Below are 461,373 nucleotides of genomic sequence, written 5' to 3' on the forward strand. Positions count from 1 at the left end.
GCCGCTTACGACCCTGCCCATGTGGCTTGCCATTATCCTTTTGTTCCTGACTGTATTGGGTGCCGGCTGGCTGACCCGCCTTATTCCCACGCGCAGCACGAGCTGGATGAAGCCCCTGCTGGCCTTCAGCGGGGCTTACCTGTTTACCCTTACCGTTACGCATCTGCTTCCCGAAGCCCTGCAGCTGACGCCGGATACGCGGCGCGTGGGCTATTTCGTGCTGGCCGGCTTTTTCGGGCAGCTGCTGCTGGAAGTTTTCTCGCAGGGCGTCGAACACGGGCACATTCACCACCACACGTCCCACGCCGGGCGGGTGCCGTTTTTGCTGCTGGGCTCTTTGGTGCTGCACTCGTTTCTGGAAGGCAGCATCCTGGTGCAGTCGCCGGGCGCGGCGGGCGTCAGCCAGAACTTCTACGCCATCCTGGCCGGTATTGCCCTGCACCACATTCCGGCAGCCTTTGCGCTGATGGCCGCCCTGCTGCTGCGCCTGGGTAGCTTCTCCAGGGCCCTGCCCTACCTGGTGCTGTTTGCGCTGGCCGGACCGGCCGGCATGGTGGTGAGCAACTTCGTGGTGCTGGAGCAGCTGCTGAGCGGGGGCGCCTACGCGGCGCTGCTGGGCCTGGTAGCCGGAAACTTCCTGCACGTGTCCACTACCATCCTGTTTGAAACCAGCCCCGAGCACCGCCTGCCCTGGCCTAAGCTGATGGCTACCATTCTGGGGGTTGGGCTGGCGCTGCTGGTGGATGTAGGCTAAGCTGCTTCTCAAAGCGGGATGGCGCCGGGCCAAAAATTTCCGCTGGCTGATGCTGGTCAGCAGAAGCGAACCGACACAACGCTACTCAGGCCGCAGCTTGGCCAGCTCGTGCAGCAGCTCTTTTTCGCGGTCCGTCAGGTGCTGGGGCAGCGCCACAGTGAGGCGCAGGTACAGGTCGCCAAACTGTCCGGGCTGCCGGTAGACGGGAAAGCCTTTGCCCCGCAGTCGCAGCCGGGTACCGTTGGCCGTCTCAGGCTTGATTTTGATTCGTACCGGACCCGACAATGTTTCCACCACCTGCTCTCCACCAAGCAGGGCTTTGTACAAACTCACGGGCACGTCCATCGTCAGGTCGTGGCCGGAGCGGGTGTAGCGTGGGTCGGGCTGCACCCGGAAGGTGATAAGCAAAGAACCGTTGGGGCCACCGTTGTAGCCCGCCCCGCCCTGGTCGCGCAGCCGGATGGTCTGGCCGTCTTCCACCCCCGGCTGAATCGTGATGCGCAGCTTTTTGCCGTTCACGGTCAGCGTCCGGGGCCCGCCGCGGTAGGCATCCTCGAGCGAAATTTCCATTTCAGCCTGCAAATCCTGCCCGGCTCCGGCCCGACCGCTGGCCCGGCCGCCCCCGCCCCCGAAAAAAGAGCTGAAGAAGTCGGAGAAGTCGGCGCCGCCAAACGGGTCGTCAGGACGGTTGCTGCTGCCGAACCCGCTCCCCGGTCCGCCCGCGTACTGCGACCAGTCGAAGCCCCCGCCACCCCGGCCACCCTGCTCGTAGCGCTGCCAGTCGGCCCCGAGTTGGTCGTATTTGCGGCGTTTTTCGTCGTCGCTGAGTACTTCGTGGGCTTCGTTGACCTCCTTGAATTTACGTTCCGCTTCCGCATTGCCGGGGTTCACGTCGGGGTGGTACTTGCGGGCCAGCTTCCGGTATTGCTTGCGGATCTGGTCTTTGCTGGCCGACTTCTCGAGCTCCAGAATCTTGTAGTAGTCCTTGTACTCCACGGGGTAGGTAGCTTGCGCCGAAGGGCGACCGAAAAAAGCAGGGGTGGCGAAGTTGCCAGGAATGGGACCCGACGGGCCACCAGTGACGCTTCGTTGGTTGCTTATGGTTGAGGTTGTGGTTGAACCGAAGGTAGTTAGGCAGAGTTTGGCGTAAAACTTGTAAAGCGAACGGGCGCCCGCAGGTATCGGGTTGAACCGAAGATCCGGACCCATAACGGTAAAAACGCAGGGTACCGGACCAGAGTTTCTACCGCAGAGCCAGGACTTTTCACCGCCTGATTCGTCTTTTTTTCGTAAATTTTACTCCACTTTTTCTCACCCCTTATCTAACCTCTTCGTTCATGTTGCACCGTATTACTCTTGTTCTGGCCCTGGTACTTGGCAGCTTGGTAGCTGCCCAGGCGCAACGCCGTCCTGCACCCCGCCAGCAGGCCGCTCCTCCTAAAGCTCCGACCATGAAGGACGGGGCTATTATGCAGGGCGGTAAAATCGTCATCACCCGCTTTGGGCAGACGGAAACTGTATCTGCCGAAACCACTCTGCCGAACGGCATCAAGGTAAGCCCCGACGGCACCGTAACCATGCAGAATGGAACCACCGCCCTGATGAAGGAAGGCGACTACCTTTCCCTGAGCGGCCGCCTGACCACTGCTGCCCAGAAAGCCGAGCAGGACAGCCTGATAAAGGTGGCAATGGAGGCGAATAAGGTCAAGATCAAAGCCAAGCGCAAGTAAGCTTTACGCTTGCTCCAGTACCGGTCGGGGCGGTTCACCAGTTGGGTGGGCCGCCCCGGCTTTTTTAGCGGTACGTGTAGAAGTCCAGGATGGACAAGGCTTCGGCATCATCCCGCGCCTCCACCACCTCGTCCATTACGAACTGAATTTCAGCCTCCGTCCAAGTCTGGTCTTCGGCGGCTTTTACAAACAGCCCCAGGGCCACAAACCGGTTGGTTTCGGCAGGCAAAGTCCACTTTACTTTTTTGCGGATGTTCATGGTAACAGGAATAGAAAAACTTAGCGCCGGGCGCTCCGCACGACCTTGAGCTGTACGGGGGCTACTCCGGCGTCGATGATGTCGATTTTACGGGCGGCCCGCCGCGAAAGGTCAATGATCCGGCCTTTGACGTGCGGGCCCCGGTCGGTAATGGTGACCTTCACGGAGCGGTTGTTGCGCGGATTGGTGACCCGGACTACCGTGCCGAAGGGAAGGGTATTGTGCGCGGCGGTTTTGCCGCTGCCCCGGTACACGGTGCCGCTGGCCGTTTTGCGGCCTTCAAACTTGTCGGCATAGTAGGAGCCCTGCCCCGACTGGGTAAAGGCCTTGCTTCCGCCGCAGGCCGCAAGCAGAGGAATGCCCAGCAGCGCCAGTGCGCCGAATATTAAACGAACGTGAGTAGCAGTTGCCATTAAGGGGGTCGACGTAAGAAGCTAGCGGGACGGAGATTGGGGGGGCGGAATGCGCAGCGCCAGCAGGCCCGCGTAGCTGCCCTGGTACACGTTGAAGTCGACCGCACCCCGGATGCCCGGCACGTGCGCTTCGTCGCTGTGCTGCCAGATAATCCACTTGTCCTTGGGCAGCTCCGGCGAATCCACCTCGTAGTGGGCCAGCCAGAGCGGGTAGTCGTCGAAGTGCCCGGCCAGGTAGCGCTGGTAGAAGCTGTAGTTGGAGTACAGAATGGGGCGTACGCCGTAGTGCCGCTCTACCAGCGTGAGCCAGGTGGCAATGCCCCGGCGCATTACCGACACGTCGTGAAACTCAGGCGCTTCCACGTCGAGCACGGGGGGCAGGTCGCCGGCGGCCAGGGGCACGGTGCGCACAAACAGGTTGGCCTGCTCCCGCCCGTCGTAGTTGGGCTGGAAGAAGTGGTAGGCTCCCCGCATCACGCTGGCCTTGCGGGCCTCGCGCCAGTTGCGGGCAAAGCGGGAGTCGCGCAGCGTAACGCCCTCGGTGGCTTTGATAAACGCAAACCGCACCTGATGCCGGGCCACCTCCGGCCAGTCGATTTTGCCCTGGTACGAGGACACATCGATGCCGTGCACGGCGTAGCCCGCCAGCAGGGGCGTCTGCTCCCGGCCGGTGAGGCGGCCGTGGGTAAGCGTGGCGTAGGCCCGGCGGGCGTAGCGGTTGATTTGCCGCCGGTAAAAGCCGTAAAAGACCAGTCCGAGCAGCAGGAATACCATCAGAATCTGGAGCAGGCGCCGGCGCAGCCGGCGGGGGCGGCGGTACGAAGCAGAAGAAGCAGCGCGTCGTTTCATCAGGCGGGTCTTGGGCAAAGATAACGCCCGGGAACCGGCCCCGGTATGATTCCGGTTCTAAACCGGGCGAAAAGCTGCCGGGTGCCGCCGGTCATTCCCCGGGTTCTAGTATCCTTGCATCAGCATTTTCGTTCCGACAATTCCTTTCCGCCCGCCATGCCCGCTCCTTCCCCTTCCGACGCCCGCGACGAGTCCGGTCACCTGATCCGGGAGTTGCACGGCATTACGCTGGCCCAGATTCTGGAGTACCTGGTGGCGCACTACGGCTGGGCAGAGCTCGACCAGCGCATCCGCATCAACTGCTTTTCGGTGAATCCCAGCGTCAAGTCCAGCCTGGTGTTTCTGCGCCGGACGCCCTGGGCCCGGGCCAAGGTGGAAGAGTTGTACATTCAGGCCCGCACCGCCGAAGTGCTCGGCCGGCCCCGCCCCTAAGCTTCTGCCCCGTCATGGCTGACTTATCCCCGAAAACCTCTTCCAATACCTTTTGGGTGGGTCTGAGCTTGTTTCTGGCCTTCGAGGTCGTGGTGTACAATCTGCTCAAGCTGCTCACCGCCGGCCTGGGCATGGCTGACCAGATGCAGCCCGAGAATACAATTGTCAGCAACTGGGTGAAGACGGTGGTCTTTCTGCTGCTGTACCTGACGTTGCTGGTCGCGGCCGTACTGGTGCTGAGCAACCGCCTGCCGCGCCGGCACCGGGGGCAGGTCATGGGCTGGTTCTACCTGGCGCTGGTCATGGGATTTGTGCTGCTGATTCCCCTTTTCACGTGAGGCACGAAAAAGCCACTGCTGTAGGGCAGTGGCTGGGTAAGACGAAGAAGGTTTGCCGGTCGGTCCCGGCGTTATGAGCAGGTATTAGCGCTGCTTGATTTCAATTTCCCGGGGCTTGGCCGTCTGGTCCTTGAAAGGAATCCGGATCTGCAGTTCGTGCCCTTCGTGCACGGCGTCGATGCGGCTGAGGTCCAGGATGGCCGGCAAGTCCAGCGTCTGGGCAAACAGCGGGGCCGCCAGCTTGTCTTCCGGGTTGTGGCGGTACTCGCAAAACACGTTGAGAATATTATTGTTGAGTACCACGTGGAAGTTCTCCGGGCTCACGGATGGTACGGCCACCCGGATAATAATGCCTTTTTCCCGCTTATCGATGCGCGTCTGAAACTGAGCATGTCCGCCACCCAGGGTGTTGAACAGGTCCAGCTGGGGGACGATGTTATGAATGAATTCTTTGCTTATCAGGTTCATGGCGATGTCTCCTCCGTTCTGTTGTTGCATTGGGATAATTACAAATGCCATACCAGTATTCAAATGCACATCCTTGACAGAACAACCCGCCATCCTGACTACAAAACCTGTTTTCCAGCCTCTTACCCTAGTCATTTTGGCAGCCTTTGCTTCCTGTAGCCCACGGCCACGTTTCCCGGCTGAATCCTAAGCAGACCGAATCTAAAAACAAGCTCCTAGCTGGGGCCGTCGGATTTGTTTGGTACGGCGTCAGTATTCCGGTTTGGCAGGCCGTATGTTTGCGCCCCTGTCCTTTTCCATGAACACAACCCGGTTTTCCGACTTCCTTGAGCTTTCCCACCGGCCCGACCTGGGAGTGATGTTTGTGCGCTGGATGCGGCCGGTGACAAGCCAGGAGCTGCAACAAGGCTACCTGAAGCTGCTGGAGGAGTCGGCGGCGGTACAGTGCCGGGCCTGGCTGCTCGACGCCCGACGGCGGCGTAACACTGATGGCGCTTCGCAGCGCTGGATGCTCACAGAGCTTCTACCCATGGCCGTGACCCGGCTGGGAGGCCGCGTCTACCTGGCTTTTCTGCTGGCCCCGGTGCACCTGCGCGACGCTGCCTCCGACGACGTATTTCCGCCCGCCGAGTTTTTCATCGACAAGCCCTACGCGGCCGAGCGATTCACCGACGAAGGACCGGCCCTGGCCTGGCTGGTAGCCGGTCTGCAGGCGCCCATAACGGGAGTTGCCTAGGCAGCGGGCGGCCTGCCCGATGTCCCTTGCCTATCTTGCAGGCCCGGGATATTCTGCTAAAACCTGATGCCATGCGCCTCTCCTTTTACCTCCTGATCCTCTGCCTGCTGGGTTTGCTGTCCGCCTGCCGGCCCGACCAGATTGAACATATCAAAAACGGTCAGGAAATAGCTACGACCCTGGAAAAGATGGCTGTGAAGCGCATTCTGCCCGCCGACCTGCTGAAGGCCGCCCGCTGGGCCGGCGACTCGCTTACCCGCACCGCCGACCGGGAGCTGCGGCGGGTGCTGGCCGAAAAGCTGCAGGCCGGGGGCGTCGCCGCCGCGCTGCCCTACTGTCGCCCTGAGACCTTTGCCGTGACCGATACCCTGGCCCGTAAGCTGATGGCCACGGCCCGCCGCGTGAGCAGCCGACCCCGCAACCCCCAAAACCAGGCGGCGCTTTCTGCAGAGGAACTGAGTCCGGAATCCGAGCCTTTGGCGCGGCGCCCATCGGCAGCGGAGTTTACGTACCAGCGTCCCATCGTGCTCGATAACGCGCTGTGTCTGCGCTGCCACGGCCAGGTGGGCTCCGAGGTAGCTACGGCCGACTATCAGCTTATCAAAAAGCAGTATCCCCAGGATCAGGCTACCGGCTTTCGGCTGGGCCAGGCAATGGGGCTATGGCGCGTGACCATCAGCCGCGACGGGGTGGCCGAGCTGTACACGATGCGCACCCGCAAGGTAATGAAGCCGCGCAAGCCGCTGTTTTAGAGCAGACCGCCGGTATCTTTAGCAGTCTTATCCGCCACGATTGACCTGCTATGCCCCGCCTTTTGCTTCGTTCGGCTTTACCCCTGCTGCTTTTTGCGGGGCTCCTGTCCCGCCCGGCCCGGGCTCAGGAAGTTACCATTGGCGACTGTGTCCGCGTGCTGAAGGGCGACAGCGTGGCCATGTACTACAATGCGGGCTACACCCTCACGCCCATTGCCTGTGCGGCAATCCGCCGGCACACCCGCATCAGCCCCACCGGCGACTTTGTGGGGGAGGTGCGCGACTACCAAGTAGCCAACGACCGGCTGCTCTTCCGCCTGCACTACGCCAATGGCCGGCGACACGGCGCGTACGAGCAGTACCATCAGAACGGGCGGCTTGTCGTGAAGGGGCAGTTTGCCAATGGTGAACCTGCCGGCATCTGGGAATTCTGGTACCGCAACGGGAAGCCCCGGCAAACGCTGGAATGGACCGGGCGGAAGCTGCCGATACGCATCATCGCGTCGTGGGACTCGGCCGGGGCTCAACGGGCCAGCAATGGCAACGGGGAGTGGTACGACATGCTGCCTGGGCTGAACCGCCGCTTTGGCGGGCCCATCGTAGACGGCTACGCGCATGGGACGTGGGAAAGTCGGGTGGTACCGGGCTACCGGCTCGTGACAACGGAGCGGTACAGCCACGGCAAGTTTCTGGATGGCAAGGCCCTGGATTTCGGAAGCGAGTCGTATAGCGACCAGGCCCTGCTTTCGCCCCGGGTCGAAGATCCGGTCAGCTGGGCGGAGAACGTGAAGTTCACCAAGCCCTGCGCAGAATTACAGGCGCGGGCCCGGGAGCGTCAGGCAAAGCGGGAGCAGGCCCGGGAGTTTACTCCGGCTACGTACTCCGCCGGAATAGAAAGCTACATTCAGACCCTGCTGCAGTACGTCGGCCCCTTGCTGGGCGGAAACACGCCGTTGGGCCGGGCTGCCCGGGGAGGCGTTCTGATAATTGACATGCAGCTCGATGCGGGGGGAAAGTGGTTGACGGCAGCCAACCAGCTACCCGGCACCGACCCGGGGGCTGTAAGCCAGCTGCTCGCCATTATGCAGCAACTGCCTCCGTGGGAGGCCGCCCGGCAGAATGGCCAGCCCGTGGGCAGCAGCATCCGGATTCTGGGCCGGGCGCTAAACGGCTCCTTTCTGCTCAGCATGTCGCCGGGCGGCCCGGACCTTCCCGCAACCGCAAAGCCCTGACCCGGCTCTTAACCCGAATCCAACCCTTTTCAGGAGTTCCCGGTTAGAGAGGCGTATCCTGCTTTTCTGAAATGCCCGATTCCCCCATTGTCATCATTGGCGCCGGCATGGCCGGCCTCACCTGTGCCAACTACCTGCACCGGGCCGGCCGTTCCGTGGTAGTGCTCGAAGCGTCGGACGCGGTGGGTGGCCGGGTGCGGACCGACGTGACGCCCGAGGGCTTTCGCTTCGACCGGGGCTTCCAGGTGCTGCTGACCCGCTACCCCGAGGTGCAGCGCATGCTGGACTACGGCGCCCTGAATTTGAAAGCTTTCCGCTCCGGCGCCTCTATCCGCCTCCCTAACGGCACCAGTACCACGCTGCAAAACCCGCTGCGCCAGCCGGTGGGGGCCCTGGCCGCGCTTACCTCCCCGGTGGGCACGCTGGCCGATAAGCTGCTCATTGCCCGCCTGGGGTTGGCCGTGCGAAGCCAGACGGCCGAGCAGCTGCTGGCTCAGCCCGGTACCGACACGCTGACATTTTTGAGACGCTACGGCTGGAGTGAGCAGATCATCAACAACTTCTTCCGACCCTTCTTCGGCGGCGTATTCCTGGACCGGGAGCTGAGCACCGCATCCAACTTTTTTGAGTTCGTGTTTCAGCAGTTCCTGGAGGGCGAAGCCGTGGTGCCCGCCCTGGGGATGCAGCAGATTCCCGAGCAGCTGGCCGCCCGTCTGCCGGCCGGCACGGTGCGCCTGAACACAGCTGCCCAGGCCCTCGACGGTAATACGGTGCGCCTGCCCAATGGAGAAACGCTGAGCGCCAGCGCCATTGTCCTGGCAACGGATGCCCCCGCCAGACTGGTGCCCACCCCCGGCCCCGCTGCTGCTAACCCCGCCTGGCGCCGCACTACCTGCACGTACTTTTCCGCAGCAGTTTCGCCGGGGCGCGCCGACCGGCTGCTGCGCCTCAACGCTACCCGCCGCTGCCTGGCCCACAACGTTGCCTTTCCCAGCGACGTGGCCCCCGACTATGCCCCGCCCGGCCGCGTGCTGGTATCGGTAAGCACACACGGGGATCATGGGCTGAGCGTCGAAAGCCTGACCAGCCGCCTGCGCCAGGAACTGACAGAGTGGTTTGGTCCGGCAGCAACTCACTGGGAATATCTGCGCACCTACACCATTGAACAGGCGCTGCCAGTGTATGCCGCCGGTACCCCGGCCCGGCACTCCCTGCGCCTGGCCGAGAGCCTCTACCAGTGCGGTGATGCAGCAGCTTATCCATCCCTCAACGCCGCCATGGCTACCGGCCGGGAAGTGGCTGAGCTGCTGCTGGCGTAAGTGCTGGTTTCTTGTTTTTGGTTTTTGGCATGACCCAGCAGATTGACTTACAAAGTATAAACAGTAGCAAACAGCCGGTTATCCGGATCAACCGGCTAAAATCCGTCCCGCCAAAAAAGCCCGGCTCCAAACGGAACCGGGCTTTCGTGTAAAAGAGCCATAAGCTCACAGCCATCAGCTAAAAGCTGATTCCAGCTAGTCCTTCTTGATCTTCTCTTTGCGCTTCTCGCCTTTCTCGCCTTTGGTCTTGCGCTTGGCTTTCTTAACGTCGGCGGCGGAAGCGGGAGCAGCCGATGTAGCCGGGGCGGTGCTGGCCGCGGGAGCAGTGGGCGTTACGGGGTTGCCGTCCACATCCAGCTCCACCACTTCGTAGCCCAGCTCCGAGAGGCCCGGGAAGGACTTGGCCCGGTCGCCGACGACCACGATGGTCATGTTGTCGGCGGGCAGGTACTTCTGGGCCGTGGCCTGCACTTCCTCTTTGGTGAGGGCGCGCAGCAGGGCGCTTTGCTTTTGCACGTAGTCCTTGTTCAGGTCGTACTCCAGCAGGCGGGCAATGAAGTTCGCCTTCTGCTGGCCGGTCTCATACTGCCGCGCCTCGCTCTGACCTACTGAAGCCTTCAGAAACTCCAGCTCCTCGTCCTTGATGCCGTTGCGGTAGTTCCTGATTTCCGTCATGAACTCCTTTACCGAAGCGGCCGTAGCATCAGCCCGCACCCCGGCCGAAGCCGTGTAGGGTCCGATGTAGCGCGTGCCCTGGAAGCCCGACCGGGCACCGTAGGTGTAGCCCTTGTCCTCGCGCAGGTTCAGGTTGATGCGGCTGTTGAAGTCCCCACCCAGCAGGTAGTTGGCCAGGTAGGCGCGGTAGAATTCGCCGGTCGCATCGTAGGGCAGGGCCAGGTAGCCAATGCGGATTTCCGACTGGGCCGCGCCTTCCTTGTTCACGAAGTAGATGCGGGTTTTGTCGGGCTTGGCTACGTCGGCACCGGCAGGGAAGCTGATTTCCTTGCGGCCCCACTTGCTCAGGAAAGCCAGCTGAGGCACAATGGTCTTCTGCTCCGCGTCGCTCACCACCACCAGGTGGGCAATGTTGGCGCCGTAGGTGCGGTCGTAGTACTGCTTCACGTCGTCGAGGGTGAAGCTGGCGACGGTGCTGGTCAGGCCGCTTACGGGCGTACCCATAATATCGAGCGGGCCATACAGCTGACGGGCGTAGGTGCGGTCGGCAATGGATACCGGCTGGGTGCTCTGGTTGGCAATGGCCTCCAGCGTCTGCTTTTTAAGGCGGGCAAAGTCAGCCGGGTCAAAGCGCGGCCGCATCAGCCGCTCTTCCAGCAGGGCAATGGTCTTGGGCAGGTTCTTGGTCAGGCTCTGCACGTACACCGTGGTGTTTTCAGCACCACCCGTTACCTGAATGGTGCTGCCCAGCAGGTCGAGGGCCGCCGACATTTCTTCGCTCGTATACTTTTGCGAGCCTTCGTTGAGCATGGCCGCGGTAAAGGCTGCAATGCCCGCCTTGTTGCGGTTCTGCGCTTCCAGACGGTGACCATTGTGAATCGTCAGCAGCAGGGTGGTGGTAGGTACCTCGGTGTTGCGGGTGCCCATTACGCGCAGGCCGTTGGCGAGACCGGTTTCCCACAGGGCGGGCACCTGCACCAGCGGAGCCGCGCCCGCTTTAGGCGGCTGGCTCCGGTCAAAGGTATCGGTCGGCTTCACGTAGGTGAGGCCCTTGTACTCGTCGGCCGGAGCCTGGTAGCCGGCTTTGCTGATGGTGAAGTTGTCGGCACGGGCCGCCAGGGTCGGAGCGGCTTTCGGTACCACGCTCAGAATTACCGCTTTTTTGTCTTTGAGGTAGGTGTTGTACACGCGTACCACGTCGGCCTTCGTCACGGAGCGCAGGCGCTGCAGGTCGATGGGCAGGCGGTTGGGGTTGCCGGTATAGGTCTGGTTGGCGGCCAGCTGCGACACCTTGCCGCTCACGCTGCCCAGGCTGTTGATCAGGTCGGCTTCGGCGCCGGCCTTGAAGCGCTGCAGCGCCGCATCCGTCACGCCGGTGCGCTCAAACTCGGCCAGGGTCTTGCGGACCCGCAGCTCCAGGCTGTCGAGGCCCTTGCCGGGAAAGCTCTGGGCCGAGATGTAGAACTCTCCGCTCAGCTCGCTGGTGCGGTTCGAGGCCGAAGCCACCACCGCCTTCTGCGATTTAATCAGGTTTTTGTAGAACAGCGAGTTTTTACCCTGCCCGATGATTTCCGCCAGCGCGTCCAGGGCCACCTCGTCGGGGTGGTTGGCTGGTACCGTCGGGAATACCATCTGCAGCTGCGGAAAGCGCACGTTGTCGGAGTAGCTGACGTAGCGGTCCTGGGTGAGCTTGGGCGCGGGCAGCTTCATGTTCTGCACGGCCGGCCCCCGGTTGATGGAGCCGAAGTACTTCTCGGCCAGCTTCACCGCGTCGGCCGGCTTCACGTCGCCCCCGATGGTCAGGGTAGCGTTGTTGGGGCCATACCAGCGCAGGAAAAAGTTTTTCAGGTCCTCTACATTCGAGCGGTCCAGGTCTTCGAGGTAGCCGATGGTCATCCAGGAGTAGGGATGCCCGTAGGGATACAGCGTCTTGCTGATGTACTCGCCGGCCAGGCCGTAGGGGCGGTTGTCGTAGTTCTGGCCCCGCTCGTTCTTTACGGTAGAGCGTTGCACCTCAAACTTTTTCTGCGTCACGGCATCGAGCAGGAAGCCCATGCGGTCGGCTTCAAGCCAGAGCGCGGTTTCCAGCTGGTTGCTGGGCAGGGTCTCGAAGTAGTTGGTCCGGTCGCGGTTGGTCGAGCCGTTGAGCGTGCCACCCGACGAGCTGACCATCTTGAAGTGCTGCTCGTCGGCTACGTGGTCGGAGCCCTGGAACATCATGTGCTCGAAGAAGTGGGCAAAGCCCGACTTGCCGACCTGCTCCCGGGCCGAGCCTACGTGGTACGTTACGTCGACGTGCACGATGGGGTCGGAGTGGTCTTCGTGGACCAGCAGGGTCAGACCGTTGCTTAGCACGTACTTTTCGTAGGGAATTACCAGCTCCCCGGGCTTGCGGGTTACTTTCTCAACGAGACGGGTACCGGCTGCCGTAGCCGGGCCAGCTGCTTTCGCGGTGGGCTTGGCGGCAGAGGTAGTCTTTTTTTGCTGCGCTGCAGCCGGGCTTACCACCAGGGCGGCGCCGAGGCCGAGCAGCAAAAGGGATTTTTGAATCATAAACGAAAACAGAATGGAAGAAATACCCGGTAAGGGCGTGCAAAGGACACCCCTTACCGGGCGAAGGACGCATTTCTGCTGCCTCAACTATCGGACCGGCCTAGTAGTTCGATTTCAGCCGGTCCCGGGAGCTAGCGCGTCAGCAAAACCTTCTGCTGCCAGCTGCCGGCTTCGGTTCGGAGCATCAGAATGTAAACGCCGGCCGGCTGGCTGTTGGCCTCCCACTCTACTTCCTGGCGCCCGGCTGCCTGCGGGCCTTCCCGCAGGGTGGCTACGAGGCGGCCCGTCAGATCATACACCTGTAAAGCTGCCCGCCCGGCCCGGGGCAGGGTAAAGGCAATGCGCGTCGACTGAGAAAACGGGTTGGGGCGAGCCGGCTCCAGCAGGGCCGCAGGAGCGGCCGGGCGGGTGGGCAGTAGCAGCACCAGCTGGGCCGGGTCGCTTTCGTTGTATACCCGGTCCAGGGCCGTGACGGTATAGCGCCAGGGACCAGGCGGCACCACGGCGCGGTAGTAGGTGGTGTCGGTGACGGCGACGATGTTGGCGGGGTTGCTCAGATCGGCGGCGGTAATGGGACCAGTGCCATTCGGCAGCTTGTACACCGCGTAGAAGCGGGCCTTTTCCCCGTCGGTAGCGGGGGGGCCGGGCTGCCATTCGATGGTCAGGGTATTGATGCCCGTGTCGTAGTAAAGCCCGCCCTGCGGCGCGGTGGGGGCTACGTTATCTTTCCAGGGCATGGTTGGCACCAGGCTGGGGGCGCGGTAGAAGTTCTGCCGCAGCGAGTCGATTAGGCCCAGCGGGTTGGCCAGCGTGGGCGTGGAGCTGTAGTAGATGGCGCCCTGCACATTGGGCTGCTGGCGGAGCAGACGAATCTGGGACGGAATCTGGCTGCCCGAGCGGAAGTTTACATCCGAGGCCGTGGCGCTGACCTTGTAGGAAGCCAGCCCGATGTAAACGTGGCGGGGGTTGGCGGCCGTCACCTGCTGGCTCCACCACGGCACAATCAGCGAGTAGTTGGCCGCCGTCTGCCCGATGCTGAAGTACACCTGGGGCGCGAGGTAGTCGACCCAGCCCTGTTGCAGCCACTTGCGCGAGTCGGCAAAGATGTCGGAGTAGCTGGCAAAGGCCGTGGTGGCGGTGCCGCCTACGCTGGTGCCGTTGCGCCACACCCCGGGAGGCGAGATGCCGAACTTTACCCGGGGCTTGGCCGCCCGGATGCTGTCGGAAATGGTGCGCACGAACAGGTCGATGTTGTCACGACGCCAGTCGGCCTTGGTGGCAATGCCCCGGGGGTCCTGGCTGAAGGCGGCATCGTCGTTGAACACCACGCCGGACACCGGAGCCGGGTAGAAGTAGTCGTCGAAGTGAATGGCGTCCACATCGTAGCGGCGCACCACGTCCATCACCACCCGCGTCAGGTACTGGCGCACGGCGGGCAGGCCTGGGTTCAGCACCCGCAGGTCGCCGAAGGGCACAATCCAGTCGGGATGGAGGCGGGTAACGTGGTTGGCGGCAATGCTGGCACTGGCCGTCGTTACGGCCCGGTAGGGGTTCAGCCAGGCGTGGAATTCCATGCCGCGGCGGTGGGTTTCCCGGATCATAAACGCCAGCGGGTCGTACGCCGGGCTGGGCCCTACGCCCTGGGTGCCGGTCAGCCACTCGCTCCAGGGCTCGATGGTGCTGGGGTAGATGGCATCGGCCGAGGCCCGGATCTGGACGATAACGGCGTTGATGCCGTTCTGCTGGTGCCGGTCGAGCAGGGAGATAAACTCGGCCCGCTGCTGGGCCGGCGTCCGGGTTTTATTGCTGGGCCAGTTCAGGTTAAACACGTGGGCCACCCACACGGCGCGGAACTCACGCTTGGGGATGGTGCCGATTTGCGCCGCCGCCGGGCGGGTCAGCAGCGCCAATAGGAGCAGAAGCAGACCCCAACGGGTCCGCAGTACAGGTAAAGCTGGAAACATAGACGGGAAGGTATGGGTGGGAGACAAGCAGTGAGAAAGGATAAGGCACGAATATACCCCATAGGCACAACTCTTTCGGAACCGTCGTGCTTCCGGAATTTTCGTCACATTTGACCGGCCACAGCCTAGTCTGCGCGGGCCAGTCGTTCTACCTATCCCAACCCCATGCACCTCTTTCCTTCGTCCTTCCTGCTGCCGGTCCTGGCCGCGGGGCTGCTGGCCGGCTGCCAAAGCCAGTCGGACAAGCAGACTACCACAACCACCAAGACGCCGGTGGCGGCTCCAACCGAGGCGCCGGCCCGCGACACGGCCATGCTGGCCTCGCCCAAAGACGGCATCACCCCGGAGCTGATCGGGCAGCACATCAAGGCTCTGGCTTCCGACGAGTTTCAGGGCCGGCGCCCCTTTACCAAGGGGGAGGAGCTGGCCACCAACTACCTGGCTACCGAGTTCCGCAAGCTTGGCCTCAAGCCCGGCCCCAACGGCACCTACTTTCAGGGTGTGCCCCTCGTCGAAATCATTGGCTCCCCGGATGCGACGATGGCCATCACCGGCCCCGGGCAGGGCCAGAACCTGACGCTGAAGTACAAGGCCGACTATATGGCCTTTACCGAGCGGGAACAGGAACGGGTAGCGTTGAAAAACTCCCCGCTGGTTTTTGCCGGTTACGGCGTGGTAGCCCCCGAGTATGGCTGGGACGACTACGCCGGCCTCGATGTGAAGGGCAAGACGGTAGTTGTGCTGGTTAACGACCCCGGCAATGCTGGCACCGACACAACCTTCTTCAAAGGCAAGGCCATGACCTACTATGGCCGGTGGGATTACAAGTACGAGGAAGCTGCCCGGCATGGCGCCGCCGGGGTTTTGATTGTGCACGACACCAAGCCGGCCGCCTACCCCTGGTCAGTGGTGCAAAGCAGCTGGTCGGGAGCCAAGCTCTACGGGCAGACCCCGGACAAAGGCGCCCGCAAGTGCGCCGTGGAAGGCTGGATCACGCTCGACGCCACCAAGCGCCTGCTCACGGCGGCCGGCCAGAGCTACGACGCGCTGTACGCCGCCGCCAACAAGCCGGGCTTCAAGCCCAGCCCGCTGGGTCTGAGCGTCAGCACCGCCATTGAGAACAAGATCAAGCGCACGGCCTCCCGCAACGTGGCAGCCGTGCTGCCCGGCAGCAAGCGGGCCGATGAGTACATCGTCTACACCGCCCACTGGGACCACCTCGGCACCGGTACCGTAATCGAGGGTGACTCGATCTACAACGGCGCCATTGACAATGCCAGCGGCTGCGCGGCCCTGCTGGCCATTGCCAAGGCCTTCACCCAGCTGCCCGAGCCGGCAGGCCGCTCGATTCTGTTCCTGGCCGTGACGGGCGAGGAGCAGGGCCTGCTGGGCTCCAAGTACTACGCCGAGCACCCGCTATTCCCGCTCACCAAAACCGTTGCCAACCTGAACATGGACGCACTGGGCGCCAATGGGCCCATGCGGGACGTGACGGTTATCGGGTACGGCCAGTCGGAGCTCGATGCGTACGCCCGCGACGCGGCGGGTGAGCAGGGCCGCTACGTGCTGCCGGACCAGCATCCCGAGAAAGGCAGCTTCTACCGCTCCGACCATTTCAGCTTTGCCAAGGTGGGCGTGCCAGCCCTCTACGCCAGCGGCCGGGCTGAGAGCTGGACCCGGGGCAAAGAATATATCGAGCAGCGCCGCCAGGCTTACGAAGCCAAGAGCTACCACCAGCCCTCCGACGAATTTGATTCCCGTTGGGACCTGCGCGGCATGGAGCAGGACGCGCGCCTGCTGTTCTGGGTCGGCAAGCTCCTGGCCAATGAAACCACCTTCCCGCAGTGGAAACCAGGCTCCGAGTTTAAAGCCATCCGGGAGAAGAGTATGAAGTAGGTCTTAGGTTGCTACTGCCCTGCTGACTTCACGTTACAGAAAAAGAGCCCGCAACTTCGGTTGCGGGCTCTTTTATTTTGACTCTTGGACGTCTGCACTAAGACCTAAGCCCTAAGTCCCGAAGACCTAAAACTACAGCAGCCCGATGCCGTCGGCGGCCAGCTCTTTGCGGATGGCTTCGGACCAGATGCTGACCTGAACTTCACCGATGTGGGCTTTGCGCAGCATGAACATGCACACCCGCGACTGGCCAATGCCGCCCCCGATGCTTTGGGTGAGCTGGTCGGTGAGGAGCAGCTGGTGAAAGGGCAGGGCTTCCCGGTCGGGGCAGCCGCGGACGGCCAGCTGCTTCAGCAAGGCCAGCTTATCCACCCGGATTCCCATCGACGACACCTCAAAGGCCGACTGCAGCACCGGGTTCCAGAGTACGATGTCGCCGTTCAGGCCAAAGAAGCCGTCTTCGTTCGGGGTACTCCAGTCGTCGTAGTCGGGGGCGCGGCCGTCGTGGATTTCGCCGTGGCTCAGCGTCCCGCCAATGCCCATGATAAAGATGGCCCCGTACTCCCGGGCGGCTTCCGTTTCGCGCTCCTTAACGGTGAGGCCGGGGTAGCGCTGCAGCAGCTTCTCGGCGGAGATGAACGTAATGACTTCCGGTAGCACGGGCTCCACTCCGAACTCCTCGCCCACCAGCTGCTCGGTCGTTTTCAGGGCCTCGTAGATCTTGCCGACCATTTCCTTCAGAAACGGAATGGTGCGCTGACCGGCCGTAATGTGCTTTTCCCAGTCCCACTGGTCCACGTAAATGGAGTGGATGGGGCTGTAGTCTTCGTCGGGGCGCAGGGCACGCATGTCGGTCAGGATGCCGCGGCCGGCTTCGATACCCAGCTCAGCCAGGCGCAGGCGCTTCCACTTGGCCAGGGAGTGCACCACCACGGCCTTCTGCTCGGCCAGGGCTTTGATGGGAAAGGCCACCGGGCGCTCCACGCCGTTCAGGTCGTCGTTGATGCCGGTCCCGTCGAGCACGGCAATGGGCGACGACACCCGGGTGAGGCTCAGTCGGGCGCACAGCTCCCGGGCAAACGTTTCTTTCACGAAGCCAATGGCCTCTTCGGTTTTGAGCAGCGCCGAGGCGGTGCGGGTCGGGGAGGTAAGGAAGGCAGTTTCCATCCGGGCGTAATGAGGTTGGTTGAAAAAATGAAGGCGGTATGTCTGATTTGCGGTAGCAGAAATGTTTGGGCAAAGCGCAGCCAGGCTGAGAAAATGCCACGCATTTTTCAACTAGAGGAATTGCCCTTTTTTGAGGCGGAGACAAAAAAAAAGCCTTCCGAAAAACGGAAGGCTTAAAAACTAAATCAACCCTTAGGTCTCTTTGTCAAATCAATGGCCTCCCTGTCCCGGAATAAATTATTATTCGAGTTGCGGTTATTGCAATTGCACAGAGCGGCGACGAGGCGTGTCATTCGGGGTGCTGGTTGACCTTGCAGCTGCAAACTAGTTGATGGAAATTAATGCGCAAGATTATTTTTCAAAAACCTGTAAGTTTTTTCCGAAGCCTTTTGAAAGACAAACCCGCGCCTCAGGAGTCAACCAATTGAATTACACAGAAATACAACTACTAAATTCCACCCATCTAATCGTCGTCTTCCTCATCCTCCGCCTCGGCGTTGCGGCGGGGCTTAAGCCGGGACTGCTGCCGCTCCACCCGCTCAGCCTGGTGGTCGTGGTGGCGGCGGAGCTGCTGCCGGGCCGGGCCGGAAGGAGCCCCGTCGGGGCGGGCAGCGGTTCGCTGCACCAGCGTGGCCGGGGACGCGCCCGGAATCCGAAACCAGCGCCCGGTGCTCAGGTCGAGCCCGTCGCCGTTTTGCATGCGCTGCTGCCGCCCATCGGGCAGGGTTACCAAACCCAAAGCGGATATGCGGGTGCCATTGCCAAGCTGAATGGGCTGGGTAGCGGGCAGCCTGCGGCCGGCCTGTACCCGAAAGAGCCGACCGTCTTCCCAAATCAGGGAAGCAAGGGGCTTGATCTGGGTCGCTGCAGGGCCGACCAGGCCAAGGCTGAAAATCAAAGCCAGTAAAACGCGTTTCATGAGGGGACAATCAGCCCGCAAGATACGACCCGCAGCCCGGCACGAAGCAGCCTTGCTTAGCCTTCGGCCCAGCGGTAACGTCGCTCCTTCCACTGAATCTGTCCCGGCCATAGGGTGTAGCCGATAATCAGCAGGGACATGCCGGCCAGGTAGAACTCGTACAGCAGCAGCACGCCCAGGCTCTCGCGCCGCCCCACCTGCCGCAGGCTACCGGCCAGAAATCCGACCTGTAGCGCCACCTTGATTCCGAAGAGCAGCGCCACCGTAGCGGGCGGCAGCAGGCCGGGCAGAAAGATTACCATGTAAAAGAACCCGTAGAGGGCGAAAAGACCCGATAAGTGAACCGGAAGGCGGGCCGTTCCCCGCATCCAGCGCTTCCGCTGCATGAGCAGGTGGCGCAGGGTGGGCTGAGCCGTGGAAAGGCCCAGCACGTGGCGGTGAAACAGGTTGCGGAAACCCCAGCCCTGCCGCACGATGCACTCGAAGATCTGCAGGTCCTCGGTAATCTGAAACGCCAGCGCCTCATAGCCCCCGATGGACTTATATGCCGCCCGGGTCATCAGCATGTTGTTGCCAACGGCCGTGACGGGCAGGCCCAGGTCGGTGAGCAGGCGAATGACGCTGAGGCCGAACAGCCAGTCGAGGCCCTGCAGGCGGCCAAACAGGTTGCCCACGGCAGTAGTAGCGCCGGTTACCACGCCTACTCCTTCCGGGGCGGCGGCCAGCATGTGCTGCACCCAGTCGGGCGGCAGGGCCATATCAGCGTCGGTCAGCAGGAAATAGTCGGTTGTGGCTTCGCGGCACAGATGGGCAATGACGTTGCTCTTGCCCCGGGCTGAGCCAATTTCGCGGCGCACCGACACCAGCCGAAACTGGGGCCGCCCGGCAATAAAGGCCTCGGCCCGGGCGGCGGTGTCGTCGGTCGAGGCGTCGTCGCCAATCAGGATTTCGAGCTTGTCGGCGGGGTAGGAAAGCTGGCTCAGGGCCTGCAGGCACCGCTCAATGTGGTGGGCCTCATTGCGGGCCGGCACCAGAATGCTCACTTTGGGCCAGTGCGTGGGGAAGGGCGGGAGAGGCTGCCGGCCCCGCCACCAGAGCTGAGCCAGCAGAAACAGGCAGATGCCGAAGAATAAGGCAAAGAAAAGATAGACCAAAAGCATGGGCTGGCGGTTAACTGATAGAGACGGCCCTTCCATGCGCCGCTACTGGTACTTACGGCGGGAAGGCCGCCCCCCGTTACCCGTACAAAAACGGATTTTGACGATCCGGCCTCCGTACAAACCCGTAGGTTCACCTATTAGCAGCTAACGGCCTGGTTTGTTTGTGAGTCTTCCCATCTGCCTGCTGACTTTTCCTTAACCGGAAGCTTTGCCCTTCATGCTGCCTTCTGCCCTGCTGCCCGCCACCCTCTCCTACCGTCCCGACCTGCACGTGCTGTTTTTGCGCTGGACGCGGCCCGCAACCTCGGAGGAGCACCGCAGCGGCTACCGGACGGCCCTGGCCTTGGCACAGGCGCACGGGGCCGGGCATTGGCTGGTGGACCTGCGCAGCCGCGGTCTGGCGTCGGCGGAAGACTTTGGCTGGGTGCTGCGGGAGTTCCGGGAGCAGCTGAGCCGGGAGCTGCCGGCCGCGTCGCGGCGGCTGGCTTACCTGGTGGCTCCCTACCACTTCGAGCTGATCAGTGAGCGAAGCCGCGCGCTGGAAGCCACCCTGCCCGAAACCGCCCGGCCCGGGGCCCACGTCCGCATCTTTATGGAGGAGCACCTGGCCCTGGAATGGCTGCAGCTGGGCTAAACCGCGCATAAAAAAGCCTCTCCCGGGCGGAAGAGGCTTTTTCGTGCTTGCCGGACGTTAAACCCGCGGGTCCCGCTCGACCGGCGCGTCGTACGCCGGGGAGCGCAGCACCTTGTCTTCGGCCGGCAGTCGGATTTCGTCGGCATCATGCACGCGCAGCGTCAGCAGACCGGAGATAATCATGGATACCCCACCCAGCACGAGCGTGTACACCGACTCTCCGTGAAAGACATTCTTGGTGAAGAAGCCCAGAATCAGGCCGGCTACCACCTGCGGAATCACGATAAAGAAGTTGAATACGCCCATGTAGTAGCCCATCTTGTTGGCTGGCAGCGCCCCGGCCAGCATGGCGTAGGGCACGCTCAGGATGCTGGCCCAGGCAATGCCGACGCCAATCATGGAAACCAGGAGCATTTTCGGGTCCTGGATAAAGTAGATGGAAATCAGGCCCAGCCCCCCGGCCGTAAGGCAGATCAGGTGGGTGACCCGGCGACTCGTAGCCCGGGCAATGACGGGCAGCAGCAGCGCGGCAATGGCTGATACGCCGTTGTACACGGCAAAGCAAACGCCTACCCAGTCGGCTCCCTCGTTATACACCTTTGACGTTGCGTCGCTGGTGTGGTAGATATGGCTCGTGACAGCCGGAGTAGTGTAGATCCACATGGCAAACAAAGCCAGCCAGGAAAAGAACTGCACCACGGCCAGCTGGGCCATCGTTTTTGGCATGTGGAAAATACCTGCGAAGGATTCGCGGATGCCATTCAGGAACCCGGCGGTCCGGCGCTTCTCCTCTTCGAATTCCTGCAGGTTTTCGGGCGGGTACTCCTTGGTGCGAATTACCGTCCAGAGCACGGCCAGGAAGAACACGATGCCGCCGATGTAGAAGGCGTACTTCACCGATAGCGGAATCTGGCCAGCCGGCGCGGTATTCGGCACGTCAAACCAGTTGGTGAACATCCAGGGCAGTGATGATGCCACCACGGCACCTACGCCGATAAAAAAGGTCTGCGCGGCAAAGCCCGTAGTCCGCTGCGACGAAGGCAGCAGGTCGCCCACCAGCGCGCGGAACGGCTCCATTGAGATATTAATGCTGGAGTCCATAATCCACAGCATGCCCACGGCCATCCACAGGGCCGTTACGTTGGGCATCACCAGCAGCGCAAACGAGGCCAGGACGGCACCGATCAGAAAAAACGGGCGCCGACGCCCCCAGCGCGGGCTCCACGTCCGGTCCGAGATATAGCCGATGATGGGCTGCACCAGCATGCCGGTAAGCGGAGCAGCCAGCCAGTACAAGGCTATTTCAGTGCCCCCGAGGGTTTCAAAAATCCGGCTGACGTTGGCGTTCTGCAACGCAAAGCCGAACTGAATGCCCAGGAAGCCAAAGCTCATGTTCCAGATCTGCCAGAAACTCAGGCGGGGCTTGATGCGGTTGTCCACAGCGGCGGCTACAGTGGTTGCCATCGGGTGAGGGAGGTTAGTGGAGGGAAGGAGGAAGAGCGGACAGCCTTATTTGGACTTGATTTCAAACACAAACGCACTCATGGGCGGGAGCGTCAGGGCCAGATTGCTGACAGTAGGCGTGTTGTTGAGAATGTCGGTGAAGGCGTAGAATTGGGTTGGGTTCAGGCCGATTTTGGTCATCACGTCGGACGGAATCTGGATGGCCGGAGTCATCGTGCGGTCCTTGCTGAAGTTCACCACGATGAGCAGCTTCTGCTTGTCGGTGTAGCGCAGGTAGCTGTAAATAAACTTTTGCTCGTACCGCTTGTCGAGGTTGTTGGCATCCTGCAGCTCGTAGAAGCGGCCCCTGCGGATAGCTTCGCTGGTGCTGGCCAGGGTAAGCAGGCGGGAGTAGAAGCTGTGCAGCTGCTTTTGAGGGGCACTCAGGCGCCCGCCGTCGAACCTGCCCCCGTTCATCCACTTCTGGTGCTCGGGCACACCCCAGTAGTCGAAGATGGTAGTGCGGCCGTCATTGCCGCTGAAGCCCTCGGCCCCGGCCCCCGGCTCGCCCACATGCTGCCCATAGTACAGCATCACCGGACCGGAGCCCAGCGTGGCCGCCACCGTCATGGCCGGAACGGCCGTGAGCGGGTCGCCGGCAAAGTCCTTGGAGGCAATGCGCTGCTCGTCGTGGTTTTCCAGGAAGCGCAGCATGTTGGAGCCAAAGCCCGCGCTTTCCTCCCGCCACACCCGGGTGATGTCGTCGGTGCTGCCCTCGCCCCGCATCAGGCGGCGCAGGCCGTCGTAGAGGCCTACCTTGTCGTAGAGAAAGTCAAACTTCCCTTTGGTGATGTAGTTCCTGTACTCTTTGGGATTGTAGATTTCGGCGATGAAGACGATGTCGGGCTTTACCTTTTTCACCTCCGGAATCACGTAGGCCCAGAATTCCACCGGCACCATCTCGGCCATGTCGCAGCGGAACCCGTCCACGTCCTTTTTGGCCCAGTACACCAGGATGTCGCGCATCTTGCGCCAGGTGTCGGGCACGGGCTCGAAGTAGGTGCGGCGCTGGTTGAGGTAGTCGACGCCGTAGTTGAGCTTGATAGTCTCAAACCAGTCGTCCATTTTGGGCGCTTCCGAGAACACGTCGTTGCCGGTGGCCTTGGCGGGATTCTCCGCGAACTTGCCGTCCTCCAGCGGCGCTTTGCCGGGACCGAGCGGATTGTAACCGGACGGCTTCACAAACGCCTTGCCGGGCAGGTAGTAGAAGTTGTTGTTGGGCGCAAACGCCTTGGTTTTGTCGTCTTTGGCGCCCAGGTCCACCACCTCCGCCGGCTTGGCGTCCGACTTATAGGTGCGGGCCACGTGGTTGGGGATGAAGTCGATGATGACCTTCATGCCGTTGGTATGGGTGCGGCGCACGAGCGCCTGAAACTCCTCAGCGCGGTTTTTCACGTTCACCGCCAGGTCAGGGGCCACGTCGTAGTAGTCCTTCACGGCGTAGGGCGAGCCGGCCCGGCCCTTCACCACGTCGGCATCGTCAGCCGGGATGCCCAGCTTGGAATAGTCGGTCATGGTGGCGTGCTCCAGCACCCCGGTGTACCACACGTGGGTGATGCCCATGGCCTTGATGGCTTTAAGGGCCGTGTCGTTGAGGTCGTTGAACTTACCCACCCCATTCTCCGCAGGCGTGCCGTAGGCCTTGTTCATCGCCACCTTATTGCCGAACAGCCGGGTAAACACCTGGTAGATAACCAGCTTGTTGTCCTGCGGTACTTCGGTGGTGGTGTTGGGGTCCGCGAGAGAAGAAGGATGATCCACGGGGTGGGACAAGGCGGGAGACGAGACTTTGAAAGCAGCCAGGGACAAGGTGACCAGGGCAACAGGCAGTAGAATTTTCTTCATAGCAGCCCGTAAGATAGGAAAAGGTGAAGTTGCGAGGCAGGGAAATTGGAGTTTGATGCTCGGCAAGGCACGCTTCAGGCGGGCGAACCGCCACAGCAGCACTTTCCTCCTGCCCTGTTTTAGTATTCCTGGGTGATGGGGTGAATCATGAGCTCGTCGATGACGACCAGGGGCGGGGCTTCGAGCACGTAGCGCACCACCTGGGCCACGTCGGCCGGGCGGAGGTGGGTTTTCTGGGCTTCGGCGCCGCCCGGCTGGGCTTCGTTGAAGTAGGTATCGACCAGCCCGGGGTAAATGACGCTGACCTTGATGCCGTACGACCGGACCTCCTTGCGCAGGGCGCTCAGCAGGGCATCCTGGGCGTACTTGCTGGCCCCGTACACCGAGCCGCTCTCGAAGGTGCGCTTGCTCACGTCGGAGGCAATGCCCACCACGTGGCCGTAGCGCTGCTTCTTGAAGTGGGGCACCACGGCCTTGCACAGCAGGAAGGTGCCTTTCACGTTCACGTCGAAGATCTGGTCCCACTCGGCCACGTTGAAGTGCTCGAGCACGTCGAAGGAGCCTACGCCGGCATTGCACACCAGAATATCGAGACGGCCGAAGTGACGCAGGGTTTCACTGACCACGTGCTGCACTTCCTCTTCGTTGGTAACGTCGGCGGGCAACGCCAGACCGTCGGTTTTGAGCGCTACTTCCTGCAGCTCGTCGGCGGAGCGGGCCACGCACACCACCTTGGCGCCCTGCATGGCCAGCAGCAGCGCAATGGCCCGGCCAATGCCCCGGGAGGCGCCGGTTACGATGGCAACTTTATCGGTGAGGTCGGTCATGAGCGCAAGGTTTCGCGAGGTGAAAAGAAGTTACGCAAGGCAGGCCGCTCAGCCGCGGACAAATGGTGAAGCAGATCAGGCTGGCCCAGGTGTAATAACTGAACAATGAAGTCAAGGGTTTGGGAAAAGGCCAGAAGTCAGGAGGAAGCATGATTGCCGCTCGACTTCGCGAAACCTATTTTCACCTCGCAGAACCCCGCGCTACTTTTTCAGCTCCACTACCCAGGCCGTGCGGCCCGGAATCTTCACCGACTGCAGGTTCGTAACCGCCGTGCCCGTGGTGATTTCGGTGCCCGAGCTGAAGCCGTTGAGCCGCTCGGCAAAGCGCGCCATATCCACCGTCTTCTCGTCCTTGTTGGAGTTCATCATCACCATCACCGTGCCCGCGTCGGAGTACCGGAAGTAGGTGTACACGCCCTCGTTCGGGATGAACTGCATCAGCTTGCCCGCGTGCAGGGCCGGGTGGGTGCGGCGGTAGTTGGCCAGGGTGCTCACGTAGCGGAACGCCTCCCCGGCCTGCCCGGTGCGGCCGGCAGCGCTGAAGTAGTTGGTTTTGTCGCCGGGGAAGCCGCCGGGAAAGTCCTCGCGCACCTTGCCGTCGGGGTTGGAGTAGTTTTTCATCAGCACCTCGGTGCCGTAGTACAGCTGCGGAATGCCCCGGGTAGTCAGCAGCCAGGCCAGGCCCATTTTATACTTCTGAAAGTCCTCCCCGATGACGGAGTAGAACCGGCTTACGTCGTGGTTGTCAAGGAATACCACGTTGCGCATGGGGTTTTCATACATCCAATCGGTTTGCAGGGTGTAGTAGAGCTTGCTGATGCCCTCGGTCCAGCCGGCGTCCCGGGTGAGGGCTTCGTTGATAGCGTACTGGCTCTGAAAGTCGAGCACGCCGGGCATGTTGGACTTAAAGCCGTCGACCTCGGGGAAGATGTTGCGGGCAAAGTAGGCCTGCTGCGCCGTGCCCTGCACCCAGGTCTCGGCAAACATGCCCAGCTGGGGGTACTCGTCGAGTACGGCTTTGCCCCAGTCCATCAGGAACTTGCGGTCCGAGTAGGTATAGGTATCCACCCGGTAGGCATCGAGGCCGGTGTATTCCACCCACCAGATAAAGTTCTGGATGATGTAGTTGGCCATATCGGGGTTGGCCTGGTTCATATCCGCCATGTGCCGGTCAAACCAGCCCTGCCCGAACTGCTTCCGGTCGTACTGCGACACGTAGGGGTCGTTGAAGGCGGCGTCGCGAAAGTTGCTGCGCGTAAACGTGGGCCACTGGTTAAACCAGTCCTTGGCGGGCGGGTCCTGCACGAGGTAGCCCGAGGTACCCATGTGGTTGAGCACCACGTCGTGCACCACCTTCAGGCCCTGCTGGTGGGCGTTGCGGACAAAGCGCACATAGTCCTCGTTGGAGCCGTAGCGGGGGTCTACCGCGTAGAAGTCGGTGAGGGCGTAGCCATGGTAGCTGGCCCTGGGCTCGTCGTTTTCGACTACCGGCGTGGGCCAGATAGCCGTTACACCCAGCTCCTTGAGGTAGCTGAAGTTGTTTTCGATGCCCTTCAGGTCGCCGCCGTGCCGGGCGTACATTGAGTCGCGGGCTACGCCGGGGGCTTTCATGCCCTTCACCACGTCATTTTTGGGGTTGCCGTTCGCGAACCGGTCGGGCATGAGCAGGTACACGAAGTCGGCCGAGCTGAGGCCCTGCACGCGGCCGGGCTCGGTGCTGCGGGCGCGCAGCTCGTAGCTGAACTTAGTCTTTTTAGCCCCCTGAAACTCCAGGCTCAGCTTGCCGGGCTTGGCCGCGGGACTGATGGTGAGGTCGAGCAGCAGGTAGTTGGGGCTTTCCAGCTTGCGGGTGCCGTTCAGCGTCACGCCCGGGTAAGTAAGGCTGGCCGTGCTGGCGCCGATGTTGGGGCCGTGCACGAGCAGCTGAAGGCGGGGATTCTTCATGCCCACCCACCAGAACGTGGGGTCGACGCGGGTGATGGCGGGGGCGGCAGCGGCAGCTTCAGCAGCCGGGTTCGGCAGGGAGGCGGCCGCCTGAGCAACCGGGCTGAGGAGCAGCGCAGCCCCGGCGAGCAGGGGCAGAAAGCAGGTCAATTTCATAGATGAAGTAAAACCAGGTATGAGTGGGACAGCAATGTAGCTCGCCCAAAAACGCCACACAACCCCACCCGGCCACACACCCATTCATTTAACTTAAAATCAATAGATTAACCAGGATAATCATTTTTACAAACAGAAATTAATGACGCAACTTATCGGCCGATCAAAGGACAATGCGTTACTTAGCGCCGCCTCGGCCGACGCATCCGTTCAGCGGAGCAGCCGAAGTGGCCCCGGGCCCGGGCTTGCGCAGCATTTCCCTTCTGTACTTGCTCTTTATCATTCTGTTCGCACTCACTTCCTTTCTTCATGGCGTTCACGTTTACCTCATACCAACCCAATCCCGCGTTCAAAACCCAGGCGGCGTACTTCTCGATGGAGTTTGCCCTGGACCAGGCCCTGAAAACCTACTCCGGCGGGCTGGGCTTCCTGGCCGGCTCCCACATGCGCAGCGCCTTCGAGCTCAAGCAGAACCTCATCGGCATCGGCATGCTCTGGACCTACGGCTACTACGACCAGGGCCGCAATGAAGACCAGACCCTGCGCGTCGACTACCGCCATAAGTCCTACTCCTTTCTGCAGGATACCGGCTTTATCTTCCCCGTCACCATTCACGGCGCCGAGGTGCAGGTAAAGGCCATGTACCTGGCCCCCGACACGTTCGGCACGGCGCCGATGTTTTTCCTGACGACGGACATTCCCGAAAACGACTACGTGTCACGCACCATCAGCCACCACCTCTACGATCCGAACGAGGCGGCCCGGGTAGCCCAGTCCATCGTGCTGGGTGCGGGCGGGGGCAAGCTGCTCGACCTGCTCGGCGTCCCGGTAGATGTGTACCACCTCAACGAGGGCCACGGCCTGCCCCTGGCCTTCTACCTCTACGACAAGCACGGCCGCAGCCTCGAGGAAGTGCAAAAGCGCCTCGTGTTCACGACCCACACGCCCGAGCTGGCTGGCAACGAGGAACACACCATGAAGCTGCTTGAAGACATGACCTTCTTCGGCCATGTGCCCGCCGACGAAGTGCGGCGCGTGGCCCGGGTGGAGAACGAGATGCTCAACTACACCCTCACCGCCCTGCGCTTTTCCCGCCTGGCCAATGCCGTGTCGAAGGTGCACGGGGAGGTGTCGAACGACATGTGGGGCGCCAACGAGGGCATCTGCCCCATCATCCCGATTACCAACTCCCAGAACGGCACGTACTGGCGCGACAAGCCCCTGCACACAGCCCTGGCAGCCGACGACGACGCGGCGCTGAAGGCCCGGAAGCGGGAGTTGAAAAAGCAGCTGTTCGACCTCGTGGCTGACCAGACCGGCACCCTGCTCGACCCCGACGCGCTGACCATCGTGTGGGCCCGGCGCTTTGCCGGCTACAAGCGCGCCGACCTGATTCTGCGCCACTTCGAGCGGTTTCAGGCCTTGGTCAGCCGCACCGACCGCCCCGTGCAGGTTATCTGGGCCGGCAAGCCCTACCCGCTCGACTACGGCGCCGTGGGCTTGTTTAACGAAATCATCCAGCGCACCAAGCACCTCAAAACCTGCGCCGTGCTGACGGGCTACGAGCTGGCCTTGTCGGCCGCGCTCAAGAAGGGCTCCGACATCTGGCTGAACACGCCCCGCTTTCCCCGCGAAGCCTCCGGCACCAGCGGGATGACGGCCGCCATGAACGCCAGCGTGAACCTGAGCATTGCCGACGGCTGGATTCCCGAGTTCGTGCGCCACGGCGAAAACGGCTTCCTGATTCCGCTGGCCAACATCCACGAAGAGGAAAGCCGCAAGGACAACACCGAAGCCGCCGGGGTGCTCGACGTGCTGGAAAATGAAATCATTCCCCTCTACTACGACCGTCCCGCCGACTTCCTCAAAGTAGCCAAAACCGCTATGCGCGAAGTAGAGCCCGAGTTTGAATCCGGCCGCATGGCCACGGAGTACTACGAGAAGCTGTATGCGCTGAGGAGCTAGGAGGCGGCCCCACTACTTCTTTCCAGGAGGGGTGGTTGACGTCGTTGTTTATCCAGAACAATCTATCAGCACGTCATCCAGAGCTTGCGAAGGACCTTGCCAGGTTTGAACGATAATCGTAATAACGACTCGGTCTGACGTGATAAGGTCCTTCGCTTTGCTCAGGATGACGTTTACTTTGGCTATCTAGGGTAAGGTTTCGGAGTTTCAACAACGTCAACCACCCCGCCCTGCGGGCACCCCTCCTTGAAAAAAGGAGGGGAACTTGCCTTCTGCATCCTCCTGTCTGCTAACTCCCGGCTCCTAACTCCTTTTCCAGCACCGTCCACACGTTGTCGGCGACGAAGCGGTAGCCGGCGGCGTTGGGGTGGACGCCGTCGGGCAGGTTGAGGTGGCGCTGGCCCAGCACGCCCTGGAGCAGGAAGGGCACAAAGGCGAGGTGATTTTTCTCGGCCAGGATGCGGAACAGAGCTTTAAACTCGGCGGCGTAACGCCCGTACTGGTGCCCACCCAGGGCGGTCAGGTCGAACGGGAACTCCAGCCCGACCAGCACAATACGGGCCTTCGGGTGTTTAAGGCGAACCTGATCGATGATGGCTTGCAGGTTCTGGGTGGTTTCGCGCACGGGAATGCCGCGCAGGCCGTCGTTGGCGCCCAGCTCCAGCACGAATACGTCTACCGGCTGCCGGGCCAGCACGGAGGCTACCCGCTGCCGCCCGCCGGCCGTTGTTTCCCCGCTCAGCCCGTAGTTAAAGGTTTTGTAGGGCAGCTTCAGGGAGTCGATGCGGGCCTGAATAAGCGAAGGAAAGGCTTCACTGGCACGGAGCCCGTAGCCGGCGGTCAGGCTGTTGCCAAAAAAGATGATGTTCTGCATACGAACGGGCTTGGTAGGAAGGGCGGCAGCCTCGCGGGCCTGGGCTCCGGCATCGGGGCCAGAGCAGGCCATCGGCAACAGAAGCCAGAAAATCAGCAGGATAGCAGACCCACGCATAAAGCAACAGGGACGGAAAATCAGCCCGCCGCCCTGCGTGCTATACCGTGCCGGGCGCGGTTTGGGTTGCGGCTCCCGGTAGCCTGTCCGGACCCGGGGAGTACCGGCTTGGCTATTATTCCTTGCAACCAGCAAACCTTTCTGGCAGTAAAACGCTTTATCTTTGCTGCAGATAAGAATGATTCTTATCTGGAATCCGAGTTTTACGTCCGCTTACCTTTTTACCGATGCCCGTTACGAAAGCAAACGACACCGATTTTCAGCAGATGCTGGCCAATCATGAAAAAGTGGTGGTAAAGTACTACGCCGACTGGTGTGGCAACTGCCGCCTGTTCTCTCCCAAGTTCAAGCGCCTCTCCGAAAGTGAGCAGTACCAGGACGTGGCTTTCCTGGACGTAAACGCCGAAACCAGCCCCGAGGCGCGCAAGCTGGCCAGCGTCACGACCCTCCCGTTCTTCGCCGTATTCCGCAACGGGGAGCTGGTGGATACCGTGTCGGCCAGCAAGGAGGAAGCCGTAACCAGCCTGCTCAACCGTCTCAACTAAGCGTTCGGCTATGAAAATCCCTGCTATCAAGCGCCTGGTCGAAACCCAGACGCTGCCGGCCCTGGTGGCCGCCGAAGAGGCGCTGCTCGAAGAGCAGACCCCGGCTTTCGAAGTAGAAGGCGAAGATGAAGGCGAGCAGCTCACCCACGTGTTTGCCGCCATCTTCATCCTGAACCACATGCAGGACAACGGTGCCGAGTTCAAGGACGCCCTGCGCGAGTACACCAAGAAAGTACGCGTGTCGCTGAACTAAGAACTACGATTTTAGAGCTCAGCGCTAGACCTGGTTTTATGCGCTGATACGCAAACAGGCTCCGCGGCCGGGGAAACCCAGCCTGCGGAGCCTGTTTGCTTTTTAAGACGAAGCGGGTATCCCAGGGGAAACCCTGTGCTTTACGAAAGTCACCCCGAAGTGTCCAAGCTCTGCGTTCTAATACCTAACTTTTTACCCAAACTACATCCGGGCAAAATAGGCGGCGGCGGACTTCATGCCTTCGTCGGTGCACAGGCCCCGGAAATAGTACAGGTACACGCTGCGGAATACCTCAGCCATATCGTAGCGGGCCGGCGGGAAGGTATTCTCGTTGATGACCATTCCTACCAGCTCTACAATGATTTTGCTGACCAGGTTGATGTTGATGTCGCCGCGAAGCATCTTTTGCATCACGCCGTCGTTGAGCAGTCCCTGAATCTGAGGCATAGAATACTCCTGCAGATGCTGCTGTCTTACTTCCCAAGCTGCAGGATAGTTATGGATCAGGTCAGGCAGGTAACCTGGCGACATACTGCGGATGTTCTGAATGGCGTTTTCCAGCAGTCCCAGCAGACGCTCTACCGGATGGCTTACCCGGGCAAACAGTTTGGCATGGTCCTGCTTCTGTCGCTCAATATCGTAGTGCATAACCTGCAACACCAGATCGTCTTTGTCCCGAAACAGCTCCCGGAAAGTAGAGGGGGAGATGTCCAGGGCATCCATCAGCTCTTCGGTAGAGTACTGACTGATGCCGTTGTTCACAAACAGGGTGTGCGCTTCATCAAGCAGGGTATTGCGAAAATTTGAGTTCATAGTGGTGGTGAAGCGCGGACGACAGACCAGAGCTAGTGGATCAGCCAGCCCAGGCCAAAGAAAAACAGGAGTTGCAGCAAGTATACGAAGGGAACCAGGGGGTTGCGCTTCTCGAACGTCATCCCGTTGAAATAAACCTGCAGGATAAGCGACACCGCGAACCAGCCTTTGAAGTTCTGCATCGGAATCACATCGAACTGCCACTGCCAGAAGCCATACTTCACCGCCACTGGTTCCAGGCACACGTCGAGGCCGACCATGAGTACAGCGGCGACTACCGCCCGCAGAAAGCCCGGCAGCGGCAGGTAGCGGGCCAGCACCCCGGTCATGTACGTCAGCATCAGCCAGTTCAGGCCAATCAAAAGGGGCACGCCCAGCACGGCCAGCCCCAGGGTGGGGCCGTAGGTGTAGGAGCCGAAGATCACCCCGGTGCGAATGCCGGCCACCTCCACAAAGAAGCCCACCAGCATCACCATCAGGCAGAACCACCAGAACCCGATGCTCCGCTCGGGATGAAACGCCAGCAGCAGGCCCGCCGTGAGCAGCAGGTTCAGGGGCACGAACTGGAGGTAGAAGTCGGGGTCCTGGGAGAAAGCCAGCCCCAGAAAGCCGGTGACGTGAAACAGCAGCAGCACGCCCTGGGCAATGCGCAGCCGCCGCTCGTGGTAGACGGGCGGCAGCGGCTCAGCAGGCCGCTGGATGGAATCGGTATAAGGCATTGGGTTGAATTAGTAATTAAGAATTAACAATTAAGAATTAGGGGTACCGGTCGTTTTGAGGAGTAGCGGATATCCTCGCCAGCACCGGCGCTGCAATTCTTAATTACTAATTCTTAATTCTTAATTAATTAGAAATGAGGCCGGCCACGATTTTGGCCGAAAGCAGGCAGAGGGGGATTCCGCCGCCCGGGTGGACGCTGCCCCCGCAAAAGTACAGTCCTTCCAGCTTACGCGAAAAGTTGGGGTGGCGTAGGAAAGCGGCAAGGGTATTGTTCGAGCTGCTGCCGTACAGCGCCCCGCCCACCGACGATGTCCGCACCTCAATGCCCCGCGGGTCCCACACCTGCTCGGCCCGGATCAGGGGCTCGACCTCCGTACCCAGCAGCCGGCTCAGCTTCGCCAGCACCGCCGTCCGGGTTTTGGTAATCAGCCCGTCCCACTCCTGGCCCTGGTCGTGGGGCACATTCACCATCACAAACCAGTTCTCGTGCCCGGGCGGGGCGTCGCCGGGCGTTTTGTGGGCGGTGATGTTCACGTACACCGTAGGGTCGTCGCTCACCGTGCGCTGCTCGAAGATGGCCTCAAACTCGCGCTTATAGTCAGCTGAGAAAAAGATGTTGTGCACGCCCAGCTCAGCAAACTCCCGGCCGATGCCCCAGTAGAAAATCAGGGCCGACGAGGACCGGGGCTGGCTCAGGGTGCGCTCCGGGGCCGGCTCCCGGGGCAGGAGCTTACGGTAGGTGGGCACTACGTCCATGTTGCTGACTACCAAGCCGAAGTCGTACACGTCCTGGGCAGTGCGCACGCCGGTGATGCGGCCTTTGGCAGTCAGAATTTCCTCGACCGGCTCGTTGTAGCGAAACTGCACGCCTACTTCCTCGGCCAGCTCCACCAGGCTGCGGGCAATGCTGTAGATGCCGCCCTCGGGGTAAAAGGCACCCACCCCGTGCTCGAGATGAGGAATCAAACTAAGCGTAGCCGGAGCCTGGTAGGGGTCGGAGCCGTTATAGGTGGCAAACCGGTCGAACAGCTGCACGAGGCGCGGGTCCTGAAACGCCCGGGCGTGGTGCTGGTGCATGGTGCTGGTAAGGCCCAGCTGGGGCAGCGCGGCCAGGGCCTTGAGCACATCAGGGCTGAGGTAGGTGCCGGCCTTGTGCAGGGACTTTTGCAGAAACGTGCCGGCGGTGGCATCGTAGGCCTGCCCGCTCTGGCGCAGAAACCGCAGCACATCGGCGGCCGGCGTGCCGAGCTTGGCTTCCACCTCAGCGGCAAACTTCGCTTCGTCGGCCCAGGCGGTGAGGCGGGTGCCGTCGGCAAAGAAGTACTGGGTGATGGGGTCGAGCCGCTCATAGCGAAAATGGTCGCGGGGGTCGCGCCCGGCCAGCTGAAACAGCTCGTCCACCAACGCCGGCAAGGTAAACAGCGAAGGGCCCGCGTCGAACCGGTAGCCGCCGGGCAGGGTGAACTCGTGCATCTTGCCCCCGAACGAGGCCTGCCCCTCAAACACCGTCACGGCGTGGCCCCGCAACCCCAGCCGGACGGCGGCCGCAATACCGGCAATACCGGCCCCGATAACGGCCACGGGCTGCTTAAAGGCGCTGGAAGAACGGGAAGAATGGCGGGCAGACGTTAAGGGCATGGCGGAGCGGTAAACCGGAATAACAGCAGAATCAGCGAATCGTCTCTTCCGCTACCGCACTTTCCGCTGATAGCGCACCTGTTCCGGATGCAGCGTGTCGGCGTAAAAGGTAAACGCACTGGTTTCAGTCTCAATGCTGAACTGCGCTTCCCAGGGACGAGTGGGTTTCCGGTACGGCTTCATCTGCCGGAAAGTAACCTCCCGGGTCAAGGTAGGCTGGTGCTTGTCGAGCAGGCGCAGGCCCTGCTCCTCGTCCAGCAGGTAGTAGGTGTGCGAAGCCGGCACGTAGCGCCGGGGAATGTAGTAGCCGATTGCCCCACTAAACCCATAGTAGCGGAAACGGTGCCGTATCTGCCCGCTGGTTGTAATGATAAAGGCATTTGGTGTAGTGCGCCTGTGCGGGTCGCTTACCCATTCGGGGTCGTTAAAGGCCGCACTGACAGTACCTACAGTACTGCTGCTGTCAGCACTGGGCCGGCCCCGGTACTCGCCGTACTGATACATCGTAAGCAAAGTCGAATCGGAAAGAACGAGAGCGGCCAACAGCTCCGACTTGGGCTTGCGCAGACTCACCCGGCGGCCGTCGGGCCGGAACAGCTCTTGGCAGGTCAGCACGGTGCCGTCGGCCAGCAGGCGCGGCTGGCAGTCGGGCGCGGACCAGCTCGACGCGTAGCTGGGAGCCAGACGGCGGACCCGGCCATCGAGGCCCAGCACGATTACGCACTGCTGCCCCACGTCGCTGGCCGGAAGGCCGATATCGAGCGTAAAAATCAAACTCTGACTTGGGGCGTGGTAACCGATAAACCGGGGTCGCTGCGGGTCACTCACGGTCACAATGTCGCGGCTGGCTACCGAATAGAAGTCAGCCTTGCGCAGCCGGCGGCGGAATACCAGCTTGCCGGCCGGATCAAGCAGGGTGATGACCTGCCCGCCCTCGTAGCCCCGTACGCGCCCGGTTTGGGCAAACGTGCTGGTATCGTCGGCAAAACCCTCGCCCACAATTCCCTCACTCACCGCTACCAGCGGCCTGGTGGAGTCGGTTTCGGCCCGCAGCAGCAGGCGGTAGCGCTGCTGTTCGATTAAAATGGAAGTATCATGACCCCCGCCGAATTGGGAAGCAGTTCGGCTGGCGTCGGTGGTATCGCGCCTGAAGTGTGGCTGCGCTGGGGCCGCTACGTACAGGCTGTCAGTCTTAGGAGGCGCGGTCTTTTCAGCCGGCTGGCTTTGATTGCAGCCGATGGTGAAAAGCAACCCGGCTGTAGTCAGAGCCCGGGAAAACAAACGATTCAGCATGAGCGAAGCAGGGTTTGGCAGCCGCGCCGCCAAACTACACCAATTTACTCGACCGCCAGCACCAGCCCCTTCAGGTACTCGCCCTCGGGGTGGAACAGGCTGACGGGGTGGTCGGCGGGCTGGGTGAGGCGGTGCAGAATGCGGGCGGGGCGACCGGCTTCGATGGCGGCGGCCATGATGGCGCCCTCAAACAGCTCCATGCTCACTACCTGGGAGCAGCTGAACGTGAACAGTAGTCCGCCCGGGGCAATCTGCTTGATGCCGGCCACATTCAGGCGCTTGTAGCCCATCAGCGCGTTGTGGCGGGCCGAGAGGTGCTTGGCAAAGGCCGGCGGGTCGAGCACGATGAGGTCGTACTGGTTGTGGCGGTCCTTGAGGAAGCTGAACACGTCCTGGGCGTAGCTCTCGTGCTTTTCCGCCAGCCCCGACAGCGCGGCGTTGCGGTCGGTCAGCTCAATGGCCTTCTTGCTGGAATCCACGGAGTGCACCAGCTCGGCCCCGGCCTGTAGGGCGTACACCGAGAAGCCGCCGGTGTAGCAGAACGTGTTGAGCACCCGGCGGCCCGGGGCGTAGCGGGCCAGCAGGGCGCGGTTGTCGCGCTGGTCGATGAAGAAGCCGGTTTTCTGCCCTGTCTCCCAGTCTACAGCGAAGCGGTGACCGTTTTCCTCCACCACGTGCTCCTGCCCGCTGCTTTGGCCCAGCAGGTAGTCGTTCTGGGCGTCGGGTGCCGCTTTGGCAGGCACTGTCTCGGAGCTTTTGTCGTAGATGGCTCGCAACTTGTCGCCTAGCACGGCCTGCAGGGCGGCGGCAATCAGGGGGCGGGCCCGGTACATGCCGGCGCTGTGGGCCTGCACCACGGCCACGTCGCCGTACACGTCGATGATGAGGCCGGGCAGCCCGTCGCCCTCGGCGTGGATGAGGCGGAATACGTTGGTGCTGCCCGTGCCGGTCAGGCCCAGGCTCTGGCGCAGCGCGTAGGCGTTGCGCAGCTTTTCCTCCCAGAAGCGGGCATCGGGCAGGCCGGCTTCGGTGCCAAAGGCCAGCATCCGCACGGCAATGGAGCCGGGAGCATAGTGCCCTACGCCCAGCAGCTCGCCGTTCGAGGCCTGCACCTGCACGACTTCGCCTTCCACTACCTCGCCCTGCATCCGGCCGATGGCGCCCGAAAACACCCAGGGGTGCAGACGACGCAGGGAATGATCTTTACCGGGCTTGAGGGTGATGATGGCGGTGGACATAACAGAAAAAGCAGGTACGAACCGTAAAGGTACGCACCCCGGCCCAAGCTGGCGTCCTGAAACCTGCGTACACTCGCGTCATGGACAATCCTATCGACGCCCTGATCCAGCTGATTAAGGGCAAGCACAAGCCCGATATTCTCATTTTCCTGAACCCAGCGCCCCGGCGCTTCAGCGAGGTGCGCCGCCATCTGGGCGAAGTCAGTGAGCGGATTCTGACCAAGCAGCTGCGGGAGCTGGAAGCCGCCGGGCTGGTGCGGCGGCAGGTGTACCCCGAGGTGCCGCCGCGCGTGGAGTACAGCCTTACCGAGCATGGCTACACCCTCTGCCCCGTGCTTAAGCAGATGTGGCGCTGGGGCCGGACGCATTGCCAGCAAAATAATGCGTTGACTTCTCCTTCTTGAAACTGGCCTTTGCCGCGCCGGGGCGCAAAACTTCCCCGGCTGTAAGTAACCGGCCCCGGGCGTGCGCTCTTGACTGGCATGGCGCGTGGCGCGTCCTTCGCCGCCGTATTTCCTGCTTTACTCATGACCACCCGCTCCGACGCCATAACCATTGTCGCCTACCACCCCGGGCATCAGGCCGCTTTTCAGGCGCTGAACAAGGAATGGATTACCCGCTACTTTACCCTCGAAGACCTGGACCGCCGCATGCTGGAAGATCCGCAGGGCTACATTCTGGCTCCGGGCGGCTTTATCTTTATGGCCGAACAGCAGGGCGAAGCCGTGGGCACCGCCGCCCTGATCCGGGAGCCCGACGGCAACTTTGAGCTGGCCAAGATGGCGGTTTCGCCGAAAGCCCAGGGCCTGGGCATCGGGTTTCTGCTGGGACAGGCGGCCATAGCTCAGGCCCGCGAAGCTGGTGCTCGCCACGTCGAACTGCTTTCGAACCGGATTCTTACGCCCGCTCTCTCGCTCTACCGCAAGCTGGGCTTTGCCGAAGCGCCCCTGCTGCCGTCCGAGTACCAGCGGGCCGATATCCGCATGGTGCTGACCCTAGGGCCGGCCGAATAAGCGCTGGTACACCGGACTGCGGTAGGCAAACTGGGCCCACATAACCGGGTACAGCAACCGGTCCAGCAGCGGCGACGCCGTGCGGTACTCGATATCCTCGGTAATCGTGCTGCCGGTGCCGGCGGGCTCGATGAGGTGGCGGTGCCGCCAGTAGCGCAGGGGCCCGGGCAGCTGCTGGCCCTCGTCCACGAAAAAGCAGGTGCCGTCAGGCTGCTCGCCATGGTCGGTAATCAGGCTGGTCCACCGCTGCCGCACCGGCCCGGCCACCAGCTCAATTTCCACCTGGTCGCCGGTCAGGCAGCCGTCGAAGCGCAACAGGTTGAGCCTGGGGAAAGGCGGGGCTAGGGCCAGGAACAGCTCCCGGGTGAAGCCGGCCAGAACCTGCCGGGGCGGCTGGGCAACGCGGGTGCGGAGCAGTAGGTGCATGGTAGCAGAACGTCCGGGGGTAAGCTTTGTTTAACCGGCGTTGCCGGCTTACCTCGTTGGCGTCTATCTTCCCGCTCCAACAACGCCCACCCAATGCCCGAAATCGACCACCTGCCCGGCCGCACGCTTGTCACCGAAGACGGCCGCGAGTACCTGTTTTGCAGCGGCACGGGCTACCTAGGCATTGCGCGCAACCCCGAGTTTGCCGTTCTGCTGACCGAGGGACTTTTACGCTACGGCACTAACTACTCCAGCTCCCGCCATTCCAACCTGCGCCTGCGGGTGTTCGACGAAGCCGAGGCGTATCTGGCGGCCTACACTGGGGCGGAAGCTGCCGTTACCGTATCGTCGGGCTACCTGGCGGGGCAGATGGCCGTGGCGGCGCTGCGGGGCACCGGGGAGTTTGCCTACGCGCCCGGAACGCACCCGGCTGCGTGGCTGGCCGACTCGCCCGACACCGCCCCGGCCGGCACCCACCGCGACTGGGCTTCCCGCCTGCTGCAGGAGCTGCACTCCGGTGCGGAAGCCGCTACGGTCATCGTCAGCAACTCCCTGGACCCGCTGCGGCTGGAGCCCTGCGACTTTGGCTGGACCCGGGAGCTGCCCACCCACAAGCCCCTGACGTTGCTGATCGACGACTCCCATGGCTTTGGCATTACCGGCCCGGACGGGGCAGGCATTTTCAGCCAGCTGCAGGTGCCGGCCAACGTGCGGGTAGTCGTCGTCAGCTCGATGGGCAAGGCGCTGGGCATTCCCGGCGGGGTCGTCTTGTCGGATGCGGCTTTTATTACCCGGCTGCGCAGCCAGGGCTTTTTTGGGGCCAGCTCTCCTATTCCGCCGGCTTACCTCTGGGCTTTTCTGGAAGCTCAGCAGGTTTACCGCCTGGCCCGGCAGCGGCTGGCCAGGAACGTGGCGCAGTTTGCCGCCGGCACGGCCGGTCCGGGTTTGTTTCGCGCTCTTCCAGACTTTCCGGTGTTTTACACGCCTGCCAACGAACTGTGCGCGTTTCTGGAAGCGCGGGACGTGCTGATATCCAGCTTCTCCTACCCCACCCCGGCCGATGCCTGCATCACGCGCGTGGTGCTCAATGCCCTGCACACTACAGCCGACGTTGAGCGACTGACGGAACTGGTTCGGGAGTTCGCCAGGCAGCGGGCATAAAAAAAGGCCTGCCCCGCACGAATGCGGCAGCAGGCCTTTAAGTTGGGAAAGCAGCCTAGCCGAGCAGCTCCTCGATATCCTCCTTGGTCAGGCTCTTGATGATGGCCTCGTCGGTGGTAATCAGGTCGGTAACCAGCTGAATCTTCTTGTTCTGCAGCGCCAGGATCTTCTCCTCCACCGTGTTCTTGGTGATGAACTTGTAGGTGAACACGGTGCGCTGCTGCCCGATGCGGTGGGCGCGGTCCACGGCCTGGGCTTCCACGGCGGGGTTCCACCAGGGGTCGAGGATGAACACGTAGTCGGCGGCGGTGAGGTTGAGGCCCACGCCCCCGGCTTTCAACGAAATCAGGAAGATGCGCAGGTCCTCGGTTTCCTGGAACCGGGCCACTTCCTTGTGCCGGTCCCGGGTGTTGCCGTCGAGGTAGGCGTACTCCATGTGTTTCTCGTCGAGCGAGGCCCGCACCAGGTCGAGGTGCTTCACGAACTGACTAAACACCAGCACCTTGTGTCCTTCGGCCACCACGCTCTTAATCATGCGCACCACTTCGCGCAGCTTGCCCGACTCCGCCTCGTAGGTTTCGTCGGCCATCTGGGGGTGGTTGGCAATCTGGCGCAGCTTGGTCAGGCCCTGCAGCAGCATAAACTGGGTGCCGGCCGTGCCGTGCTCCTCGATGTTCTTGAGGATCTTGTTGCGGTAGTAGCTTTTGGTTTCCTCGTAGCACTGCGCCTGCTCGTCGGTCATGGGGCAGTAGCTGAGGTGCTCGATCTTGGCGGGCAGCTCCCGGGCTACCTGGGCCTTGTGGCGGCGCAGGATGAAGGGCTTGATCAGGGCGTGGAGGCGGCGCGTGCGGCCTTCGTCCTTGCCTTTCTCGATGGGCTTCAGGAACTCCTTGCGGAAGAATGCCTGGGTGCCCAGCAGGCCAGGGTTGATAAACGACATCTGCGACCAGAGGTCCATCGTGCTGTTTTCGACCGGCGTACCGGTCAGAATCAGCCGGTGGCGCGAGCGGAGCCCCCGCACCGCCTGGGAGGTCGTAGAGCTGGGGTTCTTGATGGCCTGCGACTCGTCCAGAATCACGTAGTCGAAGCTGTAGGTGCGCAGCAGCTCCGCGTCGAGTCGCACGATGCCGTAGCTGGTCAGGATAACGTCGTAGTCGGCAAACTGCTCCACGTTTTTGTCGCGGTAGGTGCCGGTGTACGTCAGGATGCGCAGGCCGGGCGTAAACTTCTGCGCCTCGCTCATCCAGTTGTACACCAGAGACGTCGGCATTACGAGCAGCGAAGCCGCCCCGGCCGCGTCGCCACTTTCCTTGCGGTCGAGCAGCAAAGCCAGGGTCTGCACGGTCTTGCCCAGGCCCATATCGTCGGCCAGGCAGCCGCCGAACCGATAGTCTTTCACGAAGTGCAGCCAGTCGTAGCCCGCCTTCTGGTAAGGGCGCAACTCGCCCTTGAACCCAGCTGGCAGGGGCTTGGACTCCACGGCTTCAAACTCGCGCAGCTTTTCCAGCTTGCGCGACATCGTGACGCTGGCCAGGTTGCCGTTCTGCAGGTCCGACACCAGCGCCATGTGGTGCTTGCGCAGCGTGAGCGAGTGGGCGTTTTCCTCCGAGAAGGCAAACAGCTCCAGGTACTGCGTAAACCACTCCTCGGGAATGATGGCAATCTGCCCGTTGGGCAAACGGAACTCGGGCCGCTTGTTGAGAATGTAGGGCCGCAGCTTGATAAACGGGATTTCAAACTCGCCGAAGCGCACGGTGCCGTGCACGTCAAACCAGTCGTTGGTTTCGGTGATACCGACCTCCACCGACACGGTGCCGATAAAGTAGTCTTTGCCCGAGGTGCTGCTCTGCTGCACGGTAAAGCCCAGGCGCGAGAGGTCTTCGGCGTGGTGGTGCAGCCAGCGGAAGGCAGTGGCTTTTTCCAGAACCGCGCGGCCGTTGCGGACTTCCAGGGCGCGGTCGGCCAGCTCCCGGATAATTTCCTGCTCCCGGTCCAGGTTGCGGATCAGGCGGTGGAAGATATAGGAGTCCTCGGTCTTCTCTACCTTCACGCTCACCCGCTTGTCGTAGCTGTTGGGCACGGTATGGTCGCCGTAACGAAAGGAGAGGTCGAAGTGAATGTGGTCGGAAGGCGCGGTGGCCACCGCCGTTCCACCCCGGCTGCCGCCGGCGCCTACCGCTACCACGGAAGCCACTGGCGTATCGGAAAACGTAAGCTGGGGCCGGGCCACGTACCGCTCCGAGCGAATGTCGAAGCCCCGGGCGTGCACGTCGAACGACTCGACCAGGGGCGCCACGAAGCGCTGGAAGTAGCTGTCCTCGACCTGGCGGGGAATGATGATGTACTTCTTGTTCAGGAAAGGCTGTAGCTTCTTGCCGTCCACATCGTTGCGGAAGTTGTGCAGCGTGTTGCCGACCAGCATCCAGGCGGGCTGGGAGCAGATCAGCACCGAGTCCTTGAACTGGAAGTCGAGCTTCTGGCCCTGAAACTGGATGGTGGGGAAGTAGTGGGTGCTTTCCTCGTTGCGGCGGAAGTGAAACAGCACCGAGGCCGGCTCCGGCGCCAGGCCGATTTCCTTCCAGGTAGGCTCCCCGTCCTTGCCCATGATGAACACCTGCTTGCCCTGGAGGCGGGCCAGAATCTGGCCCATCCGTTCCTGCACGTACCGCGCAATCTGCTCCTGCAGGCCCTTGTCGCCCTTGTCGGCGTCGTAGATCTTCAGGAAGAAATCGGCGGGAGTGGTTTTTTTTCGGGGCCAGAACTCCTTGATGACGGCGTCCTGCTGGATCTGGTCGGTGAGAGCGACCAGCTCAAAATCGATTTCATCCAGCCCGTCGGCAAACTCCGGCGCGTTCTTGGCCGATACCGTCTGGTGCTGGAGGGTGAGTTGCCCGCGGGGGTTCCGCTGGACGACATAAGACTCAAAAAGATATCCTAAATACTCGTGTTCGAGCAGTGAATAAACAATTTGAAAAGGCTGTAAAGTTGACACCTTCATAAGCGGCGACTATTTGCAGCCTTGAAAGTAAGCACAAATAACGGATTGACTGCCATCCGCCACTGTATTTCGCCTAATTATCGGAATAGTTAAATCATTGAATGATAGCTACTCCTGCCCCAAAATCAGGCGCTGGTATGGGCAATACTGCCCAAAGCCCGAATGGGTTACAGGTTTTCGCGCACATCCAGGTGCGATGCATTCAGCGCCGGTCGGATGGATACTCCGATAGTAATTACAATGATGGCCAGACCCGTCAGCACGATATCGGTGAGCTGCATTTTCACCGGGTACGAGTCGACTACGCTCGTGGCCATCCCCATCGACACCAGCCCAAACGTCTGTTGCAGCCAACAGATTCCCACCCCCAGCACCAGGCCTGAAATAGCGCCGGCCAGGGCCACAATGGCGCCCTCAAACAAAAAGATATTGCGCACCGCCTGGCTGCTCGAGCCCATGGCCATCAGGATGGCAATGTCCTTCTTCTTGTCGATGACCAGCATGGACAGGGAGAAGAAGATATTAAGCGAGGCGATGAGCAGGATAAAGGTGAAGGTGATAAACACGAACATTTTCTCCACCTTGATGGCCTTGAGCAGGCTCACGTGCTGCTCGTCGGAGTCCAGTACCTTGAAGTCCTTGCCGAGCATTTTGCGCAGCTCACTCTTCACGTCTCCGATGTCGCGGCTGGCGCCCACCTTTACTTCCAGGGCCGTCCGCTTGGCCCCGTAGCCCAGCAGGTTCTGGGCAAAGTCGATGGGCACGAAGATGTAGCTGTCGTCGATGTGCTGCTCGATCAGGAAGACGCCCCCGGCCTGGATGGTTTGCTCGTTGAACGCGTTTTCGGGGTTGAACGACAGGGTCTTCTTGCCGGTGTTGCGGGGGTAGAGCAGGCGCATCGGCGCCAGGGGGTTGTTGAGGGCAATGCTGAGCTCGTGCTGCACGCCAGCGCCAAGCAGGGCGTACTGCTGCCCCTGCCGGCTCAGGCGGTGGTCACCTTCCACGATGGCCGAGTCGATATGGCTTTGGCCGAAGTAGTTCTCACTGACGCCCTTCATCTTCACCACCATCTGGCGGTCGTGGTACTGCAGCAGGGCATTGTCTTCGATAACCTCGGTTACGAGTGCCACGCCCGAAGTCGTGCTGATGCGCTGAAGCAGGGCCGTATTCACCGGGAAGGCCTTGCCCTGCACCGCCGAAATCACCAGGTCGGGGTCGGACTTGCCGTAGAGCGAGCGAACCAGATCCTCAAGCCCGTTGAACACCGACAGCACGATGATAAGCGCCATGGTGCCGACCGCCACCCCCACCATCGAGATGTTGGAGATGATGCTGATGATGTTGCGCTTTTTCTTGGACGAAAAGTAACGCCGGGCAATGAGCAAGGAAACGTTCATGCGGGGCGAAACAGGTGAGTTAAGGCGGTGACAGAAAACGGGCGCGCCGGCCGGGCCGGAAACACAGGGGCAAGATACGGCAGCAAACCCGAAAAGATGGCCGGGCTTACTTCCAGGCTTTCACAATCAGGCCCGTGCCCGAGTCGTGGGTTGTGGTAGAGTCAATCCAGTTCAAAATCAGGCAGAACGGGAAGGTAACCAGGTAGTAGAACGGCAGCAGCACGAAAAACCACTTGGAGGCGCCCAGCATCAGGATGGGGTACTTCATGCTCAGGCGCCAGGAAATCTGGCCCGGCTCCCCGTAGCTGTAGCGTGCCTCGATCCGCTCGAAGCCGGCAGTACGCAGCTTCTGCTGAATCTCGTGAATGTTGTAGCCGTCGCGCACGTGCTCCTCGATAAAGCTGGTTTCGCCATCGGCGTGCACGTCGGAGCCGCCCTGGTCCGATGGCGTGGAAATCAGCAGCATGCCCCCGTCCTTGAGCGAGGAGTGGATGTTGCGAAACACCTCCACGTCCTCCAGAATGTGCTCCATCACGTCTACCGACAAGGCCAGGTCAAAGGCGTTGGGCTCCTGGTAGAGCACCAGATCCTGCACCGCGAACTGCACGTGGGAACGGCCCAGCTGGCGGAAAAACTGGTTGGAGTCGGCAATCTGCTCTTCCTTGACATCGACGGCCAGAATGGTCCACTTGCGGCTCAGGCCCGACAGCCAGTAGGTGTACTGCCCGTAGCCGGAGCCGGCGTCGAGGATGGCAAGCGCCTCGTTCTGACGGCCGGCCGCCCACTTGCGCAGCTCCCGGTGCACGTGCCAGGTGCGGAGCAGCAGCAGGTCAAGCAGAACAAAGAAAATGCGGCGCAGCCACGGCGTGCGGTTGAAAACCTCACCAAGCGACTTTTTAATCGGGTCGTAGTACAAAGGGGAAACGGTGATGTGGTGGATGGGGAAGTAGAGAGGCGGCCGGGTAACCCGCCACCTCACTGCTTCACCGGCTACTCGTCCTCGTCGGCGAAAAGCTTCGGGCGGCGGGGCGCTTCGGAATCGGTTTCGTCGGCTTCGGCCGGAGCAGGCGGAATGTGCAGGTCGCCGAGCACTTTATCCATGTGGGCGGCGTAGGCGGCGCTGTCGTCGAGAAAGAACACCAGCTCAGGAATGATGCGGACCTGCTGGCGGATGCGCTTGGCCAGGGCCTGGCGGATGGCTTTGGCATTGTCCTTTACTTCCTGCAGCATGGCCTCGGCCCCGCTCTCCTGCAGCACGCTCAGGTAGATGCGGGCCACGCCCAGGTCGGGCGACACGCGCACGGTGCTGATGCCGGGCGGCAGGCCCGGGAACAGGTGGGGCAGGTCGCGCTGAAACACGGCGGCCAAGTCCTGCTGCAGCAGGCTGGAGAATTTTTGCTGTCGTTTGCTATCCATAAGAATCAGCAAAGGTAGGAAGTTAGGGACGTAAGGGGTAGCGTCTCAGCCTGCAAACGTCTTTATTACCGGAAACTGCAGCCGAAACCCGCTGCCACGGGGCCGGCAAGCGGCTGGTCTGTTACTTTTGCTTTCTCCCGGCTTTTCCACGCCTCGCCTTGCTTCAGTTTTTCAAAAGCCCGCTGCCCACCCGTTTCCTCGCCCTGCTGGTGCTGATTCTGGCGTTGCGCCTGCCCCTGCTGTGGCTGGGCGTGCCCCTCACGGCGGCCGAGCTACGGGCCATGCTGGTAGGCGAGCGGCTGCACGAGGGCGCCCTGCTGTACCGCGACCTGTACGACAGCACGGCCCCGCTGGCGGCGCTGCTGGGCGGGGCCCTGGACATGGTCATGAACCGCCCGCTCTGGCTGTACCGGGTGCTGGCGCTGCTACTGCTGCTGGGCCAGGCGCTGCGACTAAACGGCGTGCTCAACCGGGCCGACGTGCACCCTGAGCGCGGCTACGTGGCCGCCCTGACGTACCTGCTGGTGGGTTCCATCAGCACCGACCTCGACACGTTTTCGCCCCTGCTGCTGGGCCATACGTTCATCATCGGGGCCCTGAGCGCCCTGCTGCCCACCTCGCGGGAAGGGTACGACAACCGACGTCTGTTCCGGGCCGGCTTTCTGGTGGGCGTGGCGGCGCTGTGCTACCTGCCGCTGGCTTTGTTTCTGCTGGTGGGGCTGTTTGCCGTTATCATCTTTGCGGCTAACTCCTTCCGCAGCTTTCTGCTGCTGCTCTGCGGGTTTTTCTTTCCCTACGCCGCGGCGGCCACTTTCTTTCTGTACGCCGAGGCGCTGCCGGGCTTTGCCCAGCTTCACCTGCAGCCGTTCCTGCGCGGCCTGGTAACGGGGGCCGACGGCCTGCCGCTGTTCGTGCAGCTGCGCCTGCTTATTTTACCCGCCGCCCTCTTGATGCTGGCCTTGAGCCGGTCGTTTACCACGTCGCTCGGCCTGGTATTTCAAATCAAGTTTCAGCAGCTGATGCTGGTGTGGCTGCTCGTGGCCGGCCTGATGGTGGCCGCGGGCCGGGGCACGGCCCCGGGTACGCTGGTGCTGGTTTTGCCCCCGCTCACGTACTTCAGCCTGTTTCTGTGGCAAAAGGCGCGGCGCCTCTGGCTGACGGAGGTACTGCTGCTGCTGGTGCTGGCGGCGGTGGTCGGGCTGCGCTACCGGACCATGCTCGGCCTGGAGCGCCCCCTGCAGCTACCCAGTGAAAGCCGTTACGCCATGCAGCCGAACCCGGCCTACGCCTCGGTGCAGGGGCAGCGCCTGCTGGTACTCGGCCCCGACCTGCGCCCCTACGTGCAGAACCGGCTGGCCAGCCCCTATCTCGACTGGCGCTTGGCCCAGGCTGACTTCGGCCACCTCAACGAGTATGCGGCCGTGTACCGCCTGTCGCGGCAGTTCAGCTCCCACCCGCCCGACTACCTGATTGACCAGCGGAATCTGCTGCCCGAACTTCAGTACAAGGTGCCCGTGGTTTTCAGCCGCTATCAGCCTACTTCCGTTCCGGGGGTGTTTAAGGTGAAGTAGGAAATTGAACTCCTCCTTCCCGCAGCTTGGGAGCAGCAGCCGTTCGCAGGGCTCCGGGCCGTGGAGCAGCAAAAAGCCCCGACGTACGCATCCGCCGGGGCTTTTTTCTTGGTTGATGTCACTTGTGTCTCAAGGGCCAATGGCGGAGTGCCGCTGCGAAAAGGGCGCTCTTCGGCTCTAGAAACGAAACCTCAACTCCTCATCACTAGCAGTCAATCTTGTTGACGCGGTTCTGGTGGCGGCCACCTTCAAAGGCAGTGTTCAGGAACTGGCTGACGATGCCCCGGGCGTCTTCTTCGCTTACGAAGCGGGCGGGCACGCACACGATGTTGGCGTCGTTGTGCTGCCGGGCCAGCTCGGCCAGCTCGGGCTGCCAGGCAATGGCGGCCCGGATGCCCCGGTGCTTGTTGGCCGTGATGCACACCCCGTTGGCGCTGCCGCACACCAGCACGCCCCGCTCCTGCTCCCCGTTGGTGATGCTCGTGGCCAGCGGGTGCACAAAGTCGGGATAGTCCACGGAGTCGAGCGAGTGGGTGCCGAAGTCCTGCACTTCGTAGCCGTTGTCGCGCAGCCACTGGGTCAGCATCTGCTTGTACTCAAATCCGGCGTGGTCGGAGCCGATGGCTATTTTCATGGGTGATGTACTGTTGTAGGTTGATGGTGCTATTGCCTGATGCGGGCAGTGCTGCGTTACCAGAGGGGTGCTTTAACTCACGCCCTGATTGGCGGCCAGATCGGCGTTGAGGCGCTGCAGCCGGTTGCGCGACACCACCTTGGCGATGGTAATGCTCAGCTCGTAAAGCAGCATGATCGGGATGGTTACGATAAGCTGGGAGGAAACGTCCGGGGGCGTGATGACGGCGGCAATAACGAGAATCACTACGAAGGCGTGCTTGCGGTAGATGCGCATTACCTCGGGCGTAACCAGTCCGGCTTTGGCCAGGAAATACACAATCATCGGCAGCTCAAACACGAACGCGCAGGACAGCGACATGGTGGTGAGCGTGGAGATATAGCTCTGCAGGTCGATCTGGTTTTCGATGCTGGCATCAAGCTGGTACGAAGCCAGGAAGTTGATGCTCAGCGGGGCGGCCACGTAGTAGCCGAACAGCAGCCCCAGCAGAAACAGCACCGACACGAACAGCACTGCCCCCCGGGAATTGGCCCGCTCGTGCGGATACAGGCCGGGCCGGATAAAGCGCCACAGCTCCCAGAAGGTGTACGGAAACGCCAGCGCCAGCCCCACGATGACCGAGGTGCTGATGTGCATGGAAAGCTGCCCGCTCATTTGCCGGTTCTGCAGGTCGAAAGTGAGCTTCTTCAGGCACAGATCCGGGGAGTTGAGCGCCTGCCCCAGCTTGCAGAACATCTGGTAGGTCCAGAAGTCCGGGCGGGAGGGGCCCAGGATCAGGTCATGGAACAGAAAGTCCTTGGCCAGAAAGGCCGCCGTGGAAAAGACCACCACGGCAATAGCCGCGCGGATGATATGCCACCGCAGGGCTTCGAGGTGGTCGATAAACGACATTTCATGCGTTTCGTCCAGCGTGCGGCCGGCCGGGTTGTGAGTGGTTTCCACGGATAGTTGTCTACTTCAAAATCAGGTTTTTCGCAGCGCCGGGCGAAGCGGTGCCGGTACGTACGAGAAAAGGCCGGCTCCGGGCGCAGCCTCCCGCTTTGAACTAGGCAAACAGCGGGAAGCTCTGCATCCACTCATTTACCTGCCCGCGCACCCGGCTCAGGTGGGCCTCGTCGGCATGGTGCATCAGCACGTCGTCAATCAGCTCCACGATCCGGCTCATGTCGGCTTCCCGCAGGCCCCGGGTGGTGACGGCCGCCGAGCCGATACGCATCCCGCTGGTCACGAACGGCGACTTGTCGTCGAACGGCACCATGTTCTTGTTAATGGTGATGTCGGCCTTGATGAGGGTGTTCTCGGCCAGCTTGCCGGTCAGGCCCTTGCTGCGCAGGTCGATGAGCATCAGATGGTTGTCGGTGCCGCCCGAGATAATCTGGTAGCCGCGGGCCACGAAGCCCTGGGCCAGCGCCTGGGCGTTGCGAATCACCTGCTGGGTGTACTCTTTATAGTCCGAGCTCAGCGCCTCGCCAAAGGCCACGGCCTTGGCCCCGATAACGTGCTCGAGCGGCCCGCCCTGGGTGCCGGGGAATACGCCCGAGTCGAGCAGGGCCGACATCATGCGCAGCTCGCCTTTCGGCGTTTTCAGCCCAAACGGGTTTTCAAAGTCCTTGCCCATCATGATCAGGCCGCCCCGGGGGCCGCGCAGGGTCTTGTGGGTGGTCGTCGTCACGATGTGGCAGTGCGCGAACGGGTTGTTGAGCAAACCGGTGGCAATCAGGCCGGAAGGGTGGGAAATGTCGGCCAGCAGCAGGGCGCCCACTTCGTCGGCGGCTTCGCGCAGGGCCTTGTAGTCCCAGTCGCGGGAGTAGGCCGAGGCCCCGCAGATGATGAGCTTGGGCTGCTCGCGCCGGGCCGTTTCCTTGACCTTGTTCCAGTCGATCAGACCGGTTTCGGGCTCTACGCCGTAAAAGCTGGGCTTGTAGAGCTTGCCGGAGAAGTTAACCGGGGAGCCGTGGGTGAGGTGGCCGCCGTGGCTGAGGTCGAAGCCCAGGATTTTGTCGCCGGGATTCAGCACCGCCAGCATCACCGCGGCGTTGGCCTGGGCGCCGGAGTGGGGCTGCACGTTCACCCATTCCACCCCAAACAGCTCCTTGGCGCGGTCGATGGCCAGCTGCTCCACCAGGTCCACGATTTCGCAGCCCCCGTAGTAGCGCTTGCCGGGCAGGCCCTCGGCATATTTGTTGGTCAGAATGGAGCCCTGGGCCAGCATCACCTGCTCCGACACGTAGTTTTCGGAGGCAATGAGCTCGATGCCGTGCGTCTGGCGCTCTTTTTCGCGGCGGATAAGGTCGAACACGGCGGTGTCCCGGGCAGTAGTGGCAGTGCTTGTTTCCATACGGGCAAAGGTACGAGGTGCAATTTGGTTGTTCGTTGTTGGTTGTTGGGGTCTTGGGTATTTGCTATTGAGTATAACAACTGGCATCCCTGATCGGGCATCCGCAAAGCAAACCGAAGGTCGGCGCGGTTGAAAACCCTAGCACCGCGGAACGAGTTGCTGTTACGAATATCGTTTAAACAGCAGTCGCTCAAACCTGATCAGGCTCTTCGGCTGCGCCGTACGCTGGATCAAGGATAACAATGCTCAGGCACTTACCATCCAAGTCCCCGAGTCCCCGCCCCCGGGTTATCTGCGTATATTTCCTCCCATTTGCTGCCGGATAGTGCGCTCCGGCACGTTCCTTAACCGTTCCCACTGCCGTGACCCAGCCCCCTGCCGAACAACTCACCAGCCTGCGCGTGGGCAACCAGTCCCTGCTGCTCACCTTCTACCAGCAGAACCGGGACCATTTTGCGCGCTGGGTCCGCCGTCATCACAACGTGGAAGCGACTCCCGCGCACGAGCTGCTGCGCACGGTCCTGCTCGATTTCTTTGACCAGGTAGCCGACGGCCGCCTCGCCAAGATGCCCCCCGATCTGCGCGCCTACCTTTACGGCATGGCCCGGGAGCGGCTCGACTCGGTGCCGGCTACGTCGTCGACCCAGGAAGGCAGCCGCCTGCCCGAAGGCGAGGTGGCGCGGCGGCAGCGCGTGCTGCAGCTGTTCAGCCAGCTCGGCACCGACTGCCAGCAGGTACTTATGTACTTCTACTTCCGGGGCTACAACTTCGAGAAAGTAGCCGGCAAGATGGGCTACGCCAACGCCACGGTGGCCCGCCTACAGAAAGCCGGCTGCCTGCGGAAGTTCTACGAGCAGGTTACCCGCCCGGTAGCCTAGTGTTGTGCTGCCTTCATTATGCGTAGCTTAGCCCCCGCTATTCCGGTCAGCCCGGTGTCTCCTGCTTTCCAGTTCTTTCGTTTCACTGCCTGTTGTCAGGTTTCCCTATGATGTCGCCCGACGACCTGCGCCCGTACCTGGAGGAGTTGGAACGCTTTGCCGATGGGCAGATGGCTCCGGCCGAGCAGGAAGCCTTTGAGGCGCGCCTGCGGCAGGACGAGGCCCTGCGGCGGGCCCACGCCGCCTACGAGCAGCTCACCGGCGACCTGCGCTGGGTGGCCGGGCACCAGACCCTGGCCCACCGCCTGCAGTCCCTCGACAAGCGCCTCGACCAGCGCCAGGAAGCCCTGACCCGGATGCGCCGCCGCCAGCGCCGCAGTCAGATCCGCTGGGGCGTAGTAGCCGCCAGCGTAGTGCTGCTGGCTTTGCTGGCCTGGGCGCTGCTCCGGCCCGCCGGCAGCAACGTCTCGGCCTGGGAGCGGTACTACCAGCCCGACGACGGCCTGTCCGCCACGCCGGCTCTGCTGGGCCGCCCCTTGCTGGCCGAAGCCATGGAACAGTACCAGACCGGCCACTACCAGGCGGCCCTGCGCACCCTACGCCGCATCCCCACCGACAACGTAGGCCGGGATACGCTGCTCTACTACAACGGCATCTTTCTACTGAGCATGGGTGAGGCCAACGCGGCCCGGTCGTTTCTGCGGCGGGTAACCCTGCAGCCCGGCTCGGCCCTGACCGGCAAGGCCAACTACCACATGGGCATGGCGCAGTGGAAGGCCAAGCAGCTGCCGGAGGCCCGCGCCACGCTGGAACTGGTGGCCGCCGACGCCTCCAACCCCTACCGGATGCCTGCCCAACGGGTGTTGGCCGACAAAGCCTTCAGCCAAGAGTAAGACTTAGCGTTTGGCTATCGGGTAGGGCGGCTCCAGGTTGGACTGCAGCGTCAGGTTCCAGCTGTCCAGCTCCAAAGCGGCCAAATGAGCCAGCTCGGGGTTGTGCCGGTACACGCAGCCGGTGTCAAGTCCGATGGCGCCGGCCTGTTCAGCTACTTTCTTTTTCACTTCGGCTGTTGGGGTCGGCACGTGACCGTGCAGCAGGCGCCGCCCTTGCAGGCGGGAAGCATCCAGGGTAAACTTCTTGGTATTGAGCATGGTGTGCCAATCGGTGCGCATCTGCTCCGGGGGGAGGCGGAAGTCGAAGCCGGCGTGGACCAGCGTAAATCCGGGAATGTCGAGCACGTGGGGCAGTGCCTCAAGCCAGGCCACGTACGCCGCCGGAATGGCGCTGGCCTCTGCCACTCCGAAGCTGGCCAGCGTCAGCTGCCGGTCGGCAGCATTCGCCCAAAGCGCCTCGGTCTTGCCCTGAATGGCGTCGAGCAGCTCCTGGTCGTGGTTGCCGCGCAGACACCAGACCTGGTAGCCGCGTGCCGGCAGCTGCATCAGATAGTCGAGCATTCCGCGGCTGTCGGGGCCCTTGTTCACGTAGTCGCCCAGCACGTACAGCTCGTCGGCGGGCTTCAGCTCCAGCTTTTTTTCCACCAGTTGCCGGAAGGTGTGCAGGCAGCCGTGCAGATCAGTCGTGACGTAGCGCGCCATACGCAGTGTGGTTTTGAAATAATAAAGTGCGGTTGAATAGCCGTCATCTTAAGCACAGGAGAGCCATCAGGAACCTAAAAGCCATCAGCCAAGCGCCTGCAGCCTGGGAAACAGAAAGCCCCTGCGGGTTAGGCAGAGGCTTCCTGGTGCAATAGGTTGGAAGGGGAGCCGGGCCTAGCTGTAGGCCGGCTTGTCCAGGTCGGGCTTGTCGAGGTTGCGGTTGGGATGACGAAGCAGGTCGTGACGGGCCTCGTCCAGGCCGTCCTCGGTATACTCATCGGCAATGCGCTGCTCTTCGTCACCCGTCTGGCCGAGGGGCTTGTCGCCACCAGCTTTGGGCTGACCCGAGTTGGCCGGGCTGCCGTGGTTTTCCTTGGACTGCTGATTGGTGTTATTGCTTTTGTAAGGCATGACGTTCAGAAGTTTAAAGGTGAACTAGATGCCGGAAACCCGGCGAAAAAAGCTTAGCTCTCGCCCTTCAGAATTCCCGACTCCTGGGCGTTCGGGTCGTTCTGCTCGGCATTGGTCTGGGTATTAGCACCCACAGCTTCCGGGTTGGGCTGGGGCGGCGCCATCTGGCCCATGCCCACGCGGTAGCGCGGGTCGAGCATGTCGTCCTTGCGCAGGTCGTCGGCGGAGATTTCGTCAAGAGGGGCGGGTACCCGGCGCGGATCCATGTCTTCCGGAGCCGGCATATCCTGGTTGAGGCGGTCCTGCAGGCCTTCCTCTACCGAGAGAATGTTGTCTGGCGGACGCTTGGAGTCGTCGGCATTCTCGTTAAGGGAAACGGCCGTCATGCCGCCGGCGCTGTCGGTACCGTAGCCTTCCTTGCCGTCGCGGTTGCCGAAGCCGCCGCGGGCCTCCTCGTTGCGGGGCGGGTTGGCGCCGGCAATGATGTGGCCTTCCTGAAACTCCTCGTTGGTGGTGTCGTCGTTTATCACCCGCACGGGGCGGTTGTTCGGGTCGATTGCCATAGCGTTGGTTGGTTAGAGCGTTGGGTCAGGGTGGTAGGGAGGTGTACTAGGTTTTTTTGAATAGGGTTTTGATATGTGACGCCGGGAATAGGTGTAAACTGCGCTCATCATGTCTAATTCAGCGTCCTACTCTTCCATTCGCGATGTCGCCAGCCTGCAGGCGGCCGTAGCGGCGGGTCACCCGTTCAAATACCTCTACTTCTGGGGCCACACGGCAAAGTCGGCTACCGTCGGCAAAGAGTGCTTCAGCCAGTGGTATCCGGCTTCTTTCACCCTCGACGGGCACGCCTACCCCACCACCGAGCACTACATGATGGCCGAGAAAGCCCGCCTGTTCCAGGACGAAGCCGCCCGCGCCGCCATCCTGGCCGCCCGCCACCCCAACGACGCCAAAAGCCTGGGCCGCCGGATTCAGGGCTTCGACGAAACAACCTGGGTGACAGCCCGCTTTGCTATCGTGGTGCGCGGCAACCAGGCCAAGTTCTCCCAGCACCCGGCGCTACAGACTTTTCTGCTGACCACCGGCAGCCGGGTGCTGGTGGAAGCCAGCCCGGTCGATTCCATCTGGGGTATCGGACTGACCCAGGACCACGCCGATGCTGCCAGCCCGCTCACGTGGCGCGGGCTCAACCTGCTCGGCTTTGCCCTGATGGAAGTGCGCGACCAGCTGGCTTCCTAAAAGCTGTTCAAACCAGATCCGGCCCGGCAACAAAATTCGCCGCTCTTCCCTCTATTCCCTCACCGTCAGACTATCAGACAACAGCTGGTAGCTATAAGCCAATAATCAACTATGTGGACCGAACAAAACAATGCGCTGTGCCGCACCTTCCGCTTTCCCGACTTTAAGGTGGCCTTTGCCTTCATGACCGATGTGGCCGCCGAAGCTGAGCGCGCCGACCACCACCCGTGGTGGGCCAATGAGTACAATACCGTGGAGTTCCGGCTGCGCACCCACGATGCGGGCAACACCGTGAGCAAGCGGGACCACCGGCTGGCGGAGGCTATCGACGCGCTGGCCGCCCGGCACGGGGCGCAGTAGCTCGGCCGTCAGGCGCTTCGGCCCCGCTGCCCTACCTTTGCCCTATGGCTGAAACCGCTACCGTCCTGTACATCGTGCCCACGCCCATCGGCAACCTCGAAGACATCACGCTCCGGGCCATCCGGGTGCTGGGCGAGGTGGACGTGGTACTGGCCGAGGACACCCGCACCAGCGGCCGGCTGCTGCAGCACCTGGGCATCAAAAAGCCCATGCTCAGCTACCACCTGCACAACGAGCACCAGACCGTGGCCCGCGTCCTCGACCGGCTCGAGAAAGGCGAGAAGATGGCGCTGGTGTCGGACGCTGGCACGCCCGGAATCTCCGACCCCGGCTTTCTGCTGGTGCGCGAGTGCCTGGCCAAGGGGCTGGCGGTGGAATGCCTGCCCGGCGCCACGGCTTTTGTGCCGGCTTTGCTTAAGTCGGGGTTTGGGGCCGAGCGGTTTACGTTCGAAGGCTTTCTGCCGGTGAAAAAGGGCCGGCAGACCCGCCTGCGGGAACTGGCGCCCGAGACCCGGACGTTGATTTTCTACGAGTCGCCGCACCGGATTGTGAAAACGCTGGAGCAGCTGGCCGAAACCTTCGGCCCCGACCGTCCGGCCTCGGTAAGCCGGGAGCTGACCAAACTATTTGAGGAAACCGTGAATGGCACGCTGGCGGAGCTGGCGGCCAACTTCGCGGCCCGTACGTCTATAAAAGGAGAAATCGTTGTCGTTGTTCAAGGAAATCGGGAATAAGCCCGGGCTGCTGGCGCTGCTCACGGCCGGGCTGTTGTGGCTGGGCTGGCCGGTGCACCCGGCTCCGCTGGCATTGCTTTTATTGGTGGCCTGGGTGCCGTACCTGCGCCTGGAGCAGGTGCTGACCCGGCGCGGCGCGAGCGGCTGGAAGGTGTTTCGCTACACCTACCTGGCCCTGGTGCTCTGGAACCTGTTCACCACGTACTGGGTGAGCTACAGCACCCTGGGCGGGGGCATCGCAGCTGTGGTGCTCAACGCCCTGCTGATGTGCATTCCAACCATGGCGTTCTATCATACCAAGCGCCTGGCCGGCCCGTTGCTTGGTTACCTGTCCTTGCCGGTGTACTGGATTGCCTTCGAGCAACTCCACCTGCACTGGGACCTGACCTGGCCCTGGCTGACGCTCGGCAACGGCTTTGCCCAGGCTACGTCGCTGATTCAGTGGTACGAGTACACCGGCTTCCTGGGCGGCTCGCTCTGGATCTGGGTGGTGAACATTCTCGTGTTCCGGACTTTGTGTGGTTTATCAGCAAATGACGCTTTGACGGCAGCTCCAACCCAATCAGCGAAGCTCCGCTGGCTGGCCCCGGTCCTGGCCGTGGCGCTGCCGATTCTGCTGTCGTATGGCATCGGCGCCGCGTACCAGGAAAAGGGCGCTGAGGCCGAAGTTCTGGTGGTACAGCCCAACGTCGACCCGTTCAAGGAGAAGTTTCCGAGCACCATCAACTTTATTCCCTACGACCAGCAGCTGACCCGGATGCTGACGCTGACCGAGCAGAACCTGACCCCGCAGACCCGGCTGGTGCTCTGGCCCGAGACGGCCCTGGAAGAATCGAACTGGGAAGCCACGTTCGAGAGTCTGCCCAAAACCCAGCGCCTGCGCCAGTTTCTGGGCGCCCACCCCGGCGTCGAGCTGATAACCGGCATCACCAGCCTCGGCTCCTACCCCAGCCAGGAAACCGCCTCCCCCACGGCCCGCTACCGCGACGACCTGGGCTACTACGACGTGTTCAATACTGCCGCCTACCTGCCCAGCGGCACCGGCGGCACGCAGTTCTACCACAAGTCGAGGCTGGTGCCGGGGGTGGAAAAGGTACCCGTATCACTGGCTAAGCTGGTCAACAACATCGACCTGGGCGGCACCGTGGGCAGCTACGGCAGCCAGGAGCAGCGCACCGTGTTCCGCATGGCCGGTGCCGACTCCGCCCTGCGCGTGGCCCCGGTTATCTGCTATGAGTCGGTGTACGCCGACTTCGTGGGCGAGTACGTTCGCAACGGCGCTACGCTTATCGGCATCATCACCAACGACGGCTGGTGGAGCGACTCGCCCGGCTACCGCCAGCACCTGCAGTACGCTACCCTGCGCGCCATCGAGACCCGCCGCGACATTGCCCGCTCGGCCAACACCGGCATTTCGGGCTTTATCAACCAGAAAGGCGAGATTGTGCAGCGCACCGAGTGGTGGAAGATGGCCGTGAGCCGGGCTACGGTGCACCTCAACACCGAGCTGACGTTCTACGTCCGGTTCGGTGAGCTTATCGGCCGGGGCGCCCAGCTGGCGGCGGTGCTGTTGCTGCTTTTCGTGGTGGTTCAGGCCTTTAGCCAGCCCGCCGTTAGAACAGAGAACGTAGAGCCAATAGCCTAGAGTCCACTTTCCGGGGCCTCGACGCCAGTCTCAGCTCTAATTCATAAGATCTAAAAAATGAAGCACTGGACCGACTTGCTGGCGCCGCTGTTTTTCTACCTGATTGCCCTCTGGTTTTTCCGCTTCGGCCAGGGCCGCGACATAATGGGTAACCCGCGCCCGGGCGTTACCGATACCTGGCGCAATACCACCGGCCGTACCATCCGCCGGGTTGTCATCCTCTTCGCCGCCGCCTATACGGCCCTGCTGTTCCTGAACCTGCGCTCCGCTTAGAACGGAGAAGCCAGCACCAAAAACGTAGAAACGTTCTGTCTGATTACAACGCGTAAACATCTAGGCTCTGAGCTCTCATGTCCGGGCTTTACCACTTATCCATGACCGACCTTACCCAACTCAGCCTCGGCCTGGCCGACGTCTGCCGCCGCGCCGGCGGGTTTATCCGCCAGGAAGCCGCCTCCTTCGACCGCAGCAAAGTCGAGCACAAGGGCGTCCACGACCTGGTCTCCTACGTGGATCAGGAAACCGAGCGGCTTTTGGTTGCGGGCCTGCGCGAGCTGCTGCCCGGCGCCGGCTTTATCACCGAGGAAGGCACTACCGGCTCCGACAGTCAGGCCACGAGCACCGGCACCGAGTTCACCTGGATTATCGACCCGCTTGACGGCACCACCAACTTCGTGCACGGTCTGCCCTGCTACTGCGTGAGCGTGGGGTTGCTGCAGCAACAGGAATTGGTAGCTGGCGTGGTGTATGAAGTCTCGCGGGACGAGTGCTTCCGGGCCGTGCGCGGGGGTGGAGCGTTCTGCAACGAAAAGCCTATCCACGTCACCGACGTGCCCGAGCTCAACTCCTCCCTGATTGCCACCGGCTTCCCCTACACCGACTTCGGGCTGATGGACGACTACTTGCGGGTGCTGGGCGCCTTTATGCAACGCTCCCACGGCGTGCGGCGCGTCGGCTCGGCCGCTGCCGACCTGGCCTGGGTGGCGGCGGGCCGCTTCGAGGGCTTCTTCGAGTTCAACCTGAACTCCTACGACGTAGCCGCCGGCATCCTGCTGGTGCGCGAAGCCGGAGGCCGCGTTACGCAGTTTCTGGAAGAGGGCGACCCGCTGTTCGGCCGGCAGATCTGCGCCAGCAACGGCCTCGTACACGAGCAGATGCAGGCCACCATCCGGGAGTTCTGGCCGGTATAAGTCTGGCCGGACCGGCTAACGGTCAAACTTTTCCGCACCGGCCGTAGTTTTGTAGCCGCTATGATCTTCCAATACGCCCTCATTGCCCTGCTTTTTCTGGGAGCCACGTTCTATGTCGGCCGGATCTTCTGGCGGGCCTTTTTCGTGAAAACGGCCACCGGCTGCGCCAAGGGCTGCGGCGGGGCCTGCTCTACCATCGATGTGGACCGGCTGCAGCGCACGATTGAGCTGGCTGCCACCCGTAACCCGGGCTAAGTTGTCCGTTGTTCGTTGTCAGTTTTGTTCTGGCGGCTAACGACGGACAACGAACAACGGACAACTATATTCCGGCAACCTGCCCCCGCCCCCGTTCCGTATAGCCGGGACGGGGGCTTTTTTTTAAGCTCTCTTTAATCTGCCCTTCCTTTCCAACCCAACGACATCCCGACGATGCAAGACAAAGAAGAAGAACGCTCCATGGTGAACGTGGAGAACAAGCTTTCGAAGGATGGCTTCACCCAGGACTTCAAGGTCGAAGGCGGCCGCCTTCACACCTTCGTGGCCGACTCCCCCAAAACCTACGGACCCGAGGAAGTCACCATCGTGGACTTCTACCGCTTCGAGGGCGAGAGTGACCCCGATGACATGTCGATTCTCTACGCCATCCAGTGCGCCGACGGCGTGAAAGGCACGCTTTCCAACGCCTTTGGCGTGTACGCCGACGACCAGGTGGAAGCCTTTCTGCGGCAGGTAGAAGATCTGGGTAAAAACCTGATGAAGGGCCACAAGTAATGCACTTCCCAGCCTAAGCGCGCCGCGGCAGCACCGGGGCGCGCTTTTTCATTTTCACCTTTCCCTTTCCGAACCGTGAAAACGCCCCTGCCCACCCACCCGCTGCGCACCGCCGCCGACCTCGACCCGCTCATGGCCGCCATCGGCGACGCCCGCATAGTGCTGCTTGGCGAAGCCTCCCACGGCACCTCGGAGTACTATACCTGGCGGTCGGCCATTTCCCGGCGACTGATTCAGGAAAAGGGCTTCCAGTTTATTGCCGTGGAAGGCGACTGGCCCGACTGCTTCGAGGTAAACACCGCCATCAAGCAGCCTGAAGTCACGTACGGCACCGCCGCCCGGCTGCTGCAAACGTTTAACCGCTGGCCCACCTGGATGTGGAACAACTGGGAGGTAGCTGCCCTCGTGGACTGGCTGCACCAGCACAACCGCCAGGTGCCCCTGGGTCAGCGCGTGGGCTTTTACGGGCTGGATGTGTACAGCCTGTGGGAGTCGCTGCAGGAGATTATGCACTACGTGGAGCGCCAGGGCGACGGCGCCGCTACTGCGGCCCACCGGGCCTTTCGCTGCTTCGAGCCGTTCAGCGACGACCCCCAGGAATACGCCCAACACGTCGCCTTCGTGTCGCAGGACTGCGAGGATGAGGTGACGGCCATGCTCCAGGAGCTGCGCCGCCACCCGCCGGTGCTGGCTCCGGCGCTGGGCCTGGAGCGTGAAATGGCTTTTGCCGCCGAGCAGAACGCCCTGGTGGCGGTAAATGCCGAGCGGTACTACCGCGCCATGATTCAGGGCGGCTCCAGCTCCTGGAACGTGCGCGACCACCACATGATGGAAACCCTGACCCGCCTGCTCGACCTGCATGGGCCCGACAGCAAGGCCATCATCTGGGAGCATAACACCCACGTCGGCGACGCCCGCTTCACGGATATGGCCCGGGAGCGGATGGTAAACGTGGGGCAGCTGGCCCGCGAAGCCTACGGTGCCGAGCGGGTCTTTATTGCCGGGTTCGGGTCTTACCAGGGCTCTGTTATTGCCGGCAAGTCCTGGGGCGCCCCCATGGAACCCATGACGGTGCCCGAGGCCCGGCGCGGCTCCTGGGAAAACCTGCTGCACGAGCAGCTGAAAGGCGAAAATGCCCTCCTACTTAGCGCCGAGTTTCGGCGGCACCCGGCGGTATCCGACGTGCTGGGCCACCGGGCTATCGGCGTCGTGTACCGCCCCCAGTTCGAGCAGTTCGGCAACTACGTGCCCTCGATGATGGCAGAGCGGTACGACGCGTTCCTGTTCATCGACCAGACCAAGGCCCTGCATCCTCTCCCCGTCCGCCCCGACGAGCACGTTCCCCCGGACATGTATCCGTGGAATGAGTGATTTGGTGATATTCCGGATCCGCGCCGTAGGCTAAATCACCTGGTTACCGTTACCCCCACACCTTGGTGCCTTCGGTACAGTTGCGGCACATTTCGATCTGGTCCCGGCCCTTGAGCAGGGAGGCGCGGAAGCCGCGGTACTTGGGGCCGTGCCAGAGCTGGCGGAAGGTCTCGGTTTTCAAGTCACCCTGCCGGTACTCGGCGTCTTTGTCAAAGCAGCAGGGCACTACGAGGCCATCCCAGGTGATAACGCAGCTGTGCCACATCTTCCAGCAGTGGTTGACGAGCTTGTTCTTGATGCTCCAGCTGCCATCCTTGTTGTTCTCGTAGCGGGAGTAGTAGTCGATGGTCGGAATAAGCGGGGAGCCTTGCTGGTAGTCGTAGATCTGGGCGGTCTTAAACCACACGTCGTCGACGCCCATTTCCTTGGCCATGCGGCGGGCGTCGTCCATCTGATGCTCGTTGGGGCGCACCACCAGAAACTGAAATACAACCCGTGGCGTGCTGGATTTCAGCTCCTTGCGCCACTTGATGATGTTACGGGTGCCTTCGAGCACCTTGTCGAGCTTGCCGCCCACCCGGTATTGCTGGTACACCTCCTGGGTGGTGCCGTCGAGGGAGATAATCAGTCGGTCCAGCCCCGACTCGACCGTGCGGCGCGCGTTCTGGTCGTTGAGGTAGTGGGCGTTGGTGCTGGTGGCCGTGTAGATGCCCTTGTCGGCGGCGTACTTTACCAGGTCCAGAAAGCGCGGGTGCAAGTACGGCTCCCCCTGGAAGTAGAAAATCAGATACCAGAGCCGCTTGCTGACCTCGTCAATCGTCTTTTTGAACAGCTCATCGGGCAGCATCCCCGTAGGCCGCGTAAAGGAGCGCAGGCCGCTGGGGCACTCGGGGCAGCGCAGGTTGCAGCTGGTCGTTGGCTCAAACGACAAGGCCAGGGGCAGGCCCCAGTGCCGGGGCTTGCCGGTAAGCTTGCTCAGCGCGTAGCTGCCCACTACCTGGGCCGTATTCAGCGCCCGGGTCGGGGTGAGCTTGCTCAGAAAGTTAAGTCCGTCGGTAAGGGTAGAAGCCATGCGGGGCAAAGGTCGGCAGAATAGAACTGAAAACGCAGCCCCTGTAAAGCAGCAGCGCCCCCCGAAGGTTTCGGAAGGCGCTGCTTTTCACTTGGAAAGTCTTTCGCTACTTGGATCCGTCCGGCGTCAGGGTACTGGAGTAGGTGGAAGCCTTGCCGAACGACTCCTTGATTTCATCAACGGCGGCGCGGCTGCTCAGGCGCTTAGGCTTGGTGTTCAGGAAGGTACCGTCTTCGCCCAGCAGCAAGTAGGTCGGCACTTCCTGCAGGGCGTAGGATTTGGCCAGGGCGGAGCGGAGCCCGCCCGACACCCGCAGGTGCACGCCGGGCAGCTTCTTGCTGGTCACCAGCTGCTTCCAGGCCGGCTCGTTTTCGTCGAAGGCAATATTGATGAACACGATGTTCTTGCCCTCAAACTTGCGCGCCAGGTCCTGGGCGTACGGCAGGTCGCGCAGACACAGGCCGCTGGTTGATTTCCAGAAGTTGAGGTACACCAGCTTGCCCTGAAAGTCGCGGAGGGAAACCGAGTCGCCGGTCACCGAAACCAGCTTGAAGTTGGGAGCCGGAGCGCCGATGGCAAAGGTCTTGTGCTGGTCGAAGTCGTGCTGCAGCAAAGGCAGGTACAGACCCTTGGCATCTACGGCGCGGAACTCCTCGAGCATGGCCGCCGACTGCTTCACGTGGGCAAAGCGGAACGACTCCTGCAGCACCCGACCCATAATGATGGGCTGGGCCGGACCGGTGAGCTGCTTTTTGGCAATGTCATAGCACACCCGGTAGAAGTCGGGGTCGGTGCGCTGGTGCTTGGCAGCTACGGCGCTGAAGTGCACGTAGTTGAGCAGGAATTCGTGGTACAGGTCGCTGGTAATGGCCCCGGGGTTGTTGATCAGCGACTCTTCCTTCAGGAAGTCGTAGTAGCCTTCCGACATCTTCATGCGGTTCTGGCCCACCACCACCTGCTCGCGCAGGTCCTGAAAAGTAAGCCGGTCGTTGGCGTAGGAGTAGTCGATTTCCGCCTTGGCGTAGTTGTAGAAAGCCGGGGACAGCGCCTCTTTCTCGGAGTTGTCTTCCAGGAAGTTCATTTCTTCCTTACGGCGGTAGTCCAGAAAGCCCAGGAAGCCCGGCTCGTAGAACGTGATGTTGTCGGGCAATACCTGGAACCCGTCGTTGGCAATAAACTTCTCATCTACCTCCACCAGGTAGTTGTTGGCATTAGCCGCCTGCTGACGGCGGAGCTGGTCGGGGGTCAGGTTAGCCCGGCGCCCCGATACGTCGTTGGCCTTGAACTTGAGCGTGCTTTGCATCTCCTCTCCCTTGAAGCGCAAATCCAGGGAGTTGCCGGGCTCGAGAAACATGATAGCTACGTCGTCGCCGTACACGAGGTCGGCTTTGGTAGGGCCGGCCACGGTAAGCGCCAGCCGAAACTCTCCCTTGTCGTTGAGGCCGGCATAGGTGATGAGCTCCTTGGGACTGAGCGGGTTTTCGCGTACCGAAACCGCAATCGAGTCGTCGGTTGGGTTGCTGATTTTGCCGGTCAAAACCACCGTTCCCTGGGCCCGGCCCAGGTGGGGAGTCGAAAGCAAAGCGGTCAGCAGTGCCAGACCAGCAGAAAAGCGAAATATAAAGGCCATCGGGACGAAAATCAGGGGTGGGCAATTCGACCGAGCTGGTCTGTCTTTCGTGGGAAAAGACAATTGCTATACCGAATATACAACCATCAGGTTCAGAATGTCCAATCCGGCCGGGGGCTTTTTTCGTAACCCCCGATCATTCCAAGGCAATCCTTTTTTATTCCTGCTGGGTAAAAGTCAGGACGCACTTTCGCCGCAATGGGTTGCCTGAAAGTCTCGGATCAGCCAAATAAGCCGCTCAGCACTTCATCCAGCCGCCCTACCGGCTGAGCCCGAATACCATAGCGGGCCAGATCGAGGCCGCGGGCGTTGAACTGCGAGATGTACATCTCCCGGAAGCCCAGCTTTTCCGCCTCGGACAGCCGCTGGTCGAGGCGGCTGACGGCCCGGATTTCGCCGCTTAGCCCCACCTCGGCCGCCAGGCAGACGTTGCCGGGAATGGGCAGGTCGTTGAGCGACGAAACCACTGCCGCGCACACCGCCAGGTCCAGGGCCGGGTCGTCGAGGCGCAGGCCGCCGGCAATGTTGAGGAATACGTCGTGCTGACCCAGGCGCAGGCCGCCGCGCTTTTCAAGAACCGCCAGCAGCATGTTCAGGCGCTTGGCGTCGAAGCCGGTGCTGCTGCGCTGGGGCGTGCCGTAGGTGGCAGGCGTTACCAGGGCCTGCACTTCCACCAGCAGGGGACGGTTGCCTTCGAGCGTAGCGCCGATGGCCATGCCGCTCAGGCTCTCGGTGCGCTGGCTGAGCAGGATTTCGGAGGGGTTGCTTACCTGCCGCAGACCGGTGCCCTGCATCTCGTAGATGCCCAGCTCGGAGGTGGAGCCGAAGCGGTTTTTGGTGGTTCGCAGAATCCGGTAGCTCAGGTGCCGGTCGCCCTCAAACTGCAGCACGGTGTCCACCATATGCTCCAGGATCTTGGGGCCGGCAATGGAGCCGTCCTTGGTGATGTGGCCGATGAGCAGCACCGGCACCCCGGTTTCCTTGGCATACTTGAGCAGCTCGGCCGTGCACTCCCGCACCTGGCTGACCGATCCCGCGCCCGACTCCACCAGCCCGGAGTGCAGGGTCTGAATCGAGTCGACAATCACCACGTTGGGCTGCAGCTGATCGATCTGCTTGAAGATGTTCTGGGTGTTGGTTTCAGTCAGGATGTAGCACTGCGGGTGCTGGGGCCCGAGCCGCTCGGCGCGCATCTTGATTTGCTGCTCACTTTCCTCCCCCGAGATGTACAGCACCTTCATCTGAGTCAGGCTCATGGCAATCTGCAGCATCAGCGTGCTTTTGCCGATGCCGGGCTCCCCGCCGATAAGCACCAGGGAGCCCGGCACCAGCCCCCCGCCCAGCACGCGGTTCAGCTCCCCGTCGTTGGTGTCGAACCGCGACTCCTCCTCGTAGTGAATCTCCCCGATGGGCCGGGGCTTGCTGCTGGTCTTCAGGCCGGGCCCCGACGTGGGCGGCTTCCAGGAGCCGGCAGCCTGGGTATCTTCCTTCTGGATAACCTCTTCGACGTAGGTGTTCCACTCCCCGCAGCTGGGGCAGCGGCCAATCCACTTGGCGCTCTGCGCGCCGCAGTTCTGACAGAAATAAAGGGTCTTGAGCTTGGCCATAGAATCAGGGAGAGGCAAAAGAAAATAATGCTTCCGCCAGCTAAAAAGTTTGGCAAGAACGAGGTTTTTGATTGTTTCGGCCTTATAATCGATTGGTCCTTCCGGCGTGAAAGCAGGCAGTTTGGAGGCGCTGACACTCCATCCGACGTCGTTGGCATACATAGCCTTCCCACCAGCCGGGGACCATGATACTTTGCCACTACTATTTCCTCCGCTATGCAGCACCTTTTTACCCACTACCTGCCGGCCACCCTGCTCCTGGCTTTGCTGTCCGCCACCGGGGCCCGGGCTCAGGCCACCCAGAACTACGGCTTCAACGACCACGAAATCCTCTTGAGGAACGTCTCCGACGGCAACCACGGCCTGGGCTGGTACGGAGCCGCCACCAGCACCAAGAACTGGCTGGGGCAAAACGTCGACGGGCCCGTGCTGTACGGCTACACCGGCGGCGTGCTGGGCATCAACCGGGGCGGCTCCCGCCAGTCGGTGCTGACCTGGAACTACTCCGGCAACGTCGGCATCGGCGTCAACGACCCGCAATATCCGCTGCACGTAACCGGGGCCGGCTACTTTACCGGCGCCCTGACCACGGCCGGGGGACTCACGACCACGGGCGCCCTGAGCGTGGGCGGCAACGCCGCCATTACCGGTTCCCTCAGCACCAATGGTAACATAGCTACCGCCGGGCGGCTGGGGTCGGGAACCACTACGCCGCTGCTGCAGCTGCACCTGGCTAACAACAACACCCCGGCCCTGCGCCTGGAGCAAACCAACACCGGCGGCTTTGCAGCCCAGACCTGGGATATCGGCGCCAACGAAGCCAACTTTTTTGTGCGTGACGTGACGGGTGGCTCCCGCCTGCCCTTCCGCATCCGCCCCGGCGCCCCGACCAGCTCCATCGACATCGGCGCCAGCGGCAACGTGGGCATCGGCACGCCCAGCCCCCAGGCCAAGCTCGACGTGCGGGGAAATGTAAAGATCCTGGAAGCCAACACCCTGGAGTTTGGCGCGGGCCTGCCGGGCAAGCACGCCGACGCGGGCACCATCGGCTACGGCAACATCACGACCGACGCGCTGAACATCGTGGGCGCGGGTTCCAGCACCACCGACCGTAAGGTAACCGTATACTCCGAAGGCGGCATGACCATCACCGGCAACCTTACCCTGAACGGGGTGGTGGCCTCCAGCTCCGACGCCCGCCTGAAAACCGACGTGCGCCCCCTGCGCGACGCACTGGCCGGGGTCCGGGCATTGCAGGGCCGGCGCTACCGCTTCAAAGCCGGTCAGGGGCCGCAGGGCGAGCAGCTGGGCTTTATCGCGCAGGAGCTTGAGCAGGTGTATCCCGAGCTGGTCAGCACCGGTGCCGACGGGCTCAAGGCTGTCAACTACGCCCAACTGACCCCGGTGCTGGTCGAGGCCCTGAAAGAGCAGCAGCGCCAGATCGAGCAGCTGCGCACCGAGCTGTCGGCAGCTCAGAAGCAGCTCCGGCAGCCGCCGCCAGCGGGCAGCACCGCCGCGCTGGAGGCCCGGCTGAAAAACCTGGAAGTTCTGCTGGGGGCGCGGGCTGCCAGTGAGTAGCCCGCGCTGCCCTGCCGGCGCCCAACCGGCAGAACACTGGCTGCTGATGGGGGTAAGCTGCTTTCCGCCAGCGTTCTGATTGCGCCGAATAAACGCTGATTGCCAGTCTGCCGCTGCACATGATCCGGTCAGCTATAGCAGAGGCGCCTGAATAAATTGTATCTTTCAGCCTAAAGTCCCTGATTATGAAAACACTCTACGCTACGGTACTTCTGGCAGCCCTTACCTTACCGCTGGCTGCCCAGCACCTCACCAACGACGGAGCCCAGATAACGGTGGCGTCGGGAGCGACGCTGTTTGTCAGCGGCGCCGTCAATAATAAAGCCGGCGGCACCTTTACCAACAACGGCACCGTGGAAGTGCAGGGCAACTTCACCAATGCCGGCACCATCAGCGGCAGTACCGGCAAAGTGGTCATCAGCGGTACTACCGACCAGACGCTGACGGCCGGGGGCGCCACGCTCTACCAGCTGCAGGTCAACAAGCCCGGCGGCAGCACGTCCCTGCTGGTTGCCGACGACCTGACGGTGAGCAACCTGCTCACGCTGACCAGCGGCATGGTAAAAACCACCGGCACGGCCACCATCCTGATTCCGACAACCGGCTCCGTAACAGGCGAGGCCACCGGCCGCTACGTGCAGGGCAAGCTCCAGGTGCAGCGTAACAGCACCGGCAGCACCGACTTCGGCAACGGCGCCATCATAGACCTGACTTCCCTGGGTACCGTGACCGTGCTGCGCACGGCGGGCCTGCAGACGGCCAACGTCAGCTACGGCCAGAGCCCGGTAAACGCCGCCCGCAAGGGCATCGACCGGATCTGGACCATCACCAGCTCCGCAGCCCCCAACGGCGCCGTGCCGATTACCTTTAGCTGGCTGCCCGAAAACGACAACGGCATCCTGGACTTTGCGACCATGCAGGGCTGGCGCGCCGCCGGCACCGGCACCTGGGAAAACGTGGGTACGCCCGGCCCGGCCACCATCGACCCAGCCACCTCTACCCGCAGCTTTGCCTTCACCACGACCAGCCTGGGCAGTCTCACGCTTTCCAATGCCTCCAACCCCCTGCCGGTGGAGCTGACGGAGTTTACCGCGGAGCGCCGCGAAAACCACGCCCGCCTGCGCTGGGTTACGGCTTCGGAGAAAGACAACGACTATTTCGACGTGGAAAGCAGCATTGACGGCCGCACGTTCAGCCGGATTGGCACGGTAAAGGGCCGGGGTACGACCAGTCAGCGCAGCACCTACGAGCTGCTGGATGCCCGCATTGCCCGCTACGGGGCCGACGTTATTTACTACCGCCTCCGCCAGGTCGACAAGGATGGCAAAGCTTCCCACAGCCCCCTGCGGACCGTCACGGTGCCTGCCGAATCCGAGCTGATGATCCAGGCTTTCCCGAATCCCTTTGGCAAGCACCTGACCATCCGCATCCGGTCGGTAGTGGCCAGCCCGGTAAACCTGGGCGTGCACGATGCGCTGGGCAAGCGGGTATTCTCAAAAGCCGCGGAGCTGACGGCGGGCACCAACGAGCTGGCGCTGGATGAGCTGCAGCAACTTCCCCGGGGCGTGTACTTTCTGACCGTGCGCACGGCCGGGGAGCAGCGGGTGCTGAAGCTGACCCGCGAATAGCCGGGCGGCCGGCCTGCGCCGGACGTCTGCCTTCCAACCGGAAAGCGTCTTGTCGTTGGGCAAGGCGCTTTCCGGCGTTTTATACCAGGTGTAAACGCCGCTTGCTACCTTCGGCTACTGTCCGGTTGCCTTCTTAAGCTCCTCCGCATGTCTGCCCCCTGCCCACCCGCCGAGCTGGCGGGCATCGAAACGTTTGCCGGGCTTCCGCCTGAAACTCTCACCTGGCTGACCGAGCACGGGGAGTGCCGCGACCTGGCTCCGCACGAGGTAATGATTCAGCCCGGCGACCCGGCGGAGTTCCTGTTTGCCGTGCTGGCCGGCGCAATACAGTTCTACAGCGCGAACAAGGGCAACCGGGAGCCCCTGTTTCGGGTGGAAGCGGGCAAGGTAAGCGGGGTGCTGCCCTACTCCCGGCTGCGCGTGGCCAACAACAGCGGGGAGGCGCTGGGACCAACCCGGCTGTACCTGCTGCACCGCGACAAGTTTGCCGAGCTGGAGCGGGTAAGTCCCGAGCTGATTCAGCGGCTGGTGGGAGTGATGTCGGACCGGGCACGGGACGAGGTGCGGGCCCAGGAGCGCGACGACAAGCTCCGGGCCCTGGGCAAGCTTTCGGCCGGTCTGGCCCACGAGCTCAACAACCCCGCGGCCGCCATCAGCCGGGCCGCCGAGTCGCTGCAGAAGCTGGTGACCGGCAAACCTGCCCACCTGATTGAGCTTCTGCAGCACTGCCCCGACCCGCCCGTGCTGGCCCGGCTGCTGGGCCTGGCCCAGACCAGCTCACCGGTAGCATCCGTGCTGTCGAGCCTGGAGCAGGCCGACCAGGAAGACGAGCTGGCCGACTGGCTCGAAATCCAGGGCGTGAGCGGAGGCTACCAGTACGCGACCGGCCTGCTGGCCGCCGGCCTGACCACCGATGCCCTGGCTCCGGTGCTGACCGAGCTGCCCAAATCGGCGCGGCCGGCCGCCGTAGCCTGGCTTGAAGCGCAGCTGACGACGGGCCGACTGCTGCTCGACGTGCAGGAAGCCAGCACCCGTATCAGCACGCTGGTGGGCAACGTGAAAACCTACTCGCACATGGACCGCGCCGCCGGCCTGGAGCTGCTCGACGTCCACGCCGGACTCGACAGCACCCTGAACATCCTGGGCTATGCCCTGCGGCAAAAGAACATTCAGGTGGTGCGTGATTTCGGCCCTGATCTGCCCAAAGTGCCCGGGCAGGTGAGCAGCCTCAACCAGGTGTGGACCAACCTGCTCGACAACGCCGTGGACGCTTTATCTTCGGGTGGGGAGCTGGTGCTGCGAACCCGCCACCAGGGCGACTTCGTGTGCATCACGATCCAGGACAACGGCCCGGGTATTCCGGCCGACGTGCTGCCGCATATCTTCGAGCCGTTTTTCACCACCAAGCCGGCCGGCTCCGGCTCGGGACTGGGCCTCGATATTGCCCAGCGCATCGTCCGCAGCCACAACGGCCGCCTGCAGGTGCGCTCCGAGCCCGGCCAGACGGCCTTCAGCGTGTGGCTGCCGGTGAGTAATTGATGGCTGATTGCTGATTGGTGGTTGTTGTCATCCTGAGCTTGCGAACCGAAGGTCGACGTAGTCAAGGACTTTCGCACCGCAGAACGACTTGCAGCCGAACGACCATCGTAACAACGACCCGTTCTGGCCTGATAAGGTCCTTCGGCTACGCCGGACGCCAGACGAAGAATGACATTGGCCTAACAATCAGCAAACGACAATCAGGCACTATCACCGAATCACTAATATAAGTAATGAAAAAGCCGATCCTCTTAGTCGTTGACGACGACCCCCAGGTGCTGAATGCCATTGACCGGGACCTGCGGACCGAGTTCCGGCGCGACTACCGCGTACTGCGGGCCAGCTCGGGCGAGCAGGCGCTCAGCACCCTGCACGAACTGAAAACCCGGGAGGAGCCCCTGGCTTTGATCCTGGCCGACCAGCGCATGCCCGGCATGGAAGGCGTGGAGCTGCTCGAGCAGGCCCGCAGCCTGTTTCCGGATGCCAAGCGGGTGCTGCTGACGGCCTACGCCGACACGGAAGCCGCCATTCGCGCCATCAACAACGCCCGGCTCGACCACTACCTGATGAAGCCCTGGGACCCGCCGGAAACGCTGCTCTACCCCACGCTCCACGATCTGCTGGCCGCCTGGCAGGCCCAGTACCAGCCCCAGTTTGACGGCCTGCGCCTGATCGGCTTTCAATGGTCCCCGCTTTCGCACGAGCTCAAGGACTTCCTAAGCGGCTACCTCGTCGGCTACCAGTGGTTTGATTTTGAGAGCAACCCGGCGGCGGCGCCCCTGCTGGCCTCGAAAGGCTACCAGCCTGCCGACCTGCCCCTGGTTATCTGCGCCGACGGCAGCATTCTGGCCAAGCCCGACAAAACCCTGCTGGCCCGCCATATTGGTCTGCCCCTGACGGCTACGCAGGAGCTGTACGACGTGGTGGTTATCGGAGCCGGGCCCTCGGGGCTGGCCGCGGCGGTGTACGGCGCTTCCGAAGGACTGAAAACCCTGGTGGTGGAGCGTCAGTCGCCGGGCGGACAGGCGGGCACCAGCTCCCGCATCGAAAACTACCTGGGCTTCCCGACCGGCCTGAGCGGGGCTGAGCTGGCCCACCGCGCCTGGACCCAGGCCATCCGCCTGGGAGCCGAATTTGTAGCGCCCCAGGAGGTAACGAACCTGTGCGTGCAGGACGGCTACAAAGTGCTGACCATGGCCGACGGCACCGAAGTACGCACCAAAGCCGTGGTTTTGACGATGGGCGTAAGCTACCGCACCCTCGACGTGCCGGGCATCGACCAGCTGACGGGGGCGGGCGTGTACTACGGCGCGGCCCGCACCGAAGCCCGCTCCTGCGACCAGCAGGACGTGTACATCGTGGGCGGGGGCAACTCGGCGGGGCAGGCCGCCATGTACCTGGCCACCTACGCCCGCCGGGTCGTTATCCTGATCCGGGGCGAGTCGCTGGCGGCGTCGATGTCGGCCTACCTGATCGAGCAGATCCGCACTACGCCCAACATCGAGCTGCTGCCCTTCAGTCAGGTAACCGCCGTGCGGGGCGAGCAGCACCTGGAAGAAGTGGTGCTCAGCGTGAGCGGGCAGGAAGAGGTGCGGTCGGCCCGGGCGCTGTTCGTATTTATCGGCGCCAAGCCGAGCACCGAGTGGGTCCACAGCTCGGTGCTCTGCGACGCGAAAGGCTTCGTGCTCACTGGCCGCGACCTGCTGCCGGATGCCCGGTTTGCGGCTTTGTGGCAGCGTAAGCGGGAGCCGTTTCTGCTCGAAACGTGCCTGCCCGGCGTCTTTGCGGCCGGCGACAGTCGGGCTGGGGCTATGGCCCGGGTGGCTTCGGCAGTAGGCGAGGGCTCCATGGCCATCAAGTTTGTGCATCAGTATCTTGACGAATAGCAGCGGCTGCCGAAGTGCTGGCAGCATTATTCTTCACCGAAGGATTTTACGGGTCCGTCGGGTTGGGGCGGCTGTTCGTCGGGCAATACTGTTCGGTCGTGGTGGGGTCCGGGTTCGTGACACAACCACAGTATAGTTCTGGCAGTATAAACGGCCGTTGGCACCTGACGCGGGTGCCTGAAAGACAGCTGTTTTTGTGTTGACGCTATGCTACACCCCTTACTTTCCCGAACCCGGCTTTCTCTGCTGGCCAGCACCGCGGCGCTGCTGCTGGGCGGCTGCGAGATGCTGGAGTTCAGCCCCAACGACTACCGCTCCCCCAAAGATCAGACGGACCTGACCCGCAAAAACCTGGAGCGCCTGATGGCTAGCCCGGTCCCGGCCGGTGATACCCTGCGGTTTGTCTTTACCGGTGACTCCCAGCGGTTTTACGACGCGGCCGAGGGGCTGGTCGAGAGCGTCAACCAGCAGCGGGGCATCAACTTCGTTATCGTGGCCGGCGACATTTCCGACTTCGGAATGGGCCGGGAGATGCGCTGGGTGGACGACAAGCTGCGGAAGCTGAACGTACCTTACCTCACCGTCATCGGCAACCACGACCAGGTAGGCAACGGGCGCGAAGCCTACCAGCACATCTTCGGGGCGCTCAACTACTCGTTTGTGTATGGGGGCACCAAGTTCATCATGACCGATACCAACGGCCGGGAGTACAACTTCAACGGGAAAGTGCCCGACATACCCTGGGTGCAGCAGCAGCTGGCCGACGCCAGCACGCCCCGGCAGATTGTGGTTTCCCACGTGCCCCCCCAGGATGAGGACTTCGACCCGGCCTTGCGGGAGCCCTACATCGTGACGCTGCGGGAAGCTCCGCGCCTCGTGTTCGAGCTCAACGGCCACCGCCACTCCTTCAGCATCGGCCAGCCCTTTGGCGATGACGTCACCTACATCAATTCTTCCGCTTTCGATACCCGGCAGTACGTGATTCTCACGGTGTGGGGAGACAAGCAGTTCCGGCTGCAAAAAGTAACTTTCTGATGAGCCGCACCTTACTTTTACTGGCCCTGGCCGCCCTGCCGCTCGCATCGGCTGCCCAATCTACCACGTCTGCTGCTTCGGAAGGGGCAATGGAAACGCCCTGGTACCGGCCCCGCCACCTGATCCTGCAAACCGCCGGCGGCGTGGGCATGGTTGCGGGCGGCGTCGGCTACTCCTTTGCCAAAGACAAGCTGGAAACGGATATTCTGGTGGGCTACGTGCCCAAGCGCTACGCCGGCTCCACGCTGTCGATTGCCACGGCTAAGTTTATGTACACGCCCTTCGCCCTGCCCCTGGGCGAGAAGCTGCGCCTCCACCCGCTCACGGTGGGGCCTTACCTGAGCTACACCCACGGCACCATCAACGATGAGGAGCGGGGACAGTACACCAAAGACTACTACTGGTTTTCGAGCGATACCCGGGTAGGCTTCCTGGCGGGCAGCCGGCTCACCTATCTGCGGGGCACGGGGGCTACGGGGCGGCCCCGGAATGTGTCGGCTTACTACGAGCTGGGCAGTAACGACCTGTACCTGCTCAGCTACTACGGCAACCGCCGGGGGCTCGGCATAGGTGATATTCTGACCCTGGCCCTGGGCCTGAAGGCCGACTTTTAGCGCGGGCCCAGGTGTTCGAATTCTGCGTCAGCCAGGCGGCGCGGCTTTTCGGGGGCCGTGCCGCTTTTTACTTGGAGTGGGTGGCCAGATAGGCCGTGCGGGCGTCAGCGAGCATGCGCATGATGACGGTGCGCTGCCGGAGCAGTGCTTCGATCACCTCGGGCTGGCGGCGGAACAGCCGCAGCACCCGCAGCCGCCGCAGCCGCCGCTCCAGCGCATTCCAGTAGCGCAGGGCGTAGAAGCCGGTCAGCGGCAGGCTTATACCATACGCCAGCGTGAGGCGCCAGTCGTGGAAAAAGTACTGGACCAGCGCAATCTGCACCGCGTAGCCAATGGTGAAGGTGAGCATACCGGTCACCAGCATGATGGGTGCCACGAACTCCACGTCCTTGGTGGCCCGCTTGGCTACCACCGAAGGCAGAATGTAGGGCAGGTAGTTGTTGACAACACCGTACACGTACACCGGAAAGCCTACCGCCAGCTTCAGCGCCGTCGTCAGCCCCCGGACTACCCGGGAGCCGGTCCGGTTCGACTCCAGGGCTTCGTCAGAAAGGCGTAGGCGGCGCAGCTCCCCGAGGTAGTTGTTGAGCCGGGTCCGGACTTCGGTGAGGCGGCCGGGGTCGTGCTGCTCAAAGAACGGCACAGCTTCGAGCAGGGTGCGGCTGAGTTGAAAGTTGTCGTAGAGCGTTTCCTCGTCGTCGGGCACCAGATACTCGCCAAAGGTGCGCTCCACCTGCTGCACCAGCTCGTCCTCGGCCGCGTCGCGGGTGATGATCAGGCGCCTCTCCAGGCGGATGCGGATTTCCTCGGTCAGCGCGTCGGCGGCGGCCAGCGGGTCCTGCCGGTACTGCTCGGCGTAGGCGGCCACGGCAATGGGCGGACCCACGTTTATGAACACGTCGGAGCGGAAGCGGGTGGGGTCGAAGTAGTTGATGCCCACCGGCAGCACGTGCAAGCCCAGCGCGAAGTCGTGGCGGGCCTCGGTGCCCAGGGCAATGCGGGCCGCCCCGGTTTTGAGCGGCCGGAGCCGGCGCTCCGAAATGCTGGTCCCCTCGGGAAAGATCATGATGGTGCCGCGCCGGTCCAGGTAGTCGTAGCACTTCCCGAACACGTCCTCGTTGCGCTGAGCCAGCTCCGCGGCACTGACCTTGCCGGCCCCGCTTTCGGCATCCTGGCGGCGGTAAATGGGCAGGGAATTGCCGGAAGTGAGAATGGTGCGGAGAATGGGGTTTTCGAAAAACGTGCTTTTGGCCAGAAAGGCAATCGGGTCGCGGCGGTTGATGGCCACGACGAGCGGGTCCATCAGGGTGTTGGGGTGGTTGCCTACGATGAGCAGCGGGCCCGGCACCTGCAGACGCTCAGGATGGCGCACCTCCAGTCGTCGGAAGAACACGCGCAGGGCCACCTGCACAATGGGTTTGAAGACGGTATAGAAGAGCATACCGCAAGATAGAAGGACTCACCGGCTCGGGCCGGCTGTCCGGCTATGAGCTTCCTTAGCCGCAGGCCGGGAGGCTTTGCTTCTGGACGAGACAACCACCCCTGGCTGGCCTTTTTACAAAGCATCGTACTGAGCTGCAAAGCCTTTCGAAACCCCTCCCCGGCTGCCCCGGCCTGCGGTTTTTAAAGGAAATTATACTCTGTGATTTAGTTGCTGCCGGCCTGCGCAGGCCCGGTCGGAACCTGCTGCCACCTGTACCCACAGAAGCCCGGCTCCTCTGCCATAAGACTCCGTCGGACGGCTGAGGGTGGTATCAGGAGTCGATTTTTTATTTTTTCGGCCCTTACTCTTATAGAGGCTCTTTGGAATAAACGTTTGGTACCGGTAGCGACTAGTTCTCCCGGCTCAGCAGCTGCCGTACCCGCCACGGCAGGCTTCGTACCCGGCTCACGAGGCCGCGCGGGGTGTAGAGGGGCGGCAGGTACTCGGTAACTATCACCACCGCCCCGCCTAACTGGCGCACGTCCGGTTGCAGCGCTACCTCAAGCACCTGCGCCCCGACCGGTTGCACTACCTCCTGCTGCTCATAGCCAATGTAGCTGACAACTAGGGGTAACTGTCGCTCAGCTGGTCCCACGGCCAGCTCAAAGTTGCCGTTCGCGTCGGCGGAGGTGCCGTTGACAGTGCCTTTCAGCAGCACCGTTACGCCCGGTAGCCCTTCTCCCGTCTGCCGGTCTACGACCCTTCCCCGAACGACACCGTCGGCCCCTGGGGCTGCCGGAACCACTTTCGCAGCCGGCCGCAGTCTGAATTCCGGCTCGGAGGCCCAGGCTTTGCCTTTGGCAGTCAGCACGCTTTGCCCGCGGGCTTCGGAACCGAGCAGGGTATGCAGGCCCAGCACCGTGACGGCGGCCAGCAGCGTGGCCCGCCACCGGGATGCCGGAGCCGGGGCCGGGTAGTGCAGGGGCCGGTTGAGCTGATCGTCTCGGAAACGCCCGCAGGTGCGGCCAGCGGCAGCCGTCAGCAGCGTCAGGATTTCGGCATCGGTTTTCCGGGTGAAGTCGACTACCACCTGCCGGCAGCTGGCGCAGTGCCGGCCGCTGGCCTGGGGCGTCATCTGGTCCCACCGCTCGGCGCAGGGACTGGGTATCTGAAGGGAAAAAGGGGCTTTGCGCATGAGAATAGCTTTATGATGGGCGTGAATACCGGCACCGGGACCTAGCGGGCACCATAGCCGGCGGCAGTGGGGCTCAGGTTTTCAGCCAGCCGGATGAGGCGAATCAGCTCGGCGCGGTAGCCTTCGGAATCAGTGCCCCGGGCGCCTTCGGCCAGCCGGGCGGTAGCCTCGTAGGTGGCCGAGCCACGGTGGTCGGAGCCGCGAAGCAGCATCCCGAACTGGGCCACGGCCGCGGCGAAGCGCAGGTTCTCGGAAGCCTGGGCGAGCGGTACTGCCTTATCGACCAGGCTTTGCTCCATCAGCTTGCTTTTCAAACCCTGGGGCTCCTTGTAGCGCAGCTTCACGGTGAGCAGGTCGGTGGAGGAAGCCGCTGCCGGCGGAGCGGCATTCGTCTGGTACTTCAGCGGGTCGACCACGGCTGGGGCGCCCACGGGCACAATTTCGTAGAGGGCCGTCACGGTGTGGCCGGCGCCCAGCTCCCCGGCGTCTTTGCGGTCGTTGTTGAAGTCCTCGGCTTCCAGGGCGCGGTTTTCGTAGCCCACGAGGCGGTACTGCTGCACCCGGGCGGGGTTGAACTCCACCTGCAGCTTCACATCCTTGGCAATGGTGAACAGCGTGCCGCCAAACTGCCGGACCAGCACCCGCCGGGCCTCGTCGAGGTTGTCGAGGTAGGCATAGTTGCCGTTGCCCTTATCGGCCAGGCGCTCCATCTTGCTGTCCCGATAGTTGCCCTGCCCAACGCCGAGCACGGTCAGAAACACCCCCGACTCCCGCTCTTCGGTGATGAGGTGCTCCATGGCGTCGTCGCTGCTTTCGCCCACGTTGAAGTCGCCGTCGGTAGCCAGGATGACGCGGTTGTTGCCCTCTTTCTGAAACTGCTCCCGGGCCACCCGGTACGCCAGCCGCAGCCCTTCGCCCCCGGCCGTGGAGCCCCCGGCCTGCAGGTTGTCGATGGCGTTGAGGATCCGGCTTTTCTCGGAGCCCGCCGTAGCCGGCAAAACCAGCCCGGCCGCGCCGGCATACACCACCAGGGCCACTTTATCCTGGGGTCGCAGCTCCCGCACCAGCAGGCGCAGCCCGGCCTGCACGAGGCCCAGCCGGTCGTCGCCGCTCATCGAGCCCGACACGTCGACCAGGAAAACCAGGTTGGCCGGGGGCAGCTGGGTTGTTTCGATGCGCTTGCCCTGCAGGGCTATCTGCACCAGCTGGTGGCGGGTATCCCAGGGGCACACGGTGAGCTCGGTATGCACCGAAAACGGGTCGGGACCGGTGGGCTGGGGAAAGCTATAGCTGAAGTAGTTGATCATCTCCTCTACCCGCACGGCATCGGCCGGGGGGCGCTGGCCCTGCTGCAGAAAGCGGCGCACGTTGGAGTAGCTGGCCGCGTCCACATCGATGGAGAACGTGCTGAGCGGATTGCGGCGGGCGTCGGAAAAGCCGTTTTCCTTGAGGTGCTCGTAGGACTCGCCCTGGCCCGGCGCAGGGCGGGGAAGCGCGGCATCGTAGTAAGCATCTGCTGCAACAGACCCCTGCTTCCGTTTTCCACGCCGCGGCCTCCCCGCCGACTGACCAATAGCTACGCCGGGTACTTTACCGGCCAGGGTGCTCAGTCCCCGGATCATGATGCGGGAAGGAGCTCCCGTCACCACTACCTCGCTCAGCTGCTTCGTGTCGGCCGACATGACTACATCTACCCGGCGCTGAGCGGACCGCTCCACCGTGATGTAGCCGATACTGTTAAAGACGAGAGTAGTAGCTCCCTTTGGTAGGAGGACCCGATATTCCCCGTTTTGGTTGCTTGAGGTGCCGATGCTGGTTCCCTTCACCAGTACCGTGACGCCGGGCAGACCCTGGCCGGTAGTCAGGTCGGTAACGCGGCCGCGTACCGTCATGGTATCCGGCAGCGGAGTAAGAACTGGCCGCACTGCGGCGGGCGACTGGGCCGTTGCCGGCTCGGGGGCCAGAAATGCAGAGAAAAGCAGGAACGCGGAAAGCAGGTAGTTTTTCATGGCGGCAGGGCGTTTGGTGTGACGGTCTGCCTGACTGATGCCGCAGAAAAATGAATTCCACACGGCCAGCTAAATTAATTTTGCCCATTCAAAAGCCCGGACTACCACTTACAAACCCGATAGGTATGCTCGGCGGAACTCGCTACTTTTCCTCAGATTCCACCTACTGTCCTCGTTATCATGCGCAAACTTCTACTCTCGGTTCCTTTGCTTGCATTTGCCTGCCTGAGTTGGCTGCCGGTCCGCGCGCAGTCTACCCTCACGTTCACGTCGCTGCCCCCGATGCCCTCACCCCACTACGGGATGGGCTATTGCATTTACCAATCGGGGCTTTACAGCATTGGAGGCGGCACAACATTCGGACCCTTGACTGCGGACGTCTTTCGGTTCGACCTCCAGCAAAACCGCTGGGATGTGGGTTTGGGGGCCCCTACCCCCCAACGCTTCACCACTGCCGCTGTAGTAGAGCCCAACGTAATTTATGTTCTGAACGGGGCCACCACCACGGCCAATGGCGTGACGCCGGTGGTGGAGACCGTGCTGATGCAGGGTGGCTCTTCGGGACCAAGCTTTGCCAACCCAAGCCCCACCGCCTCGGCCGGTTCGGCGGTGTGGAACGGGTTGCTGTATTGCTACGGCGGCTCGGTGGGTACTGCATTTTCCAATAGCCTGCGCTCCTACAACCGGGCTACCAATACGTGGACCAACTTGGCGCCCATGCCTGAAGCCAAGCAGACGTTTGGCGCCGCCGTCAATGGCAAAATCTATACGTTTGGTGGCTACAACGGTGTGGTAAACTCCAGCCGCATCGATGTCTACGACATTGCCACCAACCAGTGGACGGCCTTAGGCAACCTGCCGACCACGGTATCCAACCAGGCCGTAGCCGTGCAGGGTGAGTGGATCTGGCTCGTGGGGGACTTTACCAACCAAAGCTTCCTGGCGGCCTATAACACCCGTACCGCACAGCTGCGTACCTTCTCTTCCAACCTGCCGCCGCGGCGCAACGCCGCGGCAGCCATAGCCGCTGCCGGCAACCAGCTTTATGTCTGGGGCGGCAATACGGCCTCGGCCGGCTCAGCTACGCTGGGCGACCTATGGCGGGCCGATGTATCCTTTCTGGTGACGGGTACGCGGCCGGCGGCGGCCCCGGCACTGCTCCAAGCGTATCCCAACCCTTCTGCCTCCGGGCGCTTCACGGTCCTGCGCCCCGCCGGAGCCACCGAGCTGCTCGTAACCGATGCCGTGGGCCGCGAAGTACTGCGCCAGCCGCTTACCGGTGCTGCCACCGAAGCCCAGCTGGACCTGACGGCCCAGCCCGCCGGCCTGTATCTGGTGCGGATGAGCACGCCCGGGCAGCCGTCGGCCCAGTGCCGCGTCGTGCGCCAGTAACGGGGTGGAAGCCTGCAGGGCCGGCGTCAAATTCGTACATTTCGACTTCGCCCTGCTGCCGCTATGTTTTTTCGCCGCCGTCCTAAGTTGCCCGCCGAGCTCTCCGATGAGGAGCTGCTGACGCGCTACCGCGAACAGGGCGACGTGGCGGATCTGGGCGTGCTCTACGAGCGGCACATGACGGAAGTGTTTGCCGTGTGCCGCCGCTACCTGCGCCCGGATGAAGACGCCCAGGACGCAGTGATGCAGCTTTTCGAGAAGCTGGTTGAAACGCTGCGCCGCCATGAAGTCGGCAACTTCGGCGCCTGGCTGTACGCTACGGCCCGCAACCACTGCCTGATGCAGCTGCGCAGCCGCGCCCGGGCCGGGCCCGACAGCGGGCCCCTGCTCCTGCAATTTCCGGATGCCGCCGATGTGGAATCTGCCGGTGGGGCGCATCATCAGCCCGAAGCCGACGACGGAGCCCCGCTGGAAGACCAGCTGCAGGCCCTGGAGCAGGCTCTCACCGAGCTTCCCGACGGCCAGCGGCGCTGTCTGGAGCTGTTTTACCTTGAGAAGAAATGCTACCGCGACATTGCCGAGGCCACCGGCTTCGACGTTAACCTGGTCAAAAGTCACCTGCAAAACGGTAAGCGCAACCTGCGCCGCCACCTTACCTCCCCCGATGCCCTCCACTAGCCAACCTTCCGCTTCTGCCGCCCCGGCCCATCTGCCGGTGGACCTGCTGCGGCAGTACGTGGCCGGGGTGCTGCCCCCGGCTGAGCAACATCGGGTGGAGGCGCATACCCTCGGGTGCTCCCGCTGCGCCGACGTGCTCGAAGGGCTGACCGTCAGCAGTGCGGCGGCTACCGACCTGGCGCTGTCGCAGTTGCAGGACCGTCTCCACGCCCGGATAGCCGCCGGCTCCAAAAAGCCGACCGGGCTGGCCTGGCAGCCGATGGCGGCCGTAGTAGCGCTCCTGTTATTGCTGGGCGGGGGATTCTGGCTTTTGCATACTCCGGCGGAACAGGACCGGGTAGCAGTTCAGGTTTCTCGGAGCGCCCCTCCAGCTCCGGCAACCGAAACGGCCCCGGCACCACCTGATGCGGCACCAACTGAAGCAGGTGCCGTGCCGGACACAGCCAAGCCGGCCCTGCCGACCGTTGCCGATAAAGTCGTTGCGTACCAGCGCGCGCGCCCGGCCCGACGGCCGCGCGCGGTCAGTCCGCAGATGGTTCCGGCTCCCGAGGCTGAACTGGCAGCCAGCACGTCAGCCCAAGCAGTAAGTGAGAATACGGAGCCGGCAAGTATCAACCCGGACGCCCTGGCAGATGCTCCCCCCGCCACCCCGGCCCCTACCGCGTCGGCTCCGGCGGGGGCACCGCCGGCCCCCCTGGCTCGCAAGGCCAAAGCCACATCGGAAGAAAGCCCGGCCCTAGTGAAGCGGGACCAGATGCCGGCGGCACCGTCAGTGCCCCCGCTCCCGGCCGGGGGCTACAAGGCCCTGCGGGAACACCTGCGCCGGCTCCCCGCGGTTGACTTGTCCGACTCTCACCTGCCCCCGCTGATGGGGTCGGTAAAGCTGCGGTTTACCGTTACGGAAACCGGCGCTCTGCGCAACATTCAGGTGATAAAGAGTCTGCGCCCCGACTACGACGCTGAAGCCATGGAGCGGTTGTGCAGCGGGCCGGCCTGGCAGCCCGGTATTGCCAACGGCCGACTGTCCGAGCTGCCCGTGGAGCTCAGCATCTCATTTTAACTCTGCCTTATCCCGTCCGGGTTTCCCCTGAGGAATAGTGAGATGACCTGCTTGGGGCCGAATGGATGTGGCCAAGGCACCACACTCTGACTAAACGAAATGCCGCTACTGCCGAACAGTAACCTATGCATATCTAATTTCAATTATACTATTCCAAGGAACGTCTTTCGTATTTATAGTATTTAGCTAAAAATTAATCGATTAGTGACTGATTATTCCTACTTTTAGGAAGCTGATAAGTCTGCCCGCCCCCTTTCTGCTCGCCAACTCTATCTGATTACTCGCTACTAAAAGCGCAGTAGAAGAGCTGGCTATACCGGAGGTGCTCTGTCATTTTACCGCGCGATATGAAAAAACACGTTTACGCCACACTCATTCTACTGCTGGGGGCAAGTCCTGGGCTGCTGGCCCAGCAAACGGCCAGCCGGGCCTCCCAACCTTCGCTGGCGCGCCTGCAGGAAAGTCTGCGCCAGGCTCCCAACCAGACGGCCGGGGCCCGGGTAGAGCTCAATGCCCGCATGCCCGCCCAGGCAGCCATCAGCTTCGACTCCCGCACGCTGCACGCTGATAATGCCGTAGGCTGGCTTAGCCAGCAGCTCGGGCTCCGCCCCGGCACCGACCAGCTGCGAGCAGGTGCCACTACGGACGCCGGGGCTGCCGTAACGGTGCAGAAAGTACAGCAGTACTACCAGGGCTATAAGGTGGAACATGGCGGGGCCCGCATCATCGCCGCCGGCGGACAGGTGGCCAGCATGCAGCTGGAGTTCTACTCTATCGGCAACCTGTCTACTACGGTCAGCCTCAGCGAAGGCGCGGCGCTGCAACAGGCCATGAACCACATCGGGGCGCGGCGCTACGTGTGGCAGGGCTACACCGGCAGCAACCCGGAGTTCCAGCGGCCCCAGGGCGAGCTGGTTATCGTAGAAGACATCCTGCACAAGCAGGGCGGCATGCGCCTGGCCTGGAAGTTTGATGTGTACGCCGACGAGCCGCTCTCGCGCAACTACGTGTACGTGGATGCGGCCAGCGGGCAGATTCTGTTGCTGGACGCCATCATCAAGCATGCCAACGCGGCCGGCGCGGCCGACTCACGCTATTCCGGGCGGGTCAACATCACCACCGACAACTCCAACTCGACCCACCGGCTGCGCGAAACCCGCAACGGGCATACCATCACCACCCTGAATTACCGGCAGGCGACCCGCTCAACCACCGCTGACGCAGCCGCGGTGGATTTCCTCGATACCGATAACAACTGGACCAGCGCCGAATTCAATAACGCCACCTGGGACAACGCCGCGCTGGACGTACAGTTTGGCACTGAGCTGGTCAGTGACTACTGGAAGCTCATCCACAACCGCAGCAGCTGGAACAACGCCGGCGGGGAGATGAAGAGCTTCGTGCACGTCAACCAGAACTACGACAACGCCTTCTGGTCGGGCTCGGCCATGTACTACGGCGACGGCAGCTACCTGGGAACCGGCAATGTCAACGGCTTCAAGCCGCTGACTTCCCTGGATATCGTCGCCCACGAGATGGGCCATGGCGTCTGCCAGGCGACGGCCGGACTGGTGTATGCCCGTGAATCGGGGGGGCTTAACGAAGGCTTCAGCGACATCTGGGCGGCCTGCGCGGAAAACTACTCGGGCCTGAACAAGAGCTATTTCCTGATCGGAGAAGAAATTTCAGCCACGGCCGGCGGCTTTCTGCGCAGCATGCAGAACCCCAACCTGGCCAGCAACCCCGATACCTACGAGGGCGATTTCTGGCGTACTACTACCCTGCCCGGCTGCCCCTATCCCAGCAGCAGCAACGACAACTGCGGCGTGCACTACAACAGTGGGGTGCTGAACAAGTGGTTTTACCTGATTACCCAGGGCGAATCCGGTACCAACGACAAAGGCAATACCTTTAACGTAACGGGCCTGGGCTTTGCGAAAACGCAGCGCATTGCCTACCTCACGGAGCTGAGCCTGACTTCCAACTCCGACTACGCGGCGGCCCGCACGGCTTCGATTAACGCCGCCCAGACGCTGTTCGGAGCCTGCTCCAACGAAGTGCAGCAGGTAACGAACGCCTGGTTTGGCGTGGGCGTGGGCGAATCGGCCGCGTGCAGTCCCACGGTGGAGTTTGCCCTGGGCCAGAACAGCATTTCGGAAGCGGCCACGCTCGGCAGCGGCTGCTCTGCCACGCGGACGGCCACGGCGAGCGTGAAGCTGTCGGCTCCTTCTGCCGCGGCTACCACGGTAACCTTCAATTTAAGCGGAACTGGCACCCAGAGCCAGGATTACACGATTTCGCCGACTTCGCTCACCTTCGCCGCGGGCCAGACCGGCACGCAGAGCGTGACCGTGTCAGTAGTTGACGATATGCTGACCGAAGGCAGTGAGACCATCGTGCTCGGCCTGGTGGTAGCGGCCAACGGCGGCACCGCCACGACAGGACTCAACAACCCGACGCACACCATCACGATTGCGGACAACGACGCGGCTCCCTCGCCCATCGGCACTACCGCCATTACGACGGATATACTGCTGTCGGAAAACTTCGACGCGGCACTGACATTTCCTACTGGCTGGACCCAACTCAGATTCAGCGCCGACGTGGGCACGAACGTCTGGACGGTGGGCCCCTATGGTGGTATCGGCGTGACGGGCAATGCAGCCTACATCACCAATAGTACCAACACCAAGCCCTACACCTATACCACCACCGCAACGGCTGCCAGGGTTCTGGCCGGTCCCACCCTCAACGTGACCGACTATACCGACGTCAAGCTCAGCTTTACGTACAAGGTGGAAGGCGAGTACTACGCCGGCCCACCCGATGGACCGGCCATATATGACTACGGCCGGGTAGGCGTAATTATCGGCGGTTCCGTCTTCTACCTGGGACCCGACCGCCTGAACCCCTACGCTTACCATGGCAGCGGCAGCGCCATGGTAACGGTCAGTAACCTGGACCTGAGCGCCGTCCTGGGGGCCAATACGAGCTTCCGTCCCAGCTTCGTCTGGTTTAACGACAATACTGCCACCCTCGGCGTGCCGCTGCTGATCGACGATGTGGTGGTAACGGGTCGCCGCAAGGGTGTCGCTGTAGCCACCCAGGTGGGGCAGTCGGCCGCCCTTCCCACGGCCGCCAATACCGGCGACATATACCTGAAGAGCAACGACCTGCTGCTGGGCCGGTTCGGCAGCCTGAACCAGGGCGTAGGCTGCCTGACCGCGTCGGTAACGCAGGCAGGCAACGGACAGGCTGATCTGGTTACCCCGCGCGGCACGTTCAAGCGGGCCCAGAAGGTAATCCGCCTGTTGCCGGGTAGCGGGGGCAGTACCGCCACCTACGACGCGACCTTCTACTACACCGCCGCGGAGCTGACAGGCTTTGCGGATAAGACGGCGCTGAAAGTGCTGCAGGTGGCCGATGGCACCGACCTCAGCTCTACCGTCGGGCCGGGCGTCGCCCGCCTGATTACGCCAAGCTCCGTCAGCTATAACAGCACCAGCGGCGTGTACACCTACACGGCACCGGTGACGGGCTTCGGCCAGTTTACCTTGTCAGACGGCAGCACCGTGCTGCCCGTCACGCTGGGTAAGCTGGCAGTCACGCTGCGCAGCTCCGAGGCGCTGCTGACCTGGGAAACGTACACCGAGCTGAACAACGAAGGTTTCCGCGTAGAGCGCAGCCGCGACGGCAGCCGCTTCGAACCGGTAGGCTTTGTAACCGGCAAGGGCACGACCTCCCAGCTGAGCCGCTATCAGTTTACGGACCCCGGCGTCCTGCCCGGGCAGTTGTACTACTACCGCCTGCAGCAAAAGGATTTCGACGGCACCGTTGCCTATAGCAACATCGTGACGGTGCGGACCACCGGCAAGGGCAACCTGCTGGCTTCGCTATATCCCAACCCGGCCCGCGACCAGGTTTACCTGACCTTTACGGCCGCGCCGGCCCGGGTTAGCATCACCCTGTTCGGGGCCGACGGACGCAAGCTGCGGCAGCTAGAGGTGGCACAGCCCGGCGGAGCCCCGGTCGCTATTCCGGTGGCCGGCCTGCCCGCAGGCGCCTACTTCCTGACTGTCACCGACGGAACCGTGGTTGAGACGCATCCCCTGCTGAAGGAGTAAAAAGGAACCCGGCACCGGCCGGTCAGTTCCAACTAAAAAGGCCCCGTCACCAAATGGTAGCGGGGCCTTTTTTACTTATCAGGAAAGCTAGTTACTGTAGCCGCCTCCGCTTTCGGCCGAGGTGGCGCTGCCGCCGGGCTCCACGTCGCGGGGCAAGTCGGGTTTGGCATGCAGGTTCACGCCGGAGTAGTCGGGCGTACCGCCGCCGGTGCCGGCCGGGGCATCATCGGCCGTAGGCACCCGCAGCTCGGCCGGGGCATTCTGGGTGCTGGTAGGGTCCCACTTGTGCATTACCTCAAAGCTGATTTTGGCGGTGATGCGGTACTCGGTAATCTTATTGTCGCGGACCCGGCAGCTCTGGTCTTTGATGTAGATCGAACGGATTCCTTTCACGGTGGTGCTGGCTTCCTGCAGGGCGCGCTGCACGGCATCCTCGAAGCTTTTTTCGGAGCTGGCCAGCACTTCAATCACTTTCTTGATGGAACTCATGGGGGAAGAAGGTTAGGTGAGTGGGAGAAGAGGACGGCTACCCGGCCGGAACCGGGCAAGTCTGCTTGTACGAGGCTCATCGGCAGATGGTCAACTCCGCCGTCTTGTTAAGGGAGTTTAGCTAAATTTGAGAGGCATTAACCTTCAATTATATCTTCGATGGATCTTATTACTCTGCCCGCCGGAAAGCTAGCTGCTCTGCTTGGTATCATGGTCCTGAGCACCCAGGGCTACGCAACCGTTCCGGCTCCCGGGGGCCGGCTTTCCTTTATTGCCAACCAGGGCCAGTGGCCCACGGCCATACGCTTTAAAGCCGCGGTTCCGGGCGGTGACGTGTACCTTGCCCAGAACGGGCTCGTGTACGACTGGCACAGCACGGCCGACCTGGAGCGGGCCCACGCGGCCTACGACAAAGCCAAAGGAGGCACGCTGCCCGACCTGGCCCTGCGCGGGCACGCCGTATTCGTGGACTTCGTGGGAGCCCGCGCCGGGGAGCCCGCAGGAGCCGAATCCCGGCCGGAATACCACAACTACTTTCTGGGGAAAGACCAGTCGCGCTGGGCCAGCCGCGTCCCGCTTTACGCCCAGACGCGCTACGAGGAGCTGTATCCGGGCATCAGCCTCAAGCTCTACGGCACCCCGGCCGGGCAGCTGGAATACGACTTTCTCGTGGCCCCGGGGGCGCAGGCCAGCCAGATCGGGCTGCGCTACCGCGGAGCGGAAGCCCTGACCCTACGTGCCGATGGCAGCCTGTTGGTGCGCACCTCCGTGACGGACGTGCACGAGCAGCGCCCCTACGCCTACCAGACGGTGCAGGGCCGGCGCCAAACCGTGCCCTGCCGCTATAAGCTGACCGGCAATGTGATACGCTACGAGTTCCCCCAGGGCTACAACCACCGCCTGCCCCTGGTTATTGACCCGGTGGTGGCCGCGGCCACCTACTCCGGCAGCACCGGCACCGTGTTCGGCAACACGGCCGCCTACGATGCCGCCGGCAACATCTTTACCGGCGGCGCAGCCCAGACCTTCGGCTACCCCATCACCCCGGGAGCCTACCAGACCACGCTTCGCAGTACGCCCGAAGTCTGCATCAGTAAGCTCACTCCCAACGGGGCTGCCCTGCTTTACGCGACCTACCTGGGCGGCGGGGGCCAGGACGATGTGCGGGCCATGCTGACCAATGCCGCCGGAGACCTGTTTCTGCTGACCAACACCGGCTCCTTCGACTTCCCGACCACTTCGGGCTGCTTCGATGCCAGCGCCAACGGCGGCAACGATGCGGCCATCAGCCGGCTGAGCGCCAACGGCACGGCCCTGTTGGGCTCTACCTACCTCGGGGGCTCCGGTTTCGACCAGCCCGTGGACCTGGATATCAGCGGCCAGGGGGATGTGTACGTAGTGGGCAGCACCCAGTCGTCCAACTTCCCCGTATCGGCCACGGCCTTCTCCCGTACGTTCCAGGGCTCCGGCGACACATTTGTAGCCCGCTTCAACTCAACTCTGAGCACGCTACAGTGGTGCACCTACCTCGGTGGATCCGGTTCGGATAACCCGGCCGGTATCAAAATACTAGGCAACGGGGAGACGGTGGTAGCCGGCAACACCACCAGCAGTAACTTTCCCGTAACGCCCGGGGTACTCACACCCACCTACCGCTCGCCCGGTGAAGCGTTTGTAACCCGCCTGCGTGCCGACGGCACGGGGCTGGTGGCCTCTACCTACTATGGAGCCGCCACCGGCGCCGAATTCATCGGCTCGATGGATACCGACCCTGCCGGCAACGTGTACCTGCTGGGCACGACCACCACGTGGGGCAGCATTGCAGCAACTCCAGGCTCCGTTTCGGCACCCAGCGCGCAGACGTTCGTTACCAAACTAGCCAGTGACCTGCGCACCCTGCGGTATACGGCTACGATGGGCTCGTTCGTGCAGTTCTCGCCCCGGGCCATGCGGGTTGACGCCTGCGAAAACATTCACGGGGCAGGCTTCAGCAACAGCTCCGGAACGCAGATGCCCGTGCTGAACCCGCTGCCCAACGGCAACTCCGGACCGTACTACACCTTCACGCTGGCTTCCAACGGAGCCCGGCTGCTGTTTGGGTCCTACACCGGGGGCAGCCACGACCACACCAACGTGCAGCGCTTCGACCCGCAGGGACGGCTATACCAGGCGCATTGCTACACGGGTGGAGGCTTTCCCACGGTCAGCCCGGCCTACTCCACCGTCAACCGGGCCTCGGGCTACGACATTGCCGTGTTCAAGATCGACCAGGGCCTGGGAGCCAGTGGTGCTATTGTCCGGGCGCAGGTGAATGACGTGGCCCCGGCTTGTGCCCCTTACCGCGTTACGTTTGGCAACCAGAGCGTGGGCACCAGCCGCTTCCGCTGGAACTTTGGCGACGGCGCCACCGACACTACCCAGAACCCGTCGCACGTCTTTACCGCGGCCGGCACGTACCGCGTCCGCCTCGTGGCGCTGAGCAACGGCTCCAGCTGCGGCCGCAGCGACACAACCTACCTGACGGTAAACGTGAAAGATAAGCCCGTAGCAGCCCTGCCCCGGGAGCTGCAGCTTTGCAATGGTCCCCAGACCCTGAACGCCGGCAACCCCGGCAACACTTACCTGTGGAGCACCGGGGCCACCACCCAAAGCATCGTGGTTGCCACGCCAGGCTACTACAAGGTCGTGATTAGCAACGGCAGCTGCAGCACCCGCGATAGTACCCTGGTCCGCCTGCTGCTGCCCCCGCGCATTGGGGCCGATACCACCATGTGCGGCGCGACCAGCCTGACGCTGCGGGCGCAAACAGACAACAGCAGCGCTATCCTTTGGTCGACCGGCGCTACCACTCCCACCATCCAGGTTATGCAGTCGGGCGAATACTCGGTGCGCGTGACGCAGGGCTCCTGCACCATCACCGAAACCCGTAGGGTTACGTTCCAGCCCAATGTGCCGGCTCCCAACGTGATGACGCCCAACGGCGACGGGCTCAACGACACGTTCCGCCCCCTGAGCATCGAGCCCGGCACCCAGCTGCGCGTCTTCAACCGCTGGGGACGGCTGGTGTACTCCTCCAACGACTACCGCAACGACTGGAGCGGGGACGGGCAGTCGGCCGGCATGTACTACTTTACGCTGGACAACCCCCGGTTCTGCACGCCTCATACCAAGGGCTGGGTAGAAATTATCAAGTAGCCACCCGCGCTGCTTGGCAACCAGACCCATTCGGGTCGGTTCAGCGGAAGCTCTTCAACCGAAAATCAGGCTGTCCCAGCGCAGAATCTGCCGGGCCAGCCTGATTTCGTTTTGTACCCGACTGTCTGCTTACTTTTATTCCGTGTCAAGGATCTGTTATCTGCTCTGCATCTGGTTTGTACTGCTGCCCGCCGTGGGTCGGGCCAGTCCGCACCAGCCCCGGCAGCTTAGCTTCGTGGCCAATAAAAGCCAGTGGCCAACGGCCGTACTGTTTCGGGCGGAGCTGCCCGGCGGCGAAGTGTACCTGACCCGCTCCGGGCTGGTGTACGACTGGCATAGCCCGGCCGACCTGGCCCGGCTGCACCCGGCGGGGGCGTCGTTGAAAGGTTCTGTTTCGAAGGCAGCCCCGGTTCGCAGCCACGCCGTGTATGTCGACTTTGTGGGGGCGGCGGGAGGAAAAGCAGTGGGACGGCAGCAGGCCCGGGCTTATCATAACTACTTCCTGGGGCCGGATCAAAGCAAATGGGCCGCCCGGGTGCCGCTGTTTGCCGAAGTCCAGTACCAAAGCCTGTACCCGGGCATCAACCTGCACCTCTACGGCACGGACGGCGGGCGGCTGAAGTACGATCTGGAAGTAACTCCCGGCGCCCGCGCCACCGCCATTGCCCTGCGCTACCGGGGCGCCGACGCGGTTCGGCTGCTGCCTAACGGCGCCCTGCTGGTGCAAACCTCCGTCGGCGCCATTACTGAGCAGCAGCCCTACGCCTACCAGCCTACCCCCGACGGGCAGCGCCAGGCCGTGCCCTGCCGCTATACGCTGAGGGGCAACATCCTGAGCTATGAGTTCCCGCAGGGCTACGACCAGCGCCGGATGCTCATCATCGACCCGGTGGTAGCGGCGGCTACGTATTCCGGCGCTACCGGCAGCTTTCTGTACGGGCAAACGGCCGGCTACGACGCGGTAGGCAACGTGCTGGTGGCAGCGCGCACCACCGGCTTTGGCTATCCCGTGACGCCCGGAGCCTACCAGACCAGCCCCCGGCAGCTCGGCGACGTAGGGCTGAGCAAGTTTAACCGTACCGGATCGGCCCTGCTGTTTGCCACCTACCTTGGCGGCAGTAACCTCGACGACGCGCGCAGCCTGCGCACCACGACCAACGGCGACATCTACCTGTTCGTGAAAACCGGCTCCACGAACTTTCCCACCACTCCCGGCTGCTACGACGCTTCTTTCAATGGCCTGCTCGATGACCTGGCCGTGTGCCGGCTTAGCTCGAACGGCTCCCAGCTGCTGGCGTCCACCTACCTGGGCGGACCGGGTGAGGAGAACCCCGCTGACTTCGTACTCAGCACAACGGGCAGCGTATTTCTGACTGGCAGCACTGCCGCCGGGTTCCCAACCACGACCGGCGCCTATGACCGCACTGCCAACGGCTTCCAGGATGGCTTCGTGGCCCAACTCAATGGCACGCTTACGACCCTGGTCTGGAGCACGCTGCTGGGCGGGTCGCTGGACGATGAGCCCGCCGCCATTCAGCTGAGCGGAGGCACGGAGCCGGTGGTAGCCGGAGCCACCGCCAGCACTAACTTCCCGACCACCTCCGGCGCCTTTGTGCCGACGGTTCGGTTCTCGGGCGACGGGTTTATTTCCCGCCTGAACGCCACCGGCACGGTCCTGGTCGCGTCCACTGCCTTCGGCTCCGCCAATGCCGCCGACGATATCCGCTTTCTGGCCCTCGACGGCGCCAGTAACGTGTATGCCTACGGCACCACCGAAGGCGCCCTTACGGCCACCCCGGGCGCATTGACCAACGGCGTGGGCAAGGTATTTATCAGCAAGCTGCCCCCGGACCTTCGGAACCAAACTTTTACGGCGCTGGTGCCCCCTTATCAGGTTGGGTCCGGGCTATTCAATGGGCTTACGGCCTTCGGGCTTGACGACTGCGGAAAAATCAGAGGAGCGGCCGTGACGACCACTACCGGCCTGCCCCAGGTAAACGCTCTGGCGGGCAGTACCGGCACCGGAGCCCTCTACACCTTTGCGCTTGATGCCAATGCTACCCAGGTCGAGTTCGGCTCGTACTACGGCCCGCCTGCCGGTATCGGGCAGGAAGGCGTCCACGTCCACAGCTTCACCCAGCGGTTCGACGCCCAGGGACGCCTCTACCACGCCTTTTGCGTGCCGGACGACAAGGTCTTTCCCACGACGCCCCTGGCCTACGCGCGTACCGCCCGCAACAGCGGCTTCGACGTCGTCGGCCTGAAGGTCGTGCCCGACGCGGCCAACGTGCTGGTACAGGCATTGTCAGTCGGGACCACCGTGGAGCGGTGCGCGCCGCTGCTGGTGCAGCTCGACAACAACAGCACCGGGGCCGTGAGCTACCGCTGGGACTTCGGCGACGGCTCGGCCCCGGCTACCACTTCCTCGACCACCCACACGTTCACCCAACCCGGGTCTTACCGCGTCCGGCTCACCATCACGGGCGCAGCCCAGGCCTGCGCCCCGGCGGTGCAGGACACGGCCTCGGTAATCGTGCGGGTGAATGCCTTGCCCGTCAGCACCCTGCCGGCCAGCCTGCGGCTGTGTACGGCGGCACCGGTCACGCTTGACGCGGGCAACCCGGGCAGCGCCTACCGCTGGAGCACCGGCGCCATCACCCGCACCATCAGCGTGACCAGCCCGGGCATCTACCGCGTGGAAATCAGCAACGGAGCCTGCACTACCACAAGCCAGACCCAGGTGCTGGGGCCCATCAGCACCGACGCAGCCCAACAGGATACTACATCCTGCGCCGGCAGCGTGGAGCTGATGCTGACGGCTGAGCCCGGCAGCCGGTTTCTGTGGAGCACGGGCGAAACCACGAGCAGCATCACCGTCACGCAGTCGGGTAGCTACTCGGCCGAAGTCAGCCTGGATGGCTGCACGCAACGCCTTGTCCGCAACGTCACCATCGGCAGCCAGACCGCTCCGCCCAACATCATCACGCCCAACGGCGACGGGATGAACGACCGGTTTGCGCCGGCGCCCGTTGAGGCCGGCACCCGGCTGCGCATCTTTAACCGCTGGGGCCGGCTGGTATACAGCAGTGCCGCGTACGGGAACGACTGGGCCGCCGCCGATCAGCCCGCCGGGGTGTACTACTACCTGCTCGAGAACGAGCGGTTCTGCTTCCGGCGCGTCAAGGGCTGGCTGGAGGTGGTAAAGTAGGGCCGGCTTGGGCACCCGCCCGGCGTTGCGTACTTTTACCGCCTCCCAATCCCTACGTTTCATCCGCATTTCCGCGCCGCATATGCAATTCCGCACCGAGAAAGACACCATGGGCCCCGTACAGGTGCCCGCCGACCGCTACTGGGGTGCCCAGACCCAGCGTTCTATCGAGAACTTCAAGATTGCCCAGGACATCAGCCGGATGCCCACCGAAATCATCCGCGCCTTTGCTTACCTGAAGAAGGCTGCGGCCCTGACCAACCGTGACGCGGGCATTCTGCCGGCGGAAAAGGCGGACCTCATCGGCCGGGTATGCGACGAAATCCTGGAAGGCAAGCTCGACAGCGAATTCCCACTGGTGGTTTGGCAGACCGGCTCGGGCACGCAGAGCAACATGAACGTGAACGAGGTGGTTGCTTACCGCGGCCACGTGCTGCAGGGCGGCTCCCTGAGCGACGAAAAGAAGGCCCTGGCCCCGAACGACGACGTGAACAAGTCGCAGTCCTCGAACGACACCTTCCCGACGGCCATGCACATTGCCGCCTACCAGACGCTGGTGCAGGTCACGATTCCGGGCATTGAGAAGCTGCGCGACACGCTCAAGCGCAAGAGCGAGGAGTTCATGCACGTCGTCAAGATTGGCCGCACCCACCTGATGGACGCCACCCCGCTGACCGTGGGGCAGGAGTTTTCGGGCTACGTGTCGCAGCTCGATCACGGCCTGCGCGCCATCCACAACACCCTGGCCCACCTGAGCGAGCTGGCTTTGGGCGGCACCGCCGTGGGTACGGGCATCAACACCCCTCCCGGCTACTCCGAGAACGTAGCCAAGCACATTGCCGACCTCACCGGCCTGCCCTTCATCACGGCTGAAAACAAGTTTGAGGCCCTGGCCGCCCACGACGCCATCGTGGAAGCCCATGGCGCGCTCAAGACCGTAGCCGCTTCGCTGATGAAGATTGGCAATGACATCCGCCTGCTGGCTTCAGGCCCCCGCGCCGGCATCGGTGAGCTGTACATTCCCGACAACGAGCCCGGCTCGTCCATCATGCCCGGCAAGGTGAACCCCACCCAGAGCGAGGCCATGACGATGGTAGCGGCCCAGGTGATGGGCAACGACGTGGCCATCAACATCGGCGGCATGAACGGTCACTTCGAGCTGAACGTGTTCAAGCCCGTGATGATCTACAACTTCCTGCAGTCGGCCCGCCTGATCGGGGACGTGTGCGTGTCGTTCAACGACAAGTGCGCCGAGGGTATCCAGCCCCTGGAAGACAACATCCGCAAGCACGTGCAGTCGTCCTTGATGCTGGTAACGGCCCTGAACCCCCACATCGGCTACTACAAGGCCGCTGAAATAGCCCAGACCGCCCACAAAAACGGCAGCACCCTGAAGGAAACCGCCCTGCAGCTCGGCTACCTCACCGAGGAGCAGTTCGACCAGTGGCTGAAGCCCGAGGACATGGTGGGCGAAATCAAGAAGTAGTTAGTTGAATAGTACCAGAACGTCATGCTGAGCGAAGTCGAAGCATCTCTCCCGCCTCGTTGGATTAGTAATTCCAACGTCAGCAAGCGAGATTCCCCGGCTGCGCTCGGAATGACGTTCTGCTTTTAACCTTTTGCGCTCCTGCTTCTCCATGGATTTTTCCCGCTGTATTACGCTCGAAAACAGCCGCGCCCGCCTGCGCCCCCTCGACCCCACCGACTTTGCGGCCCTCAAGCCCGTAGCCTTCGACCGGGAGCTGTGGAAGTACACGCTGACGGCCTGCCACTCGCCCATGGACCTGGCCGCCTACGTGCAGCAGGCCCTGCAGGGCCGGGAGAAAGGACTGCGCTACCCCTTCGTCATCATCGACCGGCACACCGGGCAGGTGGCGGGCAGCACAAGCTACTACAACGTGAACCTGGACGAGCAGCGCCTGAGCATCGGCTACACCTGGGTGGGCAAGGAGTTTCAGCGCAGCGGCCTTAACCGGGCCTGCAAGCACCTGCTGCTCAACCACGCCTTCGGCAACCTCGGCTGCGAGCGGGTGGAGCTCGAAACCGACTCCCGCAACTGGAAGTCGCGCGAGGCCATGGCCCGGATGGGTGCCACCGAGGAAGGCACGCTGCGCAGCCACCGCAACACCCAGGGCGGCATCCGGCGCGACACGGTCATCTTCAGCATCCTGAAACCCGAGTGGGACGGGCTGCGCCAAAGCGTCTTTCGCGAATTCGACGCCCGTGGCTAAGCCTCAGAAAGGAGGGCGGCTCCAGCGCCGCATTGCCAGCTTTGGCTACGCCTTCCGGGGCGTGTGGAGCGCCCTGGGCTCGGAGGTGCACCTGCGCTTTCACGCCCTGTCCACAGTAGTGGCCGTCGGCCTAGGCTTCTATTTCGGCCTGAGCCGCCTCGACTGGGCGCTGGTCGTGCTGGCCATCGGCACGGTGTGGTCGGCGGAGCTGATGAACACGGCCGTGGAAGCCATTGTGGACCTGGTGTCGCCGGACTACCACGTGCTGGCCGGCAAAGCCAAGGACGTAGCGGCCGGGGCCGTACTGGTGACGGCCATAGCCGCGCTGGTCATCGGGGTACTGGTGTTCGGGCCCCACGTAGGGGCGCTCTGGCAAGGCCAATAAACAAATACTGCGGGCCGGCGTAAGTTGATTGTTGCCTGCGGGCAGCGTCCATCCTTTTCCGTTGTCTGTCTAGCCCTCCCGTATATGCGTCTGCCCCTGCTTTTTGCTACGGTGGTAGCCTCCGCCTCTTTCTTGCTGACGAATGCCTGTCAGCGCAACGTATCCGTAAAGAATCATACCGACGTACCCGCGACCGGTACCGTTACCCCGACCACCCCCACGGCCCCCACCACCACAACCGTCACGAGCGCCCCGCCCGACCGGCCGATGGCAGCGTTTGACAAAGCCAACCGACCTAAGTGGCTCGACGACAAGATTCTGGCCTTCCAGGCTGAGCCCAAGCAGAACCCGCCTATCCAGGTGATGAGCTACCGCTACAACGGGGAAGTGGTGTACTACGTGACGGCCCCGTGCTGTGACCAGTTCACTACTTTATATGACCAGCAGGGCAAAGTGCTGTGTCAGCCCGACGGCGGCATTACCGGCCGGGGCGACGGGCGCTGCGCCGATTTCACGAAGAACCGCACCGAAGAAAAGCTGGTCTGGCAGGATCAGCGCTGAAACCAGGACCCGGCCCGGGGGGTTAGCACCCGGTACTGCACCGGTTCGGCCACCCCAGCCCAACCCCTGCTTTTTTCCTACGAACCTTTTGCACCATGATAAATACGCTCGAAAAACTTGGCGCCTACAACGTGTGGGCCAATACCACCCTGCTCGGCCGCCTCGACGAAGTAGCGGCCCGCCAGGAAATTCCCGCCATCTGCCTGCGTCTCTTCAGCCACGTGCTTAACGCCCAGGCCATCTGGATTGCCCGCATCACCGGCACCCAAAGCCCGGTGAAGGTGTGGCAGGAGCATACCCTCGAAGGCCTGCACCAGCTCCACGAGCAAACCTCGGAGCGCCTGCACCAGCTGATGACGGATGCCGACGACGAGGAGCTGCACCGCCTGATTTCCTACACCAACTCCCAGGGCAACGCCTACGAAAGCCAGGTGTCCGACATCCTGACCCACGCTACGGTGCACGCCAACTACCACCGCGCCCAGGTAGCAACCCGGATGCGGGAGCACGGCTTGGAGCCCATCAACACCGACTTCATTACCTACTGCCGGGAGCTGTCGGCTGCCGCGCGGCAGACGGTGCCGAGCCTGTAGCATGCCTTATTTCGGCATCTCGAAAAACCCTTCCGGCCCCGGGAGGGTTTTTCAGCATCTATAGCCTCCCGACTGCCTTAATTATGTCTCCGATAATCGTCTCCGAACCCGTACTTGATGCCGGCCGCCTGCAAAGCGCCTACTCCTATGCCGCCTACCGCCAGCTGATCGACGAGCTGATGGCCCGGAATCTGACCACCGGCCCGAAGCAGAGCGAGCAGCTCGTCCAGTACGCCCGTCTGAACATTCAGCGCATGCAGCGTATCGACAAAACCATACAGCTGCTGCCCGACGTGCAGGCCACTCTCGACGCCCTACCCCGCCGCTATGAGTGGGTGATCCTGACCGAGGGCTGGTGCGGCGACGCGGCCCAGCTGGTGCCGGTATTGGAGGCCGTAGCCCAGGCCAGCCGGGGCAAAATCACCACGCACTACCTGCTTCGCGACGAAAATTTAGATTTGATGGACCGTTACCTCACCAACGGCGGCCGGTCAATTCCCAAGCTGCTGGTGCTGGACCCCGTTACCTTGACGGAGCTGGCTACCTGGGGGCCGCGCCCGGCGGTAGCTCAGAAGCTCCTGCTCGACCTCAAAGCCCAGGGGGCTAGTCATGAGCAGTACGCCGAGCAGATTCACGCCTGGTACGCCAAAGACCGCACCCTTAGCACCCAGCGCGAGCTGCTAGCTCTGCTACAGGGGCTGGAATAAGCTAACAGCTATCAGCTGCTGGCTGTTAGCTTTCCGCCACGTACCCAGAGCACTGATTTGAAATTAGATTCACAAAAAAGCCCCGGCCTGATACAGGTCGGGGCTTTTTTGTATTCAGTACAAGCTTACCGCTTGCCGCTCAAAAACTACTGCAGCGGGATGGCACCCAGGTCAGTGGTCTGGTTGTTCAGAACGGTCTTACCGGTCAGGGTTACGTTGCGGTAAGCGGACTGACCAGTGGGGGCCGTGGTGGAAGGGTACAGCTCTACGCGGTAGGTGCCGGAAGGCAGGCTGTTGATCTGGAAAGCTCCCGATGCATCAGCCGAAGTGCTGAACGTGTCGGCCGGAGTGAGCGACGTCCGGATGGCCAGCACCTGGGGCAGGGAAGCGGCGGGCGTAACGGTACCACGCAGGGCGCCGGCAATGTCCTGGGCAATAACCCGGATAACCGGCTTCAGCAGGTACCGCTCTTTCTTGTCGTTGCCGGGGCGCCAGTTGCCGCGCTCCACAATTGACTTGGCTACGTCGAAGTCCAGCACCAGCTGGAAGGTCTGCCGCTCCTGAAGGGTAGCTTTGTCGAGCTTCAGCTTCACGCCCGAGCTTTGGCCGCTGGGCGTTTTCAGGTCGTAGCGCTGCCCGTCCTGCCCGACTACGTAGCTGTCGGGGCCCAGGAGCAGGCGGATTTCCTTCAGGTCGCCGGGGGTGAAGTCGGTGCTGACCAGCAGGGCCGAGCGGCCGTTCACGTAGTTCAGCACGTTCACCGTCTGGGGCGTGAAGGGCAGCAGCTCCCAGCCGTCGGGGTTGCCTGCTTCCTTCAGGTGCACCTCAATCTGACGCACATCCAGTACCACCTGCTGAAAGTTGCCGGGCGCATCCGTGAGGCGCACCTCCAGCTTCGACGATTTTTCATCAGTAGAATCGTTGCCGGAGCAGCTGGTCAGGGCCAGTCCGGTGAACAGGGCGAAGGGAAGGAGTCGAGTGAGTTTCATGATAAAAGGGAGAGAAGGAACAGAAAGATAAGCAGCCGCTGACTTCTACGCAAGCTGCGGATTTCCGTTTGGCACAATAATCCGGCCACTTTCAGCTTGATTTTCCCTTCCTTGCAGGCTATACCTCACATTGCACTTTTTGAATTCACTGTCTTCAGCCCCCGCCTTTGGTGGTATCCGCCGGGGCCGGGGTAGCCGGGGCAGGCGTCGGATCCGCAGTCGGAGCTGAAGGCGCCGGGGTAGGCGTTGGGGTAGCGGGAGCAGGCTTACGGCCCCGGTTAAACAAACCATTCAGTCCTTCCGACGCCTTATTACGAAGCTTGGCTTCGGCTTCGAGGCGCTTCTTTTCCACTTCCTGCCGGGCTTTAACTTCCAGCTCCTCCCGGCGGCGGTCCAGCTCCCGCCGGGCGCTGTCCTGGGCTACCTGGGCCTTGGCGGCCAGCTTCAGCTTGGCATTATCGACCTGGCTTTGCACCACGCTTTGCACCAGATTCTTCGCTACGTCCTTGGCCTGGTTTTTCACGCTCCCGGTCGTGAGAGCCACCTGGGGGCTTTTCACGGTGCCGCCAATCTTAAGTCCCAGCGTCACCCGTTCGGTACCCTTGATGTCCTGCACGCCGGTCAGCTGGGTGAGGCGGGAGTTCAGCGCGTTGCCCACTTTGCCAGTGGGCATGTCGATGGCCGTGATGTACTCGAGCTTGCCGTTCACGTTGTTGGATCCGCCCACGGTCAGCTTCAGCTGGCCTACCGTGAAGTCGAAGGGCTTCACGATGAAGTTGCCGTTCAGCATCTCGGCGGCCACGTCCTTGTTCTCGACCACAAACCGCTTCAGCTCCTGCAGCTGGGTCAGGGTACTCATCTTGGTCAGCACTTCGGAGTTGGCCACGGCGGCCCGCACTACTTCCACCACGCCCCGGCCGGTAAGGGTGCTGTAGTTGGGCACCATGTCGGGCCCCATTTCCCCGGTTACCTTGAAGTTGGTCGAAAAGACGCCCTCCAGCTGACTGGCCAGCGGCACCAGCGTCTTAATCGAGTTAAAGGCGGCAAAAGCATTCTGGAAGTTCAGATTCTTGATGTTCAGGCCAACGTCGAACTTGGGGTGGGCCAGGTTCTTGCTGCTGTAGCTGCCGCTGGTGGCAAACGACCCGCCCAGGGAGTTAAAGGTAAGCCCGTTGAGCACGGCCGCTTCGTCGCGCACCGTTACCAGCCCCTTCACATTGTCGAGCTTGAGGTTGTCGTAGATCACCTGCCCCACCGTGCTGTTCAGCGTCAGGTCGAAGAACTTCGGAATCTGCAGCACGCCGTCGGCTTTGGTGGCTGCAGCCGGCGCCTTGGTAGCCGCCACGGCACCCGTAGTAGGCTTGGCCGACACCTCATCGACCATCCACTCGTTTACGTTAAACCGCTGGCTGTTCACGGTCAGGTTGCCCCGCAGCGACTGGCCGGGGGTGAACAGATAGCCCATGTAGTTGGCGATGGTCCCGGAGGCGGCAATGTCGGACGAGCCTACGAAGCCCTGCATGTTCTGCAGCACAATCTCGTTGTTGTTGAACGTGGCTGCGGCCGAGTTTACCCGCACGCCCTGGGGCAGGTCCTGGCTTTTGTAGGTCACATTGCTGGCCTGCACCCGGCCCGAAGCCACCACGCTCTGGTAGCGCCCGGCCTCGATGTCGGCCATGTTGCCCTTGGCCAAAACGTTGCCCTTCAGCCGGCCCGTCACCGTCATGCCCTCCAGCGGGAAGATCTTGGTCAGCTTGGTTAAATCCACGGTGCCGTGCACGTCGGCGTCGAACACCGGCTTGTCGATGTTGTGGGCGGCCACCCGGCCTTCAAGCGGCTCCCCGTCGAGCAGCATCCGGAACTGCGGAATGTTGATATAAGTATCGTTGGGCTTGCCAGTGGCGTTGGCGACGGTGCCGGTCAGGGCCAGGTTCTCAATCGGGGCCGGAAACTGCTTGCTTTTTACGTAGCCGTTCATGAGGCGCAGAGCGGCCTGCACTACCGGCATCTGGGTTTTGGAATAGGTGCCTTTGGCCGTAGCATCCACAAACAGCTGCCCGCGCAGCAGCAGATCCTGCACCGGGTACACTTTCATCATCTCGGCCAGGTCCACGTTGGCTTTCACCCGCCCGTCCACCTTCATCGGCTCCAGCCCGTCGATGGCTACGTTGCCGTCAATCGGGTTTTTGCCGAGGTCGAGGTGAAACTGCTTCACGTTCACCTTCATGTTGTTGGTAAAGCCCGAGGGGTTGTCCAGGGCCAAGTCGATGTTGATGTTGCGGGCTCGCTGGGGCAGCTCGGGGTAGTGAAACATGCCGTTCTGCACTTGCAGGTTTACGCCGTAGCCGGGCATGTTCAGCTCATTCTGCACGCCTTTGTAGTAGCCGTCGAAGGCCACCTTGCCGCTGGCCTCAATGCTTTTAAACCGCTCGGTATAAGCTCCGGGCACCAGACTCAGGATGTTCTTGAAGTCGGTTTCGAGGGCTTTGAACGTAAGGTCGTAGGTGATGTCGGTATCGTTGGGCAAGCCGATGGCACCCTGGAAGGTGGCGGGAAACTCGTTGAGCTGCACCCGGTTCTCCTTGAAGGTGAACAGCATCTTTTCCAGATTCATGGCCACGGTCACGGCGGCATTGAGCTTCTTATTGGTGATGTACTCCATGCCGTCGTAGCTCATCGAGAACTGCTCGGCGGTGGTCTGGCTGACCATGTCGAACACGTTCTGCTCGAAGTCGCCGGAGCCGGTGTGGTTTACGCCCCGGGCCTGCATCCCGAACGGAATGGTGAGGTCCTCGTAGCGCAGACGGCCGTTGTTGATCTGCCAGCCTTTGATAGCCAAACTGATCTGGGTGGTGTCCTTGCCCTGCCGGGCCAGGGCCGAGTCGGAAAGAAAGATGTCCCAGTTGGCCTTGCCACCCTTTAGTATGCGCAGACTCAGCGCCGGCTGGTCCAGCTCGATGCTTTTGATTTTGATCTGCTCGCCCCGGATGACGGTCATCAGATCCAGCCCCACCCGGAACGAGGGCAGGTAAGCCAGGGTGTCGCGGGAAAAGGAGTCCTGCCCGATGATGCGCAGGTCATCGATGCTCAGGGCCAGGTCCGGAAACGTGCGAAACAAGCTCAAGCTCACGTTCGAGGGGTCGTACTCAACTTTTGCCGCTACCCGCTCGGCCAGCTGCCGGTCGAGCACCTGCTTAAGCTTGTCCTTGAACAGGACGGGCGTGAGGGCCACGGCGGCCACCAGCACCACCAGGAAAATCAGCAGACCTAAAAAGAATTTACGCATAGCAGTACGGGAAGAAGCCGAATTCAATCCGACGAGATTCTATATAGCGCCGGCCTAAGCAAAAGTAGGGCACACGGGGGAGGTTTAGCTCCGCCTCCAAAGGGTTACGAAGCCGGCAGGCTGATAAAGATGAAGGATTTTACCACCTTAGGCTCCAGGTTTCACCTAACCTACGTACCAAACGCAACCACCCCTGCGTTAGTGCACCTGCTTATGCGTCTGTTTTCCTGGCCTTTTTCCTCTGCTTTCCCCTGGCTGCGCGGCAGCCTGCGCCCGGCGTTGCTGACGGCCGGCGTTGCCGCGGGTCTGGGAATCAGCACCGGCGCCCGGGCCCAGGACCTGTATTTTTCCCAGCCCTACGCCAACCGCCAGCAGGCGAACCCCGCCTTTGCCGGCTTGCTCGACGATTACGGCGTCACGCTCAGCTACCGCAACCAGTTCCCGACCCTGGCCGGCTCTTTCCAGACCACCCAGCTGGCCGGCGACTACCGCCTGAACAGCCAGCGGGGCGCCGTGGGGCTGCTCCTGAACCTCGACCGCACCGGCAGCATCGGCTACACCCGGTTCGAAGCCAGCGGCATCTACGCCTACCATTCCCGCCTCACGCCCACGCTCAGCTTCAGCGGCGGCCTCAAGGCTACCTACGGCAACCAGCGCATCAGCTACGACAACCTCGTATTCGGCGACCAGCTTTCCGACGAAGGCGTGGTCCGCAACGTATCAGCTGAGGTCGTTGACTTTCAGCCGGTCAGCTACTTTTCCCTGGGCACCGGCGTGCTGCTGTACTCCGACCAGTTCTGGCTGGGGCTGGCGGGTCACCACCTTAACCAGCCCGACCTGGCGTTTCGGACCGAGTCGCGTCTGCCCATCCGTCTGAACGTGAATACCGGCTACAAGATTTTCTTTGCCCGCCAGACCCAGCAGCAGGAGTACCGGGAGCTGAGCCTGACGCCAACCCTGAACTACACGCGTCAGGGTGGTAGCCAGCGGGCCGAGGTCGGCCTCTACGGCACTGCGACGCCCGTCACGCTGGGGCTGCTGTACCGCGGCGTGCCCCTGCCTGGGGCAGCCCGCACCCAGCAGATCCTGACGGCCGTGGCCGGCGTGGCCTTCGGCGCCTTCCGGGTGGGCTACAGCTACGATATGAGCCTCAACCAGTTCAGCGCTGATCTGGGAGGAGCCCATGAACTTTCCCTGGCCATCCGGCAGTTCGACGTGCTGGACGCCGCCTGGCGCCGCCTGAAACGACAAAATTCCCCGGCAATTCCTTGTCCGGCCTTTTGAAAAGTTGTATTATTGCATCCAAATTGCCTTCGCCTAACCCATTTTCACCCAGGTAGTTTCACCTCTATTATGAACTTCTCTCAATATCTGCGCTATGCGGTTGTCGGAGCCTGCTTCCTGGCTGCCTGCAAAAGCGGACCGCCTACGGCCACCAAACCCGGTAAGTACAGCTCCACCACGGGCATCGAGTACAACACCGAGGAGGGCATGATGGTAGCCGACTACAAAGGCATCCCGGAAGGCCCCGGTCTGGTATTCATCGAAGGCGGCCGTACCGTGCTGGGCTCGCAGGAGGAAGACGTGACGATGAATCACGACAACATCGAGCGTACGGTTACCATCGCCTCGTTCTTCATGGACGAAGCCGAAGTAGCCAACATCCACTGGCTGGAGTACATGCACTATGTGCGGAAAGACTCGTCGGACGAAATCTACCAGCGTGCCCTGCCCGACACCACCGTGTGGGCCCGGGAGCTGTCGTTCAACGACCCGTACGTTGACTACTACCTGCGCTACCCCGGCTTCCGCTACTTCCCCGTGGTGGGCGTAAGCTGGCTGCAGGCCAACGACTACTGCACCTGGCGCACGGCCAAGGTAAACGAAACCCTGGCTGCCAACAGCGAAGGTGGCAGCAGCGGTGGCGGTGGCGGCCTGTTCGGCAAAAAGAAAAAGGGGACTACCCCGGACGCCGACGCTGACAAGCCCAAGATTGCCATCGAGAACGGCAATACCCTGCCGAACTACCGTCTGCCCACCGAGGCGGAGTGGGAATACGCCGCTCAGGCCCTCATCGGTACGCAGGAAGTAGGCAACGAAAACCAGGAGAACAAGCGCATCTACCCCTGGGATGGTCGTCAGGCCCGTAACCCCTACGGCAAGAAAATGGGTCAGTTCCTGGCTAACTTCAAGCGTGGCCGCGGTGACTACGCCGGCATTGCCGGCAGCCTCAACGACGGCGCCATGATTACGGAGTATATCTACGCCTATCCCCCGAACGACTACGGCCTCTACAACATGGCCGGCAACGTGAACGAGTGGGTGCAGGACATCTACCGTCCGCTGTCGTTCGAAGACGTGGAAGACCTGAACCCCTTCCGCCGCAACGGCTTCCTCGACCCCAAGGAAGGCTACGACAAGAGCCCCAACTCGGCGGGCAAGGGTGGCTACCAGTCCCTCATCGACGACCACGTGCGCGTGTTCAAAGGTGGCTCCTGGCGCGACGTAGCGTACTGGTTGTCGCCGGGTACCCGCCGCTTCATGGCGGAGGACTCCTCCACGGCTGCCATCGGCTTCCGCTGCGCCATGATCAACGCCGGCTCGAACAAGTAATTCCTGCCTTCAGGACATAAAAAAAGCTGCCTCTCCCGGGGCAGCTTTTTTTATGTCCTGGCTAAACCCGGTTTTAACGCTCGGCGCAGGCAATGGTAGCGACGCTAACTTCTTTGCAGCCGGCCTGGAGCAGTACCAGGGCGCAGGCTTCGAGCGTGGCCCCCGTCGTCAGCACATCATCGACGAGCAGGACGCGCCGGTCCTGAACGGTGGTCAGGTCAGCTACCTCGAATACGGTGGCCACGTTGTTCCAGCGCTGCATACGGTTCTTGCGGGTCTGGGAGGTGGTGTGCTCGGTGCGGCGAAGAACCGCGGCGCTCCACGGCACAGCCAGCCCCAGCGCCAGCCCTTCAGCAAAGGAATCGGCCTGGTTGTAGCCCCGCTGGGCCAGCTTCCGGGCGTGCAGCGGAACGGGAATAATCAGGTCGAAATCGGCAGCCAAGCCGTGGCGGGCCAGCTCGGCCCCGTACCAGCGGCCCAAAACCAGTCCCACCTGCTGCTGCCCCTGGTACTTAAGCTGATGCAGCAGGTGCTGCACCCGGCCCCGGCGCAGAAAGCGCACGTAGCTGAGTGCGTGGCGCACCGGCACCTTACCCCAGAACCGGCGGGCCAGCGGATTGTGCGCCTCGGGCAGCAGGTGGTAGTCGGTGAAGGGCAGCTGGGCCCGGCAGCCGGTGCAGATATCGTCTTCGCCCTGGGCCAGGGGCTCGGCGCAGGCCAGGCACACCCGGGGAAAAACCAGGGAAACCAGGTTGGTAAGGGCAGCAGGAAAACGCATGACGGGGAGTAGGGATAAGAATAAATGAAGTTGAATTCCTGGGTAGCAATAGGAGGATAGAGCAGGAGTTGGCGGTCCGAAGGGGTACCGCGAAACTTCTGCCTAATTTTAGGGTTTAAACGCGACTCTGAAAAGCCGCCGACCGCCGCGCTTGAACTGCGTGGGGCTTTCAACCTTCCAAAAATTCAAAACCTACGATATGTCTCTCGTCACCGAGTTCAACGACTACCGCCAGCGCATGAACGAAAAGATCATGGCGGCCGACAACAAGGTCATCAAGCGCTTCTTCAACCTCGACACCAACACCTACCAGGCCGGCGCCCTCGACGTGAAAACCAAGGAGATTGTGGGCTTGGCCTGCTCCATGGTTTTGCGCTGCGACGACTGCATCAAGTACCACCTGGGCAAGTGCTACGAGGAAAAGCTGACCGACGAGGAAGTCTACGAAGTGTTTGCCATTGCCAACCTGATCGGCGGCAGCATCGTGATTCCGCACTTCCGTCGGGCCGTGGAGTATTGGGAAGCCCTGAAGGAAGAGTCGGCCACGCCCGCCCCGGCCCACGCCGAGCACACCGCCTAGCCATGCTGAATCCCCAGGAAACCGAGGCGCAGTTTGAGCAGCGCTGGTGGGAGCTGATGACCCAGCTGCGGGAGCGGTTCGGCAAAAAGCCCGACCTGAACGCCCTGCTGCTGCTCATCGGGGTGCAGGAGCTGGGCCAGGGCGCCGGCCCTTTCACCAAGGAGCAGAAACAGGACCTGATGCACATTGCCACCTGCAAGCTGTTCAGCCTCTCGGGCCACTACCAGCTCGACCACGTCGACGCCGAGGGCTGGCCCCACTACACCCTGCTGCGGCCCGTGCCCTTCGCCAACCTTAAAGAGCAGGAGCGGATGCTGAAATGGCACATCCTGGAGTACTTCGAGGCCTTTATGAAGGACGAAGAGTAAGGCCGGGCTTAAGTTGTCAGTTGTTCGTTGTCAGTTGCTAGTCAGCCATTGATTTGAACACTGACAACGAACAACTATCAACCAACAACCCTTGAAAATCATTTCCTACAACGTGAACGGCTACCGCTCGGCGCTGAGCAAGGGGCTGCTCGACTGGGTGCGGGAGGCTGACCCGGACGTGCTGTGCCTGCAGGAAATCAAGGCCGGACGGGAGCCACTCGACGTGAGCGGCTTCGAGGCCCTGGGCTACCACGCCTACCTGCACCCGGCCCAGAAGCCCGGCTACAGCGGCGTAGCCACCTTCACCAAGCAGCAGCCCAACGCCGTGCACACCGGCTGTGGCACCGACCTCTACGACTGTGAAGGCCGGGTACTCCAGCTCGACTTCGACGACTGCGCGGTGCTCAACGTGTACATGCCCTCGGGCACCAGCAGCCCGGAGCGCCAGCAGTTCAAGCTCGACTGGCTTGCCTTTTTTGCCGACTACGTTGCCCGGCGCCGGCCTGACTCGCCGCCGCTGGTCATCGGGGGCGACTTCAACCTCTGCCACCAGGACATCGACCTGCACAACCCCAAGGCCAACCAGAACACGCCCGGCTTCACGCCCGGGGAGCGGGCCTGGATGGGCTCCTTCCTCGGCTCGGGCTTCACCGACTCGTTCCGCCACCACCACGGCCCGGCTACCGGCCACTACTCGTGGTGGACCTTCCGGGCCGGGGCCCGGGCCCGCAACGTGGGCTGGCGCCTCGACTACCTGCTGCTCGACGAGCGGCTGCAACCCCGCCTGGCCGGGGCGGGTCTGTTGCGCGACGTCGTGCACTCCGACCACTGCCCGGCTTTCGTGGAGCTGGGGTAACTCAAGCGGTTGGGCAATAGGTTGATTTGTCAAACAAGGCGGCTCTTCTCGGTATTCACGACAACCGTCCGGGGGCAGACCAATCGGGTTGATTTGTCGTTAACAAAGCCGGCCGCTTGCAGCGGCTACCGGGGTGGGGCACTGAACGTTTTGCCCTGTTCCGGTTGTCCTCTTACCAGGCAGCGCAGGTCAACCCGGGCGCCCAGTTAATCCGTATCTTTCCCGGCCGACGGAGGCTATTTATGGTGGAGCAACAACCCGTGTCAATAACAAATACTCAGTTTCCGGCGCTGCGCCAGGTGCTGGGCCAGCTGGAAGCCTTTAAGCGTAAGTTTTACCTGAACCTGCTGGTGCGCGGTGCGCTGGTGGCGGGCGGACTGCTGCTCACGCTTTTCGTCGTTTTCAACTTGCTGGAGTACTTCCTGTACCTGCCCACCTGGGTGCGGGGCGGGCTGCTGTTCGGCTTCCTGGGTTTGGCGGCCTATGCCTTTATGCGCTGGATCTGGCAGCCCCTGGCGGCTTTGACCAACCTGCGCCGGCTCTTGTCCGACGAGCAGGCCGCCCAGCGGGTAGGGGAGCTGTTTCCGCAGGTGCAGGACAAGCTCCTCAACGCCCTGCAGCTCCAGGGTCAGGCGCGGGAAAACGCCCTGATTGCTGCTTCTTTGGAGCAGCGGGCCAGCCAGCTTACCGGGCTGGAGTTTGCCAGCTCCATCCACATCCGCAAGCAAAGCCGCCCGCTGTGGAAGTACATGGCCGTGCCCGCCGCCGTGATGCTGGCGCTGCTGCTGTTTTACCCCGCGCTGTTCGTACAGGGCACCAAGCGGATTCTCAACTACCGCCAGACGTACGCCCCGCCAGCTCCGTTCACCTTTGTCATTCAGAATAAAAGCCTCAAGGCCTTTCAGAATGAGGACTTCAAGCTGGAAGTGGCCGTGGAAGGCGACGCCCTGCCTGCTGAGGTCAGCATCCGGTACGGGGGCCGGGAGCGGCGCCTCACCAAAGCCCAGGGCAACCGCTACACCTACGAGTTTCGGCAGCTGCAGCAAGACACCGAGTTCCAGCTCAGCGGCGCCGGCTATACCTCCGCCGATTACCAGCTCGACGTAGTAGCCCGCCCCGACCTGCGCGACTTCTCGGTGCAGGTAACCTACCCGGCGTACCTGGGCAAGGCGGCCGAAACCATCCGCAACACCGGCAACCTCACTGTGCCCGAGGGTAGCACCGTCAGCTGGCTTTTCGCCACCACCGCCACCGACCAGCTTCAGCTGTTGTTTGAGGGCCCCAGCGAAACCGTGACGGCCGAGCCGGGCACCAACGAGTTCCGGGCTACCCGCCGGGTGCTGCGCAGCCAGCCCTACGCCGTACGCCTGCAGAACGCCGCCAGCCTGAATCGCGACCCGATTCAGTACCAGCTCACCGTGATTCCCGACCAGGTGCCGGAGGTGACGGTGGAAAGCTTTCCCGACACGACTTCGCTGCGCTACCTGGCGCTGGGCGGCAACGTGCGCGACGACTATGGCCTGACCCGCCTGCAGCTCCACTACCGCGTGACCTCGGCTGCGAAGCCCAATGCCGGCTACCAGGTGCGCAGCCTGCCGCTGCAGGGCGGCGTGGCCCAGGCGTACGCCTACCAGTGGGATCTGAAAAGCCTGAACATGAAGCCCGGCGACCGACTCGAGTACTTCGTGCAGGTGTGGGATAACGACGGCGTGCACGGCCCCAAGAGCGCCCGCACCCGCCCCGCCGAGTTCAAGCTGCCCAGCCGCACCGAGCTCCGCAAGCAGCTCAGCGACCAGGCCGAGAGCGTGCAGAACCAGCTGACCCGGGCCTCGCAACAGTCGCAGAAGCTGGAGCGGGAGATGGCCAAGGCCGAAGACAAGCTGAAAACCAAGCGGGAGCTGAACTTCCAGGACCGCAAGCAGCTGCAGGACATGCTGGCCGAGCGCAAGCAGCTCGACGAGCAGGTGGCCGACATGAAGAAGCTGTTCGAGGAGCTCAACCAGAAGCAGGACCAGCTCGACCCCAAAAGCCAGGAGCTGGCCGAGAAGGCCAAGGAGCTCCAGAAGCTGATGGACTCTTTGCTCGACCCCGAAACCAAAAAGCTTTACGACCAGCTCCAGAAGCTGCTCGAGCAGCAGAAGGCTCCCGACGCCGACATGCAGAAGCTGCTGCAGAAGCTTGAAAACAAGGAAAATACCCTCCAGAAAGAGCTGGAGCGGGCCCTGGAGATGTTTAAGCAGCTGCAGTTCGAGCAAAAGCAGGAGGAAACCACCAAGAACCTCGAGCAGCTGGCGCAGGAGCAGGAAAAGCTGGCCGAGGAAACCGAGAAAAACGACAAGAACAACGCCGACAACAAGCTTAGCCCCGAGCAGCAGAAAGCCGCCAACGAAAAGCTCAAGCAGCAGCAGGCCGAAAAGCAGAAGGCCTTTGAGGAGCTCAAGAAGGACCTGAATGACCTTAAGAAGATGGACGAAAAGCTCGGCAACGAAAACGGCGCCGATGAGATGAAAGAAGATCAGGAGCAGGTCGACCAGGACCAACAGGACAGCCAGGAGCAGCTCGGCAAAAACCAGAACAAGAAAGCCAGCCAGAGCCAGAAGCAGGCTGCCCAGGGCATGAAGAAGATGGCCCAGAAGATGAAGGAGCAGCAGGAACAGGAAGAGTCGGACCAGCAGCAGGAAAACATCGACGACCTGCGCGACATCCTCGAAAACCTGCTCAAGCTGAGCTTTGACCAGGAAAACCTGATGAAGCAGTTCCGGCAGGTCGACCAGTCGGACCCGCGCTTCGTGCAGCTGGGCCAGAACCAGCGCAAGCTCAAAGACGACGCGGCCATCATTCAGGACTCGCTCTACGCCCTGGCCAAGCGCGTGGAGCAGATTCAGTCGTTCGTGACCCGGGAAGTAGGGGAGATGAACGGCCGGATGGACGAGTCGATGACCCAGATTCAGCAGCGCAACGTGGCCCGGGCTACCGGCAGCCAGCAGCTGGCCATGACCAGCATGAACAACCTGGCCCTGATGCTCAACGACGCGCTGCAGCAGATGCAGGAGCAGCAGCGCCAGAGCCAGCAAAGCCAGAGCGGGCAGGGCAAGCCCGGCGGCAAAAAGAAAAAGAAAGGCAGCTCCCCGGGCGAAGGGCAGCTCGGCAAGATGCAGCAGCAGCTTAATCAGCAGATCCAGCAGCTGCAGCAGAGCGGCAAGCAGGGCAAGGAATTGTCCCAGGAATTAGCCAAACTGGCGGCTCAGCAGCAAATGCTGCGCGATGCCCTCCGGGAGCTGGAAAAGATGCAGCAGGGCAAGCCCGGCGGCAAAGACGGCAAGGGCGAGCAGGGCGGTGGCGGTACCGGCGACATCAAAAAAATGATGGAACAAACCGAAACCGACCTCGTAAACAAGCGGCTAACGGAGCAGACTGTTATGCGCCAGCGCCAAATCCTGACCCGCTTGCTGGAAGCCGAGAAATCGGCCCGGGAGCGGGACCTCGACGACAAGCGGGAAGCGCAGACGGGTCAGAACCTTCCCCCGGTTTTTCCGCCCGCGTTCGACAAGTACAAACGACAAAAAGAACGGCAAACCGAGTTGCTCCGTACTGTACCGCCGGCCCTCACGCCGTACTACCGGCGTGAGGTGAGTGAATATTTTCAGAAAATAAAATAGCGTTCCACTACTTTCGCTGCCCTGCCGCCGCTTTTCAGCTCCTTTCCGCCCCCCGTATTTATGAAGCAAGTCAAAATTCAGATTCCTTCGCTCGTCGAAAACATCCGCGTGGTGGAGAGTTTTATTGACAACTCGAAGGATACGTTTCAGATCGAAGACGACATCTACGGCAACATCATGGTCGCCGTCACTGAGGCCGTGAACAACGCTGTTCGCCACGGCAACAAGTTCGACAAGGACAAAAACGTGTACCTGTCGCTCTACGTGGAGAAAGACCGGATTCGCTTTGAGGTGGAGGACGAGGGCCAGGGCTTCGACTACACCGACCTGCTCGACCCCACCGCACCCGAAAACCTGGAAAACCCCGGTGGCCGCGGCATCTTCCTGATCCGCCACCTCGCCGACGAGGTGGAGTTCACCAAGGAAGGCCGCAACGTGCAGCTCACGTTCCACCTCCACCCCGAGGGTACCAGCGCCGATACGGCTTCGGCCACGTCCGACCAAACCCTCGAAGCCTAAGCAGCTATGTCCGCCGGAGCCGACGAGATAAACGACGAACAGCAGGAGGGGCCGGACGAAGTCCACGGCATCGAGTTTTTGGTGGAGGACGTCGACTTCGAGCTGACCGACGCTGAGTACCTGACCAGCTGGATTGAGCGGATTGCCAAGGTGCACGAGCATGAAATCGTGCAGCTTACCTACATCTTCTGCTCCGACGAGTACCTGCACCGCATCAACGTCGAGTACCTCGACCACGACACGTACACCGACGTTATCACCTTCGACAACGCCGACGACGCGGACATCATTGAGGGCGACGTGTTCATCAGCGTGGAGCGGGTGCGCGAAAACGCCCAGCAGCTGGGCGTCGCCTTCCGCGACGAGCTGCACCGCGTCATGATTCACGGGGTGCTGCACCTGCTGGGCTACGCCGACAAAGACCTGCTCAGCCAGACGGCCATGCGCAAAAAGGAGGACTACTGCCTTTCCCTGCGCACGTTCTAGCCGCCGTCCGCACGTATCAGGATTGATTTCAGAGGAACGCCCGCACAACTGCGGGCGTTTTTTGTTTGTTCACGATACCACCTTCCGGGGCCGGCCGGCTTAACTGCCGGTGTTCTGATTGCTCGCTTTGCCGTATGTCCGCTACTTTATCTGAAAACCTGATTATTCCCGGCCCGGCGCTGGATTACTACCTGAGCCAGGGGTATTACCGGATGCACCAGGACCTGTTTACCTGCCGCTTCCTGCCCATCGAAGGCGAGCTGTATACCGTGCACTGGCTGCGCCTAGTGCTGCCGCTGGTGCAGTACGGCCCTGAGCAGCGCCGCCTGCTGCGGCTGAATGAGCGGTTTTCCGTTACGCTGCGGCCCTTCCGGCTCACGCAGGAGCTGGAAGAGCTGTACGCCGCCTACCTGAACAGCATCACGTTCGATGCCCCGCCCACCGTGGAGTCGTTTCTGCTCAATGGCTCAGCTCACAATGTGTTTCCTACGGGCGTGGTGGAGGTGCGCGACGAGGGCCGGCTGATTGCGGCCGGCATCTTCGACAGCGGAGCCTCCAGCCTGGCCGGCATCATGAACTTCTACCACCCCGACTACCGCCGACACAGCCTGGGCAAGTACCTGATGCTGTTGAAAATCGAGCATGCCCGCCGGCACAACCTGCTGTACTACTACCCCGGCTACGTGGTGCACGACTATCCCAAGTTCGACTACAAGCTGTTTCCCTGCCTGGCCGCTACGCAGGTTTTCGACTGCCTGAGCGGGCAGTGGCTGCCCTTCTCCTGGCCGGAAGTAGCCCGGCAGGCGGCGGAGCTGCTGGCCGACTGGCAGGAGCAGGGGCTCGATGACGCTGACGTAGGGTAAGCCAGTTGCCCCGGAAAAAGCGGATTACTGCTTATCTTTGCGCACGTTCTGAGCGAATTGCGTTTTCGCTTGGCTTACGTTCCAAAACCCGCGGCTTGTTTCCCAGGAAACGGGAGCGGGTTTTTTAACGCAGAGGTTCGCAGGGTTAAACGAGGTTTCGCGGCTAACGAAACGCTTATTCGCTGCTTTTTGTAGAACCCCTGCAGTGCTTCATTTTTACCTGGTAAAGCAGCCGGCTGAAAACGTTGCGCAACCTGTTTTAACCTCGCGTAACCTCGCGCTTTATGTTTCAGCAAGAAGAATATGACGTCATTGTAGTAGGAGCGGGCCACGCTGGTTGTGAAGCTGCCGCCGCGGCTGCCAACCTCGGCTCCAGGGTCCTGCTCGTGACGATGAACATGAACACCATCGCGCAGATGTCCTGCAACCCGGCCATGGGCGGGGTGGCCAAGGGACAGATCCTGCGCGAAGTGGATGCCCTGGGCGGACAAAGCGGCATCGTGACCGACAAAACCATGATTCAGTTCCGGATGCTGAACCGCTCGAAGGGCCCCGCCATGTGGAGCCCGCGCGCGCAATCAGACCGGATGCGCTTTGCCGAGGAGTGGCGCACGGTGCTGGAGCAGACGCCTAACGTCGACTTCTGGCAGGAGGCCGTAACCGGGCTGGTGGTGGAAAATGAAACCGTGGTGGGCGTTAAAACCCAACTGGGTATCGAGTTCCGGGGCAAGTCGGTGGTGCTGACCAACGGCACCTTCCTGAACGGCCTGATTCACATCGGCGAGAAGAACTTTGGCGGGGGCCGCGCCGCCGAGAAAGGCAGCACCGGCATCACCGAGCAGCTCAAGGAGCTGGGCTTCGAGTCCGGCCGCATGAAAACCGGTACCCCGCCCCGGGTGGACGGCCGCTCCCTGGACTACTCCAAGATGGAGGAGCAGCCCGGCGACGAGGTGCCCGGCAAGTTCAGCTACCTCGACACGCCCCGGCTGGTCGAGCAGCGCCCTTGCTACATCACCTACACCAACGCCGAGGTGCACGACATCCTGCGCACCGGGTTCGAGAAGTCGCCGATGTTTCAGGGCCGGATTCAGGGCCTGGGACCGCGCTACTGCCCGAGCGTGGAAGACAAAATCAACCGCTTCGCCGACAAGGACCGCCACCAGATCTTCGTGGAGCCCGAGGGCCGCAGCACCGTGGAGTGCTACATCAACGGCTTCAGCTCTTCGCTGCCTGAGGATGTGCAGTACAACGCCCTGCGCAAGATTGCCGGTTTCGAGAAGGCCAAGATGTTCCGACCCGGCTACGCCATCGAGTACGACTTCTTCCCGCCCACCCAGCTCCAGCTCACGCTCGAAACCAAGCAAATCAAAAACCTCTACTTCGCGGGCCAGATCAACGGCACCACGGGCTACGAGGAAGCCGCCTGCCAGGGGCTGATGGCGGGCATCAACGCCCACAACAAGGTCCACGGCAAGGCACCCTTCGTGCTTAAGCGCAGCGAGGCCTACATCGGCGTGCTCATCGACGACCTCGTCAACAAAGGCACCGACGAGCCCTACCGCATGTTCACGAGCCGGGCCGAGCACCGCATCCTGCTGCGCCAGGACAACGCCGACCTGCGCCTCACGCGCCTGGGCCACGAGCTGGGCCTGGCATCCGACGAGCGGCTGGCGCGCGTTGAGCAGAAGCTGCGCGAAACCGAGGCCGCTACCAAGCTGCTGAAGGACTTTGCCATTGAGCCGGCCGACATCAACGACCTGCTGACCACGCTGGGCTCGGCCACCATTCACGAGCGGACCCGGGCGGTAAACCTGCTGCGCCGCCCCAACGTGGAGCTGGAAAACCTGACCGGCGCCCTGCCGGCTTTGGCTGGCGCGTTGGCTGGTTTTTCGCCCGACAGCCTGGAGCAGGCCATCATCCTGCTTAAGTATGAGAGCTACATCGTGAAGGAGCACCAGCAGGCAGCCCGGGTGGGCGAGCTGGAAAACTTCGTGATTCAGGGCCGCCTCGACTATACGGCCATGCCGGCCCTCTCGCACGAGGCCCGCGAGAAGCTGCTCAAGGTGCAGCCCGAAACGCTCGGCCAGGCCAGCCGCATCAGTGGGGTGAGTCCTGCTGACGTGTCGGTGCTGATGGTGTATCTTGGCCGGTAATTCAATTAGGAATTAGGAATTAAGAATTGATGGACGATAGCAAAAGCGGCGTTTCACCAGTGGCAATTCTTAATTCTTAATTCTTAATTCAAAAAAGAAGAGTGTCCTACGAACGTTTAGATGCCTGCCCGGTATGCGGGAAAAGCGAGTTTCGCAACAAGCTGGTAGTAGAGGATAAGTCGGTGAGCAAGGAAAGCTTTGCCATTGCCCAGTGCGTGGCCTGCTCGTTTCAGTTCACCAATCCCCGCCCCGGCGTAGCCGACATCGGCCGCTACTACGAGTCGGAGGAGTATGTGTCGCACAACAGCGGGGCGGGCGGCGTTATCAACCAGGCCTACCGGGTAGCGCGGTTTTTCACGATGCGGCGCAAGGTGGCCCTGCTTAACAAGCTGGCCCCGCGCAAAGGCCGGGTGCTCGACTACGGCTGCGGGACGGGGCACTTTCTGGCGGCCAGCAAAAGCAACGGCTGGCACGTGGCCGGCGTGGAGCCCAGCGCCCGGGCCAGCACCGAAGCTACCCGCCGTGTGGGGCAGCCCATCGGCAACGACAGCTTGGCGAAATTCGAGAAAGGCACCTTTGACGCCGTTACCCTGTGGCACGTGCTCGAACACGTGCACACGCTCAATGAAACCCTGCGGGAGCTGATTGCCCTGCTCAAGCCCGACGGCGTGCTCATCATTGCGGTGCCCAACGTGGAAAGCCTCGACGCCCAGCACTACCGCCAGGACTGGGCCGCCTACGACGTGCCCCGCCACCTCTACCACTTCAGCCCCAAAACCATGACGCTGCTGCTTAAAAAGCATAAGCTTGCGGTGCGGGCGCAGCTGCCCATGCCGCTGGATGCCTACTACGTGAGCATGCTTAGCGAGAAGCACCGGGCCGAAAGGGGAGGGGGACTGCTAACGGTGCTCAAGGCCGGCTACCACTCCAACCGCTACGCGGCCCAGCACGAAAACCAATATTCGAGCCTGATCTACGTTGCCACCAAACGCTGACCGTCGTGCGCTGCCTGCTCCTGCTGCCCTGTGCTTTGCTGCTGGCCCGCCCGCTTGCGGGAAGGCAGATCAGTGGCCCGGAATCGGGGTTGGGAGTTGAAACGCGGCAGCTGAGGCCCGTTGCGCTGCGGGGCGTTTTGCCCGATACGACCAAGCCCCGCCCCGTGGTTCGGCCTGACTCTGTTCAAGCTCAGCCGGCCGCCGGCCTGACGCCCGACGAAGACGAGAAGCCGACCCGCAAGTCGGCTATTCGCATCGTGGGGGCCATTGCGCTGCTTACCCTTACTACCCTGCTGCTCTATAATGTTCGTTCGCGCTAACCTGTTGTTTCTTTTGTCCGTGGGCGGCCTGGCAGCGGGCTGTGCGGCCATCAGCTCTCCGCTCGGCGGCCCGGAAGATAAAACGGCGCCCCGGCTGGTGTCTACCTCGCCCGACAGCGCCGCCGTGAACGTGCGGCAGCAAAGCATCCGGCTGGTGTTCTCGGAACCGGTGCAGCTCAAAGACCTGAGCAAAAACCTGATTGTGGCCCCTCAGATTCCGGAGGAGAATAAGTACAAGGTGCGGGAGGAGCGCAACGCCATAACGCTGATTTACGACAAGCCCCTCGACCCGAACACCACCTACTCGTTCAACTTCCGGGATGCCATTGCCGATATCACCGAAAGCAACCTGGCCAAAAACGTGCAGCTCACCTTTAGCACCGGCCCCGTGCTCGACTCCGCTGCGGTACGCGGTACGGTGGTGGACCTGTTTTCCGGGCAGCCCGCTGACCAGGCTTCGGTGATGCTGTACCCCGAAGCCGACACGCTCAACGTACGGCGGGGGCGGCCCTACTACCTGGCCCGGACCGATAAGGAAGGGGGGTTCCAGCTTCAGAACCTGCGCAACGGCCGCTACCGCATTTACGCGCTGGCCGATAAGAACAGCAGTGGCCGCTATGACGAGGGCGAAAAAATAGCCTACCTGCCCCAGCTGCTGGCCGTCGGTCCCCGGCAGGACAGCCTGCGCCTCGTATTGGTACGGCCTGATGCCCGCCGCCCGCTGATCAGCAGTCAGCAGCCCGGTCCCACCCAGTTTCGGGTCGCGTTTCAGGAAGGCCTGCAACAGGCCACCGTGTCCGCGTTGGGTGCTCCGACCGGCGGAAGCAACCTCGCCAATGCCCTGCAGCTCACGGATAAAGGCCGGACTGTGGCTTTGTTCCGGACGCCGGCACTGGGTGAAGGTCGGTTCCTGCTGGCTACTACCGACAGCGCCGGCAACGTGAGTAGGGATACGGTAAACGTCCGGTTTCAGGGTACGGCCCCGAAGCGGCGCGCAGTTTACACCGTGGAAGGCAGCCCCCGACAGGTGTACCGCCAGGCCCCGGTGCGCTTCCAGTTTCCGGTGCCCATCCTGCTGGCGGCCAATAAGCCTTTCGGTACGCTCGTCGAAGACTCCGTTACCCGCCGGGCCCTTACCGTTCCGAAAGATGCCCAGCTGAGCTCCGACCGCACGGTGCTAGTGGTTAACCTGAATACCAAAGCCAAAAAGAGCTTCGCCATCCAGCTCGATAGTACGGCCCTGACCAGCGTCACCGGAGAGCGGCTGAGTTTGCCACCGTTCCGGGCCCGGGTCAGCGAGGAGTCGGCTACCGGCTCGTTGGCGGGCACCATCCAGACGCGCTATCCGAAGTTCCAGCTCCAGCTACTCGACGCCACCTACCAGGTGGTGGCCAGCCTCGACAGCCCCAAAGGCACCTTCCGGTTCGACAACCTTAGCCCGGCGTCCTACCGGTTCCGGGTTTTGATTGACACGGATGCCAACGGCTCCTGGCGCGGCCCTGACCCCCAGCTGCTGGTTCCGACTGAGCCCGTAGTCGTGTTCCCGGAGTCCCGGCAGGTGCGGGCCAACTGGGAAATTGAAGACATTAAGCTCAGCTTCTAGCCTTGTTTTCTGATTCGGCCCGGTCGGGGTGCCTGCTTGCGGGCAACCTGACCGGGTCCCTTGTTTTAACCCGGCTGCGGGGGCGCTGCTAGGCTATCCACATTACGTATGGCTTCTGGAAGCCCGGAAAGGGCTTTTGCCAGCGCTATCCACGAAGTTTTCCACGCCCTGCCGGCAGCCGACGGAATCTGTGGATAACGCTGGCGTAACGTGGGGATAACCCGTGGAAAAAAAGCGGATAAGTTTTCTTGCCCGGCAACCGGCCAGCACAGCCCCTTTTCTTGTCCACCCCGGTGTGGATAGCCGTGGACAACTCTCCCCGGTTTTGCCCCTAATCCACACCGGCCTCAGGCTGTGAATTGTGGATTCGTGGATAAGCCTGTGGATTGTGAATTACGTGAATAACGCTTTGAAATACAGTGTTTTATTTTCAACACACCCTGTGGATAGCCGGTGCATAAGCCCCCACTTGTACACAAGTTTTCAGCCCTGTTAATAACTCTTTTCGATTGTCCACTTGTACACAGCCCTAACGACGGGGGATTAAAAGAGAATTTTAAATTAAATCTTTTCAAAAGTTATTAACCCTGTGGAAAAACGGCCGGCCGAAAAAAAAAGAGGTGGCCCGGGAGAAATGAAAAAAGGCCGGCCGGCTCAAATCAGGCGCGGGCTTCCGGCACGCGAAACGAAAGGCCTTCCGGGCATTCTTATCCACATATCCACAGCAGGCGGAGTGGATAAGCCCGACAGTTAGCCAAAACCGGGCTTTCCAGCGTATAGGCAGCTAACTCAGCGCTGTGCCCATGCCCTTCGACTATCAGCTTGATTTCCGGCAGACCGACTTTCGCGCCCATCCCGAGTTGTACCGGGTGGGCAAGGGGGAGCAGGGGGTGCTGCTGGTGGAGCCTTACAAGTCCGAGATTCTGCCGCACTGGCGGTTTCGCACCGTAGAGGTAGCCCGGGAGTCAGCCGACACCATCTATGGCCTGTTCGAGGCCTACCTCCGGGCTCACGACTTTGTGGGCGCCGACATGGCCCGCAAGTTTCTGCAGATGGGCTACACCCGGTCGCGGCGCTATGCCAACCACAAGGGCGGCAAGAAATATGACGGTCCGGTGCCGGTTGAGCTCCGGGGCCAGAGCGGCGCCCACGGCCGGGCCGAGCTGCCGCGCAGCCCCGAGGACCCCGAAAAGGCCGCGGCTGCTGCCATCTTCAAGCAAAAGTGGGACCAGGCCCGGCAGCACCCCGACTACGTGCAGCAGCGGGCCGCGTTTGAAGCCGAATACGGAAAATGACCGTTAATACCCTGCAAGGAGCTTTGACCTGATATTTTTCGCGGGGCTGCTCCCTGAATCCCTACCTTTAACCACTCAATTCGCTCACGAAAAACATAAGCCCATGGCCACTACACAACCTAGCAGCACGGAAGAAAATGAAATCATTCTCGGCGTCGGAATGGGGCCGCTGAAGTTTGGCGCTTCCATGGACGAAGTGCGGGCCCTGATGGGAGAACCCGAAGAAATTGAGGAGTCGGAGGAGGATGACGAGTTCGAGCACCAGGCCTGGAACTACCTCGAGGAAGGCTACTCCCTGTACTTCGACCGCGAAGACGACTACCGCCTCAGCTGCATCGAAACCGACCACCCCGGCATGCGTTTGTTTGGCGAGGCTATTCACGGCCGCAGCGTCGAGGAAATTCAGGCCCTGATGAAGCAGCACGGACTGGAAACCAGCGACATGGAAAAGATGGATACCGGTGAGGTTCGGCTGTCCTACGAAAAGGAAATGATTGACATTTACTTTGATGAAGATCAACTGCAGTTCATCAACTTTGGGGTGTTCATTTCCGAAGACCTTGAGGTACAATGGCCTGCATAACCCTTACTTATCCACAAAAGACTCGTTTTTAGCTGTGGATAAGTGGATAAGTAGCTAACAACGGGGAATTTCCACTAAATAAATTCTCCAACAGCTCCTATTTCCCACAACCCTATTGTCCGTAGCCTCGTAGCCGGGGCAAGAAAAAAGCCACCCCAGGTCGGGGTGGCTTTTTGCATTTTAACTTAACTCAACGGCTAGCCCATCAGCGCCCGGAACAGCAGGAACAGCCCCCCGGACAGGAACATCGTTACGGGCAGGGTGAGCACCCAGGCCATGGCAATGTTGCGCACCATTTGCGGGTTCAGGTTCTTGATGCCGCGGTTCGCAACCATCGAGCCGGCAATGGCCGATGACAACACGTGGGTGGTCGAGCTGGGCAGGCCATAGGCCGTGGAAGCCCCGATCATCACGGCTGCTACCAGCTCCGAGGAGGCGCCCTGGGCGTAGGTCAGGTGCTCCTTGCCAATTCGCTCCCCGATGGTTTTTACGATGCGCTGCCAGCCAATCATAGTGCCGACGCCCAGCGAGGTGGACACCATCAGCAGCACCCACCAGGGAGCATAGTCGGTAAAGGTGCGCATGTTGGTGATGCTTTTCTCGTACTGCTCGCGGTCGGCCGAGCTGAGGCTGAGCTTGTTGCTGGCCATCAGTTTTTTGGCCCGGCCATTCAGCAGCAGAATGGCTTTGCGAATCCGGAACCGGTCCTGCTGGGGCAGTTGCTTTACATCGGTTTTGCCCGCGAAAATCTCGTCGAGAGCTGCCGTCTGGGCATTGATTTCAAGGAGGTTCCGCTGGTCGGCGGCGCTTAGTTCAGTAGGGTCGACTTTACTCATGACCTGCTCTACCCGGGTCAGCGACTCGCGCATGTCCAGGGGATTCAGGTCTTCGTTCAGGGCAAAGTAAGTGGGCACGATGCCGATCAGAATCAGCATAATCAGGCCCACGCCCTTCTGCCCGTCGTTGGAGCCGTGGAAAAAGCTGACCAGCGTACAGGTGGCAATCAGGATCAGGCGAATCCACAGGGGTGGGGGCTTGCGCTTGTGCGGCTCCTTGAAGATGGCCTTGTTGCGCACAAACCGCCGCAGGATAAACATCAGCACGATGGTGAGCGAGAAGCCGAACAGCGGACCGATCAGCAAAGCCAGGCCCGTCTCGCCGGCTTTGCCCCAGTTCACGGCCGACTGAGAGCCCGGCAACAGGGAAAAGGCAATGCCCACGCCGAGAATCGAGCCGATGAGGGCGTGGGAGCTGGAGGCCGGAATGCCGTAGTACCAGGTGCCCACGTTCCAGATAATGGCCGCCAGAATCAGGGCCCCGACCATGGCCACGCCGTGGTACACGTTCTGATCCACCAGGCTTTCCACCGGGAGCAGGTACACGATGCCCATGGCCACCGCAATACCGCCCGAGAACACCCCGATGAAGTTCCAGAAAGCCGACCACACCACCGCTACCCAGGGACGCAGCGTGTTGGTGTAGATAACCGTGGCGACGGCATTGGCCGTATCGTGGAAGCCGTTGACGAACTCAAAGGCGCAGGCTGCAACTAGGCAAAGCAGCAGCAGCAGCAGGAGTTGAGGCTCTAAGCCAAACATACAAGGGGGAATTAGGAGAATAGGAAAGGGATGGGGACCCCAAAGGTAGAGTTACCCAAAAGCAGGGCAAGATTATGAAATTGTTACGGCTGAAGCGCCTGCCCCGGCTTTGCTTGCGCTTAACGCAGCCGGCGCGAACAGGTTAACTCCGGTTCTGCTCCCGGCCAAAGGAGCCGCCGGCCTATAGTGCTTTGTGCTACTTTTGCCGGCATGAGCAACGCCCCGCAGAAAAACAGCGCTACCGCCGAAGGCACCCTGGCCGAAATCGTGTCGCACGCCAAGGAATATGGTTTTGTATTTCCCTCCTCCGAGATTTACGATGGCCTGGCCGCCGTGTACGACTACGGCCCCAACGGCGTCGAGCTGAAAAACAACCTCAAGCAGCTCTGGTGGCGGGCCATGACCCAGCTCAACCAGAACGTGGTCGGCATCGACGCGGCCATCTTCATGCACCCCACCACCTGGAAGGCTTCCGGCCACGTCGACGGCTTTTCCGACCCGCTTATCGACAACCTCGACAGCAAGAAGCGCTACCGGGCCGACGTGCTGCTGGAAGAAAAGGCCGCCGAGTACGAAAACAACGGGGAGAAAGCCCGGGCCGAGACCCTGCTGGCCGAAATGGGCCGCCTGCTCACCGCCGAGGATCTGGTGGGCGTCAAGCAGCTTATCATCGACGAGAAGATTCTCTGCCCGATCAGCAAAACCAGCAACTGGACCGACGTGCGCCAGTTCAACCTGATGTTCTCGACCCAGATGGGCGCGGTAGCCGAAGGTTCCAGCGAGATTTACCTGCGCCCCGAAACGGCCCAGGGCATCTTCGTCAACTTCCTGAACGTGCAGAAGTCGGCCCGGATGAAGGTGCCGTTCGGCATCGCCCAGATCGGCAAGGCCTTCCGCAACGAGATTGTGGCCCGGCAGTTCATTTTCCGGATGCGGGAGTTTGAGCAGATGGAGATGCAGTTTTTCGTGCGCCCCGGCACCGAGGGCGAATGGTACACCACCTGGAAGGAAACCCGCCGCCGCTGGCACGAAGCCCTGGGGTTGCCGGCCGACAAGCTCCGCTTCCACGACCACGAAAAGCTGGCCCACTATGCCAAGGATGCCGTCGACATCGAGTATGAATTCCCGTTCGGCTTCAAGGAAATCGAGGGCATTCACTCCCGCGGCGACTTCGACCTAACCCAGCACCAGCAGTACAGCCGCAAAAAGCAGCAGTACTTCGACAACGACGTGAACCCCGAGACGGGCAAGCCCTATGGCAATTACGTGCCCTACGTGGTGGAAACCTCCGTCGGTGCTGACCGGCTGTTCCTGGCTACGCTCTGCCAGGCGTATCAGGAAGAAACCATTACTGAGGGCGAAGGGGAGGAGCAGAAAACCAAAACCCGCAAGCTGCTGCGCCTGCACCCGGCCGTGGCGCCCATCAAGGCAGCCATCTTTCCGCTGGTGAAAAAGGACGGCCTGCCCGAGAAAGCCAACGAAATCTTCAACTCCCTGCGCCACGACTTCCGCCTGGTGGTGGAGGAAAAGGACTCCATCGGCACCCGCTACACCCGTCAGGACCTGATCGGTACGCCTTTCTGCATTGCCGTAGACTACCAGACGCTGGAAGACCAGACCGTGACGGTGCGCCACCGCGACTCCCGGGAACAGACCCGCATGCCTATTGCCGACCTGCGCGCCTACATCGGCGAAGCGGTGAGCTTCGGCCGAATCTTCGAGCAGCTGTAGAACTGTAGCTTCCTCGGTTTTACCCCTATATCTGATTTCTCCAATCCCGATCAGCAGCCGCTGTCGAGGTTGGAGAAATTCTGTTTTTGGTGGTTTAGCCCGGTTTAGCCTTATTTACAAGCTGATACCTTTTGTTTTCACCCCTTATTATTTCCACCCTATGCCTCATTTTACTTTGTCTGAGCGGCGGCTTACCGGCTGGTCGTCCGTGTTGGGAGTAGTCGGGCTGCTGGCGGCCAGCCCGGCCATTGCGAGCAGTCCATCCGAAAAAGTGGTTGGTCCCGGGCCAACCCGCAGTATGGAGTTTGTGGTGAACCGCAACCAGTGGCCCAAGCACGTGCTCTTCGCCACCGATGTGCCCGGCGGCCGCCTCATTATGGAAAAGGGCCGGCTGATGCAGGCCCTCTACGACGTGAAAGCCGTGGAGGAGCTGCACGAGCAGGGGCCCGACGGCAAAGACCATCTGGTGAAAGCCCATTCCTACTCTGTCACGTTTGTCGGCGCCAACCAGCAGGCAGCCGTTCGCGGCACCCACGAAACCGGCCAGCACACCAACTATTTCCTGGGCAGCGACAAAAGCAAGTGGGCCAGCAAGGTGCCCTCCTTCGAGGAAGTACGCTACGAGCAGCTGTACCCCGGCACCAGCCTGCGCTTCTACACCCGCGACGAGCACCTGGAGTATGACTTTGAGCTGGCGGCGGGGGCCGATGCCAGTCGCATCCGGCTGCGCTACGACGGGCAGCAGCAGCTGCGCATCGTCGAGGGCACCCTGCAGATCCGCACCTCGGTGGGCACCGTAACCGAGCAAAGCCCGGTGGCCTACCAGCTGGTGCAGGGCCGGCGCGTACCCGTGCCCTGCCGCTACGTACTGGGCGCCGGCAACGTCGTTTCTTTTGCCTTTCCAAAAGGCTATAACCACGCCCAGCCCCTGGTAATTGACCCGGTGCTGGTTTATTCGACGTTCACGGGGTCGTTTGCCAGCAACTACGGCTACACCGCCACCTACGACGACCAGGGCAACCTCTACGCCGGTGGTATTGTGTTCGATGTGGGCTTCCCCATCAGCGCCGGCGCCTATAATCTCAACTACGAAGGGTCCGTCGACTACGGCATCATGAAGTTCGACCCGGCGGCTACGAACCGGATTCTTTCGCGCAAGTACGGCACGTACGTGGGCGGCAGCAGCGGGGACCATCCGCACAGCATGGTAGTTGACCCGGCCGGCAACCTTATTATCCTGGGCTCCACGGCCTCCACCAACTTTCCCACTACGGCCACGGCCTTCGACCGGACTTACAACACCGGCACCTGCGACATCGTGGTGTCCAAGCTCAGCGCCGACGGCTCCCAGCTGCTGGCTTCCACGTTTCTGGGCGGCTCGGGCGCCGATGGGCAGCTCAACGGCGCACTGGACCAGAACTACAACGACAACTACCGCGGCGACGTCACCACCGACGCGCAGGGCAACATCTATCTGGCCTCGTTTACTGAATCCAACAATTTTCCCGCTCAGAACGGCTTTCAGATGACCAAGGGTGGCGGAACCGACGGCGTGGTGGTAAAGCTGAACCCGAACATGAGCAGCCTGATCTGGAGCAACTTCCTCGGGGGCTCGGGCGAAGACGCGGCCTACTCCGTGCAGGTCGACAGCACCGGCACCACCTTCGTGGGTGGCGGCACCAACAGCACCAACTTCCCTGGTACCAGCGGGGGGCTGCACCCCACCTCCCGGGGCGGCATCGACGGTTTTGTAGCCCGCATTGCGCCTTCCGGCAACGACCTGTTCCAGTCTACCTACCTGGGTACCAGCGCCTACGACCAGGCCTATTTTGTTCAGCTCGACCGCCGCGGCGACGTGTATGCCTACGGCCAGACCCTGGGAAGCTACCCGGTTTCGACCGGCGTATACTCCAATCCGGGCAGCCGCCAGTTTCTGCACAAGATCAACCGGGCCCTGACTTCTACCTTCTTTTCCACGGTGGTGGGCAATGGCACAACCGGTACGGGCCTGAATCTGTCGCCCACGGCGTTTCTGGTCGACAACTGCGGGCAGATCCTACTGTCGGGCTTCGGGGGCAACATTGCCAACATGCCCATCACGCCCGATGCCATCCAGACCGGCGCCACGGGTACGTCGGGCCAGTTTGGCTACCACTACATCATGCAGCTGTCCCCCAACGCCGGCCGGCTCGTGTACGGCACCTACTTCGGCAACGGCGGCAGCCACGTGGACGGCGGCACTTCGCGCTTCGACAAAAAAGGCATCATCTACCAGTCGATGTGCATCAGCGGCCCGGGTCTGCCCGTGACACCCAATGCCTGGTCGGCAGTAAGTGGGGGCGGCTACAACAACGCCGCGTTCAAGATCGACATTCTGAAGCTCGTTCCGGACTTTGTGCAGTCGAACACCCCGGCCGGGAGCCGGCTGCGCACCGGCTGCGCCCCGCTTACGGTATTCTTCCGCCGCCCGGCCGCCACGGGCACCAACGTGCAGTGGGAGTTTGGCGACGGAGGTACCTCTACCTCTACCGGCACCGTGACGCGGACGTACGCGACGCCCGGACGCTACTTCGTGCGGCTGACCGTGTCGGACGTGAACAGCTGCCAGCCCCCGGTTTCGGCCGTGGATACCATTGACGTGTTTGGCTTCCCCACCGCCGCCGCCGGGCCCGACAAGAGCATTTGCCAGGGTACTTCGGTGCAACTGGCCGCCCTCAATGCCCTGGCCGGCAACACCTACACCTGGTCGCCGGCTACGGGCCTGAGCGGCACCTCCGGCCCCATCGTGACGGCCTCTCCGGCCGTTACCACCACTTACTACCTCGATGCTACCACCGTGAACGGCTGCTCCCGCCGCGACACCGTGGTGGTGACCGTGGTGCCCAAGCCCCAGGTGGCGCTGTCGGCCAGCACGCTCAATGAGTTTACCAACAAGGACATCACCTTCACCAATACCACCCTCGGGGCTACCACGTACCAGTGGAACTTTGGCGACGGCGAAACCAGCACGGCGGCGGCACCTACCCATTCCTACGCCCGGCCCGGGGAGTACCGGGTCCGCCTCACGGCCAGCGCCGGGGTGGGCTGCCTGGAGTTCAAGGAGCTGCTCATTACCATCCGGCAGTTTGAGCTGCCCAACGTCATTACCCCCAACAATGACGGGCTGAATGACACGTTCAAGCCCTTCGTGGCCTTCCAGCCGGTCGACATCAAAGTGTTTAACCGCTGGGGCAAGCAGGTGTACGCCCAGGAAAACTACCTCGAAGGCTGGGGTAAGGAAGGCACGCCGCCCGGCATCTACTACTACCAGCTCGTCAGCAGAACCGGGGAAACCTGGAAGGGCTGGGTGGAAGTAGCCCGCTAACGCCGCCTCGTTTGCTTTTAAAGGCTCCGGCACTGCGCCGGAGCCTTTTTTCGTGGCGTAACCCCTTGGCAAGGGGAGAAGCGCCGTTAAGAACAGCCCGGCGCAATGCCAGTGCGTCTTTCCGTAACTTTGCCCAATTTTAACAGCGGCCCATGTGGAGTAAACTTGCGCTTTTCATTATCAAGCACCGTGGGATTCTGATCCTGTTCCTGGCCGCTATTACCGCCTTTATGGCCTGGAAAGCCAAGGATGTGGAGATGACCTACGACTTTGCCCAGGTCGTGAGCCCGGACGACCCGGACATGGTCTACTTCCAGAACTTCAAGAAGACCTTCGGCGAGGATGGCAACGTGCTCGTGCTGGGCCTGCAGGACAGCAGCATCTACCGCCTCAATAACTTCCGGGAGCTGCGCGCCCTCACCGACACGCTGACCGGCGTGAAAGGCGTAAACGGGGTGCTGTCGGTGACCAAGCTGCCGATGCTGGAAAAAGACACCGCCACCCAGCGGTTCAAGGCCACGCCCATTTTCCGCCGGTTTCCCACCACCCAGCGCCAGCTCGACAGCCTGATGCGGGTCGTCAACTCCGTGGAGTTCTACAAGGGGCAGCTCATCAGTCCCACGGGCGCCACGCTGCTGGCCCTGACCATGGACCCGCAGTACCTGAACTCGTCGCGCCGCCAGGCCGTGATGAATGAGATTCTGGCCCACGCCGACCGGTTCAGCAAGAAAACCGGCATCCGTCTGCACTACGCCGGCCTGCCCTACGTGCGCTCCACCATGACCAGCAAGGTGGCCAGTGAGATGAAGTTCTTCCTGATCCTGGCCATGCTGGTGACCGGGGCCACGCTGCTGATGTTCTTCCGGACCTGGTCGGCGGTGGTCGTGCCCCTGCTGGTGGTGTTTGTGGCCGTTATCTGGTGCGTGGGCTCCATCGTGCTGCTGGGCTACAAGATCAACCTGCTCACGGGCCTGATTCCGAGCATTCTCATCGTCATCGGCATTCCCAACTGCACCTACCTGCTGTCCCGCTACCACTACGACTACCGCAAGTCCGGCAATCAGGTGCTTGCCATGACGCGCGTCATCCGCAAGATCGGACTGGTCACGCTGATGAACAACACGACCACGGCCATCGGCTTTTTCGTGTTCTGCTTCACCAACATCGCCATTCTCTACCAGTTCGGGCTGGTGGCCACCATCAATATTTTCCTGGCCTTTGTCATCTCGTTTATCCTGATTCCGGCGGTTTTCACGTACCTGCCGCCCCCCACGCCCAAGCAGCTTGAGCACCTCGACGCCACCATGCTCACCAAGCTGCTCGAGTTTTTCGAGCACCTTGTCCTGGAGCGCCGGGGCACGGTGTACGTTTTGGCTTTGGCCATGGCTGCCATTTCGGCCCTGGGCATTATGCGGGTGCACTCGGTGTCGTACATGGTCGATGACCTGCCCAAGGACAGCTCGGTAAACTCGGACCTGAAGTTTTTTGAGCAGCACTTCAACGGCGTGATGCCCCTGGAAATCGTGATTGACACGGGCAAGAAGCGTGGCATTCTGAAGCAGAAGAACCTGGAGCGGATCGACCGGTTCGAGGCCTTCCTGCGCACCCAGCCGGTGCTGACGACCCCGGTGAGCATCGTGACGGCGCTGAAGGCTGCTACCCAGGCGTTCTACAACGGCAACCCGGCCTACTACCGCCTGCCCGACAACTCCGAGCGCAATTTCGTGCTGAGCTACCTGGCCCGCTCTCAGAAAGCCGCCGCGGCCGACTCTACCCAGCCGGTCGGCACGGCGGCCAAAGCCCCGCAGGACCAGATGGTCGCCAAGCTGCTGCGTTCCTTTTCCGACTCCACCGGCCGGCAGGCGCGCATCTCCCTGAAGATTGCTGACATCGGCTCCCGCAACCTGGACACGCTTATTTCCCGGCAGATCAATCCCCAGATCAAGCAGATTTTCGGGGGCACCGACATGAAGGTGCGCCTGACCGGCACCACCATTCTGTTCACCAAGGGCAACGAGTTCCTGATTAACTCCCTCAAGGAAAGCCTGCTCTGGGCCTTCGGGCTGGTCGGGCTGGTCGTGCTGATTTTGTTCCGCAGCTTTCGGGCCGTATTCTTCACGCTGTTGCCCAACTTCTTTACCCTGATCCTCACCGGCGGCCTGATGGGTTTGTTTGGCATCCCGCTCAAGCCCAGCACCGCTTTGATCTACTGCATTGCCCTGGGCATCGACGGCGACAACTCGATTCACCTGCTGGCCAAGTTCCGGCAGGAGCTGGCCATCAACGGGCAGCGGGTGCGCGAAGCCATATCCGTTACCCTGCGCGAGGCCGGAACCAGCATGATCTACACCAGCATTGTGCTGTTCGTGGGCTTCAGCATCTTTGCCTTCTCAGAGTTTGGTGGCACCAAGGCCCTCGGCCTGCTGATGTCAGCTTCCCTGCTCATTACCAACTTTTCCAACCTGATTCTGTTGCCTGCCCTGCTCGTCACCTTCCATCCCGGCAACAAGGAGCAGCAGCCCAACAAAGCCCTGCTCAAGCACTACGACAAGCTCTATCAGGAAGACGAGGATGAAGTAAAGTAGGTCTTAGGGCTTAGGAACTTAGGTCTTAGTGTTCATGCTCTCTGGATAGTCCTCCCAGGCATCAGAACCTAAGGCCAGTCGTCCTAAGTCCTAAGCCCTAAGTCCCTAAGACCTAAAGAAAAATGAACTACCCCGAATACAAGCAGCCGCTCAACTACGGCCAGGTCGGCACCGATATCCTGGCGTGGTGGAAGCAGAACGGCATCTTTGAGAAGAGCGTGAGCAGCCGCGAAGGGCAGCCCACGTTCGTGTTTTACGAAGGCCCGCCTTCGGCTAACGGCGCCCCCGGCATCCACCACGTGATGGCGCGCACCGTGAAGGACATCTTCTGCCGCTACCAGACCCTGCTGGGCAAGCAGGTGAGCCGCAAGGGCGGCTGGGACACCCACGGCCTGCCCATCGAGCTCCAGGTGGAGAAAGAGCTGGGCATCACCAAGGAGGACATCGGCAAGAAAATCAGCATCGAGGAGTACAACCAGCGCTGCCGGGAGACTGTCATGCGCTTCAAAACCCAGTGGGACGACCTCACCGAGAAAATGGGCTACTGGGTGGACCTCGACGACCCTTACATCACCTTCGAGCCCGAGTACATCGAAAGCTGCTGGGCCCTGCTCAAAAAGCTCTACGACAAGGGCCTGCTCTACAAGGGCTACACCATCCAGCCGTATTCCCCCGCCGCCGGCACCGGTTTGTCGTCGCACGAGCTCAACCAGCCCGGCACTTACCGCGACGTGAAAGACACGACCATCGTGGCCCAGTTCAAGGTGAAGCGCGACGAGAAGTCGGAACAGCTCTTTTCCGGTGCCGACGAGGCCGAAACGTTTATCCTGGCCTGGACCACGACGCCCTGGACGCTGCCAGCCAACACCGGCCTGGCCGTGGGACCCAAGATTCCCTACGTGCTGGTGCGCTCCTTCAACCCCTACACCTACGCCCCCATCCGGGTGGTGCTGGCCGAGGCGCTGGTAAGCCGCTACTTCTCCGAAAAAGGCAAGGATGCATCCTTCGACGACTTCAAGCCCGGCGACAAAGTGCTGCCCTGGCGCATTGAACGCCAGTTTAAGGGCGCTGATCTGGTTGGCATCCGCTACGAGCGGCTGTTCGGCCACGACAAGGGCTTCCCGGCCTTCGAAGGGGAGGAGCGGGCTTTCCGCGTCATCCCCGGCGACTTTGTGACCACCGAGGACGGCACCGGCATTGTGCACATTTCCCCCACCTTCGGCGCCGACGACTTCCGGGTGGCGCAGCAGAACGACGTGCCCGCGCTGATCGTGCTGGATGCCGACGGCAAGCCCACGCCCATCGTGGACCGCACCGGCCGCTACGTGCCCCAGATGGGTGAGTTCGGCGGCCGCTGGGTGAAAAACTACGACGGCCACGACCAGTCCGGCGCCGACTACAAAACCCTCGACGAAAGCATTGCCATCCGCATGAAGGGCGACGGCACGGCCTTCAAGGTGGAGAAGTACGAGCACACCTACCCGCACTGCTGGCGCACCGACAAGCCCGTGCTCTACTACCCGCTGGACTCCTGGTTTATCAAGACCACCGCGGTAAAGGACCGGCTCATCGAGCTCAACAAAACCATCAACTGGAAGCCCGAAAGCACCGGCACCGGCCGCTTCGGCGACTGGCTGAACAACCTCGTCGACTGGAACCTGAGCCGCTCCCGGTACTGGGGCACGCCCCTGCCCATCTGGCGCACCCAGGACGGATCCGAGGAAATCTGCATCGGCTCCATTGCCCAGCTCAGCGCCGAAATCGACAAAGCCGTGGCCGCCGAGGTGATGACCCACAACCCGTACCAGCTGGTGGATGGCTCCTGGCTGATGGCGGATAGCCCTTCGTCGGACGAAAATCCAACAACCAACAACCAACAACCAGCAGCTAAAGCCGACCTGCACCGGCCCTACGTCGACGACATCTTCCTGGTGTCGCCTTCCGGGCAGCCCATGTACCGCGAGACGGACCTCATCGACGTGTGGTTTGACTCCGGCGCCATGCCCTACGCCCAGTGGCACTACCCGCTCGAAAACGGGGAGCAGTTCCAGAAAAACTTCCCGGCCGACTTCATTGCCGAAGGCGTGGACCAGACCCGGGGCTGGTTTTTCACCCTGCACGCCCTGGCCGTGATGCTGGAAGACTCCGTGGCCTTCAAGAACGTGATGGCCAACGGCCTCGTGCTGGCCAAGGACGGGCAGAAGATGAGCAAGCGCCTCGGCAACGCCGTGGACCCGTTTGCCACCCTCGAGCAGTACGGTCCCGACGCCACGCGCTGGTACATGATTGCCAACGCCCAGCCCTGGGACAACCTCAAGTTCGACCTGGCCGGCATCACGGAGGTGCAGCGCCGCTTCTTCGGCACGCTGTTCAACACCTACTCGTTCTACGCCCTCTACGCCAACCTCGACGGCTTCCAGGCTTCGGAAACGGACCGCGTGCCCCACGCCGAGCTGAGCGAGCTGGACCGCTGGATCCTGAGCAAGCTGCAGTCCCTGATCCTCGAGGTGCGGGGCCATTACGACGCCTACGACCCCACCAAGGCGGCCCGCGCCATCCAGGATTTCGTAACCGACCAGCTCTCCAACTGGCACGTGCGCCTCTCGCGCCGCCGCTTCTGGAAGGGCGAGCTGACCACCGATAAGCGCGCCGCCTATGAAACCCTGCACGAGTGCCTGGTAACGGTAGCCCAGCTCATGGCGCCCATTGCCCCGTTCTTCGCCGAATGGCTCTACAAGAACATGACCGACGGTCTGCGCGAGCAGGCGGTGGCCGGCAACACGCCGTTTGCGCCCGAATCCGTCCATCTGACGCTACTTGTGCAGGCCGATGAGGCTCGGATCGACCAGGCCCTGGAAGAGCGCATGGAGCTGGCCCAGCGCATCTCCTCGCTGACCCACTCCCTGCGGAAAAAGTCGGTGCTGAAAGTGCGCCAACCCCTGCAGCGCATTCTGGTGCCGGTGCTCAACGATACCACCCGGGAACAGGTAGGCAAGGTCGAAGACCTGATCTGCGCCGAGGTGAACGTGAAGCACGTGGAGTTCCTCGACGATACCAGCGGCGTGCTGGTGAAGTCGGTGAAGCCCAACTTCAAGCGCCTTGGTCAGCAGTACGGTGCCCGCCTCAAGGCCGTGGGTGCCCGCATCCAGCAGATGACGGCCGAGGAAATCAGCACCCTCGAAAAGACCGGTCAGCTGGCCGTGGAAGTCGAGGGGCAGCCGGTAACCCTGGCCCCCGACGACGTGGAAATCCGCACCGACGACCTGCCCGGCTGGCTCGTGGCCACCGACGGCGGTCTGACTGTAGCTCTCGACGTGACCCTGACCGACGAGCTGCGCCAGGAAGGCGTGGCCCGGGAGCTGGTAAACCGCCTGCAGAACCTGCGCAAGGACAGCGGCCTGGAAGTGCAGGACAAGATCCGCGTGACCCTGGGCCAGCAGCCCGAGCTGGAAGCCGCCGTGCAAAGCTTCGGCGACTACATCCGTGCCGAGGTACAGGCCCTGGCCCTTGACTTCGCCCCCGAAATCAGCGGGGGCTCGGTATTGGAATTTGATGACTACAGCGTGCCGGTTCAGCTGAACGTTGCAAACGGCTGAGTTTGAAGCGCCAACCGGTTTCGGAAACGAGCCGGTTGGCACTCCGGCGTACAAACGGTTTCCGAAGGCCCCGGATTCGGCTTAAAAGGGCACAAAACACCCCTCAGAACATATACCAACGGCATCCAAGCCGGGTTGAGCCTGAGGCGGACAAAGTCTAAAATTCTGCGTCACTTTGTGCTGCGGGAGAGAAGCGGCCCGGTGGCTGACACTACGTCAGGCTCCAAACCTGTTCTTCTCACCATTAACCCTCACTTCTCAGAAATGAAGTACTGGAAATACTACCTGGTGGCGCTGTTGGTCATCCTTATCGACCAGCTCTCGAAGTGGGCGGTACACCACTACATGCAGCCCGGAATGGCCGGTGAAATCCCGCTCATCGGCGACTGGGCCAAGCTCCACTACACCCTGAACCCCGGTATGGCATTTGGCGTGGAGCTGCCGCCGCCCTACGGCAAGGTGCTGCTGACCAGCTTCCGCATTCTGGCCATGTTCGGCATCAGCTACTACATCTACTACCTCTGGAAGCGCCGGGCTGTGTCGGGACTGCTCTGGTCGGTGGCGCTGATTCTGGGCGGGGCCATGGGCAACCTGGTAGACTCGATTTTCTACGGGATTATCTATGACAACGCCCCGTTTGGCGCGCCCACGCCGTGGTTTCACGGTCAGGTAATCGACATGCTGTACCTCGATCTGTACGAAGGCTTCCTGCCCGCCAGCTGGCCGTTGGTGGGAGGGATGCACCTCTCGCTCTGGCCTATCTTCAACATTGCCGATTCCGCCATTTTTATCGGCGTAGCCCTGATTCTGCTCAACCAGACCCGCTTTTTCCAGACCCAGGACGACGACGCTGTTGCCAAGCCCCTGCCCGCCGAAGATCCGGTGGCGGCTCAGGCCCGGCGCGACGCCGAAACCTCGGAGCTTGCCTGATTGAAACTCGTTTCTGAATGCCCAGACGGCCGGCTGATTTGCTCAGCCGGCCGTTTTTGTACGCCGAGCGGTGGTTTCAGCGGCCCAGTCATAGCCGCGGCGGGCTGATTCTGAAAGCCCCGTATCTTTACCCGTGGCCGAATGCGCCGCTAAACCCGTTTCCCGTGTCCGCACCCCTGCTTTCCGCCCGCAACCTGACCATCGACTTTCGCTCCCACCGCGGCGACGTGCGGGCCGTCAACGACGTGTCGTTTGACCTGCACCGGGGCGAGACGCTGGCCATTGTGGGCGAGTCGGGCTCAGGCAAAAGCGTGACGTCGCTGGCGCTGATGGGGCTGATTCCAATGCCGCCCGGCCACGTCTCGGGGGGCACCGCCACATTTCAGTCGGAGCAGTTCGGGGCCGTGGATTTGCTGACCCTGCCCGAAAAGCAGCAGCAGCAGGTGCGGGGCAACGAGATTTCGATGATTTTTCAGGAGCCGATGACGTCCCTGAACCCGGTGTATACCTGCGGTAGCCAGGTGGTGGAAGCCCTGCGGCTGCACACCGCCCTGGACGCGAAGCAGGCCGAGGCGCGCACCATCGAGCTGTTTGCCCAGGCCCAGCTGCCCCGCCCCGAGAAGATCTTTAAAGCCTACCCCCACGAAATCAGCGGGGGCCAGAAGCAGCGGGTCATGATTGCCATGGCCATGGCTTGCAACCCCGACATCCTGATTGCCGACGAGCCCACCACCGCCCTCGACGTGACGGTGCAGGCCCGGATGCTCCAGCTCATCGACGATTTGCGCCGCCAGCACAATACCGCCGTGCTGTTCATCACCCACGACCTGGGCGTGGTGGCCGAAATTGCCGACCGGATCATGGTCATGTACCGGGGCCGCGTCGTGGAGCAGGGCCGGGTGCTCGACATCTTTACGAACCCCCAGCACCCTTACACCAAAGGGTTGCTGGCCTGCCGGCCCAAGCTTTCGGTGGGCAAGCAGCGCCTCCCCGTCGTAGCCGACTTCATGACCGAAGACGCGGCAGGTCAGCTGATTGAGGTCCCGGCCCAGGGTATTCCGCTAACGGATGAGAACTCCTCGGAGGCGGTAGCTCAAGAGTTACGCAATACTTCCGAGACCACCAAAACGTTCCCCGTGGAACATTCTGAGCGGGTTTTCGTCGAGCCAGGCTCCGCCGTAGAAGCCGGTTCCGCCGGGCCGAAGCCGGGTGCTGGTGCTTCAGGTGAGGCACCTCTGCTGCGGGTAAAGGACCTGCACGTGCACTTCCCGATTCGCAAAGGCTTCTTCAACCGCACTACCGAGTTCGTACGGGCTGTCGACGGCGTCAGCTTCGACATTCGGCGGGGCGAAACGGTAGGGCTGGTTGGCGAGTCGGGCTGCGGCAAGACCACGCTGGGCCGGGCGCTGCTTCGCCTGGTGGAACCAACCTCGGGGAGTATTCTGTTCGAAGAAACGGATCTGGCGGCTTTACCGGCCGGGGAGCTGCGCAGACGGCGCAAGGACTTCCAGATGGTGTTCCAGGATCCCTACGCGGCCCTCAACCCGATGATGACGGTAGGAGAGGCCATCCTGGAGCCGATGCGCGTGCACAACGTGGGTGGCAGCCGCCGGGAGCAGAAGGACCGGGTGCTGGAGCTGTTGCGCACCGTAGGTTTGCGCGAAGACCACTTTCTGCGGTATCCGCACGAGTTTTCCGGGGGTCAGCGCCAGCGCATTTGTATTGCGCGAGCCCTGGCTCTCCAGCCCAAATGCATTATCTGCGACGAGTCGGTGTCGGCGCTGGACGTGTCAGTGCAGGCGCAGGTGCTCAACCTGCTCAACCAGCTTAAGCGTGACTTCGGCATCACCTACCTGTTCATCACCCACGACCTGTCGGTAGCCCGGTTTATGTCGGACCGCCTGCTGGTGATGAGTCAGGGCAAAATCGTGGAAAGCGGCCTGGCTGCCGAAGTCTACGCTAACCCGCAGCACGAGTACACCCGCACGCTGCTGGCGGCCATTCCCAAAGATGAGCCCGCCGATATCGTAGCGGCCGAAGCCCGTCGGGCCGCAGCAACGCGCTAACCTGAACCTGCCGTGGCGGGCGTGGGCCAGAGCTTCCTTTGCCGTAAAGCCTGGTTGACTATTTATCCGTTTCTCTATCTGGAAATCACCGTTATCTAAGCCAATACCCCGTATCCATCTGTTTGCGCATATAGTTCTTATCAGATTTAATCCGTATACTACCCTAACGTCTGTTCCGAGCTTTTTCGGTGCTCACCCAAACCCGGCCGCAGTGGCCGCGTTCAACACTTGATTTACCCCGCGCCTGGCTTTCCTGCCCGGCGTATTTTCCATTTTTCTGCGCCGCCTGCGAAACCGAAAACCACTGGCGGCACCCTTGTTTTTCTAATGAAGAAAAAAGACAATTCCGAGGCTCCCCGCGCAACCGCGAAAGCCTCCGGTGCCCCGAAAGGCGCCCCTGCTGCCCCAGTGACCAAAAACCAGGTCTTCCGGATTTTTGCCGACAACCCCGGCAAGGTGATTTCCTACCGTCAGCTGGCCCGCCGCCTCGGCGTAACCGGCAAGGAGCAGCGCGAAGAAGTGTTTGCCCACCTGCGCGCCCTGCGCGCTTCCAACCAGCTTACGCTGCTGCAGAACGACGAATACCGGCTCACCGATGCTGATGCCCTGCGCGTGCAGCCCAACGCCGCTGACCGCCCCGAAAAGGGTAGCGCCCGCCCGCCCGTACCCGGTGCCCGGGCAATCGAGGTAGACCTGGGCGAAGACCCGGTCGTCCGCCGCCGGCGCACCCAGGGCTTCGATCACCCCGGGGGCGACGACCGCCGTCGCTCCCGCCCGGAGCGGGGGGAGCGGGAGAGCAGTGGTCCTGACACCATCGTCGGCACCGTGTCGCTGGCTACCGGGCAGTTTGCCTTCGTGGTCAGTGAGGAGTCGGAAACCGACGTGCGCGTGTTCACCGACAAGCTCAAGTTTGCCCTGCACGGCGACACCGTGCGGGTCCGGCTGCGCGGCACCCGCGACGGCCGCCCGGTAGGCGACGTGGTGGAGGTCATCAAGCGGGAGCGGGAGGAAATCGTGGGCAAGCTCACGGTCCAGAACGCCGGCTTCGGCTTCGTCTCGCCCGACCACCGCAAGATGTACTTCGACGTGTTCGTGCCCTATGCCGGCCTCAACGGGGCCCGCGATGGGGAGAAGGTGCTCGTGCACATTACCGAGTGGCCCGAGGACGCCAGCCGCCAGCCCGTCGGTGAAATCACCCGCAGCTTTGGCCCCGCCGGCGAGAACGAAGCCGAAATCAACGCCATCATGGCCGAGTTCGGCCTGCCGTTCGAGTTTCCGGCCGACGTGGAAGAAGAGTCCGAAGCCATTCCGGACCGCATCACGCCCGAGGAAATTGCCCGCCGCCGGGACTTCCGCGACATCACCACCTTCACCATCGACCCGGCCGACGCCAAGGACTTCGACGACGCCCTGTCGATCCGCCAGCTCGAGAACGGACACTGGGAAATCGGCGTCCACATTGCCGACGTGACCCACTACGTGCGCCCCGGCTCCATGCTGGAAAAGGAAGCCAAGTTCCGGGCTACCTCGGTGTATCTCGTGGACCGCGTAATCCCGATGCTGCCCGAGCGCCTGTCGAACGGCCTCTGCTCTTTGCGCCCGAACGAGGACAAGCTGACCTTCTCGGCCGTGTTTGAGCTCGACGAGAACGGCAAGCTCTACGAGTCGTGGTTTGGCAAGACCGTGATTCACTCCGACCGGCGCTTTGCCTACGGCGAAGCCCAGGAGCGCATCGAAAGCGGGGAGGGCGACTACGCTGGGGAAATCAATCTGCTCAACCGCATTGCCAAAAAGCTGTGCGCGGCGCGCTTCCGCAACGGAGCCATCGGCTTCGAAACCCAGGAAGTGAAATTCCACCTCGACGAGAACGGCAAGCCGACCGGCGTGTACGTGAAGGAGCGGCAGGATGCCCACAAGCTGATTGAGGAGTTCATGCTGCTGGCCAACCGCAAGGTGGCCGACTTTGTGTTCCGCCTCAAGAACCGCAAGCCCCGCATGACGATGGTGTACCGCACCCACGACGCCCCGGATGCCGAGCGCCTGCAGACGTTTGCCCTGTTCGCTCAGAAGTTTGGGCACACCCTCAAGCTCGACGACCCCAAGAAGCTGTCGGCGGAGCTCAACCAGCTTTCCGAGGAAGTGGTGGGCCGGCCTGAGCAGAATGTGATTCAGGGCCTGGCTATCCGCACGATGGCCAAAGCCAAGTACACGACCGAGCCCATGGGCCACTTCGGCCTGGCTTTCGACCACTACTCCCACTTCACCTCGCCCATCCGCCGCTACCCCGATATGATGGCCCACCGCCTGCTTGAGCACTACCTCGAAGGTGGTAAGAACGTGGAGGTGGAGCCCGTGGAAGAGCAGTGCAAGCACTCCTCCGACCGGGAGAAGATTGCCGCCAACGCCGAGCGTGCCAGCATCAAGTACAAGCAGGTGGAATTCATGTCCGAGGTGATCGGGCAGGAGTTCAAGGGCGTGGTATCGGGCCTCACGGAGCGCGGCATCTACGTCGAGATTGAGGAGAACAAGTGCGAAGGCATGATCCGCCTGTCGGACATTCCCGGCGACTTCTTCGAGCTCGACAAGGACAACTATCGCATCGTGGGCAAGGGCACCAAGCGCATCATCCAGTTCGGCGACGAGCTGCAGGTAATCGTGAAAGCCGCCAACCTGCTCGACCGCACCATCGACTTCGAGATGGTAGACCACCGTCCTGACGCGGTGAAGCGCCGCGAGCAGGAAGAGCGCGGCTCCTCCCGCGGCGGGGGCGGCCGTAGTGGCGGTGGCAGTCGTTCCGGCGGCTCCGGCGGCCGTGGTGGTGAAAGCCGTAGCGGCAAAGAAGGCGGTGGCCAGCGCCGCCGGTAGCCTGTCCGGTACCAGCCTGAATTGAATTCGAAAGCCCCGACGTGAACATCCGTCGGGGCTTTCTGCTTTTCTGGTCCCTGGTAGCCTGTCCGGACGTAGCCCCGAACCGCATGCCAACCGCTGCAGCCGTACCTTTCTGCCCCAACCCCCATCTGCCCCTGTGGACCTGAGTTTCTTTACCGACAAAATCACCGCTGGCCTGAGCCAGCTGCGCTACGGCCAGGAGCCGGAAGCCCTGTATGAGCCCATCCGTTACATTATGGCCCTCGGCGGCAAGCGGATCCGGCCACTGCTCACTCTCCTGGGCGCCCACCTTTTTACCGATGAGCTCGGCCCGGTCGTCCGCCCGGCTCTGGCCACCGAGGTCTTTCACAACTTCACGTTGCTCCACGACGACATCATGGACCAGGCTCCGTTGCGCCGGGGGCAGCCCACCGTGCATGAGAAGTGGAACGCCAACGTAGCCATCCTGAGCGGGGACGTGATGCTGGTGCGGGCCTATGAGCTGTTCTTGGACGTGGAGCCGCAACTCTTGCCCGGCATTCTGCGCAAGTTCAGCCGCACCGCCGCCGAGGTGTGCGAGGGCCAGCAGTGGGACATGCTGTTTGAAACCAAGCCCGACGTCAGCATCGGCCAGTACCTCGACATGATCCGGCTCAAGACGGCCGTGCTGCTGGGCTTCAGCCTGGAGCTGGGCGCCCTGCTCGGCGGTGCTGCTCCGGCTGATGCCGACCTGCTTCGGCAGTTCGGGGTCGACGTTGGCCTGGCCTTTCAGCTGCGCGACGACCTGCTCGACGTGTACGGCGACGCGGCCACGTTTGGCAAGCGCGTGGGTGGCGACATCGTGTCCGATAAAAAGACGTTTCTGCTGCTCACGGCCCAGGCTCAGGCTACGGCCGCGCACCAGGCGGTGCTGAACCAGCACATCGGTCAGCCGGTAGTTAATGCCGAAGCCAAGGTGGCGGCCATTACGGCTGTCTACAACGAGCTGGGCATCCGGGAGCAGACCGAGGCCTGCATCAACCGCTATTTCCAGCGGGCCCTGGAGCACCTTGGTCAGGTAGCCGCACCGGCCGAGCGAAAAGCCGTGCTGCACCACCTGGCGCTGCAGCTGATGGAGCGGGAAAGCTGAGCCCGCTTTTTGGGCGTTTTTGCGCCCCTTCCTGACGACTTCACTCTAAAAAGGCGCCGGAATATGCCGGACGTATCGTGGCGGTCTTAAAACGCCTTAAATCAAAACACCATCTTCTTACCCTGCCTTTTCCTTTGCCTATGATTTCCCTGAGTGTGCCCCTGATTCTGCTCGTCCTGACGGCCGGTATTTCCATCTACGCTTGGTCGAACCCGGACCTGCTGGATAAATGGACTATGAATCCTTACCGGATGCAGCGGAAAGGGGAGTGGTACCGGTTTATCACCTCCGGCTTTCTGCACGCCGACTGGATGCACCTCATCTTTAACATGCTGGCGTTCTATTCGTTTGGAAACGCCGTCTACGCGCAGTTTCAGGTGAATCTGGGGGAAACGCCCGGCCTGCTGCTCTTTCTGCTCTTGTACCTTGGCGGCATCGTGGTGTCGGATATCCCTACTTACTTCCGTCACCGCAACGACCCCGATTACCGCAGCCTGGGGGCTTCGGGCGGGGTAGCAGCCGTGCTTTTCTCGGGCATCCTGTTTAACCCCGTAGGCGGGGAAGGCGAGGGGATCATCATTTTTCCGATTCCGATTCCGATCAAGCCCTTCATCTTCGGCTTTCTGTACCTGGGCTATTCCTACTACATGGGCCGGCGCCGGGGCGACAACATAAACCACGACGCGCACTTCTACGGGGCGCTGTACGGTATCATTCTGACCCTCATTGCTTTACCGGAAATTATACCGGGGTTTGTAGTGCAAATTCGCGACTTTGTCTTTTAATACATTGATTTTCAGTGTGTTAATCAATTTATATCCTGTTTCGGCTATCTAAAGTTAAACTGGTGCGTAAAGAGAGCCCTGAACTGTTTTCCATTCTCTTTCTCTCCGAACCATGAACAAGCTTGTTTCCTTCTCGCACCGCCTGCCTTCTCTGGCGCTGCTTCTGAGCCTGACCTTTACTACCCTGCTCACCAGTTGCTCTGCCCGTAAGTCTGATGGGTCGCTGACTATTGCCGGCATCGTGTATTTGCTGGTTTCGATTTTTGCCATCCTGAGCCTGATCAAACAGGACTGGTCGATTGGTAAGAAGATCATCTGGGGACTTATCATCTTTTTCTTCCCCTTCGGTGGCTCCATCATTTACTTCTTGTTCTCGGGCCGGAAATAGTAGTCGGTAAATCCTAAAGCAACAAAAAGCCCCGGCCGGTTGGTCGGGGCTTTTTGTTGATTCGATTACGTGTTTTCATTCCTGCCGGCTGGCGCCCGTGAGCTGTTTTTGCTCGAGGCGGTTTACCTGCTTGATAAGCTCGGCGGTATTGGTAATTTCTGTGACCTGCCAGTAGCCGCCCCGGTCCAGCATTTTCAGTTCCAGCACCAGCGTAGTATCCAGCTTGGGCTGAGTGAACTCGATGCCAACCAGGGCCTCACCCGGTTGCTCGTTCACGTACTTGACCTGCTTGAATTTGCTGTCGGCACTGACCACTTTGCTGGCCACGCCCGCCAGGGAAAGCTTTACCAGCCGCTGTGCTCCGGCCCCGGCATCCATATTCAGGCGGCCCGTACGGATATAGTGCCGGACCTCGTCGCGGGCCACGCCGGCCAGCTGGGGCTTCATGAGCGCAAGGGCCTCCTGCATCATAAACCCGCGCGGAAGCGCGATACCCAGCGCCTCGCTTTGCGTCGTTGCCTGGTCAATCAGGTTTTCAGCCACGCTGCCTACGTCTACGTACCGCTCGAAATCTTCTACGTCGTGGAGCTGCGAGGCTTTCACGGCCTGGGCCAGGGAGTACTGCGGGCTGGAGCTCAGACTTCGGAAATATAGGTAGCCGCCCAGGGCCAGGCCTATGATAATGCCGTAAATGATAATCCGTTTCATGTGCTGGTGGAGCGTAAAAGACCGCCGGGGATGTGAAAATAGGAGTTAATAGCTCCCGCAGTCTGGGTGCGGGCTAAACCAGCGCGGTTGTGTTTTAACTCCGGGCTGCCGGCCCGGGTTCCGGTGCCGGCAAAGGTTATACCGTATAGCCCCGGTACAGGCTAATGCGTACAGCGAAGCCTGGTCTGACCTCTACGCCAACAGCACCATGGAACGCACGAATCAGCCCTCCCGGACGGAAGTGCATGGGCACCGGGGATGCCGCGGCTTACGCCCCGAAAACACGCTTCCTGCTTTCCGGCACGCCCTTGAGCTGGGGGTTGATGTGCTGGAAATGGATGTGGTAATCTCGGCCGATAACCAGGTGGTTGTTTCCCACGAACCCTGGCTTTCGGCCGTTATCTGCCGCGATGCGCAAGGCGGTTCCATTGACCCGGCAACCGAGCTAAAGCACAACCTCTACCACCTGTCTTACGACGTTATCCGGCGCTGTGACTGCGGGTGCACACGGCACCCAAATTTCCCCGAACAGGTTTCCGGCCCGGCCTACAAGCCTCTGCTCAGCGAAGTAATCGACCTGGCGGAAAGCTTTCAGCTACCGGCCGGGCGTCCACCAATTCGCTACAGTGTCGAGCTTAAAAGCAGTCCCGAAACCGCTGACATCTTCCATCCGAAACCGCTCGAATTCTTCCGCCAGGTCTATGCGTTGTTGCAGGGTAGGGGAATGGCGGAGCGCTGCACGCTGCTTTCTTTTGACAAGCAGATTCTTCAGGTGGCGCGTGCCGAGCAGCCCGCGCTACGGGTGTGCCTGCTGGTGGAAGATGACTCCCTCCCGCTGGCTGATCACCTCCGCGAGCTAGGGTTTGTGCCCAATGTTTTCGGTCCGCTGTTCTCACTTGTTTCTCCGCCTCTGCTGGCGCAGGCTCATGCGCTGGACATGCAGGTAGTTCCCTGGACTGTAAACGAGCCGGCAGATATGCTGCACCTCATCCGGATGGGAGTCGATGGCCTGACTACGGATTATCCGGACCGTCTGCTGAAGCTTCTGTCCCGGTTATAAGTTCTGACCTTCTACAGCTGTATAGTCCGTAACCTTCTGTAAAAGGGTTCCTCTTGCAGCGTAGTGCTCTGCGTGGACTACTCAAGCGTTACTTGCCGGATTTGCAGTGATATGTTACAGCCGAATGCTTGTGTACGCGTTACAACCCGCTGATTTGTAATGCATGTAACGTGTAACAGTGTTTCTGTAAAGGTGTAATGTTACACAATGCGCTATGTAACGTGTATCGGTTGTATACTGTATCGGTTACATTATTGTGTTTAATTTGTTTGTTGCATTGCTACACTTTTGTCATCTTTACAGTCCCATCCAAACAAGCATCTCATCTATGCCCCATCAAGGCGAAATACTGCAGGAAGCCATCAAAAACAGTGGTATTTCAATCACCCGCATTGTGGATGACTTGGGTATTACTCGTCCGACAATCTACCGGAAGTTTAAAGAAGAGACACTTGATTACGCTTTTGTAAAGAGGGTAGGAGATATTATTGGACACGATTTTGCGGACGATTTTACAATGTCTCAGCAAGCAGTGTTGCCTTTTGCTGTTACGCCTGTAACTGTATCATCTGTAAATAGTGTAACGTCAAAGCCTGTTGCTTTACAAGTTGCTGATAATGACTGTAACAAGCAGCTTCTAAGCCTTCAGACTAAGTACATTGCCTTGCTTGAGGCCTACAATGAGCTTCTATTGAAGGTGTATGGGCCTAAGTGACAAAAATGTTCCACGTGAAACATTTTTGTTGCGAAGCAGTAGCGGGGGACAGGGCGGACAGAAACAAACTGTAAAGGCCTAAGGGGCTAAAGAAGGGACAGAGGAGCACCCAGAACAACACCTGTAGACTAGGTGAAAGGAGCTCCGGTTAGGAGCATGAAACACCACCAAAAAGGCATCACTTTTAGCGGCTAACCACTGATAAAAGGGGGACTAGGGTACTGCTTTCCGTGCGTAGCAAGCCAGTTCCGTTACTGCTCTTCTGGCCTGCTGAGAAGCGCGGTGCCGGTCTGTTCCAAGGTCGGCTAAGCCGATAAAGAGCCGTCATCTAAGCCCTCCGGAAAAGGGCAGCATTGGCCTGACTTATCCTGCTCGGAAAAGCGTCAGAAAGGGTAGAATGAACCGTGAGCCTCCGGTCTGGCTGGATTAGTAACACCCCGCAACGAGGCATTATAGGCCCGGCCAAAACAAGCAATTCGAGTCTGACAGGGATAGAGACAGAGCAGGTGAATCCGACCTGGAATTAAAGGCCAGGCAAGGCTACCACCACAAATCCTCAAGACAGGGTAGGCCTGTTGCCACCCATAGCCGCTGGCATCGGAGAGCACCAGAGAGAAAGGCATCTATGGGGATGGGTGGGTGTGTCGAGCCCCGGGCAAACCGTCGGGTGCCGATAGGGTAGGGGATGGGGTAAGAAAGGAGCCTACTGCCAGGTCTCTCCTAAACCTGCTTGCCGATAGGCTTACAGGAAGACAACTTCCTTTATCACCTGCTCTCCCACCTCCGCATTGATCAACTCCATCACGCGGGTCTTCGCCATCACCAGTTCGTGCTTGAGAGGAGCCGAGCTCAGTCGCACGAACAGTTTACTCTGACTGATGTAAACCTCCTGCGTCTTTAGAGCTACTGCCTTACCCATGATCCGCTCCCAGCTCGATACAACCAGCACCTCGTTCAGCTTGCCCTGAAGCCGGTACGCCTTCAGCAGGGCTTTGATACCATCCTTAAGCGGGACGATATCGGCAGAACGGGAATTCTCGGAAGAGCTTGGCTTTTTCAAAACGGGTAAATATACTGACGCGCGAAGCTGAACTGTAAGCGGGAGCATGCCCGCCACAACAGCACAACCACAAAGATACAGGAAGGCGAAGCCTAAAGCGCAGTGACAGTACCGGCCTGCACGCGAAAGCGGGCAATCTGCTCCGACAAGGGAGCCAGGACCTTGTCGGTACGGTCGAGGTGGGTGTCCGTCAGAAATACCTGCCCGAAGGTATGGTTTGCTACCAACTGCATCAGTCGGGTGATACGCTTCTCGTCCAACCGGTCGAAGATGTCGTCGAGCAGGAGCAGAGGCTTGTGCTGCTTGCGCTGCGCCATCACCTCGAACTGAGCCAGCTTGAGCGCAATGGCAAACGACTTCTGCTGTCCCTGGGAGCCAAATGACTTGACGGATACGCCGTCCATCAAAAAGGCAAAATCGTCCTTATGCGGGCCAACGGTCGTGCGCTGAAGCGCAAAGTCTTTGCGTTCATGGGAACGGAGCAGCTGCCCGAAATCAGCCCCGGGAAGGTTGCTCTTATACATAAGCTCGACCAGCTCCCGGTCGTCGGCCAACTGCTGGTAATGGCGCTGAAACACTGGGGTAAATTCAACCAGGAACTGTTCCCGTAGTCTTACAATCTCCTCACCCGCCGGAGCCAGCTGCTCATCCAGGACCAGCAGAAAGTCCCGGTCGAATAGCTGCCGCTCGGCCGCCATTTTAAGCAGGGAGTTGCGCTGCTTAAGTAAGTGAGTGTAGGTGATCAGCAGCTCCAGGTAAGAATGGTCGAGCTGAGAAATCAGGCTATCGAAATACCGCCGCCGCTCCTCACTGCCCTGCCGGATCAGGTCGGTATCGTAGGGTGAGATGAGCACGACCGGGTAGCGGCCGATATGGTCGGCAATCCGGTCATACGGCTGCTTGTTCCGGGTCACCAGCTTTTTCTGCCCGGCTCGGAGGCTGCACTGGATAACGTTGAGCTCGGCACCGGTCTGAAAGCCGCCTTTCACGACGAAGAAGTCGGCCCCCTGCCGGATGGTCAGGGCATCAGACGGATTAAAGGCGCTCTTGCTCAGGGACAGGTAATGGATGGCATCCAGCAGATTCGTCTTCCCGCTTCCGTTGTCGCCCACAATACAATTGATGTGGGGGGAGAAACGCAGGTTCGCTTCCTCATAGTTTTTAAAGAAGAGAAGATGCAGGTTTTCAAGAATCATTGGGGTTCGGAATTGCAATCCTTTTACGTACTTTCGCATCCCAAACGCGAATAAACGAGAGTACGATGGCGGAGACGAAAGTAAAGGCTGGCCAAAAGGAGGCGAAGCAGGCAGAGAAAAAGCCGGCCACCAAAGCCAAGTCTAAATCTCAACCGAAGGCAGCAGCCGAAGTCAATACTGTGAAACAGCCCGATCCGGTGTTGCCACCGACTGAAGAGCAAGAAGGAAACAAAGATATGCCGCGCGCCACGACGCCGGCTAAACCTGAGTTCCCGAAGGAAACCTACCTCACCTGGTATGAGCAGATGCAGCTCATGCGCAAGTTTGAGGAGAAGGCTGGTCAGCTGTACGGCCAACAGAAGATTAAGGGTTTCTGCCACCTCTACATCGGCCAGGAGGCCTGCGTAGCCGGTGCCGTCTCGGCCCTGACCAAGGGTGACAAATGGATTACGGCGTATCGTGACCACGCTCACCCCCTGGCCCTCGGCTCTTCGCCCAACGCTATCATGGCCGAGCTGTTCGCGAAAGCCACCGGTTGCTCGAAAGGCAAGGGCGGCTCAATGCATATGTTCGACAAGGAAGTGAACTTCGTTGGTGGTCACGGCATCGTGGGCGGCCAGGTGCCGATGGGTGCCGGTCTCGCCTTTGCCGAGAAGTACAACAAGACCGGCAAGCTCTGCATCTGCTACATGGGCGACGGCGCCGTGCGCCAGGGTGCCCTGCACGAAGCGTTCAACATGGCCATGCTGTGGAAGCTTCCGGTCATCTTCGTGATTGAGAACAACGGGTACGCAATGGGCACCTCCGTGCAGCGTACCTCCAACGTTACCGACCTCTATACCCTGGGCGAAGGCTACGACATGCCGTCGGAACCGGTGAACGGGATGAATGTGGAGGATATTCACAACGCCGTGGCCCGCGCCGCCGAGCGGGCCCGCGCCGGCGAAGGCCCCACGCTGCTTGAGTTCAAGACCTACCGGTACAAAGGTCACTCGATGAGCGACCCGGCCAAGTACCGCACCAAGGAAGAGGTAGAAGACTACCGCTCCCGCGACGCCATCGAGTCGGTGCGCTACACCATCCTTACCCACAAGCTGGGCACCGAGGAAGAGCTGGCCGCTATCGATGAGCGCATCAAGGCCATCGTGAATGAGTCGGTTGAATTCGCGGAGAAATCGCCTTACCCTACCGCCGATGAACTGTACAAGGATGTATATGTTCAGCAGGATTATCCATACATCCGCGACTAGCAACGGCCCAGCGGATCCAACACCGGTTGCCCGACCGGATTTCCCCGAATAAGAAGTAATGTCAAAGATTCCATACACGCGCAACAGCCCTCTCTCGCGCCAGCAGTCGCAGCCGGTTCCCGGCGACCCGAACCAGCCGAGCGAGGAAGTGAACCCGGCTCACCCTCTACTTGAAGATCCGGACGCCCTGGCCGAGCGCCTGGCCAATTCCGAGGACTTTCTGCGCCGCAACAAGAACCTGCTGCTCGGCGCCCTGGCGGTGGTGGTACTGGCGGTAGCCGGTGCCTTTGGTTACTACACCTGGCGCACCACGCAGGACACGAAGGCCCAGGGCCTGATGTTCCAGGCCGTGAACTACTGGGAAGCTGACTCGCTGAAGAAAGCCATGAAGGGCGACGGGCAGTATCCCGGACTCGAGGCCATTGCTGCCGACTACAGTGGTACGAAAGCCGGTAACCTGGCCAACTTCTACGCCGGCGTTGGTGCCCTGAAGGATGGCAAGTTCCAGGCCGCCATCGACTACCTCGAAGACTTCAGCTCCGATGACCTGCTCGTGCAGGCCCGCGCCTACGCTTTGCTGGGCGACGCCAACTCCGAGCTCGGCAAATACAAGGAGGCCGCCGACTTTTACCAGAAGGCTGCCCAGCACAACGCCAACGAGTACTTCTCGCCCGGATACCTGCTCAAGGAAGCCACAGCCCGCGAACTGGCGAAGGATAATGACGGCGCCCTGAAGGCTTACGACAAAATCATCACCGACTACCCGGCTGCCGCTGAGGTAGCTGAAGCCCGGCAGTATAAGGCCCGCGCTGAAGCTCCGGCCGGCAAGTAGACTCTATCACGACACCAACAGGCTGCGCTTTTCCGAAAGGAAGGGCGCAGCTTTGTTTTAGGTAGGAAAAGCCCGGCCCGGGCTACTCCTGAAAATATCCGGACACCACCTTAACGGCACTGACTATGGCCACCTCCCTGAAGAACCTCAGCGACTACACTTCCGACCACTTTATTGATATCAGTGAAAAGCGCTTCGGGCTGGTCGTAGCCGAGTGGAACCGGGAAATAACCGACGTGCTTAGCCAGGGCGCCTACGATACCCTGATCAAGCATGGCGCCAAGGCCGAGAACATTTTCCGCAATACCGTCCCAGGCAGCTTTGAGCTAACCCTTGGGGCCCAGCTGCTGGCCCAGCACGAGGAAATCGATGCTGTGATCTGCCTGGGTGTCGTCATCCAAGGAGAAACCAAGCACGACGACTATATCTGCCACGCCGTGGCCAGCGGCATCACCAATGTTGGCCTGAAGTTCAACAAGCCCGTCATCTTCGGCCTGGTGACCACCAATACGCTGGAGCAGGCCTGGGACCGGGCCGGGGGTAAGCACGGCAACAAGGGTGTAGAAGGCGCTGTAGCAGCCATTCATATGCTGGGGTTCTGAACCTTAAACCAGCTTTACTAAACCAATAAAAAGCCGGGGCTGGCTGATTACCGGACAAAATGGTAGCTTTGCGGCCAAAACTGCGGGGCTAAAGTTGTTGCTGTTATGCAAATGGCAACCATTCAGCGCCAAGGCTTTGGCAAACTAAATTGGTAATACCGCTGTTGGAGCCCTATCACAAAGGTTTTGTGTAGCTTTGTTTGCGGTAACGTTCTTGCTTTCAATAAGTTAATTCCCTGATTCCAATGAGTGACGAAACCCTACGCTATTCCAGGGAAGAACTGGTCGAGTTTGAGGAGATAATCCAGGACAAGCTCACGGCCGCCCGCAAAGAGTTGGCGTTTATCAAAGAAACCCTGACCCGTCGCAACGACTCAGGCACCGACAACACCGCTTCTTCTTCCAAAGTACTGGAAGACGGCGCTGACACGGCTGAAAAGGAAAGCCTGAACCAGCTCGCTTCGCGGCAGATGAAGTTTATCCAGCAGCTCGAAAACGCGCAGATCCGGATCAAGAACGGTACCTACGGCGTGTGCATCGGTACCGGCAAGCTTATTCCCAAAGAGCGTCTTCGGGCTGTTCCTCACACCCAGCATTCGATTGAGGCTAAAATGTCGCGCCGCGACTAACCGGTCTTTTTAACCGACACGTAGCCCGGACTTGCGGTACGTTGCCCCTGGGGCGGCTCCGCTGGTCCGGGCACTGTTTTCTAGTCTGGTTTGTAGTACTATTTTCCCGGTACCTTACCCGACCACACTTTTTCACCTGTACCGTAGCGATACGGCATATTAGCCTGCACTTATGGGCAAGAAACATCACTCCGACAATACCTCCGGCCGAAGCCGGGGCAACAATTCCGCCGGCCGCTCCGGGGGAGGCGACAACTTCCGCAAGTTTTCTGACCGCTCCGGCAGCGACCGGCCTTCGGGCTCGGGCTACCGTCCGGGCGGCAATGACAGCGGCCGAGGCAACGACTATCCGTCTCGTCCCGCCTTTGGCCGCCCGGCTCCCAAATCGGGTCCCGGCGCCGGCTTTGGCGGTAAGCGTTTTGGCGGTGGTCCCGATGCGCCCCGCTCCTTCGGACCGAATGCCGGTAAAGGCTTCGGGCGAGATGGCGGACGCGACAACCGGGACGCTCGGGGCGGCTTTGGCGGAGGCGACGACCGTCGTCCGTTTAACCGCAACTCCTCGGAGCGCCCGTTCCGGCCTTTTGACAAGGATGCACCCCGCCGCTTCGACGACCGTCGCGGCTCCGGCGGCAACGACCGGGACCGCAAGGAAGAGCGCCCGTTCCGCCCGTATGAGCCCAAGGCCAACTGGCCCGGGCAGCCGTACCGGCAGGAGGGCAAGCCCGCCGTGCCCCGGGGAGGAGCCGGTGAGCGGAATCGCAAGTTCAACAAGAAAAATCCGCACGAGCCGAACATCACCAGCATGCCGGAAGCGCCGCGTCCGCAGCCGGAGTACCGCCGCGACGAGCAGACTGGTCCGGATCGGGAAATCCGGCCGGCCCGTCCGTTCGACTTCCGCGGTGCCCCGGCTTCGCTGAACGACGAGCCGCGCCGGGGCGCTGACCGCCCTGAGCGGCGTGACGAAGGCCGGGACAGCCGCAGCGCCGGACCAGGTCGCAGCAGCGGTGAGCGGGGTGGCTTTACCGGCCGCCGCGACGATGACCGCCGCCCTGCCCGCCCGGGCTACGAGGAGCGCAGCCCCCGCCCGGATCGTGACAAGCGTCCGGCCGCGCCTTCTAACCGGGCTGACAAGCCCAAGTATGGGGAAGTGCCCGGGGAGTCGCCGGAGTACAAGAACCTGAAGCACTACGAAGCCGACAAAACCCGCGGCAACAAGCGCCGGCGGGAAGAGGAAGGCTCCGAGAACGAAGCCATCCGCCTGAACCGCTACATCGCCAACGCCGGCATCTGTTCGCGCCGGGAAGCCGACTCGCTGATTGCCGCCGGGGAAATCCGCGTGAACGGCGAGGTGGTAACCGAAATGGGCTACCAGGTGCAGCCCAGCGACACCGTGCAGTACGGCAAGACCAACCTCAAGCGCGAGAAGTGGGTGTACGTGCTGCTGAACAAGCCCAAGGACTTCATCACGACCACTGATGACCCCGAAGGCCGCAAGACGGTGATGGACCTCGTAGCCGGAGCCTCAAAAGAGCGCATCTTCCCGGTGGGTCGCCTCGACCGCAACACCACGGGCCTGCTGCTGTTCACCAACGATGGCGAAGTAGCCCAGAAGCTGACGCACCCATCGCACCGCAACAAGAAGATCTACCAGGTGGAGCTGAACAAGCCCCTGACGGAAGATCATCTGCGCGAGATTCAGGAAGGCGTGGAGCTGGAGGACGGCAAAGCCGAAGTAGACGACGTGGCGGTAGTAGCGGGCAACGCCCACTTCGTCGGCATCGAGATTCACATTGGCCGCAACCGCATCGTGCGCCGCATCTTTGAACACCTCGGCTACGAAGTCGTGACCCTGGACCGCGTGCAGTACGCCGGCCTGACCAAGAAAGACCTGCCCCGCGGCAAGTGGCGCTTTCTGTCCGAGCAGGAGGTTATCCGCCTCAAGTATTTCCTGTAACACGCAACCCGGATGAAGGCCGGTGGCTCTAGCAAGAAGGAAGCGTCCCGGTAAGGCGCTTCTTTTCCGAGCCACCGGCCTTTTCCGGTCTTTGCCTGCCTTATGCGCGCCCTCGTTCTGGATATCGGTAATACCGCCGTGAAGTACGGCCTCTTTGAGGAGGCCATACTTCACGACTCGGGTACCGTTGCACCAGGCCCGGGCTCGGTAGAAGCGCTGGTGCAGCAGCTACGGCCCGACCATGCTATCCTAGCTTCCGTAGCGGAGCCGGGCTCGGAATGGGTCAGCAGGGTCCGGCCTTTTGTGCCGGGGGAGGTGCTCAACTTCGTGCCGGCCACCACGGCCCTGCCAATCCGGAACAGCTACGCCACGCCCCACACGCTGGGCGCCGACCGGATGGCTGCTGCGGTAGGAGCCGCCACGCTGCGGCCGGGAGCGGATACGCTTATTGTGGATGCCGGCACGGCCATCAAGTGCGACTGGGTCGAAGGCGGGCACACGTTCCGGGGCGGCAGCATCGCGCCGGGGCTGCGGCTGCGGTTCCAGGCCCTGCACACGTTTACCGGCCGGCTGCCGTTGGTGGACCTGCCGCCGCACGGCGATGAGCTGGCCCTGACCGGCACCGATACCACGTCGGCTATCCGGAGTGGGGTGCTGCTGGGCGCAGTGGCTGAGGTCAATGGCATTATCGACCAGTACCGGGTGCTGAGCCCGACGCTGGGCGTACTGCTGGCGGGTGGCGACGCCGGCTTTTTTCTACCACGGCTGAAAGGCCGTATCTTTGTCATTCCTGAGCTTGTGCTCATTGGACTTCACCGAATTCTGGTGCATAATGTTGAAAGATAAACTCGCGGCCCTTGTTGGTCTGCCCTTGCTGACTTTGCTGGTGGTGCCGCATACCTACGGGCAGGGCCTGGGTAACTCCCCCTACTCGCGCATTGGTATCGGCGACGCCAACCCCAACACCGGCGGCGTCCGGCAGCAGGGGATGGGCGGCGTTGGACTGGCCGCGCCTAACTCGGCCCAGGTAAACGAGCTGAACCCGGCACTGCTGTACTACACCGCCCGTACGACGTACGAGGTAGGGGTGAAGGGCAGCTTTCAGACCGTACGCAACCAGGTCAGCTCCCAGCGCAACGGCAGCGGCTCTCTCGACTACCTGGCCCTGGCGGTTCCGCTTTCGAAGCGGTGGGCGGCGGGCGTGGGCCTCAAGCCCTATACGGCGGTTAACTACGATGCCACGGTACTGGGGGCAGTGAAGGATGGCGATGGCAACACCATTGCTAACTCCCTGGAGCAGTACCGGGGCACGGGTGGCTTGTCGGAGGTGTACCTGGCGCAGGGCTTCCGGGTAGCCAAAGGGCTTTCGGTCGGCCTTACCGGGTCCTACGTCTTCGGCAACATCGATGATCAGACGGCCACGTCGGTGCTGCCCGTCAACGCTCCTACGGTTGACCTGACCAAGGTAATCCTGCGGGAGCAGATCCACTATTCCGACTTTACGGCCCGCGCCGGGGTACACTACCGGGGCAGCTTCAACGAAAAGATCAACTACAATCTGGCCGGCACTTACCGCTTTGCGGCCGACCTCAACGGCTCCCGGACGGCTACGCTCGAGCGGGAGAATGCCGAGGGCCAGCAGGTGGAAAGCCAGTCGTACGGCAGCGAGGTGAAGGGAGAGGCCAGTATACCCGCCCAGGCTCAGCTCGGCATCAGCTTCGACAACAACCGCAACTGGTCGGCCAGCGTGGATGTGGCCCAGCAGGACTGGTCTAAGTTCCGGGGCCTCGGCCTGGGCAACACGCTTACGCTTAACAATACGGTCCGGCTGGCCGTGGGCGGAGAACTCACGCCCGACCCGGCTTCCGTCGAAAACTATTTCCGCCGCATAACCTACCGGGCGGGCCTGAGCGTAGCCCAGCTGCCCTACCGGCCGGCCGGCCAGACGCTCTACGACCGGGCCGTAAGCTGGGGCTTCTCGTTTCCGCTGCCGTCGGCCACGCCTCTCGAAGCCACTACCATGATGCTGGCCTTTACGTACGGGCAGCGCGGCAACACCGAGCGCAACGCCGTAAACGTGAACGGCAACGTGAAGGAAGACTACATCCGGATGCAGCTGGGCGTGACCCTGAACAACCGCTGGTTTATCAAGCGCCGCATTGAGTAAGGTGTTTTCTGGCCTGATGAAACCGCTCCGCTCTCGTCTTCTGCCTGCTGCCCTGCTCGCCGCTATGCTGGCCGTAGGCTGCCAGAAAAAGGAGGAGGCCATCAAGAAAAAGGTGGTGTTTACCGGGCCCCTGCTCGAAACGAGCAACGTGCTGACGCTGTTCAGCGACTCGGCCCGGCTGCAGATCAAGCTCACGGCTCCGCTGGAGCAGCAGTTTGAGAGCGGCGACCTGGTGTACTCGAAGGGCGTGATGGTCACTTTCTACGCCAAGGATGGCGTGCAGGTCGTGAATACCCTGCGGGGCAACTACGGCAAGTACGAGAAAAACAAAAACCTCTACGTCGTGCGCGGCAACGTGGTAGTCAACAACGAGGAGAAGCAGCAGAAGCTTAATACCGAAGAGCTGTTTTTTGACAAACAGAAAGCCCAGATCTACACCAAGCCCGACATGCTGGTGCGGGTGGCCACGCCCACTGAAATCCTGACCGGCACGGGCCTCACCGCCAACCAGGACTTTTCGCGCTACCGCATCCTGCATCCGACCGGCGTCTTTACCGTGGCAGCCGATCCGGCCAAGCCCTAACCCTGCCATGACCAAATTCTTCGATAAGTCCCTGCTGCGCACCGTGCTGTTCGCCGTGGCCCTGGTCACGCTGGTGATTGGCGTGTACCAGACGGTGCTGCTCAACGACCTGCCCGGCAACTACTGGCTGTTCATGATTTCGTTTGGCTGCGTGCTGGGCTTCAAGTACCTGGGCCGCGAAAAGGAGGAAGTAGCCACGAAGGCCACCCCGGTGGCCGGACGTAAGCCGGCCCCGAAGCCGGGCCCGGGCAAGGGGCCGAAAAAGGCCCGCTAGGAGCGGGGCCGCCCGGCTAGCAGCGCCAGTGGGGCCGCCGGCAGGCGGGAAGAGCAACCCGCCCGGGCAGCCGGCTAAATCTCAGGTATTTGCCTAATCCTATTCCGCCCGGCGTGCAAACCTTTGAATGTCCGGGGGATTCTGGTTATTTTGCGCCTCTTTCCAAGTCTTCTTACCGCACTTACCGCGCTTTTTTCAAGTAAATGGCATTAATTAACACAATTCGGGAGAAATCCGGCTGGGCTGTCGGCGCCATCGTTATCGGACTGCTGCTCTTCATGATTGGCGGGGACCTCATCGGGGGCAACAACCGCCTGTTCAACCGGAACGACACAACCATTGGCGAAGTCGCCGGCGAGCAAGTAGAATACGCCGACTTTCAGAACGCCCTGGAACAGGCCAAAAACGCCTTCGTTTCCCAGCAGGGCCGTCAGCCCGACGAAACCACGATGGGCTACCTGCGCGACCAGGCGTGGAACCAGACCATTTACCGCATTGCCTTCCAGAAGGAGTTCGATAAGCTCGGCCTCACGGTAAGCGAAGACGAGCTGACCGACATGGTGCAGGGCAAGAACATCCACCCCAGCATCCGGCAGGCCTTCACCGATCCGAAAACCGGTCAGTTCGACCGCGCCAAGATCAACGAGTACCTGCGCAACCTCGACAAGCTGCCGCCCGAGGCGCAGGCCGCCTGGTACAACTTCGAAAACAACCTGACCCCGGAGCGCCTCGGCAACAAGTACAACAACCTGCTTAAGTTGTCGACCTACGTGACGACGGCCGAGGCCAAGCGCTTCGACGAGGACCAGAACACGAAAGCCAGCATCCGCTACCTGTTCGTGCCCTATTTCTCGATTTCGGACTCGGCTATCAAGGTTTCCGATGACCAGCTCAAGGCGTACCTCGACAAAAACAAGGGCCGCTACAAAGTAGAGGAAGGCCGCACCATCGAGTACGTGACTATCCCGGTCATTGCGGCCAAGGACGACAGCGCTGCCGTGCGCAAGAGCGTTGATGACCTGGCAGCCCAGTTCCGCTCGGCTCCCAACGACTCCCTGTTCGTGAAGCTCAACTCCGACCAGCCCTACAACGGAGCTTTTGTGTCGCCGGCTGAGCTGCCCGAGAAGCTGCGCCAGAACCTGCCCCTGCAGGCAGGTCAGGTGTACGGCCCTTACGCCGAAAACGGCGTGTATTCCATCTTCAAGGTAACCGGCACCAAAGCCGGCGCCCAGCCGGCCGCCCGCGCCAGCCACATCCTCATCAAGCCCGAAGGCACCACGCCCGAAGCCAAAGCCGCCGCGCTGGCCAAAGCCAAGGGTATCCTGGCCCAGATCAAGGGTGGCGCTGACTTCGCCGCCATGGCCCGCCAGCACGGCACCGACGGCACCACCGCCACCGGCGGCGACCTGGGCTGGTTCTCGCAGGGCCGCATGGTGCCCGAGTTCGAGAAGGCCATCTTTGGCGCCACCTCGGCCGGCCTGCTGCCCAACCCGGTAGAAACCTCGTTCGGCTACCACATCATCAAGATTACGGCCCCCAAAACCAACCAGACCTACCAGGTAGCCACCGTTACCAAGAACATTGTTCCTTCCGATGTTACCCGCGAGGCCGCTTACGCCCGCGCTCAGCAGCTGAAAGGCGAAGCCACGGACCTGGAGTCGTTCCGCAAGGCAGTTGCCAAAGACAAAACCCTGCAGAAGCAGGAAGCCAAAGGCCTCGGCCGCGGCGACCAGGCCGTGAACAACATTCAGGGTGCCCGTGAGGTGGTTCGGTGGTCGTATGGCGCCGGCAAAACCAAGACGGAAATCGGTGATGTTTCGGAAGTGTATGAAATCGGCGACCAGTACGTCATTGCCGCCCTCGTAGGGGAGCGGGAGAAAGGCACGGCCGACGTGGCCAGCCTGAAAGCTGAGCTGACCGCTGCCGTGCGCAATGAGGAAAAAGCCAAGCAGATCATGGCCAAGCTGCAGGGCAAGACCGGCACGCTGGAGCAGATTGCTGCTACCTACGGTCCCCAGGCCCAGGTAAAGACCGCTGATAACGTAGTAATGAACGGCGGCATGATTCCCGGCCTCGGCGCCGAGCCCCTCGCCGTAGGCAAGGCCTTTGGCCTGAAAGCCGGTCAGAAGTCGGCCCCCATTCAGGGTGAGCAGGGCGTGCTGATTGTGGAGCCCGTTGCCGTGACCAAGCCGACTACGCCCACCGACGTAGCCGCAGTCCGCAAGCAGTTGATAACCCAGCGCACGGCCCGCGCCGACGGTGCTATCTACGAGGCCGTTAAGCAGCACGCCAACATCAAAGACGAGCGTACCAAGTTTTTCTAAGCCCCCGCGCCACGGCGCCCGGGCCGCAAGCCAAAAGGGCTGTACCTTCGGGTGCAGCCCTTTTCGTTGCTTAGGCGTCCGTGCAGCGGCAAAGGCGCTTTGGCCGGAACCTAAGCTGGCCGGTACCGAAAGGGAGGCCCAGTACAGCACCGGGATTTTGTCGTACGATGAAATGAAACGGGCCCTTGGCTGGTTTATGGAGCTCTGGCTCACCACTCTGATTATTCGCGATGCACCATTTTACTTCTGCTTTCCGCCGGTTTCTGCTGCTGCTCGTGCTGGGCGGCGGGTTAACCGTTTTGCCGGCCCGGGCCCAGGATGGGGGCGGGGTCGGCCTGGCCCGCGAGTACGTGCGGCGGGCCGACTATGAAAAAGCAGCTTTCCTGTTTGGCCGCCTCCGCTCCGACGAGCAGCTGGCCGCCAACGTGCTGCCGGACTACATAAAGGCACTGCTAGCGCTGAAGCGGTACAAAGAGGCCGAGAAGCTGGTCAAAAAAGGCATTCGCCAGCACCCCGAAGAGCCTACCTACGGCCTGCTGCTCGGGGAGGTGTATACTACCGCCGGCGACACTCCGGCAGCTACCAAGCAGTATGAGCGGGTGGTAAGCCAGCTGCAGGCTTCGCAGGTGACGGTGGTTGCCAACGAGTTCAGCCGGCGCAAGCTGCCCGAGTGGGCCGAGAAAACCTGGCTCCGGGGCCGGGAGCTGACCCGCAGCTCGACCGAATACGCTCCCCAGCTGATTCAGCTTTACACCCAGAACGGGCAAACCGACAAGGTGTTGGCCGAAACCCTTAACCTGATTCAGGGCGACGAGCAGCAGCTGCCGTTTGTGCGCAACATGCTGCAGAACAGCCTTCGCGAAGAAAAGGACTTCGACGCCCTGGAAAAGCAGCTTCTGGCTAACGTGCAGAAATTCCCGGAGCGGGCCGTGTACAGCGAGCTGCTCTTGTGGCTGCAGCTGCAGCGCCGCGACTTTGCCGGGGCCCTGGTGCAGGCCAAGGCCCTTGACCGCCGGGGCCGGACAGGGGGCAGCCGGATTATGGACCTCTCGGCTATTGCCCAGCGCAACAAAGACTACGAAAGCGCCATCGACGGCTACGGCTACATCATCCGCGAGTACAAGGGCGGGCCGTTCTACGCCCTGGCCCGGCAGCGCCTTGTGCAGACCCGGGAAGAGCAGGTTCGCAACACCTACCCCGTGGATCCGGCCAAAATCCGGGCGCTGCTCACCGAGTACCAGCAGGTGCTGACCGACCTGGGCAAGACGCCCGAAACGGCCCCGGTGCTGCGCAACATGGCTACGCTGTACGCGTTTCAGCTCGACGACAAGCCCCGGGCCATGACGCTGCTCCAGGAGGTCATTGATATGCCCCGGGCCAGCCTGGACGTGGTGGATGACGCGAAAATCAACCTCGGCGACATTTACCTGCTACGCGGGGAGCCCTGGGAAGCCACGCTGCTGTATTCGCAGGTCGAGAAGTCGCACAAGGACTCGCCGGTGGGCTACGAGGCCAAGCTCCGCAACGCCCGCCTCAGCTACTACGCCGGCGACTTCAAGCTGGCCCAGAGCCACCTCGACATCCTGAAGCAGGCCACCAGCCGCGAAATTGCCAACGACGCCATGCAGCTCAGTTTGCTTATCACCGACAACACCGCCCAGGACACCTCCGGCATCGCCCTGCGCGATTACGCCGCTGTGGAGCAGCTCGTGTTCCAGAACAAGGTTGCGGAAGCCATGAAGGGCCTGGATAACCTGCTGCAGAAGTACCCCGGCCACGCGCTGACGGATGATGCCTGGTTTCTGAAAGCTCAGCTGCAGCGCCGCACCGCCGACTACCCCGGCGCCCTGACAACCCTGGCCAAGATTACGGCGAATCCCAAGTACGACATCCTGAGCGACGACGCCCTCTTTCTGACCGCCAGCATCCAGGAAGAAAACCTGCAGGACCGCGAGAAAGCCAAAGAGCTGTACAACCAGCTGCTGGTGAAATATCCCGGCAGCATTTACACCGCCGAGGCCCGTAAACGCTTCCGCAAGCTTCGTGGAGACGGCGTTCCGCAGTAGAGTAGGAAGTTCATCCAAAGAAAAGCCCTCCGCCCACATGGGTGGAGGGCTTTTCTTTGGGTCGTCGTAACATAAGTGCCCATGACTTAAAACGTCATGCCTCTGGCGTCCGCCTGTCGAAGCATCTCTACCGCTCCGTTGTGATTATTAATCCAACATCAGCACGCGAGATGCCTCGGCTGCGCTCGACATGACAGCCTTATTGCGTCGCTTTGCGCGTCTCTCAGACAGAGAACGGGCACTATGACCACTGAGCCGAGTAGCAGAAAAGCCATCAGCTACCAGCCAATCAATCTTACCGGAAAAAGATAAACATGATGGCCAGCGCCAGAATAAAGGCCAGGTACATCAGCCCGTCGCTGAGAATGTACTGGCGGTACTTGCGGTAAAATTCGCGCAGCTGCTGCATGGGGAGGGGAAAGGCAGGCTTCAAAATTACGGAATACCTTGCGCCGTTTGCCGATGAGGCTGGATACGGCTTATTTTCTTCTTACTTTTGAATTGGCTTTCCCTGCCGGAGGCCGCAGAGTATGGAAAAACGATGGATTCGCACGCCCGCCCCTGACTCGGCAATCGTCAGTTCCCTTACCGACGCCCTGCGCGTAGGCGGCGTGTCCCGCGTCCCCGAAGCCCTGATCAGCGTGCTCTGCCAGCGCGGCGTATGCGGCTACGATGAGGCCTTTGCCTATTTCCGGCCGGCCCTGACCTTGCTGCACGAGCCCCTGCTGATGCGCGACATGGACCGTGCGGTGGCCCGCCTCGTGCAGGCCCTGCACAGCCAGCAGCGCGTGCTGGTGTTCGGCGACTACGACGTGGACGGCACCACCTCCGTAGCCCTGGTGTATTCCTACCTGCTGCCCTTCTTCGGCCCGGACCGCATCGACTACTACATCCCGGACCGCTACCTCGAAGGCTACGGCATCTCGGAGGCCGGCATCGACTTTGCCGCCGCCAACGACTACAGCCTCATCATTGCCCTTGACTGCGGAGTGAAGTCCATCGAAAAGATTGCCTACGCCAACGAGCGGGGCGTCGACTTCATCATCTGCGACCACCACTTGCCCGGCACCGAGCTACCGGCGGCCGTAGCCGTCCTCGACCCCAAGCGGGCCGACTGCGACTATCCCTACAAGGAGCTTTCGGGCTGCGGAGTGGGCTTCAAGCTGATGCAGGCGTTCTGTCAGGATCAGGGCCTGGACGAAGCGCCCCTCTACGAACTGCTCGATCTGCTGGCCGTCAGCATTGCGGCCGACATTGTGCCCATCACCGGCGAAAACCGCGTGCTGGCCTTTCACGGCCTGCGCCTGCTCAACGACTCTCGTCGCCCCCAGCGCCCGGGCTTCGATGCCCTGCGTGAGCTGGCCGGCCTGGCCGGGGAGCTGAACATCAGCAGCCTCGTGTTTGGCTTTTCGCCCCGCATCAACGCCGCCGGCCGCATGGGCGACGCCAAACGCTCCGTGGCCATGCTGCTGGCGGGCTCCCGCGAAGAAGCTTTCGAGAAGGCAAGCGTAGTCGACAAAACCAACCAAGACCGACGCGGCTTCGACACCCGCATCACCCAGGAAGCGCTGGAGATGATTGCGGCCGACTCCTCGATGCTGCAGGCACGCTCCACGGTGCTCTACAAGGAAGACTGGCACAAGGGCGTCATCGGCATCGTGGCCTCGCGCTGCCTCGACAAGTACTACCGCCCCACCATCATCCTGACCCAGAGCAATGGCAAGGCCACCGGCTCGGCCCGCTCGGTAGTCGGTTTCGACGTGCACGAAGCCATCAGTGAGTGCGCCGACCTGCTCGACCAGTACGGTGGCCATATGTATGCCGCAGGCCTTACCCTGCCCGTCGAGAACGTGCCGGCTTTCCGCGCCAAGTTTGAAAAGATTGTGGCCGGCCGCATTACCGACGAGCAGCTGATCCGCCCGGTGGAAATTGACGCCCGGCTCAAGCTCAGCGACATCAACGACGGGTTCTACAACCTGCTGCGCCAGATGGAGCCCTTCGGACCCGGCAACTGCAACCCGGTTTTTGAGTCGGAGCAGGTCTACGCCGTGCCGGGCTCGGCCCGGGTAGTGGGCACCACCCACCTCAAGCTTACCCTCACCCAGGACGGCCACCAGAACGTCGACGCCATCGGCTTCGGCCTGGCCGAGCACTACGAGCAGGTTCTTTCGGGTCAGCCGTTCAGCGTGTGCTACACCGTGGAGCTGAATGACTACCGCGGCACCAAGTCGCTGCAGCTGCGCGTGAAGGACCTGCGCTGGGCGTAGTGCTTCTATCCGGACGCAATGGGGGCAAAACAGGTATTTCTTCTTCTATTGAAGGGCTATTCAGGGTTTTACCTGACGTTGTCACTTGTCTTTGGCATAGGCTCGTTCCTCCGTATAGTTCCTGCTAACTTAAACGGGGTCCAATATTATGGCCCTAAGGGCTTTGCGGTTTATGTGCTGTTTTCTCCGTTTGTAGTACTGATCTTATCAGTATCAACCTGGGTTATGTTAGCCCCAGGATTATTCCTGTATAATATTTTTACGAAGCATATTTTGAGGGCAGGTACAAGAAATGCTTAATAGTTTAAGGGCTGAGCGAGTGCAGTTCAAAAGCACTAAGCCCACTTGTCCGGCCGGGTGTGCCACCACACCCAGGCAATGAGCACCAGCTGCAACGGCAGGCGCACCCAGAGCGCCCACGTCGGCACTCCGAACTCCGCGCCGCCGCTTTGCAGCATGTACACATTGGCCGGAAACACCGCGACCAGCAGAGCTACCAGGCCCCAGGCCGCCAGGCGACGGGTAGGGCGGGGCAGCAAAAGCAGGCCCAGCACCGTTTCTGCCGCTCCGCTCAGGTACACCAGCAGCCGGGGCGCGGGCAGGTAGGGCGGCATGATGCGCAGGTACACCTCCGGCCGCAGAAAGTGCAGGATCCCGGCCACGATAAAGAGCAGGGCCAGCACGTAGCGGCTGATGGTTTTAAGGCGGGGCATCGGGTGGTACGTGTAGAGCTTAAACGTGAGAACTTCGAACTAGGAATCGTTTTGTCGAAACCGCGTGGCTAGGTTCCTGGCTCTAAATTCTCCTATCGGCGAATCAGACGGCCGATGGCCAGGGTCCAGAGCAAGCCGGCCAGTAGCACGCTCAGCAGCTGTACGCCCAGCTCCGTGAGCAGCTGCTGGTTAAAGGAAGCATCCGTGAGGCCATAGCCCCGGGACGCGTACAGGAGCGCGGCGGGGCTTACGTAGCTATAGTAGCAGGCCAGGAAGAACACCGTAAGCACGGCGGCCACTGCCGAGATGCCCAGGCCAGTGCCCAAAGCCGTCCGAAACGGCAGCGCCCGACCCCGGGCCCGGGCGCGCAGGCCGGCGTAGATAAACACCGGGGCCATCAGCAGGGAAAGGTAATCGATGGGGTCGGTGGAAACCTGGACGGCTGCGTCGCGGCCCAGGGCGTGCAGCAACAGCGTCCAGACGGCCAGCGCCAGGGCGGTCAGAAAGCCGTACAGCAGGAAGATGCGCATAAGAAGACGTAGAAGGGAGAAGTTAGGGCTGAGGCATCAGAATGCCGCCCGGCGACGTTGTAGCCACATGGTGAATATCGCCCGGGTAGGCGCAAGGTAAGCCAAGTATTGAGGCCCATCTTTCATCGTCAGTAGGGCCGGGGTCTTTCGTTTATGCCGGTGGGTGCTAAGTTCTCACTTCTACGTTCTAATCCTCAGCTCCCCGAAGCTGCTACCTTTGCTGACCATGATTCTGAGAGCCGAACACCTTTTCAAGAAATACAAGGCCCGTACCGTGGTCAACAACATGAGTGTGACGGTGGAGCAGGGCGAAATCGTGGGGCTGCTGGGCCCTAACGGAGCCGGCAAAACCACCTGCTTCTACATGATTGTGGGCATGGTAAAGCCCAACGAAGGTCACATCTTCCTCGACGACGAGGACATCACCAAGCTCCCCATGTTCCGGCGGGCCCAGCGGGGCGTGGGCTACCTGGCCCAGGAAGCCTCGGTGTTCCGCGACCTGACGGTGGAGGAAAACATCATGGCCGTGCTCGAAATGACCAAGCTCTCCAAGCAGGCCCAGCGCGACAAGGTCGAGGAGCTGCTCAACGAGTTCAGCCTGACGCACGTGCGCAAAAACCTGGGCCGGGTGCTGAGCGGGGGCGAACGGCGGCGCACCGAAATTGCCCGCGCCCTGGCCGTAGACCCCAAGTTCGTGCTGCTCGACGAGCCATTCGCGGGCGTCGACCCCATTGCCACCGAGGAAATTCAGGGCATCGTGGCCAAGCTCAAGAACAAGAACATCGGCATTCTCATCACCGACCACGACGTGAACTCCACGCTCAGCATCGTGGACCGGGCCTACCTCTTGTTCGAAGGCAAGCTGCTGAAGGCCGGTACCGCCGAGGAGCTGGCCGCCGACGAAACCGTGCGCCGGGTGTACCTGGGCAAAAATTTCGAGCTGAAGCGCAACGTCTGAGGGCGCCCGCGCGCCGGCCGGCCGCGTATAGGCCGCCAGCCGCCACGGCTGCTATCTGGCTACCATTTCCACCCGTATGATTAGTGAGCTACTGACCTGGGCCGTCCAGCGCCGACTGGCCAAGATTGACTTCATCCGTCAGCACCCGCACGAGGCCCAGCGCGCCGTGCTCCAGAGCCTGCTGACTACTGCCCGCAGTACGGAGTGGGGGCAGCGCTTCGGGTTTTCGGATAATCCCGGAGGAGCGGAGTTTGCCCGCCGCGTACCGGTCAGCACCTACGAGCAGCTGTACCCGCACCTGGAGCGGGTGCTGCAGGGCGAGGCCGACGTGCTCTGGCCCGGCCGCGTTACCTGGTTTGCCAAGTCCAGCGGCACCACCAACGCCCGCAGCAAATACATTCCCGTTACCCGCGAGTCGCTGGAAGACGGGCACTACCGCGCCGGGCGCGACATGACGGCCCTGGCCACGCTTTTTTATCCGGAGGCCGAGCTGCTGGGCGGCAAAACCCTGTCCCTGGGTGGCACCCACGGCCCCAACCCCTTTCGCCCCGACGACACCAGCTCCCGGGCCGGCGACGTATCGGCCGTGCTGATGCAGAACCTGCCCACCTGGGCCGAGTACCTGCGTACGCCCCCGCTGGAGCTGGCGTTGCTGGACGAGTGGGAGGAAAAGATTGAGCGGATTGCGCGCCACGTACTGCACGCCCACGTCACAACCCTGGCCGGGGTGCCCACCTGGATGATCGTGCTGCTACGCCGCGTTACGGAGCTGGCCGGAGCCACGAACATCACGGAGGTGTGGCCCGACCTGCGCCTGTTTCTGCACGGGGCGGTGGCCTTCGGACCATACCGGGACCTGTTCCGCCAGCTGATTCCGGATGCGCGGATGCACTACCTCGAGGTCTATAATGCCTCGGAAGGCTACCTCGCCCTGCAGGACCAGCCCGACTCCGAGGACCTGCTGCTGCTGCTCGACCACGGCATCTACTACGAGTTTATTCCCGCCGAGGCGTTTGACGACGAGCACCCGCGCACGCTGCGGCTGGACGAGGTCGAGCTGGGCAAGAACTACGCCCTGGTCATCAGCACCAACGCCGGCCTGTGGCGCTATAAGATTGGGGATACCGTGCGCTTTACCTCCCTGGGCCCGTACCGCATCCGCATTACCGGTCGCACGAAGCACTTTCTGAATGCTTTTGGCGAAGAGGTCGTAATCGAAAATGCCGATGCGGCCATTGCCGCCGCCTGCCAGGCCACCGGCACCACCGTCCTCGACTTCACCGCCGCGCCCATCTATTTCAACGCGGCCGATACCTCCCGGGGCGGGCACGAGTGGGTGATTGAGTTTACGCGCCCCCCGCAGGATGCCAGCCACTTCGGGGCCGTCCTCGACCAGACGCTGCGGCAGCTCAACTCTGATTACGACGCTAAGCGCCACCGCGACCTGGCCCTGGCCCCGCCGGTAGTCACCGTTGCTCCTCCCGGCACGTTTGAGCGGTGGCTGGCGCGGCGCGGTAAGCTGGGCGGGCAGCACAAAGTGCCGCGCCTAAGCAATTCGCGCGAGGTTCTGGAGGAAGTGCTGCGCGAGATAAACCCTAGGGGAGGTGGTAACGCCGAGGAGTAGGGAGAGCTGCGGAATCCGGGTGAGTGCGACTGGAATTTGGATAAAGCCTTTATATTAGTGGATTGCTTTACCCCAATCCTCTCCCGTGGCCGCCATTGCAAACTCCTCCCAAACACCTGGGGCGTCTCACCGCTCCCGCCGGAAACGCTCTTACAAGAAGCGCACTCATAATAAAATCAGAACGCTGAAAGAAAAGCTCTCCGGCCTTGGCGTCAAGGCGTTTCTGGTGCTGCTGGTGCTGGCTTTGCTGGCAAGTATTGTCATGATAGCCATTTCCAGCATGCCCGCCGAGTCGACTCCCTCCTAAGACCTGCCCGGGGCTTATTCGTCGAGAACCCCGCCTACCAGCCGGCCCAGTACGCTGCCGCTTTCCTTACTGGCGTTGCCGCCGGTGGGCGACAGGGCCTGAATCAGCTTTTTCACGGGCATCGACTGCAGCCAGACCCGGCCGGTGCCCTGGAGCGTGGCCAGCAGCAGGCCTTCGCCGCCGAAGATCATCGACTTGAGGCCCCCGGCCCGCGTAATGTTGAAGCTGATGCCGGGCTCAAAGGCCACCACGCAACCCGTATCCACCCGCAGCAGCTCGTTGTTCAGCCGCTTCTCTATTACGGTGCCCCCGGCGTGAATAAAGGCCTTGCCGTCGCCGGTAAGCTTTTCCAGGATAAATCCTTCGCCACCGAAAAAGCCGGCGCCAAGCCGCTGGTTGAAGTGAATGCCAATTTTGGTGCCCAGCGCAGCGGCCAGAAAACCATCCTTCTGCACAATCAGACCCTGGGGCAGGCTGCTCAGGTCGAGGGCGATGATGGTACCGGGGTAGGGAGCCGAGAAGGCTACGTGGCTTTTCGGCGTATGGCCCCGGTGGGTGAAGTGCGTCATGAACAGCGATTCTCCCGTAACCAGTCGGGTGCCGGCCGAAAACAGCTTGCCCAGAATGCTCTGATTGGCGTCGGAGCCGTCGCCCATCTTGGTTTCAAAGGCAATGCCTTCCTCCATGTACACCATGGCGCCGGCTTCCGCAATAATTGTCTCGTTGGGATCCAGCTCGATTTCGAGAACCTGAATGTCATTGCCGAGAATACGGTAGTCAACGTCGTGGGAGCGCATAGCCAGGGAAGGAGGGGTTAGAGGTACAAATACGCCCCAAGTATAGCGAAGCCCGGATAATCTGCGGGCGTATGCTCAAAGAAAAACGCCCGTCTGGGGCCAGACGGGCGTTCATCAATCGGTAGGCGAAGGTGCTACTCGTCCTCCTTGGGCAGCTCGGCGGTGGTGTCGGCCGCCTCAGCGGCCGGGTCCGGGTCGCCGGCCTTGCTTTTCTTTTTGGCTTCCCGGCTGGTGCGGCGCATGAATTCCTCATCCGTCTCCTCAGGCTCAGGGGCACCTTCCTCCAGCGGAAACTCCTCTTCCTCCTCGGGCTTTTCCCCGAACTGACCGTCGCGGTTCACCAGCTTCTTGTCGCGCACGTGGCGGTTCAGGAAGTGGTTGATATCCTCAATGGAGTACGTGGAGGTGATTTCGCCCAGCGGGTTCACCTTGATTTCGAAGCCTTCGAGCTCCTTGTGCACCCGGGCTTTCTTTTCCGGGTCGGCGGTCTTCTTCTTATTGACGGGTTTCTTGGCCATAACCTGCTGCGTTCGGGGAAAGTGATGCTGAACGACCCTGCTGCTCCGAGGACGCTCCGTAGAAAGCAGATACGAAGCGGCTGACCGAGTGGATGCCTGTTTTTTAGCCGCGGCTGGCTGCCTGCCTGAAAAGCAAAGCCCCCACCCCCGGATACGGAAGCGGGGGCTTGCTCATAAAGCAGCAGAAACCAGGGCTAGGCGGCCGTGTAGCTATTCAGCTGTTCCAGGGCCACGTTGATGCGCTCAGCGGTTTCCTGCACGCCCAGAATGCTCATAATGGCCATCAGGTCGGGGCCGGCGGCCGCTCCGGTAACAGCTACGCGCAATGCCTGCAGTACCTGGCCCAGCTTCATGCCCAGCCCTTCCACTACCTGCGTCAGCAGGGCCTTGATGGCGTCGGGAGAGGTGTCGGTAGCGGCGGGCAGCTGCTGGGCAAAAGCGGCCAGGGCCCCGGCTACCTGGGCGTTCCACTTCTTGCTGACCACCTGCTCGTCGTAGGAGCCGGGGCGCTGGAAGAACAGCTGGGCCTCCCGGGCCAGGTCGGCCGGGAAGGTGGCCCGCTCTTTCACCAGAGCCGCAATCTGCTCGGCTTTCTCTGTCGATACATCCGTCTGCCCCTGGGCCTGCAGCGACTCCAGCAGGTAGCCGGCCAGCTCGCCGTCGGGCTTGGCCCGCAGGTACTGCTCGTTGTACCAGCGTACCTTGTTCTGGTCGAACCGGGCCGGGGACTTGCTGACCCGCTCGATGCTGAACTCCTGAATCAGCTCATCCATCGAGAACAGCTCCTGCTGGGAGCCGGGGTTCCAGCCCAGGAAAGCGAGGAAGTTGATGAACGCGTCGGGCAGGTAGCCACTTTCGCGGTAGCCGCTGCTGACGGTGGGCTCCCCGGTTTCGGCGTCGGTGCCGTGCCATTCCAGCGGAAATACGGGGAAGCCGAGCCGGTCGCCGTCGCGCTTGCTGAGCTTGCCCGTGCCGTCGGGCTTGAGCAGCAGGGGCAGGTGGGCAAACTGCGGCATGGTGCTTTCCCAGCCGAAGTAACGGTACAGCAGCACGTGCAGCGGAGCTGAGGGCAGCCACTCTTCACCCCGGATAACGTGGGTGATTTCCATCAGGTGGTCGTCCACGATGTTGGCCAGGTGGTAGGTCGGCATGCCGTCCGACTTCATCAGCACCTTGTCGTCGATGCTGGAGCTGTGCACGACCACCCAGCCCCGGATCATGTCGTTGAAGCGCACTTCCTCTTTGCGGGGCACCTTCAGGCGAATGACGTACGCCGTACCGGCGTCGAGCAGCTGCTTTACCTCATCCTCGGGCAGGGTGAGGGAGTTGCGCATCTGGGCGCGGGTAATGGCGTTGTACTGGGGGTTGGGCACCTTGGCGGCGGTGAGGCGGGCGCGCATGGCATCCAGCTCCTCAGGCGTGTCGAAGGCGTAGTAGGCATGGCCGCTTTCTACCAGCTGCAGGGCGTACTGCATGTACATGGGCTTCCGCTCACTCTGCCGGTAAGGGGCGTGGGGGCCTTCGTTCCAGGGACTTTCGTCCAGCACGATGCCGCACCACTCCAGGCTCTGGCGGATATAGTCCTCGGCGCCGGGCACGAAGCGGTTCTGGTCGGTGTCCTCAATGCGCAGCAGCATCTTACCGCCCATCTTGCGGGCAAACAGGTAGTTATACAGCGCAGTGCGCACGCCGCCAATGTGCAGCGGCCCTGTGGGGCTAGGCGCAAAGCGCACCCGTACTTCTCTTTCCATAATACAGTCAGTTCGCAGCGTTTCAGGATCGAAAAAACGCGCCGCAAAGGTAGGTAATTAGGAGGGGAGGGCGAAGTAACCCGCAATATCATCGGAAGCTGGGCAGTGCCCGACCAGAATGCTCCCGGTGGGGCATTCCGACCTAGCCGATAACCAACCCGTATTTCATCAGCAGGCCAGGCAGGCCTTCCAAAGAAAACCGGGCCTGCCGAAGCTCGTTCTGCTCAGGGTCCAGCTCCACCTCCAGGGCCGTGCGCAAGTCGGCGCCATGCAGGCGGGTTTCACTGAAAACGGCCCGTCGCAGCTGGCACTCGTCAAACACGGCACCGGTCAGGTCAGCGCGGGTGAAGTTGGCTTCCAGCAGCGAACAGCCCACAAACCGGGTATTGGGCATTACCCGCCCCCAGAACGAGGCGTAGTCGAGCTGGCAGGCTTCGAAATGAACCCCAAACAGCATGTCGCGGCAGGCGTTGAACTGCAGGCCCAGCAGCTTACAGCCCGCAAATGCCACGTTTTGCAGCGAAACGTTGGCCAGGCTTACGCCCGCCAGGTTGCAGTTTTCAAACCGACACTCGCTAAACAGCCGCCCACTCAGGCCAATCGGGCTGAAGTCGATGCCGCTGAAATGGTACTGCTCAAACTCCCGCTGTCCGATCAGGTCGGGCGGCAGGACGCGGGACACCATGTTCTCGGGCGGGAAGTAATCCGGCTTGCGCAGGGGCTTAGGTGCTTTGCGGGCGGCAGGTCGGTTCATTTAGTCGCGGTTGCGGTAGCGGAGCCAGAGGAGCAGGCCCAGCAGGGTGATGCCGCCCCGGATCAGCCAGGCCGTAGCAGGGCCCCACTGCTCGATCCAGGTGAGCAGCATGTTTTGCATGCCGACAAACGGCAAAGCCAGGGAAATCAGGCCGAGCAGGAGCAGGCCAAAGCCGAGTTCTTTCATTGGAAGGAAGTAGTAAAATGGTGAGTTAGTCGTGAGCAGCCGCGGACTTGGACGGATACAACGGCAAACTCACCATTTTACTATATTCCTTTTCCCGCTATTCCACGGCAATGCACGAGATTTCCACCTGCACGTCCTTGGGCAGCCGGCTGACCTCCACCGTTTCCCGGGCCGGGGCGTAGTCCTGGGGAAAGTAGCTGCCGTAGATTTCGTTGATCAGGCCGAAGTTGCCAAGGTCCTTGACAAAGATGCTGCACTTCACTACGTGGCGCAGCGTGAGGCCCGTGGCGGCCAGCACCGCCTGCAGGTTGAGCATCACCTGATGGGTTTCGGCGGCTACGTCGCCTCCACCCACAATCTGCCCGGAGGTGGCGTCCAGGGCAATCTGGCCGGAAACGTACACGGTAGTACCGGCTTTGATGGCCTGGCTGTAGGGGCCGATGGGAGCAGGAGCCTGCTCGGATAAGATGATGTGGTGGGCCATAGGGTCAAAAACGAGGGAAAAGGATGGGAAACGTATCTTTAGGCCAAAAGTAAGCGGAAAACCATGCACCTTTTCATTGTCGAAGGCGACCATATCAAAGCCGAGCTGCGCCGGAAGTTTGGCGACGCGCACACCTACGACTTCTGCCCCGCCGGCGCCCCCGACCTTACCGTGCGGCTCGGCGCCGCCGACGTGGCCTTCGACCTGCGCCCCTGGCCCGAGCTGCACTACGAGCGGCCCCGGCAGCCCCTGTTCTACGATACCAGCCGCCGCTCCCTGGCCCAGCTGCTGTCCAACGAGGAGCCACCCCTGGGCCCGGTTTTCGGCCTCTGCGTTCTGCCTACCCTGCTCGACCGTTCCCTGCTGGAAATAAGCCTGCACAACCCTGCCGATGCCCCTGAGCTGGCTTCCCTGTGCGCCGCCCTGGGCTCCGACTACCGCGTGGTAGCCGACCGCGTGGGACTGGTGACGCCCCGGGTTATCGGCATGATTATCAACGAGGCCTGCTTTACCCTGCAGGAAGGCACCGCCAGCATCCGCGACATCGACCTGGGCATGCAGCTGGGTACCAACTACCCGCGCGGGCCATTTGCCTGGGCCAACGCCATCGGGGTAGCCCGGGTGTACGAAACCCTCGCCGCCGTGTACGAGGATACCCGGGATGAGCGGTATAAGGTCTGCCCCTTGCTGAAAACCATGTACCTGCGGGGCGAGCCGTTTGCCCTGTAAAAGCTGTTAGCCACTCGCTGATAGCCGTTAGCCCATCGTGCAGACGAAGCTAACGGCTATCAGCGAGTGGCTAACAGCTAAATTAAAAACGGATTACTCTACCGTTACTGACTTGGCCAGGTTGCGGGGCTGATCCACGTTGCAGCCGCGCAGGACGGCAATGTGGTAGCTCAGTAGCTGCAGCGGCACTACCGATACCAGCGGCATCAGCACTTCGCTCGTGGCCGGCACTTCGATAACGAATTCGGCCATGGCCGGAATCACGTCGTCGCCTTCGGTTACCACGGCAATGATGCGGCCTTTGCGGGCTTTCACTTCCTGGATGTTCGATACCACCTTCTCGTACGAGCTGTCCTTGGTCGCAATTACAACCACGGGCATGTTCTCGTCAATCAAGGCGATGGGACCGTGCTTCATTTCCGCCGCGGGGTAACCCTCGGCATGGATATAGCTGATTTCCTTGAGCTTGAGGGCACCTTCCAGCGCCACGGGGAAGTTGTACCCCCGGCCCAGGTACAGGAAGTTCGTGACATCCTTGAATTCCTCGGCAATAACCTGAATTTCGGCGTCGAGCGTCAGGGCCTGCTCCACTTTCGCGGGAATGTTGCTTAACTCCACCATCAGCTCGCGCAGCTTGGTTTCGGACAGCGTGCCGCGCTTGTGGCCTACAATCATGGCCAGCAGGGTCAGCACCGTTACCTGGGCCGTAAAGGCTTTGGTTGAGGCTACTCCGATTTCAGGGCCGGCGTGGGTGTAGGCGCCGGCGTCGGTGGCGCGGGCGATGCTGCTACCCACCACGTTGCAGATGCCGAAGATGGTTGCGCCCTTGCTCTTGGCCATTTCAATGGCCGCCAGCGTATCGGCGGTTTCGCCGCTTTGGGAAATAGCAATAACGATATCCCGCTCGGTGATAACCGGGTTGCGGTAGCGGAACTCCGAAGCGTACTCCACCTCTACGGGGATACGTGCCAGGTCTTCGAGCAGGTACTCGGCCACCAGACCGGCGTGCCACGACGTGCCGCAGGCCACGATGATGATGCGCTGGGCATTCACGAACTTCTGCTCGTAAGCCCGTACGCCACCCATGTTGAGGTGACCGGCTTCCAGCTCCAGACGGCCGCGCATGGAGTCGAGGATCGAGCGGGGCTGCTCGAAGATTTCCTTCAGCATGAAGTGCTCGTAGCCGCCTTTCTCGATGCTTTCGAGCTCCAGCTCCAGCTTCTGGATGTAAGGCGTCTGCTTAACGTCTTCCCGGGTCCGGATTTCCAGCTTATTGTCGCGGATTACGGCAATTTCGTAGTCGTTGACATACACGACCTCATTGGTGTACTCAATGATGGGCGTAGCATCAGAAGCCAGGAAGAACTCGTCCTGCCCTACGCCGATAACCAGCGGGGAGCCTTTGCGGGCGGCAATCAGCTGATTGGGCTCGTCGCGGCTCAGCACCACAATGGCGTAGGCACCAATAACCTCGTGCAGGGCCAGGCGCACGGCTTCTTCCAGGGTGCAGCTGTTCTGGGTCTGAATCTCCTCAATAAGGTTAACGAAAACCTCGGTGTCGGTATCGGAGTGAAATACGTGGCCCTGCTTCTGCAGGTGGGTTTTCAGCGCTGCGTAGTTCTCAATGATGCCGTTGTGGATGATGGCAATCCGCTCGGAGGTGGAGTAGTGGGGGTGAGCATTGGAGTCGTTAGGCTCCCCGTGGGTAGCCCAGCGGGTGTGGCCCATGCCAATATGAGCATGCGTGTTGCGGCCGCCGATAAAGTTTTCCAGGTCCTGAACCTTGCCTTTCTTCTTGTACACGGTCAGCTCGCCGGTGAGCAGGGCCACGCCGGCCGAGTCGTAGCCGCGGTACTCAAGGCGGCGCAGACCTTTCAGGATAATGGGGCAGGCTTCACGATGCCCGATATAAGCTACAATTCCGCACATATGAATGTCAGAAGAAAGGGTGTTCGGATGAGAAATGGGGTTGGAGCCTGCGCGCTGGCAAAGCCTGTGCCGTTTTCTTCCGGATGAAGAAAACGGCCGGCAAAGTTAACGCAGGTTGGAGTAATAAACGCGCAGCGTAATGTTGTTGGCGTCTAATACGGCCCGATTAAGGGAAAGGCCGGTGGAACGGCGCAATACCGGCGACACCATGAAGGCGGTGGGCTTGGTTCCCGGAATCTGGTTGTACAGATAGGCCTGCAGGTAGCTGGTAATAACCACCGTGTAGAACCGTCCCGTGATGTCCAGGGTACCGATGGCCTCGGCATTTTCGCCCTGCTGGTTGGCCCCGTCCCGCTGAATAACGCGGTCTACGTTGGAGATGCCCACCGTCCGGCGCAGTACCCGGTTGTTGTTGCCCAGCTCATACACGTAGGCATTGGCCGGGTTGGTGAACACGCCCGTCGTCAGGGGCTGCACGGGAATAATCAGCTCCGCCCGGTTTACGGCGAGTCCCGGCTCCCGGGCTGGCGTCAGTTCCTCAATGCCGGGAATAACCAGCCGGGTGCCCAGGCCCAGGCCTTCCTGGATATAGGTCAGCCCATTACTGGCCGATGCCGGCACCGACTGATCCTCGGCCACGGCTCCGCCACCCGTAAACAGCTGCGTGAAAGGAGAGGCCGTAGTCGGGCGCTCGGCTTTGATCTGGGTGAAGTAGCGCGGAGCGTTGGCATCCGAGCCGCTGGGGTTGCCGAAGTAGAGCGCGTAGGTACGCATCTTGGGCTTGGTGGCCGGAGCCACTGCCGGAATGTGGTAATACACCATAATCCGGGATTCGTACGAGCGGTTAAACCCGACAATGGCTCCCGAAAAAGTGGCATGCGGCTGAATGGACATGCCTTTCCAGCGGGCATCGAGCTTGGCCTGGTTGAAAGTGCCATCCTGCAGGTCCGTGAACAGGTCCCGCACGAACTGCGAAGGTTGGCCGGGCTTGTGCAGTACAAGGTGCACGGTCGGATCGGCGGCGTCGACGAGCACGGTGCTGTCGGCGGTGCCGGCCTTGTTCTTGATGCCGGTGGCCTGGGCCACCTTTTTCATTCGCTTCAGCGAAGCGCTCAGGTTGTCCCCGATCTTGCCGCCCAGCGCCACCGTGGTACTGGAGTTGTAGGTTTCCCGCTCGCTCAGGGGAGCCGCCAGGTTGTACACGTCGAACCGGACAGGCTGAGCCGAGGAGCCCGTTACCTGGTCGAAGGTCAGGATGATCTTGGCCGAATCGAGAACGGCCCCGGCAAACTTCGCTGGCAGCGAATCAACCGGCATGGCCACCTGCAGGTTTAGCACGGCGCCGGCCACGGTCGTGATGCCCGTGTTGGCATCGCGCAGCCGGCCGACCAGAAAGCGGTCCGCTTTCAGCGTCTCGAGCGAATCCTGAATAACCGTAGAAGCCGAAACCGGCAGGTCCCTGTACTTGGTGCTGATGGGAGTCGTGCCCGGAAGGTCTACGCCCTCATCGTTAACTTTTTCGCAGCTGGCCGTCAGCAGTACTGCGGCGGCAGCCGTCAAAGCAGAAGTGAGTCGGAAGGCGCTAGTTGGCCAGTTCATTATAGAGCGCGAAGTAGGAAGAAAGCGCAGTCTCGTCGGGGCTAACCTGACCGATGCGCCGGTTCTGGGCATATTCGTTGAACAGCGCGTTGATGTTGTCGCTGAAGTCCTCGTCCGATTTCACCACCGAGTCAGCATACTGCAGGCCTACTTTGAGGAAGGCGTTGTAGTCAGCCGACTTCAGGGCGGTCAGCATCTCGTCATCGATGTCCAGCATTTTGGCCTTCTCGATAAGGTCGCCGTCGAATTTGTGGTCGAACTCGTTGTTGTAGATCGTGAATACCGACTTGGAGTCCTTGAAAATCGGGTCCTTTTTGTAGGTGGTTTTCAGGTACATCGGAATCAGGCCCGTCATCCAGTCGTTGCAATGAACGATATCGGGAGCCCAGCCTAGCTTTTTAACGGTTTCGAGAACACCTTTGCAGAAGAAGATGGCCCGCTCGTCGTTGTCGGCGTGAAACTTGTCGTTTTTGTCAACCAGGGCCGACTTCCGGTGGAAGTAATCCTCGTTGTCGATAAAGTAAACCTGCAGCTTGGCATTGGGAATCGAAGCCACTTTGATAACGAGAGGCTTCTCTTCTTCACCAACCGAGATGTTAATGCCGGAAAGGCGAACTACTTCGTGCAAACGGTTCTTACGCTCGTTGATAATGCCGAAACGGGGGACGAAAATGCGGATTTCCATCCCCATTTCCTGCATCCCCTGGGGAAGCATCCGCACAAACTCCGCTACTTTGGTTGTCTGCAAAAACGGGTTGATTTCCGTAGCAGCGTAGAGTATTCGCAACTTCGACATAGTGAGATGGTTGGGGTTACTAAAAAGAGACAACACTTTGGGATGCACAAAATTAAGCATTTTTAAGCGGAATTTCAATAAAAACTGCTTGCGGGCCCCCTCAACCGGCTCGTCTTACTATGGAGATACTCCAAACTAGCGCTGAGTTGCAAGCCCAGACCGAGCACTGGCGCAAAACCGGCCGGCGCATCGGCCTAGTGCCCACGATGGGCGCCCTGCACGAAGGCCATTTGCAGCTTGTAGAGGCCGCCGCCCGCGAAAATGACGTGGTCGTGACCAGCATTTTTGTAAATCCGACCCAGTTCAACAATCCCGAAGATTTCCGGCTCTACCCCCGCCTGCCGGAGGCCGATGCGGCCCTGCTGGGCCCGGCCGGGTGCACCACGCTGTTCATGCCCGACGTAGCGCAGCTCTACCCGGCGCCCAGCGTGTTGCGCTTCGACTTCGGCACCCTGGAGCGCGTGATGGAGGGCATACACCGGCCGGGCCACTTCAGCGGGGTGGCCACGGTGGTCAGCAAGCTGTTTCACGTAAGCCGGCCCCACCGGGCGTACTTCGGGCAAAAGGACTTGCAGCAGGTGGCCATCATCCGGCAGCTGGTGGCTGACCTCTCGTTTGACCTGGAGCTGGTCGTGTTTCCTACGGTGCGCGAGGCCGACGGCCTGGCCATGTCTTCCCGCAACCGCCGGCTGACCCCCGCGGGACGGGCCACAGCCCCGGTACTGTACCAGGCCCTGCAGCTTGCGCAGGCGCTGGTAGAGCAGCAGGTGCCGCCCGCCCGGGTGCGCGAAGCCGTACAGCAGCGCCTGGCGCAGGAGCCCACCATCACCCTGGAATACTTCGAGGTGGCCGACGCCGGCACCCTGCAGCCCCTGGACGGCCCGGAGTGGCCCGCCGGACGGCCCGTGGCGCTTTGCCTGGCCGCGCATCTGGACGGGGTGCGGCTGATTGATAACATCGTACTAGGCTAATGCCGTATGGGGTACGCGGGGGTACTGCGGCAGTCCGTACCTTTGCAGTTGGCTCCGGCGGGTCCAACGGCCATCCACTGCCGTTTGAACCGCTCCCGGCCCCGGTTTTGGCTTTTTAACGCGAGTGCCCGGTGAAGGCCTTCGGTGAGGCTCTGATTCATTATGAAACAACTACTAAACGTCCTTAAGTACACCCTGCTGCTGTCTTTTTCCGGCCTGCTGATGTGGTATGCCGTGCGCGGACAGGACCTGAGTCGCATCGGGCAGTACATGCGCGAAGCCAACTACTTCTGGATGGGAATTACCGTAGTGCTGTCGGCACTGGGGTATTTCAGCCGGGCCTACCGCTGGAAGATGCAGATCGACGCGACCGGCCACCGCACGCCGTACTGGGACGTGTACCACGCCATGATGACCGGCTACCTCGCCAATCTGGCTTTGCCCCGCCTCGGCGAAGTGCTGCGCTGCTCGGTGCTGCGCCGCACCAGCGGCGTACCGGTAGAGGTGGGCGTGGGTACTATGATTACCGAGCGGATTATCGACGTGCTCATTCTGCTGAGTTTGCTGGGAGCCGTACTGCTGCTGCAGTTTGATAAGTTCTGGTCGTTTATATCGGGGCTGCTATCAGACAAGTACGCGTCGTTTGCCCGCAATGAAACCACGCTGCTGGCCATTGCCCTCATCGGGCTGGCCCTGCTGGTGCTGACGCTGTTCCTGCTGTTCCGAAACCTGGAGCGGCTTCGTCAGAACGCTCTGTTCAACAAAGCATTTCTGTTTGCGCGCGGGCTGCTGTCAGCCATCTTCAGCATCCGCAAAATTGAAAACAAGGGGCTGTTCCTGTTGCATACGGTAGCCACCTGGGGAATCTACTACCTGATGGACTACCTGGCTTTCTTCGCCTTTCCCGAAACCCAGAACCTGGGCGTGGTGGCGGGCCTCGCCGTCCTGACCTTCGGCGCCTTTGGAATGGCTACCCCCGTGCAGGGTGGCATCGGCGTATTCCACGTAATGGTGCAGGCCACCCTGCTGGTGTATGGGGTTTCCAAGGAAGCCGGCATTGCCTACGCCCTGGTGGTTCACGGCTCCCAGACCCTGCTGGTAGTGCTGATGGGCGGCATCAGCTTCGTGGTGAGCATGATCAAGTCGGGGCGGGTTTCGCGCGCTGTCGTGCCGGCTTCCGTCACCGTAGCCACGCCGGCTCATGTGGACTAAAGACAAAATTCATACCTGGGCCACCCTGCCCGCCGTGCTGGCCGACTGGCGGCAGCAGGGCCGGCGCATCGTGTTCACCAACGGCTGCTTCGACCTGCTCCACCTCGGTCATGTCGACTACCTGGAGCAGGCCCGGCACCTCGGCGACGCGCTTGTGGTGGGCCTGAACACTGACGCTTCGGTCAGCTGCCTGAAGCCCGGCCGCCCCTTACAGGACGAAGTGTCACGGGCGCGGGTATTGGCTTCCCTTTTGTTTGTGGATGCCGTAGTGCTCTTCAATGAGCCCACCCCGCTGCAGCTGATTGAGCTGGTGCAGCCCGACATCCTGGTCAAGGGCGATGACTACGCAGTTAGCGGAATTGTCGGCCACGAACTGGTGTTAGCAAAGGGTGGGCAGGTGCTGACCGTACCACTGGTACCGGGCTACAGCACCACCCGCATTGTAGAGCGCGTACAGCGTCTTACTCACCTTTAAGCAGTTATCGACCATGTTGCATAACCCAATTTACCTCGTCATCATCGTCACGATGATCGTGAGCTGGCTGATTCAGTGGCGTCTGAAAAGCAAGTTTGCCCAATACGCCCAGGTAGGCCTGCAGTCTGGTCTTTCGGGCCGGCAGATTGCCGAGCTCATGCTGGCCGACCACGGCATCACCGACGTGCGCGTAATCTCCACGGAAGGGCAGCTTTCCGACCATTATAACCCGACCGACAAAACGGTAAACCTGAGCGAGTCGGTTTATGAAGAGCGCAGCGCCGCCGCTGCGGCCGTAGCGGCCCACGAGTGCGGGCACGCCGTACAGCACGCCACGGCCTACAGCATGCTGCAGTTCCGCTCGGCCATGGTGCCGGCCCTGAGCTCGGTTTCTACCTTCATGCCCTGGATTTTGCTGGCCGGCGTACTGATGATCAACAAGAGCGTGATTCCGCTGGGCATAGGCATTGCCTTATTTTCCCTGACCACGCTGTTCAGCTTTGTGACGTTGCCCGTGGAGTTCGACGCCAGTCGTCGGGCCCTGGCCTGGATTGACAAGCGCGGTATCGTCACCACCCAGGAGCATGCTATGGCCAAAGACGCCCTCTGGTGGGCTGCCATGACCTACGTGGTAGCTGCCATCAGCTCTTTGGCAACATTGCTTTACTACGTAATGATCTTCATGGGTTCCCGGGACCGTCGCTAGTCCTGACCTGAGCACGCAAAGCCGCCATCCTGGAAACGGGGTGGCGGTTTCTTTTGCGGGGCTGCACCCCGGCCGAAGCAAGGCCTGGCCGTTCTGAAGCCACTTTTAGTCCTTGGCCGAAATCCGCGGCTAAGCGGGGCAACCGAAATGACCATAACCTTGTTGGTACGGTATGGCCGTTCTGGCTAATTTTGACCCAAATTCCCCCGCTGCCCCGCAGCGTCCCAACTTTCCCACCTACTTTTTCTCTTACGAATGGATTTCCAGTTCACTGAAGAACAACTTGCCGTGCAGGCAGCAGCCCGCGACTTTGCCCAAAGTGAGCTTTGGGCCGGCGTTATTGAGCGCGACGAGCACCAGAAATTTCCCGCTGAGCAGGTCAAGAAGATGGGCGAGCTGGGCTTCCTGGGCATGATGGTGAGTCCCGAGTACGGGGGCGGCGGAATGGACACCGTTTCCTACGTGCTGGCCATGGAGGAAATCTCCAAGGTTGATGCCTCCTGCTCGGTTATCATGTCGGTAAACAACTCCCTGGTGTGCTGGGGCCTGGAAAAGTACGGCAACGAGGAACAGAAGCAGAAGTACCTGACCAAGCTTACCACCGGTGAGATGATCGGGGCCTTTGCCCTGTCCGAGCCCGAAGCTGGCTCGGATGCTACCTCACAGAGCACCACCGCCGAAGACAAAGGCGACCATTACCTGCTCAACGGCACCAAAAACTGGATCACCAACGGCTCCTCGGCCTCGGTATACCTGGTTATTGCCCAGACCAACCCAGAGCTCAAGCACCGCGGCATCAACGTGCTGATCGTGGAGAAGGATATGCCCGGCTTCGTAGTCGGCCCAAAGGAAAACAAGCTGGGTATCCGTGGCTCCGACACGCACTCGCTGATGTTCACCGACGTGAAGGTGCCCAAGGAAAACCGCATCGGTGAGGACGGCTTCGGCTTTAAGTTCGCCATGCAGGTGCTGGCCGGCGGCCGCATCGGTATTGCCGCCCAGGCCCTGGGTATTGCTTCCGGTGCTTTTGAGCTCGCACTGAAATATTCCAAGGAGCGTAAGGCCTTCGGAGTCGAGATTGCCAAGCACCAGGCCATTCAGTTCAAGCTGGCCGATATGGCTACTAACATCGATGCTGCCCGTCTTCTGTGCCTGCAGGCTGCACAGGACAAAGACGCCCACCGCGATTATGCTAAATCCGGGGCCATGGCCAAGCTGTTTGCGTCCAAAGTGGCTATGGACACGGCTGTGGAAGCAGTGCAGGTACACGGCGGATATGGCTTTGTGAAGGAGTTTCACGTGGAGCGCATGATGCGCGACGCCAAGATTACCCAGATCTACGAGGGGACATCGGAGATTCAGAAAATTGTAATCTCACGAGAATTGCTCAAGTAATTTAGCTGAATTGCCTAAAAGTCAGAAACATTGCACAAAACCCAGTCATTTTTCGGCTGGGTTTTCGTTTTTGTAAATTTTTATATCTTCTTTTGCATTGTCTAACCCCAGACAAGCGTTACGAAGGGAATTACCCGACCACCCAAACCAAAGCATCAATATGGAAGATTACAATAAAGTGATAGAGTCACTGGGAATGCGCTATATAAAGGCCAAAAACCTGGTGCTCCAGCAGCCTTTTACGGTTCGCAACTACTATGATGTCGGCAACAACCTGATCCTGCTGCATAAGGGCCGGATTGCATTTGGCGACGAAGACCAGCAGGTGGAAGAAGGCGAAATGCTGTTCATTCCCGGCGGCCGGGCCACCCGCGTTACCTATGGCGACGGGACCGGCAAGACCATCACCAACGACGACCTGATCAGCAATAAGGATAAGTTCTTCCACTCCAATGCCGACCTGGACCTGATTGGCGACGCCGAGGAAAGCCACAGCTTTGTCAGCTTCGAGGCCAAGGTGTTTGACTCGGTCAACTTTTTTGCGTCCCTCGACGTGCCGGCCTTCCTGATTACCGGCAACTCCAAGCTGGCAAACCTGGTGATTAAGGTGGTCGAGGAAAGCCTGCAGGACCTGCCGGGCCGGGAGCGGCTCATCATGATCTACACCGAGAACATCGTGGTGGAAATCGTGCGCTACATCCTCAAGAACAAGATGTTCGTGGAGCAGCTGGCGACCAACAGCACTTACTTCAAGGACCCCCGCCTCATCGACCTGTTCAACTACATCAAGGAGAACATCGGCGGCGACCTGTCGAACAAGGTTCTCTCGGGCGTGGCCAACGTGAGCGAGGACTACGTAGGTCAGTACTTTAAGATGCTGACCGGCATCAATCCGCAGGACTACATCGAGTACCAGCGCATGGAGCGCGCCGTGTTCCTGCTGCGCACGACCAAGAAGAGCATCCGCGACATCGGCAAGGAGGTGGGCTATAAGGACACGGCCTATTTCTGCCGCCGCTTCAAGATGATGTTCGGCATTCCCGCCGGCAAGATGCGGCGCCGCGAGTCGGCCATGAACATCTAATTTGCAGCCGCATTGAAACAAGCAAAGGCGCTCCAATCAGGGCGCCTTTGCTTATTTCTGGCTGTTATCAAAACGCCGGCCGGAGCTTAAACAGTCACGTTGAGCACGGCATTGAAGGAGCGCACGACCTTGGACATTTCTGCCAGGAATGCCGGTGCCTTCTCGATCTGGTTGCCTACCACAATGACGTCGGCGCCGGCCGTCAGGGCCGCCTGGGCCTTCTCGGTGGTATTGATGCCTCCACCCACGATAATGGGAATGTCAACCGCTTGCCGCACTGCTTTGATCATGGCTGCTGATACCGGGTACATGGCGCCGCTGCCACCATCCAGGTACATCAGGCGCAGGCCGAGCTGCTCGCCAGCCATAGCCGTGCAGGCCGCAATACCGGGCTTGTCGTGGGGCAGGGGAGTGGTGCCGCTCATATAGCTGGCCGTGGTTTGCCGCCCAGTGTCTACCAGCATGTAGCCGGTAGGCAGGATCTGCAGGTTGCTGGCCCGCAGCAGGGGCGCGGAAATCACGTGCTGGCCGATCAGAAAATCAGGGTTGCGGCCCGAGATCAAAGACAAGAGCAGAATTCCATCGGCCTGGGGGTCGAGGTGGAGGCTGTGACTCGGAAAAAGCAACACCGGTACCTCGCTCCGGCTTTTGATAAAACGAATGAGCGACGCCTGGCGAGTATTCATCACCAGGCTGCCGCCCATAAAGAAATAGTCAACCGGATGCGCCCGACTGAGTTCCAGCACCTGTTCGCAGCTCGCCTCGTCCAGATGGTCGGGGTCGAGCAGCACGGCCAGAGATTTCTGACCGTGCGCACGGCGTTTAGCTAGAACTTCATAGAGGCTTGTGAGGCGCATCCGCGTCGTCGTGGTGGTAAGTAAAGTCGATGTCCCGGGTCTCCGGCTCGGTTGCGTACACCGGGGACGTTGCAAGGTCGGGATTTTTGTCCACAGGTAAATATTCGCTTATTTTTTTAGCCACAAAGGCCATCAAAACCGCCGAAACCTGGGCGATAAGCATTTTCCCCGTGTCAGACTGCAGAAACGCCTGAAACGCCGTGGCGGCCAAGGAAGGCTCGTTCGGGTCGCGCTGCCGGCTGCCGGCATAAGCTGCTACCGGATAGGAGCCTCGATCATAGGAAGAAGACGCGTGGCCCTGCTCACCAAGGTGCGGAAAAGGATCCATATCCGAATCGGTGTGGTACACGTCCGGGGCCAGATGCGCGCGGCGGTGGCTTGCAGCGGACTGGCGACCATGATCGGCCGCGGCGTGGTGGCCCGAGCCGAAGCCCAGGTCGTCGGTCGTGGCTTCATCTACTTCGGTGTGGCGGGGCATTCCCGACCGGGAGCGGCGGGTGCGCTGCTCGCGCAGAACGGCCCGGAAGCCATCCTCATCATCTTTGTGTTTGGACTTACCGCCAAACGCTTTCGAAATCAGCCAGACGCCGCCCACCAGGCCGGCCCCGATCAGGGCATACTTGCCTACGGTCTGGGTTTGATGCTTGATATTGTCGACATCGCCCAGCAGGGCACGTTCGTATTCGAGCTTCTGGCGCTCCAGGAATTCCTTTTCGTCCTCAAACAGGGGATTTTGCAGGTCGGCCATAAGTCAGGTTATGCTTGACGTTTGTCAGATTTATAAATCGTGTTGTTGAGCAGCTTGTCGGCAATGCCCTGGAAAAGCTTTTTATCGACCCCGATCAGGAAAATAATCAGCAGGACCAGGTAAAACCCGGCCACAATGCCGAATCCCCAGAAATGGCTGTCGAGAGCATCGTTGAGGGCCAGGCCGGCAAAAATGCTGAGGAAGATCAGGAACAGGAGCCCAATCAGTCCCATGGCGGCACCGTGCACGGTACCTACAAAGGCAGTTTTAACTTTCTCCTGCGCTTCGAGGCGCACAAGGTCGATGCGGGTGTCGAGGTAACCCATCAGGTTGCCCATCAGGCTGTCGTTGCGGGGCGTTTTGGAGGCGTCGTCGTCGGTAACCATACGGCGGAGGATTGGAAAAGAGAAAAACGGTGTTGTACAACCAGGTCCGAAAGCAGTGCGTTGCAGTTGAAATTCGGGGTAGCCACTTCATACGGAAAAGGTGGCGGCGTGTCTGATATTTAAATTACTTTTACTCTATACTGCCACGTTTTGAGTCAGAACCACTACCAAGTGCTGGGCGTCCCGGCTACCGCCAGTGTCCGGGAAATAAAGCTGGCTTACAAGCGGTTAGCGGTGCAATATCATCCTGATAAGCACGGCGGCAACACGCGTTTCGAAGAGCAGTTCAAGGCAGTCAGCATTGCGTACCGGGTGCTGGGCGACAGCGCCCGCCGGGCCGCCTACGACCACCAGCTCCAGCTGGCCGTGCGCCGCCAGGAGGAAGCCCGGCGCCAGCAGCAGTACCGGCCCCAGGCCCAGCACGTGTACGGGGTGCCCATGCCCCCGGCTCAGCCCGTGCGCACCCGGCGGCCCGCCTCGTCAGCCGAGCGGCACTACAAGCCCATGGCCCGGCGGCGCATCCGCTTCACCCGGCGCGACTACCTGCTCATGGCCGGCTTTATTTTGTCGCTGCTGCTGTTCGTAGCCGCGGTAAAAACGACGATGGACCATGTATCGGCGGGAAACAACTACGAAAGAGGGGTGCAGGCGTATGCCGGGCGGCGCTACAGCGCTGCCCATGCTTTTTTCACGGAAGCGCTTCGCTACAAGCCGGCACACACTGCTGCCCGCCGGCGCCGGGCCGAAATCGAGCAGCTGTTCGATAAAAACCTGCCCGCGGCGTATGCCGACTACCAAGCTGTGCTGCAGGAAACCAAGGACCGGGGGCAGGCGGCGTGGCTGCTGTACCGGATGGGGCAGTGCCAGGCCGAGGCCCGGCCCGATTCGGCCGAGCGCACGTTTACCCGGGCGCTGGCATTGGACTCTACGCTAAGCGGCGCCTGGCTGGCCCGGGGCGAGCTGCGCCTGCTTACGCTCCAGCAGCTCGAGCCTGCCGCGGCTGACCTGGCTGCCGGACTACGGCTGCGGGCAACTGCCAACCAGCCTGTTCCGATGCGCTATCTGATGTACCGGGGGCTGGCCTACTATAAGCTGCGCAACTTCGCCGCGGCCCGGCAGGACTACCAGCAGGTGCTGGCCGCCAGCCCGGGCAGCGGGCTGATTCACTTTTTGCTGGGGCGGCTGGCCCAGCAGGAAGGAGATGCTGCCGGGGCGTGCGGGCTTTTTGAGCGGGCGGTTCAGCTTGGCTACTACTACGCTGACCAAGCCCGAAACGAGAGCTGCCGGCAGTAGAAGCGGCCCTTTAGCGTATCGCTGAAAGCAAAAAAGCCCTTCTGCGGGTTGCAGAAGGGCTTTTCGTGGTAATGGTTGGAATCGAACCAACGACACCAGCATTTTCAGTGCTGTGCTCTACCAACTGAGCTACATTACCAGCTCTTGGTATCCCCGGCGGCCTTTCAACCGTTGGGGAGCACAAAAGTAGTAAAGCGAAACGGACCTGCAAGAAATTTGGTAAAAAATCTTTCCCAGGAAAAATCCGTAATTTGTTATGCATACCGAGTATATTTCGGCCCCAACCCCAAACCTACCCTCTTTCCCGTGACCATCCAAAACATCATTTTCCTGCTGGTAGCGCTGGCCGGCATCGGCCTGTTCGTCTGGCAGGTGCGGAAAATCAGAGCCAATATCCTCGTCGGCCGCGACCGGGATATGTCGGGCAACGTTGCCGAACGGCTGCAAAAAACCCTGCTGGTGGCCTTCGGGCAGCAGAAGATGTTTAAGCGCATCACCCCGGCGCTGCTCCACTTGGTGGTGTACGTGGGCTTCCTGGTCATTAACGTGGAGGTCATCGAAATCATGATTGACGGCATCTTCGGGACGCACCGGGTGCTGCAGTTTATGGGTCCGCTCTACAGTCTGCTGACCGGTACGAACGAGATTCTGGGAGCCCTGGTGCTGCTGGCCGTAGCCGCGCTGTGGTGGCGGCGCAACGTAAAAAAGGTGCGGCGCTTCTCGGGGCCCGAGATGCGCGCCTGGCCCAGCCTCGATGCCGACATGATTCTCTACATCGAGACGGTGCTGATGCTGGCCCTGTTTACCATGAACACGGCGGATCTGAAACTGCACCAACTGCGCAACGAGGTGCTGCCCGGGGCTTATCCGATCAGCTCCCTGCTGGTTGGGTTGTTTCCGGCCGATGTAACCGCGTTGCACATCCTGGAGCGGGTCGGCTGGTGGCTGCACATCGTGGGCATCCTGGCGTTCCTGAACTACCTGCCCTCTTCCAAGCACTTCCACATCATTCTGGCGTTCCCCAACGTGTACTACTCCCGGCTGGTGCCGCAGGGACAGTTCTCCAACGTGGACAGCATCACCCACGAGGTGAAGGCTATGATGGACCCGAGCTACCAGGTGCCGGCCCCGGCCGTTGGCCCCGACGGCTCGGCGCTGGCGCCCACGCCGTTTGGCGCCAAAGACGTTAACGACCTGGCCTGGACCAACCTGCTGAACGCCTACTCCTGCACCGAGTGCGGGCGCTGCACCTCGGTGTGCCCGGCCAACCTGACCGGTAAGCTGCTGTCCCCGCGGAAGATCATCATGGACACCCGCGACCGGGCCGACGAGAAGTACAACTCCCCCTTGATCTTCAGCCCTAACCTGTACGGGCAGGAAGCCAAGCACGAAACCCAGGAGCAGCTCGACCGGGAAAACCACACCCTGCTGCGCGGCTACGTCACGCCGGAGGAGCTGTGGGCCTGCACCACCTGCAATGCCTGCGTCGAAGCCTGCCCGGTTAACATCAACCCTCTGGAAAGCATTATTGAGATGCGGCGCTTCCTGGTGCTGGAAGAGTCGGCTGCGCCGAATTCGCTTAACGTGATGTTCTCCAACATCGAAAACAACGGTGCTCCCTGGGCTTTTTCACCCTCGGACCGCTTCAACTGGGCCGACGATCTGTACGTGGCCACCAAGGAGACAGGAGTTAGCAGCTAGGAGCCAGAATGCTCCTTTTCCCTCCTGAACTTCTTCATTCCGTCTCCTACCTCCTGACTTCTAGCTCCTCAAAAATATGGCTGAGCAACTTGCCAAGCGCCCGATTACCGTTCCTCTCATGGCTAACCTGGCGGCCGCCGGGGAAGAACCCGAAATTCTGTTCTGGGTAGGCTGCGCCGGGGCTTTCGACGACCGGTACAAGCGCGTGACCCGGGCCTTCGTGCAGATTCTGGAGCACGTGGGCGTGAAGTACGCTGTGCTGGGTATGGAGGAAACCTGCACCGGCGACCCGGCCAAGCGTGCCGGCAACGAATTCCTGTTCCAGATGCAGGCCATGCAGAACATTACCACCTTCGAGGGCTACGGCATCAAGAAGATTGTGACAGCCTGCCCGCACTGCTTCAATACGATTAAGAACGAGTATCCCGCGCTGGGGGGCAACTACGAAGTTATTCACCACAGCACCTTCCTGCAGCAGCTCATCAACGAGGGCCGGGTCGGCGTCTCGGGAGGCGGCGAGTTCAAGGGGCAGCGCATCACCTTCCACGATTCCTGCTACCTGGGCCGGGCCAACAATATCTACGAAGCCCCCCGCGACGTACTGGCCGCCCTGGACGCCGACCTCGTGGAAATGAAGCGCAGCAAAGCCAACGGCCTGTGTTGCGGCGCCGGTGGCGCCCAGATGTGGAAAGAGCCCGAGCCCGGCAAGAAAGACATCAACGTGGAGCGCACCGAAGAGGCATTGGCGGCTCTGGATGGCAACGCCGCGGCCCTGGCCAACCTGAACGGAGTGGAAAGCGGCAACGCCGGCGCTACCCCGGCCCCGCGCGATGCCCAGCAGCGCAGCATCATTGCTGTGAGCTGCCCGTTCTGCATGACTATGATGAGCGACGGCGTCAAGAACAAGGAGCGGGAAAGCAACGTGCAGGTGTTTGACCTGGCCGAGCTGATTGCCACTGCCGAAGGACTCAGCGCCTAAGCTGCGCCTGAATAGCTGTTCCGGGCTGGCCCCGGTCAGGAAGCTGCACCTATCGGAACTTTCCGGCGGGTGCAGCTTTTTTTATGGAAATTGCCCCGGCCAAGCCGTACCCTGACGCCGGCCCCTGCTACTTTCTGCTTCGCATATGTTTGTTTCTTTTGCCGCCCTGCCCGGCACCGCCCGAATCTGGATTTATCAGGCCAGCCGTCCGCTGACAGCGGCCGAGCTGGCGGCCGTGGAGCCGGCCCTGACCCGCTTCGCCAACGAGTGGACCAGTCACGGCCGTTCACTGCTGGCTTCCGCTGCCTTTCTGCACCAGCAGTTTCTGATTATCGGCCTCGATGAGGTAGTTGCCGATGCCAGCGGGTGCTCCATCGACACTTCGGTGCGCTTCGTCAAGGCCCTGGAGCAGCAGCTAGGCGTGACGCTGCTTGAGAAATCGATGCTGGCTTTTTTGCACGAAGGCCAGGTGCAGCTGCTCGACCGGCGGGAGGTGCGCACGGCCATCGCCGAAGGGCGGATCAGGCCGGAAACCCTATATTTTGATACAACAGTAGCGCAAGCAGGGCAGCTGCAGGCCGCCTGGCCTGCTCCGGCAGCTTCGACGTGGCTGAGCCGATATTTCCGGTAAAAAGGAAATATTTCAGGCTGCCTCAGAAATCAAAGGTAAACTCTGTATTATTGCTAGACCCAAATTAGTAAAAACGAGTCCCTTCATCGTCTTTAATCCACCCCCCCTTCCACCTATGAGGAATCTTATGTTTGTATGCGCCGCGGCAGGCTCGGTTGCTTTATTAAGCGGCTGTGCAGCTTCGGGCAGCATGAGCAAAGCTGATAAGCGCTTCGCTCGTGGCGAATACGAAACAGCTATCGAGCTGTATAAGGCTGATGTAGCCAAAGGCAAGAACACGGCCCAGTCCAACTACCGCGTAGCCGAGGCCTACCGGCTTTCCAACCGGATCGAGCAGGCGGAGGGCTACTACAAGGCTGCGCTGGACGGTGGGGTGAAGAATGCGGATGCGGGCTTCTACTACGGCCTGGCCCTCAAAGCCAACGGCAAGTTCGATGAAGCGGCTACCCAGCTGGAAACCTATACGCAGTCGGGCGGCAACCGCACCCTGGCTGCCCGCGCTGAGATGGAAGCGCGCAACGCCCGTGCCGCCACCCAGGTAATGGCTATGCGCAGCAACAACGAGGTAACGGCGCTTGACCAGGTCAACACGCCCGCTGCCGAGTTCAGCTCCACCATCATGCCCGACACCAAAGAGCTGGTGTTTGCTTCCGGCCGGGAAGGCAAGAAGTACGCCGGCAACGGCGAAGGCCTGAACGACCTCTTTGCCGTGAAGTTCGACGACATGGCGAAGATGACCGGTGGTACCGTACGCAAGCTCGACCCCATCTTCAACAGCGAAGACAAGCACGAAGCCAGCGCCACCTACTCGCCCGATGGCAAGATGATGGTGTTTGCCCGTTCCAACAACGGCTCGAAAAAGGGCTACCTCAGCGTAGACCTCTGGGCTTCCTACTTCAAGGCAGGTGCCTGGACCGAGCCGGCGCTGATCAACGTAAACGACCGCACGGCCGACGACTTTTCGCCGGTGTTCTCGCTCGACGGGCAGACGCTGTACTTCGCCTCCGGCCGTAAGGGCGGACAGGGCGGCAACGACCTGTACAAGGCTACGCTCGGTGCCAACGGCCGCTTCTCGCCCGCCGAAAACCTCGGCAGCGACGTGAACACCGCCGGCAACGAGAACTTCCCCGCCGTGGCTCCCGACGGCACGCTGTACTTCTCCTCCGACGGGCACCCTGGCCTGGGCAAGCTCGACATCTTCGCGGTGGAAAAAGGCAAGGTGAAAAACCTCGGTACGCCTATCAACAGCAACGGCGACGACTTCGCGCCTTACTTTACGGCCAAGGATGCCGGCGTATTCTCCTCGAACCGCAGCGGCGGCAAGGGCAGCGACGACCTGTACATGTTCCGTCGCAAGCCGCTCAAGCTTGTCACGTTCTTCGCCGACGGTACGGTAGTGGAGCGCAATGAGAAGACCGGCGAAACCCTGCCCCTGGCCAACGAAACGGTTAGCATCCAGGGCAGCAAAGGCCAGAAGATGGACGTGACGACAGATGCCGAAGGTAAGTTCAGCATCAAGCTCGACTCGGCTTCCAACTACACCCTGCTGGCTGACCGCGACGGTTACTTCACAGCCCGGACCACGCTGAGCACAGTGGGCAAAACCCCGGCCCAGGATCAGTTGGCCAATGAGATGAACGACATCCGCATGCCGGTGAAGCTCTCCCTGACCAAGATCGTGAAGAACAAGGCCATCGTAATGGAAAACATCTTCTACGACTACAACAAGTGGGACATCCGCCCGGATGCCGCAGTTGAGCTCGACAAGCTGGTAGAGACCCTGAACGACAACCCCAAGATCACCATTGAGCTGAGCTCCCACACCGACTCCCGCGGTAAGGATGCCTACAACATGACGCTGTCGCAGAAACGCGCGCAGTCGGCTGTTGACTACATCGTATCGAAGGGTGTTGACAAGGCACGCATCACGGCCAAGGGCTACGGCGAAACCAAACCCGTAATCAAGACTGCCAAGACGGAAGATCAGTACCAGAAAAACCGTCGCACGGAATTCAAGGTTACCAAGATTGCCGAGTAGTCGGTATACCTGCTAGTGAAAAAGCCCCCTGCGCCCCCGGATGCAGGGGGCTTTTTCGTGCCTCTCAGCCAGGAGCTGAGCACACTGTTGCGGCTCGTTTAGTCAGCCCGGTTCATGCCAAAAAATGGCACAATCATTGGCTTTAGCGGAGTTAAAGGTGGAATTACCGCCTTCGGCTATTTCTGCTAAGCGCCATGAACAAGGCTTTACTTTTCTGCTGTACGCTGCTGCTGCTGGCTTTCCAGCTGGCTGCCGCGCCCGCCAACGCCAACTTCGCCTCCGAGCGGGGCATTCCCTTTCAGCTTTTCTTTGACGGCCAGCCCCTGACCCGGGGTGTGGCCCGGCAGGTGCACCTCGACCGGCTTGCGCCCGGCTTTCACTGGGCCGAGTTTCGCGTGCCGGGCGCCTATGGCCGGCCCCTCAGCTTTCGTACCCGCATCTTTCTGGATCCGGGTCTGGAATCAAGCTTTGTGCTGCTGTTGCGGCCGGGTTACCCACCAGCGCTGCAGAAGGTATCGGCCGTACCGATCCGCTATGGTCGGGGTAATGGCTACGGCCCCGGGTATGGACGCGGGTACCAGAATGGTATGGATCGCGGCTACGGAGCCTATGAGCCTGCGCCTAACGGCGGATACCTTGATAATGGCAGCTACAATGGCAGCGCCAATGATGCGTACGGCAACGCATACCCAAACGCAGAGAGCTATCGGGTGATGGCGCCTCAGGACGTGGATGCCCTGCTGCGCACCATCAACAACACACCCTTTGACGATACCCGCCTAAGCATTGCCCGGCAAGCCCTTAGCCAGACGGCTATCCGGACCGACGACCTGCGCCGCCTACTGACCAGCTTCAGCTTTGAGAACAAGCGGGTAGAGCTGGCGAAGTATGCCTATCAGCACGTAGCCGACCAGCAGAACTTCTACCGGATTTACGACGTGTTCAGCTTTCAGTCCAGCATCCAGGAGATACAGCGCGCGACGGGAGCCAATTAGCACGCAGGTCATCTTAAAAAATAAGGGCGCCGGCTGATTGCCGGCGCCCTTATTTTGCCTGTACTATAGCTTAGCGAAGGCGGTCCATGGAGCGTACCAGCTGCTCGTCGCGGCGGATAAAGCGGTTCGCCAGCACGTTCAGCAGCAAGGCCAGCGTGGGCAGGTAAAAGCCTGCCTCAAACTCGCCGGGTACCTTGATGTTGAGCATAGGCTCAGCCAGGTTCGAGTAGTAAAAGCTCGACCCCAGCGTGGCCACAATCAGGAACAGGTTGACGAGGCCCAGCTTGAGCTGCAGAAAGCGGTTCCGAAACTGGAATATCTCATACAGTGCCACCAGCGACGAGGCAATAGCCAGGGCCCCGATGGGCCAAGTGAGCTGCACCTGCTGCCCGGCCGCGGTGCCGGTGCCGCGCAGCAACTGGAAGGCGGTAAGGTGCAGGTGCTCCCCGGTGAGCGGGTCGAGCTTGGACCAGATGGGCAGGAAAGCCACGCTGATCATGGCCAGGGCGAGCAAAAGCAGAAACACGCTTTGAATTCTTTGTATCATCTTTGTGGTTTAGCAGGTTGAAGTACCGCCATTGGGCGGTAGGGCCGCAAAAGTAGCCAACAACAACCGGAATAACCGCATTCACAACTCAATGTCAACTGCCTATATCGTAGACGCCGTGCGCACCCCCATTGCCAAGTTTGGCGGGTCCCTGAGCAGCGTCCGTCCCGACGACATGGCCGCGCACGTCCTGCGCGAGCTGATGCGCCGCAACCCCACCGTCGATAAAGAAGCCATCGAGGACGTCATCATCGGGGCTGCCAACCAGGCCGGCGAAGACAACCGCAACGTGGCCCGGATGGCGGCGCTGCTGGCTGGTCTGCCCGTATCGGTGCCCGGCAACACCGTAAACCGCCTCTGCGCCTCGGGGCTGCAGAGCATCATGGACGCCGCCCGCGCCGTGCGTAGTGGGGAAGGCGACGTTTATCTTGCCGGGGGTGCCGAAAGCATGACCCGCGCCCCGTTCGTGATGTCGAAGTCCGAAACGGCGTTTGCCCGCGACTTTACCGCTCACGACACCACGCTGGGCTGGCGTTTCGTGAACCCGCGGCTGGCGAAGATGCACCACCCGTACTCGATGGGCGAAACAGCCGAGAACGTGGCCCGCAAGTACGGCATCACCCGCCTGGAGCAGGACGAATTTGCCTTTCATTCGCAGCGCAAGTACCAGAAGGCGTTCGAGAAAGGACGGTTTCGCCGCGAGATTGTGCCGGTATTTGTGCCTCAGCCGAAAGGCGATACGGCCCTGTTTGATACCGATGAGCACCCCCGCCTTTCGAGCGTGGAGAAGCTGGGCACCCTGCGCCCGGCCTTCCTCATGCCCGACGGCACGGTTACGGCCGGTAATTCCGCCGGCATCAACGATGGGGCCGCGGCCGTGCTGGTCGTAAGCGAGGAAGCCCTAAAGCGCTACAACCTGAAGCCAATGGCCCGGATTGTGGCCTCGGCGGTGGCGGGCGTGGACCCGGCTTTGATGGGCCTGGGTCCGATTCCGGCCACTCAGAAAGTGCTGCAGCGGGCTGGCCTGACCATGCAGGACATGGACCTGGTTGAGCTCAACGAAGCCTTTGCCGCGCAGGCCATTGCCTGTATGCGCGACCTGGAGGTGGACCCTGATAAGCTGAACGTGAACGGCGGCTCCATTGCCCTGGGCCACCCGCTGGGCGCCAGCGGCTCGCGCCTCACGGCTACGATGCTGCACGAGATGCAGCGCCGCGACAATGCCCGCTATGGCCTTGTCACGATGTGCGTGGGTGTAGGGCAAGGTGCCGCTACCATCTACGAAAAGCTTTAAGCCCGAACCGCAGCCGTGTTCCAGAACCTGCTTCGTCCTACGCTGGATCTGGCAGTGGCCGGGGCGCGGCTGCGGCCCTGGCAGCCCGCCGATACCCCGGTGTTGGCGCATCATGCCAACGACGCCGGCATTGCTGAAAACCTGCGTGACGTTTTCCCGCACCCTTACAGTCCGGCCGACGCGGAGTGGTACATCGGGTTTGTGTCGGAGCCGGATTCACCGGACCTGCACCTGGCCATTGAAGTCGACGGGGAAGCCTGCGGCAGCATCAGCGTGCTGTTTCAGGCCGACGTGTACCGCCGGAGCGCCGAAATCGGCTATTGGCTGGGCCGGCAGCAGTGGGGGCGGGGCATTGCGACGGCAGCGGTGCAGGCGCTGTGCAGCTACGCCTTTGCTCATTTCGACTTGGTTCGGATTTATGCCGGCGTTTTTGCCTCGAACCCGGCCTCGAAGGCGGTGCTGACCAAAGCCGGCTTCGAGCTGGAAGGCCGGCTGCGCAACAGCGTTACCAAAGGCGGACGCACCATGGACTCCCTGCTTTACGCCCGGCTGAAAGGATAAGCTTCCTTATTCGCTTCAGCTACCTCCATTTTTTCATCTAAACTACCTGCAGTGCGTTACTTTCTACACCTGGCGTATGACGGCACCCGGTTTCACGGCTGGCAGATTCAGCCCGCCGTGCTGACCGTACAGCAGGAGCTGAACCGCTGCCTTACCCAGGTGCTGCGCCAGCCGGTATACACACTCGGCAGTGGCCGCACCGACACGGGCGTGCACGCGAGCCACCAGGTCGCCCACTTCGACGCCACGCTGCCTGAGCACCTCGACCACCACACGCTGCTGTACCGGCTGAACCGGGCTTTGCCGCCGGACATTGCCGCTTTCGTGCTGCACGAAGTGCACGCCAAGGCCAATGCCCGCTTCGACGCCGAGGCGCGCACCTACGAATACCACGTGAGCCTGCTGCCCGACCCGTTTGGCGTTAATCACGTTATCTACCTGGACCGGGCCCCGGATGTAGCGGCCATGAACGAAGCCGCGGCGACGCTGCTGGGCTCCCGGGACTTTACCAGCTTTTCCAAGGTAAAGGGCGCCGAGCAGCACTATGTATGCGTGGTGTACGAGGCGGGCTGGCGGACCGTGCCGGGTGGGCTGGTGTTCCGTATCCGGGCAAACCGTTTCGTGCGGGGCATGGTGCGGCTCGTGGTGGGTACGCTGCTTTCCGTGGGGCGCGGTAAGCTAACAGTAGCTCAGTTTCAGGACATTCTGGCCTCGCAAAGCCGGATTGCGGCCAGCGGCGCTGCCCCGGCTCAGGGCTTGTTTCTGTGCCGGGTGGAGTACCCCGCGGAACTGGTGCCTGCCCACCTGCTCCCGGCCGGAATGCCGTATTTTGCGGCGGCTGTCTGAAGCGCAGTTCCGGCCGTCCGTAACCTTGCAGGGGTGAGCGGGGTTACCTGATTCCAGTTCCTGACCTTTGCTGTGGTATGCTCAGCAGGTTGGCTGACGCCCGAATTGCCTAAATTTCTATTGTGGAGCAAGCTACTACCGCCCCCAAAGCCGCCAATACCGGGAATATCTTCGACTGGCAGGTGCTCAGCCGCCTGATGGCGTATGTGCGGCCCTACCGGCGGGTATTTTACTTCCTCATCTTCCTGACCCTGGCCACGGCCGTATTGGGTACGCTACGCCCTTTCCTGATTCAGCGCATGGTCGACGTGAGCATCGAGCAGGGCGACTGGATGGGGCTCAACAAGATGTTTGCCCTGCTGCTGGTGCTGCTGGTGGCCCACGCCCTGGTCAGCTACCTGCAGACCTACTTTGGGGGCTGGCTGGGCCAGTACATTGTGCGCGACATCCGCGTGGACCTGTACCGGCACATTCTGAATCTACGGCTGAAGTTCTTCGACAACACGCCCATCGGGGTGCTGGTAACCCGCAACATCTCCGACGTAGAAACCCTGTCCGACGTGTTCAGCGAGGGACTGGCGGCCATGATTGGCGACATTCTGCAGCTGGTGTTCATCGTCACGTTCATGTTCTGGATTGACTGGCGCCTGACGCTGGTGAGTCTGGCCGTAGTGCCACCTCTGCTTATCAGCACCTACGTGTTCAAGGAAAAGGTGAAAGCCTCGTTTCAGCAGGTGCGCACGGCAGTAGCTAACCTCAACTCGTTTGTGCAGGAGCACCTGACCGGTATGAACGTGGTGCAGATCTTCAATAACGAGGAACGGGAGTTCCGCAAGTTTGAGGCTATCAACCAAGAGCACACCCGGGCCAACATCCGCTCGGTGCTGTACTATTCAGTGTACTTCCCGGTAGCCGAAGTGCTGGCGGCCATCGGCGTGGGGCTGCTGGTGTGGTACGCCGCCCAGGGTCAGATTGAGGGCACCATCTCAAAAGGCGCCCTGATTGCCTTTATCATGTACAACGCGTTGTTTTTTCGGCCCATCCGCCAGATTGCCGACCGGTTCAATACCCTGCAGCTGGGCCTGGTCAGCACCGAGCGCCTGCTCAAGCTGCTCGACAGCAAGGAGCTGATTGCCGACAACGGCACCTACGCCCCGGCCGAGGTGCGGGGCGAAGTAGAGTTCGACCGTGTCTGGTTTGCCTACAACGACGAGGAGTACGTGCTGCGCGACATCAGCTTTGCCGTGCAGCCCGGGCAGACCATTGCCTTCGTAGGCGCTACCGGAGCCGGCAAAACCTCGATTATCAACCTGCTCAGCCGCTTCTACGAAATCAACAAGGGCACTATCCGCGTCGATGGGCACGATCTGCGCGAGTACGACCTCAAGGAGCTGCGCCGCCACATTGGGGTGGTGCTGCAGGACGTGTTTCTGTTTGCCGGCTCTATTGCCGACAACATCACCCTGGGCAGCAAGGACATCACCGAGGAGCAAATCTGGGAGGCCGCCGAGCTGGTGGGCGCCCGGCGCTTTATCGAGCGGCTGCCCGGCGGCCTGCACTACCAGGTGATGGAGCGGGGCGCTACGCTGTCGGTCGGGCAGCGCCAGCTGATTTCCTTTGTGCGGGCCATGGTCTACCAGCCCCGTATCATCATTCTGGATGAGGCCACCTCCTCGGTCGACTCCGAAACCGAGGAGCTGATTCAGCAGGCCATTGAAAAGCTGATGCAGGGTCGCACCTCTCTCGTCATTGCGCACCGCCTGAGCACCATCCAGAAAGCCGACCGCATCCTGGTGCTCGACCGGGGCGAAATTAAGGAAAGCGGCACCCATGACGAGTTGCTGCGCCACGGCGGCCTGTATCAGAACTTGTACCAGATGCAGTACAAGGACGCCCTGAAACCCGCCACCGAATAGCTTCGCCTGCCTTATGAACCGTTGGATCCTGTTATTTGTCCTTCTGCTCGCCATTGGCGGCACGGCCGGCTACGCCTACCTCGGGGGCTTTCAGGCCCCGCAGGTGCAGGTGCTGCGCACGCCCCGGCCCGACATCCTGGCCGGCTACGCCTACCAGGGCTCGGCCCAGAGCGACGAGTTCGGGCAGCTGTTTCGCCGGGCCAAGGAGCTGCAGGACAGCGGCAAGCTCCGCGGCGACTTGGCCAACATCTACTACAACAACCCTGAGCGGGCTGAGGACACCGTGCACGCCTTTGTCGGCCTGGCCGTAGCCGATACGCTGGCGCCCCTGCCCGCGGGCTGCCAGTACCGCATCCTGCCCGCCGGCCGGCGCGTGGTGCAGGTGAGCCTGAAGAAGGTAAGCTACCTGCTGGCGCCCAACAAGCTCTACCCGGCCGCCAAGAAAGCCGTGGAGCAGCAGAAGCTGAAAGCCCGCAACGTGTACTTCGAGCGGTTCACGACCGGTGACGACTCGGAGCTGCGGGTTGATGTAGAATAGCAAAAGGCCCTGCACATGAGCAGGGCCTTTCTTGTAAAGCATCGGGCTGGGTAGGCTTATTTGCGGCCCAGGTAAAAGGCGGCGCCCAGCTGCAGGCTGCTCAGGCCCAGGCCGGCGTCGAAGGTGCTAAGCGTGGACTTGCGCGGGTTGGGCTCCGGGGTAGAGGGAGCAATGTAGTTGGTTTCCTGATTCAGGCGCTGGTAGCCCAGCCCGCACAGGGATACTTCCAGACCAAACTTGTCGGAGGGAAAAAACGCGAAGCCCGGGCTAAGCACCCCGTAAAAGCCCGAGCCGGTTGTAAGCTGATTGGTGCCGCCGAATACACCCGGAGGAGAGGTGATTTCGGAGCGGGACGAGCGGTAGCCCCCGCCCAGCTGGCCGAAAAACGCGGCTTTATCCCCTACAAACTTGTAGTAGCGCGCCATCGGGCCCACGCTGAAGCTGCGGCTTACCTGTTCGCTCTCACCAATCAATCTTACGGATGGATTCGGACTGCCCGGCAAGCTCACCGCGTAGAAGTTCTGAATAGTGGTGCCCCGGGAGTAGCCCAGGTTGATTCCTACGGCCAGGTTGTCGGCGAGAAAGTAAGCGGCCGTCGGACTTGCGCTGAACCGATTCTCTTTGGAGAGCAACTCGTTGGTATTGGTAAAGCCCAACGAGCCTTCCGTCTTCTGGGAGGAATAGCCGAGGCTGCCGCCCAGCAGGATGGTGCCCGCCCCGATCTGGGCCTGAGCTGGCAGGTAGGCACCCGCGAGTAATACGGCAGCAGTGATAATCTTTTTCATAAAGGGGAAAGAGGAAAAGAATAGAGAGGGCGCAAGGTAGCCCGGCGGGCGCAGGGCCCGGGCTTTACTGAGCCCCGGAACAACGCGCGGGTGGCAGAGAATAGTGGACTGCCGGCCAATAAAAAAAGCCAAAGCCCGCTGAACAGGCGTTCAGCGGGCTTTGGCTTATGACAAATGCCGGTGTCGGGGTGGCAGGATTCGAACCTACGGCCTCTACGTTCCGAACGTAGCGCGCTACCGGGCTGCGCTACACCCCGAGTTTTTGTGCTTCGTGGGCACAAAGGCATTCTTGTGTTTCTGCCCAAAAAAGCCCCCGGACCGAAATCCGGAGGCTTTTCGAACAGCAAACTGTTCTGTCGGAGTGGCAGGATTCGAACCTACGACCTCCAGCACCCCATGCTGGCGCGATACCAGGCTACGCTACACCCCGATGGAATCGAGCCACAAAGATAGACGAAAGCTTTCCACCTTCGCAACTCCGGCGCTCATAAATTTCTGTTGTCGTCGCCTTTTCGCTGATTATCAGTTGTTGAGAAAGAGAAAAGATTTTACGGCTTCTGCTTACACCTCATATCTTTCTATCTTTACCTGAATACTGAACTGTGCCCCACTACGTTTGTTGCCGTGAAAGCTATGAAACTACTCGTCTTACTGCCGGCCCTGCTCGGGGCGGCCCTCCTTACCGCTCCTGCCCAGGCGCAGGCACCAAAAAAGCCGGCGGCAGCGCCGGCAGCCGCAAAAAAGCCGGTTCCCAAGCCTGCCGTCGCTAAGCCCGCCGCTACGGTAAAGCCCGCTGCTCCCGCCGCCCCCGCAGCGGCGGCAACTCCTGCTGCTCCGGTCCCGGTAGCCCTTATCACTGAGAAAATGACGCCGCCGGCTCCTTCTACGGATGCCCTGAAGGTGAGTGTGGACACCAACCCCGTTACCAACCGTCTCACGGTGCGCACCGATGCCCCGGGCCCCACCCGGGTCGAGGTCAACGATGCTTCGGGTAACCCCGTGCTGACCCGCGACACAATGAAAGGCAACAAGCCCGTGGTGCTTGACGTGAGCCGCGTGCCGGCCGGCACGTACCTGGTTCGCTGCACCTCCGGGGAGCGGATCGGCGTCCGGCGGGTCGTGCTGGGCCGCTAGTCTCCGGCTTATTCGCCACTAAAAAGCCCTCTTTCCGGTCGGAAATAGGGCTTTTCTCTGCTGCATGCTTCCGGAAGCTGGGCGGTAATGCGTAGTTTTCGGCATGGGTGACGCCGTTTTTTCCTACTGGGAGCACCAGACCTTTCTGCGCGAGGCCGACGTGGTGGTCGTGGGAGGAGGCATTGTGGGGCTGTCGGCGGCCATCTTCACACGGCAGCTTCGGCCCCAGGCCCGGGTAGTAGTGCTGGAGCGCGCCGTGCTCCCTACCGGGGCCAGCACCAAGAATGCCGGCTTTGCCTGCTTCGGGAGCATCTCGGAGCTGATGGAACAGGAGCGGAAGGGGGGCGCTGCGGGCCTGCAGCAGGTGGTACAGGCCCGGTGGCAGGGGCTGGCATTGCTGCGGGAGCTGGTCGGCGACGAGGCACTGCACTACCAGCCCGTGGGCGGCTACGAGCTGTTTCAGCACGCGGAGCGGGAACTGGCCGAGGAGTGCCGGGCGAAAGTCCCGTACTACAACGAGCTGCTGGCCGATGTAATAGGCACGACCGGCATCTTCGCGGATGCTACCAGCCGGCGGGCCGAGTTCAACTTCGGCAACGTGCAAACCATCCTGGAAAACCGCGCCGAAGGCTGCCTCGACACCGGCCGCATGATGCTGGCCCTGCTGCGGCTGGCCTGGCAGGAAGGCGTCATCGTGCTGCCCGGCTGCCCCGTCATGGCCCTGGAGAGTCAGCCTGGTGGGGTCGGTCTGACTACGGCGCTTGGTTCGCTGACGGCAGACAAAGTGCTGCTGGCCACCAATGCCTTCAGCGCCCACTTCTTTCCGGAGCTGGACGTGCAGCCCGGCCGCGGGCAGGTGCTCGTCACCGAGCCGATTCCCGGTCTGCATCTGCCCGGCACGTTTCACTACGACAAAGGCTACTACTACTTCCGGCAGGTCGGTGACCGGCTGCTGCTCGGCGGGGGGCGTCACCTCGACTTCGCCGCCGAAGCCACCACGGCCCCCGGCCTGACCTCGCTCGTGCAGCAAACCCTGGAGCAGCTTATCACTGACGTTATCCTGCCCGGTAAGCGTCCCCGCATCGACTACCGCTGGAGCGGCGTCATGGCCTTTGGGCGGGAACTGGAGCCCATTATCCGGCCCCTCGCACCGGGCATCTTCGGGGCCATGCGCTGCAACGGCATGGGCGTGGCAATGGGCGCCCTGAGCGGACGTAAAGCCGCAGAGTTAATTAGCAATTGATGCTTCAGGCACTACTGCGTCTGTCGAACCGATTATTCATTACTAATTAATAATTAATAATCAGGCTTCTTCGCTCTGGAGCTGCCGGTCGTAGAGGGCACGGTAGAGGCCGTCCTGATCGGCCATGAGCTTGTCGTGAGTGCCGTGCTGCACGATGGCGCCGTCGTCGAGCACCAGGATGGTATCAGCCAGCTTGACGGAGCTGACCCGGTGGGAGATAATCAGGCTGGTGCGGTTGGCCATGATGCGCCGCAGGCTGTTCAGAATGGCGTTTTCGGTCTTGGTATCGACGGCGGAAAGGGAGTCATCCAGAATCAGGATCTTGGGCTCCTTCACCAGTGCCCGGGCAATGCTGACGCGCTGCTTCTGCCCCCCCGACAGCGTGATGCCTCGCTCGCCCACCTTGGTATCGAAGCCCTGCGGAAAGCGGATGATGTTCTCGTACACGTCGGCGTCGCGGGCGGCCTGCAGCATCCGCTCCTCATCGGGGGCGTCAAGGCCGAAGTTGATATTATTGCGGATGGTGTCGGAAAACAGGAACACGTCCTGGGGCACGTAGCCAATCTGCTCCCGCAGACTCGACAGCGAAAAATCCCGCACGTCCACGCCATCCACCTGAATGCGGCCTTCCGACACGTCGTAGAGGCGGCAGAGCAGGGCGGCAATGGTGCTCTTGCCCGAGCCGGTGTTGCCGATAATGGCCAGGGTCTGCCCCGGCCGGATACGGAACGACACGTCGCGCAGGGCCTGGATGCCGGTGTCGGGGTAGGTAAAGGAAACGTGGTCGAACACGATGTCGCCCTCAATCGACCGGCTGATGTTCTGCCGGGAGACGATGTCGGTCTTCTGGTCCATGAACTCGTTGATCCGGGCCTGGGAAGCCTCGGCGCGCTGCACCAGCGAGGACGTCCAGCCCAGGGCCGTGACGGGCCAGGTCAGCAGGTTCACGTAAATCAGAAACTCGGCAATGCTGCCGGTGGTGATGGTGCCCCGGATAACCTCCTGTCCGCCAACCCACACCGTGATGATGGTGCTCAGGCCGATCAGAAACAAAATCAGCGGAAAGAACAGGGAGTTGACGAAGTTCAAACTCAGCGACTTTTCCCGGTACGTGTCGCTCGTGAGGCTGAACTGGTGGTGGGAGTCCTGCTCGCGCACAAACGACTTCAGCACCCGAATGCCCGAAAAGGCTTCCTGCACGAAGGTCGTCATGGCCGCCAGGGACTTCTGAATCTCGTCGGACTTGCGCTCAATCAGGTTGTTGACGTAGAAAATGCTGACCGACAGCAGGGGCAACGGCAGCAGCGTGTAGATGGTGAGCTTCACGTTGACCATCAGCATCAGCGGCACGACCAGCAGAAACAGCAAGACCAGCTGCATAAAGTACATGATGGCGGGCCCCATGTACATCCGCACCCGGCCTACGTCCTCAGAAATGCGCGACATCAGGTCGCCGGTGTTGTGGCGGCGGTAGAAGCTTAGGGGCAGGGACTGGTAGTGCTGGTAAATCTCGTTTTTCTGGTCGTTCTCGATCAGCCGGCTCATCACGATGATGGTCTGGCGCATGAAAAACAGAAAGATGCCCCGTAGCAAGGCCATAACCACGATCAGCAAACCGTAGAGCAGCACGTTGCGCCCGAACAGCTCGTAGACCCCGCTCTGGGCCGGGGTGCCGTCGAAGAGGTAGTACAGGTCGATGCCTTCCCCGACGAGGTCGAAGGCGTAGCGCACGATCTGGGCCGGGAAGATGGCCAGCAGGGTCGCCAGGGCAATGAACAGCACCCCGCTCAGGAAATGCCACTTGTAGCGGAAAAGGTACTTGTTGGTAGAGGGCAGTGCGCGCACGAAAGTCGAAGCTGGAGAAGACGGAAAAGAGCGCGAAGCGGCGCCCAAGAGGTAGCTCGGCCGCAGGCTGCGGGCCGCTGGCAAACCGGGCGAATCGGAAAAAACGGGTACTTTTGCCCCCGCGTAGGCCGGTGTACGCCCACCTTACCGGCAAAGATACAACAACCCAATCCCACCAATTTCCCACCCTTTTTCACTCTTTTTTCGAATGGTTGAAATCCAAGCGCTGACCGATACGTCGGTCTTTGGCCAGATTGCCGAGTACCAGCATGAGCAGGTGGTATTCTGCCACGACCACGACACCGGGCTGCGGGCCATCATTGGCATCCACAACACGGTGCTGGGCCCGGCCCTGGGCGGCACCCGGATGTGGCACTACGCCTCCGACGCCGAAGCCCTCAACGACGTGCTGCGCCTCTCGCGCGGGATGACCTACAAGGCGGCCATTTCGGGCCTGAACCTGGGTGGGGGCAAGGCCGTCATTATCGGCGACGCCAAAACCATGAAGACCGAAGCCCTGCTGCGCAAGTTCGGCCGCTTCGTGCAGAACCTGAACGGCAAGTACATCACCGCCGAGGATGTGAACATGACCACCAAGGACATGGAGTACATCCGGATGGAAACCAAGCACGTGGCCGGCCTGCCCGAAAGCATGGGCGGCTCCGGCGACCCGTCGCCCGTAACGGCCTTTGGTACCTACATGGGCATGAAGGCCGCCGCCAAGAAGGCATTTGGCTCCGACAGCCTTCAGGGCAAGCGCATTGCCGTGCAGGGCGTGGGCCACGTGGGTACGTATCTGCTCGAGCACCTCACGAAAGAAGGCGCCAAGATTGTGCTGACCGACTTCTACGAGGACCGCAAGCTGGAAATGGCGGCCCGGTTTAACGCCCAGGCCGTGGGCCTCGACGAAATCTACGACCAGGACGTGGACATCTACTCGCCCTGCGCGCTGGGTGCCACCATCAACGACGACACCATCACTCGGCTGAAGTGCCGCGTTATTGCGGGCTGCGCCAACAACCAGCTGCAGAATGAAAACGTGCACGGCCCGGCCCTCGTGGAGCGCGGCATCGTATACGCCCCGGACTTCCTCATCAACGCCGGCGGCCTCATCAACGTGTACTCCGAGGTAGTGGGCGGCAGCCGCCAGTCGGCCCTCACCCAGACCGAGAAAATCTACGACTTCACCACCGAAGTGCTGGAGCGCGCCGAAAAAGAAGAAACTCATCCCCAGAAAGCTGCCATCCGGCAGGCCGAGCAGCGCATTGCTGCCCTCGGCAAAGTCAAATCAACGTATTAAATTTTAGGGTCCTGGGGTCTTGGGGTCTTGGATTTTGGAATAATTCACTCCTCCCAATCTAAGACCCTGAGTCCCCAAGATCCTAAGCACCCAATCATGCTAAACCGCCGCACGCTTCGAATTAAGGTCATGCAGGCCCTCTACGCCTATCATCAGGCCGTGGGCGCCGACTTCATGCTGGCCAACGACCGGATTGCGGACGCCTTTGAGCCCGATCTGAACGCTCCCGAAGCGCCCAACCGCCGCCTGCTGCAAGGGCAGCGCAAGCTGGCCGAGTCCATCATCCGCGACTGGAACAAAACCGGCAAAACGCCGGAAAGCTCCGACGACAAAGCGGTGGACGACGCCGTACGCGACGCCATCAGCTACTACCAGAAGCAGGTAAAGAAGGATGGCACCTTCTTCGGCGGGCAGATGATGCACGGCGCGGAAAGCATCCACGACCAGTACCTGCACCTGCTCAACCTGCCCGCGGCCCTGCTGCGCATCATCGAGGAAGAGCGGGAGCGGGAAGCCCGGCGCCACATTCCTTCCAAGGAAGCCCTGCTCGATACCTCCCGGTTCGAGAACAACCTGGCGCTGCAAAAGCTGCTCGACAACAAGCAGCTCCAGGACCTGACCATCCGGCGCAAGCTGGTGTGGAACAGTACCGAGGAGATGGACGCGCTGCGGCAGGCCTGGCGCAACGAGATCAAGCCCGACGCCGAGTTTCAGAGCTACCTGGCCGCCCCGGCCGGCTCCTACGCCGACGACCAGGAGATGCTGAAGTATCTGTACAAGAACTTCGTGTTCAAGGGCGAGGCCCTGCCCCATCAGCTGGAAGAAGACGACCTGAACTGGGAGGAAAACCGCCCGATCGTCAAAAACCTGGTGGTGAAAACCCTGAAGATGCTCGACGAGGCCGCCGACGAAAGCCTGGAGCTGATGGCCTTGTCGGCCAACTGGGCCGACGACCGGGAGTTTGCCGAAACCCTCTACAAGCAGACCCTCGACGAGGATGAACGCTACGAGAAGCTTATTGCTGAGTCGGTGCAGAACTGGGACGTGGAGCGCGTAGCCCTGCTCGACAAGATTATCCTGAAGATGGCCCTGTGCGAGATGCACCTGTTCCGCAGCATTCCCGTCAAGGTGACTATCAACGAGTACATCGAAATCAGCAAGCTCTACAGCACGCCCAAAAGCAAGCAGTTTATCAACGGCATCCTCGACAAGCTGGCCCAGGACCTGACCGCCAGCGGGGCCATTCGCAAGTCGGGCCGCGGTTTGCTCGACAACCAGTAGCGCGGCTCGTGGTTGGTAGTGGGGGTAACCTCCGCTGTACCTACCGCGTTCAGCAAGATTTTCTTTCCTTCGTGCACTTTCCTTTCCTCTAAGCTACACTTCACATGGGCCGCAAAACCACCACCGCCATTGTGTCATTCGCCGGCGGCGCCCTCACCGGTGCCGTTCTGGGTATTCTGTTTGCTCCCGATAAAGGCCGCGAAACCCGCGACCGGCTCAGCTACCAGCTCGAGAAGTACCGCGAGCTGCTGGCCGACCTCACCGAAAACCTGATGACCAGCCGCGTGGACGCCGGCCCGTCGACGGCCAAGTCCGAAGGGCAGCGCGTCATCAACGACGCCCGCAGCAAAGCCGAGCAGCTGCTCGGCGACGTGGACCAGCTGATCAACCAGATCAACTCCCACAAGGCGGTTTAATTAATGCGCTGATGCATAATGCGTTGGCGTGCTGATGGAAGCAAGGTGATAATGAAGGACTATTTCATTGCGCCCCGTACCTATCAGCACATCAGCACATATATCCGATTAGCGCATTCCAAACACATTTAGCACGTAAACATGCACACCATCACCCTTATCCCCGGCGACGGCATCGGTCCGGAAATCACCCAGGCCGTAAAAGATATCTTCACCGCCGCCGGGGTTCCCGTGCAGTGGGAAGAGCAGAACGCCGGCCAGACCACCTTCGACCAGTCGGGGGAGCTGATTCCCCAGAGTTTGCTCGACTCGCTGGAGCGCAACCGGGTGGCGCTCAAGGGCCCTATCACCACGCCCGTGGGCAAGGGCTTCCGCAGCATCAACATTACCCTGCGCCAGAAGTACGACCTCTACCAGAACGTGCGTCCGGCCAAAACCACCGAAGGCATCACCTCCCGCTACACCGGCGTGGACCTGGTTTTGTTTCGCGAAAACACCGAAGGCCTGTACTCCGGCCTCGAAGTTTATGATGAGCGTCTGGGCATTGCCGATTCGTTTAACCGCATTACGGTAGCCGGCTCGCGCAAGATCAGCCGCGCCGCCTTTGCCTACGCCGCCAAGCACGGCCGCAAAAAGGTGACCCTGGCGCACAAGGCCAATATCCTGAAGATGGCCGGCAAGCTGATGCTCGACGCCTGCAAGGAAGCCGCCACCGAGTTTCCGCAGATTGTGTTCGAGGACAAGATCATCGACAACATGTGCATGCAGCTGGTGAACAAGCCCGAGCAGTTTGACGTGGTGGTGACGACCAACCTGTTTGGCGACATCCTGTCTGACCTTTGCGCCGGCCTCGTGGGCGGCCTGGGTGTAGTTTCGGGCGCCAACATCGGCGACGACATGGCCATCTTCGAAGCCGTGCACGGCTCGGCTCCCGACATTGCCGGGCAGGGCAAAGCCAATCCCACGGCCCTCTTGCGCTCCGCGCTGATGATGCTGCACCACATCGGGGAGCACGAATACGCCAACACCATCGAAAAAGCCCTGGAGGACACGCTCAAGCACAAAGAGCAGTGCACCGGCGACCTGGGCGGGCAGGCTTCCACCAGCCAGTTTGCCCAGTCCATCATTGCCAAGCTGGCCAAGTAATTAGCCAGGTTCATTCAAAAACCGGCCGTACTGACCGGGTCGTCTTACCCCGGACGGCCGGGCCGGCGCGGCCGGTTGCGGTACGGATATGGACCGTCCGGTTTTTCGCCTTAACTTTAACCTTCCGAAGGTTCTGTCAAGCCTTCTTTTACACCTATGAAACGCAACCTGTTTTCCGCTTCCATCCTGGCCGTAACGCTCCTGCTGGGTGCCTGCAACAACGATAAAACCACCGAGGTAGGTGCCGAGGGCATGAACGCCGCCGCCAACCAGGCCAGTGATGCTGCTGCCAACCCTACCGTCGACAACCCCAACGTCGCCGCTGAGACTGAGGCTCCCAACCCGAATGCCCCGGTGATGACGTTTGCCGAAACCACCCACAACTTCGGCGACATCAAAGCCGGTGACGTGGTCAAGCACACGTTTACCTTCACCAACACCGGCAAGTCGCCTCTGCTGATTGAGAATGCCCAGGCTTCGTGCGGCTGCACCACGCCGAACTGGACCAAGGAGCCCGTGGCGCCCGGCAAAACCGGCACCATCGACGTACAGTTCGACAGCCACGGCAAAACCGGCCTGCAGAACAAGCAGATTGCCATCCGGGCCAACACCCAGCCCAGCATCACCCAGATTGAAATCCGGACCAACATCCTGGGCGACGGCGCCAACGGCCCCGTAGTTCAGTAATCGTTCCGCTTCCTACCTTACTTTTCGCAGATGTTTCTCACGTTTTTGCTGCAAGCCGCTCCCGCCGGAGCCGAGGGCTACTCCCAGCTGCTGTTCCCGGTAGCTATTGGCCTGGTGGTTTACTTTTTCATGATCCGGCCCCAGCAGCGCAAGTCGGCAGAAGCCAAGAAGTTTCGCGAAACCCTGGCGAAGGGCGCCAACGTGGTAACCATCGGCGGCCTGCACGGCAAAGTGGTGGAAATCAACGAGGAATCGGTGACGATTGAAGTGGACCGCGGCACCCGCCTGCGCTTCGACCGGAGTGCCATTGCCCGGGAGGTACCCGCCAAAACGACTGCTCCGGCCGCCACCGCCTAACTGCCGCCGCCTTGCCGCTTGCCCGCGCGTCCCGCCTGACCCATCGGATCTTCGGTCGGTTTTACGGCCAGCAACGGACGTACTGGCGGGCTATTGCCGCGTGCTTTCTGGCCGCGTCCACGTTCTGGCTGCTCAACGCCCTGAACAAAGTTTACACCACGCCCATTACCTACCCGCTGCAGTGGCGCTACGATGCCACGCGCTACATTCCGGTAGCGCCGCTGCCGCGGGAAGTAGCCGTGAACGTAACCGGCCGGGGCTGGAAGCTGCTGCGCCGGAGCCTGTTGCTCGACGTACGCCCCGCTGAGGTGTGGCTGCCCCGCCCCCTGAGTACCCGCTTCGTAACCAGCCCGGCCCTGCAGCCGGGTTTGCAGGCGGCTATGGAAGGTCTGCAGCTCAACTATATTCTCACCGACACGGTGCCGGTACGTTTCGACCGCCTCGTTACCCGTCGGCTGCCCCTGGGGTTAAGCCCGGCAGCGGACGGGTCGGCGCTGCCCTACGCGGCGCGGTTTGTGCCGGCAACGGTGGCGTTTCGCGGGCCGGCCGGCGTCGTCAATGCCCTGGCCAGCCCGTATCCGGTACATTTGCCCGTGGCGGCGCCCGGCAGCACCAATGGCTCCATTAACGTGCCCATCGGCGGCCCGGACCTGGTTGGCACCGACGTGCAGGCCGTAAACGTACGGCTCCGGCCCCGGCCCCTGATTAACGTGCCGATGCAGGTAGTGCCCGAGCTGCGGGACTTCCCGCCGGGCCGGGAATACCGGCTGCAGCCCGCTACCGTGCGCGTAAACCTGCAGTGCTTTCCCGAAGACACCGCCCGCCTGGACCGGCAGCAGGTGCGGGTGGTGCTGCACTACGGGCAGTTCGGCTCCTCCGACTCCAGCGTGCGGCCCGTACTGGCCCGCAAGCCCGCGCTGGCCCGTGGAGGCTGGCTGCTGACGCCCACCGTGCGGGTGCTGACCGGGAGACAGTAGGCCGGCTCATGCCTATCTTGCTGACCGGTGCCGGCAGGTGAGCCCGCCCGTATCACTCACTAAACCAAGTAGCATGCTGCGAATTGGAATTACCGGCGGTATCGGGTCGGGTAAAACCGTGGTGTGCCGGCTGTTTCAGACGTTGGGCGTACCGGTGTACGATGCCGATACCCGCGCCAAGTGGGTAATGGCCCACCGGCCGGCACTGCGGACCGAGCTGCAAAACGAATTCGGGCCCGAAACCTTCGACGCCGCCGGGCAGCTGAACCGCACCTACCTGGCCCAGGTCGCTTTCCGCGACCCGGCCCGGCTGGCCCGGCTTAATGCGCTGGTACACCCGCACGTAGGGCTGGACTTCGAGGAATGGGCCACCGCCCGGCAGCAGGCTGGCCACCGGTACGTGCTCAAGGAAGCGGCCCTGCTGTACGAGTCCGGGTCGTGGCAGGTGCTGGACCGCGTTATCACCGTGTTTGCCCCCCTGGACGTGCGGCAACGCCGGGTGCTCCGCCGCGACCCCCACCGCACCCCTGACGACATTCTCAACATCGTGGCCAAGCAGATGAGCGAAGACGAAAAGCGCGCCCGCGCTGACTACGTCCTCCTCAACGACGACCAGCACCTGCTCATTCCCCAGGTATTGCGCCTGCACGAGGAATTTCTGACGCTGGCCCGCTGATTTCAGCCGTTCGGCTTACCGGATGATGGGGCTGCGCTCGAAGGGCTTGGTTTCGTCGAATAGCTTGCGGTAGGTGACGTGGGTTTTGGAAATCCGGGCCCCGATGGACCGGGTAAGCGCCAGCATCCGGGGGTTGAAGTCCCCAATCCAGTTCATCTCAATCTCCGTGTAGCCCGCGGCCATCAGCACGCCCTGGGCGTGTACCATCATGGCCGATTCTACTCCCTTGCCCTGATGCTCCGGCACCACGCCGAAGATGACGCCGAACATCTTCTTGGGCTGGCGCCGCTCAAACTGCCGCTTTTCCCACAGAAACCGCACCTTTTCGAGCGGGCCGAACCGGGGGTTGACGTGCTTGAAGATCTGGTTGAGCTCGGGCAGGCTCATAAAAAACGCCACCGGCTCGTCGTGGTGGTAAGCAAACCAAAGCAGCCGTTCGTCCAGTACGGGCTTCATCTTGCGTACAATCTCCCGGGCCTTCTCCAGCGTCATGGGGTTGATGCCGGTGTGGTTGGCCCAGGCCAGGCTGTAGACGTGGTGGAAGTCGGCCGCCAGCTTTTCCGGGTTGCGGGGCGTGGCGTAGGCAAAGCGGTAGGCAGGCAGCTCGGTGGCGTAGCGCAAGGCCGTGCGGTGGAAGCTCGGGTGCAGGGGCGCGGCCACGGCCCGGTAGCAGGTGTACTGCCGGAAAAACACCTGGAAGCCGTACGCCTCAAACAGCCGCTGGTAGTAGGGGGGGTGGTAGAACATGCCGTAGTTGGGCTCGGTGTAGCCATTCACGAGCAACCCCCAGAACCGGTCCCGCTCCCCGAAGTTGATGGGGCCGTCCATGGCCTCCAGGCCCCGCGCGGCCAGCCACGCCCGGCTGGCGTCAAACAGCTCATTGGCCGCCGCCTGGTCGTCGGTGCACTCGAAGAAGCCCAGCCCGCCGGTGGGCACCGGGCTGTCGTGGGTCGTGGCTTCGTTCACGAAAGCCGCCACCCGGCCGATGTCTTCGCCGGCCGCGTTGGTCAGAATCCAGCGAATGGCTTCGCCGTGGGCGAAGTTGGGGTTCCGGGTTTGGTCAAACACCTCCTCCACATCGGGGTAGAGCGGTGAAATCCAGTTGGGATGGTGCTGATAAAGAGCAGCCGGCAGCGCACAGAACCGACGTGCGAGGCGCGCGTCCGTCACTTCAAGCAAAGGCATGGCAGTGGTATAAGAATGTGCTGGCAGCAGGCGGAGATTGGCCAGCAAAACGGATAGGAGAGAGGCGAGCCCGGAGCACCCCGCGCGGGCAAAAGTAAGCGTAGGAAGTAAAAAGACCGGTACGGAGGAGCTTGAATGGCACCCCCGGGCTTCCCGTAACTTCCCGACCGACCTAGCTGAACCGTTTGCGTAGAAGAAGCTCTACCACCCTAAATCAGTTCTTTATGCAAGATTCCCGCCTTGAGCATGACTTCCTCGGTGAGCGCGCCATTCCTTCGTCGGTGTACTATGGGATTCAAACCCTGCGGGCCATCGAGAACTTCACTATCACGGGGATACCTCTCAAAGCGGAGCCGCTGTTTGTACAGGCCCTGGCCTTCGTGAAAAAGGCGGCGGCCCAGGCCAACCGCGACCTGGGCGTGCTCGATCCTACCCTGGCGGGCTTTATCATGCAGGCCTGTGACCGGGTCATTACGGGGGAGTTCAACGACCAGTTCCTGACCGACATGATTCAGGGCGGGGCGGGCACGTCGGTGAACATGAACGCCAACGAGGTTATTGCCAACGTAGCCCTGGAGCTGATGGGCAAGCCCAAGGGCGCCTACGAGTTCTGCCACCCCAACAACCACGTCAACTGCTCCCAGAGCACCAACGACGCTTATCCCACGGCGTTCCGCATTGCGCTCAGCAACAAGCTGGTGGGCTACAGCAAGGCGCTGGGCGACCTGGCCGAGGCATTTGCCGCCAAAGGCGAGGAGTTTCGGAACGTGCTCAAGATGGGCCGCACCCAGCTCCAGGATGCCGTGCCGATGAGCATGGGCGACGAGTTCCGGGCCTTTGCCACCAACCTGCGCGAGGAGCTGCTGCGCATCGAGGACAGCCGCAACCTGATCAGCGAAATCAACATGGGCGCCACCGCTATCGGCACCCGGGTAAATGCCCCGGCCGGCTATGCCGAGCTCGTAACCCAGCATCTGCGCACCATCACCGGCCTCGACCTCAGCCTGGCCGGCGACCTGATCGAGGCGACCTACGATACCGGCGCTTACGTGCAACTCTCGGGTGTCCTCAAGCGCACCGCCGTCAAGCTCTCCAAGATCTGCAACGACCTGCGCCTGCTTTCCTCGGGACCCCGCTGCGGCCTGTTCGAAATCAACCTGCCCCCGCTGCAGCCCGGCTCCAGCATCATGCCCGGCAAGGTGAACCCGGTGGTGCCGGAGGTAGTAAACCAGACCGCCTTCTACGTCATCGGAGCCGACCTTACGGTAACCATGGCGGCCGAGGCCGGGCAGCTGCAGCTCAACGTGATGGAGCCGGTCATTTCCTTTGCCCTGTTCACCTCGATTTCCTACATGACCAACGCCTGCCATACCCTGCGCGAAAAGTGCGTGGTGGGCATCACGGCCAACGTGCAGCACGCCGAAAACCTGGTGCGCAACAGCATCGGCATCGTCACCCAGCTGAGCCCGGTGCTGGGCTATGAAGCTACCTCGGAAATTGCCAAGGAAGCGTTGCGGACCGGCAAATCCGTGCACGACATTGCCGTAACGGAGCGCAACCTGCTCACCCAGGCCAAGTGGGACGAAATCTACACGTTTGAGAACCTGATCCGGCCGGGCTTTATTCAGTAGGCACCGGGGCCGGGCCGAGCAGTGAGCTTACCAGCCGCGGAGCCGGTTCGCAGTGCCCTGCACTCTATCACCGGCGCTAAGGCAGCCATCGGTGCTGCCGGCGGGTTAAGCGCTATGCAGCAAAAAGCCCCGGCCTGCTCGCCGGGGCTTTTTGCTGGGCCCCGAATGGGGCTGACCAACGCAGCCTACTGAAATCCCTTCAGCATCTTATAAAACCCCTCGGCATAGGTATCACTGATGGGGATGATCTGGTTGGCAATCTGAATCCGGTTTTTCTCGATGTGGTCAATTTTGTCGAGCGCGACTAGGAAGGATCGGTGCACGCGCACAAATTCCTGGGCGGGCAGCAGCTCTTCCAGCCGGGCAAAGCTCAGCAGCGTCATAATCTTCTCTTCCGAAGTATGAATCCGCAGATAGTCTTTCATTCCCTCCGCAAAAAGGATGTCACGGGTGGCTACCTTCTGAATACGGTGGCCCACTTTTAGAAAAATATACTCCTGATCCGGCTTCGTCTCCGCTTTCTCGTCCTTCTTTTCCGGGGGGTGGCGGGGGCCTTGCTCCTGGTACAGCCGCAACACGCCTTTGTAAAACCGCTCGAACGTAAAGGGCTTCAGCAGGTAGTCCTTCACCTCCAGATCATAGGCCTTCAGCGCGTACTGGTCGTAGGCGGTAGTCAGGATAATCATCGGCTTGGGGTTCAGCATCGGGATAAAGCTGAGCCCATCCAGATCGGGCATGTTGATGTCCAGAAACAGCAGGTCGGGTTGGTCTTCCGTCAAGTGGGCGGCGGCCTCCAGCGGGCTCACGAACGACCCTTTCAGCTCCAGGAAAGAAACTTTGCGGATGTATTCTTCCAGTATTTCCTGGGCCAGGTGCTCGTCCTCAATGATGTAGCAGGTGAGCTTTTCTTTCATGGACCTCTCGATGTAAACCGTGGATGGTAAGAATGACCGTAAAGGTGCTGCCCGTGTTCTGAATGGTCAGCGTATGTTGGCCAGGGTACAGCAGCGCCAGCCTTTTCCGGACGTTAGGCAGTCCGATGCCCCCGGGCTCTTCCAGCGGGCGAGCCGCCTTTTGGGCGATGGGGTTCTGTACGCTGAAGGTGAGGCTATCTTCCCGCATCTCCACCCTGACCTTCAGGTCGCCGGGTTCCAGCCGGGCGGGGCTGTGCTTGTAGGCGTTTTCGAGCAGGTGAATGAACAGCAGCGGGGCAATGGAGCAGGACTCGGCTTCCCCGGCTAGCTGAAGGTCGGCCACCGGGCTGTTCTTGTAGCGGAGCTGCTGCAAGCTCACGTAGTCCCGCAGGTAGCTTATTTCCCGGGCCAGCGGCACCGTGGCCGCATTGGACTCATAAATCATGTACCGCATCAGCGAAGCCAGGTGCATGACTGCCTCGGGGGCCGCGGGGGCCTGCTTATACACCAGCGTATGGATGTTGTTGAGGGTATTGAACAGGAAGTGCGGGTTGATCTGGGATTTCAGATAGTACAGTTCCGCCTCCACGGCCTGCTTCTCCAGCTGCTCTTTCCGGATGGTATTGAGCACCAGCGTCTCGGTGACCCTGGCCAGCCAGCTCAGAAAGAGAAAGATAGCCACGGTAACCAGGTTCATGAAATAATGCCCGGCGTCCCATGGGTTTTGGTAGATAAGCAGAAAGGGAACGGGCCCGGTCAGCACGATGACTGCCAGCCGGAGCCAGTAGGCTTTTCTGTTTCGCTTGCCGGGGTACTGGGTTAGCAGATGGAAATGACTGTAGAAAACGTACAGGCAGGTCGCTATAAACCCCACGGTTGTAGTACGCCAGTGCGCATCGTTATCCCCCTTCAGCTGTAAGACTGCCAGCAAGGTGAACAGGACCCAAACCGATAGGTGAATCAGCCAGAAGATTCTTTTGACGCGCTCCATAGCACAAAGGTGGGTTTTCCTGTCATCCCCCGGTTGCCTGCTCGACCAGGTGTCAATCCTGCTCTACGAGAGGTGAAAAAGAGCCGGCACTTGGTTCGGCAGCGGCAAAGTGCCGGCTGGTCGATTATTTCCCGCATCAGCATATCCCGTTTCGCTTTCCCGGCCGGCCGCAATTGCTTCGTGCTGAAACAGAGAAACCCGCTTCGACCACGGGGCAAGCTTCCTCTGATTAAACGAACAACCGCAGCAACTCCGATAAAAATGAGAAATCACCCGTTGGGTCTCTCCATCCGCAAGGTCTTTAAACAGTATGCGAACGGCGTGCAGGCGCTGCATAATGTGTCGCTGGACATTCCGCCGGGCATGTTTGGGCTGCTGGGCCCGAATGGCGCGGGTAAGTCAACCCTTATGCGCACGCTCGCCACGCTGCAGGAGCCCGATGAAGGGCAGCTGTTTTTAGGCGACATCGACATAGTCAAGCAGAAAGAGGCGGTACGTCAGACGCTGGGCTACCTGCCCCAGGAGTTCGGCGTGTACCCCAAAGCCAGCGCCGAAGAGCTGCTCGACTACTTCGCGGTGCTGAAAGGAATTACCAACCGGGCAGTGCGCAAAGACACCACCGAGGCCCTGCTGCGGCAAACCAACCTCTGGGACAAGCGCAGGCAGAAGCTGGGCGGCTTTTCGGGGGGTATGAAGCAGCGCTTTGGCGTAGCGGTGGCCTTGCTGGGTAACCCGCAGCTGCTGATCGTCGATGAGCCCACGGCGGGCCTGGACCCGGCCGAGCGGGTGCGCTTCCTGAATCTGCTCAGCGAACTGGGGGAAAGCAGCGTGGTCATTCTTTCCACGCACATCGTGGCGGATGTGGCGGAGCTGTGCACCAGCATGGCCATCATCGACAAGGGCCAGATCCTGCTCGAAGCCCGGCCCCTGGAGGCCGTGGCGGCGCTGAAAGGCCGCATCTGGCGCAAGCTGACCGATAAAGCCGCTCTGCCGGTGATGGACCAGGAACACCGGATAATTTCCGCCAAGCTCTTGAGCGGGCGCACCATGGTGCACGTGTACAGCCCGGATAGGCCCGGCAACGGGTTTGAGCCCGTCAACCCGGACCTGGAAGATGTCTATTTCAGTGCCCTGACGGGCTGCTTCGGCCCGGTTAGCCAGCAACTGCGGGCGGAGGGCATCGCGCTATGAAGTTCCAACGGATTTTCGCGCTGGAATTCAGCTACCAGCTTCGTCGGCCCGCTACCTGGCTTTACTTCGGGGTCATCCTGCTCATCACGTTTCTCGTAGTCATTGCCAACTATGCCTCTGATGCGCGGGACGGGTATATAGTACTGAATGCGCCGATCGTCATGGCCGCCGTCACCGTTATCTGCTGTGTGTTTTGGCTGGTAATCGGTGCCTCCGTGGCGGGCGAGGCGGCGGCCCGCGACGTGCAGACCCGCATGCATTTGCTTACCTACGCGGCTCCCGCCAGCAAAGCGGCTTACCTGGGCGGGCGGTACCTGGCCGCCTTGGCCCTAAGTGCGCTTCAGCTGCTCGCCATCCCGGTGGGTATGCTGCTGGCCATGCACTTTGCCGGGGTAGAAGCCGAGATTCTGGGTCCGTTCCGGGTGGCCCCCTACCTGACTACCTTCTGCTTTATCGCGCTGCCCAACGCATTTTTTGCCACGGCCATGCAGTTTTCGGCGGCAGCGCTCAGCCGCCGGGCCCTGGCCAGTTATCTGGTCGGCGCGGCCTTGTTCGCGGCGTCCTACACGATCTGGCCGCTGCTGGAAAAAGGGGGAGAATGGGGCAATTTAGCCGACCCGATGAGTTTTGGCCCGGTGCTGAGCCATCTGTCCATTGACTGGAGCCCACAGGAGAAAAACACGCGTTTTCTGCTGCTGGAGGGCTCGTTTCTCGTTAACCGCCTGCTGTGGTTCGGGATTTCGCTCGGCCTGCTCGCGTTTACTTACTTCCGGTTTCAGTTTGTATTACCCGGAGCCGGCCAGAAACAGCCACCGGGTAAACCGCAACCCGCCGCGGTGGCGGCCTGGGAGACGCTGAACTGGGGAACTGCAGAAGCGCTGCCGTCGGCCAGCGGAACGTATGGCTGGGTTACCCAACTGCGCCAGTTGCGCCTCATCACCTGGGAATCCTTTCGACAACTGGCCAAAAGCAAGGCCGGGCTGCCTCTGCTGGCTGTCCTGGCCCTGCTGGTGGGAGCCACGGTGCCCGGCAACCTGAAGGGCCGTGGTGTGCCGTTGCTGCCCCGTACCGACTTTGTCCTGGAGTATCTGACCGGGCCCCTGGCGCAGCCGGAGCGTTTCTGGCTACTCATTGCCCTGCTCACCATTTTCTACGCCGGCGAGCTGGTCTGGCGGGAACGGGAAGCGGGTTTAAGCGAAATTGCCAATGCGGCGCCCGTGCCCGAATGGGTGCTTTTCCTGAGCCGGTTTCTGGCGCTGGGCCTGGTGCTGGTGGTATGGCTGTTCTTCCTGATGGCGGCCGGAACAGGGGCGCAGATGGCCATCGGTGGCGCTGCTCCTGAACTCGGGCTGTACCTGCAAACCATCTTCGGACTGCAGCTGGTGGATTGCCTGCTTTTTGCCCTGCTCGCCCTGTTGGTGCATGTGCTGGTCAATCAGAAATTTGTTGGGCATCTGGTGGCGCTGGTAGCCTATGGCTGCATCGCCTTTGCTTCTACTTTAGGCATCGAGCACAAGCTGCTCATCTTTGGCGCCAGTCCGCCCTGGACCTATACCGACATGGCTGGCTTCGGGCCCACGCTGGCGCCCTGGCTGTGGTTTAAGGCGTACTGGGCGGCCTGGGCGCTGTTGCTGGCCGTCGTAACCCGGCTGTTCTGGGTCCGGGGACGGGAGGGTAGCTTTGCCTCGCGGCTCCAGCTAGCCCGCCGGCGCTTTACGCGTTCCAGCGTCCTGGTTTCGGCAGTGGCAGTGGCCGGTATCGTTTTGTCGGGCGGCTTCATCTTCTACAATACCAATGTGCTGCATGCGTACCGCAGCTCCGCTGACTCTACGGCGCAGCGCGCAGCCTATGAGCAGCGCTACCGTCGGTACCTGAACGTAGCCCAGCCCCTGCTGACCGGGGTAAGCCTGCAGGTAGAGCTATATCCGAAGCAGCGGACGGTAGAGATACAAGGCGCTTACCTGCTGGTAAACAAGAGTCAGGTTTCCATTGACTCGGTTCATCTGGCCACGGGCGCGGGCGTCGAAACAACGGCAGTCAGCTTCAGCCAGCCAGCCAAAGCAGTGCTTGTGGATGAGGAACAGGGCCACCGCATTTACACCCTGGCGCAGCCCCTTTCACCCGGCGACTCGGTGCGCCTTCGCTTTCAGGTAAGGTACCAAGCGCAGGGCTTCTCCAACAGCGGGGCCGATGCACAAGTGACGGAAAAGAGCACCAGCTTCCGAAATATGGAATGGCTTCCCGTTATCGGGTATCTGCCCTACCGGGAGCTTGATGAGGCCGGTGCCCGCAAAGAGCATGGCTTACCAGCCCGGCCCGCCACGTACTCACTTTACGATGTGGCTGCCCGCCGGTACGCCCCGTTTCCCGAGCAAATCCACTTTGAGGCCACAGTAGGCACGGATGCGGGCCAGATGGTGGTAGCGCCGGGCACCCTGCGCCGGACCTGGACCAAAGCAAGCCGCCGCTACTGCCATTATACCACAGATGCCCCCATCCGCAATGAATACGCTTTTTTCTCGGCTACCTACGCGGTGCAGGAAGGGAAATGGCAAAGCTCATCGGCTAACCCCAGGCAGGACGTTGCCATCCAGATTTACTATCCCCCGGGGATGACGGAGAACCCGGCGCGCATGGTCCGGAGCGCCCAGGCTTCACTGGACCACTACACCCGGCAGTTTGGGCCTTACCCGCACCGGCAGCTTCGGTTCGTGGCCCATCCCAGCTACGCCTTCGGCCACCATGCCGCGCCCATCAACATCACGGCGGAGGAGGGCTTTTTTCTTCTGAATCCGAAGGCTGATGAGCGGGGCTTCGACCTGGTGACGGCTGTGGTAGCGCACGAGGTAGCGCACCAGTGGTGGGGCAATCAGCTCAAGCAAGCCTATGTAGAAGGCGCCGGCCTGATTACCGAAAGCCTGGCTTGGTACTCGGCTATGGGCGTTTTGGAAGACGCATACGGTGCTGAGCATCTCCGGGCGCTGCTGAGCTTCCTGCGGGAAGAAAACGAAGCCCCGCGCACCCGGGCCGCCAAGCCGCTGCTGCAGGCCGACGACTTCTACCAGAACTACCGCAAAGGCCCCTTCGCCCTGTACGCGCTAAGTCAGTACGTGGGCCGGGACCGCGTAAACGGGGCACTCCGGAATCTGCTGGCCAATCACCGCCCCGGGACTGTGTCTTTGCCTACTTCGCTGGATCTCTACCGGGAGCTGCGGGCGGTAACTCCGGACTCGCTCCAACCCTTGGTGCACGACCTGTTCGCGGCCAACACTTTCTGGGAGCTGGAAACGGAAGCCGCTACCGCCAAACCAACCAAAGGAGGCAACTGGCAGGTGACGATTACCCTGCAGGCAAAAAAGCTGGTCGTGGATAGTGCGGGCACCGAGACGAAACTACCGATGCGGGATTGGGTGGAAATCGGTGTGTTTGCACCCGCTGCGGAGGGCCGGCGGGCAGGCAAGCCGCTGTACCTGCGAAAGCATCTGATCAAATCCGGTAAGCAGACGCTGGTGCTGACAGTCCCCGCCCGGCCCGCTAACGCTGGTATTGACCCCCGCCAGTTGCTGACCGACTGGAAAACAGAGGGTAATTACGAAGAGGTAAAGTTTGAAAACCGGCCTCTGTGATGGTGGGTCTGCGCCCCATGCGCTGGAAAAAAGATCCTAGCGACCGGTACCAGTACTTGCCTGATCCAGAGGTATCCCGGGGAAGCGCAGGAGAAAGGAAAGCCAGCGGGTAAGCTCTAAAGCAAAACAGCCACTCAGATTTGCATCTAAGTGGCTGTTTTTCACTAGTGGGAGATACTGGGTTCGAACCAGTGACCCTCTGCTTGTAAGGCAGATGCTCTGAACCAGCTGAGCTAATCTCCCATTGTTCCCGGCGGTTGTGTTCCGTTTGGGATGGCAAATATGGCAGGTGATTTCGGAATACCCAAAAAAAAGTGCGTGTCGAGCTGAAGTTTTTTTTCAATAAAGCTGATTCAGTACCTAACCGTTTCAGTGCCAGAAAATTTCGTTTCGGCGCCGGAGGATAATTTTTTGGGGCGGGCCGAGAAAAGCATGGTTTGGGAGCCAGGCCCGTGCGACCAGCCAAGTGGTGAAGGGGCTCGGCGCCCAGGCAAACCCAGTTTCAAGCAGAGGCAGTGCGGCCCGGCAGCCGGACGGATGCACACTAACATTTCTCTATATCTCGCGTTAACGTCAACTCAACCCCACAACCTCTACCCAAAACCCCTTCCCAATGGCTGATACCCAACTTTTGCAAAACTATTCTGAGCAGGAAAAGACCGCTTACCTGAGCGTAATTGCTAGCCTGGCCTCCGCCGACCGCGAAGCTTCGGCCGCCGAAGTAGAGTTCCTGCAGCAGCTGGCCCAGACCGCTGGCCTGTCGGCCGGCTCGGCCCAGCAGGTAGTACGCGCCGCCCAGGACTCCACCAACCAGACGGTGCAGCAGAACCTGGATGTGCTGCGTGGCAGCGACCTGCGCTACTCGCTCGTAACCGACCTGATCAGCTTTGCCCGCGCCGATGGCGCCTATTCCAACGACGAGGAGTCGATGGTCAACAAGATTTCCGAGTACCTGGGCATCAATCAGCAGCAGAAGCAAGCTTTGGAAAGCGTGGTCGACCAGGCCGCTGCCGTGCCGCACGATGCCAATGACCCTTCCAAGGAAGGCTTTCTGAGCAGCATTGGCAGCAAGCTTGACAACGTAGGCATTCCCAAGGGTGCCCTGATGACCGGTCTGCTGGGCATCGTCGCTCCCATGGTGATTGGCCGCATGATGGGTGGCCGCGGCGGCATGGGCGGCATGGGTGGCGGTATGATGGGCAGCAGCATGGGCGGCCTGCTGGGCGGCGCCATGGGCGGCGGTGGCTCGATGGGCGGCCTGCTCGGCGGTCTGCTCGGTGGCGGCCTGCTCGGCAGCGCGATGGGCGGTGGCGGCGGGGGCTACCCGCAGCAGGGCTCCCACATTGGTGGTGGCGGCCTGGGCTCCCTCACGTCGATCCTGGGCGGCCTCGGCGGTCGGCCGAACTCGGCACCGCGCAGCGCCGGCGGCGGTGGCCTGGGCAGCCTGCTTGGCGGCCTGGGTGGCGGTGGCTCGATGGGCGGCCTGCTCGGCGGTCTGCTCGGCGGACGCTAAGCTCCCACTGGAAAAGATAAACACCGGCAAGGCCGGCTGCCCTCTCGGAGCAGCCGGCCTTTTTGCGTAAATCCTGAAAGTGGTCAGCAGCACTCAGGCCGCTGGCATCGTGGAAGCCCGTATCCACAGTCAGCAGATCCGATGGGGCCGGGAGCGGTTTGCGGAAGCCTCGGCCGGCAACTACAGCCGTAGCTGCACCGGCAGCCGGATTTTCTCGGTATCGAAACGGCCAGCAACTACTACGACTCGAGCAAGCTGGCCACGCTTCGCAACCTTTACCACCACGGCATCGGCACGGTGCGGTAGCCAACTTTACCGGTAAAGGTCATGCCTGATCTGGCGTCCGCTTGTCGAAGCAGCCCTACCGCTTCGTTGGATTACTACCCAACGCTGCATGCGAGATGCCTCGGTAAGCTCGGAATGACGAACTACCGGAGTAAAAACCAGTTTTCTCATGACGGTTAGCACAGCTTACCGGCCCATCACCGGGTCAGCCGGGGCCCGACTCCAGCCCCCGCAGCGGATTTGTAATCTGCACAACCGTGGTGCCCACGCTGGCAAACGTGCCGCCCTGGTGCTCCACCGTTTCCACGAGGCGGTAGTTCACGTCCTCTTTCACGTTCAGATACTCGTCGTAGTTGGTGGTTTCGACAAAGTACTGCACCGTAATTTCCTTGGCGGCGGGCGTTAGGGCCGAGAACTTGATCTGCACCTCGGGCGTGGTCAGCGGGTGCTCCTGGATCAGCTGCTGGGCTTCGGCCACGATGCGGCGCAGCTGCTCACTGGTGGTGGTATGGCTCAGGGCTAACGTAAAGCTCACTCGCCGCGCCGTGCGCAGCGAAAGGTTGTCGAGCGGCTTATCGATCATGGAGCGGTTGGGCACCGTCACGAAGCTTTTCTCGGCCGTGCGCAGCCGGGTGCTCCGGAAGCCCACCTTTTCCACCGTGCCCGACACGCCGCCTACCTCGACCAGGTCGCCCACGGCGAAGGGCTGGTCGAGGAAGATGGTGAACGAGGCAATCAGGTTTTCGAGGGTTTCCTTGGCGGCAAAGGCCACGGCCAGGCCGCCGATGCCCAGGCCGCCAATCAGCGCCGTCACGTTCACGCCAAACACCTTGCCCAGGATAACGAGAAAGGCCGCGATGTAAATAAACGCCTTGAGCAGGTCTTTGGCGAAAGGCAGGAGCTGGGAGGTAAGCCGGGAGGGCTGGGTTTCGGCGCGGCGGCGGAAGACGAGCGTGGCAAAGTCGACCAGGCGGGCGGCCACCCAGGCCGTGGCGCTGATAACGCCGATCTGGTAGATACGGAATGCCAGCAGCTTCGGCCAGGGCTCGTCGCCGGCCAGTTCGGAGTTGCGCACGGGGTAGTCGAGCACCTGGAAGGCCAGGAAGATGGTAATCAGGAACACCAGCACGCCCAGCGGCTTCACCAGCAGCGCCTCAAACTGAGCCTCGCTTACGCCCTCGGTCTTCTCACCGATAAACTTAAACAGCAGGTGGGACAACAGCCGGGAAAGCAGGGTCTTGAAGCCGTAGCCCAGCAGCAGAATCAGGGCGCAGGTAAGGTAGGCCAGCACGTCGTTGCCGAGAAAGCGCTGGTGCAGAAACTCGTTGAAAGTCATTGGAGAAGCATAATGAAATAGGCCCGGTCATCGCCGCGGCGTGGAAGCCGGCGGGCAACAATACGGGGCAAACCTACGGCAATTCTCTGTCAGCCGGGCGGGCTTTGGCGTTGACAGCAGTAGCGGCTGGCAATGTCAATCCAACGCTTATATTTAGCAACCCCTCTGTCTCAGCCCGGCGCCCGTGTTTCGCAAAGACTACTTCCTCTGCACGGCCTTTGTCTTTGCCTTTATCGGGCTGGTGTCGGTGTTGCCCATCCGGTTCGACTTTCTGAACCCAATGGAGGAGGCGCTGTCCGACTTCGAGGTCACCGATATCATCTTTTCCCGTCTGCGCCAGGAAACCACCGCCGATACCAGCATCGTGCTGGTCAACATCGGGGTGCTCGACCGCGCCGGCATTGCCGCCCAGCTCGACCGCATCAACGCCGACGGGCCGCTGGTGGTTGGCATCGACGCGTTTTTCTGGAACCGGAAAGACCCTGTGGGCGACAGTCTGCTGGCCGCAGCACTGGCCCGCACGCCCCGGCTGGTGCTGGTAAGCAAGATTGAAGGCAGTCCGGCCGGCCCCTTCGACCACCTGCGCCGGTCCCACCCAATGTTCAGCCGGCCAGCCACCACGGGCTTTGCCAACCTGATTTCCGAGGGCGTCGACAAGTTCCGGACGTCGCGCTCGTTCAGCCCCCGCGAAAAGCTGGCTGACAGCACCTGGCTGGCGTTTCCGCTGGCCCTGGCCCGGTTCAGGGATCCGGCCGCGGTGCAGCAGCTGCTCCGCCGCCGCAAGGAGGTGGAGCTGATCAACTTCCGGGGCAACACCGACAAGTTCTACGCCCTCGACGTGGCCGACGTATTCGACCCCAACCTTGGAGTCAGCTTTAAAAACAAGATTGTGCTGATGGGCTACATGGGCCCCGATTTCAGCAAGCCCAGCTGGGAAGACAAGTTTTACACCCCTCTCAACCACAAGTACGCCGGCAAGTCCTACCCCGATATGTTCGGGGTCGTCATTCACGCCAACATCATCTCCATGGTGCTGCACCACGACTACATCGACGAGCTGCCACTCTGGATTTCGGGTTTGCTGGCCGTACTGCTGTGCTACCTGAACATCGTGTTCTTCTTTTTTATCCACGACCACTACCCTCACTGGTATGACACCATCACCAAAACCGTGCAGCTGGTGGAAAGCATTCTGCTCCTGTTCGTGGTGCTCATCGTGTTCCACTACTGGCGCTTCCGCATCGACCTCACCCTGGGTCTTATTGCCCTGTTACTCAGCAGCGACCTGCTGGAAGTCTACACCGAAACCGGACGCAATCTGTATAGCAAAGCGCGGGATAAGTATATATATTTAGTGAAAAGATACAAGCCATGAACACGATGAAGCTACCGTTGTTGAGCACCCTGCTGATGTGGGCGGGCCTGCTCCAGGCCCAGGATTTTCGCGTGCTGGCCGTGCGCGGCCCCGTGGAAGTCGTGCAGGGAGAAAGCCACACCGGTACCGGTCCGGGCCGCAGCCTGTCGGTAAGCCAGACGCTGGAGCTTGGCCCCGGCAGCTATATCGGGCTGCTGCACCAGTCGGGCGCCACGCTGGAGCTGAAGGCCCCCGGCAAGTATGCCCTGGCGGATCTGGCCCGCACGGCTCTGAAGCAGAACAAGCAGACGCTGAGCAGCCGCTACGCCAACTACGTGCTCGAGGAAATTACCAAAACCGACAAGGGCCGCACCAGCGCCGAGCGCAACCGCAACTACCGCCAGTACATGGCCGTGACCGGCTCCGTGGAGCGCGGCACCGCCGACAACGCCGCCATTCGTCTGCTTACGCCCCTGCAAACCAGCGTGCTGGGCCAGCAGCCCGTGTCGGTGAGTTGGGTGCCCGTACCCGGGGCCGGCACCTACACCGTTACGCTCACCAACCGCTACGACGAGGTAGTCTCAACGCTCGAAGCACCCAAATCGGAAATCGCGGTGCCGCTGAAAAGCCTGCCCGGCAAGGGGGAGCAGGTGTACTTCCTGACGGTACGCGCGAAAAACAAGCCTACGCTGTATTCTGCTCCGCTGCTGCTGAAAGTAGTGCCTGAGGCCGAGGCCCAGACGATGCAGCAGGAGCTGGCCCAGCTCCATACCGGCGCCGAGGAAAGCCGGGCCCTCAATGCCCTGGTCGAAGCCACCTACCTCGAAGAGCATCAGCTTTACCTCGATGCCCTGCTTGCCTACCAGCAGGCCGTGCGGCTGGAGCCGGAAGTAACGGAGTATCAGACGCTGCTGAAGCAGTACCGGCAGCGGGTTGGGCTGGAATAGTGGGGGTGTTTGGGTAACTGGCCTTCCGTTAAGGATATCGGGTAGCTAGGTCTGCCCTTCCCGGGAAGCGGCTGCTGTGGAGCAAAGCCGGCCATAGTATATCAGGTCAACCAAAAGGCCCGCTGTGGTCTTATAGTCGCAGCGAATGATGCCCTCAACCTGAAAACCGGCCCGCTCGGCGACGCGCCGGGCCGCAACGTTGCTTTCGTGCGTGCGCAGAAAGAGCTTTTCAAACTGAAAGTGCGCAAAGCAATAATCACAGAACACCTGAAAGGCCCGGGTCGCCACGCCGTGGCCGGCCAGATCCGCATCCATATAGCAGCCTACCTCGGCCTTGGGGATATTCCAGTCGATGTTCTTCAAATCGAGGAAGCCCACCAGGCGGTTGGCCTTGTCGTCGACAATGAGATAGGGCAGGTAGGAGCGCGCCTCAACACGCCGGGTGATATCGGCCAGAAACTCCCGGGTGTCGGCCAGGGTTCGGGTCCGGGATACGGTGCCAGTGAAAAACTGCTCCAGGCGGGCCCGGTTCCGGTCAACGAGCTTAAAGTAGGGCTCTAAATCAGCTTCCACCAACGGGCGAATGGCGTAGTGGTCGAAGCTCAGGGAGGAAACAGCCATTGGCACAATAAGGCAGTGGGGACGGGTTTTCTTCAGGTAAGCAAGTTTAATATACCGCCTAAACCGGCTCACAATGTACACTTGGGTACGGAGCAGAGAATTACCGAGTCGGTAGCAGGTTCCTGTAGAACCTGCGGGCTCCTCGGTGTCCTCAGCAGGCATCCACGCTCCGGGTCCTGTCCTCACAGTCTTTCCTTCTCACTCCGTGCCCATCATCACAAACGCGCCCCAGTACAGCGGCTCGGGGTACTGTTTTCGCAGCTCCTGCTTGGCCTTGATAAACGCCTGGCGCTGGTTGCCGGTCTGCATCCAGCGCTGGTAAAATAGGCTCATCAGCTGCCGGGTAGCCTCGTCCGATACCTTGAACAGGCTCATCACCACCGACCGCGCCCCGGCCACCTGAAACGCCCGCTGCAGCCCGTACACGCCTTCGCCCACCTGAAGCTTGCCCAGACCGGTTTCGCAGGCGCTAAGCACCACCAGATCCGTCTTGTCGAGCTGCAGGTTTAAAACTTCCAGCGCGGTCAGGATGCCTTCTCGGCTGTTGAGGTAGCGCTGGGTGCTGTCACCGAGGATGTCGCCGGCGTCGGAGAACAGCAGGCCGGAGCGAAGCAGGGGACTTTCGGTGGCTTTGTTCTGGTCGATGCCCCCGGTGCCGGCCAGGGTGGTGGAAGCATCATGGCCCTCATCCAGGAAGAAGCCGTGGGTAGCCAGGTGCAGCACACCAGGGCTTTGCACTTTCTTGACGGCTGCTTCGGTGGCGGCCTTTTGCAGAAAAGCTTCCCGGGCGCACTTGCCACCGGCCAGAGCCGTTTCGATTTCCTCAATCTCCCGGGCCGAGCCGGGCAGGCGACGTAGGGCGGACCCGGTTTTGGGCCTGGCGACGCTGGCGTAAAAAACGGGGTCACCAAACAGCATGGCCGTGGTGGGCCGGTGGCTGGGCGGCGGGGTGCGGCGACCGGCGGGGGCCGGGCCGGCCAGCAGGTCGCGGGTGCTGCTCACCAGCACCGTCTGGTCGGTGTCGAGCAGGTAGCGCCCGGGCCCGGTCTGCAGCGTTTCAGGGTTGAGCTGGTGAAACACGCCGTCGGCCGATACATATACCGTGCTGCCGTCGGGGATGTGCTTTTTGAGCGGGGCCCAGTACTGCTGATAGGATTCGGGGTCATCGAGCAGAAACCGGGTGCTGTTGCGGTAGTTGCTCAGGTAGCGGCCCTCGAGCTGGCGGCCGTTGCGCCACAGCACCAGCTCCGGGGCCCGCTTCGTCCGGCCCGACACGAGCAGGGCCGCGTAAAGCACGGAATCAGTAAACTGGGTGGTGAACAGGCGGAAGCGGATGATTTCGACGGCGTACTCGGTTTTGCTTAGCCGGGCTTTCACATCCTGCCAGGAATACTGCTGCTTTTCATTGATCTGCCGGAAGCCCTCGGCCCGCTCAACCAGCTGCCGCTCCAGGGCCTCGGCGTCCTGTTCCATCTTCGTCAGGCTGATGCCTGCTGCCTGCTGGGCCTCGGCGCTGTAGCCCAGGGCGGCTACGAGCTGCTCCCGCTGCCGCAGCCAACGTGCGTACTGGGCCCGGAGCGCCGTGTCGGGGCTGCTCAGGATGCGCTGCCGCACTTTGGTCGAGGCGCTGAGCAGAATAGCCTTGGTTGCCAGGCGCATATCATAGGCCTTGGCCAGCAGCTCCGGGCGCTTTTCGCCATACTGCACGGCCAGGGTATTGTAGAACTCGAAGTCGGGCCGGATCAGCGCCCAGAGCTGGCTTTTCTGCCGCTCCGACATAGCCGGGAAGCAGGTGCGGATGTAGGTCAGGTGCAGCCCGGTCGCCTGGTCGAGCACGTCGGCGGCCTTGGCGTATTTGCCTTCGATGTAGTGGATTTGGCCGATGCGGCTAAGCACCACGGCGTACTGCGGGTGCCGCTCACTAACTACCTTCTGGTACATGGTCAGGGCGCGCTGGTAGTCTTTTAGGGCCTGGGGATAGTTTTTCTGCCGACGGCGCAAATCCCCGGTCAGCAGGTGCATTTCGGCCGAAGGCAGGTTGTCTTTGCCCAGCTTTTCCTTCCACACCAGGTTGGCAGCCGTCAGCAGGGAATCGGCCGTGCCGAGGCGGTTGCCCGCCAGGCAGAACGTAGCCAGACACTGCAGAGCTTTGGCATACGCCGGGTGCTGCCGGCCCAGCGCAGTGCCGTAGATGCCAATCGACTGCCGCAGCAAGTGCTCTACCTCGGCCGGGGCGCCCTGCTGATAGTAGTGCACCATAGCCAGGTCCATCAGGGCCGGGGCCAGCTCGATATGGTCGGCCCCGAGCAGCTTGCGGATACGGGCCGCCACCTGCCGGGTCAGCTGCTCCGAGCGGCCGTAGTCGCCCATGGCGGCGTAGACTTTACCCAGCAACAGCTGGCTGCGCAGGTGATGCAGCGAAGTGTCGCCCACGATTCCCAGGCTGATGTCGGCGGCTTTGCGGGCGGCTTTTTCAGCCTGCAGGTAGTCGCCGGTGGCCAGGTAGACGCTGCTCAGCAACTGGTGCGGCCGGATCAGGGACAGGTGCTGGTCGACCCTGTATTTATGGGTACGGGAGCTGATAAGGCTGCGGGTCAGGGCCTCGGCATCGGCGTAGCGCCCGAGGTGCAGATACAGCGCCGCGGTTTCTTCCTGCCCGTCCTGCCCCAGCAGCTGGCCGGCGCTGATCCTGTCAGTCAGGCGGGATGCGCGGTACAGCAGGTGCTGGGCTTCTTCGTAGCGCCCCGTAATCACGTAGAGCCGGGCCTGCACCTGCTGGGCCTGGATGTAGTCGGTGTTGGAGGTACCCTGGTCTTTGCGGATAATCTGCTGGGCCCGGGCCAGCGTGGCCTCGGCCTGCCGGTACTGCCCGGCGTGGAGCTGCAGCCCGGCCAGCTTGCCCAGCTGCTGCCCATAAAGCGGGTGGGCAGCCCCGTAGCGCTGCTCCACAATCGTGGCGGCGGCTTCCAGGTTGCGGGTAGCTCCGGCGTAGTTATCGGTCAGCTGGTCGTAGTAGGCCTGCTGGTTGAGCAGCTCGTAGTACCGCTGCTGCGTCGGAGCCAGCTGGGGCTTTACGATCTGCCCGAAGCTGCGGGCAAAAATCTGCCCTGCCTCTGGTAGGTTGGTTGCCTGGCTGGTATAGAACGAGGCGAGCTCAATCCGGGCGGCGTGGTAAACCGGGGCTTCTGCGCTGAGCTGCTGGGCAAGCAACGTCAGGCCTTCCCGCAGATACTGTTCGGCCAGGGTCAGGCTGTCGAGCTGGCGGTAGCCCCGGTAAAGCCCGAAGGCCAGCTCCGCCTCGTGTTCATCCGGCCAGCCCTGGGCTTTGCTCTGGTGCAGCCACCGCTTCAGTTGCCGGGGCTCCGGGTACCCGGCTTTGCCGGTCGCGCTCAGCTTAAACAAAGCCAGCTGGTTGACATAAAACGGGTGCTGGGCGTGGTACTGGTTGGTGATGTTGGTCAGCAAAGCCAGCTGTTCGGTGGCTTCTTTGCTGTCGTGGGATTGGTAGAGCATTCGAACCAGCTGCCGGCGCATGGCCAGGCTGACCGGGTGCTGCCAGCGGTAGTTTTCGTGCCGGCTGCCGTGCCCCTCCCGGCGCAGCACTTGGTAAAGCAGCTTGGCGGCGGCGGCGTACTGGCGCTGGTCTTCCAGGTGCCGGGCCCGGGCCGCGGCGTAATCGAGGTAAGCCGGGTCCCACTGACTCAGGTTTTTGGTGATGTACTTGCGGGCCAGAGCGAATTCCTGTTCCGCCCTGGTATACAGACCCTGCCGGCTCAGCACATTGGCACGCAGTACTAGGAGCCGGGCCTGCCGGCGCTTTCGCAAAGCCTTTTCCGGCTTGGTCAGCCTGTGCGCGCCCCGCAGCCCCTGCGCGTCGATGCCCCGGGCCAGGGGCTCACCCCGGGCCAGCAGGTTGGGCAGCAAAGCCACTACTTCGTTGTAGTACCCTTGTTCCGTCAGAATACGGGCCTGCAGGGCTCCGGCGGCAAACGCCAGCGTGGGCGGGTTCTGACGCACGGCCAGGCAGCGGGCCACGACCGTGGCGGCCAGCCGGTACTGGTGCATATCCGCGTAAAGCAGGGCGGCTTCGTAGTGGGCCGTGGCATAGCCGGTGCTGTCGGACCCGGCGGCGGGCAGAGGCAGGTCGGTGAGAAACCGTTCGGTGCGGGTGGCCGCTTCGGCAAAGTCACCCTTGAGCCAGGCCAGGCGGGCAGAGGCCAGCGGGTAGCCCGTGGCCGGAGCCTGGCGCTGCCGCTTTTGCAGCTGGGTAGTAGCCGAAGCAATGTCGCCGCTGAGCAGGCTGCGCTCCAGCAGGTCGCTCTGCTGCGCGCGCAGCCCGAAAGCCGTCGTAAGCAAAAGCAGCAGGATAACCGGGAGCCGCATGATATCCAGTTGAAGGTGAAACCCAACGCCGTGCTAGCACCTGTTCAAGATAGTATCGGAATAGTTAAAAAACAAGCCATCAATCCAAAACAGCCGCCCCGTTGCCCAGGCAGGATATGTGCCGGGGCAACGGGGCGGCAAAATCAGGTAGTATAAGCTAAACTGATTAAGAGCCAGTGAATTGGCTGGAGCTAAACCAGCTGGCGGAGGGCCATCTCAAACGACATCTGCGCGATGCCCGTCCGGCTCTGGCTTTGCCGGTAGGTGCGCTCCAGCGCCTGGCCGATTATACGGGAGGTGTCGCTGAATATAGCTTTGTCGGTGATTTCTGCGTTGGTTTCCATCAGGTAGGCAAATACCCGGGCCATGCCGCAGTTGGCAATAAAGTCGGGAATCACCGATACATGCTGGTCGGCGTAGTCGCCGGTGGGGCCGAAGAAGATTTCGGGGTCGGCGAAGGGTACGTTGGCCCCGCAGGAAATAACTTCCAGCCCGTTTTGAATCATCAGTTCGACCTGCTCCCGGGTTACGAGGCGGGAGGCCGCGGCGGGAATAAAGATCTCAGCCCCGGCGGACCACACCTGCCGGTTTACTTCGTCGAAGGAGAGCAGGTTGTCGGCCGCCAGTGAGTTTCCCTGGCGCTCCAGGAACAGCATGCGGATTTCCGCCAGCGAAAATCCCTCCGGCCGGAGCAGCCCCCCGGCCCGGTCGATGATGCCGGTAATAAGGGCGCCCTGGGAAGCCAGGTAATAAGCCGCGGCGGCGCCTACGTTGCCCCAGCCTTGGATGATGGTGCGCTTGCCCTGCACGCTGCCGCCCCAGAGGGTGTAGTAGTGGCGCACGGCCTCAGCCACGCCGTAGCCGGTAATCAGGTCGGCCACGGTGTACTTGCGGCTCAGCTCGGGCGTAAAGGCCGCATCCTCAATCACCTTTACCACGCCCTGGCGCAGCTGGCCCAGCTTCTGGATCTTCTGCGGCTCGGTGGCGCGGTAGTGGCCGTTCACGACACCTTCCTGCGGGTGCCACAGGCCGTACTCCTCGGTGATGGCAATGACTTCGTGAATCTCGTCAACGTTCAGGTCGCCGCCGGTGCCGTAGTAGTTTTTCAGCAGCGGAAACACGGCCCGGTACCAGCGCTCCAGCACGCCGCGCTTGCGGGGGTCCTGGGGGTCGAAGTTGATGCCCGACTTGGCCCCGCCGATGGCCGGGCCCGACACGGTAAACTTCACTTCCATCGTTTTGGCCAGGCTTTCGACCTCGCGCTTGTCGAGCCCTTTGCGCATACGGGTGCCGCCCCCGGCTGCCCCGCCCCGCAGCGAGTTAATCACCACCCAGCCCTCGGCCTCGGTTTCGGCATCTTTCCATTCAAATACAATCTCAGGACGCTTATTCTCGAACGTGGCCAGCAGGTCTTTCATGGGGAGGAGGGTGGGAGGAGGGAAGTTTTGGTCAAAGGTAAGCAGCCCCGCGCAAGGGCCGACGTCTCTTGCTCCCTGGTTTCAAGGGGAACGCAGGACGGTTTCGTTACACGAACATTAAAAATTTTCAATTTTAACCTGGGTGCCAGGAACTTTGCAGACCCGGAATATCGTATAACCGATATTCCCGCATCACCCATTCGACCACTCTTGCACACTATATGAAACCATTGCTCGCTCGCGTTGAATCGCAAAAAGTAGATAAGGCTGCTGCCATGCTGAAAGTACTGGCGCACCCGAAACGTCTGGCCATCGTGGATTTGCTGGGGAAAGGAGATAAGATGACCGTCACGGAAATCTACCGTTCCCTCGATTTGCCGCAAGCCATTGCTTCCCAGCACCTCATTACCCTGAAAGACCGCGGCATTCTGTCGTCGTTCAAGGTGGGTACCAAGATTTACTACTCCCTGTCCATTCCTAAGCTGCTCGACGTGATTGACTCCCTCGAGGAGTGCTGCGAAACGCTGTAAGGGTAGCTGATTAGAAGTCAAAAAGCGAATAAGGACCGCCTTCCGACGGTCCTTTTTTCGTGCCTTCAGTTGAGCGGAAAGGCATCTTTCGGCAAGTCGGAGCGGGCGGGGCGCCCCCATTGGTTCTGGGAAATGTGCAGGAGCTTATAAAGCCGAGAAGCCCCGCCGTATCAATACAGCAGGGCTTCTCGGCTTTATGGGGCCACAAACGCTTCTTCGGGTGCTTCGGCTTCGCCGCGCGCGGGCTGCCTAGGCCGTGGCCGGCTGGTTTTCGAGGTCGAACAGGTCGGTGAGCACGTCAATGAGCTGGTCGGCCTCCCCGCGCTTGCAGGCCGCCTTGAGCTGGAGCACGGGCTGCTTGAGCAGCTTCTGCACCAGAGAGCGGGTGATTTCCTCAACACGCTGGGCTTCCTCGGGGCTCATCTTTTTCTGGAAGCGGTTGATTTCTTCCTGGCGGATCTGCTCCAGGGCGTTTTTCAGCTTCTGAATAGTAGGCGACACCAGCATTTCCTTGGTCCAGTCGTTGAGGCCGGCAATGCTTTCGGCAATGATGGCCCGCACCTGCGGCACGGAAGCCAGTCGGCGCTCAAGGGCCGCCGAGGCCTTGCTTTGAATGGTATCGATGTTGTAGACGAGCACGCCGGGCACCGTTTCGGCCTCTGCCTCAATGCTGCGGGGTACTGACAGGTCGATAAAGAACTTGTAGCTCAGAATATCGAGGTGGGCCAGCATCTCGCGGGTAAAGAAGGGCGTGTCGCGGGCAATCGACGAGATAATCACGTCGGCCTCCTTCATGCCTTCTACCAGGTTTTCGAAGTCGAGCAGGGGCAGGCCGCACTCTTCGGCCAGCAGCTCGGCCTTGGCGCGGGTGCGGTTGCTGAGCTTCACGCTGCTGAAGCCTTTGCTGGTGCTGAAGTGCCGGCATACGTCGGCCCCGATTTCGCCGAGGCCCACCACGAGCACGCGCGGATTGTCGAGGTCGGCGGTCAGTTCCTCGACCAGCTCCAGGGTGGCGTAGGACGTGGAAGCGGCACCGTCTCGGAAGTTGGTTTCCTGCTGGACGCGCTTGTTGGTAAAGAAGATGGAGTGCAGCAGGCGGTGCAGGAAGGGGCCGGCGGCGTCCTGGTCGGCCGACCACTGGTAGGCCGTCTTTACCTGGTTGCTGATCTGCAGGTCGCCCACTACCTGGGCGTCGAGGCCCATGGCTACCTCGAACAGGTGCTGCACGGCTTCGTCGTACGACGCCAGAATGTCGAAGTAGTCGTAGTGCGTGGTGCTGTCGGGCAGGCCCTTGAGCTCGCACAGCGCGGCAATGATGGCCGGGCTTTGGTCGCGGTCGGCGGCGTAGTACACCTCCGTGCGGTTACAGGTGCTGAGCACGAGCAGGTCCGAGAGGGCCAGGTCGTGGTGGAGCGTATGCAGGAAACGGCGGCAGGCGGCTTCATCCAGCGCAATCAGCTCCCGGATGGCCAGGGGCGCTTTCTTGTAGGATAAACTGACTGCCTTGAATGGATGGGGCATAGCAGGTGCTAGTGCGAAACTTGGGGGGCAAAATTACGCCGCAATTCGTTAGAAAGAAAACCCTTAATACGGCCTCCGGGTTCGGCGCAAACCCGGATAAAAATCAGCCGGGAAAGCCGGACCGGGCCAGCCGTTGAGCTTGCGGGCTAAAACAACCGGACGCTTACCTTCGTTCGGCCTAACGCCCGGCCCGTTGCCGGCGCTGTACCGGCCTCAACCACTCCGCCTTGCCCTCCTTCCTGCCCATCTACGACCAGAAGTCCCGCATTAAGCTGGTGGTGCTGGCCGTATCCCTGCTCATTGCCGCCGCCACGGTTATCTACACCAACGTGCTGGTACAGCGCCTTTCCGAGCGGGAGCAGCAGCAGATTGACCTCTACGCCAAAACCCAGCGCTACATCATCAACACCGAGGAAGAAACCAACCTCACCTTTCTGATGGAGGAAATCATCGACGCCAACCAGACCATTCCCACTATCTGGACCGACGCCGACAACAACGTGCTGGGCACCCGCAACCTGAAGATTCCGAAAAAGCTGTCGGCCCGGGACTCCATTGCCTTCATGCAGAATGAGATTCAGGAAATGAAGGAGCAGCACCCGCCCATCGTGGTGGAGCTGGGGGCCGGGCTGCGCAGCTATATCTACTACAAGGACTCCCTGCTGCTAACCCAATTGCGGACGTATCCGCTGGTGCAGCTGGCCGTTATCGGCTGCCTGGGCATCATGGCCTACTTCGCCTTCAGCTACTCGCGCCGGGCCGAGCAGAACCGGGTGTGGGTGGGCCTGGCCAAGGAAACCGCGCACCAGCTGGGCACCCCGCTCAGCAGCCTGATGGCCTGGCACACGTATCTCAAGGAGTCGGAGCGGTTTCAGGACGAGCCGATTGTGGAGGAGCTGGGCAAGGACGTGCGGCGGCTGGAAATCATTACCGAGCGGTTTTCCAACATCGGCTCCATTCCGGTGCTCAAGGACGAGAACATTCTGCGCGTGACGCAGAACGCCATTGCCTACCTGCAAAGTCGGGTGTCGCGCAAGGTTACCTTCGCCATTCACTCTACCCTGCCCACCGATACGCCCGCCCAGGTCAACATTCCGCTGTTCGACTGGGTAATCGAGAACATCTGCAAAAACGCCATCGACGCCATGGACGGCCGGGGCAGCATCACGATTCAGATCCGGCGTCCGGCCCGCAACAAGTCCCAGATTGCCATCGACATCACCGATACGGGCAAGGGCATTCCGAAAAGCAAGATGGAAAGCGTGTTTCTGCCGGGCTACACCACCAAGAAGCGCGGCTGGGGCCTGGGCCTGGCCCTGGCCAAACGCATCATCGAGAACTACCACCAGGGCCGCCTGTTCGTGAAGTGGTCGGAAGTCGGCAAAGGCACTACGTTCCGGGTTATCCTGAAAGGGGAGTAGCTCTTCAGGGGGCTGCATTAGTACACCAGCCTACTTCTTTGCCGGGTTGGTGATTTCGACGTAGCTGTTGCCGGAAACGGGCTTGCCGTTGTGGGTGCCCGAGACCCGGCACATGCCTTCCCAGTAGTTGATGGTGATGGCCCGGAAGATGCGCACGTTCAGCTCCTGGTCGGGAATAACGGGCTCCAGCACCAGGTCGTAGCCCTGGCTGGGCACCTGCACGCGCCACTTGGCCGGGTAGCGCTGCCCGGTGCGGGGGCTGGTCCACCAGGCCAGGGTTTCAAGCTTGAAGTCGGCCGCGCCCAGGTGGGTGTTCTGCGCCTGCGGGCCGTAGTGCGAGCCGCCGTTGATGCCCTCACCCGTCACGCGGTTCTGCAGCTGGTAGAGCATCAGCTCCTCCCGGGGCTGGTCGAGCTGGATGCTGAACCAGTCCCAGCCCGTGTCCTTGCTCATCACGGCGTTGCAGTTCCACTGCCGGTCGTACCACAGCTCCCCGGTTACCTGCCGCACCTGGCCATCTATTTCCACGGTGCCGGTGGTAGTCAGGCGGGGATAGGTGTAGTAGCCGGCCCGGGCGGCGGTGCCGTACTGCTCGTAGCCGGTGCCGCCGTGCAGCAGCACGGGCTTGGCCGGCGTGGTCGTCAGGTCGATGGCAAGGCCGGAATGCTGGGCCATGCGGGCCTGCAGGTGGTAGCGGCCTTCCTGCCCGGACAGCGTCCAGGTCTGCTTCTGCTTGGTCATGCGCAGGCTGATCGGCAGCTGGGCGGTAAGCAGCTGGGGCAGCGGCGCCACGGCATAGTCGTAGCGGAACTGCTTGGTCTGGGGGTCGGTGATGGCGAAGTTGACCATCTGGTAGTCTTTGTCGCCCGATGGGTTGAAGTGAAAGAAGACGTACTCCACCCCGTAGGCTTCGCCGGTCTTCACGTCCTTGAGGTGGCCGGTGAGGTACCACCATTCCAGGGAGTTGCGCGGGTGAACCGCCTCGTCCTGCGGCAGCTGGGCGCGGTCTGCTACTACGTCGTACTTATTCGTGGTTTTCAGGCCGCAGGCGGCGGTGAGCAGGAGCAGGAGGGAGGATAACAGTACGCTTTTCATCCCCGCAAAAAGAGTTTTGGCAGGGGAAAGGTTTGGGGCAACAGCACGTTTAGCGGAATTTGCCCGCCAGTTTTCGGAAGTTGGGCCGCCGCTTCAGGAACAAGGCATATGGTCGGTGACGGTCCGGGTTAATGGCCAGGACCTGACCGCGGTAGTGAAACCGGTTGATGCGCAGCTCCTGAGCCTGCTGAAGCGAGTCTGCCGGGAGCGTAACCTGAAAGTAGCCGGTGATATCGGTTCTGGTCAGCTCCTGATTGCCCAGCCGGATGACGGCGTTTCGGAGTGGAATGCCCCAGCGGTTGCACACGACGCCACTCACCTGAAGGCTATCTGCCGCACTGGCATCCGCTTCCTCCGGCAGGTTGTCCGTCCTTTCAGCGGGTGGAGCAGGTGCCGTGCCGGCTACTACCGGGGCGGAACGGGGCAACTGCCCGGCTCCGCCCCCTAGTGGCTGCGGTCCGCCCCCGGCCCGGTTTTCCATATTCTGACCACGCACCGTTGGCGCAGCCAGCTGCCCGGCGCCCCACACCGTGAGTAGCGCGGCCAGCCAGTTGGTCCAGCGGGGGCGGGGCGGCTGGTTGCCCTGAAGCGGGCGGTCCAGCTGGTCTTCAGTGAAACGGCCGCAGGAAACCTTGGGGTACTGCTTGAGAAAGGCCAGAATTTCGGCGTCGGTTTTCTCCGTGAAGTCCACGACCACCTCCTGGCAGCTGGCGCAATGGCGGCCCTGGGGCCGGGGAGTCATGCTGGCCCAGCTTTCAAAGCAGGGCTGCGGAACGGAGAGAGTGGTAGAGCGCCGGAACATGGCTCAATATAAAAGAATAGTCAGAAAAATATGGAATAGCTCGGGTTGCCGGTCAACTCTCCGGTCGAAAACTGCCCGTCGCGGCATTCTTCCTATCTTTTGCCCCCGAAACCCTGCCTTCCCACTTCCCAGAATGAGTTCTTTCAACAGCCTGTTCCGCCGCAAGACCATTGCGGCCATCCTGCAGAACCCGCCCGCCGACCACGATATCCTCACGACCGGAGGCCTGGCCCGCCACCTCACCGTGCGCGACCTGACGGCCCTCGGCATTGCCGCTATCATCGGGGCGGGTATTTTCAGCACCATCGGCAAAGCCAGCCTCGACGGCGGCCCGGCCGTGTCGCTGCTGTTCGTATTTACGGCTGTGGCCTGCGCGTTTTCGGCGTTGTGCTACGCTCAGTTTGCGGCTACCGTGCCGGTCAGCGGCTCGGCCTACACCTACGCCTACACCTCGTTCGGGGAGCTGGCCGCCTGGATTATCGGCTGGGCGCTGATTATGGAATACGCGGTGGGCAACATCGTGGTAGCCATTTCCTGGTCTGACTACTTCACCGGGCTTATGGACGGCATCGGGGTACACATTCCAGGCTACCTGAGCACGGGCACCCAGAGCGCCTACATCGGCTATAATGCCGTCATGGACCTGATGCAGGCCGGCAAGCCGCTCAGCGGCGCTACCGAAGCGCAGATGGCCGGCTACAAGATCTGGAACACCGCCCCGGAGCTGTTTGGCGGCCTGCGCCTGGTGGTGGACCTGCCGGCCTTTTTGATTACCGTGCTGATTACGGCTCTGGTGTACGTGGGTATCAAGGAAAGCAAGACGGCCTCCAACATCCTGGTGCTGCTCAAGCTGATTGTGGTCTTCGTCGTTATTGCCGTGGGCGCGTTCTACGTGGAGCCGGCCAACTGGAGTCCGTTCGCGCCGAACGGCGTGGGCGGCGTGCTCAAGGGCGTGTCGGCGGTGTTTTTCGCCTATATCGGCTTCGACGCCATTTCCACCACGGCCGAAGAGTGCAAGAATCCCCAGCGTGACCTGCCCAAGGCCATGATGTACGCCCTCATCATCTGTACGGTGCTCTACGTGGTCATTACCCTGGTGCTCACGGGCATGGTGCCCTACACCAAGCTCGGCGTGGGCGACCCGCTCTCGTTTGTGTTTGCCGAGGTGGGCTTGCCCAAGCTGTCGGGCCTGGTGGCGGTGAGTGCCGTGTTTGCCATGGCCTCGGTGCTGCTCGTGTTTCAGCTGGGCCAGCCCCGCATCTGGCTTACGATGAGCCGGGACGGGCTGCTGCCCAAGGTGTTTTCCCGCATCCACCCCCGCTTTCACACGCCCTCGTTCAGCACCGTCGTCACCGGCTTTTTCGTGGCCGTGCCTGCCCTGGTGCTCAACATGGACCTGGTGGTGGACCTGACCAGCATCGGCACCCTGTTCGCTTTTGCCCTGGTTTGCGGCGGCATCCTGATTATCGACCCCTACGGCCGCTCCGAGGCCCGCTTTAAAGTTCCCTACATCAACGGGCAGTTTCTGGTGCCGGTGCTGCTGGTCGCCACGGCCGCGCTGCTGTTCGTGTACAACCGGGCCCAGATGAACGACTTCTTCCGCCTCGTCAGCTTCGATGAGGGCTACGAAGGCTTCCGTCACCAGATTCCGATGCTGGTCTTCATTTTGTTCTGCGTGGCGCTGGCCTGGCTGTCGTTCCGCAAGCGGCTGAGCCTGCTGCCCACGCTGGGTTTGCTTATCAACCTCTACCTGATGACCCAGCTGGGCATCAACAACTGGACGATGTTCTTTATCTGGCTGCTGCTGGGGCTGGTTATCTATTTCAGCTACGGCTTCAAAAACTCCAAGCTCGGGCAGAACCCGGCCCTGGCCCAGTAGCCGGAAAAGCTTTTTATGAAGCGCCTCGTCTGCTTTCTGCCGGCTCTGCTGGCTGGCCTGTCTTCCCACGCCCAAACCGCGCCCCGTATCCCCACGACCGGCCGCACCGTGGCTGATTTTATTCCGGCCCGCTACGACACCCTCCCCGCAGGCCGGGCCGTGGGCGACCTGAACCGGGACGGCCGCCCCGACGTGGCGCTGGTGCTGCGGTCAAAAGCCGAGGAAGCATCGTCGGAGGACAACCTGCCGGCTCGCCGCCTGCTCGTTCTGTTCGGTACGCCCACCGGGTATACGCTGGCGGCGCAGTCGGCCAAAGCCGTGCTGTGCAGGGAGTGCGGGGGCATCTACGGCGACCCGTTCGCAGGCGTGACCATCTCCAAAGGCGTGCTTAGCGTCGACCACTACGGCGGCAGCAGCTGGCGCTGGAGCATTACCAGCAAGTTCCGCTACCAGCAGGGCGACTTCTACCTGATCGGCGAAACTGAAAGCTCGGGCCGCAACGATGGCGACTGTCCCGGCCTCAACGGCCCCGCCGGCTGGAATTACCGCGACGCCAATCTGGTAACCGGGGCCTACGAGGTAAAGAAGGTTTCGGAAGACTGCAAGCTGTTGGTCGACAAGAAGGGGCGCAGCAAGCCTCAGCCTCTGCGTAAACTCACGTCCTACGCCCCGGTGCCGTAGCGGGAAACGCTACGCCCTGGCTTTTTCAATTTGCCGAAGCAGCTCCGCCACTCGCGCCGACAGTCCGCCCGGGCCATCGGCGGGCAGCAGCTGGGAGCCGATGCTGACGCAGCTGGCCCCCGCCCCGAACCAGTCGGCCAGGTCCTGGGGCTGCACGCCCCCACTGACGAGCAGCGGCACATGGGGCAGCGGGCCGCGCAGGGTTTTGATGTAGGCCGGGCCAAGGTGACTGGCGGGAAATATCTTTACCAGGTCGGCGCCCAGCTGAATAGCCTGATAGATTTCATTCAGCGTCTGGGCCCCGGGCAGCCAGGCCAAGTCGTGGCGCTTACACACCGCGGCCACTTCGGCGCTGATAACCGGTGACACGATAAAGTCGGCTCCGGCCTCAATAAACCGCTCGGCGTCCTGGGGCGTGTAGATGGTGCCGGCGCCCAGCAGCAGGTCGGGGTACTCGGCCTCCACGAACGTCTGCAGCTCGGAGAAGATGGCAAAGGCCTCGGGGCCGCGGTTGGTGTACTCGTACACCCGCACCCCGCCTTCGTAGCAGGCCCGCAGCACGTCTTTGGCATACGCGGCCTCGGCGTGGTAAAAGACAGGAATCAAGGGCGTACGGAGTGCCTGGGCAAGCAGCTGGGAGCGGGTAAAACGGGCCATGAAAGAAGCATAAAGGTGCAGGGGGTATACGCGCCGCGGTACACCAAGTCGCTCTTTTAAGCAAAGCTTCGCCCGGCCCCGGCTTGGAAGCCGGAAATCGGCCTCGCCAGTGCGTATTAAGTAGTTACTTCGTTTCCCTATGTCGGCCACTGCTTCTGCTTTCCCTGACCCGGCCCTGGCGGCCCGCCTCGAGGCTTCCCGGCAGGAGCTGCTGGACCTGGGCCTGCGCAACCCCCTGCTTCACTACCGGCCGTCCCGGACATATGGGCTTTCTATCGGGGCCAGCAATGCTGAAGCGGTGTACAACCGCCTGGTGCGGCAGGGCAAGCCAATGTCCTTTCGGCCTGCTCCGTCAGCTTCTGCCCTGACCTCCGAAGAAAATGAAGGGGACCCTGCTTCCGGTTCGGCCGGGCAGCTACACACCGCTGAGCTTTCCGACCAGCTTGAGCGGCGGCTACTGAACACCTACTACGCTGCCCGCACCAGCCTGGAAGAGCAGGGCGTGAACATTCTGTACCTCGCTCTGGGCCGGCTGACCTGGTACGAGGCGGCGGACAGCCCCGACGCCCGGCAGGCGCCGTTGGTGCTGGTGCCGGTGCTGCTGGAGCGCGGTACCGTGGCCGAGCGGTTTCGCCTGCGCTACTCCGGCGCCGAGGTCGAAGTCAACCTTTCCCTGCAGGTCCGGCTGAAAGCCAGCTTCGGCCTTCTTCTGCCGGAGCCCGACGATGAGCTGCCCCTGACCAGCTACTATGCGGCGGTAACAAAAGCCGTGGCCGGGTTTCCGCGCTGGCAGGTCGAGGCGGAAAGCGTCGAGCTGGGGCTTTTCTCGTTTGGCAAGCTGCTGCTGTACCGCGACCTGGACCCGGCTGGCTGGCCCGCCAGACGCGGCCCGCTCGACCACCCCGTTATCCAGGCCCTGCTCGGCCCCGACACCGGCTTTCAGGACCCCGCCCCGACGGTGGACGACGATGCTTTTCTCGACACCGAAAGCCCGACCGCCGAACTGCACCAGGTGCTCGACGCCGACTCGTCCCAGCTGCTGGCCCTGCTGGCCGTGCACGAAGGGCGCAACCTCATCATTCAGGGGCCGCCGGGCACGGGCAAGTCCCAGACCATTGCCAACCTGCTGGCGGAGGCCATTGGGTCCGGGAAGAAGGTGCTGTTCGTGGCTGAGAAGATGGCCGCGCTGGAAGTCGTGAAACGCCGCCTTGATGCGCTTGGGCTCGGGGCCGCCTGCCTGGAGCTGCACAGCCACAAAGCCAGCAAGAAAGCCCTGCACCACGACCTGCGCCAGACCCTGGACCTGGGCCGCCCGGTAGCAGAGGCGGCAACGGATGACCATGTAGCCCAGCTGCCCGGCTACCGTCAGCTCCTCAACGACTATGCCTTGGCCGTAAATACACCCCTGGGACGCAGTCGCCGCACGGCCCAGCAGGTTATGGGGGAGCTGCTGCACCTGCGCGGAGAAGCTGGTGCGAGTGTGCTGCCCCGAATCTCGTTTGCCCGCCTGAGCAGCTGGACGGATGCCGACGCGGCCCGGGCCGAAGCCCAGGCTGTTCGCTTGCAGGCGATGCTTCAAAAAGTCGGCAGCCCCCACAACCTGCTTTTCTGGGGAAGTGAGCTGCTGAGGCTGCTGCCCGCGGAGGAAGCAATCCTGCGCAGCCTGCTGCCGGAAGCCGGGGCTGCCGTAGCTGCGCTGCAAGCTGCCGCCCGGGAGCTGGCCGAACACCTCAGCCTGCCAATTCCCGCTGACCGGGCGGCGGCCGAAGCCCTGCTGCCCACGGCCCGGCACGTCCAGCTGGCTCCCCCGCTGACCGCCGCGGCCGTGGCCGACCCGGGTTGGGAGCAGCAACTCAGCTCGCTGGGGGAGGCACTGATTGCCGGCACAGCTTACAGCCAGTTGCACCAGCAGTACGACGCGGTTTTGCTGCCCGAGGCCTGGGAGCAGGACCTGAGCGCCGAGCGCACGATTCTGCTGACCACCGGCCAAAAGTGGTGGCGGCATTTGCATGCCGGCTACCGCCGGGCCCGGCTGCGCCTGCAGCACGTCTGGCGGGCGCCGCTGCCGGAAGACCTGCTCGCAGTAGTTCCGGTTCTCGATGCCGTTCAGATGGCCCGGCGGCATGCCCGGACGGTGGCCGGGGCTGCACCCTACGCGGCGGCGCTGCTGGGGCCGGCCTGGCTGGGACTTCGCTCCGACTGGCCCGCCCTGCGCCGGCTAGTCGACTATCTCACCCTCACCCACCAGCGCATTGCCCGGCGGGAGCTGCCCGCGGCTCTGCTGAATCATCTGGCTACCGTCGTCCCGGACGCAGTAGCTTCTCCATTATCTGCCCTGGAGGCGGCATTGGCCCGGCACCGCCGCAGCCTGCAGGCCCTGGTTGATGCACTGCAACTCAATGAAGCCCGGCGCTTCGGTCCCGCCGGCCGCCTGCAGTTCCAGTCCTTTGCCGATCAGCTCACGGTGCTGGCTGCCTGGGCTGCTGACCTGCCGGCATTGGGGCTGGTCACGGAATGGAACAACGTGGCCACTGCGGTTCGGGCCGCGCAGGTGCCGGAGCTGCTGCCGGTAGCCGAAAGCTGGCCGGCCGCCGCGGAGCAACTGCTGGCTGCCGTGCGACATACCTGGCTGGAATACCTGCTGCAGCTGGCCCATAACCAGTTTCCGGCCCTGCGGCAGTTTGAGCGGGCCAGCCACGAAGCAGCAATAAGTCAGTTCCGGCGGGCCGACCAAAGCCTGCTCCACCACAACCGGATCCGGGCCCTGCGCCGGCACTATGAGCAGCTGCCCCGGGAGGGAGCCGGTGGTCAGATGCTGGTGGTCCGCAATGAGCTGGCCAAGAAAAGCCGGCACCTGCCCCTGCGCCGCCTGATGCAGCAGGCCGGGCGGGCCGTGCAGGCCATCAAGCCAGTGTTTATGATGTCGCCGCTGTCGGTGGCGGGCTACCTGCCGCCGGGAAGCGTTGCGTTTGACCTCGTGGTGTTCGACGAAGCCAGCCAGGTAAAGCCCGTGGACGCGCTGGGCGCCATTGCCCGGGGCCGGCAGCTCGTGGTAGTCGGCGACTCCCGGCAGCTGCCGCCCACCAGCTTTTTCGACTCCCTGACCGGGACCGGCGAAGCCGCCGACGAGGAAAACGTAACGGCCGACCTGCCCAGCATCCTGGAGCTTGCCCGGGCCCGGCAGATGCCGGAGCGGTGGCTGCGCTGGCACTACCGCAGTCAACACGAGTCGCTGATAGCGCCCTCCAACGAGCTGTTCTACGACGGGAAGCTGGTGGTTTTCCCCAGTCCCGGCGGGCAGGAGGAGCGGGGGCTGTTCTACCATCACCTGCCGGATGCCTTTTACGAGCGGGGCACCACCCGCACCAACCCGCAGGAAGCAGCCGCCGTAGCCGACGCGGTGCTAGAACACGCCCGCACCCGCTCCCACCTTACCCTCGGCGTCGTAGCCTTCAGTGCCGCCCAGCGCCAGGCTATCCAGGATGCCCTGGAAATCCGGCGTCAGCAGCAGGCCGCCACCGAAAGCTTCTTCAACCGCCATCCGGTCGAGCCGTTTTTCGTCAAAAACCTGGAAAACGTACAGGGTGACGAGCGGGACGTGATGCTGATCAGCCTTGGCTATGGCCGGTCCCGGGACGGACACCTCGCTATGAGCTTTGGTCCGCTCAACGCCGAGGGCGGGGAGCGGCGCCTTAACGTACTCATAACCCGGGCCCGGCAGCGCTGCGACGTCTTCACCAACCTCACCGCCGCCGACCTCGACCTGAGCCGGACTCCGGCCCGGGGCGTGGCGGCCCTGAAAGCATTCCTTGCCTTCGCGCAGCCTGGCCAGGGTGAGCTAGCTGCCCACAAGAATGAAAACAGGGACGAGCTGTCGTTTGAGGCGGTTGTCGGCCAGGCGCTTTCGGAACAGGGCTACGAGCTGCACCACCGGGTGGGCAGCACCAGCTTTCACCTCGACCTGGCCGTAGTCGACCCAAACCGACCCGGGCAGTACCTCCTGGGAATTGAGAGCGACGGGACCATGTATCAGCGGGCCCGCTCGGCCCGGGACCGAAACCGGCTGCGGCAGGAAGTGCTGGAAGCCCTGGGCTGGCGTCTGCACCGGGTCTGGAGTACCGACTGGTTTCGCAACCCTAAGCGGGCGGCCGACCAGGCAGTAGCCGCTATTGAGCACGCTCGCCGCGCCGGCCGGCAGTCCGCTGCGGAAGAGGCCAAAACAGCAGCCGCGGCTTTAACCGGATCGGGCGGCGTGGAGCGCGAATCGGGCCCGCCGCCGGCTCTGTCCGAGCCATATCCCATGGCCCGGCTGCCGGCGGCTATCCGCCTTCAGAAGCTACACCGGCAGCCGGTGGGCCGGCTGGCGGTGTGGGTGACGGAGGTAGTGCGGGTAGAAAGCCCGGTGCATGTGGAAGAAGTGACGCGCCGCCTGGCTCAGGCCGCCGGGGCCGGGCAGGTTGGCTCCCGGATACGCGCCGGCGTAGCCGCTGCCATTCGGCTGGCGGTCAGCCTGGGGAGCATCCGGCAGGAAGAGGACTTTCTGTGGCTGCCCGGCTCGGTGGTAGCTCCCCGGAGCCGGAGCCTGCTGCCCGTAGTATCGCGCCGGCTGGAGCTGGTGGCTCCTGAGGAACAGGCGGCGGCCCTGCTGGCAGTAGTGCGCAACGGCTTTAGCCTGTCGCGCGAAGCTACCGCCCGACAGGCAGCCCGGCTGCTGGGCTTTGCCCGGCCTAATGAGCAGCAGCTGAAAATTTTGGCTGCAGCCATTGACGGGCTGTTGGCCACCCAGCGGCTGGTTGAAAACGCGGGAATCCTGACCATGCCGTGACGCACAAGGAGGTTGTCAGATCGAAACAATCCGCCCTCCCGCTTGCTTTCAGAAGCAACCTGCCGGAATGAGCTTCCAGCCGGCGGGGCCTGAACAAACGTGCCACCGACCGGAGGGCAGCATACCAGCGGGGCCGGGCCGGCGTTAAGGCTGGCTGACGTGCTGCCCGGCCCGTTGACCGGGACACCGAAAGCAGCAGGGTTGGCCTATTGTGCTATATTTGAGCGGTTAATTACAACTTATTCAGCCTCCGTTTTTCCCGGCCCAGGCTGTTAGTTCGGTTTCTTATGACGTTGCTTTATTCCCTTGTTCGCCCCGGCCTGCTGACCGGGCTGCTGTTGCTGAGCTTCACGGCATTTAGCCAGAGCCCGGCCGATTCAACCGCCGTTCCCGACTCCACCGCCAGCGGCCGGCAGTGGCGCAACCTGGGGCGCAAGGCCGTGCCGCCGGTAATGCAGAAGCGGACAGTAGCGTTGCGGGTAAGTCCGCTGGGTTTTCTCAACAAAGCCCGGGTGCACGGCGAGCTGGCATTCGGCCGCCAGGCCAGCGGAGGCCTCGTCGCGTCGTATTACTATGGGCAGTTCAAGGGGCTTAAACTCGAGCCTTTTGTGCGGTACTACTTTGTAGGACGCGCTTTGAGCGGCCTTTATCTGCAGGCCAAAGCCAGTGGCTGCGCCTTCAACACGGAGTACACCTACAACCGCACGATAACCACTTACAATGCGGACGGCTTCCCTACCAGCCTCGATACCGAGGGCAGCGCCGTCATCAAAAAAGGGTTTAAAACCGCCGGCGGGGGCGGGGGGCTCGGGTACCAGCTGCTGCTGGGCACCAAGCGCAACATTCCGCTTGATATCTACGTGGGCCTGCAATGGATGCCCTTTCCTACTAACATCGGCGAGTCTTTCAGCGAAACGGCTACCCTGCCCGATGGCAAGCGCACCGAAACCCGCTGGAGCGTTGATGAAGTGGCCAGCGGCGACCCGGAGCTGGGCTGGTACACCCTGGGGCCCGGCTCCGTGCTGAACGGTATGCTGTCCGTCGGCATTGCTTTCTAAAGCTGTTTGCTGCGAAAGAGTGGCCAAACACGCTTACGGGCCGGACTCTACGCAAATTAAAGCCGGACCGGTAAGCCCGGTAGCCACGTGAGTTGCGTACGTAGGGCCGTGTCTTTTCCCGGTTCCGTTATGCACAGGCTGGCTGCCTTTCTTTTCCTGCTGATTGGCTGCGGAAGCGGCCCCGCCGCGGCGCAGAAAGCCGACTCGGTAGCAGTGAGCCCGGAGCGGGGAGTGGCCTACACCTTTGCCAACGACGCCTTTTTTCGCACCGACTATTACTTCACCCAGGGCATGTCGCTGAACGTGGTACTGCCGCTGCTCCGTCACCTGCCTACCCGCCACCTGCTGCTGAGCGGCCGTGCCCCGGCCCGCAGCGCCTACGGCCTGCAGCTGTTCTACGACGGATTCACGCCCCTGCGTATTCAGGATGCCGGCATCCGCTACGGCGACCGGCCGTATGCTTCCTATATCTACGCCTCCCTGTACCGGGCGGCCACCGACGCCGGCCGGCAGCAGCGCCTCACCTCGGCCCTCGACCTGGGCTTTATCGGCCCCAAAGCCGGGGCCAAAGCCTTCCAGACCAACCTCCACGAGCTGCTCGGCGCCCCCCGGCCCCTGGGCTGGGACTACCAGATTCAGAGCGACGTGGTGCTGGGCTATGCCGTGGGCTTCGAGAAGCAGCTGGCCGCCGCCGGCAAAGCGGCCGAGCTGATCGGCAGGACGCGGGCCTCGCTCGGCACGCTCAACACGTTCGCTGAAGCCGGTCTGCTGCTACGGGTCGGAAAAATGAATCCGTATTTCAGCAGCCTGTTAGGAATGGCAGGTGCCGGGCAGCGGACCGGCTCGAAGGTGCAGGTGTATGGGCAGGGCGAGGTGCAGGGCCGGCTGGTAGGCTACAACGCTGCGCTTCAGGGTGGCCTGTTCGCCCGCAAGTCGCCGTACGTGCTGCCGGGCAGCGCCATCAGTCGGGGAGTAGCCCGCGCCACCACCAGCCTCGTGCTGGCCTACGGCGGGGTCAGCCTGAAAACTTCCGCCGTCTGGCTAACGCCGGAGTTTAAAAACGCCCGCTCCCACGCCTGGGGCCAGCTTGATGTACGCGTAGCGTTTTGATTGGTAGCTGGTGGCTGATGGCCTTTTTGCCGTTATATCAGCTTTCATTCGGCTTCTTTCTGCTAGGTGGAGCTGAAAAACAAAACGCCAATAGCTAACGGCCATCAGCCAAAAGCCCTATTTGGCCCGGTTCACGATAAAGACGCCGACCAGAATCACGACCATGCCCACGTAGTGCCAGAGGTGGATGCTTTCCCCGTCGAGCACGCCCCAGCCCAGCGCCACAATGGGCACGAGGTAAGTATTGGAGGACGCAAACAGGGCGGTTGACTGGTGAATCAGCTTGTTGAACAGCACCATAGCGACGGCCGTGCTGAGCGTGGCCAGCAGGGCGATATAGCCAAAGGCCGTCCAGGCCCCGGGCGCGGTGGCGAGCTTGGTCAGGAAGTCGGTGAACACGAGCAGGTATGCCAGGGCCGGGCCGCCGATAAACAAGAGCAGCAGGCCCGTCACCGCTAAAGCCGGAATGCCCTGCAGGTGGTGCTTGATGATGTTGATGCTGACCCCGTAGCCGATGGTTGCCAGCAGGATGTAGAGCCCATACCAGGCGTTGCCGGTTCCGCTCGGCGTGGCGTCGCCCCCGCTGCCGCCCAGCCCGATCAGGACGGCCGTGCCGCCCAGACCCACCACGATGCCCATGGCCCGCAGCCAGGTGATGCGCTGCCCGAAGAACAGGGCGCCTACCAGCAGCGTGAACATCACCGTCAGCGCGTTCAGCACCCCGGCCAGGCCAGAGGCAATCTTGGTTTCGGCGTAGGCGAACAGAAATGCCGGAATCAGTGTGCCCACGACCCCGCTCAGCAGCAGCCACTTAATCCGGCTGCGCTCCAGCCGGCCCAGGTGGCGCACCGCGAAGGGAAGCATCAGCAACGATGCCACGCTCACCCGGATGGCACCCAGTTCCATGGCCGAAAACACCAGCAGCCCTTTCTTCATCAAGATAAACGACGTGCCCCAGATGGTGGCCAGCACGATCAGCAGGATCCAAGCCGACAGGGGCGTAGCGTTGGGTGCGGCCGCGTTGACCGGGGTAGCTTCGGGGGCGGCGGAAACGGCTGGCGCGGTAGGAGAAGTGGGCATTGGGTAAGGGAAAGCAGTAGATAAAACAATGTCATCCTGAGCCTGCCAAGGACCTTGTCACATCAGAACAATTTGTCGTTGCTACGATTGATGTTCACTAGTGCTGAGGTCCTTCGCAAGCTCAGGATGACAACGGCAAAAAAGCTTGCAGCTTGAGGCTTGTTGCTTACAGCTAAAAATCACCCCACCATCATCGGCTCGGCAGCGGCAATTTCTTCCAGAATCGACAAAACCTCTTCTACGGAGTCGGTTTCGACGAGGCGCATGCGCCACTGCTTGGCGCCTTCGAGGCCGCGGAAGTACTGGGCGTAGTGCCGGCGCATCTCAAAGATGCCCACGCGCGGGCCTTTCCACTCGATGCTTTTCTCGAAGTGCATCCGGCACATGGCTACGCGCTCCTCCACCGTGGGCGGGGCCAGCAGCTCGCCGGTCGCTACGAAGTGCTTTACTTCCCGGAAAATCCAGGGGTAGCCGATGCTGGCGCGCCCGATCATGACGCCATCCACCCCGTAGCGGTTCTTGTACTCCACCGCCTTTTGAGGCGAGTCGATGTCGCCGTTGCCGAAGATGGGAATCCGGATGCGCGGGTTTTCCTTGATTTTGGCAATCAGGCGCCAGTCGGCGTCGCCCTTGTACATCTGGACCCGGGTGCGGCCGTGCACGGTCAGGGCCTCGATTCCTACATCCTGCAGCCGCTCGGCCACTTCTTCCACGTTCAGCGTGCTGTCGTCCCAACCCAGGCGGGTTTTTACCGTCACGGGCAGGTGGGTCGCTTTTACCACGGCGGAGGTCATGTCCACCATCTTCGGAATGTCGCGCAGCAAGGCCGCGCCAGCGCCCCGGCAGGCCACCTGCTTAACCGGGCAGCCGTAGTTGATGTCGATCAGGTCAGGGCCGGCCAGGGTGCTGATGCGGGCGCACTCGCCCATCGTCTCCACGTCGGAGCCGAACAGCTGAATGCCGATGGGCCGCTCGTAGTCGAACACGTCGAGCTTCTTGCGGCTTTTGGCGGCATCGCGGATCAGGCCTTCCGAGGAGATGAACTCGGTGTACATCAGGTCGGCGCCGTTGGCTTTGCACACGGCCCGGAAGGGCGGGTCGGACACGTCCTCCATCGGGGCCAGCAGCAGCGGAAAATCGGGCAGGGCAAGGTCGCGGATATAAACCACGGGACAGGGATTAAAGGAATTTACGCAAATTTACGCTTTCTGGGGTCTTGGATGCTAAGGACTTGGGGCCCTGGATTTGGTTTAAGCGAAAAGCGCGGCCTGCTGACCATCGGCTCTGAAAAATCCAGGAACCCAAAATCCAAGCCCCCGGGACCCTAAGTTCCCAAGACCCCACGCATCAATGAAAGGTTTCGTCTCCGACCGTTTGCATCCGATTCTGAGTTTGTTGCTGCTGGGTGCCCTGCTGCTGGCGGGGCTGTGCGTGGCCTACTTTCTGGCCTTTGCGCTGGCCGGCATCTTGTTCGGCGTAAGCCTGACCGAGTTGCAGCGGGTGCTGCAGAACCCGGCCGGGCATGCCCAGGGCTGGTCGGTACTGATGCTGTTGCAGGGGCTCACGGCGTTTGTGGGCCTGGGCGGCGGAGTGCTGGCGTTTGTGCTGGTGCAGGGCCGGAGCCTGAAATCCTACTTCGCGCCCCGGCCGGTGGCGGCGCGTTGGCTGCTGGCCGCCGCGGTGCTGGTGCTGGTGAGCCTACCGTTGCTGTCGTGGGTGATTGAGTGGAATGCCAACGTGCACCTGCCCGGCTTTCTGAGCGACTGGGAAGCCCAGGCCCGGGCCAAGGAAGCGCAGCTGCAGGGCATGATCAAGCTGCTCACCGACTTTGGCACGGTTCCGCACTTCCTGGTGGCGGTGCTCGTCATTGCCGGGGGCGCGGCGGTGGGCGAGGAGCTGGTATTCCGGGGCGTCGTGCAGCGCCTGCTCGGGCAGTGGTTTAAATCGGCCCACGCGGGCATCTGGCTGTCGGCCCTGATTTTCAGCGCCATTCACCTGCAGTTCCTGGGCTTTGTACCCCGCCTGCTGCTCGGCGCCTTGTTTGGCTACCTCTACGAGTGGAGCGGCAGTATCCTAGTGCCGATGGCGGCGCACTTCACCCACAACGCTTTTCAGCTGGTGCTGCTGTACCTGCAGCAGCGCGGCGTGTTCTCCTCGTTCGACCCCGATGCCAACGAAGCCATGCCCTGGCCCCTGGTGTTGCTGTCGGTAGTGCTGACCGGAACCCTGCTGCTGGCGCTGCGCCGCTGGCTGACGGCCACTGCCGAGCCTACCGAGATGCACACGCTCAGCCGCAGCGGGGTAGCCGTGGCCGCGGCCGGTGCACCCATCCCGCAGGTTAGCCGTACGCTGGGCAGCAAAGGCGTAGCCTCGCCGCTGGATTCTCCCCCGAACGCCTAGATTGCCTTTCCATCTTGCCCTCTTCCCTCTTGCCCGACTTTCCCGCCCCAACTGCCCCGGCCGGCAAGCCTGCCGGTCCCAGCAACCTGCAGCAGCGCATTCTCTATGGCGTGCTCGGTGCCATTCTGCTGCTGGGCAGCGTGTGGTTTAGCCCCTGGTCGTTCGGGCTGTTCTTTGCCGCGGTGCAGGTTATCATGCTGTGGGAGTTCTACCGGATGATGCAGAAAGCGGGGTACCGTCCGGCGGCGGTGCTGGGCGGAGCAATCAGCCTGGTTCTGTTTGGCTGTATCCATTTCCTGAATGGCGTTTATCACTACAGCCACACCCCCCGGATAGACGGGACAATCTATCCTCTCGGCGAAGCAGGCAAATGGTTTGAGGCGGTCGGAACCGTTCAGAATGTCGTCTTGGGCCTGGGCCTGCTGCTGCCGGTACTGCTGATTCTGCGGGAGATGTACGCCTGGCCCCGTGAGGACAAGGAGTTTTCTCCGTTCTCCAACATCGGTGTGGCCCTGCTGGGGCTGCTGTACGTCAGCCTGCCGATGAGTCTGCTGAACGTGGTAGCGTTCAGCGGGGACGGCACGTACGACTACCGGCGCGTCTTTGCCTTGCTGTTTATGGTCTGGTGCTCGGATATCGGGGCCTATGCGGCCGGCAAAACCTTTGGCCGGCACAAGCTGGCACCCAAAATCTCCCCCGGCAAAACCTGGGAAGGCGCCGTAGGTGGCTTTCTGCTCACGCTGGCTATGGGCTGGGTTCTGGGCTACCTGCTGCCCGAGCTGTCGCTCACGTACCGCCTCGTGGCAGCCGGCGCCGTGGCCTTGTTTGGCCCGCTCGGCGACCTGGCCGAGTCCATGCTCAAGCGCAGCGTCGACGTGAAGGACTCCGGCACCATTATGCCCGGGCATGGGGGCCTGCTCGACCGGTTCGATGCCTTTCTGTTTATCCTGCCCGTGCTGGCTTTGCTTCAGCTGCTGGCCGGAAAGTAAGGCCGCCGGCTGGGGCTGACGGCCAGCATGGACATTTTCACTGGCCCAGCAGCCCATTCAAAACACATTAGCGCATTAAAAACACCGCCAACTGCGTAGCCTTCCCGTACGATAGAATCCTGCTACCTTTGGCCTCTCATTCCCCACGCGCTGCCCCGGTTCCCACCTTGTGGGCAGTTGTCGTGTTTTTTAACCCACCCTCAACCTTATATCCCGCATGGCTGCCACCACGGTATACAAAGAGCCGGCCCCGATCGTGGACCGCGAAAACCCGCTCGAATCAATGATGTCGCGTTTTAACATCGCGGCTGAGATTCTGGGCTTGGATGATGCAACGTACAATGTGCTGAAAGCACCCGACAAGCAGGTTATCGTCAACATTCCGGTGACGATGGACAATGGCAGCGTGCGGGTGTTCGAGGGCTACCGCGTGGTGCACAACACCATCCTGGGCCCCTCGAAAGGCGGTATCCGCTACGACATGAACGTGCACCTTGATGAGGTGAAGGCCCTGGCGGCCTGGATGACCTGGAAGTGCGCCGTGGTTGATATTCCCTACGGCGGCGCCAAGGGCGGCATCATCTGCGACCCGACCACCATGAGCCCCGGCGAGCTGGAGCGCCTGACCCGCGGCTACACCCTGGCGTTGAAAGACGTATTCGGTCCCGACCGCGACATTCCGGCTCCCGACATGGGCACCGGCCCCCGCGAAATGGCCTGGCTGATGGACGAGTTTTCCAAGACGGTGGGCGCCACGTCGCCGGCCGTGGTAACGGGTAAGCCCCTGGTTATGGGCGGCTCCCTGGGCCGGACCGAAGCTACCGGCCGCGGTGTAATGGTATCGGCTCTGGCGGCCATGAGCAAGCTGGGCATGCACCCCGAAGCTTCTTCGGCCGCCGTGCAGGGCTTTGGCAACGTGGGCTCCTGGGCTGCCAAGCTGCTCTTTGACAAAGGCGTGAAAATCAAGGCGGTGTCCGACATCAGCGGCGCCTACTGGAACGAGGAAGGTATCAACATCGACGAAGCCATTGCCTACAAGAACGCCCACAAGGGCCGCCTCGAAGGCTACACCGGCGCCAGCAGCATGGACCCCAACGAGCTGCTGACCTGCAACGTGGACGTACTGGTGCCGGCCGCCGTGGAAGACGTGATTACCGAGCACAACGCCGAGCGGATTCAGGCCAAGCTGATTGTGGAAGGTGCCAACGGCCCCACGTCAGCTTCCGCTGACGACATCATCAACCGCAAGGGCATCATGGTAGTGCCCGACATCCTGGCCAACTCGGGTGGGGTAACGGTTTCCTACTTTGAGTGGGTGCAGAACCGCCTGGGCTACAAGTGGAGCGAGGATATGGTGATTGAGCGCGCTGAGCGCATCATGACCGACGCCTTCGAGAAAGTGTACGCCACCAGCCAGAAATACAACGTTCCGATGCGTATCGCGGCCTACGTGGTTGCCATCGACAAAGTAGCGCAGACGTATAAATTCCGCGGCGGTTTCTAAGCTGGTCGCGGCCGGGAGCAACATGCTGCTGCTTCCTTTGTTCTGATTTACGGCCCATCTGAGCTCAGCGGCTTGGGTGGGCCGTTTGTCGGGAACCGGCGGGCCTCTGCGGCGCCGCCGGGCCTGTCTTCACAGTTGCCATTACCCCATGAAAGTTCACAAAGAAGGACGACGTATTCTGTTTTTCACGATGCTGGCACTGCTGGCCATCAACCTGTTGCTGTTCAAGTTCAACGCCGGAGCGGAGACATTCAACTGGATTTTCGTGGGGGCCTCAGTGGTGGCTTTTCTGCTGCTGCTGCAGTTTTTCCGGAGCCCGTTCCGCAACCTGCTCACCCACGAGGATCTGCTCATCGCGCCCGCCGACGGCAAGGTGGTGGTCATTGAGGACGTGCACGAACCCGAGTACTTCGACGACGTGCGCAAGCAGATCAGCATCTTCATGTCGCCCATCAACGTGCACATCACCCGCAACCCGATTTCGGGCATCGTGCGCTATTTCAAGTACCACCCCGGCAACTACCTGGTAGCCTGGCACCCCAAGAGCAGCACCAAAAACGAGCGGACCACCGTGGTGGTGCAGTCGGATGCCGGCCCTATGGTTTTGTTCCGGCAGATTGCCGGCGCCATGGCCCGCCGCATCGTGTGGTACGTGAATGAGGGCGACGAAGTAAGCCAGGGCGAGGAGTTCGGCTTCATCAAGTTCGGCTCCCGCGTCGACCTGTTCGTGCCCGTGGATACGGAGGTCAAGGTACAGATTGGCGAAAAGGTGAAAGGCGGCGAAACCGTTATTGCCCAGCTGAAAATCTGATTTAATTAGTTGTCAGTTGTTAGTTGTCCGTTTTCAGAACGATCCTAACAACGGACAACTAATAACTCGAAACCCGGGCCGGATGCTGCAGAAGCATCCGGCCCGGGTTTCGGCTTTTCAAAGGAATACGACTACACCAGCTTATGCGGTACGAACTCAGAAAGGTTGGTGATAACGCCCTTTTCGCGGCGGAAGCCCAGCGCGCAGGCTTCGCCGGCCCAGAATACCCCGGCCTGGTACAGCCGGCCCTGGGCATCGGCGGGTAGTGCGGCCCAGCGCTGAAATACCTGGGGCTGCTGCCCGTAGTCGCCCGCGGCTTCGGCCCGTACCCGTCCCTGGTCCAATTCGGCTATGTTCTGCCCTTCCCGGCCAAACATCGGCTTGCGCACCTGATGGCCGCCGATGTCCTGCCCCGCCGTTTCGAGCAGCAGCGGGTGGTGCGGGTACACCTGCCAGAGCCAGGCCAGCAGACCTTTGCTTTGGAACAGCAGCGTGTAGGCGGGATTGGCAATTATAACGTCGCGGCTGAGCAGCAGCTGGACCAGATCGGCCGTCAGCTCGGGCTCTTCGACAGCCAGGATTTCCCAGGGCACCAGCTTGAACACGAAGCTGTAGCGCCGCCACTCGTCGGGGCCAAACTGGGCCCACACCCCGCGCTCCTCACCTACGACCGATACCTGCATGGCGTCGACCGGGCAGACGTGCACGTCGGTGAAGCCCGCAGCGCGGGCAGCTTCGGCCAGCACGGCGCAGTTGGCTTCGTCCTCGGCGCTGCCGGGCAGGTGTACCAGCAGCAGACTAGGGTTTAAATCGTCGTTGAGGCCGAGCCACTCGTGCAGCTGGGCTTCCAGGCCTTCGAAAAGCCCGTTGGCCTGCCTGGTCTCGTCGGCCTGCCCGGCGGCTACCAGGCTGGCCCACTGCACCACGGCGGTTTCGGGCAGGCTGGTGGCTGTGTCGGCGTTGAACTCAATCAGCTTGATGCCGTCGACGGTGGAGGCCAGGTCGAAGCGGCCGTAGAGGTGCCAGTGGCGGTCATCGTTCCAGGAGTGGCGCACCGCGGACCACAGCGCGGCCGGAATAGCCAGCAGGCGCAGCAGGTCGTCGGGAATCGGGTCCGGAATCGACTCTACGACCATGTTGTAGAGGGTGTCGGCTGCTTCCAGCAGGTCCTCCGCTTCTTCTTCGGGTAGGGCTACCGCTTCGCGGGCCACGTAGTTTTCACAGGCGTCTTCCACCACCCAGTCCCAGCCCAAAGCGCGCACGGCCGGGGTGACGTTGCCAGCAAGAGGAATCAGGTTAATGGGCATTGGTTTTTCGTTGTTGGTTACTGGATTCCGGGAGCTGGTGCTGGATTAAGGCGTTGTAAAGGGGATGGCAGGAGGTAATATGTCAAACCCCATTGCTGATGGCCAGCCAAAAACAAAAAACCAATCACCAAAAACCAGCCATCATCCCCCGAACCCACCGCTGCGGCTGCCGAACCCGGAGCTGCGGCCCATGGTAGGGGCGCTGCTGCGGATGGTGCGCGAAACGGAGGAACTGGGGCGGATGCCCGCGGAGGGGGAGGTCCGGCTGCCGGCAAAGCCCCGGCCAAAGAAGCCCCGCCCTTGGTCCCGCTCCCGGGCCACGTTGGCGCGCCAGCCCTGGTTGCGCTGCAACAGGCCCGGGTTGGCGTACGCGCCGGGGTTGGGCGTGAGAAAGCGCCCGGCCATGTAGCCGATGCCACCCCACATCAGGATATCCATCATACCCGTGCCACCCTGCCGGTTTTCGGGGTTCACACGGCTGTATTCCTGCATCTGCTTTTGCAAGGCCTGCCCCTGCAGCGTATCCACTTTGCCATCGAAGTGGTGCAGCACGGCGGCGACCTGCTCTTTGCCGGCGGGCCGCTCAGCGGTAATTTTCCATTGCCCGGGCTGTACCTCCGTCATTTCGGTGATAACGCCCTCGCTGTAGGTCTCGCCGCTCCACTGCCCGGCAGTCTGGTCGCGGCTGGATTCACCGCTGTCGGAGGAGCAGGCAGGCAGCACGCCCAGACCCAGGCTGGCAGCCGCGGCGAGCAGCAGGACGTTGCGCCGCCAGTCGCCCAGGGTATAAAAGTTCTTTTTCATAACGTTCAGTTGGGAGAGAAATGAGAACAGCAAGGTAGCACCCGACCCGCGAAACTTCACGCGTAGCCAGGATCCGAAGCTGGTATTAAAACCAGCGGGCCATCAGCCGGGCCAGCTCTTCGAGGTAGTGCTGGTCGTGCTGATCGAAGTCGTTGAGCTGGTCACTGTCCACGTCGAGCACCATCACCACCCGGCCATCCTGGAGTACCGGCACCACGATTTCCGATTTGGAATCAGAGCTGCAGGCAATATGACCGGGAAACTGCTCCACGTCGGGCACCAGAATCGTTTGAGCCTGCTGCCAACTGCTGCCGCAGACGCCCTTGCCCAGCCGGATGCGGGTGCAGGCAATAGGTCCCTGGAACGGTCCCAGCACCAGCTCCTCGTCTTTTACGAGGTAGGTCCCCACCCAAAAAAAGTTGAACGCCTGCTTGAGCGCGCCCATGGTGTTGGCCAGGTTGGCAACGAGGTCCGGCTCCCCGGTGGTCAGGGCCTCGATCTGAGGCAGAAGCTGCCGGTATTTTTCGGCCTTGGTAAGCGTGGTATCGAGAATGAGTTCTTCAGCCATGTTGGAAAAGGAAATGCCCGCGGGCAGGGAAAGTAACAAGGACTAAACAGCGCCGGCGGCGCCTGGTTCCAATCAGGCCGGCGTACGGTTCAAGTAGACAAACAGCTCGTCGGGGCCCAGGGTCAGGTGCTCGTGCAGGTTGAGCAAGCCCAGCCGGGGGCCGGGGACGCCGGCTTCGAGCAGCTTGGGGCTGCGCAGGATGCGGGCCTCGTCCCAGAGTCCGGCCCGGACGAGGGAGTTGAGCACCGTGGGGCCGCCCTCTACCAGCACCGACTGCACCTGCCGCTGCTGCAAATCGTCGAGCAGCTGCGGAAACAGGTCATCATTTTCGGAAAGCTGCACAAACTCCAGGCTGCCCCGGGCCGGGCGCGACCGGTACGTGTACACCAGCGTAGGATGCTGCCCGTCGAACAGGTGGTGGGATGGCGGCAGGCTCAGGTTTTTGTCGATAACTAGGCGCAGGGGGCTGGGCCCCGGCCACTCCCGGGCGTCGAGGCGAGGATTGTCGTGCAGCGCGGTGCGGGTTCCCACCAGAATGGCCTGCTCCTCGGCCCGCCACTTATGCACGGCCACTTTGGCCAGCTCTCCGCTGATGGGCACGGGCTGGAAGTACGGGCCGACCAGAAAGCCGTCGGCCGTTTCGGCCCATTTCAGCACGATATACGGGCGCTTTTTTTCCTGAAAGGTGAAAAACCGCCGGTTCAGCCACCTTCCCTCGGCTTCGAGCAGGCCGGTTTGTACCTGTATGCCCGCCGCCCGCAGCTTTTCGATGCCCCGGCCGGCTACCAGCGGGTTAGGGTCGAGGTTGCAGACCACCACGTCGCGCACGCCTTGCTCGATGAGCAGGTCGGCGCAGGGCGGGGTTTTGCCGTGGTGGGAGCAGGGCTCCAGCGTCACGTACACCCGGCTGGCGGGCAGCAGGTCTGGGTCTGCCACCGCGGCCAGGGCGTTTACTTCGGCGTGGGGCCCGCCGTATTGCCGGTGCCAGCCTTCCCCGATGATGCGGCCCTGGTGGGCTACCACGCAGCCGACCAACGGGTTGGGGCGGGCGTAGCCCGTGCCCAGGCGGGCCAGGTCCAGGGCGCGGCGCATCATCAGCGCATCCAGGTGGGTCATTGCGGGTACGGGCGTAGCTTTGCGGGCTCAATGTACGCACGGAAACCGGTGCGCGATGCCGGTCGGGCCGGTTCCGAATGCCGCTTACCGTTCCTCCTATGCTTACCATCTGCCAGCTCACCGCCTCCCTGACTGCCGACCTCACGGATGTGTATCCGGCTGCGGAAGCCGGAGCCATTGCCGACCTGGTGGTAGAGCACCTGCTGAACCTGAGTCCGATGCAGCGCCGTCTGCGGGGTGGGGAAGAGGCAGCCGAAGCAGCTCTGGCACCGTTGCCGGCACTGCGGGAGCGGCTGCTGGGCCACGAGCCGGTGCAGTACGTGCTGGGCAAGGCCTGGTTTGCGGATATGGAGCTGGAGGTAACGCCCGCGACCCTGATTCCCCGGCCCGAAACCGAAGAGCTGGTGCAGCTCATCTCCCGGGAGCACCGTGGCCGTCCCGGCCTTACGCTGCTCGATGTGGGCACCGGCAGCGGCTGCATTGCCCTGGCGCTCTGCCGGGCCCTAACGCCCCGCCGGGCACTGGCCCTCGACGTTTCCGGCGGCGCCTTGGAAGTGGCCCGCCGCAATGCCGGCCGCTATAGCTGTCCGGTTGAGTTTGTGCAGGCCGATATTCTCGGTGACAATCTGCCAGAGCTAAGCCATTCCCTGGATGTACTGGTCAGCAACCCACCGTACGTGCGGGAAAGTGAGCGAAGCCAGATGCGGGCCAACGTGCTCGACTACGAGCCGGCCACAGCCCTGTTTGTGCCCGACGCCGACCCGCTGCTGTTCTACCGCCGCATTGCCGAGTTGGGCCGGCAGTGGCTCCGTCCCGGCGGGGCATTATACTTCGAAATAAACGAAGCCTACGCGGCGGCAATGGTCGGGCTGGTAGAGGGCCTGGGCTATGGGCAGGTAAGGGCCCGGGCAGATATTTTCGGCAAAGACCGTATGCTGAGCGCCATAGCGGAAGGGTAGGCAAACACGGCCGTACCCTCAAACCCAAAAAGCCCTACCTTTGCCGGCTACTTAACGGCTGCCCTTTCCAACTTTCGCTGTAGTGCCAAACGACACCCCTGCTTACTTCGCGCATCCTACCGCCGTCCTCGACGCGGGCTGCCGCATTGGAGCCGGCACGAAAATCTGGCACTTTGCCCACCTGATGCCCGGCTGTGAGCTGGGTGAAAATTGCAGCATCGGACAGAACGTTATGGTGGCCGACGGCGTTCGGCTGGGCCGCAATGTGAAGGTGCAGAACAACGTGAGCCTCTACACCGGCGTAGAGTGCGCCGATGATGTTTTTCTCGGCCCCTCCGTCGTGTTTACCAACGTGCGCAACCCCCGCAGCGCCGTACCCCGCCGCGACCAGTACCAGCCCACCGTGCTGGAGCAGGGCGTGAGCGTGGGGGCCAACACCACCATCGTATGCGGCGTCCGGCTGGGACAATATGCGTTTGTCGGGGCCGGTTCGGTAGTCACCCGCGACGTAGCGCCGTATGCCCTGGTGTACGGCAACCCCGCCCGGCAGCACGGCTGGATGAGTGCGTATGGTCACCGGCTGCACTTTGACGCGGCCGGCCGGGCCACCTGCCCCGAAAGCGGCGAAGCATACCAGCTAACTGACGGGCTGGTTGCCAGTACCAGTCCCCCGGTAGCCGCTGGCTGACCGGATTTTAATTTAAGACCCCAAGTCCCCAAGACCCAAAGACCCCAATCGTGTACGAGCAATTACTTCAGAAAAAGGCCAAGCTGGCCGTTATCGGCCTCGGGTACGTGGGCCTGCCTATTGCCCTTGAGTTTGCCCGCAAGCTCAGCGTTATCGGCTTCGATATCAACGCCTCCCGCGTGGCGCTGATGCAGCAGAACATCGACCCCAGCGGGGAGCTGGAAGCTAAGGACTTCGAGGGCTGCGACATTCAGTTCACCGACTCGCTGGAAGTGCTGCGCGAGGCGACGTTCTTTATCGTAGCCGTGCCCACGCCCATCGACGAGCACGCCATGCCCGACCTGAAGCCCCTGCTGGGTGCCTCGGGCTCGGTGGGCAAGGTGCTCAAGAAAGGCGACTATGTGGTGTTTGAAAGCACCGTGTACCCCGGCTGCACCGAGGAAGACTGCATCCCGGTCATGGAAAAGCTGTCGGGCCTCAAGTTTCCCGAAGACTTTAAAGTGGGCTACTCGCCCGAACGCATCAACCCCGGCGACAAAGAGCACACCCTGACCAGCATCGTGAAGGTGGTCAGCGGCTGCGACGAGGAGTCGCTGGACATCATTGCCAGACTCTACGAGCTGGTGGTGAAGGCCGGCGTGCACCGCGCCAGCAGCATCAAGGTAGCCGAGGCCGCCAAGATTATCGAAAACACCCAGCGCGACGTCAACATCGCCCTGATGAACGAGCTTTCGATGATTTTCGACCGCATGAGCATCAACACCTACGAGGTGCTGGAAGCTGCCGGCACCAAGTGGAATTTCCTGAAGTTTTCTCCCGGCCTGGTGGGCGGGCACTGCATCGGCGTGGACCCCTACTACCTGACCTACAAGGCCAAGGAGCTGGGCTACGACGCCAAGGTGATTCTGAGCGGCCGCACCACCAACGACAACATGGGTGCCTACATCGCCCGCAAGGCGGTGCAGATGATGATCAAGCAGGGCAAGGACGTGGCCAAGAGCCGCGTACTGGTGATGGGCGCTACCTTCAAGGAAAACGTGGAAGACATCCGCAACTCCAAGGTGGCCGACGTGATTCAGGAGCTGCGCAACTTCTCCGTGAACGTCGACATCGTGGACCCCCACGCCGACTCCGACGAGCTGCACCACGAGTATGGCTTCCGCCTGATTCCGGCCGCGGAAATCCGCAAGGACTACGACGCCGTCATCGTGGCCGTCAGCCACAAGCCCTACACCGAGATGGACGAGAGCTACTTCAAGTCCATCACCTCCCCCAACGCCGTGCTGGTCGACATCAAGGGTCTGTTCCGCGGCAAAATCAACGACCTGCAGTACTGGAGCCTGTAGTTTCGTTGTCAGTTGCTCGTTGTCAGTGGTCAGATTGTTCTGGCTTGCTGACTTCCGAACACTGACAACGGACAACCAACAACGCACAACTACAATGAACAGAACGAAAATACTGGTTACGGGTGGCGCGGGCTACATTGGGTCGCATGCAGTGGTGGAGCTCTACGAGGCCGGCTATCAGCCGATTATCGTTGATAACTTCGTCAACTCCCAGGAGTCGGCCCTGAACGGTATCCGGACCATTCTGGGCACCGATATTCCCTGCTATAAAATCGACTGCGCCAACGAAGCTGCCGTACGGGGCGTGCTGGAGCAGGAGAAAGACATCAAGGGTATCATTCACTTCGCTGCCTACAAGGCCGTGGGTGAATCGGTGGCCGAGCCGCTGAAGTACTACCAGAACAACCTGGGCTCCCTGCTCGTGCTGCTGGCCCTGATGCCCGAGTTCGGCATCCAGAGCATCGTGTTTTCGTCGTCGTGCACTGTGTACGGCGTGCCCGACCAGCTGCCCGTAACCGAGCAGACGCCCACCAAGCCCGCCACCTCGCCGTACGGCAACACCAAGAAGATCTGCGAGGACATCCTCAACGACGTCACGGCCGCCGGCAAGGGCCAGCTGCGCACCATCCTGCTGCGCTACTTCAACCCCATCGGGGCCCACGCCTCGGGCCTGATTGGGGAGCTGCCCCTGGGCGTGCCCAACAACCTGATTCCGTTCGTGACCCAGACGGCGGCCGGCATCCGGGAGAAGCTGACCATCTTTGGCGACACCTACGACACGCCCGACGGCACCAACATCCGCGACTACATCCATGTGGTAGATCTGGCCAAGGCCCACGTGGTAGCCGTGGAGCGCCTGCTCGCCGGCGGCCATGCCGACGTAGAGGTGTTCAACGTGGGCACCGGCCGCGGCAACAGCGTGCTGGAAGTGGTGAATGCCTTTGAAAAGGCCACCGGGCAAAAGCTCAACTACGTAATCGGCCCGCCCCGGGCCGGCGACGTGCCCGCCATCTACGCCGACGTCACCAAGGCCACGCAGGAGCTGGGCTTCCAGACTACTACATCCCTCGAAGACTCCCTGGCCAGCGCCTGGAAATGGCAGCAAACCCTATAAAGCTAGTAGCTGATGGCTTTTGGCTGTCGGCTCTTTCCCTTAAGTGCATTGAACCACAGCTACTAGCCATCCGCTAGCAGCTAACAGCTCAAAAAAATGAAAATCATCATCACCGGCGGGGCCGGCTTCATTGGGTCGCACGTGGTGCGCCTGTTCGTGACCAAGTATCCGGAGTATCAGATCCTGAACCTGGATGCGCTGACCTACGCCGGCAACCTGGAAAACCTGCGGGACATCGAGTCGGCGCCCAACTACCGCCTGGTGAAGGGCGACATCACCGACCAGTCGTTTGTGGATCAGCTGTTTGCCAACGAGGAGCCCGACGCCGTGATTCACCTCGCCGCCGAAAGCCACGTGGACCGCTCCATCACCGACCCGCTGGCTTTCGTGAAAACCAACGTGCTGGGCACGGTGAACCTGCTGCAGGCCGCCAAAAACCTGTGGAAGCCCCTGGGCTACGAGGGCAAAACCTTCTACCACGTCAGCACCGACGAGGTGTACGGCTCCCTGGATTTCGGCCCGGAGATGTTCACGGAGGAAACTTCTTACGACCCCCGCTCGCCCTACTCGGCCTCAAAAGCGGCGTCGGACCACTTTGTGCGGGCCTGGCACCACACCTACGGCCTGCCCATCAAGCTCAGCAACTGCTCGAACAACTACGGTCCGAACCACTTCCCCGAGAAGCTGATTCCGCTGGCTATTCACCGCATTCAGAACGGGCAGCCGGTGCCGGTGTACGGCAAGGGCGAGAACGTGCGCGACTGGCTGTTCGTGAAAGACCATGCCACCGCCATCGACGCGGTGTTCCACAAGGGCAAGCTGGGCGAGACCTACAACATCGGGGGCGTGAACGAGTGGGCCAACCTTGAGCTGATTCACCTGCTCTGCGACATTCTGGACGAGAAAACCGGCAAGCCCCAGGGCACGTCCCGTAAGCTTATCACCTTCGTGAAGGACCGCGCCGGGCACGACCTGCGCTACGCCATCGACTCCAGCAAGATCATGAATGAGCTGGGCTGGAAACCGTCCGTGACGTTCGAGCAGGGCCTGTCACAGACCGTGGACTGGTACCTGCAGAACACCGAGTGGCTGGAGCACGTGACCAGCGGCCAGTACCAGAGCTACTACCAGCAGCAGTACGCGCAGCGCTAAGGCGTAATTAATAATTGAGAATTAAGAATTAGTAATTGAGGTACAGCTGCTTGCGTAACAAAAGAAGCTATTCTTAATTACTAATTCTTAATTACTAATTCCCAACCATGTACGAAACCCCTTTCCACGACCAGCCGCTCGACAACCTGACTTTCCTGGTGACGGGCGGAGCCGGCTTTATTGGCTCGAACCTGGTTGAATACCTCCTGAAGTACGGCGCCAAAAAGGTGCGGGTGCTCGATAACTTCTCCAACGGCTTCCGCAAGAACGTTCGTCTGTTTGAAGGCAACCCGGCCCTGGAAGTTGTGGAAGGCGACATCCGGGACCGGCAGACCTGCGTGGATGCCTGCGTGGGCGTGGACGTGGTGCTGCACCAGGCGGCGCTGGGCTCGGTGCCCCGCTCCATCAACGACCCCATCACCAGCAACGACGTCAACGTCGGGGGCTTCGTGAATATGCTCGTGGGCGCCAAGGAAGCCAAGGTGAAGCGCTTTGTGTACGCGGCCTCTTCCTCGACCTACGGCGACCATAAGGCCCTGCCCAAGGTAGAGGACCGGATCGGCAAGCCTCTGTCGCCCTACGCCGTCACCAAGTACGCCAACGAGCTGTACGCCGACGTGTTTGGCAAGACGTACGGCATGGAAATCATCGGGCTGCGGTACTTCAACATCTTTGGCCCCCGCCAGGACCCCAACGGCGCCTACGCGGCCGTGATTCCGCTGTTTATCGATGCTGTGCTGCAGGGCAAGCCCCCGCGCATGAACGGCGACGGCGGGCAGACCCGGGACTTCACCTTCGTGGAAAACTGCGTGCAGGCCAATATCAAAGCCGGCCTGACGACCAATCCGGAAGCGGTAAACCAGGTGTACAACATCGCCGTGGCCGACCGCACCTCGCTCAACGACCTGTTCAACATCCTGAAGGAAGAGGCCGGCTCCGATGTGGAGCCCGAGTACGGCCCTGACCGCGCCGGCGACATCCGCGACTCCCTGGCCGACATCAGCAAGGCCCGCACCCTGCTTGGCTACGACCCCCAGATCCGCATTCAGGAAGGCCTGCAGAAGACGCTGGAGTGGTTCCGCACCAACCAGGAGTTTATCAGTATCAGGAATTAGGTAGTTGGAAGTAAGACAAGCCTCAGGATTCAGATGCATGACTACCGGAAACTACGGGTATGGCATGATGCTGTTGAACTAGCGGTAGAAGTCTACCAGCTTACCAGGTCCTTGCCTGCGGAAGAGAAGTTTAATCTTGTCAGCCAGATGAACCGGGCGGCTGTTTCAGTCGGTTCGAACATCGGAGAGGGAGCAGGAAGAGCCACCAATGGGGAGTTTATTCAGTTTCTTGGGTTTGCGAGCGGCTCCTGCTCCGAGTTGATTACGCAGGCAGTAATTGCTGAGCGGTTAGATTTTGGAACAATGGAATTGCGCACTGCGGTAACCCAACGAGCAACTTCCGTCCAGAAAATGATTTTCACCTTCATCAAAACCTTACGGTAGTGTCATCGGAACCGCAAATTTCCCAAGTCCTACTACCACATACCTACTACCAAAAATGAAAGGCATCATTCTCGCCGGCGGTTCCGGTACCCGTTTGCATCCCCTCACCCTGGCCGTCAGCAAGCAGCTGATGCCGGTGTACGACAAGCCGATGATTTACTATCCGCTGTCGATTCTGATGATGGCGGGCATCCGGGAAATCCTGATCATCACCACGCCTCACGACCAGGACCAGTTCCGCAAGCTGCTGGGCGACGGTAAGAATCTGGGCTGCAACTTCCAGTACACGGTGCAGGAAGTGCCCAACGGCCTGGCCCAGGCCTTCGTGCTGGGTGCCGACTTTATCGGCGACGACAAGGTGGCCCTGGTGCTGGGCGACAACATCTTCCACGGCGAAGGCATGGAAGAGCTGCTCAAAGCCAACAACAACCCCGACGGCGGCGTGGTGTACGCCTACCACGTGCACGACCCGGAGCGCTACGGCGTGGTGGAGTTTGATGCCAATAAGCAGGCCCTCAGCATCGAGGAAAAGCCGAAGCAGCCCAAAAGCAACTACGCCGTGCCGGGCCTGTACTTCTACGACAACGACGTCATCCAGATTGCCCGCGACCTGAAGCCCAGCCCCCGCGGCGAGTACGAAATCACCGACGTGAACCAGGAGTACCTGCGCCGGGGCAAGCTCAAGGTGGGTATCCTGGGCCGGGGCACCGCCTGGCTCGACACCGGCACGTTCGAGAGCCTGATGCAGGCGTCCGAGTTCGTGCGCGTCATCGAGCAGCGGCAGGGCCTCAAGGTGGGTTCCATCGAGGAAGTAGCGTACCGGCAGGGCTTTATCACCGCCGCCGAACTGCGCCGCATTGCCGAGCCCCTGCGCAAAAGCGGCTACGGCGACTACCTCATGCACCTGCCTGACCAGCTCGTGCTGGGCAACCAGCAGTAGGCTTATCGTCTGATTTATCGGTTATGAACAAGATCGTGTTCCGGCTGGCGCTGCTGGCCGGCGTGTATAGCTATGCGCTCCTTCCGGCAGCAGGCCAGTCAGTTTCCCATCCCGACTCGGTGCGTGCCGCTGCTCCGGCTGGACACTACAAGGCAGTGTTCATATTTAACGGGGGCAAGCGGGTACCGGCCTATATCCTGGGGCTGGAGCAGTGCTACGTCGACCGGATCGAATGCTACGAGCGGCGGCCCGACGAGGTGCCGGCCCCGCAGCTCAAGGCCCTGAGCGTAGAGCGGCTGGAAGGCATGGAGTCGGAGGGGCATACCTACGAAAGCCTGCGGCTGAACGGCAAGCCCATCGGCGTACTGGCCGAAAACCGGATGGCTACCGGCCCCATGCAGCTGTTTGGCTACATTAAGACCAAAAGCAACATGCCGATTCCCATTCCCCTGCCCGGGGCGGTGGTCATGATTCCGACCGGCACCCACGACAAGTACTTCTGGTACGTACGGCTGGCCACCGGCAAGCTCCAGGAAGTAGAGCGGGGCGACGCAGCTTTTGCCCGGCAGATGGCCACCTTGTGCGCCGCTGCACCCCAGCTTAGTGAGCAGATCGGCAAGCAGGCGAAAGGGTTCGGCTTCGAAAACGTGGAAGCGCTGGTCCGGCAGTACAACGAAACCGTGGCCGGAAAGTAGCCGTCAGGTTGCTGTTCTAAAACAAGATGCCTGCCAGCAGTCCGGCCAATACGATGGTATAGGACGGAAACTTGTTCCAGAGCAACAGCAGGAACGTGACGGCGACTACGCCCAGGTTGATAGGAGTATCGGGCAGGGGGTGGTAGAGCAGAAAAGTGGCGGCGCACACCAGCCCGGCCGATACGGCGTTGATGCCTTCCAGGGAGGCCTTCACTACCCGGTACTGCTTGAGCTGGTCCCAGAACCGGATCAGAAAGAAGATAAGCAGGGTGCCGGGCATGAAGATGCCCAGCGCCGCTACCAAGGCTCCCAGCACCTGTCCGCCTACGCCGCTGCCTTCGCCCCGCATGGCCAGGGCCCCGATGTAGGAAGCAAACGAAAAGTTGGGCCCCGGCAGGGCCTGAACCAGCCCCAGCCCCGACAAAAACTCCTGGGGCGTGAGGTAGCGCTTAAATTCCACGAACTCGGCGAAGAACAGCGGAGCCAGCACCTGGCCGCCCCCAAATACGAGGCTGCCGTTGCGGTAGAAGTTCTCAAACAGGCGTACCGGCAGCCAGCGGGTATAGTGGCCCAGGATAGCGGCGGCAATCAGTACGCCCAGCCAAAGAACGAAGTTGGCCCACTCAATCTGCAGGGGCTTTTTCTCGTGCAGCACGGGCATCTTGCGGTAGCGGAACGTTGTTACCAGCCCGCCGGCCAGCAGCAGCAGCGGCAGCAGCCAGGGCAGCTGAAACCGGTACGCCAGCATCGACGAGGCCACCATCAGCGCCACCGAGGTCTTGGTCTGAATCACCTTTTCCGCAATCCGAAAGGCCGAAAACGCCACGAACCCGACGGCCATGGGCTCCACGTACTGCACGAAGCGGGCCACCTGCTCTTTGTCGAGGTAGCTCACGGTAAGGCCTGCCAGCGTCATAAACGTGACGGCCGGCAGCATCCAGACCACTACGGTCAGATACGCCAGGTTCGGGCCGCCGAGTCGGAAGCCAATGGCGGTGATGGTTTGCGTGGACGTAGGACCGGGCAGAATCTGGCACAGCGCCGTAAGCTCCAGCAGCTCGTGCGACGTCAGGTAGCGGCGCTTGTCCACGAGCAGGCGCAGCATCATGGCCAGGTGGGCCTGGGGGCCGCCAAAGGCCGTCAGGGCCAGCGCGGCCACGTCTTTCAGGAAGATGATGTTGCGGACACGCTTGGTGCGCTGCCCACCGCGCCGGGGTGGGGGCGTCAGCTTTACCTCCTGCGTTTCCAAAACCGTTTCCACTACCTATGCCGCGCTAAGATTACTACACAAGAAAAGGCTTCGGCCCCAGAAAGCCAAATGGCTCCGGCCGCTGTTACGCCGCCGAAGCCATTCTGAGGGTGTTATAACAAAGGTAGTTGCAGGTGTCCGACGGTACGTAAGGGTCCGCCAAAGTAGGTGGGAGTAGGAGCCAGCACCAGCAACCGGGCCGTGCTTACATCGTCGATTTCTTCTTCAGGCCCAGCTCAATCAGACGCTCGTTCAGGAATTCACCGGCAGTGATGTCGGCTTCCTTCTTGGGATTTTCGGGCGTCACGCAGCTTTCCAGCGCAGCCAGGCTCATTTCGGAGCGCGGGTGCATAAAGAACGGAATGCTGAAGCGCGACGAGTTCATCTTCTCGCGGGGTGGGTTTACCACCCGGTGAATCGTGCTTTTCAGCACGCCGTTGGTCAGGCGCTGCAGCATGTCGCCCACGTTCACCACGATCTGGTCGGGCAGGGCCGTGATGGGAATCCACTTGCCGTCGCGGCGCTTTACCTGCAGGCCGTCGGCGGAGGCACCCATCAGCAGGGTAATCAGGTTGATGTCGCCGTGCTCGGCGGCCCGAACAGCATCAGCCGGCACCTCTTCCGGGTTTTCGATCGGGTAGTAGTGGATGGGGCGCAGGATGCTGTTGCCGTTGCGAACCTTGTCGTCAAAATAATTTTCCGGCAGGTTCAGGTACAGGGCAATGGCCCGGAGCACGTCCTTACCGGCCGCTTCGAGCGTCTTGTAGGTGCGCAGCGCCGTGTCCTGGAACGTGGGTACTTCAGCCGGCCAGATGTTGTCCGGGTACTCGCTTTTGATGGGGTCGTTGGCGTCGTCGACCTCCTGGCCCACGTGGTAGAACTCCTTCAAGTCGCCGGTGTTGCGGCCCTTGGCGTGTTCTTTTCCTTTGCTAATATAGCCGCGCTGACCGGCCAGAGCGGGATTTTCATACTTCTGCTTTACCTCGTCGGGCAGGCTGAACAGCGCCTTCACGTCGGTGTACAGTTTCTGCGTCTGCTCTTCGTTGAGGCCGTGGTTGCGCAGGGCAATGAAGCCGATGTTCTGGTAGGCTTCGCCGAGTTGCTGAACGAAGCGCTGCTTGCGCTCCGGGTCGCCGCTGCGGAAGTCGGCGAGGTCGAGAGATGGAATTTCTTCCAACAATGTTGAGTCCATAGTGGGAAATCAATATACTTTTGAGCAAACCTTACGTATTGCGCAAGGTACTTAAAAAAATACATGCCCCCCCAGCGTGGGTCGGGTGTCGGATAAACGATTCGGCAGTCTTTTTCACTTCATCCCTTCTTCTCCCATGAAAGCATCTGCTTTACTTCTGAGCAGCGCCCTGCTGCTCGGCCTCGGGGCCTGCGACACGGCCAAACAGACCACCGATACGGGCGCTCAGGCTACGGCCGAAACAGTGGCTTCGCCCAGCGCGGCGCCGATGGAAAGCAACGGCATCCGCCTTACGCCGTTCACCGACTCGCCCAAAATGCCCGAGTCCCAGCTCATCATGAGGTCGCCCAGCAGCGGTTCCACCGTTCCCAGCGGAGCCGTGTCGTTCAACTACGATATCACCAACTTCCAGCTCTCGAAGATGACCGGCGGCATGCGGGCCGGCGAAATGGCTAACTCAGCCCAGGGGCAGCATATCCATAACATCGTGGACAACGAGCCCTACACGGCGCACTACACCACGTCCTTCACCAAGCCCGTCGCCGACGGCCAGCACGTGGTGCTGTCCTTTCTGTCGCGCTCCTACCACGAGAGCCTCAAGCACCGCGGCGCCTACGACCTGCGCGTCATCACCGTGGGCAACGCTGCCCCCAGCGGTCCGGCTCCCGACCTGAAGGCTCCGCACCTGTTCTACAGCCGCCCGAAGGATACGTACTCCGGTGCGGATGCCCGCAAGGTGATGCTGGACTTTTACCTCGTGAACACCACGCTCTCGCCCGACGGCAACAAGGTGCGGGCGACCATTAACGGCACCGAGTTCATGATTGACCAGTGGGCTCCCTTCATGATGGAAGGCCTGCCCATGGGCCAGAACACGGTGAAGCTGGAGCTGGTTGATCCGAACGGCACCCTGATTCCCGGCCCGTTCAACTCCGTGACGCGCACGTTCACGCTGCAGCCCTAACCGCGCTCCTTCCTGCCGGTTTCGTTTTGGCGCCCGTTTCTCCTTCGGAGAGGCGGGCGCCTTTTCGTTTTTTCTCAGCGGAAATACAGCGGGCCGCTTACCCGCCACGTGAGGGCCACTTCAAAATAGGGGTAGAGGTTGCTGGTGACCTGAGCCAGCTCCTCGGCCGTGTAGCTGGAGCCGGCGTAGGCCCCCTGGCCGGTTTGGTAGCGGTAACGGGTGCTAAGCTGCTGCAGCCATAAGCTACTGCGCAGGCTGAACCCGCCCCGGCTTTGCCGCTCGAAGGCTATTTCCGGGCCGTGCTGCCGGGTCAGGGTGTGCAGAAAGATGAGCCGGGTGGTGCTGCCCCCCCCGTCGCTGGGCAGCAGCGACGCCCGGCCCTGGTTGCGCTGCTCCAGAAACCGGTAGCCTAGGCGGATGCTGCTTTGCCCGCGAAGCCCCGCCCAGCCCTGCTTGAGGCTGGCGGAAAGGTCGTGGGTGATGGTCGTGTCCAGGGGGCTTTCCTTGAACTCGCTCCAGTTGAGCAACCCGATGCGGTTTTCGCGGCGCACGTAGTCGACCGAGGCCAGCAGGCGGGGCGTGCACTGAAAGGCCAGGTTTTGCTGCTGCTCCAGTACCCGGCTGGCCCGGTTTTTTACTTGTTCGCTGAGCCGGTCGCGCACCTGGTAGCTTACCCACAGGTGATAGGTGGAGCGGATGCTGAGCCGTCCCGGTGCCCAGGTAAAGCCCGGCTCCCAGTGCAGCACCCGGTCGGTGTAGTTCTCGGCGCTCTGCGAGGCCTTGATAAACACGAACTGCCGGTACTCCGAGCCAACCGCCAGGGTCGTGCGGAAGCCTCCGCTCCAGCGGGAGGTGAGGGTAAGTCGGCCCAGGTGCTGGGCTTCGTCCCGGTCCTGCTCGTTGTCCTTGCTTGGCGTATCCACCCGCAGCAGCTGGGCGGTACCCAGTAAGCTCAGAGAATGGCGCGGCGAAGGCAGCCAGGTCAGTTCGGCCTGCCAGTAGGTGGTTTGCTCCTTGATGTCCTTTACGGCTTCCCGCTCGGCCGCCGCGCGCAGTCTACTAGCAGTAAGCAGGCGGTTGTTGTCGAGAAAGTAGGCCCGGTTCCGCTCCCGGTAATTGAATATGGTTACGAACTGCACTTTGGCGCTGCCAATCCGAACCTCCTGGCGGGTATCAATTTCCCGCTGATTATACCCCAGGTTCTGAACCGTATCCGCGGTTTCGCTTAGCTGCCGGTAGCGGAAGTCACGACTGGGCAACGCCAGGGAGTTATCGGAGCGGAAATACGCCAGCTCGCCCAGCCGGTACGCCCAGGTCAGCTGAGCAGCCACGGTGTCGCTCTGAATGCGCTGTACGTTGCCGGGCACGTAGTCCTCGGCCCGGTTGGTGCGGTAGCCCAGACGCAGCGCTCCGGTCGTGAACGTGTCGAAGGCGCGCTCGTAAAAGCTTTCGGCCACAGCCCGCTGCCATACCCGGGGCCCCAGCTGCGACCGGGTTGCAAACAGGCGTATGGCCAGGGGCTGACTGGTATGCGGACCAGGGTATAGCAGCGTGCTCAGGTCAAACCCGTAGGTGGGGCCGGTGTCCTGCCGGCCGTTGCGGGCATCGTGGGCGACGCCGCCAAAGACGAGGTAGCGGGCCGCCGACAGCGTATCGGTGAGGTTACGGGGGCGCAGGCGGTGCTGGTAGCTGAGACGGGCCAGCCAGGCGCCCGTGCGGGTCGCGTTGGCCCGGCTCTGATCGTAGTGCAAAAGCTGCCCGGCCTGCCAGCCCCGCCCCAGCGCGGCGGTGTGCAGCACGTTGGCGCGGTAGTCTTCGCGCACGAAGGGCTGCTCCCCGCGGGTATCGTAGAGCAGATCGTTGAGCAGCTGGTAGTTGACGGCCTGCCGGCGGCCAAGGGCGGTGCGCCCTACCAGGCTGGTTTGCTGGGCAAAGGTGCTGACCCCGACCCGCCGGGTATACAGGGAAAGCAGCAGCAGGGAGTCGGTCGCAGTGGCCCGGGCACTGCCATCCACGGCCTGCGCGATGCCCGGCCGGGCTGCCAGCAGAGCGGCTAGCAGCAGCAGCGGGCCAACTGAGCAAGCAAGAAGATGGCGGGTGGCGCGACGCATCGCAGAAAAGACTCGGAGTACCCTGTAAGGTAGCTATTTGGGGCGCGGGCTGCAAGTTTCGGGCGTTGGGTCCGGTTTGCAGGCAGGTTTTGGCGCAGCGGCTTAACCCCCTTCCGGCTGAGTGCAGGCTCCGGGTTGGGGCGTTAGATTTGCACCAAGCGGAATTTTAGCGGCGGAATTGAAGTTGCCAAAGCAATTTCCGGCCGGACCGGCTCGTTTTTTAAAAGGCGGAAATTGGATAATAGTAGGGACTTCTTTCAAAAAGGCGCTTCCCGGCCCGTGGTCACATGTTTGTGTGGTTTTTTTGGGTTCGAAACCAATGCAACTTCGTTTCCTCATTTGTATCTTTTGCCGCCTTCTTAGGCGGAACCGTAACCCGGGTGCAGTTCAACTCGTCTTGTAGAGCGGCTCAACGCGGGATATAAGCTTCGGAGCTGCCGAAGAACTCCGTTCAGGTACCAGACTATGATCATACGCAAACTTGCACTTTCCCTGGCTCTGTTTGCCGGCACTACGGGCTGGGCCTCCGCTCAGAAAGCCATCTGGGCTGCCAAAGTAGTTGAGGTTTCCTCGCAGAAAGCCGAGGGCAAAGAGCCGTTCTCGCCCGACAAGGTGCTGGGCGAGCCCAATGCCCTGCCGCTGGGTCAGATCAGCAACGACGCCTGGATTCCCAAAAAGGAAGGCAGCAAGGAGTTTATTGAAGTTAAATTCGGCAAGTCGCTGGTGGCCCGGCAGGTGACCGTGGTTGAGAACTTCAACCCGGGCTCCATCACCAAGATCGAGCTGGTCGACACCCGCAACACCCGGCACCAGGTGTACGAGAACAAGGCGCCGGGCCCCATTCCGGAAACCTTCCGGACGCTGAGCGTCAGCTTCGCGCCCGGTAAGTTCCGCACGGTCGGGGTAGTCGTCACGATGAACACGGCCAAAGTGGAGGGAGTAAACCAGATCGACGCCATCGGTATTGCCGACGTGGCCGAGACGATGGTGAAAAAAGAATTTGTGGCGGCCAAGCCGGAAGGAGTGGCCTTCGACTCGGCCATGGTAAACCTGGGGCCGGCCGTGAACTCGAAGTACGTGGATACCCACCCGGTTATTGCCCCCGACGGCCGCACGCTGTTTTTTGCGCGGCAGAGCACCCCGCAGAACGTGGGCGGGGCCAAAGACGCGCAGGACGTGTGGTTTAGTACCCTGACCAGCGCTGAAAAGAAAACCTTCAGCGCCGCCAAAAACATTGGCGGGCCCATCAACACGCCGGGCCCCAACGGGCTGGCTTCGGTATCGTCGGATGGCAAGACGGCCATTCTGATCAACGTGTACAAGCCCGACGGCTCGATTGACCCCAAAGGGGCCAGCATCTCCCGCCGCACCGCTTCGGGCTGGAGCATGCCGGTAAAGATCGAAATCGAGGACTTCTACAACAACGACCCTGAAAACGTCGACTATGCCCTTTCGACCTCGGGCAAGGTGCTGCTGATGGCCGTGGACCGCAACGACAGCAAAGGCGAGCAGGACCTGTACGTGAGCTTTCGGAACGCCGATGGCAAAACCTGGGGCCGCCCGCGCAACCTGGGCGGCACAGTAAATACCAAGAAGGCGGAATTTGCCCCTTTCCTGGCTGCCGACGGCAAAACCCTGTATTTCGCTACCGAGGGGCACGGCGGGTACGGCAAGAGCGACATCTTCTACTCCAAGCGCCTCGACGACACCTGGACCAACTGGACCAAGCCCCGCAACCTCGGCGCCAGCATCAACTCCACCGACTTCGATGGCTACTTCACGCTTTCGGCCTCGGGGGAGGATGCCTACCTGGTGTCGGCCCGCAATGGTATTGAGGGCTCCCGCGACATTTTCCGCATTGCGCTTACGCCGCAGTTTAAGCCGGAGATTGTAACGCTGGTGCGGGGGCGGGTTCTGGACGCGGCCACCAAAAAGCCGGTAGCCGCTACCATCCGGTACGAGAACCTGCTGACGGGCGAAGAACTTGGCGTGGCCGAGTCGAACCCGACGGATGGCTCCTACACCATCGTGCTGCCCACCGGCGTGCACTATGGCTACCGCGCCGAAGCAAAGGACTACCTGGCGGAAAGTGACAACCTCGACGTAACGGACCGTACCAAATACTCCGAAGTAGAGCAGGACCTGTACCTGGTGCCGTTTGCCGTGGGTCAGACCATCAAGCTGAACAACATCTTCTTTACCCAGAGCAAGTACAACCTGCGCGAAAACTCCTATCCGGAGCTGCAGCGTCTGATCCGGACCCTGAAGGAGTACCCGGCAGTGGAAATCAAGCTGGAGGGCCACACCGATAACCAGGGCGACCCGTCCCTGAACCTGAAGCTCAGCCTCGACCGCGTAAACGAAGTGAAGCGCTACCTCGTGCAGAAGGGTATTGCCAGCAACCGGATTACCACCGAAGGCTTCGGCGACACCAAGCCCATTGCCAGCAACGAGCAGGAAGAAACCCGCAAGCTCAACCGCCGCGTGGAGTTCCGGATTACGAAGAAGTAAGCTGCTCCCAAAGCATCAACCCCAAGCAAAAGCCCCGGCGTACAGTACGCCGGGGCTTTTGCTTGGGGTTGGTAGGTGGCCAGACAAGTCAAAGCAGGAACCCATCGTAAGTCTGCTGGCCTACCGTATGGCTCGTCTTAGCTAGGCTTCGCAGGGCCGCCGGGGTTGGCAATGGATTCGCGCATGTCAGTGTCGGCCTGTACGTTGCGCATCTTGTAGTAGTCCATCACGCCCAGGTTGCCGTTGCGAAACGCTTCCGCAATGGCTTTCGGGATTTCGGCTTCGGCTTCCACCACGCGGGCCCGGGCTTCCTGGGTTTTGGCGCGGTTTTCCTGCTCCACGGCCACGGCCATGGCGCGGCGCTCCTCGGCCCGGGCTTCGGCCACTTTCAGGTCGGCTGACGCCTGATCGGTCTGAAGCTTGGCCCCGATGTTCTCGCCGATATCGATGTCGGCAATGTCAATGGAGAGTATTTCGAAGGCAGTACCGGCATCGAGTCCTTTGTGCAAAACCAGCTTGGAGATTTTGTCGGGGTTTTCAAGTACTTCCTTGTGCGACACCGACGAGCCGATGCTGGTCACGATTCCTTCGCCGACGCGGGCAAGAATAGTTTCTTCCCCGGCTCCGCCTACCAGCTGGGCAATGTTGGCCCGTACCGTAACCCGGGCAATGACGATCAGCTGAATACCGTCCTGGGCCACGGCCGCCACGTTGGGCGTGTTAATCACCTTCGGGTTTACCGACGTAGTCACGGCTTCGAACACGTTGCGGCCCGCCAGGTCGATGGCCGTAGCCTGCTTGAAAGTCAGCGGGATGTTAGCCTTATCGGCTGAAATCAGCGCCTTGATAACGTTCGGGACGTTGCCCCCGGCCAGGTAGTGCGTTTCCAGGTCGTTGCTCGTCACGTCGATGCCGGCCTTGGTCGCCGTAATCAGGGAGTTGACGATGAGCGTGGGGGAGACTTTCCGCACCCGCATCAGCACCAGCTGAAAAAGGCTTACCCGGACCCCGGAAAAGATGGCGGTAATCCAGAGGCTGATGGGAAAGAAGTACAGGAACACCAGCAGCACCACGGCTGCAATGGCGACGGGAACAACGGGGAAGTTCATAGGCAGAGGGTCAGATTGAGCAGAGCAGCGGCAGCCAGGCCAGCGGGCCGGCAAGATTCATATTATTCCGTACATCCAGGCGGAGCCCTGTGAACCGGCTTACACGCCTGCCTTTTCCACTACAATCCGGTTCTGCTCGATGCCCAGCACCCGCACCACCGCCCCGGCCGGCACAAACTCGCCCCGGGTCACCACTTCCCGCCGGTCATCGTCGAACAGGGCCGTTCCTGCCGGACGCAACGCCGACAGCGTACGGCCAGTGGTGCCGGGCTGCACGTCGGGGTTGCGCACGTCACGCACCCGACTGTGGTTGACGTCCGTTAGGGCGAACCGGGCCAGATTTTTGGGCCGGAGGCCCACGTACACGGTCGCGGCCACTAGCACGGCGGAGATGCCGAGGGCGTAATGTCCGGCCGGCGTACCCAGGTCGCGGTAGCCCAGCCATACTCCGGCAGTGAGCAGTACCAGCCCCACCAGCCCCACCAGGGTCGTGCCCGGAATGAAGACCACTTCAGCCACCAGAAAGATCAGCCCGAAAAGCAGCAGTACGGCAACGGTAATCCAGTCCATGGGATTGAAAGGCGAAAAGTGCTCCTCAATATACGCAGAAAGCCCAGGCCGGCCGGCGGACAAAGTGGAAACATTGGCTATTTTGCTCCGGGTCCGCCAGCACGTACCCGCCCTGCTGTGAACTGCGTCACGTCCCGTCTATATGCCTAAGCCGGCCGCTCCGGAAATCATGCTGCGCACCCTGCTGCGGCAGGTGCCCTACCTTACGGAAACCGATGTTGGGAATTTTACGGCGCTCTGGCAGCGACGGGTTGGGCTGGGCCGCGGCGACTTTCTGATTCAGGCCGGGCAGGTGGAGCACAATCTGTACTTCGTGGGAAGCGGCCTGCTGCGCATCTATTACCCCACCCAGGCCGAGGAAATCTGCGTGGGCTTCGGCTACGCCAACAACCTGCTCTGCTCATTTCCGTCGTTTGTGGCCAACCGCCCATCGGACTACTGCATTCAGGCCCTGCGCCGCTGTGAGCTGCTGGCCCTCACCCGCGCCGACTTTCAGCAGTTCGTGGAAAGCAATGAGCGGTTTGCGCGGTTTTGGCGGGCCGAGCTGGAGCGGGTGCTGGTGGGGCGCATCGAGCGGGAAATCGACCTGCTGCTGCCCGAGCCCGAGCGGCGGCTCGACCGGCTGCTCAAGCGCAGCCCTCACATCTTTCAGCTGGTACCTAAAAAGTACATTGCCTCTTACCTGCGCATGACGCCCGAAACGCTCAGCCGCCTGCGCTAACTCTTGATTTCAATCAAGGTTTGCCAAGGTTAGGGCCCGGACCTTTGAAGAAAAAAAGCCATGGAAATCACCCCCTTCTTTCAACAGCTCCGCACGGCCACCGAGCAGGCCCGCCGCACCGTTCAGACCACGTTTGCCGCCCTCGACGAGCCGCTGCTCAACTACAAGCCCGGGCCGGAGCAGTGGAGCATTCTGGAGTGCCTGGAGCACCTGAACCGCTACAGCCGCTACTATCATCCCCAGCTCAGCAAGGCCGTAGCCAGCGCCTCGGCGGCCACCGGGCCGGAGGTCGTGTTTGGCTGGCTGGGCCGCAAGTCCCTGGAAAGCGTGAAGCCCAACGACGCGCGGCGGCACAAAACCCTCAGGCACATGAACCCGAACAACAGCCGGCTCCGCAAAGAGGCGGTGCTGAGCGAGTTTGCCGAACACCAAACCCAGCTGCTGGAACTGCTGACGGCGGCCAGGGGTATCAACCTCAATCGGAAAGTGGTGCCCATCGAGTTTTTCAAGCTGCTGAAGCTCACCACCGGCGAAACGCTGCAGTTTCTGGTTGACCACACCCAGCGCCACCTGCAGCAGGCCGAGCGGGTGCGGCAGGGGCTCCGGGTAGAGCTGGCGGTGTAGATGCGGGCTGGGAAGGCCGCATAAAAACGCGGGGCCTGCCGAGCAGCTCAGCAGGCCCCGCAAAAAGAGACGATTGGAGCAGATGGTTAGTCTACCTTTTTCTCGATGTCGGCGGCCATCTTCATATGCGAGCGAAGCATGGGAAGCGTCTTGGCGGCAAAAGACTTCACGACCGGCGTTTCGGCGGCGTTGCCTTTGGCGCTGAACATGGTAATATCCATCGTGTGGGCACTTTCCATGATATCCATATAGGCTTCGTCGAACGCCTTGCCCGAAAGGCCCGACAGCTTGTCCATCATCGCCTGGTGCATGGGCATCAGGGTGGTAGGCGGCGTCACGTTTAGCTGGGTTGCAATAGGCTTCATATCGTTGCTGGCCCGGGTGTGGTGGTCCACCATCATCTGGCCGAACTTCTTTACCTCGGCATGGCCGCCCTGCTGCACGGCCAGCTTGCCCAGCTGAATTTCCAGCATGTTGCTGCTGGCTGCCGTCAGCAGGAACTGTGCGTCAGGCATATTCGACAGCTCAGCATACGTAGCGGGGCCGGAATTACTGTCGGTAGCACCGGATCTCGCCTGGTCACCACCACTGGCCGCCGCATTGGTGAGCGTGCCCTGATTGGCGCCCAGTCCCATGGCGTCGGTACCCACGGTGCCACCCTGCCCAATGGCATCCGTCGCGGGGCTGTTGGCACCGGCCGCTGAGCCACTGGTAGAGTTACTGGCATTGCCACTATTGTCCGAGGTGCTGCTGGTGCTCGAGCAGGCTGCGCTCAGGCCCAATACGCCGGAGAAGAGCAGCGGAATAATGATTCGGGTCGTTTTCATAGTGTTTGGTGAAGAAAGGTTAGGCTTTGCTATACGCCCCCCTGTTGGTCTGGTTTTCTGTCGAACCCATAAAAAAGCGGCTGCTAACGCAATCGGAATCTACCTTGGCCACCCTCAGCCCGTATGCAGCCAGCATGATGAAACAACGCGAAGTCACCGACCAGCACCACACTACCTGGACCTGCGTGCAGGCCTACGCGGGCACCGGCGGCGCGGCTGCCCGGCAGGCCACCGAGCTTTCCGAGTCTGACGCCGGAACCGTGCCCGTGGTCTGTACGCCCAGCGGCGGCGCCCAGACCGTGCGGCTGGAGCTGAGCAAAGGCTGGTTTGATTCTCTTTCCGATGAAGAGCTGACGGCCGCTATTCAGCAGGAGGAGAGGGGCCGATAAGCCGGCCTGAAAACGAAAACGCCCCTCCGGCTCCGGCCGGAAGGGCGTTTGTTTACGCATTAGCGAAGCCTAGTAGGCCCGGGCGAAATACACCCGGCGCGGGCTGGGTTTGCCGGTTAGCATGTCCACCCCTTCTTCGTCGGGCTCGTTGAGCGCGATGCAGCGGATGGTAGCCTTGGTTTCTTCCTTGATGCGGTCTTCCGTTTCGGAGGTGCCGTCCCAGTGGGCTACCACGAAGCCGCCTTCGCCTTCCAGCGCCTGCTTGAACTCCTCGTAGCTGTCGACGCGGGTGGTATGGGTTTCGCGGAAGCGCAGGGCCCGGTTGTAGATGTTTGACTGAATGTCGCTCAACAACTGGTCAATGCTGTTCACGATGTCGGCCAGGGGCAGGTTCATTTTCTCCTTGGTGTCGCGACGGGCTACTTCCACCGTTCCGCTGTCGAGGTCACGGGTGCCGATGGCAATGCGGACCGGTACGCCCTTGAGCTCCCACTCGGCAAACTTCGCACCCGGGCGCTCGGTGTCGCGGTCGTCGAGTTTGACGGAGATTCCCCGCTCAATCAGCCCCATCTGGAGCGGACGGATGCGTTCCAGCAGCTCCTCGAGCTGACCGGTTTTGTAGATGGGCACAATCACAACCTGGATGGGCGCCAGCTTGGGCGGCAGCACCAGGCCTTCGTCGTCGGAGTGCGCCATCACCAAGGCGCCCATCAGGCGGGTGCTGACTCCCCAGGAAGTTCCCCACACGTATTCCAGGGTGCCCTGCTTGTTGGTGAACTGCACGTCGAAGGCTTTGGCGAAGTTCTGACCCAGGAAGTGGGACGTACCCGCCTGCAAAGCTTTTCCGTCCTGCATCAGCCCTTCGATGCAGTAGGTGTCGAGGGCGCCGGCAAAACGCTCGTTCTCACTTTTAACGCCTTTCACGACGGGCAGCGCCATCCATTCCTCGGCAAACTGGGCGTACACGTCCAGCATTTGCCGGGTTTCGGCCACGGCTTCCTCGGCGGTAGCGTGGGCGGTGTGGCCTTCCTGCCAGAGGAACTCGGCCGTGCGCAAAAACAGGCGGGTACGCATTTCCCACCGCACCACGTTGGCCCACTGGTTGATGAGCAAGGGCAGGTCGCGGTAGCTTTGCACCCAGTTCTTGTAGGTGCTCCAGATGATGGCCTCCGAGGTCGGGCGCACAATCAGCTCTTCCTCCAGCTTGGCGTTGGGGTCTACGCGGAGCTTGCCGGGGTTGTCGGGGTCGGTTTGCAGACGGTAGTGAGTTACTACGGCGCATTCCTTGGCAAAGCCCTCAGCGTTTTTCTCTTCGGCCTCAAACAGGCTTTTGGGCACGAAAAGCGGAAAGTAGGCGTTCTGATGGCCGGTGCGCTTGAACATGTCGTCCAGCTGCCGCTGCATCTTTTCCCAGATGGCGTACCCATAGGGCTTAATGACCATGCAACCCCGTACGGCCGAGTTTTCGGCCAGGCCCGCCCGCTTTACCAAGTCGTTGTACCACAGCGAATAATCTTCGCTACGTTTGGTCAGACTTTTGCTCATTTTCGGATTATCTTTGAGTAGAAGGAAAGGGTTCCGGTTCTGGTATAAGTTTTGACTGATCCAGGGCACCGTTTCCGGCACGAATTACGTTATTAAACCTGAGCAATCCGCCCCCATCCGGGTAGGCGGCCCCGCTTATGGGCAATGCGACCACCCCTATTTTTTAGCTTCCCCGCCATGAAAAATACCTTGACTGCTCTGTTGCCCGCCCTGGCCTTGCTCACGCTGGGCGGCTGTGCGGGCACCTCCGCGCTGACCTCCACCGAGAGCGACGGCGTATACTATTCTTCTAAAGACCGCACCTCCCAGGTGGTTTCAACTCGGCCGGCCACTTCCGATGAGCCGGCTCCGGTGTCGGCCTCGGAAGAAGCAAACCCCGAGTACCGCGGCTCTAGTCAGTCGGCCCGCAGCTCCGGAAGCACGGAGTACTACGACGATGACTACAGCTACTCGGCCCGGATTCGGCGCTTTCATCAGCCCTACCGCGGCCTCAGCCTCGGGTACTACGACTTTGCGTACGTTGACCCCTTTTTCTACGGTGCGTCGCCCTATGCCTGGGGGCCAGCCGGCTATTATAACTCGTTCTACGACCCTTTCTTCTACGACCCGTTCCGCTACGGCTACGGCAGCCCCTACGTCAGTGTCACCATCGGCTACGGCCGGCCTTATTATCCCTACGCCTACTACCGGCCCTACGGCTATGGCTACTACGACTCCTTCTATGGCTATGGCCGCGGGTATGGTGGCTATTATGGCAGTCGGTATGGCAACCGCAACTACGGTAGCGGCTACGTGCAGAATCCCCGCAACCAGGTTTATTATGGCCCGCGTCAGAGCCGGAGCGGGGAAGCAACATCCACCGGAGGCACGGTACGCAACCATGGCGGCCGCCTCAACGAAGGTGGTCTGGTAGCTCCCAACCCCGGCAGTCAGCAAACTTCCAGCGGCGTAATCAGCAGCGGCAGCCCAGCCGGTCCCGGCAAGTCACGGGTGCAGGAAGCCGGCTCCAGCCAGCAGTCGATTTCGCAGTCTGGCCCGGACCGGACGATTGAGGCGCCCGTTAAATCGTCGCCCGAGCGGCCGTCCCGTCTGGGTCGGGTTTATGAAGCGACGCCTGACCAGTCCGGCGCTCCGGCTCCGGATGCCCAGCCCCAGATCCGGCCCGATGCCTACGGGCAGGGCCGCCGCATCCGGGTAGCGGAAGAGCAGCCCGCCCAGATGAGCACGTTGCCTCAGGATTATGCTCAGCCGCAACAGCCTCAGCCGGTTCAGCCCCAGCGTCGCCGGAGCGTCTATGGCGGCGACCAACAGGCCCCAGAGCAGCCGGCCACCCGGCCGCAACGCCGGGTGTACCGGGATTCGGGCGAGCAGCCGCAGCGGTCCTATTCGGAGCCCAGCCGCTCGTACTCACAGCCCAGCTCCCAACCTTCGTCCAGCCCGGCCCCTTCGGGTGGGCGTGGCGGCCGGGGCCGAATTGAATAACTCAGCCCGCTTGATAACTGGTTGATTTGTCATTGGTGCCGCCTTGCCGGCTCAATTTCCTATCCTAATGAAAAACCTGAAATTATGGCTGGGACTGGCTTTGCTAAGCTGGTCCGGCCACGCCTTTGCCCAAGATGAAGTAGATGCGCTGCGGTATTCGCGGCTGCAGTTTGGAGGCCCGGCCCGCACACTGGGCATTGGCGGAGCGAATGTGGCGCTGGGCTCGGACCTGGGTAACCTAACTTCCAATCCAGCAGGTCTGGGGATGTTCCGTAAGTCGGAGATAAGCTTCACCCCGGGATTCGGACAGATCAATACCGAAGCTTCCGGTACCGGACAGCGAACGACGAACACCCGCAACAACTTTCACGTGGGCAATTTCGGTCTGGCCTTCACCAGCCGGCTGGCCGACGACGATAACAGCAGCGACTGGCGTGGGGGCACGCTGGCCCTGGGCTTGACCCGCCTGAACAACTTCAACTCCCAGTTTCGCTACAACGGCACGGTGACCGACGATGCTTCGTTTTTTCAATACCTGCGCGAAGCTCCTACGACCAGCTACACTGGCATCAACAACCAGTACCTGAAGGACCAGTACACTACCCTGAACGGGGTGGCATACGGCGCCTACCTGACCTACCTCGATACCACGGGCACGGGCAGCAGCCGACGGGTGCAGCTCAAGACTTTATCGCGCAGTGGAGCCATCCGGCAGGACGAAACCGTGCTAACCAAAGGCTCGCACAACCAGTTTGATATCGGCTACGGCGCCAGCTACCAGGACCGGCTGTACATCGGTGGAGCGCTAGGCATCGTCAGTTCACGCTACTCCTCGGTGAGTACCTTCCGGGAAGCCGAGGATGTGAACAGCACCGTGTTCAGCAACTTCACCCTGCGCGACCAGCTCGACACGGATGGGGGGGGATTCAACGTGCGGCTCGGGGCCATCTACCGGGCGAATGACTGGGTGCGCCTCGGCGCCTCGGTTCAGACCCCGACGTTCATGCGACTGACTGACTCCTATAGCCGACAGATTACCACTGAGTTCGGGCAGCCGGTCGTGATTGAGGGTAAGTCGACCACGAGTATAGCGGCCAGTACGCAGCCGGGTGAGTACACCTATGCCTTGACGACGCCTTTCCGGGCTTCGGCCGGGGCCGCAGTTCTAGCCGGTAAAATAGGTTTCCTGACGGCTGATGCCGAGTACGTAAACTACTCCAATGCCCGGCTCAACAGCGACGCGTCCACGGGTGACACCTATGACTTCGAGGTAGAGAATCAGAACATCAGCTCGCTTTACCAGTCGGCCGTGAACCTGCGCTTTGGTGCCGAAGCCCGCTACAACATCTTCCGGGTCCGGGGCGGCTACGCCCGCTACGGCGACCCGTACAAAAACAACGACTTCGACCGGACCCAGCAGTTCTTCACGGGTGGGGTGGGCATCCGGCAGGATAACTTCTTCCTGGACCTAGCGGGCGTGTACACGACCCTGAACCGCTACTATACGCCGTACACCATTGCTGATAAGACGCTACAGCCGGTTATTACGGTGAAGGGAAACCAATTCACAACAAGCGTAACAGCGGGTGTGACCTTCTAGGCAGCTCCTTAAAGTACGTGCATAAAGAAAGGCTGCTCCATCCGGGGCAGCCTTTCTTTATCCGGAGCCTCCCGGGTTAGCGCTGAATCCGCACGTTCAGAACCAGCGCCGGGACGGGGGATGCAAGCACATCGGCCACGTAAAGCAGGCCGTAGCGCGAGTCGGCAGTGATGAAAGCCAGCACTGCTCCTTTGGTCAGAGCCGGGGTACGGGTTACCGGGCTGCTGAGGTTGCTGGTATAGGCTGCTTCAAGCTCTTCGGAGGTATCGGTGTTAGTAAAAGCCGACTGACTGAGCGACGTGACCCGCAGCAGCGTTCTGCGCCGGCCAGGCCAGTTTAGGCCCGACTGCGGATCGGCCGGGGCCGCCAGAACGGGTCCTCCCGCCGCCAGGGGCAGGTAGATCAGGTCCACGGCCTGCTGGGCCTCGGCATTGGTTCGCACGGTGTAGGAGGGAAAGGCAAGCCCACGGGCAAGGTCGAGGTAGGGGCGGGCGTAAGGGGTGCCCGGAGCCTGCAGGCGCACGGTGTAGCGGTGGTACACCAGGGTAGAGTCGGGGTTGCGGAGCCTGACCCGGAAGGACCGGCTGGCTTTCTGGCCGTCGGTGTCTTCGGCTTCGAAGCGCCAGGTTTCCCGCCCGGAGGTGGTGCGGGAGCCGAAGCTGAGCAGGAAAAGCGCGTCCCGGCGGTTTAAAGCCGAATCCAGGTACACCAGCGGCGTTTCATCATTATAGCCCACGGTGATGCGCAGGCGCCGTAGCTGCTGGTTGTCGTCGCGGGCCTCGGCGTACACTTTGGCCGTCAGGGTATCGGCCGGGGAGGTCAGGGCGCGGTCGGCGCTGATAAAGCGGGAGCTGCCAACCAGATCGAGGCGCGGCCCGGTGGCCGGGTCCCCGCAACCGGTAAGCAGGCCCGCCAGACCGAGCAGGCAAAATAGAAAGCGAATCGGCATAGCATGCAAAGGTCGGAGTTCAGACGGGAATACTGCCGGCGTCGGCAGACTTGTAGTTTTACGCAACCAGCGGCCGGTGCCGGTGACTTTAGCGCGGCCGGCGCAGCCGGCTTCCCGCAGTGGCATTAAGTCGGTACCTTTAACGCAGGCATTGCCTTTTTCATTTTTCTGATTCTATGAAGTTTCGTTTTCTCGGCCTGGCCCTGCTGCTGGCCACGGCCAGCCCGGCCCTCATGCCGGTCAGCATCTCTCCCGCCCAGGCCCAGCAGAAGCCGGACATCACGCTCGAAGACATCTGGACCAAAGGCACGTTTGCGGCCCGCTCGGTGCCAGGCTTCAACTGGATGCTCGACGGACGCTACTACTCCTCGCTCGACGAGGGCAACCTGGTGCAGCACGACGTGACGACCGGCAAGGCCGTGCAGACGCTGGTTTCGGGCGCGGACCTGAAAGTAGCGGGCAGCACCACGCCCCTGGAAGTGGACGGCTACGAGTTCAACGCCGATGAGCAGAAGATTTTGTTCAGCACCGACACCGAGCCCATCTACCGTCGCAGTTCCAAGGCCAACTACTTCGTGTACGACCGGGCCAGCAAGAAGCTGGTGCCGCTCAGCACCGGGGGCAAGCAGAGCTACGCCTCGTTCTCGCCCGATGGCCGCCGCGTAGCCTTTGTGCGCGACAACAACCTGTTCGTGGTGGACCTGGCTTCGATGCAGGAAAAAGCCGTAACCACCGATGGCGTGGCCAACCGCATCATTAACGGCTCGGCCGATTGGGTATACGAAGAGGAGTTTGAGTTTGCCAAGGGCTTCTTCTGGTCGCCCGACAGCCGGCAGCTGGCTTACTACACCTTCGACGAAAGCCAGGTGCCGGAGTACAACATGCAGACCTGGGGGCCGCTCTACCCGAAGGACTACCGCTACAAGTATCCCAAGGCCGGAGAAAAGAACTCGGTCGTGGGCGTGTCGGTGTACGACGTGGCTGGGGCGAAAACTGTGAAGATGGACGTCGGCAGCGAGGTTGACCAGTACATCCCGCGGGTTATCTGGACCCGCACGCCCAACCTGCTCAGCATCCGGCGCATGAACCGCCTGCAGAACAAACTCGAAATCCTGCACGCCAACGCCGGTACCGGTACCGCCCAGGTGGTGCTGACCGACACCGATAAGGCCTACGTGGAAGTAAACGACGACCTGCGCTACCTGCAGGGTGGTAAGGAGTTTCTGTATAGCAGCGAAAAAGACGGCTTCCGCCACCTCTACGTGTACGACATGCAGGGCAAGCCCGTGCGGCAGCTCACCAAGGGCGACTGGGAAATCACCGAAATCAACGGCTTCGACGAGAAGAAGGGTCTGGTGTACTACAGCAGCACCGAGGCCTCGCCGTTGCAGCGCCACCTCTACCGCGTGAGCCTGAAAGGCTCGGGCAAAACCCGGTTGGGTGAAACCGGCGCGGGCACCGACGCGGTGAACATGAGCCCCGACTGCAAATACTACCTCAACTACCACTCCAGCGCCGGAGTGCCCCAACTGGTAAGCCTGCGCAATGCACAGAACGGCAAGCTGGTGAAGGTGCTGGAAGACAATGCCAAGCTGCGCGAGAAGCTCAGCCAGTACAACCTGGGCAAGCTGGAGTTTATTTCCTTTAAGACCTCCGACGGAACGTCGCTGAATGCCTCGGTGCTGAAGCCCGCCAACTTCGACGCGAGCAAAAAGTACCCGGTGCTGATGTACGTGTACGGCGGCCCCGGCTCCCAGACCGTGAAGGATGATGCCGGTGCCGGCATTGCCTTCACCAACTACCTCTGGCATCAGCTGCTGGCCCAGAAAGGCTACATCGTAGTATCGGTGGACAACCGGGGCACCGGCGCCCGGGGCGCGGCGTTCAAGAAGAGCACCTACGCCAACCTGGGCAAGCTGGAAACCGACGACCAGGCCGAAGGCGCCCGGTACTTCGGCACGCTGCCCTACGTCGACAAAAGCCGCATCGGCATCTGGGGCTGGAGCTTCGGCGGCTACATGACGGCCCTGGCCATGACGAAAAACGCGGACCTGTTCAAGGCCGGCATCTCGGTGGCCCCCGTTACCAACTGGCGCTACTACGACACGGTGTACACCGAGCGGTTTCTGAAAACGCCCCAGGAAAATCCGGCCGGCTACGACGACAACTCCCCCGTGCAGTTTGCCCAGCAGCTGAAGGGCAAGTACCTGCTCGTACACGGCACCGGCGACGACAACGTGCACTTCCAGAACTCCACGGCCTGGGTCGACGCGATGGTGAAAGCCAACAAGGACTTCCAGAGCCTGTACTATCCGAACCGCAACCACGGTATCTACGGCGGCAACACCCGCCTGCACCTCTACCGGCAAATGACGGACTTCGTGGTGAAGAACCTGTAGAAGAAGCTAGGCTCCGGGCAAGAAAAACAACAGGGTGGCGTTTCGTTTCAGGGTTTTTCGCGTAGTATCCCTCTCATGCGTATGCTCCGAACGAAACGCCGCCTTCTTTTTGGCGTGATGCTGCTGCTAAACGCCAGCCTTTCGCAGGCCTTGGCGGCCCCTCCTGCTTCTCCGAAACACGGGCGTCTGCTCCGGGCATCACCCGCTCCGCCCGATACGCTTGCGCCGGGCCCCGGGGAAGCCCGGGCCTATGACTTCACCCTCAAGGCCAGCCAGTTTTTTAAAATCGACCCCGCCAAAACCACCGAGGTACGCGGGCAGGAAGGAACCATCATCCGCTTTCCAGCCCGGGTGTTCGTGGACGCCCGCAACCGGCCGGTCACCGGTCCGGTGTACGTGGAGCTCAAGGAGTGCTACTCCCTGGCCGATGCGCTACTGTCGAACCTGTGCACAGTAGCCGCCGACGGAAAGCTGCTGCGGAACACGGGCACGGTACTGGTCCGCGCGACGGCCCGGGGCCAGCAGGTGCAGGTCGCGCCGGGTCGTCACTTTCAGCTGGGCATGGCCGGGCAGGGGCCTCAGGAAGCCGAGCATCTCTACTTTCGGCGGCCGGGCCGGCACCAGCCCGCTTTGCGGTGGATGGTAGCCCGCGTACCGGTGGCCGGCGGCGCCGAAGCCGTGCCCGATGCCGTGACCACCAATAATATCTACGAGGAGGTTGAGCAGATGCCGGCTTATGGCCGGACGGCAGCCGATCTGGACAAGCTGCTGCGTTATCCCCGGGCGGCCCGGCAGGCCCAGACCCAGGGCACCGTTACGGCGGCGTTTGTGGTGGATGAAGTGGGCAACGTGGTTGCGCCCCGCATCGTGCAGGGCCTGCCCAACGGCTGCAATGCCGAAGTGCTGCGGGTGCTGCGCGAAACGTCAGGCCGGTGGACGCCCGGGCGGGAAAAGGGCCGGCGCGTGAAGGTGAAGATGACGCTGCCCGTGCGGTTCGTACTACCCGAAGCCCTCGTCACCACGGCGCCTGCACCACCTTCGGCTGCCTCCGATTCCGTAGCGGCCGTGCCCCCACCCCCACTGTTTAATGTCTGTCAGTTGGGCTGGTTTCTGCGCGATGAGCCCTGGCAGCCATTGGATTCGACGGCGGCCCTGCGTGCGGGGGCGGATGTAGAGCCAACCACGACGGTGCATCTGGTGCTGCGCGACCATGCCGTTATCCTCGAAGGTGCGGCCGAGGCCCAGGGATATGCCTTTGCCCGCGTCCCGGCCCGGCAGCGGGCCGTGCTGGTGGGCGTACAGTTTCGCAACGACCTGCCGTATCTGGCTTTGCGCGAGACGACAACCGGGCAGCGGGATACCGAGCCACTGGAGTTTCGGGAAACCACGCTGGCCGAGTTGGAGCGCACCCTGACCAAACTGCTGCAGCTCGAGTCGACGGATGAGCTTTCCTCCGGCCCTTAACGGTAGCGCATCAGCATGAAGGTCAGGCAGGAGTCGCTGCGCACCAGAATTTCGGTTGTAAAGTGCTTCATCCAGGGCCGGTAGGCCTTGGCCCCGCAGGCCATTACAATCAGGCCCGGGCGCCCTTTGTTCATCGACCACACATCGGCCCGGGTTACTTCGTGCCCATACTGAAAGCGGGCAGCGGCTGCATAGAACGCGGGACTGTCGTTGAACGACCCGTCGGTGGCCAGGATATACTGCTGCACGTGCGGCATCTGGCGGACCTGCTCGCGCAGGTGGCGGCCATACTGCAGCTGTGGTCGCTCCAGCCGGTGCGTATCCATATCCCGGATATGCTGGAGCTGGGCCACATAGGGCAATGCTACCAGCAGCAGAATTCCGGCTATCCGGATACCGCGCGTCAGCGGAGCCTGCAGGTGCGATTCCAGGGCCTTCCCCACCCAGCCTAATCCCGCCGCGGCCAGCAGCGCCAGCAGCGGATACACGGGGGCATCATACCAGCTTAGCTTGGTTTGAACAATTGAAATCACCAGCAGAAACGTAAGCGCTACTGTTCCCACATAGCGGACCAGCCACCAGTTGCGGCTGCCGGCCGGCAGCCAGCGCCCCAGCAACCCGCCCAGCAGGGCGGCCAGCAGCCAGATAGCAAATTTCTGCTTGGACATCTCACTGATGTACCAGCCAAAAGGGTGATAGTGGCCCTCCATCTGCTCGGTAGCAGGGCCGGCTACTTCGTACTTCCAGACGCCGTTGAGCAGGTAGCCTGGTGCTGCCAGCTCCCGGCCCGAGTACCAGATAACCCCAACCAGTACTACCAGGCTTATGGCCAGCCAGGGAGATGCGCGCCGTAGCCGCCTGGCGGAGTGAGTGAGGTAGGTGGCCAGCAGCAGGCCGGGGGCAAAGAGCAGCCCGGCAATGCCTTTGGTAAGCAAAGCCAGCGCAAAGGCGCCGCCCGCCGCCCACGCCCAGCGCTGCCGTCCGGTGCGCAGATAGGCCAGCCAGTTGAGGGCGCCGGCCGTGGTCCACAGCGTAAGCAGCGCGTCGAAGTCGCCGGAGCGGGTGACGTGGTAATGCACGTAGCCCTGACTGGTAAGCAGAACCATGCCGGCCACAAAGCCTGCCCACGGGCCACCCAGCCAGCGGCTGCCGGCCCGGTACACCAGCAGCACCGTAGCCAGGCCCGCTACTGCGGCTGGCAGGCGCAGCCCCAGCTCAGTGGCCCCCAGGGCTTTGAAGCTGAATGCCAGAAGCCACGGCCAGAGCGGGGGTTTGCTGTTCCACAGATCCGGTTTCTCTATGTGGCGCAGTACGATCCAGTCGTTATAGGTCCAGATATTGAGGCCGTTGAGGCCGGTACGGGCCTCATCCCACTGCTGCACGGGCAGGCCGCCCAGCAGCCAGAAAAGCGGCAGGTAGGAAAACAGCAGCAGCAAAGCCAGCGGTAGCCAGCGCTGCCAGGCCGGGGGTTGAGAAGAAAGAGAGGAAGGCACTAGGGAAAGAGTAGGGGTTGGGGTCAATAGGCTAAAGCTTTACGCAGATGTTCTGAGGCTCAGTGAAGAAGCGCAGTGCTTCCAGTCCTCCTTCCCGGCCCACCCCGGAGTTCTTCATGCCTCCGAACGGGGTACGCAGGTCCCGCAAAAGCCAGGTGTTGATCCAAACCACGCCGGCGTGTACCTGATGCGCCACCCGGTGGGCCCGATCCAAATCCCGGGTCCAGATGGTGGCCGACAAGCCATAGTCAGTGCCGTTGGCCCACTGCAAGGCCTCGGCTTCGGTATCGAACGGCGTCAGCGTGACGACTGGCCCGAAGATTTCCTCCCGGTTGGTGCGGCAGTCGGGCGCCAGCCCTTCGAACACGGTGGGCTCCAGAAAATAGCCTCCGGCGCAGCGCCCTTCCGGCTGCACGCGCCGGCCGCCCGCGAGCAGCCGCCCGCCTTCCGACTGAGCCAGCGCAATGTAGGACTGCACCTTTTCCAGGTGGGCCTCGCTTACCAACGCCCCCTGCCGGGTCGTTTCTGCCAGCGGGTCGCCCACCGTAAGCCCGGCTACCCGCTCCAGAAAGGCCTGCTTGAACTGCTCGTAAATGGGACGCTCAATTAGAATCCGGGAGCCGCACAGGCAGATCTGACCCTGGTTGGCGAAGCTGCTTTGCACGCTGGTGCGCACGGCCGCGTCGAGGTCGCAGTCGGCAAAAACGAGGTTGGGGTTCTTGCCGCCCAGCTCCAGGGAAAGCTTCTTGAACATGGGGCCGGCGGTGCGGGCAATGTGCTCCCCGGTTTTGGTGCCGCCCGTAAAGCTGATGGCCTTGATGCGGGGGTGCTCCACGATGGCCTGTCCGGCCCGGGGGCCGGTGCCGTGCACAATGTTGAGCACGCCCGCGGGCAAACCGGCCTCCTGGCATAGCTCACCCAGCAGGTAGGCCGTGGCGGGCGTAATCTCGGAGGGCTTGGCTACCACGCAGTTGCCGGCGGCCAGGGCCGGGGCAATCTTCCAGGTAAACAGGTACAGGGGCAGGTTCCAGGGCGATATGCAGCCCACCACGCCCAGGGGGTGGCGCACGGTGTAGTTGACGGCGACGCCTTCCTGGAAGTGGGACTCCGAGGCAAAGTGGCCGATGCCCGTCCCGAAAAATGCAAAGTTGCTGGCCGCCCGCGGAATGTCGACGGTGCGGGCCAGGGTTACCGGCTTGCCGTTGTCGCGGCTCTCGGCCTGCGCCAGGCGCTCCAGGTTTCGCTCGATCAGGTCGGCGACGCGCACCAGCAGACGGCCCCGCTTTTCGGCCGGCATGGCCCGCCAGGCAGGAAACGCCGCTTCGGCCGCTTCCACGGCCCGGGCAATGTCGGTGGCATCAGAATCGGGAATCTGGCCATATACCTGGCCCAGGGCCGGGTCGATGTTGTCGAGGTAGCGGCCCGCCACGGGCGGCACAAACTCACCGTTGATATAATTCTGAATCTGGAGCATGGGTGGGGCGCCCGGCATGGTGGGCAAGCAAATCTACAAAATCGGAGCCGGTGGGCCCACTGCCGGGTCAGCACAGGACCGACCCCTCTTCGGGTCACTGAGCCCCTGAGAGCAACTTTTTCTCCTGACCCGATTTGCTGTCGTGCCGGGAAGCATTTTCCTGCGCTTGTCAAAGGCATGTCGCTCGGAAGGGGATAAATTTTCGACCCCTTCAATATTTTATCCCCGCCGTTGCTGGAGTATCCAGCGACTCCCGGGCCGACTTCACTGCCGGGGCCGCTTACTCCACGCGCACGGTGCTGCACGAGTCGGCCTGGTGCACCACCCGGAACTGCCGACCCTGTGCCAGAGCTCGTTGGGCGGCCCTTCCGCATACTACGACGAGCGTACCGGGAGGCAACAGGTTTTCGGCGCCGTACACCACCATCACGGTATCACGCCGCGCCTGCCGGGCTTCGAGGGCATAGTATTCCAGCGGAGCGTTGTAGAACAGGGTGCTCTGGTCGGAGCCGGCGTGCAGGGCGGTGTAGCGGCGTGCGGGCAGGGGCACGCCGTCCAGCTGACGCAGGTAGCGGCCGTAGGTGAGCTGGGCCTGATTGTAGCGGCGCTTATACTCCTTGTTCAGGCGGCTGTGCAGGGCAATAACGGAAGGCACCAAAGCCAGCAGCACAATAGTTGCGGGCAGCCAGCGTCGGCGCCCGCTCGTCCGGGCAGCCCGCGCGGTCCGGCGTACCAGCAGCGTCAGGCCCCCGCCCAACACCAGGGCCAGCAAGGGGTAGAGAGGCGCATCGTACCAGGCCAGCTTGGTGCGGGCCAGGCTGATTAGTAGCATAAACACGCCGCCCGCCCACGCCGCCAGGGTAAAGAAGCGGTGCGCCGGCCGTGCGGCCGGTCGCCGGGCCAGCTGCCAGCCGGCCAGCAGCACCCAGGGCGTCCAGAGCAGGAATTTCTGTGACACAAAGCTGATCAGGTACCAGTACCAGGCCTCGTCGTGGGCTTCAATAGAGCCCAGCAGGCGTCCCCCCAATTCGTTTTGCCAGACGGCTTCCAGGTAGCCCGGCCCGGCCTGCTCCCGGGCCAGGTACCAGAGCGCGGGCGGGCCCAGGGCGAGAACCAGCGCCATCCAGGCAGCCGGCTGCCGCAGCAGCGAAAGCAGCCGCCCGCGCCGAATAACTTCAACGGCCAGCCCCGGCACCAGGAAAAGTCCCGCCACGCTTTTGGTGAGCAAAGCCAGAGCCACGGCCACCCCGGCCAGCAGCAGGAAGCGGCGCTGCCGGGTTTGCAGCCAGCCAAACACCGCCATTACCTGAGCCGTGGTCATCAGCACCAGCAAGGGCTCGAAGTCGCCGCTACGGGCCAGGTGGTCGCCCACAAAGCCTTTGCTTGCCAACAACGCCAGCCCGGCCAGCAGTCCCGCCAGCCGCCCCCCGAGCCAGCGCCGGGCAAAGGCTGCTACCAGCACCGTCAGCAGCAGGGCGGCCAGGGCGTTGGGCAAACGCAAGGCCCACTCCGAGTAGCCGAACGTGCGCAAACTCAGGGCCTGCAGCCACACTTCCAGCGGCGGCTTGGTGTTCCACAGATCCGGCTCGGCCTGGTACTGCGTCACGAGCCAGTTGCCCGAGCCCAGCATCCCGGCGGCATTCACCGCCTGCCGGGATTCGTCCCACATCTGCAGGGGCAGCGCGCCAAGGCGCCAGAACAGGGCAAAAAAGGCCGCCGGAACCAGGGGCAGCCACCACCAGCGGCGAAGCAAGGCATTGCGAAACCAGTCCGGGGCGGGGTGCTGCATTTTTGGGATTTGGGTATTCGTTTTTGGTTGGTTCGGTTAGTGGTTGGCTTACTAACTGTTATGCTGATCTAGTGTCCGCAGAGCGAAGGCCCTTATCAGGCTTGAAAGACTGGCTTCCGAACGGCAATCTACCTAACGACTCGCTCTGCGGTGCTAGGGTCCTTCGGCTTCGCCTCAGGATGACATTGCTCAACCACAAACAACGAGAAACCGACTACCAAAAACCATCCAAAACTACCCATTCGCCCCAACTTCGTTTGCCGGGCCCGGGACGTACCTTTGTTTCGGCCGGCCCCGACCCGGCCGGTTCTGAACCTACCTCCGCATGAAACCCACCGCCTGGCGCGAACTGCTTTTAAGTGCCATCTTCTACGGGCTGCTGTTCGTGGTCTTCAGCTGGCCCCTGGCGACCTGCTTCAGCACCGGCTTTCTGGGCCCCGATGGCAGCGACGCCAACCAGTACGTGTGGAATGCTTACAACTTCCGGGCGCAGCTGCTGGCCGGCTCTAACCCGTTCTACACCTCTTTGCTGCTGTTTCCGCAGGGCTCTTCCCTGATCATGCACACTTATACGCCCATCATCGGGCTGGTAAACGTGCTGCTGAACCAGGAAATCCTGGCCGTGAACGTCTGCCTGGCGCTGAGCTTCGTGCTGTCGGGGGTAGGGGCGTACCGGCTGTGCCGCCGCTGGGTTTCCAACCCGGTTCTGTGTTTGCTGGCCGGGGTCGTGTTTGCGTTTTCGCCTTATAAGCTAACGCACCTGCCGGCCCATTATCACCTGCTGCTTACCGCCCCGGCCCCGTTTTACCTGTACGCCTTCCTCGAAGCCTTCGCCTTCCGGGAAGGCCGGCTCTGGCCCCGGGTACGGCGGTGGAGCCAGGTGCTGATCTGCGTGGTGCTGGGGCTCATCACCCTGCTCAGCGACTATTACACGCTGTTTGGGCTGCTGTACTTCTCGGCGGGCTACGCACTGTACTATGGTTTCCGGCTGGGGCAGATCAACTGGCGCCGGCCCCGGCCCTGGCTGATTCTGGCCGCGGTGCTGGTGGTCAGCCACATTGCTTCCCGTCTGCTGATGCTCAGCGGGGTGCCCGACAACGCCGGCTTCTGGTGGGGCGGCGACCTGGCCGGCTACCTGCTGCCCCCGCTCAACAGCCGCTGGCTGAGTACACCGGCTACCGAGCAGCTGCACCAGAGCCGCATCTTCAACATGCCCGGCTCCGAGGAGAACGTGATGTTTCTTGGCTACTGCCTGCCGCTGGTTTTGCTGCTGCTGGCTTTCACCCGCCGCAGGCAGCCGGAGCAGCCTTCCGAGGCGGCCCGGCAGTGGCAGCCGCTGCCCTGGCTGCTGCTGCTGTTCTTTCTGCTGACGCTGCCCGAAATCAAGGTATTTGGCAAAGGAATCCTGCGGCTGCCCACCGGCTTTCTGCACTACATCCCGTTTTTCAACAACATTCGCTGCCCCACCCGGCACGTGTCGTACGTCGCGCTGCTGCTGCCCCTGGTTTCGTTTGCTCTGCTCGACCCGTGGCTGCGGGCCCGGGTGCGGCCGGCCCTGCGCTGGGCGGTATCGGGGCTGCTGCTGGCGGTGGTATTGGTCGAGTTTCAGCCCCGGCCGGCCCCGGTGCTGCGGGAAAGCAGTATCCCGCTGGCTTACCAGCAGGCGGCGAATCTGCTCGGCGACGCGCTGTTTCCGGTTCCCTTCGGCCTGCTCGACGGCTACCAGCACAAGGGGCAGATGAGTCCGAACGAGCTGTTCTACCAGACCCGCCACCACAAAAAGCTGCCCGGGGCCTACATTTCCCGCATTCCCCAGGCTACGTTTGACGCATTCGACCAGGACCCGGTGCTGCACGCCCTGCTTGTCCTGCAGGAGCACCCCGATACCACAGTGGCCCCTGCCACGCCCCAGCAGGCGGCAGCCTTTCTGCGCACGTACCGCCCCTCCGCCTTTATTATTGCTCCCCGGTTCCGCAACACCAATGTGGAGCGGTACCTGCATGCGCTGGTGCAGGGACAGGGCTACCTGGAATGGAGCGTCGACGGCTACGGGCTGTGGCCGAAAGAGGCCATGCTGCCGCAGCGCTAGCGCGGGGCCGGGTCGGTGGCGCGGCGGGCAAAGTAGCGGCGGGCAGGAGCCGGGATGGGCTTCCGGCGCCGGAGAATGACCAGCGGCTCCCGGTCGTAGAGCGTCTCCCAATCCCCCGACTGCTGATACGCGCTCAGCTGCGCTTCCAGCTCGGCTTCAGAGAGCGGATAGGGATTGTCGTGGCGCAGCACGGCCAGGTAGTTGGCGTTGGCGACGAACGGAAAAGGGTAGATATAAGCCCGGGCCGCCAGATGGGGCGTCAGCGGCGAGAGGGCGCTGACGGCCGCGTCGGTCGGAATCAGCTGCAGGGCGCGGTGCACCTCGGCTACGTCGAACCCGCGGCGGTAGTGGCGGGGCAGGTAGAACTGGGTGGCGCTTTTGTCGTGCCACTTCGACACCCGCACTTCCAATGAAACGATGGTAGCCGCCAGCGTAACCACGGCCGCTACCACCGCCAGCCGCACGGCCCGCTGGGGCGTGGTGCCCATCAGTGCATGGCCCAGGGCTACACTCAGCACCGGTACAAACTCGATGGAATACTGGTAGTTGAGGCCCCAGTGCACCAGCTGGGACGACAGCAGCTTCTGGGCGTAGATCGGGGCCAGCATCAGCAGGTAGGCCGGGCGGCGCAGCAGGGCGTACCCGCCCGAAATCAGCACCATGATGTGCAGCTCCGTTTTAATCCAGTCCCCGGCCGGGTCGCCGAGCTGGTTTTGAAACAGCAGGCCGAGCACGTAGCCGGGGCGGGTGAAAATAGTCTGGAGCAGGGCGCCGGGGGTGCTGCCCAGAGCTGCATAGTTCTGCTGGTGATAGAATGCCCGGCCTTCGCCCAGGGCCGGAATGGCCACCTTCACGACCAGCAGAAAATACGCCGCCGCCACCGCCGCCATGCCCAGCGCCAGCAGCACGCGCCCGCGGTGCTGCCAGTGCAGCCAGGCTAAACCCAGTCCCACGAATACCAGCCACAGCGCCATATTTTCCTTGCTGATCAGCATCAGCAGGGCAATGCCCACCGCAGCGGGGCGGCGGTCCTGCTCGAAGAACAGAAAAAGCCAGGGCAGCAGCATAGCCGCCACCACGTTGTCGTGGTAGTCGAAGGCCAGGGCCGAGTAGATGCCCCAGATGCTGAAGAACTGGGCCAGCAAGGCCAGCGCCGCGGTTTGCTGCCGGCCCCGCGTGCGGAAAAGGTGCAGACGGTAGGTGCCGTAGCCGCCTATCAGCACCGCCACGATCTGCACCACCACCAGCGTATAGGAGCCCAGCAGCCAGTACAGCGGCGACCATACCGGCTGGAGCAGCATGAAATGGTCACCCAGCAGGTTGTTGTACTGCATCACCGAGTTCACGTTCCAGCTCAGGTGGGCGTAATCCCAGATGGCCTGGTTGAAAATGCCCAGGTCGTAGGCGAACGTGCGGAAGGTATAGTGGTTGACGACGGCCAGCAGGGCGTAGCACAGGCCGAAGAAGGCCAGCAGCCCCAGCAGCCAGGCGCGCTGTCGACGGGGAGATAAGGCGACCGGAGCGAAGCGGGAAAGCATGAATCCGCTTAGTGGTGGGGCGGGGCCGCCGCCTGGGCCATTTCCTCCGCCGTGGGCGCCAGGGCCTGATTGGCCGGGGAGTGGGGAATGTTGGTGTCCGAGATGATGTAAAGCGGGCGGCGACGCACGTTGGCGCTCAGGCGGGCCATGTACTCGCCAATGATGCCGATGGCAATCAGCTGCACCCCGCCCAGAAACAAGATGCTCACCATCAGCGAGGCCCAGCCCGGCTCGTAGTCACCGGTCACGAAGCGGGCGTAGAGGGTGTACAGCATCACCAGAAACGCCACCGCCGACACCAGAAAGCCACTGTAGGTAGCCGCTTTCAGGGGCACATCGGAAAAGCCGGTGATGCCATCCAGCGCCAGCTTGATCATCTTGCTGTACGTGTAGCCGGTTTCGCCCCCGGCCCGCTCGGCGCGGTCGTACTCGAGGTAGGTTTGCCGGTAGCCGATCCAGGAAATCTGGCCCCGGATAAACTTGTTCTGCTCCGGCATCTGCTTGAGCGCCTCCACCACCTTGCGGGTGATGATGCGGAAGTCGCCGGTGTCGACAGGAATCGAAATGTGGGTGATGCTGGCCAGCAGGCGGTAAAACAGCTTGGCCGTGGCTTTCTTGGCGGCGCTTTCGCCCTGCCGGGAGCGGCGTTTGGCGTACACCACCTCGTAGCCTTCCTGCAGCTTCTGGTACAGGCCCGGAATCAGCTCGGGCGGGTCCTGCAGGTCGGCATCGATAATTACCACCGCTTCCCCCACCGACAGGTCGAGCCCGGCCGTGACGGCAATCTGGTGGCCGAAGTTGCGGCTGAAGTCGATGTAGCGGACCCGCGGGTCGCGGGCGGCCAGGTTCTGCACCAGCTGCAGCGACTTATCCCGGGAGCCGTCGTTGATAAAGATGAACTCGTAGCGCAGGTTCATCGGGTCCAGCACCCCGCTCAGGCGGGTGTAAAGGGCGGCAATGTTCGTTTCTTCGTTGTAAATCGGAATGACGACGGAGAGGTCCACGCAGGTAGGGATAAGGCGGAAAGTGGAATGGGGCGGCTAGTCAGCCTTGCGGGCAATGGCGAAGGTACTCACGCCCACCGGCAGGTTTATGCGGCGCAGCAGCAGGTTTTCCAGCCCGATCAGGGCCCGCAGCGACTTGTTCAGCACGGTAGGCAGCTTTAGCAGGTCACCGTTGGAGTTGCCGATGGTCGCCTGGGTTTTGCGCTGGAGCATCCGCACCACGCTGGTCGGGAAAAACAAGGTGAAGTTCCAGTAGGAGAGGCGCTCTACCTGCAGCCGGGCCGTGGTCAGAACCTTCCGCAGGTCGGTACCCGTGTAGCGCCGGAAGTGGTAGTTGACCTCGTCGTGCCGGCTCCACAGAAACGGAAAGGCGGGCACGAATACAATCAGCCGGCCGCCGGGCCGCAGCACGCGCTGCCACTCCCGCAGGGCCTGGGCATCGTCCTCGATGTGTTCGAGCACGTCGGAGGCAATAACCAGGTCGAAGCTGTTGTCGGCAAATTCCAGCCGGGCCCCGTCCATCACCGATACGTTGCTGAAGCCCCGGGCCTGGGCCAGCGCAATGCCTTTCTCGCTCAGGTCGATGCCGGTCAGGTTGTGGTAGCCTGCTTTCCGAAGGGCCAGCAGCAGCGGACCGCCCGAGCAGCCGATTTCCAGAATAGCGGCGTCGCTGGGAACGCGCAGCTCCCCCACCAGATCGAACACGGCCGAGCGCCGGGCGGCAAACCACCAGTGCTGCTCTTCCAGTTGATGGTACGTTTGTTCGTAAGCTGGGTGCATAGGGGGTAGGGTAGGGTCCTGATAAGCGGCCGGGCTGGCAGCGGCAAAGCCTGTATCCTGCCAGCCCGGTTCTCTCAAAAAATATACAATGACTACAAATATAACGGATGGTCACATCTACCACCTAGCCTGCGCTCAGGGACCGGGTAACTCGGGCCCAATGTTCAACAGCGCGGCGGCGTCTTCCGCCGTTTGCCCCGCCCAGATGCGCCGGATGGTTTCGACCTGTCCGGCTTCGGCCGCCGAATACAGCTGCTGGCCGGGAACCCCCGTTACGCTGCGCCGGCCGGGCAGCTGCAGGTAGACAGCCGGGTCGAGGAGCCGGGCCTGGGCCGAAGCATATACAAGCCACTGGTTGCGGAAGCCGGCGGGCTGGTAGGCAAACCACGATATCTCGTCGCGCCCCCACACCCAGGGCGGCTGCCCCGGCTGATTGGGCCGGGGAGCCACGCCGAAGTTGTCGAGCTCAGCCAGCATGGGCAGGCGGACCGTTAGCCAGCCGGTGGGCGTACGTCCGCCCTTGCTCTGCCCAAAGGGCGGACTTTCCCGGTCGCGCCAGCCGGGCACCAGCACGGCTCCCTGGCTGCTGTCGGGCAGCAGCGCCGTTTCGCGGGGACGGGCCGGGAAGGAGTGAAAGTCGAACAGCAGCTGCCGGAGCGAGTCGGGCAGGGGGCGGCGGGGAATCGGGTCGTAGTACTCGCCGTGTACGTGGGCGTCGCAGAGCACGAAGCCGCGGTTGCGGGTCCGCGCGTAGGCCCGGATCTGCCGCAGCATCCGCCACCAGGCGTGATGGCCCGGGTCGCGGCGATTCATCAGGTTTACTTGGCCGAAATGAATGGCTTCGCAGCCCGCATCGAGCAACCGGACGGCGCGGTAGTAAAACCAGAGCTGGGTTTCGGACCGGCTCATGTCGGGCACTCCCGGCGCAATGCCCGGGGGCTGGTTGTCCCAGCGCATCGACGGATTGCTTTCCTTGTAGTAAGCCGGGTACATCATGTCATCGAACCGGAAGTTGCGACCCGGCCCCAGCGTATCCTCCCCAAAAGCGGCCCGCACGGCATTGGGTACCGGCAGGTTGTTTACCCCCGGCGTCACAATCTCGAAAATGGCTCCCTGCACAATGATGCCCGGCACGGCGGCCTTGAGCTCCTCCACCATGCGGCGGGTCGAGTCGAAATCGGCCTGCTCCTGGGCGGGGGCATAAGGCGAATACCAGTAGCCGGCCGTGCGCCCCGCGAAACGGACGCCGGTGGTAGCCACCCAGGCAATGGTACGCCTCCGCTCGGCGGCCGGCAGGTCGGCCAGCCCCTGCAGGGTCAGGGCCTTTTCCAGATAGTAGCGCAGCAGGGGCTCGGTGATGCGCGGCCGGGAGGTGTCGGTAGCCGCGGCCATCGTCCGGTCGGGTGCCGGTTGGGCAAAGGCCGCGGACGGTCCGGCCACCGTCAGCAGCAGGAGAGCCGTCCACAGGATAGCGTAGCTGCCTGCCTGCCTGCCCCGGAAAAGCCCCGGCCTACGCCGTGCGCGTACGGTGCCGGATGCGGCGGGCTTTGGCGGGAGCTGCTGAAATAAGAGGGCCGGAAAAAGGTGTATCACGAGGGCAAAACGGGAGAGGAGCGGTGGAAGTATGCCAACGTGGGCCGGCGCCGCACTCCTGTGGTTCAGTCAAATCCGGCCCGGGCTAGAGGGCCGGACCCTTACGGCTCACCAGCAGCAGCGTATGGCAGGACTCATCCTGCTTCAGCTCCATAATCTGAAAGACGGAGTCGAGGCGGGCCGCGTAGTCCGGGTCGCAGACCAGGGCCACGGTGCCCGGCTGCAACACCCTCGGGGGCGTGGAAACCGGATAGATGGCAAGCTCCTTCTGGTGCTCCTGATACAGCATCTTGTAGAACGTGAGGGTCGCATTATAGCCCCCGCTGTAAAGTGCCGTCACGCTGTCGAGCTGTGAGTCTTTGTGCAGCGTGGTGCTGAGGTAGCGGGCCAGGTGCCCGTCGGGGCCGATGCCAAAGTCGCTGTACCGCAGCTTGATAATCTGGTTTACGACGGTTTCGTAGGGCGTGAAGAACAGCACCAGGGTAGCCAGCGTCCCGGCCAGCCACACAACCGGCCGCTTGGCGGCGGGCAGGTACTGCTCCCGCAGAGCCTGCAGAACCAACGCCAGTCCCAGCCCCACCAGCAACGCCAGCGCCGGGTAGATGGGCGCATCGTACCACTCCAGCTTGCTGGCGGCCGTGCTGATGACGATAAACCAGCTGCTGGCGAAGCAGGTGAGCAGCACCGCGGCCCAGCGCAGGCGGCGCACGGGCTGCACCAGCACCAGGAGCAGCGCCGGCAGCAGCAGCCACAGCCACGGCAGGAAGAGCCCGTTCCGGAACTGGTTGAGGTAGTAGTCAGCCGGGTGGCCGTGAATCTGCAGATCGGTCAGGTAGCGCCCGCCCAGGTCGTTGGCCAGCACTTCCTGCCAGTAGCCGGGGTCCGCCAGGTTACGGCCCGCAAAGTAGCCCACCACAATCAGCCCGAAGGCCGCCGCCGCGGCATACACGCGGGGCTGGCGCAGCAGCCAGAGCAGCCGGCCGCGGAAGAGGGTGTAAACCAGCAGGCCCGGCAAGGCCAGCAGGCCGGCCACGCTTTTGGTAAGAACAGCCGCTGTCAGGCCCACCGCCAGCCAGAGCAGGGCCCGGGAGCGGCTGGTTTCGAGGTAGCGGAACAGCGAGGTCCAGACCACGACCTGCCAGAAGGTGAGCAGGGCGTCGTAGTCGGCGGTGCGGGCTACGTGCAGCCGCACGTACCCGGTGCTGCAGACCAGCACAAGCCCCGCGAAAAAGCCGGCCAGCGGCATGCGCAGGTCACGGGCGGCAAAGCGGTAGAGCAGAATCAGGGTGCCCAGGGTAGCCAGGGCGGTGGGCAGCCGCAGCGCCCAGGTACTGTAGCCAAACAGCGTGAAGCTCAGCGCCTGCAGCCAGATGAGCAGGGGCGGCTTGGTGTTCCAGTGGTCGGGCTGGCCTTCGAAATGGGTGACCAGCAGGTTGCCGTTGCGCGACATCTCGGCGGCATTTACAGCCAGGCGCGACTCATCCCAGAGCTGAATGGGGTGGCGCCCCAGCTCGTAGAGGAGGGGGACGGCCGCCAGTAGCAGGAGCAGCAGTAAGAGTTGATTTTCAGGGTTGGTCAGCCACTTCCGGGTGCGGGCGGCATACCCGGCGAAGCGCGCAGGCTGGGAGACAGAAGCACTAGAAACCATTTATAACCAGATTAGACGAAAGAGAAGTGCTATTGACATAAACTGACTGCTAAATAAGAACAACGCAGAAGTAAAGGTAGAGAAAAGGTGGCCGGTGCTTTGGACCGGAACCCTGAATAAAATCAATACTTTTGCCGGAATACTCCGATGCCATGCACCCCACTACCCGGATTGAAACAGCCTTTTGGTACGGCTGTACCATTGTCATCCTGCTGGGAGCAGCCCTCTACAACGGCTTTCCACTGGTTACGTCCGACACCGGCGCCTACATCAACAGCGGGTTTCACTGGGACGTACCACGCGACCGGCCTATTATCTATGGCATCTTCCTGCGCCTGGCCAGCCTGCGGTATTCCCTGTGGCTGGCGGTAGGCGTCCAGTGTGCTATTCTGGCGGCGCTGCTCCTGCGCGCGGTGCGGGTGCTGGCTCCCCGAACCGTGGCGCCGGGCTGGCGCGTCGGCATCGTGCTGCTGAGCTCCTGGGCTACCGGCCTGGCCTGGTTTAGCGGGCAGGTGATGCCCGACATCTTCACCGGCATCGGGCTGCTGACCATGCTGCTGCTGTACTTCGACGACCACCTGGGGCGGCTCGGGCGCGGGCTGCTGCTGGCGCTGCTGCTGCTGTGCGCCATCATGCACTCGTCTAACCTGCTGACATTCTCCCTGCTGGGGCTGCTGGTGGCAGCGGTAGCCTGGGTAGTGCGGCACCGCACGCCGGTGTTGCCCGGGCGCCGGGTAGTGCCGGTGCTGGCCGTGGTGCTCAGCGGCTGGCTGGTGCTGCCTGCCATCCACGCGGCTTTTGGGGGCGGATTCGCCATTTCGCGCAGCTCCTACATGTTTCTGATGGGCCGGCTGGTCGAAAGCGGCGTGCTCGACAAGTACCTGGCCAAGCGCTGCGACAAAGACACCCCACCCGAGCTGTGCAAGTTTCGCAACGAGCTGCCCAACGATGCCATTACCTTTCTGTGGGACGGGCAAAGCGTGCCGAACCGGACCGGGGGCTGGGAAGCCCATGAAACCGAGTACAAGGCCATCATTCAGGACGTGCTGACCAGCCCGCGCTACTACCCGCTTTTGCTGACGGAGGCCATTCAGGCGACCCTGCGCCAGGTAGTCAGCGTCGAGCACGGCGACGGCTTGACGCCCTTCCGCGAAAACTCCAACCCCTTCTGGAAAGTGCAGGAGTCGTTTCCCTATGAGTTGCGGGAGTACCTCTCGTCGCGCCAAAACCAGAGCCGGCTCGACTTCACCGACCTCACGGCCCGCAACCAGCTCACGCTGCTGCTCACGGTGGGAGTTCTCTGCGCGGCCCTGGGTTCCCGGCTGCGGCACCGGCTTACGGCCCGGGAGCGGCTGTGGCTGCTGGTGGCTATTACGGGCATCGTGACCAACGCCGGCGTCACGGGCAGTCTGGCCAACGTGCTGAGCCGGCTGCAAACCCGGGTTGTCTGGGTTCTGCCTTTTTCAGTGCTTTGCCTGCTGGTGGCGCATGGCCCGGCCCTGCTTGCTTATCTTCGGGGCTGGCTACGGGCTACCCCTTCCGACGCTTCTTCAAATTAACCTTACGTTTCTTTTTCAACATGAAAAAAATAGCGCCTTTGCTTGGGCTCCTCGGTACGCTGCTGTCGGCCTGCTCCAACTCCGACACCGCTGCCCCGGACACGGCTAAGCTGATCACCAAAATGGACTTTGAAAGCGTGGAAGGCTGGATGCCCCCCACGCCGTCGCTGACGCGGGAGCAGGCCCACTCCGGTCGGTTCTCGGTGAAAGTGGACGGCAACAACGAGTTCAGCATGGGCTACAGCAATCTGCTCGGGCGGGTGGCTCCCTCGCGTCTGCGCAAGATAAAGGTGCAGGCCTGGGTGTACCTGGCCAGCGAGAAGTCGCAGGCCCGGCTCGGGGTACAGATTACCGACCCGGTAAGCGGCAAAGAGCTTTTCGGCGACGGTATTGCCCTGGGCGAGCAGGTAAAGGAGTACAAGAAGTGGAAGGAAGTCAGCAAGGAAATCTCCCTGCCCGACAACGTAACCGCCACCCAGAACCTCAAGGTATTTCTGTGGCGTGCGTCGGCCTCCGACGCCGCCTACCTGGATGACGTGCAGCTAAGCATCGTGGAGTAATCGGTTTCCTGCTCCGGGCTGACTTGGAGCAAACAATAATGGCGACGAACAGCGCGGCTCCCCGGAGCAGCTGTTCGTCGCCATTATTGTTTTTCTTAGCGGCCGGACCCTACCGGCCGCCCAGGCCGTATTTGATAATGCAGTAGATGGCCCGGAACCCGTCGCGCCAGCCGATTTTCTTGCCCTCGGCGTAGGTGCGACCGTAGTAGCTGATGCCCACCTCGTAGATGCGGATGTTGGGAATCTTCGACACCTTAGCCGTTACTTCCGGCTCGAAGCCGAAGCGGTTTTCCTCGAGCTTGAGGCTCTGAATAATGTCGCGGCGGAACAGCTTGTAGCAGGTTTCCATGTCGGTCAGGTTCAGGTCGGTGAACATGTTCGACAGGAAGGTGAGCATCTTGTTGCCGATGCTGTGCCAGAAGAACAGGATGCGGTGGGGCTTGCCACCCATAAAGCGGGACCCGAACACCACGTCGGCAAAGCCCTTCAGGATGGGCTTGATCAGAATGTTATACTCCTCGGGGTCGTATTCCAGGTCGGCGTCCTGAATGATGACGTAGTCGCCGGTGGCCTCGCGGATGCCGGTGTGCAGGGCTGCACCCTTGCCCTGGTTTACGGTGTGCTGCAGCAGGCGCAGCCCCATTTCCGGGTAGCGCGCCGCGTACGCCTGAATGGTTTCCACCGAGTTGTCGGACGAGCAGTCATTAACCAGGATAATCTCCTTCTGAATGTCGTTCAGCAGCTTCAGCTCGCGCAGCAGATCCAGAATCTGGTGGATGGTGCGGGCCTCGTTGTAGACGGGGACGACGATAGAAAGCTTGTCGAATTTTACCAAAGCTCAGAAGGGTAAGGATAGTCCGCTACAAAAATAGAAGCTTAACCGTAGCAAAACGCCACGATTTTCGAGCCCCCGGAAAGTTTTCTGACTGGTCTGAGCGGCTTAGAGGCTGCTGGTGCGTCCCCCGTCCACGGGCACGTTGGTGCCGGTGATGTAGCCCGCTGCCGGCGAAGCCAGAAACGCTGCCGCTGCCGCTACCTCCGCCGCCTGCCCGAACCGCCCGGCGGGAATCAACCGCAGCATGCCGGCTTCGATGTCGTCGATGCTCTGGCCCGTCTGCTCCACTTTTTTGGCAATCAGCGAGGTGTGGCGCTGGGTAAGGGTAGCTCCGGGCAGCACGTTATTGACCGTAATGCCAAAGCCGGCCACCTCGTTGGCCAGGGTCTTGGCCCAGCTGGCCACGGCCCCCCGAATGGTGTTGGACACGCCCAGGTTGGGCAGCGGCTGCTTGACGGAGGTGCTGATAATGTTGATGATGCGGCCGTAGCCGGCGGCTTTCATGCCCGGCACCAAGGCCTGGGCCAGCAGGTGGTTGCACACCAGGTGCTGGTCGAAAGCCGCCCGAAAGGCCTCGACGGGCGCGTCGAGCAGGGGGCCGCCGGCCGGTCCGCCGGTGTTGTTGATCAGGATATGAAAGCCGGCCGGGTGCTGGTGCAGGTAGGCCTGAAGCTGTTCGGCCAGCAGATCAGGGGCCGAAAAGTCAGCTGTCAGGTAGTCGTGGGTCTGGCCGTGGGTGGCGGGCAGCGCGGCGGCTACCTCGCGCAGGCTGGCTTCGTTGCGGGCCAGCAGCGTAACGGTGGCGCCGCGGCCGGCCAGCTCCTCGGCAATGGCCCGGCCAATACCCTGGGTGCTGCCGCATACCAGGGCCCGGAAAGAAGAAAGGTCGTCGGAGAAATACACGGGTTAAAAGTAGGCAAATTCCCGCCCGCCCCCGTCCGGTTGAGTGGTTTTGCGTAAGTTGGCACCCAGCATGAACGCAGTGGCTGAGCTGGCGAACCGGCCGGCAAAGCGGACCTGCCGGTAACCAGCGGGTAAGGCCCCGCCCGGTTTTCGTCCCGCAGCGCATTCGTTTACTGCACCCTCAGACCCTTTCCCACCTCAGCACCTTCAATCATAGTCCCATGCCCGTTGCCCGGCCTTTCAACTTTCAGAAGTGGATTGATGAGCACCGTCATTTGCTGAAGCCCCCGGTGGGCAACCAGCAGGTGTTCAAAGACAACAAAGACTTTATCGTGATGGTCGTAGGCGGACCCAACGCCCGCAAGGACTACCACTACGACGAAGGCGAGGAGCTGTTCCTGCAGATCGAGGGCGACATCGTGGTCAAGATTATCGAGGACGGCAAGCCGGTGGATATTCCCATCCGGGCCGGGGAGATGTTCCTGCTGCCGGCCGGGGTTCCGCACTCTCCCCGCCGCCCCGCCGGGACCGTAGGCTTGGTGCTGGAGCGCTACCGCACGGCCGGGGAGCTCGACGGCTTTCAGTGGTACTGCGAAAACTGCGGCACCAAGCTCTACGAGGAGTTTGCCGAAATCACCGACATCGTGCAGCAACTGCCGCCCATCATGAACCGCTTCTGGCAGTCGGAGGAAAAGCGCACCTGCTCGAACTGTGGGGAGGTGATGGCCCCGCCCGCGCCGGTGACCCCTTAACGCTTGCGCATGCGCTCCACCTACGTGTGGCTGCTGACGGCGGCGCTGGCGCTGCTGGCCATGTTTCAGGACCGCCGCTGGAAGCCGCTGGAAGTGTTCGACTGGGATGCCGGAGGGTACTACGTGTACCTGCCTTCGGCCTTTATCTACCACGACCTGGGCCGGGCCGACTCCCTGGCCCGGCTGCAAGCGGCTGTCCACGACCCCAGCCACCACCACAACATGGGCTTGCTGACGCTGGCCAACGGCCGCGTTATCTCGAAGTACCCGCTGGGCGTGGCCCTGGCGCAGCTGCCCTGGTTTGCCGGCGCCCACCTGTACGCGCAAGCCACCGGCCAGCCGGCCGACGGCTTCAGTCGGCCCTACCAGCAGAGCATAATGGTGGCCGGCCTGTGCTATGGCCTGCTCGGGCTCTGGGTTCTGCGCAAGCTGCTTTGCCACTACTTCGACGACGGCCCCGCGGCCTGGGCGCTGGCGGCGGTAGGGCTGGGCACGAACGCCTTTCACTACCTCAGCTTTGAGGCGGCCATGGCCCACGCCCCGCTGCTGCTGTGGCAGGCGTCCCTGCTGTACTGCACCGCGCGCTGGTACGAAACGCCCCGGCCCCGCTGGATCCTGGGTATCGGGCTGTTTCTGGGGCTGGCTGCACTTACCCGGCCAACGGAGGCGCTTTTCGCCCTGATTCCGCTGGCCTGGGGCATTACCTCGGCGGCGGGGATAAGGGGGCGGCTCGGGTTTCTCGGGCGGCACATAGGCGTAGTGGCGGGGGCCGTGCTGTTGGCCCTGGTCCTGGTCAGCCTGCAGCTGGTATTCTGGCGGGTCGTGAGCGGACAGTGGCTGGTATATACCTACGAAGACGGATTTGACTTCCGGCATCCCCACCTGCTCGACGGATTGTTCAGCTTCCGCAAGGGCTGGCTGCTGTACACGCCCCTGATGCTGGTAGCGCTGCTGAGCGTGGGCTGGCTGCGGCGCTGGGTGCCGGCTGCTTTGCTGCCCACGCTGCTGCTGGTGCCCGTCGTGCTCTACGTCACCTTTAGCTGGGAGCAGTGGTGGTACGGCGGCAGCTTCGGGCAACGCTCCCTTATCAGCCTGTACCCGCTGCTGGCGTTGCCGCTGGCGGCGCTGGTAGCGTCAACCCAAAACGGGCCGCGCTGGCGGTATTTCGCGGCTCGTACGGTGCTGGCCCTGGGCATTGTGCTCAACCTCTGGCAAACCCGGCAGTACAGCACCGGCGCGCTGGCCTGGGATAATACCACGGCCGAAGCATACCGGCACAACTTCTTTAAGCCAAAGCCCGACTAGCGCGCGTCGGTTGTATTTCAGGGGAATGACGCACCACGGCCACTTGGCACCGGTCGTTTTGCCCGCTAGCTCAGTGGCTTACACCGGACGTTTAAAGGCTGGGACGCCCTCGGGCTGATTTGTATATTTGTCGGCACCCGCCCCGCTTTCTACCCGTGCTGAAAATCGACATCCACACCCACATTCTGCCCGAGCGGTGGCCTGATCTGCGTGAGCGGTATGGCTACGGCGGCTTTATCCGGCTCGAGCACCACAAGCCCTGCTGCGCCCGGATGATGCAGGACGACAAGTTCTTTCGCGAAATCCAGGACAACTGCTGGGACCCCGAGGTGCGCATCCGCGAGTACGACCAGTTCGGGGTGGACGTGCAGGTGCTCAGCACGGTGCCGGTGATGTTCAGCTACTGGGCCAAGCCCCTCGACGCACTGGATCTGAGCAAGCTGCTCAACGACCACATTGCCGGCGTGGTCGGCCGCTACCCCGACCGGTTCGTGGGCCTCGGCACGGTGCCCATGCAGGCCCCCGACCTGGCCGTGCGCGAGCTGGAGCGCTGCGTAAAGGAGCTGGGCCTGGCCGGTATTCAGATCGGCTCCCACGTCAACGACTGGAACCTCGATGCCCCCGAGCTGTTCGAGGTGTTTGCCGCCGCCGAGGAGCTGGGCGCCTGCGTGTTCGTGCATCCCTGGGATATGATGGCCCAGCAGAAGATGCCCAAGTACTGGCTGCCCTGGCTGGTGGGCATGCCCGCCGAAAGCACCCTGGCGCTGTGTTCCCTGATCTTCGGGGGCGTGCTGGAGCGCCTGCCCAAGCTGCGCGTGGCCGTGGCCCACGGCGGGGGCTCGTTTGCCTCCACCATCGGCCGCATCGAGCATGGCTTCCACGTCCGCCCCGACCTCTGCGCCGTCGATAACCCCGTGAATCCGCGTGAGTACCTGGGCCGGTTCTGGGTTGACTCGCTCGTGCACGACCCGCTGATGCTCGACTACCTGGTCAAGACGCTGGGGGCCGACAAGATTGTGCTGGGCACTGACTACCCGTTTCCGCTGGGCGAGCTGGAGCCCGGGCAGCTGATCGGCTCCATGCCCTACTCCGACGAACTAAAGGCCCGGATGCTGGGTGCCAACGCCCTGACCTGGCTTGGCCTGCCCCAGACCCAGTTTGCCAAGCCCCTGGTGCACTAGCCGGCGGCCGGCAGGGCCGGAATTTTGTGGTCCCGCCCCGTGGCCGGGCTGCCTATCTTTGCCCCAATGACTTCCTTTCAGAACACTCCTGCCTTTGCCGCCGGGCTCGATGCCCAGGACCCGCTTCGTTTGTTTCGTCAGCGTTTCCACATCCCGCCCGGCCCCAGCGGCCAGGAAAGCATCTACCTGTGCGGCAATTCGCTGGGTTTGCAGCCTAAAGCCGCCCGCGCCGCCGTGGAGCAGGAGTTTCAGGATTGGGAGCGGCTGGGCGTGGAAGGCCACTTTCACGGCACCTCTCCCTGGATGCACTACCACGAAACGCTGACCGACGGCTCGGCCCGCCTGGTAGGAGCCCGCCCGGTGGAAGTGGTGGTGATGAACAACCTGACCACCAACCTGCACCTGCTGCTGATTTCGTTTTACCGCCCCACCGCTACCCGCTACAAGGTGTTGATGGAAGGCGGGGCGTTTCCGTCGGACCAGTATGCGCTGGAATCCCAGGTGAAGCTGCACGGCTACGCCCCCGACGACGCCATTGTAGAGCTGGTGCCGCGGCCGGGCGAGCATACCCTGCGCACCGAGGACATCGAGGCCCGGATTCAGGAGTTGGGCGACTCGCTGGCGACCATCATTCTGGGCGGAGTAAACTACTATACCGGGCAGGCCTTCGACATGGCCGCCATCACCCGGGCCGGCCACGCGGTAGGGGCTATGGTTGGTTTCGACCTGGCCCACGCTGCCGGCAACCTCGAGCTATATTTGCACGACTGGGACGTGGATTTTGCCTGCTGGTGCACCTATAAGTATCTGAACTCCGGGCCCGGCGGCACCAGCGGGGTGTACGTGCACGAGCGGTTCGCCAACTGCCCCGACCTGCCCCGCCTGGCCGGCTGGTGGGGCCACGACCCGTCCGACCGGTTTCAGATGAAGAAGGGCTTCCGGCCTATGCCCGGGGCCGCCGGCTGGCAGCTCTCTAACGCCCAGATCTTCCCGATGGCCATTCACCGCGCCGCGCTGGCTATTGTGGACGAGGCCGGAGGCATGGCCGCGCTGCGCCGCAAGAGCGAGCAGCTCACCGCCTACCTGGAATTTGTGATTGGCGACCTTCACCTGCCGGCGTCGACGCTCGAAATCATTACGCCGGCCGACCCGGCCGCCCGGGGCTGTCAGCTTTCCGTGCTGGTGCACCGGCAGGGACGGGAGCTGTTCGACTTCCTGGCTTCCCAGGGTATCGTGGCCGACTGGCGGGAGCCCAACGTAATTCGCCTGGCCCCGGTGCCGCTGTACAACTCGTTTGCTGACGTGCAGCAGGTGGGCGCAGCCTTGGCTTCCTGGGCTGCCGGCGCCCGGTAGCGGGTTGGTTGTTCTTCCCGCATTTCCGTAAAAACCGAATGGCTGCCCCAACGGGCGGCTGATAGACTTATAACCTCAAGGAACCCACGCAATGGCCGAAGAATACGCGGATAAAATGGCCCGCAAAACCGACGCCGAGCTGCGCGAATACATTTCGGGCCGCGCCCAGTACCGCGAGGATGCCGTGCTGGCCGCTTTCGACGAGCTGGCCCGCCGGGGGCAGCCCCACCCCGACGAAGCCGCCCTCCGCCCGGAGCTGGAGCAGGTAGTTCAGGAGCAGCAGAAGCAGGCGGTTGCCGCCCGGCAGCTGGCCGAGCGTGAAACCGAAGCCGAGCCCGAAGCCAATCTGCCGGCTTTGTACTCGAAGGGCACGATTGCCATGTTTTCGATGCTGCCGATGTCCATGATGATTGGCGGGGGTGTGCTGCTGGGAATGAACCTGTTCCGGCTCGGCCGCAAATGGGCGCTGCTGGGGCTGGTGGGGTTTGTAATCGGCTATGTGCTGCTGGGTGGGCAGGTGCTGAACTGGGCCATTCTGCAGCAGGGCCTGGACCCGTTCGTGGGAACCTTGCTGTTCAATGTGCCGGCCACGCTGATTTATATTTTCTGGTTCTGGCCCCGCTACGTGCAAGCCACTGCTTTCCGGAGCCGGGGCATCATGCTTCCCATCGTCATCTGCTTTCTGATTGTGTGGGGCCTGCAGAAAGCCATGCCCTACCTGATTAAGCAGCAGCCGAAAGAGGTCCGGGACAAGGTGGAGCAGCTTATGAAGCGGCAGCAGTAAGCAATGCCGCTCACTTTGCTGGCCCTGACCTCCGCCGACGTCCTGCTCGACCCGGCTTTTCTGGAACCAGCGTCGGCCAACCGGCTGCTGGCCGAACTGGCCAGCACCATTGCCTGGCGGCAGGAGTCGATTCAGCTCTACGGCAAGGCGGTGCTGCAGCCCCGGCTATCAGCGTGGTACGGCGACGCAGAAGCCCGCTACCGTTACTCTGGCCTGAGCCTGGAGCCCCTGCCCTGGACGCCCACCCTACTTGCGCTGCGGCAGCTGCTGGAAGAGGCCACCGGAACGCGGTTCAACAGTGTGCTGCTCAACCTTTACCGCCACGGACAGGATAGCATGGGCTGGCACGCCGACGATGAGCCGGAGCTGGGTCCGGCTCCGGTTATTGCTTCATTGAGTTTGGGTGCGGCGCGGCGCTTCCGCTTGCGCCCCCGCAAGCCCGGCCTCGCCCCACCTGTCGCGCTGGACCTGACCAGCGGCAGCCTGCTGGTCATGCGGGGCCTCACGCAGCGGTATTGGCTGCACGCCGTGCCCAAAACGGCCCGCCCCGTCGGCCCCCGGCTCAACCTCACCTTTCGGCTTGTCTCGTCGGCAGGCGCCCGGAAGTAGCCGGCAGCAAAAAGGCTTACTCCCGCAGGAATAAGCCCTTTTTGTATTCTGTTTCTTTGTAGGAACGTCAGCCAACAACAGCTAGCAGCGGAAAGCTAATAGCCGGAAGAAGGCTAGCGCAGCTCGAACAGCAGGCCTACGTAGCCCAGCCGGCCGATGCCCTGGCTGCCGTACACCTGCACGTTGCCGGCGTCGAACAGGTTGGAAACGCCGGCCTGCAGCGTGGTGTGCAGGGTCGGGAACGCGAAGCCAGCCTGGGCGTCTACCGTGTGGTAAGCGGCTACCTGCCCGCGGGCAAATGTAGACTCGTAGAGGAAGGAGTCGCTCCAGCGGTAGTTCACGTTGTAGCTCAGACGCTTCATCATGGCGCCTTCCAGGGCCACGTTGTACTTGTGCTTGGGCGTGTTGAAGAAGGTCTGGAAGCCTTCGGGCAGCTTGCCGGTAAAGATTTCGTTGTAGCTGTAGTTGGCTGCCACGGTCAGGGGGGCGCCAAACCGGTAGCTCAGGCCAATGGAAGCTCCCTGGGTTTCCACCTTCTGGGCAATGTTAGCCGAAATCTGGAGCACGCGCACGGTGCTGCCGGGCGCATTGGTGGTAGCCAGCTCAGCCGGAGCCGGGCGCGTACCGTCGGTTTTGCCAACGAAGGTCTGGGTGCCGATGAAGTCGTTGTAGAAGCTGCGGAAGTAATCCACATCCACGAACAGGTTGTCACCCAGTACGGCCCGGTAGCCTACTTCCGCGGTATTTACTTCTTCCAGGCGGAGCTTGTCGGCATGGTAGAGGTTGTTGCCGTCAGCCGGCGAGCCTCCGGCCAGCACGGCCAGCTTGTAGCCATCGTAGCCATTTTTGATGTTGCCCAGGATCAGGGCCCGGCCTACGTCGAGGCGGATATACTGGTCGGTTTGAGTAGGCGAGCGGAATGCGCGGCTATAGCTGGCGCGGAAGTTCTGCTTCTTGTCGGCGCCGGCCGAGTACACCACCGAAGCGCGGGGCGAGAAGGCAGGGCTGAAGTTCTTGAACTCATCCACCCGGCCCGCTACCGACAGCTTCAGCCGGTTGTCGAGCATGGTTTTCGTAATCTGGGCGTAGCCGCCGTACTCGTGGTTGAGCAGACGGTCACCACCGGGCGTGTCTTCGAACAAGGAGCCTTCGGAACCAAGGCGGAACTGGCGGTAGGCCGCGCCCACGATTACGTCGGCAAACTCGAACTTAAAGTTGTACTGGGCGCTGGCGTCGTTCAGGATCGAGCGGAGCTGCACAACTGCGCCCTGGCCGGGGCGCGAGTCCTGCAGAATGCGGGTGCGGGCCGCCTCAAACTCCGGCGTGCCCGGCTTCAGCTGGGGAGCGTTGGCATTGGCAAAGGCACGGGCAGCGGCAGCGGCGCTGGTGGCATTGCCGCCGGGAGCGTAGAATGCCTGGTTGTAGGCCTGGGCGTAGGTCTGGAAGTAGCGCTGAGCATAGGTGGCCGTCGAGCCGGGAACAACCGTGTTCTGCAGGAAGCCGCCCAAAAAGCCCAGGTTGTACGACGTCTTGTCGTCCGAAGGATCCGGCGAGTAGTCGCGGGTGGAGTAGGCGCGCACAAACCAGTTGGTGCCTTTCACTTCGGCCCGGCCCTGGTGGCTGCCGCTGTTCTGGAACCGGTAGCGACTGGCGCTCTGGAAGATCGTGCTGCCATTCACCCACTTGTAGTCAACGGTGGCTTTCACATTGCTGGTCAGCAGCATCGAAAGCGAAGGCTGCACTTTGTAGATGTGGGTGTTCTGGTTGCTGCCGCTCCCGATAAGCTCGGTTTCGGTGTAGCCGGGCAGAAATACGGTCTGCCCACCCAGGGCATTGGGTGTGCCGGGGGCAATAAGGCCGGGAGCATACCGGAAGCCCACGTCGCCGTAGCGGTTCACGGCGTCGTAGCCGAGGTTGGAGGTTCGCTCGTGGTTGTTGGGCTCGATCAGCAGGTCGGTCGGGTTTTCGTTGTCGGCAATCCAGTCCCGGGCCGTCAGGGCGCCGCCGCTGATTTTAAAGGCAAACCGCTCCCCGAGGCGGGTGGCGTAGCGAATCTGGCCATCGAACAGGTTCCGGTTGCCGCCGCGCAGTCGCACGGTCAGGCCCTCATTCACGAACGGGTCCTTGGAGTTGAACAGCACCACGCCGTTAAAGGCGTTGGCACCGTACAGGGCCGAAGCCGGACCATGCACAATCTCAATGCTTTCCACGTCCAGATCGGGAATGCCGAGCAGGTTGCCGAAGTTGCTGCTCAGGGAGGGCAGCTGGGTGTCCATGTAGTCGGCCAGCTGAATCACACGCTCGGAGCGGGAGCTGTTAAAGCCCCGGGTGCTGATGCTCGACGTCAACAGGCTGGAGCTGCTCACGTCCACGCCGCGCACCCGGGCCAGGCCGGAAAGCAGGTCGGGAGTCGTGATCTGCTCGACCTGGCGCTCGGTCAGCTTGTCGACCGTCACCGGAGCCTGGAGCAGGCTTTCCTCAATGCGCGAGGCAGAGGCAATCACCTCGGCCGTCAGGTTAGAGCTGATCTTCATGCCCACCTTCACATCATTGTCGGGGGCGGTCAAGCTGACCTCCTGGGTTTCGAAGCCCACGAACGATACCGACAACACCACCGGCGGGTTGCTGAAGTCGGCCTTCAGCAGAAATTTGCCGTCGCGGTCGGTGCTGGTGCCGATGAACGTGCCTTTAATAAATACGGTCGCACCCGGCAGTGCCTCGCCGGTATCGGTTGTCACGGTGCCGCTGACCGTAACGTTTTCAGCCTGAGCCCAGGCCGGCAAGTAGGCCGCCAGCATAAGCAAGCTCAGGAGTAAGGATCGGTAAAGGTGTGTCATAGAAGGAAAAGGGCAGTAGAAAAATGAAGGAAATCTTGCAAAAATAAGGCTTTTTTGAGGGATTTTTAAATAAAATCCAGTTGATCTATCATCTTTTAGGTAAACAGCCTGCTTTGTCGGGTAGAATGGCATTCCTACCCTTTTAACCCTGCTCGCAGCTCGTTGTGCTCCGGAATTCGGCAGCCAAGCGCACGAACCACAGATAAAGCCGATGGATGCATCGACCCGGAACAGAGAGGCCGGTTGGCGTAGTTGACTGGAATATTATCGAATAATATAAAATTAATCATGAAAAAACAAAAGATATTCTCACTGGTCTTAGAATCAGTGTCTATACCTCGTTTCTAGTCGCCAGAACTGTCGGCAAGCCGGCCCATTGCTCAGTGATATCCTTCCCTACCGCTAAGCGCGCTTAAACTGTTACTTTCGCCTCAATCCTCCGGCCCCGCCTCCTTACTAGATTTCTGCCCCATGTCCGACACCACCGCTTCTGCTGTTACCGAGTCTACGTCTGAGCCGCTTACCGTAATGGGAGCGGGGCTGGTGGGCTCCCTGCTGGCTTTGTACCTAGCCCAGCGGGGGCACCAGGTCGAGGTGTTTGAGCGCCGGTCTGACCTGCGGAAGGCCGGCATAGTGGAAGGCCGCTCCATCAACTTGGCTTTGTCGGACCGCGGGTGGCGGGCTCTGGACGGGGTCGGCATCGGGGAGCAGATCCGGCGGGTGGGCATTCCGATGTACGGCCGCGTGATGCACGACGTGCATGGCAACCTTACCCACCAGGCGTATGGCCAGGACAACCAGGCAATCTTCTCGGTTTCGAGGGCCGGGCTGAACCGGGCCCTGCTTGATCTGGCCGAGGCCGACCCGCGCATCACGCTGCGCTTCACCAAGCAGTGCCAGAACGTAGACCTGGCCAAGCACACCCTGCAGCTGCGCGACGGGAACACCGGGCAGGTAGAAACCGTACCGTTCCGGCACCTGTTCGGTACCGATGGAGCCTTTTCCGCGGTACGGAGCGTGCTGCAGAAAACGGACCGCTACGACTACTCCCAGAAATACCTGGAGTACGGCTACAAGGAGCTGACGATTGCCGCCGGCACCGATGGGGCCTGGCAGATCGAGAAGAATGCCCTGCACATCTGGCCCCGGGGGCAGTACATGATGATTGCCCTGCCCAACCTCGATGGCTCCTTCAATTGTACCCTGTTCTTTCCGTTCGAAGGGCCGCACTCGTTTGCTTCGCAGCAGACCGGTGAGCAGGTGCGGACGTTTTTCGAAGAGGTGTTCCCGGATGCCGTGCCGCTGATGCCGGAGCTCGAAACCGAGTACTTCGAGAATCCAACCGGCTCGCTGGTCACCATCCGCTGCTTTCCCTGGGCCTTCGACGACGACGTGCTGCTGCTTGGCGACGCCTCTCACGCCATTGTGCCCTTTTATGGGCAAGGCATGAATGCCGGGTTCGAAGACTGCACCGTGCTAAACGAGCTGATGGGCCGCTACGGCAGCGACTGGCTTACCATCTTCCGCGAATTTCAGCAGCAGCGCAAGCCCGATGCCGATGCCATTGCGGACCTGGCCGTCTACAACTTCGAAGAAATGCGCGACCGGGTGGCCGACCCCCGGTTTCTGCTGCAAAAAAAGATTGAAAGCAGGATTTCGGCGCAGTTTCCCGGCCAGTGGCTTTCGCTATACTCCCAGGTCACGTTCTCGCACATTCCCTATGCCGAAGCCCTGACCAACGGGCGGCAGCAGGAACAGATTATGAGCCGGGTGATGCCCCTGATTCAGGATGAGGCGGACTATGAGCGCCCTGAGGTGCAGGAGCTGGTACGGCAGGAAATGGCCCGCCGCGAGCAGGAAAAGGTGTTTTAAGCCAACCCGACTACAGGTTGCTGACCACCCGGGGCTGGTCGAAGGCGTTCCGGCGCAGCGACCGGGCATCCGTCAGTGCCGCGGGACGGCTGTTCTTACCGGCAGACCGGTTGGCTACTTCCGTTTCCTCCAGGCTCGTACCATAACTTCCTGGTTCCGGGGCGGCTGAGGCCGTACGAACGGCTGCAAGGGTAAACGCCAGCATTGCCGTAAAAGAAACGGCAAAGAGAATCAGGGTGAGGATAGACCGGGGCATACACAAAATGGTAAAAAACCGGAGAATTATGGTTTTTTGAGGATATTTCCTCTAAATCGTGTTCAAATCTAGTATCATTTTGGGAAACTCCACTATTGTATTAGCTGAATTCTTCTTTTTACGTAGCGAACGGCTCTTTTTTCTGGCTGAATGAACTACGGATGAGCTGGCATCAGCCTATCAGCAACCCCAGCCCCATTCCGAACATTGTTCCAAGGCCCAGCGCAAAGCCGGCGTACACCTGGGCCGGTGTATGGGCCTGTAGGCGCAGCCGGGCCCATAGGACGGCGCCGGCCGCTGCTACAGCACCTGCTACTACTAAGGAGCCGGCCAGCCGGGGATATACCAGCAGGAGCAACCCCAACGCCCCACCCATACCCACCCCATGCGCGCTGATTTTCCAACGCAGCGTGATAAGCGTGGTCAGCAGCACGGCTATGGTCATTCCCACGAGCATCTGGCTGAGCAGGGCGTCGTAGCGGGCCGGGTTGTGCAGCAGAAACGCAGCCGCACCAAAGCTCAGAGCACCGAGCAGCAGGGGCAGGGGGCGCTGCCTTCGTTCGCCCAGCTCCAGGGAAGTGATTTTGCCCAGCTTATACAGCAGGCCGGTTGCGAGGGCCGGCAGCAGAAACGTAAGGCCAGCCACCAACGCCACCACGCCGGCCCGGTCGGCCGGGACCGCGGCTGAGCCGGCACCGGGCAGGCCATAGCACAGCAGGGCCGCCAGATAGGTTGGCAGCAAAAGAGGGTGAAGTACTACTGAAAGCAGGTTGGCAAGGTGCCGGCTCACGTTGGCAGGTATAGGACCGCAAAGCTACTTACCTGGCATTAGTTGCCAGTTGCTTGTTGTCAGTTGATGGCCCCGTTTCTGGCGACCAGATGGAATTCGACGTCCAAAAACAAAACCTTTCCACCCGATGGGCAGAAAGGCTTGTCAGTCTGTGCCTTGTCCGTTGTGTGTATCGTTCTGACAACTGACAACTGACAACGAACAACGAGCACGCTACAGCTCCTTACGCAGGCGGGCCACCGGAATGTTGAGCTGCTCCCGGTACTTGGCTACCGTGCGGCGGGCAATGTTGTAGCCCCGGGCGTTCAGCATCTTTTCCAGCTTGTCGTCGGAGAGGGGCTTGCGCTTGCTTTCCCCGTCGATGATTTCTTTCAGGATGTGCTTGACCTCCCGGGAGCTGGCATCCTCGCCCGAGTCGGTGGCAATGCCCTCGGAGAAGAAGTACTTGAGCGGGTAGATGCCGAATTCCGTCTGCACCGACTTGCTGTTGGCTACCCGGCTCACCGTGGAGATGTCCATGTTGATTTCCTGGGCAATGTCCTTCAGAATCATCGGCCGCAGCTTGCTTTCGTCGCCTTCCAGGAAAAAGTCGTGCTGGTAGCGCACGATGGCGTCCATCGTGCGGAGCAGGGTTTGCTGGCGCTGCTTGATGGCATCAATAAACCACCGGGCCGAGTCGAGCTTCTGCTTCACGAACGTGACGGCCTCCTTCATCTTCTTGTCCTTCTTGGCGGCCTTGTCGTAGGTCTGGAACATCTCGGTGTAGGCCGGCGCCACCCGCAGGTCCGGGGCGTTGCGGGAGTTCAGCGTGAGGTTGAACACGCCGTTTTCCACCGTCAGAATAAAGTCGGGGATGATGTACTGCACCTTGCCCAGACCCACCGGGCCCGAGCCGCCGGGCTTGGGATTGAGCTTGAGAATCAGGGCAATGGCTTCCTTAAGCTCGTCGTCCTCCAGGTCCAGCTTCTGCTGAATGCGGGGGTAGTGCTTTTTGGTGAACTCGTCGTAGCATTCAGTCAGGATGGCTTCGGCGGCTTCCACGGTTTCGTCGCCGGGGCGGCGCTCCAGCTGCAGCAGCAGGCACTCCCGCAGGTCCCGGGCCCCGATGCCGGCCGGGTCAAACGACTGAATCAGGTGCAGAACCGTCTCAATCTCGTCTTCCGAGGCCTCGATGTTCTGGGAAAAAGCCAGGTCGTTGGCAATGGCCGACAGGTCGCGGCGGATATAGCCGTCGTTGTCGATGGAGCCGATCAGCTGACGGCCAATGGCTTCCTGCTTTTCGTCGAGGCTGGCAAAGCCAAGCTGGTCGAGCAGGGAGTCGGTAAGGGTGGAGCCGGTGTCGGCCAGGGGCATCTCGCGGCCGTCGTCATCGTCGCCGGGTCCGTCGCCCTGCATCTTGTAGCCGGCTATTTCGTCGTCGTTGAGGTAGTCGCTCAGGTCGAGGTCCGTGTTGTCGGGCTCGTTCTGCTCGGGTGCTTCCTCGGCCTTGGGCAGCTCGATTTCGGGCTGCTCGTCGGTGCCGGCTTCGCTGAAGTCCTCATCCAGGGTATTGTCGTCGTTGTCGAACTCGGCATCGGGGTCGTCAAAGTCCTCGTCCGAATCATTCTCATCGTCGCGCTCCTGCTCTTCCGCGTCGTCGGCATCCTCGTCGCCTTCTTCCAGAGCGGGGTTGGCTTCGAGCTCTTCCTTGATGCGGGCCTCCAGCTCGACAGTCGGAATCTGCAGAAGCTTAATGAATTGTATCTGTTGGGGCGACAGCTTCTGCGAGAGAAGCTGCTTCATGTCAAGTCGTTGCATACGCCAAATGGGGTTCGGGAGGCAGGGCGCGGAATAGCCGCCTCCTGATCAAATGTAGCTTTTATTGGTACTAAGGTTAACGCAAAAAAGTTGAGTCCGGTCCGGTTTAACCCGAAATCAAGTACGCGGCCCCGGTTTAAAAGACCGGGATGTGGTGGGAGCCGACGGGCGGCTTCGGGTTGAAATTCCCTTTCAGTGCACCCCGCAAAACTCCTACCTTTGCCAGCTTACCGAATAATCACCCTAACCAAGTCCGATGTCTGTCAGAAGGTCGAGCGTGCAGGAGTTGCTGCGCAGCCAGGAGCTGGAACGCGAAGTAGTGGTAAAAGGCTGGGTCCGCACCCGCCGTGGCAATAAATACGTGCAGTTCATTGCCGTCAACGACGGCTCCGGCTTTAACTCAATTCAGGTAGTTGCCAACGCTGAGCAGTTTCCCGAAGAGCAGCTCAAGGCCGATGGCGTGGAAAACGGTGCCGCCGTAGCCGTGCGCGGCCAGCTCGTCGCTTCGCAGGGCAAGGGGCAGACGGTGGAGATTCAGGCCACCGAAATCACTGTGCTGGGCAAAGCCGACCCCACCGAATACCCGCTTCAGAAGAAGGGCCACTCGCTTGAGTTCCTGCGCGAAATTGCTCATCTGCGCCCCCGTACCAACACCTTCGGGGCCGTGCTGCGCATCCGGCACGCCATGGCCTTTGCCGTGCACCAGTTCTTCAACGACCAGGGCTTCTTCTACGTGCATACGCCCATTATTACGGGCTCGGATGCCGAAGGCGCCGGTCAGATGTTCCGCGTAACCACCCTGCCCGAGCAGAACCCGCCCCTGACCGAAGACAAGTCGGCGGTGGACTACAAGCAGGACTTCTTCGGCAAGCAAACTAACCTGACCGTATCGGGGCAGCTGGAGGGCGAAATTGCTGCCCTGGCCCTGGGCAAGGTGTACACGTTCGGGCCCACCTTCCGGGCTGAGAACTCCAACACGGCCCGGCACCTGGCCGAGTTCTGGATGATTGAGCCCGAAGTGGCCTTCAACGACCTGCAGGACAACATGGACCTGGCCGAGGACTTCCTTCGCTACCTGGTGCGCTATGCCCTGGAGAACTGCCAGGATGACCTCAAGTTCCTCAACGAGCAGTACGACAAGGAACTGCTGGGCCGCCTGCAGTTCGTGGTCGACAACGACTTCCAGCGCCTGAACTACACCGAGGCAGTGGGCATCCTGAAATCGGCCAAGCAGAAGTTCGAGTTCCCCGTCGACTGGGGCACCGACCTGCAGAGCGAGCATGAGCGCTACCTCGTGGAGAAGCACTTCAAAAAGCCCGTTATCCTGATCAACTACCCCAAGGATATCAAGGCCTTCTACATGAAGCTCAACGACGACAACCAGACCGTGCGGGCCATGGACGTGCTGTTTCCCGGTATCGGTGAAATCATCGGCGGCTCGGAGCGCGAGGAAAGCCTGGAAAAGCTCACCAAGCGCATGGCCGAGATGAACGTGCCCGAGCACGAGCTGTGGTGGTACCTGGAGCTGCGCAAGTATGGCACCGCGCCCCACTCGGGCTTCGGTCTGGGCTTCGAGCGCCTGGTGCTGTTCGTGACCGGTATGGCCAACATCCGCGACGTCATTCCCTTCCCCCGCTTTCCCAAGAGCGCCGAGTTTTAAGATTGGCGGATAGCTATTGGCTGTTAGCTGATAGCCTGGTTTTGGCAGGCATTCATGTAATAAGTAAGAAAGGTAGCTCCGGACGGGCTGCCTTTCTTAATTGGGCAAAAGCGGAAAGTGGTTTGCGGTCCTGGTCAAAAGGAAAACCGCATTTTCTTGCCTTGTACGAGCTTGTTACTACATTAAAAGCTAACAGCTAATAACTCAGCAGTAGCCGCGCAGCTCTTTGCCATCCACGGCCACCAGCCAGTCGAGGCGGAGCTCGAAGCCGTCGGTCAGGCGCAGGTACTCTACTTTGTCGCGGATGTAGAGGTCGGCAATGACGCCGGTAACTGACGCTTCGGCAGCGGCATCCGGGGCGCGGTAGCGGATTTCGGCCGGCTGCCGCCGGGTGGCCAGGGCTTCGAGCTCATCGTAGAAATTGCAGCTGATGGGTTGGTAGTCACTCATGGCGTTTCAGATTTCAGGCGGGCATTGGCCAGCAGGTCAAACAAGCCGGCGAACAGCGGGTGACGGTCCAGAATCAGGGCGACGGCCGTGCCGAACACCGGGGCCGACAGCAGGGCCATCCGGCTGATGTCGCCGGACAGCAGCATGTGGAGCAGCACAATGAGTAGCAGCCCGATGGCAGCGGGATGCAGGCGGGGCAGCCACGTTTGCATAGCTGACCGTCCACCCCAGAAGCCTGCGGCCAGGACCAGGGTAAACACCCCGTATTCCATCAGCAGGGTCAGCAGGCCCCGGGGCGTGAGCAGAGCTGCGGTGGCGTCGCGGATGTTGCGCAGCAACGCCAGGGGCTGGGGAAACAGCACGGCCAGGTTGGTAGCCGGCGCCAGGTAGTCGAGCAGCCCGTGCACACCTGCCAGCAGCAGCATTCCGCCGGCCAGGGCCGGCAGACGGTAGCGCCAGGGTACGAAGGCGCCGTGCAGCAGCACCAGCGGCATGAACAGCAGCAGGGACTCCTTCAGCACGGGGCCCAGCAGGGCAACAAGCAGCAGCACCCGGCCGTGGCGGGCGCAGCAGGCGTAGTACAGGGCCGATACCACCAGCACCGAGGCACTGTCGAGGAGCGCCAGCCCGGCCAGGTAGCTGACCACCCCGCTGCTGAGCACGGCCGCCATACCCAGCAGGGCCGGCGCCACCCGGGCGCCCAGCTTCCGGGCCGCGCGGTAAATGCACACCCCGGCCAACGCCAGCAGCGTAGAATTCAGCAGCCAGAACGCGGAGCCCACCGGCACCGGGCTGCCCGGGTTTCGCCAGCTGCCCAGCCCGGTCATCAGCTCGGCCAGCGCCCGGGCCAGCAGGGGCAGTACCACGCGGTAGCGGTACGACACGTACACGTCGAAGTCGCCGCGGGCCATGCGCAGGTACACAGCCTCGTCGCTCGAAAAAGTGGAGGAGTGGTTTACCAGAATAATAAAGCCATTGCCCAGCACCAGCCCCAGCGCCAGCAGGAACACGAGCAGCAAGGGGTGTCGACGAATAAACGGGAGCATAGGCAGGAGCAGGCCGACGGCAGGTAGCGCTGCCGGTCAGGCTGGTGTAAAGTACAAGTTTGGCTGGTCCGGCATCCAGGCGGCGTGGTTGGGGCTGGTCAGATGTGCTTCCGCTCGTAGAGGCTGGTGGCTTTTTCGCGGACGTGGCGGGCAAAGTCCGGGTCGTTGGCTATTTCCTCCCAGCTGGCCTGTTTCTCCAGCTCCTTGGCCAGCTCGCTGATGGCCGCCTCATCGGCCGGAGTGAAGGGGCGGAACAGCCGGTAGGCCTGGTAGGTAAAACCAAACCCCAGCTGCCCGAAGTTTTGCTCGGTGCAGATCAGCAGGACCATGTGGCGTCCGGCCAGCTGCTCCCGCAGGTTCAGGTCGCGCACGGTGTGCGACTCGGGGGCACTCTCAGGCCAGAATACGTACTCATACCCAGCCCAGTAGCGCGAAGCCGGAGTGAACAGCTTCTGAAAATAGGGGTAGAAGTTGTAGAAGCTCTGGGCGAAGCTGTCCCCGATAATCAGGGCGTTGGCGCGCTGCTTGCGGGCGGTGTCCGGGCTGAACCGCACCCGCGGATACGCCATCGGGTAGGGTGGCGTAGACCACATCCGGTTCAGAATCTTCTGCAGGTCATCGTCGGTGTAGCGCATCGAGTCGATGCTGGTGGCTACGGTGTAGCCGTGCGTGGCGAAATCCGGCAGGTCCAGCCGGGTCAGGTGCTCGACGCGCCGGAACAGCGTATCAGCTACCAGGGCGGTGGCGTAGCCGCTCCAGTGGGTGCCGCCCCGCGGAAACAGCGGAAAGCGCGTGGTATCCTGCCAGCGCTGCATCAGCGCCGCCGCGTCGAGTACGTTCAGCTGGTACCGGCGGGCAGCCTGCAGTACCCCGTCGTAATTGCTGGTTGTGCGGGGCAGCCCGGCATACTGAGAGGGTAGCTGCCCGGGCAGAATGCGGGCCTTACCAGGGGCCAGCACCACCAGCAGCTGCGTGCCCTGCGCCGCCAGGGAGTCCTGGATTACCTTCAGCAGCTGCACCCGGTAGTCCAATTCGGAGGCCCCGGCGTAGTCGCGCCCCTGGTACGCGGCAATGCTGACGGGCTGATACAGCACGTCGTCCTGGCCTACCGTCACGATGTCGACCCTGGTCTGGCGGAACAAGGAGTACGCCAGCTGGTTGCGCAGGCGCAGCAGCCAGCTCCGGAAGCCGAGCCGGTCCTGCAGGTACGCTTCCAGCTGGGGCTGGTAGGTGTTTTTGCGAATGTGGTCCCAGTCCAGCTCGGGGTGGGGCTGCTGGTCGAAGTAGCCGTCGAGGGGCTTTACCGTAACCCAATTGAACTTGGCCTGCAGGGCGGGCAGCAGCAAGAGCAGGAACAGGGCCCCGAACAGCAGATGCTTGATAGAAAAACGCGTACCCACGGGCCTAAAAGCGGAAGTAAATAAAGGGATTAAAGCTGTTGCCGATAACGTAGCTCACGCTCAGAATCAGCAGCACGGCTGTTACCAGCGTCAGGGTCATGGCCCGGGGCAGGGTCAGGTGCGTGGCCGCCAGGGTGCCCAGCTCCCAGCGCTCTATCCGGGGCAGGGCGGCCATAAAGGCAAAGACGGTGGCCAGCACCAGGGTAAACCAAAATTCCCGGGTGAAGTACGGCAGCGAGGTTATCGCGCCGCCAAACATCTGTTTCAGGTAGTCCAGGGCGCCGGTCAGCGTTTCGGCGCGGAACAAAACCCAGCCAACGACCGTGATGAGAAAGGTGGGAATGATGCTCAGGGCCCCGATGCGCTGGTAGATTCTCAGCAGAAACAGCCGGTCCAGCACCAGGAACAGGCCGTGGAAGGCGCCCCAGGCAATAAAGTTCCAGGCGGCCCCGTGCCAGAAGCCGGATAAGATAAACACCGTCCACAGGTTGGCATACAGCCGCCCGGTGCTGACGCGGTTGCCACCGAGCGGAATGTAGAGATAGTCGCGCATCCAGCGGCCCAGCGTAATGTGCCAGCGCTGCCAGAACTCAGTGATGCTCCGGGAGATGTAGGGGTTGTTGAAGTTCTCGGGAAACTGAAACCCGATCATCCGGCCGATGCCGATGGCCATATCGGAGTAGCCGGAAAAGTCGAAGTAGATCTGGAAGGTGTAGGCCAGGGCGCCCAGCCAGGCCAGGGGCATCGACAGCTCCCCCGGGGCCAGGCCGAAGATGCGGTCGGCTTCCTGGCCCAGCACATTGGCAATAAGCGTCTTCTTGGCCAGCCCGATGACAAACCGGAACAGGCCGGCCAGCTTGTGGTCAATGGTGTCGAAGGCCGTGCGGTCGATAAGCTGGTCGGCAATTTCGTGGAAGCGCACGATGGGCCCGGCAATCATCTTCGGAAACAGCATGATGTACAGCATGAAGTCCCAGAAGGAGCGCAACGGCCGGTTCACGCCCCGGTACACGTCGATGGTGTAGGTCAGCTTCTCGAAGGTGAAAAACGAGATGCCGATAGGCAGCACCACTTTTTCCCAGGTCAGCGCCCCACCCCCCAGGCTGGTCTTGACGGCGCTGAAGTTTTCCAGAAAGAAGTTGGTGTACTTGAAGTAGAACAGCATTCCCACGTTGAGAATGATGCTCAGAATAAGATAGATGCGCTTCTGCCAGCCTTCCGCTTTGTCCATGAGACGGATGATGATGAAGTTGAGCACCACGGAGGCCACGAACAGCGCAAGGAAGTTGAGGCCGCCCCAGGAGTAGAAAAGCAGGCTGGCCGTCAGGGCCACCCCATTCTTCAGGCGGGTAGGAACCAGGTAATAGATCAGCAGGAAGGCCGGGAAAAAGTATAGCAGGAATAGCGTACTGCTGAAAACCATGAGCAGGCTTGTAGGAAGTAGTTAAGGGCGCGCAAGTTACTTATTTAGCGTGCAGACCGACCCCGCCCGCCGGGCGCCCTCAAAATTTTCCGGCCCGCCTTTGCCCGGTCCGCGCCAACCCGGCCGGGCACAAAAAAGCCCCTCCCGAGGGAGAGGCTCTTCACAACGGTCGGGTGGGCGTTAGTGATTGCCCTTGCCGTGACCTTTGCCATTACCATTACCATGGCCATTTCCGTGTCCGTTGCCGCGACCCTGGCCCGGGGCGCCGTCAACAACCATGACCTGGTTGCTGCGCATCTTTTTGGCCTGGCCGGGCGGCATGCCGTGGGGATGGCCATACTTGGCTTTGTGCTGGGCGTAGCCGCCCCAGGGCTGGGCCCCCACGTAGTTAATCACGACGGGGTGGAAGTTAGCCGGGTTGTAGCCGCTCAGCGACGCTACCCGCATCCATTTGCCATTGCGCTGCACGATATAGCGCTGGGCCGGCACGTCGTAGTAGCCGCCCACTTCGGGAATGTAGTAGTACTGTGAGCCCTGGGGCAGGGCCGGACCCCAGGAGGGCGGGTTGATGTTGATATTGATCTGAGCCTGGGCGGGCTGGGCCGCACCGGCCAGCAGGAGGGCGAAAGCGCCGGTCAGCGCAAGTTTGGACAGCATGTTCATGGGAAAGATCGGTTAGGAGGTGATGGACCATTGCTATTTACAAGAACGGAGCCAAACTACGGTTGGGTTGCCCGCCCAGGACCTAGTGAAACCGAAAGCGGCGGGGACAAAACCCGACGGTGGGCTGTTACCGTTTTTCGGGCCCGAATCTGCGCTGGTCCGGGGAAGGCGCCTTTCACGCTAATCCTGCTGGCAAATAAGCTATTCGGGCTAGCCAGCGGGCGTCGTTTTGCGTACTTTTGCAGACTTATCCGCTCCGCTGCCGCATGGCCAAAAAATCAACTGCCGCTCCCAAAGCTTCCAAACCCGCGCTGCAACCGGCGGATTCGCCCGCTGTGGTAGCCCTGGCGCCGCCCGCAGCCGGCGGTACCCACGCCGAGTCGCCTTTTATCGAGGTGTACGGGGCCCGGGAGCACAACCTGAAAAACGTATCGGTGCAGATTCCCCGGGGCAAGCTCGTCGTGTTCACGGGCATCTCCGGCTCGGGCAAGTCGAGCCTGGCCTTTGATACCATCTACGCCGAAGGGCAGCGCCGCTACATGGAGACGTTCTCGGCCTACGCCCGCTCGTTCATGGGCGGCCTGGAGCGGCCCGACGTCGATAAGATCGAGGGATTGTCGCCGGTTATCAGCATTGAGCAGAAGACCACCTCGCGCAACCCCCGCTCCACGGTGGGCACCATCACCGAGATTTACGACTTCCTGCGCCTGTTCTACGCCCGCACGGCCGAGGCTTTCAGCTATGCCACCGGCGCCAAGATGATCCGGCAGAGCGACGAGCAGATCATCAACTACATCCTGCGCCACTATGACGAGAAAAAGCTGGTAGTGCTGGCCCCCGTCGTGAAAGGCCGCAAGGGCCACTACCGGGAGCTGTTCGAGCAGATCCGCAAGCTCGGCTTCGTGCGCGTGCGCGTCGACGGCGAGCTGCTGGAGCTCACGCCCAAGATGCAGGTGGACCGCTATAAGATCCACGACATCGAAATCGTCATCGACAAGATTCAGGTGCGCAAGGAAGATCGGTTCCGGCTGTCGGGCTCGGTGCAGAACGCCCTGACCCACGGCAAGGGCACGATGCTGGTGCTGGACCCGGACACCAAGAAAACGCAGTTTTTCTCGCGCTTTCTGATGGACCCCACCACCGGCATTGCCTACGACGACCCGGCGCCCAACACGTTCAGCTTCAACTCGCCCTACGGCGCCTGCCCTACCTGCAACGGCCTGGGCGAAGTGCAGGAAATCACCGAGGACTCGGTGATGCCCGACAAGAAGCTCAGCATCAGCCGGGGCGGCATCGCGCCCCTGGGCGAGTACCGCGACATCTGGATTTTTCAGCAGCTGGGTCTGATCCTGAAAAAGCACAAGGCCAGCCTGAGCACCGCCCTCGATAAGCTGCCCGACGAGCTGGTGCAGCGCCTGCTTTACGGCATGCCCGAAGACGAGGACGCCGACCCCAAGAAGAGCAACTACACCGAGCCGTTCGAAGGCATCATTCCCTTCCTGCGCCGGCAGATGGAATCTGATTCGGAAAATATCCGGGAGTGGATTCAGCAGTACACCCAGGCCCGGGAGTGCCCCGAGTGCCATGGCTACCGCCTGAAGAAGGAGTCCCTGCACTTCAAAATCGACGGCAAAAACATTGGGGAGCTGTCCGTGATGGACATCAACGAGCTGAGCCGGTGGTTTGAAGGACTGGAGGAGCGCCTGACCGAGCGGCAGAACGTGATTGGCCGGGAGCTGCTCAAGGAGCTCCGCAAGCGCATCGGCTTCCTGCTCGAAGTCGGCCTGGAATACCTGAACCTGCACCGCTCGGTTCGGACGCTGTCGGGCGGGGAAAGCCAGCGGATTCGCCTCGCCACCCAGATTGGCACCCAGCTCGTGGGCGTGCTCTATATCATGGACGAGCCCAGCATCGGCCTGCATCAGCGCGACAACGAGCGGCTCATCAAGGCGTTGCAGCATCTGCGCGACATCGGCAACTCCGTTATCGTGGTGGAGCACGACAAGGACATGATCATGAATGCCGACCACGTGCTCGACATCGGGCCGGGCGCGGGCATTCACGGCGGCCACATCGTGGCGTCGGGCTCGCCCACCGAGATTTTTAAGTCGGGCAGCCTGACCTCCCAGTACCTGAGCGGGCAGAAGCACATCGAGCTGCGCCGGCAGAAGCGGGCCGGCGACGGGGGGCAGCTGGTGCTGAAAGGCGCTACCGGCCACAACCTCAAGAACGTAACCGTGAAGTTCCCGCTGGGCAAGCTGGTGGCCGTCACGGGCGTATCAGGCTCGGGCAAGTCCAGCCTGATCCACGACACGCTATACCCGATTCTCAACCAGTTCTTCTTCAATGCCAAGCGCGACCCGCTGCCCTACCAGGCTATTGAAGGGCTGGAGCTGATTGACAAGGTAATTGAAGTGGACCAGTCGCCTATCGGGCGCACGCCCCGGTCGAACCCGGCTACCTATACCGGCGTGTTCACCGAAATCCGCAGCTTGTTTGCCTCCTTGCCGGAAGCTAAAATTCGCGGCTATGGCCCGGGCCGGTTCTCGTTCAACGTGAAGGGCGGGCGGTGCGAAACCTGCGAGGGCGCCGGCATCCGCACCATTGAGATGAACTTCCTGCCCGACGTGCACGTGCCCTGCGAAACCTGCAAAGGCCGGCGCTACAACCGTGAAACGCTGGAAGTGCGCTTCAAGGGCAAGAGCATCACCGACATTCTCGACATGACGGTGGAAAAAGCGGTGGAATACTTCGAAAACCAGCCCCGGATTCTGCGCAAGATTCAGGTGCTGAACGAAGTAGGTCTGGGCTACCTCACGCTTGGGCAGCAGGCAACTACGCTCAGCGGGGGCGAGGCCCAGCGCGTAAAGCTTGCGACCGAGCTGGGAAAGAAGGACACCGGCAAGACGTTCTACATCCTCGACGAGCCCACCACCGGCCTGCACTTCGAAGACATTCGTCACCTCTCCGACGTGCTGCAGAAGCTGGTCGACAAGGGCAATACCGTGCTTATCATCGAGCACAACCTGGACCTGATTAAAGTAGCCGACCACATCATCGACCTGGGCCCCGAAGGCGGCGGGGGTGGGGGCACGATTGTCGCCCAGGGGACGCCCGAGCAGGTGGCTAAGGTAAAGAAGGGCCACACCGCCCGCTTCCTGGCCGAAGAGCTGAAAGTAAGCAAGTACGCCGACGCCAAAGCCAGCTAAGCGGTTGGCCTGACCGATAAAAAAAAGCCCCCGGCATAACTGCCGGGGGCTTTTTGCTTTCAGTACTATGGTGACGGCCGGCTACATGCTGGCGTGTTTCTTCGACATATCCAGGTGGCTCGAAACGACAGGCGTCACCTTGCCGATAAAGCCCTGCAGGTCGGCGTCTTTGGTCATTTGCTGGTGCGCCTTGAGCGTGTTCAGCGTTTTCTGGTGGTCGGTTACCATCTGGGTCAAAAACTGGCGCTCGAGCTCCTGCCCGGTAAGTTTGCCCATCCGCTCGGCAATGGCTTTGTGCTCGGCGTCCATGTCGGTAGGTAGGGTCACGCCTTTTTTCTTGGCAATGGCCATCAGGTCCGTCGTCGACTTCGTGTGGTCTTTGATCATCATGTTGGCGTGGTCCTTCGCCATGCCCGTGGCACCCTTCGACAAGACCAGCTTGCTGAGCTGAATCTCGTTCTGGTCGCTGTGCGCGGCCGACTTCATGAACTCAGGGTCGGTGGAATGGGGCATCGTCGAGCCACTGGAGTTGGCGTTCTGATCGGCCGGGGCGGTACCGGTAGCAGCCGCGCTGCCGGCGGCGCTGGCGTCGGCGGGCATGGTGGTCGTGGCCGAGTCGCCCGTAGTGGCGCCGTTCATGTAGTTGTCACCGGCGTTACCGCCGGCTACTTCCGAATCGGTGGTCGTGGTGGTGGTGGTAGCCGAGTCGTCGTTGGTGCTGCAAGCCGAGGCGAGAAGCAGGACGGCGCTGAGCAGGCTGAGGGTTGTGCGTTTCATAGCGTTTGGTTGGGGTAGGTAAAAGAGAAGCGGAAAGCAGGTTGATCTACTGGCCGGGGGCGGCTTTTTCGGCGTCGCCGCTGGCCGGAGCCTGGCTTGTGTTCACGGTATCGTCGTCGGCGGTAACGGTAGGACCAGCGTCGTTGTCGATTACCGTGGCGTCGGCTTGTACGCCGCCTTCATCAGCTGCTTCGTTCATGTCGCTGACGGCCTCACCGGCGGTGCCGTCGGTACGCTTTTCGGCGTCGCCGCAGCTGGTAAAGGAAAGGGCGGCGCCAAGGGCCAGCACCGAAAGGATGCGCGTTTTCATAGTCTCAGGTAAGTTGGTTGGGAAAAGGAGCGGTAGGGTTGGTGTTTAAGGCAGGTCTTCTACCTGGTCGTTTAGCTGTTTGGCCATTTCGAGGTGCTGCTTCAGCACCGGGGCATATTTGGCGGCCAAACCCCGGATGTCGCCATCGTAGGCCTCTTCGCTCATGTCCTCGAACTCGTCCACGGTCTTTTTATGGTCGTCTACCATCAGCGAAGCATACCGCTTGTCGAAGGCAGTACCGGTAAGCCCCGACAGCTCTTTGTAGGTCTCCTGCTGCTCCTCGCTCAGGCCGGCCGGCAGGGTCAGGCCCTTCTGCTGGGCCAGGGCTTTGATGGCGGTGTTGGCTTCGGTGTGCTGCTTCACCATATCCTGGCCGAAGATTTTCACGGCCGGAGTGGTGCCTTTCTGCTGCGCCAGCTGGCCCAGCTCAACTTCAAGCATACCGCCACTGGCTGCCGCCACCATAAATTCGGCGTCGCGCTCCTGCTTTTCCGTCACGTTCGCGTCGCCGATGCGTTTCTCGTTCTGAAACTGCGCTTCCGCCACCGGGTCTTTCTGGCTGGTGTCAGGTGAGCAGTTGGTCAGGGCCAGGCTGGCGCCTAGGGCCACTAGCCGCAGCGAATGAGCGGCAAATCGGGGCGTGGAAAAGGGTAGTAAAGCCATAATGCTTCGTCTATACGTTCGGCTCGGCAGCTGGTTCAGTCCGGGGTGTTTCAGCTCCTGAAAAAAAGTTCCACCTTGTTTTAAACCACTGGTGGCGGCGGCGCTCCAAGCATCCGAAATCAATTCTCCACAACTTCACTTCCCGCATCATGCAAACTGCCACGCTCCGCACGGTTTTCTTTTCCGTCCTGGCCAGCGCCTCCCTGCTGCTGGCCAGCTGCAATAAAGCTTCCGACGCCACCCCCGAAGACACCATCTCCGCCGAGGACAGCGGCGCCGCCGATGACGAGAATGCCACCACCGGGGACCTGATGAGAGCCGCTTCGCCGGCCGACGTTACGCAGTCAGGCAGCCCCGCGGCAGAGCCGGCCGACCTGGCCCGCATCCTTTCGCCCTGCGCCATCCGCACCTACGATGCTGCCACCCGCACCCTGACCATTGACTTTGGCCCCACCAACTGCGTAGGCCCCAACGGCCGCGCCCGCCGGGGCAAGCTGGTGTTTGTGTTCAGCGGCCCGTACCGTCAGGTCGGGGCCGTGGTGACTATTACCCCCGTCAACTACTATGTGAACGACAACCTGCACACCGGCACCCGCATTATTACTGATATGGGCGACGGCTCTTACTCGCTGAACGTGCAGAACGCCAGCGTGACCACCCCGAACGGCGTACATTCATGGTCGGCTCAGCGTACTTTTACCCGCCTCAGCGGAGGAGCCACCCGCACGATTCTCGACGATGAGTTCAACATCACCGGCAGTGCCACGGGCACCAACCGCCGGGGCGTCAGCTACACCGCTACCATTCAGCAGCCCCTGCACAAGGTTTTCACGCCTGGCTGCTCGCGCCACTTCGTTTCGGGCACCATCTCCTTTGTAAATGCCCGGCAGCAAAGCCTGCTGCTCAACTATGACCCTAGCGGTACGGCAGCCTGCGACAATATTGCCACGGTCACCATCAATGGCCGAACCCGCACGATCACCCTGCGCTAGGGCCTGTCGTCAGACACACAAAAGCCGCCCCGGTACAGGGCGGCTTTTGTGTGTGCCTGGACTGGAGTGCTACTCGCCCCGGAAGGCGGGTTTGCGCTTCTCGGAGAAGGCCGCCACGCCTTCCTGGTAATCAGCCGATTCGCCAGCCATCTGCTGGCAGTCGGCTTCGAAGTCGAGCATTTCGTCAAGCGAGGCCGCCCCGGACTTGTTGAGCATCAGCTTGGTAAGACCAATGGCCTTGGTGGGCGCCGCGGCATAGCGGGCAGCCAGCGCCGCTACGGCGGCATCCAGCTCCCCGGGAGCCACTACCTGGTTTACCAGGCCCAGGCGTAGCGCTTCTTCGGCCGTGACCTTGGAGCCCAGCGTGCACAACTCAAACGCCTTGAGCGACCCGACAATGCGGGGCAGGAAGTAAGACGAACCGGAGTCCGGTACCAGGCCGATGTTGATGAAAACTTCAATCATGGACGCGTCGGTAGAGGCAATCAGGGCGTCGCAGGCCAGGGCCAGGGAGCAGCCGGCACCGGCGGCAACTCCGTTCAGCCGGCCGATGATGGGCTTGGGCATGGTGCGCATGGCCCGGATAATGGGGTTGTAGCGCTTTTGCAGGGTTTCGTGGAACGAGAATTTATCCGGGCTTTCCTGCGCTGCTTTCAGATCCTGACCCGAGCAGAAAGCCCGGCCCGCGCCGGTCAGCACTACCACCCGCACGGCGGTATCCTCGGTGGCCTGCTTCAGCGCGTCCTGCAGCTCATAACTCTGTGGGTCATTAAAGGCATTGAACACGTCCGGGCGGTTCAGCGTGATGGTCGCAACGCCGTGTTGCACGTCGTAAAGCAGGCAGGTATACATGGGTGGTGAGGTTGAGAATAAGAGAGCGGGAAAGCAGCCCAGGGAGCGGTAAGCTGCAAAGAGAAGGAAAACTTGCCACTTCTTTCCGTTGCACCAGCATTTACTGTCCCATCAGCGCTTCGGCCAGCAGCAGGTCTTCGGGGGTGGTGATTTTCAGGTTGCGGTAGTCGCCGTCCACGAGGTGGATAGCGTGCCCCAGACGCTCCACTACGCTGGCGTCGTCGGTGAAGCCGGCTTCCTCGGGCAGCTCGTAGGCCCGGCGCAGCAGGTCCAGCCCGAAAACCTGCGGGGTTTGCACCAGGCGCAGCGTAGCCCGGTCCAGGGCATGGGTACCCTCCGCCGATATGGCCCGCACCGAGTCCTTGGGCGCCACGGCGACAACGGCCGTACCGTGCCGGGCGGCGGCTTCGTAGGCAGCATCAATGACCTGGGCCGGCACCAGCGGACGCACCCCGTCATGGACGGCCACCAGCCCTGCTTCCTGCCCGGCCAGGTGCGCCAGGCCATTGCGGACGGAAGCCCAGCGGGAGTGCCCCCCGGCTACGACCACGTGCGGAATGCCTACCTCATGCCGGGCGCAGAGGCGGTGCCAGGCGTCGAACTGGTCGGCGGGCAGCACGATAATGCACTGCTGCACGTCCAGAGCCAACTCCGTAAAGCGCCGCAGGGTGTGCAGCAGTACCGGCTCCCCGTGCAGCTCCAGAAACTGCTTGGGCCGGTCGGCGCCCATGCGGGTGCCGCTGCCCCCGGCCACCAGAATGGCGAATCTTGCCGGGGTCTTAGGGTCTTGGGGACTTGGGGTCTTGGGGTCGTTCATACAGGGCAGGTCTAGCCGGGCAGGGCGCAAAGTACGGCAGGACCGTAATGCAAAACGCCGAATGCCCGGCGGGCATTCGGCGTTTCGTGAAGTTAGCGTTGAGCAGGGAAGAATCGTTGAACAAAAAATCCAAGACCCCCGGACCCCAACAACCAAGCCCCTACAGAATCAGCATGGCGTCGCCGTAGCTGAAAAACTTATACTTCTCCTTGATGGCCAGCTTGTAGGCTTCGATGAGCAGATCGTAGCCGGCAAAGGCGGCCGTCATCATCATCAGCGTGCTTTCCGGGGTGTGGAAGTTAGTCAGCAGCGTGTTGGCAATCTTGAACTCGTGGGGCGGGAAGATAAACTTGTCGGTCCAGCCCTGGTTGGCCTTTAGGCGGTTGTGCGCCGAAACCGACGACTCCAGCGCCCGCATGGTGGTGGTACCCACGGCGCAGACCCGCTTCTTGCCGTCGAGCGCCTTGTTGACGATAACCGCCGACTCACCCGAAACGATGAAGTTCTCGGAGTCCATCTTGTGCTTGGTCAGGTCTTCCACGTCCACGGCCCGGAAAGTGCCCAGGCCCACGTGCAGGGTAACGGGCGCTACGTCCACACCCTTGATTTCCAGGCGCTTCATCACCTCGCGGGTGAAGTGCAAGCCAGCCGAGGGGGCAGCCACGGCGCCGGTGTGCTTGGCGTAGATGGTCTGGTACCGCTCCTTGTCGGCGGGCTCGGCTTCGCGGGTAATGGACTCGCGGGGCAGGGGCGTCTCCCCCAGGTCGTGCAGGGCCTTGTAGAACTCCTCGTCGGTGCCGTCGAACAGAAACTTGATGGTGCGGCCGCGGGAGGTGGTGTTGTCGATAACTTCCGCCACCATGTCGCTTTCGCCGAAGTAAAGCTTGTTGCCCACCCGGATTTTACGGGCCGGATCTACCAGTACGTCCCAGAGGTGAATGTCCTTGTTTAGCTCGCGCAGCAGGAACACTTCAATCTTGGCGCCGGTTTTTTCCTTGTTGCCGTAGAGGCGGGCGGGAAATACCTTGGTATCATTCACGACAAGCACGTCGCCGTCGCCGAAATACTCGATGATGTCCTTGAACACCCGGTGTTCGATCTTGCCACTGTCGCGGTGCAGCACCATCAGGCGCGACTCATCACGGTTCTTGGACGGATGCTGGGCAACCAGGTTTTCGGGCAGATCGAACTTAAACTCAGACAGTTTCATACGGACGGAAAGGGCACTAGAAAGGGAAGATACCTAAAATTTGGGACGGCGAAAGTACGCACCTTTAACGGATAAATCATTAATTTCGGCCAGAATTCGTTAGTTGCCCGCATTCCGCGCGGGCCTGATCTTTAGTTTACTACGTCGCCGATGCTAGCCCTGCGCCTCACCCTGGAAAGCTTCCGCTTCGCGTGGCAGGCCCTCCGCTCCAACCTGCTGCGCACCATCCTGTCGCTGCTCGGCGTCACCATCGGCATCTTCGCCATCATCACCGTCTTTACCGTCGTCGATTCGCTTGAAGCCAGCGTGCGCAAGAGCATGAACTTCGTGGGCACCAAGGTTATCTACGTGATGAAGATGCCCTGGGACTTCAGCTCGAACGACTACCCCTGGTGGAAGTACTTCCAGCGCCCCGTGCCCACCGTCCGGGAGTTCCGGGAACTGCAGCGCATGCTTGGGCCCAACAACAACGGCATTGCCATCTTCGCCTCCGCTGGCGGCAACGTCTTCAAGGTAGGCAGCAACAGCCTGTCGGGCTGCAACCTGCAAGGCGTGAGCTTCGACTTCCGGCGCGTGTCGGAAGTCAACATTGCTGAGGGGCGCTACTTCACGCCCCAGGAAATTGACGGCGCCCGCCCGGTTGCCATCATCGGGGCCGACGTAGCCGAAAACCTGTTTCCGAACGGCAACGCCGTGGGCCAGGAGTTCAAGACCCGGGGGCGCCGGTTTGCCATCATCGGGGTCATGGAAAAGGAAGGCAAGAACATGCTCGGGGCCCCCAGCAACGATACCAACTCCCTGATTCCCTTCGGCACGTTCACCAAGATGTTTGCCCTGAGTACCAACGGCCTGTCCGGCATTACGCCCCTGATTGCGGTGAAGGGTCGGGAAGAAGACCAGGGCCTGCTCGACCTCGAGTACGAGATGAAGGGAGCCATGCGCAACATCCGTAGCCTCAAGCCCCGGGAGGAAGACAACTTTGCCCTGAACCGGCCCGAAATGTTTGCCGAGCTGATTACCAACCTGTTTTCGGTTATTGGCATTGCCGGGGCCATCATCGGCAGCTTTGCCATCCTAGTGGGTGGGTTCGGTATTGCCAACATCATGTTCGTGTCGGTCAAGGAGCGCACCAACATTATCGGGATTCAAAAGTCGCTGGGCGCCAAAAACTACTTTATCCTTTTCCAGTTTCTGTTCGAGGCCATTTTCCTCTGTCTGATCGGCGGCGGGGCCGGCATCCTGCTGGTGTATCTGGTTACGCTGCTGCCCCAGGACGCGCTGCCGCTGTTTCTCTCGGCCAGCAACCTCACGCTGGGCCTGACGGTGTCGGTGGTGATTGGGGTGCTGGCGGGCATTATTCCGGCCGTGCTGGCATCGAACCTCGACCCCGTAATTGCCATTCGCTCAAAATAGTCCAGCCCCGCGCCTGCTTTATTCAACAGAGGCTCCCGGGTGTGCAGACGGGCCGGTAAGCTCCTGTGTTTCCTACTGCCTGAGAGGCAACCGCTTGGCGGTTCGCTGGGAAGTGGTATCTTGCGCGCCCCGATTTTGTCGGCAGCTGATCCGTGCTGTTGCCGCCGACTGCGGGCTTTTCATTTCTTTCTTACCCAAACCACTTTCGCCGCGCCGAAAACCCTACCCTATGACCGGCGCGCAGCCTTCAACGCGTAGTTGCTATGACGAAACTCAAGAAAACCAGTAAAACCAAGCTCGCCGACGAGAACCTCAACATGGGGAGCGGCAAGACCATCGTTCAGCCGAACATCAACGATAACAAGGTCACCTCTATCAGCGACATCCGCGAGAACACCCACGGGGAGCGCGGCGTGATGGTGGATGACGAGCAGCGCATCCGCAAAGCCTTTGTTGACAAGGACTGGAACGAAATCAAGATTGCCGACTCCTGGCAGATCTTCAAGGTGATGGCCGAGTTCGTGGAAGGCTTCGAGAAGATGGGTAAGATTGGCCCTTGCGTCTCGATCTTCGGTTCGGCCCGCACCAAGCCCGACAACCCCTACTACAAGATGGCCGAGGAAATTGCGGCCAAGCTGGTGCGGCACGGCTACGGTGTTATCACCGGCGGCGGCCCCGGCATCATGGAGGCCGGCAACAAGGGCGCCCGCTCCGAGGGCGGCAAGTCGGTAGGTCTGAACATCGAGCTGCCTTTCGAGCAGACCCACAATATCTACATCGACTCCGACAAGGTTATCAACTTCGACTACTTCTTCGTCCGCAAGGTGATGTTCGTGAAGTACTCGCAGGGCTTTATCGGCATGCCCGGCGGCTTTGGCACCCTCGACGAGCTGTTTGAGGCTGTTACCCTGATTCAAACCAAAAAAATCGGCCGCTTCCCCATCGTGCTGGTGGGTACCAAGTACTGGCAGGGCATGTTCGACTGGATTCAGCAGGTGATGCTGGAAGAGGAGAGCAACATCTCGCCCGAAGACATGAACCTGGTGCAGCTCGTCGACGACGCCGATTCGGCCGTGAAAATCATCGACGAGTTCTACTCCAAGTACCTGCTCTCGCCCAACTTCTAATCACGAAGCTGGCCGCAAGCCCAAGCCGGACCCTGCCAGGGTCCGGCTTTTTTGTTGGTGCCGCCCAACCTGACCCCGTGTTTGGCGGTTCTGGTTGCATCTTCGCGCTTTCCCTAACTCGCTGCCCTCTTGCCCGACGCTGCCTTCGACTACGACTATCTGATTGCCGGCGGCGGCGCGGCGGGGCTGAGCCTGGCCTACTACCTGGTGCAGGAGCCCCGGCTGCGCGACAAGCGCATCCTGCTGCTGGAGCCCGAAGCCAAAGACCAGAACGACCGGACCTGGTCGTTCTGGACCGAGAAGCCCACGCCCTTCGACGGTATTGCCGTGCGGGAATGGCGGCAGCTGGCGTTCCGGAGTCCGGGCTTCGAGCAGATATTTCCCCTGAGCCGCTACCGGTACCAGACCATCCGGGGGATCGACTTCTACCGGTTCGTGCACGCGGTCCTGGCCGCCGCCCCGCAGGTTACGGTGGTCCGGGCCTCCGTCGAAAGCCTGGAAAACACGTCGGGCGGCGTAACGGCCCGTACCGGCGCCGGCAGCTTCGCGGCCCGCTACGCCTTCGACAGCCGTCCGCCGAAGCTTACCCAACGGCCCGACAAGTACCGCTACCTGCTCCAGCATTTCATTGGCTGGGAAGTGGAAACCGAGCAGGACGCGTTTGACCCGGCTACGGTGGAGTTCATGGACTTTCGGGGCGCCCAGCACCACGAGGCGCGGTTTATATACGTGCTGCCCTTTGCGCCGCGCCGGGCACTGGTGGAGTACACGCTGTTTTCCGGCCGGCTGCTGCCCGACGAAGCGTACGAGGCCGCCCTGCGCGACTACCTGACCAACACGCTGGGACTGACAAGCTACCGGATTGTGGAGCGGGAGCAGGGCGCCATCCCCATGACCGACCACCCGCTGCCCCTGCGCGACGGGGCTCACATCATTAACCTCGGCACCCGGGCCGGGCGTGCCAAGCCCAGCACCGGCTACGCGTTTCAGCGCATTCAGCAGCACTCCGAGCACCTCGTTAACGCCCTGGCTTCCACCGGTAAGCCCCCGCGTCGCCTCACCACCGACCAGCCCCAGTTCCGCCTGTTCGACACCCTGCTGCTCGATATCATGCAGCGCCGGGGCGAAACCACCCGCGACATTTTTACCGAGCTGTTTCAGCGCAACCCGCTGGAGCGGATGCTTGACTTCCTGGACGAGAAAACCAGCTGGCGGGAAAATTTCCTGATCCTGAACTCGGTGACGTCCGCTCCTTTCCTGCGCTCCATCCGGCACGTGCTGCGCGGCCGACCGGGAGTCAGGTAGAATAGCGTGGGCAGCGGCAAACTGAACTGACCCGGGATGGTTGAGCCTGTAATGTCCAAGTTATGAAACCAGATCTGCTCACCCTGGCTTTACCCGCCGCTCCGCTCCAGCCCTGGGTCCGTGCCTACGTGCGCTACTACCTGCCGCAGGCCGGTGCGGAAACGCTCCAGAGTCACTATTTCCCCCTGGCCGATACGTTTCTGATCGGGGTCCGCCCCGGCTCGTTCAGCGTGCAGCTCCACGCGGACTCGCCTCCACTGCCTACCAATTCCTGGAGCGTATTAGGACAGTACACCACCCGCTTCCGCCCGCAGCTGCGGGCACCGCTCGACGTCGTCGCCGTGCAGTTCCGGCCCGGTGGCTGCGCGGCGCTGCTGGGCGTGGATATGGCCGGGCTAATGAACAACGCCCGTCCGTTGGCGGAGCTGACTTCGCCCGCTACGCTGGCTACCCTGACCCCGGCTCTGGACCCGGCCGCTCCCCTGAGCTGCCTGGACGAGGCGCTGCTGACGCTGGCCGACGCGCCGGCAACCCGAAAAGCTCCCCGGGAGCTGCCCGCCATCCTGGCGCACGTCGAGGCGGAAGCCGGCCGGCCGACGGTAGCCGAGCTGGCCCGGCGCTTTCACGTCACCGAGCGGACGCTGCTTCGCTGGTACCGGCACGCGGTGGGCGTCGGGCCAAAGCAGTTTGGGCGAATCGTGCGCTTTGTACAGGCCGTGCAGGTGCTCGAGCAGACGTCGGAAGCGGGCTGGACCGAGGTGCTGCAGGCTTGTGGCTATACCGATCAGGCTCATTTTATCCGGGAGTTCCGGGCTTTCAGCGGCCAATCACCCGGGCAGTTTCGCACCGGCTATGTGGTCACCCGGGAGCACCTGCGGGGTTTGCGCGAACTTGGGGAGTAGCGGAAGAAAGCAGAAGCGCCGGGGGTGTTCCGCTACGGTATGACCCAAAGCCTTGAATGGAACGCGGAAAACGTGCTTCGGTACCTCGCAGACCCGATTCGACGGACAGCCGGCCCCGGCTACAACCGGGAGACCTCACATCTATATGTGAGGCAAGGCGGGGGCAATTGTCCGATTTATACAATACCGGGCGGGGGTAGGCAGAGTTCTTTTGCTGTATACCATTTCCTCACTTTATCTCGCCGGTTATGAATGTACGCATCCGCCCCGCCGACCCGTCTGCTTCCCGTGCCGCCCGGTCGCGCCCCGCTTACCTGCTTCGCTTGCTGCTCGTTCTGGTATGGGCCGGGCTGCTGACGCCCGTGCTCACCTCCTGCGAGGAAGAGAACCTCGAAACCCAGGCTCCTGACCGTACTCCCTACACCGGCGAGTGGTCGGGGCAGCTTATGTGGGGTACGCTGGGCCCCCGCGACCGGGTGGAGCTGACGCTGCGGGCAACCGCCGGTAGCAGCGCCGAAACGATGGAAGGCAGCATACTTTTCGTCACCGACCAGGTGCGCCGCCCGGTCACGGTGCAGTGGGACCGCCGTGCGGCCAAGTGGAACCTGACGTTTAACTACCCCAACGCCTCCGAGCGCAACGCGGTAATCGGCCTGTCCAACAACGCGCTACGCCTCGATTACCAGGATGGGGCCAACCAGAACTACTTCGCCAACCTCAACGATGCCCGCGACGAATGGGTAGGAACCTGGAACGGGAATCTGGCCTGCGTCAGCGGGGCCGGTCGCAGCTATGCCTGGGCAATCCGGAAAACCACAAGCCGTACCGGGCTTGAAATTGCCAACGCCGGCGCGCCGGGTACCGTCATCAGCCAGGGAGATTTACGAGAGGGGCGGATGACGGGTAACGCCGCCATCAGCAGCACGTCGTACAACTACACGCTGAGCTACGTTTCCTTTACCAGCCGCCTCAACATCGGTGCCACCGCAGTGGGCACGAGCGATGCCTGCACCGGCGACCTGAGCCGGTAGGCGCTGTCCGCCCGGTTTTGATTGATGGGCGCCCGCCCCTGCATCGACAGGGTGCGGGCGCTTCTTTTAAGGGCCTGCTAGGCTATGCTGGTGGGATAGAGGTAGGCACCAGGCTGGCCTCGTCTTCCAGCCACGCCCGCGCGGCAGCCACCGTAGCACGGCTGAGCGGCTGCAGCTGGGGTACCGGCGATGATAGGTTGAGCAGGTAGCCAGGCATGTCCGGCAGGTTGTCGAGGTCGTGGGTTATGCAGAGCACTGTTTTGCCCTCCGTTTCCACCCAGTCCCGCATCAGGCGGAAAATCCGGCGCCGGTAGTACACGTCAAGCTGCTGGGTGGGCTCGTCAAGCAGGCAGAGCGGGCTGTCCTGTAGCGACAGCTGAGCCAGCCACACCAGCTGCTGCTCTCCGCCCGAAAGCAGCGTAAAATCCCGCCGGACCAGGTGCGCGGCGCCCACGCGAACCAGGGCGGCTTCGGCCAGCGTGTAGTCGGCCGGGCCATAGGCGCTCAGCAGGCGCTGATGGCGGTAGCGGCCCATCACGACCAGCTCGCGCACGGTAATGGAAAAGCCGACCGAGCTGCGCTGGGGCAGGTAGGCCAGCAGTCCTTCGGCGGCGGGCCGGCGCACCGCCCGCAGGTCCCGGCCCTGCACGCTGATCGTGCCCTGGTAGGGCAACTGGCCCGTCAGCGTCCGAAACAGCGTGGTTTTGCCGCAGCCGTTGTGCCCCACGATGGCCACGAAAGCCGGCCCGGGCACGCACAAAAAAAGGTTGCGAAGCAGAACGCGCTGTTCATACCCCGCAACCAGATTTTCAATTTTGAGAGCCGATTGTTGATGGTTGAGTGTTAATTCCGGGTTGCCGTGCGTGACTCCATTTGGTTTCATCCGACAATCAACAATCAGCTCTCAACAATTACCAATCAGCCAAGCACTAGTACTCGTCTTCGTTGAACATGAAGTCTTCCTTGGTCGGGTAGTCCGGCCATACTTCCTCAATGTTTTCGTAAGGCTGACCGTCGTCCTCCAGGGCCTGCAGGTTCTCTACCACTTCCATCGGAGCGCCCGAGCGGATGGAGTAATCAATCAGTTCATCCTTGGTGGCGGGCCAGGGGGCATCTTCCAGATAAGAGGCAAGTTCCAGAGTCCAGTACATAGTCGTGTGTGCTACAAAAAAAGGTTGGCAAAAGTAAATATTTGACAGCAATATACCGCGACCAGGGCGGAATGCGCTGCCGGACAAGCCGGCTATCAGCGACAACGTAAATTACTGCCTAATGTTGGGTCAGGCGGGCAGCCGTTGGCGCAATAGCTCGATCAGCTCGTTCTTGGTGCGGATTTTCCGCTCAAACGTCCGGATCTTGCCCTGCAGCATGGTTCGGAAGGCCTCATTGCCGGGCGCAGCGCTGAGCTTGCCCAGGTTTTCTTCCAGCACTTCCAGCTCCTGCCGGTCGTACTTGATGAAGTCGCGCAGGGCCTGCACGCGCACGTTCACCTGCTCCTCGGGCGTCTCGGCTACGGCGGGCTGGCGCTTGCGGATAAAGTGCTCCAGGGAGCTGAACTCGAATACTTTGTCGCAGGCCAGGGTAAACTGCTCCCACACCCGGTCCGATTCCTCCCCGCGCACGGGACCTACCTTTTTCCAGGCGGCCTGCAGCTCCTTGGCCCGGGCCACCGCCTCGGACGGGGGGCGCTGTAGCAGGGCGTTGGCTTCGGCTACCAAGGCGCGCTTGCGGGCCAGGTTGTCTTCGCCGCTGCTGCCGGCCGCCTCGGGCCGCTGGGTGCTGATGTGCACTTTCAGGCGCTCAAAGAAGTGGTTGTGCGCCGCCCGGAAACGGGTCCACAGCTCGTTGGCCTGCTTGCGGGGCAACGAGCCGCCTACTTCCTTCCAGGCCGACTGCAGCTCCTTGAGCTGCCGGGTCGTGTCCTCGAAGTCGTTGGAGTTCTGCAGGGCCTCCGACTTGTGAATCAGCTCCCGGTACTTGTCGACCACGCGGTTGGCCATCGACTTCTTATCGGCCTGGAACTCCTTCTTGCGGGCAAAGAAGTGGTCGAGCGCGCCCTGAAACCGGGTTTCCAATTCGTCGGTCAGCTGCTTGTCCACGGGGCCGGTCTTGATCCAGGCGGCGCGCAGCTCCTTGATTTTCTCCACGGCGGCCACCCAGTCCACGGTGCTGGCCAGCTCCTCGGCTTCCTTGATCAGGTTGATCTTGGTGCCCAGGTTCTTTTCGCGGTTGCGCGCCACCGTTACCTTGATGGACTCTTCGGCTTCGGTGAGGCGGCGGTGCAGGCTCTCGAAGTCGCCCAGACCGTCGTAGGAAGCTACCTGCTCCTTGAGGTGCAGGGCCTTCATCAGAAACGAGCCTTTGTTGTCGGACTGCTCGATCTTGGCAAGCAGTTCCTCGACTTTGGCGCGGAAGGTTTCGAAACGCTGGGCGAAGTAGCGCAGGGACGCTTCTTCGGACTCTTTTACCAGCCCTACCTGCCGGGCGGGCAAATCCATGAACGGGCGAAGCCACACCTGGTCGCCCTCGATGTAGCCATAGCGGCGGGCTTCGGCCAGCAAGTGGTCATGTTGTTCCATAAAGCGAATAACTCGGGCGGATACGGTGGTTTGTCGGCCGGTGGAAAGGAGTAGCCTGGTACAAGTTTACGGGAACCGGGGCAAATAAGCCGCTCCCGCGGGCGGTTAAAGTACTTCGGAAACCAGGGACTGGTTGCCTACCTTTGACGAATGCAGGGCTTTTCGGGTCCGGCTTTCCGTTCGAATCTATCAACCTTTCCCCTTACATGAGCGACCAGACGATTATCTTTTCCATGGCCGGCGTGAGCAAAGTGTATCCGCCCCAGAAGCAGGTTCTCAAAAATATCTACCTCTCGTTCTTCTACGGTGCCAAAATCGGCGTGCTGGGCCTGAACGGCTCGGGTAAGTCGAGCCTGCTGAAAATCATTGCCGGGGTCGACAAGCAGATTCAGGGGGAAGTGGTGTTCTCGCCGGGCTACTCGGTAGGCTACCTCGAGCAGGAGCCCCAGCTCGACCCCACCAAGACCGTGATGGACATCGTGCAGGAAGGCGTGGCCGAAACCGTGGCTTTGCTCAAGGAGTTCGACGAAATCAACGAGGCCTTCGGGGCCGAGGACGCCGACTTCGACAAGCTGCTGGAGCGCCAGGGCACCGTGCAGGAGCGCCTCGACCACCTCGACGCCTGGAACCTCGACTCCAAGCTCGAGCGCGCCATGGACGCGCTACGCACCCCCGACGCCGACGCCGTCATTGGCAACCTCTCCGGCGGTGAGAAGCGCCGCGTAGCCCTGTGCCGCCTCCTGCTTCAGGAGCCCGACGTGCTGCTGCTCGACGAGCCCACCAACCACCTTGACGCCGAGAGTGTGCTGTGGCTGGAGCAGCACCTGCAGCAGTATAAAGGCACCGTCATTGCCGTCACCCACGACCGGTACTTTCTCGACAACGTGGCGGGCTGGATTCTGGAGCTGGACCGCGGCGAGGGTATTCCGTGGAAAGGCAACTACTCGTCGTGGCTCGAGCAGAAGTCGAACCGCCTGGCCCAGGAAGAGAAAACGGAGAGCAAGCGCCAGAAAACCCTGCAGCGCGAGCTGGAGTGGGTGCGTATGGCCCCCAAAGCCCGGCAGGCCAAGAGCAAGGCCCGGATTGCCGGCTACGATAAGCTCGTGAGCCAGGAAGCCAAGGAAAAAGAGCAGCGCCTCGAGCTGTTCATCCCCGACGGCCCCCGCCTGGGCGGGCAGGTCATCGAAGCCCACGGCATCACCAAGGCCTTCGGCGACAAGCTCCTGTTCCAGGATTTGTCGTTTTCCCTACCCCAGGGCGGCATCGTGGGCATCATCGGACCCAACGGCGCGGGCAAGTCCACCTTGTTTCGCCTGATTGCCGACCAGCTCAAGCCCGACGCGGGCTCGTTCGAGGTAGGCCCCACCGTGCAGTTTGCCTACGTGGATCAGCAGCACGAAACCCTGGACCCGAGCAAGTCGGTGTTTGAGACGATTTCGGGCGGCACCGAGACCATGCTGCTGGCCGGGCGCCCGGTGAATGCCCGCGCCTACGTGAGCAACTTCAACTTCCGCGGCGGCGACCAGGAAAAGAAGGTAGCCATGCTGTCGGGCGGGGAGAAGAACCGCGTCCACCTGGCTACTACGCTCAAGCAGGGCGCCAACCTGCTCCTGCTCGACGAGCCTACCAACGACCTGGACGTAAACGCCATCCGGGCTTTGGAAGACGCGCTGGAAAACTTTGCCGGCTGCGCCGTTATCATCAGCCACGACCGGTGGTTCCTGGACCGCCTCGCCACCCACATCCTGGCCTTTGAAGGCGACTCGGAAGTGGTATGGTTCGAGGGCAACTTCTCGGACTACGAGGAAGCCAAGAAAAAGCGCCTCGGCGACGTGGAGCCCAAACGCGTGCGCTACAAGAAGCTGGGCTAACCGGTTTACACCAATAGTCAACGAGCCGCCGGAAGCATATCCGGCGGCTCGTTGCATTTACCGGACTACCGGCTCGTCGGGCAATACTTCGGCCTCGAACCCGGCATCCCGCACCAGCTGAATCAGGCTGGCGGGATGAATGAACTCGTTGGCGCACTCAATTCGCAGAATCCGGTCACGGTCTTCAAGGTCGAAGTTGGCCCGGCACTCTTGGTAGGCGGCATGGATCCGGGTCAGCAGGGCCTTGGCGTGGCGGCGGCTGCGCACGTTGGTTTTGAATACTTCGACCATAACGCGGACTTGCTTGGGCACGGACGGACTGGGGGTGGGCCCGTAGTCGGGTGACCGGGCGAGGTTAATCAGCATAGCGGTACTCCGACGACCCGGTTTTCTTCCAGAGATAATACGACAGCAGCATCACCGCCAGAAAAATCAGGGGAGACAAAATAAGAATCGTGCTGTCGCCGGCGGAGGCCCGGGCCGCGCAGGCGCCGAGCAGGGTAAAGGTGATGCCGGCGTAGGCCCACTCCTTGAGGGTGCGGAACCACGGCTGCACCAGCGCCACTGCCGCCAGCACCTTGCCGGCTCCGATAACCGTCAGGACGTGCACCGGGTAGCCCAGGTGGCGCATGATTTGCTGGCCTTCGGGACGGAATAATGCTTCTGCAATGCCGGCCATAAGCAGCAGCAGGGCAAACAGGCCGGTTACGGACCAGTACAGCGTCCGGAGGGTTTTGGTCCGGCGCAATGCCTGCCTACTAGAAATGGGGAGCGTGATGACGTGCATGGCTTCTAATTGTAAAAGTGAGTTAGCTGCGAACGGGGCGGTAGGTAAGCATCAGCACGCCCGAGCTGGTGGCGTAGCTGCTTACCAGCTCCAGGGTGGCCGCGGCTTCTTCGGTAAACAGGCGCAGACCGACGCCCAGCACCAGCGGGTGCACCATGAGGCGGTATTCGTCGATCAGGTCGTGCTGCATCAGGGTGCGGACGAGCTGCCCGCTGCCGTAAATCAGCAGGTTCTGCCCGTTCTGCTCCCGCAGCTCCCGCACGGCTTCGGCCACGTCAGCTGGCAGAAGGGTAGCATTCCACTCCGCCGCTTTGAGCGTGCGGGAAGCCACGAACTTGGGCAGGGCGTTCATCCGGTCGGCAAACCCGTCCTCATCCGTCATGGTGGGCCAGGCGGCGGCAAAGCCCTGGTAGGTGACGCGGCCCAGCAGTAGGGCGTCGCTGGCGAAGAGCAGGTCCCGCTGGGCTTTGCCCACTTCCTCGTTGAAGTAAGGGCCGGTCCAGGCCGGGTTTTCCATCACGCCGTCGAGCGTGAGGTACATGGCGACAACGACGTTTCGCATGGGTAGAAGAATAAAGGATAAGCGCTAATAACCAGGGCTCAGGCCAGCTCCGGCTGGGTCGGGCCAAACGTAATGGCCGCGGCTTCCTGCCGCCGGCGGTTAAGTGTGTAGGATGCCGCAATAAGCAGGAAGCCCACCATCACCGGAACCCACTGGCTTACCGGGTCGCCTACCGCCAGGCCGGAGTACACGGCCCCGAGCAGGTCGAAGGTGAAGCCGGCGTAGGCCCACTCCCGCAGGCGCGGGAAGCCGGGTACCAGGATAGCCAGCGCCCCCAGCAGCTTGGCCACGCCCAGGAAAGGCAGCAGGTAAGCCGGGTAGCCCAGGTGCCGGAAGAAGGCCACCGCCTCCGGGTCGCTCAGCACGTTCGGGATGGACGAGGCGGTCATGCCGGCGGCCAGCAGGCCGGTGAAGATCCAGTAGAGCAGGGTTGTCTTTTTCATAACGAGGGTGAAGCTGGTGGTGGAAAAGGCGCGGGAATTATTGCTGGGGCTTGTCGTAGTTCACCATCCAGTCGATGCCGAAGCGGTCGGCGAACATGCCGAACGTGGCGCCCCAAAACGTGTCCTGCAGCGGCATCGTGATGGTGCCACCGGCGGAGAGCAGCTCAAACAGACGCTGGATTTCCTCCGGGCTCTGGCAGTTGATCGACAGCGAAACCATGTCGCCCTTGCTGACGGGTCCCATGCCGGCGTCGGAGGCCATCAGCACCATATCGGCAGTGGTCAGCGAGGAGTGCATCACGTTCTGCAAGGCGTCGGGCGCCACGTGCTCGGCGGCGGGCGTGCCCTCAAACGTCTGCACCATCAGCTCGCCGCCGAGGCACTGCTGGTAGAAGGTCATGGCCTCGCGGCAGGTGCCGTTGAACGTGAGGTAGGGGGTAAGACGGGGAGTGCTCATGGGTGATATACTTAAAGGTGGATGATGAATTCAGTAGTGGCGGGCACCGCCATTGCTAATAAATGTAGTATCATTGCCGGTGCTCTGATGCCAACAAAATTAGTAAACGAAGGCGCCTCTCAGCAGGGGTAAATCCGACGAATTCAGGGTTGATTGCGACACCACCACCGCTTAGCTTTAAAACCATGAAGCACATTTCCATTCTCGTTCCCAAAGGAGCCGTGCTCGGCAGCATCGAAGGGCCCCGACTGGTATTCAGCGAAGTAAATGCCCTGTTGCAGCGTATGGGCCAGCCCCCGCTGTTCCGGATTCAGCTTGTCGGCCTTACCCGCGAGACGCCGGTGTGCGGGGGGCTCTACACCATCTCCACCGACCTGCTGATCGGGGACGTGGAACGCACCGACCTGGTCATCATCCCGGCCGTGGACGGAAACCTGGCCGCGGCTGTGGAAACCAACCGGGAGTTCCTGCCCTGGATTCTGGCCCGGTACCAGGACGGGGCCGAGGTCGCCAGTCTGTGCCTGGGCGCTTTTCTGCTCGCCGCCACCGGCCTGCTCAAGGGTCGGCAGTGTACCACCCACTGGGCCGCGGCCAACGACTTCCGGCTGATGTACCCCGAGGTAGAGCTGATTGAGGACCGGCTTATCACCGACGAGCACGGCATCTACTCCAGCGGCGGGGCCTTTTCCTACCTGAACCTGGTGCTGTACCTGATCGAGAAGTACGCGGGCCGCGACATGGCCGTGTTCTGCGCCAAGGTGTTTCAGATCGACATTGAGCGGGTCAGTCAATCGGCGTTTGTGGTGTTCAACGGGCAGAAAGCCCACGCTGACGAGCCCATCAAAAAGGCCCAGACCTACATCGAGGACAACTACCAGGAAAAGATTACCGTGGACCAGCTGGCGTCGATGCTGGCACTGGGCCGGCGCAACCTGGAGCGGCGCTTTAAAAAGGCCACGGCCAACTCGGTGGTGGAGTACATTCAGCGGGTAAAGATCGAGGCCGCCAAAAACAGCCTGGAGTCCTCACAGGAAAACGTGAACGAGGTGATGTACCACGTCGGCTACACCGACCCTAAAGCCTTCCGCCTCACCTTTAAGCGCATCACCGGCCTCTCGCCCAAGCAGTACCGCGACAAGTACAACCGCGCCCGGGCGGTGGTGGCGTAGGCAGGGAAGAGGTGCGCATAGGCAAGCCTGCTACCAAGTGAGACGGTCATTCCGAGCAAGTAGCTTATCCAACCACGGACTGAGGACCCGAATAGCACCGTAGCTGCTCACCCGTGCTGACATTGTTGGGAAAAGAACGTCATGCTGAGCGGAGCAACGCGAAGTCGAAGCATCTCTACCGCTTCGTTGGATTACTATTTCAATGAAGCGGTAGAGATGCTTCGCGGGGCTCAGCATGACGGTCTAATTAGTACTTCTAGGTGAGCCGATTAGCTGCTGTTATCCTGGAATAGCTAGCAGCCAACTGCCATCAGCCGAACCCTAATGCGGCATGTGGCTGATCTTGGCTTCGTCGAGGTCGAGCTGGGCTTCCTGGTGGCGCAGCATTTCTTCTTCGAACACGTCCTCGTGGTGAAGTACGAACAGCTCCTCGCGCTGCACGCGCAACACGTCGAGCAGCACCTGGTGGTAGCGCTGCAGGGCCCGCTGCTTCGACTCGTCGTAGTCCAGGGCTTCGAGCAGGTTGCCGGTGCGCTGGGCCTCGGCCTGCATGCGGTGGTGCAGGGCCCCGATCAGCTCGTTTTCCGCCATGTCAGTGGCGTAATGCTGGCTCAGGCGGGCAATTGCCACCCGCCGCAGCCGCAGGCGGATGCCGGCTTCCTGCTGCTCCGGCGGCATCCGCTCGTCGATTTCGGAAACCTTGGTGAAGCGGATGATGGCCGGCAGGGTGAGGCCCTGAAAAACCAGCGTCACCAGAATCACCACGAAGGTGATAAACAAAATCAGGTTGCGCTGCGGAAACGCCTGCCCGTTGCTCAGCAGCAGCGGCACCGACAGCGCCGAGGCCAATGACACCACGCCCCGCATCCCGGCCCAGCCGATAATCAGCGGGCCCTGCCAGCCCGGACTGGTTTCCGCCTCCCGGATGCTGCGAAACAGCCAGCGGGGCACAAACGCGGCCGGATACATCCACAGCAGCCGGATCAGAATCACGATAACACTGATGATAAGGCCGTAGCCAATGGCCTGGCCGAGCGAGTAGGAGCCCAGCCCCTGGACCGCCACCGGCAGCTGCAGCCCGATCAGGATAAACACCAGCCCGTTGAGCACGAAGCCCACACTGCTCCACACGCTGGCCGCTTGCAGGCGGGTGTCGGCGTCGAACACGCGGTGGGAGCGTTGGGAGAGCAGCAGCCCCCCGCTTACCACGGCCAGCACGCCCGAGAAGTGAAACTGCTCGGCCAGCAGGTACATCGCGTAGGGGGCCAGAAAGGTGAGCACCGTGTTGATGCTGGGCGTGGTGGGCAGGTAGCGGTGCAGCAGGTAAAATCCATAGCCCACCACCAGCCCCACGGCCAGACCCATCCCGCTGGCCAGCAGAAAGGAGGTGGCTGCCTGCTGCCAGGAAAACGCCCCCGACAGCACGGCGGCCAGGGCAAATCGAAACACGATCAGGGAGCTGGCGTCGTTGATCAGGCTTTCGCCTTCGAGGATGCTGGTCACCCGCTGCGGCACGCGCACGCCCTTCAGCACCGAGGTAGCAGCCACCGCGTCGGGCGGGGAAATGATGCCGCCCAGCAGAAAGCCCAGCGCCAGCGTAAAGCCCGGAATCATGGCCTGGCTCACGTAGGCCACGATGGTGGAAGTGAAGAACACCAGCCCGAAGGCGAGCAGGGCAATGGGCCGCTTCCACCGCCAGAACTCCCGCCACGACGTTTCCCAGGCGGCCTGGTAAAGCAGGGGTGGCAGGAAAATCAGAAAGATCAGGTCGGGCTTGATGACGATGAGCGGCAGGCCCGGCACGAAGCCCAGGGCCAGCCCGGCCAGGACCAGAAAGATCGGGTAAGAGATGCGCAGCTTCTGGCTCAGCATCACGAGCAGCAGCATGGCAAACAGGAGGCCCAGGACCAGCAGAATCGTTTCGTGCAGGGCGGTTTCAGGCATAGCGGGGTCGGCAATACATCGTTAGGGCCGGAAGGTACTAAGCCCGCCGCGTTGCGCCGCCCGGCCGGTGAGCTGCCAACGCGCCGGCTGCTTATCTTACCCGTCGTATGTCCGACCTTTCGCAGTACCTCACCCGCATTCGCAAGCTTAAGACCAGCCGCCTCGGGGGCGAGGAAGCACCCTACAAGCCGGCCCTGTTGCTGGCAGTGCTGGAGGGAATTCAAGAAGGCATTATCCTCGACAACCAGATTGTCATCACGCCCGAACTACTGGCCGCGTTCCAAAGCAACTGCCGCGACCTGAGTGTATCGGGCCGGTTTCGGGCCAACAACTTTGCCCTGCCGTTCTTTCACCTGACCGGCGACAAGCTCTGGCACCTGCACACCCACTTCGGCCAGCCCCTGCTGCTTACGACGTCGGGCTCCCCACGCAGCCTGGGCCACCTGCGGCAAACGTTAGCCTACGCAGCGTTGGATACGCCCTTGTGGGAACTGCTTCAGGATGCTGCCATGCGCCAACTGTTCCGCGACGCGCTGCTTGACCGTTACTTCCCGCAAACCCGCTTCCGGTACCGCCCCACCGCTGGCCCCGACGTGCTGCGCGACCTGGGCCGGCAGATGCTGGAAGAGCCCGCGGCCGTGTACAGCACGCATATCAACGTCGCCGACGAAGTGGAAATTGCCGTGCGCAGCGCCGTTTTCAAGCGCGAGGTACTACGCGTTTACAACTACACCTGCGCCATTTCGGGCCTGCAGCTGATCAGCACTGGCACCAGTGCCGTGGCGCCCCTGCTCGATGCCTGCCACATCGTACCCTGGTCCGTCAGCCACGACGACACTATCGGCAACGGCCTGGCTCTCACGCCCACCCTGCACCGCGCCTTTGATCGTCACCTGCTCCGCATTGACCAGGACTATCGGGTGCGGATAGCGTCTTCCTTCCGTGAGCTGCGGGGCGCAGAGCATGGCTTGCTGCAGTTCGAAGGGGAGAAGCTGCGGCTGCCGGAGCGGTCAGAGTGGTGGCCGCGGCGGGAGGGGTTTTGCCCAATGGGTAGCTAATCAAGAAGTGACCGACCAGCACCGCATCGTGGCGAAGCTGGAACAGCTCATGCAGCACTGCGATGCGCTGGATTATCGAATACGGGAAAGCTGGTAGCTGGCTGAGCAGCTGCTGCAAACCGCCCTGCGCGAGGCCCTGGCCCCCCGGCCGGCACTGCCGCTACGGAGGCAGAAGCCGAGCCGGAGCCGGCCGAGGCGACAAGAGAAGCAGCGGCCACACCCCGCCACCGGGGCCGCCCCGCCCGCAAACCCTACTAGCTCTGGGAGCAGATGGATTTCGGGGAATTGCTGGCGGGGTTGGATGGGGACTAAGGTCCCGCTGCGTCGTATATAAAACAGCCCCGGCTGCCTGCGCGGCCGGGGCTGTTTTATGTATGGTCGAGGGGAGTAACAATTACCCTGCTTCAACATCGCTCAGTCTGAAGAGAAAGAAAGCTGGTAAAAATTAGTTGATGTTGGCTATTTGTTGAAACTCATTGTTTAACGAATTCTATGAAATATGGCTGGTGCCAGGATCCTTTGCAGCTCCTTTTGTTGTCCCAGGTTGTTTTTGATGAGCAATGTGCGCTCTTTACTTCGCCTATCATACCGGACCTGTAATACCTATGAGGTCTGTTTGCTAAAATTTGCATTCCTACCCATTGTTCAATGGCTTGTTTTGCCTGGTCGTTAACGGTACCCTGGCTGCAGCATCCGCTCGTTCCCTTCCAACTAATTGAGGCCGTTCCCTCTACTCTTAAAATATTATCGGGTGCGAGGGTTGACTTGTTGCTAAGGTCTTCTGCGGAACTGATATCGACCTTAATAGAATCCTTTGCTGCCTTTGCCCATGTAGTATCAGAATCTAATTTAGTAAAATCAGATTCTTTCAGATTCACTATCATGTCTTCCTCTTGAGTGCTCTGCTTATTAGCATCAGCCTGCCTGTTATCGCCACATCCATAAATTCCAAAGACTATCAGGGAAGTAAGAATCAAAATTACCTTTTGGCCAAGTGTTTTCATCGTCTGTTCGTTTATAAATAACCTACTCATTTGGCTTTTCGGTTTCGCCCCGTTTTTTAAATGGTTTCTGGTCTCCATGTTCATGTTTTATGTTACTCCGGAAGGTTACGCCATTGGTTTGTTCAGACCACTAATGTTTTAAGGAAATTCAGAATTAAATGCCTTGCCACTGCCATTCTCTTTGTGATGGTGCGGGGAGCGGCTAATCTTGCCCGGAGCGTTTCTGTTCCCTAGGAATGTGTTTGAATGGAGACTTAGTTTGACTTCACTCGACATGATGAGAGTAAGATTCCCGAGAATGGAAAGAATCCTCTCAGATTCCTGTTTAACTATTGCTTCAGTCGGAGTTACTGATTGCTTCGGTGACTCCGACTGAAGCAATGCCTCGGCTCAGCTGATGGTGAGCAGGCTGCCAAGCTCCCCGGTGCGCAGGCTTTGATTGCCGAAGGGCTTTGCCCGCACTACCAGCCGGTACTGTCCATTTGCAAGAGTTGCCGGCACCATGAACAGCAGCTCGCTGGGCTTATTGGTGAGCAGGCGGGTGAGGTAAGTTTCAGTGCCGTCGGTGGCGACCAGGAACAAACCCTGGGTAACGTCAGTGTCATCGAACTTAAGCCGTTCCCCGGTGAGGCGGGCGGTGCCGCCCTTGGTGAGACGGTCGTTGGTAGTGTCGGAGGAGAAGTCGTGAAGCTGATCGGGCTGGGGCTGCACGGTATCGGCACGCACCTGCTCCACGCTCAGTCCCTGCTCGGCCTTGCGCAGCCGCAACCCCGGCGATACCCGCACCCGCAACTGGTGCCGGGCGGCGTCAAAGGCGTCCTGAGCCGAATCGAAGGTGCCGGTGAGACCCAGGCCTACCACAAATAGGTCCGAAACCACCCGGTTGCCGGCCTGTACCTCGGCTACCACGGCTTGGCTTAGCTCCTCCCAGAAGGCAAGGCCCTCGGCCGCCGTCACGGTAGAGCCAGGACGGGAAATTTTACGCATGATGTCCTCAATGCTGACGGAGGTGTTGTGCTGCACCTGGCCCCGGTAGTCATCGGGCGCGGCGGTTAGCTTGTTTTCAATAAGCGAATAACGGATGGGCATAGTAGTGGAACTGATTAGAGATGAGCACGCTCAAATATGAGCGTGCTTCATTCTCTCCGAATCAGTGTCAGCACTGAATGTTAGGCTCCCTATGCGCTTGAATTCTAGGTGCTACAGGCCGAAATTCAGGAGTGTTGGAATGAGCTGCCTGCTTCGTAAGCCACTAGAGCGTGTTATTGACTTAGCAGGTTGATGTGATTTGCTTTGACAAGCATCAGACAGGCAAAGACGAGATAATGAATGCCCTCCAGGGTCGTGGTGAGGCGTTCGTAGTCCCGTGCCAATCGTCGGAACCGGGCGGCCCAGGCGAAAGAGCGTTCCACGACCCAGCGCTTGGGCAGTAGCATAAAGCCTCGTTTGGCCGCGGGTAGCTTGACCACGTGCGTTTCGATACCCTATGCTACCGCCGCCTAGGCCGGTCCCTGTCCGGTGTAGCCTTGGTCGACGTAGGCCAGCGTGACCGATTACCCGGTAATGGCCTGCACTTCTTCGGCCAGGGCCGCTAGTTGGGCCCGGTCCTCTTCGTTGGCCGGCGTGACCAGCGTCGACAGCAAGTGCCCCAGCGTGTCCACGGCGATGTGCACCTTGTTGCCTTTGCGCCGCTTGGCCCCGTCGTAAGCGGCCTGGTGCCCGCTTTCGGGCGTGCTTTGCAGCGTACGGCTGTCGAGCAGGATGGCCGAGGGCTAGGCTGGGCGGCCTTGGGCCGTGCGCAGCAGCTGACATAAATCGTCGACCATCGTTTCAAAACACCGGGCCTCGAGCCAACGGCGCAGCTGCTGGTTGACGGCCGGCCAAGCCGGAAAATCATCCGGCGGGTAGAGCCAGGGCACCCCCATACGGGCCAAGAGGCGCACGACATCGAACAAGCACCGCAGGGGGTACTCCCGCTGCGGGGCCGCTTCGCTAATCAACGTCAGGTAGGGCGCAGCAAAGCCCCATTCTTAGTCGCTTACATCGCTCGGATAACTAGGGTGGGCCTTTTCATCCCAGTTGCTCAACAAGTCATTAACACGCTCTAGACTAGTCTGTTCACCACTAAGGAGTCGTTGTAGTTGCTATACAGCACCAATTCAGACCCGGTTCGGGAGAGCATTGAGTAAGCGATTCGTTTTTTCGAACAGGACTTTCGGGGCAGTGCACGCTCAGTGCCTAGGCTGCGCGGGACAGGGTGTTGTCGCTTATCATAAGGTGAGTTATTCATGAACACAAAGCCCCGCCGTAGTTTACGGCGGGGCTTTGTGTTGAGACTGCTGTCTAAAAGAAGTTAAACTAAGGAATGTGCTGATACTGCCCTAAGCGATAGGCGTACAATATCGCTTCAACATCGCTGACCGCAATGCTGTCGCGCTGGCCTGGTACGCCTTTGGGTAAGGTCGTACCAACAGGTACGCCCGCTTGGTTAATCGTTATGCAGTCATTGAGCGGGTAGTGCATGATCGAGTAGTAGTTGTATGGCTCCCGGTCCTTAGCGGTGCGGTCTTTGTCGAACGCCAAGCTGTAGTTATTATTCTTAAGGCAGTTTTCCGCGATTGTTACATAACCGCTTCTATCCCCTCTGTTCTGTTCGTGGTACAGACCCAGTAGGTGCCCAATTTCGTGTGCAACCGTACCAGTAGGCCGGTTGTTTTCTAGCTTGATCAACTGCTTGCCTCTACGTATGCACCCAACAAAGCTAGATGACTCCGTCTGGTTCACGATGAATTCAGCATAATCAACATCTGAACTAGTGCTGGGTCGGAACTGGACTGGAATGCGCCGCCGCCACCAACGCATGCCGTCCATAATGCGCTTGCCAATTTCTTTGGTTGTATCCACGTTCGCATTAAGCGTGTACGGCACCACGATCATGCTTCCTGAAGTATCCCATACATTAGCGGTAACCACGCCGTCAAAAGTCTGAACCTCTTTTTCCGCAGTCACACCTGTATCTGCAGCTGCCTCCATGCCTGTGTCTGTATTTGCAGGTAGCGGAAATAGCATGTCTCCCTCGACCAACAAGGCGTCACCAGACCTTTGACCATAGACCGTATATACGTTCTCACCATAAAGCAGCCGGATCGAAGCATTAGCTGAAGCCTCTGCGCTTGGTGGGGAGTTCTGGTCTTGTTTCGGGTTGTCCTGTGAACAGGATTCAAAGACCATTACTATTGCAAGCAGTACTGCTATCTGCAGCCGCTTTTTACTGGTAGTAGTAACCATTGGATTGGAGTATGTTGGAGTGAAGTATGTTGTGTTGGAGTAGAGTATAATGACATGCTCAGCTAAAGCGCGTTATACATTATTAATAAGCCTAACATATCATAGGCCTAATACAGGAAGTATGGTTATCATAACTCGTCCTGGACAACATGGCTGAGCAAGTAAGTCATCGCTTAAACCACAATAACGCACCGGTGCACCTGCATTTCCGGAGCGTGCCTATAAACCGGCTGGCACGCCGTGCAGTGGTTAATACGCCTTAGAACTTATACATGTACCCAAGGGAAAGGGCAAGCTTAAAGTCTAGTTGCGACACCGTTACTTGTTTGGGCTCTTCGTTGTAAACAGCCATTGGACTGTACACATTGCTTCGACGATCAACGTACCCTCCCATAGCCAGCACGTCCACGGTTAGTGCTTGTTTCCGTCCCACGGAAAGCCCTGCGCCAGCGGCCAGGCGTGGCCGCACTTTGTTGCTGATGGCCAGGGCGGGGCCAATGGAGCCGTGCAGGCCCACCAAGTTGTTCATGGAGGTGGGGTAAATTTTGTTGCCAAAGTGCAGCAGGGCAGCAAACCCCAGTTCCCCGCGGCTTTCAGGTTCTTGGACAACACGATAGTCCGTGCGCGTATCGGAGATTTTAGTTGCGGAAACGCTGTACGCCTCATTGGTCAGCCCGCCGCGGTAGATTGAAGCGCCGCCGCCAATGTAGAATCGTTTGGTGGCAGGGTATTCTAACTCGGTCTCGAACCGCGGTAGGTTTGTATCCGTGCGGATCGGCTCTACTTTGATTTTAATGCGTGAGTAGTCACCCTTCAATTGCAGCGGTAGCGAGATATAGGACGTCGCTTTGTTGTTCTCCAGATGGATAAGCGCGGTGAGCAGCGTTGTGACTTTACCCGCATCAATTGCGGCGGCAGCCTTGTCACCTGTTGTTTTCAAGGCCGTGAACGCGTTCTCCAAGGCCGCAGCACCTTTTTTTAGTTCTTCGTCCGCCGTGATTGTACCGAGGTTGTCGTACACGTACTGATTGAAATTCGTGCTTGCAACTACTGCCTGTTGACTCACATCGCTAATACGTTTGCGCAACTTGGCGCTGTAGTCGAGCACTTTGTCCGCTGCGAAACCTGCGGCAAGAGCCGACTTCATGGGATTGCTCGCGTCTGCTTGATAGCTAAGCCCAAAATTACTCACGGCCAGTACCAGCGCGTCCACTTGCCGATTGATGTTGCGCAAAGAGTCCGTGTGCTGACTCACAAGTTTCTTATAATGTTCGAATTGCGTATTGACCTGATCTTTTTTCCGAAGCTGCGGGTCCGTTTCAACGTGCATGATGCGCTTAGCCTTGTCATTTAAAGCATCATCGCTGAACAGTTGCGACTTAGCTACACGCTCGGCTTGAGCTATCGAGGAAAGGGTCGTAAAGTCTGGAATCTGACCCACGGCCTTGGTCAATGCGTCCAGCCCGATGCTCTCAAAAGTCGGAAACGTCAGGGTCGAAGCGATGGTCGTGTCTTTGTTGGCGAGTGTTACTTTGTAGACGTTTAAGTTAATGCTATCGATTTTCACATAGTAAATGCCGTTTTGACGTATAGTTGGGGTAGGATACGAGATCGATCTGTTGCTCAAGTTTATCTTTATCGTGTTCGTGGCATTCTGCCTGGCACTCTGCTGCGCGTGTGCTAGGCTCGTTGTGAGCCCCACGAAGAAGGAGAGAAGAGAAAGCCGGAGTAGCATTTTATACATGTCTGATTTGTAAAGAGTGAGGTTATCATTAGGAGGGATGCGCGAAGCTCAAGCGATGGAAGGAAGTAATCATTTGTGTGCTCCGGCTATTGGTGGCCCGGACCGCTGTACAGCTTCGCATGCGCAGCACCTGCAATAAATTCGGCTTGGGATCCATTACTGCCATCGATAGCAATCCAAGAATCGCTTCAGCGACTGACCCGCGAGCATCTGCGATCCAAGCGGTGCCCAAAGTAAAATTAGGTACCCCTGCTCTGCATCAGTGCTAGCACTGATTTGTGGATCACACGGTGAGCTGACCAGCGACAAGCAGACGTATTGCCCGCAAAGTCAGCTCAAGCCACCTTAAAACTCGACTGCTACTAGCCCTAGAGCGTGTTAATGACTTTCCAGCGAGTTGAGCAATTTTTCAGCTGGCATGAGTATGATAAAGGTACGCCATAGGTCCATCGAGACCGAGAAGATGCCGTAGCGGGCTGCTTTACGTCCGGGTTATTTAGAAGTATTGCTCACAAGGCCTCAAAGTCACTAACACGCTCTAGGGCGTCTGGTGGGCACTTGAAAATCCAAGAATAGCAACTCCCCGAAATGGCAGGCTGATGTAGTATGGCTAATGTGCCCTTTCTACTGCCTCTGCGAATGAGTGCCAGCACTGAATTTCACACCCCCACCCACCCCCGCTTCACTGCCAGCACCGCCAGCCCCAGCAGCGTCTTTGCCCCAGCTTTCTGCAGCAGCGCCCGGCGGTGGCTTTCCACGGTGCGCACGCTCAGGCAGAGGCGGTCGGCTATTTCCAGGTTGTTGTGGTCGGCCACGACGAGGTGGAGCACTTCCAGCTCCCGGGGGCTGAAGGGTGAGGGCGGGCCGCATGGGCATAGCCGGACGGCAGGCTCAGCATCAAGCCAGGGCGCAACGGCATCAATAAAATCGGGAAGGGGCGTGTGGCGGTCAAGCCAGGCGACGGGGCCGGGGTGAGGCTGGTAAGGCCGGGGGCAGGGGCCGTCGGAAAGCACCAGCATGGGCTGGGAACGGCGGGCCTGAATTCGGGGAAGCAGCGTGAGCAGGGACTCGTCGGACAGGTAGCTGTCGACGATTACTAACGAATAGGCGTGCTGACTCAGCAGGGCCGGCAGCTGCTGGGTCGCGGGAATAATGGTGATAACAGAAGCAGGCCAGGAGTCACGCAGGGTAGCCAGCAGCCCCTGACGATAAAGTGAAGGAGCAGCGGCAACAAGCACCGTGGGAGTGGCAGACGACATAAAAGCGCGGGTAAAGGTTGTTACATGGGCAGGAAAAGGTTTGTTGGAACAATAGGTGACTGGTGGGTTAGAGCGGGGTTACCGGCTGTAAAGGCACACGCCGGTATATAGCCCCAAGGTGTTGCTTATTCCGCAGAAAAGAAACAGTTGATAAAAGAATAATGCAGAAATTTTTCTACTGTTCTGCTTATTCGCCCGCTGTTTTTCGAACCTAGCTCTGCTACCAGTGGCAGTAGCTGGTTGCCGAAGCGTCCGGCAAAGCTTCACCCGGGACCACAGTTCCGCCCACTTGGCTACCCGATTCCTGGTAGATAGGTATATTTAACGTCTCCAACGCTTCCGTTATGCCCGCTTCTGTCTCCCTGGACCATCTGCATATCCTGTACCGCGCTGACATCGGGCTGCTGGTGTGCCGGTGGATGCGGCAGCCCTCCCGGACCGAGCTGGAGCAGGGCTACGCAGCCATTCTCGATGCGGCCGTAACCCACGGCTGCGCCCGGTGGCTGATTGATGTGCGGCGTCGCGATACTGCTTTCCAGGATGCTACCCCGTGGATGCAGGCCGATTTCTTTCCCCGGGTAGCCGCCCGGATGCCCGAGACCGTACTGCTCGCTTATCTGTTTGCCCCGAGTCACCTGGCGGAGCTGGAAGCGGACCCTGCGGTGCCTTCGCTAAGCTACTTCGACGGCCGGCCGTACCGGGTGCAGCGCTTTATTCAGGAGCAGGATGCCATGAGCTGGCTGCAGGTAGGTGCTCCGCCGGTAACGGCTTCGGCACCGGCCAGCCGGTAACGAATAAGTAGGGAGGCTGACCAATAACCAGACGGTCGTTCCGGGCTTGTTGCGCATCAACCAGGGAACGGCGTAGCCGAACGTCACCGTAGCTGATCTGGCGTGGTTTGATAGTTCTGACAAAGGGCGGTCATGCTGAGACCTGCGAAGCATCTCGACTGCTTCGTTGGTATTCCTATTCAACATAGGACGCAAGATTAGCTGCGCTGTCCTTCGGCTCCCCGCCAGGTTCGAAATGATGTTCTTCAATCCATGACCATTCATATGGGGATGGGCAGATCATAGGAACGCGGCGACGGGGCTTTGCTACCTTTGCCGCCTACCCCAACCAATCCACCGATCTTCATGGAAACCCCGTTCAGCCTCAACATCACGCCCGCCTACGCCGAAGCCTTGTTCCAGCAGCACGGGCGGGAGCAGGGGCATAACGCCATTGCCGACCTTGAAGACGCCATCGGAGCCGCCATCTACCGCCTGCAGCAGCAGCACGACATGCTGCCCGGCACCGGCGACCGGCTTTACGTCGAGGATGAGCTGATCGTAGTAGTGCAGACCCGCAGCTTCGAGGCCGACGGAACCGTATGGTTTGCCATTGGTCCGTTCGTAGCCCCCACGGCGTGAGCCAGGCGCGGTTGTAACCAATCGGGTAAGTTAGCGTTGCAAGCCCTACCCCGGCCGTTGCGCGGCGGGGGCTTGTTTCACGCAATGTGCCCCATGATGAAAACGTACTCCCTGGCCGGCCTCGGCGCCGCCGCAATCCTGCTGTTCAATGGCTGCTCCACCAACCCGGTCAGCGGCAAAAAGGAAGTGATGCTGGTATCGGAGGGGCAGGAAATTGCCATGGGCCAGCAGGCTGACCCCCAGATTACCGCGCAGATGGGGCTGTACCCCAACGAAACGCTCCAGCGCTTTATCGACGAGAAGGGGCAGAAGATGGCGGCCATTGCGCACCGCAGCAACCTGAAGTACCAGTTCAAGATTGTCGACTCTCCCGTCATCAATGCCTTTGCCGTGCCGGGCGGCTACGTGTACTTTACCCGGGGCATTATGGCCCACTTCAACAACGAGGCGCAGTTTGCCGGGGTGCTGGGCCACGAAATCGGCCACGTGACGGCCCGGCACTCAGCCCGGCAGCAAACCAAGGCTACCCTGGCCCAGGTGGGCCTGATTGGCGCGGCCATTGCTTCGCCCCGGTTCGGGCAGTACGCCGAGCAGGCTTCGCAGGGACTGGGTCTGCTGTTTCTGAAGTTCGGGCGCGACGACGAAATGCAGGCCGACGAGCTGGGCGTAGACTACTCCAGTCAGATTGGCTACGACGCCAAGCAGATGGCCGACTTCTTCGTGACGCTACAGCGGGAGCAGGAGAAAGGCGGCGCCCAGGCCCTGCCCGACTTCCTCTCGACCCACCCCAACCCCGCCGACCGCTATACCCGCGTCAACCAGTTGGCCAATGACTGGAAGCAGAAAAACGGAGCGGCTTCTACCAGCCTGGCCGTAAACCGCGACGGGTACCTGCGCATGATCGATGGCCTGGTATACGGCGAGGACCCCAAGCAGGGCTTCGTGGAAAACAACCGCTTTTACCACCCCGACCTGAAGTTTGAATTCCCGATTCCGGCCGGCTGGGCTCACCAGAACTCGCCCGCCCAGTTTCAGATGGCGCCCAAGGACGGCAAGGCCCTGATGTTTCTGACCCTGGTGCCCGGCACGTCGCTGGAAGCGGCGGCCCAGCAGGTGGTGCAGAAAAACCAGCTGCAGCCGGTGGAGTCGAAAAGCGTGACGGTAAACGGGCTGCCGGCCATTGCCATCGTGGCGGATCAGCAGCAGCAACAGCAGCAGGGACAGCCGCAGCAGCAACAGCAGGCTCCCGTACGCGCCCTGATCTACCTGATTCAGTACAACAACGCCATCTATGGCATGATGGGCGTTACGGCCGCTACCGACTTCAACGCGTTCTACCCGTCCTTCAGCGCTACCATGCAGGGCTTCGCTCCTCTCAATGACCCCGACAAGCTGAACCGTCAGCCCGAGCGGGTGCGCATCAAGACGCTGAAACTGCGCAGCACCCTGGCCGCCGCCCTGCGCACCTACAACGTGCCCGAGAAGCGCATGGAAGAAATGGCCATCCTCAACGGCATGCAGCTCAACGACCAGGTCAACGCCGGCTCCCTGATCAAGGTGATTGAGCGGTAGGGTTTAGAGCTGCAAGCTACAAGCGGCAAGCTTTTTTAGCTGTTGTCATTCTGAGTCTGCGAACCGAAGGTCGGAGTAGCCAAGGACCAGCCTCTGCTATAGCAAACAGCCTACAATGAAAAGCCCTTTACCAGCATTGGTAAAGGGCTTTTCTTATTTGCTTAGGTTTTCGGCTTATCAGTGGCAGATCCTTCACTGCGCTCTGCTACGCTCAGGATGACAGCACGACAAAAAAGCTTGCCGCTTGTAGCTTACGGCTTGCAGCTAATAACTCTTACAAATTCTTCAGCCACGCCTGACGCAGGGCGAGCTGGGCGGGGGTAGCACTGGGGTCGGGCTCAAAGATAAAGCGGTACACTTCGGGCTGGCCAACCAGGCGGCACTTGATCTTTTTCTCAACTCCGGCCCGGCGTACCACCAGCTCGTACTCGGTGCCCGGCGCGGTGGCCATGATGGTGCCGAACAGCTGGCGCAGGGTTTCGGGCTGCACGGGCTGGCCCATAATGCTGACCGGCTCGTCGCCTTCTTCCACCCCGCAAGCCCGCAGCTCAGGGCCCACCCGCCGCAGCTGCAGCGTATTCTGCGGCATGGCAAAGCCGCTGCCCAGCAGCGACACCTGCCGGCCGGTGCTTACCGACGGCCGGTAGCGGATGCCTACCCAGCCAAAGTATTCCTGGTAGGGCAGGGGCTCGGCGTTCTGCACATAGCGCCGCAGAAAGTCCCCGATTTCGGGATAGGTAAGGCTGGTGAAATCCTGGAAGAAAGTCTTTTCGCTGATGGGCTTGTCGGGGCCATACTTCTTGGTCAGCTCGATCAGCACGTCGCGCAGGCCGCGCTTGCCCCCGCTAAGCTGGAGCAGGCGCAGGTCGAGCAGGGTGGCGGTAAGGGCGCCGCGCTGGTAGATGTTGCCGTACTGCTGCTGGCCCTCGTCGCTGAACGAGTTCAATCCCAGCTTGCTCAGGCTGTAAGTGGTGTCGGCCCGGGTCCGGTCGTAAAGTACCTTGTCGTGCAGGGTGCTCAGGTACTTGTCCAGCGGAATCAGGCCGCTCCGCAGCTGCATGGTGTGGGAAGCCCATTCCGTAACGCCCTCGTACAGCCACAGGTGCTCCGAGCCGGTGGGCTGGACGAAGTTGAAGTGCTCAATGATTTCCGAGTGGATGTTAAGCGGGGTCACGATGTGAAAAAACTCGTGGGCCGCCATGTCGGTGATTTCCTGCACGAACTCCGGCGTCAGGGGCCGCTCCTTCAGCACATATTCCGAGCTGTAGGAATGCTCCCAGGCGCCGTTGTCGCGGTCCTGGAAATGGTATAGAAAGGCATAGCGCTTCACGGGCAGCTGCCCACCCAGAAACGCCTGCGCCGCCCCCAGCATCTTCTGCATCTGGTCGAGCAGGGGCTTGGCCTGCACTACGTCGGTCTGGGAGTAGCTGTACAGGATGACGTCCGCGTCACCAACCTTGGTGCTGGCTTCGGTGAGGCGGCCCAGCAGAATGGGCGAGTCCACGGCGTGGTCGTAGCTTTTCAGCTGGTAGTAGCCTTTGGCGTCGGGCACCAGCACGGTGCCCACTTTCCAGCCGGCGGGGTATTCGAGCTTCAGCTTCAGGGGCTCGGCCTGCAGGCCCTGGGGGTAGCCCAGTACCGTTTGGCCGTTGAGCAGGGCGTGGTCGGCTTCGAGCGACGAGCCGCACATGCGCATGATGTCGTGTTCGGTTACCGGCGTGTCCCAGGTTTCGGCAATGTCGTAGCGGATTTCCCGGATTTTCTCCGGCTCATCGAGCTGCCACTGGTTGGTCGACAGCTGCTTGGAGGGCAGGAGCTTCCCCTTTTTATCAAAGGCCTCGAACTTGCGCACGTAGCGGCCCATGTCCATCACCTGGTAGGTGCCGGGGGCGGTGGCAGCAAACTGGTAGATGCCCTGCTGCTTGCTCAGGCCTTTCACGGCCAGCTTCACCCGGAACACGTCCTCCTGGTTGGGGGCAATGGTAACCGTGTAGGTAAGGTCGGGGCCAGCCAGGGCGGGCACGGTCGTGAGCGAGAGTCCGGCCCACAGGCTCAGACGCAGGAATCCGTTCATCAGCAGTCAGAAATTGAAGTTCAGGCCAAGGATAGCAAAACCGGCGGATAGTTGCGTGCGGGCTGGTTTTCGGTCCTGAACTAGCCTCGACGGACTCCGCGTCGTATCTTGGTTGGCAATTGGCCGGCTTCAGCCAGCCACAATTTCTCTTTTGCATGCAGCTCCACCCCCTTGTCGACGAAGGCGGCATTTTTATCGGCTACGACCCGGACAACCGCTGGCTTTACGTCGACTGGAAAGGGGAGCACAACCAGGACTCGTCGCAGGCAGCCTGCCTGCAAATGTTGGAAAGTTTGCGCAGCTGGCCCTGTCACAAGATTCTGAACGACAACTCCAGCATCACCCGCACCACCGTGCATCTTTCGGAGTGGGGACAGTGGTGGATTGGGGAAATGCTGCGGGCCGGGCTTCAATACATTGCCTGGGTGTATCCCCGCGACTTTACCGCCCGTCAGGACACGGAGCGGGTGCTGCAATACGTACAACGCCCCGTTATAGCCACCTTCGACGACGTGGCCTCCGCCTACGTCTGGCTGCAGCAGCAGAACTGGCCGGTGTAGCGGGTCACCGCCACGGCGAATAGGCTGCGGTATGGGGCCAGATCAGGAATCGTTACTCGGAGGCATAGTCGACGCCGACCCGGGTAATCTGCCCTTTCAGCCTGCCGCGCTGTTTGATGCGGGTGCCAGGCAGGGGTTCAAGGCTGATGGTCAGGGACTGACAGTCCTGAAGATGAATTTCCCGGCTCTGGTAGCCGCCGGCACTGACCTGCAACGTCGATGGCCGGGAGTCAGTGCCCGGTAGCTCGATGACGTAGCGGCCTTCGCCATTGGTGCTGATCAGCGTTTTGGTGCCCTTAACCCCGACCGTAGCGCCCACAACCGGCACGTTGTGGCCGTCGAGCACTACTCCCATAAAGTAAGGACAGGCAATGCCGCCCGGCGTTCCTTTCTCCAGGCCCGCCGTGCTGGCGGCCGGCGGGGCAGAAACCGTTTCAGAAGAGGAAGAAGGTTGGGCCGTCACCATTACCGGGACCAGCACCAACGAGAGCAGAGCGTAGACAGGACGCATAAGGCAGGCTGGTTAAGGTGGGAAAACGGTGGTTGCTGACGCAGAGTGGCTACTGTATTGCTAATATAGTATAAATTATTACGAGTTAAATTACATAACGTTGAATGAATTTTAAGCTGTCCACCCCAGGCTCCTGCCTGACTATGCCATCCGGGACCTATTTTCTGCGGGCAGCTACTCAGCCGGTCTTTGTCGGCCGCATATTCGGAAGCTGAACAACCAAACCACCGCGGGCTTCGTCAAATCAGCCGCCGGATCGGCCGGTGACATCCCGCTTTGCTTCTTCGTAACTGCACCCCATGACCCCAGCTGCTCTGCCTGCCGGCTTCTATCAGAACCCCGTGCTCGACGAGGATTTCCCCGACCCGACCATTATCCTGGCGCCCGACGGCTGGTACTACGCCTATGGTACCCAGACCAAGCGGCCCGGCGGGGTGATTATCAACCTGCAGGTCGCCCGCTCCCGGACCCTGGTCGACTGGGAGCTGCTGGGAGAAGGCCTGCCCGAGAAGCCGGTGTGGGCCGATGCTACCCAGAAAATCTGGGCCCCGCACGTCAGCCTGCACGAGGGCCGCTACTACCTGTACTTCTCGGCTTTGCCCAATGCCGGCGGGGGCTTTTGCCTGGCCGTCGCCACGGCGGAGCATCCCGCCGGACCGTTCGTCAACTCTGCCGGACCCCTGCAGTGCGGCACCGAGGGCTTTGTACACATCGACCCCATGGCTTTCGACGACCCCGCCACGGGCCGCCGCCTGCTGTACTGGGGCTCAGGGTTCGGGCCATTGCGGGTGCAGGAACTGGCCTCCGACCGTACCTCGTTTGCCCCGGGCAGCCGGCCGATTGAGCTCGTGCAGCCCCTGGAGCACGAGGACCCCGACAACTACCAGCGCCTGGTGGAGGGCAGCTGGGTGGTGCTGCGCGACGGGTGGTACTACCTGTTCTACTCCGGCAACAACTGCTGCGGCGACGATGCCCACTACGGCGTGATGGTGGCCCGGTCGCGCCACGCTACGGGGCCGTTTGAAACCCTCTCGGAAGCCGGAGGGCATCCGCACAGCATCATTCTGGAAATAAACCAGCACTGGCGGGCCCCCGGCCACAACTGCGTGATTACCGACGCCGCCGGCCACGACTGGCTGGCCTATCACGCCATCGACCCCACCCAGCCTACCTTCGACGCCATCGATGCCGACCAGGGCTACTCCCGCCGGGTGCTTTTGCTCGACCGCCTCGACTACGTGGATGGCTGGCCCCGGCTCCTGCCCGGTGCCCCCACCCGCACGCCCCAGCCCCGGCCCACGGTAGCGGGTGAGTAGCGGGCTGCAACGCTGGCCCCCGGGCCGTGACTTTGCTAAAAAACAAAGCCGCCGAGGACCGGTTACCCTGGCACTGAGCTCAACAACCAACGTTTCGCTTCATGAAAACCATTTCCTCACTCCGCGGGCTGACCCTGCTGCTCGTTGCCCTGCTCTTTTCCACGCTAAGCTGGGCCCAGTCGGGCGCCAAGGCCCCGGCCAGTCCGCCGGCCACGGCAACCGGTAAAGCCGGCAGCGGCACGGTTACCATCAAATACAGCAGCCCGGCGGTGAAGGGCCGCACGATCTGGGGCGGGCTCGAGCCGTATGGCAAGGTCTGGCGGGCTGGGGCCAACGAGGCTACCACAGTGGAGTTTACCAAAGACGTCACCGTGCAGGGCAAGCCGTTGGCCGCCGGCACGTACTCCTTTTTCCTGATTCCGACCGAAAAGGAGTGGACTGTCATTTTCAATAAGGTCGCCAAGCAGTGGGGAGCCTATAAGTACGACGAAAAGCAGGATGCCCTGCGCGTTACGGTCATGCCGCGCAAAGCCGCGGCCATGACCGAGCGGCTGGTGTACGAAGTGGTGAGCCCCGGCATGGTGATGCGCTGGGAAAACGTGGAGGTGCCGCTCACGATTAAGTAAGCCCGCGTACGACGCCTCACCCAGGCCCAAAGCCCCGGCTATTCACTGGCCGGGGCTTATTTTTCCCGGGCCCAACGTCCATCCCATAGTTCAGCATGGGTTGCGGCTGATCGGGGGCAACCAAACCACGACTACTGCGGTACTATCAGCTATCCTATTTTCCGTTGAATGCCATGTCGTTTCCGGTAACCGTATATCAGCAGCTCGTTGAGCAGATGCATCAGGTGTTCTTCGTGTACAGCCTGCGGGAAGGGCGCATCACGTACGTCAACGATGCCTACGAACTGCTGCTGCACGGGCACTGCAACCAAGTGAATGAGGAGCTGCCGGGGTTGCTCAGGCAGATTCATCCCGACGATAAAGCCTACCTGGCGGGGTGCTTTGCCCACCTGGTGTGGGGCGAGGCCATGGAAAATATTGAGGCCCGCCTGATTCGCGACAACGGCCTTGTGCAGTGGCTGTGCTTGTCGGCCCACTGCGTGCAGGAAAACGGCGAAACCTTCCTGACCGGCTTTGCCCACGACATCTCCTCAAACAAGGAGTATCTGGAGAATGCGCACAAGTACAACATGAAGAAGAACTCCACCCTGGAGATTCTGTCGCACGACCTGGCCGGGCCGCTCAACCTGATGCACGAAGTCTCGGCCCGCCTGGGCCATAAGCTGGAGCATTATCAGAATGCCGACCTCAATGAGCTGGTGCGCATTATCCGAACCACCTGCGGCGAAAGCGTGGACCTGATCCGCGACTTCGTGGGCCACGAGTTTCTTGAATCCGCCAACATCGACCTCAAGCGCGAGCGGACGGATCTGGTGCATCAGACCAAGATTGTGGTGGACAACTACCGGGAGGGGGAGCGAAACGTCGACAAAGAATTTATCCTGCGCAGCAACCAGCCGTCCATCTACATCTGGATGGACATCAACAAGTTCATGCAGGTGATTAACAACCTGATTTCAAACTCTATCAAGTTTACGCCGGATGGGGGGCGCATTGAGCTGACTCTAGAGGAGAAGGAAGACCACGTGCTCCTTACGGTAACGGATAATGGCATCGGCATTCCGGAGGCATTTCACCCCGTGCTCTTCGACAAGTTCACCAAAGCCCGCCGCCCCGGGTTGCGGGGCGAGAAGTCGACTGGCCTGGGCATGTCGATTATCAAGACCATTGTAGAGCTGCACGAGGGCTCAATCGAGTTTGAAAGCGCCGAAAACCAGGGAACTACATTTTTTATCCGGCTGCCCCTGAGCCTGGGCGAGTAGCCGGCGGGCAGGGGCGGGCCGCACTCCGTAGAAATCTACTTTGCGCCAACCCCGATTTCAGCCCCGGAACGCAGGCGCTGACCGCTTTAAACGGGGCTTCGTGATTTCGAGTGAACTGGTTATCTGCAAGTAAGGTTAGGGCAGAGTAGCTGGGGAGCCCCGTGGCGCTTCTTAGAAAAAGGCTATATTTGTTTCCCGCTCTTCCTACCTAACCTATTGCAGCAGCATGCTTAAAACCTTTACGCTTATCCTGGCAGGTTTCTGCTGGGCCTTAGGAGCTCGCGCCCAGGCCCCGACCTATAATTATTACTTCGGCAACCTGCATGCCCACTCCTCCTATTCGGATGGCAACGCCGATGAGGCCACGACGGGCTACAGCACCCCGGCCCAGGATTATTCCTTTGCCAACGCGTCTCTCCACCTCGACTTTCTGGGCATATCCGAGCACAACCACGCGCAGGCAGGTATGCAGCGGCCCAACTATGCCAAGGGTATCCGTCAGGCCGACAGCACCACGGTAAACGGACAGTTTGTAGCCCTCTACGGCATGGAATGGGGCGTTATTTCGGGTGGTGGCCACATCCTGGTGTATGGCGTGGATCAGCTGCTGGGCTGGGAGGCCGGCAACTACGACGTGTTCGTGGCCCGGAGCGACTACCAGTCCCTGTTCAAGCAGATCAACCGCCGCCCCGGCGCCTTTGCCCTGTTTGCCCACCCCCAGACGGGCGACTACGGTAACCTGTACTCTGCTTCCACCGCCTTCAGCCCCCGCGCCGACAGCGCCATCGTGGGGACGCCGCTGCGCTCGGGCCCGGCCATGTCGACAAACCTGACGTACAGCAACCCTTCTACCAGCTCCTACGAGAGTACCTACCGCACGATGCTGGCCAAGGGCTACCACGTGGGCATTTCGCTGGACCACGACAACCACAACACGACGTTCGGGCGCACCACCCAGGGCCGGATCGTAGTGCTGGCTCCCTCGCTCACCAAGCTGGACGTGATGCAGGCCCTGCGCGCGCGCCGCTTCTACGCTTCCGACGACTGGAACACGCAAGTCAACTTTACGCTGAACGCCCAGCCCATGGGCAGCATTATGCAGGGCACGACCGACGCAACTATCAGCGTGAACGTAGCTGATGCCGACAATGAGGCAGTGCAGTCCCTGACCTTGCTGCGCGGCGTACCCGGCAGCGGCCAGAATGCCGTGACGGTGGCTACCGCGCCGGCCGGCTCGGCTTCGCTCAGCTACGCCGATGCCGTTACGGCCGGCTCCTCCTATTACTACTATGCCGTAGCCCTGCAGGCCGATGGGCACCGCATCGTTACGTCTCCGATCTGGTACAACCGCACGGCCGTAACCAGCACGGCCAATGCCGTGGCGGCCGTGGCCCTCGACGTGTTTCCGAACCCGGCTCAGGGCCCCGTCACGTTGTCTTACTTCCTGCCCTCGGCCAGTGAAGTCAGCCTGGAAGTTCTCGACGGTCTGGGCCGGCAGGTGAGCGTGCTCAGCAGCCAAGAGCGGCAGGCTGCCGGTCCGCATTCCTACCTGCTCGATGCCCGCCAGCAAAACCTGGCCGCCGGTATTTATACCGTGCGCCTCACCCAGCAGGGAGCCACCACGCACCGTAAGCTCGTAATCGAATAGCCTGTCTGCGTCACTTGCTGCGCCCGGTCTGCACCCGCAGGCCGGGCGCAGCTGTTTACTGCCGAACTCAGCTTGGCGAGGGCCGGACAACGGCAGACCGGGGTTTGTGCGTATCAGGAGCTTCTGTTCCACCTTTCCGCCGCTTGCTTATGTGTGGTCGTTATACGTTTACCGCCCCGGTTCCCGTCATTGAAGAGCGTTTCGACGCCACCTTCACTGAGCCTATGCCTCCCAACTTCAACGCGGCTCCTTCCCAGCGCCTGCCCATCATTACCAACACTGAGCCGGGCCGGATTCAGCTGTTGCAGTGGGGGTTGCTGCCCGGTTGGGTGCGCGACATGAAAACGGCTACCAAGCCCATCAACGCCCGGGCCGAAACCCTGGCCGAGAAGCCGTCCTTCCGCCAACTGCTGCAGCGCCGCCGCTGCCTTGTGCTGGCTGACAGCTTCTACGAGTGGCAGCAAACCGCGCCCACCGGCAAAGGGCCCAAAGTACCGCATCGGATTCTGCTGCGCGATGAGCAGCCGTTTGCCTTCGCCGGGCTCTGGGACGAGTGGGCCGACCGCAGCACGGGAGAAGTCATTCCAACCTTTACCATCATCACCACCGAGCCCAACGAGCTGATGGCCGGCCTGCACAACCGTATGCCCGTGATTCTGCCCGACCGCCACGCCGAGCTGGCCTGGCTGGACGATGGTGTGCCGACGGCCGCTCATCAGGAGCTGCTGCGTCCCTACGCGGCCGAGCGGATGCGGGAGTATACGGTGAGCACCCGGGTAAACTCGCCGGGCAACAACGATCCGGAGGTTTTGGAAGCAGCGTAAATAATCAAGCAACCACGCACGAAAAAGCCTCCTGCAGCTTGCAGGAGGCTTTTCTATATAATGCGGATCGGAAGCGGCTTGATGAAAGTCTATGGTAGACTAGTGACGGCCGGGCTCACCCTGGTTGCCGCCCTGACCACCGGCGCCAGCGCCGCCTTGTCCAGCCTGACCACTTTGGCCGGACTGACCACCCTGGCCGGACTGACCACCCTGGCCGGACTGACCACCTTTATTGCCCTGGGCGCCGCCTTGTCCGCCCTGGTTGCCACCACCGGCGTTGGCACCACCAGCAGGTCGGGCACCCTGTCCGCCATTCGGCTTGCCTTTCTTTCCGCCACGGTCATCACCCGAGTCGGAGGCGCGCTGAATAGCCAGTACGGCACCGGCTGCCAGTACGGCAATACCAATGACGAGCTGGGTAGGAGTGAAGCGCTGAGCGGCTTTCTTCAGCAGGGTACCGCCGTGGCGGAGCAGGTCCTCCATGTGCTCATGATTGCCCTGGTAGACGTGGTAGGCGCTTTCGAAGGTGCGGGCCAGATCCTCGGGAAGGATTTTTTCCAGGTTGTCTTCAATAGTCTTTTCGAGTTGGTTGTCCATAGCTGGAGTTGGTGTTAGGAACGGGTGAAAGTTTCGGTATGCGACGGTAGAAGCACCATCGGAAAGCGTGTACGGAAAAATCTTTCACCGGGCTGCCTCCGGTTATAAGAATTCCGGATTCCTCCCACCTGATGTCCGCCACCACTAACTGGCAGCGCCCGGTTTCGTTTAGTTTTCCACGGCCAGCAGCCGGCTGCTTACCCGATTGCCCTCCTGCACGTGGCAGTAGTAGGAGCCGGCGGCCAGCGCGCTGGCATCAAGGGAAAGCTGCTGGGCGCCCCGGGGCAGCACGCGGTCCGCTACCCGCTGTACTTCCCGGCCCATGGTATCGAACAGCGTTACCTGTACGTGGCCGCCCCCGGCCTCAAACGTAATGGTAGCGTGCCCCCGTACCGGGTTGGGATACACGCTGAAACCTGGTACGTTCAGGTCGGCCGCCGCGGTGCCGGTTACTACGCCGGGGCGAATGATGGGCAGGTAAGGGAAGCCCCGGTACAAGAGCTGATTGAGGGTGGTTTGCGGAACCTGGAACCAGTCCTTCAGAATGCTGGCGTACACGCTGCGGAAGTCGAACTGCATCGGCAGGTTGTCGTTCACGCCCGCCGATGCCGGCAGTACGGGGTTGGTGCCGTGGATAATGGGGTTCACGCTGGTGCCGAAAACAATCAGGGGAGCTGCCGCGCCGTGGTCGGTGCCCTTGCCGGAGTTGGCCCGGATGCGGCGCCCAAACTCCGAGAACGTCATGCCTACTACCCGGTCCTGCACTCGGAGGCGGGCCAGGTCATCCTGAAAGGCTTCAATGGCCTGGGAGATTTTGCCCAGCAGCGTGGCGTGCGTACCCACCGACGTAGTGCCCGTGGCCGGCACCTGCAGCACGTGGGTATCGAAGCCGCCGAGGTTGCAGACGTAGATCCGGGTTTGCAGCCCGCCTGCTACCAGCTGGGCTACAATCTTGAGCTGGTCGGCCAGGGAGTTGACGCCCGCAGCCGGGTATAGGGGCGAAAGATTGCTGGCCCGGCCCGCCGCCCGTTGAATGGCGGTGTTGTATACCTGGGTCTGCTGCACCACTTGCCGGATAAAGGTCAGCTCATGGCCGGCCGGTGTATTAGGGGCCGCGTCCACGCCGCCCGACAGCAGCTGGTAAAAGGATGACGTGCTGGCAATGGCCATGCCCATGTTCAGGGTGGGCCCCTGCACGCAGTTGCTTACCACCGAGCCGATGCTGATAGCCAGAGGGTCAGGGTTCTGCGTGCTGGGAAAGCCGGTAGGAAAGCCCGGGTACTCACTGTCGAGGTAGCGCCCGGCCCAGCCCGAGCTGATGGTCACGTTGGAGTCGGAGCCCGACGTCCAGATGTCGGTGGCCCGAAAGTGTGAGAAGTTGGGATTGGGGTAGCCCACGCTCTGCACCACGCCCACCTTACCGTTCTGGTAGAGGTTGCGCAGGCCCGCCATAGCCGGATGAAAGCCAGTGGCCTGGGTTAGGGGCAGAACCTCCGACTGAGCAATGGCAATGTCGGCGCGGGCATTCATCAGGGCCGGATACTGGTCCAGCGGAATCACCATATTCAGCCCGTCGTTGCCGCCGTTGAGCTGAATGAGCACCAGCACGTGGTCGGTCTGGGTGGCCCCGCCGGTCAGCTCGAAAAGCTCGGGCGAGAAGCCGTACGCGCCGATGGGCAGGCCGCCAAGCAGGGCCGGCATCACCGTAGCCGCCGCGGTAGTTTGGAGAAAGTCTCTGCGCTTCATAAGTAAGCTGGTAGCTGTTGGCTAATAGCTGTTGGCTTTAAGCAGGCTTGGTAAAAAGCCAGCAGCTAAAGGCCATCAGCTAGCAGCTATTGTTAAGACAAATGAAATTCGGCCAGTCCCATGAGCGTGCGCAGCATCAGCTGGAGCTTGGTATTCACGGCAGCACGTTTGGCCGCGTTGGTGGGAGCAGCCAGGTAGTCCTGCCACTCCACCGTCCACTCAAAGTCGGGAAGGCCCGGCAGCAGCACGCTCTTCAGGTAGGTTAGCTGGTTAGGCGTCAGCGGAATGGGTACGAGCAGCGTCGCGTATTCCGCGATGAGCAGGTTGGCGTCGCTGGCAACGGTGGCCGGAAACGTAAGCGTCAGCGTTACCGGATCAATGCTGATCCGGGCCCCATTGCGGCTGTAGCCGTTCGTGCTGATCATCAGGTCCGTAAACTGGTTGCGGCGGGGCAAGGTCACGGCGTTGATCCACATTTCGTGGTACTGGGGCGTCTGGTAGTAGGCGGCCCAGCCCGCCACGTTGGGCGGGTCGCCCACCACCTGCTGCTGCAGGTTGGTGATGCTGTTGAGGTAGTCCCACATGCCGTACTGCGCCACCAGATTCGTTGCGGGCGGAAACGCAATCTGCAGCTGCCGCGCCACGCCCAGGCTGAAGTCCAGCGGGCTCTTGATCAGGCAGCCAAAGTTGATGGGGTCGTAGAAATGCTCACTGCTCAGCAACGCCCGCAGCACCGGGGCCACGTCGTAGTTGCTTTGAATCAGTAGCTGGGCCATTGGCTCAATCACGTCGGCTTCCGTGGTGGCGTCGATGACGTAGTAAACAAACCAGCGGTAGAGCTTGCGGCACAGAAACCGCGCGGTTTCGGCCTGGTTGAATATCAGGTCCACCAGAGCCTTGTATTCCTGGTCGCCGGCGTTGGGAATGGCTACGTTGCCGAACGCGGAGGAAAACTGCTTGATGCTGGTGTCGTGCCGGGATGCCGTAAAATAGCCCGTCATGGTCACGTTGTTGTCGCGCCAGCCCGTCAGTACCCGGGCGGCGGCCTGCACGTCGGCTTCGGTGTAGTTGGTGTAGTTGCCGGGACCGATAATAGGGCCTTTGCCCACCGTAAACAGCTCCAGCAGCTCCCGGCCGTAGTTTTCGTTCGGGGACCCGGCCGTGCTCTGGTTGCCGTTGAGGTAGCGCAGCATGGCTGGCGAGACGGTGATATCCTTGGTTAGCTGCCGGAAGTTGCCCAGCGCCTGCTGCCGGAGCAGCGCCGCGTAGCGGTAGCCGTAACGGGCGTCGTTGATTTCGCTGAACTCCACTACGAAGTGGTTGTGCCAGAACAGCGTCATCTTCTCCGCCAGCGTCGGCGTCTGGGTTAGCATCTGGCCCAGCCACCAGGCCCGCAACGAGCTGCGCCGGACCCCTTCCACGGCTTGGTCGAAAGACTGGTTAACCCAGGTCTGGCCAACGGGTACGCTGGTATCAGTGGTCGAAACGTTGACCGGCGGAGCAGGCACGGCGGGAGTTGTCAGCAGCCCGTTTATAACCTGGGTCAGGCTTTGGCCGGCGGCAGTAGCTATCTGGGTCCGCGTGGGGCCGAACAGGGTCCGGCGCAACAGATGTGCCGCCTGCGCAGCGCCCCAGGGCCCGGTATAGGGGTTCAGCCCGGCTGATGAGCGGGCCGTTGTCGGCAGCTGGGTGTTGGCAAACCGGCTGACGGTTTCCGGTGGTCCCGCTGGCGGAGTCGTGACGGGCGCACGCTGCGTTGCTGCCGGACTGGTGAGTACAGCCGTGTTTTTGCGGAGGAAAGATCTTCTGTCCATAGGCGGCAGCGCAGTTGAAAATGGAGACGGGAAAGGCCGGTTACAGACCGGTACTACCTGCCAAGATAAGCAGGTGGTTCTGCATTGACACCCATTTATTAACAAAGTCTAATGCGGTTGCCGAGAATACTTTCCTATGTAGCTGTTATGGGGGAATTAACTGGGGTTGAGGTGAATAAAAGCAAAAAGCCCCGCCGGTGAGGGCAGGGCTTTTCAAAGCCAGGCAAAGCTCGGCTGGGACTATTCGTATACTTTCACTACGAACACGAAGTCCTGCAGGCGGCGCAGCTGCTGGGGGCGGGATGCACCGGCTAGTACGTTGGTGCGGGGCAGGCGGTAAGCGCCCCCGGCATTGGCAGCTGACAGCGAGTCTACCAATTTCATCAGGTACGAGGACTTGGTGGCAAAGGCGGCGCTTTGCGCGTCGGCCTGCCGGCCGCTTACTACCCCGATCAGGTTGCCGCGGTCGTCGAGCAGCGGACCGCCGCTGTTGCCGGGGTTCACCGGGATGGAAATCTGGTAAAAGGCCGTATCGCCCTCGAAGCCTGAGCGGGCGCTCAGCGAGCCGTCGTTGTACACGAGGTCCTCGCGGGGGTAGCCCAGCGTGTACACTTTCTCGCCCAGGTCCGACTGACCCCGCTTAAAGGCGTAGGGCAGGCGGCCAAAGCCGGTGAACTTACGGTCCCTGATGCGCAGAATAGCCAGATCGTGCGCTACGTCGGTGAAGACCGGCTCGGCGTGGTAGCCCTGGTGGTTTTTGTCTTCAATCAGTAAGGAGTCAGCGCCCTGAATCACGTGGTAGCTCGTCACGAGGTAGCCATCAGCCGTCAGGGCAAAGCCGGTACCGCTGAACTTGCCCTGGTTGACTTCCTCGGCCGGCTTAGTACCATCAATCTGGTTGATGGCGCGGTTCATCGCGCGCTGGTTGCGCTTGATGCGCTCTACCTCGCGGCGGAGTACGGTGTAGCCGTACAGCGAAGGCTGCTTGACGGAAGCGCGCCACAGCTCGACCCCAAACAGGGTTGCCATCACGGCCAGAAAAGCTACCGATGCCGCCACGGCCACCGTGGCCCGGTGGGCACTCCAGAACTCGCGCAGCCGCCGTTCGGTGCGGGAGATACGCAGCATGGGCTGGGGAGCCTGGGTTTCGAAGGGTGCGGCCGGGGCTATATCGGTCTGCTCCTGATCCATCTCGGCCTGGATAGCACGCAGCTTGCGGCGCGTGGCCATCCGATGCCCATAGGCATTCAGCGTGCCGGTCAGCTCTTCGAACTCGGCAAAGCGCAAAGCAAAATCCGGATCCGCCGCTAAGCGGCGCTCCAGGTCGGCGCGGGCCGGGGCAGGCAGCTGGCCCACCCGGTACGCTTCGAACAAAGCATAATAGTCTGCTTCCGTCATCATAGCTCGTTGGGGACTTAACCCCGGGTATTTCCCTGACTTGGCTTAGTAAGACTCTTCTTCCTTGTAGGAGGTAAAGAAGAGCTTCTTCAACCGTACCAGGCACTTGTATTTTTGATTCTTCGCGTTATCGGCGTTGGTGTAGCCGAAATCCGTGGTAAGCTGCTGCATAGACTTATCCAGCAGGTAAAATCCTTCAATCAGCGAACGGCAGGGCTCCCCCAAGCGGTTCAGGGCTTCGGCCATGGTGGCAAAGCGGCGGTCGCGCTCCTCGGCCACCATAAGGTCTTCTTCGGCCCCGGTTTCCAGAAAGGGCTCGTGGTCGTCGATGCGGCCGCCAAAGCGGGTTTTCTCGGCGAGGCGCTTCAGCCACAGACGGCGACACACGGCGTAGAGGTAGGTCTTGATCTGACAGCTCAGCTCCAGGGAGCCTTCGCGGATCTTCTCATAGAACACCATCACGCCCTCCTGGTATACATCCTTGGCTTCGTCCTCGGTGCCGCTGTTCTGCAGCACAAAGTGCGAAATCATCGGCTGGTGCAACCGGTAGAGCTGGGCCAGGGCCCGGTCGTCGCCGCGGCGAATTGCCGCCACAAACTCTTCATCCGTGTAGGAAGGTTGACCCTTACCCATTCGTTTTGCTCGTTAATACCATGATGTCAGGCAGGGTAACCCGCCTGAATATTTTTTTCTACTGTCGGGTTACCTTACGATGACCTGGGTATGAAGGGAGCTTTTTGACTTTCTTTTCAACACAACACCAATCATGAAAAACCTCCTGAAAGTATCCGCTCTGGCCTTCGTATTCGCCGCTGCTCTGACCTCGTGCGAGTCGAAGTCGACCGAGACCACCGAGACCACGACCATGGAAGCTCCCGCTACCACCACGACCACGGACTCGATGACCACCACGACCGAAGCTGGTGCTACCACTGAGGCTGGCGCTACCACGACCGACGCCGGTGCTACTACGACTACGGATGCTGCTGGTGCTACCACCACGGCTCCTGCTGCTAGCAGCACGACCACCACGACTGCTACCACCGAGCAGCACTAATTGCCCGTCGGCCTGAGCCGACTGTGCTATTCCGACAGCCCGCTTTCCGTACTGGAAGGCGGGCTGTTCTGTTTTAGCTGAAATAAAAAAAATTTATGTCATTAATTTAATATTAAATTTGCAGAATGCATTATTGCAAACTGCTAAGATAAGGACGGGATACGGTCCTGCTACACGTCTATTTGTTTTATCCGGTGTCTTCTACCAAGCCAGCCCTGCCCCGCTCCAACTCGTCCGACCTTCCATTAGCCACCCCGGTTCAGCGCCGGGAGGATGCTGTCGAGCCTGAGCCGAAACCCTGGGCGCCACCGCAAAGCATGGGTCCGCCGGTGGTCATTATCGGGGCTTACGCCGTGGGCGAGGACGACGATGCCCTGCTGAACGGGCACCCGGACATCCGGTATTAGGGCTGGGCTAAGCCGGCTAAAGCTTTTCTTCCAGCCATAAAAAGCCAGCAGCCAGTACAAACAGTAGCATCAGCCAGCGCGCATCCCAGGCTACCTGCTTTTCCTGCACCATAGCCCTTTCCTCGACCGGCTTACCGGGTCGGACCCCATCGTGAGCCGCCGCCCGATTTAGCTGGCTTTTCGGGCCCCGCCAATCCTTGGCGCTGAAAACGTAGAAGGTAAAGGGGGAGCTGCCCGTCTGCCTCACGAGGTGCCACCCAGGCTGGTGGGGCCAGTATTGCGCGGTGCTCCATTCCGGCAGCCGCTGATCCTGGCGCAGACCAAGCTGAACAAATGAGCCGGCAGCGTGTAACGGTCTTACCCTGGGCTGAGGGTCGGTGACCGGGGCTTCCAGACGCAGGGTGAGGGGCTGCAACACGGAAGGCCAGGCCGTAAGGACCGCCCCAGAGGCTGTGTGGGGTGACGGGCGGCTGGCCGCAGTCAACAGTCGGCTCCAGTAGGCATCATAGGCAGCGAGGTTGTTTTCCAGAGGCCACTGAAAGGTAGCCGTCACCATCGATACAACGATGGTACCGAGGCCATAACGTCGGCTGGCAACGGCAGTCCGCTGGCGAAAGTCGGACACAAGGCTCCGGGCCAGCCCGCCGGGGCGCAACGAATACGGCAGGGATGCCCGCATCCGGGCTGGAACATCAGGCCAGGTAAGCAGTTGAGCCGCTGAATCAGCTGAAGCAGTTGGGTGGAAGTCGGTGGCGGCCGGTATGGTTCGGGGCAGAGAAGACGATTCAGCCAGTACAACCAACCCCAGTCCCTGCCGGCGAATTGCGGCTTGCAGCGCCCCTGATTCATTCCCACTGATAGTGGATAGCGCGGCTGCGTCGGAAACGAGCAGATCATAGCGTTCCAGCAGCCCGGGGGTTAGCCGGGATACATCGTGGGGAGGCTGGTTTAGAAACTCCTTTTGAATCAGGTTACGGCTGATGGTCGTGCGCAGAGCCACGGTATGCTGGCGCGAAGCCAGATGGTTTTTCAGAAACCGAAACTCAAACGAAGGGGCACTGGCCAGGAGCAAAACGCGTAGGGTGGGCGCGCCCACCACCTCTACGGGCACCGGTTCACTGGCCAGCACCCGACCATTGCGGCGGGCTTCAAGGTGGTACACAGACACGCCCGTTGCCCGGGGCAGGTAGCGAAGCCGAAAGCTGCCGGTGCCGCCGGCCAGGCGGACAGAGTCGCGCGGGGCCCCGCTGGCCTGCAGATACAGCCAGACCGGACCGCGGGTGGCCGGGCTGGTAAATCGTCCCTCTACCCGTAAGGCTTGTCCAAGAGAGAAATAACGGTTCCAATGCGCCTGCTCGAACCCCTGGTATAACCTCGGATGTAGCCGTTGCCGCATAGGGCCCAGCAGCGGAACATCGGCTGCCGGAATACCGGCGCCCAGCACATGCAGAATCCGCTGCTGAGGGTACTGTTCCCGCAGCGCCAGCAAGTTGGTGCACGCCGGCGTATCGGAGGCTACCGTGGGGGAGTAGCGCAGCACCCGCGCCTGCGGGCCCAGCCGGTGCAGCAGGGCCCGCAGCGTATCGATGGAGTAGCCACCGTCGGTGAGCAGTACAGCCACCGGAGCGGGGGTGAGGGCCCGGTGGGAGGGAGGATAGGCTAGCAGCCCGAGGGCAATAACCGCCACCCAGCCAGCCAGCAACCGGGGTAGCAGGCGCTGGCGGCGGGGGCGCCGAAAAGCCTGCACCGTCAGGGCCCCGCCAAGCAGCAGGCAAGCGGTAAGCAAAGCAAAAAAAGTGACAGTAGGACTCATGTGGATGCTCGGGTTACTGCAGCTGCTCGAAGTACCGGCGGCCCAGCCGGTCCGGAGCAGGGGCCGGGCGGGGAACGGCTATAGCTGCCGGCAGAAGCCGGGTGAGGGCGCGCACTGCCGCGGGCTGACAAGACGGGCAGGGCTGCTTGCCCGCCCGCACCTCGGCCTCCAGCCGCCGCACTGCCGACAACGCCCCAAGGTAGGCCCCAGGCTCCCGCAGGGCAGCCCGTGCCAACTCCTGCCCGGCCTGGCTGAGCAACTCCGCGTCAGGCGGATGCGTGGGCTGACCCTGCCGGGTGGCCTCGAGCCAGCTCAGAGCCCGGCGCACTGCCTCTTGTCGGGAGGGGGCTGGCCGCATTTGCTGACGAGTGGGCGCGGCGGCACCGGCTAGCTCACCCCCAAGGCGAAGGGTAGCTTCCGACAAGGGCGGAGGCTCAAATCCGGACTTGCGCACGTAAGCCCGGGTTTGCTGCTGCACCTGCTTGAGCAGGCGCAGGGCCCGGTATTCGAAGGGTAGTGCCTCGGCGGGTCGGACGGTGCGCAGGCGCAGCTCGGCTTCCCACATCTGGCTCAGCACGGCCCGCAGCTTGGCTTTTACGGCTGGTTCCAGAAAGTCTGCGGTTTCCTCGTCTTCGTGCTTGTGCACGTACGGGTCCTGCAGCGCTTCGATGGAGGCAGGCTCAGGAGTATGTGACGCGTGGTCATGGCCGTCGTCATCGGTATGGCTGGTATCGGCCGGGGACGTGGTCTGCCCGATGCTTTGCTCGGACTCTTCGCCGAGAAACTTACCGTAGCGCAGGCGTAAAACTTTCTGGTCAAAACCCAGCGTGTTGGCCCGCTCCGCTACCGTAGCCGCGGGCAGCTGTCTGCGTTCGGCCAGGAGCTTTTCCGTGTCGATAATAATCTGGCGCTGGCTGCGGAAGTAGGCCGGCATTACCTGCACGCTCAATCCCAGGTCGGAAGGCGCGTCGGCTACGGTGGTATCTTCCCACTGCACCAGATAGGCGTCGGTGCGGGCGCTGTGGCCGGCATTGTCCCAGGCCTGGACGTAGAAATACAGCTCGTCGCCGTAGGTGAGGCCCAGCGCCGGCAGGTTCAGGCGGCGGGTCAGCGTCGCCTGCTCCGGGCCGTTCCTCAGCCCCGCACTCAGGTCCTGGCTTACCTCCCGGAACTTCACGCCCTCGCCTTGGCCCTGCGCCGTGGTGATAAACAGGCGGGCCCGCGTCAGGCCGTAATCATCCCGCAAAGCAACGCGGATGGCAACGGTAGGCGTGGAGCCGAACTCAAGCAGCGTATAGGGCTTGGGCGTCAGGATGCGGATGGCCGGGGCCTGGTCGGGCTGAACGTCGATGGCGTAGTCGTCGGAGCGGCGGCCGGCGAAGTGCAGCTGGTAGAGAGCGGAGGCCGCAAGGACCTGTTCGGTAAAAAACTCATTGGGTTGCCCGGCTACGGGGCGCAGCGGTAGCCGACGGCGGTTCAGCTCCAGCACCGGGGCCGGCTTACCTGCTCCGCTCACGCGCACCAGCCAGCGTACCCGGGCACCGTGCGGGCACCGAAACGAGGGCTGAGCCGGGGAAAAAGCCGGTTGTCGGGTGTAAGCCGGCGGCGTCACGGTAATAACGGTTGACAGAATACGAGGGGCAGCCCCGGGGGCAGCGGAGCCAGGCGCATCCGGGAAGTGCAGGCGCAGCGCGGGAGCGGAGTGTGGCGCAGCAGGCGTCGGCCAGAGCGCCACGGCCCCACTGGCGAGCAGCAAAAGCAGGGTCACAAGAGCCACGTTGCGCCAGGCTACCGGCAGCACCGGGCGGTGGTGGGTCCGCAGCTCCTGCAGCTGCTGGCCGGTGCGCTGCTGCTGCAGCTGTTCCAGGAGGTTGAGGCTGGCTGCGGGGCGTAGCAGCAGGCCCGTACTATCTTCAAGCGAGGGATAAAGCCGGTCCAGGCGACGGGCGACCCGGTGTAGATCAGGCTGCCACAGCCGGTAAAGCCAGAATATCAGCCCGCCCAGGGCCAGCGCCAGTAGTAGCCCGGCACCCCAGCGCAGCGCCGGCCAACGCCAGCCGACCAGGACAATCAGCAAAAAAGCCCCCGCGCCGGGCGCCAGCAGCTTCAGCGTCTGCCAGCCGGCCCACTGCCGCCAGATGTCTTTCAAAGCCGAAGCGGGAAAGGAGAGGTTCGATATGGTCTGCCGGGTGGTCATCATGAAGCAGACGTAACGGGCTGACTGCGGCGGTGCGCCAGCCAGCGTTCCAGGGCAAACACCAACGCCGCCAGCCCCACAAACCAGGGGCGCAGGTCGAGCAGCTCCGCCGTAGAGCGTGGTGAAGCCGGATTCACAGCGGGTGAGGAAGAAGCGGGCAGCTGCCCCGGGTCCAGGGCGCGCTGGTCGGGTCCGGTGCCGGAAGCATCTTCGGGCTGCAGCAGGGACAGCAACAGCGCCGGCAGGGCCTGGCTTTCGGCCAGATTGCTCCAGGCCGGATGCAGCCGGGAATGAAAGTAGTAGCGTGCCCCCGTTCCCTGAGGAGTTACCGACAGCACTGGTCGGCCCAAACCATCGGACCAGAGCGCCCGGCTCCCGGCAGCCGGCATGGTGTCGCGGCGAAACAGCGTGACCGGCTGTTCGGCAGGCCGGATGTTCAGTGCCAGCAGAGCCGGACGCTGAAGGCCGGGGCCGCGGGCATCCTGCCACAGGCGCAGCCCGTGGTCGATCTGCCCAAGCCAGGCCGCCGGCACCGGAGCCTCGGCCAGCCAGAAAAGCCAGCGCAGCGAATCGGCGACCAAGGGCGGGTTCGGGGACGTCTGCACAACCACCGGCACGGCAACGCCCAGGGCCGCCGCCTGCAGCGCAGCTTTCAGGTAGCGGGCGTCCGGGCCATGTTGGGAATCGGCATAAATTCCGATGCGCAGCGGCTTGGTCTGCACCTGGACTGCGGCAGCTTTTTCGCCGTTTGGATGCTCCGGTGTAAGGGTGGCGACCGTGGAAGAGGAGCGGTAGCGCAGCGGCGGCAGGCCCGGCAGCCGCACCAGACCACCGTCCCGGGGCCGGCTCACGCTCAGTCGACGGAAAACAGTTCCGGTCGGGGAGCTGCGTCCGATGAGCAGGCGCAGGCTGTCGGGCCCTGAGCCTGCGGCCGACTGCAGCCATACCGCTGAGCCGGGCGGCAGGGTCTGCCAGGTAACCCGGGCCGGTAGGGGCGCGTGGCTGCCCTGAAAGTTGCGCAGCGCCGAGGTCGTCAGCAGATGAAGCGGCTGGTTGGGGAAAGAGTCGGCGGCCTGCCGGGCCCGGGCCCAGAGAAACAGGCTGGTGTCGGTGGTCGGAAATTGGTCGACGTACGGGCCGGCCGTGGAGTCGGCGGCCCGGGCAGCTGCTGAAATCAGGCGAAAGCCCCGGGCCAGGTACCGCACCTCGTAGCCCCGGCGGCGGAGGGAGTCAAGCTGCCCTCGTACCATTTCAAAACCGGGATGGCGCAGCAGACCAGGCTCCATCAGCACCTGGCCGCGGGAGCCGGGCTGATAAAAGCGCCAGCCGGGCGCGGCCGCGGCCAGGGCCAGCAGCCCCACCAGCGCCGCGCGAAGGAGCAGCAAAAAAAACTGCTCCAGCTGCAACTGCCGCAGCCGGCGGTTGGCCCCTTCGGTCAGCCAGCGCAGGCTGCCCACGGCCACCTTCCGGGCCGGACGACGGTTCCAGAGGTGAATGGCCACCGGTACCAGCAGCCCCAGCAATGCCAGCAGGCCCGATATGTTGAGCAGGGTAAACAAGCGCGCGGGTCGGATTTAAGCGTAAAGGCGGATGGTGAGACGGGCAGGGTGCCGTAAAGGTGACAAGTTACTCAGGGCTATATTGGGGCGGCTGCCTACTGAGCGGTCGGTTTTTCATGGTTGACGCTGCCGGCGGCGCAGAAACTCGCGGAGAGCCTGGGTTAGCGGTTCTGCGGTGCTCAGCTGCTGATAGTCGTACCCCTCACGCCGGGTGTGCCGGGCCGTGCTTTGAAGCCAGGCCTGCAGCTGCTGCCGATACGCGCGGCGCTGCTGGTCGGCATCGAGCTGCAGGGTGCGGCCGGTTTCAAGGTCTTCGAAGGTGACGGCGCCGCGGTACGTGAAGTCCAGCTCGTTCCGGGCCAGTAGGTGCAGCACCAGAATCTCGCCCGTTACCGGCCGGAGCCGGCTCAGCAGCCGCTGAATCTCGCCTGCTTCCTCGTACAGGTCACTGACGCACACCGTAAGCCCCCGCTGCCGCCGGGCCGTGAGCGGGGCCAGCCGGGTGGCATCCGGAAAGCTGCCCCCGGCCTGGGCATGCTCCAGGGCCTGGTACAGGCGCGGCAGCTGTCCGGCATCGGTGCGGGCCGGCACGTGGTGCAGACCGGCCGGGTGCAGCACGGTCAGGGCTACCGCGTCGCCCTGCTGCCCGGCCAGGTAAGCCAAGGCTGCCAGCAGCAGACGGGCATACTCGAGCTTGGTCAGGCCGTTGTCGTCGCGGTGGTTCATCGAGGCGCTGGCGTCGAGCAGCAGATGAACCGTCAGGCTGGTATCCACTTCCGACTCCCGCAGATAGTACCGGTCTGAGCGGGCGGCCAGACGCCAGTCGAGGCGGCGCAGGTCGTCGCCGGGCTGGTAGGGGCGGTACTGGCTGAACTCGAGGCCCGCGCCGCGCCGCCGGCTCACGTGCTGCCCGGCCAACGCGCCCTCTACCGCCTGGCGGGCGGCCAAAGACAGATTGCGCAAGCCGTGGAGGTGTTCGGGCGTCAGCACTTACGGGTAGTTGATAACTAAGAATTGAGGCGGTTATACCGGAACGGCTTTCAGCAGCTCCCGGACCGCATCATCGGCAGTCAGGTTTTCAGCTTCCGCATTGAAGTTCAGCAGTACCCGGTGGCGCAGCACGGCCGGCGCGAGGGCCCGGATATCCTCCAGGGTAGCCGCAAACCGCCCCTGGAGCAGGGCCCGGGCTTTGGCGCACAAAATCAGGGCCTGCCCGGCCCGGGGCCCGGCGCCCCAGCGGCCATATTCCTGGATAAACTGCACGTCCGACGTGGCCGGTCGCGTAGCCCGGACCAGGCGGTTCACGAACGCCAGCAGCTCCGGGCTCAGGCTCACCTGCCGGACCAGCTGCTGCAGCTGTCGGATGTCGTCGGCGCCCAGTACGGGCCGCACCTGCGGGGTTGCCGTGCCGGTAGTGCCGCTGAGCACGGCCAGCTCCTCCTGCTCGGTAGGGTAGCCAATGCGGACGTACAGCAGAAACCGGTCGAGCTGGGCTTCGGGCAGCGGATACGTGCCCGACTGCTCAATGGGGTTCTGGGTGGCCAGCAGGAAGAACGGCTGGGGCAGGGCGTGTTCCAGTCCGGCATAGGTTACGTGCCCTTCCTGCATGGCTTCCAGCAGGGCAGCCTGGGTTTTGGGCGGCGTCCGGTTGATTTCATCGGCCAGCACGAGGCTGGCGAAGATGGGGCCGGGGTTGAACTTAAAGGAGCGGCGGCCGGTGCCATGGTCTTCCTCCAGGACTTCGGTGCCCAGAATATCGGTGGGCATCAGGTCGGGGGTGAACTGGATGCGGCGGAATGAGAGGTCGGTGGCAGCGGCCAGGGTGCGGACCAGCAGCGTTTTAGCCAGCCCCGGTACGCCCTCGAGCAGGGCGTGGCCCCCGGCCAGCAACGCCACCAGTACCTCGTCGAGCACAGCTTCCTGCCCCACGATAACCTTGGCAATTTCCTGGCGCAGCGGGGGCAGCTTCGCCAGCAGGGCACGGACAGAGGACTCGGTTTCGGTCACGAAAGTCAAAAATGAGAGCAGGTGTAAAGTCTGATGAAAGAAGCGGATTTGCGGTTGAGAGCAGAATAAAGCCGAAAAAAAGTCGGAGAGTAAAAGTCTGATTTTTCAGACAAGTGGTTTGCCTCAGGCCACCCGGGCCTGCACTTTTGAATCATTCTTCTGAACAATCCCACGATCCCCATACAATGAACTGCGTTTCCGGTTTCCGTCAATCCTCCTACAAACGGCTGCTCCTGATTTTGGCTGCATCCCTGCCCGCTTTTACCACGCTGGCGCAGGATGCCGAGGTGCCGGCTCCGAAGTCCGCCGGCCGCAACATCCTGCGCGTCGACCTGGTGAATCCCGTTTTTGAAAACGTCATCAACTTCGATCTGTTCGAGGACAAGCCCTGGGCGTTTCCCGTACTGCTCAGCTACGAGCGGCAGCTGACCAGGCAAACCAGCCTGGGTGGGGAAATTCTGCTCAACGGCGGCAACTCCGAGCAGCGCCGTAGCGGCGGCTCGCTGCAGTTTCGGTACTATGCCCGACCTAATTCGGGCCCTAAGCCCCTCTCCGGCTTCTACGTAGCCCCAACGGTGTCGTACCGCAAGATTCAGTTCTTCGATGCCGGCATCCAGCCGTCGGGCCCTTACGCCACGGTGCGGGCTGTGGGGGCGGGGGCCTACGCGGGCTGGCAGGGCGGTACAGAAACCAACCGCCACGGGCAGCGCCTGGTGCTCGATATATCGGCCGGGCTTATGGGCTGGCTGCCTAAGAACAGCGTCCCCGCCAACGAGCGTCCGGCCGGGGAGGAGTACGAGTCCCGTTGGATCAGCAAACGCGTCGCCTTCGATGCGCGGATCGGCGTGGGAGTGCAGTTTTAACATTTTCCAAAGTCTGATTAATCAGTTCATCTGCAAAAGCGGGCACAATGAAACAGCACTACCTCTTCTTTACCATGCTGCTGATCTGCGGCCTGCTTGGGTTCCGCCCGGCCCGGGCGCAGGCCACTACCGAGGCTGCTGCCGCCGGCCCGGAGCAGCAGCACCGCAACGTGGTGCGCCTAGACGTGCTTTCGCCGGCCGTACATACCCTGATTAACTCCTTGCTAGAAAGTAATGGGGTAACTATCCCGGTGCTGGCTTCCTACGAGCGCCACCTGACCGGCCGTTGGAGCCTGGGAGCCGAAGGTTTCCTCAGAGGCGGGTCTACGCCCGACCGCGGGAGCGGCGCTGCCTTGCAGGCGCGCTACTACCTGACGGGAGCTGAGCGCGCACCCCTGACGGGCCTTTACGTGGCGCCGGTTGTGAGCTACCGGCTGCGGCGCGTGGTGTATATGGGCAGCACCAACCGCCAGGGCCACCGCGGTGGGGCCGGGTTTCTGCTGGGGTATCAGCTGCCCCTTGGGCCGGCTGCCCGGGCCCGCTTTGTGCTCGATGGCGCCGCCGGGGCAATGGCCTGGACCCGGTTGGGCTCTGATCAGCAGGTGCAGCCACTCGCTTCACCGGAGCAACCACTTCCAATCGGAGGTACTGGCCTGGTTCCTGACGCCCGGCTCGGCCTGGGCTACCGCTTTTGAGGAAGCGTATCTAATCCAGGTTAAAACAACACCCTGAAACCCGTGCCCTTCCGGACCAGGTTTCCTGTTTCATTTTGCTTTTTAATCTTAACCCAGTTATGAAATTTCTCGCTCACTGCTGCAGCGCGCTGCTGGCTTTGACATCACTGAGCAGCTTTGCTCAGGAACCCGCCCCGGAAACTACGCTGCCCGCAACAGCCTTGCACGCCCGTCGAAATCTGCTGCGGGTAGATATGGCCGGGCTGCTGGTCACCAACCTTGAATATAACCTGATATCCAACCGCAAAACGCTGATGCCCGTGCTGCTGGGCTACGAGCGGGGAGTCAGCCGGCATTGGAGCGTTGGAACGGAAGTACTGCTTAATGGCGGCAACCCTGAGGAGCGTCTGTGGGGCGCCTCGCTGCAGGGCCGGGTTTATGCCCGCCCGGCTACTGAAAAACAGCTTCCCACCGGCTTTTATCTGGCGCCGACGCTGGGCTACCGGCACGCCAAAGTAAGCCAGTATGGGTTTTTTGGTACCGAACACCACCTCGGCGGCGTGGGAGCCCACACCGGGGTACTGCTTTCGTTGAGTAAGCTGGCCTCGGGGCTTGTAATCGATACGTCGCTGGGTGTTATGGGCTGGCAGACGCTTGGGGAAGTCAAGCTGACCGGTGAACCCGAGAAGTTTGGCTACAGCCGTAATACAATCATGGTCAGCCCCCAAAGGGAAGGCAAGGCGCTGGTTGACGGCCGCTTTAGCGTAGGCTGGCGGTTTTAAGGTTTCCGCCCCAGCACTTTTCAGAGGCCGCTTCTTTTCAGCCGCTGCCGCAGTTGTGCGCAGGCGTGCCGCAGTGTGAATCCTGTCCGCGCCGGCTTGTTCTGATGTCCGGTGACGGAAACCCTGGGCGCCGGAAGCAACCCGTGGGCATAAGCCAGATGATCAGGAATTCGCCTTTCTTATGGCCTGCATGGCTGTTCAGAATCCGCTTCGAGTTTGGTGTCCTTGCTAACTTGCATGGGAAGCAGCTGCTTCAACCCATCCGTTTAACTCCCCGACTTCCCTTTTACTACTGGAATGGCCAAGGCAAACAAGCGCACCTCCCTCGCCGACCTTGCCAAAGAACTGGGGCTGGCCAATTCCACGGTTTCGCGCGCCCTGAATCATGCCTCCGACGTGAGCGACGCCACCAAGGCTCAGGTCTGGGCGCTGGCTGAAAAGCTCCACTACCAGCCAAACAGCCTGGCCGCCGCCCTGCGCAAAGGTCGCAGCAACGTACTGGGCGTGATTGTGCCCCACATCAACGGGGCATTTTTCCCGGCCGTGGTGCATGGCATCGAGGAAGTGGCCAGCAAAGCCGGCTTCAACGTGATGATCTGCCAGTCGACGGAGGACGTGGACCGGGAAAAAAAGCACGTCGAGGCGCTGCTGAAAGCCCAGGTAGATGGTATTCTGGTGTCGATGTCGAATACCACCCGCGACTATGCGCACTTTGAACGGGTGCGAAGCCAGGGTACGCCCCTGGTGTTTTTTGACCGGATGCCCGCGCTGCCGGATGCCTGCGGGGTGGTGGTCGACGACTACCTCGGTGCCTACCAGGTTATGGAGCACCTCATTGAGCAGGGCTGCCGCCGCATCGCGCACTTTGCCGGCCCGCAGATTTTGAATACCACCTACGACCGGTTTCGCGCCTACCAGGATGCGCTTAAAGCGCACGGCATACCGTATCGCGAAGAGCTGGTGGTTCACTTGCCGGGCTCTTCCACCACGGCCGGGATGACGGCCATGCAGCAGCTGCTTCAGCTTCCCGAACGCCCGGATGCGGTTTTCTCGGCGTATGATTTTCCCGCGGGCGGTGCCCTGCAGTTGTTGGAAGACTACGGCATCCGGGTAGCGGAGGATATTGCCCTGGTAGGCTTCAGCAACGAGCCGTTCACCACGATGATCAAGCCGCGGCTAACCTCCGTGGACCAGCACGGCACGCTGATGGGCGAAACCGCCGTGGAGCTTTTCCTGCAGCTGCTCAAGCGTGCCGAGCCGCTCAGCAGCCGGCGCATCGTGCTGAAGCCCCAACTCGTCGTCCGCGACTCTTCCCTTTACGGGCAGCCCGCTTTTCATAAGCAGGCCTGAAGCCAAACCAGCCCGCGTCGGAACGGCCAATAGCCCGACCCAGGCGGCGGGAGTGTTTCCTTTCGCGCCGGCCCGTGATAAGGGCACAATAGGGCGCCGTTCAGCCCACCGGCCTCTTTGACTTCGTTCTGGATCCCCGCTTTATCTTGTAACCGCAATTCGGTATCGATACTGCTAGAGCTGCTTATCGGTAAATGTTTACATCGGTAGAAGTTTACACAATGGTTTGTGGAGATTGGACATTTGTAATGAAAAGCAAGTGCCCCAAGGCCGCTGTGGCCCGGGGCGCCGTGCTCAAAGCCGACCTGACCCTGACCGGTGCCAACGTGGTACTTAACTAACTCCTCTTGCGACACTCCCTGCTTCTTTGCCTGCTCGTCTGGAGCCTGCTGCTGGCCCCGCTGCTGGCGGCAGCCAAGCCGAACCCTACGCCGCTCAAGCTGTGGTACGACCGGCCGGCGGCCAACTGGAACGAGGCCCTGCCCATCGGTAACGGCCGGCTGGGCGCCATGGTGTTTGGTGGTCCGGCCCAGGAGCGGCTGCAACTGAACGAAGCCACCATCTGGGCCGGCGGACCGAACAACAACGTGAAGCCCGATGCGCTGCCGGTTATCCGTCAGCTGCGGGAGTTGCTGCTCAGCGGGCAGCAGGAAGCCGCCCAGGTGCTGGCGCTGGAGCAGATGAAGCCCTTTGGCAACAGCGGCATGCCCTACCAGATGGCTGCCAACCTCTACCTGGACTTTCCGGGTCACGAGAAAGCTACCCACTACTACCGCGACCTGGACATCAGCCGGGCCGTGGCCTCGGTGCGCTACGAGCTGGATGGCGTGGCGTACCGGCGGGAAATGTTCAGCTCGTTTCCCGACCAGGTGTTGGTCGTGCGCCTCACGGCCAGCAAGCCCGGCCGGCTCAGCTTCCAGGTGCGGGAAAACAGCCTGGCGAAGTTTGCTTTGCGCGCCGAAAACGGCCAGCTCCTGCTCGAAGGCAGCGGCAATGAGCACGAAGGCCAGGAAGGCAAGATCCGCTTTCAGACCCGGGTGCAGCCCGTAGCAGAAGGCGGCACGGTGCAGGTCGATGAGCAGGGAATCCGGGTGCAGGGCGCCAGCCGCGTCACACTCTACGTGTCCATTGCCACCAACTTCGTCAGCTACCACGACGTGAGCGGCAACGCCGGGGAGCGGGCCGCGGCCTACCTGAAGAAGGCCGTCGGCCGGAAATATGAGCGGGCGGTCCAGGACCATGTCGCGGCCTATCAGCAGTATTTCAACCGCGTAAGCCTGAGCCTGGGCGTGACGCCCGCAGCTCAGCAGCCCACCGACCAGCGCCTGACCAACTTCGCCCAGGGCCAGGACCCGGCTTTAGCGGCGCTGTACTTCCAGTACGGCCGCTACCTGCTGATTTCCTGCTCCCAGCCCGGCGGGCAGCCCGCCAACCTGCAGGGCATCTGGAACGACAAGCTCAAGGGCCCTTGGGACAGCAAGTACACGGTGAACATCAACACCGAAATGAATTACTGGCCGGCCGAGGTCACCAACCTGCCCGAGATGCACCAGCCCCTGTTCAGTATGCTCAAGGACCTGAGCGTAACCGGCCGGCAGAGCGCCCGCACGATGTACGGAGCCCGGGGCTGGGTTTTGCACCACAACACCGACCTCTGGCGCATCACGGGCCAGGTAGACGCGGCCAACTACGGGCTGTGGCCGATGGGCGGGGCCTGGCTGAGCCAGCATTTGTGGGACCATTACCAGTTTACCGGCGACCAGGCTTTTCTGCGCGAGTATTACCCCGTTCTGAAAGGCGCGGCCACGTACTACGTGGATGCCCTGCAGCCCGAGCCGACGCACCAATGGCTGGTGGTGGCCCCGTCGATGTCGCCGGAGAATGCCTACCAGCTGAACGGGAAGAAAATCAGCATCGTGGCCGGTGCCACGATGGACAACCAGCTGGTATTCGACCTGTTCTCGAAAACTATCCGGGCCGCCGAGCTGCTGAACCAGGATAAGCCGTTTGCCGACACGCTGCGCGCCCTGCGTGAGCGGCTGCCCCCGATGCAGATCGGCCAGCATGGGCAGCTGCAGGAGTGGCTGACCGACATGGACAACCCGGCTGGCAAGCACCGCCACATTTCCCACCTCTACGGCCTGTTTCCGGGCGGGCATATTTCGCCCTACCGCACGCCCGAGCTGTTTGAGGCCGCCCGCGTCACGCTCACCCAGCGCGGCGACGTATCCACGGGCTGGTCGATGGGCTGGAAAGTGAACTTCTGGGCCCGGATGCGCGACGGCAACCACGCCTACCAGCTGCTCACCAACCAGCTGCGCCTGTTGCCGGGTACGGTGGAAAAAGTAAACGAAGCTGCCGGGGGCGGCACCTATCCGAACCTGCTGGATGCCCACCCACCGTTTCAGATTGACGGCAACTTCGGCTGCACCGCCGGCCTGGCCGAGCTGCTGGTGCAAAGCCACGACGGCGTTATCGACCTGCTGCCCGCCCTGCCCGACGCCTGGCCCACGGGCGAGGTGAGCGGCCTGGTGGCCCGGGGCGGCTACGTGGTGGACCTGGCCTGGGAGCAGGGAAAAGTTACCCGGGTGCAGATCCGCTCAAAGCTGGGCGGCAACTGCCGGGTGCGGGCCCTTAGCCCGCTAAAAGGCGCCGGCCTGACCCTCCCGGCCGCGCCGGCCGATAACCCCAACCCGTTCTACCAGGCGCTGTCGGTGAAAGCCCCGCTCATTTCCGCTAAAACCACGGCCCGGCAACCCACGCTGCCGCCGACTTTCGTGTACGACCTGCCTACCGCGGCCGGCAAGGTTTATTCCATTAGGGCGCAATAACTGCGCTTTCGCTTTGGCACCGTTGGTTCCTAACCGGCTGGGCTTATCCTGAACCTCAGGCCGTGAGGGCGTAGAGCAGGATGTTGACGCCGAACTTGGTGTTGTCCTCGGCCAGGAACCGCTTGTTGCGGAAGTCATAGTCCCACTCACAGCCGTAGTCCTTGTTGGAGTACAGCACGCCCAGGCGGCCGTTGATTTCGATGCCCTTCAGGTAGTCGTGCACGAGGTCGTCGCCCCAGCCGTTGAGCTCGAACGAGGTAGGCGGCGGGCCGTCGGGGAATTTAAAGAACTGCGAGTAGATCGGGTGGCTTTTGGGTAGCTTTTTCAGGGCTGCGGCCCCGAAGCACTGCCGCATCTGCTCCTCGAACGAGCGCGCAAACAGCCCGTCGATGTCGTGGTTGCAGTCGTCGACGAACACGAAGCCCCCGCCCCGCACGTACTGGATGAAATTCTGCTTTTCCGGGGCCGAGAACTGCACCAGCCGATGGCCCGACAGGTAGCAGAACGGATAGTTGAACAGCTCGGGGCTGTCGAGGCTCACCACTTTCTCCTTCTGGATTACCGGCACCGTCGTGTACTGAATCAGGGAGTGCAGCAGGTTGGTGGGCATCCGCTCGTCCACGGCGTCCCAGTCGCCGGAGCGGTAGCGGAGCCGGACGAAGGTGAAAGGAGCGGGCATAGAAAGTAAACGAAGCGGTAGTCGGCGGGCAAATGGACGGCTGCGGCCGGTGGTTGGTTGCCTGGTGGAGGTTGGTTCTGGCCTGGCGGGCCGCAAGAAACGAGCAACGGCCGGTAAACGGGTTCTGGTTCGGGCCGGAACCGTCGTGGTTGCAATCCAGTAGGCCAGCGCCTTATCTTAGAGCCTGGATTTTACATTCCATCCGGCTTTCGCCCCGCTCAGCTTCGCTCTACCTGTATGAAACGCACCCTTCTGCTTACCATCTGCTTTCTCGGAATCTTCTTCAGCGCCCACGCCCAGTTCGGTATCAAGGCCGGCGGCAACGTAGCCGTACTCGATGGTGACATCGGCAAAAACACCGACTATAAGTTCTACTACCACGCCGGTCTGCTGTACGACTACAAGCTATTCGGTCCCGTTTCGCTGCAGCCGGAGCTCATTTACTCGCTCCAGGGTACGGAATACAAAACCGTGACCGAGAACTACGACACCAAGCTGCACTACCTGCTGCTGCCCGTGCTGGCCAAGGTCAAACTCGGCCCGGTGCGGGTGCTGGCCGGTCCGCAGTTCGGCCTGCTGATGACGGCCCGCGAAGCCGGCACCATGCTGGTAAGCCCGCCCGGCACCACGCCCCAGTACGACAACGCCAGCCGGCAGGCCACCGACCAGTACAACAAGGGCGACTTCAGCGTGTGCGGCGGCATCGAGCTCAAGCTGTTCGACGGGCTGATGCTCGGAACCCGTATGAACGCCGGCATCAGCGACATCAACGAGGTCAAGAACATCACCGGCGTCAACGACCCCAAGCTGCGCAACCGGGTGTTTCAGGCCTACCTCAGCCTGGAGTTCGGGGGCAGCGACTCCCGCAAGTAATACCGGCCGCTTCGCCTCGTTCGGAAGTCCCGCAGTATTTTGCGGGACTTTTTTCATTTCTGCTATGCTCCGTTATCTACTAAAACTTACCGCCGTCGGCGTTCTGGCAATCGGAACGCACACCAGTTTTGCCCAGGCCACCGGTGGCACGCGGGTCGGCCTGAAAGCAGGCGTTTCCCTGGCTTCCTTTAATAATGCCGTGAATGCAGAGCTGGGCACCCGCACCGATTTTGTGGTGGGGCCCATGCTGCGGCTGAAGCCCTCGGCCCAGGGGTTCGGGGTGCAGCTCGAGGCGCTTATCAGCGGGCAGGGCGCCAGGCTGGAAACCAGCACCGGCACCCAGGTAGAGAAGGTGTACTACCTGAACGCGCCCCTGCTGCTCCGGCAGTATGTGGCCCGGAAGTTCTACGTGAACGTGGGTCCGCAGCTAGGCGTGTTTCTGGGCTCGAAAGGCCGGGAGTACAAGCCGCTGGAAGGCAGCGTCGTGGGTGGCGTGGGCGTGGAGCTCCCTAACGGCCTGACCGCGGACATGCGGCTGCAGTTTGGCCTCACCGAGATTATAGGCGACCCGGCGGAGCGGAGTCTGCGCCGGCAGCTGAGCATCCCGGCCCAGCACAACCGGGTTTTGCAGTTCACGTTTGGCTACCTGTTCGGCGGAAAATAGCCGTCAGTCAGCAAGATAAAAGCCCCGTAATCCGGCCGGATTACGGGGCTTTTGGGGCTGGGCTAATGTCCTTACACCGCGTCGGAAAGGCTGGTGAAGGTGAAGTCCCGGATTTTCATCGGGGGCACCAGGCTTCCTTCCAGCCGCTCGGGCCGGCCCAGGGCCTCGATGTTGTTGAGCATGATGATGGGCGACTCGTTGAAGCGGAAGTTCTTGATCGGGTGCTTGATCTTGCCGTTCTCAATAAAGAACGTACCGTCGCGGGTGAGGCCGGTGTACAGCAGCGTCTGCGGGTCCACGGCCCGGATATACCACAGGCGCGTGACCAGGATACCGCGCTGGGTGCTCTTGATCATGTCCTGCAGGCTTTGGGTGCCGCCCTCCATGATAAATCCGCCCGGCTCCGGAATATCCGCGCTGCCCGACTTCTGGGCCCAGAACCGCGAGCTGAACATGTTCTTCACGACGCCCTTCTCCACCCAAGTCGTTTTCCGGCGGGGACGGCCGTCGTCGGCAAAGGCCAGGCTCGGAACTTCGGCGTGGGTGGGGTCCGAGTAAATCGTGACGCGCGGGTCGAACAGCTTTTCGCCCTTGCGGTTGCCACCGCCTTTCTTGCTCAGGAAGGAGCGGCCCTCATCGGCCGAGCGGGCGTCAAACGACTCCATCATATTGCCCAGCAGCTCTACGGAAGCGGCCGGTTCCAGAATCACGGTGTACTTGCCCGGCTCAATGGCTTTGGCGCCCAGGGAGCCGGCTGCTTTCGTGGCCGCCGTCTGGGTCATGCGGCCAGCGTCGAACTTGCTGCGGTCAGTAAAGTCGGCTACGGCGTAGCCCGAGCCTTTGGCGTCGGGCGTGCGCACCGTCACGGAAAAGGCGAGGTTGGTAGCCTGCTGGTAGGCTTCGAGGCCCTTCGAGTTGCGCTTGGCCACGAAGCTGGTCGTGTCCTCCAGAAAAGCCGCGGACGACAGCTTTTTCTCGTCGCAAAGCCGGATGCTGGCCCCGGCCTGCTCGGCGCGGTAGTCCGGGGTAATGCCGGCCGTACTCGGGGCATAGGCGTTGGACGACACGTACTGCTGCGGCCCGAGCAGGGGCATGTACTCGGGACTTTCGGGAGCCAGGCGCGCTATTTCCTCGGCGCGCTGCACGCAGCGGCGCAGCGTAGCGTCGTCGAACTCGTTGCAGGTGGCTCTGCCGGAGCGTTTGCCGAAGCGGGACTCTACTTCCAGCTCCACGTTGTCGATGGCGCCGCTGGTGCTGACCATGTTGCGGGCCGTGCGGATGTTGCCGCCGGTGGTGCCGGTGAGCGTGATTTCGCACTCGTCGGCCTTGCTGTAGCTCAGCACCTTGGTAAGAATGGTCTGAGCCTCGTCTTTTGATAGTATTGCCATGGGGATGAAGGTGCGGTTAGCCGACTTTGCGGGCGGTGTTGATGACGTTCACGCCGTTAAAGCGGGTGGTGCTGGAGCCGTGGCTCACGGCCGAAACCTGGCTGGGCTGGCCTTTGCCGTCGAAGAAGGAGCCGAACAGGCGGTAGTCCGACTCGTCGCAGATGGCGGCGCAGGAGTTCCAGAATTCCTGGGTGTTGGCCTGATAGGCCACGTCCTCGATCATGCCGGTGATTTTGCCTTTCTCAATGGCATGGAACGTGGTGCCGCCGAACTGGAAGTTGTAGCGCTGCTGGTCGATGGAGAAAGAGCCCCGGCCGGCAATGTAGATGCCCTTGTCCACGTTTTTGATCATGTCGTCGACGCTCATCTTCTGCTTGCCCGGCAGTAAGCTCACGTTGGCCATGCGCTGAAACTGTACGTCCTGCCACGACTGCGCGTAGCTGCACCCATCCGACTCCTGCTGACCGACAATGGCCGCCTGGTCGCGGGTCTTCTGGTAGTCGACCAGCATGCCGTCCTTGATGATGTCCCAGCGCTTGGTCTTCACGCCTTCGTCGTCGTAGCCCACGGCGCCCAGGGAGCCAGGCTGCACCTTGTCGGCTACGACGTTCACCATCTTCGAGCCGTAGGGCTGCTTTTTGGCTTTCCAGTCGAGCGTGGCAAAGGAAGTACCGGCGTAGTTGGCCTCGTAGCCCAGCACCCGGTCCAGCTCCGTGGCGTGCCCGATGCTCTCGTGAATGGTCAGGCCGAGGTGGTTGGGGTCGAGCACGAGGTCGTACTTGCCCGGCGTCACGCTTTTGGCGGTGAGCTTTTCCTTGGCCTGCCGCGCCGCCAGGGCGGCGTCTTCCAGGATGTCGTAGCTGTTTTTGTAGCCGATAAGCCCGGTGCCGGCGGGTCCGGCAATCTTATCGGCGGCTTTGGGCATCAGGTACTCGTAGCCCAAACCCATCGGGGCGCTCAGGGCTTCGCGGGTGCGGAACTTGCCGGAAGCACGGTCAATGGCCGTCACGCCGAATGTGGGCCAGATGCGGTGCACGTCCTGGTCGATGTAGGAGCCGTCGGTGGAGGCGAAGTACTTCTGCTCGTTGATCTGAAACAGGCGGGAGTTCACGAAGTTGGCGCCGTTTTCCAGGGCTTTGGCATTAGCCGCCAGCAGCAGGTCTACTTTCTGGGCGATGGGCACCTCAAAGGCATTCTGCTGAATGGGCGTTTTCCAGCTCACTTCGCCGTAGCCTTTCTGGGGAGCCAGCTTCACAGGATCCTTTTGCACTTTGGCGTTAGCCTTGGCAATCTGCACGGCCAGCTGGGCCGCCTTGGCTAAACCCGCCTCCGTCACGGAGTTGGTGGCGGCGAAGCCCCAGGTGCCGTTGGCCAGCACCCGCACACCGGCGCCGTAGCTTTCGCCGCTGGCAATGTTCTGCACCTGTTTTTCACGGGTAAAGATGCTTTGGTTGAGGTAGCGCCCGATGCGGACGTCGGCGTAGGAAGCCCCGGCTGATTTGGCCGCATTCAGGGCCGCATCGGCCAGCCGCTTGTTTACGGTGGCGTCCATTACCGGCTCCAGCAGCCGGGCGGGGTCCACCAGGTTGCCCCCAAAGCCAGGGAAGTTGGGCAGAAAGAGGGCTCCGGTCGCCAGACCGGTGAGCCCCACGAAGTTGCGTCGTTTCAAAAGAGAGGATGGTTTGGAAGTGGGAAGTCAGCCAGTTCGAAAATAAGAAATTTTCAAGACCAAGGACGTACTTTCAATCCGGGGGCTGCAAAAGAGAAACGAGTACTGCGCGTTTTTAAAGTTCGGCCCGCCTAGGTCCGCGCTACGGGAACCTCCGCTGACGACTTCACTATTCGCGCTCAGCGAACCAGCGCCAGCAGGTCGGCCGCAATGCCGGGCCAGGGCTGCTGCAGGTTCAGCGTCACGACCCGCACGGGGTGGCCACCGAGCGTATAGCGCGCATCAACTTCCTGGGCGGCGGTGGGGTAGAGGAGGATGCCTTCGAGGAGCTGTCCGGGAGCGGCGGGCTGGTTTTGCAGGTAGGCGTAGAGCTGGTAGAGGTGGGGCGAAATCAGTCGCTGCCGGTCGTAGCGGGGCTTCAGCGCCGCGGCGTAGTACTTGGTGTCGAGAATGATTTTACGGTCGGGAGCTACCAAGGACGTGTCGGTAATCATGGCCGGCAGCAAATCCAGGTCCGGCGCGTGGGCGGCGGCGGCCTGCCAGGCAATGGTTTCGGACAGCACGTGGTAGCGGCGCTGCTCAAGGCGGTAGAAGTTGCGCACAAAGGCCTCGAATAGCCGGGCCATTAGCGGCTCGTCGCGCCGGAAGTCGCGGAAGCGGGTGCGGCCATCGGCGGCCGGCTCGGGCAGGGCGCTGGCCTGAATCAGCTCCGACATGTGCAGCAGGAAGGCCTCCAGGCCCACGGGTCGGCTCCGGCGCACGGTCTGGAGCGCGGCACGGGAAAAAGGCGTGGCCTCCACCGCCGCCGGAAAGCTGCGGCCCACCTGGCTTACCTGCTGGCGCTGCGCCGGAGTTAGTTGCCGGGCCCGGCGCAGGTGCTCCAGCGTGCCGCGCAGCAGGGCATTGAAAGGCGTATTAAAGCTCAGCTCGTCGTAGCGGCACACCGCCCGGCTCCGCCGCAGCAGGTCGCGGCTCAGTGTGGGCGTCAGCAGCAGGCGGCCCCGCAGCTCGGTCAGCTCTTCCTCCCGCTCGGTGTAGCCGGTGCTCAGGCCCTGGCGTAGCAGGCGGCGGGTGCCGTGCAGCAGCACGTGAGTGAGCAGGCCCAGCGGATGATGAAAATCAGCAGCCGTGGTCGTCAGCTCCTCTTCCTGCACGGGCAGGCGCTGCCAAGCGTAGCAAAGCAGGTAGTAGAGGTTCTGAATGGGAATCATGCCGGAAGAAGCTAGGAAATAGGAGCTGCTACGCAGGAGCTAGGAGAAAAATCGTTGAACGAGTCTACGTTCTACGAAAGCAGCCTGCGGCGCTGGGCGGCGGCTTTGCCGGGTTGGTCGAGCCAGTACTCGTCGAGCAGGGGCGCAATTTCCTGTTCCAGGATCAGGCGCAGCCAGTGTTCGGCATCTTCCGAACCGGCGGGAGGCTGGCAGAAGTAGCTGTGCCCGATCCGGTAGCCCGGGCCCAGGTCGGGGTCATCGGCAATGGTCTGGTTAAGCTCGGTCAGGCGCCCCACCAGCCGCTCGATTACGGGAGGCGGTACCCCCTGCCCGGCCAGCAGGGCCTGAAAGAGCACCCCAAACTCGGGCTGCATCGGTACGAAGGCAAAGCGGCGGCGCAGCGCGTAGTCGAGCGGGGCCAGACTGCGGTCGGCGGTGTTCATGGTGCCGATGAAATACACGTTTTCCGGCACGAAGAACCGGGCTTCGGTGGCGGCGGCGTAGGGCAGGCGTACGGCGTGGGCGGGCCCGCGCTTATCGGCTTCGAGCAGCAGCAGCAGCTCCCCGAAGATGCGGCTCAGGTTGCCCCGGTTCAGCTCGTCAATCAGCAGCACGTAGGGCCGCGCCGGGTCGGCCTGGGCCCGGCGGCACACGTCAAGCAGCACGCCCGGGGTGAGCAGGAACCGGCCCTTGGCATCCGGCCGGAAGCCCTGTACGAAATCCTCGTAGCTGTAGCTGGGGTGAAACTGCACCAGCTCGATGCGGGCGGCATCGGTAGCCCCGAGCAGCAGCCAGGCCAGGCGGCGGGCCAGAAACGTCTTGCCCGTGCCCGGCGGGCCCTGCAGTACCAGGTTGCGCCGCCGCCGCAGGGCCGTCAGCGCGTCTGCCAGCTTTTCCTCCGCCACAAACACTTCCCGCAGCGCCTCCGCCATTCCATAGGGCTGTATACCTCCCGACTCATACGCGGCCCCCGGCTCCTGGGCAATGGCCGCCCGCCCTGGCCCCTCACTGGGCCGACCAGTGTATAGCTGCTGCATCTCGTGCTGGGCGGCCACGTCGCCGTCGAGCGGGGAATTAGCCAGGGTGGGCCGCTTGGTAGCCACAGTGAAGTCAAGCCGCTCCAGCACGGCGTTGGTCGGCGCCCCGGCGGGCAGGGGCCAGGCGGCGCCAGAATCCCCGGTAGCCAGCCGAAACGCCAGCTGCACCACCGCCCGCGGCGGGTAGCGCCGCCCCCGGTACACCAGATCATACACCGTGCTGGCCGCCGGCTTCGCGTCCGAGCGGTCCAGCTGGCGCAATGCTTTCAGCACATGGTCGCGGGTAATCAGGTCAGGGTCCATTCGGGGTGAGTAGCGGCTGGCAGTGGGCTTGTGGGCGTTAGGCATCCCGGACCCGGCATCAAGAGCAGCCAGAGAAATTGCCTCTGATACGCAGGGAGCTTATATGGTTACGTGGGCCTTGCCGTGGGAAGTTAGGCAGAAGACAGACTACTGATTAGGCAAGGCATACGTTGTGCTGCCGGTTGTAAGCCAGCCGCCTGCTTTCGTCCGGGCAGGCTCAGCCTCAGGCTACCGCCTCACTCAGGGGCAAAAACAGCCGGAACCGGGTGCCCCGGCCAACTTCGCTTTCGACTTCCAGTCGCCCGCCCACCTGCTGGACGATGCGGTTGACGAGGTAGAGGCCCATGCCCGAGCCCTCGACGTGGTAGTGAAACCGCCGGAACATCTGAAACAGCTGGGGGCCGTGCCGGCCCAGGTCGATGCCCAGGCCATTGTCCTCTACTTCTAGCACCAGCGTGCCCGGCAGAAGGGCGGTGGCAACGCGGATGCGGGGTGGCCGCCCGGGGGCTGCGTACTTCAGGGCGTTGCTGATCAGGTTGAACAGGATGCTCTGCAGGTTCGGACGCACAAACTCTACCGTGGGCGCAGCCGCAAAGTTTAGCTCCACGCGGGCCTGCAGCTCTTCTACCTGGTCCTGCAGGCTACGAACTACCTCCTGGGTGAAAGGCAGCAGCTCGATGCGCTCCACCGGCAGGTGCTCGTGCCGGCGCTGCACCTGCACCACGGCCGAGAGGTCCTGGATGGTGGTGTTGATCTGCTGCAGGGCGCCTTCGAACATGCCCGCCAGCTGGGCAGCAGCCTCGTCGTGGAAGGTGGCGCTGCGCTTGAGCTCCTCAAAGATGCCGGCCATATTGTTGATGGGCTGCTTGAGGTCGTGGGAGGCGGTGTACACGAAGTTGTCGAGGGCCTGGTTGATCTGGGTCAGCTCGGCGTTCTGCAGCTGCATCAGCTCCTGGTTCTGCTTTACGTCGTGGATGTCGGTGCAGGAGCCAAACCACCGCAGAATCTCGCCCGCCTCGTTGCGCAGGGGCTCGGCCCGGCCCAGAAACCAGCGGTAGCCGCCCAGGCGCGACACGAATCGGTACTCAATCTCGTACGAACTGCCGCTCTCGTAGGCCGCCTGCCAGGTGTGCAGGGACCGTAGCTGATCGTCGGGGTGCAGGATGGCCGCCCAGGCCGTGGTGCCCAGGCAGTCCTCCGGGCGCAGACCGGTGACTTCAAAGAGCCGCTCATTGAAGTAATCGACCTGCCCGTCAGCCTGGGCTGTCCAGGTAACCTGGGGAACGATTTCAGCCAGGAAGCGGAAGTGCTCCTCACTCTGGCGCAGCGCGTCGGTCAGCTCCTTCTGCTCGTGTACGTCGGTGATGGAGCAGTACCAGCGCAGCAACTCCCCGGTTTCGCTCAGCTCGGGCTGGGCCTGATTCAGAAACCAGCGGTACTGGCCGTCGTAACGGCGGAAGCGCAGCTCAATGCTCCAGGGCTGGTGGTTCTGCCACGCCGTCTGATAGGCCTCTTCCACCCGGGCGCGGTCGTCAGGGTGCATCACCGCCCGCCAGTGGTCGGCAATGTTGGTATCGGTAGGAAGGCCGGTATAGGCGTACCACTGGGGACTCGCGTAGTGGCCGGTGCGGGAAGCTTCGTTGATATAGGTGATGTTGGGGACAGCCTCGGTCATCCGGCGCAGCCGCTCGTCGCTGCGCCGTACTTCGGCCGCCAGGGTATCAGCGCGCTGCCGGGCCAGTACCTGCTCGGTTACGTCGACGCCAAAAGCCAGAATGCCCTGCACCTGGTTTTCGCCGTCGTAGAGCGGCTGGTACACGAAGTTCAGGTAATGCTCCCGGGTGCCGCCGGTGGTCGGGTCCAGCAGCTGAATCGGCGTTTCGTGGCCCACATACGGCACCCGGGTGGTATACACCGTATCGAGCAGGTCGATAAAGCCCTGGGCCGCTACCTCGGGCAGCAGGTCCACGGCCCGCTGGCCCAGTTGCACCCGCCCGCTCATCAGGGCATTGTAGCTGGGCGTGGCAAAAGTAAACCGGTGCTCCGGCCCGCTCACGGAGGCAATGTAGGCGGGTACCTGACTGAGAATCTGCTGCAGCTGCCGGTCTTTGGCTTCGAGCTGCTGCTGAAACAGCTTCCGGTCATGAATGTCAATGCTGGAGCCATACCAGTTCAGGGCGCGTCCCTCCGCATCGAGGGTGGGTACGGCATGGCTGAGGTGCCAGCGGTATGCGCCGTCGTGGCGGCGCAGCCGGTATTCTCCCGTCCAGGGCTTTACTTCGCGCCGCCCCCGGGCGGCAGTTTCGCGGATGGCGGGCAGGTCGTCGGGGTGGATGGCTGCTTCCCAGTGGGCCGTAGACGGGTCCGGCTCCTGGCCGGTGTAGGCATCGCGCTGGGGATTGATGTAAATAATCTGGCCGTCGCTGTCGGAGATGTAAACAAACAGGGGCAGGGATTCCACCAGGGCCCGGAACTGCTCGTCCTGCCGGCGGATTTCCTCCATCAGCTCGGCCGTGCGCTGGCGGGCCCGCACCCGCTCGGTCACGTCGATGCCAAAGACGAGGATGCCCTGGGTTTGGCCGTGCTCGTCAGTGAGGGGCTGCAGGGAGCCGTCGAAGTAAAGCGTGGTCGTAGCGCCGTCGGGCCCCAGGGGCTGCTCGGTGGGCATCTCGCTCAGTAGAAACGGCTCGGCGGTGCGGTACACCTGGTTTACCAGGTTCAGGTACCCGTTGCTGACTAGCTCCGGCCGGGCCTGGGCCGCTGGTATGCCCAGCTCCACGGTTCCCCGGAAAAGCTGCTGACTACGCTTGTTCAGGAACGTATAGATGTGGTCGGGGCCGCTGAGCGTGGCAATGTGGGCCGGAATCTGCTCCAGTATCTGGTGGAGCTGCCGGTCTTTGGCGGCCAGCAGCTGCTGGGTTTCCTTTTGCTCGTGGATGTCGGTGCCGGTGCCCACCCAGGTAGTAATGGCTCCGGCCTCGTTACGGCGGGGCAGGGCCCGCACCAGCATCCAGCGGTATGCCCCGTCGTGGCGGCGCAGGCGGTATTCCACCTCGTACTCGGTTTCCGCGACGAGGGCCTGCTGCCACTTCTGCTGCACCAGGGGCAGGTCGTCGGGGTGAATGTCTTCCAGCCAACCCCAGCCCAGGGCGTCAGCCAGGGCGCGGCCGGTGTACTGCAGCCAGCGTGGATTCTGGTAGTCGGCCCAGCCGTCGGGCCGGGTGGTCCACATCATCACGGGCAAGCTTTCGAGCAGAAAACGGGCCCGGTCCTGGGTTTCCGCCAGCTCGGCCCGGGTTTGCTGCTGCTGCTGCTCGGCTTGGTGCCGGGCCGTGACGTCTTCGGTTTGCTGCAGAATGAATTCCAGCCCGCCCTGCGCGTTCGGGATAGGATAGTGGGTCGCTTGCCAGTACCGCTCCTGCCGGCCCCCGCCTTGGCCAGCGGACTGTTCGAGGTCGTAGCGGATGCGGGGCATCGTGTGCGCCTGCCGGGTTTGACGGACGTGCTCCAGCGAGTCGCGCAGCGTTTGGTAGCTTTCCTGATCAGTGGGCGGGAAGGCCTCAAACAGAGGACGGCCTACCACTTCCTCCCGCGTTTTTAGCGCCACGGCCACGTGCCCGTCCGAGTTATCGGCAATAGTGAAGTCCGCATCCGCCCGGAGCAGCAGGTAGTTGCCCGGCAGGTGCCGAAACAGATTCAGGTAATCGGAGGGCAACGGGAAAGCACGCATACGGTGGGCAGGGAAGGAGCAGGCAGCCAGCAGACCCATACCAAGGGGCTCTGCTGTTCGCTAAAGATAGTAACCCGTACCGGCTCGGGTGTTTCCGGTCCAGGCATTACCCGCCTGGTCCCGGACCGGCGCTGCCGTCAACACAGCCCAGCTCCGGCCGGCTTTAAACAAAGAAAGGCGCTGATATTCTCAGCGCCTTTCTTGCCGGGAAAGCAATAGCCTACTGATACTGAATGTACAGCGGCGAAGGCTTAAGCGCAATTACCTCGGAGGGGGTCATGATGTGGTGGGGCTTGGGCCGCGCGTCGTACTCGTAGAACAGCTTGAAGCCCGTGTACTGTACCGGCTCGGCTACGATGTAGTCTTTGTAGGAGTCCTTTTTCAGAACCGGGTCGCCGTGGCCATCCATGTGCATAACGATCTGCACCCGCGGGTCGAGCTTGATGTTCTTGTAGTTGGTAATCATCCGGCGCGTAAAGCGGTGCACGGTCAGCACCTTGGGCGGTAGCTTGTTTTCGCTGACGATACGGGCCAGGAAGTTCACGGTGAAGTTGATGTCCTTCGCGTCGAGGGTGCCGATGCGCTGATTGGGTCGCACACCGGGCATGGTGGACAGCGAGAATTCCGGGTCGATGCCGAGGTGAATGTCGGGCGACTTCAGGTACTGCTCGAGCTTGGGCAGCTCGGCCTGCAGCGTGCTGTGGCCCGGCTGCACGTCCAGGAACAGAATGCACTTGTGCTCCCGGGCCCAGGAAATAACCTCCTCGATGGTGGCCTTCGAGTTCATCAGGCGCCACTTGCCGTCCTTGCCGGGCGTGCCCTGGGCCGTGATGGTCACATTGTGCAACGCGGGCTGCACCGGGATGGAAGGGTCGGCGGCCTCCCATTCCTTGATAACTCCGGCAAACTTGCGGAACATCTGCTCCTTGGGCTCCCGGCCCAGAATGCCCATGCCCTTCGAGCGAATGTTGCCATAGAAGGCCACGATGCGGCGGCCAGGCAGAATGGCGCCCGGCAGCTGCCCGCTTTTCCGCACGATGGAGTCGGCCCGGAGCGAGTCGCGGCGCATGGCGAGCCGCTGCAGAGCCGCCGAGTCAACGGGGGCGGGCTGGGCGGCGGTAGCCGTTTCAGCGGTGGCCTTGGAGTCGGGCGTTTCGCCCTCGGAGCGGGTACCGCAGCCGGTCAGGGCCGACGAGAAAATCAGGCCCAGCGCGGAAACAAAAAGGGCCGAGCGGCGGGCAGCAGTTGAAAAAGAAGACACTGAAGAAAATAGGATTGAAGGCGGAACAGGTCAGCAAGTTACGCCTTTTTGCCGCGAAAAAGCCCGCCTTTTCCGCGTTTGCCCTATCAGGACCAGCCGGCCGGGGCCAAAAAAAGCCTGGTTTCGCCCTTAGAATAGCGAAACCAGGCTTTGGTAGAGCAGCGCGAAAGGCAATAGTACCTAGGGCTGAAAGGAGAGCGGCACCACAAAGCTCACGGCCACTGCTTTGCCCTGGTGGCGGCCCGGCTTCCATCCTGTGCCCGAAACGCCCACCAGAATGGCATCGGTAGCAGCCTTGTCCAGCAGCCTGGCCAGTGCCTCCTGACCCGCCGGCGCCTTCGCGCGCTGCTTGAAGTCAATCACGCTGATTTGCCCTTCGGAATTAATCACGAACTCAATGAGAACCGTGCCGCCCAGCCCGGCGGCCTTGGCGTCGGCCGGGTACTTCAGGTTGGCCATGATGTCCTGCATCAGCTTGGCCTGCCCGCCGGGGTACTCCGGCATCTGGTCCACCTTATCGTAGACTTTTTCCTGTTTCACGCCCACGAGGGGTGGCGGCGGTGGGGGTGGGGCCATTGGCGCCGGCGGCGGGGGCGGGGGGAGAGGGGGTGGCCCAATCGAATCGATGTCCGTGCAGGCAGCCAGGGTAAGCAGCAGGGCCGTAGCCGCCGGCAGGGGCAGCCAGTGTTTCCAGCGCCGGGCCGGGTGGGAAGTTTTGAGCATAGCGATGCGGGTAAGGGTTTGGGAATAAGTGAAAGAATGGACCAGGGGAAAGTCGATAGCGAAACGCTGGAGCGTCAGCCGGGCCAGCAGCGCGCTATAGGCCGATGCCGCTTCCGGTGTGGGCGCCTCGCCCAGGGCCGCTTCGTCGGCGAGGTACTCGTGGGTGAGCTCCAAAGCCCGGGGGTAGAGATGAACGAAGGGGTTCAGCCAGAGCAGGCTGCGCAGCAGTTCCAGCCCGAGCCGGTCGCGGGAGTGGCGCTGCACGACGTGGGCGGCTTCGTGAGCCAGAATCAGCTGCGCCTCGGCTGGGGTCAGCGCGGCGGTTTCATCCCAGAACACCCGGCTCCCAAACGAGCTGATGGGCAACTTTCCGGCCGTACAGACCAGCTCGTAGCCCGGGCCCGGTTTTCCCGGCAGCCGGCGGGTGCGCTGCCACAGCCGGCACAGCTGCCAGCCCAGCCGCCCCAGCACCAGCAGGGCGCCCGCGAGGTACAGCCCCAACAGCCACGGCAGCAGGTCGATGCCTCCGGCGCCGCTAGATCCGGCGGTTACGGCCGGCAGCAGCACACTGGGCCGCAGCAAAGCCGGGGTTGATTCCCGGGCCGGCAGCCAGGCCTGCAGCCAGGGCGTGGCCAGCGTCAGCAGCGGTGGCAGCACCAACGCCAGCAGCGGAGTCCAGCGCAAAAACTGCCGGTTATAGCGGAAGGTCGGCTCGGAGCGCAGGGCCAGCCGGTACAGCAGCCAGGCGCTGCCCAGAATCAGGCAGCTTTGCCACCACCAGTTAATCAGCGTGGGGAGGGTCAGAGTCAGCATCGGCGTCGGGTGTTGGTTTGGAAAGGTCCTGCTGAGCCAGGTGCAGCAGCTTTTCCAGCTGGGCTGCATCCAGATCTTCTTCTTTGGCGAAAAACGAAACCAGCCGGCTGAACGAGCCACCGAAATAGCCGCCCAGCAGCTTGCGAAGCGAAAACCGGCGGTAGTCGTCCTGGGCTACCACGGCAAAGTAGCGGTGGGTGCGGCCAAAGGCTTCGTGGTCGACAAAGCCTTTCTGCTCCAGGATGCGGATGATGGTCGAAACGGTGTTGTAGGCGGGCGGCGGAGCGGGCATTTCGACCAGCACGTCCTTCACAAACGAAGGGCCGCGCTGCCAGAGTACCTGCATCACCTGCTCTTCGGCTTTGGTGAGTTCGGGGAAGATTTCCATGGGGAGCTGCTTGGTGATCTAAACGTATAACTAAATTTTTAGTTTAACAACTATTTTTTTAGGTGATAGAAAATAAGCGCTTTCCTGGCTCCTTGCCCCAGCCCCAGTACACTGATTTAAGGCTGTTTAAGGAAATCTTTTAGGCTGGCCGGTGTTGTGGCTTCGATAACCACTATCCGGAACGCTGTGATTCTCCACGACTTTTCAAAACGCCTGCTCCGCTTCAGCCTGCTGCTGTGGATAGGTCTGGGCACGGCTTCGGCCGGCTGCACCAAAAATGAAGTTGCCGCCCCGGTTGAGGCCGCAAAAGCCGAAACTCACCTTGTCAGTGCCACGCTCATTGGCGAGTACAGCCCCGCTACCTTGGCCGGGCGCGTATCCGGCCTGCCGATGGCGGCCCAGCTGGTTAGGTACCCGGTGCGCGCCTACAAGCTTACCTATACCACGCTCAACACCGACGGCCGGAAAATCACGGCATCGGGGGCGCTGCTGCTGCCCGTTACCACCCAGTCTCTGCCACTGCTGAGCTACCAGCACGGCACCATCCAGCCTGCCGATGAGCCCCGGGCGCCTTCCTACTACACCACCGGGGGCGAAGTCTGGTCGGCTGTATCCGTGCTGGCTTCCACGGGCTACGTGGTGTCGGCTCCCGACTACATTGGCTACGGCGCTTCCAAAGACCACCCCCATCCGTACGAGCACGCCCCGTCTCTGGCTTCGGCTTCGCTCGACATGCTGCGGGCGGCGCGGGAGTTCTGCGAAAAAGAAAAGGTGACGCTCAACCAGAAGAACTTTCTGTTGGGCTACTCCGAGGGAGGCTTTGCCACCATGGCCCTGCACAAGCTGATCGAGGAAAAACACGCCGCCGAATTTACCGTCACGGCCAGCGCGCCCGGGGCCGGGGCCTACCACAAAACGGCCTTCGCCCGCTACATCCTCGATTCCGACCAGTCGCTGGACTTCCTGACTTCCTACGTGTGGGTGCTCGATACCTACAACCGGGTGTACGCAATCAACCGGCCCCTGCCGTTCTACTTCAACCAGCCCTACGCCAATCAGCTTCAGGCCAACCCGCTGGCGGCCGTATCGCGCCAGCCCAAGGAGTTGTTCACCGCCGGCTTCCGTCAGGGCGTGCTGAATGGCACTGACCAGGCCATGCTGGCGGCCTTCCGCGACAACGACATTCACGACTGGCAGCCTAAGGCGCCGCTGGCGTTGTTTCACGGCACCGCCGACGATTATGTTCCCTATTTCAACTCGGAGAATGCCTACCGCGCCATGCGGGCCCGGGGCGCGACCCAGGTTGAGCTGCATCCCATCCAGGGTGGAAACCACTTCACGTCGATTACCAATTATACGCTGCAGTCCCTGCTCTTCATTTCCCAGTATTAGGCAGAAGAATGAGCTGCGGATACAAAAAAGAGGCCCTGGAATCTTCCAGGGCCTCTTTTTTGTATTAGGGTAAAGCGAAAGCTACTGCTTTACGATCTTCGAGGTGGCCCGCTGGGTAGCGTCCGAGTACTCTACCATGTAGATGCCGCTGGCCAGCGACTCAACGTTGATTTCGGAGCTGGCGGCGCCGACGGCGGGAACAAAGGAAACCAGACGCTGACCCGTAGCCGAGTAAACGGTCACCCGGGCATCAGCCTTGGCGGCAGGGTGAGCTAGCACGAGCTGACGCTGGGCCGGGTTGGGGTAGATGCCCAGCTGAGCAACAGCCTTGCCGTTTCTCACCCCCGTCACGCGCTGCTGGCTTTTGATGATTACATCCTTCAGCAGGATGTAGCGGCCTACGCCGGTGCTGCCTACGCCGAAGTAGATACGGGTCGTGAGCGTCTGCCCAGCCGTCAGGGTTACGCCCGTAGCGCCGTTTAGCGCCAGACGAAAGGTGCGGGCACTTTGCGCCATGCCGGTGCTGTACTGCGGGACGGTGGCGGGCGTGTTGGCCGTACCACCGGCAACGCCGGTTGAGTTAACGCCAAACGTAGCATTGGCCGTGGCGGGCAATGCGCCGTTCGGGCCTTTGCCGCCGGTTACGTCGGATGAGTCAGCCGTGAAGTTGCTGCGCGAGTAGACTACAGCCACGCGGCCAGCTGATGAGCTCGGAACGGCAGCGCTGAAAATAATGGAGTCGACCCGGGCCGCGGCAGTAGCCGTAATCTGGAACTGCTCATAGTAGGTGCGACGGGGAGCCGAGCCAGGACCAGGAGGCGTGGCATTGCTGCTCCAGCCACCGCCATCAGCCTGCACGCCGAATGCCTGCCCAACGCTCGAATACGGAGCGTAAGCCGTAGCACCCGTCGGTACCTGGCCGTTGGACAGCACGTAGCGCCGGAAGGTAGGAGTGCCCACCGTAACGTTGGCCGAGCGCACGGCGGCGCTGTCCTGGTTGTTGCGCGTCATGGGCCACTGAACGAATACGGGCGTCTGCGCCGAAGCCTCAGCAGCCAGACCCAGGCCGAGGCAGGCCGCTGCGGCCAGACCTTTCCAGCGGGCCGTCAGGGAGCGGGAAAAGGAGTTTTGTAAAGTTTTCATCATTTCAAAAAGGCGAAGTGGGAGGTATTGTACTTGAATCCAATACGTAAGTTTGACTTCCGCAGAGTGAAAAAAAAGAACTTAGACGGCATTATTCATGCAAACGTTACCGGGAACGTTGCCAAAAGCCTGAGGAAGTCCCAAACCCGGGAGCTACGGTCCCCACAACAAACAAATTCCCCACCTGCCTCGCCGGACAAGTGGGGAAATGGATGATACTCGAACTGCCGATCTGACCATCCAGGGCCCGGCCGAAAGTGCTGTAAATCTACCTTTGTAGGGGTGCGTCCGTCTGCGTTGGCGCCGGGCGGGCTCCCAACGCCTGCCGCAGCCAACTGCCGGCCAGGGCTGCTGTTCCACCTGCCAGCCCCCCGACGAGCGTGGTAATGAGCACCACTGCCAGGCCGCTGCCGCCCAGACCCAGCAGCTCGGCTACCCGGTTGCTGAGGCGGCCGTCGGAGCGCAGGTGGTACCACAAGCCCAGCACCAGCCAGGCCAGCCCAACTCCGCCAAAGCCCGCCAGAAACGATTTGCCCCCGCTCCGGCCCTGCCAGGCCGCCAGGGCAAACGCAACCGGGGCCACCACCCACCACGGCAGGAAAAGCTGGGCTACGGCAGCCAAAACCAGAATCAGCAGAAACAGGCGCATAAGCAGGGAAAAGAAAGGGGGTAGAAGACGGGTTTGAAGAACGACCGGGACGGAGGCCGGCCGCTGATGGTAGCGCGGCAGGCGTTACTCTACTAGTACCCGGCGCACGACGGGGCCATCCTGGTAATCGACGCGAAGCAGGTAAACCCCGGCCGCCAGGCCGTCGAGCGAAACGTCGAGGCGGGTTGCCGGGGCCGTTTGGGTTCTTAGTAGCTGACCGATGGGGCTAAGCAGGGAAACCCGGCCTGGCCGGGCGGAGGCGTCAAGCCGGAGGTGCAGCACACCCCGGGCCGGGGTCGGCCAGGCTTCCAGCGTCGCGGCGGAGACCCCGGCTTTTACGTGCAGCACGTTGGCGTCAATCAACCGGGCCAGGCCCAGCTGGTCACTTGTACCCACCTGGTTAAAGTAGCCGCCCACGACAATCTTGCCATCCGTTTGTACCAGCAGGCACAGGGGCGCCATGTCGGGGCCGACGCTCAGGTTGAAATCCGGGTCCTGGGCTCCGAAGCTGGTCAGCCGCATCAGGGTGACGTAGCCCGTCCCGGACGTGGTCAGGTCTCCGCCGGCCAGGATGCGCTGATTGGGCTGCATGGCCAGGGTATACACAAAGGTATTGCGGTTGAAGGGTGAGGTAAACGATGGATCGGGCGCGCCGGAAGGCAGCACCCGAATCAGCCCGTTGGCGGTGACGCCCCCGACTTCGTCGAAATAGCCGCCAAGCAGAATGCTGCCGTCTGCCTGCAGGGCCATTGAAAGAACCTCGCTAAAGGTTGCGGTGCCGGTATGGAGAAGCGGGGCAAAGGCCGGGTCGATGGCTCCATTGGAGAGCAGACGACGGAGCAGATAGGGGGTGGCGCCCGGTCCGGCCTGATAACTTCCCCCAATCAGGATACGCCCGTCGGGCTGCACCAGCAGCGTGGAAATGTACTGGTTGGAAATACCCTGAAAAGTAGGGTCGGGTTGTCCGTTGGCCAGCACGCGGGCAAGGGTGCTCGAGCCGCGGACCAGCAGCATCCGGCCGTCGCCCAGCACCGCTAACCGGGTCACTGCTATTCCGCCGGAGGCAAAGCTGTTGTCGGGAGCTCCCGAAGGCAGGAGCCGGGCTACCGCGGAGCGTTGCGTCGTCCCGACCCAGGTGAAGCCGCCGCCCACCACCAGCCGTCCATCGGGCTGCAAAGCCAGGCACTCCACGCTGCCCCCGCTCAGCGCCCCGGCGGTGGAATAAGCGGCATCCACCGTGCCGTCAGGGTTCAGGCGGGCCAGGTTGCGGACCGGCACCCCGTTCACGACCGAGAAACGCCCACCGATAATTAGCTTGCCATCGGGCTGCTCTACTACCGTGTTGACGGTGCCGACGGCCTGCAGCTGGGGTACAAAACCTGTTTCGACGCTGCCGGTAGCGGTGAGCAGGGCTACGGATGGCGACGTGGCGGGAAACACGTCGGAGTCGTTGTTATAATACGAGGTAAGTACCTGGCCGTCGGGCAGGGCCTGGAGGGAAAGAACCGGCTGATTCAGCAGCATCTCAAAGCTGGTGTCGGCGGCGCCGTTGGGCAGGACGCGCATCACCTTACCCGCGGGCCGTCCGGGCAGAAAGCCGGTTGCCAGCAGCACCTTGCCATCCGACTGAAGCTGCAGAACGTTGAAGTTATAAGTGGTGTAAGAGCTGGCGAAGGAGCTGGTAAAGCCGCTGTTGAAGGAAGCATCGACGGCGCCGCTGGGCTGCAGGCGTACCAGGCGCATCCCCGTATTACCGAGGAAGCCGGCGGACAAAGCAACCACTGCTTTACCATCCGGCTGCACAGCCAGACTCCGGACGAATGTGCCGGACGCCGCCTGGGCATTGAAGCTCCCATCCAGGCTGCCATCGGGCTGCAGCCGCACCAGCGCCGGCTGGACCTGCCCGTTGAACGTGCGGAAGCCACCACCCACCAGAATCTGCCCGTTCGGCAAAACGGCCAGCGAGGTCGGTTCCGTGTCGGGCCCGGTGCCGACCGAAAAGGAAGGGTCCACCGCGCCGCCGGGCAGCAGCCGCACGACCCGCATGGCAGCGGTGCCGCCAAACAAGGTGAAGCGGCCGGCCAGCAGAATTTTGCCATCGGGCTGAATGGCGGCGTACCGGATGCTGCCATTGGCGCCCGTACCTGGGCTGAAGCCGGGGTCACCGGTACCATCCGCATTCAGACGGAGCAGGCTCTGCCGCGAAATGCCCCCCACGGTGACCGTGCCCTGCCCCGAGCCGAACACCAGCAACTGCCCGTTTGGCAGGGGCTCCAGGTGCGTAATGTAGGTGTACAGGATGTTCTGCCCCTGGTTGACGTTGGCATTGAAGCCCTGGTCGAGGCTTCCATTCGTGAGGTAGCGCACCAGCTGCGGGGCTACCGTGCCCTCGGCCCGCGCAAACTCCCCGAGCATGATGCGCTTGCCGTCGGGCTGCTGCACGGCCTGGTACACTGCGGCCGGCTGAAGAACCTCCTGCGGGAAAAAGGACGGGTCGGGCTGGGTTTGCTGGGCAAAGGCCGCAGCCGTCAGTAGTCTCAGCGCCAGCGCCAGAATAAGCTGTCGGGATAGTCGAAGTAAATAAGGCATGGGCGGTGGTAAGCTTACGTGAATAGAAAAAGGATTAGTATAAGGGTATTATCGGGAGCCGCCCCGCAGCTCCCAGGCTGCATGCACGTGCGGGTTTTTTTCGTCGGCGCTCCGCAGAAACACCAACTCGTCCAGCGTGCCCGTCCGCCACGTTTCAATCATATCCGTGTAGTAAGCCGAGCCCGGGTTGCCGGACTGCCCGCCCGGGAACACCCCGTAGGCTTTCGGCTGGGGCCCCAGGGCCACTACCATCCGCCAGGACGGGCCGTTGCGCTCGGAAATGGCATTCACGATACCCGCTCCGCCGCCCACGTCCAGGTCCAGGCTGCCAAAGCCCTTCAGCTGAGCCAGGTGCAGAATATCGGTGCTTTTCTGGTTGGCCCACCGCCAGTCGGGGCCGAGGGCGCCGAACTTGCGCTGCAGGGAGTCGGTAGCCAGCTGAAACGACTGCAGCACCAGGTCGGGCAGGGTTTCGTGGGCGGGCGTGGTGCGGTTGTCAATCCAGGGCGACGCAGGCTGCTGCAAAACCAGGGTGTTGGTCCGGTCGCGGCCGGGGTAGCGCATCTCCACCCCGGTTTTCGGCCCGAAGTCGTCGTCCCACAGCGCCTTTACCAGGCGGCTGTACCAGAGGTCAAAGATGCTGGGCCCGATGGCACCGGCGTCGTGCACGTAATTCCAGCGCTGCAGCTCGGCGTACGCCTGGCGCTGGGCCTCGTTCAGCTTATCGGCGGGCAGCAAAGCCAGCATGCGGGGCAGCATCAGCCGGGCGTTCAGGTTCAGGTTGTCGTTCTGCAGGTGGCGCAGGCTGTCCGGCGTAGCCTGGGTCATGGAAGCCAGCCGCTCGTTGATGCGGTGCCCCCGCTCGTAGGAGGCGTACGACCACCCCAGATAGTAAGGATAGTCGGGGCCGGCCGAGCTTTGGTTGGCGGAGCTGACAAAGCCCCGGGCCGGGTTTTTTACGTGGGGATTGTGGGCCTGCGGAATCCAGCCCTGCCAGTCGTAGGCCGGGTCGGTGCCGTCGAGGATAAACTTGCCCTGGTTGCGCCACTTCAGCGGGAACCGGCCGTTGGGCCAGAGGGCAATGTCGTTCTGCTGGCTGGCGAAGATGAAGTTCTGCGCCGGGGAGCCGTAAAACTGCAGGGCGGCGGTATAGTCGGCGTAGTTCCGGGCCCGGTTGAGGCGGTAGAACGTCATCATCTCGTTCATGCCGTCGTGGGCCGTCCAGCGCATGGCGTGACGGATGGGCGTCTGGGCCGTGAAAGGCTTCTCGTCGCGGTCGTACACCACCGGGCCGTGGTGGGTGTAGAGCACCGTGTCAACCTTATCGGCCTGGCCCCGGACTTTAATCCGCTCGACTACGCGCCGTACCAGTTTCCAGCGCCCGTCGTGCCAGTATTCCTGCTGACGGGCATCCCGGAACCGGATCTGGTACCAGTCGAGCACGTCGCCGCCCACGTTGGTGACGCCCCAGGCCGCCTGCTCGTTGAACCCGATAATGACCAGCGGCGCTCCGGGAATGGTAACGCCGTACACGTTTACGCCCGGGGCCGACAGCTGCACCTGGTACCAAATGCTGGGCAGGTTGAGCTGCAGGTGAGGGTCGTTGGCCAGAATCGGGTAGCCGGTGGCTGAGCGGGTGCCGCTCACGGCAAAGTTGTTGGAGCCCAGCTCGGGGTCAGCGTCCCGGGCCGGCATTTTGGCCGTCATAGCCGCCCCAAACGATTTGGGCGTAGCCGGCACGGACAGGGGCTTGAAATCGAGCGGGGTGCCGGTGGGCACGATGGGGTCTTCGCGGGTGGGCAGGTCCGGGAACAGGTCTTTCACCACCGCCGGGCCGTACTTGCCCAGGATGTTGGACATGCGCAGGTCGTCGTTGGAGCGCCCGCTCAGGTCGAAGGCCATCAGCTTGAGCAGCAGCGAGCATTTCAGCGGCTGCCAGGGCTCGGGGGCGTAACCCAGCAGCTTGTACTCGAAGGGCAGCGTCTGGGGCGTGAGGGAGTTGATGTAGGCATTCACGCCCGCCGAGTAGGATTCGAGCACTGTCCGGGTGGTCGGGTCGGCCATCATTACCGCTAACGACCTTTTAGCCCCGTACACCATGCCAATGCGGCGAAAGTACCGGTCGGTTTCAAGCCGTTCCCCGCCCACAATCTCCGACAGGCGGCCGGCGGCTACGTGAGTCTGAAACTCCATCTGCCAGAGCCGGTCCCGGGCCGTCAGGTAACCCTGGGCGAAGTACAGGTCCTGGTTGTTCTGGGCGAAGATGTGGGGCACGTGCCGCTCGTCGAAGCGTACCTGCACCGGCTGCTGCAGGCCAGGCAAATCAAGCCGGTGCTGCTCCGGAAACGAGGTGGGCGTTTCGCTGTTGGTCCAGAACCCCCGAAACGGGCTCAGGAATTTGCCCAGCGGGGGCGCCACGCCGAGGCGGGAGTTGAGCGCCCAGGTAAGCGAAACACAGGCAACCAGGGCAAGCAGGGCTTTAATCCAGCGAATCATACGCGACCATAGAATTGGACGGGTAAGGTAGAAAATCTGTTCTGACTTGTAGCCGTTCAGGCAGGGGCATAAAAAAGCCCTCAGCGGCGCGGGGCAGCTGAGGGCTCTAAAAGGTAGTAGTCGGCGGGCAGCCTAGAAGTTCTCCCGCTGGCGCACCAGGCCGGTAATGCCCTTCGTCAGCAACTGCTTGCGCAGCGCCTCGGCGGCTTCCCGGTCGGTAAACTGTCCGACGAGCACCCGGCTGAGCGAGCGGCCACCCGCCGTTTCCTGGGCGATGGTAACGGGCAGCTGCTTGTCGATAGCCTGAATCCTGGCTTGCACGGCCTGGGCATTGCGCGGGTCGCCAAACGTGCCGGCCTGCACAACAAACGTAGGCGCGGGCTCGGGCGTGGTGGGCACCAGCTCTACGGCCGGAATATCGGCTGCCGGTGTGATGACGGCTTCTTCCGTTCCCAGCGAGGCCAGATCGGCAGGAGCATCCGTGGGGCCCAGGGGCGTGGTGTCGGGTACGACCTCGGCAACGACGGAAACGGCGCCCAGGCGCACGATGTCCAGCGGGCGGGCAGCTATTTCGGACAGGTCGAGGATGCGCTGATGGCGGAACGGTCCCCGGTCGGATACCCGCACGACAACTGATTTGCCGTTCTGGGGGTTGGTAACGCGCAGTCTGGTGCCGAAGGGCAGGGTTTTGTGCGCGCAGGTGTACTTCATCCGGTCGAACCGCTCGCCATTGCTGGTGCGGTGGCCCTGGTGTTCGCGGCCGTACCAGGAGGCGCGGCCCCGCAGTACGGTGGCTTTCTTGGCAGTAACAGGGGCTTTGTCGTCGCTATCCGAGCCCAGGGCCCGGGCTGCTCCGGGAGCAGCTGAGAACAGCATAAGAAGCGAGGCCATCAGCAAGCCCGAGAGGTGCAGTCGTGTAATCAACTTCATTCATTCTCTTGGTTGGTGAGTAAGTCAAATCTAGAAGCCTGATCTGAACTACCTCGCAATTGCCAATGCCCTTAGTAATCGAAAATCCTACCTTATTTACCTTTTTAAAGAAAATTTGCACAAAAGTTATCCACAGAAATAGGGAAAAATGGACGTTTGTGTTTCGGAAAGGCGCATTTAGGATTCTTTTGGGACGCCAAGCCGAACTCTAGTTAAATTATACTATCCGCCGGTGAAAAAAATTCGGGCATCACGGCCCACCCATCTTCGGAGCCGGGTTGCATATGTCCCGGTTTTTTAGTAAGGGTGTAAGCAGACGTTGACGTCGGCTTGGCGCACCGGGCCACCGGTTTTGCCGTACTTGCAGCCATGGATTTTGGCCGCCTCTCCGACCTGCGTACGGTCGACTTTTCACTTCCGCCCGACCACCCCGAAACGGCCCGCGTGCTGGCCCGCGCCTCTGCCCTGGCCGGCCCGCCTCAGGTGTACGTAGGCTGCCCGCTCTGGACCAACAAAGCCTGGCTGGGCAACTACTTCCCGGCCGGCATCAAGGATACCGACTATCTGCACTACTACGCCCGGCAGTTTAACTGCATCGAGCTGAATACCACGCACTACCGAATTCCGGATGCGCCCACGGTACGCAAGTGGCGCGATGCCGTGCCGCCGGAGTTCCGCTTTTGCCCCAAGCTGCCCCAGAGCATCAGCCACGAGCGGGAGCTCTACAATGCCGATGAGCTGACGACCACCTTCTGCCGGGCCATCAGTGGCCTCGACGAGCGGCTGGGGATGGCTTTTCTGCAGCTGCCGCCCACGTTCGGGCCCGAGCACCTGCCCCGGTTGGAGCGCTACCTGCTCGACTTTCCCGACTATGTGCCGCTGGCCGTAGAGCTGCGCCACCCGCGCTGGTTTGCCGATGCCGGGCTGCGCGACGCGGTGTTTGCCCTGCTCGAAGCCCTGGGCAAGACGCTCGTGCTCACCGACGTGGCCGGGCGCCGCGACGTGCTGCACCAGCGCCTGACCACGCCCACGGCCTGCATCCGGTTTAACGGCCACGGCCTGATCCGGAGCGACTATCAACGCGCCGATGCCTGGGCCGCCCGCCTTGCCGACTGGCTGGCCGCGGGCCTGCAGTCTGTTTACTTCTTTGTTCATCAGAAGGACATCATGCACAGCCCGGTCTGGACGCAGTATTTTCTGGAAAAGCTCAACGCCCTGACCGGCCTGAGCGTGGCCCCGCCCCGGATAATTGTGCAGCCGATTCAGGGCAGCCTGTTTTAGGCGGGCGGGCTGCGGGGCGGCGCCGACCAGACGGGCAGTTTTACCGTATCTTGGTTTGCGCCCGGTTTTCTGCCCCGGGCCCTGCCTATGAAGCTTTCTACTCTTTTTCGCCTTGCTGTTGCGCTGACCTGCTTTGCTGTCTCCCGGCCTGGTCTGGCTCAGACTGCCGGCCCTGAAACGCATTGTCTGCTTCTGCCCCTGGACCCCGTTGAACGGACCCGGGCTTCTGCCCTGATAGTGGAGGCAGAGGTACTCGATGCCCGCAGCTTCTGGGATGCCGGCCACCGCCGGATCTACACTGCCCACCGCCTGCGCGTGTTCAAGTCATTTAAAGGAGCGCCGGCAGCTACCCTGACCCTTATCACCGAAGGCGGCACTGTGGACCTTGACCGGCACGAGCTGACCAATACGCTGACCCTGCAGCCCGGAGAGCAGGGTGTATTGTTTCTGTACCCCGCGCCGTTTGCCGACCTGGGCCTTTCCGATGCGTGGGCGGCGTACGGCAGTCAGCAGGGCTTTATCCGCTACGATCTTACCCAGGCCAGTGCGGCTGAGCCTTTCCGCCAGTATCCACTGCTTGGTTTAACTTTTTATACTGAGCTGACTGCCGCCACGGGCCAGCCGCTGCGGGAGCTGCAGCCCAATCCAGCTCTGCAGGCTGCCGTGAGCCGCCGCAGCCAGCCCCCGGCCGACCGCCGGGGTGGGCAGGCCCCCATCATTGCCACCGTGGCTCCTGCCACCATCACTGCCGGCACTGATGCCGTGCTGACTATTAACGGCTCTGGGTTTGGTGCCACGCGGGGCAATGGGTTCGTGGAATTCCGCAATGCGGACGACGGCGGCGCCACCTTTATCAGGCCCCAGGATGCCGAGTATGTGAGCTGGACCGATACCCGGATTCAGGTGCGGGTACCCACGCTCAGCACCTCTCGCAACCCGGCAGGCAGCGGCGTAGTGCGGGTGACCAGCAATGAACAGCTCCAGGCTATCAGTCCCGGGCAGATTACCGTGGTTTATGCCATTATCAACGTGCAGGACACCCAGAGCCAGCAGATCGTGCGGCCGGGCCACTTCAATCAGAACGGGATGGGCGGGTATTCCTTCCGGCCCGAGGCCAACCTGACCGCTGCCGCTGCGGCTTCGTTTCAGCGGGCCCTTACTACCTGGCGCTGCCAGACCGGCGTGAACTGGGACCTGGGTGCCGCCCGCTCGGGTCGGGGGCCGGCTGAAGACGACGAAAACGCCCTGGGCTTTGATATGGCCAATGAGCTGCCGGCGCGGGTGCTGGGCCGCACGACCAACTACTACCGGGGCTGCCGCCTGCAGCCCTCGGGAAGAGTGGTGTTCTGGGTCAAGGAAATCGACATGCAGTTTGATGATGCCACGAACTGGCAGTTCGGTCCCGGCCTGCCTGTGGTCGGGCAGTACGACTTCGAAACGGTGGCCGTGCACGAGCTGGGCCACGCCCAGCAGCTCACCCACCTGATTCTGCGCGGGGCTGTGATGCACTTTGCCATCGACGTGCTGCAGGTTACGCGCCAGCTGAATCCGCAGAGCGACGTGGCCGGGGGGCGGTTCCTGCTCCGGAACCGTAGCTTCGTACCTCCCGGCTGCGGACCGGCGCCCATGCTGCCGGCTCCGCTGACCACCGTGAATGCGCGTTCCGTCGCTGGAGCCGGCACCGAGGTAACCTGGACTACCCAGTCGGAATGCTTTGTGCAAAGCTTTGTCGTAGAGCGGGCGCCGGCCACCGATACCACCTCCTGGCAGCAGCTGTCCGTCGTCTCTGCGGGGGCGGCCGGCGGTACTTACCGGTTTGTTGATGCCCAGCCCCCGGGCGGACTGTTGTACTACCGGCTCCGGGTGCGACGACCCGATGGCTCGCTTGACAACGTGGCCCCCCAGGCCGTCACGGCTGCGGGCGGGGTACTAACCCAGCTGCAGGTATTTCCAAACCCGGTTGCCGACGAGAACCTGATGCTGCAGTTCGACGGGGGCATCAAGGCCGGCCAGGTGACAGTCTTCCTCTACGATGCTCTGGGACGGTACCAGCGGGGGATACAACTTGACTACAACAGCGGTATTAACATTCTGACCCTGAACGTGGGCGGGCTCCACGCGGGGTGGCATCTGCTGCGGTGGCGGGATTCGGAAGGAAAAACCGGCTATACCCCCTTTATCAAGGTGGCGCGGTAGAACTCGTTAGCGCGTGAGCAGCATTGCTCCGTAAGAGTAGCCCCCGCCAAACACGGTCACGACGATATGATCCCCCGGCTTGAGCACATCCAGGTTTTCGGCCAGGGCAATGGCGGCGCCCGCACAGCCCGTGTTGCCAAGCCGGTCAATGTTGGAGATGGCGCGGTCGTTGGAAAGCCCCAGGCTTTGCAGCACGTTGTTGGTGATGCGCAGGTTGGCCTGGTGAGGAATCAGGTAAGCCACGTCGTCAACGCCCAGCCCATTCTGGTCCAGGATCTGCCGGGTTACTTTGGCCATGTACTGGCAGGCGTGGGTGAAGACGTCGCGCCCGTGGGGCATTACGATGCCTCGCTCAACCGGCTTAAGCGTAACGGCCGTGCTGGCTTTGCCAACCGTAGCGGCGCCCCCGGTAATGATGTCGACCACGTGCAGGTCCTCGGGAGCTAGGCGCTCCTTGGAAATAAGCAAGGCTGCCGCACCGTCGCCCCAGAGGTGGCCGGCCACGGTGTCGTCCTCGTTGTTGTAGGCCGTATTATGCTCCGAAACCACGACCAGGGCCCGGGTTGCCTTGCCCATGGCAAAGTAGCCCTGCACCACCTCCACTGCATTCAGCAGCGACGAGCAGGCCGACGACACGCTGACCACCGGAATGTCGGACACGCCCACGGCAAGCTGCACGGCATGGGCCACGGTAAAGATGGTATCGTGGGGCGTGTACGTGGCGGCTACAATAAGGTCGATGCGTTCGGCCGGGAAGCCCGGGGCGGAGCTGAGGGCCTGCTCCGTGGCGGCCACCGCCATGGTATTCGTGTTTTCGCCAGCTTCGGCTTTACGCCGTTCCCGGATGCCGGTGCGCTCAATAATCCACTCGTGCGAAAGGCCGTTCAGGCGCGTGAAATGCTCGTTGGTGATGACGTGGGTGGGCAGATACGCCGCGACCTGGTGAATGTACACTGTGGGAGTGGGATGAAGGCGAAAACCTAAGCAAGGTACGCCACGAATAGGTGGGAGGCTTAAGTCGGCCCGTACTTTGCTTCAACGTTCTGCGTTCAAACGCGTACCGGCCGGCCGGGTTTACCCATTATTCTGTAATTCTATGTCTGCACGCATTTCCTTTCCCCGTTTGCTACGGCTGTTGAGTTTAACGGGACTGCTGATAACAGCCTCCCTCGAGGCCCAGGCCCAGAAATACCGCACTGCTATTGGTCTACGACTCGGCGGAAAATCCTACTCGGGTTTAACTGTTCAGCAGCGGATCGGAGAAAAGTCCACCCTGGAGGGCCTGGCCATGTTCAACACCGAGGAAGTCAGTGGGACACTGCTGGCGGAGCGTCACTTCGGCATTTTCGGGCGTAGCCTCAACGTGTACACTGGTGCCGGCGCGCATCTGGGCGCCCATAACAAGACCGGTGCGTTCGGGGGTGTCGATGGCCTGGTGGGCCTTGAGTATAAGGTGGCGATTATCCCCCTGCTGCTCTCGTTCGATTTCAAGCCGACCATTGAAATCAATGCTCCCGAACGAATGCGGTTCCCCACTGCCTTTTCAATCCGCTACGTGCTTATCAAGGAAAAGAAGCGCGGCCTGTTTGGCGGCAGCGACCGGGATACCAAGGCTGACAAAAGAAAAAATCGGGACTAACGCTGGCCGGGTCCAAGGGAATTTGAGCACCAACGTGTAAGTGAAGCCTGGTCGCGTTTCGGCTTTAGTACACCGCCACGACTGCTAAGTCTCTCTTCGTTTCGCTCAACCCTGCTGACGCGAAACGAGGCGGCCCCTGTCCGGGAACCGCCTCGTTCATCTATTGCAAAGCCCACGGGGGGCGGAAGTAGACTATCCCTTGTGCACCCGGCCACTGCCCATCACAGTGGAGTCGATCTGGGGCGGATTGCCCTTTACGTACACGTCGCCGGAGCCCATGATGCTGGCTTTCAACGAGCGGGTGGCGTGCAGGCGGAAATCGCCCGAGCCGCTGATGCTCACGCTGCTGGCTTCCGTTTTCAGCTCACTGGCATCAATGTCGCCGGAGCCGCTGATGCTGGCGTCATGCTTGGGGCTGTTACCGGCCAGGCGGATGTCGCCGGAGCCTGACAGCGACGAATGAACCTCGGCCGCCTGCACCTGAGGCACTACGAGCCGGCCCGAGCCGCTCACGGCCAGCATCAGCTTCTGCGCCTGGCAGGCGGTAATAACCTGCATCCGGCCCGAGCCGCTTACGCTCAGCCCTTCAATGGCCGGCATGGTAACGTACACTGTAACAGGCTTCTGAAAACGCACGTTTTTCAGTCCCGGCTTCGCCCCGATGCGCAGCCGGTTGTTTTTCACCGCCGTTTCCAGCTGAGCCAGGTCAGAGGCCAGGCCTTCAATCTCCACCAGCTGGGTGCTGCCCTGCTTGATTACCACCGCCACCGACCCGGCCAGCGTTACGGATGTGAAAGGCGAAACCTGCCGCACTTCGCGGCCGTCGGACGCGGTAGCCGCTTTAAAGGATGTCAGCGCCAGCGCGGCGAAAAGCAGGGGAAGCAGAAACAGGCGTAGCGTTTTCATACTAGGCGAAATAAAAGGTGAATGATGCGTTCAGCGGGGTAGATGAAGCCGCTACCCGAAGCGTTGCCCGGCACCTGCATTTTTTGCTTTTGCCCCGGGCAGCAGCGGGCCTTAGGCCGGCAGCCTTAGGCCGGCACCCGGTCCCGCTGCAGATAGCCGTGGCCCCAGTTGATGAGCTGCTCAAACATGGGCTGCACGCGGCGACCCAGGTCGGTAAGCTGGTACTCGACTTTGGGTGGCACCTGCTGATACACCAGCCGCTCCACAATGGCGTCGGCCTCCAGCTCCCGCAATTCCTGGATCAGCATCTTCTCAGTCACTTCGGGCATCAGGCGGCGCAGCTCTCCGTAGCGGCGCGGTCCTTCGAGCAGGTAGGAGAGAACCAGCAGCTTCCACTTACCCCCCAGCACGTTAAGCGTGGTGCGTACCGGGCACACGGCCCCGGCGGGTTGCGGTTCGGTGCAGGCTGCCCATTCGGCCTCGGCCTGTTGCTGTTTTGTGAGCTTGTTCATAAAATTTAGTTGTTGATAATCAGTATTACTGTCGGAAAGGTAGGTAGCCTACAAAATAGTAGGTACTTGCGAAAAGTGAAGGTAAGGCGTTTCCTTTGACCCGGCAATGCACCAGGCTATTCGGGCTGGCCGCCGGCCATTACTTTTTGCCTACCCTCTTACCTTCTTTTTATGAGCAAGCACATTGTCGTACTGGGTGCTACCGGCCAAATCGGCTCCCAGCTTATCCATCTTTTGCTGCAGCGCGGCCACCGCGTAACGGCCGTAGCCCGCAGCAGCCAGCGCCTCGATGCCCTGCGGGCGGCCGGGGCCGAATCCCGGGCCGGCGACCTGCAGGACACCGCCTTCCTGACCGATGCCCTGCGCGGGGCTGATGCCGCCTTCCTGATGCTGCCGCCCCACGTGACGGCCCCCGACAACCTGGCTCATCAGGCGGCGGTAGGTGAAAGCGTTGCCGCTGCCGTCCGGGCAGCGGAGCTGCGCTACGCGGTAAACCTGAGCAGCATCGGTGCCGAGCTGGAAGCCGGAACGGGCCCGATTGTGGGCGTGCACCGGCAGGAGCAGCGCCTCAACGCCATCGATGGCCTGAATGTGGTGCACCTGCGCCCGGCTTATTTTATGGAAAACCTGCTGAGCAGCATCGGCCTGATTCAGGGCATGGGCATCAATGGCTCCGCGACCCGCCCTGACGTAGCGTTTCCTATGATTGCTACCCAAGATATTGCCGCCCGCGCCGCTCAGCTGCTCGACGCCGGAGTGCCGACGGGTAAGTCGGTGCAGCTGCTGCTCGGGCCCCGCGACTACACCAACGCCGAAGCCACGGCTATCTTCGGGCGGGCTATTGGCCGGCCGGAGCTGCCGTACGTGCAGTTTCCTTATGAGCAGGCTAAGCAGGGCATGATGGGCGCGGGCTTGTCGGAGTCGATGGCCGACCTCTACATTGAGATGACCCGGGGCATCAACGAGGAAAACTTCATGCTGCATGAGGTGCGCACGGCTGAAAACACCACGCCGACCACGCTGGAGCAGTTTGCCGAGCAGGTGTTTGCCCCGGCTTTCCGGAAAGCAGCCCAGCCGGTAGCTTCGTAAGCCCGGGTGAGGTTAGTGCGCAGCGCCTTTCAGCCGTGGGGTTGGAAGGCGCTGTTTTTTTACCAGCTTTGAGGGTTTTCAACCCCCGCCAGCCATGCACCCGCACGAAGAACTGCTGCACCGCTTCTACCAGAGCTTCCAGCGCCGCGACCACGCCGGCATGGCCGCCTGCTACCATCCCCGGGCCAGCTTCCGCGACGGCGCTTTTCAGCTGCAGGGCGCGGCAGAAGTGGGGGCCATGTGGCGGATGCTGTGCGAGCGGGGCAAGGACCTGGCCCTCACCTACGACCACCTGCGCGCCGACGACAGCCATGGACAGGCGGTATGGGACGCCCGCTACACCTTTTCCCAGACCGGCCGGCGGGTACACAACCACATTCAGGCTCGCTTCACCTTTCAGGACGGCAAAATCCTGACGCACCACGACGAGTTCAGCTTCTGGCGCTGGTCGAGGCAGGCCCTGGGACCGGTGGGCTGGCTGCTGGGCTGGACCCCGCTGCTGCAAAAGAAAGTGCAGGCCGGCGCCCGGCAAAGCCTCACGGCGTTTATGGCCCAGCGGGGAATCACGAGCTGACCGAAAACCGGAATGAAGCAACGTATAAAAGCCCTTCCGTCAACTCACGGAAGGGCTTTTTGATAATAAGGTTCAGGCTGATTGCTAACGGTAGCGGCACTCCTGGCCAGCAACTTTACCAGATCGTGACCCGGGCCGAGTCGGGGCGGTAGAGAGCCTGGCCGGGCTGCACGTTGAAGGCTTCGTAAAAGGCGGGCACGTCGGCCAGGGGGCCGTTCACGCGGTACTTGGCCGGGGAGTGCACGTCGGTAAGGATGCGCTGGGCCAGCACTTCGTCGCGCTGGTGGCTCTGCCAGCCCAGGGCGTAGCCCAGGAAGTAACGCTGCGTGGGCGTGAGTCCTCCGATTTTCTCGCCTTTCTTGTACTGCTCGGTTTTCTTGAAAGCATCGAAGGCAATGACGATGCCGCCCAGGTCAGCAATGTTTTCGCCCGCCGTAGCCTTGCCGTTGATGTGCAGGGAGTCGAGCACCTGGTAGCCGTTGAACTGCCGCACGATGCCGTTCACGCGCTGCTGGAAGGCGGCCCGGTCTTTCTTGCTCCACCAGTTGCGCAGGTTGCCGTTCTCGTCGTACTGGCTGCCTTCGTCGTCGAAGCCGTGGGTGAGCTCGTGGCCGATGGTGGACGCCCCGCCGTAGCCGTACACCACCGCGTCGTCGGCATCCTCGTCGCGCAGGCCGGGAATGGCGAAGATGGCCGCCGGCAACACGATTTCGTTGTTCGACGGGTTGTAGTAGGCGTTGTAGGTCTGGGGCGTCATGTCCCACTCGGTGCGGTCCACCGGCCGGCCCAGCTTGCTGATGTTGTAGCGGTACAGCCACTCGTTGGCGCGCATCACGTTCTGGGCGTAGGAGCTCCGGTCGATGGTGAGGGCCGAGTAGTCGCGCCACTTGTTGGGGTAGCCTACTTTCGGGGTGATTTTGTTGAGCTTAACCAGAGCTTTCTGCTTGGTGGAGTCACTCATCCAGCTCAGGGCCTGGATATGCTCCCGAAACGAGGCCATGACGTTCTTCACCATCTGCTCGTACCGCTCCTTGGCGGCGGGCTTGAAGTACTCTTTCACGAACAGCTGCCCCAGCATTTCGCCCATGGCCATTTCTTCGTTGTCGAGCACCCGCTTCCAGCGGGCCCGCTGCTCTTTCTGGCCCTGCAGAATAGTGCCGTAAAACCGGAAATGCTCGTCGTCGAGGCCTTTGCTGAGCACGGAGGAGTATTCGCGCAGCAGCTGCCACTGCAGGTAGGCTTTCCAGTCGTCGATGGGAGCGGTTTTCAACAGCCGGCCGGCCGTCTGGTAAAACTCCGGCTGACCCACGATGGCGGTATCCGCTTTAGCCAGTGCCATCTGGCTGAGCCAGGGCTTCCAGCTGAGGCCGGGCGTAAGCTTGTCCAGCTCCGCTACTGACATCTTATGGTAGTTGGCGTAGGGGTCGCGCAGGTCTTCCAGCTTCCGCGACGAGCGGGCCAGCTCGGTTTCCAGCTTGAGCACACGGGCGCTGCCGGCGGCGGCCTGCTCGGGCGTCTGGCCGGCCAGCTTCAGCATGTTGGCGACGTGTACCCCGTACTCCTTGCGGATGTTGCTGGTGCGGGCATCCTTGTTGAAGTAGTAGTCCCGGTTGGGTAAGCCCAACCCGCCCTGCCACATCATAAGGGCCATATTTTCGCTGTTTTTCGGGTCCTGTGTCACATAAGAGCCAAACAGCACGTTCACGCCCAGGGGCTTGAGCCGGGCAATTTCAGCCTGCACGTCGGCCGCGGTGCGCATGGCCGCAATGCGGTCCAGCTCCGGCTTCAGCGGGGCGATACCCTGCTTTTCGATGGCGGCCGAATCCATGCCGGCGGCCCAGAAGTCACCGATTTTCTGCTGGTTGGTGCCAGCAGCGGCGTTGGCTTTGGCGGCTTCCTCGTTGATGGTGCGCAGGCGGGCGTAGATTTCGTTCTGCACTTCCTTGCCGATGCCCCAGGAGCTTTCGGAAGCCGGAATCGGGTGCTTTTTCAGCCAGCCGCCGTTGGCGTAGGTGAAGAAGTCGTCACCGGGGCGGACGGTGGTATCGAGACTGGCCTGAAGCACGTCGGGGGAGCCGCTGCCGGCTTTGCCGCCGGGCTGACAGGCCCCGAAGGCCAGGGTGGCGGCCGGAGCAGAAGCCAGCAGCAGCCGGCGCAAGGAGTAGGGAAAGCGCATAGGAACAGGGAAAGGATGAGCGCAGCTAAACTATGGGAATTAAGCCAACCGCAAGCCGGTACACGGGCCGCACGCTACCTTGCAACGGCCCGGCCGCCGGCTAAAGAGTAAGGCGCCGGGTTCGGGGCTGCATTCGCCCCGCCTTTTTCACGTTTCGCTATGTCGACCCAACTGCTGCTACTGCTCAACTTTGCCCTGGCCGCCTACCTGACCGGGGTAATCTGGACCGTACAGCTCGTGCACTACCCCGGCTTTGCGCAGGCAGCCCGCGAAACCTTTCCGGCGTTTCATGCCCAGCACGCCCGCCGCGTCAGCTGGGTGGTGATGGGGCCGATGGTGCTGGAGCTGCTGCTGGCCTTGTGGCTGGCCTGGCAGGAGCGGGCCCAGGGGCAGCTGGTTTGGTGGGCATTGGGCCTGGTGGGGCTGATCTGGGCGGCAACGTTCTTTATTTCCGTGCCCTTTCACAACCGGCTCGCCCAAGGCTACGACTACATTGCCATCGATGGGCTGGTGCGCACCAACTGGGTCCGGACCCTGGCCTGGACTGCCCGAACCGGGCTGCTGGGCTGGCTGTGCGTTTAGCCGGATGTAAACAAAGCTGCTGCTAAAGGAGTGCGCTATTTTCGTCGCCGGGCCGTAAAACAGTCCGCATACACCTTCAACCCTGCTGCGCCGCTTCATGCTTCCCTCTGCCGACGACTTTCTACCCGAGCTTCAGTTTCAGACCAGCCGCAGCAGCGGGCCGGGCGGGCAGAACGTAAACAAGGTGGAGTCGCGCGTAGAGCTGCGGTTTTCGGTGCCGAACTCCCAGCTGCTGACCGAGGAGCAAAAGCAGGTGCTGCTGGAAAAGCTGGCTTCCCGCCTGACGACTGAGAATGAGCTGCTGGTCGTGGCCCAGGAAGACCGCAGCCAGCTGCGCAACCGCGAAATCGTGCTGCGCAAGTTCCACGACCTATTGCTCAAGGCCCTGCACAAGCCCAAGGCCCGCAAAGCCACCCGCCCCAGCAAAGGCGCCGTGCGCAAGCGGCTGGAGTCGAAGAAAAAGCAGGGCGAGAAAAAGGCCAACCGCGGCCGGCTTGATTTCTGATTTCGCCCGGGCTAGTTCAGGTCCAGCCCAAACAGCACCCCGAACCACGGCTTGCGCTGGTAAAGCCAGTGGCGTCCGTCGGGGCCCAGCAGCTGGTCGGCGCCCACGGCCAGGCCCAGGTTGAAGATGCGGGCGTCGTAAATAGCCGCCACCCCGGCATGCGCCACAAAGCCCTCGTACTCGGCCACCCGGCTCCGCTGATTGGTGACGTCGGGGTTGACGATGGTGGAGCCCAGGCCGGTAAATATGCCGTAGCCGAACCCGACGCTGCGCACCTGCGGCTGTTGCCGGCCGTTGAGGTGCAGGCGGCTGTTGACGTGGTAGAAGTCGAGCCGACGGCCGTAGTAGAGCGCCGCGTTGAAGTTGGTATTCAGCTGTAGCGGCACCGGACCCCGGGGCAGCCTTGCTTTAAACGGAATCGTAAAGACATCCAGGTCGAACTTGCGGTCGACAAGAATGACGTACCGGCCCGGCTTGATCGGGTAGCTGAAGCGACGGACCACGGTATCCTGCTTTGGCTGGGAAAGAAACCGCAGCGAGTCGATGGTCTGCTCTACGTAAAACGCCCGGTCTTTCCCCGCCTTTGCCAGCAACGCCGGGTCATTGGTCTTAAACAGCTGGTAGTCGCCCGTCTCCAGGCCGGACAGCCGGCCCACCGCCGCGCAGCCCGACAGCAGGATGCTCGTCAGAAAGCCCACCGCCAGCCGGAAGCACAGGAAACGATTCATCTTCTTAGAGCAGCGTCCCGCTCAGAAACAGCACCGCAAACGAGAAGTAGATGACCAGCCCCGTCACGTCGACCAGCGTAGCCACGAAGGGGGCCGACGAGGTGGCCGGGTCGGCACCCAGGCGCTTGAGCAGCAGCGGCAGCATGGAGCCGCAGAGGGAGCCCCACAGCACGATACCCACCAGCGAGAAGCCCACCGTGAAGCCGATCCGCCAGTAATGCACGCCGTACTCGTCGGGGTAGATGCGGGACCACAGCAGAATGCGCAGCAGCCCGACGATGCCCAGAATGGTACCCAGCATCAGGCCGGTTGCCAATTCCCGGCGCATCACCCGCCACCACTCGCTCAAACTCAGTTCGCCCAGGCTCATGGCCCGGATGATAAGGGAGGTGGCCTGCGAGCCGGCGTTGCCGCCGGCGCTGATGATAAGCGGGATGAACATGGCCAGCACCACGGCTTTGGCAATCTCCTCCTCGAAGAAGCCCATGGCCGTGGCCGTGAACATCTCTCCGATAAGCAGAATTACCAGCCAGCCGGCCCGCTTGCGCACCATCCCAATCAGCGGAATGCTCAGGTACGGCTCGTCGAGGGCCTGGGAGCCGCCCAGCTTCTGGATGTCCTCGGTATCCTCTTCCTCCCGGATGTCCAGGATGTCGTCGATGGTCACGATGCCAAACAGTACGCCCTCGTCGTTGACTACCGGCAGCGCTACCCGGTCGTTGCGGCGAAACACCTCAATGGCTTCTTCCTGGTCCTGCATGGCCCGCAGGTGCACGAAGCGACGGTCCATCAGCTCACTGACGTGCTTGTCGGGCTCGGCCAGCAGAAACTCCCGGATGCGGATGTCATCAATCAGAATGCCCCGCTCGTCGGTCACGTACAGTACGCTCAGCGTTTCGGAGTGCCCACCGTGCACCCGGATGTAGTCGAGGACCTGCCGCACCGTCCACGATTCGCGGATGGCAATGTAGTCGGGCGTCATCAGGCGGCCCACGCTGTACTCGGGATAGCCCAGCAGCTCCAGCGTCACCTTGCGCTCGGGCTCCGACAAGGTCTGAATCAGCTCCTTGACGAAGTCGTCGGGCAGAAACTCCAGCAGGGCCGTCCGGTCATCGGGCGACATCTCGTTCAGGATGTCGGTGATTTTGTCCTGGGTGAGGTTGTTCAGAAAGTGCTTCTGAATCTCCAGGTCCAGGTACTCAAACACCTGGGTGGCGAGCTGCAGGGGCAGCAGGCGAAAGATGATCAGCTGCTCGCGCTCCTCCTCGGCCTCGATCAGCTCCACCAGCTCGGCGGGCTCGAAGCCCTTGAGCACCTGTTTCAGCTTAAAAAACTCGCCCTCCTGAATCAGGGACGTGATGGTTTCCACGGGCTGCTGCTGGATCATCGGTTGAGGGCGGTTGTGCTTCGCTAGGCGACTGGTTGAGGTAGGAAATCGGCGGGCAAAAGTAGGTCGAATTTGTGGCCCCGCCACACCCCAGGCCGAAGTTTCGGCGTGGTGCTTTAATTCCTGTCGCAACGAAGCCCGCCGCGCCGCAGTTCCGCCTTACTGTCGGGGTTCCTCCCGCCGTTCCGGCAGCCCGGCACGCCCACTCCAACGCCTGAACTGCCCGGCAGCCCAGGAGTGCGCAGAATAGGTTGATTGCAGCCTGAGCGAGAGGTTTTTGCGGTCCCATAAGCCCGACAGTGATTTGATTTCCGGCATTTTTCAACAACCCGGCCGGCAGCCGTGCGTTTGGATTTCGGCTATCCGCCTACTTTTAGGCGGGCTATCAACCTTATTTACAAGCCTGCTGCGTTTTTATGCCAAAGTCATCCGCCCTACCGCTCGGAACCCTTGTTGCCCTTGGCGGCGGCGACGATGATGCCATGCTGGCGTTGCTGAGCACCATGCTGCCCAGTCCGGAGTCTCCGGTCGAAGTGCTGGCCATGGCCGCCAGCGACGCTACTACCACGGCCAACAACTACGCCCGGGCTTTGCGCAAGCTGGGCTGCGCCAACGTGCACCACCTCAAGATTGATGAGCGCCATTCGGCGGATAAGCCAGGCTCCCTGCGCCGGCTGGAGGAAGCCAGCCTGGTGTTCTTCACCGGCGGCGACCAGGAGATGATTACCGACTTTCTGAAAGGCACGGAGTTCGTAAAAGTGCTGCGCCGCCGCTACCAGACCGATGCCGGCTTTATCGTGGCTGGTACCAGCGCCGGCGCAGCCGTCATGCCCGACCACATGCTGGTGTCTGGCTACGGCTGGCGCTCCCTGCGCAAAGGGGGAATCATGGTGTGCCGGGGCCTAGGGCTGCTTCCCAACCTGCTCATCGATCAGCACTTTGTGGAGCGGGGCCGGTTTGGGCGGCTGGCGCACGCCATTCTGGTTCATCCCAAATACCTTGGGCTGGGCTTGTCGGAGGAAACCGGCATCATCATCCGGGGCGGGCAGGAAGTGGAAGTGTTCGGCGACGGCGTGATGGTAGTCGTAGACGGCAAAAAGCTGGAAGGCAACAGCCTTCCCCGGCTGCAGCGCGGTCAGCCCATATCGGGGTATGGCTTTCAGGTAGGGCTGCTCGTGAGCGGGCAGCGCCTTGATCTGCGAACCCGCCGGGTAGTGGAGCCGGCCGAGGAGGCAGTAACCCGGTAAAAGAAGGCCGGCCAGCGCGCTACGGGTTCCGGATACATGCTGAAAAGCGGCATATTGCCCCGGTAGTTTAAAGTAGTAGGCTAGCCGACTACTTTATTTGTTTTTCTGCTACATTTAGAGCCAAGTAAGTACCCACTCAACTTTCTACTCACTTCTATTATGAATCTAAAACATCTACTCCTTGCGGGAGGGGCATTGCTGACGGGTACGTCGGCCTGGGCCGGGGGCTTTCAGGTAACGCTGGCCGGCCAGAAAAACAACGGCATGGGCGGCGTAGGTGTTGGTCTTTCGCTGGACCAGGCTGCCATGTTCTACAATCCCGGCGCGCTGGCGATGGTGCGGCAGAATGGGGTGCAGATCGGAGCCAATGCCACGTTTGCCCGCAGCGCCTTCCGGGCGCAGTCCGGCACCGAGCAGCGCGAGCTGCGCAACTCGACCGTAACGCCTTTCAGCCTGTATGGCAGCTTTGGTCCGAGCGAGGGCAAGTTCCGGGCGGGTATTGCCGTGTACACGCCGTTTGGCAGCAAGCTGCAGTACGCCAATGGCTGGGAAGGCCGCTACTCGCTTACCGACATTGACCTGAAGTCGATTTTCGTGCAGCCGACGGTTAGCTACGCCATTACCGACCAGCTCAGCGTTGGTGCCGGTCTGGTCGTGCTGGCCTACGGCTCCGTAAACCTGCAGAAGGATATTCCGATTACGGGCCAGTCGGGTCAGCCGGGTCACCTGGAGCTGGATGGCAAAGCCAAAAACAAGCTGGGCTTCAACGCCGGCGTGTTCTTCAAGCCTTCCGACAAGCTGAGCATCGGCGTCAGCTACCGTTCCCGCGTGGATGCTACGGTTGAGGGCGGCGACGTGAAGTTTACCAACCTGCCGGCTTCGGTGGGCGCTAACTTCACCGCCAATCAGTTCGACGTAACGCTGCCCCTGCCCGCTACAACCAGCGTGGGCGTGGGTCTGATGCCCACCGAGAAGGTAACCATCGGCTTCGATGTCAACTTCGTAGAGTGGAGCTCCTACAAGTCGCTGGACTTCACCTTCGCCGGCAACAACGGTGGCGGCCCCAATGCCGGTCTGGTAGGCGGCTCTACCACCAGCAGCTCCCGTCGGGAGTACCAGGATGCCCTCACCTTCCGCCTCGGCGGCCAGTACCAGGTTACCGAAGGCCTGACGGTGCGCCTGGGTACTTCGTACGACTTCTCGCCTGTGAAAGACAGCTTTGTGACTCCCGAAACGCCCGACGCGGACCGGGTGGGCATTTCGACCGGTATCACCTACAAGATTGGGGAAAACTTTGGCGTTGACGCCTCGGTGCAGTTCATCGACGTTGCCAAGCGCACTCAAACTCAGGACGACCTGATCAATTCCGGCACTACGGACCGCGTTGCCGGCACGTACAAAACCCGGGTAGTTACGCCGGGTCTGGGATTCACTTACAACTTCTAATCACTGCCTAGCTCCCTGCGTCATGCACTCACTAATTCATAAAACACTGCCTGGGCTTGCTGTTTTAGGCCTGATTCTCACCGGCTGCCAGCCCGACCTGGAAGCCCCGGAAGCCGCCACCAGAGGCACTGCCGACTTCAGCCGCTACATCGCGGTGGGCAACTCGCTCACGGCAGGCTTCTCCGATAATGGCCTCTACCTCGAGGGCCAGCAGAATTCCTATCCCAGCATCCTGGCCCAGCAGTTCAAAGCAGCCGGCGGCGGCGACTTCGTGCAGCCTTTGTTTCCGGATGCCAACTCCAACGGCTCGGGCTACCTACGCCTGACTGGCTTCGACGCTAATGGCTCACCCGTTACGGCCCAGGTGCCCGGTAATGCCGGCCGTAACCCGGGCGCCCCGGGCTCGGCCCCGTACGTGCGGTTTGAGCAGCCGATCAACAACCTGGGGGTTCCCGGCATTCGGATGTCGGATGTGCAGACGGCCGGCTACGGTAGCACGCTGGGCAACCCGTACTTCGAGCGCATCACGCCGAATACCACTCCCACGGCTCCGTTTGAAACCTATTTTCAGCGGGTGAAGCGCGAAGCAGCAAATGCAACCTTCTTCACCTCCTGGCTGGGCAACAACGACGTGCTGGGCTACGCTACCGCCGGTGGCGCCTCGTCCACTACCACCACGAACGTCGACACCTTCCGTCTAAAGTCCAACCGCATCATCAACGCGCTGACTGCCAACGGTGCGAAAGGTGTGATTGCCACGATTCCGGACGTAACCGGGATTCCCTTCTTTACCACGGTGGGCCCCCGCCTGAAGGCTACGCTGCTGAGCCGGAGCGTAGCGGGCCTGGTGGTGATGACCGGCGCAGCCCCCGGCGGCCCCGCCACTGCCAACCGTAAGGTGGTTCCTACCGCTGATATCCGGGATGCCAGCGGCGGGCGTCAGCTGTTTACGCTGACCGGCGCCGGATCCGTTGGCTTTATCGGAGCACCTACGGGCAAGCCCTGGCGCGACTTATACCGCGCTGGCGGCGGCTCCGGACCAGCCGGCCTGGCGGCCCTGCTAAACGCCTACGGGGTAGACACCACGGCTGCCTTCGGGGTTACTCCCCAAAACCCTTTCCCCAGTGCCTTCGTGCTGGATGATGTAGAGCAAGGCAACATCACGACGGCCCTGACCTCGTACAACAACACCCTGCGGACCCAGGCTGCGGCGAAAAACCTGGCTCTGTTCGATGCCAACGGCTTCTTCAGCAGCGTGGTGCAGAACCGCTACGCCACCGACGCCGTGGTTAACTCGACCTCGTTTATTACGGGCAACATTTTCTCGCTCGACGGCGTGCACCCCACGCCCCGCGGCTATGCAATCATCGCCAACGAGATGATTAAGGTGATCAACGCCAAGTATGGCTCGACCATACAGCCGGTAAACGCCAACAACTACCGCGGCGTCCGCTTTCCGTAAGCAGCCTCGCCCGGACTTTTTAAAAGCGCCTTCCCAAATCGGGGAGGCGCTTTTTTCTTTTCAGCTAAATCAAGGATTCAGGGCGTTGGGTTTATGATGATTTCATGAAAATATTTCCTATTTTTGACGCTGCCTCATCGGGTATTGGTAGCAGTACCTTGCTCAGGCGGTGGTTTTCACTACTCTTCTTTTGCAGTATTATTCACCTTTTTACCAACCCAATTATGAAGCGTTTTAATTTGATTTTTGGTCTGCTGGCAGTGGCCGCGTCTTTCACGGCCTGTAGCAAGGAAGATGATCCGAAAACCAAGACTGAGCTGATTACCGCCAAAAGCTGGCGTATGACGGCTTTCACAATCACAACGACCACCGGAAGCAACACAACCACGCAGGATCTTTATGCTTCTGCCGGCGCGTGCAGCAAAGACAACTTCACGAAGTTTAACACGGACAAGCGGGTGATTTTCGATGAAGGCACTACCAAGTGCTCAACCACTGATCCGCAGTCCGAGACGGGCAACTGGGATTTCACGGCCAACGAAGCCAAGCTGTTGCTGTCGGAGCCCGGCAGCTCCTCGGCCATCACCTACGATCTGGTAGAATTGTCGGAATCAACCCTGAAGCTGCGCGCCACAGAGGTTTTCGGCACTACCACCTACGTCGACAACATAACCTACGCCTCTTTCTAAGCTGATTCAGAGCCATCGGCAGGGCTGCTCCACGCTGGTGGGGCAGCCCTGTTTCGTTTTCCAGGAAGCTTACCTCAGCTGCGCGGCAATAACAGCCGCGTGGTGGCGGCCATTCTCAATAAACCAGCGGCTGGTGTTCAGCCCCCCGCACACGGTGCCGGCCAGAAACACGCCGGGGCGGTTGGTTTCGAACGTTTCCTCGTCGTGCCAGGGCGTGCGGGCGGAGTCGGCTCGGCAGCTGATGCCCAGGGCCGTGAGCAGGGAATAGTCGGGATGGTAGCCGGTGAGGGCATACACGAAGTGCGCGGGCACGGCAAGCGGCCCTTCCGGCGTTAGCACGTCCACGTATTCCGGGGTGATGCGCTGGATAGTCGTGTTGAACAGGGCGGTGATGCGCCCCTCGGCAATACGGTTGAGCAGGTCGGGCCGGATCCAGTACTTGACGGATTCGGAAACGGCCCCTCCGCGCACGACCAGGGTGACCTGGGCTCCGGCCCGCACCAGCTGCAGGGCCGCTTTGGCGGCCGAGTTCTTGGCCCCGATAACCACGACCGGCTGGCCCATGTGCGGGTAGGGCTCCTTGTAGTAGAAGCTCACGTGGGGCAGGTCCTCGCCGGGCACGCCGAGCCGGTTCGGAACGTCGAAAAAGCCGGTTGCCACCACCACGTAGCGGGCCTGGAGGTAACCCTTTTCAGTAAGCAGCTCGTAGGCGCCGGGCTCTCCTTCCAGACTTATCACCCGCTCGTAGAGGCGCAGCGTCAGCTTTTCGCTCACGGCCACCCGGCGGTAGTAGTCGAGGGCGTCTTCGCGCAGGGGCTTGTAGTGGGCCGTGGGGAAGGGGTAGCCCCCGATTTCAAGCAGCTCAGGCGTGGAGAAGAACTCCATGTTGGTGGGGTAGCCCACCAGGGAGTTGACGAGCGTGCCCTTGTCGACCACGGCCACCGAGAGGCCCCGGCGCTGAATCTCGATGGCGCAGGCCAAGCCCACCGGTCCGGCCCCCACGATAACGGCATCAAAGAAATCTGCTTGCTTCACGAACTACGCGGTCTGGTGCCGCCTGCTTAAACCGGGCGGAGGCTGGCAGGTTTCCGAAAAAAGGCAGAAGGGGGCTCTAGTGGGCCTGCAGCCAGTTCTGGCCGGTGCCCACCTCCACTTCCATCGGTACGCTCAGGGGCAGAGCGCCAATCATCAGCTCCTTGATATGGGGAATGACGTAGTCGACTTCCGCCTTGGGCGCATCAAACACAAGTTCGTCGTGCACCTGCAAGATCATGCGGGTACCGAGCTTTTCCTTTTCCAGCCAGTCGTGAATCCGGATCATCGCAATTTTGATGATGTCGGCGGCCGTGCCCTGGATGGGGGCGTTGATGGCGTTGCGCTCGGTAAAGCCCCGCAGCGTGGCGTTGCGGGAGTTGATATCGCGCAGGTAGCGGCGGCGGCCGAGCAGGGTTTCGGCGTACTCCAGCTCCCGGGCTTTGTTGATGCTGGCGTCCATGAAGGTCTTCACGGCCGGAAACTCTTGGAAGTAGGCGTCGATGATGTCCACGGCTTCCTTGCGGCCCACACCCAGGCGCTGGGCCAGTCCGAAGGCCGAGATGCCGTAGATGATGCCGAAGTTGACCATCTTGGCCTTGCGGCGCATCTCGCCGTCGACCTCGCTCAGCGGCACTTTAAACACCTTGCTGGCCGTGCTGGTGTGGATGTCGATGCCCTGGCGGAAGGCCTCAATCATGGTCTTGTCCTTGGAGAAGTCAGCCATGATGCGCAGCTCGATCTGGGAGTAGTCGGCGGCTACCAGGATGTGGTCGGCGTCGCGGGGCACGAAGGCCTTGCGGATTTCCCGGCCCTTCTCGGTGCGAATCGGAATGTTCTGCAGGTTGGGGTTGGTGCTGCTCAGGCGGCCGGTAGCCGTTACGGCCTGGTTGAAGGACGTGTGCACCCGCCCGTCCATTTCGCACACCAGCTGGGGCAGGGCTTCCACGTAAGTGGAGCGTAGCTTGGTAAGCTGGCGGTGTTCCAGGATCAAAGCGGCAATGGGGTTTTCGGGGGCCAGCACGCTCAGCACCTCCTCGCCGGTAGCGTACTGCCCGGTTTTCGTCTTTTTGATCTTGCCCCCGCCCAGTTGAAGCTTGTCAAACAAAACCTCCCCGAGCTGCTTGGGAGAGCCGATGTTGAACTCCTGCCCGGCGGCGGAAAAGATCTGTTGCTCGATTTCGGTGATGTAGCCCTGAAGCTGGGCCGAGTACTCGTTCATCGCGCCCGAGTCGATGCGGACGCCTTCGTACTCCACATCGGCCAGCACCGGGACGAGCGGGTTTTCCACTTCGTTCAGCAGCTTCAGCAAGCCCAGGTCACGGAGCTTGGGCTCGAACACGTGCTTGAGCTGCAGCGTCACGTCGGCATCCTCGCAGGCGTAGTCCGATACTTCCGCCGGGGGCAGGTCGGCCATGGTTTTCTGCTTTTTGCCCTTTGGACCGATCAGGTCGATGATGGAAACCGGGTCGTAGTGCAGATAGGTGGCGGCCAGGATGTCCATGTTGTGGCGCATGTCGGGCTCCAGCAGGTAGTGGGCCAGCATGGTGTCGAACAGCGGCCCGCGCACCGTGATGCCGTAGTGCTTCAGGATGGTCAGGTCGTACTTGATGTTCTGGCCCACCTTCACGATATCGGGGTTTTCCAGGAAGGGCCGGAATTCATCCACCAGGGCCTGCGCCGCGGCTTGGTCGTCGTGCGGCACGGGTACGTAGTACGCCTCGCCGGGCAGCCAGCAGAAGCTCAGGCCCACGAGACGGGCCGTCATGGTGTCGAGGCCGGTGGTTTCGGTGTCGAAGCTGACTTCCTTCTGGCGCAGCAGAAACTCCAGTAGGGAGCGGCGCAGCGCGGGCGTGTCCACCAAGTGGTACTGGTGGGGCACGTCGGCCAGGGTGCGGCGGTGGCCGGTGAGAGCGGTAGGGTCTTCTTCCTCGTCTTCCCGCTCGATGGTGATACCGGTGGGTTGGGCAAACAGGGAAGCCTGGTGCCCGGCGCCGGTGGGCACGCTGCTCTTGCGGCCCTTGGCCGGGCTGATGGGCGCGGCGGTTCGGGGCTTGGAGCCGCCCCCGAGCACCCGGGCGGCGAGCTGCCGGAACTCCAACTCGTCAAACAGCTGGGTGAGGCGGGCTTCGTCGGGACTGGTGCAGCACAGGTTTTCCGGCTCGAAGGGCAGGGGCACGTTTACGTGGATGGTCGCCAGCTCCTTGCTCAGCAAACCCTGCTCGGCGAAGTTGCGCACGTTTTCCTGCTGCTTGCCCTTCAGCTCGTCCACGTGGGCAATGAGGTTTTCTACCGAGCCGTACTTCTGAATGAGCGTCTTGGCCGTTTTCTCCCCGATGCCGGGAATGCCGGGAATGTTGTCGGAGGCGTCGCCCTGCAAGCCCAGGATGTCGGTTACCTGCTCCACCCGCTCAATCTCAAACCGCTTGAGCACATGGTCGAGGTCCAGGATTTCGGCGGCGTTGCCCATAAAGGCCGGCCGGTAGATCTTGATCTTGTCCGTGACCAGCTGGCAGTAGTCCTTGTCGGGCGTCATCATGTACACCTCGTCGAAGCCGTGCTCGGCGGCCCGCTTGGCGAGGGTGCCAATGACGTCGTCGGCCTCGTAGCCCTCCAGAATCAGGATGGGAATGTCGAAGGCCTCGATAATCTTCTTGATGTAGGGAATGGCGGTGCCGATGTCCTCGGGCATCGCCTGGCGCTGGGCCTTATAGTCGGCGTACTGCTCGTGGCGGAAGGTTTTCTTGGGCCCGTCGAAGGCTACGCCGATATGGGTGGGCTTTTCCTTTTGCAGCACCTCCACCAGCGTGTTGGTGAAGCCCAGGATAGCCCCGGTGTTCATGCCTTTGGAGTTGATACGCGGGTTTTTGCTGAAGGCAAAGTGGGCGCGGTAGATCAGGGCAAAAGCGTCGAGCAAGAAAAGCTTTTTGGCGGGAGCGGCGGATTCGGCAGTCATAGATGCGAAAGTACGTAAGCGGGCCGTGCAAGGGTATGGCAGTCCTTCCGGTCAGCCAACACCACCGAAGCCCTCCAATTGTTTCGGCCGGCTACAAAGCTGCCTTCACCTCCACCGTAAAGCTGGTGCTGCCGGGCAGGCCGGTGGCCGACAGGCCCTGCACCACCACGACGTAGCGCCCGGCCTGGTCGCCGGTATAGAACTCGACTTTCTGCGGGGTTGTCGACGTCGTAATAGCCGGGTTCCAGTACAGCAGATTGCGCAGGTCGGGCAGGCGGCTTTGCTTTTCCTGGGGCGTGTCGTAGCGGGGAGCGTAGAACTCACGCTGGCGCTGCAGGCCCTCGTACTGCTGCACCAGCACGCGCGGGTCGAGCTGAAAGCCCGCCAGGTCGCCTTTGTAGGTCGTGAAGCTGACCACGCCCTTGTAAAGCGCCCGGCCGTGCACGTAGGTGCGGCTGATCACCTCGAGCTTCTGGAGCCGGAGCGGGCTCAGGGCCATCAGCTTGTTGAGGTTGAACACCGGCACCCCGTCGAGCAGCGTCATTGGGTTGTCCTCGAACACGGTCTTGTGCAGGTTATCCACTACCAGGAAGTGAAAGCCGTCTTTGCGGAGGCGCACCACGACGCCGGGCACGTACTCGCGCAAAACCTCTTCCAGCACCTGAAAGCGGGTGAACTTGTCCAGGAAGTAGGTTTCGTCGGGCTGACCGTAGAACGCCAGGCTGTCGGCCGGCAGGCGCACGAAGCGGTTACGGGCCGGCCCGTCGTAGAGGCGCTGCACCTGGGTCTGGAGGTGGCGGCGGGCGTAGTCGGCCTGAAAGCGCGGGTTCAGGCGGAAAGCCGGGGCCGGCACGGACGAAAACCGGGTGGAGTACGGGTCGAAGATGGTGATGCGGCAGGTGCTGTCCTGGCCCGGGTCGGTCTGCACGACAATCCGGCGCAGGCTGTAGAAGTTGTTCATCTCAAACTGAACGAGGCCATCGGCCCGGCTTACGGAGTTGTTGAGCCGGATAAGGCGGCTCGGCGTCGAGAGAAAGGTCGTGACGCCCGCCCGGGGCAGGTCCGAGCCGGCCTGGGTGAGACGGCCCCGCACGACCAGCCCGTTGGGCTCGGGCAGGTAGGCCAGGGGCGTGGGCGGGCCCAGCACATCTTCCCACCGGAACCGGCTCCAGCCCTGGGTCAGCATCAGGTTGTCGGCCGCTTCGGCCGCCTCGGGGCCGGTAGCCGAAAAGTAGTACCCTGGGTTTTCAATCGTGCCTTTCAGGTCTGATGTCAGCCCCAGGTACTGGTCGATAGAGACGGGCGGCGCGGCGTTAAGCGAGTCGAGGCGGTACACGGCCATCGACAGGCCGGCCGCCAGCGGAATTTGCTGGCTGGCCGTAGCCAGGTCCACGGTTACCTTGCCGCGGGTGGGGTACTGGGCCTGGTCGGCCCGGGCCGAGATGCTGAGCTGCTGCCGGGGACGCTGGAAGTAAAGCCGCTCACACAAAGGCTTCTGCTCGGCGTTAAAGAGGGTAAAGTGCGAGATACCGTCGAGCAGCCGGGCTTTGTCCACGATAAACACCGCGTGCCCGTTCACCAGCGGGGCCTGGGAGGCAAAGGCTACCTTCTGCCCCGAGTGTGCCAGCAGGAAGATGCTCTCAACCCGAACGGAGGTGGCGTCTACCGTTACCGTAAGCTGGCCGGGGGGGGTGTCTTCGAGGCGGAGCACGTAGCCCTGCTCGTACACCGGCGGCATCGGGTAGGTGGCCGGCTTGTCTTTACCCAACGTCAGCACGGCCGTATAGGGGCCCTGCCCGGCTCCCGGGGTCAGCGCAAACGAGCCCATGCCCAGGCGCAGGGTTTTAAAGGTGGCGACGGTGCGGCCCCGCGCGTCCAGAACCTTTCCTTCGGCGGGGGCACCCTTGCCGGTAGGAGCAGTTACCTTAAATGCCACTTTGCTGCGCAGCCCGGCTACCAGATTCCCTCCTTCGGGGAAAAACTGCACGTCGAAGCGGGCCGAGTCCTTGCCCGCGGCCACACCCGAAGCTACTGTGGTATTCACCACTATTATGGAACCGTGGAAGAAGGTTTCGGGTGCGAAGTTCTGCATCCAGCTGGTGTAGGCCCGCACGGTATAGGTGCCCGCGGGCAGGTCGGCGGGCAGCACAAAAGAGCCCTGGCCGGTGGCGTCTTTCAGCGCGACCTTGCCCTGCAGCACCGGCCGGCGGGTTCGGTCGAGCACTTCCACGTAGGCCACGCTGCTCAAAGCCAGGGGGCGGGAAGAGGTGGCATCCACGGCGTATACCTTCAGCCACAGCGTTTCTCCGCTCAGGTACAGGGGCCGGTCGAGGTGAAGGAACAGCTTTTCCTGAGGCGCCCGGCCGTGGCGGAGCACCTTGGAGGTCAGCCCCCCGAGCGAGTCGAGCTGGGCAGCGGCGGGGCCGCTGACACCCAGGCCGAGCAAAAGGAAGAGCAGGACGCGGTGAAGCCGGGCAGCCTTGTTATGTAGCACGTTCAAGGGTCAGTTAAGGCCAGAAGCTGGGCTTGATGGCGGTGCCGCGCTTGCGGCAGTCGATGCAGTCGGGAGTGGAAGCCAGGTAGCCGGCGAACCGGCCCCGCTCGTCATACGCTTCGCTGATGGGCAGCAGCAGGCCCCGGCCAAAGTACAGGTCGAGAAAGCCGATCTTGGCCGTATCCGGCGGAAAGCACCCCTCGTAGCCGGTCGTGGTAATCCAGGTGCGGGGCAGATCATTCCGGTCGACGAACAGCCGCTTTACTTCCCGGGAATGCACGCCCACGTAGCCCAAAGCCAGCTCGGAAGGGTTGGTCAGGCAGCGTACGTTGCCCGTGAGCTGGGACGGCTGGGGGTCAAACAGGGTGCCGATGCTTTCGGTGTTTTTCTTGAGCAGCTCCCAGTATTCGTACTCGGTGCGGGTCAGGGCCGATTGCTGCACCAGGATGCTGTAGCGGCGCTGCAGGCGGTCGGAGGAAGGGGACAGCTTGCGGACCGGAAACTTATAGACCACGTCCCGGCTCAGGCCGGTAGTTTTGCTGATGTCGATGGAGGTGGTGCGGGCACTGCGCCAGCACACCGAGGGGTAGGGGATGGTGATGGGCCGGATGCGCCCGCCCGCGTACTCCAGGGAAGGGGCGTAGGCGGAGGTGTACTCCCAGGTTTCGTCGTACTCCCAGCGGTAGTACTGGCTGGTGTTGGTGTCGTCATGGCTGTTCACGTACACCGTCAGGCCGCTGCCGGCGGCTTCCCAGAGCAGGGTATCGATGGGCGGGGTGATTTTGGCCGGCACAAACTCCGAAGCGTATTCGGCCCCGGCCAGCGTTTTCAGGTAGAGGCGGTACCTGGCTCCCGCGGTCAGTGCCAGCAGGTCCGACTGGTAAGTGCCCCGCACGGCGCCCTCGCGCAGCAGGTAGCGGTTGGCGCCGCCTTCCTGCTCGATATAGACGGCCGCCCGCGTTTCAGCCGGGACAGCCGCTTTCGCGGCCACCGCCTGCGTGCGGGTCAGCGTGATGTTCGTCACGCCCTTGGCGTTGATAAAGCCTTCGACGACCAGGTAGCTGCTGGGGCCGCTGATGACGTCGGGCATGTAGGGGTCGATGCAGCCGGGCAGCAGCAGGGCCAGCCACCCGAGCAGCGCCAATCGGCGGGAAATAAGGAATGCGCGCATCTAGAATTTGAAGTTGTAGGTGATAGACGGAATCGGCTGCCCGAAGATGGACAGCTTGTAGCCCTTGATCTGGCCGTTTTCCGACTTGAAATAGATCGAGTAAGGATTCCGGCGCCCCGTCAGGTTATACACGCCCACCGTCCAGGAGCTATGGGCCAGCTTTTTGATTTTGTGGTTGCCTTCGATGTTCACGCCCACGTCGAGGCGCAGGTAGTCGGGCACCCGGTAGGCGTTGCGGTCGGAGTACAGCACGCGCATCGAGTTGCCCACGTAATATTTCGCCAGGGGCAGGGTGATGGGCCGGCCGGTGCTGTAAGTGAAGTTGGTGGACGTGCTGAAGCGGCGGCTGAAGCGGTAGTTGCCCACCACCGTCACATCGTGGGGCTTGTCGAAGTTGCTGGGGTAGTAGCTGCCCCCGTTGATCATGTCCGACGTCGTAGCCGCGTTGACGCGCACCAGGGACCGGGAGTAAGTGTAGCTAACCCAGCCGTTAAGCTTGCCGGTCAGCTTCTTCACCATCACCTCGACCCCGTACGACTGGCCCAGCGCGTTGATGACGTCGGTTTCGATGTGGTGGTTGAGCAGCAGCGACGCCCCGCTCTTGTAGTCGACAAAGTCGCGGGAAGACTTGTAGTACGCCTCCACCGAGCCCTCGATGGTGTTCGACTTGAAGTTGCGGTAGTAGCCGATGGAGGTTTGGTCGCCCACCTGGGGGCGGATGTGCGAGTCGCTCAGCTTCCAGATGTCGACCGGCGAAACTGAGGCGGTGTTGGACAGCTGGTGAATGTACTGCCGGGTGCGGTTGTAGCTGACTTTCACCGACGAGTTCTCCGTGAGTGAGTAGCGTGCCGAGGCCCGGTACTCGGGGCCGTGGTAGGAAGCCAGCACCTTGCCCCGCTGGTAACGGACGGTGTCGGTGATGGAGCCTTCGGTGCGCGACTCGCCCGGGGCGTAGCGGTACACCTCCCGGGGGCCCAGGGCCTGGTAGAAGGAGTAGCGCAGCCCTACCGACACCGACAGCCGGGGGCTGATGTCAATCTTATCGGAAGCGTAGATAGCGCTTTCCAGCGCCCGTTCCCGGTCCAGCAGGTCCGGCTTTACCAGGGAGGCCCCGCCGACGGGGCGCAGGCTGCCCGGAGAAATGTTGTAGAACTGGGTGCTGACCCCGGCATCGATGGTGTGCTTGGCGCTGGGGAAGTAGCTGAAGTCGGCGCGCAGGGCGGGCTGGTCGATGCTGTACTTCAGCTGGGAGGCGTTGACTTCGTTGCGCGAGTTGGTAACGTCGTACTCGTAGTGGCTGTAGGTACCGGTCAGCACGCCGTAAAGCTGGTTGTTGACGTTGTGGCGCCACTTCACGCTGGCGTTCTGGTTGAGGTAGTGGTACGCCGTGTCGCCGGCCAGCCGGAACCGGTCGGAGCTCATGTAGCCGGTGGCGTACACGGTGTTCTTCTCGTTTACCTCGTGGCTGGCGTGGGCCGTCAGGTCGTAGAACATGGCCGAGCTTTGCTTGAGGCCGGGGCTCGACAGGCGGTGCAGAATCCAGTCGGAGTAGCTGCTGCGCCCACTGATGAAAAAGGCGCTGCGGTCCTTCAGAATCGGGCCTTCCAGGGTCAGGCGGCTGGTCAGCGGACCAATGCCGCCGGAGCCGGCAAACTTCTTCTTGTTGCCTTCCCGGGTGGTGATGTCGAGCACCGACGACAGCCGCCCGCCGTACTTGGCCGGAATGGCGCTTTTATAGAGCTCCACGCCCTGTAGGATGTCGGGGTTGAAGGCCGAGAAAAAGCCAAACAGGTGGGACGGGTTGTAGATGATGGCGTCGTTAAACAAGATCAGGTTCTGGTCGGTGGCCCCGCCGCGCACGTTCAGGCCCGTGCTGCCCTCACCCACGCTTTTCACGCCGGGCAAGGTCAGCACCACCCGCAGGATGTCGGTCTCGCCGAAGGCCGTAGGCACCTGCCGCATGGTTTTGATGTCGAGCTTTTCCAGTCCCATCTGCATGCCCGACACGTTCCGGTCCTTCTCCGCCTCAATCACGACTTCGCGGAGCGGGATGATGTCCTCCTCCACCTCGATTTCCAGCTTGCCGTCGGCCCGCACGACCACCTGGCGCTTGGTGTTCTTGATGCCCACGCCCCGAACCTTCAGGTCGTAGCGGCCCACCGGCAGCGTGAGCGAGTAGGAGCCGAACTGGTCGGTGCTGGTCCCGATGTTGGGCGACTCGATGTACACGGCCGCGCCGATGACCGGCTCCCCGGTTTTCTGCTGCCGGACGTGTCCGGCCAGGGTGGCTTTGCCCTTACTGGAGCCCGCCGCGCCGATTTCATGGACCTTATACTCCGAGGCGCTTACCTCGCGGGGCCGGTCCGGGCTCTGCTCCAGGGTGGGGTCGTCGGGTCGGGCCGTGGCGGCAGAACTGGCCGGGGCCGGCTGAAAGAACAGGCTGGACAGGTCGGTCTGGGGCATGTCGCCGGTAAAGACGAACACCCGGTTTTCCTCATCCGCGACAAAATGAAAGCCGGTGTTCTGCAGGGCTTGCTCCACCACTGCCCGCACCGGCTGATTCTGCACCTGCAGGGTGATAAGCAGACTGTCCACGACAGTCGGGTCGAAAAAGAACCGGACGGGCGCCTGGGCCTCAATCTGACTGGCAAACTGCTCGAACGGCGCGCGGGTAAAGGTGCCGCTGACCAGCTTCTCAGCCGGCTGCTGCCCGTAAACCGGCCTCCCGCTCAGGAGTAAGATCACGCCAATAAGTAAAAGGTACGCATGCTTCATTAATGGGTCGGAAATAGCAATAGGCGAAGAAGAGCAGTACCGGGTAGGCCCGGCAAAAAGGTTATTGGGCGGTCAGCATATTGTAGTGGCGGGCCAGCTCGACCAGGCTGGCTTCGAAGTAGGTGCTGCTGAACTTCAGCTGCCGGTCCCGGATAAACTTCTGCATCTCGGGGGCTTTGTCGGCAAACAGGCGCATGGCCGCACCCTTCCGGCTGATGGCGTAGTAGCGCCCCGCCCTCTGCAGGTACAGCCGGTCGATGGAAATAAACTCCACGTCGACGTAGTTCTGGTTTATTTTCTCCTGCTGCCGCTTCGCGCGCTTGGCCAGCACCTGTACGCGGCCTTCCGCCAGCACCTCGTAGTAGCCGGTGCGGAGCACGCGGCGGCTGGCGCTGTCGGCTACCAGCCGCACGAAGCGGTGGTCGTTGAGGGTAAAGCTCCGCACGTTTTCGTTGATCAGGTGCAGGGTCAGCGGACTGGTAGGGTGCTTGAGCACCACCTGGTCGCGCACGACGTCATAGGCCAGGGGCACAGCCGTAAAGTGCAGGTCGTTGTAGTACACGTTGCCCGGCTGCCGCTCCGGCGTCAGGAAAAACTGGTGGCCGGTGCGGGTGTGGTAGCGGCGGGAATAGTCGACGTACTCCGGGCCGTTGTAAAGCTGCGGATGGCTGACAAACGAGTTGGTGTACTGCTGCTGAATAGCTTCGGCTGAGGTAGCCAGCGCTGCTTCCGGGGTGGTTTTCTGGGCCAGGGCCAGGGAATTAAGCCCGAGCGCGCCTCCCAGCGCAAGCAGGGTGGCAACAAGTATTTTCATGACGAAGGATACGGTACAGCTAAATGATCTGGTCCGGGAATAACGGCTGCGCCAGGCAGTCAGGAATAAAGGTGCCCCGAATAAGCACTCAATATAAGACATCAAAGCTCAGCCGGCCGCGCACCGGGCGGCAGCGTATGTTCGCTGCCCGTCCCGGTTATGCGTATGGGCTTGGATGCGCTACGTTTCGCTCGACCTGGAAACTACCGGCGGCCATGCCGATCGGCATCAGATTATTGAGTTGGCCGCGGTGGTTGAAGACACCCGGAATGTATTGCCGCTGGCCGAGCTGCCCGCATTTCGCCGGGTAGTACGCCATGCCGAATACGTCGGTACGGCCGGGGCGCTGGCCCTCAACGCGGGCCTGCTGGCCGAGCTGGCCCGCAAAGACGAAAACCCGGAACTGTGTACGCCGGCCGAACTGGTGCCGCAGCTGCGGGCGTTTCTGGTGCAGCAGAACTTCCGGCCCGACAAGCACGACTGTGTGGTGGTCACGCTGGCCGGGAAGAACATCGGCCCGTTTGATATTCCGTTTCTGCGGCACCTGGCCGGCTGGGGCACCCTGGTGCGCAACGAGCCCGCCTTGCTGGACCCGGCCTGCTTTTACCTGAACTGGCGCAAGGATACCCGCCTGCCCACCATGAGCATCTGCAAAGCCCGCGCCCACTTCCCCGACGACTCCGTGGCGCACCAGGCCCTGGCCGATGCGCTGGACGTTGTTCAGCTGCTCCGCCCGTTCTACGAGCGGCCTTTTTACAAGGAAGTGAAATGATGAGCAGGCGAAGTGGTAGGTTCTGGTTCGAACGGCGAGAATAGGGCTTTCATGAGCGGGCGCTGAACACATAGCAAAAAGCCCCAACGTCATTCCGACGCGGGGGCTTTTGACTTTTTAACACAAGAAAGCGGACCGGGACGAAATTTGGCCGTCAGGCAGAGGTTGCCTGGCACGAACAGTTGCCGAGCCCAAACCCGGCATACCACCAGTGCGCTACCAGCTGCCGCTGGCCCCACCGCCGCCGGAGCTGCCCCCGCCGAAGCCGCCGAAGCCACCGCCACCGCCACCGCCACCACCAAATCCACCGCCAAAGCCGCCACCGCCGCCAAACACCCCGCGGCCGCCACTGAAGTCGCCGAAGATGATGGGGGGAATGAACATGCCGCCGCTGCCGCGGTTGCGGCCGCCGCCTTTGCCTCCCCCGCGGGAGCGGAGCAGGATGAACAGAATAATGGCGCCGATAATCAGCCAGAAGCGCCAGCCCGAGCCGCTGCCATCGGTGGAGCGGGGGCGGGGCATCTGCTCCGGGTCGGCTTTGTACTCACCCCGGGCCAGGGCAATCAGCTGGTCGGTACCGCGGTCCAGACCCTCGTAGTAGCGCTCCTGCTGAAATGCCGGAGTCATGGTGTTGGAGATGATGCGCTTGGCCAGGGCGTCGGGAATGGCGCCTTCCAGGCCGTAGCCCGTTTGAATGCGCACCTTGCGCTCCTGCTGGCTGAGCAGCACCAGCACGCCATTGTTGTTGCCTTTTTGCCCGATGCCCCAGCTTTCATAAAGCTGCTGGGAATAGTCGGCAATTTCCTGGCCGCCCATGCTGGGCACTATTACGACTGCAATCTGGGAAGAGGTGGAGTCGTTGTAGGCCACGAGCTTGCGCTCCAGGGCATCTTCCTCGTCGGGGCGCAGCAGGCCCGCCAGGTCATTGACCAGGCGGGGTGGGTTGGGCCGGGGCGGTATCTTGCCGTCCTGGGCCTGGAGAAGCCCGGGAAAGCTGAACAGTAGCAGGAACAGGAGCGAAGCCAGCCAGGGGCGGAGCCGCAGTGAGAGGAGCCGGTTCATACCTTGGGCGGGGCCGGCTTGCCGTACGAAATAGTGTCGTCGAGCTCGTTGCGGTCGGTGGTGGCGTCGTAGGGGAAGTACTTCTGCAGTTGCTCGCCCACCATCTTCACGCCCTTTTCCAGGCCGGTTACGTAGTCCTCGGCCCGGAAATGGTTAAGCACCGTTTCCTTGGTGATTTCCCAGAAGTCGTCGGACACGGCGGCATTGATGGCCGCGTCGCCGATAACGGCGAACTGCCGGGCCTGCCAGGCCAGGTAAAACAGCACGCCGTTGCGCAGCTCCGTGCGGTGCATGTTGAGATCGGCAAATACCTGCGCGGCCCTGTCCAGGGGTTCGGGCGTGGGGCAGACGTCTTCGAGGTGCACCCGGATTTCGCCGGAGGTGGTGATTTCCGCCTGCCGGATAGCAGCAACCAGCCGGGCTTCCTGCTCCGGGGTGAGGGGGTTAGTCATAGGTCTGGGGGCTTGGGGTCTCGGGGTCTTGGGGTCTTCGATTTTATGTTCTAAAGCAGAACAAAGACCAAGAACCTAAGACCCCAAGACCCCATTAACCAATTAGAACTGAACGGTCGGAGCTTTCTGCGAAGCGGCGTCGGCCTCGAAGTAGGGCTTCTCCTTAAAGCCGAACATGCCCGCGAACAGGTTATTGGGGAAGGAGCGGATGTAGCCGTTGTAGTCGTTGGTGACCGTGTTGAACTTGTTGCGCTCCACGTTGATGCGGTTTTCCGTGCCCTCGATCTGGGCCTGCAGCTCCTGGAAGTTGGCGTTGGCCTTCAGCTCGGGGTAGTTTTCCGAAACCGCCAGCAGCCGACCCAGCCCGGAGCTGATCTGGCCCTGGGCTTCCTGGAACCGCTTAATGTTCTCCGGCGTCAGGTTCTCGGGCGACACCTGTACGCTGGTAGCCTTGGCCCGGGCCTCAATCACGTCGGTCAGCGTCGACTTCTCGAAGTTGGCGGCGCCCTTCACGGTGTTCACCAGGTTGGGAATCAAGTCGGCGCGGCGCTGGTAGGCACTTTGCACGTTGGCCCACTGGCCTTTCACGGCCTGGTCCTTCGTTACCATGGAGTTGTAGCCGCAGGACGATTGGGAGAGCAGGATAACCAGGCCAGCGAAATAGAGGAGAAAGCGTTTCATGAGAGGAAAAAAAGGTGAGGGGAAAGGATATGCAAGGATAGCTATTGGTTTGATGATTTAAGTTAACGACCGGCTGCCGCCCGCGTTGCAACGTTGCTCATCGCCCGCAATTCTACCCCTGCACCGCAGCAACGTACGAATTCAGGTGCCGGCGGTTGTGCGCGGCGCTTGCTGGCGTTCTAATGACTATTTTGCGGCCTTACGCTACGTCAGCTGTTCATGAAAGCCATCATTCCCGTCGCCGGCATTGGTTCGCGCCTGCGTCCCCACACCCACACCCAGCCCAAGTCGCTGGTTCCGGTGGCCGGCAACACCATTCTGGGCCACATTATCGACCGTCTCCGGGCGGCCGGTATCGAAGAGTTCGTGTTCATCATCGGCTACCTGGGCGAGAAGGTCGAAAGCTACGTGCGCCGCTACTACCCCGAGCTGCAAAGCACGTTTGTGGTGCAGGAACCCCGCGAAGGCATCGGCCACGCCCTGTGGCTGGCCCGCGAAACGTTCCGGCACGAGCAGGGCGGCATCCTGATCATGCTCGGCGACACCATCGTGGACGTGGACCTACCCGAGCTGCTGCGCGCGCCCGGCAATGTGCTGGCCGTAAAGGAAGTGAAAACGCCTTCTCTGTTCGGTCTGGTTGAAACCTCCGCCGGTGGCCGCGTTACGAAAGTGGTGGAGAAGCCCCGGATTCCGAAGTCGAACTTTGCCCTGGTGGGTTTGTACAAGATCGAAAACCCCGCCTGGCTGGCCTCGGCCCTGGAGCGCATCATCGACGAGGACCTGCGCACCCATCACGAGTTTCAGCTTACCGATGCGCTGATGCTGATGATTCAGGAAGGCGCCGAGATGACCACCACGCCGGTCGACAACTGGTTTGACTGCGGCCGGAAAGAGTCGTTGCTCGAAGCCAATGCCAAGCTGCTGAACCGCCCGGAGTTTACGAGCGACTACCCCGAGTTTCCGGATACCATTATCATCCCGCCGGTCAGCATCGGCCGCGACTGCCAGATTTCCCATTCCATTATCGGGCCCAACGTAGCCATCGGCGACCGGACCATCGTGAAGAACACCATCCTGAGCGACTCCATCATCGGCTCGTACTCCGAGCTGCGCCAGGCCGTGCTGCACGACTGCATCGTGGGGTCGGACGCCTCGTTCCGCGGCCTGAATCACAGCCTGAACATCGGCGACAACACCGAAATCGACTACAGCTAAAGGCTGTGCTAACCCTGGCGGGAAGTCCCGGCGCCTCACTGTTGCAGCAGGGCGCCGGGGCTTTTTAGTTTTAGCCAGCGGTGCTAACAAGCTGATCCGCAGACGCGATAGGGCGGGGGTAGTCCTATATGTGGTTTTCGTAATAAAATTTCATAGCCTTACGGGCGTTCCGCCCACAACCTGCCGGGCCTCCCGGCAGTACGCACAGGGCGACGCGCGTCGACTCCTACTTACTCCGTACCGAATGCATTCATCTGCTTTTCTTCGTTTGCTTCCTTCCGTGGCTGTGGCCCTGCTGCTCAGCGGCTGCTACTCCCGCGAAGACATGAATGCCGGCGGCGAAGCCACCCGGCCCGAAACCGAAGAGACCACAGCCCCGGCTCCGAACGATTCCAAACCGGCCCCAACCACGGCAGAAGCCCCGGAGCAAGGCAGTGCCGCCGGGCCCCTGGCCCAGGCCAGCATCTTTCTGGAAGTTTCCGGCTCGATGGAAGGCTTTATGCCCAAAGCCAGCGGGGCGGAAAATACCCGGTTTCAGCAGCACGCGGCCCAGTTTCTGTCGGACCTCAACCGCAGCACCGCCGTGCAGCGCAAAAGCTATTTCCGCATCAAGGAAAAGCCTTACGCCGACTCGTATCAGCAGCTTTCCCAGACGGTGCGCAGCGGTATTCAGCAGCCGGCCAGCAGTACCGACATTCCTTCAGTGCTCGATACGCTCGTGAGCCGCTACTACGCGCCCAACTCGGTAAGCGTGCTGATTTCCGACTTTATCTACTCGCCGAAAAACGCCGGGGCTATTCCCTACATCAGCACCGACGTCACGGACGCTTTGAACCGGGCCGGCCGGTCGGACCTGGCCGTGTCGGTATATGGGTACACCTCCGACTTCCGGGGCGCGTTTTACCCGGCCTTGAAAACGGCCGTCAAAAAAATCAACCCGTGCTGCGACACCGACATTCCCTACTACTTCTGGGTGGTGGGGCCAGCCGACGCCGTGCGGCGGTTTGATGCGCTGCTGCTGGAGCGGCAGCCGGCGCAGCAGGCCCATTTCGGGGTGAAGTACCCGACCCCGGCTTCGTCCCTGCTCAACCGGTTCCAGAACGTAGGCTCGTGGTACTACGGCGAAAAGGACGCCAGCAAGCGCACCGCCGGGGCTTCGTACCATACCGTGGCCGTCAGCAAAGTGTCGGCCCAGGAACCGGTGGAGTTTGTGGTGGGGCTTGATCTGAAGACCCTGCCGGCCCTGTACCGCGACGTGAACTACCTGAAGCCCAACCTACAGCTGCAGGCCCAGGATACCGACGCGAAGATTGTGAGCGTATTTGCCGCCACCGACCAGACGAAAAACAGCAGCGGGGCCGAAAATCTGTACACGCATTTCGTGAAAGTGCGCGTTACCCGGCTCGGCAAGGCGGCCCGGCCCCTGCAGCTGACGCTAAACGACCAGCGCCCGGGCTGGATCGGGCAGTGGACCACCAAGAATGACAGCAACATCAACCAGGCCGGCGCCAAAACCTTTGCCCTGAGCAGCCTGCTCGACGGCGTGGCGGCCGTCACGACCGGTGAGCAGGAGCAGGCCCCGGTTTTCCGGATTCCGCTCACCCTGCAGCCCGCCGATTAAGGATAACGCAACCCGCCGAACCCGCGTAACGACGCCCTAAAGGCACGTTTCTTGCGGCCCCGCCCACCTTCGACTTTCCACCGACCCGCGAAGCATCCGCTTTCGCGCCATTTCCTGACCCATGAAAGGCTTCTTCCGCTTTCTCTACGAGCTGATTGGCTCGCCCCAGCCCCCCTCCGAAACGCCCGTGTACCGGGAGGTGATTTTCCCGAATGTGGGTTTGCTTACCCTGGGTTTGTCCCTGGCGCTGGTGCTGATTTTCTACTACCTGATCAACCGCGCCATGGGCGTCGCCACGTTCAACAAGGTGCGGCACTGGGTGATTTTCCTGGTTATCAGCGCGGTGCTGTCCTTTCTGATCGGTATCTGGCAGGCTAACTCCCAGGCCGTGGCTTCTCACTCCTACATCTACTGGATGTCGACCTGGAACGCCATCCTCGGCATGGTCTGGTTTTTTCTGTTCTCCATCATTCTCAAGCGCGGCTCCACCAACGCCAGCACGACTCCTTTTTAGGGGCTCGGGGTCCTGGGTGCTTAGGGTCTTAGCTGATGTTCTGATGACTGGCAAGAATCATTATTGTCAGCGACTAACGTCCAAGACCCCAAAACCCGGAAAAATCCAAGACCCCAGGTTCCCAAGATCTTAAGAACCCAATTCCATGGCTAAACTCTTTTTATTCGGCATTGGCGGCACGGGCTCCCGCGTGATTCGCTCCCTGACCATGCTGCTGGCTTCGGGCGTGAAGCTCGCCAACTGCGACCGGGTGGTGCCCATCATCATCGACCCTGACGCCCACAACGGCGACATGAACCGCACAGTGGACATGCTGAAAAGCTACCAGCAGATCTACCAGCGCCTGGGCAAGCGGGAAGACGGCTTCTTCCAGACCGACATCAGCACCCTGAGCAGCATCTCGGCCGATACCAACGGGGGCGTGAAGGACACGTTCGTGTTCGATTTCGGTGGCATCAACCAAAGCTTCCGGCAGTACCTGAGCTACGACCAGCTTTCGGTCGACTCCAAGGGCCTCGTGGAGCTGCTCTTCACCCAGGACAACCTGGAAAGCCCGCTGACCATCGGCTTCCGCGGCTCGCCCAACGTGGGCAGCATCGTGCTGAACAAAGTGGTGGAGTCGCCGGAAATCCGGTTTTTCGCCGACAACTTCCAGGCCGGGGACCGGGTGTTTTTCGTGTCGAGCATCTTCGGCGGCACCGGCGCGGCCGGCTTCCCGCTTTTGCTCAAAAACCTCAAGGACCCGAACACCCGCCTCAGCAACGCCCGTTACCTGCGCGACGCCCTGACGGGGGCCGTGACGGTGATGCCCTACTTCGCGCTGCAGAGCGAGGACAACTCGGTTATCGACTCGAACTCCTTTCTAACCAAGACCAAGGCCGCGCTCAGCTACTACGAGCACAACCTGCAGGGCCTTGACGCGCTGTACTACCTGGCCGACACGCCCGACACGCCCTACGAAAACCAGCCCGGCGGCACCGCTCAGCGCAACAAGGCCCACCTGATCGAGCTGCTGGCCGCGCTGAGCATCGTGGACTTCATGCAGTACTCCGAGTCGGAGCTGCGCAACGGCGGGCCCCACTTCCACGAGTACGGGCTGGGCGTGGACTCGCAGGAGCTGAACTTCAGCCATATGCCCGACGAAAGCCGGGAGCTGATTGCCAAGCACCTCACCCAGCTGCTGTACTTCACCCGCTACCACAAGCAGCACCTGCCCACCGACAAGGCGCCCTACCACGACAACCTGAACCTGGACCACGCCCTGCGCAACGAGCCCATCTTCAAGGAGCTCAACAACTTCCTGCACAGCCCCGAGTACGGCGTGGACGAGTGGCTCAAGGAGCTAAGCCAGAACCGCCGCTCCTTCCGCCCCTTCGACCTGACCACCGACGACTTCAACGCCATGATTGCGGGCAAGCCGGTGGAAAAGAAGTGGAACGACTTCTTCAACAAGGGCCTCAGCCAGAACTATTTTCTCAATCAGCTTAACGACGCCGCCAAGTCCATTCAGGAGCCCGACGCCTTCAAAAAGCTCGTCGCCCTGTTCGACAGCGTGACCGACAAGGCCTTTGAGGAAAAGGTGAAAGTGGTGTAGGAAACCGTTAACCTAGAACGTCATGCTGAGCTTGTCGAAGCATCTCTACCGCTTCGTTGCAATCAAGCTTCAACCTCAATGATGGATGCTAGCGAATACAAGCGTCGGAAGCAGCAAGACAATGTTCTCCACTTCTCCGCGCTCAATGCCACCCGTACGCTTCTCATAAAAGCTGAGCACTTCGATTTGGTGCGGCACATTGACGAAGCTATTGCAGCTGGTGAAATCGATAAGCCAAGTCAGCATCACAATCCCGGCGCATACACCAGCTTCTACCGCGTAGGTCTGGCTAGCAACAACATTGAGGTTATCATTGAGATGCTCATCGATCTAGAAGCCGGTGCAGTTGATAAGGATGGCCAAACAACTGCGCTGGCTTCGTTTTACGCGTCATTGCTGGATGAATGGCATGACTTGCTTCTTCAACGAATCGGTAGAGATGCTTCGGCACGCTCAGCATGACGTTCTTTTCCTGAAATCCTTTCCCTGCTCTCCCGCCGTCCTTTCCTTTTGCGGGTTAGATTAACAAAGACAAACTCCCGACAATGCCCAAAGTCCTTCGTCTTCATAACAACGGCTCCCAGCAGGTGCAGGGCTGGCAGAAAACTGCCCCTATCACCAGCACCGAAATCAACACCGTCACCGACCCCACCGGTGGGCGGGCCAAGAACGTGGCAGTGAGCATCCCGACGCCGTTTGCGCGGATGCACCTGTTCGAAACGGCCTTCGACTTCCTGGCCCGGGAAGGGCAGCGCAACCCCGGCTCGGTGTACCACGAGCTGGTGTCGCACTTCTGGGATTTGTTTGAAATCCTCTACAACTACAACCTCTACACCCAGGCGGGCCGCAAAATCACGCTGCGCCGCTGGAATGCCGAGACAGAGCTGCGGAAGATGCGGTCCGACGAAGGCACCCGCCTGCTGGGCGAAACGCTGCAGCTGTTTTTGCAGGACGAGCGGTTCCGTGACTTCTCCGACATGTACCTCGTGTTCTACGAGTCGCCCGAGCTGCCCGGTGGGCCCCAGCTGCTGGGCGGCACCTCCCCGCTGACGCTGCTGTTCACGGCTCCGGCCGTGAAAACGCTGGAATTGGAGCGCGCCCAGGCCAAGGGCCGTTACTTCGACAACCAAGTGGTGCTGCTCGAAGACCGTTCCCCGGCTTTCCGCGACTTCATGTACGAGCTATTCCTTGCGTATCCGCAGCTGCAGCGCCGCGAGTTTGCCGGCAGCGTATTTGCCGGCCTCGACCGCGCCCGTATCAACCAGATGCAGATGCAGGGTGAGCACACGGCTCAGCAGTTTGCCGCCAAGTATCCGGCCCTGAGTGACTTCCAGGGCAACCTGGTCAGCGTAAAGCACGTGCCTCTGCCCGGCCGGGCCGACCAGTCGGCGGTGATGAGCTCCGACCTGTTCATTGCCCCGACGCGGAGCGAAAGCAACGGCCGGCCCCGTCCACTGGTGCTGCGTCCCAACCTGACCATGCAGGGCGCCAACTACCTCAACGGCCAGCCCTGGGACGACCGCACCACGGTGCCCTACGCCGACGAGCTGACGCTAGAAAACCGCGTGCTGCCCGGCAAAGGCTTTAAATACCCTTACCTCACCGTAGGCGACTTCCTGGAAGATGCCCTGGTCGAGCTGCCGTATGAGCTGAACACGCAGCGTTTTCACACCGGAAAGGTAACGTTCCAGTACGGCGCTGATACGCAGGGCCGGGCCCGGTTTCCGTATCTGCTGCCCTTGCGGCAGGCCTTCTTCGAGTACTTCACCGAGCACGACCTCGCCGAGCTGGTCACCTTTACCATCGACCTGAACCACGTGCGGGTGCTGGTGCGGATTCCGGTGCAGGCCGGGCGCTTTATCACCTTTGAGCGCAGCTACTACCAGAACCCCCAGAACCCCAAGGACGCCCAGGGCCGCGAGATTCCGGAGAAGGGCCGCATCGTAAAGGCCAACATCGGCCTGGGCGTGTTTCCGTTCTACAAGATGCGCCAGCAGCCCGAGTACAACGACTTCTACAAAGTCATGCTCGTGGACGCCGACAACAGCCCCACCATGCTGCAGCGCCGCTACGACCTGAACTTTTTCGTGGGCGGGGAGCGGCTCACCGACCAGGGCGCAGCCCGCAAGGCCACCAAGTTTGAGCGGACGCAGAAAAGCGTAGCCACGGCCGGCAGCACCTACTACGAAATCACCGGTACCCACTTCGACCTGGCCGAGCTGACCTGCCCGCCGGCTTTCCACGGCGCGCCCCCGGCCCGGGGCCTGATCGTGCCGCGCTGGCGGGAGCTGGACCGGGGTACCCGGCGCTTCACCTTCGCCGTCGACTTTGGCACCAGCAACACCCACGTGGCCTACGCCAACGGTCCGGCCGCTCACCCCGTTCCCTTCACCATTGGCGAGGCCGATCTGCAGGTTGAGCTGCTCAACGCGCCCCTGCCCGACACCGGCTACTCGGCGTTTCAGCGCTACATGCGCGGCCCGGGTCAGCTGATCGACGTGCCCCTGATTCAGAACCGGGAGTTTATTCCGAGCATCATCGGGGAACAGCAGTCGGTGTATGAGTTTCCGATCCGGACGGCGGTGTGCGAGACCAACTCCTACGCCAACGAGCCGAGCAAAGTGCTCAGCAACATCAACATTGGCTTCAGCATTAACACCGAAACCGGGCAGCCGCCCCAGAACCGCTTCGTGACCAACCTGAAGTGGAGCGCCGAGCTGGACCCCCAGGGCGTAAACCGCATTGCGGCCTTCTTCAAGGAGATTCTGCTGTTGATGAAGCACAAGGCGGCCATGCAGGGCGGGGTGCTCGAAGACACCCGCGTGGTGTGGTTTGCTCCGCTGAGCTTCGACATGTTCCTGCGCAACCAGTTTCAGCAGGTCTGGGACGAAGCCTTCCAGCAGGTGTTCCGGGCCCGCCGACCCACTCAGTGCATTTCGGAGTCGGTGGCCCCGTACTACTACCTCACGGCTACCAACCAGGTGGTGCCCAACCGCGACGAGAACGTCATCAACATTGACATCGGCGGCGGCACCACCGACCTGCTGATCTTCGCCGACCAGAAGCCTTCGTTCAGCTCCTCGTTCCGCTTTGCCGGCGACGACCTGTGGGGCGACGGCTACGCCCGCGTGCAGGGCGCGCCCAAGCAGAACGGCCTGCTCCGCCTCGGCGTGCAGTATGTGGAAAGCCTGCCCGACTCCGAGGAAAACCAGGAGTACAAAGGCTACCTGCGCGCGGCCCTACAGAACCCCGACTTCGGCTCGGCTGATGTAACCAGCCTGCTGTTCACCTACAACGAGGCACTACGCTTTACGCAAAGCCTGGGCCTGGGCAAGGGGCGGCAGCTACGGGTGCTGTTCTACCTGCACTACACCGCCATTGTGTACCACGTGGCCCAGCTCGTGCAGCACCTCGGCCTGAAGCCCCCGCGCTACCTGTGCTTCTCGGGCAAGGGCAGCCTGTACCTGCGTCTGCTCAGCGGCGGCGCCAGCATGGCCGCCATTGAGAAGATCAGCAAAGCCGTATTCAAGGCCGCTTCGGGGCAGGAGGCGCCGCACAACTTCCGCGTGATTCTGGCCGATAACCCCAAGGAAGCCACCACCAACGGCGGCGTGCTGTTCGAGGAAAGCGCCACCAGCGCCGCCGACTTCGACCAGATCCGGACAGTAAAGCTCAACGGCGCTATGGAAGGGCAGGACATTGACGCAGCCCGCCTGAAAATGCCCCAGGTGGACGCCGACCTCAAACAGAGCGTCATCGACAACACCCGCCGCTTCCTCGACATCGTGCTCGACAGCGACGACGTGGCCCCGCTGATGCGCGAAGTCGGCGTCGACATCGACCGGACCCGGGTCAAGGAGTTTCTGCTCCGCGAAATCGAGGACAGCCTCAGCCTGGGTCTGCACCAGATTGGCCGCAACCTGAGTCAGGGCGAAACGCTGCCCGAAACCCTGTTCTTCTACCCGCTCAAGCAGGCCCTCTATAACCTGAGCCGGGAGTTGATTTCCAACGGGTAGAGAGAAAATGCGGGGTGAACTGATTTGAATCGTTTCACCCCGCATTTTCTCTCTATTACCGGTATGATGCTAATGAGGATAATCCCGCGCGTTTTACTTCTGTTGACAGTTTTGCCCTTAGGCTCATGCTTCTGGGGGTCGGAATGGGACGAGAAAGAAATAGTTGGTAACTATTGGGCAACGACGATTAGTGGAGGAAGAAAGTATTACCTGTACTATGACAATGAGGGTGAACTTAGTACTCCTTTGATTCAAGCTCAAGTTACTGAGACAGGCCACAATGACCGAGTGATAATTGTTAAATCATGCACTGAGTACTACATACTTCCCATTAGGAGTATCCAGTACAGACAACCACTTAAAGGGGAGTACCACAACGTCCATGAAGAGATTCGGAAGAAAGTTCTGGGCCCTTTCAACAGAGCGACATTTTACCAAACCCTGACCGCTATGGGCGAAGACTCTCTGATGAGCTTCGATCAAGAAATAGCCGACTGCCAATAGCCGAAGTATTGCATGCTGAAACTCCTGCCCATGAATCGTTTTTCCCTTTCCGGTGCCTTGCTGTTTGCCGGCCTGCTGCTTTCCGTCACTTTCGCCTCGGCCCAGACCACGCCCGGCCAGCCCACGCTCGATGAGCAAAAGGCCCAGATCTGGTGTGCTACGGTTCGGTTTATCTACGACGAAGCGGGCAAGTCTGACCTGAAAAACTCCGTCCGCTGCGGAGGCTCGCTCAAGGAATTCGAAAGCAGCATCAAAGCGGATAGTCAGAAGGTGTATAGCCTGCTGTATGCGCCGCTGGAAGCCCGGGGAACGATGTACAGCGGACTGGGCTCGGATAAGTCCAGGCTGCAGAAGCTGGCGACGGAAATTATCAACAAGCTGAAATCCTCGCCCTCCCGCCGCAAGGACCCGGCCCGGATGCAGGGCGTGCAGGACCTTGACGCCCAGCTGAAAGGCTACGTTGAAAACGGCACTCCACCCACCGACGTTGGCGCCAGCCTGGCCGCGGCGCAGACCCCGCAGCTGGATACGACGGCAACCGATGAGGAAATGGCCGCCACTGAAACAGCCGGCACCGACCCCGTTGACAATTCCTATGCGGCAACCAGCCGCAGCGCAGGAAGTGGTGAAAGCATGATGAGCAAGCTGTTCGCGCCCATTGCCCTGATTCTGTCCCTGCTGAGCCTGTTTCTGTATGTGCTGCTGCGCCGTAGCATCAGCGCCCTCGGCAGCCGTGCCGACCGGCACCGCAGTGAGCTGGAATCGGTGAAAGCTACGGCCGGAGGCTTTGGCGGTGGGGGAGGAGGAGTTGCTGCCGGCCTGACGCCAGACGTGCAGCGCGAGATTGAGCGAATCGTGCAGCAGCGCGTGGCCGCGGAGGTAGCCCGCCTGCAGTCGGGCAACGCCGGACAAAGCCAGCACCAGCCCCGGAAAGAAGGACAGTCGAACAAGCAGCAGCGTCAGCAGCAGAATGCCCCGCGTCCGGCCCCGGCCGCTGCCCCGCCAGCGGCGGCTCCTGCAGCGGCAGAGGCTCCCACCAGCTACGCTCCCCCCGCCCCGATGCGGGAAACCGAGCCCGCCCCTGCCGCTATGCCCCTGGGCTCCCCCGCCACCGAAAACCGCGACGAGTTCGATAGCCTGATTCCGCCCGTCCAGCTGCCGGCTACGGATTGGTCGGCCGCAACGGCTCCCGTGCAGCCAGCCGCCGCGCCGGCTCCGCCCGCCAATCAGCGGTTCTATGTGAAAGTGCCCGTGAACGGGGGATTCAGCGAATACGACCTGCAGGACCAGCCCCAGCACGATAGCATCTACGAAATCACCCTCGACCCCCAGCGCCCCGGCCGGGCGTCGTTCCGAATCACGTCGAACACCGCTGTCCACGCCTACGCCATTCAGAGCGCCCAGTACTCGCTGCGTGATGCCTGCCAGTACCAGCAGCCCACCGGCCCCGTTTCGCGCATCGTCACCGACAAGGACGGCGTGCTGAACAAGGCCAACGGCGCCTGGCAGGTCGAGCAGAAAGCCGCCATTCACTTCGAGTAGCCTTTGTGGCTATTAGCTGATGGCTTGTAGCGGTTAGCTTAATCCTTTGTCTGCGAAGGACCTTCTCACGTTAGAGCGACATTGAAGACAATGGCTCGTTTTAACCTGATAAGGTCCTTCCTTTGTCAGGATAACAGAACATCGAGAACCCATCCGTGAGAACTCCGGACCAGTCACTTCCTGAAAAACGGGAGCTGGTTTTCTAGCAGTAGCTTTACCCCGATGCTTGAAATTATACTCGAAATAGTCGTTGTCCTGATTGTGGTGGGGCTGCAGATCCGTGTGTTTCTGCAAACCCGTAGCAACGCGCAGCGGCTGGGTCAGCTGTACCCGGCCAAAAATGCGTTGCGGGTAGAGCGGCGCATGGTGCTGCCCGACGGTACCGATCTGCCCGAATATGCCGCCAACGCCCCGGACGGCTCGTTCGTGGTCGATATCATCAAGGCGGAAAAAGTATCCGAAGACTTCCGGGAAATTCTGGTCGACACCAACGACTACCTGCGGCACAACAAAGGCGCCGCGTCCGACTTCGGCATTCTGAAAGACATTTCGGAGCGACAGTCCCAGGTGCTTGACACGGCCGTGCAGGCCAACGTGGCGACGCCGCTGTACCTGGGCTTGCTGGGTACGTTTATGGGCGTGATTCTGGGCCTGGTGGGCATCGCCCGCAACGGGGTGTCGGATGAAGATGCGCTGACGCCCTTCCTGACCGGCGTGCTCATTGCCATGACCGGCTCCTTCGTGGGTTTACTGCTCACGATGCTCGGCAACAGCGAAGTCCGCAAAGCCCGGCAGCGGCTCGAGCAGCTCAAAAACGCCTACTACACCTTCCTGCAGGCCCGCCTGCTGCCGGTGCTGCACAACGACATGGCCAACAGCCTGTCGACGCTGAAGGGCGTGCTCGATGCCTTCAACCAGGATTTCATCGGCAAGGTCACCGTATTCGAGCCCATCATCGGCACGCTCACCGAGAACGTGAAGGTGCAGCGCGACTTCCTGACCCGGCTCAACGAAATCGGGTTCGACCAGATGGCCAGCGCCAACGTGGCCGTGTTTGAGAAGGTCAGTCAGTCGGCCGAGCTGTTTGCGCAGTTTATGGGCTACCAGCAGCGGCTCAACCAGATGCTGGAAGATGGCACCGCCACCGCCCGGGCCGTGAGCAGCATTCTGGACCGGCTGGTCGGCTTCGAGCGGGGCATCAACAACGTAGGCCAGTACATCGGGCAGCACGACAATGTTATCCAGCACCAGCTCGACTTTTTCCAGCGCCACCAGCAGGAGATGAGCAACCTCGCGGCCCGCACCGAGCAGTACTTCGACCAGGCCGCCGGCCGCCTCACCGACCTGATGCAGCAGCGCCTGAGCTACCACGAGCGCGACGCCCAGCAGGCCTACGAGAAGTGGGGGCAGTATTTCCAGAAGCTCAACGAGGACAACGTGTTTGAGCGCATCACCCGCTACCTGGAGCCGTTCCAGAACCTGAATGCCCAGCAGGAGGCCCTGGGCCGCGACGTGACGGCCACCCAGCGGGAGCTTTTGCGCAAAGTCGAGCTGGACTCCCAGATTCAGGCCAAGCTGCTCGCCGAGCTGTCGAACCTGAACACGGTGCTGGTGAAAGCCACGTCGAAAAACCGGTTTCAGCGGTTTATGGACAAGCTGTTTGGCGGCGTACAGCCCCAGTAGCCAGTAGCGCGAACTTTGTAGTTCGCCTACCAGAACGTCATGCTGAGCTTGTCGAAGCATCTCTACCGCTTCGTCACAATGGAACTGCTTTCCAATGTTTGAGAATCAAAGCCATATCATTGCCAGGATACTAAATTCTGAAGTTGTGCTTCAGCACTTTGGCTATTGGCCGGATTTTGATGATGCCGAAGTGAATAAGGTCATTTTCGAAGCGCATTATTGCCGAAGAAGCATTTGTAATGAGCCTCACCTCAACGAAGCGGTAGAGATGCTTCGACTTTGCTCAGCATGACGTTCCATTTACAACAACATCAGCACGCGAGATTCCTCGACTTCGCTCGGAATGACCGGCCGATAGTATAAGAGTTATTATGAACGACACCACCACGAACAACCGCTCTTCCAACGACTTCTTCTGGCCCAGCTACGTGGACCTGATGACGTCCTTGTTCGTGGTGATGCTGGTCTTGTTCGTGTATAGCTTCAAGCTGTTCAAGGACCGGGAAAACGACCTGAAAAAGGCCAACGGGGAGCTCAAGGCCAAGGCCGAGGAGCTGGAGCAGATTACCAAGATCCGCCGCTCCCTGCAGCGCCTCGAAGGCCGGTACTTTAAGTACGACCCCGGCCTGGAGCGGCACGAGCTGCTGGTGCCGGTACAGTTCAAGGCCGGGCGCGACGAAATCCAGGATGCCTATAAGCCCGCCCTGCTCCAGGCCGGGCAGACGCTCCGCTCAGTGCTCAAAACTATTCGGACCGAGCAGCCCGTGCGCTACCTCGTGATTGTGGAAGGTATGGCCGCCCGCTACGCCGGCAACGACCCGCGCAACCGCGCCGAAGAGCAGCTCACCTACCAGCTCAGCTACCGCCGGGCCCTGAATCTTCTCAACTTCTGGAAGCAGAACGGCCTTGATTTCAGCCAGGACTCCGGCATCGAGCTGATTATCGGGGGCAGCGGCTTTTTCGGCACCGGGCGCTACCGTGGGGCCCGCGAAGGCCAGAACAAGCGGTTCCTGATTCAGGTTATCCCCAAAATCGGGCGGATTACCAGTCGGTAAGTCGTTGTCAGTTGTTCGTTGTTAGTTGTCCGGTTATTCTGCTACTGACAACTGACAACGAACAACCGACAACTAAAAACTATCAACACCTTTGCGCTATGAACAAAACCTACCTGTCTTTGCTGACCGTGGCCTCGGTGGCTGCTGTGGCCGCCTGCCGCTCCAGCCAACCGCCCAAAAGCCTGGCCGGCAACGCCTCCGCCACCGAAACGCCCATCATCGAGCAGAACGCCCCGGCCCGTACTGCTCCCGAAACGCCCCGCCTCACCGTGGACTACCCGAAAACCCGTAAATCCGACCACACCGACGACTACCACGGCACCAAGGTAGCCGACCCCTACCGGTGGCTCGAAGACCTCGACTCGCCCGAAACCAAAGCCTGGGTGGAAGCCCAGAACAAGGTTACCTTCGGCTATCTGGAGCAGATTCCGTTTCGCAACCGTATCAAGGAGCGCCTCACCAAGATCTGGAACTACGAGCGGTTCAGTATCCCGCAGGAAGAAGGCGGGCGCCTGTACTATTCCCGCAACGACGGTTTGCAGAACCAGGGGGTGATGTACACCCAGCAAAGCGGGCAGGAAGGTCAGCCCGACCTGCTGCTGGACCCCAACAAGCTTTCCGCCGACGGCACCACCGCCCTGGCCGGCACCTATTTCTCCCACGACCACCGCTACATGGCGTTTGCTACGTCCGGCGGCGGTTCCGACTGGCAGAAGCTAAAGGTGATGGACCTGAAAACCCGGCAGCCGCTCAAAGACGAGCTCCAGTGGGTGAAGGTATCGGGGGCGGCCTGGTACAAGGACGGCTTCTTCTACAGCCGCTACGATGCGCCCAAGGCCGGCGAAAACCAGCTTTCGGGCAAAAACGAGTTCCACAAGGTCTACTACCACAAGCTCGGTACGCCGCAATCGGCCGACAAGCTCACGTACGAGGACAAGACCATGCCCCTGGGCTTCCGGACCGTGGGCACCACCGAAGATGAGCGTTTCCTGCTGCTTTACCTGACCGATGGCAAGGCGGATGGCAACCGCATCATGGCCCGTGACCTGACCGACCCCAAGCAGGCCGGCAAGTTCACCACGCTGATTTCCAGCTACGAGTACAACAACTCGGTGGTCGGCAACGTGGGTGGGGAGCTGCTCGTGCTCACCAACTACAAGGCCCCGCGCTACCGCGTCGTCCGCATCGACCCGAAAAAGCCCGCCGAGACCAACTGGAAAGTGGTGCTGCCCGAAACCGAGAACAAGCTCGACGACGTGAATCACGTGGGCGGCAAGCTGATCGTGAGCTACCTCAAGGATGCCAGCAGCCAGGTAAAGGTGTATTCCGAGAAGGGGGTACTGGAAAATGAGGTGGAGCTGCCCGCCATCGGCACCGCCACCGGCTTTGGCGGGCACCGCGACGCCAAGGCCGTGTACTACGCCTTCACCTCGTTTACCTACCCCACCACCATCTACCGCTACGACCTGGCCACCAAGCAAAGCACGGTGTTCCGGGCTCCGAAGGTAGACGTGGACCCGGCCGACTACGTGACCACCCAGGTGTTCTACGCCAGCAAGGACGGCACCAAGGTTCCGATGTTCATCACCCACAAGAAAGGCGTGAAGCTCGACGGGCAGAACCCAACGTACCTGTACGCCTACGGGGGCTTTAACATCTCCCTGACGCCCGGCTTCAGCGTAGCGCGGATGCTGTGGCTGGAAAACGGCGGCATCCTGGCCGTGGCCAACCTGCGCGGGGGCGGGGAATACGGCGAGGCCTGGCACCAGGCCGGCATGACGCCCAACAAGCAGAACGTGTTCGACGACTTTATTGCCGCTGCCGAGTATCTGACGGTGCAGAACTACACCAACCCCCAGCGCCTGGCTATTGCCGGTGGCTCCAACGGTGGCCTGCTAGTCGGTGCCATCATGACCCAGCGCCCCGACGTGGCCCACGTAGCGTTGCCCGCCGTGGGCGTGATGGACATGCTGCGCTACCAGAAGTTTACCATCGGCTGGAACTGGGCCCCGGAGTACGGCACGTCCGACAATTACGCCCAGTTTCAGAACCTGGTGAAGTTTTCGCCCCTGCACAACCTGAAGGCCGGCACCACCTACCCGGCCACCATGATTACCACCGCCGACCACGACGACCGGGTGGTGCCCGCGCACTCGTTTAAGTTTGCGGCCACGCTGCAGGAAAAGAACGGCGGGCCTAACCCCCAACTGATTCGCGTGGATGTGAATGCCGGCCACGGGGCGGGCAAAAGCACGGCGCTGCAGATCCAGGAGTGGGCCGACATCTGGTCGTTCTGCTACCAGAACATGGGCGTGAGCCCGTACGGAAAGTAGACCCGAGTGCTGGCCGGGCGCTGACAAGAGGGCGAAACCGGGCCTGGGCAAGCTTCACCCTCGGCGCCCGCCTTAAACCAGAGGATTATCTTTCGCGGCCTGCGTTGTATCTTGCCGCCCCAAACCCAAATGCCCGTCTTATTTCGGCTTATTATGAAGAAAATGATTCTGCTCGGTCTGCTGGCCGGCGCTTCCCTAACGCTGAGCCTAGCCTCCTGCAGCAATCCTGACAACATGCGGGATGAAGATGTGGCCGTGAAGCCCCTGCCCCAGCTGCCCCCTCCCTCGGATACGACCGGCGGCAAGGCCGACGCTAACCTGCCCCGGGAAATCAACGCGGTCAACGCCACCGAGGACATCAAGAAAATGCAGCCTCAGATGTAGTTTTGGCCTTCCGGCTACCATACGCCAGCGCCCGACTGCCCCGCGCAGCCGGGCGCTGCTTTTTTGACCGGCGCTACTCTTGTTCGATTTACCTTACCAGGCACTAACCCCCAAGCACTAAAACCATGCGCTCTGCCAACATCACCATCCGCCGCGGCGTGGAAGCCGACCTGCCCCAGGTCCTGGGTCTGATTCAGGAGCTGGCCGAGTACGAGCGGGCTCCCCAGGAAGTCACCAACACGCTGGCCGACATGCAGCGCGACGGATTCGGTCCCGAACCCATTTTCAAGTTTGTGGTGGCTGAGCGGGCGGCGGATGAAATCGTGGGGCTGGCTTTGTTTTACACGGCCTATTCCACCTGGAAGGGTAAGATGCTTTACCTCGAAGACCTGGTGGTGACGGAACAGGAGCGGGGCACCGGCCTGGGCCGCCTGCTGTTCGATGCCGTGGTGGCCGAGGCCCGGGTAAGCGGAGCCAACCGCCTGAAGTGGCAGGTGCTGGAGTGGAACGAGCCGGCCATCGGCTTCTACAAAAAGATTGGCGCCAACCTCGACCCCGAGTGGCACAACGGCAACATGACCGCCGAGCAGCTTCAGGCGTACGCCTGCGACCCGACCGTAGCGGCCGTCATGGGCGCGAACACCTTGCGGAACGAGTAAACCCAGGCCAGGGAAGCAACCAGCCACGCCGCTCCGGCCATTGCCGCCACGGCAAAGTGGGGCGAGGTGCGTAGCGTCAGCAGCAGCAACCCGACCGAGGCGAGCAGACGCACGGGCTCCAGCAGAAAGGCGCCACGGCGAGCTTCAAATAATGCTCCGCAGGCCAGGGCCGCCCACACGCACCACGCGGCCACGAGGTAGCGCACCAGCGGCTCCATGTTCTTCTGCGTGAACATAAACACAGCCGCGGCGCCCATCAGCGCCACGTACTGGCTGAACACGAACCAGTTCACGGTCTTGGGCGCGCTGGTGGTGTATTTCTGATAATTGCCCGGGTCGACTTCCGGAATCTGGTAGGGGCCGCCCAACTCAGCCGGGCGCCAGCCGGGCCGCCCGACGACCACCCGGACCTTGTTCCAGAAGCCGGGCGTCTGCCGCAGCTGCTCGCGCATCTGGAAGTAGTGGCCGAAGTTGGCCCAGACCGGATTCCAGGAGTTCAATGGAGTGGTGATGCCATACACCGGCGTTTCCTCTTCCTGCTGGAAGGTGCCGAACATCCGGTCCCAGATGATAAAGGTGCCGGCGTAGTTCTTGTCGATGTACTTGGGGTTGCGGCCGTGGTGGACGCGGTGATGCGAAGGCGTGTTCAGCACCCACTCCAGCGGGCCCAGCTTGCCGATAAACTCCGTGTGAATCCAGAACTGGTAGAGCGTGACCAGGGCTGAGGTGTACACAAACCACTCCGTCTCGAAGCCGAGCACAGCCAGGGGCAGGTAAAACAGAAACGTGAACATGCCCTGAAACGAGCTCTGCCGCAGCGCCACCGACAGGTTGTAGTCCTCGCTTTGGTGGTGTACCACGTGCCCGCCCCAGAAAAAGTTGATTTCGTGACTGTAGCGGTGGGCAAAGTAGTAGCACAGATCCGCCAGCACAAACAGCAGCAGCCCCGTAGCCCAGGTGCGGGGCACGTCGAACAGCCGGGCGTGGGTGTACAGCAGCTCGTACACGCCCACGACCCCCACCTTCAGAAAGACGCCCGCAATCTGCGAGGTCATGCCGCAGCTGATGTTGGTGATGGCGTCGTGAAACCGGTACCGCTCGGTGTGCTGCAGGCGCTCCACCAGCAGCTCCACGCCAATCAGCGCGAAGTAGATCGGGATGGACAGGACGATGGGGTTCAGGCTCATGGAAGAAGAGGTAACCGAAGCAGGTCTTCGGCGGGAAAGGTAATGCCAACGGAGGCAGGCGGGCTTTTCAGAGGGTCTGCTACCGCAGGCCGCGTGAAGGAAAGATAAAAAGAAAAGGCCGCTTCGGAAGAAGCGGCCTTTTACCGTGTTTGCAGCCGGGCCGGTCAGCTCCGGCTTTACAGAAGCTTAGGCCACTACTTCCAGCATGGTGCGGAAGGAGGCGTAGCGGCCACCAAAGTGCTTGTCGATTTCCCGGATCAGGGCCGGGGCGGCCACTTTCCGGTACTCTTCGAGCTGTTCCAGGCTGACGCAGTAATACTGAGAGGCGTAGGTGACGCCGTTATCTTCCTCGTTGAGCAGGCGGCAAAGCTGGCTTTTCACGAAAAAGCCGGTTGCCATAACCTCCGGGATGTGTACGTCGCGCATGTAGGCAACCCACTGGTCCTCAATTTCCGGATCAAGGCTCGAAGTGACGTTGTATAGAATCATCTGGTAGGGTCTTGGTTGTGGGGAGCCTAGGCTCCTGGATTTTTGGATCTGGCTTGCTGCCGTAAAAGTCGGCGCAGGTCAGGACAACACAAAAGTTGCCGAAAAAATCGTGACGCCGCTTTATCTGTCAGCAGGCCGGCGCGCAGTTAACTGCTGACAGGAAATTCAAGACCCCAAGGCCCCGGAAATCATACCCGCAGATAATCGAACTGGAAATCCTGAATGCGGGCCTGAATATCCTTGGAGCTCAGCTTTTCCTTGATGGCTGCCTGGACCAGGGCGGGCAGCTCGGCGTCGCCGGCAAAGCGCAGTCCCATAATCTGGCTGAGCGTGAGCTGGGCTTCGAGGGGGCGCAGGCTCTGCCCGGTGAGCTCGAAGTAGCGCTGCCGCACCTCCAGCCGGATGATGCGGTCCTGCAGCTCCAGGGCGTAGTGCTGGCGCAGCATCCACAGCACGCCCAAGCCTACCACGGCCAGCAGCATCACGGTAAACCAGAGCCGCGAAATCTCGTCGTCGTTGCCGGCCACGTTCACGTAGCGCCGGATGCCGTAGATGGCCAGAATAAGGGCGGCGGGCAGCAGCACGAAGTGGTGCCACGGGTAAAACATCTGCTTGTTTTTGGTGGGCTGGTCAGCCATTGGACAAGGAAAAAGAAGTGAGGGGGCAAGAATACAAAAAACTCCGGCCCAGGGGCCGGAGTTTTGACATAACAGCGAAACGGACGAGCAGCTAGCTGGCTTTGGCCGCTTTCTTGGCTTCCTTGGCGCGGCGCTTCTCCTCGCGGGCCAGCTTCTGCGCTTCCTTTTCCTTGCGCTTGGCTTCCTTGGCCTGGGCCTGCTGCTCTTTCAGCTGGCGCTTCTGCTCCTTAAGCTGCTGCTGCTGCTCTTTCAGCTGCGCCTTGCTG

387 protein-coding genes, 4 tRNA genes and 1 pseudogene (1 of these 392 only partly in view) are annotated in these 461,373 nt (G+C 61.7%); 215 read left to right on the forward strand and 177 right to left on the reverse strand.

The features are described from left to right. Positions 1-19: 19 nt before the first annotated feature. The gene (locus LJY25_RS04200) at positions 20-754 is read left to right on the forward strand and encodes a ZIP family metal transporter (RefSeq protein ID WP_227606986.1); all 735 of its coding nucleotides are present in this window, start codon (positions 20-22) and stop codon (positions 752-754) included. A gap of 81 nt (positions 755-835) precedes the next feature. Here LJY25_RS04200 and LJY25_RS04205 read toward each other — a convergent pair whose 3' ends face one another. Then, positions 836-1,750, reverse strand: a complete 915-nt coding sequence (locus LJY25_RS04205; RefSeq protein WP_227606987.1) for a DnaJ C-terminal domain-containing protein — start codon at positions 1,748-1,750, stop codon at positions 836-838. A gap of 341 nt (positions 1,751-2,091) precedes the next feature. On the opposite strand from LJY25_RS04205, the gene LJY25_RS04210 reads away from it, so the two are divergent. Then, positions 2,092-2,484, forward strand: coding sequence for a DUF6799 domain-containing protein (locus tag LJY25_RS04210; RefSeq protein WP_227606988.1), 393 nt, complete (start codon positions 2,092-2,094; stop codon positions 2,482-2,484). Positions 2,485-2,548: 64 nt separating this feature from the next. Here LJY25_RS04210 and LJY25_RS04215 read toward each other — a convergent pair whose 3' ends face one another. The 3 genes from LJY25_RS04215 to LJY25_RS04225 are packed head-to-tail and all read right to left on the reverse strand — an operon-like array spanning position 2,549 to position 4,005. Next, positions 2,549-2,743: a hypothetical protein gene (locus tag LJY25_RS04215; protein WP_227606989.1), complete on the reverse strand. Its 195-nt coding sequence runs from the start codon at positions 2,741-2,743 to the stop codon at positions 2,549-2,551. Between the two features lie 20 nt (positions 2,744-2,763). After that, positions 2,764-3,156, reverse strand: a complete 393-nt coding sequence (locus LJY25_RS04220; RefSeq protein WP_227606990.1) for a septal ring lytic transglycosylase RlpA family protein — start codon at positions 3,154-3,156, stop codon at positions 2,764-2,766. 21 nt (positions 3,157-3,177) lie between these two features. Beyond that, positions 3,178-4,005 carry a glycoside hydrolase family 25 protein gene (locus LJY25_RS04225; RefSeq protein WP_227606991.1) on the reverse strand — a complete coding sequence of 276 codons (828 nt, stop codon included), beginning with the start codon at positions 4,003-4,005 and terminating at the stop codon, positions 3,178-3,180. A 156-nt stretch (positions 4,006-4,161) separates the two neighbouring features. On the opposite strand from LJY25_RS04225, the gene LJY25_RS04230 reads away from it, so the two are divergent. Further along, entirely contained in the window at positions 4,162-4,437 is a 276-nt protein-coding gene (locus LJY25_RS04230) for a VF530 family protein (RefSeq protein ID WP_227606992.1), read from the forward strand. A 14-nt stretch (positions 4,438-4,451) separates the two neighbouring features. Next, positions 4,452-4,775, forward strand: a complete 324-nt coding sequence (locus LJY25_RS04235) for a hypothetical protein (RefSeq protein WP_227606993.1) — start codon at positions 4,452-4,454, stop codon at positions 4,773-4,775. Between the two features lie 84 nt (positions 4,776-4,859). On the opposite strand, the gene LJY25_RS04240 is transcribed toward LJY25_RS04235, so the two are convergent. Further along, entirely contained in the window at positions 4,860-5,273 is a 414-nt protein-coding gene (locus tag LJY25_RS04240; RefSeq protein WP_227606994.1) for an Hsp20/alpha crystallin family protein, read from the reverse strand. A 268-nt stretch (positions 5,274-5,541) separates the two neighbouring features. On the opposite strand from LJY25_RS04240, the gene LJY25_RS04245 reads away from it, so the two are divergent. From LJY25_RS04245 to LJY25_RS04260, 4 genes are all read left to right on the forward strand, one after another. Beyond that, a complete protein-coding gene (locus tag LJY25_RS04245; RefSeq protein ID WP_227606995.1) occupies positions 5,542-5,979 on the forward strand; it encodes a hypothetical protein in 438 nt (145 codons plus the stop codon). A 71-nt stretch (positions 5,980-6,050) separates the two neighbouring features. Further along, positions 6,051-6,731 carry a c-type heme family protein gene (locus LJY25_RS04250; protein ID WP_227606996.1) on the forward strand — a complete coding sequence of 227 codons (681 nt, stop codon included), beginning with the start codon at positions 6,051-6,053 and terminating at the stop codon, positions 6,729-6,731. A gap of 50 nt (positions 6,732-6,781) precedes the next feature. After that, positions 6,782-7,963, forward strand: coding sequence for a toxin-antitoxin system YwqK family antitoxin (locus LJY25_RS04255; RefSeq protein WP_227606997.1), 1,182 nt, complete (start codon positions 6,782-6,784; stop codon positions 7,961-7,963). 71 nt (positions 7,964-8,034) lie between these two features. Continuing rightward, positions 8,035-9,282, forward strand: a complete 1,248-nt coding sequence (locus LJY25_RS04260) for a protoporphyrinogen/coproporphyrinogen oxidase (RefSeq protein ID WP_227606998.1) — start codon at positions 8,035-8,037, stop codon at positions 9,280-9,282. A 195-nt stretch (positions 9,283-9,477) separates the two neighbouring features. On the opposite strand, the gene LJY25_RS04265 is transcribed toward LJY25_RS04260, so the two are convergent. Then, positions 9,478-12,510 carry a M16 family metallopeptidase gene (locus tag LJY25_RS04265; protein WP_227606999.1) on the reverse strand — a complete coding sequence of 1,011 codons (3,033 nt, stop codon included), beginning with the start codon at positions 12,508-12,510 and terminating at the stop codon, positions 9,478-9,480. A 131-nt stretch (positions 12,511-12,641) separates the two neighbouring features. Continuing rightward, the gene (locus tag LJY25_RS04270) at positions 12,642-14,474 is read right to left on the reverse strand and encodes a family 10 glycosylhydrolase (RefSeq protein ID WP_227607000.1); all 1,833 of its coding nucleotides are present in this window, start codon (positions 14,472-14,474) and stop codon (positions 12,642-12,644) included. Between the two features lie 165 nt (positions 14,475-14,639). Between LJY25_RS04270 and LJY25_RS04275 the strand changes: the two genes are divergently transcribed. Next, positions 14,640-16,370, forward strand: a complete 1,731-nt coding sequence (locus LJY25_RS04275) for a M28 family metallopeptidase (protein WP_227607001.1) — start codon at positions 14,640-14,642, stop codon at positions 16,368-16,370. A gap of 132 nt (positions 16,371-16,502) precedes the next feature. Here the strand turns inward: LJY25_RS04275 and asnA are convergent, their stop codons facing one another. The 3 genes from asnA to LJY25_RS04290 form a co-directional block, all read right to left on the reverse strand. Further along, positions 16,503-17,537: an aspartate--ammonia ligase gene (asnA, locus tag LJY25_RS04280; RefSeq protein ID WP_227607002.1), complete on the reverse strand. Its 1,035-nt coding sequence runs from the start codon at positions 17,535-17,537 to the stop codon at positions 16,503-16,505. Positions 17,538-18,000: 463 nt separating this feature from the next. Then, positions 18,001-18,456, reverse strand: coding sequence for a DUF6799 domain-containing protein (locus LJY25_RS04285; protein ID WP_227607003.1), 456 nt, complete (start codon positions 18,454-18,456; stop codon positions 18,001-18,003). Between the two features lie 56 nt (positions 18,457-18,512). Continuing rightward, entirely contained in the window at positions 18,513-19,616 is a 1,104-nt protein-coding gene (locus LJY25_RS04290; RefSeq protein ID WP_227607004.1) for a glycosyltransferase, read from the reverse strand. Between the two features lie 217 nt (positions 19,617-19,833). Between LJY25_RS04290 and LJY25_RS04295 the strand changes: the two genes are divergently transcribed. Continuing rightward, positions 19,834-20,250 (forward strand): hypothetical protein, encoded by a 417-nt coding sequence (locus LJY25_RS04295; protein WP_227607005.1) that lies wholly within the window; start codon positions 19,834-19,836, stop codon positions 20,248-20,250. Positions 20,251-20,307: 57 nt separating this feature from the next. On the opposite strand, the gene LJY25_RS04300 is transcribed toward LJY25_RS04295, so the two are convergent. The 4 genes from LJY25_RS04300 to LJY25_RS04315 all read right to left on the reverse strand — a co-directional run bounded on the left by LJY25_RS04300 (position 20,308) and on the right by LJY25_RS04315 (position 26,525). Next, the gene (locus LJY25_RS04300) at positions 20,308-21,714 is read right to left on the reverse strand and encodes an MFS transporter (protein WP_227607006.1); all 1,407 of its coding nucleotides are present in this window, start codon (positions 21,712-21,714) and stop codon (positions 20,308-20,310) included. A gap of 45 nt (positions 21,715-21,759) precedes the next feature. Beyond that, a complete protein-coding gene (locus tag LJY25_RS04305) occupies positions 21,760-23,598 on the reverse strand; it encodes an alpha-amylase family glycosyl hydrolase (protein ID WP_227607007.1) in 1,839 nt (612 codons plus the stop codon). Between the two features lie 119 nt (positions 23,599-23,717). Then, complete coding sequence (locus LJY25_RS04310; protein ID WP_227607008.1) at positions 23,718-24,425, reverse strand: SDR family oxidoreductase; 708 nt, start codon at positions 24,423-24,425, stop codon at positions 23,718-23,720. A gap of 201 nt (positions 24,426-24,626) precedes the next feature. Beyond that, positions 24,627-26,525: a glycoside hydrolase family 13 protein gene (locus tag LJY25_RS04315; protein ID WP_227607009.1), complete on the reverse strand. Its 1,899-nt coding sequence runs from the start codon at positions 26,523-26,525 to the stop codon at positions 24,627-24,629. Positions 26,526-26,834: 309 nt separating this feature from the next. Here LJY25_RS04315 and glgP point away from each other — a divergent pair, with 309 nt between their 5' ends. Then, positions 26,835-28,490 (forward strand): alpha-glucan family phosphorylase, encoded by a 1,656-nt coding sequence (gene glgP, locus LJY25_RS04320; protein ID WP_227607010.1) that lies wholly within the window; start codon positions 26,835-26,837, stop codon positions 28,488-28,490. Positions 28,491-28,779: 289 nt separating this feature from the next. Here the strand turns inward: glgP and LJY25_RS04325 are convergent, their stop codons facing one another. Continuing rightward, complete coding sequence (locus LJY25_RS04325) at positions 28,780-29,481, reverse strand: arylesterase (RefSeq protein ID WP_227607011.1); 702 nt, start codon at positions 29,479-29,481, stop codon at positions 28,780-28,782. Between the two features lie 227 nt (positions 29,482-29,708). Here LJY25_RS04325 and LJY25_RS04330 point away from each other — a divergent pair, with 227 nt between their 5' ends. Together LJY25_RS04330 and LJY25_RS04335 are read left to right on the forward strand one after the other, a co-directional pair. Further along, complete coding sequence (locus LJY25_RS04330) at positions 29,709-30,026, forward strand: thioredoxin family protein (RefSeq protein ID WP_227607012.1); 318 nt, start codon at positions 29,709-29,711, stop codon at positions 30,024-30,026. A 10-nt stretch (positions 30,027-30,036) separates the two neighbouring features. Continuing rightward, complete coding sequence (locus tag LJY25_RS04335) at positions 30,037-30,279, forward strand: DUF6952 family protein (RefSeq protein WP_227607013.1); 243 nt, start codon at positions 30,037-30,039, stop codon at positions 30,277-30,279. A 201-nt stretch (positions 30,280-30,480) separates the two neighbouring features. Here the strand turns inward: LJY25_RS04335 and LJY25_RS04340 are convergent, their stop codons facing one another. The 5 genes from LJY25_RS04340 to LJY25_RS04360 form a co-directional block, all read right to left on the reverse strand. Continuing rightward, positions 30,481-31,092 (reverse strand): TetR/AcrR family transcriptional regulator, encoded by a 612-nt coding sequence (locus LJY25_RS04340; protein ID WP_227607014.1) that lies wholly within the window; start codon positions 31,090-31,092, stop codon positions 30,481-30,483. A 32-nt stretch (positions 31,093-31,124) separates the two neighbouring features. Beyond that, positions 31,125-31,811, reverse strand: coding sequence for a carotenoid biosynthesis protein (locus LJY25_RS04345; RefSeq protein ID WP_227607015.1), 687 nt, complete (start codon positions 31,809-31,811; stop codon positions 31,125-31,127). A gap of 124 nt (positions 31,812-31,935) precedes the next feature. Beyond that, a complete protein-coding gene (crtD, locus tag LJY25_RS04350) occupies positions 31,936-33,450 on the reverse strand; it encodes a 1-hydroxycarotenoid 3,4-desaturase CrtD (protein WP_227607016.1) in 1,515 nt (504 codons plus the stop codon). A 51-nt stretch (positions 33,451-33,501) separates the two neighbouring features. Beyond that, positions 33,502-34,743 (reverse strand): hypothetical protein, encoded by a 1,242-nt coding sequence (locus LJY25_RS04355; RefSeq protein ID WP_227607017.1) that lies wholly within the window; start codon positions 34,741-34,743, stop codon positions 33,502-33,504. A 44-nt stretch (positions 34,744-34,787) separates the two neighbouring features. Continuing rightward, positions 34,788-35,981 carry a class I SAM-dependent rRNA methyltransferase gene (locus LJY25_RS04360; protein ID WP_227607018.1) on the reverse strand — a complete coding sequence of 398 codons (1,194 nt, stop codon included), beginning with the start codon at positions 35,979-35,981 and terminating at the stop codon, positions 34,788-34,790. A gap of 80 nt (positions 35,982-36,061) precedes the next feature. On the opposite strand from LJY25_RS04360, the gene LJY25_RS04365 reads away from it, so the two are divergent. Continuing rightward, positions 36,062-36,385, forward strand: coding sequence for a winged helix-turn-helix transcriptional regulator (locus tag LJY25_RS04365; RefSeq protein ID WP_227607019.1), 324 nt, complete (start codon positions 36,062-36,064; stop codon positions 36,383-36,385). A gap of 123 nt (positions 36,386-36,508) precedes the next feature. Continuing rightward, a complete protein-coding gene (locus tag LJY25_RS04370) occupies positions 36,509-36,994 on the forward strand; it encodes a GNAT family N-acetyltransferase (RefSeq protein WP_227607020.1) in 486 nt (161 codons plus the stop codon). Here the strand turns inward: LJY25_RS04370 and LJY25_RS04375 are convergent. After that, complete coding sequence (locus LJY25_RS04375) at positions 36,977-37,420, reverse strand: SRPBCC family protein (RefSeq protein ID WP_227607021.1); 444 nt, start codon at positions 37,418-37,420, stop codon at positions 36,977-36,979. The two genes, LJY25_RS04370 and LJY25_RS04375, sit on opposite strands and share 18 nt — an antisense overlap. Before the next feature lie 93 nt (positions 37,421-37,513). Between LJY25_RS04375 and LJY25_RS04380 the strand changes: the two genes are divergently transcribed. After that, positions 37,514-38,581: an aminotransferase class I/II-fold pyridoxal phosphate-dependent enzyme gene (locus LJY25_RS04380; protein WP_227607022.1), complete on the forward strand. Its 1,068-nt coding sequence runs from the start codon at positions 37,514-37,516 to the stop codon at positions 38,579-38,581. Between the two features lie 55 nt (positions 38,582-38,636). Here LJY25_RS04380 and LJY25_RS04385 read toward each other — a convergent pair whose 3' ends face one another. The 4 genes from LJY25_RS04385 to LJY25_RS04400 form a co-directional block, all read right to left on the reverse strand. Then, positions 38,637-41,579, reverse strand: a complete 2,943-nt coding sequence (locus LJY25_RS04385; RefSeq protein ID WP_227607023.1) for an SNF2-related protein — start codon at positions 41,577-41,579, stop codon at positions 38,637-38,639. Positions 41,580-41,746: 167 nt separating this feature from the next. Further along, positions 41,747-42,976: an ABC transporter permease gene (locus LJY25_RS04390; RefSeq protein ID WP_227607024.1), complete on the reverse strand. Its 1,230-nt coding sequence runs from the start codon at positions 42,974-42,976 to the stop codon at positions 41,747-41,749. Positions 42,977-43,082: 106 nt separating this feature from the next. Further along, the gene (locus LJY25_RS04395) at positions 43,083-43,955 is read right to left on the reverse strand and encodes a class I SAM-dependent methyltransferase (protein ID WP_227607025.1); all 873 of its coding nucleotides are present in this window, start codon (positions 43,953-43,955) and stop codon (positions 43,083-43,085) included. Positions 43,956-43,966: 11 nt separating this feature from the next. After that, complete coding sequence (locus tag LJY25_RS04400; protein ID WP_227607026.1) at positions 43,967-44,392, reverse strand: ribosome-binding factor A; 426 nt, start codon at positions 44,390-44,392, stop codon at positions 43,967-43,969. 158 nt (positions 44,393-44,550) lie between these two features. On the opposite strand from LJY25_RS04400, the gene LJY25_RS04405 reads away from it, so the two are divergent. Next, positions 44,551-45,963 (forward strand): hypothetical protein, encoded by a 1,413-nt coding sequence (locus LJY25_RS04405; protein ID WP_227607027.1) that lies wholly within the window; start codon positions 44,551-44,553, stop codon positions 45,961-45,963. Between the two features lie 205 nt (positions 45,964-46,168). Here the strand turns inward: LJY25_RS04405 and rpiB are convergent, their stop codons facing one another. The 3 genes from rpiB to LJY25_RS04420 form a co-directional block, all read right to left on the reverse strand. Then, positions 46,169-46,597, reverse strand: coding sequence for a ribose 5-phosphate isomerase B (rpiB, locus tag LJY25_RS04410; protein ID WP_227607028.1), 429 nt, complete (start codon positions 46,595-46,597; stop codon positions 46,169-46,171). 72 nt (positions 46,598-46,669) lie between these two features. Continuing rightward, positions 46,670-47,539 (reverse strand): twin-arginine translocase subunit TatC, encoded by an 870-nt coding sequence (gene tatC / locus LJY25_RS04415; protein ID WP_317206576.1) that lies wholly within the window; start codon positions 47,537-47,539, stop codon positions 46,670-46,672. Positions 47,540-47,642: 103 nt separating this feature from the next. Beyond that, entirely contained in the window at positions 47,643-48,935 is a 1,293-nt protein-coding gene (locus LJY25_RS04420; RefSeq protein ID WP_227607029.1) for a serine hydroxymethyltransferase, read from the reverse strand. 362 nt (positions 48,936-49,297) lie between these two features. Between LJY25_RS04420 and LJY25_RS04425 the strand changes: the two genes are divergently transcribed. Both LJY25_RS04425 and LJY25_RS04430 read left to right on the forward strand, forming a co-directional pair. Continuing rightward, a complete protein-coding gene (locus LJY25_RS04425; RefSeq protein WP_227607030.1) occupies positions 49,298-49,813 on the forward strand; it encodes a sigma-70 RNA polymerase sigma factor region 4 domain-containing protein in 516 nt (171 codons plus the stop codon). Between the two features lie 107 nt (positions 49,814-49,920). Continuing rightward, positions 49,921-50,706 (forward strand): hypothetical protein, encoded by a 786-nt coding sequence (locus LJY25_RS04430; RefSeq protein ID WP_227607031.1) that lies wholly within the window; start codon positions 49,921-49,923, stop codon positions 50,704-50,706. 3 nt (positions 50,707-50,709) lie between these two features. Here LJY25_RS04430 and LJY25_RS04435 read toward each other — a convergent pair whose 3' ends face one another. The 3 genes from LJY25_RS04435 to LJY25_RS04445 form a co-directional block, all read right to left on the reverse strand. Then, positions 50,710-51,408: a metallophosphoesterase family protein gene (locus tag LJY25_RS04435; RefSeq protein ID WP_227607032.1), complete on the reverse strand. Its 699-nt coding sequence runs from the start codon at positions 51,406-51,408 to the stop codon at positions 50,710-50,712. A gap of 174 nt (positions 51,409-51,582) precedes the next feature. Then, complete coding sequence (locus LJY25_RS04440) at positions 51,583-51,819, reverse strand: hypothetical protein (RefSeq protein ID WP_227607033.1); 237 nt, start codon at positions 51,817-51,819, stop codon at positions 51,583-51,585. 53 nt (positions 51,820-51,872) lie between these two features. Continuing rightward, positions 51,873-52,382, reverse strand: coding sequence for a hypothetical protein (locus LJY25_RS04445; RefSeq protein ID WP_227607034.1), 510 nt, complete (start codon positions 52,380-52,382; stop codon positions 51,873-51,875). A gap of 109 nt (positions 52,383-52,491) precedes the next feature. Here LJY25_RS04445 and LJY25_RS04450 point away from each other — a divergent pair, with 109 nt between their 5' ends. From LJY25_RS04450 to LJY25_RS04490, 9 genes are all read left to right on the forward strand, one after another. Next, the gene (locus LJY25_RS04450; RefSeq protein WP_227607035.1) at positions 52,492-53,061 is read left to right on the forward strand and encodes an NADAR family protein; all 570 of its coding nucleotides are present in this window, start codon (positions 52,492-52,494) and stop codon (positions 53,059-53,061) included. 111 nt (positions 53,062-53,172) lie between these two features. Next, a complete protein-coding gene (locus tag LJY25_RS04455) occupies positions 53,173-53,421 on the forward strand; it encodes a 4a-hydroxytetrahydrobiopterin dehydratase (protein ID WP_227607036.1) in 249 nt (82 codons plus the stop codon). Positions 53,422-53,465: 44 nt separating this feature from the next. After that, the gene (gene rsmI, locus LJY25_RS04460; RefSeq protein ID WP_227607037.1) at positions 53,466-54,155 is read left to right on the forward strand and encodes a 16S rRNA (cytidine(1402)-2'-O)-methyltransferase; all 690 of its coding nucleotides are present in this window, start codon (positions 53,466-53,468) and stop codon (positions 54,153-54,155) included. After that, positions 54,127-55,800: an apolipoprotein N-acyltransferase gene (gene lnt, locus LJY25_RS04465; RefSeq protein ID WP_227607038.1), complete on the forward strand. Its 1,674-nt coding sequence runs from the start codon at positions 54,127-54,129 to the stop codon at positions 55,798-55,800. The genes rsmI and lnt overlap by 29 nt, the downstream gene beginning before the upstream one ends. Positions 55,801-55,857: 57 nt before the next feature. After that, complete coding sequence (locus LJY25_RS04470; RefSeq protein WP_227607039.1) at positions 55,858-56,073, forward strand: hypothetical protein; 216 nt, start codon at positions 55,858-55,860, stop codon at positions 56,071-56,073. A 101-nt stretch (positions 56,074-56,174) separates the two neighbouring features. Continuing rightward, positions 56,175-56,990 (forward strand): inositol monophosphatase family protein, encoded by an 816-nt coding sequence (locus LJY25_RS04475; RefSeq protein WP_227607040.1) that lies wholly within the window; start codon positions 56,175-56,177, stop codon positions 56,988-56,990. Positions 56,991-57,050: 60 nt separating this feature from the next. Beyond that, complete coding sequence (locus LJY25_RS04480) at positions 57,051-57,245, forward strand: FeoB-associated Cys-rich membrane protein (RefSeq protein ID WP_227607041.1); 195 nt, start codon at positions 57,051-57,053, stop codon at positions 57,243-57,245. A gap of 174 nt (positions 57,246-57,419) precedes the next feature. Then, a complete protein-coding gene (locus tag LJY25_RS04485; protein ID WP_227607042.1) occupies positions 57,420-57,761 on the forward strand; it encodes a hypothetical protein in 342 nt (113 codons plus the stop codon). A 75-nt stretch (positions 57,762-57,836) separates the two neighbouring features. Further along, positions 57,837-59,132: an erythromycin esterase family protein gene (locus tag LJY25_RS04490; RefSeq protein ID WP_227607043.1), complete on the forward strand. Its 1,296-nt coding sequence runs from the start codon at positions 57,837-57,839 to the stop codon at positions 59,130-59,132. Positions 59,133-59,181: 49 nt separating this feature from the next. Here LJY25_RS04490 and LJY25_RS04495 read toward each other — a convergent pair whose 3' ends face one another. From LJY25_RS04495 to radA, 3 genes are all read right to left on the reverse strand, one after another. Then, entirely contained in the window at positions 59,182-60,204 is a 1,023-nt protein-coding gene (locus LJY25_RS04495; protein WP_227607044.1) for an SPASM domain-containing protein, read from the reverse strand. 106 nt (positions 60,205-60,310) lie between these two features. Beyond that, positions 60,311-61,834 carry a TlpA family protein disulfide reductase gene (locus LJY25_RS04500; protein WP_227607045.1) on the reverse strand — a complete coding sequence of 508 codons (1,524 nt, stop codon included), beginning with the start codon at positions 61,832-61,834 and terminating at the stop codon, positions 60,311-60,313. Positions 61,835-62,055: 221 nt separating this feature from the next. Then, complete coding sequence (radA, locus tag LJY25_RS04505; RefSeq protein ID WP_227607046.1) at positions 62,056-63,441, reverse strand: DNA repair protein RadA; 1,386 nt, start codon at positions 63,439-63,441, stop codon at positions 62,056-62,058. A gap of 216 nt (positions 63,442-63,657) precedes the next feature. On the opposite strand from radA, the gene LJY25_RS04510 reads away from it, so the two are divergent. The 6 genes from LJY25_RS04510 to LJY25_RS04535 all read left to right on the forward strand — a co-directional run bounded on the left by LJY25_RS04510 (position 63,658) and on the right by LJY25_RS04535 (position 71,721). Then, on the forward strand, positions 63,658-65,019 hold the full coding sequence (locus LJY25_RS04510; RefSeq protein WP_227607047.1) for a tail fiber domain-containing protein: 1,362 nt from the start codon (positions 63,658-63,660) through the stop codon (positions 65,017-65,019). 185 nt (positions 65,020-65,204) lie between these two features. Beyond that, the gene (locus LJY25_RS04515) at positions 65,205-66,647 is read left to right on the forward strand and encodes a T9SS type A sorting domain-containing protein (RefSeq protein WP_227607048.1); all 1,443 of its coding nucleotides are present in this window, start codon (positions 65,205-65,207) and stop codon (positions 66,645-66,647) included. Between the two features lie 147 nt (positions 66,648-66,794). Next, positions 66,795-68,186 carry a sensor histidine kinase gene (locus tag LJY25_RS04520; protein ID WP_227607049.1) on the forward strand — a complete coding sequence of 464 codons (1,392 nt, stop codon included), beginning with the start codon at positions 66,795-66,797 and terminating at the stop codon, positions 68,184-68,186. Between the two features lie 233 nt (positions 68,187-68,419). After that, positions 68,420-70,072 (forward strand): FAD-dependent oxidoreductase, encoded by a 1,653-nt coding sequence (locus tag LJY25_RS04525; RefSeq protein ID WP_227607050.1) that lies wholly within the window; start codon positions 68,420-68,422, stop codon positions 70,070-70,072. 207 nt (positions 70,073-70,279) lie between these two features. After that, on the forward strand, positions 70,280-71,107 hold the full coding sequence (locus LJY25_RS04530) for a metallophosphoesterase family protein (RefSeq protein ID WP_227607051.1): 828 nt from the start codon (positions 70,280-70,282) through the stop codon (positions 71,105-71,107). Further along, positions 71,107-71,721, forward strand: coding sequence for a hypothetical protein (locus tag LJY25_RS04535; protein WP_227607052.1), 615 nt, complete (start codon positions 71,107-71,109; stop codon positions 71,719-71,721). Before LJY25_RS04530 ends, LJY25_RS04535 begins: the two co-directional genes overlap by 1 nt. Positions 71,722-71,788: 67 nt before the next feature. On the opposite strand, the gene LJY25_RS04540 is transcribed toward LJY25_RS04535, so the two are convergent. The 3 genes from LJY25_RS04540 to LJY25_RS04550 form a co-directional block, all read right to left on the reverse strand. After that, on the reverse strand, positions 71,789-73,162 hold the full coding sequence (locus LJY25_RS04540) for a lysophospholipid acyltransferase family protein (RefSeq protein ID WP_227607053.1): 1,374 nt from the start codon (positions 73,160-73,162) through the stop codon (positions 71,789-71,791). 391 nt (positions 73,163-73,553) lie between these two features. After that, entirely contained in the window at positions 73,554-74,339 is a 786-nt protein-coding gene (locus LJY25_RS04545; protein WP_227607054.1) for a carboxypeptidase-like regulatory domain-containing protein, read from the reverse strand. Positions 74,340-74,380: 41 nt separating this feature from the next. Beyond that, positions 74,381-76,348, reverse strand: a complete 1,968-nt coding sequence (locus LJY25_RS04550; protein WP_227607055.1) for a YfbK domain-containing protein — start codon at positions 76,346-76,348, stop codon at positions 74,381-74,383. A 180-nt stretch (positions 76,349-76,528) separates the two neighbouring features. Here LJY25_RS04550 and LJY25_RS04555 point away from each other — a divergent pair, with 180 nt between their 5' ends. The 4 genes from LJY25_RS04555 (at position 76,529) to LJY25_RS04570 (ending at position 83,602) form a co-directional block, all read left to right on the forward strand. Beyond that, positions 76,529-77,740, forward strand: a complete 1,212-nt coding sequence (locus tag LJY25_RS04555; RefSeq protein WP_227607056.1) for a Kelch repeat-containing protein — start codon at positions 76,529-76,531, stop codon at positions 77,738-77,740. Positions 77,741-77,803: 63 nt separating this feature from the next. After that, on the forward strand, positions 77,804-78,418 hold the full coding sequence (locus LJY25_RS04560; protein WP_227607057.1) for an RNA polymerase sigma factor: 615 nt from the start codon (positions 77,804-77,806) through the stop codon (positions 78,416-78,418). Then, the gene (locus LJY25_RS04565; protein ID WP_227607058.1) at positions 78,405-79,478 is read left to right on the forward strand and encodes a zf-HC2 domain-containing protein; all 1,074 of its coding nucleotides are present in this window, start codon (positions 78,405-78,407) and stop codon (positions 79,476-79,478) included. The genes LJY25_RS04560 and LJY25_RS04565 overlap by 14 nt, the downstream gene beginning before the upstream one ends. 347 nt (positions 79,479-79,825) lie before the next feature. Then, positions 79,826-83,602, forward strand: coding sequence for a M4 family metallopeptidase (locus tag LJY25_RS04570; protein WP_227607059.1), 3,777 nt, complete (start codon positions 79,826-79,828; stop codon positions 83,600-83,602). An 87-nt stretch (positions 83,603-83,689) separates the two neighbouring features. On the opposite strand, the gene LJY25_RS04575 is transcribed toward LJY25_RS04570, so the two are convergent. Next, positions 83,690-84,091 (reverse strand): dodecin family protein, encoded by a 402-nt coding sequence (locus LJY25_RS04575; protein WP_227607060.1) that lies wholly within the window; start codon positions 84,089-84,091, stop codon positions 83,690-83,692. Positions 84,092-84,250: 159 nt separating this feature from the next. On the opposite strand from LJY25_RS04575, the gene LJY25_RS04580 reads away from it, so the two are divergent. The 8 genes from LJY25_RS04580 (at position 84,251) to LJY25_RS04615 (ending at position 94,971) form a co-directional block, all read left to right on the forward strand. Beyond that, entirely contained in the window at positions 84,251-87,286 is a 3,036-nt protein-coding gene (locus LJY25_RS04580; protein ID WP_227607061.1) for a DUF7948 domain-containing protein, read from the forward strand. Positions 87,287-87,428: 142 nt separating this feature from the next. Next, on the forward strand, positions 87,429-90,494 hold the full coding sequence (locus LJY25_RS04585; protein WP_227607062.1) for a DUF7948 domain-containing protein: 3,066 nt from the start codon (positions 87,429-87,431) through the stop codon (positions 90,492-90,494). Positions 90,495-90,576: 82 nt separating this feature from the next. After that, positions 90,577-91,980, forward strand: coding sequence for a class II fumarate hydratase (fumC, locus tag LJY25_RS04590; RefSeq protein ID WP_227607063.1), 1,404 nt, complete (start codon positions 90,577-90,579; stop codon positions 91,978-91,980). Between the two features lie 151 nt (positions 91,981-92,131). Next, complete coding sequence (locus LJY25_RS04595) at positions 92,132-92,725, forward strand: GNAT family N-acetyltransferase (protein WP_227607064.1); 594 nt, start codon at positions 92,132-92,134, stop codon at positions 92,723-92,725. Next, positions 92,718-93,110 (forward strand): diacylglycerol kinase family protein, encoded by a 393-nt coding sequence (locus tag LJY25_RS04600; RefSeq protein ID WP_227607065.1) that lies wholly within the window; start codon positions 92,718-92,720, stop codon positions 93,108-93,110. Before LJY25_RS04595 ends, LJY25_RS04600 begins: the two co-directional genes overlap by 8 nt. An 84-nt stretch (positions 93,111-93,194) precedes the next feature. After that, the gene (locus tag LJY25_RS04605) at positions 93,195-93,671 is read left to right on the forward strand and encodes a DUF6970 domain-containing protein (RefSeq protein ID WP_227607066.1); all 477 of its coding nucleotides are present in this window, start codon (positions 93,195-93,197) and stop codon (positions 93,669-93,671) included. A gap of 95 nt (positions 93,672-93,766) precedes the next feature. Then, positions 93,767-94,264, forward strand: coding sequence for a DinB family protein (locus tag LJY25_RS04610; protein ID WP_227607067.1), 498 nt, complete (start codon positions 93,767-93,769; stop codon positions 94,262-94,264). 83 nt (positions 94,265-94,347) lie between these two features. Continuing rightward, complete coding sequence (locus tag LJY25_RS04615; RefSeq protein WP_227607068.1) at positions 94,348-94,971, forward strand: thioredoxin family protein; 624 nt, start codon at positions 94,348-94,350, stop codon at positions 94,969-94,971. Between the two features lie 146 nt (positions 94,972-95,117). On the opposite strand, the gene LJY25_RS04620 is transcribed toward LJY25_RS04615, so the two are convergent. Together LJY25_RS04620 and LJY25_RS04625 are read right to left on the reverse strand one after the other, a co-directional pair. Then, complete coding sequence (locus LJY25_RS04620) at positions 95,118-95,960, reverse strand: DUF4382 domain-containing protein (protein WP_227607069.1); 843 nt, start codon at positions 95,958-95,960, stop codon at positions 95,118-95,120. A 154-nt stretch (positions 95,961-96,114) separates the two neighbouring features. Next, complete coding sequence (locus LJY25_RS04625; protein WP_227607070.1) at positions 96,115-99,246, reverse strand: AsmA family protein; 3,132 nt, start codon at positions 99,244-99,246, stop codon at positions 96,115-96,117. A 213-nt stretch (positions 99,247-99,459) separates the two neighbouring features. Between LJY25_RS04625 and LJY25_RS04630 the strand changes: the two genes are divergently transcribed. Next, positions 99,460-100,530, forward strand: coding sequence for a PorP/SprF family type IX secretion system membrane protein (locus LJY25_RS04630; RefSeq protein ID WP_227607071.1), 1,071 nt, complete (start codon positions 99,460-99,462; stop codon positions 100,528-100,530). 69 nt (positions 100,531-100,599) lie between these two features. Continuing rightward, on the forward strand, positions 100,600-101,859 hold the full coding sequence (gene gldJ, locus LJY25_RS04635; RefSeq protein WP_227607072.1) for a gliding motility lipoprotein GldJ: 1,260 nt from the start codon (positions 100,600-100,602) through the stop codon (positions 101,857-101,859). A gap of 73 nt (positions 101,860-101,932) precedes the next feature. Here gldJ and LJY25_RS04640 read toward each other — a convergent pair whose 3' ends face one another. Continuing rightward, on the reverse strand, positions 101,933-102,637 hold the full coding sequence (locus tag LJY25_RS04640) for a ComF family protein (protein ID WP_227607073.1): 705 nt from the start codon (positions 102,635-102,637) through the stop codon (positions 101,933-101,935). 199 nt (positions 102,638-102,836) lie between these two features. On the opposite strand from LJY25_RS04640, the gene LJY25_RS04645 reads away from it, so the two are divergent. From LJY25_RS04645 to LJY25_RS04705, 13 genes are all read left to right on the forward strand, one after another. Continuing rightward, positions 102,837-103,217, forward strand: coding sequence for a carboxymuconolactone decarboxylase family protein (locus LJY25_RS04645; protein ID WP_227607074.1), 381 nt, complete (start codon positions 102,837-102,839; stop codon positions 103,215-103,217). Positions 103,218-103,219: 2 nt separating this feature from the next. Next, positions 103,220-103,585 (forward strand): hypothetical protein, encoded by a 366-nt coding sequence (locus LJY25_RS04650; protein WP_227607075.1) that lies wholly within the window; start codon positions 103,220-103,222, stop codon positions 103,583-103,585. 91 nt (positions 103,586-103,676) lie between these two features. Continuing rightward, positions 103,677-104,441, forward strand: a complete 765-nt coding sequence (locus LJY25_RS04655; protein WP_227607076.1) for an exodeoxyribonuclease III — start codon at positions 103,677-103,679, stop codon at positions 104,439-104,441. A 260-nt stretch (positions 104,442-104,701) separates the two neighbouring features. Then, positions 104,702-108,100, forward strand: coding sequence for a DUF4175 family protein (locus tag LJY25_RS04660; protein ID WP_227607077.1), 3,399 nt, complete (start codon positions 104,702-104,704; stop codon positions 108,098-108,100). 60 nt (positions 108,101-108,160) lie between these two features. Continuing rightward, on the forward strand, positions 108,161-108,619 hold the full coding sequence (locus LJY25_RS04665) for an ATP-binding protein (RefSeq protein WP_227607078.1): 459 nt from the start codon (positions 108,161-108,163) through the stop codon (positions 108,617-108,619). Between the two features lie 6 nt (positions 108,620-108,625). After that, complete coding sequence (gene ybeY, locus LJY25_RS04670) at positions 108,626-109,105, forward strand: rRNA maturation RNase YbeY (RefSeq protein WP_227607079.1); 480 nt, start codon at positions 108,626-108,628, stop codon at positions 109,103-109,105. A gap of 134 nt (positions 109,106-109,239) precedes the next feature. Continuing rightward, complete coding sequence (locus LJY25_RS04675; protein WP_227607080.1) at positions 109,240-109,968, forward strand: GNAT family N-acetyltransferase; 729 nt, start codon at positions 109,240-109,242, stop codon at positions 109,966-109,968. Positions 109,969-110,252: 284 nt separating this feature from the next. Further along, complete coding sequence (gene mnmG, locus LJY25_RS04680) at positions 110,253-112,121, forward strand: tRNA uridine-5-carboxymethylaminomethyl(34) synthesis enzyme MnmG (protein WP_227607081.1); 1,869 nt, start codon at positions 110,253-110,255, stop codon at positions 112,119-112,121. A gap of 101 nt (positions 112,122-112,222) precedes the next feature. Then, positions 112,223-113,116: a class I SAM-dependent methyltransferase gene (locus LJY25_RS04685; protein WP_227607082.1), complete on the forward strand. Its 894-nt coding sequence runs from the start codon at positions 112,223-112,225 to the stop codon at positions 113,114-113,116. 5 nt (positions 113,117-113,121) lie between these two features. Next, positions 113,122-113,436 (forward strand): hypothetical protein, encoded by a 315-nt coding sequence (locus LJY25_RS04690; protein ID WP_227607083.1) that lies wholly within the window; start codon positions 113,122-113,124, stop codon positions 113,434-113,436. Further along, positions 113,420-115,039: an Ig-like domain-containing domain gene (locus LJY25_RS04695; protein ID WP_227607084.1), complete on the forward strand. Its 1,620-nt coding sequence runs from the start codon at positions 113,420-113,422 to the stop codon at positions 115,037-115,039. The genes LJY25_RS04690 and LJY25_RS04695 overlap by 17 nt, the downstream gene beginning before the upstream one ends. 803 nt (positions 115,040-115,842) lie before the next feature. Further along, a complete protein-coding gene (locus LJY25_RS04700) occupies positions 115,843-116,334 on the forward strand; it encodes a DUF4385 domain-containing protein (protein WP_227607085.1) in 492 nt (163 codons plus the stop codon). Between the two features lie 103 nt (positions 116,335-116,437). Then, complete coding sequence (locus LJY25_RS04705) at positions 116,438-116,917, forward strand: hypothetical protein (RefSeq protein ID WP_227607086.1); 480 nt, start codon at positions 116,438-116,440, stop codon at positions 116,915-116,917. A 197-nt stretch (positions 116,918-117,114) separates the two neighbouring features. Here the strand turns inward: LJY25_RS04705 and LJY25_RS04710 are convergent, their stop codons facing one another. Next, complete coding sequence (locus tag LJY25_RS04710) at positions 117,115-118,515, reverse strand: inorganic phosphate transporter (RefSeq protein WP_227607087.1); 1,401 nt, start codon at positions 118,513-118,515, stop codon at positions 117,115-117,117. Positions 118,516-118,725: 210 nt separating this feature from the next. Between LJY25_RS04710 and LJY25_RS04715 the strand changes: the two genes are divergently transcribed. The 10 genes from LJY25_RS04715 (at position 118,726) to LJY25_RS04760 (ending at position 137,957) form a co-directional block, all read left to right on the forward strand. After that, positions 118,726-120,246 carry a glycine--tRNA ligase gene (locus tag LJY25_RS04715; RefSeq protein ID WP_227607088.1) on the forward strand — a complete coding sequence of 507 codons (1,521 nt, stop codon included), beginning with the start codon at positions 118,726-118,728 and terminating at the stop codon, positions 120,244-120,246. 160 nt (positions 120,247-120,406) lie between these two features. Continuing rightward, positions 120,407-123,610, forward strand: a complete 3,204-nt coding sequence (locus LJY25_RS04720) for a DUF7948 domain-containing protein (RefSeq protein WP_227607089.1) — start codon at positions 120,407-120,409, stop codon at positions 123,608-123,610. Positions 123,611-123,762: 152 nt separating this feature from the next. Beyond that, positions 123,763-126,195 carry an efflux RND transporter permease subunit gene (locus LJY25_RS04725; protein ID WP_227607090.1) on the forward strand — a complete coding sequence of 811 codons (2,433 nt, stop codon included), beginning with the start codon at positions 123,763-123,765 and terminating at the stop codon, positions 126,193-126,195. Between the two features lie 122 nt (positions 126,196-126,317). Next, positions 126,318-129,791: an isoleucine--tRNA ligase gene (gene ileS / locus LJY25_RS04730; protein WP_227607091.1), complete on the forward strand. Its 3,474-nt coding sequence runs from the start codon at positions 126,318-126,320 to the stop codon at positions 129,789-129,791. A gap of 264 nt (positions 129,792-130,055) precedes the next feature. Further along, on the forward strand, positions 130,056-130,721 hold the full coding sequence (locus tag LJY25_RS04735; RefSeq protein ID WP_227607092.1) for a lipoprotein signal peptidase: 666 nt from the start codon (positions 130,056-130,058) through the stop codon (positions 130,719-130,721). A gap of 164 nt (positions 130,722-130,885) precedes the next feature. Further along, a complete protein-coding gene (locus LJY25_RS04740; RefSeq protein ID WP_227607093.1) occupies positions 130,886-132,787 on the forward strand; it encodes an ABC transporter ATP-binding protein in 1,902 nt (633 codons plus the stop codon). A gap of 327 nt (positions 132,788-133,114) precedes the next feature. Then, positions 133,115-135,652 carry a ribonuclease R gene (gene rnr, locus LJY25_RS04745; RefSeq protein ID WP_227607094.1) on the forward strand — a complete coding sequence of 846 codons (2,538 nt, stop codon included), beginning with the start codon at positions 133,115-133,117 and terminating at the stop codon, positions 135,650-135,652. A 160-nt stretch (positions 135,653-135,812) separates the two neighbouring features. Continuing rightward, the gene (locus LJY25_RS04750) at positions 135,813-136,784 is read left to right on the forward strand and encodes a polyprenyl synthetase family protein (protein WP_227607095.1); all 972 of its coding nucleotides are present in this window, start codon (positions 135,813-135,815) and stop codon (positions 136,782-136,784) included. Positions 136,785-136,924: 140 nt separating this feature from the next. Beyond that, entirely contained in the window at positions 136,925-137,569 is a 645-nt protein-coding gene (locus tag LJY25_RS04755; RefSeq protein WP_317206577.1) for a rhomboid family intramembrane serine protease, read from the forward strand. A gap of 112 nt (positions 137,570-137,681) precedes the next feature. After that, a complete protein-coding gene (locus LJY25_RS04760; RefSeq protein ID WP_227607096.1) occupies positions 137,682-137,957 on the forward strand; it encodes a PLD nuclease N-terminal domain-containing protein in 276 nt (91 codons plus the stop codon). A gap of 75 nt (positions 137,958-138,032) precedes the next feature. Here the strand turns inward: LJY25_RS04760 and LJY25_RS04765 are convergent, their stop codons facing one another. Continuing rightward, on the reverse strand, positions 138,033-138,665 hold the full coding sequence (locus tag LJY25_RS04765) for a hypothetical protein (RefSeq protein WP_227607097.1): 633 nt from the start codon (positions 138,663-138,665) through the stop codon (positions 138,033-138,035). Positions 138,666-138,873: 208 nt separating this feature from the next. Here LJY25_RS04765 and LJY25_RS04770 point away from each other — a divergent pair, with 208 nt between their 5' ends. Then, positions 138,874-139,725: a glycerophosphodiester phosphodiesterase family protein gene (locus LJY25_RS04770; protein ID WP_227607098.1), complete on the forward strand. Its 852-nt coding sequence runs from the start codon at positions 138,874-138,876 to the stop codon at positions 139,723-139,725. Between the two features lie 328 nt (positions 139,726-140,053). Then, complete coding sequence (locus tag LJY25_RS04775) at positions 140,054-140,440, forward strand: helix-turn-helix domain-containing protein (RefSeq protein WP_227607099.1); 387 nt, start codon at positions 140,054-140,056, stop codon at positions 140,438-140,440. Positions 140,441-141,182: 742 nt separating this feature from the next. On the opposite strand, the gene LJY25_RS04780 is transcribed toward LJY25_RS04775, so the two are convergent. Both LJY25_RS04780 and recF read right to left on the reverse strand, forming a co-directional pair. Continuing rightward, on the reverse strand, positions 141,183-141,500 hold the full coding sequence (locus LJY25_RS04780) for a DUF721 domain-containing protein (protein ID WP_227607100.1): 318 nt from the start codon (positions 141,498-141,500) through the stop codon (positions 141,183-141,185). A gap of 92 nt (positions 141,501-141,592) precedes the next feature. Continuing rightward, the gene (gene recF, locus LJY25_RS04785; RefSeq protein ID WP_227607101.1) at positions 141,593-142,696 is read right to left on the reverse strand and encodes a DNA replication/repair protein RecF; all 1,104 of its coding nucleotides are present in this window, start codon (positions 142,694-142,696) and stop codon (positions 141,593-141,595) included. Between the two features lie 236 nt (positions 142,697-142,932). Here recF and pdhA point away from each other — a divergent pair, with 236 nt between their 5' ends. From pdhA to LJY25_RS04840, 11 genes are all read left to right on the forward strand, one after another. Continuing rightward, positions 142,933-143,946, forward strand: a complete 1,014-nt coding sequence (pdhA, locus tag LJY25_RS04790) for a pyruvate dehydrogenase (acetyl-transferring) E1 component subunit alpha (RefSeq protein WP_227607102.1) — start codon at positions 142,933-142,935, stop codon at positions 143,944-143,946. Between the two features lie 58 nt (positions 143,947-144,004). Beyond that, on the forward strand, positions 144,005-144,778 hold the full coding sequence (locus LJY25_RS04795; RefSeq protein WP_227607103.1) for a tetratricopeptide repeat protein: 774 nt from the start codon (positions 144,005-144,007) through the stop codon (positions 144,776-144,778). A gap of 125 nt (positions 144,779-144,903) precedes the next feature. Continuing rightward, a complete protein-coding gene (ribH, locus tag LJY25_RS04800) occupies positions 144,904-145,380 on the forward strand; it encodes a 6,7-dimethyl-8-ribityllumazine synthase (RefSeq protein ID WP_227607104.1) in 477 nt (158 codons plus the stop codon). Between the two features lie 245 nt (positions 145,381-145,625). Beyond that, entirely contained in the window at positions 145,626-146,009 is a 384-nt protein-coding gene (locus tag LJY25_RS04805; RefSeq protein WP_227607105.1) for a TraR/DksA family transcriptional regulator, read from the forward strand. Positions 146,010-146,181: 172 nt separating this feature from the next. Continuing rightward, positions 146,182-147,963 carry a pseudouridine synthase gene (locus LJY25_RS04810; protein ID WP_227607106.1) on the forward strand — a complete coding sequence of 594 codons (1,782 nt, stop codon included), beginning with the start codon at positions 146,182-146,184 and terminating at the stop codon, positions 147,961-147,963. A 102-nt stretch (positions 147,964-148,065) separates the two neighbouring features. After that, entirely contained in the window at positions 148,066-148,809 is a 744-nt protein-coding gene (locus LJY25_RS04815; RefSeq protein ID WP_227607107.1) for a type III pantothenate kinase, read from the forward strand. Then, positions 148,796-150,130 carry an OmpP1/FadL family transporter gene (locus LJY25_RS04820; RefSeq protein ID WP_227607108.1) on the forward strand — a complete coding sequence of 445 codons (1,335 nt, stop codon included), beginning with the start codon at positions 148,796-148,798 and terminating at the stop codon, positions 150,128-150,130. Before LJY25_RS04815 ends, LJY25_RS04820 begins: the two co-directional genes overlap by 14 nt. Positions 150,131-150,146: 16 nt before the next feature. Beyond that, entirely contained in the window at positions 150,147-150,713 is a 567-nt protein-coding gene (lptC, locus tag LJY25_RS04825) for an LPS export ABC transporter periplasmic protein LptC (protein WP_227607109.1), read from the forward strand. A gap of 7 nt (positions 150,714-150,720) precedes the next feature. Beyond that, positions 150,721-150,987 carry a hypothetical protein gene (locus tag LJY25_RS04830; protein ID WP_227607110.1) on the forward strand — a complete coding sequence of 89 codons (267 nt, stop codon included), beginning with the start codon at positions 150,721-150,723 and terminating at the stop codon, positions 150,985-150,987. 203 nt (positions 150,988-151,190) lie between these two features. Beyond that, positions 151,191-153,311 carry a peptidylprolyl isomerase gene (locus LJY25_RS04835; RefSeq protein ID WP_227607111.1) on the forward strand — a complete coding sequence of 707 codons (2,121 nt, stop codon included), beginning with the start codon at positions 151,191-151,193 and terminating at the stop codon, positions 153,309-153,311. Between the two features lie 230 nt (positions 153,312-153,541). After that, a complete protein-coding gene (locus LJY25_RS04840; RefSeq protein ID WP_227607112.1) occupies positions 153,542-155,377 on the forward strand; it encodes a tetratricopeptide repeat protein in 1,836 nt (611 codons plus the stop codon). 295 nt (positions 155,378-155,672) lie between these two features. Here LJY25_RS04840 and LJY25_RS04845 read toward each other — a convergent pair whose 3' ends face one another. After that, on the reverse strand, positions 155,673-155,810 hold the full coding sequence (locus LJY25_RS04845; RefSeq protein ID WP_227607113.1) for a hypothetical protein: 138 nt from the start codon (positions 155,808-155,810) through the stop codon (positions 155,673-155,675). A 97-nt stretch (positions 155,811-155,907) separates the two neighbouring features. On the opposite strand from LJY25_RS04845, the gene recJ reads away from it, so the two are divergent. Further along, entirely contained in the window at positions 155,908-157,644 is a 1,737-nt protein-coding gene (gene recJ / locus LJY25_RS04850; RefSeq protein WP_227607114.1) for a single-stranded-DNA-specific exonuclease RecJ, read from the forward strand. A 335-nt stretch (positions 157,645-157,979) separates the two neighbouring features. On the opposite strand, the gene LJY25_RS04855 is transcribed toward recJ, so the two are convergent. Further along, the gene (locus tag LJY25_RS04855) at positions 157,980-158,357 is read right to left on the reverse strand and encodes a DoxX family protein (RefSeq protein ID WP_227607115.1); all 378 of its coding nucleotides are present in this window, start codon (positions 158,355-158,357) and stop codon (positions 157,980-157,982) included. A 92-nt stretch (positions 158,358-158,449) separates the two neighbouring features. Beyond that, a complete protein-coding gene (locus LJY25_RS04860; RefSeq protein ID WP_227607116.1) occupies positions 158,450-158,887 on the reverse strand; it encodes a DUF4199 domain-containing protein in 438 nt (145 codons plus the stop codon). A 226-nt stretch (positions 158,888-159,113) separates the two neighbouring features. On the opposite strand from LJY25_RS04860, the gene lptB reads away from it, so the two are divergent. The 3 genes from lptB (at position 159,114) to LJY25_RS04875 (ending at position 161,776) form a co-directional block, all read left to right on the forward strand. Next, positions 159,114-159,845 carry an LPS export ABC transporter ATP-binding protein gene (lptB, locus tag LJY25_RS04865; RefSeq protein ID WP_227607117.1) on the forward strand — a complete coding sequence of 244 codons (732 nt, stop codon included), beginning with the start codon at positions 159,114-159,116 and terminating at the stop codon, positions 159,843-159,845. Positions 159,846-159,921: 76 nt separating this feature from the next. Continuing rightward, on the forward strand, positions 159,922-161,469 hold the full coding sequence (locus tag LJY25_RS04870) for a GH3 auxin-responsive promoter family protein (RefSeq protein ID WP_227607118.1): 1,548 nt from the start codon (positions 159,922-159,924) through the stop codon (positions 161,467-161,469). An 85-nt stretch (positions 161,470-161,554) separates the two neighbouring features. Further along, positions 161,555-161,776, forward strand: coding sequence for a hypothetical protein (locus tag LJY25_RS04875; protein WP_227607119.1), 222 nt, complete (start codon positions 161,555-161,557; stop codon positions 161,774-161,776). 14 nt (positions 161,777-161,790) lie between these two features. Here the strand turns inward: LJY25_RS04875 and LJY25_RS04880 are convergent, their stop codons facing one another. The 6 genes from LJY25_RS04880 to LJY25_RS04905 all read right to left on the reverse strand — a co-directional run bounded on the left by LJY25_RS04880 (position 161,791) and on the right by LJY25_RS04905 (position 166,266). Further along, on the reverse strand, positions 161,791-162,573 hold the full coding sequence (locus LJY25_RS04880; protein WP_227607120.1) for a TIGR00266 family protein: 783 nt from the start codon (positions 162,571-162,573) through the stop codon (positions 161,791-161,793). A 134-nt stretch (positions 162,574-162,707) separates the two neighbouring features. Then, positions 162,708-163,091, reverse strand: coding sequence for a hypothetical protein (locus LJY25_RS04885; protein WP_227607121.1), 384 nt, complete (start codon positions 163,089-163,091; stop codon positions 162,708-162,710). A 194-nt stretch (positions 163,092-163,285) separates the two neighbouring features. Beyond that, positions 163,286-164,842 (reverse strand): glutamate--tRNA ligase, encoded by a 1,557-nt coding sequence (gltX, locus tag LJY25_RS04890; protein WP_227607122.1) that lies wholly within the window; start codon positions 164,840-164,842, stop codon positions 163,286-163,288. Positions 164,843-164,984: 142 nt separating this feature from the next. Further along, positions 164,985-165,596: a pentapeptide repeat-containing protein gene (locus LJY25_RS04895; protein ID WP_227607123.1), complete on the reverse strand. Its 612-nt coding sequence runs from the start codon at positions 165,594-165,596 to the stop codon at positions 164,985-164,987. After that, positions 165,597-165,782 carry a hypothetical protein gene (locus LJY25_RS04900; RefSeq protein ID WP_227607124.1) on the reverse strand — a complete coding sequence of 62 codons (186 nt, stop codon included), beginning with the start codon at positions 165,780-165,782 and terminating at the stop codon, positions 165,597-165,599. A 97-nt stretch (positions 165,783-165,879) separates the two neighbouring features. Continuing rightward, positions 165,880-166,266 (reverse strand): Rid family detoxifying hydrolase, encoded by a 387-nt coding sequence (locus LJY25_RS04905; protein ID WP_227607125.1) that lies wholly within the window; start codon positions 166,264-166,266, stop codon positions 165,880-165,882. Positions 166,267-166,329: 63 nt separating this feature from the next. Between LJY25_RS04905 and LJY25_RS04910 the strand changes: the two genes are divergently transcribed. Next, positions 166,330-166,995, forward strand: a complete 666-nt coding sequence (locus tag LJY25_RS04910; protein WP_227607126.1) for a 3-hydroxyacyl-CoA dehydrogenase family protein — start codon at positions 166,330-166,332, stop codon at positions 166,993-166,995. A 93-nt stretch (positions 166,996-167,088) separates the two neighbouring features. On the opposite strand, the gene glmS is transcribed toward LJY25_RS04910, so the two are convergent. From glmS to LJY25_RS04925, 3 genes are all read right to left on the reverse strand, one after another. Beyond that, complete coding sequence (gene glmS / locus LJY25_RS04915) at positions 167,089-168,924, reverse strand: glutamine--fructose-6-phosphate transaminase (isomerizing) (RefSeq protein ID WP_227607127.1); 1,836 nt, start codon at positions 168,922-168,924, stop codon at positions 167,089-167,091. Positions 168,925-169,029: 105 nt separating this feature from the next. Further along, the gene (locus tag LJY25_RS04920; protein WP_227607128.1) at positions 169,030-170,523 is read right to left on the reverse strand and encodes a DUF4270 family protein; all 1,494 of its coding nucleotides are present in this window, start codon (positions 170,521-170,523) and stop codon (positions 169,030-169,032) included. Next, the gene (locus tag LJY25_RS04925) at positions 170,507-171,319 is read right to left on the reverse strand and encodes a glycogen/starch synthase (protein WP_227607129.1); all 813 of its coding nucleotides are present in this window, start codon (positions 171,317-171,319) and stop codon (positions 170,507-170,509) included. The genes LJY25_RS04920 and LJY25_RS04925 overlap by 17 nt, the downstream gene beginning before the upstream one ends. 119 nt (positions 171,320-171,438) lie before the next feature. Between LJY25_RS04925 and panC the strand changes: the two genes are divergently transcribed. The 6 genes from panC to LJY25_RS04955 all read left to right on the forward strand — a co-directional run bounded on the left by panC (position 171,439) and on the right by LJY25_RS04955 (position 177,162). Then, a complete protein-coding gene (gene panC, locus LJY25_RS04930) occupies positions 171,439-172,290 on the forward strand; it encodes a pantoate--beta-alanine ligase (protein WP_227607130.1) in 852 nt (283 codons plus the stop codon). A gap of 162 nt (positions 172,291-172,452) precedes the next feature. Next, entirely contained in the window at positions 172,453-173,502 is a 1,050-nt protein-coding gene (locus LJY25_RS04935; protein ID WP_227607131.1) for a lysylphosphatidylglycerol synthase transmembrane domain-containing protein, read from the forward strand. Continuing rightward, positions 173,492-173,977 (forward strand): D-glycero-beta-D-manno-heptose 1-phosphate adenylyltransferase, encoded by a 486-nt coding sequence (gene rfaE2 / locus LJY25_RS04940; protein WP_227607132.1) that lies wholly within the window; start codon positions 173,492-173,494, stop codon positions 173,975-173,977. The genes LJY25_RS04935 and rfaE2 overlap by 11 nt, the downstream gene beginning before the upstream one ends. A 13-nt stretch (positions 173,978-173,990) precedes the next feature. After that, positions 173,991-174,683, forward strand: a complete 693-nt coding sequence (locus LJY25_RS04945; protein WP_227607133.1) for a zinc metallopeptidase — start codon at positions 173,991-173,993, stop codon at positions 174,681-174,683. A 255-nt stretch (positions 174,684-174,938) separates the two neighbouring features. After that, positions 174,939-176,078 carry an acyl-CoA dehydrogenase gene (locus tag LJY25_RS04950; protein ID WP_227607134.1) on the forward strand — a complete coding sequence of 380 codons (1,140 nt, stop codon included), beginning with the start codon at positions 174,939-174,941 and terminating at the stop codon, positions 176,076-176,078. A 160-nt stretch (positions 176,079-176,238) separates the two neighbouring features. Then, positions 176,239-177,162 carry a helix-turn-helix domain-containing protein gene (locus tag LJY25_RS04955; protein ID WP_227607135.1) on the forward strand — a complete coding sequence of 308 codons (924 nt, stop codon included), beginning with the start codon at positions 176,239-176,241 and terminating at the stop codon, positions 177,160-177,162. An 86-nt stretch (positions 177,163-177,248) separates the two neighbouring features. Here LJY25_RS04955 and LJY25_RS04960 read toward each other — a convergent pair whose 3' ends face one another. From LJY25_RS04960 to LJY25_RS04970, 3 genes are read right to left on the reverse strand one after another with little or no spacing between them, the layout of a single operon-like run. Continuing rightward, on the reverse strand, positions 177,249-178,019 hold the full coding sequence (locus LJY25_RS04960) for a geranylgeranylglyceryl/heptaprenylglyceryl phosphate synthase (protein WP_227607136.1): 771 nt from the start codon (positions 178,017-178,019) through the stop codon (positions 177,249-177,251). After that, entirely contained in the window at positions 177,997-178,767 is a 771-nt protein-coding gene (locus tag LJY25_RS04965) for a hypothetical protein (protein ID WP_227607137.1), read from the reverse strand. Before LJY25_RS04965 ends, LJY25_RS04960 begins: the two co-directional genes overlap by 23 nt. A gap of 8 nt (positions 178,768-178,775) precedes the next feature. Continuing rightward, positions 178,776-179,153 carry a phage holin family protein gene (locus LJY25_RS04970; RefSeq protein WP_227607138.1) on the reverse strand — a complete coding sequence of 126 codons (378 nt, stop codon included), beginning with the start codon at positions 179,151-179,153 and terminating at the stop codon, positions 178,776-178,778. A gap of 150 nt (positions 179,154-179,303) precedes the next feature. Here LJY25_RS04970 and LJY25_RS04975 point away from each other — a divergent pair, with 150 nt between their 5' ends. After that, entirely contained in the window at positions 179,304-180,446 is a 1,143-nt protein-coding gene (locus tag LJY25_RS04975; protein WP_227607139.1) for a J domain-containing protein, read from the forward strand. Positions 180,447-180,512: 66 nt separating this feature from the next. Here LJY25_RS04975 and LJY25_RS04980 read toward each other — a convergent pair. Beyond that, positions 180,513-180,585, reverse strand: a tRNA-Phe gene (locus LJY25_RS04980). 167 nt (positions 180,586-180,752) lie between these two features. Here LJY25_RS04980 and LJY25_RS04985 point away from each other — a divergent pair. The 5 genes from LJY25_RS04985 to LJY25_RS05005 all read left to right on the forward strand — a co-directional run bounded on the left by LJY25_RS04985 (position 180,753) and on the right by LJY25_RS05005 (position 186,790). Then, entirely contained in the window at positions 180,753-182,147 is a 1,395-nt protein-coding gene (locus LJY25_RS04985) for a 4Fe-4S dicluster domain-containing protein (protein ID WP_227607140.1), read from the forward strand. A gap of 118 nt (positions 182,148-182,265) precedes the next feature. Further along, entirely contained in the window at positions 182,266-183,126 is an 861-nt protein-coding gene (locus LJY25_RS04990) for a (Fe-S)-binding protein (RefSeq protein WP_227607620.1), read from the forward strand. 145 nt (positions 183,127-183,271) lie between these two features. Beyond that, positions 183,272-183,757, forward strand: coding sequence for a hypothetical protein (locus LJY25_RS04995; RefSeq protein WP_227607141.1), 486 nt, complete (start codon positions 183,272-183,274; stop codon positions 183,755-183,757). A gap of 190 nt (positions 183,758-183,947) precedes the next feature. Beyond that, positions 183,948-185,795 (forward strand): OmpA family protein, encoded by a 1,848-nt coding sequence (locus tag LJY25_RS05000; protein WP_227607142.1) that lies wholly within the window; start codon positions 183,948-183,950, stop codon positions 185,793-185,795. A 194-nt stretch (positions 185,796-185,989) separates the two neighbouring features. Continuing rightward, positions 185,990-186,790: a DUF4476 domain-containing protein gene (locus LJY25_RS05005; RefSeq protein ID WP_227607143.1), complete on the forward strand. Its 801-nt coding sequence runs from the start codon at positions 185,990-185,992 to the stop codon at positions 186,788-186,790. Positions 186,791-186,860: 70 nt separating this feature from the next. Here LJY25_RS05005 and LJY25_RS05010 read toward each other — a convergent pair whose 3' ends face one another. After that, on the reverse strand, positions 186,861-187,337 hold the full coding sequence (locus LJY25_RS05010; RefSeq protein ID WP_227607144.1) for a DUF4293 domain-containing protein: 477 nt from the start codon (positions 187,335-187,337) through the stop codon (positions 186,861-186,863). Between the two features lie 91 nt (positions 187,338-187,428). Here LJY25_RS05010 and LJY25_RS05015 point away from each other — a divergent pair, with 91 nt between their 5' ends. The 5 genes from LJY25_RS05015 (at position 187,429) to LJY25_RS05035 (ending at position 192,492) form a co-directional block, all read left to right on the forward strand. Next, entirely contained in the window at positions 187,429-188,631 is a 1,203-nt protein-coding gene (locus LJY25_RS05015; protein WP_227607145.1) for a thiolase family protein, read from the forward strand. Positions 188,632-188,646: 15 nt separating this feature from the next. Next, entirely contained in the window at positions 188,647-189,192 is a 546-nt protein-coding gene (locus LJY25_RS05020; protein WP_227607146.1) for a GNAT family N-acetyltransferase, read from the forward strand. A 51-nt stretch (positions 189,193-189,243) separates the two neighbouring features. Further along, positions 189,244-190,038 (forward strand): tRNA pseudouridine(38-40) synthase TruA, encoded by a 795-nt coding sequence (gene truA / locus LJY25_RS05025; RefSeq protein ID WP_227607147.1) that lies wholly within the window; start codon positions 189,244-189,246, stop codon positions 190,036-190,038. Positions 190,039-190,235: 197 nt separating this feature from the next. Continuing rightward, positions 190,236-191,954, forward strand: a complete 1,719-nt coding sequence (locus LJY25_RS05030) for an ABC transporter ATP-binding protein (protein ID WP_227607621.1) — start codon at positions 190,236-190,238, stop codon at positions 191,952-191,954. Positions 191,955-191,967: 13 nt separating this feature from the next. Continuing rightward, on the forward strand, positions 191,968-192,492 hold the full coding sequence (locus LJY25_RS05035) for a GyrI-like domain-containing protein (RefSeq protein ID WP_227607148.1): 525 nt from the start codon (positions 191,968-191,970) through the stop codon (positions 192,490-192,492). A gap of 56 nt (positions 192,493-192,548) precedes the next feature. Here the strand turns inward: LJY25_RS05035 and LJY25_RS05040 are convergent, their stop codons facing one another. From LJY25_RS05040 to LJY25_RS05050, 3 genes are all read right to left on the reverse strand, one after another. Continuing rightward, positions 192,549-193,277 carry a hypothetical protein gene (locus LJY25_RS05040; RefSeq protein WP_227607149.1) on the reverse strand — a complete coding sequence of 243 codons (729 nt, stop codon included), beginning with the start codon at positions 193,275-193,277 and terminating at the stop codon, positions 192,549-192,551. Between the two features lie 183 nt (positions 193,278-193,460). Then, a tRNA-Pro gene (locus tag LJY25_RS05045) sits at positions 193,461-193,534 on the reverse strand. 99 nt (positions 193,535-193,633) lie between these two features. Next, positions 193,634-193,707, reverse strand: a tRNA-Pro gene (locus tag LJY25_RS05050). Between the two features lie 203 nt (positions 193,708-193,910). On the opposite strand from LJY25_RS05050, the gene LJY25_RS05055 reads away from it, so the two are divergent. Both LJY25_RS05055 and LJY25_RS05060 read left to right on the forward strand, forming a co-directional pair. Beyond that, positions 193,911-194,411 (forward strand): T9SS type A sorting domain-containing protein, encoded by a 501-nt coding sequence (locus LJY25_RS05055; RefSeq protein ID WP_227607150.1) that lies wholly within the window; start codon positions 193,911-193,913, stop codon positions 194,409-194,411. A gap of 103 nt (positions 194,412-194,514) precedes the next feature. After that, entirely contained in the window at positions 194,515-195,654 is a 1,140-nt protein-coding gene (locus LJY25_RS05060; protein WP_227607151.1) for an NAD(P)/FAD-dependent oxidoreductase, read from the forward strand. A 60-nt stretch (positions 195,655-195,714) separates the two neighbouring features. Here the strand turns inward: LJY25_RS05060 and LJY25_RS05065 are convergent, their stop codons facing one another. Then, positions 195,715-197,499 carry an ABC transporter ATP-binding protein gene (locus tag LJY25_RS05065; protein ID WP_227607152.1) on the reverse strand — a complete coding sequence of 595 codons (1,785 nt, stop codon included), beginning with the start codon at positions 197,497-197,499 and terminating at the stop codon, positions 195,715-195,717. A gap of 208 nt (positions 197,500-197,707) precedes the next feature. On the opposite strand from LJY25_RS05065, the gene LJY25_RS05070 reads away from it, so the two are divergent. The 8 genes from LJY25_RS05070 to coaE all read left to right on the forward strand — a co-directional run bounded on the left by LJY25_RS05070 (position 197,708) and on the right by coaE (position 204,339). Beyond that, complete coding sequence (locus tag LJY25_RS05070) at positions 197,708-198,799, forward strand: Glu/Leu/Phe/Val dehydrogenase dimerization domain-containing protein (protein ID WP_227607153.1); 1,092 nt, start codon at positions 197,708-197,710, stop codon at positions 198,797-198,799. Between the two features lie 96 nt (positions 198,800-198,895). Next, a complete protein-coding gene (nusB, locus tag LJY25_RS05075) occupies positions 198,896-200,080 on the forward strand; it encodes a transcription antitermination factor NusB (RefSeq protein WP_227607154.1) in 1,185 nt (394 codons plus the stop codon). 104 nt (positions 200,081-200,184) lie between these two features. Further along, positions 200,185-200,496, forward strand: a complete 312-nt coding sequence (locus tag LJY25_RS05080; RefSeq protein WP_227607155.1) for a YtxH domain-containing protein — start codon at positions 200,185-200,187, stop codon at positions 200,494-200,496. A gap of 141 nt (positions 200,497-200,637) precedes the next feature. Then, entirely contained in the window at positions 200,638-201,642 is a 1,005-nt protein-coding gene (locus LJY25_RS05085; protein WP_227607156.1) for an isocitrate/isopropylmalate dehydrogenase family protein, read from the forward strand. Positions 201,643-201,798: 156 nt separating this feature from the next. Further along, positions 201,799-202,329, forward strand: coding sequence for a DUF1573 domain-containing protein (locus tag LJY25_RS05090; RefSeq protein ID WP_227607157.1), 531 nt, complete (start codon positions 201,799-201,801; stop codon positions 202,327-202,329). Positions 202,330-202,359: 30 nt separating this feature from the next. Beyond that, complete coding sequence (gene yajC / locus LJY25_RS05095) at positions 202,360-202,686, forward strand: preprotein translocase subunit YajC (protein ID WP_227607158.1); 327 nt, start codon at positions 202,360-202,362, stop codon at positions 202,684-202,686. Positions 202,687-202,697: 11 nt separating this feature from the next. Beyond that, on the forward strand, positions 202,698-203,663 hold the full coding sequence (locus LJY25_RS05100) for a YbbR-like domain-containing protein (RefSeq protein WP_227607159.1): 966 nt from the start codon (positions 202,698-202,700) through the stop codon (positions 203,661-203,663). 73 nt (positions 203,664-203,736) lie between these two features. Continuing rightward, complete coding sequence (gene coaE, locus LJY25_RS05105; protein ID WP_227607160.1) at positions 203,737-204,339, forward strand: dephospho-CoA kinase; 603 nt, start codon at positions 203,737-203,739, stop codon at positions 204,337-204,339. Positions 204,340-204,354: 15 nt separating this feature from the next. Here the strand turns inward: coaE and LJY25_RS05110 are convergent, their stop codons facing one another. Next, positions 204,355-205,524: a GNAT family N-acetyltransferase gene (locus LJY25_RS05110; protein ID WP_227607161.1), complete on the reverse strand. Its 1,170-nt coding sequence runs from the start codon at positions 205,522-205,524 to the stop codon at positions 204,355-204,357. 224 nt (positions 205,525-205,748) lie between these two features. On the opposite strand from LJY25_RS05110, the gene aspA reads away from it, so the two are divergent. After that, a complete protein-coding gene (aspA, locus tag LJY25_RS05115) occupies positions 205,749-207,155 on the forward strand; it encodes an aspartate ammonia-lyase (RefSeq protein WP_227607162.1) in 1,407 nt (468 codons plus the stop codon). 185 nt (positions 207,156-207,340) lie between these two features. Here the strand turns inward: aspA and LJY25_RS05120 are convergent, their stop codons facing one another. Both LJY25_RS05120 and LJY25_RS05125 read right to left on the reverse strand, forming a co-directional pair. Next, positions 207,341-208,069, reverse strand: a complete 729-nt coding sequence (locus LJY25_RS05120; RefSeq protein WP_227607163.1) for a LytR/AlgR family response regulator transcription factor — start codon at positions 208,067-208,069, stop codon at positions 207,341-207,343. Further along, a complete protein-coding gene (locus tag LJY25_RS05125) occupies positions 208,038-208,766 on the reverse strand; it encodes a sensor histidine kinase (RefSeq protein WP_227607164.1) in 729 nt (242 codons plus the stop codon). The genes LJY25_RS05120 and LJY25_RS05125 overlap by 32 nt, the downstream gene beginning before the upstream one ends. A 555-nt stretch (positions 208,767-209,321) precedes the next feature. On the opposite strand from LJY25_RS05125, the gene LJY25_RS05130 reads away from it, so the two are divergent. Further along, positions 209,322-210,251: an ABC transporter ATP-binding protein gene (locus LJY25_RS05130; protein WP_227607165.1), complete on the forward strand. Its 930-nt coding sequence runs from the start codon at positions 209,322-209,324 to the stop codon at positions 210,249-210,251. After that, entirely contained in the window at positions 210,248-213,877 is a 3,630-nt protein-coding gene (locus LJY25_RS05135; protein WP_227607166.1) for an ABC transporter permease/M1 family aminopeptidase, read from the forward strand. Before LJY25_RS05130 ends, LJY25_RS05135 begins: the two co-directional genes overlap by 4 nt. 168 nt (positions 213,878-214,045) lie before the next feature. Here LJY25_RS05135 and LJY25_RS05140 read toward each other — a convergent pair. Continuing rightward, positions 214,046-214,120 (reverse strand) — tRNA-Val (locus LJY25_RS05140). Positions 214,121-214,508: 388 nt separating this feature from the next. Between LJY25_RS05140 and LJY25_RS05145 the strand changes: the two genes are divergently transcribed. Next, a complete protein-coding gene (locus LJY25_RS05145) occupies positions 214,509-215,390 on the forward strand; it encodes a TerB family tellurite resistance protein (RefSeq protein ID WP_227607167.1) in 882 nt (293 codons plus the stop codon). A 490-nt stretch (positions 215,391-215,880) separates the two neighbouring features. On the opposite strand, the gene LJY25_RS05150 is transcribed toward LJY25_RS05145, so the two are convergent. Next, positions 215,881-217,011 carry a mechanosensitive ion channel family protein gene (locus tag LJY25_RS05150; RefSeq protein WP_227607168.1) on the reverse strand — a complete coding sequence of 377 codons (1,131 nt, stop codon included), beginning with the start codon at positions 217,009-217,011 and terminating at the stop codon, positions 215,881-215,883. A 184-nt stretch (positions 217,012-217,195) separates the two neighbouring features. Between LJY25_RS05150 and LJY25_RS05155 the strand changes: the two genes are divergently transcribed. After that, on the forward strand, positions 217,196-218,386 hold the full coding sequence (locus LJY25_RS05155) for a CHASE2 domain-containing protein (protein ID WP_227607169.1): 1,191 nt from the start codon (positions 217,196-217,198) through the stop codon (positions 218,384-218,386). 5 nt (positions 218,387-218,391) lie between these two features. Next, the gene (locus tag LJY25_RS05160; RefSeq protein ID WP_227607170.1) at positions 218,392-219,312 is read left to right on the forward strand and encodes a hypothetical protein; all 921 of its coding nucleotides are present in this window, start codon (positions 218,392-218,394) and stop codon (positions 219,310-219,312) included. 45 nt (positions 219,313-219,357) lie between these two features. On the opposite strand, the gene LJY25_RS05165 is transcribed toward LJY25_RS05160, so the two are convergent. From LJY25_RS05165 to LJY25_RS05175, 3 genes are all read right to left on the reverse strand, one after another. Next, positions 219,358-219,933 (reverse strand): GNAT family N-acetyltransferase, encoded by a 576-nt coding sequence (locus tag LJY25_RS05165; RefSeq protein WP_227607171.1) that lies wholly within the window; start codon positions 219,931-219,933, stop codon positions 219,358-219,360. Between the two features lie 198 nt (positions 219,934-220,131). Then, positions 220,132-224,316, reverse strand: coding sequence for a CHAT domain-containing protein (locus tag LJY25_RS05170; RefSeq protein ID WP_227607172.1), 4,185 nt, complete (start codon positions 224,314-224,316; stop codon positions 220,132-220,134). A gap of 191 nt (positions 224,317-224,507) precedes the next feature. After that, a complete protein-coding gene (locus LJY25_RS05175; RefSeq protein WP_227607173.1) occupies positions 224,508-225,734 on the reverse strand; it encodes a Glu/Leu/Phe/Val dehydrogenase dimerization domain-containing protein in 1,227 nt (408 codons plus the stop codon). A 275-nt stretch (positions 225,735-226,009) separates the two neighbouring features. Here LJY25_RS05175 and LJY25_RS05180 point away from each other — a divergent pair, with 275 nt between their 5' ends. Continuing rightward, positions 226,010-226,264, forward strand: coding sequence for an ArsR/SmtB family transcription factor (locus LJY25_RS05180; protein WP_227607174.1), 255 nt, complete (start codon positions 226,010-226,012; stop codon positions 226,262-226,264). A gap of 249 nt (positions 226,265-226,513) precedes the next feature. On the opposite strand, the gene hemA is transcribed toward LJY25_RS05180, so the two are convergent. Further along, complete coding sequence (gene hemA, locus LJY25_RS05185; RefSeq protein ID WP_227607175.1) at positions 226,514-227,785, reverse strand: glutamyl-tRNA reductase; 1,272 nt, start codon at positions 227,783-227,785, stop codon at positions 226,514-226,516. 227 nt (positions 227,786-228,012) lie between these two features. Between hemA and LJY25_RS05190 the strand changes: the two genes are divergently transcribed. Then, a complete protein-coding gene (locus LJY25_RS05190; protein ID WP_227607176.1) occupies positions 228,013-229,206 on the forward strand; it encodes a sensor histidine kinase in 1,194 nt (397 codons plus the stop codon). 30 nt (positions 229,207-229,236) lie between these two features. Here the strand turns inward: LJY25_RS05190 and LJY25_RS05195 are convergent, their stop codons facing one another. Both LJY25_RS05195 and LJY25_RS05200 read right to left on the reverse strand, forming a co-directional pair. After that, positions 229,237-230,301 carry a lipocalin family protein gene (locus LJY25_RS05195; protein WP_227607177.1) on the reverse strand — a complete coding sequence of 355 codons (1,065 nt, stop codon included), beginning with the start codon at positions 230,299-230,301 and terminating at the stop codon, positions 229,237-229,239. A gap of 49 nt (positions 230,302-230,350) precedes the next feature. Next, positions 230,351-231,103 carry a hypothetical protein gene (locus LJY25_RS05200; RefSeq protein WP_227607178.1) on the reverse strand — a complete coding sequence of 251 codons (753 nt, stop codon included), beginning with the start codon at positions 231,101-231,103 and terminating at the stop codon, positions 230,351-230,353. A 133-nt stretch (positions 231,104-231,236) separates the two neighbouring features. On the opposite strand from LJY25_RS05200, the gene LJY25_RS05205 reads away from it, so the two are divergent. Beyond that, positions 231,237-232,982, forward strand: coding sequence for an amino acid permease (locus LJY25_RS05205; protein WP_227607179.1), 1,746 nt, complete (start codon positions 231,237-231,239; stop codon positions 232,980-232,982). A gap of 15 nt (positions 232,983-232,997) precedes the next feature. Beyond that, complete coding sequence (locus tag LJY25_RS05210) at positions 232,998-233,663, forward strand: hypothetical protein (RefSeq protein WP_227607180.1); 666 nt, start codon at positions 232,998-233,000, stop codon at positions 233,661-233,663. Between the two features lie 9 nt (positions 233,664-233,672). Here the strand turns inward: LJY25_RS05210 and LJY25_RS05215 are convergent, their stop codons facing one another. Beyond that, positions 233,673-234,320, reverse strand: coding sequence for a beta/alpha barrel domain-containing protein (locus LJY25_RS05215; RefSeq protein WP_227607181.1), 648 nt, complete (start codon positions 234,318-234,320; stop codon positions 233,673-233,675). A gap of 139 nt (positions 234,321-234,459) precedes the next feature. Here LJY25_RS05215 and LJY25_RS05220 point away from each other — a divergent pair, with 139 nt between their 5' ends. The 3 genes from LJY25_RS05220 to LJY25_RS05230 all read left to right on the forward strand — a co-directional run bounded on the left by LJY25_RS05220 (position 234,460) and on the right by LJY25_RS05230 (position 241,313). Continuing rightward, positions 234,460-239,145 (forward strand): DUF3320 domain-containing protein, encoded by a 4,686-nt coding sequence (locus tag LJY25_RS05220; protein WP_227607182.1) that lies wholly within the window; start codon positions 234,460-234,462, stop codon positions 239,143-239,145. 287 nt (positions 239,146-239,432) lie between these two features. Continuing rightward, a complete protein-coding gene (locus LJY25_RS05225; protein ID WP_227607183.1) occupies positions 239,433-240,203 on the forward strand; it encodes a DUF3575 domain-containing protein in 771 nt (256 codons plus the stop codon). A 129-nt stretch (positions 240,204-240,332) separates the two neighbouring features. After that, positions 240,333-241,313, forward strand: coding sequence for a lipid A deacylase LpxR family protein (locus LJY25_RS05230; RefSeq protein WP_227607184.1), 981 nt, complete (start codon positions 240,333-240,335; stop codon positions 241,311-241,313). 117 nt (positions 241,314-241,430) lie between these two features. Here LJY25_RS05230 and LJY25_RS05235 read toward each other — a convergent pair whose 3' ends face one another. Together LJY25_RS05235 and dusB are read right to left on the reverse strand one after the other, a co-directional pair. Next, positions 241,431-242,393, reverse strand: coding sequence for a DMT family transporter (locus LJY25_RS05235; RefSeq protein ID WP_227607185.1), 963 nt, complete (start codon positions 242,391-242,393; stop codon positions 241,431-241,433). Between the two features lie 179 nt (positions 242,394-242,572). Then, positions 242,573-243,562, reverse strand: coding sequence for a tRNA dihydrouridine synthase DusB (gene dusB / locus LJY25_RS05240; RefSeq protein ID WP_227607186.1), 990 nt, complete (start codon positions 243,560-243,562; stop codon positions 242,573-242,575). 181 nt (positions 243,563-243,743) lie between these two features. Between dusB and LJY25_RS05245 the strand changes: the two genes are divergently transcribed. From LJY25_RS05245 to LJY25_RS05260, 4 genes are all read left to right on the forward strand, one after another. Continuing rightward, the gene (locus LJY25_RS05245) at positions 243,744-244,793 is read left to right on the forward strand and encodes a CPBP family intramembrane glutamic endopeptidase (RefSeq protein WP_227607187.1); all 1,050 of its coding nucleotides are present in this window, start codon (positions 243,744-243,746) and stop codon (positions 244,791-244,793) included. Positions 244,794-244,807: 14 nt separating this feature from the next. Further along, positions 244,808-245,782 (forward strand): phosphatidate cytidylyltransferase, encoded by a 975-nt coding sequence (locus tag LJY25_RS05250; protein ID WP_227607188.1) that lies wholly within the window; start codon positions 244,808-244,810, stop codon positions 245,780-245,782. 217 nt (positions 245,783-245,999) lie between these two features. Then, on the forward strand, positions 246,000-247,286 hold the full coding sequence (locus tag LJY25_RS05255) for a Glu/Leu/Phe/Val family dehydrogenase (RefSeq protein WP_227607189.1): 1,287 nt from the start codon (positions 246,000-246,002) through the stop codon (positions 247,284-247,286). A gap of 148 nt (positions 247,287-247,434) precedes the next feature. After that, positions 247,435-248,097, forward strand: a complete 663-nt coding sequence (locus LJY25_RS05260) for a phosphatidylserine decarboxylase family protein (protein WP_227607190.1) — start codon at positions 247,435-247,437, stop codon at positions 248,095-248,097. Between the two features lie 131 nt (positions 248,098-248,228). Here the strand turns inward: LJY25_RS05260 and LJY25_RS05265 are convergent, their stop codons facing one another. The 4 genes from LJY25_RS05265 to ribD all read right to left on the reverse strand — a co-directional run bounded on the left by LJY25_RS05265 (position 248,229) and on the right by ribD (position 251,892). After that, positions 248,229-249,404 (reverse strand): glutathionylspermidine synthase family protein, encoded by a 1,176-nt coding sequence (locus LJY25_RS05265; protein ID WP_227607191.1) that lies wholly within the window; start codon positions 249,402-249,404, stop codon positions 248,229-248,231. A gap of 141 nt (positions 249,405-249,545) precedes the next feature. Then, the gene (locus LJY25_RS05270) at positions 249,546-250,208 is read right to left on the reverse strand and encodes a hypothetical protein (RefSeq protein ID WP_227607192.1); all 663 of its coding nucleotides are present in this window, start codon (positions 250,206-250,208) and stop codon (positions 249,546-249,548) included. 85 nt (positions 250,209-250,293) lie between these two features. After that, a complete protein-coding gene (locus LJY25_RS05275) occupies positions 250,294-250,776 on the reverse strand; it encodes a GAF domain-containing protein (protein WP_227607193.1) in 483 nt (160 codons plus the stop codon). Positions 250,777-250,848: 72 nt separating this feature from the next. Further along, the gene (ribD, locus tag LJY25_RS05280; protein WP_227607194.1) at positions 250,849-251,892 is read right to left on the reverse strand and encodes a bifunctional diaminohydroxyphosphoribosylaminopyrimidine deaminase/5-amino-6-(5-phosphoribosylamino)uracil reductase RibD; all 1,044 of its coding nucleotides are present in this window, start codon (positions 251,890-251,892) and stop codon (positions 250,849-250,851) included. Between the two features lie 98 nt (positions 251,893-251,990). Here ribD and prmC point away from each other — a divergent pair, with 98 nt between their 5' ends. From prmC to LJY25_RS05325, 9 genes are all read left to right on the forward strand, one after another. Further along, a complete protein-coding gene (prmC, locus tag LJY25_RS05285; RefSeq protein WP_227607195.1) occupies positions 251,991-252,851 on the forward strand; it encodes a peptide chain release factor N(5)-glutamine methyltransferase in 861 nt (286 codons plus the stop codon). Between the two features lie 82 nt (positions 252,852-252,933). Next, positions 252,934-253,539, forward strand: coding sequence for an acyltransferase (locus tag LJY25_RS05290; protein WP_227607196.1), 606 nt, complete (start codon positions 252,934-252,936; stop codon positions 253,537-253,539). A 50-nt stretch (positions 253,540-253,589) separates the two neighbouring features. Then, positions 253,590-254,885, forward strand: a complete 1,296-nt coding sequence (locus tag LJY25_RS05295; RefSeq protein ID WP_227607197.1) for a nucleotide sugar dehydrogenase — start codon at positions 253,590-253,592, stop codon at positions 254,883-254,885. A 94-nt stretch (positions 254,886-254,979) separates the two neighbouring features. Next, entirely contained in the window at positions 254,980-255,999 is a 1,020-nt protein-coding gene (gene galE / locus LJY25_RS05300) for a UDP-glucose 4-epimerase GalE (RefSeq protein WP_227607198.1), read from the forward strand. Between the two features lie 96 nt (positions 256,000-256,095). After that, positions 256,096-257,151: a dTDP-glucose 4,6-dehydratase gene (gene rfbB / locus LJY25_RS05305; protein WP_227607199.1), complete on the forward strand. Its 1,056-nt coding sequence runs from the start codon at positions 256,096-256,098 to the stop codon at positions 257,149-257,151. Positions 257,152-257,258: 107 nt separating this feature from the next. After that, entirely contained in the window at positions 257,259-258,266 is a 1,008-nt protein-coding gene (locus tag LJY25_RS05310) for an SDR family oxidoreductase (protein ID WP_227607200.1), read from the forward strand. Between the two features lie 33 nt (positions 258,267-258,299). Continuing rightward, positions 258,300-258,650, forward strand: coding sequence for a four helix bundle protein (locus LJY25_RS05315; protein ID WP_227607201.1), 351 nt, complete (start codon positions 258,300-258,302; stop codon positions 258,648-258,650). 55 nt (positions 258,651-258,705) lie between these two features. Next, complete coding sequence (rfbA, locus tag LJY25_RS05320; protein WP_227607202.1) at positions 258,706-259,590, forward strand: glucose-1-phosphate thymidylyltransferase RfbA; 885 nt, start codon at positions 258,706-258,708, stop codon at positions 259,588-259,590. Between the two features lie 23 nt (positions 259,591-259,613). Continuing rightward, positions 259,614-260,285, forward strand: coding sequence for a hypothetical protein (locus LJY25_RS05325; protein WP_227607203.1), 672 nt, complete (start codon positions 259,614-259,616; stop codon positions 260,283-260,285). Positions 260,286-260,301: 16 nt separating this feature from the next. On the opposite strand, the gene chrA is transcribed toward LJY25_RS05325, so the two are convergent. Together chrA and LJY25_RS05335 are read right to left on the reverse strand one after the other, a co-directional pair. Then, positions 260,302-261,546 carry a chromate efflux transporter gene (gene chrA, locus LJY25_RS05330; RefSeq protein ID WP_394799951.1) on the reverse strand — a complete coding sequence of 415 codons (1,245 nt, stop codon included), beginning with the start codon at positions 261,544-261,546 and terminating at the stop codon, positions 260,302-260,304. A 193-nt stretch (positions 261,547-261,739) separates the two neighbouring features. Continuing rightward, positions 261,740-262,726: an isopenicillin N synthase family dioxygenase gene (locus tag LJY25_RS05335; protein WP_227607204.1), complete on the reverse strand. Its 987-nt coding sequence runs from the start codon at positions 262,724-262,726 to the stop codon at positions 261,740-261,742. 136 nt (positions 262,727-262,862) lie between these two features. On the opposite strand from LJY25_RS05335, the gene LJY25_RS05340 reads away from it, so the two are divergent. Beyond that, positions 262,863-263,690, forward strand: a complete 828-nt coding sequence (locus tag LJY25_RS05340; RefSeq protein WP_227607205.1) for a hypothetical protein — start codon at positions 262,863-262,865, stop codon at positions 263,688-263,690. A 74-nt stretch (positions 263,691-263,764) separates the two neighbouring features. On the opposite strand, the gene LJY25_RS05345 is transcribed toward LJY25_RS05340, so the two are convergent. Then, complete coding sequence (locus LJY25_RS05345) at positions 263,765-265,801, reverse strand: hypothetical protein (protein ID WP_227607206.1); 2,037 nt, start codon at positions 265,799-265,801, stop codon at positions 263,765-263,767. A gap of 465 nt (positions 265,802-266,266) precedes the next feature. Between LJY25_RS05345 and LJY25_RS05350 the strand changes: the two genes are divergently transcribed. Then, positions 266,267-268,312: an OmpA family protein gene (locus tag LJY25_RS05350; protein WP_227607207.1), complete on the forward strand. Its 2,046-nt coding sequence runs from the start codon at positions 266,267-266,269 to the stop codon at positions 268,310-268,312. A gap of 137 nt (positions 268,313-268,449) precedes the next feature. Here the strand turns inward: LJY25_RS05350 and floA are convergent, their stop codons facing one another. Continuing rightward, a complete protein-coding gene (floA, locus tag LJY25_RS05355) occupies positions 268,450-269,421 on the reverse strand; it encodes a flotillin-like protein FloA (protein WP_227607208.1) in 972 nt (323 codons plus the stop codon). A 99-nt stretch (positions 269,422-269,520) separates the two neighbouring features. Beyond that, a complete protein-coding gene (locus tag LJY25_RS05360) occupies positions 269,521-269,991 on the reverse strand; it encodes an NfeD family protein (RefSeq protein WP_227607209.1) in 471 nt (156 codons plus the stop codon). Positions 269,992-270,133: 142 nt separating this feature from the next. Between LJY25_RS05360 and LJY25_RS05365 the strand changes: the two genes are divergently transcribed. Continuing rightward, positions 270,134-270,712: a Crp/Fnr family transcriptional regulator gene (locus LJY25_RS05365; protein WP_227607210.1), complete on the forward strand. Its 579-nt coding sequence runs from the start codon at positions 270,134-270,136 to the stop codon at positions 270,710-270,712. A gap of 60 nt (positions 270,713-270,772) precedes the next feature. After that, positions 270,773-271,336 (forward strand): DinB family protein, encoded by a 564-nt coding sequence (locus tag LJY25_RS05370; protein WP_227607211.1) that lies wholly within the window; start codon positions 270,773-270,775, stop codon positions 271,334-271,336. Positions 271,337-271,422: 86 nt separating this feature from the next. Here LJY25_RS05370 and LJY25_RS05375 read toward each other — a convergent pair whose 3' ends face one another. Beyond that, complete coding sequence (locus LJY25_RS05375; protein WP_227607212.1) at positions 271,423-272,163, reverse strand: DUF4142 domain-containing protein; 741 nt, start codon at positions 272,161-272,163, stop codon at positions 271,423-271,425. A gap of 134 nt (positions 272,164-272,297) precedes the next feature. Here LJY25_RS05375 and LJY25_RS05380 point away from each other — a divergent pair, with 134 nt between their 5' ends. Then, positions 272,298-272,552, forward strand: coding sequence for a hypothetical protein (locus LJY25_RS05380; RefSeq protein ID WP_227607213.1), 255 nt, complete (start codon positions 272,298-272,300; stop codon positions 272,550-272,552). A gap of 69 nt (positions 272,553-272,621) precedes the next feature. Here the strand turns inward: LJY25_RS05380 and proS are convergent, their stop codons facing one another. Then, a complete protein-coding gene (gene proS, locus LJY25_RS05385; RefSeq protein WP_227607214.1) occupies positions 272,622-274,097 on the reverse strand; it encodes a proline--tRNA ligase in 1,476 nt (491 codons plus the stop codon). A gap of 177 nt (positions 274,098-274,274) precedes the next feature. Between proS and LJY25_RS05390 the strand changes: the two genes are divergently transcribed. Beyond that, entirely contained in the window at positions 274,275-275,579 is a 1,305-nt protein-coding gene (locus tag LJY25_RS05390) for a hypothetical protein (RefSeq protein ID WP_227607215.1), read from the forward strand. A 67-nt stretch (positions 275,580-275,646) separates the two neighbouring features. Next, a complete protein-coding gene (locus tag LJY25_RS05395) occupies positions 275,647-277,179 on the forward strand; it encodes an OmpP1/FadL family transporter (protein WP_227607216.1) in 1,533 nt (510 codons plus the stop codon). Between the two features lie 76 nt (positions 277,180-277,255). On the opposite strand, the gene LJY25_RS05400 is transcribed toward LJY25_RS05395, so the two are convergent. After that, entirely contained in the window at positions 277,256-278,128 is an 873-nt protein-coding gene (locus LJY25_RS05400) for a hypothetical protein (protein ID WP_227607217.1), read from the reverse strand. A 176-nt stretch (positions 278,129-278,304) separates the two neighbouring features. Between LJY25_RS05400 and LJY25_RS05405 the strand changes: the two genes are divergently transcribed. Together LJY25_RS05405 and LJY25_RS05410 are read left to right on the forward strand one after the other, a co-directional pair. Further along, entirely contained in the window at positions 278,305-280,527 is a 2,223-nt protein-coding gene (locus tag LJY25_RS05405; protein ID WP_227607218.1) for a S9 family peptidase, read from the forward strand. Positions 280,528-280,608: 81 nt separating this feature from the next. Next, positions 280,609-281,991, forward strand: a complete 1,383-nt coding sequence (locus LJY25_RS05410) for an energy transducer TonB (RefSeq protein ID WP_227607219.1) — start codon at positions 280,609-280,611, stop codon at positions 281,989-281,991. Here LJY25_RS05410 and LJY25_RS05415 read toward each other — a convergent pair. From LJY25_RS05415 to LJY25_RS05425, 3 genes are all read right to left on the reverse strand, one after another. Beyond that, positions 281,988-283,484 carry an ArnT family glycosyltransferase gene (locus LJY25_RS05415; protein WP_227607220.1) on the reverse strand — a complete coding sequence of 499 codons (1,497 nt, stop codon included), beginning with the start codon at positions 283,482-283,484 and terminating at the stop codon, positions 281,988-281,990. The genes LJY25_RS05410 and LJY25_RS05415 overlap by 4 nt on opposite strands. A 31-nt stretch (positions 283,485-283,515) precedes the next feature. Beyond that, on the reverse strand, positions 283,516-284,976 hold the full coding sequence (locus LJY25_RS05420) for an aldehyde dehydrogenase (protein WP_227607221.1): 1,461 nt from the start codon (positions 284,974-284,976) through the stop codon (positions 283,516-283,518). Between the two features lie 262 nt (positions 284,977-285,238). After that, the gene (locus LJY25_RS05425) at positions 285,239-286,747 is read right to left on the reverse strand and encodes an ArnT family glycosyltransferase (RefSeq protein ID WP_227607222.1); all 1,509 of its coding nucleotides are present in this window, start codon (positions 286,745-286,747) and stop codon (positions 285,239-285,241) included. A 325-nt stretch (positions 286,748-287,072) separates the two neighbouring features. On the opposite strand from LJY25_RS05425, the gene LJY25_RS05430 reads away from it, so the two are divergent. Continuing rightward, positions 287,073-288,836 (forward strand): hypothetical protein, encoded by a 1,764-nt coding sequence (locus LJY25_RS05430; RefSeq protein ID WP_227607223.1) that lies wholly within the window; start codon positions 287,073-287,075, stop codon positions 288,834-288,836. Here LJY25_RS05430 and LJY25_RS05435 read toward each other — a convergent pair. The 5 genes from LJY25_RS05435 to LJY25_RS05455 all read right to left on the reverse strand — a co-directional run bounded on the left by LJY25_RS05435 (position 288,833) and on the right by LJY25_RS05455 (position 295,399). After that, on the reverse strand, positions 288,833-290,374 hold the full coding sequence (locus tag LJY25_RS05435) for a DUF2079 domain-containing protein (protein ID WP_227607224.1): 1,542 nt from the start codon (positions 290,372-290,374) through the stop codon (positions 288,833-288,835). The two genes, LJY25_RS05430 and LJY25_RS05435, sit on opposite strands and share 4 nt — an antisense overlap. A gap of 8 nt (positions 290,375-290,382) precedes the next feature. Next, positions 290,383-291,378, reverse strand: a complete 996-nt coding sequence (locus LJY25_RS05440) for a glycosyltransferase family 2 protein (protein ID WP_227607225.1) — start codon at positions 291,376-291,378, stop codon at positions 290,383-290,385. 36 nt (positions 291,379-291,414) lie between these two features. Further along, on the reverse strand, positions 291,415-292,158 hold the full coding sequence (locus LJY25_RS05445) for a class I SAM-dependent methyltransferase (RefSeq protein WP_227607226.1): 744 nt from the start codon (positions 292,156-292,158) through the stop codon (positions 291,415-291,417). A 135-nt stretch (positions 292,159-292,293) separates the two neighbouring features. After that, positions 292,294-293,598, reverse strand: coding sequence for a hypothetical protein (locus LJY25_RS05450; protein WP_227607227.1), 1,305 nt, complete (start codon positions 293,596-293,598; stop codon positions 292,294-292,296). A 238-nt stretch (positions 293,599-293,836) separates the two neighbouring features. Continuing rightward, positions 293,837-295,399, reverse strand: a complete 1,563-nt coding sequence (locus LJY25_RS05455) for an ArnT family glycosyltransferase (protein ID WP_227607228.1) — start codon at positions 295,397-295,399, stop codon at positions 293,837-293,839. Positions 295,400-295,551: 152 nt separating this feature from the next. On the opposite strand from LJY25_RS05455, the gene LJY25_RS05460 reads away from it, so the two are divergent. Together LJY25_RS05460 and LJY25_RS05465 are read left to right on the forward strand one after the other, a co-directional pair. Beyond that, the gene (locus tag LJY25_RS05460) at positions 295,552-296,958 is read left to right on the forward strand and encodes a hypothetical protein (RefSeq protein WP_227607229.1); all 1,407 of its coding nucleotides are present in this window, start codon (positions 295,552-295,554) and stop codon (positions 296,956-296,958) included. A 20-nt stretch (positions 296,959-296,978) separates the two neighbouring features. Next, a complete protein-coding gene (locus LJY25_RS05465) occupies positions 296,979-297,518 on the forward strand; it encodes a carbohydrate binding domain-containing protein (RefSeq protein ID WP_227607230.1) in 540 nt (179 codons plus the stop codon). Positions 297,519-297,627: 109 nt separating this feature from the next. Here the strand turns inward: LJY25_RS05465 and LJY25_RS05470 are convergent, their stop codons facing one another. Both LJY25_RS05470 and LJY25_RS05475 read right to left on the reverse strand, forming a co-directional pair. Further along, positions 297,628-298,353: a glycosyltransferase family 2 protein gene (locus LJY25_RS05470; RefSeq protein WP_227607231.1), complete on the reverse strand. Its 726-nt coding sequence runs from the start codon at positions 298,351-298,353 to the stop codon at positions 297,628-297,630. 105 nt (positions 298,354-298,458) lie between these two features. After that, a complete protein-coding gene (locus LJY25_RS05475; protein WP_227607232.1) occupies positions 298,459-299,256 on the reverse strand; it encodes an SDR family oxidoreductase in 798 nt (265 codons plus the stop codon). 221 nt (positions 299,257-299,477) lie between these two features. Here LJY25_RS05475 and LJY25_RS05480 point away from each other — a divergent pair, with 221 nt between their 5' ends. From LJY25_RS05480 to LJY25_RS05505, 6 genes are all read left to right on the forward strand, one after another. Next, a complete protein-coding gene (locus LJY25_RS05480; RefSeq protein WP_227607233.1) occupies positions 299,478-300,008 on the forward strand; it encodes a 3-hydroxyanthranilate 3,4-dioxygenase in 531 nt (176 codons plus the stop codon). Between the two features lie 9 nt (positions 300,009-300,017). Continuing rightward, on the forward strand, positions 300,018-301,313 hold the full coding sequence (locus LJY25_RS05485; RefSeq protein ID WP_227607234.1) for a glycosyltransferase family 39 protein: 1,296 nt from the start codon (positions 300,018-300,020) through the stop codon (positions 301,311-301,313). Positions 301,314-301,468: 155 nt separating this feature from the next. Continuing rightward, positions 301,469-302,494: an amidohydrolase family protein gene (locus LJY25_RS05490; RefSeq protein WP_227607235.1), complete on the forward strand. Its 1,026-nt coding sequence runs from the start codon at positions 301,469-301,471 to the stop codon at positions 302,492-302,494. 66 nt (positions 302,495-302,560) lie between these two features. Next, positions 302,561-303,847 (forward strand): kynureninase, encoded by a 1,287-nt coding sequence (gene kynU / locus LJY25_RS05495; RefSeq protein ID WP_227607236.1) that lies wholly within the window; start codon positions 302,561-302,563, stop codon positions 303,845-303,847. 91 nt (positions 303,848-303,938) lie between these two features. Further along, entirely contained in the window at positions 303,939-304,631 is a 693-nt protein-coding gene (locus LJY25_RS05500) for a hypothetical protein (protein ID WP_227607237.1), read from the forward strand. Positions 304,632-304,634: 3 nt separating this feature from the next. After that, positions 304,635-305,240 (forward strand): alpha-ketoglutarate-dependent dioxygenase AlkB family protein, encoded by a 606-nt coding sequence (locus tag LJY25_RS05505; RefSeq protein WP_227607238.1) that lies wholly within the window; start codon positions 304,635-304,637, stop codon positions 305,238-305,240. Positions 305,241-305,353: 113 nt separating this feature from the next. Here the strand turns inward: LJY25_RS05505 and LJY25_RS05510 are convergent, their stop codons facing one another. Further along, on the reverse strand, positions 305,354-308,077 hold the full coding sequence (locus tag LJY25_RS05510) for a TonB-dependent receptor (protein WP_227607239.1): 2,724 nt from the start codon (positions 308,075-308,077) through the stop codon (positions 305,354-305,356). Between the two features lie 471 nt (positions 308,078-308,548). Here LJY25_RS05510 and LJY25_RS05515 point away from each other — a divergent pair, with 471 nt between their 5' ends. Further along, a complete protein-coding gene (locus tag LJY25_RS05515; RefSeq protein WP_227607240.1) occupies positions 308,549-309,949 on the forward strand; it encodes an FAD-dependent oxidoreductase in 1,401 nt (466 codons plus the stop codon). Between the two features lie 10 nt (positions 309,950-309,959). On the opposite strand, the gene LJY25_RS05520 is transcribed toward LJY25_RS05515, so the two are convergent. The 3 genes from LJY25_RS05520 to rpoN form a co-directional block, all read right to left on the reverse strand. After that, positions 309,960-310,205, reverse strand: coding sequence for a hypothetical protein (locus LJY25_RS05520; RefSeq protein WP_227607241.1), 246 nt, complete (start codon positions 310,203-310,205; stop codon positions 309,960-309,962). Between the two features lie 172 nt (positions 310,206-310,377). Next, positions 310,378-310,947, reverse strand: coding sequence for a hypothetical protein (locus tag LJY25_RS05525; RefSeq protein WP_227607242.1), 570 nt, complete (start codon positions 310,945-310,947; stop codon positions 310,378-310,380). A gap of 261 nt (positions 310,948-311,208) precedes the next feature. Further along, entirely contained in the window at positions 311,209-312,792 is a 1,584-nt protein-coding gene (rpoN, locus tag LJY25_RS05530; RefSeq protein ID WP_227607243.1) for an RNA polymerase factor sigma-54, read from the reverse strand. A gap of 256 nt (positions 312,793-313,048) precedes the next feature. Here rpoN and asnS point away from each other — a divergent pair, with 256 nt between their 5' ends. Then, positions 313,049-314,452 (forward strand): asparagine--tRNA ligase, encoded by a 1,404-nt coding sequence (asnS, locus tag LJY25_RS05535; protein ID WP_227607244.1) that lies wholly within the window; start codon positions 313,049-313,051, stop codon positions 314,450-314,452. A gap of 204 nt (positions 314,453-314,656) precedes the next feature. Here the strand turns inward: asnS and LJY25_RS05540 are convergent, their stop codons facing one another. The 5 genes from LJY25_RS05540 to LJY25_RS05560 form a co-directional block, all read right to left on the reverse strand. Beyond that, positions 314,657-314,902 (reverse strand): hypothetical protein, encoded by a 246-nt coding sequence (locus tag LJY25_RS05540; RefSeq protein ID WP_227607245.1) that lies wholly within the window; start codon positions 314,900-314,902, stop codon positions 314,657-314,659. Next, positions 314,899-315,948: a hypothetical protein gene (locus LJY25_RS05545; RefSeq protein WP_227607246.1), complete on the reverse strand. Its 1,050-nt coding sequence runs from the start codon at positions 315,946-315,948 to the stop codon at positions 314,899-314,901. The genes LJY25_RS05540 and LJY25_RS05545 overlap by 4 nt, the downstream gene beginning before the upstream one ends. A gap of 98 nt (positions 315,949-316,046) precedes the next feature. Continuing rightward, positions 316,047-317,348 carry an alginate O-acetyltransferase AlgX-related protein gene (locus LJY25_RS05550; RefSeq protein WP_227607247.1) on the reverse strand — a complete coding sequence of 434 codons (1,302 nt, stop codon included), beginning with the start codon at positions 317,346-317,348 and terminating at the stop codon, positions 316,047-316,049. A 4-nt stretch (positions 317,349-317,352) separates the two neighbouring features. Continuing rightward, on the reverse strand, positions 317,353-318,771 hold the full coding sequence (locus LJY25_RS05555) for an MBOAT family O-acyltransferase (RefSeq protein WP_227607248.1): 1,419 nt from the start codon (positions 318,769-318,771) through the stop codon (positions 317,353-317,355). 180 nt (positions 318,772-318,951) lie between these two features. Then, positions 318,952-319,428 carry a hypothetical protein gene (locus tag LJY25_RS05560; protein ID WP_227607249.1) on the reverse strand — a complete coding sequence of 159 codons (477 nt, stop codon included), beginning with the start codon at positions 319,426-319,428 and terminating at the stop codon, positions 318,952-318,954. 272 nt (positions 319,429-319,700) lie between these two features. On the opposite strand from LJY25_RS05560, the gene uvrA reads away from it, so the two are divergent. Next, complete coding sequence (gene uvrA, locus LJY25_RS05565; RefSeq protein WP_227607250.1) at positions 319,701-322,643, forward strand: excinuclease ABC subunit UvrA; 2,943 nt, start codon at positions 319,701-319,703, stop codon at positions 322,641-322,643. A gap of 81 nt (positions 322,644-322,724) precedes the next feature. Here uvrA and LJY25_RS05570 read toward each other — a convergent pair whose 3' ends face one another. Genes LJY25_RS05570 through LJY25_RS05580 form a run of 3 tightly spaced genes read right to left on the reverse strand, consistent with a single transcriptional unit; the run spans position 322,725 to position 324,393 of the window. After that, positions 322,725-323,420, reverse strand: a complete 696-nt coding sequence (locus LJY25_RS05570) for a DUF4142 domain-containing protein (RefSeq protein WP_227607251.1) — start codon at positions 323,418-323,420, stop codon at positions 322,725-322,727. A 46-nt stretch (positions 323,421-323,466) separates the two neighbouring features. Further along, positions 323,467-323,730 carry a hypothetical protein gene (locus LJY25_RS05575; RefSeq protein WP_227607252.1) on the reverse strand — a complete coding sequence of 88 codons (264 nt, stop codon included), beginning with the start codon at positions 323,728-323,730 and terminating at the stop codon, positions 323,467-323,469. A 45-nt stretch (positions 323,731-323,775) separates the two neighbouring features. Continuing rightward, a complete protein-coding gene (locus LJY25_RS05580) occupies positions 323,776-324,393 on the reverse strand; it encodes a DUF4142 domain-containing protein (protein WP_227607253.1) in 618 nt (205 codons plus the stop codon). Positions 324,394-324,542: 149 nt separating this feature from the next. On the opposite strand from LJY25_RS05580, the gene LJY25_RS05585 reads away from it, so the two are divergent. After that, the gene (locus LJY25_RS05585; RefSeq protein ID WP_227607254.1) at positions 324,543-325,385 is read left to right on the forward strand and encodes a hypothetical protein; all 843 of its coding nucleotides are present in this window, start codon (positions 324,543-324,545) and stop codon (positions 325,383-325,385) included. Positions 325,386-325,454: 69 nt separating this feature from the next. On the opposite strand, the gene LJY25_RS05590 is transcribed toward LJY25_RS05585, so the two are convergent. The 3 genes from LJY25_RS05590 to queA form a co-directional block, all read right to left on the reverse strand. After that, complete coding sequence (locus LJY25_RS05590) at positions 325,455-326,237, reverse strand: enoyl-CoA hydratase-related protein (protein ID WP_227607255.1); 783 nt, start codon at positions 326,235-326,237, stop codon at positions 325,455-325,457. 100 nt (positions 326,238-326,337) lie between these two features. Next, positions 326,338-327,054 (reverse strand): 2-C-methyl-D-erythritol 4-phosphate cytidylyltransferase, encoded by a 717-nt coding sequence (locus tag LJY25_RS05595; RefSeq protein ID WP_227607256.1) that lies wholly within the window; start codon positions 327,052-327,054, stop codon positions 326,338-326,340. A 160-nt stretch (positions 327,055-327,214) separates the two neighbouring features. Beyond that, positions 327,215-328,264, reverse strand: coding sequence for a tRNA preQ1(34) S-adenosylmethionine ribosyltransferase-isomerase QueA (gene queA / locus LJY25_RS05600; RefSeq protein ID WP_227607257.1), 1,050 nt, complete (start codon positions 328,262-328,264; stop codon positions 327,215-327,217). A gap of 150 nt (positions 328,265-328,414) precedes the next feature. Here queA and LJY25_RS05605 point away from each other — a divergent pair, with 150 nt between their 5' ends. From LJY25_RS05605 to LJY25_RS05625, 5 genes are all read left to right on the forward strand, one after another. Continuing rightward, positions 328,415-329,677: an ABC transporter permease gene (locus LJY25_RS05605; RefSeq protein WP_227607258.1), complete on the forward strand. Its 1,263-nt coding sequence runs from the start codon at positions 328,415-328,417 to the stop codon at positions 329,675-329,677. Positions 329,678-330,093: 416 nt separating this feature from the next. Further along, positions 330,094-330,804 (forward strand): LOG family protein, encoded by a 711-nt coding sequence (locus LJY25_RS05610; RefSeq protein ID WP_227607623.1) that lies wholly within the window; start codon positions 330,094-330,096, stop codon positions 330,802-330,804. Between the two features lie 129 nt (positions 330,805-330,933). Next, positions 330,934-332,109, forward strand: coding sequence for a lycopene cyclase family protein (locus tag LJY25_RS05615; RefSeq protein WP_227607259.1), 1,176 nt, complete (start codon positions 330,934-330,936; stop codon positions 332,107-332,109). A gap of 62 nt (positions 332,110-332,171) precedes the next feature. Then, positions 332,172-333,011: a helix-turn-helix domain-containing protein gene (locus LJY25_RS05620; protein ID WP_227607260.1), complete on the forward strand. Its 840-nt coding sequence runs from the start codon at positions 332,172-332,174 to the stop codon at positions 333,009-333,011. Between the two features lie 248 nt (positions 333,012-333,259). Next, positions 333,260-334,042, forward strand: a complete 783-nt coding sequence (locus tag LJY25_RS05625; RefSeq protein WP_227607261.1) for a hypothetical protein — start codon at positions 333,260-333,262, stop codon at positions 334,040-334,042. 82 nt (positions 334,043-334,124) lie between these two features. Here the strand turns inward: LJY25_RS05625 and LJY25_RS05630 are convergent, their stop codons facing one another. The 3 genes from LJY25_RS05630 to LJY25_RS05640 all read right to left on the reverse strand — a co-directional run bounded on the left by LJY25_RS05630 (position 334,125) and on the right by LJY25_RS05640 (position 336,621). Continuing rightward, the gene (locus LJY25_RS05630) at positions 334,125-334,925 is read right to left on the reverse strand and encodes an ABC transporter ATP-binding protein (RefSeq protein WP_227607262.1); all 801 of its coding nucleotides are present in this window, start codon (positions 334,923-334,925) and stop codon (positions 334,125-334,127) included. A gap of 46 nt (positions 334,926-334,971) precedes the next feature. Continuing rightward, the gene (locus LJY25_RS05635; RefSeq protein WP_019948259.1) at positions 334,972-335,193 is read right to left on the reverse strand and encodes a DUF2795 domain-containing protein; all 222 of its coding nucleotides are present in this window, start codon (positions 335,191-335,193) and stop codon (positions 334,972-334,974) included. A 129-nt stretch (positions 335,194-335,322) separates the two neighbouring features. Next, positions 335,323-336,621, reverse strand: coding sequence for a DUF349 domain-containing protein (locus LJY25_RS05640; RefSeq protein WP_227607263.1), 1,299 nt, complete (start codon positions 336,619-336,621; stop codon positions 335,323-335,325). Between the two features lie 206 nt (positions 336,622-336,827). On the opposite strand from LJY25_RS05640, the gene ettA reads away from it, so the two are divergent. Beyond that, positions 336,828-338,492 carry an energy-dependent translational throttle protein EttA gene (gene ettA, locus LJY25_RS05645; protein ID WP_227607264.1) on the forward strand — a complete coding sequence of 555 codons (1,665 nt, stop codon included), beginning with the start codon at positions 336,828-336,830 and terminating at the stop codon, positions 338,490-338,492. Positions 338,493-338,549: 57 nt separating this feature from the next. Here the strand turns inward: ettA and LJY25_RS05650 are convergent, their stop codons facing one another. Genes LJY25_RS05650 through LJY25_RS05670 form a run of 5 tightly spaced genes read right to left on the reverse strand, consistent with a single transcriptional unit; the run spans position 338,550 to position 340,741 of the window. After that, complete coding sequence (locus tag LJY25_RS05650) at positions 338,550-338,804, reverse strand: hypothetical protein (RefSeq protein ID WP_227607265.1); 255 nt, start codon at positions 338,802-338,804, stop codon at positions 338,550-338,552. 43 nt (positions 338,805-338,847) lie between these two features. Next, positions 338,848-339,279, reverse strand: coding sequence for a DoxX family protein (locus LJY25_RS05655; protein ID WP_227607266.1), 432 nt, complete (start codon positions 339,277-339,279; stop codon positions 338,848-338,850). Positions 339,280-339,301: 22 nt separating this feature from the next. After that, positions 339,302-339,841 carry a dihydrofolate reductase family protein gene (locus tag LJY25_RS05660; protein ID WP_227607267.1) on the reverse strand — a complete coding sequence of 180 codons (540 nt, stop codon included), beginning with the start codon at positions 339,839-339,841 and terminating at the stop codon, positions 339,302-339,304. Positions 339,842-339,879: 38 nt separating this feature from the next. Then, on the reverse strand, positions 339,880-340,284 hold the full coding sequence (locus LJY25_RS05665) for a DoxX family protein (RefSeq protein WP_227607268.1): 405 nt from the start codon (positions 340,282-340,284) through the stop codon (positions 339,880-339,882). Between the two features lie 37 nt (positions 340,285-340,321). Next, on the reverse strand, positions 340,322-340,741 hold the full coding sequence (locus LJY25_RS05670) for a VOC family protein (RefSeq protein ID WP_227607269.1): 420 nt from the start codon (positions 340,739-340,741) through the stop codon (positions 340,322-340,324). 185 nt (positions 340,742-340,926) lie between these two features. On the opposite strand from LJY25_RS05670, the gene LJY25_RS05675 reads away from it, so the two are divergent. Next, positions 340,927-341,910, forward strand: a complete 984-nt coding sequence (locus LJY25_RS05675) for a GlxA family transcriptional regulator (RefSeq protein ID WP_227607270.1) — start codon at positions 340,927-340,929, stop codon at positions 341,908-341,910. 321 nt (positions 341,911-342,231) lie between these two features. Here LJY25_RS05675 and LJY25_RS05680 read toward each other — a convergent pair whose 3' ends face one another. Beyond that, on the reverse strand, positions 342,232-343,854 hold the full coding sequence (locus LJY25_RS05680) for a Na+/H+ antiporter (protein ID WP_227607271.1): 1,623 nt from the start codon (positions 343,852-343,854) through the stop codon (positions 342,232-342,234). Between the two features lie 107 nt (positions 343,855-343,961). On the opposite strand from LJY25_RS05680, the gene LJY25_RS05685 reads away from it, so the two are divergent. After that, a complete protein-coding gene (locus tag LJY25_RS05685) occupies positions 343,962-344,912 on the forward strand; it encodes an HNH endonuclease (RefSeq protein ID WP_227607272.1) in 951 nt (316 codons plus the stop codon). 473 nt (positions 344,913-345,385) lie between these two features. Here LJY25_RS05685 and LJY25_RS05690 read toward each other — a convergent pair whose 3' ends face one another. The 6 genes and pseudogenes from LJY25_RS05690 to LJY25_RS05715 form a co-directional block, all read right to left on the reverse strand. Beyond that, on the reverse strand, positions 345,386-346,000 hold the full coding sequence (locus tag LJY25_RS05690) for a hypothetical protein (protein WP_227607273.1): 615 nt from the start codon (positions 345,998-346,000) through the stop codon (positions 345,386-345,388). 306 nt (positions 346,001-346,306) lie between these two features. Continuing rightward, positions 346,307-347,005 (reverse strand): DNA-binding domain-containing protein, encoded by a 699-nt coding sequence (locus LJY25_RS05695; protein WP_227607274.1) that lies wholly within the window; start codon positions 347,003-347,005, stop codon positions 346,307-346,309. Positions 347,006-347,178: 173 nt separating this feature from the next. After that, positions 347,179-348,003 (reverse strand): annotated as a pseudogene (locus LJY25_RS05700) (IS5 family transposase). 271 nt (positions 348,004-348,274) lie between these two features. Then, a complete protein-coding gene (locus LJY25_RS05705; protein ID WP_227607275.1) occupies positions 348,275-349,204 on the reverse strand; it encodes a M12 family metallopeptidase in 930 nt (309 codons plus the stop codon). Between the two features lie 259 nt (positions 349,205-349,463). Beyond that, positions 349,464-350,771 carry a hypothetical protein gene (locus LJY25_RS05710; protein ID WP_227607276.1) on the reverse strand — a complete coding sequence of 436 codons (1,308 nt, stop codon included), beginning with the start codon at positions 350,769-350,771 and terminating at the stop codon, positions 349,464-349,466. Positions 350,772-351,607: 836 nt separating this feature from the next. Further along, positions 351,608-352,207, reverse strand: coding sequence for a LuxR C-terminal-related transcriptional regulator (locus LJY25_RS05715; protein ID WP_227607277.1), 600 nt, complete (start codon positions 352,205-352,207; stop codon positions 351,608-351,610). 344 nt (positions 352,208-352,551) lie between these two features. Between LJY25_RS05715 and LJY25_RS05720 the strand changes: the two genes are divergently transcribed. From LJY25_RS05720 to LJY25_RS05730, 3 genes are all read left to right on the forward strand, one after another. Then, a complete protein-coding gene (locus LJY25_RS05720) occupies positions 352,552-352,998 on the forward strand; it encodes a hypothetical protein (protein WP_227607278.1) in 447 nt (148 codons plus the stop codon). 345 nt (positions 352,999-353,343) lie between these two features. Continuing rightward, on the forward strand, positions 353,344-353,619 hold the full coding sequence (locus LJY25_RS05725) for a hypothetical protein (protein ID WP_227607279.1): 276 nt from the start codon (positions 353,344-353,346) through the stop codon (positions 353,617-353,619). 93 nt (positions 353,620-353,712) lie between these two features. Continuing rightward, positions 353,713-355,191, forward strand: a complete 1,479-nt coding sequence (locus LJY25_RS05730; RefSeq protein WP_317206578.1) for a M48 family metalloprotease — start codon at positions 353,713-353,715, stop codon at positions 355,189-355,191. 274 nt (positions 355,192-355,465) lie between these two features. On the opposite strand, the gene LJY25_RS05735 is transcribed toward LJY25_RS05730, so the two are convergent. Then, positions 355,466-357,265 (reverse strand): M61 family metallopeptidase, encoded by a 1,800-nt coding sequence (locus LJY25_RS05735; RefSeq protein ID WP_227607280.1) that lies wholly within the window; start codon positions 357,263-357,265, stop codon positions 355,466-355,468. A gap of 155 nt (positions 357,266-357,420) precedes the next feature. Between LJY25_RS05735 and LJY25_RS05740 the strand changes: the two genes are divergently transcribed. After that, positions 357,421-357,825: a hypothetical protein gene (locus LJY25_RS05740; RefSeq protein WP_227607281.1), complete on the forward strand. Its 405-nt coding sequence runs from the start codon at positions 357,421-357,423 to the stop codon at positions 357,823-357,825. A 52-nt stretch (positions 357,826-357,877) separates the two neighbouring features. Here LJY25_RS05740 and LJY25_RS05745 read toward each other — a convergent pair whose 3' ends face one another. Next, complete coding sequence (locus LJY25_RS05745; RefSeq protein WP_227607282.1) at positions 357,878-358,336, reverse strand: carboxypeptidase-like regulatory domain-containing protein; 459 nt, start codon at positions 358,334-358,336, stop codon at positions 357,878-357,880. A 299-nt stretch (positions 358,337-358,635) separates the two neighbouring features. Between LJY25_RS05745 and LJY25_RS05750 the strand changes: the two genes are divergently transcribed. The 5 genes from LJY25_RS05750 to LJY25_RS05770 all read left to right on the forward strand — a co-directional run bounded on the left by LJY25_RS05750 (position 358,636) and on the right by LJY25_RS05770 (position 364,012). Further along, on the forward strand, positions 358,636-359,652 hold the full coding sequence (locus LJY25_RS05750) for a glycoside hydrolase family 43 protein (RefSeq protein WP_227607283.1): 1,017 nt from the start codon (positions 358,636-358,638) through the stop codon (positions 359,650-359,652). A 101-nt stretch (positions 359,653-359,753) separates the two neighbouring features. Then, the gene (locus tag LJY25_RS05755) at positions 359,754-360,278 is read left to right on the forward strand and encodes a DUF2911 domain-containing protein (RefSeq protein ID WP_227607284.1); all 525 of its coding nucleotides are present in this window, start codon (positions 359,754-359,756) and stop codon (positions 360,276-360,278) included. A 173-nt stretch (positions 360,279-360,451) separates the two neighbouring features. Continuing rightward, entirely contained in the window at positions 360,452-361,540 is a 1,089-nt protein-coding gene (locus LJY25_RS05760) for a sensor histidine kinase (RefSeq protein WP_227607285.1), read from the forward strand. 226 nt (positions 361,541-361,766) lie between these two features. Beyond that, positions 361,767-363,188 (forward strand): CehA/McbA family metallohydrolase, encoded by a 1,422-nt coding sequence (locus LJY25_RS05765; protein ID WP_227607286.1) that lies wholly within the window; start codon positions 361,767-361,769, stop codon positions 363,186-363,188. 149 nt (positions 363,189-363,337) lie between these two features. Next, positions 363,338-364,012, forward strand: a complete 675-nt coding sequence (locus LJY25_RS05770; RefSeq protein ID WP_227607287.1) for an SOS response-associated peptidase — start codon at positions 363,338-363,340, stop codon at positions 364,010-364,012. A 99-nt stretch (positions 364,013-364,111) separates the two neighbouring features. Here the strand turns inward: LJY25_RS05770 and LJY25_RS05775 are convergent, their stop codons facing one another. From LJY25_RS05775 to LJY25_RS05795, 5 genes are all read right to left on the reverse strand, one after another. Next, entirely contained in the window at positions 364,112-364,609 is a 498-nt protein-coding gene (locus LJY25_RS05775) for a hypothetical protein (protein WP_227607288.1), read from the reverse strand. Between the two features lie 168 nt (positions 364,610-364,777). Beyond that, entirely contained in the window at positions 364,778-366,355 is a 1,578-nt protein-coding gene (locus LJY25_RS05780) for a DUF1501 domain-containing protein (protein WP_227607289.1), read from the reverse strand. Between the two features lie 92 nt (positions 366,356-366,447). Beyond that, positions 366,448-368,169 (reverse strand): DUF1800 domain-containing protein, encoded by a 1,722-nt coding sequence (locus LJY25_RS05785; RefSeq protein WP_227607290.1) that lies wholly within the window; start codon positions 368,167-368,169, stop codon positions 366,448-366,450. Positions 368,170-368,409: 240 nt separating this feature from the next. Next, positions 368,410-369,570: a S1 family peptidase gene (locus LJY25_RS05790; protein ID WP_227607291.1), complete on the reverse strand. Its 1,161-nt coding sequence runs from the start codon at positions 369,568-369,570 to the stop codon at positions 368,410-368,412. 42 nt (positions 369,571-369,612) lie between these two features. Continuing rightward, a complete protein-coding gene (locus LJY25_RS05795; protein WP_227607292.1) occupies positions 369,613-370,200 on the reverse strand; it encodes an RNA polymerase sigma factor in 588 nt (195 codons plus the stop codon). A 133-nt stretch (positions 370,201-370,333) separates the two neighbouring features. Here LJY25_RS05795 and LJY25_RS05800 point away from each other — a divergent pair, with 133 nt between their 5' ends. Beyond that, positions 370,334-370,624: a hypothetical protein gene (locus tag LJY25_RS05800; RefSeq protein WP_227607293.1), complete on the forward strand. Its 291-nt coding sequence runs from the start codon at positions 370,334-370,336 to the stop codon at positions 370,622-370,624. Positions 370,625-370,818: 194 nt separating this feature from the next. Beyond that, positions 370,819-371,031: a hypothetical protein gene (locus tag LJY25_RS05805; protein ID WP_227607294.1), complete on the forward strand. Its 213-nt coding sequence runs from the start codon at positions 370,819-370,821 to the stop codon at positions 371,029-371,031. A 16-nt stretch (positions 371,032-371,047) separates the two neighbouring features. On the opposite strand, the gene LJY25_RS05810 is transcribed toward LJY25_RS05805, so the two are convergent. From LJY25_RS05810 to LJY25_RS05830, 5 genes are all read right to left on the reverse strand, one after another. Further along, complete coding sequence (locus LJY25_RS05810) at positions 371,048-372,844, reverse strand: hypothetical protein (protein ID WP_227607295.1); 1,797 nt, start codon at positions 372,842-372,844, stop codon at positions 371,048-371,050. Positions 372,845-372,857: 13 nt separating this feature from the next. Continuing rightward, positions 372,858-375,044 carry a DUF4175 domain-containing protein gene (locus LJY25_RS05815; protein WP_227607296.1) on the reverse strand — a complete coding sequence of 729 codons (2,187 nt, stop codon included), beginning with the start codon at positions 375,042-375,044 and terminating at the stop codon, positions 372,858-372,860. Continuing rightward, positions 375,041-376,600 carry a BatA domain-containing protein gene (locus LJY25_RS05820; protein ID WP_227607297.1) on the reverse strand — a complete coding sequence of 520 codons (1,560 nt, stop codon included), beginning with the start codon at positions 376,598-376,600 and terminating at the stop codon, positions 375,041-375,043. Before LJY25_RS05820 ends, LJY25_RS05815 begins: the two co-directional genes overlap by 4 nt. 114 nt (positions 376,601-376,714) lie before the next feature. Then, positions 376,715-377,590, reverse strand: a complete 876-nt coding sequence (locus LJY25_RS05825) for a DUF58 domain-containing protein (RefSeq protein ID WP_227607298.1) — start codon at positions 377,588-377,590, stop codon at positions 376,715-376,717. A gap of 33 nt (positions 377,591-377,623) precedes the next feature. Further along, positions 377,624-378,607 (reverse strand): AAA family ATPase, encoded by a 984-nt coding sequence (locus LJY25_RS05830; protein WP_227607299.1) that lies wholly within the window; start codon positions 378,605-378,607, stop codon positions 377,624-377,626. Between the two features lie 239 nt (positions 378,608-378,846). Here LJY25_RS05830 and LJY25_RS05835 point away from each other — a divergent pair, with 239 nt between their 5' ends. The 5 genes from LJY25_RS05835 to LJY25_RS05855 all read left to right on the forward strand — a co-directional run bounded on the left by LJY25_RS05835 (position 378,847) and on the right by LJY25_RS05855 (position 385,107). Continuing rightward, the gene (locus LJY25_RS05835) at positions 378,847-379,470 is read left to right on the forward strand and encodes a hypothetical protein (RefSeq protein WP_227607300.1); all 624 of its coding nucleotides are present in this window, start codon (positions 378,847-378,849) and stop codon (positions 379,468-379,470) included. Positions 379,471-379,517: 47 nt separating this feature from the next. Continuing rightward, complete coding sequence (locus tag LJY25_RS05840; protein ID WP_227607301.1) at positions 379,518-380,165, forward strand: hypothetical protein; 648 nt, start codon at positions 379,518-379,520, stop codon at positions 380,163-380,165. A gap of 98 nt (positions 380,166-380,263) precedes the next feature. Further along, positions 380,264-380,926 (forward strand): hypothetical protein, encoded by a 663-nt coding sequence (locus LJY25_RS05845; RefSeq protein ID WP_227607302.1) that lies wholly within the window; start codon positions 380,264-380,266, stop codon positions 380,924-380,926. Positions 380,927-381,223: 297 nt separating this feature from the next. Further along, positions 381,224-382,276 carry a LacI family DNA-binding transcriptional regulator gene (locus LJY25_RS05850; protein WP_227607303.1) on the forward strand — a complete coding sequence of 351 codons (1,053 nt, stop codon included), beginning with the start codon at positions 381,224-381,226 and terminating at the stop codon, positions 382,274-382,276. A 347-nt stretch (positions 382,277-382,623) separates the two neighbouring features. Beyond that, complete coding sequence (locus LJY25_RS05855; protein ID WP_227607304.1) at positions 382,624-385,107, forward strand: glycoside hydrolase family 95 protein; 2,484 nt, start codon at positions 382,624-382,626, stop codon at positions 385,105-385,107. A gap of 55 nt (positions 385,108-385,162) precedes the next feature. On the opposite strand, the gene LJY25_RS05860 is transcribed toward LJY25_RS05855, so the two are convergent. Then, positions 385,163-385,786, reverse strand: coding sequence for a DUF4159 domain-containing protein (locus tag LJY25_RS05860; RefSeq protein WP_227607305.1), 624 nt, complete (start codon positions 385,784-385,786; stop codon positions 385,163-385,165). A 237-nt stretch (positions 385,787-386,023) separates the two neighbouring features. On the opposite strand from LJY25_RS05860, the gene LJY25_RS05865 reads away from it, so the two are divergent. After that, positions 386,024-386,659, forward strand: coding sequence for a porin family protein (locus tag LJY25_RS05865; protein ID WP_227607306.1), 636 nt, complete (start codon positions 386,024-386,026; stop codon positions 386,657-386,659). Between the two features lie 64 nt (positions 386,660-386,723). Further along, positions 386,724-387,323 carry an outer membrane beta-barrel protein gene (locus LJY25_RS05870; protein WP_227607307.1) on the forward strand — a complete coding sequence of 200 codons (600 nt, stop codon included), beginning with the start codon at positions 386,724-386,726 and terminating at the stop codon, positions 387,321-387,323. A 71-nt stretch (positions 387,324-387,394) separates the two neighbouring features. Here the strand turns inward: LJY25_RS05870 and LJY25_RS05875 are convergent, their stop codons facing one another. The 8 genes from LJY25_RS05875 to LJY25_RS05910 all read right to left on the reverse strand — a co-directional run bounded on the left by LJY25_RS05875 (position 387,395) and on the right by LJY25_RS05910 (position 399,846). Continuing rightward, positions 387,395-388,711, reverse strand: a complete 1,317-nt coding sequence (locus tag LJY25_RS05875; RefSeq protein WP_227607308.1) for a TldD/PmbA family protein — start codon at positions 388,709-388,711, stop codon at positions 387,395-387,397. Positions 388,712-388,727: 16 nt separating this feature from the next. Further along, a complete protein-coding gene (locus LJY25_RS05880; RefSeq protein ID WP_227607309.1) occupies positions 388,728-390,380 on the reverse strand; it encodes a TldD/PmbA family protein in 1,653 nt (550 codons plus the stop codon). Between the two features lie 179 nt (positions 390,381-390,559). Further along, on the reverse strand, positions 390,560-391,591 hold the full coding sequence (locus LJY25_RS05885) for a 5-methylcytosine restriction system specificity protein McrC (protein ID WP_227607310.1): 1,032 nt from the start codon (positions 391,589-391,591) through the stop codon (positions 390,560-390,562). Positions 391,592-391,662: 71 nt separating this feature from the next. Beyond that, positions 391,663-392,976: an AAA family ATPase gene (locus tag LJY25_RS05890; RefSeq protein WP_227607311.1), complete on the reverse strand. Its 1,314-nt coding sequence runs from the start codon at positions 392,974-392,976 to the stop codon at positions 391,663-391,665. A gap of 178 nt (positions 392,977-393,154) precedes the next feature. Beyond that, positions 393,155-396,661, reverse strand: a complete 3,507-nt coding sequence (locus LJY25_RS05895) for a PAS domain S-box protein (protein ID WP_227607312.1) — start codon at positions 396,659-396,661, stop codon at positions 393,155-393,157. Between the two features lie 220 nt (positions 396,662-396,881). Beyond that, complete coding sequence (locus LJY25_RS05900; RefSeq protein ID WP_227607313.1) at positions 396,882-397,922, reverse strand: hypothetical protein; 1,041 nt, start codon at positions 397,920-397,922, stop codon at positions 396,882-396,884. Positions 397,923-398,102: 180 nt separating this feature from the next. Then, positions 398,103-399,458 (reverse strand): M56 family metallopeptidase, encoded by a 1,356-nt coding sequence (locus LJY25_RS05905; protein ID WP_227607314.1) that lies wholly within the window; start codon positions 399,456-399,458, stop codon positions 398,103-398,105. Then, positions 399,427-399,846 (reverse strand): BlaI/MecI/CopY family transcriptional regulator, encoded by a 420-nt coding sequence (locus LJY25_RS05910; protein ID WP_227607315.1) that lies wholly within the window; start codon positions 399,844-399,846, stop codon positions 399,427-399,429. The genes LJY25_RS05905 and LJY25_RS05910 overlap by 32 nt, the downstream gene beginning before the upstream one ends. A gap of 186 nt (positions 399,847-400,032) precedes the next feature. Here LJY25_RS05910 and LJY25_RS05915 point away from each other — a divergent pair, with 186 nt between their 5' ends. Continuing rightward, the gene (locus tag LJY25_RS05915) at positions 400,033-401,238 is read left to right on the forward strand and encodes an alpha/beta hydrolase family protein (protein WP_227607316.1); all 1,206 of its coding nucleotides are present in this window, start codon (positions 400,033-400,035) and stop codon (positions 401,236-401,238) included. Between the two features lie 81 nt (positions 401,239-401,319). On the opposite strand, the gene LJY25_RS05920 is transcribed toward LJY25_RS05915, so the two are convergent. The 5 genes from LJY25_RS05920 to LJY25_RS05940 form a co-directional block, all read right to left on the reverse strand. Further along, positions 401,320-402,381 carry a T9SS type A sorting domain-containing protein gene (locus LJY25_RS05920; RefSeq protein ID WP_227607317.1) on the reverse strand — a complete coding sequence of 354 codons (1,062 nt, stop codon included), beginning with the start codon at positions 402,379-402,381 and terminating at the stop codon, positions 401,320-401,322. 268 nt (positions 402,382-402,649) lie between these two features. Next, positions 402,650-403,030, reverse strand: coding sequence for a hypothetical protein (locus LJY25_RS05925; RefSeq protein WP_227607318.1), 381 nt, complete (start codon positions 403,028-403,030; stop codon positions 402,650-402,652). An 84-nt stretch (positions 403,031-403,114) separates the two neighbouring features. Beyond that, positions 403,115-405,619, reverse strand: coding sequence for a hypothetical protein (locus tag LJY25_RS05930; RefSeq protein ID WP_227607319.1), 2,505 nt, complete (start codon positions 405,617-405,619; stop codon positions 403,115-403,117). Positions 405,620-405,667: 48 nt separating this feature from the next. Continuing rightward, on the reverse strand, positions 405,668-408,115 hold the full coding sequence (locus LJY25_RS05935; protein ID WP_227607320.1) for a penicillin acylase family protein: 2,448 nt from the start codon (positions 408,113-408,115) through the stop codon (positions 405,668-405,670). A gap of 132 nt (positions 408,116-408,247) precedes the next feature. Further along, complete coding sequence (locus tag LJY25_RS05940; RefSeq protein WP_227607321.1) at positions 408,248-409,045, reverse strand: septal ring lytic transglycosylase RlpA family protein; 798 nt, start codon at positions 409,043-409,045, stop codon at positions 408,248-408,250. Positions 409,046-409,414: 369 nt separating this feature from the next. Here LJY25_RS05940 and LJY25_RS05945 point away from each other — a divergent pair, with 369 nt between their 5' ends. Together LJY25_RS05945 and LJY25_RS05950 are read left to right on the forward strand one after the other, a co-directional pair. Beyond that, complete coding sequence (locus tag LJY25_RS05945) at positions 409,415-410,326, forward strand: DUF72 domain-containing protein (RefSeq protein WP_227607322.1); 912 nt, start codon at positions 409,415-409,417, stop codon at positions 410,324-410,326. A gap of 87 nt (positions 410,327-410,413) precedes the next feature. Further along, positions 410,414-412,522 (forward strand): matrixin family metalloprotease, encoded by a 2,109-nt coding sequence (locus LJY25_RS05950; RefSeq protein ID WP_227607323.1) that lies wholly within the window; start codon positions 410,414-410,416, stop codon positions 412,520-412,522. A 6-nt stretch (positions 412,523-412,528) separates the two neighbouring features. Here LJY25_RS05950 and LJY25_RS05955 read toward each other — a convergent pair whose 3' ends face one another. Further along, positions 412,529-413,476: a 3-oxoacyl-ACP synthase III family protein gene (locus LJY25_RS05955; RefSeq protein WP_227607324.1), complete on the reverse strand. Its 948-nt coding sequence runs from the start codon at positions 413,474-413,476 to the stop codon at positions 412,529-412,531. A gap of 142 nt (positions 413,477-413,618) precedes the next feature. Here LJY25_RS05955 and LJY25_RS05960 point away from each other — a divergent pair, with 142 nt between their 5' ends. Beyond that, positions 413,619-414,161, forward strand: coding sequence for a hypothetical protein (locus tag LJY25_RS05960; RefSeq protein ID WP_227607325.1), 543 nt, complete (start codon positions 413,619-413,621; stop codon positions 414,159-414,161). A 192-nt stretch (positions 414,162-414,353) separates the two neighbouring features. Here the strand turns inward: LJY25_RS05960 and LJY25_RS05965 are convergent, their stop codons facing one another. Next, positions 414,354-415,067 (reverse strand): head GIN domain-containing protein, encoded by a 714-nt coding sequence (locus tag LJY25_RS05965; protein WP_227607326.1) that lies wholly within the window; start codon positions 415,065-415,067, stop codon positions 414,354-414,356. Positions 415,068-415,192: 125 nt separating this feature from the next. Further along, positions 415,193-415,579 (reverse strand): winged helix-turn-helix transcriptional regulator, encoded by a 387-nt coding sequence (locus LJY25_RS05970; RefSeq protein ID WP_227607327.1) that lies wholly within the window; start codon positions 415,577-415,579, stop codon positions 415,193-415,195. Positions 415,580-415,750: 171 nt separating this feature from the next. On the opposite strand from LJY25_RS05970, the gene LJY25_RS05975 reads away from it, so the two are divergent. Both LJY25_RS05975 and LJY25_RS05980 read left to right on the forward strand, forming a co-directional pair. Further along, positions 415,751-416,668 carry an NmrA family NAD(P)-binding protein gene (locus tag LJY25_RS05975; RefSeq protein WP_227607328.1) on the forward strand — a complete coding sequence of 306 codons (918 nt, stop codon included), beginning with the start codon at positions 415,751-415,753 and terminating at the stop codon, positions 416,666-416,668. Positions 416,669-416,762: 94 nt separating this feature from the next. Next, positions 416,763-417,242, forward strand: coding sequence for a nuclear transport factor 2 family protein (locus tag LJY25_RS05980; protein WP_227607329.1), 480 nt, complete (start codon positions 416,763-416,765; stop codon positions 417,240-417,242). A 115-nt stretch (positions 417,243-417,357) separates the two neighbouring features. Here LJY25_RS05980 and LJY25_RS05985 read toward each other — a convergent pair whose 3' ends face one another. Further along, positions 417,358-419,418, reverse strand: coding sequence for a M13 family metallopeptidase (locus LJY25_RS05985; protein WP_227607330.1), 2,061 nt, complete (start codon positions 419,416-419,418; stop codon positions 417,358-417,360). Between the two features lie 159 nt (positions 419,419-419,577). Here LJY25_RS05985 and LJY25_RS05990 point away from each other — a divergent pair, with 159 nt between their 5' ends. Continuing rightward, positions 419,578-420,000, forward strand: a complete 423-nt coding sequence (locus LJY25_RS05990; protein ID WP_227607331.1) for a hypothetical protein — start codon at positions 419,578-419,580, stop codon at positions 419,998-420,000. A gap of 97 nt (positions 420,001-420,097) precedes the next feature. After that, positions 420,098-420,505 carry an alternative ribosome rescue aminoacyl-tRNA hydrolase ArfB gene (gene arfB, locus LJY25_RS05995; RefSeq protein ID WP_227607332.1) on the forward strand — a complete coding sequence of 136 codons (408 nt, stop codon included), beginning with the start codon at positions 420,098-420,100 and terminating at the stop codon, positions 420,503-420,505. An 11-nt stretch (positions 420,506-420,516) separates the two neighbouring features. Here the strand turns inward: arfB and LJY25_RS06000 are convergent, their stop codons facing one another. Both LJY25_RS06000 and mgtE read right to left on the reverse strand, forming a co-directional pair. Further along, a complete protein-coding gene (locus LJY25_RS06000) occupies positions 420,517-421,233 on the reverse strand; it encodes a hypothetical protein (protein ID WP_227607333.1) in 717 nt (238 codons plus the stop codon). Positions 421,234-421,237: 4 nt separating this feature from the next. Beyond that, positions 421,238-422,620 (reverse strand): magnesium transporter, encoded by a 1,383-nt coding sequence (gene mgtE, locus LJY25_RS06005; protein ID WP_227607334.1) that lies wholly within the window; start codon positions 422,618-422,620, stop codon positions 421,238-421,240. Positions 422,621-423,036: 416 nt separating this feature from the next. Between mgtE and LJY25_RS06010 the strand changes: the two genes are divergently transcribed. From LJY25_RS06010 to LJY25_RS06025, 4 genes are all read left to right on the forward strand, one after another. Then, positions 423,037-423,867 (forward strand): cyanophycinase, encoded by an 831-nt coding sequence (locus LJY25_RS06010; RefSeq protein ID WP_227607335.1) that lies wholly within the window; start codon positions 423,037-423,039, stop codon positions 423,865-423,867. A gap of 159 nt (positions 423,868-424,026) precedes the next feature. Further along, positions 424,027-425,313 carry an OmpP1/FadL family transporter gene (locus LJY25_RS06015; RefSeq protein ID WP_227607336.1) on the forward strand — a complete coding sequence of 429 codons (1,287 nt, stop codon included), beginning with the start codon at positions 424,027-424,029 and terminating at the stop codon, positions 425,311-425,313. A 22-nt stretch (positions 425,314-425,335) separates the two neighbouring features. Further along, positions 425,336-426,775, forward strand: a complete 1,440-nt coding sequence (locus LJY25_RS06020) for an SGNH/GDSL hydrolase family protein (protein WP_227607337.1) — start codon at positions 425,336-425,338, stop codon at positions 426,773-426,775. A 224-nt stretch (positions 426,776-426,999) separates the two neighbouring features. After that, positions 427,000-427,464, forward strand: a complete 465-nt coding sequence (locus tag LJY25_RS06025) for a hypothetical protein (protein ID WP_227607338.1) — start codon at positions 427,000-427,002, stop codon at positions 427,462-427,464. 69 nt (positions 427,465-427,533) lie between these two features. Here LJY25_RS06025 and LJY25_RS06030 read toward each other — a convergent pair whose 3' ends face one another. From LJY25_RS06030 to LJY25_RS06055, 6 genes are all read right to left on the reverse strand, one after another. Further along, positions 427,534-428,499: a YpdA family putative bacillithiol disulfide reductase gene (locus LJY25_RS06030; protein ID WP_227607339.1), complete on the reverse strand. Its 966-nt coding sequence runs from the start codon at positions 428,497-428,499 to the stop codon at positions 427,534-427,536. Positions 428,500-428,575: 76 nt separating this feature from the next. Then, positions 428,576-431,452: a DNA polymerase I gene (gene polA / locus LJY25_RS06035; RefSeq protein WP_227607340.1), complete on the reverse strand. Its 2,877-nt coding sequence runs from the start codon at positions 431,450-431,452 to the stop codon at positions 428,576-428,578. A 91-nt stretch (positions 431,453-431,543) separates the two neighbouring features. Further along, on the reverse strand, positions 431,544-433,946 hold the full coding sequence (locus tag LJY25_RS06040) for an MG2 domain-containing protein (RefSeq protein ID WP_227607341.1): 2,403 nt from the start codon (positions 433,944-433,946) through the stop codon (positions 431,544-431,546). Positions 433,947-433,959: 13 nt separating this feature from the next. Continuing rightward, positions 433,960-435,117, reverse strand: a complete 1,158-nt coding sequence (locus LJY25_RS06045; protein ID WP_227607342.1) for a DUF4249 domain-containing protein — start codon at positions 435,115-435,117, stop codon at positions 433,960-433,962. Next, positions 435,118-437,892, reverse strand: a complete 2,775-nt coding sequence (locus LJY25_RS06050; RefSeq protein WP_227607343.1) for a carboxypeptidase-like regulatory domain-containing protein — start codon at positions 437,890-437,892, stop codon at positions 435,118-435,120. It lies immediately after the preceding gene. A gap of 61 nt (positions 437,893-437,953) precedes the next feature. Beyond that, a complete protein-coding gene (locus LJY25_RS06055; RefSeq protein ID WP_227607344.1) occupies positions 437,954-438,706 on the reverse strand; it encodes a hypothetical protein in 753 nt (250 codons plus the stop codon). 175 nt (positions 438,707-438,881) lie between these two features. On the opposite strand from LJY25_RS06055, the gene LJY25_RS06060 reads away from it, so the two are divergent. Continuing rightward, positions 438,882-439,478 (forward strand): 3'-5' exonuclease family protein, encoded by a 597-nt coding sequence (locus tag LJY25_RS06060; protein WP_227607345.1) that lies wholly within the window; start codon positions 438,882-438,884, stop codon positions 439,476-439,478. 216 nt (positions 439,479-439,694) lie between these two features. Here the strand turns inward: LJY25_RS06060 and LJY25_RS21210 are convergent, their stop codons facing one another. The 3 genes from LJY25_RS21210 to LJY25_RS06075 all read right to left on the reverse strand — a co-directional run bounded on the left by LJY25_RS21210 (position 439,695) and on the right by LJY25_RS06075 (position 441,673). Continuing rightward, entirely contained in the window at positions 439,695-440,540 is an 846-nt protein-coding gene (locus LJY25_RS21210; protein ID WP_262908645.1) for a TPM domain-containing protein, read from the reverse strand. Then, positions 440,537-440,992 (reverse strand): TPM domain-containing protein, encoded by a 456-nt coding sequence (locus tag LJY25_RS06070; protein WP_227607346.1) that lies wholly within the window; start codon positions 440,990-440,992, stop codon positions 440,537-440,539. Before LJY25_RS06070 ends, LJY25_RS21210 begins: the two co-directional genes overlap by 4 nt. 102 nt (positions 440,993-441,094) lie before the next feature. Continuing rightward, complete coding sequence (locus LJY25_RS06075) at positions 441,095-441,673, reverse strand: LemA family protein (protein WP_262908646.1); 579 nt, start codon at positions 441,671-441,673, stop codon at positions 441,095-441,097. A 219-nt stretch (positions 441,674-441,892) separates the two neighbouring features. On the opposite strand from LJY25_RS06075, the gene LJY25_RS06080 reads away from it, so the two are divergent. From LJY25_RS06080 to LJY25_RS06135, 12 genes are all read left to right on the forward strand, one after another. Continuing rightward, positions 441,893-442,888 carry a sugar phosphate nucleotidyltransferase gene (locus LJY25_RS06080; RefSeq protein ID WP_227607347.1) on the forward strand — a complete coding sequence of 332 codons (996 nt, stop codon included), beginning with the start codon at positions 441,893-441,895 and terminating at the stop codon, positions 442,886-442,888. A 244-nt stretch (positions 442,889-443,132) separates the two neighbouring features. Then, positions 443,133-444,509 (forward strand): hypothetical protein, encoded by a 1,377-nt coding sequence (locus LJY25_RS06085; RefSeq protein WP_227607348.1) that lies wholly within the window; start codon positions 443,133-443,135, stop codon positions 444,507-444,509. A gap of 121 nt (positions 444,510-444,630) precedes the next feature. Further along, positions 444,631-445,023 carry a hypothetical protein gene (locus LJY25_RS06090; protein WP_227607349.1) on the forward strand — a complete coding sequence of 131 codons (393 nt, stop codon included), beginning with the start codon at positions 444,631-444,633 and terminating at the stop codon, positions 445,021-445,023. Between the two features lie 145 nt (positions 445,024-445,168). Beyond that, positions 445,169-446,617, forward strand: coding sequence for a hypothetical protein (locus LJY25_RS06095; protein ID WP_227607350.1), 1,449 nt, complete (start codon positions 445,169-445,171; stop codon positions 446,615-446,617). A 78-nt stretch (positions 446,618-446,695) separates the two neighbouring features. Further along, positions 446,696-447,079: a hypothetical protein gene (locus tag LJY25_RS06100; RefSeq protein WP_227607351.1), complete on the forward strand. Its 384-nt coding sequence runs from the start codon at positions 446,696-446,698 to the stop codon at positions 447,077-447,079. An 83-nt stretch (positions 447,080-447,162) separates the two neighbouring features. Beyond that, a complete protein-coding gene (locus LJY25_RS06105) occupies positions 447,163-450,633 on the forward strand; it encodes a hypothetical protein (RefSeq protein WP_227607352.1) in 3,471 nt (1,156 codons plus the stop codon). 534 nt (positions 450,634-451,167) lie between these two features. Beyond that, the gene (locus LJY25_RS06110) at positions 451,168-452,679 is read left to right on the forward strand and encodes a hypothetical protein (RefSeq protein WP_227607353.1); all 1,512 of its coding nucleotides are present in this window, start codon (positions 451,168-451,170) and stop codon (positions 452,677-452,679) included. 222 nt (positions 452,680-452,901) lie between these two features. Then, a complete protein-coding gene (locus tag LJY25_RS06115) occupies positions 452,902-454,362 on the forward strand; it encodes a hypothetical protein (protein ID WP_227607354.1) in 1,461 nt (486 codons plus the stop codon). Positions 454,363-454,733: 371 nt separating this feature from the next. Further along, on the forward strand, positions 454,734-455,417 hold the full coding sequence (locus LJY25_RS06120) for a hypothetical protein (protein ID WP_227607355.1): 684 nt from the start codon (positions 454,734-454,736) through the stop codon (positions 455,415-455,417). 98 nt (positions 455,418-455,515) lie between these two features. Beyond that, complete coding sequence (locus LJY25_RS06125) at positions 455,516-457,750, forward strand: prolyl oligopeptidase family serine peptidase (RefSeq protein WP_227607356.1); 2,235 nt, start codon at positions 455,516-455,518, stop codon at positions 457,748-457,750. Between the two features lie 153 nt (positions 457,751-457,903). Beyond that, on the forward strand, positions 457,904-458,134 hold the full coding sequence (locus LJY25_RS06130; protein ID WP_227607357.1) for a hypothetical protein: 231 nt from the start codon (positions 457,904-457,906) through the stop codon (positions 458,132-458,134). Positions 458,135-458,259: 125 nt separating this feature from the next. After that, a complete protein-coding gene (locus LJY25_RS06135) occupies positions 458,260-458,793 on the forward strand; it encodes a GNAT family N-acetyltransferase (RefSeq protein WP_227607358.1) in 534 nt (177 codons plus the stop codon). Here the strand turns inward: LJY25_RS06135 and LJY25_RS06140 are convergent. The 4 genes from LJY25_RS06140 to LJY25_RS06155 all read right to left on the reverse strand — a co-directional run. Further along, positions 458,727-459,980, reverse strand: a complete 1,254-nt coding sequence (locus tag LJY25_RS06140; protein WP_227607359.1) for a sterol desaturase family protein — start codon at positions 459,978-459,980, stop codon at positions 458,727-458,729. The genes LJY25_RS06135 and LJY25_RS06140 overlap by 67 nt on opposite strands. A gap of 186 nt (positions 459,981-460,166) precedes the next feature. After that, positions 460,167-460,469 (reverse strand): DUF4286 family protein, encoded by a 303-nt coding sequence (locus tag LJY25_RS06145; RefSeq protein WP_227607360.1) that lies wholly within the window; start codon positions 460,467-460,469, stop codon positions 460,167-460,169. A 188-nt stretch (positions 460,470-460,657) separates the two neighbouring features. Continuing rightward, positions 460,658-461,107: a DUF6526 family protein gene (locus LJY25_RS06150; RefSeq protein ID WP_227607361.1), complete on the reverse strand. Its 450-nt coding sequence runs from the start codon at positions 461,105-461,107 to the stop codon at positions 460,658-460,660. 91 nt (positions 461,108-461,198) lie between these two features. Beyond that, positions 461,199-461,373, reverse strand: partial view of a hypothetical protein gene (locus LJY25_RS06155; protein ID WP_227607362.1) — the 3' portion only. The gene runs 188 nt beyond the window's last position; the window shows 175 of its 363 coding nt (coding positions 189-363); the start codon falls outside the window, past its right edge; it ends in the stop codon at positions 461,199-461,201.

This window comes from Hymenobacter translucens, assembly GCF_020685205.1.
Lineage (GTDB): Bacteria > Bacteroidota > Bacteroidia > Cytophagales > Hymenobacteraceae > Hymenobacter > Hymenobacter translucens.

Excerpts from the sequence above, each read along its gene's own strand:
- LJY25_RS05635 (WP_019948259.1), bottom strand. The coding sequence starts at position 335,193 with ATGTACTGGACTCTGGAACTTGCCTCTTATCTGGAAGATGCCCCCTGG.
- LJY25_RS05070 (WP_227607153.1), top strand. The coding sequence starts at position 197,708 with ATGGTTGAAATCCAAGCGCTGACCGATACGTCGGTCTTTGGCCAGATT.
- LJY25_RS05175 (WP_227607173.1), bottom strand. The coding sequence starts at position 225,734 with ATGAAAGACCTGCTGGCCACGTTCGAGAATAAGCGTCCTGAGATTGTA.
- LJY25_RS05220 (WP_227607182.1), top strand. The coding sequence starts at position 234,460 with ATGTCGGCCACTGCTTCTGCTTTCCCTGACCCGGCCCTGGCGGCCCGC.
- LJY25_RS04520 (WP_227607049.1), top strand. The coding sequence starts at position 66,795 with ATGTCTGCCCCCTGCCCACCCGCCGAGCTGGCGGGCATCGAAACGTTT.
- LJY25_RS04335 (WP_227607013.1), top strand. The coding sequence starts at position 30,037 with ATGAAAATCCCTGCTATCAAGCGCCTGGTCGAAACCCAGACGCTGCCG.
- LJY25_RS06090 (WP_227607349.1), top strand. The coding sequence starts at position 444,631 with ATGAAAGGCTTCTTCCGCTTTCTCTACGAGCTGATTGGCTCGCCCCAG.
- LJY25_RS05265 (WP_227607191.1), bottom strand. The coding sequence starts at position 249,404 with ATGCCCATTAACCTGATTCCTCTTGCTGGCAACGTCACCCCGGCCGTG.
- LJY25_RS05345 (WP_227607206.1), bottom strand. The coding sequence starts at position 265,801 with ATGCGTCGCGCCACCCGCCATCTTCTTGCTTGCTCAGTTGGCCCGCTG.
- LJY25_RS05755 (WP_227607284.1), top strand. The coding sequence starts at position 359,754 with ATGAAAACCATTTCCTCACTCCGCGGGCTGACCCTGCTGCTCGTTGCC.
- LJY25_RS06110 (WP_227607353.1), top strand. The coding sequence starts at position 451,168 with ATGAATCGTTTTTCCCTTTCCGGTGCCTTGCTGTTTGCCGGCCTGCTG.
- LJY25_RS04555 (WP_227607056.1), top strand. The coding sequence starts at position 76,529 with ATGCGCAAACTTCTACTCTCGGTTCCTTTGCTTGCATTTGCCTGCCTG.
- LJY25_RS04310 (WP_227607008.1), bottom strand. The coding sequence starts at position 24,425 with ATGACCGACCTCACCGATAAAGTTGCCATCGTAACCGGCGCCTCCCGG.
- rpoN (WP_227607243.1), bottom strand. The coding sequence starts at position 312,792 with ATGCAACGACTTGACATGAAGCAGCTTCTCTCGCAGAAGCTGTCGCCC.
- LJY25_RS04300 (WP_227607006.1), bottom strand. The coding sequence starts at position 21,714 with ATGGCAACCACTGTAGCCGCCGCTGTGGACAACCGCATCAAGCCCCGC.
- LJY25_RS05730 (WP_317206578.1), top strand. The coding sequence starts at position 353,713 with ATGATGAAAACGTACTCCCTGGCCGGCCTCGGCGCCGCCGCAATCCTG.
- LJY25_RS05765 (WP_227607286.1), top strand. The coding sequence starts at position 361,767 with ATGCTTAAAACCTTTACGCTTATCCTGGCAGGTTTCTGCTGGGCCTTA.
- LJY25_RS05760 (WP_227607285.1), top strand. The coding sequence starts at position 360,452 with ATGTCGTTTCCGGTAACCGTATATCAGCAGCTCGTTGAGCAGATGCAT.
- LJY25_RS04530 (WP_227607051.1), top strand. The coding sequence starts at position 70,280 with ATGCTACACCCCTTACTTTCCCGAACCCGGCTTTCTCTGCTGGCCAGC.
- LJY25_RS04675 (WP_227607080.1), top strand. The coding sequence starts at position 109,240 with ATGTCCGCTACTTTATCTGAAAACCTGATTATTCCCGGCCCGGCGCTG.
- LJY25_RS06100 (WP_227607351.1), top strand. The coding sequence starts at position 446,696 with ATGATGGATGCTAGCGAATACAAGCGTCGGAAGCAGCAAGACAATGTT.
- LJY25_RS05575 (WP_227607252.1), bottom strand. The coding sequence starts at position 323,730 with ATGAAAACGCGCATCCTTTCGGTGCTGGCCCTTGGCGCCGCCCTTTCC.
- LJY25_RS04870 (WP_227607118.1), top strand. The coding sequence starts at position 159,922 with ATGATTAGTGAGCTACTGACCTGGGCCGTCCAGCGCCGACTGGCCAAG.
- LJY25_RS05795 (WP_227607292.1), bottom strand. The coding sequence starts at position 370,200 with ATGGGTAAGGGTCAACCTTCCTACACGGATGAAGAGTTTGTGGCGGCA.
- LJY25_RS04230 (WP_227606992.1), top strand. The coding sequence starts at position 4,162 with ATGCCCGCTCCTTCCCCTTCCGACGCCCGCGACGAGTCCGGTCACCTG.
- asnA (WP_227607002.1), bottom strand. The coding sequence starts at position 17,537 with ATGGAAACTGCCTTCCTTACCTCCCCGACCCGCACCGCCTCGGCGCTG.
- gldJ (WP_227607072.1), top strand. The coding sequence starts at position 100,600 with ATGAACTTCTCTCAATATCTGCGCTATGCGGTTGTCGGAGCCTGCTTC.
- ybeY (WP_227607079.1), top strand. The coding sequence starts at position 108,626 with ATGTCCGCCGGAGCCGACGAGATAAACGACGAACAGCAGGAGGGGCCG.
- LJY25_RS06055 (WP_227607344.1), bottom strand. The coding sequence starts at position 438,706 with ATGAAAATACTTGTTGCCACCCTGCTTGCGCTGGGAGGCGCGCTCGGG.
- LJY25_RS05000 (WP_227607142.1), top strand. The coding sequence starts at position 183,948 with ATGAGCAAAGCTGATAAGCGCTTCGCTCGTGGCGAATACGAAACAGCT.
- rsmI (WP_227607037.1), top strand. The coding sequence starts at position 53,466 with ATGGCTGAAACCGCTACCGTCCTGTACATCGTGCCCACGCCCATCGGC.
- LJY25_RS04540 (WP_227607053.1), bottom strand. The coding sequence starts at position 73,162 with ATGCTCTTCTATACCGTCTTCAAACCCATTGTGCAGGTGGCCCTGCGC.
- LJY25_RS05980 (WP_227607329.1), top strand. The coding sequence starts at position 416,763 with ATGCACCCGCACGAAGAACTGCTGCACCGCTTCTACCAGAGCTTCCAG.
- LJY25_RS05125 (WP_227607164.1), bottom strand. The coding sequence starts at position 208,766 with ATGAACCTGGTTACCGTGGCTATCTTTCTCTTTCTGAGCTGGCTGGCC.
- LJY25_RS05150 (WP_227607168.1), bottom strand. The coding sequence starts at position 217,011 with ATGACTTTCAACGAGTTTCTGCACCAGCGCTTTCTCGGCAACGACGTG.
- ileS (WP_227607091.1), top strand. The coding sequence starts at position 126,318 with ATGAACTACCCCGAATACAAGCAGCCGCTCAACTACGGCCAGGTCGGC.
- LJY25_RS05480 (WP_227607233.1), top strand. The coding sequence starts at position 299,478 with ATGCCCGTTGCCCGGCCTTTCAACTTTCAGAAGTGGATTGATGAGCAC.
- LJY25_RS05950 (WP_227607323.1), top strand. The coding sequence starts at position 410,414 with ATGAAGCTTTCTACTCTTTTTCGCCTTGCTGTTGCGCTGACCTGCTTT.
- uvrA (WP_227607250.1), top strand. The coding sequence starts at position 319,701 with ATGGCCAAAAAATCAACTGCCGCTCCCAAAGCTTCCAAACCCGCGCTG.
- LJY25_RS06095 (WP_227607350.1), top strand. The coding sequence starts at position 445,169 with ATGGCTAAACTCTTTTTATTCGGCATTGGCGGCACGGGCTCCCGCGTG.
- LJY25_RS04570 (WP_227607059.1), top strand. The coding sequence starts at position 79,826 with ATGAAAAAACACGTTTACGCCACACTCATTCTACTGCTGGGGGCAAGT.
- gltX (WP_227607122.1), bottom strand. The coding sequence starts at position 164,842 with ATGGAAAGAGAAGTACGGGTGCGCTTTGCGCCTAGCCCCACAGGGCCG.
- LJY25_RS06150 (WP_227607361.1), bottom strand. The coding sequence starts at position 461,107 with ATGGCTGACCAGCCCACCAAAAACAAGCAGATGTTTTACCCGTGGCAC.
- LJY25_RS04210 (WP_227606988.1), top strand. The coding sequence starts at position 2,092 with ATGTTGCACCGTATTACTCTTGTTCTGGCCCTGGTACTTGGCAGCTTG.
- LJY25_RS04470 (WP_227607039.1), top strand. The coding sequence starts at position 55,858 with ATGAAGCACTGGACCGACTTGCTGGCGCCGCTGTTTTTCTACCTGATT.
- LJY25_RS04385 (WP_227607023.1), bottom strand. The coding sequence starts at position 41,579 with ATGAAGGTGTCAACTTTACAGCCTTTTCAAATTGTTTATTCACTGCTC.
- LJY25_RS06085 (WP_227607348.1), top strand. The coding sequence starts at position 443,133 with ATGCATTCATCTGCTTTTCTTCGTTTGCTTCCTTCCGTGGCTGTGGCC.
- LJY25_RS04305 (WP_227607007.1), bottom strand. The coding sequence starts at position 23,598 with ATGAAGAAAATTCTACTGCCTGTTGCCCTGGTCACCTTGTCCCTGGCT.
- LJY25_RS04545 (WP_227607054.1), bottom strand. The coding sequence starts at position 74,339 with ATGCGCAAAGCCCCTTTTTCCCTTCAGATACCCAGTCCCTGCGCCGAG.
- LJY25_RS05350 (WP_227607207.1), top strand. The coding sequence starts at position 266,267 with ATGATCATACGCAAACTTGCACTTTCCCTGGCTCTGTTTGCCGGCACT.
- LJY25_RS05660 (WP_227607267.1), bottom strand. The coding sequence starts at position 339,841 with ATGCGAAACGTCGTTGTCGCCATGTACCTCACGCTCGACGGCGTGATG.
- LJY25_RS04255 (WP_227606997.1), top strand. The coding sequence starts at position 6,782 with ATGCCCCGCCTTTTGCTTCGTTCGGCTTTACCCCTGCTGCTTTTTGCG.
- LJY25_RS04945 (WP_227607133.1), top strand. The coding sequence starts at position 173,991 with ATGTTGCATAACCCAATTTACCTCGTCATCATCGTCACGATGATCGTG.
- LJY25_RS05325 (WP_227607203.1), top strand. The coding sequence starts at position 259,614 with ATGAACAAGATCGTGTTCCGGCTGGCGCTGCTGGCCGGCGTGTATAGC.
- LJY25_RS05975 (WP_227607328.1), top strand. The coding sequence starts at position 415,751 with ATGAGCAAGCACATTGTCGTACTGGGTGCTACCGGCCAAATCGGCTCC.
- LJY25_RS06045 (WP_227607342.1), bottom strand. The coding sequence starts at position 435,117 with ATGCGCGCATTCCTTATTTCCCGCCGATTGGCGCTGCTCGGGTGGCTG.
- LJY25_RS04995 (WP_227607141.1), top strand. The coding sequence starts at position 183,272 with ATGTTTGTTTCTTTTGCCGCCCTGCCCGGCACCGCCCGAATCTGGATT.
- LJY25_RS05560 (WP_227607249.1), bottom strand. The coding sequence starts at position 319,428 with ATGCTGTCCAAACTTGCGCTGACCGGCGCTTTCGCCCTCCTGCTGGCC.
- LJY25_RS05460 (WP_227607229.1), top strand. The coding sequence starts at position 295,552 with ATGCACCCCACTACCCGGATTGAAACAGCCTTTTGGTACGGCTGTACC.
- LJY25_RS04295 (WP_227607005.1), top strand. The coding sequence starts at position 19,834 with ATGCTGCCTTCTGCCCTGCTGCCCGCCACCCTCTCCTACCGTCCCGAC.
- LJY25_RS04270 (WP_227607000.1), bottom strand. The coding sequence starts at position 14,474 with ATGTTTCCAGCTTTACCTGTACTGCGGACCCGTTGGGGTCTGCTTCTG.
- LJY25_RS04895 (WP_227607123.1), bottom strand. The coding sequence starts at position 165,596 with ATGAACCGACCTGCCGCCCGCAAAGCACCTAAGCCCCTGCGCAAGCCG.
- LJY25_RS05745 (WP_227607282.1), bottom strand. The coding sequence starts at position 358,336 with ATGCGTCCTGTCTACGCTCTGCTCTCGTTGGTGCTGGTCCCGGTAATG.
- LJY25_RS06140 (WP_227607359.1), bottom strand. The coding sequence starts at position 459,980 with ATGAGCCTGAACCCCATCGTCCTGTCCATCCCGATCTACTTCGCGCTG.
- LJY25_RS04950 (WP_227607134.1), top strand. The coding sequence starts at position 174,939 with ATGGATTTCCAGTTCACTGAAGAACAACTTGCCGTGCAGGCAGCAGCC.
- LJY25_RS05235 (WP_227607185.1), bottom strand. The coding sequence starts at position 242,393 with ATGCCCACTTCTCCTACCGCGCCAGCCGTTTCCGCCGCCCCCGAAGCT.
- LJY25_RS04510 (WP_227607047.1), top strand. The coding sequence starts at position 63,658 with ATGCAGCACCTTTTTACCCACTACCTGCCGGCCACCCTGCTCCTGGCT.
- LJY25_RS05740 (WP_227607281.1), top strand. The coding sequence starts at position 357,421 with ATGCAGCTCCACCCCCTTGTCGACGAAGGCGGCATTTTTATCGGCTAC.
- arfB (WP_227607332.1), top strand. The coding sequence starts at position 420,098 with ATGCTTCCCTCTGCCGACGACTTTCTACCCGAGCTTCAGTTTCAGACC.
- LJY25_RS05605 (WP_227607258.1), top strand. The coding sequence starts at position 328,415 with ATGCTAGCCCTGCGCCTCACCCTGGAAAGCTTCCGCTTCGCGTGGCAG.
- rfaE2 (WP_227607132.1), top strand. The coding sequence starts at position 173,492 with ATGTGGACTAAAGACAAAATTCATACCTGGGCCACCCTGCCCGCCGTG.
- LJY25_RS05090 (WP_227607157.1), top strand. The coding sequence starts at position 201,799 with ATGAAACGCAACCTGTTTTCCGCTTCCATCCTGGCCGTAACGCTCCTG.
- pdhA (WP_227607102.1), top strand. The coding sequence starts at position 142,933 with ATGCCGCGCGCCACGACGCCGGCTAAACCTGAGTTCCCGAAGGAAACC.
- LJY25_RS04880 (WP_227607120.1), bottom strand. The coding sequence starts at position 162,573 with ATGCGCTCCCACGACGTTGACTACCGTATTCTCGGCAATGACATTCAG.
- prmC (WP_227607195.1), top strand. The coding sequence starts at position 251,991 with ATGCTTACCATCTGCCAGCTCACCGCCTCCCTGACTGCCGACCTCACG.
- LJY25_RS04565 (WP_227607058.1), top strand. The coding sequence starts at position 78,405 with ATGCCCTCCACTAGCCAACCTTCCGCTTCTGCCGCCCCGGCCCATCTG.
- LJY25_RS05110 (WP_227607161.1), bottom strand. The coding sequence starts at position 205,524 with ATGCCTTTGCTTGAAGTGACGGACGCGCGCCTCGCACGTCGGTTCTGT.
- LJY25_RS05870 (WP_227607307.1), top strand. The coding sequence starts at position 386,724 with ATGCTCCGTTATCTACTAAAACTTACCGCCGTCGGCGTTCTGGCAATC.
- LJY25_RS04720 (WP_227607089.1), top strand. The coding sequence starts at position 120,407 with ATGCCTCATTTTACTTTGTCTGAGCGGCGGCTTACCGGCTGGTCGTCC.
- LJY25_RS05920 (WP_227607317.1), bottom strand. The coding sequence starts at position 402,381 with ATGAAAACTTTACAAAACTCCTTTTCCCGCTCCCTGACGGCCCGCTGG.
- LJY25_RS06025 (WP_227607338.1), top strand. The coding sequence starts at position 427,000 with ATGAAGCGTTTTAATTTGATTTTTGGTCTGCTGGCAGTGGCCGCGTCT.
- LJY25_RS05315 (WP_227607201.1), top strand. The coding sequence starts at position 258,300 with ATGCATGACTACCGGAAACTACGGGTATGGCATGATGCTGTTGAACTA.
- LJY25_RS04735 (WP_227607092.1), top strand. The coding sequence starts at position 130,056 with ATGAAGTACTGGAAATACTACCTGGTGGCGCTGTTGGTCATCCTTATC.
- LJY25_RS04960 (WP_227607136.1), bottom strand. The coding sequence starts at position 178,019 with ATGCGCCTCACAAGCCTCTATGAAGTTCTAGCTAAACGCCGTGCGCAC.
- LJY25_RS04235 (WP_227606993.1), top strand. The coding sequence starts at position 4,452 with ATGGCTGACTTATCCCCGAAAACCTCTTCCAATACCTTTTGGGTGGGT.
- LJY25_RS06120 (WP_227607355.1), top strand. The coding sequence starts at position 454,734 with ATGAACGACACCACCACGAACAACCGCTCTTCCAACGACTTCTTCTGG.
- LJY25_RS04935 (WP_227607131.1), top strand. The coding sequence starts at position 172,453 with ATGAAACAACTACTAAACGTCCTTAAGTACACCCTGCTGCTGTCTTTT.
- mgtE (WP_227607334.1), bottom strand. The coding sequence starts at position 422,620 with ATGATCCAGCAGCAGCCCGTGGAAACCATCACGTCCCTGATTCAGGAG.
- LJY25_RS05890 (WP_227607311.1), bottom strand. The coding sequence starts at position 392,976 with ATGCCTAACGCCCACAAGCCCACTGCCAGCCGCTACTCACCCCGAATG.
- LJY25_RS05680 (WP_227607271.1), bottom strand. The coding sequence starts at position 343,854 with ATGCCTGAAACCGCCCTGCACGAAACGATTCTGCTGGTCCTGGGCCTC.
- LJY25_RS04360 (WP_227607018.1), bottom strand. The coding sequence starts at position 35,981 with ATGTCCACCGCCATCATCACCCTCAAGCCCGGTAAAGATCATTCCCTG.
- LJY25_RS05420 (WP_227607221.1), bottom strand. The coding sequence starts at position 284,976 with ATGCCGGGCGCCCCACCCATGCTCCAGATTCAGAATTATATCAACGGT.
- LJY25_RS05245 (WP_227607187.1), top strand. The coding sequence starts at position 243,744 with ATGAAAGGTTTCGTCTCCGACCGTTTGCATCCGATTCTGAGTTTGTTG.
- LJY25_RS04390 (WP_227607024.1), bottom strand. The coding sequence starts at position 42,976 with ATGAACGTTTCCTTGCTCATTGCCCGGCGTTACTTTTCGTCCAAGAAA.
- LJY25_RS04475 (WP_227607040.1), top strand. The coding sequence starts at position 56,175 with ATGACCGACCTTACCCAACTCAGCCTCGGCCTGGCCGACGTCTGCCGC.
- LJY25_RS04260 (WP_227606998.1), top strand. The coding sequence starts at position 8,035 with ATGCCCGATTCCCCCATTGTCATCATTGGCGCCGGCATGGCCGGCCTC.
- LJY25_RS04900 (WP_227607124.1), bottom strand. The coding sequence starts at position 165,782 with ATGAAAGAACTCGGCTTTGGCCTGCTCCTGCTCGGCCTGATTTCCCTG.
- LJY25_RS04860 (WP_227607116.1), bottom strand. The coding sequence starts at position 158,887 with ATGCGCATCTTCCTGCTGTACGGCTTTCTGACCGCCCTGGCGCTGGCC.
- LJY25_RS04400 (WP_227607026.1), bottom strand. The coding sequence starts at position 44,392 with ATGGATAGCAAACGACAGCAAAAATTCTCCAGCCTGCTGCAGCAGGAC.
- LJY25_RS05775 (WP_227607288.1), bottom strand. The coding sequence starts at position 364,609 with ATGGACAACCAACTCGAAAAGACTATTGAAGACAACCTGGAAAAAATC.
- LJY25_RS05015 (WP_227607145.1), top strand. The coding sequence starts at position 187,429 with ATGTCAACTGCCTATATCGTAGACGCCGTGCGCACCCCCATTGCCAAG.
- lptB (WP_227607117.1), top strand. The coding sequence starts at position 159,114 with ATGATTCTGAGAGCCGAACACCTTTTCAAGAAATACAAGGCCCGTACC.
- LJY25_RS05010 (WP_227607144.1), bottom strand. The coding sequence starts at position 187,337 with ATGATACAAAGAATTCAAAGCGTGTTTCTGCTTTTGCTCGCCCTGGCC.
- LJY25_RS05210 (WP_227607180.1), top strand. The coding sequence starts at position 232,998 with ATGAAGCGCCTCGTCTGCTTTCTGCCGGCTCTGCTGGCTGGCCTGTCT.
- LJY25_RS05005 (WP_227607143.1), top strand. The coding sequence starts at position 185,990 with ATGAACAAGGCTTTACTTTTCTGCTGTACGCTGCTGCTGCTGGCTTTC.
- rfbB (WP_227607199.1), top strand. The coding sequence starts at position 256,096 with ATGAAAATCATCATCACCGGCGGGGCCGGCTTCATTGGGTCGCACGTG.
- LJY25_RS05720 (WP_227607278.1), top strand. The coding sequence starts at position 352,552 with ATGCCCGCTTCTGTCTCCCTGGACCATCTGCATATCCTGTACCGCGCT.
- LJY25_RS05815 (WP_227607296.1), bottom strand. The coding sequence starts at position 375,044 with ATGATGACCACCCGGCAGACCATATCGAACCTCTCCTTTCCCGCTTCG.
- LJY25_RS04315 (WP_227607009.1), bottom strand. The coding sequence starts at position 26,525 with ATGAAATTGACCTGCTTTCTGCCCCTGCTCGCCGGGGCTGCGCTGCTC.
- proS (WP_227607214.1), bottom strand. The coding sequence starts at position 274,097 with ATGAGCAAAAGTCTGACCAAACGTAGCGAAGATTATTCGCTGTGGTAC.
- nusB (WP_227607154.1), top strand. The coding sequence starts at position 198,896 with ATGCTAAACCGCCGCACGCTTCGAATTAAGGTCATGCAGGCCCTCTAC.
- LJY25_RS05130 (WP_227607165.1), top strand. The coding sequence starts at position 209,322 with ATGAGAAATCACCCGTTGGGTCTCTCCATCCGCAAGGTCTTTAAACAG.
- LJY25_RS04610 (WP_227607067.1), top strand. The coding sequence starts at position 93,767 with ATGATAAATACGCTCGAAAAACTTGGCGCCTACAACGTGTGGGCCAAT.
- LJY25_RS05435 (WP_227607224.1), bottom strand. The coding sequence starts at position 290,374 with ATGCTTTCCCGCTTCGCTCCGGTCGCCTTATCTCCCCGTCGACAGCGC.
- fumC (WP_227607063.1), top strand. The coding sequence starts at position 90,577 with ATGCAATTCCGCACCGAGAAAGACACCATGGGCCCCGTACAGGTGCCC.
- LJY25_RS05960 (WP_227607325.1), top strand. The coding sequence starts at position 413,619 with ATGTCTGCACGCATTTCCTTTCCCCGTTTGCTACGGCTGTTGAGTTTA.
- LJY25_RS05630 (WP_227607262.1), bottom strand. The coding sequence starts at position 334,925 with ATGAAACCAAATGGAGTCACGCACGGCAACCCGGAATTAACACTCAAC.
- LJY25_RS05455 (WP_227607228.1), bottom strand. The coding sequence starts at position 295,399 with ATGGTTTCTAGTGCTTCTGTCTCCCAGCCTGCGCGCTTCGCCGGGTAT.
- glmS (WP_227607127.1), bottom strand. The coding sequence starts at position 168,924 with ATGTGCGGAATTGTAGCTTATATCGGGCATCGTGAAGCCTGCCCCATT.
- LJY25_RS04430 (WP_227607031.1), top strand. The coding sequence starts at position 49,921 with ATGATGTCGCCCGACGACCTGCGCCCGTACCTGGAGGAGTTGGAACGC.
- LJY25_RS05275 (WP_227607193.1), bottom strand. The coding sequence starts at position 250,776 with ATGGCTGAAGAACTCATTCTCGATACCACGCTTACCAAGGCCGAAAAA.
- LJY25_RS04770 (WP_227607098.1), top strand. The coding sequence starts at position 138,874 with ATGGAACGCACGAATCAGCCCTCCCGGACGGAAGTGCATGGGCACCGG.
- LJY25_RS05260 (WP_227607190.1), top strand. The coding sequence starts at position 247,435 with ATGAAAGTTCACAAAGAAGGACGACGTATTCTGTTTTTCACGATGCTG.
- LJY25_RS05335 (WP_227607204.1), bottom strand. The coding sequence starts at position 262,726 with ATGGACTCAACATTGTTGGAAGAAATTCCATCTCTCGACCTCGCCGAC.
- LJY25_RS06145 (WP_227607360.1), bottom strand. The coding sequence starts at position 460,469 with ATGATTCTATACAACGTCACTTCGAGCCTTGATCCGGAAATTGAGGAC.
- LJY25_RS05120 (WP_227607163.1), bottom strand. The coding sequence starts at position 208,069 with ATGAAAGAAAAGCTCACCTGCTACATCATTGAGGACGAGCACCTGGCC.
- LJY25_RS04580 (WP_227607061.1), top strand. The coding sequence starts at position 84,251 with ATGGATCTTATTACTCTGCCCGCCGGAAAGCTAGCTGCTCTGCTTGGT.
- aspA (WP_227607162.1), top strand. The coding sequence starts at position 205,749 with ATGCAAGATTCCCGCCTTGAGCATGACTTCCTCGGTGAGCGCGCCATT.
- LJY25_RS05840 (WP_227607301.1), top strand. The coding sequence starts at position 379,518 with ATGAAACAGCACTACCTCTTCTTTACCATGCTGCTGATCTGCGGCCTG.
- LJY25_RS04760 (WP_227607096.1), top strand. The coding sequence starts at position 137,682 with ATGAACAAGCTTGTTTCCTTCTCGCACCGCCTGCCTTCTCTGGCGCTG.
- LJY25_RS06130 (WP_227607357.1), top strand. The coding sequence starts at position 457,904 with ATGAAGAAAATGATTCTGCTCGGTCTGCTGGCCGGCGCTTCCCTAACG.
- LJY25_RS05670 (WP_227607269.1), bottom strand. The coding sequence starts at position 340,741 with ATGAGCACTCCCCGTCTTACCCCCTACCTCACGTTCAACGGCACCTGC.
- LJY25_RS04905 (WP_227607125.1), bottom strand. The coding sequence starts at position 166,266 with ATGGCCCACCACATCATCTTATCCGAGCAGGCTCCTGCTCCCATCGGC.
- LJY25_RS04440 (WP_227607033.1), bottom strand. The coding sequence starts at position 51,819 with ATGCCTTACAAAAGCAATAACACCAATCAGCAGTCCAAGGAAAACCAC.
- LJY25_RS04325 (WP_227607011.1), bottom strand. The coding sequence starts at position 29,481 with ATGCGTGGGTCTGCTATCCTGCTGATTTTCTGGCTTCTGTTGCCGATG.
- LJY25_RS04805 (WP_227607105.1), top strand. The coding sequence starts at position 145,626 with ATGAGTGACGAAACCCTACGCTATTCCAGGGAAGAACTGGTCGAGTTT.
- LJY25_RS04615 (WP_227607068.1), top strand. The coding sequence starts at position 94,348 with ATGTCTCCGATAATCGTCTCCGAACCCGTACTTGATGCCGGCCGCCTG.
- LJY25_RS04640 (WP_227607073.1), bottom strand. The coding sequence starts at position 102,637 with ATGCGTTTTCCTGCTGCCCTTACCAACCTGGTTTCCCTGGTTTTTCCC.
- LJY25_RS04480 (WP_227607041.1), top strand. The coding sequence starts at position 57,051 with ATGATCTTCCAATACGCCCTCATTGCCCTGCTTTTTCTGGGAGCCACG.
- LJY25_RS05785 (WP_227607290.1), bottom strand. The coding sequence starts at position 368,169 with ATGGACAGAAGATCTTTCCTCCGCAAAAACACGGCTGTACTCACCAGT.
- LJY25_RS04275 (WP_227607001.1), top strand. The coding sequence starts at position 14,640 with ATGCACCTCTTTCCTTCGTCCTTCCTGCTGCCGGTCCTGGCCGCGGGG.
- LJY25_RS05055 (WP_227607150.1), top strand. The coding sequence starts at position 193,911 with ATGAAACTACTCGTCTTACTGCCGGCCCTGCTCGGGGCGGCCCTCCTT.
- LJY25_RS04910 (WP_227607126.1), top strand. The coding sequence starts at position 166,330 with ATGCACCTTTTCATTGTCGAAGGCGACCATATCAAAGCCGAGCTGCGC.
- glgP (WP_227607010.1), top strand. The coding sequence starts at position 26,835 with ATGGCGTTCACGTTTACCTCATACCAACCCAATCCCGCGTTCAAAACC.
- LJY25_RS05225 (WP_227607183.1), top strand. The coding sequence starts at position 239,433 with ATGACGTTGCTTTATTCCCTTGTTCGCCCCGGCCTGCTGACCGGGCTG.
- LJY25_RS04665 (WP_227607078.1), top strand. The coding sequence starts at position 108,161 with ATGAAGCAAGTCAAAATTCAGATTCCTTCGCTCGTCGAAAACATCCGC.
- LJY25_RS04575 (WP_227607060.1), bottom strand. The coding sequence starts at position 84,091 with ATGAGTTCCATCAAGAAAGTGATTGAAGTGCTGGCCAGCTCCGAAAAA.
- LJY25_RS06070 (WP_227607346.1), bottom strand. The coding sequence starts at position 440,992 with ATGACTAACCCCCTCACCCCGGAGCAGGAAGCCCGGCTGGTTGCTGCT.
- LJY25_RS06080 (WP_227607347.1), top strand. The coding sequence starts at position 441,893 with ATGAAAGCCATCATTCCCGTCGCCGGCATTGGTTCGCGCCTGCGTCCC.
- LJY25_RS05620 (WP_227607260.1), top strand. The coding sequence starts at position 332,172 with ATGAAACCAGATCTGCTCACCCTGGCTTTACCCGCCGCTCCGCTCCAG.
- LJY25_RS04420 (WP_227607029.1), bottom strand. The coding sequence starts at position 48,935 with ATGGAAACAAGCACTGCCACTACTGCCCGGGACACCGCCGTGTTCGAC.
- LJY25_RS04435 (WP_227607032.1), bottom strand. The coding sequence starts at position 51,408 with ATGGCGCGCTACGTCACGACTGATCTGCACGGCTGCCTGCACACCTTC.
- rpiB (WP_227607028.1), bottom strand. The coding sequence starts at position 46,597 with ATGAAAATAGCCATCGGCTCCGACCACGCCGGATTTGAGTACAAGCAG.
- LJY25_RS05865 (WP_227607306.1), top strand. The coding sequence starts at position 386,024 with ATGAAACGCACCCTTCTGCTTACCATCTGCTTTCTCGGAATCTTCTTC.
- LJY25_RS05160 (WP_227607170.1), top strand. The coding sequence starts at position 218,392 with ATGAAGCTACCGTTGTTGAGCACCCTGCTGATGTGGGCGGGCCTGCTC.
- LJY25_RS05390 (WP_227607215.1), top strand. The coding sequence starts at position 274,275 with ATGAAAAATACCTTGACTGCTCTGTTGCCCGCCCTGGCCTTGCTCACG.
- yajC (WP_227607158.1), top strand. The coding sequence starts at position 202,360 with ATGTTTCTCACGTTTTTGCTGCAAGCCGCTCCCGCCGGAGCCGAGGGC.
- LJY25_RS05930 (WP_227607319.1), bottom strand. The coding sequence starts at position 405,619 with ATGCCTTATTTACTTCGACTATCCCGACAGCTTATTCTGGCGCTGGCG.
- LJY25_RS04595 (WP_227607064.1), top strand. The coding sequence starts at position 92,132 with ATGGATTTTTCCCGCTGTATTACGCTCGAAAACAGCCGCGCCCGCCTG.
- LJY25_RS04200 (WP_227606986.1), top strand. The coding sequence starts at position 20 with ATGTGGCTTGCCATTATCCTTTTGTTCCTGACTGTATTGGGTGCCGGC.
- LJY25_RS05895 (WP_227607312.1), bottom strand. The coding sequence starts at position 396,661 with ATGCGTGCTTTCCCGTTGCCCTCCGATTACCTGAATCTGTTTCGGCAC.
- LJY25_RS04535 (WP_227607052.1), top strand. The coding sequence starts at position 71,107 with ATGAGCCGCACCTTACTTTTACTGGCCCTGGCCGCCCTGCCGCTCGCA.
- LJY25_RS04355 (WP_227607017.1), bottom strand. The coding sequence starts at position 34,743 with ATGCTGAATCGTTTGTTTTCCCGGGCTCTGACTACAGCCGGGTTGCTT.
- LJY25_RS05445 (WP_227607226.1), bottom strand. The coding sequence starts at position 292,158 with ATGCACCCAGCTTACGAACAAACGTACCATCAACTGGAAGAGCAGCAC.
- LJY25_RS04245 (WP_227606995.1), top strand. The coding sequence starts at position 5,542 with ATGAACACAACCCGGTTTTCCGACTTCCTTGAGCTTTCCCACCGGCCC.
- LJY25_RS05555 (WP_227607248.1), bottom strand. The coding sequence starts at position 318,771 with ATGGTTTTCAGCAGTACGCTATTCCTGCTATACTTTTTCCCGGCCTTC.
- LJY25_RS04345 (WP_227607015.1), bottom strand. The coding sequence starts at position 31,811 with ATGCCTTATACCGATTCCATCCAGCGGCCTGCTGAGCCGCTGCCGCCC.
- LJY25_RS04885 (WP_227607121.1), bottom strand. The coding sequence starts at position 163,091 with ATGGCCAAGAAACCCGTCAATAAGAAGAAGACCGCCGACCCGGAAAAG.
- lptC (WP_227607109.1), top strand. The coding sequence starts at position 150,147 with ATGAAACCGCTCCGCTCTCGTCTTCTGCCTGCTGCCCTGCTCGCCGCT.
- LJY25_RS05810 (WP_227607295.1), bottom strand. The coding sequence starts at position 372,844 with ATGAGTCCTACTGTCACTTTTTTTGCTTTGCTTACCGCTTGCCTGCTG.
- LJY25_RS04225 (WP_227606991.1), bottom strand. The coding sequence starts at position 4,005 with ATGAAACGACGCGCTGCTTCTTCTGCTTCGTACCGCCGCCCCCGCCGG.
- ribH (WP_227607104.1), top strand. The coding sequence starts at position 144,904 with ATGGCCACCTCCCTGAAGAACCTCAGCGACTACACTTCCGACCACTTT.
- LJY25_RS05610 (WP_227607623.1), top strand. The coding sequence starts at position 330,094 with ATGGTGGATGACGAGCAGCGCATCCGCAAAGCCTTTGTTGACAAGGAC.
- LJY25_RS05860 (WP_227607305.1), bottom strand. The coding sequence starts at position 385,786 with ATGCCCGCTCCTTTCACCTTCGTCCGGCTCCGCTACCGCTCCGGCGAC.
- LJY25_RS05395 (WP_227607216.1), top strand. The coding sequence starts at position 275,647 with ATGAAAAACCTGAAATTATGGCTGGGACTGGCTTTGCTAAGCTGGTCC.
- kynU (WP_227607236.1), top strand. The coding sequence starts at position 302,561 with ATGACTTCCTTTCAGAACACTCCTGCCTTTGCCGCCGGGCTCGATGCC.
- LJY25_RS06050 (WP_227607343.1), bottom strand. The coding sequence starts at position 437,892 with ATGAAGCATGCGTACCTTTTACTTATTGGCGTGATCTTACTCCTGAGC.
- LJY25_RS05380 (WP_227607213.1), top strand. The coding sequence starts at position 272,298 with ATGATGAAACAACGCGAAGTCACCGACCAGCACCACACTACCTGGACC.
- LJY25_RS04840 (WP_227607112.1), top strand. The coding sequence starts at position 153,542 with ATGCACCATTTTACTTCTGCTTTCCGCCGGTTTCTGCTGCTGCTCGTG.
- LJY25_RS04795 (WP_227607103.1), top strand. The coding sequence starts at position 144,005 with ATGTCAAAGATTCCATACACGCGCAACAGCCCTCTCTCGCGCCAGCAG.
- polA (WP_227607340.1), bottom strand. The coding sequence starts at position 431,452 with ATGACTGCCGAATCCGCCGCTCCCGCCAAAAAGCTTTTCTTGCTCGAC.
- LJY25_RS04650 (WP_227607075.1), top strand. The coding sequence starts at position 103,220 with ATGCTGAATCCCCAGGAAACCGAGGCGCAGTTTGAGCAGCGCTGGTGG.
- LJY25_RS06105 (WP_227607352.1), top strand. The coding sequence starts at position 447,163 with ATGCCCAAAGTCCTTCGTCTTCATAACAACGGCTCCCAGCAGGTGCAG.
- LJY25_RS05625 (WP_227607261.1), top strand. The coding sequence starts at position 333,260 with ATGAATGTACGCATCCGCCCCGCCGACCCGTCTGCTTCCCGTGCCGCC.
- LJY25_RS04445 (WP_227607034.1), bottom strand. The coding sequence starts at position 52,382 with ATGGCAATCGACCCGAACAACCGCCCCGTGCGGGTGATAAACGACGAC.
- LJY25_RS05940 (WP_227607321.1), bottom strand. The coding sequence starts at position 409,045 with ATGAAGTTGATTACACGACTGCACCTCTCGGGCTTGCTGATGGCCTCG.
- LJY25_RS06125 (WP_227607356.1), top strand. The coding sequence starts at position 455,516 with ATGAACAAAACCTACCTGTCTTTGCTGACCGTGGCCTCGGTGGCTGCT.
- LJY25_RS04265 (WP_227606999.1), bottom strand. The coding sequence starts at position 12,510 with ATGATTCAAAAATCCCTTTTGCTGCTCGGCCTCGGCGCCGCCCTGGTG.
- LJY25_RS05200 (WP_227607178.1), bottom strand. The coding sequence starts at position 231,103 with ATGTTCCGGCGCTCTACCACTCTCTCCGTTCCGCAGCCCTGCTTTGAA.
- LJY25_RS05515 (WP_227607240.1), top strand. The coding sequence starts at position 308,549 with ATGTCCGACACCACCGCTTCTGCTGTTACCGAGTCTACGTCTGAGCCG.
- LJY25_RS05945 (WP_227607322.1), top strand. The coding sequence starts at position 409,415 with ATGGATTTTGGCCGCCTCTCCGACCTGCGTACGGTCGACTTTTCACTT.
- LJY25_RS05310 (WP_227607200.1), top strand. The coding sequence starts at position 257,259 with ATGTACGAAACCCCTTTCCACGACCAGCCGCTCGACAACCTGACTTTC.
- LJY25_RS05215 (WP_227607181.1), bottom strand. The coding sequence starts at position 234,320 with ATGGCCCGTTTTACCCGCTCCCAGCTGCTTGCCCAGGCACTCCGTACG.
- LJY25_RS04290 (WP_227607004.1), bottom strand. The coding sequence starts at position 19,616 with ATGCTTTTGGTCTATCTTTTCTTTGCCTTATTCTTCGGCATCTGCCTG.
- LJY25_RS05970 (WP_227607327.1), bottom strand. The coding sequence starts at position 415,579 with ATGAACAAGCTCACAAAACAGCAACAGGCCGAGGCCGAATGGGCAGCC.
- LJY25_RS04525 (WP_227607050.1), top strand. The coding sequence starts at position 68,420 with ATGAAAAAGCCGATCCTCTTAGTCGTTGACGACGACCCCCAGGTGCTG.
- LJY25_RS04365 (WP_227607019.1), top strand. The coding sequence starts at position 36,062 with ATGGACAATCCTATCGACGCCCTGATCCAGCTGATTAAGGGCAAGCAC.
- LJY25_RS05800 (WP_227607293.1), top strand. The coding sequence starts at position 370,334 with ATGAAAAACCTCCTGAAAGTATCCGCTCTGGCCTTCGTATTCGCCGCT.
- LJY25_RS05510 (WP_227607239.1), bottom strand. The coding sequence starts at position 308,077 with ATGACACACCTTTACCGATCCTTACTCCTGAGCTTGCTTATGCTGGCG.
- LJY25_RS04810 (WP_227607106.1), top strand. The coding sequence starts at position 146,182 with ATGGGCAAGAAACATCACTCCGACAATACCTCCGGCCGAAGCCGGGGC.
- LJY25_RS05675 (WP_227607270.1), top strand. The coding sequence starts at position 340,927 with ATGAAGCACATTTCCATTCTCGTTCCCAAAGGAGCCGTGCTCGGCAGC.
- ribD (WP_227607194.1), bottom strand. The coding sequence starts at position 251,892 with ATGACCCACCTGGATGCGCTGATGATGCGCCGCGCCCTGGACCTGGCC.
- LJY25_RS05430 (WP_227607223.1), top strand. The coding sequence starts at position 287,073 with ATGAAACCCACCGCCTGGCGCGAACTGCTTTTAAGTGCCATCTTCTAC.
- rnr (WP_227607094.1), top strand. The coding sequence starts at position 133,115 with ATGAAGAAAAAAGACAATTCCGAGGCTCCCCGCGCAACCGCGAAAGCC.
- LJY25_RS04620 (WP_227607069.1), bottom strand. The coding sequence starts at position 95,960 with ATGAAACTCACTCGACTCCTTCCCTTCGCCCTGTTCACCGGACTGGCC.
- LJY25_RS05505 (WP_227607238.1), top strand. The coding sequence starts at position 304,635 with ATGCCGCTCACTTTGCTGGCCCTGACCTCCGCCGACGTCCTGCTCGAC.
- LJY25_RS04630 (WP_227607071.1), top strand. The coding sequence starts at position 99,460 with ATGCGTCTGTTTTCCTGGCCTTTTTCCTCTGCTTTCCCCTGGCTGCGC.
- LJY25_RS04605 (WP_227607066.1), top strand. The coding sequence starts at position 93,195 with ATGCGTCTGCCCCTGCTTTTTGCTACGGTGGTAGCCTCCGCCTCTTTC.
- LJY25_RS05545 (WP_227607246.1), bottom strand. The coding sequence starts at position 315,948 with ATGCTCCCGTTTATTCGTCGACACCCCTTGCTGCTCGTGTTCCTGCTG.
- LJY25_RS05770 (WP_227607287.1), top strand. The coding sequence starts at position 363,338 with ATGTGTGGTCGTTATACGTTTACCGCCCCGGTTCCCGTCATTGAAGAG.
- LJY25_RS04380 (WP_227607022.1), top strand. The coding sequence starts at position 37,514 with ATGCCCGAAATCGACCACCTGCCCGGCCGCACGCTTGTCACCGAAGAC.
- LJY25_RS05570 (WP_227607251.1), bottom strand. The coding sequence starts at position 323,420 with ATGAAACGCACAACCCTCAGCCTGCTCAGCGCCGTCCTGCTTCTCGCC.
- LJY25_RS04625 (WP_227607070.1), bottom strand. The coding sequence starts at position 99,246 with ATGCGTAAATTCTTTTTAGGTCTGCTGATTTTCCTGGTGGTGCTGGTG.
- LJY25_RS04835 (WP_227607111.1), top strand. The coding sequence starts at position 151,191 with ATGGCATTAATTAACACAATTCGGGAGAAATCCGGCTGGGCTGTCGGC.
- LJY25_RS05695 (WP_227607274.1), bottom strand. The coding sequence starts at position 347,005 with ATGCCCATCCGTTATTCGCTTATTGAAAACAAGCTAACCGCCGCGCCC.
- LJY25_RS05520 (WP_227607241.1), bottom strand. The coding sequence starts at position 310,205 with ATGCCCCGGTCTATCCTCACCCTGATTCTCTTTGCCGTTTCTTTTACG.
- LJY25_RS04765 (WP_227607097.1), bottom strand. The coding sequence starts at position 138,665 with ATGAAACGGATTATCATTTACGGCATTATCATAGGCCTGGCCCTGGGC.
- LJY25_RS05655 (WP_227607266.1), bottom strand. The coding sequence starts at position 339,279 with ATGCACGTCATCACGCTCCCCATTTCTAGTAGGCAGGCATTGCGCCGG.
- LJY25_RS06015 (WP_227607336.1), top strand. The coding sequence starts at position 424,027 with ATGAATCTAAAACATCTACTCCTTGCGGGAGGGGCATTGCTGACGGGT.
- LJY25_RS06000 (WP_227607333.1), bottom strand. The coding sequence starts at position 421,233 with ATGAATCGTTTCCTGTGCTTCCGGCTGGCGGTGGGCTTTCTGACGAGC.
- LJY25_RS04920 (WP_227607128.1), bottom strand. The coding sequence starts at position 170,523 with ATGAACTGGCCAACTAGCGCCTTCCGACTCACTTCTGCTTTGACGGCT.
- LJY25_RS05875 (WP_227607308.1), bottom strand. The coding sequence starts at position 388,711 with ATGGCAATACTATCAAAAGACGAGGCTCAGACCATTCTTACCAAGGTG.
- LJY25_RS05465 (WP_227607230.1), top strand. The coding sequence starts at position 296,979 with ATGAAAAAAATAGCGCCTTTGCTTGGGCTCCTCGGTACGCTGCTGTCG.
- LJY25_RS04755 (WP_317206577.1), top strand. The coding sequence starts at position 136,925 with ATGATTTCCCTGAGTGTGCCCCTGATTCTGCTCGTCCTGACGGCCGGT.
- LJY25_RS04250 (WP_227606996.1), top strand. The coding sequence starts at position 6,051 with ATGCGCCTCTCCTTTTACCTCCTGATCCTCTGCCTGCTGGGTTTGCTG.
- recJ (WP_227607114.1), top strand. The coding sequence starts at position 155,908 with ATGGAAAAACGATGGATTCGCACGCCCGCCCCTGACTCGGCAATCGTC.
- LJY25_RS05750 (WP_227607283.1), top strand. The coding sequence starts at position 358,636 with ATGACCCCAGCTGCTCTGCCTGCCGGCTTCTATCAGAACCCCGTGCTC.
- LJY25_RS05195 (WP_227607177.1), bottom strand. The coding sequence starts at position 230,301 with ATGAAAAGCGTACTGTTATCCTCCCTCCTGCTCCTGCTCACCGCCGCC.
- LJY25_RS04725 (WP_227607090.1), top strand. The coding sequence starts at position 123,763 with ATGTGGAGTAAACTTGCGCTTTTCATTATCAAGCACCGTGGGATTCTG.
- LJY25_RS04925 (WP_227607129.1), bottom strand. The coding sequence starts at position 171,319 with ATGTCGAAGTTGCGAATACTCTACGCTGCTACGGAAATCAACCCGTTT.
- LJY25_RS06060 (WP_227607345.1), top strand. The coding sequence starts at position 438,882 with ATGCGCTACGTTTCGCTCGACCTGGAAACTACCGGCGGCCATGCCGAT.
- LJY25_RS05410 (WP_227607219.1), top strand. The coding sequence starts at position 280,609 with ATGCTCCGAACGAAACGCCGCCTTCTTTTTGGCGTGATGCTGCTGCTA.
- crtD (WP_227607016.1), bottom strand. The coding sequence starts at position 33,450 with ATGCCCTTAACGTCTGCCCGCCATTCTTCCCGTTCTTCCAGCGCCTTT.
- panC (WP_227607130.1), top strand. The coding sequence starts at position 171,439 with ATGGAGATACTCCAAACTAGCGCTGAGTTGCAAGCCCAGACCGAGCAC.
- LJY25_RS05405 (WP_227607218.1), top strand. The coding sequence starts at position 278,305 with ATGAAGTTTCGTTTTCTCGGCCTGGCCCTGCTGCTGGCCACGGCCAGC.
- LJY25_RS05035 (WP_227607148.1), top strand. The coding sequence starts at position 191,968 with ATGAACCGTTGGATCCTGTTATTTGTCCTTCTGCTCGCCATTGGCGGC.
- radA (WP_227607046.1), bottom strand. The coding sequence starts at position 63,441 with ATGGCCAAGCTCAAGACCCTTTATTTCTGTCAGAACTGCGGCGCGCAG.
- LJY25_RS05965 (WP_227607326.1), bottom strand. The coding sequence starts at position 415,067 with ATGAAAACGCTACGCCTGTTTCTGCTTCCCCTGCTTTTCGCCGCGCTG.
- LJY25_RS05255 (WP_227607189.1), top strand. The coding sequence starts at position 246,000 with ATGGCTGCCACCACGGTATACAAAGAGCCGGCCCCGATCGTGGACCGC.
- LJY25_RS05030 (WP_227607621.1), top strand. The coding sequence starts at position 190,236 with ATGGCGTATGTGCGGCCCTACCGGCGGGTATTTTACTTCCTCATCTTC.
- LJY25_RS04495 (WP_227607044.1), bottom strand. The coding sequence starts at position 60,204 with ATGGCTTCTACCCTTACCGACGGACTTAACTTTCTGAGCAAGCTCACC.
- LJY25_RS04240 (WP_227606994.1), bottom strand. The coding sequence starts at position 5,273 with ATGCAACAACAGAACGGAGGAGACATCGCCATGAACCTGATAAGCAAA.
- LJY25_RS05665 (WP_227607268.1), bottom strand. The coding sequence starts at position 340,284 with ATGAAAAAGACAACCCTGCTCTACTGGATCTTCACCGGCCTGCTGGCC.
- LJY25_RS05735 (WP_227607280.1), bottom strand. The coding sequence starts at position 357,265 with ATGAACGGATTCCTGCGTCTGAGCCTGTGGGCCGGACTCTCGCTCACG.
- LJY25_RS04820 (WP_227607108.1), top strand. The coding sequence starts at position 148,796 with ATGTTGAAAGATAAACTCGCGGCCCTTGTTGGTCTGCCCTTGCTGACT.
- LJY25_RS05360 (WP_227607209.1), bottom strand. The coding sequence starts at position 269,991 with ATGGACTGGATTACCGTTGCCGTACTGCTGCTTTTCGGGCTGATCTTT.
- LJY25_RS04710 (WP_227607087.1), bottom strand. The coding sequence starts at position 118,515 with ATGTTTGGCTTAGAGCCTCAACTCCTGCTGCTGCTGCTGCTTTGCCTA.
- asnS (WP_227607244.1), top strand. The coding sequence starts at position 313,049 with ATGTCTGTCAGAAGGTCGAGCGTGCAGGAGTTGCTGCGCAGCCAGGAG.
- LJY25_RS05135 (WP_227607166.1), top strand. The coding sequence starts at position 210,248 with ATGAAGTTCCAACGGATTTTCGCGCTGGAATTCAGCTACCAGCTTCGT.
- LJY25_RS05585 (WP_227607254.1), top strand. The coding sequence starts at position 324,543 with ATGCAAACTGCCACGCTCCGCACGGTTTTCTTTTCCGTCCTGGCCAGC.
- LJY25_RS05885 (WP_227607310.1), bottom strand. The coding sequence starts at position 391,591 with ATGATTCCCATTCAGAACCTCTACTACCTGCTTTGCTACGCTTGGCAG.
- recF (WP_227607101.1), bottom strand. The coding sequence starts at position 142,696 with ATGATTCTTGAAAACCTGCATCTTCTCTTCTTTAAAAACTATGAGGAA.
- LJY25_RS05230 (WP_227607184.1), top strand. The coding sequence starts at position 240,333 with ATGCACAGGCTGGCTGCCTTTCTTTTCCTGCTGATTGGCTGCGGAAGC.
- LJY25_RS05085 (WP_227607156.1), top strand. The coding sequence starts at position 200,638 with ATGCACACCATCACCCTTATCCCCGGCGACGGCATCGGTCCGGAAATC.
- coaE (WP_227607160.1), top strand. The coding sequence starts at position 203,737 with ATGCTGCGAATTGGAATTACCGGCGGTATCGGGTCGGGTAAAACCGTG.
- galE (WP_227607198.1), top strand. The coding sequence starts at position 254,980 with ATGAACAGAACGAAAATACTGGTTACGGGTGGCGCGGGCTACATTGGG.
- LJY25_RS05910 (WP_227607315.1), bottom strand. The coding sequence starts at position 399,846 with ATGGAAATCTTCCCCGAACTCACCAAAGCCGAAGAGCAGGTGATGCAG.
- LJY25_RS06010 (WP_227607335.1), top strand. The coding sequence starts at position 423,037 with ATGCCAAAGTCATCCGCCCTACCGCTCGGAACCCTTGTTGCCCTTGGC.
- LJY25_RS05425 (WP_227607222.1), bottom strand. The coding sequence starts at position 286,747 with ATGCAGCACCCCGCCCCGGACTGGTTTCGCAATGCCTTGCTTCGCCGC.
- LJY25_RS04645 (WP_227607074.1), top strand. The coding sequence starts at position 102,837 with ATGTCTCTCGTCACCGAGTTCAACGACTACCGCCAGCGCATGAACGAA.
- LJY25_RS05580 (WP_227607253.1), bottom strand. The coding sequence starts at position 324,393 with ATGGCTTTACTACCCTTTTCCACGCCCCGATTTGCCGCTCATTCGCTG.
- LJY25_RS04955 (WP_227607135.1), top strand. The coding sequence starts at position 176,239 with ATGGAAGATTACAATAAAGTGATAGAGTCACTGGGAATGCGCTATATA.
- LJY25_RS04560 (WP_227607057.1), top strand. The coding sequence starts at position 77,804 with ATGTTTTTTCGCCGCCGTCCTAAGTTGCCCGCCGAGCTCTCCGATGAG.
- LJY25_RS04775 (WP_227607099.1), top strand. The coding sequence starts at position 140,054 with ATGCCCCATCAAGGCGAAATACTGCAGGAAGCCATCAAAAACAGTGGT.
- LJY25_RS04550 (WP_227607055.1), bottom strand. The coding sequence starts at position 76,348 with ATGAAAAACTACCTGCTTTCCGCGTTCCTGCTTTTCTCTGCATTTCTG.
- LJY25_RS04330 (WP_227607012.1), top strand. The coding sequence starts at position 29,709 with ATGCCCGTTACGAAAGCAAACGACACCGATTTTCAGCAGATGCTGGCC.
- LJY25_RS05685 (WP_227607272.1), top strand. The coding sequence starts at position 343,962 with ATGTCCGACCTTTCGCAGTACCTCACCCGCATTCGCAAGCTTAAGACC.
- LJY25_RS04700 (WP_227607085.1), top strand. The coding sequence starts at position 115,843 with ATGCCCTTCGACTATCAGCTTGATTTCCGGCAGACCGACTTTCGCGCC.
- LJY25_RS04695 (WP_227607084.1), top strand. The coding sequence starts at position 113,420 with ATGTTCGTTCGCGCTAACCTGTTGTTTCTTTTGTCCGTGGGCGGCCTG.
- LJY25_RS06075 (WP_262908646.1), bottom strand. The coding sequence starts at position 441,673 with ATGAAACGCTTTCTCCTCTATTTCGCTGGCCTGGTTATCCTGCTCTCC.
- LJY25_RS05845 (WP_227607302.1), top strand. The coding sequence starts at position 380,264 with ATGAAATTTCTCGCTCACTGCTGCAGCGCGCTGCTGGCTTTGACATCA.
- floA (WP_227607208.1), bottom strand. The coding sequence starts at position 269,421 with ATGAACTTCCCCGTTGTTCCCGTCGCCATTGCAGCCGTGGTGCTGCTG.
- LJY25_RS05060 (WP_227607151.1), top strand. The coding sequence starts at position 194,515 with ATGGGTGACGCCGTTTTTTCCTACTGGGAGCACCAGACCTTTCTGCGC.
- LJY25_RS05205 (WP_227607179.1), top strand. The coding sequence starts at position 231,237 with ATGAGTTCTTTCAACAGCCTGTTCCGCCGCAAGACCATTGCGGCCATC.
- LJY25_RS05340 (WP_227607205.1), top strand. The coding sequence starts at position 262,863 with ATGAAAGCATCTGCTTTACTTCTGAGCAGCGCCCTGCTGCTCGGCCTC.
- LJY25_RS04215 (WP_227606989.1), bottom strand. The coding sequence starts at position 2,743 with ATGAACATCCGCAAAAAAGTAAAGTGGACTTTGCCTGCCGAAACCAAC.
- LJY25_RS21210 (WP_262908645.1), bottom strand. The coding sequence starts at position 440,540 with ATGAACCGGCTCCTCTCACTGCGGCTCCGCCCCTGGCTGGCTTCGCTC.
- LJY25_RS06135 (WP_227607358.1), top strand. The coding sequence starts at position 458,260 with ATGCGCTCTGCCAACATCACCATCCGCCGCGGCGTGGAAGCCGACCTG.
- LJY25_RS04855 (WP_227607115.1), bottom strand. The coding sequence starts at position 158,357 with ATGCCCCGCCTTAAAACCATCAGCCGCTACGTGCTGGCCCTGCTCTTT.
- LJY25_RS05780 (WP_227607289.1), bottom strand. The coding sequence starts at position 366,355 with ATGAAGCGCAGAGACTTTCTCCAAACTACCGCGGCGGCTACGGTGATG.
- LJY25_RS05990 (WP_227607331.1), top strand. The coding sequence starts at position 419,578 with ATGTCGACCCAACTGCTGCTACTGCTCAACTTTGCCCTGGCCGCCTAC.
- mnmG (WP_227607081.1), top strand. The coding sequence starts at position 110,253 with ATGTTTCAGCAAGAAGAATATGACGTCATTGTAGTAGGAGCGGGCCAC.
- LJY25_RS05935 (WP_227607320.1), bottom strand. The coding sequence starts at position 408,115 with ATGATTCGCTGGATTAAAGCCCTGCTTGCCCTGGTTGCCTGTGTTTCG.
- LJY25_RS05640 (WP_227607263.1), bottom strand. The coding sequence starts at position 336,621 with ATGGAACAACATGACCACTTGCTGGCCGAAGCCCGCCGCTATGGCTAC.
- ettA (WP_227607264.1), top strand. The coding sequence starts at position 336,828 with ATGAGCGACCAGACGATTATCTTTTCCATGGCCGGCGTGAGCAAAGTG.
- LJY25_RS05985 (WP_227607330.1), bottom strand. The coding sequence starts at position 419,418 with ATGCGCTTTCCCTACTCCTTGCGCCGGCTGCTGCTGGCTTCTGCTCCG.
- LJY25_RS05370 (WP_227607211.1), top strand. The coding sequence starts at position 270,773 with ATGGAAATCACCCCCTTCTTTCAACAGCTCCGCACGGCCACCGAGCAG.
- LJY25_RS04970 (WP_227607138.1), bottom strand. The coding sequence starts at position 179,153 with ATGGTTACCGACGACGACGCCTCCAAAACGCCCCGCAACGACAGCCTG.
- LJY25_RS05715 (WP_227607277.1), bottom strand. The coding sequence starts at position 352,207 with ATGTCGTCTGCCACTCCCACGGTGCTTGTTGCCGCTGCTCCTTCACTT.
- LJY25_RS05180 (WP_227607174.1), top strand. The coding sequence starts at position 226,010 with ATGCTGAAAGTACTGGCGCACCCGAAACGTCTGGCCATCGTGGATTTG.
- LJY25_RS05705 (WP_227607275.1), bottom strand. The coding sequence starts at position 349,204 with ATGGTTACTACTACCAGTAAAAAGCGGCTGCAGATAGCAGTACTGCTT.
- LJY25_RS04705 (WP_227607086.1), top strand. The coding sequence starts at position 116,438 with ATGGCCACTACACAACCTAGCAGCACGGAAGAAAATGAAATCATTCTC.
- LJY25_RS05040 (WP_227607149.1), bottom strand. The coding sequence starts at position 193,277 with ATGAAAAAGATTATCACTGCTGCCGTATTACTCGCGGGTGCCTACCTG.
- LJY25_RS06020 (WP_227607337.1), top strand. The coding sequence starts at position 425,336 with ATGCACTCACTAATTCATAAAACACTGCCTGGGCTTGCTGTTTTAGGC.
- LJY25_RS05485 (WP_227607234.1), top strand. The coding sequence starts at position 300,018 with ATGCGCTCCACCTACGTGTGGCTGCTGACGGCGGCGCTGGCGCTGCTG.
- LJY25_RS05540 (WP_227607245.1), bottom strand. The coding sequence starts at position 314,902 with ATGAGTGACTACCAACCCATCAGCTGCAATTTCTACGATGAGCTCGAA.
- LJY25_RS05590 (WP_227607255.1), bottom strand. The coding sequence starts at position 326,237 with ATGTATACCTGCCTGCTTTACGACGTGCAACACGGCGTTGCGACCATC.
- LJY25_RS04485 (WP_227607042.1), top strand. The coding sequence starts at position 57,420 with ATGCAAGACAAAGAAGAAGAACGCTCCATGGTGAACGTGGAGAACAAG.
- LJY25_RS04715 (WP_227607088.1), top strand. The coding sequence starts at position 118,726 with ATGAGCAACGCCCCGCAGAAAAACAGCGCTACCGCCGAAGGCACCCTG.
- LJY25_RS04830 (WP_227607110.1), top strand. The coding sequence starts at position 150,721 with ATGACCAAATTCTTCGATAAGTCCCTGCTGCGCACCGTGCTGTTCGCC.
- LJY25_RS04370 (WP_227607020.1), top strand. The coding sequence starts at position 36,509 with ATGACCACCCGCTCCGACGCCATAACCATTGTCGCCTACCACCCCGGG.
- LJY25_RS04375 (WP_227607021.1), bottom strand. The coding sequence starts at position 37,420 with ATGCACCTACTGCTCCGCACCCGCGTTGCCCAGCCGCCCCGGCAGGTT.
- LJY25_RS05725 (WP_227607279.1), top strand. The coding sequence starts at position 353,344 with ATGGAAACCCCGTTCAGCCTCAACATCACGCCCGCCTACGCCGAAGCC.
- LJY25_RS04965 (WP_227607137.1), bottom strand. The coding sequence starts at position 178,767 with ATGGCCGACCTGCAAAATCCCCTGTTTGAGGACGAAAAGGAATTCCTG.
- LJY25_RS05690 (WP_227607273.1), bottom strand. The coding sequence starts at position 346,000 with ATGAACATGGAGACCAGAAACCATTTAAAAAACGGGGCGAAACCGAAA.
- LJY25_RS05790 (WP_227607291.1), bottom strand. The coding sequence starts at position 369,570 with ATGATGACGGAAGCAGACTATTATGCTTTGTTCGAAGCGTACCGGGTG.
- rfbA (WP_227607202.1), top strand. The coding sequence starts at position 258,706 with ATGAAAGGCATCATTCTCGCCGGCGGTTCCGGTACCCGTTTGCATCCC.
- LJY25_RS04815 (WP_227607107.1), top strand. The coding sequence starts at position 148,066 with ATGCGCGCCCTCGTTCTGGATATCGGTAATACCGCCGTGAAGTACGGC.
- LJY25_RS04220 (WP_227606990.1), bottom strand. The coding sequence starts at position 3,156 with ATGGCAACTGCTACTCACGTTCGTTTAATATTCGGCGCACTGGCGCTG.
- LJY25_RS05905 (WP_227607314.1), bottom strand. The coding sequence starts at position 399,458 with ATGCTGACTCTGACCCTCCCCACGCTGATTAACTGGTGGTGGCAAAGC.
- LJY25_RS05270 (WP_227607192.1), bottom strand. The coding sequence starts at position 250,208 with ATGAAAAAGAACTTTTATACCCTGGGCGACTGGCGGCGCAACGTCCTG.
- LJY25_RS05080 (WP_227607155.1), top strand. The coding sequence starts at position 200,185 with ATGGGCCGCAAAACCACCACCGCCATTGTGTCATTCGCCGGCGGCGCC.
- LJY25_RS05375 (WP_227607212.1), bottom strand. The coding sequence starts at position 272,163 with ATGAAAACGACCCGAATCATTATTCCGCTGCTCTTCTCCGGCGTATTG.
- LJY25_RS05595 (WP_227607256.1), bottom strand. The coding sequence starts at position 327,054 with ATGAACGACCCCAAGACCCCAAGTCCCCAAGACCCTAAGACCCCGGCA.
- LJY25_RS04515 (WP_227607048.1), top strand. The coding sequence starts at position 65,205 with ATGAAAACACTCTACGCTACGGTACTTCTGGCAGCCCTTACCTTACCG.
- LJY25_RS05165 (WP_227607171.1), bottom strand. The coding sequence starts at position 219,933 with ATGGCTGTTTCCTCCCTGAGCTTCGACCACTACGCCATTCGCCCGTTG.
- queA (WP_227607257.1), bottom strand. The coding sequence starts at position 328,264 with ATGAAACTGTCTGAGTTTAAGTTCGATCTGCCCGAAAACCTGGTTGCC.
- LJY25_RS05365 (WP_227607210.1), top strand. The coding sequence starts at position 270,134 with ATGCCTAAGCCGGCCGCTCCGGAAATCATGCTGCGCACCCTGCTGCGG.
- LJY25_RS04455 (WP_227607036.1), top strand. The coding sequence starts at position 53,173 with ATGTGGACCGAACAAAACAATGCGCTGTGCCGCACCTTCCGCTTTCCC.
- LJY25_RS05850 (WP_227607303.1), top strand. The coding sequence starts at position 381,224 with ATGGCCAAGGCAAACAAGCGCACCTCCCTCGCCGACCTTGCCAAAGAA.
- LJY25_RS06115 (WP_227607354.1), top strand. The coding sequence starts at position 452,902 with ATGCTTGAAATTATACTCGAAATAGTCGTTGTCCTGATTGTGGTGGGG.
- LJY25_RS05925 (WP_227607318.1), bottom strand. The coding sequence starts at position 403,030 with ATGCGCCTGTTTCTGCTGATTCTGGTTTTGGCTGCCGTAGCCCAGCTT.
- LJY25_RS04340 (WP_227607014.1), bottom strand. The coding sequence starts at position 31,092 with ATGAACTCAAATTTTCGCAATACCCTGCTTGATGAAGCGCACACCCTG.
- hemA (WP_227607175.1), bottom strand. The coding sequence starts at position 227,785 with ATGCCCCATCCATTCAAGGCAGTCAGTTTATCCTACAAGAAAGCGCCC.
- LJY25_RS04500 (WP_227607045.1), bottom strand. The coding sequence starts at position 61,834 with ATGGCCTTTATATTTCGCTTTTCTGCTGGTCTGGCACTGCTGACCGCT.
- LJY25_RS05170 (WP_227607172.1), bottom strand. The coding sequence starts at position 224,316 with ATGCGGCTCCCGGTTATCCTGCTGCTTTTGCTTACGACGGCTTTCGGG.
- LJY25_RS04285 (WP_227607003.1), bottom strand. The coding sequence starts at position 18,456 with ATGAAACGCGTTTTACTGGCTTTGATTTTCAGCCTTGGCCTGGTCGGC.
- LJY25_RS05500 (WP_227607237.1), top strand. The coding sequence starts at position 303,939 with ATGGCCGAAGAATACGCGGATAAAATGGCCCGCAAAACCGACGCCGAG.
- LJY25_RS04990 (WP_227607620.1), top strand. The coding sequence starts at position 182,266 with ATGGCTAACCTGGCGGCCGCCGGGGAAGAACCCGAAATTCTGTTCTGG.
- LJY25_RS04450 (WP_227607035.1), top strand. The coding sequence starts at position 52,492 with ATGTCTAATTCAGCGTCCTACTCTTCCATTCGCGATGTCGCCAGCCTG.
- LJY25_RS05400 (WP_227607217.1), bottom strand. The coding sequence starts at position 278,128 with ATGCCGATTCGCTTTCTATTTTGCCTGCTCGGTCTGGCGGGCCTGCTT.